The sequence below is a fragment of the Faunimonas pinastri genome (assembly GCF_900110915.1).
GTDB classification, from domain to species: Bacteria; Pseudomonadota; Alphaproteobacteria; order Rhizobiales; family Afifellaceae; genus Faunimonas; species Faunimonas pinastri.
This window is the reverse complement of the sequence record NZ_FOFG01000002.1, coordinates 1-449,527: the sequence shown is the minus strand read 5'-3', so window position 1 is coordinate 449,527 and position 449,527 is coordinate 1. Positions and strand designations below refer to the sequence as shown.

The 449,527-nt window shown below is 65.7% G+C and carries 421 protein-coding genes, 2 tRNA genes, 4 pseudogenes and 1 riboswitch (1 of these 428 cut by a window edge); of the genes and pseudogenes, 208 read left to right on the top strand and 219 right to left on the bottom strand.

The annotated features are described in order from the left end of the window. The 8 genes from BMY25_RS05380 to rpsF all read right to left on the bottom strand — a co-directional run. On the bottom strand, positions 1-254 hold the 5' end (the start) of the coding sequence (locus BMY25_RS05380; RefSeq protein WP_092495575.1) for a CvpA family protein. It extends 436 nt beyond the left edge of the window; 254 of the gene's 690 nt are visible here — the first part of the coding sequence; it begins with the start codon at positions 252-254; its stop codon lies off the left edge, out of view. Positions 255-296: 42 nt separating this feature from the next. Continuing rightward, entirely contained in the window at positions 297-1,682 is a 1,386-nt protein-coding gene (radA, locus tag BMY25_RS05375) for a DNA repair protein RadA (protein ID WP_092495574.1), read from the bottom strand. Then, entirely contained in the window at positions 1,682-2,758 is a 1,077-nt protein-coding gene (gene alr, locus BMY25_RS05370; protein ID WP_238858165.1) for an alanine racemase, read from the bottom strand. The genes radA and alr overlap by 1 nt, the downstream gene beginning before the upstream one ends. A gap of 104 nt (positions 2,759-2,862) precedes the next feature. Beyond that, positions 2,863-4,350, bottom strand: a complete 1,488-nt coding sequence (locus BMY25_RS05365; RefSeq protein WP_092495629.1) for a replicative DNA helicase — start codon at positions 4,348-4,350, stop codon at positions 2,863-2,865. Positions 4,351-4,524: 174 nt separating this feature from the next. Next, positions 4,525-5,790 carry a cyclopropane fatty acid synthase gene (locus BMY25_RS05360; RefSeq protein WP_092495572.1) on the bottom strand — a complete coding sequence of 422 codons (1,266 nt, stop codon included), beginning with the start codon at positions 5,788-5,790 and terminating at the stop codon, positions 4,525-4,527. Between the two features lie 213 nt (positions 5,791-6,003). Then, entirely contained in the window at positions 6,004-6,591 is a 588-nt protein-coding gene (gene rplI, locus BMY25_RS05355; RefSeq protein WP_092495571.1) for a 50S ribosomal protein L9, read from the bottom strand. Between the two features lie 84 nt (positions 6,592-6,675). Further along, positions 6,676-6,924, bottom strand: a complete 249-nt coding sequence (gene rpsR, locus BMY25_RS05350) for a 30S ribosomal protein S18 (RefSeq protein ID WP_092495570.1) — start codon at positions 6,922-6,924, stop codon at positions 6,676-6,678. A 5-nt stretch (positions 6,925-6,929) separates the two neighbouring features. After that, positions 6,930-7,307, bottom strand: a complete 378-nt coding sequence (rpsF, locus tag BMY25_RS05345; RefSeq protein WP_092495628.1) for a 30S ribosomal protein S6 — start codon at positions 7,305-7,307, stop codon at positions 6,930-6,932. Between the two features lie 290 nt (positions 7,308-7,597). On the opposite strand from rpsF, the gene fabD reads away from it, so the two are divergent. The 7 genes from fabD (at position 7,598) to gmk (ending at position 14,000) form a co-directional block, all read left to right on the top strand. Beyond that, on the top strand, positions 7,598-8,560 hold the full coding sequence (gene fabD / locus BMY25_RS05340) for an ACP S-malonyltransferase (RefSeq protein WP_092495569.1): 963 nt from the start codon (positions 7,598-7,600) through the stop codon (positions 8,558-8,560). Position 8,561: 1 nt separating this feature from the next. Beyond that, positions 8,562-9,299 carry a 3-oxoacyl-[acyl-carrier-protein] reductase gene (fabG, locus tag BMY25_RS05335; protein WP_092495568.1) on the top strand — a complete coding sequence of 246 codons (738 nt, stop codon included), beginning with the start codon at positions 8,562-8,564 and terminating at the stop codon, positions 9,297-9,299. Positions 9,300-9,489: 190 nt separating this feature from the next. After that, the gene (locus BMY25_RS05330; protein WP_092495627.1) at positions 9,490-9,732 is read left to right on the top strand and encodes an acyl carrier protein; all 243 of its coding nucleotides are present in this window, start codon (positions 9,490-9,492) and stop codon (positions 9,730-9,732) included. A 19-nt stretch (positions 9,733-9,751) separates the two neighbouring features. Next, positions 9,752-11,011 carry a beta-ketoacyl-ACP synthase II gene (gene fabF, locus BMY25_RS05325; protein WP_092495567.1) on the top strand — a complete coding sequence of 420 codons (1,260 nt, stop codon included), beginning with the start codon at positions 9,752-9,754 and terminating at the stop codon, positions 11,009-11,011. A gap of 81 nt (positions 11,012-11,092) precedes the next feature. Then, positions 11,093-12,358, top strand: coding sequence for an endolytic transglycosylase MltG (gene mltG / locus BMY25_RS05320; RefSeq protein WP_092495566.1), 1,266 nt, complete (start codon positions 11,093-11,095; stop codon positions 12,356-12,358). Positions 12,359-12,411: 53 nt separating this feature from the next. Next, positions 12,412-13,302, top strand: coding sequence for a YicC/YloC family endoribonuclease (locus BMY25_RS05315; RefSeq protein WP_092495565.1), 891 nt, complete (start codon positions 12,412-12,414; stop codon positions 13,300-13,302). Continuing rightward, positions 13,299-14,000 carry a guanylate kinase gene (gene gmk / locus BMY25_RS05310; RefSeq protein WP_092495564.1) on the top strand — a complete coding sequence of 234 codons (702 nt, stop codon included), beginning with the start codon at positions 13,299-13,301 and terminating at the stop codon, positions 13,998-14,000. The genes BMY25_RS05315 and gmk overlap by 4 nt, the downstream gene beginning before the upstream one ends. Positions 14,001-14,694: 694 nt before the next feature. Here gmk and BMY25_RS05305 read toward each other — a convergent pair. The 3 genes from BMY25_RS05305 to BMY25_RS05295 all read right to left on the bottom strand — a co-directional run bounded on the left by BMY25_RS05305 (position 14,695) and on the right by BMY25_RS05295 (position 17,560). Beyond that, entirely contained in the window at positions 14,695-16,056 is a 1,362-nt protein-coding gene (locus tag BMY25_RS05305; protein ID WP_092495563.1) for a PRC-barrel domain-containing protein, read from the bottom strand. Positions 16,057-16,182: 126 nt separating this feature from the next. After that, entirely contained in the window at positions 16,183-17,307 is a 1,125-nt protein-coding gene (locus tag BMY25_RS05300; protein WP_177176714.1) for an FAD-dependent monooxygenase, read from the bottom strand. A gap of 10 nt (positions 17,308-17,317) precedes the next feature. Continuing rightward, a complete protein-coding gene (locus tag BMY25_RS05295; RefSeq protein ID WP_092495626.1) occupies positions 17,318-17,560 on the bottom strand; it encodes a zinc-finger domain-containing protein in 243 nt (80 codons plus the stop codon). A gap of 162 nt (positions 17,561-17,722) precedes the next feature. On the opposite strand from BMY25_RS05295, the gene BMY25_RS05290 reads away from it, so the two are divergent. The 5 genes from BMY25_RS05290 to BMY25_RS05270 all read left to right on the top strand — a co-directional run bounded on the left by BMY25_RS05290 (position 17,723) and on the right by BMY25_RS05270 (position 20,670). Continuing rightward, positions 17,723-18,475, top strand: a complete 753-nt coding sequence (locus BMY25_RS05290; RefSeq protein WP_092495625.1) for an alpha/beta fold hydrolase — start codon at positions 17,723-17,725, stop codon at positions 18,473-18,475. An 85-nt stretch (positions 18,476-18,560) separates the two neighbouring features. Next, on the top strand, positions 18,561-19,391 hold the full coding sequence (cysE, locus tag BMY25_RS05285) for a serine O-acetyltransferase (RefSeq protein WP_092495561.1): 831 nt from the start codon (positions 18,561-18,563) through the stop codon (positions 19,389-19,391). Between the two features lie 101 nt (positions 19,392-19,492). After that, a complete protein-coding gene (locus BMY25_RS05280; RefSeq protein ID WP_092495560.1) occupies positions 19,493-19,705 on the top strand; it encodes a DUF3126 family protein in 213 nt (70 codons plus the stop codon). Between the two features lie 115 nt (positions 19,706-19,820). Beyond that, the gene (locus tag BMY25_RS05275) at positions 19,821-20,132 is read left to right on the top strand and encodes a DUF6949 family protein (RefSeq protein ID WP_092495559.1); all 312 of its coding nucleotides are present in this window, start codon (positions 19,821-19,823) and stop codon (positions 20,130-20,132) included. A gap of 4 nt (positions 20,133-20,136) precedes the next feature. Beyond that, on the top strand, positions 20,137-20,670 hold the full coding sequence (locus BMY25_RS05270; protein ID WP_092495558.1) for a gamma carbonic anhydrase family protein: 534 nt from the start codon (positions 20,137-20,139) through the stop codon (positions 20,668-20,670). Between the two features lie 38 nt (positions 20,671-20,708). On the opposite strand, the gene BMY25_RS05265 is transcribed toward BMY25_RS05270, so the two are convergent. Together BMY25_RS05265 and BMY25_RS05260 are read right to left on the bottom strand one after the other, a co-directional pair. Further along, entirely contained in the window at positions 20,709-21,317 is a 609-nt protein-coding gene (locus BMY25_RS05265) for a transglutaminase-like cysteine peptidase (RefSeq protein WP_092495557.1), read from the bottom strand. A 234-nt stretch (positions 21,318-21,551) separates the two neighbouring features. Next, on the bottom strand, positions 21,552-22,175 hold the full coding sequence (locus tag BMY25_RS05260) for a PilZ domain-containing protein (protein WP_092495556.1): 624 nt from the start codon (positions 22,173-22,175) through the stop codon (positions 21,552-21,554). Between the two features lie 283 nt (positions 22,176-22,458). On the opposite strand from BMY25_RS05260, the gene BMY25_RS05255 reads away from it, so the two are divergent. Beyond that, positions 22,459-23,205: a rhomboid family intramembrane serine protease gene (locus BMY25_RS05255; RefSeq protein WP_238858164.1), complete on the top strand. Its 747-nt coding sequence runs from the start codon at positions 22,459-22,461 to the stop codon at positions 23,203-23,205. Positions 23,206-23,280: 75 nt separating this feature from the next. Continuing rightward, entirely contained in the window at positions 23,281-23,709 is a 429-nt protein-coding gene (locus tag BMY25_RS05250) for a CBS domain-containing protein (protein WP_092495555.1), read from the top strand. On the opposite strand, the gene hisI is transcribed toward BMY25_RS05250, so the two are convergent. Next, the gene (gene hisI / locus BMY25_RS05245) at positions 23,706-24,128 is read right to left on the bottom strand and encodes a phosphoribosyl-AMP cyclohydrolase (protein WP_092495554.1); all 423 of its coding nucleotides are present in this window, start codon (positions 24,126-24,128) and stop codon (positions 23,706-23,708) included. The two genes, BMY25_RS05250 and hisI, sit on opposite strands and share 4 nt — an antisense overlap. Before the next feature lie 138 nt (positions 24,129-24,266). On the opposite strand from hisI, the gene BMY25_RS05240 reads away from it, so the two are divergent. Continuing rightward, positions 24,267-24,737 carry an iron-sulfur cluster assembly scaffold protein gene (locus tag BMY25_RS05240; RefSeq protein ID WP_092495553.1) on the top strand — a complete coding sequence of 157 codons (471 nt, stop codon included), beginning with the start codon at positions 24,267-24,269 and terminating at the stop codon, positions 24,735-24,737. 113 nt (positions 24,738-24,850) lie between these two features. Here BMY25_RS05240 and BMY25_RS05235 read toward each other — a convergent pair whose 3' ends face one another. The 3 genes from BMY25_RS05235 to BMY25_RS05225 all read right to left on the bottom strand — a co-directional run bounded on the left by BMY25_RS05235 (position 24,851) and on the right by BMY25_RS05225 (position 26,149). Then, positions 24,851-25,057, bottom strand: a complete 207-nt coding sequence (locus BMY25_RS05235; RefSeq protein ID WP_143061886.1) for a hypothetical protein — start codon at positions 25,055-25,057, stop codon at positions 24,851-24,853. Between the two features lie 244 nt (positions 25,058-25,301). Continuing rightward, positions 25,302-25,529: a hypothetical protein gene (locus BMY25_RS05230; protein WP_092495551.1), complete on the bottom strand. Its 228-nt coding sequence runs from the start codon at positions 25,527-25,529 to the stop codon at positions 25,302-25,304. 47 nt (positions 25,530-25,576) lie between these two features. Continuing rightward, positions 25,577-26,149: an HD domain-containing protein gene (locus tag BMY25_RS05225; protein WP_092495550.1), complete on the bottom strand. Its 573-nt coding sequence runs from the start codon at positions 26,147-26,149 to the stop codon at positions 25,577-25,579. Here BMY25_RS05225 and yidD point away from each other — a divergent pair. Together yidD and thrS are read left to right on the top strand one after the other, a co-directional pair. Then, complete coding sequence (gene yidD / locus BMY25_RS05220; RefSeq protein ID WP_092495549.1) at positions 26,148-26,591, top strand: membrane protein insertion efficiency factor YidD; 444 nt, start codon at positions 26,148-26,150, stop codon at positions 26,589-26,591. The genes BMY25_RS05225 and yidD overlap by 2 nt on opposite strands. 123 nt (positions 26,592-26,714) lie before the next feature. Then, positions 26,715-28,724 carry a threonine--tRNA ligase gene (thrS, locus tag BMY25_RS05215; RefSeq protein WP_092495548.1) on the top strand — a complete coding sequence of 670 codons (2,010 nt, stop codon included), beginning with the start codon at positions 26,715-26,717 and terminating at the stop codon, positions 28,722-28,724. 49 nt (positions 28,725-28,773) lie between these two features. Here thrS and BMY25_RS05210 read toward each other — a convergent pair whose 3' ends face one another. Next, the gene (locus tag BMY25_RS05210; protein ID WP_092495547.1) at positions 28,774-30,066 is read right to left on the bottom strand and encodes a hypothetical protein; all 1,293 of its coding nucleotides are present in this window, start codon (positions 30,064-30,066) and stop codon (positions 28,774-28,776) included. 148 nt (positions 30,067-30,214) lie between these two features. On the opposite strand from BMY25_RS05210, the gene BMY25_RS05205 reads away from it, so the two are divergent. Next, the gene (locus tag BMY25_RS05205; RefSeq protein ID WP_092495546.1) at positions 30,215-30,790 is read left to right on the top strand and encodes a nitroreductase family protein; all 576 of its coding nucleotides are present in this window, start codon (positions 30,215-30,217) and stop codon (positions 30,788-30,790) included. 7 nt (positions 30,791-30,797) lie between these two features. Further along, a complete protein-coding gene (locus tag BMY25_RS05200) occupies positions 30,798-31,409 on the top strand; it encodes a flavin reductase family protein (RefSeq protein WP_092495545.1) in 612 nt (203 codons plus the stop codon). Here the strand turns inward: BMY25_RS05200 and BMY25_RS05195 are convergent. Next, positions 31,378-32,175 (bottom strand): aldolase/citrate lyase family protein, encoded by a 798-nt coding sequence (locus BMY25_RS05195; RefSeq protein WP_238858163.1) that lies wholly within the window; start codon positions 32,173-32,175, stop codon positions 31,378-31,380. The genes BMY25_RS05200 and BMY25_RS05195 overlap by 32 nt on opposite strands. A gap of 62 nt (positions 32,176-32,237) precedes the next feature. Here BMY25_RS05195 and BMY25_RS05190 point away from each other — a divergent pair, with 62 nt between their 5' ends. After that, positions 32,238-33,377, top strand: coding sequence for a DUF2336 domain-containing protein (locus BMY25_RS05190; RefSeq protein ID WP_092495543.1), 1,140 nt, complete (start codon positions 32,238-32,240; stop codon positions 33,375-33,377). Between the two features lie 34 nt (positions 33,378-33,411). Here the strand turns inward: BMY25_RS05190 and BMY25_RS05185 are convergent, their stop codons facing one another. Both BMY25_RS05185 and BMY25_RS05180 read right to left on the bottom strand, forming a co-directional pair. After that, positions 33,412-34,173, bottom strand: coding sequence for an NAD kinase (locus tag BMY25_RS05185; protein ID WP_092495542.1), 762 nt, complete (start codon positions 34,171-34,173; stop codon positions 33,412-33,414). A gap of 238 nt (positions 34,174-34,411) precedes the next feature. Beyond that, entirely contained in the window at positions 34,412-36,007 is a 1,596-nt protein-coding gene (locus BMY25_RS05180; RefSeq protein WP_092495541.1) for an OpgD/OpgG family glucan biosynthesis protein, read from the bottom strand. Positions 36,008-36,245: 238 nt separating this feature from the next. Between BMY25_RS05180 and BMY25_RS05175 the strand changes: the two genes are divergently transcribed. Continuing rightward, entirely contained in the window at positions 36,246-38,003 is a 1,758-nt protein-coding gene (locus BMY25_RS05175; RefSeq protein ID WP_092495540.1) for a protein kinase family protein, read from the top strand. Here BMY25_RS05175 and BMY25_RS05170 read toward each other — a convergent pair. From BMY25_RS05170 to BMY25_RS05135, 8 genes are all read right to left on the bottom strand, one after another. Then, complete coding sequence (locus BMY25_RS05170; protein WP_092495539.1) at positions 37,987-38,418, bottom strand: hypothetical protein; 432 nt, start codon at positions 38,416-38,418, stop codon at positions 37,987-37,989. The two genes, BMY25_RS05175 and BMY25_RS05170, sit on opposite strands and share 17 nt — an antisense overlap. Before the next feature lie 70 nt (positions 38,419-38,488). Beyond that, positions 38,489-39,922, bottom strand: coding sequence for an MFS transporter (locus BMY25_RS05165; protein ID WP_092495538.1), 1,434 nt, complete (start codon positions 39,920-39,922; stop codon positions 38,489-38,491). 87 nt (positions 39,923-40,009) lie between these two features. Then, positions 40,010-40,396 (bottom strand): helix-turn-helix domain-containing protein, encoded by a 387-nt coding sequence (locus BMY25_RS05160; protein WP_092495537.1) that lies wholly within the window; start codon positions 40,394-40,396, stop codon positions 40,010-40,012. A 209-nt stretch (positions 40,397-40,605) separates the two neighbouring features. Then, positions 40,606-41,007, bottom strand: a complete 402-nt coding sequence (locus BMY25_RS05155; protein ID WP_092495536.1) for a DUF2934 domain-containing protein — start codon at positions 41,005-41,007, stop codon at positions 40,606-40,608. Positions 41,008-41,027: 20 nt separating this feature from the next. Further along, a complete protein-coding gene (locus BMY25_RS05150) occupies positions 41,028-41,237 on the bottom strand; it encodes a hypothetical protein (RefSeq protein WP_092495535.1) in 210 nt (69 codons plus the stop codon). 119 nt (positions 41,238-41,356) lie between these two features. Beyond that, positions 41,357-42,670, bottom strand: coding sequence for an MFS transporter (locus BMY25_RS05145; protein ID WP_092495534.1), 1,314 nt, complete (start codon positions 42,668-42,670; stop codon positions 41,357-41,359). A 34-nt stretch (positions 42,671-42,704) separates the two neighbouring features. Continuing rightward, positions 42,705-43,103: a nuclear transport factor 2 family protein gene (locus BMY25_RS05140; protein ID WP_177176712.1), complete on the bottom strand. Its 399-nt coding sequence runs from the start codon at positions 43,101-43,103 to the stop codon at positions 42,705-42,707. A 134-nt stretch (positions 43,104-43,237) separates the two neighbouring features. Continuing rightward, complete coding sequence (locus BMY25_RS05135) at positions 43,238-44,548, bottom strand: D-amino acid dehydrogenase (protein ID WP_092495532.1); 1,311 nt, start codon at positions 44,546-44,548, stop codon at positions 43,238-43,240. Between the two features lie 153 nt (positions 44,549-44,701). After that, positions 44,702-44,797, bottom strand: a riboswitch (glycine riboswitch). Positions 44,798-45,050: 253 nt separating this feature from the next. Between BMY25_RS05135 and greA the strand changes: the two genes are divergently transcribed. Continuing rightward, positions 45,051-45,530, top strand: coding sequence for a transcription elongation factor GreA (greA, locus tag BMY25_RS05130; protein WP_092495623.1), 480 nt, complete (start codon positions 45,051-45,053; stop codon positions 45,528-45,530). A 98-nt stretch (positions 45,531-45,628) separates the two neighbouring features. On the opposite strand, the gene BMY25_RS05125 is transcribed toward greA, so the two are convergent. Together BMY25_RS05125 and BMY25_RS05120 are read right to left on the bottom strand one after the other, a co-directional pair. Further along, a complete protein-coding gene (locus tag BMY25_RS05125; RefSeq protein WP_092495531.1) occupies positions 45,629-46,123 on the bottom strand; it encodes a YciE/YciF ferroxidase family protein in 495 nt (164 codons plus the stop codon). A 116-nt stretch (positions 46,124-46,239) separates the two neighbouring features. Further along, on the bottom strand, positions 46,240-47,115 hold the full coding sequence (locus BMY25_RS05120; RefSeq protein WP_092495530.1) for an aldose 1-epimerase family protein: 876 nt from the start codon (positions 47,113-47,115) through the stop codon (positions 46,240-46,242). A 169-nt stretch (positions 47,116-47,284) separates the two neighbouring features. Between BMY25_RS05120 and BMY25_RS05115 the strand changes: the two genes are divergently transcribed. Then, complete coding sequence (locus tag BMY25_RS05115) at positions 47,285-47,542, top strand: DUF2171 domain-containing protein (protein WP_092495622.1); 258 nt, start codon at positions 47,285-47,287, stop codon at positions 47,540-47,542. Positions 47,543-47,871: 329 nt separating this feature from the next. On the opposite strand, the gene BMY25_RS05110 is transcribed toward BMY25_RS05115, so the two are convergent. After that, positions 47,872-48,927 carry a DUF1176 domain-containing protein gene (locus tag BMY25_RS05110; RefSeq protein WP_092495529.1) on the bottom strand — a complete coding sequence of 352 codons (1,056 nt, stop codon included), beginning with the start codon at positions 48,925-48,927 and terminating at the stop codon, positions 47,872-47,874. A 196-nt stretch (positions 48,928-49,123) separates the two neighbouring features. Here BMY25_RS05110 and BMY25_RS05105 point away from each other — a divergent pair, with 196 nt between their 5' ends. The 5 genes from BMY25_RS05105 (at position 49,124) to BMY25_RS05085 (ending at position 54,682) form a co-directional block, all read left to right on the top strand. Next, positions 49,124-49,777 carry a DUF1345 domain-containing protein gene (locus tag BMY25_RS05105; protein WP_092495528.1) on the top strand — a complete coding sequence of 218 codons (654 nt, stop codon included), beginning with the start codon at positions 49,124-49,126 and terminating at the stop codon, positions 49,775-49,777. Positions 49,778-49,967: 190 nt separating this feature from the next. After that, on the top strand, positions 49,968-50,921 hold the full coding sequence (locus BMY25_RS05100) for an ABC transporter substrate-binding protein (protein WP_092495527.1): 954 nt from the start codon (positions 49,968-49,970) through the stop codon (positions 50,919-50,921). A 55-nt stretch (positions 50,922-50,976) separates the two neighbouring features. Beyond that, complete coding sequence (locus tag BMY25_RS05095; protein WP_092495526.1) at positions 50,977-51,990, top strand: ABC transporter permease; 1,014 nt, start codon at positions 50,977-50,979, stop codon at positions 51,988-51,990. After that, positions 51,987-52,733, top strand: a complete 747-nt coding sequence (locus BMY25_RS05090) for an ATP-binding cassette domain-containing protein (protein ID WP_092495525.1) — start codon at positions 51,987-51,989, stop codon at positions 52,731-52,733. The genes BMY25_RS05095 and BMY25_RS05090 overlap by 4 nt, the downstream gene beginning before the upstream one ends. Positions 52,734-53,101: 368 nt before the next feature. Then, positions 53,102-54,682, top strand: coding sequence for a DUF1963 domain-containing protein (locus BMY25_RS05085; protein WP_092495524.1), 1,581 nt, complete (start codon positions 53,102-53,104; stop codon positions 54,680-54,682). Between the two features lie 102 nt (positions 54,683-54,784). Here the strand turns inward: BMY25_RS05085 and BMY25_RS20710 are convergent, their stop codons facing one another. Further along, positions 54,785-55,180 (bottom strand): hypothetical protein, encoded by a 396-nt coding sequence (locus BMY25_RS20710; protein WP_177176711.1) that lies wholly within the window; start codon positions 55,178-55,180, stop codon positions 54,785-54,787. Between the two features lie 285 nt (positions 55,181-55,465). Further along, positions 55,466-56,200, bottom strand: a complete 735-nt coding sequence (locus BMY25_RS05075; RefSeq protein WP_092495523.1) for an SDR family NAD(P)-dependent oxidoreductase — start codon at positions 56,198-56,200, stop codon at positions 55,466-55,468. Positions 56,201-56,286: 86 nt separating this feature from the next. On the opposite strand from BMY25_RS05075, the gene BMY25_RS05070 reads away from it, so the two are divergent. Next, entirely contained in the window at positions 56,287-56,685 is a 399-nt protein-coding gene (locus BMY25_RS05070; protein ID WP_092495522.1) for a winged helix-turn-helix transcriptional regulator, read from the top strand. Here the strand turns inward: BMY25_RS05070 and BMY25_RS21055 are convergent. Then, a pseudogene (locus BMY25_RS21055) lies at positions 56,681-56,867 on the bottom strand (LysR family transcriptional regulator); the annotation flags it as partial. The gene BMY25_RS05070 and the pseudogene BMY25_RS21055 overlap by 5 nt on opposite strands. A 108-nt stretch (positions 56,868-56,975) precedes the next feature. Between BMY25_RS21055 and BMY25_RS05060 the strand changes: the two are divergent. After that, entirely contained in the window at positions 56,976-57,272 is a 297-nt protein-coding gene (locus BMY25_RS05060) for a hypothetical protein (protein WP_143061885.1), read from the top strand. A gap of 10 nt (positions 57,273-57,282) precedes the next feature. Here the strand turns inward: BMY25_RS05060 and BMY25_RS05055 are convergent, their stop codons facing one another. Further along, positions 57,283-57,873, bottom strand: a complete 591-nt coding sequence (locus tag BMY25_RS05055) for a TMEM175 family protein (protein WP_092495519.1) — start codon at positions 57,871-57,873, stop codon at positions 57,283-57,285. A 688-nt stretch (positions 57,874-58,561) separates the two neighbouring features. Here BMY25_RS05055 and BMY25_RS05050 point away from each other — a divergent pair. Beyond that, on the top strand, positions 58,562-58,774 hold the full coding sequence (locus tag BMY25_RS05050; RefSeq protein WP_092495518.1) for a hypothetical protein: 213 nt from the start codon (positions 58,562-58,564) through the stop codon (positions 58,772-58,774). Positions 58,775-59,160: 386 nt separating this feature from the next. Next, entirely contained in the window at positions 59,161-61,644 is a 2,484-nt protein-coding gene (locus BMY25_RS05045; protein ID WP_092495517.1) for a glucose/quinate/shikimate family membrane-bound PQQ-dependent dehydrogenase, read from the top strand. 277 nt (positions 61,645-61,921) lie between these two features. Here BMY25_RS05045 and BMY25_RS05040 read toward each other — a convergent pair whose 3' ends face one another. The 3 genes from BMY25_RS05040 to BMY25_RS05030 all read right to left on the bottom strand — a co-directional run bounded on the left by BMY25_RS05040 (position 61,922) and on the right by BMY25_RS05030 (position 68,718). Continuing rightward, the gene (locus BMY25_RS05040) at positions 61,922-62,311 is read right to left on the bottom strand and encodes a hypothetical protein (protein ID WP_092495516.1); all 390 of its coding nucleotides are present in this window, start codon (positions 62,309-62,311) and stop codon (positions 61,922-61,924) included. Positions 62,312-62,443: 132 nt separating this feature from the next. Next, the gene (locus tag BMY25_RS05035) at positions 62,444-66,730 is read right to left on the bottom strand and encodes a translocation/assembly module TamB domain-containing protein (protein WP_092495515.1); all 4,287 of its coding nucleotides are present in this window, start codon (positions 66,728-66,730) and stop codon (positions 62,444-62,446) included. Positions 66,731-66,732: 2 nt separating this feature from the next. Further along, the gene (locus BMY25_RS05030; RefSeq protein WP_092495514.1) at positions 66,733-68,718 is read right to left on the bottom strand and encodes an autotransporter assembly complex protein TamA; all 1,986 of its coding nucleotides are present in this window, start codon (positions 68,716-68,718) and stop codon (positions 66,733-66,735) included. 366 nt (positions 68,719-69,084) lie between these two features. Between BMY25_RS05030 and BMY25_RS05025 the strand changes: the two genes are divergently transcribed. The 10 genes from BMY25_RS05025 (at position 69,085) to BMY25_RS04980 (ending at position 80,170) form a co-directional block, all read left to right on the top strand. After that, positions 69,085-69,984 carry a GGDEF domain-containing protein gene (locus BMY25_RS05025; protein WP_177176710.1) on the top strand — a complete coding sequence of 300 codons (900 nt, stop codon included), beginning with the start codon at positions 69,085-69,087 and terminating at the stop codon, positions 69,982-69,984. 113 nt (positions 69,985-70,097) lie between these two features. Continuing rightward, a complete protein-coding gene (locus tag BMY25_RS05020; protein WP_092495512.1) occupies positions 70,098-71,021 on the top strand; it encodes an alkaline phosphatase family protein in 924 nt (307 codons plus the stop codon). An 89-nt stretch (positions 71,022-71,110) separates the two neighbouring features. Continuing rightward, complete coding sequence (gene rfbC / locus BMY25_RS05015; RefSeq protein ID WP_092495511.1) at positions 71,111-71,683, top strand: dTDP-4-dehydrorhamnose 3,5-epimerase; 573 nt, start codon at positions 71,111-71,113, stop codon at positions 71,681-71,683. After that, positions 71,680-72,756, top strand: coding sequence for a dTDP-glucose 4,6-dehydratase (gene rfbB, locus BMY25_RS05010; protein WP_092495510.1), 1,077 nt, complete (start codon positions 71,680-71,682; stop codon positions 72,754-72,756). Before rfbC ends, rfbB begins: the two co-directional genes overlap by 4 nt. Further along, positions 72,753-73,676, top strand: a complete 924-nt coding sequence (gene rfbD / locus BMY25_RS05005) for a dTDP-4-dehydrorhamnose reductase (protein ID WP_092495509.1) — start codon at positions 72,753-72,755, stop codon at positions 73,674-73,676. The genes rfbB and rfbD overlap by 4 nt, the downstream gene beginning before the upstream one ends. Then, positions 73,673-74,569: a glucose-1-phosphate thymidylyltransferase RfbA gene (gene rfbA, locus BMY25_RS05000; protein ID WP_092495508.1), complete on the top strand. Its 897-nt coding sequence runs from the start codon at positions 73,673-73,675 to the stop codon at positions 74,567-74,569. The genes rfbD and rfbA overlap by 4 nt, the downstream gene beginning before the upstream one ends. Before the next feature lie 157 nt (positions 74,570-74,726). Continuing rightward, positions 74,727-74,999: a hypothetical protein gene (locus BMY25_RS04995; RefSeq protein WP_143061883.1), complete on the top strand. Its 273-nt coding sequence runs from the start codon at positions 74,727-74,729 to the stop codon at positions 74,997-74,999. A 229-nt stretch (positions 75,000-75,228) separates the two neighbouring features. Continuing rightward, on the top strand, positions 75,229-77,403 hold the full coding sequence (locus BMY25_RS04990; RefSeq protein WP_092495621.1) for a type I secretion system permease/ATPase: 2,175 nt from the start codon (positions 75,229-75,231) through the stop codon (positions 77,401-77,403). Then, on the top strand, positions 77,400-78,863 hold the full coding sequence (locus tag BMY25_RS04985; RefSeq protein WP_143061882.1) for an HlyD family type I secretion periplasmic adaptor subunit: 1,464 nt from the start codon (positions 77,400-77,402) through the stop codon (positions 78,861-78,863). Before BMY25_RS04990 ends, BMY25_RS04985 begins: the two co-directional genes overlap by 4 nt. 104 nt (positions 78,864-78,967) lie before the next feature. Continuing rightward, on the top strand, positions 78,968-80,170 hold the full coding sequence (locus BMY25_RS04980; protein WP_092495505.1) for a glycosyltransferase: 1,203 nt from the start codon (positions 78,968-78,970) through the stop codon (positions 80,168-80,170). Between the two features lies 1 nt (position 80,171). Here the strand turns inward: BMY25_RS04980 and BMY25_RS04975 are convergent, their stop codons facing one another. Continuing rightward, positions 80,172-81,461, bottom strand: a complete 1,290-nt coding sequence (locus BMY25_RS04975) for a glycosyltransferase family 4 protein (protein ID WP_092495504.1) — start codon at positions 81,459-81,461, stop codon at positions 80,172-80,174. A gap of 106 nt (positions 81,462-81,567) precedes the next feature. After that, positions 81,568-83,493 carry a flagellar biosynthetic protein FliO gene (locus BMY25_RS04970; protein ID WP_092495503.1) on the bottom strand — a complete coding sequence of 642 codons (1,926 nt, stop codon included), beginning with the start codon at positions 83,491-83,493 and terminating at the stop codon, positions 81,568-81,570. A 189-nt stretch (positions 83,494-83,682) separates the two neighbouring features. On the opposite strand from BMY25_RS04970, the gene cckA reads away from it, so the two are divergent. From cckA to alaS, 3 genes are all read left to right on the top strand, one after another. Next, positions 83,683-86,268 carry a cell cycle histidine kinase CckA gene (gene cckA / locus BMY25_RS04965; protein ID WP_092495502.1) on the top strand — a complete coding sequence of 862 codons (2,586 nt, stop codon included), beginning with the start codon at positions 83,683-83,685 and terminating at the stop codon, positions 86,266-86,268. Between the two features lie 116 nt (positions 86,269-86,384). Then, entirely contained in the window at positions 86,385-87,473 is a 1,089-nt protein-coding gene (gene recA / locus BMY25_RS04960; protein ID WP_092495501.1) for a recombinase RecA, read from the top strand. Between the two features lie 190 nt (positions 87,474-87,663). Continuing rightward, positions 87,664-90,345 (top strand): alanine--tRNA ligase, encoded by a 2,682-nt coding sequence (gene alaS / locus BMY25_RS04955; protein ID WP_092495500.1) that lies wholly within the window; start codon positions 87,664-87,666, stop codon positions 90,343-90,345. Positions 90,346-90,806: 461 nt separating this feature from the next. Here alaS and BMY25_RS04950 read toward each other — a convergent pair whose 3' ends face one another. Continuing rightward, positions 90,807-92,018: an NADP-dependent isocitrate dehydrogenase gene (locus BMY25_RS04950; protein WP_092495499.1), complete on the bottom strand. Its 1,212-nt coding sequence runs from the start codon at positions 92,016-92,018 to the stop codon at positions 90,807-90,809. Positions 92,019-92,187: 169 nt separating this feature from the next. Between BMY25_RS04950 and BMY25_RS04945 the strand changes: the two genes are divergently transcribed. The 6 genes from BMY25_RS04945 to ttcA all read left to right on the top strand — a co-directional run bounded on the left by BMY25_RS04945 (position 92,188) and on the right by ttcA (position 97,956). Beyond that, a complete protein-coding gene (locus tag BMY25_RS04945) occupies positions 92,188-93,003 on the top strand; it encodes an RNA methyltransferase (RefSeq protein ID WP_092495498.1) in 816 nt (271 codons plus the stop codon). Next, positions 92,996-93,796: a glutamate racemase gene (gene murI, locus BMY25_RS04940; RefSeq protein ID WP_092495497.1), complete on the top strand. Its 801-nt coding sequence runs from the start codon at positions 92,996-92,998 to the stop codon at positions 93,794-93,796. The genes BMY25_RS04945 and murI overlap by 8 nt, the downstream gene beginning before the upstream one ends. 144 nt (positions 93,797-93,940) lie before the next feature. After that, on the top strand, positions 93,941-95,518 hold the full coding sequence (locus tag BMY25_RS21045; protein ID WP_092495496.1) for a histidine kinase dimerization/phosphoacceptor domain -containing protein: 1,578 nt from the start codon (positions 93,941-93,943) through the stop codon (positions 95,516-95,518). 292 nt (positions 95,519-95,810) lie between these two features. Next, the gene (gene rpsD, locus BMY25_RS04930) at positions 95,811-96,428 is read left to right on the top strand and encodes a 30S ribosomal protein S4 (RefSeq protein ID WP_092495495.1); all 618 of its coding nucleotides are present in this window, start codon (positions 95,811-95,813) and stop codon (positions 96,426-96,428) included. A gap of 155 nt (positions 96,429-96,583) precedes the next feature. After that, a complete protein-coding gene (locus tag BMY25_RS04925; protein WP_092495494.1) occupies positions 96,584-96,895 on the top strand; it encodes a hypothetical protein in 312 nt (103 codons plus the stop codon). Between the two features lie 167 nt (positions 96,896-97,062). Next, positions 97,063-97,956 (top strand): tRNA 2-thiocytidine(32) synthetase TtcA, encoded by an 894-nt coding sequence (gene ttcA / locus BMY25_RS04920; RefSeq protein WP_092495493.1) that lies wholly within the window; start codon positions 97,063-97,065, stop codon positions 97,954-97,956. Between the two features lie 29 nt (positions 97,957-97,985). Here the strand turns inward: ttcA and BMY25_RS04915 are convergent, their stop codons facing one another. The 3 genes from BMY25_RS04915 to BMY25_RS04905 form a co-directional block, all read right to left on the bottom strand. Next, positions 97,986-98,351 carry a rhodanese-like domain-containing protein gene (locus tag BMY25_RS04915; RefSeq protein ID WP_238858161.1) on the bottom strand — a complete coding sequence of 122 codons (366 nt, stop codon included), beginning with the start codon at positions 98,349-98,351 and terminating at the stop codon, positions 97,986-97,988. Between the two features lie 72 nt (positions 98,352-98,423). Further along, the gene (grxD, locus tag BMY25_RS04910; protein WP_092495491.1) at positions 98,424-98,753 is read right to left on the bottom strand and encodes a Grx4 family monothiol glutaredoxin; all 330 of its coding nucleotides are present in this window, start codon (positions 98,751-98,753) and stop codon (positions 98,424-98,426) included. A 48-nt stretch (positions 98,754-98,801) separates the two neighbouring features. Then, positions 98,802-99,035, bottom strand: a complete 234-nt coding sequence (locus BMY25_RS04905; protein WP_092495490.1) for a BolA/IbaG family iron-sulfur metabolism protein — start codon at positions 99,033-99,035, stop codon at positions 98,802-98,804. Between the two features lie 175 nt (positions 99,036-99,210). Between BMY25_RS04905 and map the strand changes: the two genes are divergently transcribed. Both map and radC read left to right on the top strand, forming a co-directional pair. Further along, a complete protein-coding gene (map, locus tag BMY25_RS04900; protein WP_092495489.1) occupies positions 99,211-99,999 on the top strand; it encodes a type I methionyl aminopeptidase in 789 nt (262 codons plus the stop codon). Positions 100,000-100,071: 72 nt separating this feature from the next. Beyond that, positions 100,072-100,749, top strand: a pseudogene (gene radC, locus BMY25_RS04895) (RadC family protein); the annotation flags it as partial. Here radC and BMY25_RS04890 read toward each other — a convergent pair. From BMY25_RS04890 to BMY25_RS04870, 5 genes are read right to left on the bottom strand one after another with little or no spacing between them, the layout of a single operon-like run. Next, positions 100,746-102,371, bottom strand: a complete 1,626-nt coding sequence (locus BMY25_RS04890) for an NTP transferase domain-containing protein (protein ID WP_092495487.1) — start codon at positions 102,369-102,371, stop codon at positions 100,746-100,748. The pseudogene radC and the gene BMY25_RS04890 overlap by 4 nt on opposite strands. After that, positions 102,368-103,078, bottom strand: coding sequence for an XdhC family protein (locus tag BMY25_RS04885; RefSeq protein ID WP_092495486.1), 711 nt, complete (start codon positions 103,076-103,078; stop codon positions 102,368-102,370). The genes BMY25_RS04890 and BMY25_RS04885 overlap by 4 nt, the downstream gene beginning before the upstream one ends. After that, a complete protein-coding gene (locus tag BMY25_RS04880; protein ID WP_428976939.1) occupies positions 103,078-103,407 on the bottom strand; it encodes an XdhC family protein in 330 nt (109 codons plus the stop codon). Before BMY25_RS04880 ends, BMY25_RS04885 begins: the two co-directional genes overlap by 1 nt. Positions 103,408-103,409: 2 nt before the next feature. Beyond that, positions 103,410-104,615, bottom strand: coding sequence for a vWA domain-containing protein (locus tag BMY25_RS04875; protein WP_092495484.1), 1,206 nt, complete (start codon positions 104,613-104,615; stop codon positions 103,410-103,412). Further along, positions 104,612-105,574 carry an AAA family ATPase gene (locus tag BMY25_RS04870; RefSeq protein WP_092495483.1) on the bottom strand — a complete coding sequence of 321 codons (963 nt, stop codon included), beginning with the start codon at positions 105,572-105,574 and terminating at the stop codon, positions 104,612-104,614. Before BMY25_RS04870 ends, BMY25_RS04875 begins: the two co-directional genes overlap by 4 nt. 112 nt (positions 105,575-105,686) lie before the next feature. On the opposite strand from BMY25_RS04870, the gene pcaD reads away from it, so the two are divergent. The 18 genes from pcaD (at position 105,687) to BMY25_RS20370 (ending at position 120,199) form a co-directional block, all read left to right on the top strand. Further along, positions 105,687-106,475 carry a 3-oxoadipate enol-lactonase gene (gene pcaD, locus BMY25_RS04865; protein WP_177176709.1) on the top strand — a complete coding sequence of 263 codons (789 nt, stop codon included), beginning with the start codon at positions 105,687-105,689 and terminating at the stop codon, positions 106,473-106,475. 182 nt (positions 106,476-106,657) lie between these two features. Next, entirely contained in the window at positions 106,658-107,587 is a 930-nt protein-coding gene (locus BMY25_RS04860) for an ABC transporter permease subunit (RefSeq protein WP_092495481.1), read from the top strand. A gap of 1 nt (position 107,588) precedes the next feature. Continuing rightward, a complete protein-coding gene (gene livM, locus BMY25_RS04855; RefSeq protein WP_092495480.1) occupies positions 107,589-109,064 on the top strand; it encodes a high-affinity branched-chain amino acid ABC transporter permease LivM in 1,476 nt (491 codons plus the stop codon). Continuing rightward, on the top strand, positions 109,064-110,005 hold the full coding sequence (locus BMY25_RS04850) for an ABC transporter ATP-binding protein (RefSeq protein WP_092495479.1): 942 nt from the start codon (positions 109,064-109,066) through the stop codon (positions 110,003-110,005). The genes livM and BMY25_RS04850 overlap by 1 nt, the downstream gene beginning before the upstream one ends. After that, positions 110,002-110,742, top strand: a complete 741-nt coding sequence (locus tag BMY25_RS04845; protein ID WP_092495478.1) for an ABC transporter ATP-binding protein — start codon at positions 110,002-110,004, stop codon at positions 110,740-110,742. The genes BMY25_RS04850 and BMY25_RS04845 overlap by 4 nt, the downstream gene beginning before the upstream one ends. Before the next feature lie 3 nt (positions 110,743-110,745). Further along, complete coding sequence (locus BMY25_RS04840) at positions 110,746-111,111, top strand: DUF6867 family protein (protein WP_092495477.1); 366 nt, start codon at positions 110,746-110,748, stop codon at positions 111,109-111,111. Positions 111,112-111,265: 154 nt separating this feature from the next. Beyond that, on the top strand, positions 111,266-112,375 hold the full coding sequence (locus tag BMY25_RS04835) for a branched-chain amino acid ABC transporter substrate-binding protein (RefSeq protein WP_092495476.1): 1,110 nt from the start codon (positions 111,266-111,268) through the stop codon (positions 112,373-112,375). Between the two features lie 122 nt (positions 112,376-112,497). Beyond that, on the top strand, positions 112,498-112,650 hold the full coding sequence (locus BMY25_RS04830; protein WP_092495475.1) for a DUF3096 domain-containing protein: 153 nt from the start codon (positions 112,498-112,500) through the stop codon (positions 112,648-112,650). A gap of 28 nt (positions 112,651-112,678) precedes the next feature. After that, positions 112,679-113,701, top strand: a complete 1,023-nt coding sequence (locus BMY25_RS04825; RefSeq protein WP_092495474.1) for a P1 family peptidase — start codon at positions 112,679-112,681, stop codon at positions 113,699-113,701. A gap of 54 nt (positions 113,702-113,755) precedes the next feature. Then, positions 113,756-114,439, top strand: a complete 684-nt coding sequence (gene rpe, locus BMY25_RS04820; RefSeq protein WP_092495473.1) for a ribulose-phosphate 3-epimerase — start codon at positions 113,756-113,758, stop codon at positions 114,437-114,439. Then, positions 114,440-114,901 carry a hypothetical protein gene (locus BMY25_RS04815; RefSeq protein ID WP_092495472.1) on the top strand — a complete coding sequence of 154 codons (462 nt, stop codon included), beginning with the start codon at positions 114,440-114,442 and terminating at the stop codon, positions 114,899-114,901. A 54-nt stretch (positions 114,902-114,955) separates the two neighbouring features. Further along, positions 114,956-116,272: an adenylosuccinate lyase gene (gene purB, locus BMY25_RS04810; protein WP_092495471.1), complete on the top strand. Its 1,317-nt coding sequence runs from the start codon at positions 114,956-114,958 to the stop codon at positions 116,270-116,272. Further along, a complete protein-coding gene (locus BMY25_RS04805; RefSeq protein WP_092495470.1) occupies positions 116,269-116,817 on the top strand; it encodes an RBBP9/YdeN family alpha/beta hydrolase in 549 nt (182 codons plus the stop codon). The genes purB and BMY25_RS04805 overlap by 4 nt, the downstream gene beginning before the upstream one ends. Before the next feature lie 580 nt (positions 116,818-117,397). Further along, positions 117,398-117,697, top strand: coding sequence for a hypothetical protein (locus tag BMY25_RS04800; RefSeq protein WP_092495469.1), 300 nt, complete (start codon positions 117,398-117,400; stop codon positions 117,695-117,697). Positions 117,698-117,858: 161 nt separating this feature from the next. Next, positions 117,859-118,620 carry a phosphoribosylaminoimidazolesuccinocarboxamide synthase gene (purC, locus tag BMY25_RS04795; protein WP_092495468.1) on the top strand — a complete coding sequence of 254 codons (762 nt, stop codon included), beginning with the start codon at positions 117,859-117,861 and terminating at the stop codon, positions 118,618-118,620. Between the two features lie 118 nt (positions 118,621-118,738). Continuing rightward, positions 118,739-119,143: a hypothetical protein gene (locus BMY25_RS04790; RefSeq protein ID WP_143061881.1), complete on the top strand. Its 405-nt coding sequence runs from the start codon at positions 118,739-118,741 to the stop codon at positions 119,141-119,143. Between the two features lie 156 nt (positions 119,144-119,299). Next, on the top strand, positions 119,300-119,797 hold the full coding sequence (gene gpt, locus BMY25_RS04785; RefSeq protein ID WP_092495620.1) for a xanthine phosphoribosyltransferase: 498 nt from the start codon (positions 119,300-119,302) through the stop codon (positions 119,795-119,797). 177 nt (positions 119,798-119,974) lie between these two features. Next, the gene (locus BMY25_RS20370) at positions 119,975-120,199 is read left to right on the top strand and encodes a hypothetical protein (RefSeq protein ID WP_143061880.1); all 225 of its coding nucleotides are present in this window, start codon (positions 119,975-119,977) and stop codon (positions 120,197-120,199) included. Between the two features lie 12 nt (positions 120,200-120,211). On the opposite strand, the gene rsmA is transcribed toward BMY25_RS20370, so the two are convergent. The 5 genes from rsmA to lptF form a co-directional block, all read right to left on the bottom strand. Then, entirely contained in the window at positions 120,212-121,069 is an 858-nt protein-coding gene (gene rsmA / locus BMY25_RS04780) for a 16S rRNA (adenine(1518)-N(6)/adenine(1519)-N(6))-dimethyltransferase RsmA (RefSeq protein WP_092495466.1), read from the bottom strand. Positions 121,070-121,082: 13 nt separating this feature from the next. Continuing rightward, on the bottom strand, positions 121,083-122,000 hold the full coding sequence (locus BMY25_RS04775; protein WP_177176708.1) for a peptidylprolyl isomerase: 918 nt from the start codon (positions 121,998-122,000) through the stop codon (positions 121,083-121,085). A gap of 125 nt (positions 122,001-122,125) precedes the next feature. Next, a complete protein-coding gene (locus tag BMY25_RS04770; protein ID WP_092495464.1) occupies positions 122,126-124,459 on the bottom strand; it encodes an LPS-assembly protein LptD in 2,334 nt (777 codons plus the stop codon). Next, entirely contained in the window at positions 124,456-125,538 is a 1,083-nt protein-coding gene (gene lptG / locus BMY25_RS04765) for an LPS export ABC transporter permease LptG (protein ID WP_092495463.1), read from the bottom strand. Before lptG ends, BMY25_RS04770 begins: the two co-directional genes overlap by 4 nt. Continuing rightward, positions 125,538-126,737: an LPS export ABC transporter permease LptF gene (lptF, locus tag BMY25_RS04760; protein WP_092495462.1), complete on the bottom strand. Its 1,200-nt coding sequence runs from the start codon at positions 126,735-126,737 to the stop codon at positions 125,538-125,540. The genes lptG and lptF overlap by 1 nt, the downstream gene beginning before the upstream one ends. A 179-nt stretch (positions 126,738-126,916) precedes the next feature. Between lptF and BMY25_RS04755 the strand changes: the two genes are divergently transcribed. Further along, a complete protein-coding gene (locus BMY25_RS04755) occupies positions 126,917-128,419 on the top strand; it encodes a leucyl aminopeptidase (RefSeq protein WP_092495461.1) in 1,503 nt (500 codons plus the stop codon). A gap of 66 nt (positions 128,420-128,485) precedes the next feature. Beyond that, positions 128,486-128,935, top strand: a complete 450-nt coding sequence (locus BMY25_RS04750; protein ID WP_092495460.1) for a DNA polymerase III subunit chi — start codon at positions 128,486-128,488, stop codon at positions 128,933-128,935. A gap of 6 nt (positions 128,936-128,941) precedes the next feature. On the opposite strand, the gene BMY25_RS04745 is transcribed toward BMY25_RS04750, so the two are convergent. After that, positions 128,942-130,837, bottom strand: a complete 1,896-nt coding sequence (locus BMY25_RS04745; RefSeq protein WP_092495459.1) for an ABC-F family ATP-binding cassette domain-containing protein — start codon at positions 130,835-130,837, stop codon at positions 128,942-128,944. 203 nt (positions 130,838-131,040) lie between these two features. Between BMY25_RS04745 and BMY25_RS04740 the strand changes: the two genes are divergently transcribed. After that, on the top strand, positions 131,041-132,447 hold the full coding sequence (locus BMY25_RS04740; RefSeq protein WP_177176707.1) for a TadE/TadG family type IV pilus assembly protein: 1,407 nt from the start codon (positions 131,041-131,043) through the stop codon (positions 132,445-132,447). A gap of 36 nt (positions 132,448-132,483) precedes the next feature. Here the strand turns inward: BMY25_RS04740 and speB are convergent, their stop codons facing one another. The 3 genes from speB to rplM all read right to left on the bottom strand — a co-directional run bounded on the left by speB (position 132,484) and on the right by rplM (position 134,537). Next, positions 132,484-133,443 (bottom strand): agmatinase, encoded by a 960-nt coding sequence (gene speB / locus BMY25_RS04735; protein ID WP_092495458.1) that lies wholly within the window; start codon positions 133,441-133,443, stop codon positions 132,484-132,486. Between the two features lie 141 nt (positions 133,444-133,584). Then, positions 133,585-134,070, bottom strand: coding sequence for a 30S ribosomal protein S9 (gene rpsI, locus BMY25_RS04730; protein WP_092495457.1), 486 nt, complete (start codon positions 134,068-134,070; stop codon positions 133,585-133,587). 2 nt (positions 134,071-134,072) lie between these two features. Next, positions 134,073-134,537 carry a 50S ribosomal protein L13 gene (gene rplM, locus BMY25_RS04725; RefSeq protein ID WP_092495456.1) on the bottom strand — a complete coding sequence of 155 codons (465 nt, stop codon included), beginning with the start codon at positions 134,535-134,537 and terminating at the stop codon, positions 134,073-134,075. 248 nt (positions 134,538-134,785) lie between these two features. Between rplM and BMY25_RS04720 the strand changes: the two genes are divergently transcribed. Then, a complete protein-coding gene (locus BMY25_RS04720) occupies positions 134,786-135,214 on the top strand; it encodes a CoA-binding protein (RefSeq protein WP_092495455.1) in 429 nt (142 codons plus the stop codon). Positions 135,215-135,294: 80 nt separating this feature from the next. On the opposite strand, the gene BMY25_RS04715 is transcribed toward BMY25_RS04720, so the two are convergent. Further along, positions 135,295-136,377, bottom strand: coding sequence for a transglutaminase-like domain-containing protein (locus BMY25_RS04715; RefSeq protein WP_092495454.1), 1,083 nt, complete (start codon positions 136,375-136,377; stop codon positions 135,295-135,297). 192 nt (positions 136,378-136,569) lie between these two features. Here BMY25_RS04715 and BMY25_RS04710 point away from each other — a divergent pair, with 192 nt between their 5' ends. Further along, on the top strand, positions 136,570-137,859 hold the full coding sequence (locus BMY25_RS04710) for an O-acetylhomoserine aminocarboxypropyltransferase (RefSeq protein ID WP_092495453.1): 1,290 nt from the start codon (positions 136,570-136,572) through the stop codon (positions 137,857-137,859). 281 nt (positions 137,860-138,140) lie between these two features. After that, the gene (locus BMY25_RS04705; RefSeq protein WP_092495452.1) at positions 138,141-139,766 is read left to right on the top strand and encodes a catalase; all 1,626 of its coding nucleotides are present in this window, start codon (positions 138,141-138,143) and stop codon (positions 139,764-139,766) included. Between the two features lie 95 nt (positions 139,767-139,861). Here BMY25_RS04705 and BMY25_RS04700 read toward each other — a convergent pair whose 3' ends face one another. The 3 genes from BMY25_RS04700 to BMY25_RS04690 form a co-directional block, all read right to left on the bottom strand. Beyond that, positions 139,862-140,128, bottom strand: a complete 267-nt coding sequence (locus BMY25_RS04700) for a hypothetical protein (protein WP_092495451.1) — start codon at positions 140,126-140,128, stop codon at positions 139,862-139,864. Positions 140,129-140,217: 89 nt separating this feature from the next. Further along, positions 140,218-140,640: a nucleoside-diphosphate kinase gene (ndk, locus tag BMY25_RS04695; RefSeq protein WP_092495450.1), complete on the bottom strand. Its 423-nt coding sequence runs from the start codon at positions 140,638-140,640 to the stop codon at positions 140,218-140,220. 69 nt (positions 140,641-140,709) lie between these two features. After that, positions 140,710-141,396: a glutathione S-transferase family protein gene (locus BMY25_RS04690; RefSeq protein ID WP_092495449.1), complete on the bottom strand. Its 687-nt coding sequence runs from the start codon at positions 141,394-141,396 to the stop codon at positions 140,710-140,712. Positions 141,397-141,481: 85 nt separating this feature from the next. Here BMY25_RS04690 and BMY25_RS04685 point away from each other — a divergent pair, with 85 nt between their 5' ends. Together BMY25_RS04685 and argC are read left to right on the top strand one after the other, a co-directional pair. After that, positions 141,482-141,997 (top strand): DinB family protein, encoded by a 516-nt coding sequence (locus BMY25_RS04685; protein WP_092495448.1) that lies wholly within the window; start codon positions 141,482-141,484, stop codon positions 141,995-141,997. A 90-nt stretch (positions 141,998-142,087) separates the two neighbouring features. Then, the gene (argC, locus tag BMY25_RS04680) at positions 142,088-143,143 is read left to right on the top strand and encodes an N-acetyl-gamma-glutamyl-phosphate reductase (protein WP_092495447.1); all 1,056 of its coding nucleotides are present in this window, start codon (positions 142,088-142,090) and stop codon (positions 143,141-143,143) included. 75 nt (positions 143,144-143,218) lie between these two features. On the opposite strand, the gene BMY25_RS04675 is transcribed toward argC, so the two are convergent. Further along, positions 143,219-146,155, bottom strand: coding sequence for an Rne/Rng family ribonuclease (locus BMY25_RS04675; protein WP_092495446.1), 2,937 nt, complete (start codon positions 146,153-146,155; stop codon positions 143,219-143,221). A 508-nt stretch (positions 146,156-146,663) separates the two neighbouring features. On the opposite strand from BMY25_RS04675, the gene BMY25_RS04670 reads away from it, so the two are divergent. The 3 genes from BMY25_RS04670 to prfB all read left to right on the top strand — a co-directional run bounded on the left by BMY25_RS04670 (position 146,664) and on the right by prfB (position 151,730). Beyond that, positions 146,664-147,896, top strand: coding sequence for an N-acetylmuramoyl-L-alanine amidase (locus BMY25_RS04670; protein ID WP_143061879.1), 1,233 nt, complete (start codon positions 146,664-146,666; stop codon positions 147,894-147,896). Positions 147,897-148,101: 205 nt separating this feature from the next. Then, positions 148,102-150,534, top strand: coding sequence for a penicillin-binding protein 1A (locus BMY25_RS04665; protein WP_092495444.1), 2,433 nt, complete (start codon positions 148,102-148,104; stop codon positions 150,532-150,534). A 67-nt stretch (positions 150,535-150,601) separates the two neighbouring features. Continuing rightward, a protein-coding gene (gene prfB / locus BMY25_RS04660) for a peptide chain release factor 2 (protein WP_143061878.1) occupies positions 150,602-151,730 on the top strand; the annotation gives its coding sequence in 2 pieces (ribosomal slippage) (positions 150,602-150,670 and positions 150,672-151,730; 1,128 coding nt in all). Between the two features lie 57 nt (positions 151,731-151,787). Here the strand turns inward: prfB and BMY25_RS04655 are convergent. Next, positions 151,788-153,050, bottom strand: a complete 1,263-nt coding sequence (locus tag BMY25_RS04655; protein ID WP_177176706.1) for a M23 family metallopeptidase — start codon at positions 153,048-153,050, stop codon at positions 151,788-151,790. A 215-nt stretch (positions 153,051-153,265) separates the two neighbouring features. Then, positions 153,266-153,742: a peroxiredoxin gene (locus tag BMY25_RS04650; RefSeq protein WP_092495618.1), complete on the bottom strand. Its 477-nt coding sequence runs from the start codon at positions 153,740-153,742 to the stop codon at positions 153,266-153,268. A 209-nt stretch (positions 153,743-153,951) separates the two neighbouring features. Between BMY25_RS04650 and BMY25_RS04645 the strand changes: the two genes are divergently transcribed. Continuing rightward, positions 153,952-157,176 (top strand): YhdP family protein, encoded by a 3,225-nt coding sequence (locus BMY25_RS04645; protein WP_092495441.1) that lies wholly within the window; start codon positions 153,952-153,954, stop codon positions 157,174-157,176. Between the two features lie 63 nt (positions 157,177-157,239). Here the strand turns inward: BMY25_RS04645 and tyrS are convergent, their stop codons facing one another. Next, positions 157,240-158,484 carry a tyrosine--tRNA ligase gene (tyrS, locus tag BMY25_RS04640; protein WP_092495440.1) on the bottom strand — a complete coding sequence of 415 codons (1,245 nt, stop codon included), beginning with the start codon at positions 158,482-158,484 and terminating at the stop codon, positions 157,240-157,242. A gap of 104 nt (positions 158,485-158,588) precedes the next feature. On the opposite strand from tyrS, the gene BMY25_RS04635 reads away from it, so the two are divergent. After that, positions 158,589-159,725 (top strand): anhydro-N-acetylmuramic acid kinase, encoded by a 1,137-nt coding sequence (locus BMY25_RS04635; RefSeq protein WP_177176705.1) that lies wholly within the window; start codon positions 158,589-158,591, stop codon positions 159,723-159,725. On the opposite strand, the gene BMY25_RS04630 is transcribed toward BMY25_RS04635, so the two are convergent. Beyond that, the gene (locus BMY25_RS04630; RefSeq protein ID WP_092495439.1) at positions 159,716-160,372 is read right to left on the bottom strand and encodes an alpha/beta hydrolase; all 657 of its coding nucleotides are present in this window, start codon (positions 160,370-160,372) and stop codon (positions 159,716-159,718) included. The genes BMY25_RS04635 and BMY25_RS04630 overlap by 10 nt on opposite strands. 193 nt (positions 160,373-160,565) lie before the next feature. Between BMY25_RS04630 and BMY25_RS04625 the strand changes: the two genes are divergently transcribed. Genes BMY25_RS04625 through sufA form a run of 7 tightly spaced genes read left to right on the top strand, consistent with a single transcriptional unit; the run spans position 160,566 to position 167,468 of the window. Then, entirely contained in the window at positions 160,566-161,729 is a 1,164-nt protein-coding gene (locus tag BMY25_RS04625) for a cysteine desulfurase family protein (protein ID WP_092495438.1), read from the top strand. Positions 161,730-161,744: 15 nt separating this feature from the next. After that, a complete protein-coding gene (gene sufB, locus BMY25_RS04620; RefSeq protein ID WP_092495437.1) occupies positions 161,745-163,265 on the top strand; it encodes a Fe-S cluster assembly protein SufB in 1,521 nt (506 codons plus the stop codon). Between the two features lie 38 nt (positions 163,266-163,303). After that, positions 163,304-164,056: a Fe-S cluster assembly ATPase SufC gene (sufC, locus tag BMY25_RS04615; protein ID WP_092495436.1), complete on the top strand. Its 753-nt coding sequence runs from the start codon at positions 163,304-163,306 to the stop codon at positions 164,054-164,056. 2 nt (positions 164,057-164,058) lie between these two features. After that, positions 164,059-165,393 (top strand): Fe-S cluster assembly protein SufD, encoded by a 1,335-nt coding sequence (gene sufD / locus BMY25_RS04610; protein WP_092495435.1) that lies wholly within the window; start codon positions 164,059-164,061, stop codon positions 165,391-165,393. Beyond that, positions 165,393-166,628 (top strand): aminotransferase class V-fold PLP-dependent enzyme, encoded by a 1,236-nt coding sequence (locus BMY25_RS04605; protein WP_092495434.1) that lies wholly within the window; start codon positions 165,393-165,395, stop codon positions 166,626-166,628. Before sufD ends, BMY25_RS04605 begins: the two co-directional genes overlap by 1 nt. A gap of 15 nt (positions 166,629-166,643) precedes the next feature. Continuing rightward, complete coding sequence (locus BMY25_RS04600) at positions 166,644-167,042, top strand: SUF system Fe-S cluster assembly protein (RefSeq protein WP_092495433.1); 399 nt, start codon at positions 166,644-166,646, stop codon at positions 167,040-167,042. Between the two features lie 45 nt (positions 167,043-167,087). Beyond that, positions 167,088-167,468 (top strand): Fe-S cluster assembly scaffold SufA, encoded by a 381-nt coding sequence (gene sufA / locus BMY25_RS04595; RefSeq protein WP_092495432.1) that lies wholly within the window; start codon positions 167,088-167,090, stop codon positions 167,466-167,468. 113 nt (positions 167,469-167,581) lie between these two features. On the opposite strand, the gene BMY25_RS04590 is transcribed toward sufA, so the two are convergent. Continuing rightward, a complete protein-coding gene (locus BMY25_RS04590; RefSeq protein WP_177176718.1) occupies positions 167,582-169,252 on the bottom strand; it encodes a DEAD/DEAH box helicase in 1,671 nt (556 codons plus the stop codon). Between the two features lie 304 nt (positions 169,253-169,556). Here BMY25_RS04590 and BMY25_RS04585 point away from each other — a divergent pair, with 304 nt between their 5' ends. Next, the gene (locus tag BMY25_RS04585; protein ID WP_177176704.1) at positions 169,557-169,970 is read left to right on the top strand and encodes a GNAT family N-acetyltransferase; all 414 of its coding nucleotides are present in this window, start codon (positions 169,557-169,559) and stop codon (positions 169,968-169,970) included. Between the two features lie 21 nt (positions 169,971-169,991). On the opposite strand, the gene parE is transcribed toward BMY25_RS04585, so the two are convergent. Further along, on the bottom strand, positions 169,992-172,046 hold the full coding sequence (parE, locus tag BMY25_RS04580) for a DNA topoisomerase IV subunit B (protein ID WP_092495429.1): 2,055 nt from the start codon (positions 172,044-172,046) through the stop codon (positions 169,992-169,994). 175 nt (positions 172,047-172,221) lie between these two features. On the opposite strand from parE, the gene BMY25_RS04575 reads away from it, so the two are divergent. Together BMY25_RS04575 and BMY25_RS04570 are read left to right on the top strand one after the other, a co-directional pair. After that, positions 172,222-172,731, top strand: a complete 510-nt coding sequence (locus tag BMY25_RS04575; protein WP_092495428.1) for a nucleoside/nucleotide kinase family protein — start codon at positions 172,222-172,224, stop codon at positions 172,729-172,731. A 185-nt stretch (positions 172,732-172,916) separates the two neighbouring features. Continuing rightward, a complete protein-coding gene (locus BMY25_RS04570) occupies positions 172,917-174,299 on the top strand; it encodes a class II 3-deoxy-7-phosphoheptulonate synthase (protein WP_092495427.1) in 1,383 nt (460 codons plus the stop codon). A gap of 458 nt (positions 174,300-174,757) precedes the next feature. Here the strand turns inward: BMY25_RS04570 and BMY25_RS04565 are convergent, their stop codons facing one another. Both BMY25_RS04565 and fsa read right to left on the bottom strand, forming a co-directional pair. Further along, positions 174,758-175,072: an antibiotic biosynthesis monooxygenase family protein gene (locus BMY25_RS04565; RefSeq protein ID WP_092495426.1), complete on the bottom strand. Its 315-nt coding sequence runs from the start codon at positions 175,070-175,072 to the stop codon at positions 174,758-174,760. Next, positions 175,069-175,725: a fructose-6-phosphate aldolase gene (gene fsa, locus BMY25_RS04560; protein WP_092495425.1), complete on the bottom strand. Its 657-nt coding sequence runs from the start codon at positions 175,723-175,725 to the stop codon at positions 175,069-175,071. Before fsa ends, BMY25_RS04565 begins: the two co-directional genes overlap by 4 nt. Before the next feature lie 107 nt (positions 175,726-175,832). Between fsa and BMY25_RS04555 the strand changes: the two genes are divergently transcribed. From BMY25_RS04555 to BMY25_RS04530, 6 genes are all read left to right on the top strand, one after another. Beyond that, positions 175,833-177,998 (top strand): primosomal protein N', encoded by a 2,166-nt coding sequence (locus BMY25_RS04555; RefSeq protein ID WP_238858160.1) that lies wholly within the window; start codon positions 175,833-175,835, stop codon positions 177,996-177,998. 209 nt (positions 177,999-178,207) lie between these two features. After that, on the top strand, positions 178,208-178,768 hold the full coding sequence (locus tag BMY25_RS04550) for a F0F1 ATP synthase subunit delta (protein WP_177176717.1): 561 nt from the start codon (positions 178,208-178,210) through the stop codon (positions 178,766-178,768). After that, positions 178,768-180,297 (top strand): F0F1 ATP synthase subunit alpha, encoded by a 1,530-nt coding sequence (gene atpA, locus BMY25_RS04545; RefSeq protein WP_092495422.1) that lies wholly within the window; start codon positions 178,768-178,770, stop codon positions 180,295-180,297. The genes BMY25_RS04550 and atpA overlap by 1 nt, the downstream gene beginning before the upstream one ends. A gap of 27 nt (positions 180,298-180,324) precedes the next feature. Further along, positions 180,325-181,203, top strand: coding sequence for a F0F1 ATP synthase subunit gamma (locus BMY25_RS04540; RefSeq protein WP_092495421.1), 879 nt, complete (start codon positions 180,325-180,327; stop codon positions 181,201-181,203). Between the two features lie 29 nt (positions 181,204-181,232). After that, positions 181,233-182,663 carry a F0F1 ATP synthase subunit beta gene (gene atpD / locus BMY25_RS04535; protein WP_092495420.1) on the top strand — a complete coding sequence of 477 codons (1,431 nt, stop codon included), beginning with the start codon at positions 181,233-181,235 and terminating at the stop codon, positions 182,661-182,663. A 20-nt stretch (positions 182,664-182,683) separates the two neighbouring features. After that, the gene (locus BMY25_RS04530) at positions 182,684-183,094 is read left to right on the top strand and encodes a F0F1 ATP synthase subunit epsilon (RefSeq protein ID WP_092495419.1); all 411 of its coding nucleotides are present in this window, start codon (positions 182,684-182,686) and stop codon (positions 183,092-183,094) included. A gap of 88 nt (positions 183,095-183,182) precedes the next feature. Here the strand turns inward: BMY25_RS04530 and BMY25_RS04525 are convergent, their stop codons facing one another. After that, positions 183,183-184,046, bottom strand: coding sequence for an RNA polymerase factor sigma-32 (locus tag BMY25_RS04525; protein WP_238858159.1), 864 nt, complete (start codon positions 184,044-184,046; stop codon positions 183,183-183,185). A 67-nt stretch (positions 184,047-184,113) separates the two neighbouring features. Between BMY25_RS04525 and BMY25_RS04520 the strand changes: the two genes are divergently transcribed. The 3 genes from BMY25_RS04520 to BMY25_RS04510 are packed head-to-tail and all read left to right on the top strand — an operon-like array spanning position 184,114 to position 187,290. Continuing rightward, positions 184,114-185,367, top strand: coding sequence for a carbohydrate kinase (locus BMY25_RS04520; protein WP_238858158.1), 1,254 nt, complete (start codon positions 184,114-184,116; stop codon positions 185,365-185,367). Next, positions 185,368-186,294 (top strand): pseudouridine-5'-phosphate glycosidase, encoded by a 927-nt coding sequence (locus tag BMY25_RS04515; RefSeq protein WP_092495416.1) that lies wholly within the window; start codon positions 185,368-185,370, stop codon positions 186,292-186,294. Positions 186,295-186,321: 27 nt separating this feature from the next. Then, the gene (locus BMY25_RS04510; protein ID WP_092495415.1) at positions 186,322-187,290 is read left to right on the top strand and encodes an MDR family oxidoreductase; all 969 of its coding nucleotides are present in this window, start codon (positions 186,322-186,324) and stop codon (positions 187,288-187,290) included. A gap of 3 nt (positions 187,291-187,293) precedes the next feature. Here BMY25_RS04510 and BMY25_RS04505 read toward each other — a convergent pair whose 3' ends face one another. Then, positions 187,294-187,944: an MOSC domain-containing protein gene (locus BMY25_RS04505; protein ID WP_092495414.1), complete on the bottom strand. Its 651-nt coding sequence runs from the start codon at positions 187,942-187,944 to the stop codon at positions 187,294-187,296. Positions 187,945-188,057: 113 nt separating this feature from the next. Between BMY25_RS04505 and BMY25_RS04500 the strand changes: the two genes are divergently transcribed. Then, entirely contained in the window at positions 188,058-188,726 is a 669-nt protein-coding gene (locus tag BMY25_RS04500) for a response regulator (RefSeq protein ID WP_092495413.1), read from the top strand. Next, complete coding sequence (locus BMY25_RS04495; RefSeq protein ID WP_092495412.1) at positions 188,716-190,116, top strand: sensor histidine kinase; 1,401 nt, start codon at positions 188,716-188,718, stop codon at positions 190,114-190,116. Before BMY25_RS04500 ends, BMY25_RS04495 begins: the two co-directional genes overlap by 11 nt. 39 nt (positions 190,117-190,155) lie before the next feature. Here the strand turns inward: BMY25_RS04495 and BMY25_RS04490 are convergent, their stop codons facing one another. The 3 genes from BMY25_RS04490 to BMY25_RS04480 form a co-directional block, all read right to left on the bottom strand. After that, positions 190,156-191,031, bottom strand: a complete 876-nt coding sequence (locus BMY25_RS04490) for an ABC transporter permease (RefSeq protein WP_092495411.1) — start codon at positions 191,029-191,031, stop codon at positions 190,156-190,158. An 11-nt stretch (positions 191,032-191,042) separates the two neighbouring features. After that, entirely contained in the window at positions 191,043-191,906 is an 864-nt protein-coding gene (locus BMY25_RS04485; protein WP_092495410.1) for an ABC transporter ATP-binding protein, read from the bottom strand. A 255-nt stretch (positions 191,907-192,161) separates the two neighbouring features. Then, positions 192,162-193,190 (bottom strand): ABC transporter substrate-binding protein, encoded by a 1,029-nt coding sequence (locus tag BMY25_RS04480; RefSeq protein ID WP_177176703.1) that lies wholly within the window; start codon positions 193,188-193,190, stop codon positions 192,162-192,164. Positions 193,191-193,799: 609 nt separating this feature from the next. Here BMY25_RS04480 and BMY25_RS04475 point away from each other — a divergent pair. Next, positions 193,800-194,570: a tetratricopeptide repeat protein gene (locus tag BMY25_RS04475; RefSeq protein ID WP_092495409.1), complete on the top strand. Its 771-nt coding sequence runs from the start codon at positions 193,800-193,802 to the stop codon at positions 194,568-194,570. An 82-nt stretch (positions 194,571-194,652) separates the two neighbouring features. Here the strand turns inward: BMY25_RS04475 and xth are convergent, their stop codons facing one another. Together xth and erpA are read right to left on the bottom strand one after the other, a co-directional pair. After that, positions 194,653-195,435, bottom strand: coding sequence for an exodeoxyribonuclease III (gene xth / locus BMY25_RS04470; RefSeq protein WP_092495408.1), 783 nt, complete (start codon positions 195,433-195,435; stop codon positions 194,653-194,655). A 10-nt stretch (positions 195,436-195,445) separates the two neighbouring features. Continuing rightward, entirely contained in the window at positions 195,446-195,781 is a 336-nt protein-coding gene (gene erpA / locus BMY25_RS04465) for an iron-sulfur cluster insertion protein ErpA (RefSeq protein WP_092495407.1), read from the bottom strand. A gap of 129 nt (positions 195,782-195,910) precedes the next feature. On the opposite strand from erpA, the gene BMY25_RS04460 reads away from it, so the two are divergent. From BMY25_RS04460 to BMY25_RS04400, 13 genes are all read left to right on the top strand, one after another. Next, entirely contained in the window at positions 195,911-197,128 is a 1,218-nt protein-coding gene (locus tag BMY25_RS04460; RefSeq protein WP_092495406.1) for a deoxyguanosinetriphosphate triphosphohydrolase, read from the top strand. Positions 197,129-197,205: 77 nt separating this feature from the next. Beyond that, positions 197,206-198,969, top strand: a complete 1,764-nt coding sequence (gene argS / locus BMY25_RS04455) for an arginine--tRNA ligase (RefSeq protein ID WP_092495405.1) — start codon at positions 197,206-197,208, stop codon at positions 198,967-198,969. Positions 198,970-199,020: 51 nt separating this feature from the next. Next, positions 199,021-200,493 (top strand): SPOR domain-containing protein, encoded by a 1,473-nt coding sequence (locus BMY25_RS04450; protein ID WP_092495404.1) that lies wholly within the window; start codon positions 199,021-199,023, stop codon positions 200,491-200,493. A gap of 15 nt (positions 200,494-200,508) precedes the next feature. Continuing rightward, positions 200,509-201,534, top strand: coding sequence for a beta-N-acetylhexosaminidase (gene nagZ, locus BMY25_RS04445; RefSeq protein ID WP_092495403.1), 1,026 nt, complete (start codon positions 200,509-200,511; stop codon positions 201,532-201,534). After that, complete coding sequence (locus BMY25_RS04440; protein ID WP_092495402.1) at positions 201,531-202,298, top strand: segregation and condensation protein A; 768 nt, start codon at positions 201,531-201,533, stop codon at positions 202,296-202,298. The genes nagZ and BMY25_RS04440 overlap by 4 nt, the downstream gene beginning before the upstream one ends. Then, positions 202,291-203,019 carry an SMC-Scp complex subunit ScpB gene (gene scpB / locus BMY25_RS04435; RefSeq protein WP_092495615.1) on the top strand — a complete coding sequence of 243 codons (729 nt, stop codon included), beginning with the start codon at positions 202,291-202,293 and terminating at the stop codon, positions 203,017-203,019. The genes BMY25_RS04440 and scpB overlap by 8 nt, the downstream gene beginning before the upstream one ends. A 98-nt stretch (positions 203,020-203,117) precedes the next feature. Continuing rightward, a complete protein-coding gene (locus BMY25_RS04430; protein ID WP_177176702.1) occupies positions 203,118-203,336 on the top strand; it encodes a twin-arginine translocase TatA/TatE family subunit in 219 nt (72 codons plus the stop codon). Positions 203,337-203,370: 34 nt separating this feature from the next. Beyond that, positions 203,371-203,982 carry a Sec-independent protein translocase protein TatB gene (gene tatB / locus BMY25_RS04425; RefSeq protein ID WP_092495400.1) on the top strand — a complete coding sequence of 204 codons (612 nt, stop codon included), beginning with the start codon at positions 203,371-203,373 and terminating at the stop codon, positions 203,980-203,982. Further along, positions 203,979-204,770, top strand: a complete 792-nt coding sequence (tatC, locus tag BMY25_RS04420) for a twin-arginine translocase subunit TatC (protein ID WP_092495399.1) — start codon at positions 203,979-203,981, stop codon at positions 204,768-204,770. The genes tatB and tatC overlap by 4 nt, the downstream gene beginning before the upstream one ends. Positions 204,771-204,787: 17 nt before the next feature. Beyond that, positions 204,788-206,059, top strand: a complete 1,272-nt coding sequence (serS, locus tag BMY25_RS04415; RefSeq protein WP_092495398.1) for a serine--tRNA ligase — start codon at positions 204,788-204,790, stop codon at positions 206,057-206,059. Continuing rightward, entirely contained in the window at positions 206,059-206,817 is a 759-nt protein-coding gene (gene surE, locus BMY25_RS04410) for a 5'/3'-nucleotidase SurE (protein ID WP_092495397.1), read from the top strand. The genes serS and surE overlap by 1 nt, the downstream gene beginning before the upstream one ends. 34 nt (positions 206,818-206,851) lie before the next feature. Then, positions 206,852-207,565, top strand: coding sequence for a protein-L-isoaspartate(D-aspartate) O-methyltransferase (locus BMY25_RS04405; protein ID WP_092495396.1), 714 nt, complete (start codon positions 206,852-206,854; stop codon positions 207,563-207,565). Between the two features lie 173 nt (positions 207,566-207,738). After that, complete coding sequence (locus BMY25_RS04400) at positions 207,739-208,860, top strand: murein hydrolase activator EnvC family protein (protein WP_143061876.1); 1,122 nt, start codon at positions 207,739-207,741, stop codon at positions 208,858-208,860. A gap of 22 nt (positions 208,861-208,882) precedes the next feature. Here BMY25_RS04400 and BMY25_RS04395 read toward each other — a convergent pair whose 3' ends face one another. Then, complete coding sequence (locus BMY25_RS04395) at positions 208,883-209,755, bottom strand: ATP-binding protein (RefSeq protein ID WP_092495394.1); 873 nt, start codon at positions 209,753-209,755, stop codon at positions 208,883-208,885. Between the two features lie 167 nt (positions 209,756-209,922). On the opposite strand from BMY25_RS04395, the gene yajC reads away from it, so the two are divergent. From yajC to BMY25_RS04375, 4 genes and pseudogenes are all read left to right on the top strand, one after another. Continuing rightward, positions 209,923-210,267, top strand: coding sequence for a preprotein translocase subunit YajC (yajC, locus tag BMY25_RS04390; RefSeq protein WP_092495393.1), 345 nt, complete (start codon positions 209,923-209,925; stop codon positions 210,265-210,267). Positions 210,268-210,283: 16 nt separating this feature from the next. Then, positions 210,284-212,860 (top strand): annotated as a pseudogene (gene secD, locus BMY25_RS21420) (protein translocase subunit SecD). Continuing rightward, positions 212,857-213,264, top strand: coding sequence for an Mth938-like domain-containing protein (locus BMY25_RS04380; RefSeq protein ID WP_092495392.1), 408 nt, complete (start codon positions 212,857-212,859; stop codon positions 213,262-213,264). The pseudogene secD and the gene BMY25_RS04380 overlap by 4 nt, the downstream one beginning before the upstream one ends. Before the next feature lie 9 nt (positions 213,265-213,273). After that, complete coding sequence (locus BMY25_RS04375; protein WP_092495391.1) at positions 213,274-214,125, top strand: phytoene/squalene synthase family protein; 852 nt, start codon at positions 213,274-213,276, stop codon at positions 214,123-214,125. Positions 214,126-214,134: 9 nt separating this feature from the next. Here BMY25_RS04375 and trmFO read toward each other — a convergent pair whose 3' ends face one another. From trmFO to uvrA, 4 genes are all read right to left on the bottom strand, one after another. Continuing rightward, a complete protein-coding gene (trmFO, locus tag BMY25_RS04370) occupies positions 214,135-215,559 on the bottom strand; it encodes a methylenetetrahydrofolate--tRNA-(uracil(54)-C(5))-methyltransferase (FADH(2)-oxidizing) TrmFO (protein WP_092495390.1) in 1,425 nt (474 codons plus the stop codon). Between the two features lie 117 nt (positions 215,560-215,676). Next, positions 215,677-216,240, bottom strand: a complete 564-nt coding sequence (locus BMY25_RS04365; protein ID WP_092495389.1) for a DJ-1/PfpI/YhbO family deglycase/protease — start codon at positions 216,238-216,240, stop codon at positions 215,677-215,679. 193 nt (positions 216,241-216,433) lie between these two features. Next, on the bottom strand, positions 216,434-216,595 hold the full coding sequence (locus BMY25_RS04360; RefSeq protein WP_238858155.1) for a YjiS-like domain-containing protein: 162 nt from the start codon (positions 216,593-216,595) through the stop codon (positions 216,434-216,436). A gap of 185 nt (positions 216,596-216,780) precedes the next feature. After that, complete coding sequence (gene uvrA, locus BMY25_RS04355) at positions 216,781-219,678, bottom strand: excinuclease ABC subunit UvrA (RefSeq protein ID WP_092495387.1); 2,898 nt, start codon at positions 219,676-219,678, stop codon at positions 216,781-216,783. A 277-nt stretch (positions 219,679-219,955) separates the two neighbouring features. On the opposite strand from uvrA, the gene ssb reads away from it, so the two are divergent. Then, positions 219,956-220,537: a single-stranded DNA-binding protein gene (gene ssb / locus BMY25_RS04350; protein ID WP_092495386.1), complete on the top strand. Its 582-nt coding sequence runs from the start codon at positions 219,956-219,958 to the stop codon at positions 220,535-220,537. Positions 220,538-220,563: 26 nt separating this feature from the next. On the opposite strand, the gene BMY25_RS04345 is transcribed toward ssb, so the two are convergent. Together BMY25_RS04345 and BMY25_RS04340 are read right to left on the bottom strand one after the other, a co-directional pair. Beyond that, positions 220,564-221,532 carry a cation diffusion facilitator family transporter gene (locus tag BMY25_RS04345; RefSeq protein ID WP_092495385.1) on the bottom strand — a complete coding sequence of 323 codons (969 nt, stop codon included), beginning with the start codon at positions 221,530-221,532 and terminating at the stop codon, positions 220,564-220,566. Between the two features lie 56 nt (positions 221,533-221,588). Next, positions 221,589-222,212 (bottom strand): MarC family protein, encoded by a 624-nt coding sequence (locus BMY25_RS04340; protein WP_238858154.1) that lies wholly within the window; start codon positions 222,210-222,212, stop codon positions 221,589-221,591. A 268-nt stretch (positions 222,213-222,480) separates the two neighbouring features. Here BMY25_RS04340 and gyrA point away from each other — a divergent pair, with 268 nt between their 5' ends. Beyond that, complete coding sequence (gene gyrA, locus BMY25_RS04335; RefSeq protein WP_092495614.1) at positions 222,481-225,276, top strand: DNA gyrase subunit A; 2,796 nt, start codon at positions 222,481-222,483, stop codon at positions 225,274-225,276. An 81-nt stretch (positions 225,277-225,357) separates the two neighbouring features. On the opposite strand, the gene mgtE is transcribed toward gyrA, so the two are convergent. Beyond that, a complete protein-coding gene (gene mgtE / locus BMY25_RS04330; protein WP_092495383.1) occupies positions 225,358-226,731 on the bottom strand; it encodes a magnesium transporter in 1,374 nt (457 codons plus the stop codon). A 299-nt stretch (positions 226,732-227,030) separates the two neighbouring features. Here mgtE and BMY25_RS04325 point away from each other — a divergent pair, with 299 nt between their 5' ends. The 4 genes from BMY25_RS04325 to BMY25_RS04310 all read left to right on the top strand — a co-directional run bounded on the left by BMY25_RS04325 (position 227,031) and on the right by BMY25_RS04310 (position 232,105). Continuing rightward, positions 227,031-227,933, top strand: coding sequence for an EamA family transporter (locus BMY25_RS04325; RefSeq protein WP_092495382.1), 903 nt, complete (start codon positions 227,031-227,033; stop codon positions 227,931-227,933). Between the two features lie 14 nt (positions 227,934-227,947). After that, on the top strand, positions 227,948-228,913 hold the full coding sequence (locus BMY25_RS04320; protein ID WP_092495613.1) for a nucleoside hydrolase: 966 nt from the start codon (positions 227,948-227,950) through the stop codon (positions 228,911-228,913). A 107-nt stretch (positions 228,914-229,020) separates the two neighbouring features. Further along, positions 229,021-230,517: an Asp-tRNA(Asn)/Glu-tRNA(Gln) amidotransferase subunit GatB gene (gene gatB, locus BMY25_RS04315; protein WP_092495381.1), complete on the top strand. Its 1,497-nt coding sequence runs from the start codon at positions 229,021-229,023 to the stop codon at positions 230,515-230,517. Beyond that, on the top strand, positions 230,510-232,105 hold the full coding sequence (locus BMY25_RS04310; protein ID WP_092495380.1) for a glycosyltransferase family 39 protein: 1,596 nt from the start codon (positions 230,510-230,512) through the stop codon (positions 232,103-232,105). The genes gatB and BMY25_RS04310 overlap by 8 nt, the downstream gene beginning before the upstream one ends. Before the next feature lie 34 nt (positions 232,106-232,139). Here the strand turns inward: BMY25_RS04310 and BMY25_RS04305 are convergent, their stop codons facing one another. Continuing rightward, positions 232,140-232,325, bottom strand: coding sequence for a hypothetical protein (locus tag BMY25_RS04305; RefSeq protein WP_143061875.1), 186 nt, complete (start codon positions 232,323-232,325; stop codon positions 232,140-232,142). A gap of 198 nt (positions 232,326-232,523) precedes the next feature. Here BMY25_RS04305 and guaA point away from each other — a divergent pair, with 198 nt between their 5' ends. Further along, positions 232,524-234,092, top strand: a complete 1,569-nt coding sequence (guaA, locus tag BMY25_RS04300; RefSeq protein ID WP_092495378.1) for a glutamine-hydrolyzing GMP synthase — start codon at positions 232,524-232,526, stop codon at positions 234,090-234,092. 73 nt (positions 234,093-234,165) lie between these two features. Here guaA and BMY25_RS04295 read toward each other — a convergent pair whose 3' ends face one another. The 4 genes from BMY25_RS04295 to BMY25_RS04280 all read right to left on the bottom strand — a co-directional run bounded on the left by BMY25_RS04295 (position 234,166) and on the right by BMY25_RS04280 (position 238,161). Further along, complete coding sequence (locus tag BMY25_RS04295; RefSeq protein WP_092495377.1) at positions 234,166-235,266, bottom strand: sulfotransferase family protein; 1,101 nt, start codon at positions 235,264-235,266, stop codon at positions 234,166-234,168. A gap of 99 nt (positions 235,267-235,365) precedes the next feature. Then, positions 235,366-236,415 carry a glycosyltransferase family 2 protein gene (locus BMY25_RS04290; RefSeq protein WP_092495376.1) on the bottom strand — a complete coding sequence of 350 codons (1,050 nt, stop codon included), beginning with the start codon at positions 236,413-236,415 and terminating at the stop codon, positions 235,366-235,368. Further along, positions 236,412-237,113 (bottom strand): glycosyltransferase family protein, encoded by a 702-nt coding sequence (locus tag BMY25_RS04285; protein WP_177176701.1) that lies wholly within the window; start codon positions 237,111-237,113, stop codon positions 236,412-236,414. The genes BMY25_RS04290 and BMY25_RS04285 overlap by 4 nt, the downstream gene beginning before the upstream one ends. Continuing rightward, positions 237,106-238,161 (bottom strand): hypothetical protein, encoded by a 1,056-nt coding sequence (locus tag BMY25_RS04280; protein WP_092495375.1) that lies wholly within the window; start codon positions 238,159-238,161, stop codon positions 237,106-237,108. Before BMY25_RS04280 ends, BMY25_RS04285 begins: the two co-directional genes overlap by 8 nt. 212 nt (positions 238,162-238,373) lie before the next feature. Between BMY25_RS04280 and BMY25_RS04275 the strand changes: the two genes are divergently transcribed. Next, positions 238,374-239,450, top strand: coding sequence for a glycosyltransferase family 2 protein (locus tag BMY25_RS04275; RefSeq protein WP_092495374.1), 1,077 nt, complete (start codon positions 238,374-238,376; stop codon positions 239,448-239,450). 37 nt (positions 239,451-239,487) lie between these two features. Here BMY25_RS04275 and BMY25_RS04270 read toward each other — a convergent pair whose 3' ends face one another. Next, positions 239,488-240,606: a glycosyltransferase family 4 protein gene (locus BMY25_RS04270; RefSeq protein WP_092495373.1), complete on the bottom strand. Its 1,119-nt coding sequence runs from the start codon at positions 240,604-240,606 to the stop codon at positions 239,488-239,490. Between the two features lie 232 nt (positions 240,607-240,838). Here BMY25_RS04270 and BMY25_RS04265 point away from each other — a divergent pair, with 232 nt between their 5' ends. Beyond that, positions 240,839-241,684 (top strand): glycosyltransferase family 2 protein, encoded by an 846-nt coding sequence (locus tag BMY25_RS04265; protein WP_177176700.1) that lies wholly within the window; start codon positions 240,839-240,841, stop codon positions 241,682-241,684. Then, a complete protein-coding gene (locus BMY25_RS04260; protein ID WP_143061874.1) occupies positions 241,684-242,784 on the top strand; it encodes a glycosyltransferase family 2 protein in 1,101 nt (366 codons plus the stop codon). Before BMY25_RS04265 ends, BMY25_RS04260 begins: the two co-directional genes overlap by 1 nt. Positions 242,785-242,843: 59 nt before the next feature. Here the strand turns inward: BMY25_RS04260 and BMY25_RS04255 are convergent, their stop codons facing one another. Next, complete coding sequence (locus BMY25_RS04255) at positions 242,844-243,164, bottom strand: DMT family transporter (protein ID WP_092495370.1); 321 nt, start codon at positions 243,162-243,164, stop codon at positions 242,844-242,846. Between the two features lie 651 nt (positions 243,165-243,815). Between BMY25_RS04255 and BMY25_RS04250 the strand changes: the two genes are divergently transcribed. Further along, positions 243,816-244,769: a potassium channel family protein gene (locus BMY25_RS04250; protein WP_238858153.1), complete on the top strand. Its 954-nt coding sequence runs from the start codon at positions 243,816-243,818 to the stop codon at positions 244,767-244,769. A gap of 160 nt (positions 244,770-244,929) precedes the next feature. On the opposite strand, the gene BMY25_RS04245 is transcribed toward BMY25_RS04250, so the two are convergent. The 3 genes from BMY25_RS04245 to BMY25_RS04235 all read right to left on the bottom strand — a co-directional run bounded on the left by BMY25_RS04245 (position 244,930) and on the right by BMY25_RS04235 (position 247,328). Beyond that, complete coding sequence (locus tag BMY25_RS04245; RefSeq protein ID WP_092495368.1) at positions 244,930-245,292, bottom strand: hypothetical protein; 363 nt, start codon at positions 245,290-245,292, stop codon at positions 244,930-244,932. A 17-nt stretch (positions 245,293-245,309) separates the two neighbouring features. Further along, positions 245,310-245,675, bottom strand: a complete 366-nt coding sequence (locus BMY25_RS04240; protein ID WP_143061873.1) for a hypothetical protein — start codon at positions 245,673-245,675, stop codon at positions 245,310-245,312. 117 nt (positions 245,676-245,792) lie between these two features. Next, positions 245,793-247,328 (bottom strand): sensor domain-containing diguanylate cyclase, encoded by a 1,536-nt coding sequence (locus BMY25_RS04235; protein ID WP_177176699.1) that lies wholly within the window; start codon positions 247,326-247,328, stop codon positions 245,793-245,795. 144 nt (positions 247,329-247,472) lie between these two features. On the opposite strand from BMY25_RS04235, the gene crcB reads away from it, so the two are divergent. Further along, positions 247,473-247,853: a fluoride efflux transporter CrcB gene (gene crcB, locus BMY25_RS04230; RefSeq protein WP_092495611.1), complete on the top strand. Its 381-nt coding sequence runs from the start codon at positions 247,473-247,475 to the stop codon at positions 247,851-247,853. Positions 247,854-247,972: 119 nt separating this feature from the next. After that, positions 247,973-248,049: transfer RNA gene (locus BMY25_RS04225), tRNA-Asp, on the top strand. 768 nt (positions 248,050-248,817) lie between these two features. Here the strand turns inward: BMY25_RS04225 and BMY25_RS04220 are convergent. Next, on the bottom strand, positions 248,818-249,471 hold the full coding sequence (locus BMY25_RS04220; RefSeq protein WP_092495365.1) for a sulfotransferase family 2 domain-containing protein: 654 nt from the start codon (positions 249,469-249,471) through the stop codon (positions 248,818-248,820). A gap of 295 nt (positions 249,472-249,766) precedes the next feature. On the opposite strand from BMY25_RS04220, the gene BMY25_RS04215 reads away from it, so the two are divergent. Next, positions 249,767-250,309, top strand: a complete 543-nt coding sequence (locus BMY25_RS04215; RefSeq protein WP_177176698.1) for a 2-amino-4-hydroxy-6-hydroxymethyldihydropteridine diphosphokinase — start codon at positions 249,767-249,769, stop codon at positions 250,307-250,309. Here BMY25_RS04215 and BMY25_RS04210 read toward each other — a convergent pair. From BMY25_RS04210 to BMY25_RS04200, 3 genes are read right to left on the bottom strand one after another with little or no spacing between them, the layout of a single operon-like run. Beyond that, positions 250,193-250,924 (bottom strand): SDR family NAD(P)-dependent oxidoreductase, encoded by a 732-nt coding sequence (locus BMY25_RS04210; RefSeq protein ID WP_092495363.1) that lies wholly within the window; start codon positions 250,922-250,924, stop codon positions 250,193-250,195. The two genes, BMY25_RS04215 and BMY25_RS04210, sit on opposite strands and share 117 nt — an antisense overlap. A gap of 51 nt (positions 250,925-250,975) precedes the next feature. After that, entirely contained in the window at positions 250,976-253,339 is a 2,364-nt protein-coding gene (locus tag BMY25_RS04205) for a putative bifunctional diguanylate cyclase/phosphodiesterase (RefSeq protein WP_092495362.1), read from the bottom strand. A 48-nt stretch (positions 253,340-253,387) separates the two neighbouring features. Continuing rightward, positions 253,388-253,939, bottom strand: coding sequence for a putative pterin-binding protein (locus BMY25_RS04200; RefSeq protein WP_238858152.1), 552 nt, complete (start codon positions 253,937-253,939; stop codon positions 253,388-253,390). A gap of 300 nt (positions 253,940-254,239) precedes the next feature. Here BMY25_RS04200 and folE point away from each other — a divergent pair, with 300 nt between their 5' ends. Further along, the gene (folE, locus tag BMY25_RS04195) at positions 254,240-254,818 is read left to right on the top strand and encodes a GTP cyclohydrolase I (RefSeq protein ID WP_177176697.1); all 579 of its coding nucleotides are present in this window, start codon (positions 254,240-254,242) and stop codon (positions 254,816-254,818) included. A gap of 148 nt (positions 254,819-254,966) precedes the next feature. Next, positions 254,967-256,205 carry an ROK family protein gene (locus BMY25_RS04190; RefSeq protein ID WP_092495360.1) on the top strand — a complete coding sequence of 413 codons (1,239 nt, stop codon included), beginning with the start codon at positions 254,967-254,969 and terminating at the stop codon, positions 256,203-256,205. A gap of 63 nt (positions 256,206-256,268) precedes the next feature. Here the strand turns inward: BMY25_RS04190 and BMY25_RS04185 are convergent, their stop codons facing one another. From BMY25_RS04185 to BMY25_RS04115, 15 genes are all read right to left on the bottom strand, one after another. After that, positions 256,269-257,273: an SIS domain-containing protein gene (locus BMY25_RS04185; RefSeq protein WP_092495359.1), complete on the bottom strand. Its 1,005-nt coding sequence runs from the start codon at positions 257,271-257,273 to the stop codon at positions 256,269-256,271. Positions 257,274-257,307: 34 nt separating this feature from the next. Further along, positions 257,308-258,198 (bottom strand): ABC transporter substrate-binding protein, encoded by an 891-nt coding sequence (locus tag BMY25_RS04180; protein ID WP_238858151.1) that lies wholly within the window; start codon positions 258,196-258,198, stop codon positions 257,308-257,310. A 67-nt stretch (positions 258,199-258,265) separates the two neighbouring features. Further along, on the bottom strand, positions 258,266-259,018 hold the full coding sequence (locus BMY25_RS04175) for an amino acid ABC transporter ATP-binding protein (protein ID WP_092495608.1): 753 nt from the start codon (positions 259,016-259,018) through the stop codon (positions 258,266-258,268). 71 nt (positions 259,019-259,089) lie between these two features. After that, the gene (locus tag BMY25_RS04170; RefSeq protein ID WP_092495358.1) at positions 259,090-260,019 is read right to left on the bottom strand and encodes an amino acid ABC transporter permease; all 930 of its coding nucleotides are present in this window, start codon (positions 260,017-260,019) and stop codon (positions 259,090-259,092) included. Then, a complete protein-coding gene (locus BMY25_RS04165; RefSeq protein ID WP_238858170.1) occupies positions 260,016-261,017 on the bottom strand; it encodes a BadF/BadG/BcrA/BcrD ATPase family protein in 1,002 nt (333 codons plus the stop codon). The genes BMY25_RS04170 and BMY25_RS04165 overlap by 4 nt, the downstream gene beginning before the upstream one ends. A 282-nt stretch (positions 261,018-261,299) precedes the next feature. Next, positions 261,300-261,431, bottom strand: coding sequence for a hypothetical protein (locus BMY25_RS21300; protein ID WP_255365482.1), 132 nt, complete (start codon positions 261,429-261,431; stop codon positions 261,300-261,302). A gap of 223 nt (positions 261,432-261,654) precedes the next feature. Beyond that, a complete protein-coding gene (locus BMY25_RS04155) occupies positions 261,655-262,581 on the bottom strand; it encodes an ABC transporter substrate-binding protein (RefSeq protein ID WP_092495355.1) in 927 nt (308 codons plus the stop codon). A 74-nt stretch (positions 262,582-262,655) separates the two neighbouring features. Then, complete coding sequence (locus BMY25_RS04150; RefSeq protein ID WP_092495607.1) at positions 262,656-263,672, bottom strand: ABC transporter permease subunit; 1,017 nt, start codon at positions 263,670-263,672, stop codon at positions 262,656-262,658. Then, positions 263,665-265,242, bottom strand: coding sequence for a sugar ABC transporter ATP-binding protein (locus tag BMY25_RS04145; protein ID WP_092495354.1), 1,578 nt, complete (start codon positions 265,240-265,242; stop codon positions 263,665-263,667). The genes BMY25_RS04150 and BMY25_RS04145 overlap by 8 nt, the downstream gene beginning before the upstream one ends. Continuing rightward, positions 265,226-266,476, bottom strand: a complete 1,251-nt coding sequence (locus tag BMY25_RS04140) for an ROK family transcriptional regulator (protein ID WP_238858150.1) — start codon at positions 266,474-266,476, stop codon at positions 265,226-265,228. Before BMY25_RS04140 ends, BMY25_RS04145 begins: the two co-directional genes overlap by 17 nt. Before the next feature lie 132 nt (positions 266,477-266,608). After that, positions 266,609-268,081, bottom strand: coding sequence for a xylulokinase (xylB, locus tag BMY25_RS04135; RefSeq protein WP_092495353.1), 1,473 nt, complete (start codon positions 268,079-268,081; stop codon positions 266,609-266,611). A 103-nt stretch (positions 268,082-268,184) separates the two neighbouring features. Beyond that, positions 268,185-268,967, bottom strand: coding sequence for an ABC transporter ATP-binding protein (locus BMY25_RS04130; protein ID WP_092495352.1), 783 nt, complete (start codon positions 268,965-268,967; stop codon positions 268,185-268,187). Positions 268,968-269,134: 167 nt separating this feature from the next. Continuing rightward, a complete protein-coding gene (locus BMY25_RS04125) occupies positions 269,135-270,196 on the bottom strand; it encodes an ROK family protein (RefSeq protein ID WP_092495351.1) in 1,062 nt (353 codons plus the stop codon). A gap of 162 nt (positions 270,197-270,358) precedes the next feature. Then, positions 270,359-270,610 carry a 30S ribosomal protein S21 gene (gene rpsU / locus BMY25_RS04120; protein ID WP_092495350.1) on the bottom strand — a complete coding sequence of 84 codons (252 nt, stop codon included), beginning with the start codon at positions 270,608-270,610 and terminating at the stop codon, positions 270,359-270,361. A 239-nt stretch (positions 270,611-270,849) separates the two neighbouring features. Then, positions 270,850-271,479, bottom strand: coding sequence for a class I SAM-dependent methyltransferase (locus BMY25_RS04115; RefSeq protein ID WP_177176695.1), 630 nt, complete (start codon positions 271,477-271,479; stop codon positions 270,850-270,852). A gap of 169 nt (positions 271,480-271,648) precedes the next feature. On the opposite strand from BMY25_RS04115, the gene BMY25_RS04110 reads away from it, so the two are divergent. Both BMY25_RS04110 and BMY25_RS04105 read left to right on the top strand, forming a co-directional pair. After that, on the top strand, positions 271,649-272,395 hold the full coding sequence (locus tag BMY25_RS04110; RefSeq protein WP_092495348.1) for a glycosyltransferase family 2 protein: 747 nt from the start codon (positions 271,649-271,651) through the stop codon (positions 272,393-272,395). Further along, entirely contained in the window at positions 272,388-272,708 is a 321-nt protein-coding gene (locus tag BMY25_RS04105; protein WP_092495347.1) for a lipid-A-disaccharide synthase N-terminal domain-containing protein, read from the top strand. Before BMY25_RS04110 ends, BMY25_RS04105 begins: the two co-directional genes overlap by 8 nt. 6 nt (positions 272,709-272,714) lie before the next feature. Here BMY25_RS04105 and metC read toward each other — a convergent pair whose 3' ends face one another. Beyond that, complete coding sequence (metC, locus tag BMY25_RS04100) at positions 272,715-273,890, bottom strand: cystathionine beta-lyase (RefSeq protein ID WP_092495346.1); 1,176 nt, start codon at positions 273,888-273,890, stop codon at positions 272,715-272,717. Between the two features lie 211 nt (positions 273,891-274,101). On the opposite strand from metC, the gene BMY25_RS04095 reads away from it, so the two are divergent. From BMY25_RS04095 to BMY25_RS04080, 4 genes are read left to right on the top strand one after another with little or no spacing between them, the layout of a single operon-like run. Next, positions 274,102-275,118, top strand: coding sequence for an amino acid ABC transporter substrate-binding protein (locus BMY25_RS04095; RefSeq protein WP_092495345.1), 1,017 nt, complete (start codon positions 274,102-274,104; stop codon positions 275,116-275,118). 51 nt (positions 275,119-275,169) lie between these two features. Beyond that, the gene (locus BMY25_RS04090; protein WP_092495344.1) at positions 275,170-276,372 is read left to right on the top strand and encodes an amino acid ABC transporter permease; all 1,203 of its coding nucleotides are present in this window, start codon (positions 275,170-275,172) and stop codon (positions 276,370-276,372) included. 7 nt (positions 276,373-276,379) lie between these two features. Further along, positions 276,380-277,519 (top strand): amino acid ABC transporter permease, encoded by a 1,140-nt coding sequence (locus BMY25_RS04085; protein WP_092495343.1) that lies wholly within the window; start codon positions 276,380-276,382, stop codon positions 277,517-277,519. Between the two features lie 18 nt (positions 277,520-277,537). Further along, entirely contained in the window at positions 277,538-278,326 is a 789-nt protein-coding gene (locus tag BMY25_RS04080; RefSeq protein WP_428976940.1) for an amino acid ABC transporter ATP-binding protein, read from the top strand. Positions 278,327-278,399: 73 nt separating this feature from the next. On the opposite strand, the gene BMY25_RS20705 is transcribed toward BMY25_RS04080, so the two are convergent. Beyond that, the gene (locus BMY25_RS20705; RefSeq protein WP_177176694.1) at positions 278,400-279,932 is read right to left on the bottom strand and encodes an OmpA family protein; all 1,533 of its coding nucleotides are present in this window, start codon (positions 279,930-279,932) and stop codon (positions 278,400-278,402) included. 102 nt (positions 279,933-280,034) lie between these two features. Between BMY25_RS20705 and BMY25_RS20360 the strand changes: the two genes are divergently transcribed. Next, positions 280,035-280,709: a hypothetical protein gene (locus BMY25_RS20360; protein ID WP_177176693.1), complete on the top strand. Its 675-nt coding sequence runs from the start codon at positions 280,035-280,037 to the stop codon at positions 280,707-280,709. A gap of 122 nt (positions 280,710-280,831) precedes the next feature. Here the strand turns inward: BMY25_RS20360 and BMY25_RS04070 are convergent, their stop codons facing one another. From BMY25_RS04070 to BMY25_RS20700, 7 genes are all read right to left on the bottom strand, one after another. Beyond that, positions 280,832-281,371, bottom strand: a complete 540-nt coding sequence (locus tag BMY25_RS04070; RefSeq protein ID WP_092495340.1) for a GNAT family N-acetyltransferase — start codon at positions 281,369-281,371, stop codon at positions 280,832-280,834. Continuing rightward, positions 281,368-282,213, bottom strand: a complete 846-nt coding sequence (sseA, locus tag BMY25_RS04065) for a 3-mercaptopyruvate sulfurtransferase (RefSeq protein WP_092495339.1) — start codon at positions 282,211-282,213, stop codon at positions 281,368-281,370. The genes BMY25_RS04070 and sseA overlap by 4 nt, the downstream gene beginning before the upstream one ends. Further along, positions 282,210-282,962, bottom strand: a complete 753-nt coding sequence (locus BMY25_RS04060) for an alanyl-tRNA editing protein (protein ID WP_092495338.1) — start codon at positions 282,960-282,962, stop codon at positions 282,210-282,212. Before BMY25_RS04060 ends, sseA begins: the two co-directional genes overlap by 4 nt. Positions 282,963-282,967: 5 nt before the next feature. Further along, the gene (locus tag BMY25_RS04055) at positions 282,968-284,008 is read right to left on the bottom strand and encodes a cysteine synthase A (RefSeq protein ID WP_092495337.1); all 1,041 of its coding nucleotides are present in this window, start codon (positions 284,006-284,008) and stop codon (positions 282,968-282,970) included. A gap of 153 nt (positions 284,009-284,161) precedes the next feature. After that, on the bottom strand, positions 284,162-285,649 hold the full coding sequence (locus tag BMY25_RS04050) for a cryptochrome/photolyase family protein (protein WP_092495336.1): 1,488 nt from the start codon (positions 285,647-285,649) through the stop codon (positions 284,162-284,164). A gap of 49 nt (positions 285,650-285,698) precedes the next feature. Then, entirely contained in the window at positions 285,699-286,634 is a 936-nt protein-coding gene (locus tag BMY25_RS04045; protein ID WP_177176692.1) for an HWE histidine kinase domain-containing protein, read from the bottom strand. Positions 286,635-286,979: 345 nt separating this feature from the next. Continuing rightward, on the bottom strand, positions 286,980-287,141 hold the full coding sequence (locus tag BMY25_RS20700) for a hypothetical protein (protein ID WP_177176691.1): 162 nt from the start codon (positions 287,139-287,141) through the stop codon (positions 286,980-286,982). A gap of 178 nt (positions 287,142-287,319) precedes the next feature. Here BMY25_RS20700 and BMY25_RS04035 point away from each other — a divergent pair, with 178 nt between their 5' ends. Then, positions 287,320-287,754 (top strand): DUF1489 family protein, encoded by a 435-nt coding sequence (locus BMY25_RS04035; protein WP_092495333.1) that lies wholly within the window; start codon positions 287,320-287,322, stop codon positions 287,752-287,754. A gap of 71 nt (positions 287,755-287,825) precedes the next feature. Here the strand turns inward: BMY25_RS04035 and BMY25_RS04030 are convergent, their stop codons facing one another. Continuing rightward, positions 287,826-288,092, bottom strand: coding sequence for a hypothetical protein (locus BMY25_RS04030; RefSeq protein ID WP_092495332.1), 267 nt, complete (start codon positions 288,090-288,092; stop codon positions 287,826-287,828). An 11-nt stretch (positions 288,093-288,103) separates the two neighbouring features. Continuing rightward, on the bottom strand, positions 288,104-289,543 hold the full coding sequence (locus BMY25_RS04025; protein ID WP_143061867.1) for a D-alanyl-D-alanine carboxypeptidase: 1,440 nt from the start codon (positions 289,541-289,543) through the stop codon (positions 288,104-288,106). Between the two features lie 403 nt (positions 289,544-289,946). Here BMY25_RS04025 and clpS point away from each other — a divergent pair, with 403 nt between their 5' ends. From clpS to BMY25_RS20695, 3 genes are all read left to right on the top strand, one after another. After that, complete coding sequence (gene clpS / locus BMY25_RS04020) at positions 289,947-290,282, top strand: ATP-dependent Clp protease adapter ClpS (RefSeq protein ID WP_092495330.1); 336 nt, start codon at positions 289,947-289,949, stop codon at positions 290,280-290,282. Between the two features lie 17 nt (positions 290,283-290,299). Continuing rightward, the gene (gene clpA / locus BMY25_RS04015) at positions 290,300-292,705 is read left to right on the top strand and encodes an ATP-dependent Clp protease ATP-binding subunit ClpA (RefSeq protein WP_092495329.1); all 2,406 of its coding nucleotides are present in this window, start codon (positions 290,300-290,302) and stop codon (positions 292,703-292,705) included. A gap of 246 nt (positions 292,706-292,951) precedes the next feature. Beyond that, positions 292,952-293,239 carry a hypothetical protein gene (locus BMY25_RS20695; protein ID WP_177176690.1) on the top strand — a complete coding sequence of 96 codons (288 nt, stop codon included), beginning with the start codon at positions 292,952-292,954 and terminating at the stop codon, positions 293,237-293,239. A 347-nt stretch (positions 293,240-293,586) separates the two neighbouring features. On the opposite strand, the gene BMY25_RS04010 is transcribed toward BMY25_RS20695, so the two are convergent. From BMY25_RS04010 to BMY25_RS03995, 4 genes are all read right to left on the bottom strand, one after another. After that, positions 293,587-294,018, bottom strand: coding sequence for an HIT family protein (locus BMY25_RS04010; protein WP_092495328.1), 432 nt, complete (start codon positions 294,016-294,018; stop codon positions 293,587-293,589). Positions 294,019-294,047: 29 nt separating this feature from the next. Then, entirely contained in the window at positions 294,048-295,313 is a 1,266-nt protein-coding gene (locus tag BMY25_RS04005) for a GNAT family N-acetyltransferase (protein WP_238858149.1), read from the bottom strand. A gap of 119 nt (positions 295,314-295,432) precedes the next feature. Further along, positions 295,433-296,146, bottom strand: a complete 714-nt coding sequence (locus BMY25_RS04000) for a glycerophosphodiester phosphodiesterase family protein (RefSeq protein WP_092495326.1) — start codon at positions 296,144-296,146, stop codon at positions 295,433-295,435. Positions 296,147-296,149: 3 nt separating this feature from the next. Continuing rightward, entirely contained in the window at positions 296,150-296,608 is a 459-nt protein-coding gene (locus BMY25_RS03995) for a RidA family protein (RefSeq protein WP_092495325.1), read from the bottom strand. A gap of 137 nt (positions 296,609-296,745) precedes the next feature. Here BMY25_RS03995 and BMY25_RS03990 point away from each other — a divergent pair, with 137 nt between their 5' ends. Continuing rightward, positions 296,746-297,606 (top strand): EipB family protein, encoded by an 861-nt coding sequence (locus tag BMY25_RS03990; protein ID WP_177176689.1) that lies wholly within the window; start codon positions 296,746-296,748, stop codon positions 297,604-297,606. A 60-nt stretch (positions 297,607-297,666) separates the two neighbouring features. Here the strand turns inward: BMY25_RS03990 and BMY25_RS03985 are convergent, their stop codons facing one another. Then, positions 297,667-297,948: a hypothetical protein gene (locus tag BMY25_RS03985; RefSeq protein WP_092495323.1), complete on the bottom strand. Its 282-nt coding sequence runs from the start codon at positions 297,946-297,948 to the stop codon at positions 297,667-297,669. A gap of 81 nt (positions 297,949-298,029) precedes the next feature. After that, positions 298,030-299,361 (bottom strand): DNA polymerase IV, encoded by a 1,332-nt coding sequence (locus tag BMY25_RS03980; protein WP_428976938.1) that lies wholly within the window; start codon positions 299,359-299,361, stop codon positions 298,030-298,032. A 201-nt stretch (positions 299,362-299,562) separates the two neighbouring features. Here BMY25_RS03980 and BMY25_RS03975 point away from each other — a divergent pair, with 201 nt between their 5' ends. After that, the gene (locus BMY25_RS03975) at positions 299,563-299,934 is read left to right on the top strand and encodes a response regulator (protein WP_092495322.1); all 372 of its coding nucleotides are present in this window, start codon (positions 299,563-299,565) and stop codon (positions 299,932-299,934) included. Positions 299,935-299,952: 18 nt separating this feature from the next. Next, positions 299,953-301,308, top strand: coding sequence for a PleD family two-component system response regulator (locus BMY25_RS03970; protein ID WP_092495321.1), 1,356 nt, complete (start codon positions 299,953-299,955; stop codon positions 301,306-301,308). Positions 301,309-301,457: 149 nt separating this feature from the next. Here the strand turns inward: BMY25_RS03970 and rpmG are convergent, their stop codons facing one another. The 5 genes from rpmG to topA form a co-directional block, all read right to left on the bottom strand. Next, entirely contained in the window at positions 301,458-301,625 is a 168-nt protein-coding gene (gene rpmG / locus BMY25_RS03965) for a 50S ribosomal protein L33 (RefSeq protein ID WP_092495320.1), read from the bottom strand. Between the two features lie 60 nt (positions 301,626-301,685). Beyond that, complete coding sequence (locus tag BMY25_RS03960) at positions 301,686-302,921, bottom strand: MFS transporter (RefSeq protein WP_177176688.1); 1,236 nt, start codon at positions 302,919-302,921, stop codon at positions 301,686-301,688. A gap of 193 nt (positions 302,922-303,114) precedes the next feature. Next, positions 303,115-303,606 carry a DUF983 domain-containing protein gene (locus BMY25_RS03955; protein ID WP_092495318.1) on the bottom strand — a complete coding sequence of 164 codons (492 nt, stop codon included), beginning with the start codon at positions 303,604-303,606 and terminating at the stop codon, positions 303,115-303,117. Continuing rightward, positions 303,603-305,957 carry a ribonuclease R gene (gene rnr / locus BMY25_RS03950; protein ID WP_238858148.1) on the bottom strand — a complete coding sequence of 785 codons (2,355 nt, stop codon included), beginning with the start codon at positions 305,955-305,957 and terminating at the stop codon, positions 303,603-303,605. Before rnr ends, BMY25_RS03955 begins: the two co-directional genes overlap by 4 nt. Before the next feature lie 14 nt (positions 305,958-305,971). Beyond that, complete coding sequence (topA, locus tag BMY25_RS03945; RefSeq protein ID WP_092495317.1) at positions 305,972-308,650, bottom strand: type I DNA topoisomerase; 2,679 nt, start codon at positions 308,648-308,650, stop codon at positions 305,972-305,974. 247 nt (positions 308,651-308,897) lie between these two features. Between topA and BMY25_RS20690 the strand changes: the two genes are divergently transcribed. Then, on the top strand, positions 308,898-309,050 hold the full coding sequence (locus BMY25_RS20690) for a hypothetical protein (RefSeq protein ID WP_177176687.1): 153 nt from the start codon (positions 308,898-308,900) through the stop codon (positions 309,048-309,050). Positions 309,051-309,068: 18 nt separating this feature from the next. Here the strand turns inward: BMY25_RS20690 and dprA are convergent, their stop codons facing one another. From dprA to BMY25_RS03920, 4 genes are read right to left on the bottom strand one after another with little or no spacing between them, the layout of a single operon-like run. Next, on the bottom strand, positions 309,069-310,205 hold the full coding sequence (dprA, locus tag BMY25_RS03935; RefSeq protein ID WP_092495315.1) for a DNA-processing protein DprA: 1,137 nt from the start codon (positions 310,203-310,205) through the stop codon (positions 309,069-309,071). Then, positions 310,205-310,873: a glycerol-3-phosphate 1-O-acyltransferase PlsY gene (plsY, locus tag BMY25_RS03930; protein WP_092495314.1), complete on the bottom strand. Its 669-nt coding sequence runs from the start codon at positions 310,871-310,873 to the stop codon at positions 310,205-310,207. Before plsY ends, dprA begins: the two co-directional genes overlap by 1 nt. Positions 310,874-310,893: 20 nt before the next feature. Beyond that, complete coding sequence (locus BMY25_RS03925) at positions 310,894-312,201, bottom strand: dihydroorotase (RefSeq protein ID WP_092495313.1); 1,308 nt, start codon at positions 312,199-312,201, stop codon at positions 310,894-310,896. 9 nt (positions 312,202-312,210) lie between these two features. Then, positions 312,211-313,155, bottom strand: a complete 945-nt coding sequence (locus tag BMY25_RS03920) for an aspartate carbamoyltransferase catalytic subunit (RefSeq protein ID WP_092495312.1) — start codon at positions 313,153-313,155, stop codon at positions 312,211-312,213. A 149-nt stretch (positions 313,156-313,304) separates the two neighbouring features. On the opposite strand from BMY25_RS03920, the gene BMY25_RS03915 reads away from it, so the two are divergent. Both BMY25_RS03915 and BMY25_RS20685 read left to right on the top strand, forming a co-directional pair. After that, the gene (locus BMY25_RS03915; RefSeq protein WP_092495311.1) at positions 313,305-314,954 is read left to right on the top strand and encodes an acyl-CoA dehydrogenase family protein; all 1,650 of its coding nucleotides are present in this window, start codon (positions 313,305-313,307) and stop codon (positions 314,952-314,954) included. 104 nt (positions 314,955-315,058) lie between these two features. Then, the gene (locus tag BMY25_RS20685; protein WP_092495310.1) at positions 315,059-315,328 is read left to right on the top strand and encodes a hypothetical protein; all 270 of its coding nucleotides are present in this window, start codon (positions 315,059-315,061) and stop codon (positions 315,326-315,328) included. A 55-nt stretch (positions 315,329-315,383) separates the two neighbouring features. Here BMY25_RS20685 and ruvX read toward each other — a convergent pair whose 3' ends face one another. Continuing rightward, positions 315,384-315,887 carry a Holliday junction resolvase RuvX gene (gene ruvX / locus BMY25_RS03905; RefSeq protein ID WP_092495309.1) on the bottom strand — a complete coding sequence of 168 codons (504 nt, stop codon included), beginning with the start codon at positions 315,885-315,887 and terminating at the stop codon, positions 315,384-315,386. Between the two features lie 63 nt (positions 315,888-315,950). Between ruvX and parC the strand changes: the two genes are divergently transcribed. Further along, entirely contained in the window at positions 315,951-318,221 is a 2,271-nt protein-coding gene (parC, locus tag BMY25_RS03900) for a DNA topoisomerase IV subunit A (protein ID WP_092495308.1), read from the top strand. Positions 318,222-318,225: 4 nt separating this feature from the next. On the opposite strand, the gene BMY25_RS03895 is transcribed toward parC, so the two are convergent. The 6 genes from BMY25_RS03895 to hemB form a co-directional block, all read right to left on the bottom strand. Then, a complete protein-coding gene (locus tag BMY25_RS03895) occupies positions 318,226-318,711 on the bottom strand; it encodes a hypothetical protein (protein WP_143061866.1) in 486 nt (161 codons plus the stop codon). A gap of 30 nt (positions 318,712-318,741) precedes the next feature. Then, positions 318,742-319,368 carry a sulfotransferase family protein gene (locus BMY25_RS03890; RefSeq protein ID WP_092495306.1) on the bottom strand — a complete coding sequence of 209 codons (627 nt, stop codon included), beginning with the start codon at positions 319,366-319,368 and terminating at the stop codon, positions 318,742-318,744. Between the two features lie 16 nt (positions 319,369-319,384). After that, positions 319,385-320,554 carry an MFS transporter gene (locus BMY25_RS03885; RefSeq protein WP_238858167.1) on the bottom strand — a complete coding sequence of 390 codons (1,170 nt, stop codon included), beginning with the start codon at positions 320,552-320,554 and terminating at the stop codon, positions 319,385-319,387. A 159-nt stretch (positions 320,555-320,713) separates the two neighbouring features. Next, the gene (locus tag BMY25_RS03880) at positions 320,714-321,460 is read right to left on the bottom strand and encodes an arginyltransferase (RefSeq protein ID WP_092495305.1); all 747 of its coding nucleotides are present in this window, start codon (positions 321,458-321,460) and stop codon (positions 320,714-320,716) included. A gap of 127 nt (positions 321,461-321,587) precedes the next feature. After that, a complete protein-coding gene (locus BMY25_RS03875; RefSeq protein WP_092495304.1) occupies positions 321,588-322,070 on the bottom strand; it encodes an RDD family protein in 483 nt (160 codons plus the stop codon). 88 nt (positions 322,071-322,158) lie between these two features. Next, entirely contained in the window at positions 322,159-323,187 is a 1,029-nt protein-coding gene (hemB, locus tag BMY25_RS03870; RefSeq protein WP_092495303.1) for a porphobilinogen synthase, read from the bottom strand. Positions 323,188-323,331: 144 nt separating this feature from the next. Here hemB and BMY25_RS03865 point away from each other — a divergent pair, with 144 nt between their 5' ends. The 9 genes from BMY25_RS03865 to thiL all read left to right on the top strand — a co-directional run bounded on the left by BMY25_RS03865 (position 323,332) and on the right by thiL (position 330,745). Further along, complete coding sequence (locus BMY25_RS03865; RefSeq protein ID WP_092495302.1) at positions 323,332-323,766, top strand: DUF6163 family protein; 435 nt, start codon at positions 323,332-323,334, stop codon at positions 323,764-323,766. Between the two features lie 249 nt (positions 323,767-324,015). After that, entirely contained in the window at positions 324,016-324,525 is a 510-nt protein-coding gene (gene ldtR / locus BMY25_RS03860) for a transcriptional regulator LdtR (RefSeq protein WP_092495602.1), read from the top strand. Positions 324,526-324,792: 267 nt separating this feature from the next. Then, positions 324,793-326,037: a L,D-transpeptidase family protein gene (locus tag BMY25_RS03855; RefSeq protein ID WP_238858147.1), complete on the top strand. Its 1,245-nt coding sequence runs from the start codon at positions 324,793-324,795 to the stop codon at positions 326,035-326,037. Between the two features lie 161 nt (positions 326,038-326,198). Beyond that, entirely contained in the window at positions 326,199-327,500 is a 1,302-nt protein-coding gene (glyA, locus tag BMY25_RS03850; RefSeq protein ID WP_092495601.1) for a serine hydroxymethyltransferase, read from the top strand. A gap of 15 nt (positions 327,501-327,515) precedes the next feature. Then, positions 327,516-328,010 carry a transcriptional regulator NrdR gene (nrdR, locus tag BMY25_RS03845; RefSeq protein WP_092495300.1) on the top strand — a complete coding sequence of 165 codons (495 nt, stop codon included), beginning with the start codon at positions 327,516-327,518 and terminating at the stop codon, positions 328,008-328,010. A 163-nt stretch (positions 328,011-328,173) separates the two neighbouring features. Beyond that, positions 328,174-328,782 carry a riboflavin synthase gene (locus BMY25_RS03840; RefSeq protein WP_092495299.1) on the top strand — a complete coding sequence of 203 codons (609 nt, stop codon included), beginning with the start codon at positions 328,174-328,176 and terminating at the stop codon, positions 328,780-328,782. Positions 328,783-328,812: 30 nt separating this feature from the next. Next, entirely contained in the window at positions 328,813-329,262 is a 450-nt protein-coding gene (ribH, locus tag BMY25_RS03835; protein WP_092495298.1) for a 6,7-dimethyl-8-ribityllumazine synthase, read from the top strand. Next, positions 329,255-329,755, top strand: coding sequence for a transcription antitermination factor NusB (gene nusB / locus BMY25_RS03830; protein WP_092495297.1), 501 nt, complete (start codon positions 329,255-329,257; stop codon positions 329,753-329,755). Before ribH ends, nusB begins: the two co-directional genes overlap by 8 nt. Before the next feature lie 9 nt (positions 329,756-329,764). Next, positions 329,765-330,745, top strand: a complete 981-nt coding sequence (thiL, locus tag BMY25_RS03825; RefSeq protein ID WP_092495296.1) for a thiamine-phosphate kinase — start codon at positions 329,765-329,767, stop codon at positions 330,743-330,745. A 72-nt stretch (positions 330,746-330,817) separates the two neighbouring features. On the opposite strand, the gene BMY25_RS03820 is transcribed toward thiL, so the two are convergent. Beyond that, positions 330,818-331,261, bottom strand: coding sequence for an outer membrane protein assembly factor BamE (locus BMY25_RS03820; protein ID WP_092495295.1), 444 nt, complete (start codon positions 331,259-331,261; stop codon positions 330,818-330,820). Between the two features lie 125 nt (positions 331,262-331,386). Here BMY25_RS03820 and BMY25_RS03815 point away from each other — a divergent pair, with 125 nt between their 5' ends. The 6 genes from BMY25_RS03815 to BMY25_RS03790 all read left to right on the top strand — a co-directional run bounded on the left by BMY25_RS03815 (position 331,387) and on the right by BMY25_RS03790 (position 335,601). Beyond that, positions 331,387-331,935 carry a ubiquinol-cytochrome C chaperone family protein gene (locus tag BMY25_RS03815; RefSeq protein WP_177176686.1) on the top strand — a complete coding sequence of 183 codons (549 nt, stop codon included), beginning with the start codon at positions 331,387-331,389 and terminating at the stop codon, positions 331,933-331,935. Then, a complete protein-coding gene (locus tag BMY25_RS03810) occupies positions 331,932-332,462 on the top strand; it encodes a DUF177 domain-containing protein (protein ID WP_092495293.1) in 531 nt (176 codons plus the stop codon). The genes BMY25_RS03815 and BMY25_RS03810 overlap by 4 nt, the downstream gene beginning before the upstream one ends. Before the next feature lie 89 nt (positions 332,463-332,551). Beyond that, entirely contained in the window at positions 332,552-333,622 is a 1,071-nt protein-coding gene (plsX, locus tag BMY25_RS03805; protein WP_092495292.1) for a phosphate acyltransferase PlsX, read from the top strand. Further along, entirely contained in the window at positions 333,619-334,590 is a 972-nt protein-coding gene (locus BMY25_RS03800; RefSeq protein WP_092495291.1) for a beta-ketoacyl-ACP synthase III, read from the top strand. The genes plsX and BMY25_RS03800 overlap by 4 nt, the downstream gene beginning before the upstream one ends. 92 nt (positions 334,591-334,682) lie before the next feature. After that, positions 334,683-335,015 carry an integration host factor subunit alpha gene (locus BMY25_RS03795; RefSeq protein ID WP_092495290.1) on the top strand — a complete coding sequence of 111 codons (333 nt, stop codon included), beginning with the start codon at positions 334,683-334,685 and terminating at the stop codon, positions 335,013-335,015. 16 nt (positions 335,016-335,031) lie between these two features. Then, positions 335,032-335,601, top strand: coding sequence for a MerR family transcriptional regulator (locus tag BMY25_RS03790; RefSeq protein WP_092495289.1), 570 nt, complete (start codon positions 335,032-335,034; stop codon positions 335,599-335,601). 450 nt (positions 335,602-336,051) lie between these two features. Here the strand turns inward: BMY25_RS03790 and BMY25_RS03785 are convergent. From BMY25_RS03785 to BMY25_RS03770, 4 genes are all read right to left on the bottom strand, one after another. Next, positions 336,052-336,125: transfer RNA gene (locus BMY25_RS03785), tRNA-Pro, on the bottom strand. 115 nt (positions 336,126-336,240) lie between these two features. Continuing rightward, positions 336,241-337,533, bottom strand: coding sequence for an O-antigen ligase family protein (locus BMY25_RS03780; protein ID WP_092495288.1), 1,293 nt, complete (start codon positions 337,531-337,533; stop codon positions 336,241-336,243). Next, entirely contained in the window at positions 337,530-339,059 is a 1,530-nt protein-coding gene (locus BMY25_RS03775) for an undecaprenyl-phosphate glucose phosphotransferase (RefSeq protein WP_092495287.1), read from the bottom strand. The genes BMY25_RS03780 and BMY25_RS03775 overlap by 4 nt, the downstream gene beginning before the upstream one ends. Before the next feature lie 92 nt (positions 339,060-339,151). Next, on the bottom strand, positions 339,152-339,712 hold the full coding sequence (locus BMY25_RS03770) for a polysaccharide biosynthesis/export family protein (RefSeq protein ID WP_092495286.1): 561 nt from the start codon (positions 339,710-339,712) through the stop codon (positions 339,152-339,154). A 144-nt stretch (positions 339,713-339,856) separates the two neighbouring features. On the opposite strand from BMY25_RS03770, the gene BMY25_RS03765 reads away from it, so the two are divergent. Beyond that, entirely contained in the window at positions 339,857-341,923 is a 2,067-nt protein-coding gene (locus BMY25_RS03765) for a GumC family protein (protein ID WP_177176685.1), read from the top strand. 4 nt (positions 341,924-341,927) lie between these two features. Here BMY25_RS03765 and BMY25_RS03760 read toward each other — a convergent pair whose 3' ends face one another. Then, positions 341,928-342,149 carry a DUF2842 domain-containing protein gene (locus tag BMY25_RS03760; protein WP_092495284.1) on the bottom strand — a complete coding sequence of 74 codons (222 nt, stop codon included), beginning with the start codon at positions 342,147-342,149 and terminating at the stop codon, positions 341,928-341,930. A 142-nt stretch (positions 342,150-342,291) separates the two neighbouring features. Here BMY25_RS03760 and BMY25_RS03755 point away from each other — a divergent pair, with 142 nt between their 5' ends. The 6 genes from BMY25_RS03755 to BMY25_RS03730 all read left to right on the top strand — a co-directional run bounded on the left by BMY25_RS03755 (position 342,292) and on the right by BMY25_RS03730 (position 349,630). Then, positions 342,292-343,377: a COX15/CtaA family protein gene (locus BMY25_RS03755; protein WP_092495283.1), complete on the top strand. Its 1,086-nt coding sequence runs from the start codon at positions 342,292-342,294 to the stop codon at positions 343,375-343,377. 126 nt (positions 343,378-343,503) lie between these two features. Next, positions 343,504-344,064 (top strand): CDP-alcohol phosphatidyltransferase family protein, encoded by a 561-nt coding sequence (locus tag BMY25_RS03750; protein WP_092495282.1) that lies wholly within the window; start codon positions 343,504-343,506, stop codon positions 344,062-344,064. Then, positions 344,061-345,149, top strand: a complete 1,089-nt coding sequence (locus BMY25_RS03745) for an AI-2E family transporter (protein ID WP_238858146.1) — start codon at positions 344,061-344,063, stop codon at positions 345,147-345,149. Before BMY25_RS03750 ends, BMY25_RS03745 begins: the two co-directional genes overlap by 4 nt. A gap of 83 nt (positions 345,150-345,232) precedes the next feature. After that, positions 345,233-345,835 carry an HdaA/DnaA family protein gene (locus BMY25_RS03740; RefSeq protein WP_238858145.1) on the top strand — a complete coding sequence of 201 codons (603 nt, stop codon included), beginning with the start codon at positions 345,233-345,235 and terminating at the stop codon, positions 345,833-345,835. 86 nt (positions 345,836-345,921) lie between these two features. After that, positions 345,922-348,120, top strand: a complete 2,199-nt coding sequence (locus BMY25_RS03735; protein ID WP_092495280.1) for an RNA degradosome polyphosphate kinase — start codon at positions 345,922-345,924, stop codon at positions 348,118-348,120. Further along, complete coding sequence (locus BMY25_RS03730; protein WP_238858144.1) at positions 348,113-349,630, top strand: Ppx/GppA family phosphatase; 1,518 nt, start codon at positions 348,113-348,115, stop codon at positions 349,628-349,630. Before BMY25_RS03735 ends, BMY25_RS03730 begins: the two co-directional genes overlap by 8 nt. A gap of 58 nt (positions 349,631-349,688) precedes the next feature. Here BMY25_RS03730 and rnd read toward each other — a convergent pair whose 3' ends face one another. Further along, positions 349,689-350,879, bottom strand: coding sequence for a ribonuclease D (rnd, locus tag BMY25_RS03725; RefSeq protein WP_092495279.1), 1,191 nt, complete (start codon positions 350,877-350,879; stop codon positions 349,689-349,691). A gap of 135 nt (positions 350,880-351,014) precedes the next feature. Between rnd and aspS the strand changes: the two genes are divergently transcribed. Beyond that, the gene (gene aspS, locus BMY25_RS03720; protein ID WP_092495278.1) at positions 351,015-352,790 is read left to right on the top strand and encodes an aspartate--tRNA ligase; all 1,776 of its coding nucleotides are present in this window, start codon (positions 351,015-351,017) and stop codon (positions 352,788-352,790) included. 72 nt (positions 352,791-352,862) lie between these two features. Here the strand turns inward: aspS and BMY25_RS03715 are convergent, their stop codons facing one another. The 3 genes from BMY25_RS03715 to phaC form a co-directional block, all read right to left on the bottom strand. Continuing rightward, a complete protein-coding gene (locus BMY25_RS03715) occupies positions 352,863-354,938 on the bottom strand; it encodes a hypothetical protein (protein WP_143061865.1) in 2,076 nt (691 codons plus the stop codon). A gap of 40 nt (positions 354,939-354,978) precedes the next feature. Then, on the bottom strand, positions 354,979-356,133 hold the full coding sequence (locus tag BMY25_RS03710; protein WP_143061864.1) for a hypothetical protein: 1,155 nt from the start codon (positions 356,131-356,133) through the stop codon (positions 354,979-354,981). 103 nt (positions 356,134-356,236) lie between these two features. Beyond that, entirely contained in the window at positions 356,237-358,078 is a 1,842-nt protein-coding gene (gene phaC, locus BMY25_RS03705) for a class I poly(R)-hydroxyalkanoic acid synthase (protein WP_238858143.1), read from the bottom strand. Positions 358,079-358,243: 165 nt separating this feature from the next. Here phaC and BMY25_RS03700 point away from each other — a divergent pair, with 165 nt between their 5' ends. The 5 genes from BMY25_RS03700 (at position 358,244) to BMY25_RS21415 (ending at position 364,492) form a co-directional block, all read left to right on the top strand. Further along, positions 358,244-358,756 carry a hypothetical protein gene (locus BMY25_RS03700; RefSeq protein WP_143061863.1) on the top strand — a complete coding sequence of 171 codons (513 nt, stop codon included), beginning with the start codon at positions 358,244-358,246 and terminating at the stop codon, positions 358,754-358,756. Positions 358,757-358,832: 76 nt separating this feature from the next. After that, positions 358,833-360,053 (top strand): LL-diaminopimelate aminotransferase, encoded by a 1,221-nt coding sequence (locus BMY25_RS03695; protein WP_092495274.1) that lies wholly within the window; start codon positions 358,833-358,835, stop codon positions 360,051-360,053. A 26-nt stretch (positions 360,054-360,079) separates the two neighbouring features. Further along, a complete protein-coding gene (locus tag BMY25_RS03690; RefSeq protein WP_092495273.1) occupies positions 360,080-361,396 on the top strand; it encodes a homoserine dehydrogenase in 1,317 nt (438 codons plus the stop codon). Positions 361,397-361,455: 59 nt separating this feature from the next. Further along, positions 361,456-363,273 (top strand): single-stranded-DNA-specific exonuclease RecJ, encoded by a 1,818-nt coding sequence (gene recJ / locus BMY25_RS03685; RefSeq protein WP_092495272.1) that lies wholly within the window; start codon positions 361,456-361,458, stop codon positions 363,271-363,273. Positions 363,274-363,415: 142 nt separating this feature from the next. Continuing rightward, positions 363,416-364,492 carry a BON domain-containing protein gene (locus BMY25_RS21415; RefSeq protein ID WP_428976937.1) on the top strand — a complete coding sequence of 359 codons (1,077 nt, stop codon included), beginning with the start codon at positions 363,416-363,418 and terminating at the stop codon, positions 364,490-364,492. A gap of 123 nt (positions 364,493-364,615) precedes the next feature. Here BMY25_RS21415 and BMY25_RS03675 read toward each other — a convergent pair whose 3' ends face one another. The 5 genes from BMY25_RS03675 to BMY25_RS03655 all read right to left on the bottom strand — a co-directional run bounded on the left by BMY25_RS03675 (position 364,616) and on the right by BMY25_RS03655 (position 370,557). Further along, entirely contained in the window at positions 364,616-365,182 is a 567-nt protein-coding gene (locus BMY25_RS03675; protein WP_092495596.1) for a CarD family transcriptional regulator, read from the bottom strand. A gap of 304 nt (positions 365,183-365,486) precedes the next feature. Then, on the bottom strand, positions 365,487-365,825 hold the full coding sequence (gene fdxA, locus BMY25_RS03670; RefSeq protein WP_092495271.1) for a ferredoxin FdxA: 339 nt from the start codon (positions 365,823-365,825) through the stop codon (positions 365,487-365,489). Between the two features lie 97 nt (positions 365,826-365,922). After that, on the bottom strand, positions 365,923-366,231 hold the full coding sequence (locus BMY25_RS03665; protein ID WP_092495270.1) for an RNA-binding S4 domain-containing protein: 309 nt from the start codon (positions 366,229-366,231) through the stop codon (positions 365,923-365,925). Then, entirely contained in the window at positions 366,228-369,596 is a 3,369-nt protein-coding gene (locus BMY25_RS03660) for a helicase-related protein (RefSeq protein ID WP_092495269.1), read from the bottom strand. Before BMY25_RS03660 ends, BMY25_RS03665 begins: the two co-directional genes overlap by 4 nt. 142 nt (positions 369,597-369,738) lie before the next feature. Continuing rightward, entirely contained in the window at positions 369,739-370,557 is an 819-nt protein-coding gene (locus BMY25_RS03655) for a DUF3108 domain-containing protein (protein WP_092495268.1), read from the bottom strand. Between the two features lie 208 nt (positions 370,558-370,765). Here BMY25_RS03655 and rpmB point away from each other — a divergent pair, with 208 nt between their 5' ends. Both rpmB and BMY25_RS03645 read left to right on the top strand, forming a co-directional pair. Further along, a complete protein-coding gene (gene rpmB / locus BMY25_RS03650; protein ID WP_092495267.1) occupies positions 370,766-371,068 on the top strand; it encodes a 50S ribosomal protein L28 in 303 nt (100 codons plus the stop codon). A gap of 25 nt (positions 371,069-371,093) precedes the next feature. Further along, the gene (locus tag BMY25_RS03645; RefSeq protein ID WP_092495266.1) at positions 371,094-371,729 is read left to right on the top strand and encodes a queuosine precursor transporter; all 636 of its coding nucleotides are present in this window, start codon (positions 371,094-371,096) and stop codon (positions 371,727-371,729) included. A 36-nt stretch (positions 371,730-371,765) separates the two neighbouring features. Here BMY25_RS03645 and BMY25_RS03640 read toward each other — a convergent pair whose 3' ends face one another. The 4 genes from BMY25_RS03640 to BMY25_RS03625 form a co-directional block, all read right to left on the bottom strand. Then, entirely contained in the window at positions 371,766-372,749 is a 984-nt protein-coding gene (locus BMY25_RS03640) for an esterase-like activity of phytase family protein (protein ID WP_092495265.1), read from the bottom strand. Then, complete coding sequence (gene cobT, locus BMY25_RS03635) at positions 372,746-374,632, bottom strand: cobaltochelatase subunit CobT (protein WP_092495264.1); 1,887 nt, start codon at positions 374,630-374,632, stop codon at positions 372,746-372,748. The genes BMY25_RS03640 and cobT overlap by 4 nt, the downstream gene beginning before the upstream one ends. Positions 374,633-374,701: 69 nt before the next feature. Continuing rightward, positions 374,702-375,688, bottom strand: coding sequence for a cobaltochelatase subunit CobS (gene cobS, locus BMY25_RS03630; protein ID WP_092495263.1), 987 nt, complete (start codon positions 375,686-375,688; stop codon positions 374,702-374,704). Between the two features lie 49 nt (positions 375,689-375,737). Continuing rightward, on the bottom strand, positions 375,738-376,355 hold the full coding sequence (locus BMY25_RS03625) for a J domain-containing protein (RefSeq protein WP_092495262.1): 618 nt from the start codon (positions 376,353-376,355) through the stop codon (positions 375,738-375,740). A 65-nt stretch (positions 376,356-376,420) separates the two neighbouring features. On the opposite strand from BMY25_RS03625, the gene BMY25_RS03620 reads away from it, so the two are divergent. Continuing rightward, the gene (locus tag BMY25_RS03620) at positions 376,421-376,714 is read left to right on the top strand and encodes a BolA family protein (RefSeq protein WP_092495261.1); all 294 of its coding nucleotides are present in this window, start codon (positions 376,421-376,423) and stop codon (positions 376,712-376,714) included. 42 nt (positions 376,715-376,756) lie between these two features. Here the strand turns inward: BMY25_RS03620 and BMY25_RS03615 are convergent, their stop codons facing one another. Genes BMY25_RS03615 through BMY25_RS03605 form a run of 3 tightly spaced genes read right to left on the bottom strand, consistent with a single transcriptional unit; the run spans position 376,757 to position 379,740 of the window. After that, positions 376,757-378,040: an HlyC/CorC family transporter gene (locus tag BMY25_RS03615; RefSeq protein ID WP_092495260.1), complete on the bottom strand. Its 1,284-nt coding sequence runs from the start codon at positions 378,038-378,040 to the stop codon at positions 376,757-376,759. Between the two features lie 3 nt (positions 378,041-378,043). Continuing rightward, complete coding sequence (gene aroB, locus BMY25_RS03610; RefSeq protein WP_238858142.1) at positions 378,044-379,156, bottom strand: 3-dehydroquinate synthase; 1,113 nt, start codon at positions 379,154-379,156, stop codon at positions 378,044-378,046. After that, entirely contained in the window at positions 379,153-379,740 is a 588-nt protein-coding gene (locus BMY25_RS03605; RefSeq protein ID WP_092495595.1) for a shikimate kinase, read from the bottom strand. The genes aroB and BMY25_RS03605 overlap by 4 nt, the downstream gene beginning before the upstream one ends. A gap of 197 nt (positions 379,741-379,937) precedes the next feature. On the opposite strand from BMY25_RS03605, the gene BMY25_RS03600 reads away from it, so the two are divergent. The 4 genes from BMY25_RS03600 (at position 379,938) to BMY25_RS03585 (ending at position 383,610) form a co-directional block, all read left to right on the top strand. After that, entirely contained in the window at positions 379,938-380,081 is a 144-nt protein-coding gene (locus BMY25_RS03600) for a histidine kinase (RefSeq protein ID WP_092495259.1), read from the top strand. Next, complete coding sequence (locus tag BMY25_RS03595; protein WP_092495258.1) at positions 380,078-381,040, top strand: site-specific tyrosine recombinase XerD; 963 nt, start codon at positions 380,078-380,080, stop codon at positions 381,038-381,040. Before BMY25_RS03600 ends, BMY25_RS03595 begins: the two co-directional genes overlap by 4 nt. An 82-nt stretch (positions 381,041-381,122) precedes the next feature. After that, complete coding sequence (locus BMY25_RS03590; protein WP_092495257.1) at positions 381,123-382,079, top strand: acetyl-CoA carboxylase carboxyltransferase subunit alpha; 957 nt, start codon at positions 381,123-381,125, stop codon at positions 382,077-382,079. A 142-nt stretch (positions 382,080-382,221) separates the two neighbouring features. Then, positions 382,222-383,610 (top strand): L,D-transpeptidase family protein, encoded by a 1,389-nt coding sequence (locus BMY25_RS03585; RefSeq protein WP_092495256.1) that lies wholly within the window; start codon positions 382,222-382,224, stop codon positions 383,608-383,610. Between the two features lie 87 nt (positions 383,611-383,697). Here the strand turns inward: BMY25_RS03585 and copD are convergent, their stop codons facing one another. The 3 genes from copD to BMY25_RS03570 form a co-directional block, all read right to left on the bottom strand. After that, a complete protein-coding gene (gene copD / locus BMY25_RS03580) occupies positions 383,698-384,585 on the bottom strand; it encodes a copper homeostasis membrane protein CopD (RefSeq protein ID WP_092495255.1) in 888 nt (295 codons plus the stop codon). After that, complete coding sequence (copC, locus tag BMY25_RS03575) at positions 384,582-384,953, bottom strand: copper homeostasis periplasmic binding protein CopC (RefSeq protein WP_092495254.1); 372 nt, start codon at positions 384,951-384,953, stop codon at positions 384,582-384,584. Before copC ends, copD begins: the two co-directional genes overlap by 4 nt. Before the next feature lie 98 nt (positions 384,954-385,051). Beyond that, a complete protein-coding gene (locus tag BMY25_RS03570) occupies positions 385,052-385,552 on the bottom strand; it encodes a copper chaperone PCu(A)C (RefSeq protein WP_092495253.1) in 501 nt (166 codons plus the stop codon). Positions 385,553-385,846: 294 nt separating this feature from the next. On the opposite strand from BMY25_RS03570, the gene BMY25_RS03565 reads away from it, so the two are divergent. Further along, entirely contained in the window at positions 385,847-386,041 is a 195-nt protein-coding gene (locus tag BMY25_RS03565) for a hypothetical protein (RefSeq protein WP_092495252.1), read from the top strand. Between the two features lie 31 nt (positions 386,042-386,072). Here the strand turns inward: BMY25_RS03565 and BMY25_RS03560 are convergent, their stop codons facing one another. From BMY25_RS03560 to proV, 6 genes are all read right to left on the bottom strand, one after another. Further along, entirely contained in the window at positions 386,073-386,822 is a 750-nt protein-coding gene (locus BMY25_RS03560) for a di-trans,poly-cis-decaprenylcistransferase (RefSeq protein ID WP_092495251.1), read from the bottom strand. A gap of 38 nt (positions 386,823-386,860) precedes the next feature. After that, positions 386,861-387,241: a transcriptional regulator gene (locus tag BMY25_RS03555; RefSeq protein ID WP_092495250.1), complete on the bottom strand. Its 381-nt coding sequence runs from the start codon at positions 387,239-387,241 to the stop codon at positions 386,861-386,863. Next, complete coding sequence (locus tag BMY25_RS03550) at positions 387,228-387,845, bottom strand: hypothetical protein (RefSeq protein WP_092495249.1); 618 nt, start codon at positions 387,843-387,845, stop codon at positions 387,228-387,230. Before BMY25_RS03550 ends, BMY25_RS03555 begins: the two co-directional genes overlap by 14 nt. 125 nt (positions 387,846-387,970) lie before the next feature. Beyond that, the gene (locus tag BMY25_RS03545; protein WP_092495248.1) at positions 387,971-388,852 is read right to left on the bottom strand and encodes a glycine betaine ABC transporter substrate-binding protein; all 882 of its coding nucleotides are present in this window, start codon (positions 388,850-388,852) and stop codon (positions 387,971-387,973) included. Positions 388,853-388,896: 44 nt separating this feature from the next. After that, positions 388,897-389,805, bottom strand: a complete 909-nt coding sequence (locus BMY25_RS03540) for an ABC transporter permease (RefSeq protein WP_092495247.1) — start codon at positions 389,803-389,805, stop codon at positions 388,897-388,899. A gap of 20 nt (positions 389,806-389,825) precedes the next feature. Continuing rightward, complete coding sequence (gene proV / locus BMY25_RS03535) at positions 389,826-391,064, bottom strand: glycine betaine/L-proline ABC transporter ATP-binding protein ProV (protein WP_092495246.1); 1,239 nt, start codon at positions 391,062-391,064, stop codon at positions 389,826-389,828. Positions 391,065-391,604: 540 nt separating this feature from the next. Here proV and BMY25_RS03530 point away from each other — a divergent pair. Together BMY25_RS03530 and BMY25_RS03525 are read left to right on the top strand one after the other, a co-directional pair. Further along, positions 391,605-392,375 carry a sulfite exporter TauE/SafE family protein gene (locus BMY25_RS03530; RefSeq protein ID WP_092495245.1) on the top strand — a complete coding sequence of 257 codons (771 nt, stop codon included), beginning with the start codon at positions 391,605-391,607 and terminating at the stop codon, positions 392,373-392,375. Positions 392,376-392,437: 62 nt separating this feature from the next. Further along, positions 392,438-393,655 (top strand): FAD-dependent monooxygenase, encoded by a 1,218-nt coding sequence (locus BMY25_RS03525; RefSeq protein WP_092495244.1) that lies wholly within the window; start codon positions 392,438-392,440, stop codon positions 393,653-393,655. Positions 393,656-393,726: 71 nt separating this feature from the next. Here BMY25_RS03525 and BMY25_RS03520 read toward each other — a convergent pair whose 3' ends face one another. The 20 genes from BMY25_RS03520 to BMY25_RS03425 all read right to left on the bottom strand — a co-directional run bounded on the left by BMY25_RS03520 (position 393,727) and on the right by BMY25_RS03425 (position 414,019). Beyond that, positions 393,727-394,689: an ABC transporter substrate-binding protein gene (locus BMY25_RS03520; protein ID WP_092495243.1), complete on the bottom strand. Its 963-nt coding sequence runs from the start codon at positions 394,687-394,689 to the stop codon at positions 393,727-393,729. Between the two features lie 35 nt (positions 394,690-394,724). Continuing rightward, positions 394,725-395,774 carry an ABC transporter permease gene (locus BMY25_RS03515; protein WP_092495242.1) on the bottom strand — a complete coding sequence of 350 codons (1,050 nt, stop codon included), beginning with the start codon at positions 395,772-395,774 and terminating at the stop codon, positions 394,725-394,727. Beyond that, the gene (locus BMY25_RS03510) at positions 395,771-396,586 is read right to left on the bottom strand and encodes an ATP-binding cassette domain-containing protein (protein WP_092495241.1); all 816 of its coding nucleotides are present in this window, start codon (positions 396,584-396,586) and stop codon (positions 395,771-395,773) included. Before BMY25_RS03510 ends, BMY25_RS03515 begins: the two co-directional genes overlap by 4 nt. Continuing rightward, the gene (locus BMY25_RS03505; RefSeq protein WP_092495240.1) at positions 396,538-396,840 is read right to left on the bottom strand and encodes a hypothetical protein; all 303 of its coding nucleotides are present in this window, start codon (positions 396,838-396,840) and stop codon (positions 396,538-396,540) included. The genes BMY25_RS03510 and BMY25_RS03505 overlap by 49 nt, the downstream gene beginning before the upstream one ends. Next, entirely contained in the window at positions 396,833-397,558 is a 726-nt protein-coding gene (locus tag BMY25_RS03500; protein ID WP_092495239.1) for a hypothetical protein, read from the bottom strand. The genes BMY25_RS03505 and BMY25_RS03500 overlap by 8 nt, the downstream gene beginning before the upstream one ends. Further along, on the bottom strand, positions 397,555-398,406 hold the full coding sequence (locus BMY25_RS03495) for a BtpA/SgcQ family protein (protein ID WP_092495238.1): 852 nt from the start codon (positions 398,404-398,406) through the stop codon (positions 397,555-397,557). The genes BMY25_RS03500 and BMY25_RS03495 overlap by 4 nt, the downstream gene beginning before the upstream one ends. A 28-nt stretch (positions 398,407-398,434) precedes the next feature. After that, positions 398,435-399,376 (bottom strand): carbohydrate kinase family protein, encoded by a 942-nt coding sequence (locus BMY25_RS03490; RefSeq protein ID WP_092495237.1) that lies wholly within the window; start codon positions 399,374-399,376, stop codon positions 398,435-398,437. After that, positions 399,373-400,122, bottom strand: a complete 750-nt coding sequence (locus BMY25_RS03485) for a GntR family transcriptional regulator (RefSeq protein WP_092495236.1) — start codon at positions 400,120-400,122, stop codon at positions 399,373-399,375. The genes BMY25_RS03490 and BMY25_RS03485 overlap by 4 nt, the downstream gene beginning before the upstream one ends. A 180-nt stretch (positions 400,123-400,302) precedes the next feature. Further along, a complete protein-coding gene (locus BMY25_RS03480; RefSeq protein WP_092495235.1) occupies positions 400,303-402,018 on the bottom strand; it encodes an FGGY-family carbohydrate kinase in 1,716 nt (571 codons plus the stop codon). A gap of 9 nt (positions 402,019-402,027) precedes the next feature. Next, the gene (locus BMY25_RS03475) at positions 402,028-403,512 is read right to left on the bottom strand and encodes a mannitol dehydrogenase family protein (protein WP_092495234.1); all 1,485 of its coding nucleotides are present in this window, start codon (positions 403,510-403,512) and stop codon (positions 402,028-402,030) included. Between the two features lie 15 nt (positions 403,513-403,527). Then, positions 403,528-404,532 carry an ABC transporter ATP-binding protein gene (locus BMY25_RS03470; RefSeq protein ID WP_092495233.1) on the bottom strand — a complete coding sequence of 335 codons (1,005 nt, stop codon included), beginning with the start codon at positions 404,530-404,532 and terminating at the stop codon, positions 403,528-403,530. 23 nt (positions 404,533-404,555) lie between these two features. Beyond that, positions 404,556-405,386 carry a carbohydrate ABC transporter permease gene (locus BMY25_RS03465; RefSeq protein WP_092495232.1) on the bottom strand — a complete coding sequence of 277 codons (831 nt, stop codon included), beginning with the start codon at positions 405,384-405,386 and terminating at the stop codon, positions 404,556-404,558. Between the two features lie 2 nt (positions 405,387-405,388). After that, complete coding sequence (locus tag BMY25_RS03460) at positions 405,389-406,261, bottom strand: carbohydrate ABC transporter permease (protein ID WP_092495231.1); 873 nt, start codon at positions 406,259-406,261, stop codon at positions 405,389-405,391. Between the two features lie 105 nt (positions 406,262-406,366). Then, a complete protein-coding gene (locus BMY25_RS03455; RefSeq protein WP_092495230.1) occupies positions 406,367-407,680 on the bottom strand; it encodes an ABC transporter substrate-binding protein in 1,314 nt (437 codons plus the stop codon). Between the two features lie 130 nt (positions 407,681-407,810). Then, positions 407,811-408,764 carry a sugar-binding transcriptional regulator gene (locus tag BMY25_RS03450; RefSeq protein WP_092495229.1) on the bottom strand — a complete coding sequence of 318 codons (954 nt, stop codon included), beginning with the start codon at positions 408,762-408,764 and terminating at the stop codon, positions 407,811-407,813. Continuing rightward, complete coding sequence (locus BMY25_RS03445; RefSeq protein WP_092495228.1) at positions 408,751-409,425, bottom strand: HAD family hydrolase; 675 nt, start codon at positions 409,423-409,425, stop codon at positions 408,751-408,753. The genes BMY25_RS03450 and BMY25_RS03445 overlap by 14 nt, the downstream gene beginning before the upstream one ends. 115 nt (positions 409,426-409,540) lie before the next feature. Further along, the gene (locus BMY25_RS03440) at positions 409,541-410,320 is read right to left on the bottom strand and encodes a GGDEF domain-containing protein (protein ID WP_092495227.1); all 780 of its coding nucleotides are present in this window, start codon (positions 410,318-410,320) and stop codon (positions 409,541-409,543) included. Between the two features lie 244 nt (positions 410,321-410,564). Further along, entirely contained in the window at positions 410,565-411,896 is a 1,332-nt protein-coding gene (locus BMY25_RS03435) for an MFS transporter (protein ID WP_092495226.1), read from the bottom strand. Between the two features lie 234 nt (positions 411,897-412,130). Next, the gene (locus BMY25_RS03430) at positions 412,131-413,099 is read right to left on the bottom strand and encodes a glutathione S-transferase family protein (RefSeq protein ID WP_092495225.1); all 969 of its coding nucleotides are present in this window, start codon (positions 413,097-413,099) and stop codon (positions 412,131-412,133) included. Positions 413,100-413,110: 11 nt separating this feature from the next. After that, complete coding sequence (locus BMY25_RS03425; RefSeq protein WP_092495224.1) at positions 413,111-414,019, bottom strand: VOC family protein; 909 nt, start codon at positions 414,017-414,019, stop codon at positions 413,111-413,113. Between the two features lie 102 nt (positions 414,020-414,121). Here BMY25_RS03425 and BMY25_RS03420 point away from each other — a divergent pair, with 102 nt between their 5' ends. After that, positions 414,122-415,057, top strand: a complete 936-nt coding sequence (locus BMY25_RS03420; protein WP_092495223.1) for a LysR family transcriptional regulator — start codon at positions 414,122-414,124, stop codon at positions 415,055-415,057. A 93-nt stretch (positions 415,058-415,150) separates the two neighbouring features. Here BMY25_RS03420 and BMY25_RS03415 read toward each other — a convergent pair whose 3' ends face one another. Both BMY25_RS03415 and BMY25_RS03410 read right to left on the bottom strand, forming a co-directional pair. Continuing rightward, positions 415,151-416,104, bottom strand: a complete 954-nt coding sequence (locus tag BMY25_RS03415) for a cation diffusion facilitator family transporter (RefSeq protein WP_092495222.1) — start codon at positions 416,102-416,104, stop codon at positions 415,151-415,153. 54 nt (positions 416,105-416,158) lie between these two features. Then, positions 416,159-418,051, bottom strand: a complete 1,893-nt coding sequence (locus tag BMY25_RS03410; protein WP_092495221.1) for a cation:proton antiporter domain-containing protein — start codon at positions 418,049-418,051, stop codon at positions 416,159-416,161. Positions 418,052-418,148: 97 nt separating this feature from the next. Between BMY25_RS03410 and BMY25_RS03405 the strand changes: the two genes are divergently transcribed. After that, entirely contained in the window at positions 418,149-418,403 is a 255-nt protein-coding gene (locus BMY25_RS03405) for a helix-turn-helix transcriptional regulator (RefSeq protein ID WP_092495220.1), read from the top strand. A gap of 71 nt (positions 418,404-418,474) precedes the next feature. On the opposite strand, the gene BMY25_RS03400 is transcribed toward BMY25_RS03405, so the two are convergent. Beyond that, on the bottom strand, positions 418,475-419,647 hold the full coding sequence (locus BMY25_RS03400) for an MFS transporter (protein ID WP_092495219.1): 1,173 nt from the start codon (positions 419,645-419,647) through the stop codon (positions 418,475-418,477). 31 nt (positions 419,648-419,678) lie between these two features. Further along, entirely contained in the window at positions 419,679-420,482 is an 804-nt protein-coding gene (locus tag BMY25_RS03395; protein WP_092495218.1) for a DeoR/GlpR family DNA-binding transcription regulator, read from the bottom strand. Positions 420,483-420,637: 155 nt separating this feature from the next. Here BMY25_RS03395 and BMY25_RS03390 point away from each other — a divergent pair. Both BMY25_RS03390 and selD read left to right on the top strand, forming a co-directional pair. Next, a pseudogene (locus BMY25_RS03390) lies at positions 420,638-421,644 on the top strand (zinc-dependent alcohol dehydrogenase). A 262-nt stretch (positions 421,645-421,906) separates the two neighbouring features. Further along, a complete protein-coding gene (selD, locus tag BMY25_RS03385; RefSeq protein WP_092495593.1) occupies positions 421,907-422,953 on the top strand; it encodes a selenide, water dikinase SelD in 1,047 nt (348 codons plus the stop codon). An 82-nt stretch (positions 422,954-423,035) separates the two neighbouring features. On the opposite strand, the gene BMY25_RS03380 is transcribed toward selD, so the two are convergent. From BMY25_RS03380 to BMY25_RS03335, 10 genes are all read right to left on the bottom strand, one after another. Next, a complete protein-coding gene (locus BMY25_RS03380) occupies positions 423,036-424,148 on the bottom strand; it encodes a PLP-dependent cysteine synthase family protein (RefSeq protein WP_092495217.1) in 1,113 nt (370 codons plus the stop codon). Between the two features lie 38 nt (positions 424,149-424,186). Continuing rightward, positions 424,187-424,864, bottom strand: coding sequence for a DUF1028 domain-containing protein (locus BMY25_RS03375; protein ID WP_092495216.1), 678 nt, complete (start codon positions 424,862-424,864; stop codon positions 424,187-424,189). 50 nt (positions 424,865-424,914) lie between these two features. Next, positions 424,915-426,204 (bottom strand): NAD(P)/FAD-dependent oxidoreductase, encoded by a 1,290-nt coding sequence (locus BMY25_RS03370; RefSeq protein WP_092495215.1) that lies wholly within the window; start codon positions 426,202-426,204, stop codon positions 424,915-424,917. Then, on the bottom strand, positions 426,201-426,857 hold the full coding sequence (locus tag BMY25_RS03365; RefSeq protein ID WP_092495214.1) for a VOC family protein: 657 nt from the start codon (positions 426,855-426,857) through the stop codon (positions 426,201-426,203). Before BMY25_RS03365 ends, BMY25_RS03370 begins: the two co-directional genes overlap by 4 nt. Then, the gene (locus BMY25_RS03360) at positions 426,854-427,663 is read right to left on the bottom strand and encodes an ABC transporter permease (RefSeq protein ID WP_177176684.1); all 810 of its coding nucleotides are present in this window, start codon (positions 427,661-427,663) and stop codon (positions 426,854-426,856) included. The genes BMY25_RS03365 and BMY25_RS03360 overlap by 4 nt, the downstream gene beginning before the upstream one ends. Next, on the bottom strand, positions 427,660-428,523 hold the full coding sequence (locus BMY25_RS03355; RefSeq protein ID WP_092495212.1) for an ABC transporter permease: 864 nt from the start codon (positions 428,521-428,523) through the stop codon (positions 427,660-427,662). Before BMY25_RS03355 ends, BMY25_RS03360 begins: the two co-directional genes overlap by 4 nt. Positions 428,524-428,586: 63 nt before the next feature. Beyond that, positions 428,587-429,651 carry an extracellular solute-binding protein gene (locus BMY25_RS03350; protein ID WP_092495211.1) on the bottom strand — a complete coding sequence of 355 codons (1,065 nt, stop codon included), beginning with the start codon at positions 429,649-429,651 and terminating at the stop codon, positions 428,587-428,589. A 35-nt stretch (positions 429,652-429,686) separates the two neighbouring features. Continuing rightward, complete coding sequence (locus BMY25_RS03345) at positions 429,687-431,666, bottom strand: hydantoinase B/oxoprolinase family protein (RefSeq protein WP_092495210.1); 1,980 nt, start codon at positions 431,664-431,666, stop codon at positions 429,687-429,689. Continuing rightward, positions 431,663-433,720 carry a hydantoinase/oxoprolinase family protein gene (locus BMY25_RS03340; RefSeq protein ID WP_092495209.1) on the bottom strand — a complete coding sequence of 686 codons (2,058 nt, stop codon included), beginning with the start codon at positions 433,718-433,720 and terminating at the stop codon, positions 431,663-431,665. Before BMY25_RS03340 ends, BMY25_RS03345 begins: the two co-directional genes overlap by 4 nt. A gap of 13 nt (positions 433,721-433,733) precedes the next feature. After that, positions 433,734-434,888, bottom strand: coding sequence for an ABC transporter ATP-binding protein (locus tag BMY25_RS03335; RefSeq protein WP_092495208.1), 1,155 nt, complete (start codon positions 434,886-434,888; stop codon positions 433,734-433,736). Positions 434,889-435,072: 184 nt separating this feature from the next. On the opposite strand from BMY25_RS03335, the gene BMY25_RS03330 reads away from it, so the two are divergent. From BMY25_RS03330 to BMY25_RS03310, 5 genes are all read left to right on the top strand, one after another. Next, a complete protein-coding gene (locus BMY25_RS03330) occupies positions 435,073-436,050 on the top strand; it encodes a LacI family DNA-binding transcriptional regulator (RefSeq protein WP_092495207.1) in 978 nt (325 codons plus the stop codon). Between the two features lie 151 nt (positions 436,051-436,201). Then, positions 436,202-436,600 carry a (R)-mandelonitrile lyase gene (locus tag BMY25_RS03325; protein WP_092495206.1) on the top strand — a complete coding sequence of 133 codons (399 nt, stop codon included), beginning with the start codon at positions 436,202-436,204 and terminating at the stop codon, positions 436,598-436,600. Positions 436,601-436,709: 109 nt separating this feature from the next. Then, positions 436,710-437,618, top strand: coding sequence for a LysR family transcriptional regulator (locus BMY25_RS03320; RefSeq protein WP_092495205.1), 909 nt, complete (start codon positions 436,710-436,712; stop codon positions 437,616-437,618). 123 nt (positions 437,619-437,741) lie between these two features. After that, positions 437,742-438,794: an NAD(P)-dependent alcohol dehydrogenase gene (locus BMY25_RS03315; protein WP_092495204.1), complete on the top strand. Its 1,053-nt coding sequence runs from the start codon at positions 437,742-437,744 to the stop codon at positions 438,792-438,794. 562 nt (positions 438,795-439,356) lie between these two features. Continuing rightward, positions 439,357-440,367, top strand: a complete 1,011-nt coding sequence (locus tag BMY25_RS03310) for a zinc-binding alcohol dehydrogenase family protein (protein WP_092495203.1) — start codon at positions 439,357-439,359, stop codon at positions 440,365-440,367. Between the two features lie 43 nt (positions 440,368-440,410). Here BMY25_RS03310 and BMY25_RS03305 read toward each other — a convergent pair whose 3' ends face one another. The 5 genes from BMY25_RS03305 to BMY25_RS03285 all read right to left on the bottom strand — a co-directional run bounded on the left by BMY25_RS03305 (position 440,411) and on the right by BMY25_RS03285 (position 445,815). Beyond that, positions 440,411-441,514 carry a lactonase family protein gene (locus BMY25_RS03305; RefSeq protein WP_238858140.1) on the bottom strand — a complete coding sequence of 368 codons (1,104 nt, stop codon included), beginning with the start codon at positions 441,512-441,514 and terminating at the stop codon, positions 440,411-440,413. 46 nt (positions 441,515-441,560) lie between these two features. After that, complete coding sequence (locus BMY25_RS03300; RefSeq protein WP_092495202.1) at positions 441,561-443,036, bottom strand: aldo/keto reductase; 1,476 nt, start codon at positions 443,034-443,036, stop codon at positions 441,561-441,563. A 61-nt stretch (positions 443,037-443,097) separates the two neighbouring features. Beyond that, complete coding sequence (locus BMY25_RS03295; RefSeq protein WP_092495201.1) at positions 443,098-444,372, bottom strand: ABC transporter substrate-binding protein; 1,275 nt, start codon at positions 444,370-444,372, stop codon at positions 443,098-443,100. A 10-nt stretch (positions 444,373-444,382) separates the two neighbouring features. Then, positions 444,383-445,441, bottom strand: coding sequence for an aldo/keto reductase (locus BMY25_RS03290; protein ID WP_092495200.1), 1,059 nt, complete (start codon positions 445,439-445,441; stop codon positions 444,383-444,385). Continuing rightward, the gene (locus BMY25_RS03285; protein WP_092495199.1) at positions 445,438-445,815 is read right to left on the bottom strand and encodes a TIGR04076 family protein; all 378 of its coding nucleotides are present in this window, start codon (positions 445,813-445,815) and stop codon (positions 445,438-445,440) included. Before BMY25_RS03285 ends, BMY25_RS03290 begins: the two co-directional genes overlap by 4 nt. 165 nt (positions 445,816-445,980) lie before the next feature. Between BMY25_RS03285 and BMY25_RS03280 the strand changes: the two genes are divergently transcribed. The 4 genes from BMY25_RS03280 to BMY25_RS03265 are packed head-to-tail and all read left to right on the top strand — an operon-like array spanning position 445,981 to position 449,400. Next, positions 445,981-446,787 (top strand): ABC transporter ATP-binding protein, encoded by an 807-nt coding sequence (locus BMY25_RS03280; protein WP_092495198.1) that lies wholly within the window; start codon positions 445,981-445,983, stop codon positions 446,785-446,787. Then, positions 446,784-447,557, top strand: coding sequence for an ABC transporter ATP-binding protein (locus tag BMY25_RS03275; RefSeq protein ID WP_092495197.1), 774 nt, complete (start codon positions 446,784-446,786; stop codon positions 447,555-447,557). The genes BMY25_RS03280 and BMY25_RS03275 overlap by 4 nt, the downstream gene beginning before the upstream one ends. Then, complete coding sequence (locus tag BMY25_RS03270) at positions 447,554-448,462, top strand: branched-chain amino acid ABC transporter permease (RefSeq protein ID WP_092495196.1); 909 nt, start codon at positions 447,554-447,556, stop codon at positions 448,460-448,462. The genes BMY25_RS03275 and BMY25_RS03270 overlap by 4 nt, the downstream gene beginning before the upstream one ends. Beyond that, on the top strand, positions 448,459-449,400 hold the full coding sequence (locus BMY25_RS03265) for a branched-chain amino acid ABC transporter permease (protein ID WP_092495195.1): 942 nt from the start codon (positions 448,459-448,461) through the stop codon (positions 449,398-449,400). Before BMY25_RS03270 ends, BMY25_RS03265 begins: the two co-directional genes overlap by 4 nt. Positions 449,401-449,527 lie beyond the last annotated feature (127 nt).

The window sequence follows — 449,527 nt, the reverse complement described above, 5'->3', positions numbered from 1 at the left end:
ATCGTGATGAAGGAGACCACGATCAGCGTGATGAAGAAGATGCCGACAACGGTCACGCCGAGGGAAAGGTTCTTGTCCGTGACGTAGGTGCGGGTATAGGGCAGCACCCGATCATAGAGCATGTAGGTGGCCGCAGCGGCTGCGACCCACGAGATGATCGAGAACACCTCCCGCGTGAACCCGCGAATCATGGCGAGCAGCGCGGAGATCAGCGTCACAGCGATGAGGATGCCGTCGAGCAGGGTGAAAGACATCGAAGCTTGGGTCTCCTGAGCCGTCCGGAACGGCATGCAAGCTTACCGGATACGCCTGCCGGACGAGGATTCGGCCGCAGACACGAAATCCGCGACGACGTCGATCAGGGTCGTCACGGTCTGAACCGCAAGTCCGGTGCGGACCCCGTCGGCGGCGCCCGCGGGCAGCACGGCCTGAGAGAATCCGAGCTTTTCAGCTTCCCGAAGACGCAGGGGAGTCTGCGACACCGGGCGGACTGCCCCTGATAGACTGACTTCGCCGAAATACACAGAGTCTTTTGGCGTCGGAGCGCCGCAGCGGGCGGAAACAAGAGCGGCCGCGACCGCGAGATCGGCGGCGGGTTCGGCGAGGCGGAGGCCGCCGGCGACGTTGAGATAGACATCGTGCTGCCCGAAGCGGAGACCGCAGCGCGCCTCCAGCACCGCGAGGATCATCGCCATTCGGCTCTGGTCCCAGCCGACCACGGCGCGACGCGGGGTGCCAAGGCTGGTTTCGGCCACGAGGGCCTGGATTTCCACCAGCAAAGGCCGGCTGCCTTCGATGCCGGCAAACACCGCCGCGCCGGGGCTGCGCCCTTCGCGGTCGCCGACGAACAGGCCGGACGGGTTACGAACTTCCTGCAACCCGACGCCGGTCATCTCGAAGACGCCGATCTCTGCGGCCGGTCCGAAACGGTTCTTCACGGCGCGCAGCAGGCGGAACTGATGGCCGCTGTCGCCCTCGAAGTAGAGGACGGCGTCCACCATGTGCTCGACCACGCGCGGGCCGGCGATCTGCCCGTCCTTGGTGACGTGGCCGACGAGGACCACGGTCGCGCCGCTGGTCTTGGCGTAGCGGATCAGCGCCTGCGCGGAGGTGCGGACCTGCGTCACCGTTCCGGGCGCGCTTTCCACCCGCTCCGTCCAGAGGGTCTGGATGGAATCGATGATGACGAGGTCGACCTTGCGCTCTTCAAGCGTGGCGAGGATGTCCTCCACCTTGGTTTCCGCCGCCAGCCCGACCGGCGCATCCCGCAGCCCAAGCCGCTCGGCGCGCATGCGGATCTGGTCGACCGCTTCTTCGCCGGAGATGTAGACGACGCTCTTGCCGGCGCGGGCGAGGGCGGCGGCCGCCTGGATCAGGATCGTCGACTTGCCGATGCCCGGCTCGCCGCCGACCAGGAGCGCGGAGCCCGCAACAAAGCCGCCACCGGTGACGCGGTCCAGTTCCTCGATGCCGGTGAGTATGCGCGGCACCGTGCTGGTCGCGCCCGCGAGCGCCACGAGCTCCACCGGCCGCCCGCGTCCGGTGCGGATCGCGACGGGAGCGCTCGGGCCGGCTTCCTGGACGATCGTGTTCCACTCGCCGCAGGAATCGCAGCGACCCTGCCAACGCGAGGTCACGGCACCGCAATTGGTGCAGACGAATTGGGCCTTGTCCTTCGCCATCAGCCTGACGTCTCGTCCCGGTAGATGCGGGTGGCGCGGCGCGACAGCCCGGTCAGCAACTCGTAGCCGATCGTGCCGGCTGCTGCGGCGACCGAATCGACTGCTACATGCGGGCCGAAGAGTTCGGCCCAGACACCGGGTCGGACTTCCTCCTCCGGGAGGTCGGTGACGTCGATTGCCATCAGGTCCATGGAGACGCGCCCGAGCAGCGGTGCGATGTGGTTGCCGATTCGGACGCGGGCGTTGCGCGGCCCGACCGCCGATGCCGCGCGTTGATAGCCGTCGGCATAGCCGGCGCCGAGTACGGCGATGCGGCTGTCGCGGTGAACGGTCTGCACCGCGCCGTAACCGACCGCCTCGCCGGCCGGAACGTCACGCACCTGCAGCACCCGCGCTTCCGCGGTAACCACGGTTTCCATTTCCGCGAAGGGATGAGACGCGCCGCCATAGACGGCGATGCCGGGGCGGACGAGGTCGTAATGATAGTGCGGGCCGAGATGCACCCCGGCGGAATTGGCGAGCGACAGGCGTTTGCCCGGAAAGAGCTCGCGCATCTCGGAGAAACGGGCGCGCTGGCGGGCCGTCAGCGGATGCTCGGGCTCGTCGGCGCAGGCGAGATGGCTGATCACGAGCTCGACTCCGGCGCGCTCGATGAGTGGATCGGCGGAAAGCGCCTCGGCCTCCTCAAGCGTGACTCCAAGGCGGTTCATGCCGGTATCGACATGGAGAGCGGACGGAGCCCCCGGCATGGATCCGGCCCAGGCCTCCACCTCGTCGCGGAAGCCCAGGACCGGGCGGAGCTTCGCCTCGCTGTAATGAACGACAAGATCGGACAGGAAGCCGCAAAGCACATAGATCGCGGCGTCGGGCGCGAATTCGCGCACGCGCACGCCTTCCTCCGGCAGTGCCACGAAGAAGGTCCGACAGCCTGCCGCGGAGAGCGCCGGCACCACGCGGTCGATGCCGAGGCCGTATGCGTCCGCCTTGACGACGCCGGCGCATTCCGCGCCCTCCGCCATCGCCGCGAGCTTCTTCCAGTTCCGCCCGAGGGCGGTAAGGTCGACCGTCAGGCGCAAGCCGGATGCGAGCGGCCCGGACGCTCGGGCCTCGGAAGCTGGGGCCTCGGTAGCTGGGGGGCTGGAAGGCTGGGAGGTTCGTTCCGTCATCAGCGGCTTGTCGGCTATTCGTATCGCGCGGGCAACTTGTCTTCTTCGGCAAGATCGGAGAAGCGCGTGACCTCGGCGTCGAACTGCAGGTTTACCGTTCCCGTGGGGCCGTGACGCTGCTTGCCGACGATTACTTCGGCGCGGCCGGCGATCGCCTCCATGTCCGCCTGCCACTGGAAGAACTCTTCCGTGCCTTCGTTCGGCTTCTTGTTCTTGAGGTAATATTCCTCGCGGAACACGAAGATCACGACGTCGGCGTCCTGCTCGATCGAGCCCGATTCGCGAAGGTCGGAAAGCTGCGGCCGCTTGTCTTCACGCGATTCCACCTGACGGGAAAGCTGGGAAAGCGCCATCACCGGCACTTGCAGTTCCTTGGCGAGCGCCTTCAGGTTGGTCGTGATCTCGGTGATTTCCTGGACGCGGTTTTCCGAGGACTTCTTGCTGGAGCCCTGGATCAGCTGGAGGTAGTCGATGACCAGGAAATCGAGGCCGCGCTGGCGCTTCAGGCGACGCGCGCGGGCGCGCAGCGCACCGATGGAGATGCCGCCGGTCTGGTCGATGTAGAGCGGAATTCGCTGCATCTCCTGCGCCACCTCGACGATGCGGTCGAACTGGTCCTCGTGGATGGAGCCGCGGCGAATGTCGGATGAGGAAACGCTCGCCTGCTCGGCCAGGATACGCGTCGCCAGCTGCTCGGCCGACATTTCCAGCGAGAAGAAGCCGACGATGCCGCCGTCCACCGTCTTCATCGAGCCGTCCGGCTGAAGTTCGCCCTTCCAGGCCTGAGCGATGTTGTAGGCGATATTGGTGGCGAGCGACGTCTTGCCCATGGCCGGACGTCCTGCGAGCACGATCAAGTCGGACGGCTGCAGGCCGCCCATCAGCTTGTCCATGTCGTTGAGGCCCGTGGCAACGCCGGAAAGATGGCCGGCGCGCTTGAAGGCGTTGCCGGCCATGTCGATAGCCGCCTTCAGCGCCTCGCCGAAGGTCTGGAAGCCGCCATCGGAGCGGCCGGTTTCGGCAAGCTCGAAGAGACGCTTTTCCGCGTCCTCGATCTGCACGCCCGGCGGCATGTCGACCGGCGCGTCATAGGCGACGTTCACCATCTCCTCGCCGATGGTGATCAGCCGGCGGCGGAGCGCGAGGTCGTAGATCGTGCGGCCGTAATCCTCCGCATTGATGATCGTGGTCGCCTCGTAGGCGAGTCGCGTCAGGTATTCCGCGACGGTGATGTCGCCGACCGCCTCGTTTTCCTTCAGGAATGTTTTGATCGTGCGCGGATCGGCGACCTTGCCCATGCGGATGATCATCGACATGCGCTCGAAGATCTGGCGATGCAGCGGATCGTAGAAGTGCGTGTGTTCCAGGAAGTCGGAGACGCGGTAGAACGCTTCGTTGTTGATCAGAATCGCTCCGATCAGCGCCTGCTCCACCTCGATGTTGTGGGGGCTCTGCCGGGGTAGCGGCTCTTCGGCGACGAGAAACGGCTTGGCGAGGCTCATGGCATCCTGATCCGGCGAAAGAGGTGGCGCGGCGGGCGACGATTCCCGCTCTGCCTGATCGGCATTATGCGCGGGGCGGCGCCCCATGCCCAAACGGAAACGGAGCCGGCCAGAGGCCGACCCCGTTATTGAACTTAATCACAGCGGCCGGTGACCCGGCGGTACCGTCGCTTGCTATTCGCCGGCGAGGCGGAATCCTTCGAGCGTGCCCGATTCGATCTGCCTGTGGGCGGCATCCATCGCCCGGTCGGCCTCGAACATGTAGTCGCGCGTCAGCGGCAGCACGTTCTGATCCTTCACCAGCTGGATCTGGAAGTTCATCATGCCGCCATTGATGAAGGCCGCTTCCGAACCGCAGAGATAGAACTCCCACATGCGGCAGAAGCGCTCGTCATAGACGGCCTTGGCTTCCTCCCGATGCGCCAGGAAGCGTTCGCGCCACGCCTTCAGGGTCTTGGCGTAATGCAGGCGCAGGATCTCGATGTCGGTGACGACCAGCCCGGCTTCCTCGATCGCCGGGAGAACCTCGGAAAGGGCGGGGATATAGCCGCCCGGGAAGATGTATTTCAGGATCCATGGATTGGTCGAGCCGGGACCGTCGGAACGCCCGATCGAATGCAGCACCATCACGCCGTCATCCTTCAGCAGGCGGGCGACCTGCTGGAAGAACTCGCGGTAATGCCGGGTGCCGACATGTTCGAACATGCCGACGGAAACGATACGGTCGAACTTGGTTTCCAGCGACCGGTAGTCGCGCAACTCGAACCGCGTCCGGCTCGACAGCCCCTTGTCGCTGGCGCGCTGGTTGGCGACCTTGTGCTGCTCGGTGGAAAGGGTGACGCCGGTGACGTCAGCCCCGGTCTGGTCGGCGATGAACAGGCCGAGCCCGCCCCAGCCGCAACCGATGTCCAGCACCTTCTGGCCGGGTTCGATCTCCAGCTTGGCGGCCAGATGGCGCTTCTTGGCCCACTGGGCTTCCTCGAGATCCGTCTCCGGCCTCTCGAAATAGGCACAGGAATATTGCCGGTCGGAATCCAGGAAGAGGCGGTACAGCCGGTCGTCCAGATCGTAATGGTGGGCGACGTTCTGGCGGGCGCGCTTGAGATTGTTGCGCTCCCAGAAATTCTTCCAGTTCCGCTGCAACCTGGAAAAACGCCGGACCCAGGCCGAACCGAAAATCGAATTCCAGTTTTCGTTGACCAGAAGCAGGAAGCCCATCGGGCCGCCGACGAAGTCGATTCCGCCGTCCATGAAGACTTCGCCGAAGCGAAGGGCCGGGTTCTTCATCACAGCCTTCTCGGCTGCTTCGGTACGAAAGATGAGATGAGCCGAATGGCCGTTGCCACTTCCGTAACGCGTCGTCTCGCCTTTCGCCCAGGTCACCGTCAGCGTGCCCGCGACGATGACTCGATTGAGGATGTTGTCGAGAATCTTGTTCATGCCACGCCCTTGGCCGAAATCTCACGCTTTTTGGCTGAATAGACCTCCTCCGTCTCGGAGCGCAAGGCGACCGATCGTCCAAACCGTGGCAAAATTGGCGCAGCCAGGTCGTAAGGCGACCTTTCCTTCGCCGCGACACCAAAAGGTCGAGCGCGATCAAAAAGAAAAAGGCGCCGCAAGCGGCGCCTTTCTGGATACTTCGGGGAAGGCCGATCAGGCCGCGTCTTCGTCCGTGGTCTCGGCCTCGGCATCGGTTGCCTCAGCCTCGTCCTCGGCGCGGGCTTCCTCTTCCTCCGGCTCCTCGAAGCGATCGCGGCTGGTGAGATCCTCACCGCGCGTCTGACGCTCCGCCTCGTCGGCAGAGCGGGCGACGTTGATCGAAACGCGGACCTCGACTTCCGGATGGAGCGAGATCAGGACATCGTGGATGCCGATCGTCTTGATCGGATGGGCCAGACGAACCTGGCTGCGCTCGACTGTGAAGCCGCCTTCGTGCAGCGTCTCGGCGATGTCACGGGTGGACACCGAACCGTAGAGCTGGCCGGTTTCGCCGGCCTGGCGGATCGCGACGAAGGACTTGCCTTCCAGCGTTCCGGCGACGCCCTCGGCTTCCTTGCGGAGCTCCAGGTTGCGGGCTTCGAGCTGCACGCGCTCGCGCTCGAAGCGCTTGCGGTTGGCTTCGCTGGCGCGAAGGGCCTTGCCGCGCGGCAGGAGGAAGTTACGGGCGTACCCGTTCTTGACGCGGACCTGCTCGCCCATCTGGCCGAGACCGGCCACGCGCTCCAGAAGAATAATCTGCATGTCTTTGACTCCTAGCTGTCCCGCAGGATGCGGTTAGGAGCGGCCGCTCCGAAGAACGGGCCGCCCCAGCGTTGAGGCCGTGCCTTACTTGATGACGTAGGGCAGGAGGCCGAGGAAGCGGGCGCGCTTGATCGCCTTGGCGAGTTCGCGCTGCTTCTTGGCGGAAACCGCCGTGATGCGCGACGGGACGATCTTGCCGCGCTCGGAGATGTAACGCTCCAGGAGCTTCACATCCTTGTAGTCGATCTTCGGCGCGCCCTCACCGGAGAAGGGGCACGTCTTGCGGCGGCGCTGGAAGGGGCGGCGCGTGGGAAGCTGCGAGATATCGACCATCGATCCTACTCCTCGTCATCCCGGCGACGTTCACGGTCGCGGCGGCGGCGCTCGTCGCGCTCCTTCTTCTGCATCTGCACCGAAGGCTCGTCCTCGAGCTCGTCGACGCGGACCGTCAGGAAGCGGATGACGTCTTCGTTGATGCCCATCTGACGCTCCATCTCGTCCACCGCCTCGTGCGGGGCCACGATGTTCATCAGGGTGTAGTGGGCCTTGCGGTTCTTCGCGATGCGGAAGGTAAGGCTCTTGAGGCCCCAGTATTCCGTCTTGCCGACGCTGCCGCCGGCCGTTTCGATCACGCCCTTGTACTGTTCGACCAGCTCGTCAACGCGCTGAGCGGACACGTCCTGTCGGGCGAGAAACACATGTTCGTAAAGTGCCATGGTCTGCCTTTCGTGTTCCACGGTCGGCGCGGAGCCTCGTCGAAGCCTGTAAGCGGCGAACCGCGAAAGGCCTTTGACATCTTCGAGAGCGGAGACACGGGAAATCGGATCATCTCAGATCCTGCGGCACATGCCGCTTTCCGTTCAGCCCCCAGCCGGACCGTTGAAGCGCTGCACATAGCGGATTGTCGCCGGGAATACAACCGGAACGACGGGGAAAAGCCGCCTTGGCTTGACTTCTCCGTATCGGTTGTCATGTCTGCCGCCAACAGGAACAGAGTGACAATCGGATGGCGAACGCATTCGTATTTCCCGGGCAGGGCAGCCAGGCCGTCGGCATGGGCAAGCTCCTGGCCGAGCAGGTTCCCGCGGCGCGGCGGGTGTTCGAGGAAGTGGACGAGGCGCTGGGCGAAAAGCTTTCGGCGCTGATCTGGGAGGGGCCGGAAGGCGACCTGACGCTCACCCGCAACGCCCAGCCCGCCCTGATGGCGGTCAGCATGGCGGCGCTGCGCGCGCTGGAGGCGGAGGGAATCACCGTTGCCGGGCAGGCGGCCTATGTGGCTGGCCATTCGCTGGGGGAATATTCCGCGCTGGCGGCTGCCGGCAGCCTAGGCATCGCCGATACGGCTCGGCTCCTGCGCACGCGTGGGGACGCCATGCAGAAGGCGGTCCCGGTGGGCGAGGGCGCCATGGCCGCGCTGCTCGGGCTGGAGATCGATGTCGTTCGCGAAATTGCGGCGGAAGCGGCCGGCAACGACGTCTGCGAGGCGGCCAACGATAATGCGGCCGGCCAGGTGGTCGTGTCCGGCAGCAAGGCCGCGATCGAGCGCGCCGTGGAAATCGCCAAGAGCCGGGGCGCCAAGCGCGCCCTGCTGCTGCCCGTCAGCGCGCCCTTCCATTGCGCGCTGATGGAGCCCGCGGCGGAGATCATGGCCAATGCGCTGGCGTCCGTGACGATCCGCGCGCCCGTGGTGCCGCTCGTGGCGAATGTCGTGGCCGGTCCGATCACGGATCCGGCGGAGATTCGGCAGCGGCTCGTGGAGCAGGTCACGGGTTCGGTGCGCTGGCGCGAATCCGTGCTGTGGATGGCCGACAACAATGTCGACCAGCTTGTTGAAATCGGCGCCGGCAAGGTCCTGAGCGGCCTCGTCAAGCGCATCGCGCCCTCGGTCGGTGCGGTGAATGTCGGCACGCCGGAGGAAGCCGCCAGCGTGGCGGCCCGGCTGAAGACCCATTCGGAATCGGGAGAGTAGGATGTTTTCGCTTCAAGGCAGGCGCGCACTGGTTACCGGCGCGAGCGGCGGCATCGGCAGCGCCATCGCGGAAGCGCTGCATGCGCAGGGCGCCACGGTGGCGCTTTCCGGCACGCGGCAGGACGCGCTGGAGGCGGTCGCGGGCAAACTCGGCGAGCGCACGCATGTCGTCCCGGCGAATCTGTCCGACGCGGCGGCGGTCGACGCCCTTGTCGGACAGGCAGAGGCTGCGATGGGCGGGCTCGACATTCTCGTCAACAATGCCGGCCTGACCCGTGACGGCCTCGCCATGCGCATGAAGGACGAGGACTGGGAACTCGTCATCCGGGTGAACCTGGAAGCCGCCTTCCGGCTGTCGCGCGCGGCGCTCAAAGGCATGATGAAGCAGCGCTTCGGGCGTATCGTGGGCATAACGTCCATCGTCGGCGTCACCGGCAATGCGGGGCAGGCGAACTACGCCGCCTCCAAGGCCGGCATGATCGGCATGTCCAAGGCGCTGGCGCAGGAAGTCGCGACGCGCGGCATCACCGTGAACTGTGTGGCGCCCGGATTTATCGAGAGCGCCATGACGGATGCGCTCAACGAAAAGCAGCGCGCGGCGATCCTGCCGACCATCCCGGCCGCGCGGCTGGGAACCGGCGCGGAGATCGCCGGGGCGGTGGTCTATCTCGCCAGCGACGAGGCCGCCTACGTCACGGGGCAGACGCTCCACGTGAACGGCGGCATGGCGATGATCTGAGGCCGCGGCCGCCGTTTCCGAAGCCTTGTGAAAGGCGCGAAACGGCGGGTTGCGGATTCTAGTCATTCTCAGGGAAACGTGTTAGGGACGCCCGACTGCCCATTCAGAAATCCGGGATCAGCATTGTCTGGTGCCAGCGGCATTTCTGTTGAGCTTGTGGTCGGTCGAGACCAATTTTGAGGAAAAAGCGATGAGCGAGAACAGCATCGAGGCCCGGGTTAAGAAGATCGTTGTCGAGCACCTCGGTGTCGAGGAAGACAAGGTCACCAAGGACGCCAGCTTCATTGACGACCTGGGCGCGGACAGCCTCGACACTGTCGAGCTCGTCATGGCCTTCGAAGAAGAGTTCGGCGTCGAGATTCCGGACGATGCGGCAGAGACCATCCTGACAGTTGGCGACGCTGTTCGCTTCCTGGAGAAGAGCACGGCCTGATTTGCCAGTCGCATCGAACATGAGACGGGTTGTCATCACCGGCCTCGGTATGGTGACGCCGCTGGGAAGCGGCGTCTCTACCACCTGGACCCGCCTGCTTGCCGGCGAGAGCGGTGCTGCGCGGATCGCGGAATTCGAGGTCTCCGATCTGCCTTGCCAGATCGCCTGCCGGGTTCCGCGAGGCGACGGCACGAACGGGACGTTCAATCCCGATCTTGCCATGGAGCCGAAGGAACAGCGCAAGGTCGATGACTTCATCGTCTATGCGATGGCGGCGGCAGACGAGGCGATTGCCGATTCCGGCTGGAAGCCGGAAGACTACGAGGACCAGATCCGCACCGGAGTCATGATCGGCTCCGGCATCGGCGGCATCGAGGGCATCGTGGACGCCGGCATCACGCTGCACGAAAAGGGGCCGCGGCGTATCTCGCCGTTCTTCATCCCGGGACGCCTGATCAACCTGGCTTCTGGCCAGATCTCGATCAAGTACGGGCTGAAGGGGCCGAACCATGCGGTCGTGACCGCCTGTTCCACCGGCTCGCACGCCATCGGCGATGCCTCGCGCCTGATCGCGCTGGGCGATGCCGAAGTCATGGTGGCAGGCGGTACCGAATCGCCGGTGAGCCGCATCTCCATGGCGGGCTTCGCGGCCTGTCGCGCGCTTTCCACCGGCTTCAATGACGAGCCCACCCGCGCATCCCGTCCCTACGACAAGGATCGCGATGGCTTCGTCATGGGAGAGGGGGCCGGCGTCGTGGTGCTCGAGGAATACGAGCATGCGGTCGCGCGCGGAGCCAAGATCTATGCCGAGGTGATCGGCTACGGTCTTTCCGGTGACGCCTTCCACATCACCGCTCCGTCCCCGGACGGCGACGGCGCCTATCGCTGCATGACGGCGGCGCTGAAGCGGGCCGGGCTGACGGCGGCGGACGTGGATTACGTCAACGCGCACGGCACCTCCACGCCGATGGGCGACGAACTGGAGCTGCGCGCACTGGAACGGGTGGCGGGTGATTCCGCGGCCAGCTTGACCATGTCCTCCACCAAGTCGGCGATCGGGCATCTGCTCGGTGCGGCCGGTGCGGTCGAGGCCATCTTCTCGGTGCTCGCGATTCGCGACGGCATGATTCCCCCGACGCTCAATCTGGAGAATCCGTCGGTGGAGACGGCGATCGACCTGGTGCCGCTCAAGGCCAAGTCGAAGACGGTGGACGTGGCGCTCTCGAACTCCTTCGGGTTCGGCGGCACCAATGCGTCGCTGGTCTTCCGGCGGGTTTGATCGGGATCCCCGGTTCCGCCATAATCCGGGCTAGGGTCTTCGGATCCGCGTCCGGCGGTTTGTAAGCGTACTGGCGGGTCGATGGACGACGAGAAGTCCCACACCGAGAACAACGAAAACGGCGAGGCGGGGGAAACCGCGCCTCGCACCTCCGCGCCGTCCCGGCGGGGAGAGGGCGGCCGGCGGCGGATCAACCCGCGCAGCCCGCGCCAGGCGATCCAGCCGGAGCTCGCGGCACCGCCTCCAACGCCCTCGCGGCGTGCGAATCACCCGCTCGTCGTGGTGATGAACTTCTTCATCATGATCGTCATGCTGGTCCTGATCGGCGGTGGCGCGGCGCTCTATTTTGGCCGCCAGCGCTTTCTCGCGCCCGGACCGCTGACCGATACGAAGACCGTGCTGATCGCGCGCGGGTCCGACCTGCAGCGGATCGCGTCGCAGCTGAAGCAGAGCCAAGTCGTTTCCAGCGACTTCCTCTTCGCCACCGGCGTGAAGATCTACAAGGCGCAGGACAAGCTGAAGGCCGGCGAATACCTCTTCAAGCCCGGCATGAGCATGCGCGACGTGCTGGACGCGCTGGTGAGCGGCCGCTCGATCCTGCATTCGATCACATTCCCCGAAGGGCTGACCAGCCAGCAGATCGTCGATCGGCTCAAGGCCGACGATACGCTGAGCGGCGATATCCAGGGGGTCCCTGCCGAAGGCACGCTCCTGCCGGAAACCTACAAGTTCACCATCGGCACGCCGCGCCAGCAGATCATCGACGAGATGGAGCGGGCCGAGCAGCGGGCCGTCAGCGATATCTGGGAACGCAAGTCGCAGGACCTGCCGATCTCGCGCGACCAGCTGGTGACGCTCGCCTCCATCGTGGAAAAGGAAACGGGCAAGGCCGACGAACGGCCCCGCGTGGCGGCCGTGTTCATCAACCGGCTGCAGAAGAAGATGCGGCTGCAGTCCGATCCGACGATCATCTACGGCCTGTTCGGCGGCAAGGGTAAGCCGACGGACTACGCCCTGACGCGGTCCGACATCACCAAGGCCACGCCCTACAACACCTATGTGATCCAGGGGCTGCCGCCGACGCCGATCGCCAATCCCGGCCGGGCTGCGATCGAGGCGGTCGCCAATCCGTCGCGCACGGACGAGCTTTACTTCGTGGCCGACGGGACAGGTGGACACGTGTTCGCCTCCAGCCTGGACGAGCACAACAAGAACGTCGCTCGCTGGCGCAAGCTTCAGGACGCGCAAGGCGGCAACGCCGCCAAGCCGACGCCGGAGGCAACGCCCGCAGTCGGTCGGGACGCCGACCCGGCAACTGTGCCGATACCCAAGCCCGCTCCTCAATGATCCGGCGGGGCTGGCGTGGTGGCCGAGCATAGTCGCAGTGGGTTGAAGGGCAGATGACCGTCCAGAGCATGACCGGGTTCGCCCGCACGACCTTTACAGCCGGCGGCCAGCGCTACGCTTGCGAGGCGAAGAGCGTCAACGCTCGCGGGCTTGAGATCCGACTGCGGCTTGGGCCGGGGCTCGACGCGCTGGAAAGCGACCTTCGCCAGCGCTGCCGAAACGCCCTGGTTCGCGGCAGCATCTTTCTTTCCGTGACGCCCGAGGAGGGCCAGACCAGGCGCGCTCTTCGCGTGGACGAGGAAGCGCTCTCCCGCGCCGTCGTGGTCGCGAAGCGGCTGGTCGAGGAATTCGGAATAGCCCTGCCCACCGCCGATGGCCTCCTCGCATTACCGGGCATTCTCGTCGATTCCTCCCCGCGCGAATCGGGAGACGACGACGCTGCCGAGCGTGACTCTGCGATCCTGGACGGCGTGGACGACGCACTGGCAGCGCTGAGGACAGCGCGGCTGGAAGAGGGGGCCCGGCTCGATGCGGTGTTGCGGGATCAGCTCTCGACCGTTGAGAGACTGACCGGGCTGGCGTCGAATATCGCCGGCGAAGCGCCTGCCGTGCTGAAGAAGCGCATCGCGGATGCTGTCGCCCAGTTGACGGAGGCAACCTCCTCGCTGGATCCCGATCGCCTGCACCAGGAAGCGGTGCTCGCCGCAACCCGGGCCGACCCCCGCGAGGAGCTGGACCGACTGACGGCCCATGTCGCCGGCGCGCGCGAGCGGCTGGACAGCGGCGGCGCCATCGGCCGCCGCCTCGATTTTCTCGCCCAGGAATTCAACCGCGAAGCCAACACCCTCTGCTCCAAGTCGTTCGACCGCCGCCTGACGGATGTCGGCCTGGAACTCAAGGCGGTGATCGATCAGTTCCGCGAGCAGGTACAGAACGTAGAATGAAGGACGGAATGGTCGAACTCACGCGCCGCGGTCTGCTTTTCGTGCTCTCCTCGCCCTCCGGGGCGGGCAAGTCGACGCTGGCCCAGCAGCTCCTTCGCGATGACGGGAATCTGGAGCTTTCTGTCTCCGTCACCACGCGGAAGCGCCGGACCAGCGAGATCGACGGTCACCATTACCACTTCATCGACGAGGCCCACTTCCACCAGATGGCGGAGCGGCAGGACCTGCTTGAATGGGCAGAGGTGCACGGCAACTTCTACGGCACGCCGCGAGAAGCCGTCGAGACTGCGCTTTCCAAGGGGCGCGACGTCCTCTTCGACATCGACTACCAGGGCACACGTCAAATCGCGGAGAAGATGTCCGCCGATCTCGTCCGCATCTTCATCCTCCCGCCAAGCTTTGGCGAGCTGAAGGCGCGGCTGGAGCGACGGGCGGAGGATTCGTCCGGCACGATCGAGCGGCGGCTGGAGAACGCGAAGCACGAGATCCGCGAGTGGGAAAGCTACGACTACGTCATCGTCAATGACGATCTGGGCCGCTCCTACGCCAAGGTGAAGGCGATCCTGGAGGCCGAACGAAACCGGCGCGAGCGCGTGACGGGACTTCCGGCTTTCGTGACCGAACTGCTGGATGAGGCGGCGGAACTCACAAAGGGAACGGGCAGCGAAGCCGCGAGCGCGGGGACTGCTCAAAAATAACTGGTGCGGACGGCGGGGCTCGAACCCGCACTCCCATACGAGAAACAGATTTTCGTACCACTTCGGCTTCCGCCGCCGGCCGGATCGCTCCGGCCGTTCGTGGTCTGGACTATCCCTTCACCATCATCCCGCTTTCGCCGGACCTAAGGTGCCGCCCGTCTAGTCTCTACACCTTCCGGGACGAACCCGGCTTGGCTCGGGATTGGCCGGACCGTGGTCCTTGGCTTTCCCCGAATTTGAGCGGTTCTACTCCGGGGATTTCCCCCCGGGCACTCCAAAGAAGTCTGCTGCGTCTACCGGTTTCGCCACGTCCGCGTTGGCATCCTTTTGCCCGCGCCCGAGGCTGCGCGCAAGTGTAACGAGGAAAGGAAGAAGACCCCCAGGACCACCACCACCGTCAGCATCGGGCCAGTTGCTCTTCCCCTGCGGGAAGGCCCTGAACCGGGCGCGTCTCTGGAGCGAATCCCCCGTAGTCGACCGCACGAGCCGCCATCGGTCGGCGATATGACGGCCGTCCTGAACGGCGAATCGGCTGCGGACTCCGTCCTGAGAGCGCAGAGGATAGGTCCCTCCTCGGCAGCGCTCCGCACCCATGGTTGGGGAGCGATGCGCCCCTCGGCTCCGCTCGACGAAAAGCCCGCCGGGGATTCCGGCGGGCTTCGTTCTTCGGACCTCCGGTCCGGGACTTCAGCCGTTACTTGTTGGCCGTGTTGTCCTGGAATGTCGGCGCGTTCTTCAGCTGGTCCTGGGTCGCGGCCGTGGAGACGCGCAGCGCGCCGGTGTTGTCGGTCTGCAGGTTCAGCGAACCGAACTGCATCGCGACCGACTTCTGGCCGATGCCGAGGAAACCGCCCACGTCAACGATGGCGGCCTGAACCGTACCCTTCTGGTCCATGATCAGGTCGTTGACGCTGCCGACATTCTGGTTGTCGGAGCCATAGACCTTGGTGCCCAGCAACTTGTCGGCGCTGATCGCCTGCGGCTTGGAGGCGCCGTTGTCGTTGTTGTTGCCGGCGACCGAGTTCTGGTCGAAAGCCGGGGCGTTCTTCAGCTGGTCCTGCGTCATGGCGACCGTGAGACGGGGAGCCGTGCCGCTGGTATTGACCGAAGCGGGGGTGCCGTTCGGGGGCGTCGCGGTCGTACCGTCAGCCGGGGTCGGTGCCGCCGTCGCGGGTGCCGGGCTCGTGGCCACGGGTGCGCCCGGAGCGGTGCCGTTGCCGGTTGCGGCGTTCGGAGTCGGCGTGGTCACGGCCGCGGGCATCGCCAGCTGGATCTGGTCGAAGGGGATCGCGACCTTCTTGCTGCCGACGCCGAGGAAGCCGCCGACGTCCACGATCGCGGACTGGGCCATGCCGGCCGGCGTCACGATGATGTCGGAGACCGAACCGATGTTCTGGTTGTCCGGCCCGTAGAGCGTGGAGCCCATCACCTTGCTGGCGCGCAGCTGATCGTTGCTCTGCGTCAGGAACGCGGAGTTCGGAACCGCCGCCGGGGCCGTGTCGGCCGTGGTGGTGGTCGTGGTCGTCGTGGTTTCGGTCGTGCTCCCGGCAGCCGGAGCTGCCGTCATGGCTGCCTGATCGCCGGTGTTGCCGGCCTTGCTCGCGGAAGTCGAGTGCGGACGGAGCGAGCCCCTGTCAAAGGCCGGCGCGGCCTGCAACTCGTTCTTGCTCTTGTTGTAGACGATCCAGAGGCTGCCGTTATTGTTCAGCACCTGGATCTGATTGAAGGGAACGGCGACGTCCTTCTCTCCGATGCCGAGAAAGCCTCCCACGCCGATCACGACCTGGTTCACGGTGCCCTGCGGATCCACGACGACGTCATTGATGTCGCCGATCTTGGTCGAGTTCGAATCGGCGTTCGGGTAGACGCTGGCGCCCATCAGGGTCGACGCGAGGGCGGGATGGCCAAGCGGGACGGGTGTATTTCGCGCAGGAGCTGCCGTTCCCGTCGTATTGGCGGGCGCATTGGTGGTCGTGCTCTGAGCGCTGGCGACCCCCATGGTGCCGGCGGTCAAAAGTGCGACTAGAGCGCTGCTCGCCAGAAGCTTGCGAGTCATCGGTGTCTCCCTTGGTGATGTGCTGCAAAGCGTGCCAAGCGCCCAAAATTTGGGCGTCGGCAATGCTGTTTGGTAAATGCACGATGACCGGGGACGTTCCGGAAAAACCCGATTTGCCGGGCCGGGTCAGCCCGGCTGGGGAGAGTAGAGCCAGTCCAGACGCGACAGATGCGTGCGGCCCGGCAGGGTGGAGATCACCGTATCGCGCGCCAAGGCGGCAGGCCCGCGCAGACCATAGATGCGGAGATTACGGAGCGACTCCGCAGCGATGCGGGTAGCCCGCGGGCGACGGATCGAATCGTAGGCGGCAAGTGCCGCAACCGGGTTGTCATGGGTCGAAAGGCAGCGCGTCAGAACGGCCGCGTCCTCGATCGCCTGCGCTCCTCCCTGGGCGGCGCTGGGCACCATTGCATGCGCCGCGTCGCCGGCCAGAGCCACCCTGTTCTGCACCCATCCCTCGGAGGCATCCATGCCGCGGAGCGGCCACGCGATCCACGCGGGAGCGGTGTCCTTGAGCGCCCTGATCGGCTCGGCGAAACCGTCGAGCGGCGGGCGGGGATCGCGCGACGAACGGGCGATGGCCACGAGGTTCAACTCCGAGCCACCCTTCACAGGATAATGGACGAGGTGGCTCGCCTCGCCGAACCAGAGGCCGGTCACGTCGGTGCGCAGGCCGTAGGGGATGCGGTCGCGGCTGATCACCGCCCGCCATGCGGTGTAACCCGTCTCCGTCGGTCCGCCCCGTCCGAAGATATCGGCGCGCGCCCGCGAATTCACCCCGTCGGCGGCAATCAGGATATCCGCCGTTCGCTCCGTCTCGCCGGCGCGATAGACGACCTCGGTCCCGTCCTGCCGGACAAAGGCGAGGGGGCTTGCCAGGGAGAGGCAGAGGCCGGGCGTCTGCCGCGCCTCTTCCAGAAGCACGGCCTGCAGATCGGCCCGATGCAGCACCGCGTAAGGCGCGCCGTACCGCTCGCGGATCCTCTCGCCGAGCGGGATCTCGTTGAGCACACGGCCGTTGCGGGCGTGGATCTCCACGCAGGCGGGCTGAAAGGCGCGGGCGAGAACCGCCTCGTCGAGCCGCAGGCTCCTGAGGATCGCCATCGCGTTCGGCGAGAGCTGAATGCCGGCTCCGACTTCCGTCAGCGCCTCGGCGCGCTCGTGCAGGTCGACCCGGTGTCCCTCGCGGGCAAGGGCGATGGCGGCCGCGAGCCCGGCAATACCCGCGCCGGCAATGGCGATGCTCGCCATGTCCGGCCGGTCAGTCCGCCGGGGAATAAAGCGAGTCGGCCGGCACGGTCTCGCGCGGCCCGAGCGTCGGGTCATAGCGATAGACGGTGGAGCAATAGGAGCAGATCGCCTCGTTCTCTCCGCCCATGTCGATGAAGATGTGCGGATGGTCGAACGGCGGCAGCGCGCCGACGCACATGAATTCCTTGGCGCCGACCTTGATGGCTTCGAGGCCGGCGGTGTTGTGAAAATGCGGAATGATCCTGTCGGCCATTCGGCTCTCCTGATTCAGCTGCGACGTTCGGCGGTGCCGGATCGGCGGACAATAGCCGTGCGGAACGCGCAAGAACAGGCCCGACGCATCGGGTGACTGACTTTCTCGCAACCCCGCTCTATGGTGCGCCGCCGCTCACCCGATCACCCGACGGAACAGGTCATGGTTCAGTTCTTCCGCTCCGACAATCTCCAGATCGCCTACATCGACCAGGGGGAGGGCGAGCCGATCCTGCTGATCCACGGCTTCGCCTCCAATCACCGCGTGAACTGGATGGACACGTTGTGGGTGCGCGATCTCCTTGCCGCCGGCCGGCGCGTTATCGCGCTGGACAATCGCGGCCACGGGCAGAGCGACAAGCCGCACGACCCGGCGGCCTACGGCACGCCCGCGATGGCCGCCGACGCCTGCCGCCTGCTGGACCATCTGGGTATCGAGCGGGCGGACGTGATGGGCTATTCCATGGGCGCCCGCATCACGGCATTTCTCGCGCTGGACCATCCCGAGCGCGTTCGTCGCGCCGTTCTGGCCGGGCTTGGCGCGGGACTGCTGATCGGCGTGGGAGCGCCGCAGCCGATCGCCGACGCTTTGCTCGCCCCGTCCATCGACGATGTCACGACGCCGCAAGGCCGCATGTTCCGGATGTTCGCGGAGCAGACCAGGAGCGACCGCGAGGCGCTGGCCGCCTGCATCCTCGCCAGCCGGCAGGTGATGACCGAGGACGAACTCCGCGCCATCCGGGTTCCCGTGCTTGTCGCTGTCGGTACGACGGACGACGTCGCCGGGCCGCCGGAGCCCATCGCCGACCTCATCCCGGATTCGCGTATTTTCCATATCCAGGGCCGCGATCACATGAAGGCGGTCGGCGACCGCACCGCCAAGAAGGCGGTTATGGAGTTCCTGTCGGAAGCCTGACCGCCACGCGGCAGTGTGCCCGGCCCCGCCGGACATACTCAGTTCAGAAATCCTGCGCTATATAAGGGGCAACGAGGAGACCTTCATGGCCCTGACACCCACACATTCGGCCGCCTCCGCGCTGGAAGCCGTCGATCCCGTCTGGACGAGGTTGCGCGGCGAAGCGGAAGCGGCGTTGCGCGATCCGGCGCTGCGTGGCTTCATACACGCCAATATCCTCAGCCAGGACCGGCTGGAGGATGCGGTCGCTTTTCGCGTCTCCGAGCGGCTGGCGCATCCTGCCCTTTCCGGGGAGACGATCCGGCAGAGCTTCGCGGAAATGTACGAGGCCGACCCCGAGCTTTCGGTGGCGCTTCGGGTGGATCTGGTGGCCGTGTTCGATCGCGATCCCGCCTGCCAGCGCTTCATCGAGCCGGTGCTTTATTTCAAGGGCTTCCACGCCATCCAGGCCCAGCGCCTCGGCCACTGGCTCTACGGCATCGGTCGTCTCGACTACGCGCTCTATCTGCAAAGCCGCGTCTCCGAGGTCTTCCAGGTCGATATTCATCCGGCCGTGCCGATCGGAAAGGGCGTCTTCATGGATCATGGCACCGGCGTGGTGATCGGCAGCACGGCCGTGATCGACGACGACGTGTCGATCCTGCAGAACGTGACCCTCGGCGGGACCGGCAAGGAAAAGGGCGACCGTCATCCCAAGATCCGGCGTGGCGTGCTCATCGGTGCCGGGGCCAAGATCCTTGGCAATATCGAGGTTGGCAATTGCTCGCGGATCGCGGCGGGCTCTGTCGTGTTGAAGCCGGTGCCGCCGAACACAACCGTGGCCGGCGTGCCGGCGCAGGTGGTCGGCAGGGCCGGCTGTTCGGAGCCCTCCCGCAACATGGACCAGATCCTTCGAGAAGCGGCGGGGGAGAAATAGAGCGGCCTCGTGGCCAGCTTCGCAAACCCCGCGGAGGTTGGTTGAGGCCGCCCGCGACATGTGTCAGACAGGGGCGAAAGCCCCGATTCGAAGGATAGAACGTGAAGATCGATGATCTGAAGAAGCTGGAAGCCTATTTCCAGAAGCTTTTCGGCAACAACACCATCAAGGTGAAGGCCCGTCCCCGCAAGGATGACTCTGCCGAAGTCTTCGTCGGCGAGGAGTTCATCGGCCTGGTTTATTTGGACGATGAGGATGACGAGCTTTCCTACAACTTCCAGATGGCAATCCTCGGCGTCGATCTCGACCCCTGACCACCGTTAACGATCTGTAAAAATCGGGCTGCAATCTGGGTTGTTCAGGTTGCGGCCCGTTTGCGTGCGGCGTAATTTCCCTTAAACTTTAACAAAATGTTAAGGGGTGAGGGGAATGGCCCAGTTTGAAGCCTTCGTTTTCTGCGCGGCGATCGGTTTCGCCATGGCGGGTGTGGTCGCCAGCTTCTATGAGCTCCTGACCCGACGCCCCGCCGATTTCCTGCTCCCCAACCAGACCCTGGCCACCAGCGGGATCTCCATTCTTCTCAGCATGTTCGGCGGGCCGGTGATCGTCTCGCGCAAGATCCTGGCCGGTCTCCGCAGCCGGGAGGTTCGCCCGCAGGCGGCGGCGCTGGGCTTTCTCGTCTCTGGCATGTGGAGCGTTTGCGCGGGTATATTCGTGCTGAGCCTCTATATCAGGATGTGACGGAATGAGCCTCTATAGCCTCGATGGCGTTTCCCCGGAGCTTCCCGCCGAGGGCGAATACTGGATCGCGGAGAACGCGGTCGTCGTGGGCAAAGTGAGGCTGGACGTGGATGCCAGCGTCTGGTTCGGCGCGGCGTTGAGGGGCGACAACGAACCGATCGCGGTCGGCGCGCGGTCGAACATCCAGGAGCACTGCGTCGTTCACACCGATCCGGGGTTTCCCGTCACCGTCGGCGCGGATTGCACCATCGGCCACCGCGCGATTCTCCATGGCTGCACGATCGAGGACAACGTGCTGGTCGGCATGGGCGCGATCGTGCTGAACGGAGCGGTGATCGGCCGCAATAGCCTGATCGGGGCAGGGGCTCTGGTGCCGGAAGGCAAGGTCATTCCGGAAAATTCGCTGGTGGTCGGCATTCCCGGGAAGATCGTTCGGACCCTTGGTCCCGAGGGCGGCGAGAACAATCGGGCTTCCGCCGCCCGCTACGTCGCCAATTGGCGACGCTTCGCTTCAGGTCTCCGCCGCATCGGCGAATGACCGACTTTGGCGAACGAATGCCGCTGCGCTGACCGGGGTCAGCGCGGAGCGGAGGTCAGCACCTCGTTCCAGCGCCAGTCGCCAATCGAATCCCAGCGGCGCGGGTCGGTTTCTGACTGCCGCTTGACGTAGCGATAGGCGGTCTTGGTCCAGACCTTGATGTCGTCGGTCTTGTTGTCGAGGATGTAGTCGCCGTCGGTGAGGCGCACGACGAGCACGGCATGGCCTGCGCCCGCTTCGTCGAAGACCACGGCGATCAGCAGGTCCGAGCTCGGCCAGCCACGCGCCAGCAAATCCTTCTGCTTCAGCAGCGCGTAATCCTCGCAGTCGCCGTATTTCGTGGGGATCGCCCAATATTCCTCGACGCCGTAGATCTCCTGGTCGGTCGCGGGCTGGATGGCGGTGTTGACGCCGAGATTGACCGCGATGAGTTCGTGCCAGTTGTTCTGGTTGCTGGGCATCACGACGCGAGGGCCGCGCGGCTGGCACTGCTGGGGTTCGCGCTGGCAGAAGCCGATCTGGCCGATGGGAGCGCCTGTCTGTCCATTGGTGGTCATGGCGGCGCCGGTCTGGCCCGCCTGTGCCGAGCACCCGATAAGGCCGAGCGCAATGGCGGCCAGTACCGCCCTGCAGATGCCTCGTTTCATGTGCGTCTCCCCAATTCATGGAGAGACTAGCAGTGGCGAATTTCGGCCCCGCTAAAGCTCTGAACCAATATCGGCAGGCTTGTGAAACAGAAGATTCATCGCGTTGGTTCGGCTTTGCTAACAGACAGAGTTACCGGGAGATGACTGTTCCAGCGCGGCACCCTTCCGTTACCTGAGGATGAACCGGCCACTTCGAATTCCGCAACGAACTAGGTTAGCGAAATCCCAAGGTCGTCAAAAGAATTCCTTAGGAATCTCAGTTTCGGCATTGCCTTCCGACATGGCGCGCATGAACTCGATCGCGATGCCATCGTCGAAATGGCGAACCACCCGGCCGCCGACCTTGCCGATCATGATCTTCGCGCCGCGGGGAGGGCGGAGATCCGTCGCGAGCGCAGCGCCCGTCAGCGACATGTCAATGATCCTGCAGCTATGCGTGGTGCCGTCGGAAAGCGTGAGCACAGCGTCGGTCTTGCGCGGGACGCGGCGGGGCTGCCGACGCTCCTCCGGCGTTTCCAGCAGATGGCGGTTGGCAAGCCACGTCAAGGTATCGGCCAGCTTGTCGCGCTTGATCCTGGAGGCCGTGAACGCAATCGCGAAGCCGCTCTCGATCTGGCGCACGATCGTTCCCTCGACGCGACCGATATGGTCGACATAGGCGACGATGCGCTCGCCGACCTCGCCCTGATGGGGGCTGTAGAAGGCCGCCCCGCCGGGGGATACGTCGATCACCGTGCAGGGAAACTCCTGCCTGTCCGCAAACATGCAGCGCCCGAGCAGGCTGATCTTCACGCGCTGGTGCGAACGCCGCTCGGAATTGGATTCGACCTCGATCTGCAGATCTGGCAGGGCGGACATGGTTCACCTGCTCCGAGGAGGGGTTAGCAGAGGCTCTCTCCGCTAGAGATATCTTCAGATTTAGTTAACATTCTCTAAGCGCGAGCTTGTGTTCTTTACTATACCTCTGTTTTGTCAAAACAAACAGGCGGGAACGGCTGTAGAAAATGCCCGGACTCTTACGGTTAGCGGGTAACTCTTTTGAGGAAGCCGCCTTTCTCGTTCGCTGTCCCTGCGGGAATAATTCGCTGGCCGGGGAGGTTGCGGGCGGTTCGCGGTTTCGGCTTGTGAGCGGGCGCTTAACTTGGCAAACACGGCCATGACCCAGCGCGAGCGCATCTTCAATCTTCCTCCGGTGATCGTCACGCTGGGAGCGATCCTGATCCTGATCCACGTGATCCGACTGTTTCTGCCGGAGCGTCTGGACGAGTGGGTGGTGCTCGCCTTCTCCTTCATCCCCGTGCGTTACGCGGGGGCGGCATCCGAGCTTCCGGGGGGAGGCTGGGGCGAAATCTGGACGCCGCTGACCTATGCCTTCCTGCATGGCGGCACGCTGCACATCGCGGTGAACCTCGTCTGGATGGCGAGCTTCGGCAGTCCGCTCGCCCGGCGCTTCGGCGCGGCGCGGTTCCTGATCCTCAGCGCGGTGGCCGCGCTGGCCGGGGCGCTCGCGCATTATCTGACCTTCCCGCAAGGCATCGATCCCGTGGTGGGCGCGTCGGCCGCGATCTCCGGCATGATGTCGGCCACCGCGCGCTTTGCCTTTGCCGCCGGCGGCCCGCTTTTCCGCATCGGATCCGACGAGTCCTACCGCTACCCCGCGCCATCCTTCCGGGCGATGCTGGTGAACCGGCAGGCGATGACGTTTCTGATCATCTGGCTCGTGCTGAACATCCTGTTCGGCACGCAGCTCGGCCTTGTGCCGGGCAGCGACCAGCCCGTCGCGTGGCAGGCCCATATTGGCGGCTTCATCGCGGGTCTTCTGCTGTTTCCGCTGCTCGATCCGATCCGGCGTGGCGAACCGCCGGCGGAAGACGCTCTGGCGCCCTGAGAAACGCGGAGATAAGCTCCATTCATGGCCCCGCCAGAGGGCCGCGGTTTCCCGAAACCGGAATGGAGGAAGTTCATGTCCGTCTCCCATATCCTGAACCTCAAGGGCGGCGATGTGCTCACCGTCGAGCCCCTGACCCCGCTTGCCGACGTTTCACGCCTCCTGACGGAGAAGCGGATCGGCGCGGTCGTCGTCGTGGAAGGGGAGAAGATCCTCGGCATCCTGTCCGAGCGCGATCTCGTCCACGCGGTGGCTCGCGATGGCGCGGCCGCCCTGGGGCGGCCGGCGCGCGATTGCATGACGTCGAAGGTCACGACCTGCGGCAGGGAAACCGGGATCAACGAGCTTATGGAGGTCATGACGCGCGGCCGCTTCCGTCACCTGCCCGTGGTGGAGAACGGTCGGCTCGCCGGCATCGTTTCCATCGGCGACGTGGTGAAGGCGCGGATCGCCGAGATCCAGCACGAAGCCGACCAGATCCGCGACTATATCGCGACGGCCTAGGCGAAGGGCTCGAACTCGCGCTCGATCGGCCCCGGACCCAGCGGGACGGAGCGATAGAAGCAGGTCGTGCGGCCGGTGTGGCAGGTGTCCTCCGGCCGGGCCACCTCGACGCGGATGGCGATCGCGTCCTGGTCGCAGTCTGTGCGGAGTTCGACGACCCGCTGCAGCGCGCCCGAGGTTTCCCCCTTCTTCCACAGCGACTTGCGCGATCGGCTCCAATAAGTCGCGAAGCCCGTCTCCAGCGTGAGACGCAGGGATTCGGAATTCATCCAGGCGAACATCAGGATCGCGCCGCTCGTCGCGTCCAGCGCGATGCAGGGGATCAGACCGTCGGCATCGAAGCGCGGCGCGAAGGTCGTCCGCTCCTCCAGCGAGAGAAGGGAGGCGTTGGCCGGTTGCGGCGCTGCGGGTTCGGTCATGGCTCTTGCTCAACTGGGACTGGCGGGCAGCCGCGGCTTTACTGCGGGATGCAGTCTCGCTCTTGCCTCTCTATATAGAGAGGGAACGACGCGCCCAAGCCTGCGGAGCATCCGCATGAGCGCTCCCCGGAGATCTGGATGCTGGACGACATCTACAATTCCAAGATCCTCGAATTTGCCGGCAACATTTCGCGGATCGGCAAGCTTGAGGACGCGCATGCCTCGGCGCGCGCCCATTCGCGGCTCTGCGGCTCCACGGTGACGGTGTATCTGAAGCTGGAAGACGGAAAGGTCGCCGACTTCGCCCACGAGGTCCGCGCCTGCGCGCTCGGCCAGGCCTCGTCCTCCGTGATGGCCCGCACCATTCTCGGCTCCACCCCGGGGGAACTGCGGGCCTTGCGCGAAACCATGATCCGTATGCTGAAGGAAAACGGGACGCCGCCGGACGGCCGCTGGTCCGATCTTGGCTATCTGGAGCCGGTGCGGGACTACAAGGCGCGGCATGCCTCGACGCTGCTGACCTTCGACGCGGTGGTCGATGCGTTGAACCAGATCGAGGCGGTCGAAAAACCGGATGCGAGCGCGAAGGGCGAGGGGCAGGCTGCCTGACGCAAAACCGAGGTCCCGATCATTCTGCCGTCTGGTATGCCGGAAACGAAAACGGCCCGCTCGAAGCGGGCCGTTTTTGCGTGGGGTCCGAGCATGAGGACCCGGCACAAAGCCTAGCGGATGTCGGCCAGCGGCGCCGAGTACTGGTTGGTATCCTTCTGCCAGATCCGGTCCTGCTCGTCCCTCAGCATGCGAAGCTGCGTGGCGGTCGGGCGGTCGGCAGTCTGGTCGGCCGCGTAATGCCGGTCGGCCGGGTGGGCATTGGCGACGCCACCGAGAAGAGCGAGGACGGTGGCGGAGGCAATAAGGACGTTACGCATTTCCATCTTTCCCAGTTCAAAAAACAGGTCCGGCGACAGACACGAAGACCGCGAGCCGGACGGGATCAATTCCCTGAACTGAGATAGGAAGCTAGCCTTACAGATTAAATACCTTGAAGGAACCTAGTATGTAACGAATGCGTGACAGCGTTATTCGTGAGAGCGAAGATCCGGCGGAAGGCAGCGGGGCGTGACCGGATCGCGTCACCGAGCGCGTGTCACCCACCCCTGGCCTCGGGTCCTGTCACCTGGCCCAGTAATATTGGCGATGCGTCCGGTGATTGCTCTGGGAGTATTGGTTGTTATCCTTCTGCCAGATGTGCTCACGCTCCTGCTGCAGGAGCCAGAGCTGACGCTGGGTCGGCGGCCGCATCGCGGGGTCGCGCTCCCCGTAGGTGGAGCTGGATTGGGCCTGGGCTGCGCCGATGCCGGTGAGAAGGGCGACGGCGGTCACAAGAATGAGCTTTTTCATGACGATCTCCGATCGTGTCGATCGGCCGAGGTAACGTCATCCAGGTCTCATCGTTCAGTCACGATCGGGCGATTCTCCCGCGACTGCCGCGTGATCGCCGCGTAGGTCGCATTGAAGCGGTCCTCCAGTTCGCCGTTGAGATTGCGGCATCCCGCATCGACCACCTTCTTTCCCCAGTCCGCATAGGCGCGCCGCTTCTCCTCCGACCAGTCTTCCGGCGGATCACGCTCGATTTCACCGAGGTTGCTCACCTTGTCGGCAAGCTTCAAAAGCCGGGCGCGTGGCGACTTTCGGGCGATCTCGTCCACCTGCCGCTGCTTGCGCTCGTCGGAGGGCAGGCTCATATCATCCGTGAGTTCCCCGACGAGGGTGGCGACATCCTCGCCGAAGCGATCGGTGATCTCCGCCAGGCTCGCGTGGCCGTCTTCCACGACATCGTGCAGCCAGGCGGCGGCGATCAGTTCGGCGTCGTCCGGCCCGTTGGCCTCGGCGACGAGGCAGGCGACTTCGGTAAGGTGATTGATGTAGGGCGGCTGGCTCGCGCCTTTCTTTTTCTGTCCGGTGTGCCGGAGCGCGGCGAAATGGGCGGCGCGGCTGATGAGGGAGATGGCTCCGTTCATGACTTTCGATCCTGATCCTGTCGGTGGTCCGGCCCGGGCAGGCGGAAGCGTCGGCCTGGCCGCCCGGTTCCCCGCATTGGCCGCATTGCTGCTGATCCGCCTCTATCGCTACACGCTGTCCTCGGTTGCCGGGCGAACCTGCCGGCATCTGCCGACCTGTTCGGAGTTCGGGGAAACGGCTATCCGCCGTTTCGGGCTTTGGGCTGGCGGATGGATGACATTTGCGCGAATTTCGCGTTGCCGCCCCTTCGGTACGCACGGCTTCGATCCGGTGCCCACGTGCTTGCCGGGCAATGCCGCCTGGTTCCTGCCGTGGCGCTACGGTCTCTGGCGCTCCTGCACCACGCCGGATGGGCCCGGGAAGGAAGCGCCGCACGCTTGCGCCGCTCACGGCGGCGCAAGCGGCGCGAAGAGCGCTCCCGCCGCGCGAAACCTTGCCTGATTGCGCGCCCTGGTATAGGCGATGCAAACGGCAAGCTGCCCGGTGCAGCATCGTTTGCCGTATCAGATAACCCCAGATAAAGGCGTGGCTGCACGGCTGCTCAAGCCGGCTCCTCGAAGTGTCATGATCAGCATCTCTTTCCCCGATGGCGCGCGACGCGAATATCCGGAAGGGGTGACGGGCACGGACGTCGCGCAGTCGATTTCCAAGTCGCTGGCCAAGAAGGCCGTGGCGATCAAGGTCGACGGCGTGCTTTCCGATCTCGCCGATCCCATCCACACGGATGCGACCGTGACGATCGTGACGCGCGACGACGCGGACGCGCTGGAGCTGATCCGGCACGATACCGCCCACGTGCTCGCCGAGGCCGTGCAGGCGCTGTATCCCGGCACGCAGGTCACCATCGGCCCGGTGATCGAGAACGGCTTCTATTACGACTTCTTCCGGCAGGAGCCGTTCTCCACCGAGGATTTCGCCGCCATCGAGGCGAAGATGCGGGAGATCATCGCCCGCGACGCGCCCTTCACCAAGCAGGTCTGGAGCCGCGAGCAGGCGAAGGCCGTGTTCGCGGAAAAGGGCGAGCGCTTCAAGGTGGAGCTGGTCGACGCGATCCCCGAGGACCAGACGGTCAAGATCTACAATCAGGGCGAGTGGTTCGACCTGTGCCGTGGTCCGCACATGCCGTCCACCGGCAAGATCGGCAACGCGTTCAAGCTGATGAAGCTGGCCGGCGCCTATTGGCGCGGCGACAGCAACAATCCGGTGCTGCAGCGCATCTACGGCACCGCCTGGCGCGACGAGAAGGACCTCAAGGCCTATCTCACCATGCTGGAGGAGGCGGAGAAGCGCGACCATCGCCGTCTCGGCCGCGAGATGGATCTCTTCCACCTGCAGGAAGAAGCACCCGGCATGGTGTTCTGGCACCCCAAGGGCTGGTCCGTGTGGCGCTCGCTGGAGGCCTATATGCGCCGCCGGCTGGACCTCGCCGACTATGCCGAGGTGAAGACGCCGCAGCTCATCGACCGCAAGCTCTGGGAGGCCTCGGGCCACTGGGAGAAGTTCCGCGAGAACATGTTCGTCGCGGAGGTCGAGGCCGATGACGGTCCGGACAAGCAGGTCGCGGCGCTGAAGCCGATGAACTGCCCCGGCCACGTGCAGATCTTCAACCAGGGCATCAAGTCGTATCGCGACCTGCCGCTGCGCATGGCGGAATTCGGCTCCTGCCACCGCTACGAGCCCTCCGGCGCGCTGCACGGCATCATGCGCGTGCGCGGCTTCACGCAGGACGACGCGCATATCTTCTGCACCGAGGCGCAGATCACGGCGGAAACGCAGGACTTCTGCTCGCTGCTTTCCTCCATCTACGAGGATCTCGGCTTCACCGCCTTCCGCATCAAGTTCTCCGATCGTCCGGAGAAGCGGGCGGGCAGCGATGCCGTCTGGGACCAGGCGGAAAGCGCGCTCATGTCGGCTACCAAGGCCGCGGGCTACGAGGTCGAGCTCAATCCGGGCGAGGGCGCCTTCTACGGGCCGAAGCTGGAATTCGTGCTGACCGACGCCATCGGCCGCGACTGGCAGTGCGGCACGCTGCAGGTGGACTTTGTGTTGCCGGAGCGTCTGGGCGCGACCTATGTCGGCGAGGATGGCGCCAAGCACCGCCCGGTCATGCTGCACCGCGCGGTCCTCGGATCCTTCGAGCGCTTCATCGGCATCCTGATCGAGGATTCCGCCGGCAAGCTGCCGCTCTGGCTCGCCCCGACGCAGCTGGTCGTGGCCACGATCACTTCCGAAGCCGATGCCTATGCCGAGGAGATCGCCGGGCGCTTCAAGGCGGCGGGCATTCGCGCCGAGGCGGATATCCGCAACGAGAAGATCAACTACAAGGTCCGCGAGCACTCGGTCGGCAAGGTGCCGCTGATGCTGGTCGTCGGCCGTCGCGAGGCGGAGGAGCGGACGGTATCCATCCGCCGTCTCGGCAGCCAGAACCAGGAAAGCCTCGGCCTCGAGGACGCTTTCGCGCGGATCATGCTGGAAGCCATGGCGCCGGATCTCCGTCGCCAGCAGGCCGGAACCGCGACACCCGAAGCGCCGGCCGATGCCAGGGCTTCGACCGCCGAGGGCGCTCTGGCCTGAGGCCACTCCCTCCGAGAGACGAAAAACCCGGCCTCGCGGCCGGGTTTTTTTATTCCGTGCTGATGCCGGTGTCGGCTTCGTCCGGGCTGTCGCCGTCCGACTCGGCACCGGGCGAAACCGGATTTTCGCCATTCGGAGCCGCTGCCTGGGCGCCCGGCATCGGCGTGTCGGCCGACGGGGCCAGCGGATGCGGAACTCCGACCGGGAGGCCTTCTCCCTGGGCCGGCGCCACGTCGCTCAGATGCACTTCCACGTCGTGGTCACCGCCGGCCTTCACATCGAAGTTGCGGGTATAGACCTGGTCCTTGTGGCGGGCGACCACGGTATAGGTGCCCTCGGCCAGAACGATGTGAGGGAAGGCGCCGACATTCTCGCTCAGCGTGTCGCCGTCCGGCGTCAGCACGGTCCAGCTCGTATTGGCGAGCGCCTCGCCGCCATCGGCCGCCACGAGCTTCAGCGTCACGTCGGCGCCGACCTGCCGCATGGTGGCCTCCGTCAGCTTGCCGGCCTTAACCTCGATGTCGGCGCGCACGACCGCGTTCAGGTTCCCGTAATGGCAGACGACATGGTAGGTGCCGGCGGCCAGACCCAGGATCTGCCCCGCCGTCGCGTGCGGGAGCACCACGACGTGCTGGCCCGAATCGTCGTTCTGGGAGATCTCGAAATCGACCTTGTCCTTGGCGAGGACCTTGTCGTCGCCGACCACCGCATTCAACCTCAGGCCGCCGGCATCCAGCACGATGGATTCGGAATGTGCCTCCCGGCCGACGGTAATCTTCTTGGTCGCGCTGGCGCGTCCCAGCGCGGCGTTGACGAAATAGGTGCCGGGCGCGAGCTGGACGGAGGTGGTGCCGCCATGGGCGGTGGTGACGAGCGGGAGTTCGCCGTCCTTGTCGCGCTGCGAGCCGAAGACGCGCCAGACAAGACCCTGCGGCACGGGCTTGCCCCCCTGCACGAGCCGGGCTTCGAGGATCGTTTCCGGCAGCACGGGCTGCGCTTCCCTGGTGCCGCTGCGCGAGGGCGCATAGGGCAGGGGGATCGACAGCTGGTCGTCCTGCTTGGGCACGTAGTCGCGGGGGCGCGTGGAAAGGAAATCCGGTGGTGGCGGCTTCTGGCGATCCTCCGGCGCGGGAGCGTCGCCCGCGCGCGGCGGGTGAAACATGATGCTGCCGCCGACGCTCAGTCCGCCGGGCCCCGGAGCCTCTTCACCGCCGCCCGGGCCACCGCGTCCGCGCTCCTGGGAGGCGGCAGGGGATGACGCGATCGTGGCGGCCAGTGTCGAGGCCACTGTCGGGGTCAGCAGGAGCGGAAGGATCGTGACGAACCGTGAAAGCCTGGTCATTCAGCCATGATGCCCGTTCAAAGCGCCCCTGTTTTCACCGGTCAGTCGTGGTAATCCCGCTGCCATGTGGTTTCAAGACCGGCATGTGGTTTCAAGACGGCCCATGCTTCAGACGGCTCGTGAGCTTTCAGACGGAAGGAACTCCGCAATGGACAGCCCAATCCTCGATTACCTGCGCATCCGCCGCTCCGTCGGCGCACCCCAACTGGTGGAGCCCGGCCCGGATGCCGAAACGCTTCGCGACATCCTGACGATCGCGGCGCGCGTTCCCGACCACGGCAAGCTCGCGCCGTGGAGGTTCGTCATCTACGACCGCAATGCCAGAATTAAGGCGGTCGCCGCGCTTTCCGACCTTGCGGAAGCGGAAGAGGACGAGAAGCAGCGGACGCTGCTGAAGGAGAAGGCCAAGCAGTTCGCGGAAGCGCCGCTGGTGGTCGGCGTCTTTTCCGCCCCGATCATGGACCACCCGAAGATCCCGCTATGGGAGCAGCAGCTCTCGGTGGGCGCCGTCTGCCTGAACCTGCTGCATGCCGCCAACAGCCACGGCTTCGGCTCCACCTGGCTCACCGGCTGGTATGCCTATGACGAAGTGGCCGCGCGCTATCTGGGAGCTCAGGACGGCGAAAAGGTCGCGGGCTTCATCCATATCGGCACGCGCACCATGCGCCCCTCCGACCGCGACCGGCCGGACATGGATAAGCTCATCTCCGTCTGGCAGGGCTGAGCGGGGCATGTTCTATCATCCAAGCGAACGCGACCACGGCCTGCCGCACGATCCGCTGAAGGCGATCGTGGCGCCACGGCCTATCGGCTGGATCTCCTCGCAGGACAGCGAGGGACGGCTGAACCTCGCCCCCTACAGCTTCTTCAACCTCGTCGCCGACCGGCCGCCGATCGTCATGTTCTCCTCCTATGGCCGCAAGGACAGCGTCCGCAACGTGGAGGAAACCGGCGAGTTCGTCTGCAACCTGACCACCTACGACCTGCGGGAAGCGGTGAACGCCACCTCCGCGGGGCTGGCGCATGGGGAGAGCGAGTTCGACGCGGCGGGGCTCGCAACGGAGGCGAGCGCGTTGGTGAAGCCGCCTCGGATCGCCGGCGTCGCGGCGGCGCTGGAGTGCAGATACCTGAAATCCGACGTGCTCGTCGGTCTCGACGGCCAGCGCTCGAGCAACATCATCGTCTATGGCGAGATCGTCGGTTGCTTCATCCGCGACGACCTCATCGTGGATGGCCGGTTCGACATGACGGCCGCACGCACCATCGCCCGCTGCGGCTACATGGACTATGCGACGGTGGAGAGCCTTTTCGTCATGCACCGCCCGGCGGGTGGCGGCGGCTGAGCGGAGGCGTGCCGAACGCCTCCTGAAGCACGGTGAACTGGTCCGGCCCGGCGGCAAGCATCCCTGCGAAGCCGTCGCGCCGAGCCGATTCGGCAAGGCGGCGCAGCGGTTCCGGGGCCGTGCCGGGCGGGGCGGCGGTGTCGAGGGCCGCAACGCCGGAGCTTGAGGCCGCGAAGACGACGAGGCTGCGGGCGAGCTGGAGGGGGTGCGGCCAGTCTCCCGGATCGTTTGCCGGAATGCCGAGATGGACCGCGAGCGCTTCGGCGCTCCAGGTGAGCGCGGCGAGCCGCCCGGCCGCCCGGGAAAGCTCGGGAAGAAGCAGCAGGCCCGCAGGCGTGTCGATGCTCGCGACGATGGCCGTGCTGCCGTCCGCCAGATCGTGCAGCGCCTCGCGAACCGAGAGGCGGGCCGACAGGCGCTGAAGGTCCGCTGCGCCTTCGCATGCCGCCAGCAGGACCGCATCCGGGCCTCCGGTCACCACGACGTCGAGATCGCCCTCTGAAAGCGGATCCCGAATGCCGCCCACCCGCACTGCCAACAGCCTTCTTCGGCCACCATTTCGCGCTTCCCGCAGGGCCGCGAGAACAGCCCGCCGCACTGTTCCCCTTCGTTCGCTCGGCACCCCCGCCAAATCGAACACAAGCGCCTCCGCATCGCTGCGAAGCGCGGCCGAGAGAGCGTCCGGATCGTCTCCCCGGACGAGAAGGAAGCAGGGCGTCTTGGCGTCGATCTTCAAGGCCGGTCCACTCTTAACGGCTGGATGCACCAATCCTTAAGCCTCCTCGTGCACCTTCCGTTAAAGCGATTTTTTGCCGGGAGTTGCTGTCCATGATCGTCGAGCGTTTCCTTCAGTGGACCCAGACCGCGTCTGTCGGTCGGCGTTCCGAGGCCGCGCAGGACATGGCTCGCGCCTTCCTGCACGCGCCGCTGTCCGATAATGAGCGCGACGGCATGGAAGCCGCGATGACGCTGCTTCTCGACGATCCGTCGCCGGAGATTCGGCTAAACCTGGCAACCGCGCTCGCGGATTCCGATCGCTCGCCGCATCATATCATCCTGTCGCTCGCCGGCGACCAGCCCCGCATCGCCTGCATCGTGGCGGCGCGTTCGCCCGTGTTGCTGGACAGTGAACTGGTCGACCTTATCGGCGGCAAGAGCGAACCCCTCCGCGAGGCGATTGCCCGTCGGCCCGTGGTTTCCCGCATGTTGTCGGCCGCCCTGGCCGAGGTCGGCGGCGCGGATGCGTGCCTGCAACTGATCCTGAACGAAGGTGCGCGGCTCACCCGAGCGTCGCTCGATCGCATCGTGGAACGGCACGGCGACGTGCCCGCGATTCGCAACGCGCTGCTCGCCCATGACGGCCTGCCGATCGAGATCCGGCAGGCGCTGGTTTCCCGCCTCGCCGGGCAGCTTCGCGGCTTCGTGGTCGAGCGCAATTGGCTCTCCGAGGAACGCGCGGACGAAACCGTCCGCGACGCCCGGGAGAGGGCGACCGTGGAGATGGCGCTCGGCGCCGGCGCGTCCGACATGCCGGCTCTCGTGCAATCGCTGGTGACCGCCGACCAGCTCACGCCGGCGCTGCTGATGCGCGCTCTGGCGAGCGGCCATGTCAGCTTCTTCGAGGAAGCGATCGCCTGCCTGACCGGCGCGCCGGTGGCGCGTGTGCATGCCCTGATCGGCTCCGGCCGCAACGGTGCGCTCAAGGCGCTCCTGGAAAAGGCGCGGTTGCCGCAGAAGGTCTTTCCCGCGATGGCCGCCGCATTCGACGTGCTGGGCTCGTTCAAGGACGGCAAGCTCGACAACGATTACCGCCGCGCCACCGCTCTCGTGGAAGCCGTGCTGGCGCGCTACGAGGGGCAGGCGGATCGCGAGGCCGACGAGCTTCTGGCGTTGCTCCGCCGCTTTGCCCGCGACGCCAAACGCTCCGCCGCGCGCGATTACGCCCATCAACTGATCCGGGCGGCCTGAGCCGTTCGAAGCGCCTGAGAAGCCGGGCAGCAGCTCAGTAGCGAAACTGCTCGGCGAGAATGCGTTCGTCCCAGGAATGCTGGGCGTCGAACATGATCCGGCATTCCACCGCGCGATCGAGCTTGATCTCCACCTCCCGCACGCTCTTGCACTCTATGTGATCGGCAACCGCGCTGACCGGGCGCTTCTCGTGCTCCAGCGAGGTGATCGTCACCGTCACATGGTTGGGCAGGAGAGCGCCGCGCCAGTGGCGGGGGCGGAACGGGCTGATCGGGGTGAGCGCCAGCAGCGGCGCGTTGATCGGGATGATCGGCCCGTGCGCGGAAAGATTGTAGGCGGTCGACCCGGCGGGCGTCGCGAGCAGGATGCCGTCGCAGATCAGTTCTTCCATCCGCACATGCCCGTCGATGGTGATCCGGAGCTTGGCCGCCTGATAGGATTGGCGCAGCAGGTGGACTTCGTTGATCGCCCGCGCGGTGAAGAGTTCGCCGTCCACCGTCGTCACGTTCATGTCGAGCGGATGGATCGATTCCGCCCGCGCCCCGGCGATCCGATCGAAGAGGCCCTCCAGCTTGTACTCGTTCATGAGAAAGCCGACGGAACCGCGATTCATCCCGTAAATCGGAGTGCCCGTGTTCATGAAGGCGTGCAGGGCCTGCAGCATCACGCCGTCGCCACCCAGCGCCACCACGACATCGGCCTGGTCGGGGGGCACCTCGCCGTAGCGTGCGCGGATCTCTTGCGCCGCGGCCAGGGAATCCGGAGCGTCGCTGGCGAGGATGGCAATCTTGGTCATTCTCCGGCGGCTCCGATCAATCCGGCGGTTCGGCACCCCGCGCGTCCGGCGACCATGACCGCGCCGGCACGGGGAGGCAAGTCTGGCAGACGGGAAAGAGCACTTGGGCGCATCCCCCCATGGGGGCGCATCCAAGGCGCGCGGGGTGGGGCCGGACTTGTCGCCGGCCCGGTCGTCCATTCGGTCGAACGGGAAGGTGCGCCCTTGGCCTTCTTAAATCTGATCCGATCAGACCGGATCAGAGCGGAGGCGCTGGCGGGAAGAACTGCGACGTCCAGGTTTCCGTCATCGCGTCGGCGCCGCGCCGCACATACATGCGGATATCCAGGGGATCGGAGCCCTCCGCCACGACGTCGAACGTGGCGCGGATCGCGTTCTTCCTGCCGACGATCGGATAGGCCGCGGTGTTCGCGACCGTGCCGCGGGATACCGTGACCACAGCGTCCAGATCCTTGCGGGTGAGCCCGTCCAGCTTGTCTCCGGTGAAATCCACCACGAACTTGGTCGTGTTGGCCGGCCGGGGCTGGCCGGGATTGCCGCCCACACCGAAGAAGCTCTCCGCGACGCGGCCGAGGGGCGAGGGATAGGGCTCGTCCTTGACCCAGTGCAGCCGGTACTTGTAGTTCAGCTCCCGGCCCGGCGCGACATTGCCCTCCGGGACCCAGTAGAGAACGATGTTGTCGTGAATCTCGTCGTCCGTCGGGATCTCGACGAGCTGGACCGAACCCTTGCCCCAATCGCCAAGGGGCTCGACCCAGACGGTCGGGCGCTTGTCGTACCAGACGCCATCGTCCTGGTAGTGATCGAAATCCCGGTCGCGTTGCAGCAGCCCGAAACCCTTCGGGTTCTCGTCGATATAGCTGTTGGTCATCACGCGCGGAGGATTGTTCAGCGGGCGCCAGAGCCGCTCGCCGGTGCCCGTCCAAAGCGCGAGCCCGTCGGAATCGTGGATCTCGGGGCGCCAGTCCAACGACTGCCGGTGGTTCAGTTCGTCGAACCAGAACATGCTGGTGAGCGGGGCGACGCCCAGCCGCGCGATCGGCTTGCGCGGATAAAGCGCGCACTCGATGTCCATGACCACGCGGTCGCTCTTGGTGCAATCCATGCGGAGGGCGCCGCTGATGCTCGGGCCGTCGACGAGGGCGTTGATGATCACGCGTTCCTTCTCGTCGGGCGAGGCCTCCAGCCAGAAGGCGGTGAAGCGCGGGAATTCCTCGGGCGTCGGCATGGCGGTGTCGATGGCGATGGCGCGCGCGGAAAGGCCGTACTGGTCGAGCGCCCCGGACGCGCGGAAGTAGGCGGCGCCGAGGAAGGCCAGCCAGTCCGTGGTCTGGTCCTGCGACATGACGCGGAAGCCGGAATAACCGATGTTGTCGGGCAGCTGCCGTGCGACATGGTCGTCCGGCATGTCGAAATAATCCTTGCGGTAGACGATCCGGCGCGACTGATCGCCTTCCACCAGGGAGATCGTGCAGGGCTCCTGGAAGTAGCGGCCGAGATGGAAGAGCTGGACCGGATCCGCCTCGCCGTCATTGATGAAGAGGCTGTGGTCGCGCTTCCAGATGATCTTCTGGAAGGCGTCGTAGTCGATCTGTTCCAGGATCGCGGAATAGGGCGAGCGTGGATCGACCCAGGGCTTGGTCGCGAGATCCGCCGCCTGCTTCTTCACGAGATCGAACGAGAAAGGCTCGGGAGCGCTCATCTCCAGGAGTGCGTTTTCCGGCGTCGCGGTCGGGTCCGCCGCGAAGGCCTTGCTCATCCAAGGCGGCAGCAGGCCGAGAAGCGCGAGCGACGAAAGAGCGGTCAGGGTTTCCCGGCGGGTCAATGCTGGCATTCGATGTTCTCGCGCTGATGGGGATGCTTGGTCTGGAAGGATCAACTCGGGTCGGCGACAAGCTATAGCCGGATTGCGGCAGGCAAGGGACATACCGAATCTCGCCTCTGAGCGGAAGCCACCCGCCGCGCTCCCGTCGGACAGGTTGAACAAAGCCTGAGTTTCGGCATTCAGAGGCGATGGAATTCGATTCATCCGTCGATCTGCGTTTTCGCACGCCGCAAGGGCGGGCCACCTGATGCTGGTCTATGGCGACCTTTCCTGGGACGAGGATACGCGGGAGAAGCTGGGCGATCTTCGACAGCGGCTGTACGCACTGGGGCTGGAGGAGCCGGGCATTCTTCGCCATCAACACCTCGTGGCGCTGCTGATCGAGACCGGCGAACTGGCGCAGGGGCTTGCCGATCACGCGATGTCCGACGACGGCGAGGATCGCCGCTCGGAAGCGGCCGATCTCGCGCTCGCCGCCGCGCAAGGACTGGCGGAAGCGATGCGGTGCTCCTGGGACAGCGGTTTCGCCCACCGGGGCGTGCTGCCCGCTGCAAGATTCAGCCGGCTCGCGGAAATGGATCTGCCGGCCAGCATCCATGTAAAGCTCGGCGAGGGACACGCCTTCTATGCGCTTTATCCCGAGGCCTATTGCCTGAGCGCCGCCGAATTGCGGGGAGAGCGGGTCCGCGTGATCGGCATCCGCAGCATCGGCGCGGGGCTCTCGGCCGTGGTCGCCGCGGCCGCTGGCGCGCCGCTACCCGTAACGGTGCGGCCCGGCGGCCATCCCTTCCAGCGCGAACTCACTCTTTCGCCGGAGCTCCGGCGCAGCCTGCTGGCCGGCCCGGAAGCCTGCTTCGCGATCGTGGACGAGGGGCCGGGGCTTTCCGGCAGTTCCTTCGGGTCGGTTGCCGACTTTCTGGAAGATCATGGCGTCGCGCCCGAGAGGACCGTTTTCTTCCCAAGCCATTCCGGCGAATTGGGTCCGCAGGCATCCGATCGTCATCGTGAACGCTGGAGTCGGGCAAAGCGCCTGACGACGGACTTCCGCCAGCTGTGCTTGAACGGGGCCGATCCCGCCCACGACCTCGCGGGCTGGGTGCGGGATCTCACCGGCGAAGCGGTCGCACCGCTGGAGGAGATCTCCGGCGGCGGCTGGCGGCATCATTCCTATGCCGGCGAGGCTGCTTGGCCGCCGGCGCATGCGCATCAGGAGCGGCTGAAGTTCCTGCTGCGGAGCGCGAGCGGCACGTGGCTGCTGAAGTTCTCGGGCCTCGGCCGGGAAGGAGAGCGCGCTTTCGACGTTGCGCGTGCGATGCAGGAGGCGGGCTTCGGGCCGGAAGTCGCGGGTTTCAGGCATGGCTTCGTCGTGTCACGCTGGCTGGACGACGCACGGCCGCTCGCCGACGCGGGCATCGCCCGCCCGGCGCTCATTCGTCATATCAACCGCTATCTCGGCTGGCGGGCGCGCCATCTCACAGCTCCGTCTTCGCCGGGGGCCTCCCTGGAGGCGCTGGTCGAGATGACCAACCACAATGCGGCGGAAACCTTCGGGACGGCGCCACGGCTTCAGCTTCCAGCCGACGATCTGGCGGCGCTGGAGGCTCGCGTTTTCCGCGTGCAGACGGACAATCGCCTGCAACCCTGGGAATGGCTGGTGACCCCGGACGGCCGCGTCCTGAAGACGGACGGCAGCGACCATTGTCGCGCCCACGACCTCGTGGGATGTCAGGATATCGCCTGGGACGTGGCGGGCGCGGCCATCGAGTTCGATATGTCGGAAGCAGAGACGGAGAGCGTGATCGCTCAGGTCGAGGGAGCCGACGGGCGGCCGGTCGACCGCGATCTTCTCCGGCTGCTCCGGCCCTGTTACCTGGCCTTCCAGACCGGCAGCTATGCCATGGCCGCGGGAGCTCTGTCCGGCTGGCCCGAGGAGCAGGTCAGGCTGGAGCGGCGCCGGGTCTTCTATGCCGGGCGCCTGCTCGCCTCGCTCAATCGCAGCGTTTGACGCTCTGGGTCACCGTGCCGGATGCCGTGTGCTTCTTCACATGGACGGTGCGGCACTTTGCGGAAGGGGCCATCTTGACGGAAGGAGCCGTCCTGACCGAAGGAGCCGCCCGGGACGTCGGCGCTTCCACCGCGCCGGGTACGCCGGCGACCTCACCGCCGGAATAGTCCGGCACCTGGTTGGCACGTGGGTCATTCGGGGGCGGACCGGCGATGGGGCTCGGCGCCCCGACATTGGCGTCGGCGGGGCCATGGTCCGGCCGGCCGAGATCGTCGAAAGGCTCGACGGCCTGAACCTTGACGATGGGGGCGGCAAGACGGGCGGCGGAGCCGGCTTCCGCCGCGCCAGCCTGCACGGAAAACGACGAGCCGCCGAGAACGGTGGCCGAGATCAGGAATGCGGTAAAGGTCTTCACGGAAGGGCCTCCAGCGTTTGCTTGCCTGAACAATCGGCAGGATGCGCCGAAGTTCCCGGCGGACGCCCGCCTACTCCCCGGCGGCAGGTCTCGCGACGGAGCGGGCGGGCCGATGGCTGCTCACCTCCGACCCCGCATCCGGCCGGAGCCTCAGGAAGAACAGCACCGAGATCGCCACGATCAGCGCCAAGGCGAGGAATGCCGTGCGGAAATCCGAAAAATCGGGCACGGCTGCGCCGCGCGCGGCCTGCGAGACGTTGACCAGAACGGCCGCCAGAGCCGCACCCATGCCGAAGGCGATCTGCTGCACCATGGCGTAGAGGGTTGAGGCGTCGCTGGTGTCCTTGGGGCCGATATCGGCGAAGGCAAGCGTGTTCAGCGACGTGAATTGCAGGGATCGCGCCAGCCCGCCGGCGAAAAGCAGGACTGCCATCAGGGCGGCGGGGAAGGCGGGCCTGAAAAACGCGAAGACGATCAGCGACAGCGCCACCGCCGCGGAGTTGACGACGAGCACGTTGCGGAAGCCGAAAAGTCGCAGCGTCCGCGTGGTCACGGTCTTCATCGCCAGGTTGCCGCCGGCATAGAACAGGACCAGCAGGCCGGAGCGGAACGCATCCATGCCGAAGCCAATCTGGAACATCAGCGGCAGCAGCACCGGTGTGGCGCCCACCGTCACGCGGAACAGGGTTCCCCCCGTGACCGAGGAGATCGTGAACGTCTGAATCCGCACGGGCCGGAGCGAGACGATGGGCTGCGGCCGGGCGAGCGCATGCCGCACGGCGACGATGCCGATCGCGAGCCCCACGGCGACGATCGCGAGCGGCAGCAGCCAACCGGAAGCGGCGCGGCCGCTGAGGTCCAGCCCGTACATCATGAGCGCGAGGGCGGCGGCCGTCAGCAGGAAGCCCCTGAGATCGAATGGCTTCCGCGCATCCGTCCGCTCGTTGCGGATGATGAAGAGAACCAAGGTGAGTGCGACGATCCCGAGCGGCAGGTTCAGGAAGAAGATCCAGCGCCAGGACGCGTAGGTCGTGATGAAGCCGCCGAGCGGCGGACCGAGAACGGGCGCGATCAGCGCCGGCCAGGTGATCGTCGCGATGGCGCGCATCAGGTCCTGCTTGCCGGCGGTTCGCATCACCACGATCCGGCCGACCGGCAGCATCATGGAGCCGCCCACGCCCTGCAGGATCCGTGCGGCGGTAAAGGACCAGAGCGAATTGCTGAAGCCGCAGAGAGCTGAGGCCAGGGTGAAGATCGCGATGGCGCTGGCGAACACGGTGCGTGCGCCGAAGCGGTCGGCCATCCAGCCGCTGATCGGAATGAAGACCGCCACCGTGAGAAGATAGGCGGTGACGCCGATGCTGAGCGAAACGGCGCTCGCTCCGAAGGAATGCGCCATCTGCGGCAGCGCGGTCGCGATCACCGTGCCGTCGAGGTTCTCCATGAAGGAGGAGCCGGCGACGACCAGCGGAGCAAGAACCGGGCTTCTGGAGGAGGTCTGCATGGCGCTTCGAAAGAGGAACCGAGCCGTTCTACGCGCGCCGGGGTCGGATTGCGAGCGCTACGACGGCCCGGAGAAAGGCCGGCGAGACTAGCGGCCGGAATCCTGCGACTGGCGGCTGGCCGACAGCGTTTCCACGAAGCTCAGGATCTCGCGGCGTAGGCTCGGATCGTCGATCGAAGAGAAGGCGCGGCACAGGCTTGCCATGTCGTCGGCGGGCAGGGCGTCCAGCGCCTCAGCGGCAGCACCTTCTTCCGCGTCCGGGAAAAAGTAGGAAATCGGCACGTCCATCACCTGGGCGAGCTGCGCCAAGCGGCTGGCGCCGACGCGATTGGTGCCTGTTTCGTATTTCTGAATCTGCTGGAACGTGACCCCGACCTTGTCGCCGATGGCTTCCTGCGTGAGGTCGAGAACCCGTCGACGGGCACGAATTCGGCTTCCGACATAGGCGTCGACCGAGTTGGGCTGCCTTGCCATAACTGTCCCAGCTTCCTTTTAAGAGCCTGCAAGCACCGCTTCAGACGGTCCGGCACGCCCGGCGGGGCTGCGAACAGCCTTCCGTCTCCAGAGCGTGCTTCTTGGTGCCCAAACTTCCAGGCAAACGCAAACGCATATTTGTAAACGGAGCGGTCAAGTTCCCGCTATGCGAGCGTGAACTCGCCCGACGATCCGGGCGGCAGGGCCGTTCAGCCGCCGCCCTTCACCTCGGTGGCGGGCTTGCCGGTTGTCTTTCGCGCGGGCTTGCCGGCGGCGCTCTCCGTCTCGGTCTTCGTGGCGCTGGCTTCCATCGCGGCCGTGCCGGAAGCGCGGCCGGCTCGCTTGCGCGGAGAGGGGGCCGGTTCGGCCTTGCCGGTTTCTTCAGCGACTGTCTTCGTCTTCCGGGTTCGGGAAGCAGTCTGGATGGCACCAGCCGAGACGATCGTCCCGCCGTCGCCCTCGAAGCTGCCGGTATGAACATGCAAAGGCTGGTCGTGCTCGTGGCTGGCCCGGAGCCAGTGCTCCTCGTGACGGCCGTGCGGCTGGCCCTCGCTCTCCCAGATCTCGTAAGCCCGTTGCTCGATCTTTCGCTGCCGATCGTTCTCAGACATCAAACGCCTCTCCGCTGTGACTAGGCCGGCCGAGCTTCGGAAGGTTTGCCGAGTTCCATGTTGATCCCGGCTCTCAGTCCTGCCTCGGTCAGTTCCAACGCAATCGCATTCGCATCGGCATTGTAGAGCGAGGCGATCTGCACGGCTTCATAGGGTACATGGAGGATCTGTCCAGTCCGGATCGCCAGCGCGACCCTGTTCCGGATTTCGGTTTCTGGCACCATCGACATGATCTCCTCACGATTGCCAAGGAGCAGGTTGGATATTCATGCCATCCAACCACGCCAGAAATGCGACGATCCTTAACCGGTGTTAAGTCGCGTTAAGAACGTGTTTTCGCCGCACCGGTTCATGTGAGCGCCTGCTTCCGCGTTTCCACGTCGAGGAAGGCGACGGCGACCAGCGAAAGTGCCAGCAGGACGGCGAAAAAGGCGATCGCGGTGCCGAAACTCTGGGCCACGATCAGCCCCACGGCGGAGGGTGCGAGAAGGCCGCCGAAGCGGGCGACCGCGCCTGCCACGCCCATCCCGGTGGCGCGAAGGGCGGTGGGGTAGAGCTCCGGCGTGAAGGCATAGAGCGCGCCCCAGGTACCGAGCAGCGCGAAGCTCATCGTGAGCGTGGCGCTGGCGATCAGGGCAGGGGTGCCGGCCAGCACATAGAAGATACAGCCGAGGGCGCTGAGGCCGAGGAAGGCGATCAGCGTCGGCTTGCGGCCCCAGACTTCCACGCCCCATGCCGCCAGCGCATAGCCCGGCAACTGCGCCAGCGCGACCAGCACCAGGAAGCCCTGGCCGCGAACGAAGCCGTAGCCCTGGCCGACGAGCCGGCTGGGCAGCCAGGCGAAGACGCCGTAATACGCAACGGAAACTAGGAGCCACGCGACGAGGATCAGCAGCGTGCGGCGTCCGAGCGCCCCGGCGAACAGCGCCTTCATCGAGGTCCTGCCCTGGACGCGCGCGATCAGCGTTCCCGCTGCCGGTGCCCGGCCATTGGCGAGCGCCACCCGGTCGATGACGGTTTTCGCCTCCTCGCCGCGCCCGGTGCGGAGCAGGTGGAAGGGCGATTCCGGGATCCACAGGCGAAGCCCGATGCCGATCAGCGCCGGTGCGGCATTGATCGCGAAGACCCAGCGCCAGGGCGCCTCGACGCCGGCTGTCACGAGCGCCCAGGTGACCAGCGAAAGCACCAGAGTGCCCAACGCCCAGAAAGCTTCGAGCCCGACCAGCCAGCGCCCGCGCCGGTCCGCCGGAAGGAACTCCGCCATCATCGCATAGTCGACCGGCAGCGTGCCACCGACGGCGAGGCCGGTGAGGAAGCGGAAAAGCTGCAGGATCGAGAAGCTCGGAGCCACGCCGGAGAGCAGGCCGAAGACCGCATCGAGGAGCACCGTCACGATGAGGACGCGGCGGCGGCCGAAACGGTCGGCGAGCCGGCCGAAGCCCCAGGCTCCGAAGAGCATGCCCAGAAAGAAGACGGTGCCGGTCTGCAGGGCTTGCGGCACGGAGAGGCCGAAGCTTCTTGCGATGCTGGGTGCGGTGAAGCCAACCGCCAGCACCTGCATGGCGTCGGCCGCCCAGACCAGCCCGAAGACGCCGATCAGGCGTCGCTGGAAACGGCCCGTACCGGCAGAGGCAATGGCGGATTCGATGGTGATTGCGTTCATCCGGACATCCTTGGCCGTGCTGGAGAGTGGAATATCAGGCGGCTTCCACGTCGGGAGCGCCGGAGGGGATCAGCGTGCCCTGCGCGGAGACGAGCTGCCAGCCGAGCTCGAAATCCTCGATGAGGACATGCGTGTAGCGGCTCTCGGCGGTGAAGGTCTCGCCTTCATAGGTCATGTTCATCCGCGTCCTGCCGATGATGATCGTGAGACCCTCATAGTCGCGCTGGATGAGATCGCCCGGATCGCGCTCTATCTCGTTGAAGACGAGATCGCCGGCGCCGACAAAGCCGACGAGGACGGATTTCGGGATGGTGGAGCCGGAAAGCACGTCGACGAGGATGAAATCGTCGGAAAGGAGCGCGTTCAAACTGTCGCTATCGGCGGCCTGAAGCGCGGTAAAGAACGCCTGATCGGCGGCAAGGGGGTCCGTCATCGGCAATGGCATGCTCCTCAATCGACTCGGGCCGCACGCTAGCATGGAGGCCGGCCGGAATGACCCGGCAAATCAGGGAGGCCGGCACTCTCGCGCCGGCCTCAACTTCAAGGCCCGATATCGGCATCCGAAGATCAGGCGCGCAGTCGTTCCGGCTCGCGATCGGCGACCTGCCGAAGCTGCGTGACGGCCGCCGGCTTCCGGTCGCGCCGGGCGACCACGTCGGCGATCATCTCCGCCGTTGCCGCGCAGAGGGTCCAGCCGAGATGGCCGTGCCCGGTATTGTAGAACACGCCCGGCTTCCGGCCGGCGCCGACGCGCGGCATCATGTTCGGCATCATTGGCCGCAGGCCCGCCCAGGGCAGCACCTTGCCGGTGTCCACATCGGGGAAGAGCTGGCGCGTCCACTCCACCAGCGGGCGGATGCGGTCCTGGCGGATGTCGCGGTTGTCGCCGTTGAACTCCGCCGTGCCGGCGACGCGGAAGCGGTCCTGGCCGAGGCGGCTGCTGACGATCTTGGTCGCATCGTCGAGCAGGCTGACCCAGGGCGCGCCCTTCTGGCTCTTCTCGTCGTCGAGCTGGACGGTGATGGAGTAGCCCTTCACCGGATAGATGTTGACGCGGTCGCCGAGCATGGCGGCAAAGCGGCGGCTGGCGACGCCGGCGCAGATCACCGTGCCATCGAAGCGCGCGGTTTCCCGCCGATGGCGCAGGCGCTGGCCTTCCTCCTGCTCGGTCGGCAGCCACTGCACCTCGATGCCGTCGCCCTTGTGGCTGAGGCGGCGCACTTCGGCATCCTGCACGAAGAGGACGCCCTTGCGCATGCAGGCCTCCGCCAGCCCGCGGGTGAACTTGTGGATGTCGCCGGTGGAATCGGACTCGGTGAAGAAGCCGCCGTAATAGTCGCCATGCAGCGTCGGCTCGATGGCGCGCATCTCGTCCGGCGTCACGGTGCGGCGCTCGAGGCCGCCTTCGGCCAGGAGGCCGCTCACCGTCATCGCGTGGTCGAAGCTGGTCTTGTCGCGATAGATGTGGAGAATGCCGCGCTTCTCCAGGTGGAAGTCGATGTTCTCCCGCTCCGCCATTTCCGCCATGTAGCGGCGCGATGCGATCGCAAGGCGCGTGGTCTCCACCGTGTTGGCGCGGTATTCCGGGATCCTGGCGACGAACTCGGCCATCCAGGAATATTTGTGCCACGAGGGCAGGGGATTGAGAAGCAGCGGCGCGTCGCTCTTCAGCATCCACTTGATGCCCTTCAGCAGCGTCGCCGTGTTGTTCCAGACCTCGGCATTGGAGGCGGAAAGCTGGCCGCCATTGGCGAACGAGGTTTCCATGGCGGGGTAGCGGTTGCGGTCGAAGACGGTGACCGAATAACCCTTTTCAGCCAGGGCATAGGCTGTGGTGATGCCGGTGATCCCGGCGCCGATGACGGCAATGGTCTGCACGAGGACGCTCTTTCGTGAATGGTGACGAGCAGAACCGGGCAAGCCCGGTCCGGTTGTCCCCATCTGTCACGGTACCTGAGAGTTTACCCCGAGCCGCAAGCGGCCGAGGGCTTCCCCTTCGGTGGACGCATCGAAGCGCCTCTCTCCAGATCGTCCAGCTACGCGGTCCTTTTGCCTGAGAGTTTCCTGGGGTGTTGCTCCGTCGGCGCCTCGTCGGCGAACCGCCGAGGTCTCTCCCGCATAGCCTGCTGGACGGCCAACATATCTCACCGTTTCCGGCGGCGTACAAGCCGGCTTCCTTCACAAGCGGGGTAATTGCTGCACATGCACAATATTGAGGCGCGACGGTGCAAGGATGGCGCGTGGATGGTGCCCGGCAGCAAGGCGGCGCCTCTCGACGAGGCACTTGATGGCGATCCCGTCATCCCCGATGTTGAGGAATGACCACAGCGTTTCCGATCCGTCCGATTCCCGCCCGCTCCCCGACATCGGGGCCGGGCCGATGAGCGTCGCCTTCACGCGCGAGGAAGACGTCGAGGCCACGGCCGCCAACCTGCCGGACCGGCCGATCTCGCCGCATCGCAACCTCGTGACGCCGGAAGGGCTGGCGCAGCTCGAGGCGGCCCTGGCGGAGGCGCGGGCGGCCTATCAGGCGGCAAAGGCCGCGGAGGGGATCAGCTCCGACCGCACGGCCATGGCGCGCGCCACGCGGGATCTTCGCTATTACACAGCCCGGCGCGCCAGCGCCGAACCGGTGGGGCCGCCGCCGAGCCACCACGTCGCCGTCTTCGGCAGCACGGTAACCATCGACCGGGAGGATGGCCGCCGGCAGGTCTTCCGCATCGTGGGGGAGGACGAGGCCGATCCCGCACGCGGCAGCATCTCCTACGTATCTCCGCTGGCCCGCGCGCTGACGGGCAAGGCTGTCGGCGACGAGGTCACGATCGCCGGCGGCGAGGTGGAAATCGTCGAGATCGCCTGAGGCGATCCCGATCTCAAGGAAAAGGGCGGTCAGCGGTTTCCCGCTGCCGCCCTGATTCCGGCCCTGATCTGAAGCCCGATCCGTTAAGTCCTAACGGATCAGTCCGATCCGGCTTCCTCGTTGATGGAATCCTCGGCAAGCTCGGACAGGAGGTCGTCGGTGTTTTCCTCTTCCACCAGCGTTTCCTCCAGAAGATCCGCGATGTCGTTCAGCTCGAGCTGGTTGGCCCATGCGAACAGCGTGCCGTAGCGGGTGATCTCGTAATGCTCGACGGCCTGCGCGGCGGAGATGATGCCCGCGTCGATCGCTTCGCCGCCCTTGAACTCGTCCATCACCTCTTCGGCTTCGGCGATGATGCCCTGGATGGCCTTGCACTCCACGCCCTGCGCCTTTTCGCCGAGGAGTTCGAATGCCTCGTCGAGCCGCTTCACCTGGTTGCGCGTCTCGTCGAGATGGACCTTGAGGGCGGCCTTGAGCTCAGGGGATTGCGCTGCTTCCGCCATCTTGGGGAGCGCCTTGATGATGGCGTTCTCCGCAAAATAGACGTCCTTCATCTGGTGCAGAAAAAGGGCCTTGAGATCCTTGTCGGCCATGACGTGCTCCTGGGGTGCTGACTGTCTTCCCGACAATCCGCCCCCCTGCCGATCGTTCCTCCCGCGAAGGATCTTTCCACCGCCCCCGGCGACGGGGGCGACGGCCGGTCGCCGGTTCAGGCCGGGATCGGAGCGCCGAAGGCGGCGGTCAGCGAGAACGTCGCTTCTTCGCCGGGCGGCAGGACGATGACGCCCGGCCGCTTCTCCATCTCGTCGCTGCCGCCGACGAAAGGCGAGAAGCCGTGCCACGGCTCGATGCAGAGGAAGGGAGCGCCGCCCGGCTTGGTCCAAATGCCGAGATTCGGGCAGTTCTCGTAGGCGACTTCCAGTCCCGGCCGGCCGGGCACGCCGAAGCGGACGGAACTGCCGGCATCGTGATCGAGGATCAGCGCATCCGCATCGAAGAGCGACGGCTCGAGCTCCAGCACCCCTTGGTTGAAGGGGGAGGGAAAGAACTCGGTCTTGATCAGCCCGTCCTCCCGCAGCATGCGGATCTCCGGTTCGCCGGGATGATCCAGCCAGAGCTTGTGCGCCTCGCCTTCGCAGCCCGGCAGCGGCCAGACGAAAGCGGGGTGGAAGCCGAAACAGAAGGGCAACGGCCGGTCGTCGGAATTCGTCACCGTCACCCGATTGGCGAGACGGTTGCCATCCACCTCATAGGAGACGGTGAGCGTGAAGGCGAAGGGGTAATGCTCCCGCGTCGCCTCGGATTCGCGCAGCCGCAGCACGACGCGGCCCTCGCTCTGCTCCGCGATTTCGAACGTGTTGCTGCGGGCAAAGCCATGACCACCCATCGGGTAGCTCTGCCCGTCGATGCGGACCGTGTCCTCCGGGCTCTTGCCGACGACCGGGAAGAGCAGCGGCGCTCGGCCCCGCCACCATTGGGGATCCCCGTCCCAAAGCCAGTCGGCGCCATCGGCGGTCTGGACGGATCGAAGTTCGGCCCCCTGTTCGGAGACCTCGACGGAAAGCTGGTCGCTGGCGATTCTCATGGGCGTAAATTGAACCGGGAATGCGCTTGCGAAAAGCCTTTCCTGACGGCGATCTTTCAGCGGTCGTGCGAGGGCGCGACATTCCCGACTGTCCTCGCGTGCATCCAATTCGGTTCCTTGGGCGTTGCTCGCGGGCACACTGAAACAACACTGCGAACAGGAGACCGGAATGGCTGACGCCAGCGCGATCAAGGAACATATGGAAGTCATCGGAGCCGACGGCGCTCACGTCGGGACGGTCGACCGCGTCGAGGGCGGGCGCATCAAGCTCACCAAGCAGGACAGCGGCGAGGGCGCCCACAAGGGGCACCATCATTACGTTTCGACCACGCTCGTGGCCGACATCGAAGGCAACAAGGTGCGCCTCTCCGCCAATGGCGACGTGGCCGTGACCTTCGAGGAAGAGAAGGGCGGCCAGCCCGCCTGAGGTGAGCTTGCCAGATGCCGGTCGCCTGATCGGCATTTCGGGGAGGTGGCCACGCGCCGCCTCCCTGCCAAACTCAGTTCCGATGGCGGGGGCCTGAGGCGGCATCAGGCAGATCGCAGCGGCATCCGGCAGATCGCGCTTCCCGCGCAGTATGAAAAGCTCTGTCGACCGCGAATGGATAGCTTTCGCCGGGCACCGGTGCGTCCGCCATGTTCGCCACCGTCGTGCCGTTCCGGGTTGTTAGCGCATGCGAGGCGCACATTCGCACGGCGGCGCGGTTTCAGGTCACCAGCGCGCGATTGGGGCCTTCGTCGGCGCCGGTTCGGCCCCTACTTCGACCGAAAAACGACGGGCCAGTCTCCGGGCTCGCTGCCGCCGCAATTGGCCTGATAGCTGGCGCTGGTCAGCTGGAATTCCTGTCCGTTCCAGATCCATTCCGCAGTCATCCCGCAGTCCGCCAGCCCGCGTCCCTTGGCGCTCGTCATGAGGATGCCCGTCTTCGGATCGAAATACGGTTCGGTCAGCGAGTCCGTCGGGATTTCCTGCCTTATGGGAAAGCTCGGCCGGAACGGCGTGGGGGAGCCATCCTCGGCGCGCGGGACGATGGAGACCAGAGACCAGCCCTGATAGGCCCCCATCGCGCAGGACAGGATGACGAGCGCGTTCCTGTCGTCGAGCGGGTAGGCGGCGGTGAAGTCGATGTCCTGCGGGGTGTCGTCCTGGCAATCCTCGCTCTTCAGGCGTTCCGCCTCGGCCTGCCGGGCGCGCTCGACAAGCGCGTGCGCCTGGCCTTCCGCCAGCGGCGGCGCGGGCTTGAATTCCGGAACGCCCGGCAGCGGCGGCGGCGGGGGAACCTCGGATGCCGGTGCCCTTCCTTTCCTGATCAGCGCCGTCACTCCGCCCAGACGGCCCTGCCGTTCGTCCATCCTGAGCAGGGCGGCGGCCATGCCATCCAGCGGAATGACGGTAGCTTCGCCGACCTGAAGCTTGGCGGCATTCCGCGCGCCGGCGACAAACCGGGCGAGGGCCTGCGCGTTCTGCGTGGAGAATACGGTGAAACCGTCCTGTCGTTCCACGGTCCAGGCGGGAGAGGGCAGGTTCAGCGGCTTTTCGTCGATCCGAAGATCGCTCCTCGCGACCTCGGAGGGGACGCTGATGACGACCGCCGCCTCGGCGGCAGGCCCGGCAGGACGGGTGAAGCGAAGATCCGGGTTTTCGTTCGTGCCCTCCTCGAAGCCTCGTGCTTCGCAGCTTAGGCCGTTGTCGCAGGCGACGAACCAGGACTTGTAGCGGTCGTAGGAGGGTTCCGCAGCGGCCGCCGCCCCAATGCAGATCGAGGCGATCAGCAGCCCCAGGCCCCACCCGTAACCCACGCGCGTCAGCATTCGGATCTCCCCACGATCGCCCCGCAGCCTGTCAGGAACGATTCACGGGTGTCATACGCCGCTGCCGGTCGTGGCGGGTGGGAAATTCAGGTCGGCTGCCGCGCTTACGCTCCGTTCACGCATCTCGCGGAATGCTGAGACGGGCCACGCGCACCGAAGCGCCGGCAGCCCTGTGCTTGTGCAATCGGAGCCGGAAATGATCAGCCTGGGCCACTTTCACCGCCATACCCGGTTCTACGCCGGCATCCTGCTCGGCGCGGCGACCGGTGTCGCCTGTGTCGGGATGGACATCCCGCTCCGGCTGACGATCGCGGGAGACGTGTTCTTCGCGGTCTACCTGATCCTGACCGCAGCCTTCGCGCTTACCCTCACCGCCGACGATCTCCGAAAGACCGCGAACCGCGACGACGAAGGAATGCTTGTCATCTGGATCGTGACCCTTGGCGCGATCCTGCTCTGCCTCGGGTCCTTCGTCCTTTACCTGAACAAGGCGGAGGCGGCCGATCCTCTCCACCTTGCCTTCGCTGTTCTGAGCGTCCCCCTCGGCTGGGGCACTCTGCACACGGTCATGTCATTCCACTACGCCAACGCCTATTACGCGGACGCGCAGCCGGAGCGCCGAGGAACGCAGGACACTCGCGGCCTCGATTTCCCCGGCACTGACGAACCGCTGGTGACGGATTTCCTTTATTACGCCTTCACGATCGGGATGACCGCTCAGACATCCGACGTGGCGACGCGGAACGGCGACATGAGGAAGCTGACCCTGGTGCACAGCATCCTGTCCTATTTCTTCAACACCGTGATCGTTGCCTTGGCCGTGAACGTGGCGGTGTCGCAGGGGCACTGAGAAGCGGATGATGCCCCCGCGCGGATCGGTTCCCCGAACGCGCCTTCCCGGAAGAATACGAGACACGGCGGCAACAGCCATTCGGACATGTGATCCTTGACAGTCATACGCCCCGCCGCTGAGTATCCCGTCGTCGATGCCTTGAAGAGCCGGAAAAGGCCAGGATCGGCATCCTCGGGAGGAAATTTCGATGAAGTCCATTCGCAGTCTCGCCGTCGCCCTCGCGCTCGGCGTCGCCGCTGTTGTCTCCGCTCAGGCCGAGGCCGCAGACATCACCGTCGGCTTCGTGCCGGGCACGGTGTCCGATCCGTTCTTCCAGGCGATGAAGAAGGGCGCGCAGCAAGCGGCCGATCGCCTCGGCATGAAGCTGAACTGGCAGGGAAGCTCCGGCGAATATTCGCCCCAGCAGCAGCTTCCGTTCGTCGACGCCATGCTCGCCAACAATGTGAGCGTGCTGATCTTCTGCCCGACCGACCCGGATTCGATGCAGGCGAGCGTCACCAAGGCGCAGATCCAGGGCATCCCGGTCATCACCGTGGATACGACCGTGACCGACCAGTCCTCCGTCACCTCCTTCATCACCGGCGACAACGTCGCGGGCGGACGCCAGGCGGCGCAGACCCTGGCCGAGCAGATCGGCAACAAGGGCAAGGTCTTCATCATGGCGACCTCGCCCTCGGCCACCACGAACACGTTGCGTCGGCAGGGCTTCGAGGAGGAGATGAAGAACCATCCCGACATCAAGATCGTCGGCATCCAGTACTCCCAGAGCCAGCCCGATCGCGCCACCTCGGCCGTGAACACCGTTCTTCTCGACCAGCCCGACCTCGCCGGCGTTTTCGCGCTCGACGGCACCAATACCCAGGGCGCGGTCGCGGCGATCCGCAATTCCGGCAAGACGGGCAAGGTCAAGCTTGTCGGCTACGACGCCTACCAGGCCGAGGTGGACGCGCTGAAGGACGGCGTCGTTACCGCCCTGGTCGCCCAGCGCCCCAGCGAGGAGGCCAACATGGCCATGGAGTTCGCGCTGGCGAAGGTCTCGGGCAAGGACACCGACAAGATCCAGAAGAACGCCGTGATCCCGAATGTGGTGATCACCAAGGACAACCTCTCGGAGAACGAAAAGTACGTCTACTCGGAGTGATCCGGCCGGACCGGCAACGGCACCGAGGTCTGCGCATCGAACAGGGAACTCCGGAATGACCAAAAACACTGCTCCCGCCGCCTCTCCACGAGGCGGCGGGCTTCGGGATTTCCTGCTGCGCCAGGACGTCGTCCTTCTTGGTATCTTCGCCGTGATGGTCGTCGTCTTCGCGTCGATCAATCCCCGCTTCCTGTCGCTGCCGGCGGCCGCCAACATCCTGCAGGATTTCTCGCCGGTCGTGCTGATGGCGATCGGCCAGACCTTCGTCATCGTGTCCCGCGGGATCGACCTGTCCGTCGGCTCCACGCTCGGACTGTCCGGCGTTGTCATGGCGCTGGCCGTCCGGGCGCTGAACCAGGCGGGCGTCGACCCCGCGCTGACCATCGTGGTCGGCGTCCTGTGCGCGATGGCGACCGGCGCCGTCGTCGGGCTGGTCAACGCCTTCCTGATCAACGTCGCCAACATCACGCCCTTCATCGCGACGCTGGCCACGCTGGGCGCGGCGGCGGGCGTCAGCCTGGTCCTGACGCGCGGCGTGCAGGTGGCCGGCGGGCCGACGGCGGTCATCTATGTCGGCAACCTGCGCTATCTCGGCGTCCTCACCGTGCCGGTGATCGCCGTTCTCGTCATCATGGCCATCGCCTGGGCCTTCTTCGGCCTCACGCGCTTCGGACGCTGGACCTACGCGATCGGTTCGAACCCGTTCGCCGCCCGCGGCGCCGGCATCGACGTGAAGCGCCATCTGACGAAGATCTATCTTCTTTCCGGCATCCTGTCGGGGCTCGCCGGCGCCTTCGTCTATTTCCGTCTGGGCTCCGGTTCGCCGCTTTCCGGGCGCGGGGGCGAACTCTCGGCCGTCGCGGCCTGCGTCATCGGCGGCATCGGCCTCTTCGGGGGAACGGGCAAGATTTCCGGCACATTCATCGGCGCGCTGATCACGACGTCCGTGCTCTCCGGGCTTATCCTGATCGGCGTCGAGCCGAACTGGCAACAGATCGTCGTGGCAGGCCTGATCGCGGGAGCGGTCGGCATCCAGGGCCTCTCGTCCGCCGCGAGGAGAGGAACATGACCGAGCCGCTTTATGCCGTGCGCGATATCCGCAAGTCCTATGGCAGCGTTGTTGCGCTGAACGGCGTCGACTTTTCGGTCGGCGCGGGCGAGGTGGTCGGCCTGGTCGGCGACAACGGAGCCGGCAAGTCGACGCTGGTCCGGATCCTGTCCGGCGTGAACCCGCCCGATTCGGGCGAGATCATCCTGGAAGGCAAACCGCGTCACTGGCGTTCGCCCCACGATGCGCTGGAGGCGGGGGTGGAGACGCTCTACCAGGATGCCGGAATCGCGCCGGACCTGACCGTCGCCGCCAACGTCTTTCTCGGCCGTGAGGTTCTGCGCAAGGGGCTCCTTGGACGCCTCGGGTTCCTCGACGAAAAGGCGATGCGCGACAAGGCGCGCCAGGAACTGACGAGGGTCGGCATCACCGTCCCGTCCGCCGGGCGGCCCGTGTCGAAGCTCTCCGGCGGCCAGCGTCAGGCGGTGGCGATCGGGCGTGCCGTCGCCTGGGCCAACAAGGTGATCCTGCTGGACGAGCCGACTAACCATCTGGGCGCGCAGCAGTCGATCGAGGTGCTGAACGTCATCCGGCAGGCGAAGGCGAATGGCCTCGGCGTCGTCTTCATCTCGCACACGCTCCCGCATGTGCTGGAGGTGACGGATCGCGTTACGGTGTTGCGGCTGGGTGAGGTCGTGGCCGACCGGCCAACCTCCGATTTCAGTCCCGACACGCTGCTGAAGGCGATCACCGGGCTCGCATAAGCGGGAGCCCCAGCGCGAACCGGACCGCTGCACCGGCTGCGCTACTGGATATCCCGCAGGGTCGCCGTCGGAAGGGGGAGGCCCTTCGTTCCGCGCACGCCGTCCCGCCCTTTCCGGGAGCGGGGAGAGTTTGCGGACGGAGGCCAAGATGCTCGGATGCGTGAGACCTTCATTCCGGTCCCGCGAGGACGAGTCTTCGTCGGTTTGAACGAAGACTGGAGGCATGAGCCTCGTTTGGGAAAGTCGAACGCCACTTTCTCTTCTGCCTGCGCTAACAAACCTTCGAGCGCTTCGCCCGGAGTGGTCCGCATCGACGGGAAGTTCCGTTGCTTGGCCGGTATCCGGGAACGAAAGGATAGATCGAAGTCATGGCTCATAAGCTGCCGTGGATTCTGATTGCTATGGCAGTCTTCGCCCTCCTCAGGGTGTACGGGCGAAGGGCGATCAAGGCTATCCAGCGTTCTGCTCCTGCCGACACGGGTCGATTGTCAGGGCAGTCATCGCCGCCGGACGATCGATCTCCGCTCAGCGAGCCTATCTCGGTCGTTCTTCGGCGGCAGGTTCCCGTGCGCTTCGGGGAAGAGCCGCGCTCCTGGCTGGGCGGACTGCCGAGGATGCCGGACCATGCGGTCTGGCCGTGCGGACCCTCCACCGATCATCCAGATCGCGGCGAGACGCCGCTGCATTTCCTGGCGCAGATTGCCTGTGCCGATCTGCCCGCCGAGCTCTGGGGTGGCCTCGGGCCACGCGAGGGATGGCTGTTGCTGTTCCTGAACGGGCAGGAATCCTTCATCGAGGACAACAACAAGGCGGTTCACGTTCTCCCTATCGAGGAACTCGGGCCTGAGCGGGAGCCCCCGCCGGGAACCTTGCCGGTCGCCGACGAGACCTTCAGCGGACCTGATTACGGGTTCGTCCGCAGTCAAAACGACATCCCGACACGTTGGCGTCGCTGGCCGGTCGATCTGGTGACGATTCCCAGCCGATCGGTGGAAGGCTCGACCGAGAGAACGATCATCCCCGAGGACTTCGCGGGCACGCTCTATGACGGCGCGCCTGCTCGCCCCGCGACGACGGACTGGATGCGCACGGAGCTGGCACCGTTCAGCTGGCGCGGCGTCCTGTATGTCCTCGACAGCATCGAGCGCAAGCTGGCCGAGAACCTGCTGCCTATGACCAAACAGGACCGGATCCACATGAAGCGGCCAGGCTGGATCGGAGAAGCCACGGCGTCGCTGGATCAAGCTCTCGCTCGATTAAGGGGCCAAGCAGAACAGTCTCCGAACCGCCCGCAGCATGAAGAGAGGATTAGCGACCTCGAATCTGCGCGACGCTTCCTTGGGGAAACCGGAGACGCCGTCGCGGTACAGAACGCGATGAAGGCATCCCAGGATGCTCACTTGGCGTGGCGGCAGGACGCCAGACAGCGTTTGGCAGCGCTTCGGAAATGGGTTTCATCCCGCGATCTGGATTCGCCGCTGCCATCGGCAGAGTGGGCGGAACTCAGGCAGAAGCTGGTCGACGACCGCTCACCGTACTGGTTCCTCATGGGGGCCCGAATCGGAGTGGGAACTCCGCGTCGACTAAACGGATCTCTGCTCGATCTGGCGCGCCATGGCCTCGCCGCGGCGCAGACCCAGATTGCGGCTGATTATTACACGTCACCGAAGCTACGCGACCTGATCCCTGCCGATCTCCTGCGTGAACTTGAGCCGGACTGGCGAACCCTCGACGGCAATCGTCCACACCGGATGGGCGGCACTCCGGATGTTATCCAGCCTGCTCGGGGAGACGAGATCTCCGGTGAACTCCTGCTCTTTCAGGTCGCCAGCGATGGGGCAATGCACTGGACGCCGGGCGATGTCGGCGCGCTCTACGTGTTCATCGATCCGGCTCGCCTCGCGCGCAACGACTTCAGTGAGTTGCGGGTGACGCTTGAGACTTATTGAGAATGAGCGTGGACCTGCAGGGCTCCCGTCGCAAGCCGCCCAGCGTTGGATCTCACGCAGGAAAATGAGGCCGGGGTAGCCCTTCCTCTGCAAACCGAAGGCCTATTCTTCGGTGCCGAGCCTTATACGCGCGTCCGGCCTCCTCGCTGTGGAGGTCGAAGAAGCGTTCCGACCGTAATCGGCCTGCAGCTTTCTTTTCACGTCATCAACAGTAGCCCGGCATGGTTTCATCCGGCCCCGACACAATAGACTTAGCCTTTCAGGCTCGTCACTCTGTTCGGAAATCTCGCGAAGGTAAGCGCGGACAGCGGCGACTGTCTTCTCTGATGCAGCGCGCGATCCATCCGTCGGAGAGCCCAGGGCCATCCACTCGGAGCCGATCCATTCCAGATATTTTACCGCCTCCTCGGAGGATTTGCCGTTCAGCAACATGTAGGCGAGATGTTGCATGTAGTTGTCGTATTCGTCTGCTGCGGACAGTCTTCCATGCGTCATCATCCCAGGAGCGGATCCCGATGGGGTCCCATTCATCCCAGCCGATCTGGCGCAGGAGCATCAGGTCAATCCGTGGGTACGAGTTCATCTCAAAAGCTTGCGCCATCAACGCCCGACTTCCAAGTGTCGCGCGCCCTGTGGGATTTTCACCCAGGCCCGACCATGGCCATGAAGAGCCCCAATGGGCTTCTAGCCCATGGAAATTGAAGAAGCGAATGACGGGGCAACGTCCACCGGTACCACCGTGCGACCGGCACGCGAATAGCGCACCGGTCGCCGCCGCTGCGATCAAATCTGCGCGAGCCCTCCGTCCGCGAATACTTCGCTCCCGGTCATGAAGCTGCTGTCCGAAGAGGCAAGGAATGCCGCCACCGCCGCGATCTCGGACGGTGCCCCAACATGACCGATCGGCGTCCCCGATCCCATCTCGATCATCGCGTCGCGACCAACAACTTCTTCGGCCAGCTCGGTAAGCGTCGGCCCGGGCGACAGCACGTTCACGCGGATGCCGGTGCCGCGCAGATCCTGCGCCCAGCTCCGCGCGAAGTTGCGCACCGCCGCCTTGGTCGCGCTGTAGACGCTGAATGCCGGGGTGCCCATCACGCTCGTGGTGGAGCCCGTGAGGATGATCGATCCGCCCTCCCGCATCAGCGGCAGCGCCGCCTGGACGGTGAAGAGCACGCCCTTGACGTTCGCGTCGAATGCGCGGGCATATTGCTCCTCGGTAATCTGCCCCAGTGGCACCAGCTCGCCAAACCCGGCATTGGCACAGAGAATGTCGAGCGATCCGCGTTCCGACTTCACCGTCTCGAACAACCGCGCGAGATCGTCGAGATCTGAAACAGATCCCTGCACAGCACGGGCGTTCGGGCCCAGTTCCGCGACCGCCTTGTCGAGCTGCTCGCGCCGGCGCCCGGTGATGTAGACGAAAGCGCCCTCCTTGATGAAGCGTTTTGCCGTGGCGAAGCCGATGCCCGTCCCGCCGCCGGTCACCACTGCCGTCTTGCCCTCCAGTCTGTTCATGCTCGTGTCTCCAGTTTTGGCCTGGCGCAAAACTGATGGCTCACGTACCTACAAACAAGTATGCACCTTTTTGTAAGTATGGAAAAATGACTGCGGCACCTTCGGACCCTGCTACCGGCTTCACCTGCGGGCTTGACGCGACGCTCCGCGTCATCGCGGGCAAGTGGAAGCCGCTCATCATCTACTTCCTGATCCAAGGCTCCAACCGCTACGGCGCCCTCAAACGCGCTGTGCGCGGCGTCAGCGACAAGATGCTGATCCAGCAGCTGAGGGAGCTGGAGGCCGACGGCATCGTGACCCGGAGGGACTATCAGGAGGTTCCGCCGCGTGTGGACTACACTCTCACACCGCTTGGCCACAGCCTGGCGCAGGCATTGGTACCGCTCTGCAACTGGGGAAGTGACAACATGGAGACGGTCGCAGAGATCTTCTCGGAACGCGAGCGATGGCAAGCAAGCCCGACGGCGGTAGCTTCTCGTCGATAAAGGCTGCCATCTCGTCGAGCGTGCCCTTCGGAAAAGCCTTTACGAGGTATGCGAGAAACAGACGCCCGCGCGCTGAGCAATCGTCGCGAGGGGTATAGCGCCCAAAGCGCCGCTTCCGGATTATCGGAATGGGCCGAGCGGACCAGCCGTCCCGCGGCCAGGTCATCGGTGACGAGCGAGAGAAGCGACATGGGCGTGCAGCAGAAAGCCTTCCAGCACGAGATGCAGGGAGCCTATGCCGGCGTCGGGAACCCCAGGAGGAGAGCCGGCTCTTGCGAGCAAGCGCTTGCATGCCGGATGCAGGACTTCGAAGCCCCGGCCAATACCGCCTCGGATTCTTCAAGCGGTTTGGCCACTACAAACTTTTGATGCAGCGTGGTCAGTTCGATGAGGATGTCACAACGACCATCCATGCCATGAAGCTCCGCGAGCGCGCCGAGGTGCAGCCTCACGAGATGCATGGGAAGGCGCGCCTAAAATTGGACGTGAACGCCTCGCGCGAAATCATGGTCTCGTCCAGCGCCGACGGCATCTTCGAGCGGGCGAGACGCGCCGACATTTTCTACAACACGCCGATGCCTGCCTGAGAACAGGAGGCTAGTCGTCCTGGTGCTTGCGCTGGACAACCGTCTGCACGCGTCGATCCGGGATCAGCCACATCCCGGCGACAGCAGCGTAGATGACGTCAGCCAGGATCGGTGTGACGAAGGCGAGCGCGATCCCGATCAAGTAAAGGATCGGCGAAGCCTTGCCCTTCCAGTCGCGGCCGGTTGCTTCTCGCAATTCGGAGTTCGGCCCCTGCAGGCGAATGATCGAAGCCTGCATGAGGGCCCAGGCGACGGCGCAGGCGAGAAGAACGAAGCCGTAAACCGCAGTAGGCCAAGGCTGCAACTCGTGTTCTCCCATCCATGCTGTCGTGAAGGGGATGAGAGAGATCCAGAACAGGAGATGCAGGTTGCACCACAGAACTGTGCCATTCACCTTCGGTGCCAGCGTGAAAAAGTGATGATGGTTGTTCCAGTAGATGGCGACGTAGATGAAGCTAAGCACATAGCTCAGAAACACCGGCATGAGCTCCAGGAGTGCTTCCGGGGTCGCGCCGTGTGGCGGCTTCAGCTCAAGAACCATGATGGTGATGATCACCGCCAGGACGCCGTCGGTAAACGCCTTCAGTCTCTCAGAGTGCATGCAGTCTTGCCTCACGCCGGGGTTCGAGCGGTAGCGCCCTGAGAACCTACTACATTGCCAAACGGAAGAAGCAATCTAGATGGCCTATCCCGAGCCCTTGACGTGCGCGCCTATGGCCGGCGAGTGGCGCTGCACAGTTATGGCGGCTGATCCGCGTCGTTCGTGAGCTGAATACGCGGCAGCGCTAGCCGCCCGGCTGCCATGTCAGCGGCATGGCCGTGCGATCCCGACACGCCGCTGATGCGCGCCACCGACGCTGGCTGACCAGTGGGGCATGGTTGGCGGCAGGGCGCACGACTTGGCGATGTCCAACTGTGCGGTGGGAGGACGTCGCCGGTCTCTCGGATGCTTGCTTCATCGGCGCCGCCCGGACGGTCGACCAGCGCGGTAGATCCTGCGCAAGAGGCTGGCGAAAGAGAGCCGCAACCGCGGCAGCTCTCCATGGTGGCGCGAGAAAAGCTGAGTTGCGAGACGGGAAGAACGGTCCGGTAGACTTCCGGTTTTTCGCGTTTTCCGAGGAGTTACGGTAAGGCTCGCTGGATCTCAGATCCGCCGGCGAAGATGAGGGCGCGGGGACGACGGTCAAAAGCGATGGCTTCGTCCGAGCAACACTCCATCTGCGACAAATTGTCAATCGGAGAACCAGCCCCGGCTAAAGATCCTTTCTCTTCGGCAGGAGGAAAAGCCGATGCATCAAGATGCCGACATTGCCGCGCTGCTACACGTGAACCTGAACGAGAGCTGCCCCTATAGACGGAGGGCGGCGGTGACGCTGGCGCGCTCGATCCGCGCGGGGGGCTCCCCGCACGACGCGGCTGAAGCCCTCGACGGACGAGCGCAGCCCCAAGCGGTCGATGCGCTCTGGGATATCGTCCGGGATCTGGGCCTGTTCTATCTCTGAGCCTTCGCCTTCCGGGTTGCCTTCGCTTCAGGGTTGACCTGCTTTCTCAGAATTATCCGCAATGCCGGACCCGCCTGCAGCAGGTCAGAGATCCCGGTCGGCTAAAAATCAAAGCGGCTCCGCGAGCCTCTCTCCATGCCTTTTGGCTTTCCCACATCATTCGGAGTTCCGTCGGGTTTTCGCACGTCGATAGCGTTGTAACCGTCAAGGACGGTCGCTCCTCGACACGATGTTCAGGTGGCGGCCAAGTCAGCCCGCTGTCGCGAAACGGACGACTTGGAGATCTTCTTTTACGGCGAAGCAAAAAAGTTCCCTCCTACGACAACCGAGGGATCACTTCTGCGTTTCTCCCATGTTCATCCGGAACATGAAGAGAGGTTTCGCCCATGGCTGCCCGAACCATCTCAAGCATTGCGCTCTGGATCTCTGGTCTCGTCATCCTTCTGATCGGATTGCTTGTCGGAGGCGCGGGCGTTCGGCTCGTCGTCCTTGGCGGCAGCTGGTATTATCTGATTGCGGGCATCGGCATCCTTGTGACGGGCGCTTTGCTGATGGCCCGCAGGTCCGCCGCGCTCTGGCTTTATGCCCTGGTGGTGATCGGGACTATCATCTGGGCGATCTCTGAAATCGGCTTCGACTGGTGGCAGCTCGCGCCGCGCGGCGACATCATCTTCCTTCTCGGCATCTACCTGCTGATGCCCTGGATCACCCGTCCTCTCGCTCGGGCAATCCCCCTCCGCCGGACCGCAGCATCGGCCGCCGAAATGACTGCCCGGCCACGCTCCTTGTGGCGAGGCGCGGCGTTGCCGCTGGCCGCGTCGCTGGCGATCGGCGCCGTCGTCGGAATCATCGCGTTAAATTCCACCTACAACGACCGGGAAGGGCGACTGCCGACGGCGCAGGCAGGCGCGACGCCGCCCGCGACGCTGACGGCGGAGGGGCAGGGGGATGATTGGCGCGCTTACGGCCACTCATCCTTCGGCGACAAGTATTCGCCGCTGAACCAGATCACCCCCGACAATGCGGGGCAGCTCAAGATCGCCTGGACCTTCCACACCGGCGACCAGAAACAGCCGAGCGATCCGGTCGAGACGACGTACGAGCTGACCCCGATCAAGATCGGCGACACGGTCTATATCTGCACACCGCACGATTGGGCGATCGCACTGGACGCGGAGACCGGCCAGCAGAAATGGAAATACGACCCGAAGATCACGGAGCGGAAGAACCTTCAGCATCTGACCTGCCGGGGCGTCTCCTATCATGACGAGAATACCGGCGTGGGCGCCGCGTCCTCCGCGGCGCCGGGCGGCGAATGCCCGGCGCGCATCTTCCTGCCCACCGCCGATGCCCGGCTGATCGCGCTGGATGCGAAGACCGGCCAGCCCTGCGCCGGCTTCGGCCAGAACGGCGTCGTCGACCTGATGGTCGGCATGCCGGATGCGCAGCGTCTCGTGGGCGAATATTACTCGACCTCTCCGCCGGTGGTGACGCGAAACCTCGTCATCGTCGCGGGCGAGGTGACCGACAATTATTCCACGCACGAGCCCTCCGGCGTGGTGCGCGCCTACGACGTCAACACCGGCGCGCTTGTCTGGAACTTCGATACCGGCAATCCCGACGCCACGTCGCCCCTCGCACCGGGTCAAAGCTATACGCTCAACTCGCCGAACAGCTGGATCGTCTCCAGCGTCGATGAGGCGCTTGGCCTTGTGTACATCCCCTACGGCAATCAGACGCCGGACCAGTGGGGCGGCAATCGCGGCCCGAACACGGAGCGCTTCGCCAGCTCCGTCACGGCGCTCGACGTGAACACGGGAAAGGTTCGCTGGGTCTACCAGACCGTGCACCACGACCTCTGGGACATGGACGTTCCGGCGCAACCCAGCCTGATCGACCTGGACACGGCGAACGGCCGCGTTCCGGCGCTGGTGCAGGCGACGAAGCGTGGCGACCTCTATGTGCTGGACCGGCGAACCGGGCAGCCGATCGTGCCGGTCGAAGAGCGGCCGGTCCCGCAAGGCGCGGGCAAAGGCGACCACACCGCGCCCACGCAGCCCTTCTCGGCGCTGACCCTTCTCAGCAATCCGCTGGTGCGGGAGCGCGACATGTGGGGCGCGACGATGTTCGATCAGCTCGCATGCCGCATCCAGTTCCGCTCCATGCGCTACGACGGCATGTTCACGCCGCCGTCCGAAAAAGGCTCGCTCGTTTTTCCCGGCAATTTCGGCGTGATCGACTGGGGCGGCATTTCGGTCGATCCGGTCCGGCAGATCGCCTTCGCCAATCCCGACCACATGGCCTTCGTGGACCGGCTGGTACCTCGCGAGAAGAAGCCGCAGAGCGGGAACGATCAGGACGTGCAGCGCCCCGCGGGAGGCTCGGACGTTCAGGGCTCGTCGGAAGGCGGCGCCAATCCGATGTTCGGAAGTCCCTACTCGGTGGAGCTCAACGCCTTTCTTTCGCCGCTGGGATTTCCCTGCCAGGCGCCGCCATGGGGCTATATTGCGGGTGTCGACCTCCGGTCGGGCAAGGTCGTCTATCAGCACAAGAATGGGACGGTGCGCGATCTCTCGCCGATCCCGCTGCCCTTCAAGATGGGGGTCCCGAGCCTTGGCGGACCGATCATCACGGGCGGCGGCGTCGCGTTTCTCACGTCTACGCTGGACTATTATATCCGCGCCTATGACGTGACGGACGGTCGCCAGCTCTGGGAGGACCGGCTGCCGGCCGGCGCGCAGGCAACGCCGATGAGCTACCGGTCGGCAGCCTCAGGGCGTCAGTTCGTGGTCGTGATGGCGGGCGGCCATGGTTCGCTCGGCACCAAGCTGGGCGATTCCCTGATCGCGTACGCGCTGCCCAAGTCGTGACGAGAGGCGAGGCGCGGCTTGGGTAGCCGCGCCAGCCCTGTTAGGGCATGAAAGGGTCAGCCTCGGGTCGTTGCTGCCGGGTCGCAACCTTCCGACGTTCGAAGTCATGATCTTGGGAAATCGGGGACGCGCTACGGGCCGAGACACTTGCCGGCATGACGTGTGAGTAGCCGGTGAGATAACCCGGCGCGAACCAGTCCGCCTCGCGGTTCGAAACGGTGCCGCCGCAGGCGCTATGCCCTTCGACGGGGGCGATGAGAGTTTTCGTCCGTGGGTCTTAGAGCGGTTCGGCAGCGATCTCGAAGCGCACGTTCGGCACCAGCCGGTAGGGCTGGACGAAGCTGCCGCTGGCCGGCACCTGGCGCGACCACCAGCGGGCACCCATGGCATCCGCTGAGACGATCGAAATCTCGTCGCGCAGGATGCCGCCGAGCTCGACCTCGATCTCGGTGCCATCGGTCATGACGATCCGTGCGGGACCGGCAAGCTGCGCGTCGATGACGCGGTCCCAGCCCGGCGGTTCCGGCAGGATGAACGTGCCGGTCGATTCGTAGACCTTCCGAACCGGGGCGAACGAGACATCGATGTGGTAACGCCCAAACAAGACATCGCCGCTGGCAAGGTGAAGCTGGCCTTCTCCGTTGAACGACTTCACGACGCGATGCATGACGCTACCCGATGCTGAACTGACAGGCGGGATCCACCAGGGATCTCCGCCTGACAACTTGCGTGGGACGGAAGCGTTCCAGACAGGGGGCAACGCGCCGATGCCGCAGCCACCCCGGCGCTATCCCCGCCCTCAGTATTCCTTCTCGTAGAACAGGCCGGCGGAGGTGTCGTCGTTGCCGGCGCCTGCCCGGGCCTTGATGTTGCGGGTGATGTCGAGGTCGACCGTGACTTCACTGCCGCCGCCGGCGCTCTGCTGAACGCCGAGATAGGTCCGCTCGTTGATATAGCGGCCGGCCCGCAACGAGGCGTTGCCCTGTGCGTCCGTGGTCACGTCCAGTTCGTCGAGACCGGTGGACTGGCGAAGCTGGTCGATAATGCCGCCGCCGCCATTGCCGCCCGCCAACTGCGCCGCCGCGGCGGCAAGCTGCGCCACCTGGAAGGGCGAGAGATCGCTGAGGCTGCGCTTGAAGATAAGCTGTGCAAGCACTTCATCCTGCGGCAGTTCGGGACTGGACGTGAACTTGACCTCCGGGTTGGAAGCGTTGCCGGTGATCAGGATGGTGACCGTCAGATTGTTGCCGGTCGTGCTCGCCGAGAAGTCCAGCATCGGGTCGAAATCGCCCTGGAACGTGATCGTGCCGCGATCCAGCGATATGCGCTGGGTCAGCACATCCAGCCGTCCGCGCCGCAACTCGAACTGGCCTTCCGTGACGATGGCCGCCGTCGTGCCGCGAAGCGTCAGGCGGCCGCCCAGTTCGGCATCGAGGCCGCGGCCGCGCACGAAGATCTGGCTCGGCGCATCGACGGTCAGGTTCAGCGCGACGGGGACGCTTGCCGATGCGGCGGAATTGCCCCGCTTGGGCCGGGACTTGGGCATGGCTCGGGCGATCGTCTTGCGCACATCGGGCGGCGTGTGGCGGTGCTCGATCTGCACGGCGACGGAGCCGCCCGGCAACTGCTCGGGTATCGTCACTTCCACGCGGCGAAGCTGCACGAGCCCACCCGCCGTCATGCCGCGCTTGACGCTGCCGGTCAGCGTCAGGTCGGAATCGAAGGTAGCGACGACGAGCGAACCGTCGGAGTATCGAAGGCCCCGACTGTTGGCGCGGATGTTGACGGGGAGGTCGCCGCGAAGCCCGATCGTGCCGGAGGCGGCAAGGCTGCCGTTCGGGCTGCTTCGCGCCGTCAGCCGGTCCAGAACGAGCCGGTCGTTGTTGAGGGAGGCGCGCAGCGACAGGCCGTTCAGCGTGATGCCGGAGAGGGGATCGACGACGCTTGCGCCGTCCGCTGTCACCGTTCCGGAATATTGCAACGCGGCCGGCGTGCCCCGCACCGTCGCGTCTATCCGGAGAATGCCCTTCAATGCCGCGCCGCGATCGGCGACGGCGGCGTTGGCAAGCGTCAACGGAACGGCACCATTCACCCGCATGTCGATGCGGTTGCCGGCCTTGACCGCGACGCTGCCCTGGGCGTTCAGGGTCAGGCCCCCGGCGCCGGTCGCCTTGACGGTCGTATCCAGCGTGCCGTTGTTGAAGCGCCCGTTGGCGCCGATGTTGAGCGGGCCGACCCCCTGGCTGCGCGCCGCCTGCACGGACGCGCCGGTCCAGCTGGCATCGTAGGTCGCGGCGGGGGCCGCCGCCGTGCCGGTGACATGGGCCTTGCCGGAAATCGTGCCCGTCGCGCCCAGCGACGGCTGGAAGGTGTTGGCGAGCGCGGCGGGCAGGCTGCTCAGCGTGACGTCGAGCGCCATCTGCTGGCCGGCCCGGCCGTCGAGGACGATTCGGCCGGAGCCGACATTGATCGTGGCGCCGTGGAGGTTTGCCGTACCGTTGCGCACCTGGATCGCCGTCGGCCGCGCAAGCGCGACGTTCACGCCTGCGCGCTGAAAGCGGAGCTCTGCCAGCGAGACGTCAAGACCGCCGGCTGCCGGAGCCAGGCTGCCCTTGAGATGGGCGGCACCGTCGGCAAGCTTGCCGTCCACCGTCAGGTCCGTGTTCTGCCCCTGGCGGCTGGCCGAGCCGTTGGCCTGCACGATCTGAAGGCCGCCGGCCGAGACGTTGCGGACATCGAACGTGCCCTGCAATGCGGGTTGCGTCGTCAGCTTGTCGCCCTGCGCCTGGATGTCGGCGGAACCGACCCGAACGTTCTCCACGGCGATGTTGCGGGCCTTGCCGGTGATCTGCGCCGACTGGCTGTTGTCGTTGACGGCGAGGTTGAGGTCGGCGTCGAGCGAGCCCTTGGCGTTTTGCAGGAACAGCGGACCCACCACCGAAAGGTCGGGGGAATGCAGGCTGACCTTGCCGGAGAACAGATTGTTGGCGAGCATGGTCACGTCGCCGGCGAGCTTCGTGTCGCCCACGTTGAAGGCGAGGTTCTCGATGTGACGGCTGCCGTCGGCCGCGCCGGAGAGATGGCCGCTGCCCTGGATCGGCGTGTTGCCGAGCGTGGCGTTCAACGTGGCGTCGCCCCGCGTGTTCGGCCCGGCGATCGTCCCGACGAAATGCGCGCGCGGATCCTTCAGCGGGCGATCCATCAGCACGACGTCGGTGCCGGACGCGGTCACGTCCACTTCCGGGGCGGCCTGTGAACCGCCGAGATGGCCGGAGAGATGCGCGGCCCCCTTGGCGCGCGGCGTGATCACCGCGAGGTCCTGCACGCGCGTGTCGAAATCGATGTTCATGTGCGGCGCGGAGACGAGGCCCGTCAGGCTTGCCTGCGCGGTGCGGGCGGTGACCTGCATGTTGTCGAGCCGCAGGCCCAGGCGGGAGCGCCATGCCTCGCCGGAAAGCTGCACCTGACCCTTGAGGATGGGATCGAGGCTGGCGACACCGGTATGGAGGTCCTGCGTGCTGCCCTTGAGGTTCAGGTCGACATAGCCGCCCTTCGGACGGACGCTGCCCGTCGCGGTCAGTTGGGCGGAGCCGCCGATGTCGCGCTTGGCGAGGCGGGCGAAGCGGGAAAGGTCGTCGGCGATCAGCGTATAGGTGCCGTTGATCCGCTCCGGTGCCGCCGTGCCGACGAAGCTCGCATTGGCGCGGTCGAGCGCCACCCGAAGATCGGCGAAGTTTACCGGCTGGTCGGCATGCCAGCGGCCCTGCGTGGAGGCCGTCAGGCGCGAGCCGATGGCCGCCGCGAGATCGGGGTCGGCCGCCTCGATGCCGTCGGCATTGACGTTGGCCGTGAAGGTCGCGCCGCGATCGGTCGCCGAGGTCCAGTCGCTGGCCTCGCCCGAGCCCTGCAATTGCAGATGACCGAGCGACCCGTAGGTGGTCTGCACACGCTCGGCCGTGAGGTTCACGCGCCAGGGGGAGGGCGAGCCGGCCTGCAGCGAGGCATTCATGTCGATCCGGCGGAGCTTCGGCTGGCCCGGCACGAATGGCAGTTCCGTGTCGCCGCTCGACGAACCGAGCACGAAGTGGATGTCGGCCGCCTGCGGAACCTTGTCGGAGCCGACCCGCGCCGTGCCGGTGAGATCCACCGTCGACGACTTCAGGGCGAGCGAGTTCAGGAGGATGGAGCCGTCGTCGTTCTTGGTGAGGTCGAGCGCCAGATGGCTGTCGCCCTTCAGAAGGCTGGCGTAATTCGCCGGGGCGATCTGGCCGAGCGAACCCGTCAGGTCGGAGGTGATGCGGTAGCCGGTGCCGGGGCGGGCGATGCCGATGCTGCCGCCCAGGATGGACTTGGCATTCTCCTGGAGGTCGACGTTGCCCTGCCAGTTGTCGAGCGGGCCCTGACCCTGCAGCGTGAAGACGACGGCGGGTTCGCCGGGCAGCTTCAGCGCCTTGGAGACGAGGCCTCCCGCGGGCTCGTCGAAGCGGACATTGGCCAGCAGCGAGTTCTTGTTGGGATCGAGATTGACGTCGAGCGAGAGCGTGCCGCCCGGAGCGTCGAGGCGCTTGCCGTCGATCTTGGCCTGCACGGCGCTGGACGTCACATGCGCGGAGCCCTCCAGCGACAGGTTCGCCGCGGTGCCGAACACCGGCTCGCCGATGGCGATTTTCGGAACGGAAAGCTGGTCGAGATTTACCGCGATCGGCAACGAGAAACCGCCGCCCGAGGACGTGGTCGTCTCCGACGGCGCCGGCTTGCGCAGCACGTCGATCTCGTTGGCGGTGAGGTTCTGGATATCCAGCCGCTTGCGCAGGAGCGCCGCGCGGCTCCAGGTCATGGACGCGCCGTCGAGCTTCAGCCACGGACCCTGACGGTCCGAAACCGTGATGTTCGCGATCTTAACCGTGGAGGAGAAGGCGCCTTCCAGGCCGTTGATCTCGACTTTCCGGTCCGGGCTGGAAAGCACGCGCTCCAGCAGGCGGGCGATCTGCGACTTGCCGGCGGAACCGCTCTGCGCCAGCGCGACGCCGGAGACGGAGCCGGCGAGACCCAGGACGAGGGCGAATTTGATGATCGGGCGCATCATGATCAGAAAGCCTGTCCGAGGCCGACATAGATCCCGTATTTCGCGTCGCCCTTCACCGGGTTGAGCGGAACCGCCACATCGAGGCGGATCGGGCCGAGGCCGGTATTGTAGCGAAGGCCGAGGCCGGCGCCCATCTTCACTCCGCCGGAGAAATCGGGAATGGAATCCTCGTAGGCGTTGCCGAGATCGAAGAAGGGAACGATGCCGATCGATTCGGTGATCTTGGTGCGGAGTTCCAGCGAGGCCTCCCAGAAGGATTTGCCGCCGACGATGTCGCCATTTACGCGCGGGCCGACGCTCTTGTAGTCGTAGCCGCGAACGGAACCGCCGCCGCCGATATAGAAGCGCCGGTCCGCCGGAATGTCTTCCAGATTGGAACCGCCGACGATGCTGCCGAGCGCCACGCGACCGGCCACGATGAAGCGGTCGTTCGCGTCGAGGCTCTTGTAGGTGGCCGCCGAGATCTTGCTGCTCAGCGCGATCGTGCCGCCTTCCAGGTCGGTGAAGGGTTCGAGATCGCCCGTGACATGGAAGCCCTCGGTCGGGTTCAGCTTGACATCGCGATTGTCGAACTCGAGCTGCCCGGGAATGCCGAAGATCAGGTAGTTGTTGATGCCGAGCGCATCTTCGACGCGCTCCTTCTCCAGCTCCACGCCGAGCGATCCGGTCAGTTCGTCGGTGAAATACTGCTTCAGCGTCGCTGTGCCGCCCACGCCGCGCTTGAGATAGGTGTCGACATATTCCTGCTGGCCGGTGACGTTCAGCACGAGGTCGGTATCGGGCGAGAACGTGCCGGGGCGCGTGAAGGTGCCGGAAAGCTTGTAGTCCAGCGTGTCGAAGCTACTGCCGATGTCGCCGACGGAGCTCTTGAAGCGCGTGTTGGAATCGGCGCCGAGGCCGCCGACTTCGGCGTCCAGGCGGAACTTCTCGCCTCGGCCGAAGATGTTGCGATACTCGAAATAGCCGGTGACGTCAGCGCCGTCGCGCGTGGAATAAGAAACGCCGCCGCCGACCAGGTGACGCTTGCGCTCGGCCAGGTTGAAGGTGATCGGCAGGGTGCCGTCGCGAACGACGTCGGCCTCCTTGATTGAGATGCTGGAAAGGGTATCCAGCCGCTGCAGCCGCTTCTTGGCGCGCGCCAGATCGTCGGGATCGTAGCGGTCGCCGGGATGCAGTCCCGTCTGCCGGACGGCAAAAGCCGGGTCGAGGCGCTGCGTGCCGGTGACGGAAACGGGCCCGAAAACGGCCGCCGGACCGTGATCGATCTCCACGACCGCGTTGACCTGGTTCGTCGCATGGTCGGCCACGACCTTCCGGTCTGCCACCCGCGCCTTGGGGTAGCCGCGCTGCCGCCAGACGTCGATGACCTTCTTTTCCGCCGTCAGGATCTCGCCGGAGCGGGCCACCGCACCATGCTGGATCTTGGCGTCGCGCAGGTCGAGCTCCGCCTTCTTGTCCTTCATCGGGATGGGCGCGGGCAGGCCGTCGAACTGGACGGTGCCGTACTGGAAGAGGGGGCCCGGATCGACGGAAACCGTGACCTGCGACGGCTTTGGCAGCGTCGAGTCCGGTGCGATCGTCGCGGGATCGCGGCCATCGACCAGGATGCGGATCGTGCCGCCGTAATAGCCCTGCGTGTAGAGCGCGGCGAGGATGCGGCCGTAATCGCCCTTGGCGCGCGCGATCAGGCCCGCGGCGGCGGCCGGCGGGCGGCGGCGCTGCGTGAAGAGGTTGGAGGCCGATTGCAGGACGCGCTTCAGCCGCTTGTTCTGCTGGCCTTCCAGATTGAAGTCGATCTTGTAGGGCTGCGCGTCCGGCGCATTGGCCGGGTCGTTCGGGTTCTTGCCGAAAAAGGTGTGCCCGAACAACGTGAAGGCTTCGGCGGGCGCAAGCGGGACCGTAACGGCGAGCGCGAGGGTGACGCAGGCGGCTCTCTGCCAATTCCTGTGGCGGGCGCGATGGCGCGGACCGGGAGACGCTGAACTCATAACACCTCAGTCTCTGGTGCCGGGGTAACCGGCGTTTCTGCTGAGCGCCCTCAGCCAGGAATCCGGAGACAATACCCGCTGGCATTGCAGCAGGGCAACCGCCGCGGAGGGCGGCATGTCGTTATACCCGCGACAAGTGCAGAGATGCCACTATCTCCAAGGTGGCCGGAATCATCGCGCCGCCGGATGGTTTGCGCCCAAACAAAAATCTTCGCGGCCGCGCGTATATCCTTTATCTCTCTTCGCAGTTGCGGCGCAGCACCTGTCGATATTATGCCACTGCTTCCCTTCCGCTCCCCGGAACGGTGCGCCGCATGGATCGGGTGTTCTGCGGCAATACTTGGATTGGCTGGCGTCGAGGGGTGGATGGATCTTTACGGCTTGATGCAGCGGCTTTCCTGGCCGCGCGGCTATTCCGGCAGAATCTTCCTGATCTGCTTCATCGGAACCCACATTCCGCTTCTCGCGCTGGTGATCTTCACGCTCGTCAGCGGCGGGTGGCACGATCCCGTCGCGCGATGGGCGTTTCTGGTCACGCTGCTCGGCACGGTCGCCGGGGCGATCGCGACGATCTTCGCGATCCAGCAGATGCTTTATCCCCTGCATCGCAGCAGCCGGGCGCTTGAAGAATACGTCGCCGGTCGGCCGCCGATGGAACTGCCGACGCAGTATCACGACGAGGGCGGGCGCCTCATGGCAAACGTGCAGCGCACGCTCTTGCGGCTGAACCAGGCCATGGAGGAACTGAACCGCCAGGCGATGATGGATCCGCTGACGGAGATCGGCAATCGCCGCTTCTTCGACATGCAGTTCGATCGCGTCTTCAGGGACTCGGCCAAGGGCGGAACGGACCTTTCGCTGGTCATCCTCGATGTCGATCACTTCAAGGCCATCAACGACCTTCACGGCCATCTGACCGGCGATTCTGCGCTGGTGCAGCTTGCCGAACTGCTGAAGCGCGACGTGCGCGCCGGCGACCAGGTCGCCCGCGTGGGGGGTGACGAGTTCTGCATGCTGCTGCCCGGGGCCGATCTCGACGACGCGGAAGAGATCGCTCGCAGGGTCGAGCGTTCCGTCGCCGCCGTCACGGTCCCCGGACTGGAACCCGGCGCATTGCGGGTCAGCTACGGCCTCGCCGCGCGGCGCGAAGAGGACGTGCGGGTGGAAGATATCTATAGCCGGGCGGACCGCGCCCTCTACGCGGCCAAGCGCCATCACCGCGACCGGGTGGCCGATGACGGGCTGAGCATCGCGCGGGATAGCTGACCGCCTTCCACGGAAGCAGAGGTCGCGGCGGGCCGCCGCCGCTCTTTCAAGCCTCGATTGCCATGCCTTCACGGCTCACCTAGGTTCTGCCCCGAAGCGCCACACGGCGCAGCATGGGTGATCCGTTGGTCAGCAAAAACAGCGTTCTCTTCATCACGCTCGATTCCTGCCGCTTTGACAGCTTCACGCAGGCGAATGCCCCGGCGCTGAAGGCGGTCGGGCCGCTGCACAAGGCCCAGGCCCCCAGCTATTTCACCTATGGCTCGCATTCCGCCATGTTCGTCGGCTTCACCCCCGGCGTACCCGGAACATCGGCGCCGATCCTCAATCCCAAGGCCGGCAAGCTCTTCAAGCTGGTCGGCGCGGGTTTTCCGGGCAAAGGCGGCGAGGGCTATCAGATCGCCGGCCGTAACATCATCGACGGCTTCAAGCGCGAGGGCTTCCGCACGATCGGCGCAGGCGCGATGGGCTGGTTCGATCCGGAGACCATGACCGGCCAGCACCTCAGCGACAGCTTCGACGACTTCATCTTTACCGGCAATCACGGGCTGGCCCGCCAGATCGAATATGTGAACTCCCGCATCGCGGAGACGGAGCAGGATGTCTTCGCCTTCGTCAATGTGGGCGAGACCCATGTTCCCTACTGGTTCGAGGGCGCGCCCTGGAGCGAGGACGACAATCCCTGCGTCCCGTTCCAGACGGAGGACCGCTCCACCGACTGCCGGACGCGGCAGGTCGCCTGCGTGGAGTTCGCCGACCGGCTGCTCGCCCCGCTTCTGGAAGCGTTCTCGGGAAGCACGATCCTGCTCTGCGGCGATCATGGGGATTGCTGGGGCGAGGACGGGCTCTGGGAGCACGGCGTCAGCCATTGGGCGACGCTGACCGTGCCGCTGCTCGTCCGCGTCCGGGGCGAACCTGTCGAGCGTCCGGACGACTTGCGGGACGAGATAGGGGAGGACCTGCCGGACGTCGCGCCGACGCAGGAGGAACGGCGGAGCCGCCTTCACTCGCTCTTCCGCTATCGTCAGAACGGCTAAGCTCCCACTCAACCCCAGGTCGCGACAGCGGCCTGTACACGCCAACAGCAAAGGGCTATGCGCCACGCAGAAGCCCGGTCCGGAAGACAATGTCCGCGTTTACCCGCCTTGCAATTCCCGACGTGATCCTCGTCGCGCCCACGGTGTTCAGCGACAATCGCGGCACCTTCTGCGAAATCTATTCGCGGCAGCGCTACGAGGAGGTGGGGATTGCCGCCGGGTTCGTGCAGGACAACGAATCCCTTTCGATCATCAAGGGCACGGTGAGGGGGCTGCATTTTCAGACGCCGCCTTTCGATCAGGCCAAGCTGGTGCGCGTCGTGTCCGGCTCGATCTTCGACGTGGCGGTCGATCTGCGGCGCGGTTCGCCCACCTACGGCCGCTGGGTCGGCGCGACGCTGACCGCGGATAAAGGCGAGCAGCTCTTCATCCCGCGCGGTTTCGCGCATGGCTTCTGTACGCTGAAGCCGGAAACGCGGGTCCTCTACAAGGTCGACAACGGCTACTCGCGCGAGCACGACGCCGGCATCCGCTGGAACGACCCGGACCTCGCGGTCGACTGGCCGCTGGGCGACAGCGATGCCGTCCTCTCCGACCGGGATCTGAAGCTGCCCGGGTTCGCCGAATTCCAGACGCCCTTCGAGATGGCGCGCTCGCGATGAGCGACGCCGGAACCCCCAGGCGCATCCTGGTGACCGGTGGTGCCGGCTTCATCGGCTCGGCCGTCATCCGGCGCATCATCGCGGCAACGCCGCACAGCGTCCTCAACGTCGACAAGCTCACTTACGCCGGCAACCTGGAGTCGCTGGCCGGTGTCGCCGACGATCCCCGCTACAGCTTCGCGCGTGCCGATATCTGCGACGGCGAGGCGATGGCGCGGCTTCTTGCCGAGTTCCGGCCGGACTGGGTGATGCATCTGGCGGCGGAATCGCATGTGGACCGCTCCATCGACGGGCCGGCCGCTTTCATCCAGACCAACATCGTCGGCACCTTCACGCTGCTGGAGGCCGCGCTTGCCTACTGGCGCGGGCTCGACGCGGAGGCCCGGGAGCGTTTCCGCTTCCATCACATTTCAACCGACGAGGTCTTCGGCACCCTTGGCGAGGAGGGCGCGTTCGACGAGGAGACGGCCTACCGTCCGAACTCGCCCTATTCCGCCTCCAAGGCGTCCTCCGATCACCTCGTCCGTGCCTGGCACCACACGTTCGGCCTGCCGACGGTGCTGTCCAACTGTTCCAACAATTACGGCCCTTACCATTTCCCGGAAAAGCTCATTCCCCTGATGATCCTGAACGGGCTGGAGGGCAGGAAGCTGCCGGTCTACGGCCGGGGCGAGAACGTGCGCGACTGGCTCTTCGTCGACGATCATGCCGCGGCGCTCTTGGCGGTGGTGGCGCGCGGCCGCCCCGGCGAGAGCTATGCGATTGGCGGTTCGCAGGAGCAGCGAAATATCGACGTGGTCCGTTCCATCTGCGCCATCCTCGATGAGGAAGCGCCGGACCCGGTCAGCGGCTCGCGCGAGCGGCTGATCGAATTCGTGACAGATCGTCCCGGCCACGACCTCCGCTATGCCATCGACGCCGGCAAGATACACCGCGAACTCGGCTGGGCGCCCCGGGAAACGTTCGAGAGCGGGTTGCGCAAGACGGTGCGCTGGTATCTGCAAAATCGCGACTGGTGGGAGCGCATCCGCTCGGGCGCCTATCGCGGCGAGCGGCTCGGCACGGCGCGATGACCTTGCGGGCGCTGGTCTTCGGCGGCGGCGGTCAACTTGGTCGCGAACTTGTCGTCCAGGCGCGGGCCGGCGCGATCGACCTTCTTTCGCTCGGTCACGCGGACGGCGATATCGTGGACCCCGCCTCGATCCGGCAGGCGCTGGATCGGCACCGGCCGGACGTCGTGGTCAATGCAGCCGCCTATACCGCCGTGGACCGCGCGGAGAGCGAACCGGACAAGGCCTTTGCGATCAACGCTCGCGCGCCGGGTCTTCTGGCCGTGGCCTGCGCGGCGGCCAACCTGCCGCTGATCCATGTCTCGACCGATTATGTTTTCGACGGGCGAAAGACCGGGGCCTATGTCGAGGACGATCCGATTGCGCCGCAAACGGTCTACGGCCGCAGCAAGGCCGAGGGCGAATCGGCGGTGCGCGCGGAACTCCACCGGCACCTGATCCTCAGGACATCCTGGGTCTATGGCGCCCATGGCGGCAATTTTCTCAAGACCATGCTGCGGCTGGCCGGCGAGCGCGATCGGCTGACCGTCGTCGCCGACCAGCATGGCTGCCCGACCGCTTCGATCGACCTGGCGCAAGGCATTCTGATCGCGGCCGAACGCGCCGCCAGCGGCGATTCTGTGTGGGGCACCTATCATCTCGCCGGCACCGGCGTCACCACGTGGCACGGCTTCGCCTGCGCCATCGTGGAGGCGGCCGCTCCGCTGACCGGCCGACGCCCAGCGGTCGACGCCATCGACACCGCCGGGTTCCCGACCGCAGCGGCCCGGCCAGCCAATTCGGAACTGGATTCCGGCCGTTTCGCCTCCGTCTTCGGCTTCCGCGCGGTTCCCTGGATGGAGCGCACGGGCGAAGTGGTGCGTGAGCTTTGTCGGACAAGTCGCGAAAACAACAACGAAAAACCGGGAGTCGCAGGCGCATGAAGGGCATCATTCTGGCGGGCGGCACGGGCACGCGGCTGCATCCGATCACGCTTGCCGTCTCCAAGCAGCTGATGCCGGTCTACGACAAACCGATGATCTATTATCCGCTGTCGACCCTAATGCTGGCCGGCATTCGCGAGATCCTCATCATCACCACCCCGCATGACGGGCCGCTTTTTCACAAGCTCCTGGGCGATGGATCGCGGTTCGGTATCAGCCTGACCTATGCCGTGCAGGATGCGCCGCGCGGGCTGGCGGAAGCCTTCATCATCGGTCGCGATTTCGTCGGCGGCGATTCCGTCGCGCTGGTTCTGGGCGACAACATCTTCTTCGGCCATGGCCTGCCGCAGCTTCTCGCCCGCGCCGCCGCGCGCACCGACTGCGCCACCGTCTTCGGCTACACCGTCAACGACCCCGAGCGCTATGGCGTGGTCGAGCTCGATCGGGAAAACAAGGCGCGTTCCATCGAGGAAAAGCCGTCCTCGCCGAAGTCGAACCTGGCGGTGACCGGCCTTTATTTCTACGACAATCGCGTGCTGGATATCGCGGCCGCCGTAAAGCCCTCGGCGAGGGGCGAGCTGGAGATCACCGACGTCAACCGTGCCTATATGGAAGAGGGGCGGCTCTTCGTGGAGATCATGGGGCGCGGCTTCGCCTGGCTCGACACGGGAACCCACCAGTCGCTGCTGGAGGCAAGCCAGTTCGTGCAGATCATCGAGCAGCGCCAGGGCCTCAAGATCTGCGCACCCGAGGAAATCGCCTTCCGGCAGGGCTTCATTTCCGCCGAAAGCCTAGTGGAGCAGGCCCGCCCGCTCGCCAAGTCGGGGTATGGGGAATATCTGCTGCGCGTGGCGCGGGAATGGGAGACGCGTCGTGCTTTCGATGAGCTCTAAGTACAGAGCCCGCTTCGACGCCGCTTTATTTTCGGACCGCGCGCCCTTTTCAGGTCAATTGCTCGGAATTGTGTGTTTCCCGCACTTTCGCGAGGCGCGGCCAGCCTTTATCTGCCGGGATTGAAGCAGAAAACAGCAACGCCGCGGAGCAAGAGAGATGGATTCCCCGATGGAGGACACGAGCGAGGTCCGCGACCGGCTGACGGAAGCGTGGGGCTCGGTCATCCGCCGCACGATCGACACTGGCTATCCTCCCGCTGCGGTTGTGGAAACCATGGCCTCGGTCGCGGTGGCGCGCTGGGCGGAGCTGCACGGAAACCTGGAAGTGTCCAACTATCTGCGCCTGATGGCAGACCAGATCGCGCAGAACGTTCACGATCAGGCCGATGCGCTGATCAACGGAAATGCGAAACCTGCCGAAGAGGCGTGACTCTGCGGCTTCATGCCCCAATTCAGCCATTCGGCCGGGTCATTTACTCTGACCCGAGCCGATGATGCTTCGCCTGTTTCACGGCAGGGGACAGATCCCGGACAGACGGTTCGGAAACCAGTGTCGAAAGCCGGGCTTGGTAGCGACCGGCGCGACAAGTTATGGTAGAGCCGGTCTCCGGGATTAGCAGCGCGCGCAAGCGGAGGGTGACGTATTGTCAGTTGGAACGATCACGACAGCAGCGCAGCCGGCGGACGCGGCCTCCAATGCGAATCCCACGCCGGACTCCGGGCTTAGCGCGCTGGCGTTGATCGCGGCCTTTTACCAGGTCCGCTGCGATACCGCGCAGATCACCCATGAACTCGGCCTCGGCCAGCGCGCCGCCGGCGTCACCGATGTCGTGCGCGGCGCGAAGCTCCTCGGCCTGAAGTGCCGCGCGCTGCTCAATCAGAAGCGGCAGCGGCTTGAGAACGTGCCGCTCCCCGCCGTGCTGCAGCTCAAGGACGGGCGCTTCGTGGTGCTCGGCCGCCGGCACGATGACGGCACATGGCGCATCATCGATCCCGCCACGCGTGGCGTGGAAATGGAGAAGGGCGACGCCTTCGTCGAGCGCTGGAACGGCACGATCATCCTCTCCACCAAGCGCCTCAAGATGGACGAGGCGCCGCGCGAGTTCGGTATCGGCTGGTTTCGTCCGTCCATCTGGCGCTACCGCAAGCCGCTCGCCAACGTTCTGATCGCGTCTCTCTTCGTGCAGCTTTGCGCGCTGATCACGCCGATCTTCTTCCAGATCACCATCGACAAGGTGCTGGTGCACAAGGGCTATTCGACGCTGACGCTGGTTGTCGTCGGCCTGCTCGTGCTCGGCTTCTTCAATATCGTACTGCAATACCTGAGGACCTACATCCTCTCGCACACCACGTCGCGCATGGACGTGGAACTCGGCAGCAAGCTGTTCGACCATCTGCTGCGCCTGCCGCTGGCCTATTTCGAGACGCGACCCGCCGGACAGACGGTGGCACGCGTGCGCGAGCTGGAGACCATCCGCAATTTCCTGACCGGGCAGGGGCTGACCTCCGCCCTCGACCTGCTCTTCACCTTCATCTTCCTGGCGATCCTCTTCGTCTATTCCACGCTGCTCGGGCTGATCGTGCTGATTTCGATCCCCTGCTACATGGGCGTGGCGATGATGCTTCGTCCGCTGCTTCGCGAGAAGGTGAAGGAGCGTTTCAACCGGGGCGCGGCCAGCAACCAGTTCCTGGTGGAATCGATCGTCGGCATCCAGACCGTGAAGGCGATGGCGGTCGAGCCGAACCTGCGCAACGAGTGGGAAGAGAAGCAGGCTTCCTATGTCCGCGCCTCGTTCGAGAGCGTGATGCTTGCGAGCCTCGGGCAGAACTCGATCCAGTACATCAACAAGGTGGCCTCCGCGCTGGTGTTGTTCTTCGGCGCGCGCGCCGTGATCAACGGCGACCTGACCGTGGGTTCGCTGGTCGCCTTCAACATGATCATGGGCCAGGTCACCGCCCCCATTCTGCGCCTGTCGCAGCTGTGGCAGGACTTCCAGCAGGTCAAGGTCTCTGTCGACCGGCTCGGCGACGTGCTGAACTCGCCGACCGAGAGCCGGGCGCTCGGACAGGCCAATCTGCCGCCGGCCCGCGGCGCGGTCACCGTGCGCGGCGTCACCTTCCGTTACCGGCCGGACACGCCGGAAGTGCTGAAGAACGTCAATGTCGAGGTGGGCGCCGGGCAGGTCATCGGTATCGTCGGGCCGTCCGGCTCGGGCAAGTCGACCTTCACCAAGCTCCTGCAGCGCCTTTATACGCCCGAGCGCGGTCAGGTCCTCGTCGACGGCATCGATATCGGTCAGGTCGATCCGGCGTGGTTGCGTCGCCAGATCGGCGTGGTCCTGCAGGAAAACCTGCTCTTCAACCGCACTGTCCACGACAACATCGCGCTGGCCAATCCCGGCATGTCGCGCGCGCAGGTGATCGGGGTCGCTCGCCTCGCCGGTGCCGACGAGTTCATCAACCGCCTGCCGCTGGGCTATGACACGCGCATCGAGGAACGCGGCGCGAACCTGTCCGGCGGACAGCGCCAGCGTCTCGCGATCGCGCGTGCGCTTGCCACCAATCCCCGCATCCTCATCTTCGACGAGGCGACCAGCGCGCTCGATTATGAGAGCGAGAAGATCATCCAGGACAACATGCGTCACATCGTGCGCGGACGCACCGTGATCATCATCGCCCACCGCCTCATGGCCGTGCGCGATTGCGACCGCATCATCGCGATGCAGGACGGTGTGATCGTGGAAGATGGTTCGCACAACGAACTGCTGGCCCGCTCCTCCAGCCTTTACGGCCGGCTGTGGCGCATGCAGGCCGGGCAGGAGGCTGCAGCGTGAGCACCAACGTCGTCAGGTTCAATCCGGTAGGCGCGATCAGCACGCGCGCGCAGACCATGTTCGCCAAGGCGGAGGATCAGGAGTTCCTGCCCGCCGCGCTGGAAATCCTGCAGACACCCGCTTCGCCCAAAAGCGTCGCCATGATCTGGCTGATCTGCGGAATGCTCACGGCGGGGCTCGCCTGGAGCGCTTTCGCCAAGCTGGACATCTATGCGACGGCGACCGGCCGCATCCAGCCGAGCGGCCGATCGAAGTTCATCCAGCCTTTTGAAACGGGCAAGGTCAAGCAGGTGCTGGTCGCCAACGGCGACCACGTGAAGGCCGGCGATCTGTTGATCGAGATGGACAGCACCGACGCCACGGCCGAGCGTGACGCGGCGCGGCGCGATGTCGAAGCGCTGGACGCCGAGATCGCGCGCCGCAAGGTTGAGATCACGGCCGTCCTGAGCGGCGCGACGGCGATACCTGTGGTCGGCTATCCCGCCAATGTCGGCGACGGCATGAAGGCGCGCGAGGACGGCGTGCTCAAGGCCGAGGTGAACCAGTTCACGGCGTCGCGCCAGAGCCTGCTCGCCCAGCGCGATGAGAAGCAGGCGACCAAGTCCAAGCTGGAGGCGAGCATCGCCACCCGCGGGCAGCTCCTCGGCGTGTTGACCCAGCGCTACAACATTCGCGAGGAACTGCGGAAGAAGCAGGCCGGCACCTTGTCCTCGGTGATCGACGCCCAGCAGGATCTTGGCGAATACGCGACCTATCAGGCGACGGACGAGGGCGAGGTCCACGAGGCGGACGCGGCGATCAATTCGTTGAACCGGCGCATCGATCAGCTGCAGACGCAGTTCGTGGCCGATCAGTCGCAGAAGCTGAGCGATGCTCAGCGCAAGCGTGACCAGCGGGCGGAGGACCTGGTGAAAGCCAGCGCCAAGGTCGCGCGCACGCGGATGACCGCCCCCATCGACGGCACGGTCCAGCAGCTTGCCGTGACGACGGTCGGCCAGGTCGTGAGCAGCGGACAACCGCTTCTCGTCATCGTGCCGTCCGAAGGTCCTATCGAGGTGGAGGCCCTGGTTCCCAACGAGGATATCGGCTTCCTCGATGTGGGGCAGGAAGCCGTGATCAAGATCGACGCCTTTCCGTTTACCCGTTACGGCACGTTGAAGGGCAAGATCACGCAGATCTCTCGGGACGCGGTCGACAGCCGGGACAGCGGTGCCAGCGACGTGACGCAGACCAAGTCGCAGAACCAGGCGTCCACCACGGCGACGCCGGAGATCCGGAACCTCGTCTATCCCGTCACGCTCGAACTGGATCACCAGGCCATGGATATCGACGGCCGGAACATTCAGCTGCTGCCGGGCATGACGGCGACGGTGGATGTGCAGACCGGGCGCAGGCGGGTGCTGAGCTATCTCTTCTCGTCGCTGACGGAAACGACCTCGCAGTCCGGTCACGAGCGCTGACCGCCCGCTTTACTCCGAAACGCCGATGGCGCCGGCTGAGGCCGGCGCCATTTTCATGTTGGTCCGGCGCTCGTCGCGACCTCGATTCCTGACGAGGGCAAGGGATGGCGACGGTACTCCTGGCATATGAGTTCGGTGCCGGGCTGGGGCACCTCAATCGGCTGAGCGCTGTGGCGGCAAGGCTGAGAGGCTCGCACCGGCTTGTCTTCGCGCTTCCCGACATGAGCCTTGCGGCGGGTCTTCGCCGCGACTTCGGCGACGACGCGGAAATCCGGGAAGGCGTCCACTGGCCGCCGCCAACCGATGCGAATGCGCGGAAGATACCGACCCACACCTTCGCCGACGTGATCCGGCTTTTCGGCTTCGACGACGTGGAGCGACTGGTCGGCAATGCGGAGCGCTGGCTGACCCTGCTGGCGGAGGTGAAGCCGGACCTCATCGTTGCGGATTTCGCGCCCACCCTGAGGCTGGCGAGCGGTGGCCGCATTCCCACGATTATCGTCGGCAACGGCTACACCGTGCCGCCGGGAAGCCAGCCGCTGCCGAGGCTGCGTCCCTGGGAGACGGTGATCCCGCCGTTGAGCCGGGCGCACGAAGGACGCCTTCTCGGGGGTGTCAACGAGGCGCGGGCCCGCTTGAAGGGCGCGGCCGTCGATCACTTCGCCGATCTCTTCCAAGGCGAGGAAACCTTTGTCTGCACGATCGCCGAGTTCGACCCCTATGGCGATCGCCGCCAGGCGCCCGTGCTCTGGCCCTTCAACATTCCCGCGGTGGAAAGCGGCGGCCCGCTTTCCGAGCGGCAGGGACCCGCGGCTTTCGCCTATTTCCAGCGTAACCATCCGGCGCTCGGCCAGGTAATGGCGTCGCTGAGCGCGCTTGGCCGGCGTTCGGAAATCTACGTGCAAGGCGCGGATCCCGTTGAGATGGCAAAGGGCGCCGGCCGCTCGGTCGGCATCCACCGTCGTCCCGCCGATTTCGGCAAGGTGCTGCCGTCATCGGGCGTGCTGATCCATCATGCGGGTCTGGGAACGGCCTCCGCTGGACTGATGGCCGGCATTCCGCAGATCGTGCTGCCGGTGAATCTGGAGCACACGCTGACCGCTCGCGGCCTCGCGCTTTTCGGGGTCGCAACCCACCTGCCACTGCCGCCCCAACTCGATGCGCCGAAGCTCACGTCCGCCTTCGCACGCGCTCTGGAAGACGGTCAGATGCAGGCGGCGGCGCTGGACGCGGCGGCAGAACTGCATCGGCGCCGCGACCCGGATCCGGTCGGCCGCGTCGTGCAGGCGGCTGGAGCCTTGCTCTAGTTCAGGCGGTAAGCCGCTCGGCTTGCGCGGCCGGCACCGTTGCCGACGTGCTTGCGACCTGGGGAGCCCGGTGGGCGGCCACGTCTCGGATAAGCTTGAGGTGGCCTGGGAGGCAGACGCGCTTCAGGTCGTATTGCTCCACGACGGTCGCGCGAGCGGCCCGCCGCATGTCGCGATAGTCCCCCGGATTTTCCAGCGCCTTCACCACGGTTTCGGCGATGTCGCCGGGCGAGAAGAAATCGACCAGGAGCCCGTTCCGGCCGGGATCGAGAACCTCGCGGACGGGCGGCGTATCCGAGCCGATCAGCAGGCAACCGGCGGCCATGGATTCCAGCATCGACCAGGATAGCACGAAGGGGTAGGTCAGGTAGACGTGCGCGGCCGAAACCTGCAGCAGGTTGAGGTAGGTGCCGTAGGGGATCTTGCCGACGAAGTGGACGCGGGAGAGATCGAGGCTGTCCTTCACCTCGTTCAGGAAGATCTGCTTCCAGCTCTGTCCTTCCGGCGCCTTCTTGCCGTAGCTCACCGCATCGCCGCCGACCAGCACCGCGCGTGCCTTGGGCCGGCGTTTCAGGATTTCCGGCAATGCGCGGATAAAGGAATGGTAGCCGCGATAGGGCTCCAGGTTCCGGTTGACGAAAGTGATGATCTCGTCGCCCGGCCGACACTCGCCGGCGCGACCAAGCTGGATGCGCGCATCAGGACTGGGCCGGACATGGTCGGTGTCCACGCCGTCATGCAGCACGGTTGTCCGCGCCTTGGCGAATTCCGGCAGTTGCTGCCACTGCCATTTCGTCGGGCTCACGCCCCAGTCCATCGCTTCCAGGTCGATCAGGAAACCGGCATTCTTGGCGCGCAGGCGCCAGGCGCCTTCGAGGCTCTGGTCGGCGAACTCCGGATCGAAATTATGATCCGCACCGATCGCCCGATAGTAGAATTCCAGATAGCTGAGGATCGGAACGTCGGGCCAGATATCGCGCAGGAACAGCAATTCGCCCCAGCCGGGATGACCGCAGATGATGTCGGGTTTGAAGCCCTTGGCCTTGAGATCCATCGCGGCGCGGGCGGCAGCCTCGCCCCGGATCAGCTTCGCTTCGTAATCCACGGCATAGGGGTGGATCTCTGTCGAGCTCGACCGGGCAGGCTTGTAGAGAACCTTGCGGACGGCCTGCGGCACCGGATGGTTGTTGATCGTCAGCGCGACCAGCTCGTGCCCGGGTTCCCGCGCCAGGGCCTCGACGATGTGCTTGTACTGGCCGGGGAAGTTCTGATGAACGAAGAGGATGCGCATGAAGTCCGCCTGAGGCTCTGCCCGGGAGGGCAACCCGTCACCCGACTCCGGGAACCGGTCCGGTTGCTCCGTAGCACAACCGGACCGGGCAGAATAGCGCGAGCGGCTAGCGCCGGGTTGTCTCGGTGCTGAGTTCGCCGAGAAGGCGTGCCATCTCTTCTTCCAGCGAATCGGCGGTGTCGCGCCTACTCGGGGCGGGACGTTCCACCTGCGGCTCGGCGCGCGCCGGAGCGGAAGCGGAGCGGCCAGCCACGGTCGGTGCGGGCGCTGAGCGCTCGCCGGCCGGCGAAGGAGCCATGGGACGCACGGCGGTGAGGTCGCCATTCTGCACGGGCGCAACGCGGGGTGCCTCGACAATCGGCGCGGTCGCCGAAGTCGCGTTCGATGCGCCCATCGCGGGAGCTTCGACGGAGGGAGCGCGGCGTTCGGCCGGACGAGAGACCTCGGGTGCGGCAACCTGCGGACGGGTCGCCTCGTTCGCGGAACGCTCGGCAATAGCGGCTTCCAGCCGCGCAGCCAGATCGTCCAGGGTCTTCATGCCGGCGGCCGGAGTGGGCTGCGGACGGTCTGCGCGCGGGGCGCTTTCCGGCCGGCCGGCCTCCACGTCAGGCGTCGCGGGGTGTTCCGGCTGAGACAGCGTCTCGGTCTCGGCTGCCTGAGTGGCGGGCTCGGGTTGCGCGGGAGCGGGCTCGGCCCGCTGGGCCGGGGCACCGCCACGCAACTGCTGCAGCAGGGACGTGCGAGCCGGGCCGGGAGAAGGAGCAGGGCGTTCCGGAGCCGAGGGAGCCTTCGGGGCGGGCTGGGGCTCAGGCTGGGTCGGGGCTTGGGCAACGGGCTCTTCTGCGGCCGGACCCTTATCGCGGGACGGGACGCCGGCATCGGGGGCCGAGGGGGCGCCGGCTTCTGCACTGGATTGATGCGCTCGCTGGAAGAAGCGGCTGCCCAGAGACCCGGAACGGCGAGGCTCATGCTCTTCCGGGGCAGAAGGCGTATCCGACGATGCAACGTTATGCGCGTCCTCCCCGAGAGGCGCGGCAACGACCGGCTGCGTTGATGGCGTCGCCGGCTGCGGACGGCGATCGGCTGCGAGAACCGTTTCCCCGGCGTTTTCGACGTTGGCGGGAGCGTCCACGACGGAAGGCTCGGTGACGGCCGGTTCAGGAGCGGCTTCGGGCGAAGCCGTCGGCGCGGTCGAACGACGCGCAAGCGCATCACGCACGCGGGAGGATGGAAGTGTCAGGGGTGACTGGCGCTCAGCCCTGGCCTCGCCGCCGTTGCGCTCCGGAGCCGAACCCGTTGCCCGTCCGGAACCGCCCAAAGCGTTCTCCGGTTGCGAGGCGGCTCGATCCGGCACTGGCGCGAGGGGAATGGAGCGCTCGGAGCGCGGAGCGGGAGCAGTGGGGGCTTCCGCACGAAGCTGGGAAACGCCGCGCTGGGACGTCGCGGAGGGAACCGGCACGACAGGCGCCACGGCGCTGCCGGCGATCGCGGAAAGGGCCGGCGGAGTGCCCCGGCGCATCGCCGGATCGTTCCGGCCGTTCTCGCCTTCGCTCGGGCGCCCCGGACGCGCGGCGGAGAAATCCGCATCGGCGCGCGCATCGGGCACGTCCCGCATCGGCGTTTCGCGCCCGGAAACCTCACGGCTGGAAACCTCACGGCCGGACATGTCGCGGGGGGGCGCCTCGCGCTCGGGCGCACGCTGCATCGGGCGGGGTGCATAGCCCCCGTTTTCACGCGGGACCGGCGCGCCGATGCGGCTTTCGATCACCACGTCGGAGGGGCCGCCGATCATGACGAGATGTTCCACCTCGTCGCGGCTGATCAGGATGAGGCGGCGCTTGGAATCGACGATCGCCGCCTCAAGCACTGCGATCCGCGGCCGCTTACCCCGAGGCTGTGCCGAGACGCCCCCGGTCAGACGCCGGGCGGCCATGACGATCAGCGCCAGGACCACCAGGGCGACGACAACCGCGATCACGGCCACGGCCGTGGATCCAAGCTGTCCCGAGAGAGCTTCCAAAAAACTGCGCATGCATACTCCTGACGCGCGTTGCTGCGGCCATTCCCGAAAGTTGCGGAGATGATAAACAAATCGTCAACTTTTTCAAAGCAAGAGCGGGAAACTCTTGTGAAGTTCGGCGGCGCGTCGGAAAAGCGCGAGCGGCGAGACCTGCGGCTCGTCGGGCGAATCGCTTAGCCTGGAGTGCCAGGAGTGACTGACATGCAGCTACGTGACGCCGGGCCGGGAAGACGGCCGACGGGACAATCCGGGAGCGGGAACACCGATCCGACGGACGGTGTCCGGCCGGATCGGGGATTTGCGCCCGTGATCGTGGTGGGCGTCGTCCTCGTTGCGGCCGTTGCTGGCTATGCCTTTCTGCCCGCGACCCTGGCCAGCGCGCTGGTGCTGGTCTGCCTCGGGCTCCTCGCGACCGTCGGGGTGGTGGCCCTGTTCGCGGCGGCGACCGGAATGGTCCATCTCCGGCAGTCCGGGGAGGCCACGCGCGACCACGCCGTTCAGGCTTTCGCGCTTTTCGAAGCCTTCTCCGATGGCGCCTTGCTGGCGAACTCTGCCGGGCATCCTCTCTGGGCGAATCCCGCTTATCGCCGCCTCGCGGGAGACAGAAGCGCGGGAGATGGGGGGGAGGATCAGGTCCATTCCATCGAGCGGCTGTTCTCCGACAATCCCGACGCCTCGGAGGCGATCTTCCGGCTTTCCACCGCGGCCGAGCAGGGCCGTCGCGCGTCGGAGGAAATCCGGATGCCGGGTGGCATCGGCGGTCGCGCCAGCGGCGCGCGCTGGTACCGCGTGCGGGTGAACCCGATCGCGGGAGACGGAGCCGTCGCCAATCTCGTCGGCTGGTTCGTGGCCGACATCACCCGAGAACGCGAGCACCAGGAAAACATCTTCCAGGAGCTGCAGAACGCGATCGACTATCTGGATCACGCGCCGGCCGGCTTCTTCTCGCTCGAGCCGGACGGCCGGGTGCGGTATCTCAATGCCACGCTGGCGGAATGGATCGGCATCGATCTCGCCGAGTTCGAGCCGGGCGAGACCCACATTCGCGATCTCGTCAGCGGCGAGAGCCTTTCCGTGCTCCAGGCCTATTCCAACAAAACCGAATCGACGTCCGAGCTGCTTGATGTGGATCTCGTGCGCATCGATGGCCGCCGCGTCCCCGTGCGTCTGATCCATCGCGTTCCCGTGGCGCCGGACGGCACGGTCGGCGCATCCCGCACGCTGGTGCTCGACATCCGCTCCGCCAGCGGCGAAGAAGCGGGCCGCATTGCCGAGATCCGCTTCGCGCGCTTCTTCAATAACACGCCGATGGCAATCGCCTCGGTCGACCGCGAAGGGCGGCTGGGCCTCACCAACGCCCGCTTCGTCATGCTGTTCGGCCGCTCCTCCAAGGGGCCGCATGCCCGCCCGGTCGACATCGTCCAGCCATCGGACCGCGGGGCGCTGGCTGCTGCCATCAATGCGGCGCTCGCCGGCCAGAGCGAAATCGAGGCCGTGGACGCAGCCTTCGCGGAAGCGCCGGACCGCAGCGCTCGCTTCTTCGTCAGCCCGATTCTGGAAAGCAATTCCGGCGAGGACGCCGCCGTCATCTACGCGATCGAGACGACGGAACAGCGCGCGCTGGAGGCGCAGTTCGCCCAGAGCCAGAAGATGCAGGCCGTCGGCCAGCTTGCCGGCGGCATCGCGCACGATTTCAACAATGTCCTGACCGCGATCATCGGCTTCTCCGACCTGCTGCTCACGAGCCATCGGCCGACCGATCCGTCCTTCCAGGACATCATGAACATCAAGCAGAACGCCAACCGGGCCGCCGGCCTGGTGCGGCAGCTGCTGGCGTTCTCGCGCCGCCAGACCTTGCGTCCGCGCGTCATCGAGCTCGGCGACGCGCTGTCGGACCTGTCCGTGCTGCTCGACCGGCTGTTGGGCGAGAAGATCCATCTCAATGTCGAGCATGGCCGCGATCTCTGGCCGATCAAGGCGGATCTCAACCAGCTGGAACAGGTGATCGTGAACCTCGCGGTGAATGGGCGCGACGCCATGCCGGAAGGTGGTGCGCTGACCATCCGCACGCGCAACGTGCCGCAGGCGGAGAGCGACCGCTTTCGGGAGCAGGGCTTCCGCCTCGGCGACTACGTGATGATCGAGGTGGTGGATAACGGCACGGGCATGCCGCAGGACGTGCTGGAGAAGATCTTCGAGCCGTTCTTCTCCACCAAGGAAGTGGGCAAGGGCACCGGACTCGGGCTTTCCACCGTCTACGGAATCGTCAAGCAGACCGGCGGCTATATCTACGTCGACAGCGAGGTCGGACGCGGCACGACGTTCCGCATCCTGCTGCCGCGCCACGTGCTGGAGCCGTCCGAGATCGTCGAGGAGGAGCCGAAGCCGGAGACGACGAGTTCCGCCGACCTCACGGGCAGTCAGCGTATCCTGCTGGTGGAAGACGAGGAGGCCGTGCGTGCCTTCGCCTCGCGCGCGCTTGCCGCTCGCGGCTACGAGGTGCATGCGGCGGCCTCCGGCCCCGAGGCGCTGGAACTCATAGCCAACACCGACGTGAAGCTCGACCTCGTCATCTCCGATGTGGTCATGCCGGAGATGGATGGCCCGACCCTGCTTCGCGAGATTCGCAAGACGCTTCCGGACGTGCAGTTCATCTTCATCTCCGGCTACGCAGAGGAGGCGTTCGCAAAGCACATGCCTGAAAATGAGGATTTCCACTTCCTCCCGAAGCCGTTCTCGCTGAAGGAACTGGCCACGGCCGTGAAGAAGACCCTGTCCGGTGGATAGGGTCTGCTGAAATTCGCGGGGAGGGGCTTGTCGCCGTTTACAGGCGAGAACAAATGAAGTACGAACGTTCCAACATTTCCTGAATAGTTTCAGTCGCAGGGGGCCTGGAGGGCAGCATGTCGAATTCGCTCAAGGTGGTCGATACAAGCAAGAACGGACCGGACAAGTCCAAGGCGCTGGATGCGGCGCTGAGCCAGATCGAGCGCGCCTTCGGCAAGGGCTCGATCATGAAGCTCGGTCGTGACGGCCAGGTGGTGGAGATCGCCACGATCCCGACCGGGTCGCTCGGGCTCGATATCGCTCTCGGTGTCGGCGGCCTGCCGCGCGGGCGAATCGTGGAGATCTACGGGCCGGAATCCTCCGGCAAGACCACGCTGGCGTTGCACACCATCGCCGAAGCGCAGAAGCGTGGCGGCGTCTGTGGCTTCATCGATGCGGAACACGCGCTCGACCCGGCCTATGCCCGCAAGCTCGGCGTCAATCTGGACGATCTCCTGATCTCGCAGCCCGATGCCGGCGAGCAGGCGCTTGAGATTACCGACACGCTTGTGCGGTCCGGCGCGATCGACGTGCTCGTGATCGACTCCGTGGCGGCTCTCACGCCGAAGGCCGAGCTCGAAGGCGAAATGGGCGAGTCGCTGCCCGGCCTGCAGGCCCGCCTGATGAGCCAGGCGCTCCGCAAGCTGACGGCGTCGATCTCCCGTTCCAACACGATGGTCATCTTCATCAATCAGCTGCGCATGAAGATCGGCGTCATGTATGGCAGCCCGGAAACGACGACGGGCGGCAACGCGCTGAAGTTCTATGCCTCGGTCCGCCTTGACATTCGCCGCATCGGCTCGATCAAGGACCGGGACGAGGTGACGGGCAACCAGACCCGCGTGAAGGTCGTGAAGAACAAGCTTGCTCCGCCCTTCAAGCAGATCGAGTTCGACATCATGTACGGAGAAGGCATCTCCAAGCTTGGCGAGCTGGTCGATCTCGGTGTCAAGGCGGGCATCGTGGAGAAGTCGGGCGCGTGGTTCTCCTGGAACAGCCAGCGGCTCGGGCAGGGACGCGAAAACGCCAAGCAGTTCCTTCGCGACAACCCGGACGTGGCGAACCAGATCGAGGCGGCGGTTCGCCAGAATGCCGGTCTGATCTCCAGCCAGATCCTGGGTGGTGAGGAAAGCTCCAAAGACGACGACGAGGCGATGGAAGCCTGATCCGTCTTCCTTCGGGAAAGCTCGACGAAGCGGTCCGGCCTGTCCATCCAGCAGGTATGGAGGGTCTTCGGAGCCATCGAGAAGCAGAACGGCCGGCCTTCGGGCCGGCCGTTTGCTGGACAGCGGTAGAACGGCAGTCTAAATCCCGCACAAGCGGCCGTCCGGCCGTCCTTCAAGCTCGAGTTTACCGATGGCCAGCGTCAACGACATCCGCGCCCAGTTTCTGAAATATTTTGCCGATCAGGGCCACGAGCCGGTGGCGTCCAGCCCGCTGGTGCCGCGCAACGACCCGACGCTGATGTTCACCAATGCCGGCATGGTCCAGTTCAAGGACTACTTCACCGGCAAGTCGGCATCTCCCTGGCCGCGTGCCGCGACGGCCCAGAAATGCGTTCGCGCCGGCGGCAAGCACAACGATCTCGACAATGTCGGCTACACCGCCCGGCATCACACCTTCTTCGAGATGCTCGGCAACTTCTCGTTCGGCGACTACTTCAAGGAACGGGCGATCGAGCTTGCGTGGAACCTGATCACCCGCGAGTTCGCCCTGCCGAAGGACAAGCTGCTGGTCACCGTCTATGCCGATGACGATGAGGCATTCGGCCTCTGGCGCAAGATCGCGGGCCTGCCGGAAAGCAAGATCATCCGCATCGCGACCAGCGACAATTTCTGGCAGATGGGCGACACCGGGCCCTGCGGTCCGTGCTCGGAGATCTTCTACGACCACGGCGACCACATCCCCGGTGGCCCGCCCGGCTCGCCGGATGAGGACGGCGACCGCTTCATCGAGATCTGGAATCTCGTGTTCATGCAGTTCGAGCAACGTGCGCCGGGCGACCGCGTCCCGCTGCCGCGTCCGTCGATCGACACCGGCATGGGCCTCGAGCGCGTCGCCGCCGTGCTGCAGGGCGTTCACGACAATTACGATATCGACCTCTTCAGGACGCTGATCGCGGCCGTCGAGGAGACTGTCGGCCGCTCGCACAACGCCCAGACGGCCGCGAGCCCCCGCGTCATCGCCGACCATCTTCGCGCATCCAGCTTCCTGATCGCCGATGGCGTCCTGCCTTCCAACGAGGGCCGCGGCTACGTGCTTCGCCGGATCATGCGGCGCGCCATGCGCCACGCGCATCTTCTCGGCGCGCAGGAGCCCAGCATCTACAAGCTCGTGCCGACGCTGGTGCGCGAGATGGGGCAGGCCTATCCGGAGCTTCGCCGCGCCGAGGCGCTGATCTCAGAAACGATGAAGCTGGAGGAGGGGCGCTTCATTCGCACTCTGTCCCGCGGTTTGTCGCTTCTGGAAGACGCGACCGGCACGCTCGGTGACGGTGCGATCCTCGACGGCGAGACGGCGTTCAAGCTCTACGACACCTATGGCTTCCCGCTGGACCTGACGCAGGACGCGCTGAAGTCGCGCGGCATCGGTGTCGATCTCGCCGGCTTCTCGGACGCCATGGAGCGTCAACGCGCCGAAGCCCGCGCCAGTTGGGCAGGCTCGGGCGAATCCGCGACCGAAACGGTGTGGCTGACCTTGCGCGACCGCCTCCCGGCGACCGAGTTCCTGGGCTACGATACGGAAACCGCCGAGGGCGTCGTGCAGGCGCTGGTGGTGAACGGCGCCGAGGTCGAGATGCTGAAGGGCGGCGACGAAGGTGCGATGGTCGTGAACCAGACGCCGTTCTACGGCGAATCCGGCGGTCAGGTCGGCGACACCGGCATCATCGAGACGGAGAATGGCAGCCGCTTCCGCGTGACGGATACGCTTAAGAAGGGCAATGGCCTCTTCGTTCATTATGGCGTCGTCGAGGCCGGCAGCTTCCAGCGGGACGTGTCGGTCAGCCTTCTCGTGAACGGAAGCCGGCGCGCGGCGATCCGCGCCAACCATTCCGCGACGCACCTGCTGCACGAAGCGCTTCGCGAGAAGCTCGGCACGCATGTCGCGCAGAAGGGCTCCAGTGTCGCGCCGGAACGTCTGCGCTTCGACTTCTCGCATCCCAAGCCCATCTCGGACGAGGAGCTTGTCGAGGTCGAGGAGATCGCGAATGCCATCGTGCTGCAGGACTCGCCGGTCGACACGCGGCTGATGGACCGGGAAGCGGCGATGTCCTCGGGTGCCATGGCGCTTTTCGGCGAAAAGTACGGAGACGAGGTCCGCGTGGTCTCCATGGGTAAGGCACTGCAGGGCGAGAAGTCCGGCAAGACCTATTCGGTCGAGCTCTGCGGCGGGACGCATGTGGGGCGGACTGGTGAGATCGGTCTGGTGGCCGTCGTGTCCGAAGGCGCTGTTGCCGCCGGCGTGCGCCGCATCGAGGCGCTGACCGGCAATGCCGCCCGGCATTATCTGGCCGAGCAGGACCGGCGCGTTCGCGAGATGGCAGCAAAGCTGAAGGTGCGGCCCGAGGAGGCGTTGGCTCGTCTGGATACGGTTCTGGAGGAGCGCAAAAAGCTCGAGCGCGAACTGGCGGATGTGCGCCGCAAGCTCGCCATGGGCGGCAGCGGTGCCGCGGCCCCCGCCATCCAGGCGGTGGGCGGCGTCAATTTCCTGGCGCGTGCCGTTGAAGGTGTCGCGCCGAAGGATCTGCGCGGGCTCGTCGACCAGGGCAAGCAGCAGGTCGGCTCCGGCGTTATCGCCATCATCGGAGTCAACGAGGGCAAGGCCGGGCTCGTCATCGGCGTGACCGACGATCTCGTCGGGCGGTTCAGCGCCGTGGATCTCGTTCGCGTCGGCGCCGAGGCGCTCGGCGGCACGGGCGGCGGCGGCAAGCCGAACCTTGCTCAGGCCGGCGGCCCGGATGGCGACAAGGCGGAAGACGCGCTGAAGGCCATTGCGGCGAAGCTGGAACAGCTCGCGGCCTCAGCCGGAACGGGATGAAAACGGGCTGGATCCGGCTCGTTTCCGACCCAGTCCGTGCTTCGGTCAAAACGCCGGACCATCGTTCCCATCGAAACGGATAAGGAAAGCCCGGTCGAATGATCGGGCTTTTTCGTTTATGGCGAGGGGGGCGATCTGCCCCCGGCCTGCAGAGGCTGGTCACCATGTCGAGAGAGCCGGGGTAGAGAACCCCCTCTGGATCGCGTCGCAGTTGGGCGGGGTTTTCGGCCGTGTGATCCCGCTCGATCGTGAGCGCGCCAATCCTCCAGCCTGCATACGGAGCGCGCGGGTCCGGTATCGTCGTCGGGCTTGCCGCCATGGGCGGGGCGTGCGCCGGAGTGGAGACGAAGCGGTGGGATATATGGAAGCCCGTGATCGCGCCGGACCGGCCTTTGATACCATCGCGCAAAGAAAAGCCCGGCCGAATGGCCGGGCTTCGTGTTTTCAGCGGAGAAGGCCGATCAGGCCATGGCCGCCTGAAGGTTCTGGTCGACCTTGTCGAGGAAGCCGGAGGTGGAGAGCCACTTCTGGTTCGGTCCGACGAGAAGGGCGAGGTCCTTTGTCATGTGACCCTGCTCGATCGTGTCGACCGTGATCTTCTCCAGCGTGGCCGCGAAGCGGGCGAGTTCCGCGTTCTCGTCAAGCTTGGCGCGATGGGCGAGGCCGCGCGTCCAGGCGAAGATCGAGGCCGTGGAGTTGGTCGAGGTTTCCTTGCCCTGCTGGTGCAGGCGGTAGTGACGGGTCACGGTGCCGTGGGCGGCTTCCGCTTCCACGGTCTTGCCGTCCGGCGTCATCAGCACGGAAGTCATCAGGCCGAGCGAGCCGAAGCCCTGCGCGACCGTGTCGGACTGCACGTCGCCGTCATAGTTCTTGCACGCCCAGACATAGCCGCCGGACCACTTCAGGGCGGAGGCCACCATGTCGTCGATCAGGCGGTGTTCGTAGGTGATGTTCTTGGCTTCGAACTGAGAGCGGAACTCGGCCTCGAAGACTTCCTGGAACAGGTCCTTGAAGCGACCGTCATAGGCCTTCAGGATCGTGTTCTTGGTGGAGAGATAGACCGGGTAGCCACGGTTCAGGCCGTAGTTCATCGAGGCGCGGGCGAATTCGCGGATCGACTCGTCGAGGTTGTACATCGCCATGGTGACGCCGCCACCGGGGAAATCGAAGACTTCGTGCTCGATTTCCTTGCCGTCCTCGCCGACGAACTTGATCGTCAGCTTGCCCTTGCCGGGCACCACGAAATCGGTGGCGCGGTACTGATCGCCGAAAGCATGACGGCCGATGATGATCGGCTGCGTCCAGCCCGGCACCAGGCGCGGTACGTTCTGGCAGATGATCGGCTCGCGGAAGATGACGCCGCCCAGGATGTTGCGGATCGTGCCGTTCGGCGACTTCCACATCTTCTTGAGGTTGAATTCCTTCACCCGGGCCTCGTCCGGGGTGATGGTGGCGCACTTGACGCCGACGCCGTACTTCTTGATCGCCTCGGCGGAGTCCACCGTGACCTTGTCGTCGGTGGCGTCGCGGTTTTCGACGCTGAGATCGTAGTAATGGAGATCCACGTCGAGATAGGGGTGGATCAGCTTGTCCTTGATCTCCTGCCAGATAATCCGGGTCATCTCGTCGCCGTCCAGCTCGACGACCGGATTGGCCACCTTGATCTTCGCCATGGATGAATTCCTTGATTGAACAGAGGCCGGCATCGGAAGGACTGGCCGGCAATGCCGTCCCTATAGCAAGATCGCCCGGCATGGCCAATGCTTTGGCCGCGCCCGCGGGGCTCCCGATCTTGTGCACACTGTTCGGAACGTCGCAGAACTGCTACCTCGGCGGCGCTGCATGAAGGGTTGCATCTTGGACGTCGAAGACCTCCAGCTGTCCACGCAAGGGCCGGCTGTCATTCTTGTCGAACCGCAGATGGGCGAAAACATTGGTGCCGCCGCGCGCGCCATGGCGAATTTCGGCCTGTCCGATCTCCGTCTGGTCGCGCCGCGCGATGGCTGGCCGAACGAGCGCGCGATCGCCGCCGCCAGCCGGGCGGACCACGTGATCGCGGCCGCGAAGGTCTTCGATACGCTGCCGGAGGCGATAGCCGACCTGAACCTGGTGCAGGCGACGACGGCGCGCACCCGCGACGTGAAGAAGGTGGTGCGCGGCCCGCGCGAAGCCGTACAGCTCCTGCGCCAGCGGGTGAACGCCGAGGGCGTGCCGGGCGCGGGCACCGGCATCCTGTTCGGCCGCGAGCGCTGGGGGCTCACCAACGAGGAGGTGGCGCTCGCCGACGAGATCGTGACTTTTCCGGTCAATCCGGCCTTCGCGTCGCTGAACATCGCGCAGGCCGTGCTGCTCATGTCCTACGAGTGGATGAATTCGGGGCTGGCGGAAGGCGAATTGCCGACGCGCGTCGCGGTGCAGCCGCTGGACACAGAGCCGGCGGCCAAGGAAAACATTCTCGGCCTCATGCAGCATCTGGAAACGGCCCTGGATCCCACGGGTTATTTCCGCACGGAGCAGAAGAAGCCGGCCATGGTGCAGAACCTGCGGGCGCTGATCCAGCGTGCCGGGTTCAGCGAGGCGGAAGTGAAGCTTCTGCGCGGTGTCGTGGCCGCCCTGGAGCTTCGCCATCAGCGGCCGCGAGGCTCTTCGAATGGCTGATACGCCGAAGCCGATCCTGATCTTCGATTCCGGCGTCGGCGGCCTTTCGGTGCTGCGGGCGATCCGCAACAAGCTGCCGGAGCAGGATCTGGTCTATGTCGCCGATGACGCGGCCTTTCCCTATGGCAACTGGGAGGAGGGCGCGCTCGTCCAGCATATCGTCGAGCTGATGGGCGGCCTGATCGCGCGGCACGACCCGCAGGTGTTGGTGATCGCCTGCAACACGGCTTCCACGATCGTCCTGCCACCCCTGCGGGAGCGTTTCGCCATCCCCTTCGTCGGCACAGTTCCCGCGATCAAGCCGGCGGCGGAGCAGACGCAGAGCGGCGTCGTCGCCGTGCTCGGCACGCCCGGTGCCATGAAACGGGACTATACGCGCCAGCTCATTTCCGATTTTGCCCAGTCCTGCCACGTTCGACTGGTCGGCTCGCCCGATCTCGCGGCGCTCGCGGAAGCGCATCTGCGCGGCGAGGCCGTCGATCGGGATCTCCTGCGGAGCCAGATCGAGCCCTGCTTCTTCGAGATGGAGGGACGGCGCAGCGACATCGTCGTGCTCGCCTGCACGCATTATCCTTTCCTCGTGGACCTGATGACCGAGATCGCGCCCTGGCCTGTCGGCTGGCTGGATCCCGCGCCTGCCATCGCGCGGCGGGTCGGTTCGCTGGTGCCGCCGATCCTCGGCCGTAGCACCGCTCCTGACGGGAAGGCCTTCTTCACGGCGCACCGGCCCGTCTCCGCACCCTTGATGCATGTGCTGGAGGGATATGGTCTGCACCTGATGGAAGCGGCCTGAATTTCCGTCCGAGACAGCGGCCCCGATCCGGAAGCGTCCAGGTGCAGCATGCCGCAGGCGGCGGTTGCCTCGCCGTGCGCAAGAAAGCTGGCGTTCCTTGCCCGGTTTTGAGACAAGGGAGCGCTATCTACCCGGAAGACCCCCGTGATCAGGCCTACCCAGATTCAGAGAAGTACGGCGCTGCAGGTCGACGGCACCGCCGAAGAGCTGAAGCGGCGTCTGCGACAGCAGCAGATCCTTGCCGAATTCGGCCTGTTCGCGTTTCGCTGCGACGATATCGGCGCCCTGCTGCAGGCAGCCTCCGCCAGTTGCGCGGAAGCCATGCAGACGCCGTTCTGCAAGGTTCTGGAATACATGCCGGGGGAGAATCGTTTCCTCGTCAAGGCGGGGGTGGGCTGGCGGCCCGGCCTGGTCGGCTGCGCCACCGTCGGCGGCGACCTGGAATCGCCGGCGGGTTATGCCTTCCATACGGGTGAGCCGGTCATCTCCAACCATCTGGAGGGGGAGACCCGATTCCGCACGCCGCTGATGCTGGCCGAGCACGGCATCAAGCGCGCGATGAACGTGCTTATCGCGGGCGAACATCAGCCTTACGGCGTGCTGGAAACGGATTCCGGCGACAGCGGCAAGTTCGACGAGCCGGATATCTATTTCCTGCAGAGCATGGCCAATCTGCTGGGCGTGGCGATCGAGGAAAAGCGCGTCCACGCGAAGCTGGCGGAAAACGAGCGCCAGTTCAGGCTGCTCGCCGGCTCCATTCCCCAACTCGTCTGGATGGCGGACGCGGCCGGCTCGCTCTTCTGGTTCAATCAGCGCTGGTACGATTTCACCGGCAGCGATTCCGACGCCATGAAGGAAGGCGGCTGGATGGAGCTCCTGCATCCGGAGCATCGGGACCGGGTGACGGCCCGGCTGCAAAAGTCGTGGGACACGGGCGAGCCCTGGGAAGACACGTTCCCCTTGCGCGGAGCGAATGGCGTCTATCGCTGGTTCCTGTCGCGCGCCATGCCGTTCAAGGACGGCGACGGTCGCGTGGTTCGCTGGTTCGGCACCAACACCGACATCACGGAGCAGCGCGAGGCGGAAGAGCGGCAGAAGATGCTGAGCCAGGAGGTCAGTCACCGCGTCAAGAACAGCCTGGCGATGGTGGCGAGCCTGCTCGGGCTGCAAAGCCGCGTGGTGGCCAACGAAGAGGTTCGCCGCGCGATCGCGGATGCGCAGACGCGCGTACAGACCATCGCGCAGGTGCATGACCAGCTTTGGCGCCGCTACGATGCCAACAACATCGATCTTGCCGGCTTCCTGCAGGGCCTCTGCGTCAAGCTGCAGGAAACCTCGCTGGAACACCGGATCCAGTTCGAGGGCGAGCCTGTATCCATCCGCACCGACCGGGTGATTCCGATCGGCATTCTCGTCAACGAACTCGTCACAAACGCCTTCAAGTACGCTTATCCCGAAGGGGGCGGCGGGCAGGTGCGCGTGTCGCTTGCGACGGAAGAGGATGGCTCGATCGTCATGTCCGTCTCCGATCGCGGCGTGGGACTGCCGCACGGCTTCGATCTCTCGCGCTCCACCTCCAGCCTCGGTACGCGGCTGATCTCGGCGATGGTGCGGCAGCTGTCCGGCACCATCCAGACCTCCCGCCTGCAGCCGGGTGCGTGCTTCGAGGTGCGTATTCCGAGCGACGAGGCAGTGGAGGGCGGCTGGCATCCCGCCGCCTGAGTGGGACGCCCCATCCGAGATCCGAAAGGCCCGGCCGCGCCGGGCCTTTTCTATTTCGCCTTCAGGATAGGGGTCGTTTGCGTGCGTCCGAGGTTTGACATCCGGACGCGAAGGCATTAGGTCACAGGCACGGCGCGGCGGAAACCCGCATGCGCCTGCGCACCCGTGGGGTGTTTCCGGACATTCATGATCGGAACTTTCGGCAGCTCTGCCGGAACCCCTGTCGTCTCGTGCTTCGTCAGCGCGGGCAGAGGAGGGCGCGTTTCGACGATCGAAACGGTAAGGACAACACATGAGCAAGCGCCAATCGGCGAAGTACAAGATTGACCGGCGCCTCGGCCAGAACATCTGGGGCCGTCCCAAGAGCCCGGTCAACAAGCGCGAATACGGCCCCGGCCAGCACGGTCAGCGCCGTAAGTCCAAGGTTTCCGACTTCGGCACGCAGCTGCGCGCCAAGCAGAAGCTGAAGGGCTACTACGCCAATATTTCCGAAAAGCAGTTCCGTCGCGTCTACGACGAAGCTTCGCGCATGAAGGGCTCCACCTCGGAGAACCTGATCGGCCTGCTTGAGGCTCGCCTCGACGCCATCGTCTATCGCGCCAAGTTCGTGCCGACCCCGTTCGCCGCGCGCCAGTTCATCAACCACGGCCATATCCGCGTGAATGGCACGAGGGTGAACATCTCCAGCTACCGCTGCAAGGTGGGCGACGTGGTCGAGGTGCGCGAGCGTTCGCGCCAGCTCGCGATCGTGCTGGAAGCGGTCGATCTCGCCGAACGTGACGTGCCGGAATACATCGAAGCGGATCACACCAAGATGACGGCCCGCTTCGCTCGCCAGCCGGCTTTCGCCGATGTGCCGTATCCGGTGCAGATGGAACCGAACCTGGTCATCGAGTTCTACTCGCGCTGATCCGATCCTCGTGATCCGAAAAGGCCGCCTTCGGGCGGCTTTTTTGTTGCGCGTTTGCCACGGGCCCGCAGCTTCCGCCCATGGCTTTCGCAAGCAGCCGGAACGCCGGCCCGCGATGCTTCGTTGATGCCCCGACTTCTGAGGAGGGAGTTTCAATGAAGACCATCACGATTCGCACCGCGGCTTCCATCGCGGCCATTGCAGCTTCCCTGGCCACCGGTGCCGTCCTGCCGACGCTGGCTTCGGCGCAGACCACGATTATCCAGCAGACCGATCCGGCCCCGGTGATAGCCGTGCCGGCGCCGTCTCCCACCGTCGTGACCACCGTTCCGGTGGCGCCGCCCGCCGTGGTCGTGACGCCTGCACCCCCGCCGCCCGTGGTCAACTGCGACAGCCGCCAGCAGACCACCACGAGCGACGGTGTGAGCACCACGACCACGACGACGCACACCGATTCCTGCGACTGAACGGAGAAGGCGGGGGCTGCTTCGGCTGCCCCTGCCGCCACTTGCCGCCGCCTGCCGCCGCCTGCCGCCGCCTGCCGCCTGCCGCCTTGGCGGAACGCGAAGACCCGCATTGTAATCGCGGCGCAACCGGGACATTAGAGGCGAACGAAATCCCGGTTGGCAGCACCATGGAACTGATCCTCCGCCACAAGGCCGAAGAGGCGTCCGACGAGCATGAGCCGCTGGACGAGGGCGCTTGCCACCCCTTGTTCCTGGACGCGCCGGACAGCGTCAATTTCCGCAAGCTGCGCAAGCGCCTGCTACGCGAGGCGCGCGAGACCATGTCGGTCTATGGCATGGTGAAGCCCGGCGCCAAGTGGCTGGTCTGCCTTTCCGGCGGCAAGGATTCCTACACGCTCCTGGCGCTGCTGCTCGATCTGAAATGGCGCGGGCTGCTGCCGGTCGAACTGCTGGCCTGCAATCTCGACCAGGCGCAGCCGGGGTTTCCCGAGCACATCCTGCCGGAGTTCCTGACCCGCTACGACATCCCGTACCGGATCGAGCGGCGCGACACCTATTCTATCGTCAAGGAGAAGACGCCGGCGGGCAGCACCTATTGCTCGCTCTGCTCGCGGCTGCGCCGGGGCATTCTCTATCGCATCGCGCGGGAGGAGGGCTGCGACGCCGTCGTGCTCGGGCATCATCGCGAGGACGTGCTGGAAACCTTCATGATGAACCTCATGAACGGTGGCCGGCTGGCCTCCATGCCGCCGAAGCTGCTGAACGAGGAGGGCGACCTGCTGGTGCTGCGCCCGCTCGCGGGCTCGGCCGAGGCGGACATCGCGAAGTTCGCGGACGCCATGGCCTTTCCGATCATCCCCTGCAATCTCTGCGGCTCGCAGGACGGCATGGAGCGGGTGCGGATCAAGAACCTGCTGGAAACCTGGGACAAGGAGCGGCCGGGCGTGAAGCGCAGCATGCTCCGCGCGCTTTCCAACACGCGCCCCTCGCATCTGCTGGATCCCGGTATCCACGATTTCGCGGGGCTCTGGCCGCAGGCGGCGATGGCTGAAGAGGTCTAGCAGAGGACCCCGAATGCGGCCCCGCTCGGCTATTCGCCGGCAGGCTCCACGGGAAGACCGGCCGCAGCCCAGTCCTTGAATCCGCCCATGTTGAAGACGTGGACGTATCCCATGTCCTTCAGCATCTCGCCCGCCCGCGCCGCGCGGCCGCCGGCGGCGCAGTAGAGAATCACGGGCTTGTCCGTGCTGAAATTCGGGTCGACCATGCTGTCTTCAGGATCGGCCTTGAACGCGAGGAGGCCGCTCGGAATGGCAAGCGCCCCTTCCGCCTTGCCGGTCTGCCGCAGTTCCTCCGGCTCGCGGATGTCGACGAGCACGGCGTTGCCCGCTTCCACCATTTCGCGCGCGCGTTCCGGCGTGATCCGCTCGACGGCGGCTGAAGGGCTGGCAGACATGCTGTTTCCGCTCTCGTTCATTACTGCTCGCTAAAGAAAAAGGGCGCGCCGGTGTGGCGCGCCCCTGTCGTCTTAGGCCGCCGCGGCAACGCCCTTTTCGGCCAGCATGCCCTGCAGCTCGCCAGCCTGGAACATCTCGCGGATAATGTCGCAGCCGCCGATGAACTCGCCCTTGACGTAGAGCTGCGGGATCGTCGGCCAGCTGGAATACTCCTTGATGCCGTCGCGCAGTTCCGGATCCGCCAGCACGTTGACGCCGCTATAGGGCACGTTGAGGTAATCGAGGATCTGCACGACCTGACCGGAGAAGCCGCACTGCGGAAAGTCCGGCGTGCCCTTCATGAACAGGACCACGTCGTTGGACTTGACCTGGCTGTCGATCCACTCGTTCATTGCGCTCATCGTTTGACTCCTTGGCCGGCCATCCTCGTGGCGCGCGCCGCTCTGGTTTCATTCGGGCGCGCTGGTCTGCAGCGCCAATGCGTGCAGTGCGCCACCCATGTTCCCCTTGAGTGCGTCATACACCATCTTGTGCTGCTGCACGCGGGTCTTGCCGCGAAACGCTTCCGCCACGATGGTCGCCGCATAATGATCGCCGTCAGCCGCGAGTTCGCGAATCGAAACCTGCGCGTCCGGCAGGGCCTCCCTGATCAATTCCTCGATCTCACGGGCCTGCATGGGCATTCGTCGTTCTCCCGCCGATGTCCGGCTCTGGTGCAAATGTGGGTGACCTCCCCGCCGCCGTCAATCGTGCCGGACGCCGAGGGAAGGGCGATTGCCGCTTAAAAGCGCGGCCGCGATGCGATACATAGAGGGTAATCGGCTCCGCCGAACCCTTTGAACAGATGAATTCGGACAGATGAAATCCATCATCCTCTACGACGACGAGGCTTTCGAGGGCATGCGCCGCGCCGGCCGCATCGCGGCCCTGTGTCTCGACGAACTCGTACCCATGATCAAGCCCGGCCTGACGACGCAGGAAATCGACGATTTCGTCTTCGAGTTCGGACTGAAGCACGACGCGCTGCCAGCCGACCTGAACTATCGCGGCTATCGCAAGACCGTCTGCACCTCCATCAACCACGTCGTCTGCCACGGCATTCCCAATGAGAAGCCGCTGAAGGAAGGCGACGTCGTCAACATCGACGTGACCTTCATCAGCGACGGCTGGCATGGCGATTCCAGCCGCATGTATCCGGTCGGGCCGATCAAGCGCTCCGCCGAGCGGCTGCTGGAAGTCACCTACGAATCGCTGATGCGCGGCATCGCGGCGGCCCGGCCCGGCAACCATTTCGGCGATATCGGCTACGCCATCCAGAGCTACGCGGAAAGCGAGCGCTGCTCGGTGGTGCGCGACTTCTGCGGCCACGGCATCGGCCGGGGCTTCCACGAGGCGCCGAACGTCCTGCATTACGGCCGGCCCGGCGAGGGGCACGTTCTGACGCCCGGCATGATCTTCACGATCGAGCCGATGATCAATATCGGGAAGCCTTATGTGAAGCTCCTCTCCGACGGCTGGACGGCGGTGACCCGCGACCGGTCGCTTTCTGCGCAGTACGAGCACATGATCGGCATCACCGAGACCGGCGCGGAAGTCTTCACCCTCTCGCCGGCCGACCTGATGCGCCCCGTTTCAATGGCGGCGTGAGGCGGCGGCGTGAGGCAGCCCGTGTCGGAAGGCGAGGACGCGCCGGATTCAACTCCCGCTTCGGCGCCGGTCGCGCCGGCCGCGCATTATCTCGGCCATCGCGAGCGGCTGAGGCAGCGCTTCCAGGCGGGCGGTTCCTCGGCGCTGGCCGACTACGAACTCCTGGAAATGGCGCTGTTCCGGGCGCTGCCGCGTCGCGACACCAAGCCGATCGCCAAGGCGCTGATGAAGCGCTTCGGCACGCTGAACAGCGTCATTTCCGCCCCGGCGCATCTCCTGAAGGAGATCCCCGGCGTGGGCGACGTGGTGGTCAGCGAATTCCGGCTCGTCAAGGCGTTCGCCGTCCGGCTCGGGCTGGAGGAGCTTCGCGAGCGCACGGTGCTCTCGTCGTGGTCGTCGCTGCTGACTTATTGCCGGACGGCAATGGCCTATGAGGAGCGCGAGCAGTTCCGCGTGCTCTTTCTCGACAAGAAGAACGCGCTGATAGCCGATGAGGTGCAGCAGACCGGGACGGTGGACCACACGCCCGTCTATCCGCGCGAAGTCATGCGGCGGGCGCTGGAACTGTCCGCCAGCGCCGTGATCCTCGTGCACAACCATCCCTCCGGCGACCCGACCCCCTCCGGGGCGGATATCCAGATGACCACGACCATCGCTTCCGTGGGCAAGCCGCTCGGCATCATCGTGCACGATCACATCATCATGGGACGCGACGGGCACTCGAGCTTCCGCGGCCTGGGGCTGCTTTAGGCCTGGCCCGCCGCTTCGGGCAGGGTGCCGCCGGCTGCGTGCAGCGCATCCGGCGTATCGACGTCGATGGCCGCCGCTTCGCCGACCTCTATGCGGACGATGCTCTCGCCGTGCTCGGCCAGGAGATGCCGGGCGCCGGTGTCCCCGGTGAGCCGTCGCAACTCGCCGAAGAAATGCGACGACCAGAGCACGGGGTTGCCGCGTTTCCCGTCCACGGTGGGCAGCACGATCGCCGGCCCGTCCGCCTCGCCGAAAGCGGCAAGCAGCCTGTCGATTAGTTCGGTCGTGACGCCCGGCATGTCGGCAAGGGTGACGAGCGCGCCGTCGCAATCCTCCGGCAGGGCCGCGATGCCGGTCCGCACCGAGGTCCCGAGCCCCTCGGCATAGTCCGGATTATGCGCGAACTGCACGTCCAGGCCGGCAAGCGTCGCACGGATCTCCGCCTCCATGTGGCCCGTCACCACGAATACCGGGTGGCCGGACGAGTGCCGCGCCGCCTCGGCGATGCGGCGGACCAGAGGCACGCCCTGGAAGGTCGCGAGCAGCTTGTTGGGGCCGCCCATCCGCCGGGCCTGCCCGGCCGCGAGAATGACGATGGCTGTCTTGCCGGAGGGAGCGTGTCCGCCCTCGCGCGGCTGCGGTCGCGACACGATATCCATCAACAGCCCTCCGACCCCCATGCCGGTCAGATCGTGAGACGTAACGGGAATACCGGCAAGCAGGCGATTGAGAACCCAGTCGAAACCGTTCTCGCGCGGGCTGCGGGCGCAACCGGGCGCGCCGAGCACGACAGCGCCGGCGAGGTCGCCGACCAGCAGCAGATTGCCGGGATCCACCGGCATGCCGAAATGCCGGACGCTGCCGCCCGCTCGCCCGATCGCATCGGGAATGACGTCGGCCTGGTCTGTGATGGCGGATGCGCCGAAGGCGATGAGAAGATCCGCGCCGTCTTCCCGCAGGCTCCGCAGCGCGGAGGCCAGCGCCGCCGGCTCGTGCGGCACGCGGATCTCGCGTGTCAGCGTCGCGCCGGCCGGCCGGAGCCGGTCCTCCAGCGCTCTCCGCGTCTTCTCCATGACGGTGGGCTTGAGGCCGGGCAGTATCGTCGCGGCCAGTCCGACGCGGAGAGGCTGGAACGGCGCCACCGCCAGCTTCACGCCGTCGTCCAGAGTGCCCCGCGCACTGACGAGGGCGGCTGCCGGTACGGCGAAGGGGATGATCTTCACGGTGGCGATCATGCGGCCGGCTTCGACCGCAGCGAACTCCGGCAGGGTCGCCACCGTGATGCCGGGATCGAGCCGGTTCAGCGCATCGATAGCGGCACGGTCGACCTGGAAGACGCCCGCGCGCTCGGCGAAGAGGTTGCAGCGGCCCGTTCCGGCGAGGTCGCGGCGCACGTTGGCCCCCACGAGCAGGTTCGCGATGGCGGCTGCCGCTTCGTCTTCGGAAATGTCGGTGGGGGCGAGGCGGGCGACGACGATCTCGGTATGGCCCTCTTCCGCGAGGCGGCGCAGGGCCTCGCGGCCCAGCCGGGTGCCTTTCCTCAGGACGCCGGAGGCGAGGCGGATCGAATGCGCGAGGATCGCGCCATCTGCCTGCGCGACGGAGATGAGGCCGAACTTCAAGCGGCGGTCTTCGCTTCGGCCGGTTCGGCGACGGTGCGTCCCCTCCGCAGCGTTTGAATCACCTGCGCCAGCACGGCAACCGCGATTTCGGCAGGAGACTGGGCCCCGATGTCGAGGCCGATCGGCGCATGGATGCGGGCGATCTGCTCCGGCGCCAAGCCCATCGCGCCCAGTCGCTCGACGCGTTTCGCGTGCGTCTTCCTGCTGCCCAGCGCGCCGACATAGAAGCAGCCAGCCTTCAGCGCCTCGGCAAGCGGCACGTCGTCGATCTTCGGATCGTGCGTCAGCGCCGCCAGTGCGGTGTAATCGTCGAGCGGGTGCTCTCGCAGCGCTTCCTCCGGCCAGTCCGCGATGAGCTCGACGCCCGGGAATCGCTCGGGCGTGGAGAAGGCGGTTCGCGGATCGATTATGCTGACGTCCAGCCCGGCGACGGCCGCGAGCGGCACCAGCGCCTGGCTGATATGAACCGCGCCGATCACCACCAGCCGGGGCGGAGGCACGGAAACGGTGAGAAAGGTGCGGCCATCCTCCAGAAGGCCGGAGCGGCCGGAGCGGAAGCGGCGCTGCAACTCGTCCGACAGAGGATCGCCGCTCGCATCGCGCTCGGGCACGAGACGCTGCTCGCCCGTCTGCGTGTCTGTGACGACCGCGGCGGCCCGGCGCGCCGCACGGGCGCGATTGAGTTCGTGCAGGAGATTTCGATCCATCAGGCGATCTTCTCGACAAAGACCCGGATGCGGCCGCCGCACGAAAGGCCCACTCGCCACGCCGTCTCGTCCGCCACGCCGAATTCGAGCATCCGGGGGGCGCCGGAACCGATCACGTCGAGAGCCTCGCCGACCACCGCGCCCTCGACGCAGCCGCCGGAAACGGATCCCTCGAAATTTCCTTCCGCATCCACCACCAGATGGCTGCCGACGGGACGGGGGGCCGAACCCCACGTTTCCACCACCGTGGCAAGCGCCACCTCGCGGCCCTCGCCAAGCCAGCGCTCGGCATATTCCAGCACATCGCCCGCCAAAACCGCGTCGTTCATCGTCATCCTCGCGAAGCCCGGAGATAATTCCGCGGGTCCGCACGGGCCGCGTCTTTGCCGGAAGAAAGTGCCGCCACAAGCTGCTCGACGGAAGCGAGCGAATGCGCCGGCCTGAATTCGTCTACATGGGGAAGCATCGCGCGGATGCCAGACGCCCTGGCTTGAAATGCGTCGAAGCGAAGCAGCGGGTTCAGCCAGATCAGCCGCCGGCAGGAACGATGGAGGCGGTCCATCTCGCGGGCAAGGTCCGGCCCGCGTTCGTTCCCATCAACCTGCCGCTCCAGCCCGTCGGTGATCAGCAGCAGGGTCGCCTTCTGGCCCAGCACGCGCCGCGACCAGTCTCGATTGAAGGCGTGCAGCGCCGGGGCGATCCGCGTTCCGCCGGACCAGTCCGGCACTTCGGCCGCACAGGCGGCCAGCGCCTCGTCCGGATCGCGGGTGCGAAGCGAGCGCGTGATGTTGGTGAGCCGCGTGCCGAACACGAAGCTCTGCACCGGGCGACGCGCGGCGATCGCATGGAGGAAGAAGAGCAGCACGCGGGAATAGGCTCCCATCGAGCCGGAGATATCGCAAAGCGCCACGATCGTAGGAGCAGTGCGATCCGGCGCGCGGAAGGAGGGGGCGACGAAATCGCCGCCGGTGCGCAGCGCGGCACGGAAGGTCTGTCGCGGATCTATCCTGCCGCGCGGCGACGGCCTGAGGCGTCGCAGCCGGATTTCATCGTGGGGCAGGGCCAGCCGCTCGATCGCGCGCCGGGCTTCCCGCAGTTCGGCCGCGCTCATGCCGGCGAAATCGCGATGCTTCAGGTGCTCCCCGGTGGCGGCGGTGCGCCGTGCCTCCAGTCGTTCGAAGGGCGACTCGTCTTCCGCACCGCCGCTGAGCGCGGCCAGCGCCTCCCGCACGCGCTGCTCGGCAGGGCGGGAGATCGCCTCGGCACCGTTTTCCCGATGGGTTCGCGGTGAGCCGCCAGAAACCGGGTTTTCCCGCCAGAAAAGATCGAATGCGGCGGCAAAGACGGCGCGGTCCTCGCGCCGGGTCACCATGGCGGCCTGAAGCGTCGAGAACACATCCTCCCGCGAGTCCAGACCAGCGATCTCCAGCGCGCGGAGCGCGTCGAGGACGCTTGCGGGTCCGACCGTCATGGCCGCCTTTCGCAACAGGCCCGCAAAGTCGATGAGCCTGCCCACGATGTCGGCGGCTCCGCTCATGCTGTCTCGGTGGTGGCTATCTCGGTGGTGGCTGTCTCGTTTGCGGCTGCCTCGTTCGAAGAGGGCTCTTCCGCCAGCAGCGCGGCGATGCGCTCCGGCGTCATCGCGGCGATGTCGTCCTGGTATTTCAGGAGGACGCCCAGCGTGTCGGCCACCGAGGCCGGATCGACGGCGGAACTGCCGAGCGCGCCGAGGGCCGTCGCCCAGTCCAGCGTTTCCGCCACGCCCGGCTTCTTGAAAAGATCCTCGCGCCGCAATCGCTGCACGAAGCCGACCGCCTCCGCCGCAAGCCGCTCGCCGATGCCGGGCAGGCGCGCCTCCACGATTTCCCGTTCGCGCCCGGCGTCGGGATAATCGACCCAGTGATAGAGGCAGCGCCGCTTCAGCGCGTCGTGGATCTCGCGCGTGCGGTTGGTGGTGATGATCACGATGGGCGCACGTTCGGCGCGGATCGTGCCGAGCTCGGGGATCGTCACCTGCGCCTCGGAGAGAACTTCCAGCAGAAAGGCCTCGAAGGCTTCGTCCGCCCGGTCGAGTTCGTCGATCAGCAGGATCGGCGGCCCCGCCATGTCGGGCTCAAGCGCCTGCAGGATGGGGCGGCGGATCAGGAAGCGCTCGGAGAAGATATCGGCGGAAAGCCGCTCGCGATCCCGCTCGCCCGTCGCTTCCGCCAGCCGGATACCGACCATCTGCGCGGCGTAGTTCCACTCGTAGACGGCGCTCGATATGTCGAGGCCCTCGTAGCATTGCAGCCGGATCAGCCGCCGCCCGAGCGCCCTGGCCAGCACCTTGGCGATCTCCGTCTTGCCGACGCCGGCCTCTCCCTCAAGGAAAAGCGGTCGCCCCATGATGAGGCTCAGGAACAGCACGAGCGCCAGCGCGCGGTCGGCGACATAGTGGCCGCGCGCCAGCAAGGCCTGCGTTTCTTCGACCGAACGGGGGAGGGGCAACTCGCTCATGGAGCGGAACCTTACGCGCTCCCGCTGGTATAGAGAAGGATCGCGCGGGCAACGTGGGATAGGGGAGGCCCCGGTCGGGGTCGCCTCTGGGAAAGCACCGGGAGCAGTATCCATGTCAAAGTTTCAGACCAGCGACGGCATCGCGATCCGCTATGAGGAAAGCGGCCGCGCGGATGGCCCCGTCCTGATCTTCTCCAATTCCCTCGGCACGGACCTCCGTCTCTGGAACGCGCAGCTCCAGTCCGCCGACGCGCATTTCCGCGTCATTCGCTACGACCAGCGGGGGCACGGCGAGTCGGAATCGCCGGAAGGCGACTACACGATCGAGCGGCTGGGTGCGGACGTGCTCGACCTGATGGACGCACTCGGCATCAGCCAGGCTTCCTATGTCGGTATCTCGATGGGCGCCATGACGGGACTTTGGCTCGGCATGAACCATCCCAGAAGGTTCACCCGGCTGGTGCTGGCCAGCGTCTCGCCCTTCCTGCCGCCGAAGGAAGACTGGGACGAGCGCATCCAGACCATCCGCGACGAAGGACTGGAGCCGATAGCTGACTCAAACATGGAGCGGTGGTTCACGCCTGAGTTCCGGCAGGCGCAGCCGGAGATTGTCGCCCGCCTCCACGACATGGTCGCCGCCAACGATCCCGTGGGCTATTGCAACGCCGCCGGGGCGCTTCGCGACATGGACCTGCGCGACAAGCTCGGGCTGGTGGAATCGCCGGTCATGGTGCTGATCGGCGACCGCGATCCGGTGACGCCCGCCAAGATGGCCGAGCAGGTGCTGCAGCGCATCCCGGGCTCGCAAAGCAGGACGCTGCAGGCGGCGCACCTTCTGAACGTCGAGCAGCCGGAAGCCTTCAACAAGGCCGTGATGGATTTTCTCACCCAGTCGGAATAGCTGGGAGCCGGTCTGGATCGCATCCGGCCGGGCTGCTATCGAGGCGGCTCTCCCCATGCAACCGTCACTTGTGCAGTGCACAAGTATTGTGCGCGCACAAAAGCATTGCTAACGTTCCTTGAACGCGGCAGCGTGACGACACGCGCAAAAGCGGCGCGGCTGCCGCGCAGGGGGACGTTTAAATGGAGTACTTTCTCCAGCAGCTCATCAATGGGCTGACCCTGGGGTCCATCTATGGGCTGATCGCGATCGGCTATACGATGGTCTACGGCATCATCGGCATGATCAACTTCGCGCACGGCGACATCTTCATGGTGGGCTCGTTCATCGCGATGATGATGATCGTGGCGCTCGGGCTGACCGCTTCGGCTGGGCTTGCTTTCCTGCTTTTGGCGCTGGTGCTGGTCCTCATCGTGGCGATGGTCTTCGCGTCCGTCTGGGGCTGGACGGTGGAGCGGCTGGCTTATCGGCCGCTGCGCGGCTCGTTCCGGCTCGCGCCGCTGATCACCGCGATCGGCATGTCCATCGTGCTGCAGAATTTCGTTCAGGTGACGCAGGGCGCGCGCGTGAAGCCGCTTCCGCCGATCGTCACCGGCGGGTTCACGCTGGTGACCGGCGTGAACGGCCATAACGCCGTGCAGATCTCCACCATGCAGATCGTCATCATCGTCACGACGTTCCTGCTGATGACGGGCTTTTCGCTGCTGATCAGCAAGACCCGTCTCGGACGATCGCAGCGCGCCTGCGAGCAGGATTCCAAGATGGCGGCGCTGCTCGGCGTCAATGTCGACCGCACGATCTCGCTCACCTTCGTGATGGGCGCGGCCCTGGCGGCGGTCGCCGGCCTGATGTTCCTGCTCTATTACGGCGTGATCGACTTCTATATCGGCTTCCTCGCGGGCGTTAAGGCGTTTACCGCGGCCGTTCTCGGCGGCATCGGCTCGCTGCCCGGCGCCATGCTCGGCGGCCTGCTGATCGGCCTGATCGAGACCTTCTGGTCCGGCTATTTCAGCGTCGAGTACAAGGACGTCGCGGCCTTCTCCATCCTGGTGATCGTGCTGATCTTCATGCCCTCCGGCCTGCTCGGGCGGCCGGAAGTGGAGAAGGTCTGACATGGCCGATCCGCAAGCCAGCGCCTCCTCCAATCACGGAGCGGGCGAGCAGGTCGAACTGGAGAACCTCCGCTCCGGCCTGTCCGGGGAACCGCCGGCCATATCCCCCCGTCGTGGGGGAGCGAAAAGCCAACTTTCCGCATCCCTCGTCGATGCGGTGGTGGCCGGCGCTCTCGCCGCCGCCCTCGGCTTCTTCTTCATCGGCCTCAGGAGCGACATCGCGCCAGGGGGCCTTGCCCTCACCCAGCGCTGGGGCGCCCTCGTCATCGCGGTGGCGATCGTCTTCGTCGGCCGCCTGCTGCTCAACCTCTTCGTCTACAAGCGCCGGCGTTCCGCCCCGCCGAAAGCTCGCGCCCCCAAGGCGACCACGTCGCGGGGCGAAACCTATGCGCGCTTCAGCAAGGCGATCGCGCCGGTTCTTCTCCTCGTGGCGCTTGCCTTTCCCTTCCTGATGATCTGGGGCGCGCCGCAGCAGAGCCGCCAGTACATCGACCTCTCCATCCTGATCCTCACCTACGTGATGCTGGGTTGGGGGCTGAACATCGTGGTCGGCCTCGCGGGCCTGCTCGATCTCGGCTACGTCGCCTTCTACGCGGTGGGCGCCTATTCCTTCGCGCTTCTGGCGAAATATCTGGGCCTCGGCTTCTGGACCTGCCTGCCGCTCGCCGGCATCCTCGCCGCCTGCTGGGGCATGATCCTTGGCTTTCCCGTGCTGCGGCTGCGCGGCGACTATCTCGCCATCGTGACGCTCGCCTTCGGCGAGATCATTCGCGTGATCCTGCTGAACTGGTCGAATTTTACCGGCGGCCCGAACGGCATTTCCGGCGTGCCGAAGCCGACCCTGTTCGGCTACGAGTTCAAGAGCGGGGCGGGCGGCGTCGCCGATCTGCTGGGCATTCACTACAGCCCGATCCAGCGCTTCATCTTCCTGTACTACATCATCCTGGTATTGGCGCTGCTCACAAACTTCGTGACGCTGCGTCTGCGCCGCCTGCCGATCGGCCGGGCGTGGGAAGCGCTGCGCGAGGACGAGATCGCCTGCCGCTCGCTCGGCATCAACACGACGAACACCAAGCTGACGGCCTTCGCCACCGGGGCGATGTTCGGCGGCTTCGCCGGCTCGTTCTTCGCGACGCGGCAGGGCTTCATCTCGCCGGAAAGCTTCACCTTCCTGGAATCGGCGATCATCCTCGCCATCGTGGTTCTCGGCGGCCTCGGCTCGCAGATCGGCGTCGTCATCGCCTCCGTGGTGATGATCGGCGGCATCGAACTCCTGCGGAACCTCACCTTCCTCAAGGCGATCTTCGGCCCCGACTTCGATCCGACGCAGTACCGCATGCTGATCTTCGGCCTCGCCATGGTGGTGATCATGGTGTGGAAGCCGCGCGGGTTGGTTTCCAGCCGCTCGCCGACGGCGATCTACAAACGAAAAACCCGCATCGGCGCGGACATGGTCGCGCAGGGCGAGGGGCATTGATGAGCGATACGTCTCACTATCCCGTATGGGAGCGCGACCCGGTGCTCACCGTCGAGCATCTGACGATGCGCTTCGGCGGGCTGGTCGCCGTGAACGACCTCTCCTTCAACGTCGGGCGCGGCGAGATCACCGCGCTGATCGGTCCGAACGGCGCGGGCAAGACGACGGTCTTCAACTGCGTCACCGGCTTCTACAAACCGACCGAGGGGCGCATCGTCATGCGCCACGGCAAGGCGGGGAAGGCGGACGACATCGCCGCGCTGACGCGAGGAGGGCGGCAGTCGGCCACGTCCGCCGACGGGGCGCTGTTCCTGCTGGAGCGGATGACGGATTTCCGCATCTCGCACCATGCCAAGGTGGCGCGCACCTTCCAGAATATCCGCCTCTTCGGCGGCATGACGACGCTGGAGAACCTGCTGGTCGCCCAGCACAACCGGTTGATGGTGGCCTCCGGCTTCACCATCGGCGGCATCTTCAACCTGCCGGGCTATCGCCGCGCCCGCGAGGCCGCGATGGAAAAGGCGATCGGCTGGCTCCGCCAGGTCAACCTGCTTCACCGCGCCGACGATCCGGCCGCGGATCTTCCCTACGGGGACCAGCGCCGGCTGGAGATTGCCCGCGCCATGTGCACGGATCCGCATCTCCTTTGTCTCGACGAACCGGCGGCGGGCCTCAACCCGCGCGAATCCGCCGAGCTGAACGATCTCCTGCACTATATTCGCCGCGAATGCGGCACCTCCATCCTGCTGATCGAGCATGACATGGGCGTGGTGATGGAAATTTCCGACCACATCGTCGTCCTGGATTACGGGGTGAAGATCTCCGACGGAACGGCCTTCGAAGTGCGCAACGACCCCAGTGTCATCGCCGCCTATCTCGGCGTCGAGGATACCGAGGTGGAGCAGGTGGAAGCCGTTCTGGAAGCGGAGGTGCAGGCGTGAGCGAGGCAGCTTCCGAACAGCCGCTCCTGCAGGTCAGGGGGGTTCAGACCTATTACGGCAAGATCTGCGCGCTGAGGGGCGTCGATGTCGACGTGCCGCGCGGCAAGATCGTCACGCTGATCGGCGCCAACGGCGCGGGCAAGTCCACGCTGATGATGACGATCTGCGGCAGCCCGAAGCCGCGAGAGGGCCGCGTCATCTATAACGGCGAGGATATCACCGGCCTGCCGACGCACGAAATCATGTCGCGCGACATCGCCCAGTCGCCGGAAGGGCGCCGCATCTTCCCGCGCATGACGGTGCTGGAAAACCTGCAGATGGGCGCGATGGCCAGCAAGCAGGACACGTTCGACGGTGACCTCCGGCGCATCTTCGACCTGTTCCCGCGCCTGAAGGAGCGTCAGGCGCAGCGCGGCGGTACCCTGTCGGGCGGCGAGCAGCAGATGCTGGCGATCGGCCGCGCGCTAATGAGCCGGCCGAAGCTCCTGCTGCTCGACGAGCCGTCGCTGGGACTTGCCCCGCTGATCGTGAAGCAGATCTTCAACGTGATCCAGGAACTCAACCGGACGGACGGGCTGACGGTGTTCCTCGTGGAGCAGAACGCTTTCCACGCCCTGCGTCTCGCCCACCACGCCTATGTCATGGTCAATGGCGCCATCACCATGCAGGGGACGGGCAAGGAGCTGCTGGCGCGCGAGGAAGTGCGCGCCGCTTATCTCGAAGGCGGGAGGCACTAGGCCATGAACCTGATCTGGCAGGTGTCCTTTCTGGATTTTCTCATCATCACGGTGATCCTCGGCGGCGGTGCCGCCTGGATGGCCGGCCGCGCGACCGCCCGCTCATGGGGGGCCTTCCCGTCGCTGGTCGTCTATATCGTGCTGCTCACCGTGGCTGTGCGGTTCATCCATTACGCGCTGTTCGGCGGCAGCTTCTTCCTGCCTCCCGCCACGTTCGGGACCGCGCTGCACTACGCGCTGGTGGATTTCGTCGTGCTGATGGTGCTGGCCTGGCTTGGGCGCCGGGCTACCCGCGCCGGGCAGATGGCCGAGCAATACAGCTTCGCCTACGACAAGGCGGGGCCGGTCGGCTGGCGCGAACGCGCGTGAACCACGCTGCCGGCGCAGCTCGCGCCGGAGGCGAATAGGCATTTTCAAGGACCGAAATATGGTCTTAGATGCCGACAGGCGAGCCTTTTCTAGGCTTGCCGCCTTTTTGAGCCCGTCGTTGAGGGACGGTCGGGCGGGGAGCTGAGGAGATATCATGAAGAAAGCTTTGCTGGCAGGCGTCGCCCTGACCTTCACCCTGGCCGCTGGCAGCGCTTGGGCCGACATTCTGGTCTCGACCGTGGGGCCCATGACCGGTCAGTACGCCTCCTTCGGCGCCCAGATGAAGAACGGCGCGCAGCAGGCGGTCGAAGACATCAACAAGGCCGGTGGCGTGCTCGGGCAGAAGCTGCAGCTGGTCGTCGGCGACGATGCCTGCGATCCCAAGCAGGCGGTCGCCGTTGCCAACGACATGGCCAGCAAGGGCGTGAAGATGGTCGCCGGGCATTTCTGCTCCGGTTCGTCCATCCCGGCTTCCTCGGTCTATGCCGATGAAAACATCGTGCAGATCTCTCCGGCTTCCACCAACCCGACCTTCACCGACGAGCGCGCCGGCAAGGGCGTCTTCCGCGTCTGCGGTCGCGACGACCAGCAGGGCAAGGTCGCGGGTGGCTATCTCGCGTCCGAGTTCAAGGACAAGAAGATCGCCATCATCAATGACAAGAGCGCCTACGGTAAGGGGCTTGCCGACCAGACGCAGGCGGCGATGGAAGCGGCCGGCAAGAAGCCCGATGTCGTGGAATCCTACACGGCCGGCGAGAAGGACTACACCGCTCTCGTTTCCAAGCTGAAGCAGGCGGGCATCGGCGTGCTCTATGTCGGTGGCTACTACACCGAGGCCGGCCTGATGGCCCGCCAGATGAAAGAGCAGGGCATGAACGTCGTGATCGTCTCCGGCGACGCGCTCGTGACCGACGAATACTGGGCGATCACCGGTCCGGCCGGCGAAGGCACGCTGATGACCTTCTCTCCCGATCCGCGCAAGAACCCCGCCGCCGCGCCGGTCGTGGACGAGTTCCACGCCAAGAAGATCGAGCCGGAGGGCTACACGCTCTACACCTATGCGGCGATCCAGGCGTGGGTCGACGCGGTGAAGAAGGCCGGCGCCACGGACTTCGACAAGGTGGTCGATGCCCTGAACACCGACACGGCCGAAACCGTGATCGGCCCGGTGAAGTTCGACAGCAAGGGCGACGTCGCGCTGCCGGGCTACGTCTTCTACAAGTGGCACGACGGCAAGTACGACTACCTGAACCCGAAGAGCTGATCGGCTCTCCAGCTTTCTTGAACGCTCAGGAACCCCGGCCATCGGCCGGGGTTTTTGTCCGGCCGCTTTTTGGCGAGGGAGCCGGAATCAGCTAGATCGATGTTCCCCAGGAGGAAACAACGATGCATATCAGCGCCCATCTCTCGCTCCAGCCCGCCATCGCCCTGATCGCCGGCGTGCTGATCCTCGTCATGCCGCGCCTCCTCAACTTCATCGTGGCGATCTATCTCATCATCATCGGCGTGCTCGGCATCTTCCCGAACCTCCTGCACTGATCCCGGCGGCCGAATTCGCGTTCAGGCCATGAGCTGGACACATCGCACCCTGCCGGGCCTGCGGATCGGTCACGCCTCCGACCGACGGTTGAAATCCGGCACGACCGTCTTCCTGCCGGACGAACCGGCGCTGGCCGCCGTTCACGTGGCGGGCGGCGCGCCGGGGACGCGCGAGACGGACCTGCTGGTGCCGGAAAACACTGTGGACCGGGTGGACGCCATCGTCCTCTCCGGCGGCTCGGCTTTCGGGCTGGCGGCGGCCGACGGGGTTTCCGCGTGGCTCGCCGCCCGGGGGCGGGGCTTCGCCATCGGCCCGGCGCGGGTGCCGATCGTTCCGGCCGCGATCCTCTTCGATCTCCTGAACGGCGGCGACAAGGCAAGCATTCCGGGCATGGGCTCCGCTACGCATTCGCCCTATGCGGGGCTCGGCCGGGCGGCCTGCGAGGCTGCCTCGGCGGAGGTCGAGCTTGGCTCCGCCGGCGTGGGCATCGGGGCAACCATCGCGGATCTGAAGGGCGGCTTCGGCATGGCCTCGGCCATGCTGCCCGGCGGCGGCAGCGTCGTCGCTCATGTCGGGGTGAATGCAGTGGGGCGGGTGACGCTCGGCTCGACCGCGCATTTCCGTGCGGCGCCTTTCGAGATCGACGACGAATTCGGCGGCCTCGGCTATCCCCGGCCGTTCCCGCCCGATGCCGCCGCGGCGGTCACCAAGATGAACGCCCGCGCTGCCGGAAATACCACCATCGCCGTGATCGCGACCGATGTAGCTATCGGCAAGGCGCAGGCGAAGCGCGTGGCGATCGCCGCTCATGACGGCTTTGCCCTCGCTATCTTCCCGGCACATACGCCGATGGATGGGGACACGGTTTTCGTCCTTTCCACCGGCCGCATCGTCCCGGACGATCCCGCTGCGGCGCTCGCGGATCTGTGCACGGGCGCGGTCACCGCCATGACTCGGGCCGTCGCGCGTGGTGTCTATGAAGCAAGCGCCGCAGCCGGCGACCGGCTGCCTGCCTGGCGCGATCGTTACAGCGTCGGGGTTGAGGGATGATAGAGCGGCATCCCCCGTCTTGCCGCGACGCCGGACTCCTGCCATGACGGGCGCATGAATCGGCCGCTCCTGATTGCCCCCTCCGTTCTGTCCGCCGATTTCAGCCGCCTGGGCGAGGAAATCGCAGCCGTCGAGGATGCGGGGGCGGACTGGATCCATCTCGACGTGATGGATGGGCATTTCGTCCCGAACATCACCTTTGGCGCACCGGTCATCGCGATGGCGCGGCCGGCCTCCAGGCGGCACTTCGATGTCCACCTGATGATCGCGCCAGCCGATCCGTTCCTGGAGGCCTTTGCTGCGGCGGGGGCGGATACGATCACCGTTCATGCGGAAGCGGGGCCGCATCTCGACCGTTCGCTGCAGGCCATCCGCAAGCTCGGCAAGCGCGCCGGGGTGGCGCTCAACCCGGCGACCCCGGTCTCCGCGATCCAGCATGTGATCGATCGCCTCGATCTCGTGCTGGTGATGACGGTCAATCCCGGCTTCGGCGGCCAGGCCTTCATCCCCGCGATGGTGGAGAAGATCCGGCAGGTCAAGGCGCTGGTCGGCGACCGTCCGGTCGATATCGAGGTGGATGGCGGCATCACGGCGGAAACCGCCGGCTCGGTCGTTGCCGCCGGGGCGAATGTGCTGGTTGCCGGCAATGCCGTGTTCCGGGGCGGCGCGTCCGCCTACAGGGGAAATATCGAGGCGATCCGCGCCGTGGCGGAACTCGAACGCGGCGAGCGCGCCTGATTGGGTGACGCCGGACGCCGCTTCTGGCTCGTTCCGGTCTTTGCTCTTTCGATTTCGCTGTCGCTGGCGATCGGCTGGTTCACCGATGGCCGCTCGCCGACCTCGTCCTTTTGGCTGAACGAGGGAATTGCCGCCGTCGGCGCTTTGGTGGCGGCTCTCGCGACGAAATGGCTGGTGCCGAACGCCACGGCGCGCCCCTTTTCGTCTCGCTTTGCTACGGCGTTCGTTCTGCTCGCGGTGATCTCGGCCTGCATCATCTGTTGTGGGTTGACCCTGGCGATCGGCCTTCAGCCGGACGCCTTGCCTGAACGCTGGACCCGCACCGGTCTCTTTTACTGGAGCCTGATATCGGCGGGGACGGCGGTCTATACCTTTCTCGTTATCGAGGCGCGGCTGCTGCTTCCCCTCGGAATTCCGTCGCTGGTCGTGTTCTCCGCGCTTTTTGCCCGTCGGCGGCGTTGAAGCCCGCAGCCGGGCTTGCTATGGCGCGGACTTGTTTCAAAATCGGAGCCACAGATGATACCGCGTTACAGCCGCAAGGAGATGGCTTCGATCTGGTCGCCGGAAACGAAGTTCCGGATCTGGTTCGAGATCGAGGCGCATGCGCTTGACGCACTGGCCGAAATCGGAGTGGTGCCGAAGGAAGCCGCCGCCACCGTCTGGGAGAAGGGCAACGCCGCCGAGTTCGATGTCGATCGTATCGACGAGATCGAGCGCGAGGTGAAGCACGACGTGATCGCCTTCCTGACCCACCTTTCCGAGTTCGTCGGCCCGGATGCGCGCTTCATCCACCAGGGCATGACGTCCTCGGACGTGCTCGATACCTGCTTCAACATCCAGCTCGTGCGTGCCGCCGATCTGCTCCTGGCCGATCTCGACCTGCTCCTGGCCGCGCTGAAGCGGCGGGCACTGGAGCACCGGAACACGGTGACGATCGGTCGTTCGCACGGCATCCACGCGGAGCCGACCACCTTCGGCGTCAAGCTCGCCGGCGCTTTTGCCGAGTTCGAACGGGCGCGTCAGCGGCTGGTCTTCGCTCGCGAGGAGGTCGCGACCTGCGCCATCTCCGGTGCGGTCGGCACCTTCGCAAATATCGATCCCCGCGTGGAGGAGCATGTCGCGGCCGCGCTCGGCCTCAAGCCCGAGCCGGTCTCCACCCAGGTGATCCCGCGCGACCGCCACGCCATGTATTTCTCCGTGCTCGGGGTGATCGCGTCGTCCATCGAGCGTCTCGCCACCGAAGTGCGTCACCTCCAGCGCACGGAAGTGCTGGAGGTCGAGGAATATTTCTCGCCGGGGCAGAAGGGCTCCTCGGCCATGCCGCACAAGCGCAATCCGGTGCTGACGGAAAACCTCACCGGTCTCGCCCGCATGGTTCGCTCCTATGCCATGCCCGCCATGGAAAACGTGGCGCTTTGGCACGAGCGCGATATCTCCCACTCCTCGGTGGAGCGGATGATCGGGCCCGACGCGACCGTGACGCTGGATTTCGCGCTGGTGCGGCTCGCCAACGTCATCGACAAGCTCCTGATCTACCCCGAGAACATGCAGCGCAATCTCGACCGGCTGGGCGGCCTGGTCCATTCCCAGCGTGTGCTCCTGGCCCTGACGCAGGCCGGCATCTCGCGCGAGGACGCCTACCGTCTCGTGCAGCGCAACGCGATGAAGGTGTGGGAGCAGGGCGCCGACTTTCTGACCGAGCTCCTCGGCGACCCCGATGTGCGCGCGGCGCTGGGCGAGGACGAGATCCGCGAGAAGTTCGATCTCGGCTATCATACGCGGCAGGTGGACACGATCTTCGCGCGCGTCTTCGGGGGCGACGGGGCAGCATGAAGACACGCGACGTCGATATCCTCATCGTGCCCGGGCTCGGCGGCTCGGGTTCGGAGCACTGGCAGACCCGCTGGGAAAACCGGTTGCCGAGTGCCCGCCGGGTGCAGCAACGCGATTGGGATGCGCCAGACCGGAAGGAATGGCGCGACGCCATCGTCGAGGCGGTTGGGCAGGCGGAGCGGCCGGTCGTGCTGATCGCCCACAGTCTCGGCTGCATCAGCGTCACGGACGCCGCCGACCATCTGCCTTCCGGCAATGTGGTTGGAGGCTTCCTCGTCGCCCCGCCTGATACGGAGGAGGCGCGCATCCCGGACAGCATCCGCGACTTCGCGCCGATCAGCCGCGAGCCGATGCCGTTTCCATGCTTTCTCGTCGCCAGCCAGTCCGATCCCTATTGCGAGTATCCCCGCGCGGAAGAACTCGCCCGCGACTGGGGCGCCTTTCTGCTCGATGCCGGCCAATCCGGGCATATCAATTCGGAGAGTGGCCACGGTCCGTGGCCGGAAGGCTTAATGGTCTTCGCCCGCTTTATGTCGAACCTCTAAGGCGAAACGCCCCCCTTCCGTGTAGTTTATTGGCAGGAACTTCACGGTGTAGAGATCGTTAAGGCGTCGATCTAGGAGGGGAAGCATGGTCAATAGAGGGAGTTCATCGCCGATCGAGCCGAACAGGTCTCGGACGAGCTTGTACTGGATAGCAGTTATCCTGATCGTTATAGCTGCCGTTTTCGCGTTTTACTTTTCGTCTACGCGCCCGGAAGGATCGTCCGGCGGTCAGGCACAGATCGGCGGTTCCGGGACGACGACCGGCAACCGGGAAACCGCGCCGGAAAACGCCCCGTCGAATACCACTGGGGGCGCGGGCAACGGCGCCGCAAGTCCGTAATGCATGGGGGCCGGTTCGCCGGCCCCTTTCGCCACGACCCGGGCGGGCTCGGCTGACGGACCCGCGGAACGAAGCCTGGACCAGACTCGTTCCTCTCCCGAAAAGATGGGGGGAAACATGGCCTCGAACGATCGCAACCAACCAGGCCCGGCCGCTCCGGGGCTCCGCTCCGCAAGCAGCGATCCTTCAGCGACCGCACCGACCCCCCGTGGTCGACCACCGGTCACCAGCGGCAAGGGAATGCTTTTCGGCATTCTGGCTTGCGCTGTCGTCCTGATCCTCGCCTTGGCTTATTCCGTCTTCAATGCCGGCAAGACCGGCGGCAGCGCCCAGTATACCGACCGGCCCAGCGCCACCAGTCCGCAAACCGGCACGAACCAGTCGGCCTTCGACAAGGATACGAAAGGAACCGGGCAGTCTCAGACGAGCAACAATGGAAGTGCCACGCCCGCTCCGAGCGGCACGGACGTGCCCGGTAGTGGGTCGGTCGGCGCCACCGGTTCATCCGGCCAGTCGGGAACGCAATCGACGTCCCCGTGAGTTCTTCACCGGGGGCGTCACGCCGGGCGGGGCAGGCTTGCAGCGTGCGCGTGCGGCTGCGATTGAGTTGAAGGCGGGTTTCCTATAGGTTCCGCGCTCCGAGAGCCTGCGGCGCGCCTTGCTTCAAGCTGAGTCTGTCCAACATATCCGATATGAGCACTATGAACCGTCGCCGTCGCATCTACGAAGGCAATGCCAAGATCCTTTACGAAGGGCCCGAGCCCGGCACCCTGATTCAGCATTTCAAGGACGACGCGTCCGGAGAGAACAAGCGCCGGAACGAAGTCGTCGACGGCAAGGGCGTTCTCAACAACCGGATTTCCGAGTACATTTTCAACAACCTGAATGCGATGGGCATCCCGACCCATTTCATCCGGACCTTGAACATGCGCGAGCAGTTGATCCGCGAAGTCGAGATCATTCCGCTCGAAGTGGTCGTCCGCAATGTCGCCGCCGGATCCCTCGCCAAGCGGCTGGGAATCGAAGAAGGCACGCCGCTGCCGCGCTCCATCATCGAATTCTATTACAAGAACAACGAGCTCGGCGATCCGATGGTCTCCGAGGAGCATGTCACCGCGTTCGGCTGGGCAAGCCCGCAGGAGATCGACGACATCATGTCGCTCGCCATCCGGGTGAACGATTTCCTGTCAGGCCTCTTCCTCGGCGTCGGCATTCGGCTGATCGACTTCCGCCTGGAATGCGGCCGTCTTTATGAAAACGAGATGATGCGCATCATCATCGCCGACGAGATCTCCCCCGATTCCTGTCGCCTCTGGGATTTGACCAGCAGCGAGAAGTTCTCCAAGGACGCCTCGCGCGAAAACGGCCGCGTGCTCGCCGGTTATCAGGAAGTCGCGCGCCGGCTCGGCATCCTCAACACCAACGAGCGTATTGTCAGCTCCGGCCCCACGCTGGTGCAGTGACGGGGGCGGCGCGCGGCATCTGAGGATGGGCGTCGCCGCCATATCGCCGATATCGTCCGCGATGAGTGCTGCGCGGAACAAACAACCGCCGAGACCAAAACAGAATGGAGCGTGAGCCGTGATCAGTTCGACCCACAAGCGAGGCCTCGGTGCCGCAGCCGTCCTGGCTGCAATGCTGGCCGGATGCGTGTCGCCGCACGGCGCCGGCGGACAGGGCGCCAAGGACTACCTTGAATATACGGCCGCCAGCGATCCGACCGACAACGTCGTCGAGAACATTCGCGCCTGCTGGTTCCAGGGCAATCGCCCGGCCTTCGCCGGCCTGTCCTATACGCCGGAATCGTACGCCAATCATCCGCGCGTGCTGATCGTGCCGCGCTCGGACCCGACGGGTCTGCCGAAGCTCGTGGTGGACATCAACGGCACGCAGGTGCGCGCCTACGGCCCGTTGCTCGGCACCTCGGAAGGTCCGACCATCACGCAGAACCTGCAGAAGTGGATCGCCGGCGGCAGCGGCTGCTGATTTCCCGGTTCGGACGATTGAATGCCGGGGAACAGCGGGCTCGATCCCTTGCCAACCGGCATTCTCTCCGACATTCCAGAGATGAGCGCGCCGTTCGCGCATGTGAAACCGTTGGCCACCGATGATGGTCATCTTGCCGATCAGGCGGAGAATGTGATGGAAAATCTGGAGAAGGCCTTCCCGGTCTCCTGGGAGCAATTCCACAGGGATGCGCGCGCGCTGGCGTGGCGGCTGGCTGGGCAGGGGCCTTTCCAGGCCATCGTCTGCATCACCCGCGGCGGTCTGGTCCCGGCGGCGATCGTCTGTCGGGAACTGGAAGTCCGCCTGATCGATACCGTCTGCATCGCCTCCTACCACGAGTACAAGACCCAGGGTACGAGCGCGGTTCTCAAGGAGATCGATTCCAAGGTCAAAGAAATCGGAGAAGGCGGCAAGGGCGTCCTGATCATCGACGACCTCGTGGACACCGGAAAGACCGCGCGGCTCGTCCGCGAGATGCTGCCGAACGCGCATTTCGCGACCGTCTACTCCAAGCCGCAGGGGCGCCCGCTCGTCGATACCTTCGTGACCGAGGTTTCGCAGGACACCTGGATCTATTTCCCCTGGGATCTCGGCCTGAGCTTCCAGCCGCCTATCTCCGGCGGCAAGGGCTGAGCCCGGCACCGTTCCTCTTCCTGCCGGAAACGTCGAAAGGCCAGGTCACGACCTGGCCTTTTTGTTGTCAACGCGCTGTCATGCGGCTCCTGTACTCCGTCGCGCATCGGCAAGGTGCCGGAAGCGGTTCGCCGCATCTCTGGCCTGCGCCGTCGCACTCTCTTCATGAGGACGGTCATGAGCGATCCGGAGCGGTGTCGCGCGATGGCGGCACGGTACGCCCGTATGGGCGAGCAGATGGGGAACGACGAGATTCGGCGCTCCTGCCTCGAGCTGGAAAAGATCTGGCTGGAAATGGCGTCACTGACCAAACGCCTGGCGGGCGATGACGTAAATGTCCGTCAGCGTCTCTACGCGCTGATCGACAATGTCGAGCCGCTGCGCCGAGAGGTCATGCACTAGACGCGGGAGCGGTCAGGCGCGTTTGCCGAGTTGCTCTTCCCAGATCCCGGCCAGCGTCAGGAATCCTTCCACGGGCACCTGCTCCGCCCGCATCTGCGGATCGATCCCGGCTCTTTCCAGAACGGGCTCCGGCTCGTTCCAGAGGGAGCGCAGGCTGGATCGCAGCATCTTCCGGCGCTGGCCGAAGGCTGCGGCCGTGACGGTCTCCAGAGAGCGGGGCACGAGGGCAACCGCGTCGGTGCGCGGCTCCAGTCGCACGATGGCGGAGGTGACCTTGGGCGGCGGCGTGAAGGCACGCGCAGGCACCTCGAAAAGGAGATGCGGTCGCGTGCGCCACTGCGCCAGGATGGCGAGCCGGCCATAGTTCTTGGAGCCGGGGGTCGCCACGATCCGCTCCGCCACTTCAAGCTGGAACATCAGCGTCAGGCTGTCCCACCAGGACGGCCAGGATGAGGAGGTGATCCAGCCCGTCAGCAGCGGTGTTGCGATATTGTAGGGGAGGTTGGCCACGATGCGGACGCGCTTGTCGGCTGCCAGCGCCGCGTAATCGGTCGCCAGCGCGTCTCCTTCGATCGCGGTCAACCGGCCCGGGGCCGCTTGCGAGATCTCCGCGAGAGCGGGCAGGGCCCGGGCGTCGCGCTCGATGGCGGTGACATGGGACGCGCCCTCCAGGAGCAGCGCACGCGTGAGACCGCCGGGGCCGGGACCGACCTCGATCACGTGCGCGCCGGAAAGCGGACCGCCGGATCGTGCGATCCGGCGGGTCAGGTTGATGTCGAGAAGGAAGTTCTGACCCAGCGCCTTGCGGGCGGAAAGGTCATGAGCCGCTATGACCTCCCGCAGCGGCGGGAGCTTTTCCAGCGCGTCCATGGACGAGTGTGCGTCAGCGATACTGGATCACCGCGTCGGCACGGAGGTCGCGGAGGTAGCGGCGGGCAAGAAGGTCGCCCTGTTCGTTGGCGAGTTCGTCCTTGACCTTGTCGGCTGCCTTGCTCTGGCCGGGCACGCTGCGCTTGGCGCAGACGCCGAGCACCTGGAAACCGGTGTCGATGCGAACCGGCTTGGTCACGCCGCCGATGGGGGTAGCGGCAAGCTCCTTGGCCGTATCCGGGTTCACTTCCGTTTCGTCGCGGCGAACGGTCGGACGGACGACAGCGCCGGGAAATGCCTTCGCGACCGCCAGGGCGGTGTCGCAGCCCTTGTAGCGCGCGCGGAAACTATTCGCCTCCTGCTGCCGCTGGCTCTCGACGCCGCTGCCGTTCTGCTTCGGCACGACGAAGACGACAGGCTGCACGTCGTAGGAGGAGATGCTCTCCTTCTTGTTCTCCTCGGCCGCGTCGCCTTTCTTGGCGAGAGCCTGGGAGATATCGCGGTCGGAGATCTGAACCGTCGCGCGGAAGCGGGCGCGCACCACCTGGCTCCAGAGCAGTTGGGCCTTGATCCGGTTCTTCAGCGACTGCGGATCGACGCCGGACTGCCGGAGCGCCATTTCGAGCTTTTCCGGCGGCAGCTTGGTGCGTTGCGCGATCTGGCCGAAAGCCTGGGCGAGTTCCTGATCGGAGACCTTGATGCCACGCTTCTGCGCTTCCTGCATCTGCAGCGTCTCGTCGATCAGTTCATCGACGGCCTGCTTCTCGCCGGCCTTACCGTGGCTGGTCAGCTTCAGGAGCTTGGCGCGGGCGGACACGTCGTAGCTGGTGATCGGCTGATTGTTCACGATCACCTTGATGGCGGACTGCGCCATCGCCGGAGCGGAATGCATGCCGACGAGAGCGGAGGCCGCCAGCGCGAAGGCGAGCAACGTCCGCGGGCGCGACAGGCGGGGGGCGTTTCGAACGCTGTTCGGGGAAGTCGCCGAAACTCTTGCTGACAGGGCCTTCGGCCACATGATCTTCAACCTCTTGAATGTCCGTCTTCGCTCAAGCCTTATTGCGAACTGCTGACCTGGCCCAGCGTTCGCAGGCTGAGCTGGAGGTAGAACGTCGAGTCCGCCTCCAGATCGGTGTAGTCTTTCAAAGTCTGCGAATATGTCGCTTTCAGGTCCAGGCAGTCATTATTGAAGGCGACGCCGAACGACTGCTTCACACGCTCGTCGTTCTTCAGGTCGTAGGTAAGACCGCCCAGCACAGACCAGTTTCTCGTGAGGGCCAGGCTGGCCGACCCCGCCACTTCCTGTCGATCCTCAAGAATGCCGAGACCCGGCTGCTCGCGCATGTAGATGTAGCTCATGGTTGCGTTGCTGCGGCCATAAGCAGCCGTGGCGCTGACTTCACCACGGTTCATCTCCATGTCCTCATGGTCGAACCGGCCGCGCGTGGTCAGGAAGACACCGCGGCCGCTGTCGAGCGTGACGCGGCCGACATAGTCGGACTGGTCGGTATCGAGGCCTGAATCGATGCCCGTTAGGTTCTGGTCATCCAGCGCGAAGGAATTCGCGCCGGCCAGCTGGAACGATTGTCCGAACAAAGCGTTAAGACTGTAACCGTTCGAGAGAACGCCGTCGTAGGACAGGCCGAGATTGGCCCGGGTTCCGCCTTCCTGGCGATCGTAGCCGGAGAACTTGTCCCACTCGAAAAGAGTGGTGTCGTCATAGACGAGGCTTTGTGCGTCCTCGTTGGCGATCTTGCCGACGTGCTGCTCGTTAGGCCGCGCAATGATCTGCGCCCGGGGCGTGATCGTCTGGGTAAGCCAGCTCGTGGTCGCAAGGAACGGATACTGGTAGTCCAGTCCGATCGCCGGCATGGCGCGCGGGTAGAGCCCGTTCCCCACGCCTGTCGTGTCGTCGGAAGAATCCTCCCAGTTCACGTCCGTCTTCAGGTACGCGAAGGGCGTGAACACCTGGCCCGCAGGGCCCATCACAGTGCGTTTCCAGGTGATATCCGTACCGGCGCGATTGAAATTGCCGGCTGCACCGCTGACGAAATTGCCGTCGGTGGTGTGGTGGATATCGCTTTTGTCCCGCGTCACGCTCGTGACGTTGGAATCGAAAGAAACCTCGCCGCCCAGGATGGGGTGGCTCAGAATATAGTTATGGTCGATGACGGGATGAACGATGGCCTGCTCGGCCTGATCGTCATGTTCGTAGGAAACCCCGTTGACGGTATCGACCGTATTCTCGCGCTGCACCTTGAAGTAGTAGGCGCGGGCTGCGAAATTGTTGCGGTTGCTGCGGCCGGTCAGATAGATCTGCTCGGTCAGGTCCGTCGTGTCCGCGCCCTCGATATGATAGTCGCGGGTGAAGGTCCGGTCGGTGGTGGCGGCGAGATCCCAGCCGAACGCCCAGCGCGGGGTGATGTTGAAATCGCCCTTCGTCTGCACGCCGCCACGGAAATCGCGGTCGCCGCTATAGCCCGCGAACTCTTCCTTGTCCTGCTGCATGATGCCGGACGGCCGGATCATGTAGGAGCCGCCCAGGACCTTCTGGCGGAACTCGAACTGTCCCATCACGCCCTGCTTGGAATAGACGCTGGGCGAGAAGGTGACGTCGTAGTTCGGCGCGAGATTCCAGAAGAACGGCGTGGTGACGCCATAGCCGAGCGAGCTGGAATTATGCACGGTCGGCGCGAGAAAGCCGGTCTTCTTCTTCACCGTGTTGTCGGGGCTGAAGAAGTAGGGGAAATAGGCCACCGGAATGCCCCAGAATTCCAGCCGCGCATTGCGATAATAGATCGTATGCGAGTTGTTGTCCTGGACGATGCGGGTCGCCTTGATCTGCCAGAGCGGCGGACGCGCGGGGTTCTTCCGGCATTCGTCGCAGGCCGTGTAGACGCCCTTGCGGAAAATCATCAGGTTACCGTCGCGCCGCTCGCCCGACGCCGCCGAGAAATGCGCCTGGTCCGTCGTTTCGACGTTGATGCTCTGGATGAAGCCGTTGGCGAAGTTGTCCGTCAGGTCGGCGGTCTGGGCCGTGGTCACGTTGCCAGTCGCATCGGTGATGCGCACGCCGTCGGACGCCATCAGCACGCCGCTGTTCTGGTCATAGGTGACCTTGCCGGCATCCACGACATAAGGACCGTAATAGATCTCCACCGAGCCTACGGCGGAAACCAGCTTGCGATCGAAATCGTAGACCAGCTGGTCGGCTTCCAGCAGCATCTTCTCGCCGGGCTTCACGTTCGGCGCGCCGAGCGAGGGGCCGAGGCTTTGCGCCTGCAGCGGAGCCGTGGCGAGGACCAGCGCGGAGCAGGCCAGGAGAAGGGTACGGAACACGCGCGAGGTCATCCGGGGAATGCGGTTCACGGGGAGTGCTGAGCCGGTCATCCGTCCTCCTGATGGAGCAGGGCCGTTGCGCCGAAGACAAGCGCGATCACGGCTGGTGACCAAGCGGCAAGAGCCGGGTTGATGATACCGTTCCCCCCCAGATCGTTCACGATCTTCGTAGCGACATAAAGCAGAAAGCCGGCACCCACGCCAGTGAGAATGAGACGTCCCGTCCCGCCGTAGCGGACAAGTCTCAGGCTGACGGTCGCGGCTATCCCCACCATTGCCAGAAGATAGAGCGGCCGCTCCAGCAAAAGGTGGAAGGCGAGGCGCACGCGATCGGTGTTGAGGCCGGTCCGCCGGGCGGTTCGAATCGCGTCCGGCAGCGACCAGATGGAGTAGACATCCGGCTCGGACAGCGTGTGCTGCAGTTCCGTGGTCGACAGGTTCGTCGGCAGGGTGAAGCTGGAAACGCCGGTCGGCGCGGCGGAGGCGGAACTCACCGTGGCGTTGTGGATCGTCCAGGCGCCGTCGGCGTAGGTCGCGGAAGGGGCGACGAGCTTTTGCCGGAAGGCGCCGCTCCGCTCCAGCAGGAAGACCACCACGCCCTGCAGCGTCAGCGTGTCGGCATCGAAATGCTTGGCATAGACGATGGAAGGGCCAGCCGAGCCGTCCTGCCGGAACCAGACGCCGCCCTGGTCAGGCGAATCCGTGGAATTGTCCATGGTGGCTTCCATGGCATCGGCCCGATCCTTGAGCGTCGTCGCGATCGGGTTCAGGGCGAGGCTGGAGAACAGGCCGACCGCGATGGCGATCATGAACGGCGCGGCGAGGAAACCCCAGGCGGAAATGCCGCTTGCCCGGGCCACCACGAGTTCCAGCTTCCGCGACAGGCTGAACAGGCACAGCATCGAGGAAAACAGGAAGATAAAGGGCAGCAGCAGCTCCAGAAGCTGCGGCGTCCGCATCAACGACATCAGGATCGCCTCGAAGGCGCCGAAGTTCGGCTTGTCGCTGAGCCGGCGGACCAGCTCCAGGAAATCCACCAGGAACATGATGAGGTAGACGGAGATCACCACCAGCAGCAGATACGAGATGAAGCGGCGGGCGATGTAGCGATTGAGGATACCCGGCAGCATCAGCGGCCCTCTCCGGCGAGGCGTGGCCGCGTCAGGCCGAGCCGCGCTGCAACCCGCTGACCGACGCGCCCGATGGCGTCCAGCGTCTGGGAGAGGAAGGCCGGCATGGGCATCGCGCGACCGCTTACCATGGTGAAGAACGAGAGTGCGATGCCTGCGAGCGGCACGATATACATCAGCGGGATCACGGCCGTGGAGGAATTCGCGGATGCGACGAGGGCGAAGCCGATGGCGCGCAGGATCAGCGCGATCACCACGGCGGAGGCGAGTGCCAGACTGCGGTCCTGCCGGTTGGTCCGCGGGCGGCTGAAGAAGGTCAGAACGATGAAGGCGAAGGCGAGCGTATAGAGCGGCGCCGTGATGCGGTCGTGCAGCTCGGCGTCGAACCGCTCGGGATAGCGCTTCAGATAGGCGTCATCCGGATCCGGGTGCAGGAGATAGGTCGTCATGCGCTCGCGCGGCTTGTAGCTCTGCGTCGCCGAGTTGCTGGCCGTCAACTCGCTGAGGTCGAGCGCGTATGTCTGGAAGTCGACCACGCTGTTGGACCCGGTCTGCCGGTTTTCGCGAATGAGATCGCCGTCCTTCAGGATAAGGAACGAGCCGTCGTCGTTTTCCACCAGCAGCCCCTGCTGGGCCGTGTATTGCAGCGACTCGTCGGGGCTGCGGTCGTCGCTGACGAAGATGCCGCGAAAGCTGCCGTCCGGCGCCTTTTCGCGGATATGCATCGTCAGGCCTTCTTCCACGGTGCGGAAGCCGCCGTCCTTCACGAGCGTGGAAATGAGATCGGCGCGAACGCGCGTGACGACGCCGCGCAGCCCCTGCAGGCTCCCGGGCGCAACGAAATGGTGAAGGATCGCCACGCCGATCATCACGATGACCGCCAGCGTCACGATCGGCTTGATCACGACCTTTCGCGAGGCGCCCGCGGCGGAGATCGCGGCCATCTCGCTGTCGCCGTTCAGCCCGTTGAGGGTCACCAGCGAGGCGACGAGGAACGCGATGGGCGCGATGACCTGGATGATCGCCGGCATGGCGAGCAGCGTCATGACGAGGAAGATCCAGATGGTCTGGCCCTTGGCGGTGACAACGTCCAGCTCGCGCAGGACCTGCGTCATCCAGAGCGTGCCCACGAGCGCGCAAAGCGTGAGCATGAAGATGCTCGTTGCCCGCCTGAAGACATATCTCTCGAACAGTGACATCCGCTATCCTGCTTCAGAAGGCCGTCGCCTCCCTGGAAGGGGCGACGATGGGGACTCATACCTAACATTCCCTGAATGCGTCCTAGCATGGAATTGCCTTGACGCAGAGAGTGGGTGGCAGTGTATCCCCTTGGTGTAAGTGCTTGAAAATCCCTGTCTATGACCGTTGAGGCGAGAACATGGCCGTGCTTCCTGATGTCAAATTCGTGAAACTCGGCGGTGCCGCCACGGGCTCGCTCGCCGTCTTGACGAATGGAAACCTTGCGCTGGCAAACAGTGCGTCCGGGCTTCAGGCAGGCCTTGCCGAGCGGGTTAAACGGGCCGCCGTCGCCTCCAAATTCACCGGCAACGCGCTGAAGACGCTGCAGCTGCTGGCTCCCGGCGACGGCGGCATCGACCGGCTGGTGGCAATCGGCATCGGTGAGCCCTCGGCCGCCAAGCCGGTGGAATGGCTGAAGCTCGGCGGCGTCATCGCCGGGACGTTTTCCACCGGCGATCTGACGCTGGTGCTGGAACGGCCGGATGGCGAAGCCATCACGGCGGAACAGGCGGCGGAAGTCGCGCTCGGCTTCGCGATGCGCGCCTATTCCTTCGACCTCTACAAGACGAAGAAAAAGGACGAGGACGAAACCTCCGGCGCGCGCACGGTGACGATCGCCCTGGCGGACCCGGATGCGGCGGGCGCCGCCTGGACGGTCTCCGCCGAGATGGCCAGATCCGTCTATCTCGCGCGCGACCTCGTCAACGAGCCCTCCAACATCCTCGGTCCGGTGGAATTCGCCGATCGCCTCGCCGCGCTCTCCGAAGTCGGGCTGCAGGTCGAGGTACTGGACGAAAACGCGCTCGCCAAGGAGAAGATGGGCGCGCTGCTGGGTGTCGCGCAGGGCTCCGTCCGTCCGGCGCGCGTCGTCGTCATGCGGTGGAACGGCGGCGCTTCCGGCGAAAAGCCGGTCGCCTTCGTCGGCAAGGGCGTCGTCTTCGATACCGGCGGCATCTCCATCAAGCCGGCCGCCGGCATGGAGGACATGAAGGGCGACATGGGCGGCGCGGCGGCGGTTTCCGGCGTCATGCGCGCTCTGGCCGCCCGCAAGGCCAAGGTGAACGCGGTCGGCATCGTCGGCCTCGTGGAGAACATGCCGGACGGCAATGCGCAGCGCCCGGGCGACATCGTCACCTCGCGCTCCGGCCAGACCATCGAAGTCATCAACACGGACGCCGAAGGCCGTCTCGTGCTGGCCGATATCCTCGATTACATTCAGGACGTGGTCCAGCCGGTCGCGATCGTCGATCTCGCGACCCTGACCGGCGCGATCATCGTGGCGCTCGGCAATTTCTACGCCGGCATGTTCAGCAATGACGACGCCCTGTCGGAAGATCTCGCCAGGGCCGGCCGCATCACCGGCGAAAAGCTGTGGCGCCTGCCGATCGGCCCGGAATACGACAAGCTCATCGATTCCAAGTTCGCGGACATGAAGAATGTCGGCCCGCGCTGGGGCGGCTCGATCGCGGCGGCGGAGTTCCTGCACCGTTTCATCAAGAACGAAACGCCCTGGGCGCATCTCGACATCGCGGGTACGGCGATGGGCTCTCCCGCCGACGAGGTGAACACGTCCTGGGCCTCGGGCTTCGGCGTGCGCCTGCTCGACCAGTATGTGCGCGACCGTTTCGAGAAGCAGGGCTGAGGCGGCAGGGCGCCGAACCGGCGCTCCGTTCGCGGGGCAGGCGCCCGGTTCCGGGGAGGGGCCTGAATGGCTGAAGTGCTGTTCTACCATCTGGAGCGCGTTCCGCTGGAGCGCGTTCTGCCGGATCTCCTCGCCCGCAGTTTGCAGAGGGGATGGAACGTCGGAATCCAGGTCGGGTCCGACGAGCGTCTGCAGGTGCTGGACGGCCATCTCTGGACGTTTGACGATTCCTCTTTCCTGCCGCACGGGACGTCGGCCGACGGCCACGCCGAACTGCAGCCGATCTGGCTGACGACCGGCAGCGACAATCCGAATGCCGCGCAGGTGCGCTTCTTCGTGGACGGCGCGCGCCCGGAAGCCTTCGAAGGCTACGAGCGCTTCGTCTTCCTCTTCGACGGCGGCGATGCGGAAGGCATCCAGCTGGCTCGCACCAGCTGGAAGGAAGCCAAGGCGGTCGGCTGCGACGTCACCTACTGGCGGCAGGACGAGGATGGCCGCTGGCGCAAGGCGGGCTGACCGGCATCAGGCGGCGGTGAGCTCGGCCTCGGCCCTCTCGATCTGCTCGGAGATCTCCAGCCACTCCGCCTCGATCTCTTCCAGCAGGCTTACCTGCGAAGCCCGGCGTTTCGCGGCCTGCGCCGCGCGGTGCGGGTTGCGATCGTAAAGCGTCGGATCGGCGAGTTCGCCATCGAGCTTCGCGATCTCCTTGCGGACCCGCTCCATCTGCGTTTCCCGGTCCTTGAGCGACTTGCGCAACGGCGCCAGCTGCTCGCGCTTTTCTGCCGCCTCGCGTCGCGCATCCTGTTGCGATGAGCCTTTCGACCCCTTGCTCTTGCCGCTGTCCTTGCCGTCGGCGCCGCTGATGATCAGCCGCCGATAATCCTCCAGATCGCCATCATAGGCGGAGACGCCGCCATTGGCGACAAGCCAGAGCCGATCGGCCGAGGCTTCCAGCAGATGCCGGTCGTGGCTGATCAGGATAACGGCGCCGTTGTATTCGTTGAGCGCATGCACCAGCGCCTCGCGGCTGTCGATATCGAGGTGGTTGGTCGGCTCGTCCAGGATCAGCAGATGCGGACTGTCGAACGCGGCGATGCCCATCATCAGCCGAGCCTTCTCACCGCCGGAGAGGTCGCGCGCCGCGGTATCCATCTTCTGCGTCGCAAGCCCCATTTGCGAGACGCGGGCACGAACCTGCGCCTCCGACGAGCCCTTCATCAGCTGGCGCACATGGTCGACGGCGCTGTCGCCGGGGATCAGCGATTCCATCTGATGCTGCGCGAAGAAGCCGATCTTCAGCTTGGTGGCGCGCGTGAGGTCGCCGGCCTGCGGTTCGAGCGCACCGGCGATCAGCTTGGCAAAAGTGGACTTGCCGTTGCCGTTGGTGCCGAGCAGCGCGATGCGGTCATCATCGTCGATGCGGATGTTGAGCTTGGAAAGGATCGCCTTGCCCGGCTCGTAGCCGACGGTGACGTTCTCCATGCGGATGATCGGCGGCGCCGCCTTGCGCTCCGGGTCGGGGAAGCGGAAGGGCAGCACGGAATCGGATGAGATTTCAGCGATCGGCTGGAGCTTGGACAGCGCCTTGAGGCGGGACTGCGCCTGCCGGGCCTTGCTCGCCGTTGCCCGGAAGCGCTCGACGAACGCCTCCATGTGCTTGCGCTGCGCGTCCTGCTTGGCCTTCTGCTTGCCCTGCAGAAGCTGCTGCTCACGGAACTGGCGCTCGAACTGGTCGTAGCCGCCACGCCAGAAGGTCAGCTTGCGGTCGCTGAGGTGGATGATGGAATCGACCGCATTGTTCAGGAGGTCGCGATCATGGCTGATGATCAGCGCGGTGCGCGGATAGCGCGCGATGTAGCGCTCCAGCCAGAGCGTGCCTTCCAGATCGAGATAGTTGGTAGGCTCGTCCAGGAGCAGCAGATCCGGCTCGGAGAAGAGCACGCCTGCGAGCGCCACGCGCATGCGCCAGCCGCCGGAGAAATCCGAGCAGGGCCGCTGCTGCGCTTCCGTGCTGAAGCCGAGGCCGTGCAGAATGCGAGCGGCGCGGGATTCCGCCTCGTGCGCGCCGATGTCGAAAAGCCGGGTGTGGATTTCGGAGATGCGGTGAGGATCGGTCGCGGTCTCCGCCTCCGCCATCAGGGCGGTGCGCTCGCGATCGGCGGACAGAACGGTGTCGATCAGGCTGATCGGCCCGCTCGGCACCTCCTGCTCGACGCGGCCGAGCCGCATGCCCTTCGGCAGGGAAAGCGTGCCGCCATCCGGCGAGATCTCGCCGCTGACCGCGCGAAACAGGGTGGATTTGCCGGCGCCATTGCGGCCGACAAGCCCCACCTTGGCCCCGTCTGGGATGGAGACGCTCGCGCCTTCGATCAGGGGCCGGCCGGCGACCCGCAATGTCAAATCGGAAATCTGAAGCATGGGAATGCTCTAGGCACCCCGAGCGCTGCATTCAAGCACCTGCGGGACGCTTTCGCACCGCAGCAATCGTCTCGGCCCGAGAAAAGCGTGCACCCGTTAACTTTTCTGTACGTTTCGCTTCTTCGGCAGTGCAACGAACAACAAGGGATAGTATAGAAGGATCATACGTTTCTTCGTTTCTTAAGAATGCAGGCCTCCAGCCAATGAGCAGGAACAATGTCCTTCGCAGTGCAGCGCGCCGCGTGCGGGGAGGGCTGCGGAATTGGCTGGCGGATACGCGCGGCGCTACGGCGGCGATTTTCGGTCTGAGCGCGGTGCCGCTGATCGTTGCTGCCGGCTTCACCGCCGACTACACGCACATCTCCCGCGTGCAGGCCAACCTGCAGAGCAGCGTCGACGAAGCCGTGCTCCAGGGCGCGCGCAAAGGCGGCGACACGGCACAGATCTACTTCTCGTCGAATTTCACGGACGGCTCCGGCGCGACGACGAACTTCCCCGCGGACGCCCCGGCGAGCGACGGCACCTATACCGGCTCGGCCAGCGTTACCGTCCCGACGCTTTTCGGCGGCATCATGGGCCGCAGCTCCTACGTCGTGAGTGCCAGCGCGACGGCATCCGTGAAAACCGTGACGAGCACTTCCACGGACGAGGCCACCTCCGGCGGCGCATCGACCGGCGACGGCACGGGTACGGAAAGCAGCACCGACTCGTCGGCGAGCGCAGGTGGCATCTGCGTCCTGCTGCTCGACAAATCTGCCTCGCCGGCTTTTCTCGCCAACAGCGGCGCGAGCGTGACCGCGCCGAACTGCCGGATGGACGTCAAGTCCACCTCCGGACGCGCGGCGACTTTCAATCCCGGTATTTCGCTGAACTTTTCCAAGATCTGCATCGAGTCCAACAGCGTCACGGACAATGCGAGCTACCAAGGCCACTACACGCTGAACTGCTCGACCGTTGCCGATCCTTTCGCCGGCACGATCAAGGTTCCGACATCGACCGATTGCACCGTCAGCGCCGGTAATTATGACAAGGGCTCCGTGACGTTGTCGCCCGGCACCTATTGCGGCTGGTTCAGCTTCAACAACGGACCGACGGTGACTTTCCAGCCGGGCGTCTACGTCATCAAGAATGGCGGCTGGAACGTGAATGGCGGGACCTGGACGGGCTCCGGCGTGACCTTCTATTTCGCGGATACTTCCAAGATCCAGTTCAACAGCGGGGTGAACGCGACGCTCTCGGCGCCGACCTCGGGCGACTACAACGGCATCCTGTTCGCCGAGGCGGGCAACCTGTCGACCAGCGACTTCATCTTCGATGATTCCCAGGGCCATGACCTGACCGGGCTGATCTATCTCCCGAGCCGCAATGTCACCTTCAACTCCGGCAGCACGGCGACGACGACCGACCACATCACCATGGTCTTCAACCGGCTGACGCTCAACGATACGACGTGGAACTTCGAGACGGCTCCCGCGCCCGGCGGCATCACCACGTCAGGCAAGGTCACGACGGTCGCGAATTCCACCGGCGGCACGACAACGACCGGCAGCACGACAGGCTCGTCGAGCGGCACGTCAACCCAGGTGACGACAGTCGCCCTGATCCACTAAGCCCGTTTCAATCGGGACGGACGTGAAAGGCAGCCATCAGGCTGCCTTTTTCCATTTGGCGTAGAGGCCGATATAGTGCTGTGCCACGGTGGAGGCCGCGATGGCCGTGATGTCGGAATGGTCGTAGGGCGGGGAGACTTCCACGACGTCGCCTCCCACGAAGTTCACCTCGCCGAGCCCGGTCAGGATCATCAGGGCCTGCGCCGAGGAGAGCCCGCCCGCAACGGGCGTTCCCGTGCCCGGGGCGAAGGCCGGATCGAGGCAGTCGATATCGAACGTCATGTAGGCCGGCGCCGGGCCGACGCGCTGGCGGATTCGTTCGGCCACCGCATCCGGGCCGAGCCGGTGGACGGAATAGCCGTCGACGATCTCCAGCCCGCAAGTATCCGGCGCCTGGGTGCGGATGCCGATCTGGATGGAGCGTGTGGCGTCGATGACGCCCTCGCGAACCGCGCGCGTGACGAAGGAGCCGTGCGACAGCTTCTTGCCGTCGTCGGGCCAGGTATCCTGATGGGCGTCGAACTGGACCAGCGCGAGCGGTCCGTGCTTCTCGGCATGGGCCTTGAGGAGCGGCCAGGTGCCGAAATGATCGCCGCCGATCGCGAAGAGATGCGCACCGGCATCGAGGATCGTCCGGGCCTCGGCCTCGATCGCGCCGGGGATGGTCGCGGGGTCGTGAAGGTCGAAAGCGATGTCGCCGTAATCCACCACCGCGAGTTCGCCGAAGATGTCGATCCCGAACGGATATTGCGGGTCGCCGTCGAAGATCGCCGAGGCGCGCCGGATCGCCTGCGGCCCGAAGCGGGCGCCGGGGCGGTTCGTCACTGTCACGTCGAGCGGGATGCCGAGCACCGCGAGATCCACGCCGGTCAGGTCCCGGCTGTAGCGGCGGCGCATGAAGGAAAGCACGCCGGCATAGGTCGGGTCGGCGGCGCCGCCCTTCAGGTCACTGGCACGGAAAGCATGGTCGATCGGCGGCTTGCCGGGGATATCCATCGTGATGATCCGGGAAACGGGAAGGGGGTGTTCAGGGTGACGAGGGTCACAAGGCGGCGTCCAGCACGGAGATGTGACAGGAGGCGCAAAAGAAAAGGGCGGACCGAAGCCCGCCCTTTCCCCATCGAATGAAAGCGACTGTTAGCGCTTGGAGAACTGGAAGCTCCGGCGAGCCTTGGCGCGGCCGTACTTCTTGCGCTCGACCGTACGGGAGTCGCGGGTCAGGAAGCCGTTCTTCTTCAGAATGGTACGCAGGCCCGGCTCATAGTAAGTGAGAGCCTTGGAGATGCCGTGACGGAGTGCACCGGCCTGGCCGGAAAGGCCGCCGCCGGCGACGGTCGCCATGATGTCGAACTGGCCGTCGCGCTCGGTCAGGCGGATCGGCTGCTCGATGATCATCTGCAGAACCGGGCGGCCGAAATAGGCCGTGTAGTCCTTGTCGTTGACGACGATCTTGCCGGTGCCGGGCTTGATCCAGACGCGGGCGACGGCGTCCTTGCGCTTGCCGGTGGCATAGGCGCGGCCGTAGGCGTCGAGCTTCTGGACGTGAACCGGGGCCTCGAAGGCCTGGGCGGTGTCGTCGTTTTCGGCCGTCAGGGCGCCGAGATCTTCAAAAGACTGAGCCATGATCAGGCGCTCCGTGCATTACGCTTGTGGAGCGCTGCGACATCGAGCGTCTCCGGCTGCTGGGCCTCGTGGGGGTGCTCGGCACCGCCATAGACCCGAAGGTTCTTCATCTGCTGGCGGCCGAGGGGGCCACGCGGAATCATGCGCTCGACGGCCTTCTCGACGACGCGCTCGGGGAAGCGGCCCTCGATGATCTTGCGCGCCGTGCGCTCCTTGATGCCGCCGATATGGCCCGTGTGCCAGTAGTACTTCTTCTGGTCGAGCTTGCGGCCGGTCAGCACCACCTTGTCGGCGTTGATGATGATGACGTTGTCGCCGTCATCAACATGCGGCGTGAAGGACGCCTTGTGCTTGCCGCGCAGGCGGTTGGCGACGATCGCGGCCAGACGGCCAACGACCAGGCCTTCGGCGTCGATCAGGATCCACTTCTTCTGGATCTCCGACGCTTTCGCGGAATAGGTCTTCATTCTGTCCTCTCGGGAGGGCCCCGACGGAACCCGATCGAGGCAAACAAAGGCCCGCTCTGCAGAGAGCGGGCTCGAGTGATGCGGTAAATAACGGCGAGGGCGCTTCCTGTCAAGCAGGACAGTGCCGCCAGGCGCGGAAATTATCCCGCAAAAACAGTGTCTTAGAACACAGGTATCAGGATACCTGTGACAAGCTTGCCGAAGCGGCCCCGGCCTCTATCTCATGGGGCGAGAAAGAGCAGGCCACGATGAACCACGATTCCTATACCAGCGACTATCTCCGCGACATCCTCAGCGAGACCCGGACGATCGCCGTCGTGGGCGCGAGCCCGAAGCCGGAGCGGCCGAGCTACGGCGTCATTCAGTTCCTGATCGCGTGCGGTTATGAGGTCATCCCCGTCAATCCGGGGTTTGCCGGCAAGACCATCCTGGGGCAGACCGTCCATGCCTCGCTCGCCGACGTTCCGGCGGTGGACATGGTCGACGTCTTTCGCAACTCCGATGCGGTCGGTGGCGTGGTGGACGAGGTGCTCGCCATGCCTGAACTGCCGAAATTGATCTGGATGCAGATCGGCGTGCGCAACGACGAGGCGGCGGCTCGGGCGGAGGCGGAAGGGATCAAGGTCGGGATGAACCGCTGCCCGAAGATCGATTACCCGCGCGTGATGAAGCGCTAACACACTTCGGGCCCGTGCGATGAGCGGGCGGGGACGAAAGCGTGAGCGACCCGGCCGGAGGTGCCGGCCGGGTGCGTGCCTCAGGCGGTGATTTCGCGCGAGGTGATGGAATAGGCGAAGGTCGCGGGATTGAGGCAATCCGGCGTGCCCCACTTGGTAAGGGCGCAGGGATACATCAGGAAATCCTCGCGCTCGTGCCCGCCGGGCAGGACGATGTCGCGGGCGCTGTTGAAGCCGACCCAGTTCATTTCCCAGTTGCCGAAGGATTTCGCGCGGAAGGCCTGCACCGCGGGATTGTCGAGCGGCAGCTTTTCCTCCAGCACGACCTTGCGCACGTCGGCGGGATCCACCGGGACCCAGCCTTGCGGCTCCAGGTAGATCTCCGCGCGGCAATGCTGGGCCTTGCTGATATCGCCGCTCTTGCCGATGCACTTGAAGGTGCCGGAATCGGCGACGCGGATGCCGAAGACATCGCGGGCCGGAATGCCGGCGGCACGGGACAGCGCCACGAAGAGGCTGCTGATATCGGCGCACTTGCCGCCGAAATAGCCGGTCTCCAGCATCTGCCGGACGTTGCCGCTGCCGCAGCCCTGAACCTTGGCGTCGCGGAAGGTGTTGTCGACGACCCAGTCGTAGATGGCGCGGGCGCGGTCCTCGGGGCGGGTACGATCGCCGACGATCTTCATCGCCGTCGCCTTCACGATCCCGTCGGTCGGCATGCTGGGCGTGGGCTGCAGTTCCAGCGCGAGCTCGTCCGCCGTCGCCTTCAGCCCTTGCGAGGCGTCCCGATCGCGCGTCGATACGATCTGCTTCATCTCCACGCTCGGGGAGGCCTCGCCGCTCCAGTTCACGTGCAGGATGCCGGCGGCATAGGTCGGGTCCTGGGCGAGACGCGCGCTGTCGGCTGCCGTGGACCATTTCGGGGCGGAAGCCTTCTGGTAGCCTTCCGCCGACTGGATCACCGGCAACCAGAGCTGTGCGGCGCCCTCGGCGTCGGCCAGATCGACCCTGGTGGTGACCTCGAAGGCCCGCCAACCCGGCTCGCCGGGCTTCCCGGCTTCCGCCGCGAATGCGGTTCCAGCTCGGGACAGCATCATGCTGGCAAGGGGGGCGGCAAGGGAGGCAGCGCCGGCATTGAGAAGAAATCGGCGACGATTCAACATGTCTGATCTCCTGTCCGCGACGCGGAACCGATTCAGCTTGCCGGGCGAAATTCCGCCGGGCCGTTCACCAGCATTCTATAGAACCAATCGACACGCGGGAAAACCGTGGCGTAATCGCGCGGAAAGAGGAATGACCTGCTTTGCGCGGGGCCGCCGCAACCCGCTAGAATGCATTCGCTGAGGGAGTGAGAGATGTCCGACGAGCGCACGCTGAGCTTCGAGACGCTGGCCATCCATGCCGGAGCCCAGCCGGATCCGACGACGGGCGCGCGGATCACGCCGATCTACCAGACGGCGGCCTATGTCTTCGAGGATCCCGAACATGCGGCCTCGCTGTTCGGCCTGCAGAGCTTCGGCAATATCTACACCCGGATCATGAACCCCACACAGGCGGTGCTGGAAGAGCGCATCGCCGCGCTGGAAGGCGGCACGGCGGCGCTCGCGGTGGCCTCCGGCCACGCGGCGCAGCTCATCGCGTTCCAGGCGCTCATGCAGCCCGGCGACGAAATCGTTGCCGCGAAGAAGCTTTATGGCGGGACGATCAACCAACTCGGCAACGCCTTCAGGGGATTCGGCTGGAACGTCGTCTGGGCCGACACCGACGATATCGGCACCTTCGAGCGGGCGATCACGCCGAAGACCAAGGCGATCTTCGTGGAATCGATCGCCAATCCCGGCGGCATCATCACGGACCTCGAAGCCATCGCGAAGGTGGCGAAGCGCGCGGGGGTGCCGTTCATCGTCGATAACACGCTGGCGAGCCCCTATCTCTGCCGCCCGATCGAGCACGGGGCGGACATCGTCATCCACTCGCTGACGAAGTTCATGGGCGGGCACGGCAATTCGCTGGGCGGGGCGATCGTCGATGCGGGTTCCTTCGACTGGTCGCGCGAGCGGCGCTACCCGGCCCTGTCGGAGCCGCGGCCGGAATATAACGGCGTGGTGCTGCACGAAGCTTTCGGCAACTTCGCCTTCGCGATCGCCTGTCGGGTGCTCGGCCTTCGCGATCTCGGACCGGCGATTTCACCCTTCAACGCCTTCCTGATCCTGACGGGAATCGAAACGCTGCCGCTGCGCATGCAGCGCCATTCCGACAACGCCAAGGTCGTGGCCGAATGGCTGTCCCGGCACGAGGCCGTATCGTGGGTCAGCTATGCCGGCCTGGCCGGCAACCGCTATTACAACCTTGCCCAGAAATACACGCCCAAGGGGGCGGGGGCCGTCTTTACCTTCGGCCTCAAGGGCGGACACGAGGCGGGCATCTCGCTGGTGAAGAACGTCCAGTTGCTCTCCCATCTCGCCAATATCGGCGATACGCGCTCGCTGATCATCCACCCGGCGTCCACGACGCATGCGCAGGTGCCGGACGCGATCAAGACGGCCGCCGGGGCGGGGCCTGACGTGATCCGCCTGTCCGTGGGACTGGAAGACCCGCAGGACATCATCGCCGACCTCGAACAGGCGCTGAACAGGATCGGCTGACATCGCTTCGGTGCGCGGGCGAAAAAGACGGGAACAAACGTAACCCGCGCGACCTCCTGCGCGTTTCCCTGCCGGTCGGAGGCTCCCGACTGGCTGTGAACGGCAGCTGGCCGAGGGGAGCGGGGTAATCCTGAAGATCAGAATCGAGAACTTGACTTAGACTAATTCTAAAATAAGCTCTCCATAGCCTCGCGATCAGCATGACGGCCCTCTTCCTGAGGGTCGTTCCTTGCGCCGGATGCCGGTGCGAGCGCTCAGTAGCCGTCCATGGAGAGATCACGATGAGTGATGAAACCCGCACTTTGACGACCCGGCAGGGTCATCCGGTCCACGACAACCAGAGCCTGCGCTCGGTTGGCGAGCGCGGTCCGGCAACCCTGGAAAACTACCAGTTCATCGAGAAGATCACACATTTCGACCGCGAGCGCATTCCAGAGCGCGTGGTCCACGCGCGCGGCGCCGGCGCGCATGGCTGGTTCGAAGCCTACGGGAAGATCGGCGACGAGCCGGCTTCCAGGTACACCCGCGCCCGCGTGCTGAACGAGACCGGCGTCAAGACGCCCATGTTCGTTCGCTTCTCCACCGTGGCCGGCGCCAAGGAAAGCCCGGAGACGGAGCGCGACCCGCGCGGCTTCGCCGTCAAGTTCAAGACGCTGGAAGGCAACTGGGACCTCGTCGGCAACAACCTCAAGGTCTTCTTCATCCGGGACGCCATCAAGTTCCCGGACATGATCCACGCCTTCAAGCCCGATCCGGTCACCAATCGGCAGGAAGCCTGGCGCTTCTACGACTTCATCGCCGCGCACCCGGAATCGATCCATATGGTGACCTGGCTGAAGTCGCCCTGGGGCATTCCGGCGAACTACCGGGAGATGGAAGGCTCGGGCGTCAACACCTACAAGCTGGTGAACGCCGATGGCGTCGCCCACCTCGTCAAGTTCCACTGGCAGCCCAAGCAGGGCGTCCGCAATCTCACCACGCCGCAGGCGCAGGAGATCCAGGGCAAGGATGTCGGCCACGCCACGCGCGATCTTTATGACGCCATCGAGCGCGGCGATTACCCGGAGTGGGAATTCTGCGTCCAGCTCATGAGCGACGGCGAGCATCCCGAGCTCGACTTCGATCCGCTGGACGACACGAAGCGCTGGCCGGAAGACCAGTTCCCGCTGCTGCCGGTCGGCCGCATGGTGCTGGATCGCGCGCCGTCCAACTTCTTCGCGGAAGTGGAGCAGGCGGCATTCGGTACGGGCGTGCTCGTCGACGGCATCGACTTCTCCGACGACAAGATGCTGCAGGGCCGCACGCTGTCCTACTCCGACACGCAACGCTACCGCGTTGGTCCGAACTATCTGCAGCTGCCGATCAACGCGCCGCAGGTACAGTGCCCCTACGCGACCAACCAGCGCGACGGCCAGATGGCGTTCTACGTCGACAAGGGTGGTGAAAGCGACCACGTCAACTACGAGCCCAGCTATCTCGGACGCGGCCTGAAGGAAGCGCCGAAGTCCTCCAAGGAGTACCACCAGTACATCGAGGGGCATCTCGGCCGGTATCAGACCAGCCGCGCCATGGACGACTACAAGCAGGCCGGCGATCGCTATCGCTCCTTCCAGGACTGGGAGCGCGAGGACCTGATCAACAATCTCTCCGGCGACCTGAAGCAGTGCCCTGAGGAACTCGCGCTCCGCATGATCTGGCATTTCTGGCATGCGGACGAGGATTACGGTCGCCGCGTCGCGGAGGGGGCCGGCCTCGACCTGGAGAAGGCGAAGGCGTTGCCGCCGCTGCCGGGCCGTGCCGCTCCGCACGAGAACCTGGCGCATCCGACCTATACCAGCGGCAAGGCGGAAGAACCCGCCGGTGTCACGGTCGCTCCGGACCAGGCGGCCGCTGCTCCGAACCGCTGAGCGGCAGGGCAGGGTAGAACAAGAAGGCCGGCGCACTGCGCCGGCCTTTTTCAATTCCCGAATGTCCGGTCCGATGTGCGTCGGGAGAACGGGGCTCAGCTTTCGGCTTCGTTTTCCAGTCGTTCCGCCTCGTCGTCCGCGCGGCTGGTCAACTCGTCCAGCATGAAATCCTTCAGGTTCTTGTAGCCAAGCGCCCGGAGCGCGGAACCGAGATAGACCTTGGCTTCGATGGACGCCGCATGTGCCTCGGTTGCGAGCGCCTCCGCCTGCACCTCTTCGTCCTCATCGAGCGCCTGGATGTGGCTCTTCGCCCAGTCTTCGAGCCAGTGGACAGCTTTTTCGGTCGAGCCACCTCTGATCATGTCGAGCCTCCGGAAGGTTGTTTGTTCTTTTCAGAATGCAAAAGGCCGGCGCAAGCCGGCCTTCTGTTCGACTGAGAAGGGGCTGGCCGTCAGCCGACGATCTCTTCGTCCTTGAAGAAATACTTGATCTCCTGCGCGGCCGTCTCCGGCGCGTCGGAGCCATGCACCGAGTTCTCGCCCATGGACTTGGCGAATTCCTTGCGGATCGTGCCGGCCTCGGCATTCGCCGGGTTGGTGGCGCCCATGATCTCGCGGTTCTTCGCGATGGCGTTCTCGCCTTCCAGCACCTGGAGGACGACCGGGCCGGAGAGCATCATCTCGACCAGCTCGCCGAAGAAGGGACGCTCCTTGTGGACGGCATAGAAGCCTTCCGCCTGGTCGCGGGTAAGCTTGACGCGCTTGGAGGCGACGACGCGCAGGCCGTTGCTCTCGAACTTGTCGATGATCTTGCCCGTCAGGTTGCGCTCGGTCGCGTCCGGCTTGATGATCGAGAAGGTGCGTTCGATAGCCATTGGGTGGGTAATCTCTCGTTGGGAAACTCTGTGCCGGAGCTATAACCTTGCCGCGATTCCGCTGCAAGGTCACGCTGCAGACTGAGCGATCCCCAGTTCGGGGTAGAGACGCGCGGCACGCTCGAACCAATGCCCCACCGGATCGTCCGGCGCGAAGAGCGGATCGCGGGAGATGGTGTGAATCCACATCAGCGAGCCGAACAGGATGTAGTCGGGAAAGCGCGGTTCTGCGCCGGAGAGCCATTCCGAATCGGAAAGCGCCCGCCGCGCCGGCTCCAACGCCTTTTTCAAGTCGCCCCGGCAGGCGGCGACGCCGAGCTGTGCCTCCTCCAGCGAGCGCCCGAGCCGCGCTTCCCGGCTCTGGCGGAAATAGGCCCGGTCGTTCTCGTCCAGCGCCGCATGGATGTCGCTGACGATCATCTTCATGCCGAGCGCGTTGACCGACAGGAATGTCCAGTTCTCGACAAAGCGGGCAAGCGCCACGATCGCGGGATCTCCGAAGAGCGGCCGCTCCGGATAGGTTCGGTCGAGATAGAGCGCAATGTCGAAGGAATCGCGGATACGCGTGCCGCCATCATGCAGCACCGGCACCGTCGCGGAGAAGCCGTCGGTGGCATGCTCGATTTCGGTGAAGGTCACCGCATTGGTGTCGAACGCGAGGCCCTTGTGGGCGAGCGCCATCTTGGCGCGCCAGCAATAGGGCGAGAACCGAAGGCCCGGATCGCCTCCGCGCAGGTCGAAAAGAATGCGTCCCATGGCCTTGCTCCCGGTCCCGATTTAAGCCGATCGTTTCTCTCAAGGGATAGAACCGAATGACGGTTGAGAGAAGCAGGGGAAGCGCATGCGGGAGCATTTCAGGATGATGGCCGCCTATAACGAATGGGCGAACCGCCGTCTCTACGATGCCGCGGGGCAATTGAACGACACCGATTATCGCGCAGACCGGGGCGCCTTCTTCGGCTCCGTCCACCGCACGCTGAATCATCTGCTCGTCACCGACCGGATCTGGCTTTCCCGCTTCACCGGCAGCGGACCGACCTATCCGTCGCTCGACCTGGTGCTGCACGAGGATCTGCCGTCGCTGGCCGCCGCGCGCGCCGAAGAGGATCGGCGGATTGTCGAGTGGGCGGATGGCCTGTCTGAGGAGGATCTCGCCGGCACCTTCACCTATCAGCCCGTTACCAATCCGCGCGACATCACCCAACCGCTCGCGCCCGCTCTGGCGCACCTCTTCAATCACCAGACCCATCATCGCGGGCAGGTCCACGCTTTGCTGACGGCGATCGGCGGCCGCGACGCCGCGCCGTCGCTCGACCTCATCGTCTTTCAGCGGGAGACCGGAATCGGCCTTTCCTGACCGTCGTGAAGCCGACATGGGCACAGCGACATTTACTCCGTGCCCGGCAACCCCTATTTGCGGGCCGGGCTGCAAGACTGGAGCGGTAGGATGGAAAAGATCAGGGTCGGCATTCTGGGTGCCTCGGGTTACACCGGAGCCGACGCGGTGCGACTGCTCGCGCGCCACCCCCAGGTGGAGATCGCGGCGCTCACCGCCAACAGCCATGCCGGCAAGCCGCTGGCCGAGGTCTTCCCGCACCTTTCCATGCTGAAGCTGCCGGACCTCGTGACGTGGGAAGAGGTGAACTGGTCGAAGCTCGACGCCGTTTTCTGCGGTCTGCCGCATGGCACGACGCAGGAGATCACGGCGAAGGTGCTTGCCAGCAATCCCGCGATCAAGGTCATCGACATGTCGGCCGATTTCCGGCTGCGCGACATGGACACCTATGCCGAATGGTATGGCGGCACGCATCGCGCGCCCGACCTGCAGGCGGAAGCCGTCTACGGCCTGACCGAGCATTACCGCGACAAAATTGCCGGCGCGCGGCTCATCGCCTGCCCCGGCTGCTATCCGACGGCGACGCTGCTGTCGCTGGTGCCGCTGGTGAAAGCCGGCTTGGTCGATGCGTCCGAGATCATTGTCGACGCCAAGTCCGGCGTCTCCGGCGCGGGTCGCGGGCTGAAGCAGAACACCTTGTTCTGCGAGGCAGGGGAAGGGATTTCGCCCTATTCCATCGGCAAGCACCGCCATGCGCCGGAGATCGAGCAGGAGATCGGCGCGGCAGCGGGTGCGGGCGAGCCCATCGCGGTGAACTTCACGCCGCATCTCATTCCGATGAGCCGGGGCGAGCTCTGCACGTCCTATCTCCGGCTTGCGAATGGCGCGACGCCGGACGATCTGCGGGCGGCACTGGAAGCGGCCTATCGCGACGAGCCCTTCATGCTGGTCGCGAAGAAAGGCGTCATGCCGCAAACGCAGAATGTCCGCGGCTCCAACTACGCGCAGTTCGGCGTCTTCGACGATCGTATCAAGGGCCGCGCCATCGTGGTGTCCGTGATCGACAATCTCGTGAAGGGTTCGGCCGGGCAGGCGGTGCAGAACATGAACGTCGCCTTCGGGCTGGAAGAGACCAGCGGTCTCCTGCAGCTGCCGATGTTCCCCTGAGAAGCGGGGCCGCCAAGGCGGCCCCGCTCGCCCGCCTCAAATAAAAAGCCCGGCTTGATGCCGGGCTTTTTGCTTTCAGAAAAAGGAGCGCCGGTTCCACCAGCCGGAGCGCTTCGGACCGGTGTCCTCGGGCTCCGGGGCGGGCTCGGGTTCGGGAGCAGCTTCCGCCACGGCCGGTTCGGCGTGTGTTGCCGCGTCGGCATTGTAGGGTTCCGGAGCGTTCATGGCCTCGGAGGACGATCCCTCGTCCACGCTCCGGTCGTCCTCGACAGCGTGACCGCGTGCAGCCGGCGTCAGAGCCGGGTCTTCCGCACCGGTCGGCTCGAAGGCACCCATCGGAGCCTCGTCGGCGCTTGCATCCGAATTGGCCATCGGAGCTTCTGCGTACCCGGAAAGAGGCTCGGCCTGTGCAGCGTCCTCGGCTTCGTTGAACGCGGGCGCGGATTCCTCCAGCGCCTCGGACTCGCCGAAGACGGCAGGCTGGACGTTCTCGGCAGCGACCGGCTGCTCGGGAGCCGCTTCGGCTCGGTTCTCCAGCTCGGCGGGGTTGCCGATCTCGGGCTGGGCGCCGGCATCCATGGCCGCGTTTACGGCAGCGGGATGCGCTTCGGGCTGCACGTCCGGCATGTCGGCCGCGCTGACGCCCGGCTCGCCTGCGAAGCCTTCCTCGGCTGCGAACTCCCGAACGGTTTCGTCCGCGTCGGCAGCCTCGTCGCCCTCGGCATTCGCCTCGTTCTCGTCGCGACCACGACCACGACGGCGGCCACCCCGACGGCCACGACGGCGGCGGCGGCCCTGCTGATCGCTCTCGCTGTCGCCTTCCTCGCCGGCGAACTCGGCCGCGCCGGCTTCGCCTTCAGCGGCAGTGTCGTTTTCGTCTGCGGCGTCGGCGGTCTCGTCCCCGGAGGTCGCCTCCGCTTGGCCTTCGCCCTCGCGATTCTCGCCATTGCCACCGCGCCGGCGACGACGACGCCGACGACGCTCGCCACGGCCTTCGCCCTCGCGGCTCTCGGCACCCTCGACCGGGGCGCTCTCTTCGGCGATCTCCGCCTCGGGCTCGTCCTCGATCTCGACGTCGATATCCTCGATGTCGCGAACATCCAGCATCGCGACCGGGGCGGGGCGGATCAGCCGCTCCTGGACGGGCTCGCCGCGCTCGATCACGAAACCGGACTCGTTATGCGGCTCGTCGCCGGAGATGCTGATGGAGAGGCCGAACCGGTCCTCCAGCTGCAGCAGATGGGCGCGCTTCTGGTTCAGGACATAGAGCGCCACGTCCGGACGGGTGCGGACATAGAGGTGATGGCCGTTGTTGCGCATCAGCTGGTCTTCCAGCGCGCGCAGGATGCGCAGCGACAGGGACGAGATCGAGCGGACCTGGCCCGTGCCATGGCAATGCTCGCAAGGCTCGCTGGAGCTTTCCAGCACGCCGGTGCGCATACGCTGGCGCGACATTTCCATCAGGCCGAAATGCGAGATATGGCCGACCTGGATGCGGGCGCGATCCATGCGCAGGCAGTCCTTGAGCTTGCGCTCGACGGACCGGTTGTTGCGCTTCTCCTCCATGTCGATGAAGTCGATGACGATCAGCCCGGCAAGGTCGCGCAGACGCAGCTGGCGGGCGATTTCTTCCGCCGCTTCCATGTTGGTGCTGAGCGCGGTGTCCTCGATGGAGTGCTCACGGGTGGAACGGCCGGAGTTCACGTCGATGGCGACGAGCGCCTCGGTCTGGTTGATGACGATGTAGCCGCCGGACTTCAGAGTCACCTGCGGCGAGAACATCGCATCTAGCTGCATCTCCACGCCCTGGCGGGAGAAGATCGGAATTTCCTCGCGGTAGGGCTGAACGTTCTTGGCATGGCTCGGCATGAGCATGCGCATGAAGTCCTTGGCCTCGCGGTAGGCGTCGTCGCCCGCCACCAGCACCTGGTCAATGTCGCGATTGTAGAGGTCGCGGATCGAGCGCTTGATGAGGCTGCCTTCCTCGTAGACGAGGGTCGGCGCGGTGGAGCGCAGCGTCAGCTCGCGGACGTTCTCCCACAGGCGCAGCAGATATTCGAAGTCGCGCTTGATCTCCGTGCGGGTCCGGTTGGCGCCGGCCGTGCGCAGGATCACGCCCATGCCCTCCGGCACCTCCAGCTCGGAAGCGACGCTCTTCAGCCGCTTGCGGTCGGCTGCATTGGTGATCTTGCGGGAGATGCCGCCGCCGCGCGCCGTGTTCGGCATCAGCACGGAATAGCGGCCGGCCAGCGACAGGTAGGTGGTGAGAGCAGCGCCCTTGTTGCCGCGCTCTTCCTTGACGACCTGCACCAGCAGCACCTGGCGGCGCTTGATGACTTCCTGGATCTTGTACTGGCGCGGGCGCGGCTTGCGGCGCTCCGGCACTTCTTCCATCGCGTCTTCGGCGCCGACGCTTTCCACGTTTTCGTTCTCGTGGACCTCGGATACGTCGCCGGAGTGACGATGATCCTCGTCGCCGTTCTCGGCGGGCGCGCTCACGCTGTCGCCCTGGGCGCGCTCGGCCATGGCCTCGTCGCCTTCGGCAGCCTCGCCCGAGTCCTCGGGGGACTGATCCTCAGAGCCGGCATCGTCCGATGCGGCAACCCCGGAATCCGCCTCGCTGGAACCCGTGCCACCCTGACGGGAGCGGGACCCTCGACGGCGGGGAGCCGGCTCGTCCTCGTCGCCCATGGCGGCGGACTCGGCCTTGGCGTTCTCGGCTTCCTCGGCTGCCTGTTCGGCCAGCAGCGCCTGCCGGTCGGCGAGGGGGATCTGGTAGTAGTCGGGATGGATTTCGGAGAAGGCGAGGAAGCCGTGGCGATTGCCGCCATACTCCACGAACGCCGCCTGGAGCGACGGTTCGACCCGCGTCACCTTGGCGAGATAGATGTTTCCCCGGAGCTGCTGGCGGTTGGCCGCCTCGAAATCGAACTCTTCTACCTTGCTTCCCTGCAAGACAACGACGCGGGTCTCTTCCCGATGCGTCGCATCGATGAGCATCTTGTTGGACATCTGGTATTCACTCCGGACCCGGGCGGCCAAGCCGCCGTCCGGCGCGTGAAACAGCGCGCCTGATCGGATCCAATATCGTTGAGGATCGGAAGGTGTTGCGCCTGCTGAGGTCCGGCATTGGGAGAGCGGCAATGGCAAAGCGGCGCATTCGAGGCAGCGCTCGCTCGCTTCATTGCAGGTCTCGTCTGCCGGAATCGCATCGGCTGACCTTCCAGGAAAGGGACACAGTCCCACATGACTACAAACGCTGCAGAATGAGCGCAGCGGGCCGTCTTCGTCCGGGGCAGTTCCGGCAGATGCGGCTGGCGATAAATCGCATCACGCTCGCGCCGACATGGCCCAGGGGAATCCGTCACGTTTCTTTTAGGAACGCCGACGAACTATTGCAAGCACACACTTTTCCCCGTGTTGCCTCCAGTGCGATCGGGACGGGGGCCCGTGTCGTCGCAATCCGGCCTTTCGCCTTGCGGGCGCCGCAGTGCTGGGCCAAAGCCGGGACCGGCAAAACATGACACGTCTCCTTCTTTTCCTCCTCTCCGTTCTCCTCGCCACGCCCGCCTCGTCCTTCACCGCCAAGGAATTGCGGGTGACCGGCAACGCGCATCGCACCCGGCTGGAGATTGACCTCGACGGGCATCCCCAGTTCGGCATCCTGCGCCTGACCGATCCCGACCGGCTGGTGGTCGATCTCGCAGACGTGGAATTCTCCTCGGACCCGGAGCCCGGCAAGGGCAGGGGATTGATCAAGGATTTCCGTTACGGCCTGATCGCGCCCGGCAAGGCGCGCGTCGTGCTGGACCTGCAGAAGCCGGTCCAGGTGAAGGCGAGCAGCTTCGAGGACGGCAAGGGCGATGCCCCCTCGCGGCTCATCGTGGAACTGGAGCCGACCACGCGGCAGGCGTTTCGCGAATCGGCCAGTCACGATTCCACTTTCGATCCCTCCGTGAAGCCGTCGGAGACGCAGGCCGCCGCCGCGCCGCAGCCCGGTGACAAGCCGGTGGTGGTGCTCGACCCCGGCCATGGCGGTATCGACTCCGGCGCCATCGCCGCCGACGGGACCAAGGAGAAGAACCTGACGCTGCCGTTCGGTGTGATGCTGTCCGACATCCTGAAGCAGGACGGCAAGGTCGACGCGATCCTGACGCGGAGCACGGACGATTTCCTGTCGCTGTCGGAGCGGGTGAAGTTCGCCGAGGCGCACAAGGCAGCGCTGTTCGTCTCCATCCATGCCGACAAGGTGCCGGAGGATTATGTGAGCGGCTCCACGGTCTATACCGTTTCGGAGAAGGCGTCCGACCGCCTTTCCGCGGTGCTGGCCGAGCAGGAAAACCGCTCTGACGTCCTGGCCGGCCTCGCCATCGACGACCAGCCCAAGGACGTGGCCGACATTCTGTTCGACCTCGCCCGCCGGGAAACCAAGAATATTTCCGTCCGTTTCGCCAAGACGCTGATGGACGAGGACGACTCGCCGTTGAAGTTCAGCAAGACGCCGTGGCGGCGCGCCTCCTTCCAGGTGCTGCGCTCGCCGGACGTGCCCTCGGTGCTGGTCGAGCTCGGCTTTCTTTCCAACAAGGACGACGAGGCGCTGCTGAAGTCGGAAGAATGGCGGCACGCCACCGCGCTGGCCATCGCCAGGGCGATCGAGAACTTCCTCGCGCCGGAAGTCGCCGCCGCTCCCGCCGGAACCAGTCCAGCCGCGGCGAATCCCGCAGCGGCCGATCCTGCTGCGGCGGGTCCCTGAGGGGGCACTCCGAAGCGGCGCGCGCTGCGGCAGCAGGGCAACAGCTTCGGGCAGAAGGGCCGCGCGGGGGAGAGTTCCCGGCCCGGCGCTTGATATCGTCCTCAGAACGCCATTATTTGTGCCCAACCAGCGACAGGTTTAATCCCAGGACACGACGTCCCGCGCGCGCAGCCCTGCGCGGTCGCCAGACGAGGCTTTCTGACTCATGCTTATGCGGATTTTCGGCTACATCTTCGGGGTCGGGGTTTTCCTCGCCCTGTGCGTGGCCGGTGGCGTTGCCCTCATCGTCCATAAATACGAGCAGGATCTGCCGGATTATGAGGTGCTCGCCAAGTACGAGCCGCCGGTCATGAGCCGCATGGAAGCCGCGGATGGTGACCTGATCGGCGAATATGCCAGCGAGCGGCGCCTCTATCTGCCCATCCAGGCTATTCCGAACTTGGTTAAGGCTTCGTTTCTGTCGGCCGAGGACAAGAACTTCTACCAGCATGGCGGCGTCGATCTCTCCGGCATCGGCCGAGCCATCATGGTCAACCTCGAAAATCGCGGATCCGGGCGTCGCCTCGTCGGCGCCTCGACGATCACCCAGCAGGTCGCCAAGAACATGCTGCTGACCAATCAGGTCAGCTTCGATCGCAAGATCAAGGAAGCCCTTCTCGCCGTGCGCATGGAGAAGGCCTATTCCAAGGACAAGATCCTCGAGCTCTACCTGAACGAGATCTATCTCGGGCAGGGCTCCTATGGCGTGGCCGCCGCCGCGCTCAACTATTTCGACAAGTCCGTCAACGATCTCACCATCGCGCAGGCGGCCTATCTCGGCGCGCTGCCGAAGGGGCCGGAAAACTACAATCCCTTCCGCAACCACGATCGCGCGGTGGAGCGCCGGAACTGGGTGATCGATCGCCTGGTGGAGAACGGCTACATCAAGGCGGAGGAGGGCGAGAAGGCCAAGGCCGAGCCGCTCACGATCACCAATCGCCCGGTCGGTCGCGACCAGTACGAGGCGGAATATTTTACCGAGGAAGCCCGCCGCAACCTTGTCGACATGGTGGGCTCCGACAAGCTCTACAAAGGCGGCCTGTCCGTCCGCACGACGCTGGATCCCAACCTTCAGCGGGTCGCTCGGCGCGCGCTGCAGGACGGGCTCGTTTCCTATGACGAGAAGCGCGGTTATCGCGGGCCGGTGAAGTCGATCGAGACCGACGGCGACTGGGGCAAGACCCTTTCCGACATGCCGGGCCTCACCGATGTGCCGGAATGGAAGCTGGCCGTGGTCCTCTCCGTCAGCGACACCGCCGCAACGATCGGACTGCAGCCGGATCACGAGCCGTCCGGCGCGCTTTCCAAGGAGCGCGCGCAGGGCACGATCCCGCTGAGCGAGATGAAGTGGGCGAAGTCCAACGTCCGCAAGGCGAGCGCCGTGCTCAAGGTCGGCGACGTCGTCTATGCGCAGAAGGTGAAGGACGAGACGAACGTTTATCGCCTGCGCCAGCCGCCTGAAATCCAGGGCGCTCTGGTGGCGATGGATCCCTATACCGGCCGCGTTCTCGCGTTGTCCGGCGGCTTCTCCTTCGGGCAGAGCGAGTTCAACCGCGCCACGCAGGCGATGCGCCAGCCCGGCTCCTCGTTCAAGCCGATCGTCTATTCCGCCGCGCTCGACAATGGCTACACCCCGTCCTCCGTGGTGCTGGACGCGCCGATCGAACTGAAGGCCGGCAACGGCAAGATCTGGCGGCCGGAGAACGACGAGAAGGACTTCCTCGGCCCCTCGACACTGCGAACCGGCATCGAGCGTTCGCGCAACGTGATGACCATCCGCCTGGCGCAGGACATGGGCATGCCGCTGGTCGTGGAATATGCCAAGCGCTTCGGCGTCTACGACAGCCTGATGCCGGTGCTGCCGATGGCCATCGGCGCGGGCGAGACCACCGTGATGCGGATGGTCACGGCCTACGCGACCATCGCCAATGGCGGCCGCAAGATCGAGCCGACGCTGATCGACCGCATCCAGGACCGCTACGGCAAGACGATCTACCAGCACGACAAGCGCAAGTGCGAGGGCTGCGAGGCTGAGGAATGGAACAACCAGCCCGAGCCGACGCTGGTCGACAATCGCGAGCAGGTGCTCGATCCGATGACCGCCTACCAGATCACCTCCATGATGGAGGGCGTGGTCCAGCGCGGCACGGCGACGGTGGTGAAGCAGGTCGGCAAGCCCATCGCGGGCAAGACGGGCACCACCAACGACAACAAGGACGCCTGGTTCATCGGCTTCTCGCCGGATCTCGTGGTCGGCGTCTTCATGGGCTACGACACGCCGAAGCCGATGGGCAAGCATGAGTTCGGCGGCACGCTGGCCGCACCCGTCTTCACCGAATTCATGAAGACGGCGCTGGCCGACGAGCCGGCCAAGCCCTTCCAGGTGCCCGCCGGCATGACGCTGATCCCGATCGACCGCAAGACCGGCCTGCGGACGTCCGGCATGGGCCCGAACGTGATCCTGGAAGCCTTCAAGCCCGGTACGGAGCCGCCGACCAGCACCTCCATCATCGGCAACAGCCAGCAGCAGGTGCAGTCGGAGTCGGTGACGCCGGAGGCGGACCGGGCGGTTGCGGCAGGCACTGGCGGCCTGTACTAAGGGCCACGATATGAGGTGAGGGGCGCGGGCTCATCCCCGCGCCCTTCCGTTTTTCCGGAGTTTGAGAATGCGCGCCGAAACGACTGCCCTGGTTGATGAAATCCGCGATGCGTTAACGCTTATCCGGAGGCATCTTTGACTGGGATGTCGCTGAACGACGTCTGCTGGAGCTGAACGCGCGGGTCGAGGACCCGAACCTCTGGAACAATTCCGAAGAGGCCCAGTCGGTGATGCGCGAGCGCCAGCGGCTGGACACCGCCATCACGGCCGTCCGCTCCACGGAGCGCCAGCTTGCCGACAATCTCGATCTGATCGAGATGGGCGAGGAGGAGGGCGACGCGACCGTCGTCGCCGATGCTGAGGCGGCCATTGCGGCCCTTCGCGACGAGATGGCTGTGCGGCAGGTGGAGACGCTGCTCTCCGGCGAGGCCGATGGCAACGACACCTATATCGAAATCCATGCCGGCGCCGGCGGTACGGAAAGCCAGGACTGGGCGTCCATGCTCTTCCGCATGTACACGCGCTGGGCGGAGCGGCACGGCTTCAAGACCGAGACGCTGGAATATCACGACGGTGAAGAAGCCGGCATGAAGTCTGCCACCGTGCAGATCAAGGGCCAGAACGCCTATGGCTGGTTGAAGACGGAATCGGGCGTCCATCGCCTTGTCCGTATCTCGCCGTTCGACAGCCAGGCTCGCCGCCATACGAGCTTTGCCAGCGTGTGGATCTATCCGGTCATCGACGATTCCATCGAGATCGAGGTGAACGAGTCGGATTGCCGCGTGGATACCTATCGCGCCTCCGGTGCGGGCGGTCAGCACATCAACACGACCGATTCCGCCGTGCGTATCACGCACGAGCCGAGCGGCATCGTCGTGCAGTGCCAGAGCGAGCGCTCGCAGCACAAGAACCGGGCCACCGCCTGGTCCATGCTGCGCGCGCGCCTCTACGAGCATGAGCTGAAGAAGCGCGAGGAAGCGGCGAGCGCCCAGGAAGCCTCCAAGTCCGATATCGGCTGGGGCCACCAGATCCGCTCCTACGTGCTGCAGCCCTATCAGCTCGTGAAGGACCTGCGGACCGGCATGGAAAGCACCTCGCCCGGCGACGTGCTGGACGGCGATCTCGATCGCTTCATGGAAGCCTCGCTGGCCCATCGCATCACCGGCGGCACGACCGAGCCGGTCACCGCCGAATAACGAAACGGCCCGGTCTGTCGCCGGGCCGTTTTCACGTCTGCCGAGAGATGGCGCCGCCTAAAGTTCGCGGCCGACCTCCAGATAGAAGGCGGGATCGACCGCTTCGCCGTTGCGGCGGGTTTCGTAATGGAGATGCGGGCCGGTGGCGCGACCGGTTTCACCGACGCGGCCGATCACGTCGCCGCGCGCCAGCGTTTGCCCCGCCCGCACGTCGATCTCGGAGAGATGGCCGTAGCGCGTGCTGAGGCCGCCGGCATGCTGCACCTCGACCATCTGGCCGTAGCCATTGCTCCATCCCGCGAACACCACCTTGCCCGGCGCGGTGACACGGGCCGCGGTGCCCATCGGCTCGGCGAAGTCGATGCCGCTATGCAGCGCAAGGCGACCCAGGAACGGGTCGCGGCGGTAGCCGAAGGTCGAGCTGATCACCGGATTGGCGATGGGATAGGCGAGAGGCGTCGCGTCGAACCTGCCGCGAAGCCCCGTGATTTCCTTCAGCGTCTCGTGCACGTCCCGGATACGATCGACGAAGCGCAAGGCTCCGTCCGTGGCGGGAACGAAGGGGCCGCCCTGCGCGTCGGCAGGCTTCGGCGCGACCTTGATGCCGAGTTTCGCAGCCACTTCGCCGAGATGCGCGGCCTCGCGGCTTGCGGCTTCGTCGATCACGGTGAGCGCCCTGGACTGGTTGTCTTCGGCGGTGCCGATGGATGCGCGGAGTCCCTCCACGAGCGGCTGCATGTCGCCCTTGCGCACCGGCACGGAAGACGGCACCGGGCGGATCAGGCTGCCGGTGATGATCGTATCGGGGGATTGCGTCGCCTCGGCATAGGCCAGCATCGGGGCGGGCCCATCGCCCTGCGCCACGGCCGGCATCGCCGCCGTGGCCCCCACGTCCTTGCTGGCGAAGATCGGCCGGGAGCGGGGCCGTGGCGCCGGACGGGACGAGGCGAGGACCACGCCGGCATCCCTTGCCTGCGCCACAAGTCCGTCCAGCGCGTCCTGCCGGTGATCCAGCACCTCCTGCCGCTGCACGAGGAGGGCGACCTGATCGCCGACATTCTGCGATTCGACGAGGCGCTGGCTGGTGACGCGCTCGACGTCGGCACGCAGCGCGGCGATGCGGTCCTCATAGCTGTACTGCATGCTGACCTGGTGCTGCAGCAGGCCGCCAAGCAATCCGTCGCGCGAGATCAGGTAGACGGTCGCGCCGATATAGCCGGTTCCGAACAGGAGGAAGATGGCCGCGGCCCCGCCCATCATCCAGGGGCGAACCGTGTACGCGCGGACCCCGTCGCCGTGCGCGATGATGACCTTCGGCAAGCTCCGGTCGACGCGCCCCAACCGGAGGAGGGGCAGGCGGAAGAGGGGGAGCCGCGCAAGAAGGCCGCGACGGGCAGGCGGGGTGATTGCGTCTTGGCTGGCCATCTGCGGAAGCGTTGTTGCTCGCCGTCCAAGATGGGCCAACAAGGTTAACGCAAGCTTTTGCTCCGCCCCCCTTCCAGGCGTCTCCCATAGAGGAGACGCCTGAACCTGGCCTACTGAGCCAGCAGGCGCGCCGCGTCGAGCACCTCCTCGACATGGCCGGGCACCTTGACCTTGCGCCAGAATTTCACGATGCGGCCATCGCGGTCGATCAGCACGGTGGAACGGTCGACGCCCATATATTTGCGGCCATACATGGATTTCTCCACCCACACGCCATAGGCCTCGGCGACCGTCTTCTCCGCGTCCGACGCCAGCGTGAAGCCCAGTCCGTGCTTGGCCTTGAACTTGTCGTGGCTGGTCGGGCTGTCCGGCGAAATGCCGACGACGCGGGCGCCGATTTCCTTGAAGTCTTCCGCCTTTTCCTGAAAGTTGATGGCTTCCCTGGTGCAACCCGACGTGTCGTCCTTCGGGTAGAAGTAAAGCACCACGGGCGAGCCACGAAGATCGCTCAGCCGGAAGTGCGCGCCGCCATCGGTAGGAAGGTCGATTTCCGGGGCGTTGTCCCCGTCTTTCAGTGCGTCGGTCATCTCGCCATTTTCCTTCCGCAAAAGAATGCCTAAACCAGATCTGGTGATTTGCTTCGGCCGTCTTGCGGCTAAGACTGGTCGATGCAAGCCGATTCCCAAGGCGAGAGGACATACCGCTGCCACCCGAGCCCGTCGAGAGTTACAGGACCATCCGCGTGCCGGAGCCAAGCAGTGGCGGTGGCAGTACCGTTGTCCGCGGCTGTGGATATGTGCTGCTGGTCCTGGTGCTCTGCCTCGTCGGGCTGGGCGTGCAGATGACGCGCTCGGAGATCGGCTTCAAGGCGCTGAATTCCCGGCTGGAAGCGGCGCTGAAAGGCAGCCTGCCGCCCGGGTCGGATCTTCACGTCGGCCGCTCTGCGATCTCCTACCGCTTCGATCGCGGCCTCGTCCTGGATGCGCACGACGTGCAGCTCGGCCTGCCCGGTGCGGTCGCCATGCGGGCGGGGACGATCTCCACCGTCACGCACCTGTCCTCGCTGCTGCGCGGCAATATCAGCTTCAACTCCGTCCAGATCGACGATGTCGCGCTGTCCGTGCCGCTCAGCGGCGGTCAGATGCCGGCGACTGCGCAGGCCGACCTCATCCGCCAGGGCGCGCAGGAAATCGGCCGCCAGATCATCGGCGGCACCGACCAGATGCAGAAGGCGGGCCTGAACGACGTCAAGATCACCAACGCCAGCCTGACCCTGCCGGTGGCCAGCGGACAGCCCGCCGTCACGACCAAGCCGCTGGTGCAGATCCGCGAGATCCGCTGGCAGCCGCTGGGAGCGCGCCGGAGCAATCTGTGGGTGCAGTTCGAGCCGGTGCAGGGGCACGACTGGAGCGCCATGCTCTCCAATGCGCCCACGGCCGACGGCGGCAACATCGTCGACATGAACGTCGCAGACATGCCGATGGCGTGGCTGGCGCCCGACATGGCCGACCCGAAGCTGCGGCCGTTCTTCGATACCAGCTTCAATCTGGAGGCGCGGATCGAGCTGGCGTCGGACGGCGGCTATCGCCGGCTGCACGGCACGCTGCGCTCGGGCGGCGGGCAGCTTTCCTTCTCCGACAAGGACGCCACGGGCGTGACCGGCGCGGCCGTCGAGTTCGACATGCCGCCGGACGGCAGCGACTTCCTGTTGCCGCAGATCCTGATGGAGACGCAGAACGGCAAGATGGAGTTTCAGGGGGCGGTTCACCTCGCCTCCGAAAAGGCGCCGATCGAGGTTTCCGCCGACCTCGTCTCGGGCGTGCTGCCGATCGGTCGAGGCAACCAGCGGCCGCTGACGCTGACCTCGGGTGGCCTGAAGGGGCGCGTCGATCTCGCCAATCAGGCCCTCACCATCACCTCGCTCGATATGGCGGCGCCGGAAGGTCACGCGTCGATCACCGGCGGCGCGACCTTCGCGGGGCCGAATCCCGGCCTGTCGCTGTCCATCACGACGAGCGAATTGCCGGCCTCCACGCTCCGCGCGATGTGGCCGCCCTTCGTCGCGCCGAAGACGCGGGTCTGGTTCGACCAGAACGTCAATGCCGCGACGCTCGGGCCGGCCGCCGTGCAGGTTAAACTGCCTTGGGAGTTCCTCGGCGAGGCGGGCAAGGACAAGGTGCTGCCCGGCTACGGGTTGACCGGCTCCGTGCCCTTCCGGGATGGCAGCTTCACCGCGCTGGGGCGGCTGCCGCCGCTGGTCGGAGCGGAAGGCACCATCGAGTTCGCCAACGCGACGGCGACCATCACCACCGCGGACGCGCATATCAACGTGCCGGATTTCGGAACCCTGCAGGCCGATGGCACGGTGGTGGCGATCCCGGAGCTCGGCCGTCCCGATCCGACCGCTGAATTGAGCCTGCATCTGGCGGGCTCAGCCAAAGCGCTGGCCGCGCTTTCCGACATCAAGCCGTTCTCCGTCGCCAAGGACCAGAAGATCGATCCGCGCAAGCTCACCGGAAACAGCGATCTGGAGCTCCACGCCGACATTCCGCTGACCGACAACGGGCTCGACAACATCAGCCCCGAGTTCAAGCTGACGCTGAAGGATTTCAGCAGCCAGACGCCGTTCCAGGGGCATGCGATCGCCGATGCCGACATCTTGCTGGAAGGCAAGGCCGACAATTATTCCGTCAAGGGCACGGCGAAGCTCGACGGCGTCGCGGCGACGCTCGACCTCGTCGCCGGCAGCAGCGTCGCCGACAAGTCGGCCGTGTCGCTTTCGCTGGACGAGGCCGCGCGCAAGAAGCTCGGGCTGGATCTCGGCGACACCATCCACGGGCCGGTGCAGGCTTCCGTCAAGCAGGGCGAAGGCGCCAACAGCCCCCAGGACATCTCGCTGGACCTGAAGCAGGCGACCGTCAGCCTCGATGCGCTCGGCTGGGAAAAGGGCGCTGGCGTTCCGGCCGCTGCCAGCTTCCAGCTTTCCAAGCTGCCGGACGGCAGCACGCAGATCCGCAACATATCCGTGTCCGGCGAGGGCTTCGGCGCAAAAGGCTCGGCCAGTCTCGACGGCAAGGGCAAGCTCACGGACGTCAGCCTGGCCGATGTCTCGCTGCGGCAGGGCGACGATGTCGATGTCAGCGTCAAGCCGCACGGAAATGGCTACGACGTCAAGGTCAGCGGCGCGTCCCTCGACGTGCGCGGCCTGCTTCGCGGCAACGGAAGTTCCGTCAAAGGCGGAACAGCCAAGGGCGGCGCTTCCAGTCCCGACCTCTTCCTCAGCGTGAAGCTCAGCTCGGCGACGGGGTTGAACGGGGCCTTCCTTCGTTCCGTTAGCGGCTCGGCGGTGATCAGCAACGGCGACGTTCGTTCGGCCGCGCTGACCGGCAGGATCCCCGGCGTGGCGAGCCCGGTCAATCTCACGATCGGAGGCCCCGCCTCGGCTCGCCGCGTGCATCTGGAGGCCGGCGATGCCGGCACCGTGTTCCGCTTCCTCGGCGTCTACCAGAAGATCGCCGGCGGTGGGATGACCATGGACTTCATGGGCAGCGACGGATTGCAGACCGGCTCGGGCGACCTCACGCTTCGCGATTTCCACGTCATCAACGAGGAGGCGCTGGCCAAGGCGGTCAGTTCCAGCAAGACGGCCCCGCAGGCGAAGCTTCCGACCTCGGGAACGATGAACTTCTCCAAGCTTCGCGTGCCCTTCGACCGCTCGGGCGGCACGATCAGCGTGCAGGATGCCTATCTGCGGGGTCCGGTGCTGGGCGGCACGGGAAGCGGCACGATCAACCTGACCGACAGCAAGATCGCCATCTCGGGCACGCTGGTGCCGGCCTTCGGCATCAACAACATCGCGGGATCTATTCCGATCCTCGGCACGATCCTGGGCGGCGGACGCAACGAGGGATTGGTCGGGATCACCTACAAGGTCTACGGCCCGCTCGACAGCCCGACGCTGGCGATGAACCCCATTTCCGCCATCGCGCCCGGCATCCTGCGCCGCATCTTCGACTATTGAAACGGAAAACGGCCCGCCGGGAGGCGAGCCGTTCACGAGGAAGGCGGGCGAGGGGAAAGCCGGTCAGACCGCCTTCAGCAGCACGTGCTTCTTGCGCCCGAGCGAGAGCTTGACCACGCCCTCGGCATTCAGGCTGTCCGGCGTCAGCGTCAGGCGTTCGTCGGTGAGCACCTCGTCGTTGACGCGGAGGCCGCCGCCCTTCACCTGCCGGCGTGCTTCGCCGTTGGAAGGCGCGAGGCCGGCGCGCACGAAGGCGTTGAGAATGCCCAGACCTTCCGCGAGTTCGGCCGCCGGGATCTCGATTGTCGGCAGGCCTTCCGCCGCGCCGCCCCCCTCGAAGGTGGCGCGCGCGGTTTTCGCCGCCTGCTCGGCTGCCTCCCGCCCGTGCAGCATGGCGGTGACCTCGGAGGCCAGCACCTTCTTGGCCTCGTTGATCTCCGAGCCTCCAAGCGCCGCCAGCCGCGCCACGTCCGAAAGCGGCAGCGTCGTGTAGAGCTTCAGGAAGCGCTCCACGTCGGCGTCCTCGGTGTTGCGCCAATACTGCCAGAACTCGTAGGGGCTCAGCAGGTCGCCATTCAGCCAGACGGCGCCGTTCGCCGTCTTGCCCATCTTGGCGCCCGAGGAGGTCGTCAGCAGCGGCGAGGTCAGCGCGAAGAGCTGCACGTCGCGCATGCGATGGCCGAGATCGATGCCGCTGACGATGTTGCCCCACTGGTCGGAGCCGCCCATCTGCAGCACGGTGCCGTGGCGCGCGTTCAGCTCCACGAAATCGTAGGCCTGGAGGATCATGTAGTTGAATTCCAGGAAGGACAGCGACTGCTCGCGGTCGAGCCGCAGCTTGACGCTATCGAAGGACAGCATCCGGTTGACCGAGAAGTGCCGGCCGACGTCGCGCAGGAATCCCAGATAGTTGAGCCCGGTCAGCCAATCCGCGTTGTTCAGCATCTTCGCCGAACCGTCGAAATCGAGATAGCGGCTGAACGCCTTGCGGATGCCGACGAGATTGCGCTCGATGTCCTCCAGCGTCAGCATCTTGCGCGCCTCGTCCTTGAAGGACGGGTCGCCGATCATCGACGTGCCGCCGCCCATCAGCGCGATCGGGTGATGGCCGGTCTGCTGCATCCAGTGCAGCATCATGATCTGGATCAGCGACCCGGCATGAAGGCTCGTGGCGGTCGCGTCGAAGCCGATATAGCCGGAGATCGGACCCTTGGCCGCCGCTTCGTCCAGACCCGCCGGATCGGAGATCTGATGAATGAAGCCGCGCTCGTCGAGCACGCGCAGGAAGTCCGACTTGAAACCGCTCATAATCCATTCTTTCCGGGAATTCGGCCCTCAAATGCCAGGCGGGACCTCTCTAGCAAAGATCGGCGGCGCGTGGGAATATTTGGGCCGATCGGAGATCCCACGCCATGAACGCCATGACGACCATTCGTACTGTGATCGGCCTGATGAGCGGAACGTCGATGGACGGGATCGACGTGGCGCTGATCCGTACCGACGGGGAGGCCGTACAGGAATTCGGACCCTCCGCCAGCTACCCCTTCACCGATGCCGACCGGGAGACGCTGCGTGCGGCGCTTGGCGAGGCTCGGGCGCTGGACGACCGTGCGGCGCGGCCGGGCGTTCTTGGAACGGCGGAAGAGCTGGTCACCGGCCGCCACGCCGAGGCGGTGACCCGGTTCCTCGCGGAGAGGGGGATCGCGCGGGAGGATGTCGCGCTTGTGGGTTTCCACGGCCAGACGGTCTTCCACGACCCCGCGCGCAAGCTCACGGTGCAGATCGGCGACGGTGAGGCGCTTGCGCAGTCGCTCCAGCTCCCGGTCGCCTGGGATTTCCGGGCCGACGACGTGGCCGCCGGTGGGCAGGGCGCGCCGCTGGTGCCGATCTTCCATCGCGCGCTGATGGCCACCGCCGGGCTCACGGCCCCGGCCGTCTTCGTCAATATCGGGGGTGTGTCCAACGTCACCTTCATCGGCCGGGACGATGCCCTCCTGGCCTTCGACACCGGGCCCGGAAACGCGCTGATGGACGACTGGACACGGGAGCGCACGGGTCGGGCGTTCGATGCGGACGGCGAACTGGCGGCATCCGGAACCGTGGAGACGGAAAGGCTGGCCCGGCTTCTCTCGCATGACTTCTTCGACGTGACGCCGCCGAAGTCGCTGGACCGCGACGCTTTCTCATCCGCCGCACTCGCCGGCCTCTCCGATGCGGACGGGGCGACGACGTTGCTGCACTTCACCGCACGGTCGATCGCGCGGGCGGCGGAGCATTTCCCGGAAGCGGCGGGTGACTGGGTCGTCTGCGGCGGCGGCCGGCATAATCGCGAACTGATGCGCGTACTGGGCGGACTTGTCGCGCAAGCCGGCGGGCGGCTCAGGTCCGCCGAGGATGTCGGCCTCGATGGCGATGCCACCGAGGCGCAGGCCTTCGCCTATCTCGCCGCGCGGACGGCGGACGGCAAGCCGATCAGCTTTCCCGGCACGACGGGCGCACCGGTGCCGCTGACCGGCGGCCGGATCAGTCGGCCTTCAGCTCAGCGCTGACGGTCCAGCTTGGCCAGGCGCATGTCGAGGTAATCGGAGCAGGTGCCGATCAGTTCGTCCGACTTGCTTTCGAAGAAGTGGTTGGCACCCTCGATCTTGGCGTGATCGATGATGATGCCCTTCTGCGTCTTCAGTTTGTCGACGAGACCCTGCACCGCTTCCGGCGGCGCCACCTTGTCCTGCGTGCCGTTGACGATCAGGCCGGAGGAGGGGCAGGGGGCGAGGAACGAGAAGTCGTAGAGGTTCGGCTGCGGGGCGATCGACATGAAGCCCTCCACTTCCGGACGGCGCATCAGGAGCTGCATGCCGATCCAGGCGCCGAAGGAGAAGCCGGCGATCCACACGCCGCGCGAATCCGGGTGCAGGGTCTGGATCCAGTCCAGCGCCGAAGCGGCGTCGGAAAGCTCGCCCATGCCATGGTCGAAGAAGCCCTGGCTGCGGCCGACGCCCCGGAAATTGAAGCGCAGGCAGGTGAAGCCGCGCTCCTGGAACATGTAGAAGAGCCGGTAGACGATCTGGTTGTTCATCGTGCCGCCGAAGCGGGGATGGGGATGCAGGACCAGTGCGATGGGCGCGGTCTTCTCCTTCGAAGGCTGATAGCGCCCTTCGAGCCGACCGTCCGGTCCGGCAAAAATCACTTCCGGCATTAAATCCTGTCCCGTCTTCCTGCACAGGCCTGTTGAGGCGTATGCGCGTTCCTTGACACCTTCCGGGGCCGTTCCTAGAACCAGTTTTGAATGGTTCAAAAGTTGGCCGCGGCCCGGACAGTGTAGCGGGCGCGATCTAAACACCATCTGCCTGCCGAATTTCAAGGATTCCGTGACTTAGGGGTCGGCCCGCATGCCTCAGCGCATCTACATGGACGCCAATGCCGGAGCGCCGCTGCTGCGCGAGGTGCGTGATTCCCTGGTCGAGACGCTGTCGCTGGCCTCCAATCCGTCGTCCGTGCATTCCGAAGGCCGTCGCGCGCGCGGGCTGGTGGAAAGGGCGCGGGGACAGGTCGCGGCGCTTGTCGGGGCCCGGACGGAGGGCGTGACCTTCACCAGCGGCGCCACCGAGGCGGCGGTGCTGGCGCTCTCTCCGACGCTCTCCCGTGGATCCGAGACGGTGCGGCTCGGCCGGCTGTATGTCGGCGCGACGGAGCATCCCTGCGTGCTGGCGGGCGGCCGCTTCGCCCCCGAGGATGTGGAACGCCTCCCGGCTCGAGCCGACGGGCGAATCGATCTGGATACGCTGGAAGCCCGTCTTGCCGCGCACGATTACGCGACCGGCGCGCCACTCGTCGCCCTCATGCTCGCCAACAACGAGACCGGCATCGTCAACCCCGTGTCGGAGGCGGCGCGGATCGTCAAGTCGCACGGCGGCTTTGTCTTCTGCGACGCGGTCCAGGCCGCGGGGCGAATTCCGTTCTCCATCGACGAACTCGGCGTGGATTTCCTGTCGCTCTCCGCCCACAAACTGGGTGGGCCACAGGGCGTGGGGGCGCTGGTTTCCGCATCCGAAGACCTTCGGCCGGCGTCGCTGCTTCGTGGCGGTGGACAGGAGCGTTATAAACGCGCAGGCACTGAAAACGTGACTGGTATTGTCGGGTTTGGGATTGCGGCGGAGCTGTTTGGAATATATCTAAACAGCGTTGGCGAGCTTGCTCGTCTGCGTGATGAACTCGAAGCGGGTTTGATCGAGATCTCTCCGGAGATCGGCATCATGGGTCGCGACCTGGCGCGGCTCCCGAACACGACGCTGTTTGTCGTGCCGGGCGTTGCAGCCGAAACGGCCGTGATCGCGTTCGACCTGCAGGGCATCGCCGTTTCGGCAGGTTCGGCCTGTTCATCGGGCAAGGTGGCGGCCAGCCACGTTCTGGAGGCGATGGGTCTTCCCTTCGACCTCGCACGGTCCGGAATCCGCGTCAGCCTCTGCGTTGATGCGAGCCGGGCTGATATTCATCGTTTTATTGCGGCGTGGCGCGAGATCTATCCGCGCCTCCGGCAGGGCCGCGCCGCATAGGAGTAGGAGACGTTCATGCCCGCGGTTCAGGAGACAATCGAGCAGGTCAAGCTGCTCGACGTGGACAAGTACAAGTACGGCTTCATCACGGACGTGGAGTCCGATCTGGCGCCGAAGGGCCTGAACGAGGACATCGTTCGCCTGATCTCCGCCAAGAAGGGCGAGCCGGATTGGATGCTGGAATGGCGCCTTGCCGCCTTCCGCCGCTGGCTGACCATGGAAGAGCCGACCTGGGCGCGCGTCGACTATCCCAAGATCGACTATCAGGATCTGCATTATTACGCGGCGCCCAAGCTGCGCGCGACGGCGACGAGCCTTGACGAAATCGATCCGGAGATCCTGAAGACCTACGCCAAGCTCGGCATTCCGCTCAAGGAGCAGGAGATCCTGGCCGGCATTCGCAAGCCCGATGGCGGCGACGTGCTGGAAGAGGCCCCGGGTGGCGAATATGCGTCCGGCCGCGTGGCCGTCGATGCCGTCTTCGATTCGGTTTCCGTGGTCACGACCTTCAAGAAGGAACTCGCGAAGGCCGGCGTGATTTTCATGCCGATCTCCGAGGCGATCCGCGAGTACCCGGATCTCGTCCGCAAGTATCTCGGCACCGTCGTTCCGGCGAGCGACAACTATTTCGCGACGCTGAATTCCGCGGTCTTCTCCGACGGTTCCTTCGTCTACATCCCCAAGGGCGTTCGCTGCCCGATGGAGCTGTCCACCTATTTCCGCATCAACGAGCGGAACACGGGCCAGTTCGAACGCACGCTGGTGATCGCCGACGAGGGCTCCTACGTGAGCTATCTCGAAGGCTGCACCGCGCCGATGCGCGACGAGAACCAGCTGCATGCGGCGGTCGTCGAGCTGGTCGCGCTGGACGATGCGGAGATCAAGTACTCCACCGTCCAGAACTGGTATCCGGGCGATCCCGAGGGCAAGGGCGGCGTCTACAACTTCGTCACCAAGCGTGGCGATTGCCGTGGCCGCAACTCCAAGATTTCGTGGACGCAGGTGGAAACCGGCTCCGCGATCACCTGGAAGTACCCGTCCTGCATCCTGCGCGGGGACAACAGCCAGGGCGAGTTCTACTCCATCGCCATCTCCAACGGCCGCCAGCAGGTCGATTCCGGCACCAAGATGATCCACCTCGGCAAGAACACGTCGAGCCGCATCATCTCCAAGGGCATCGCTGCTGGGCGGTCCGACAACACCTATCGCGGCCTGGTCTCGGCCAATCGCCGGGCGAGCGGCGCGCGCAACTTCACCCAGTGCGACTCTCTGCTGATCGGCGATCAGTGCGGCGCCCACACGATCCCCTATATCGAGAGCAAGAACGCGTCCGCCGTCTTCGAGCACGAGGCGACGACCTCGAAGATCTCCGACGACCAGATGTTCTACTGCCTGCAGCGCGGCATGAGCCAGGAAGAGGCGGTGGCCCTCATCGTCAACGGCTTTGTCCGCGACGTGCTGCAGAAGCTCCCGATGGAATTCATGGCCGAGACGCAGCGTCTGATCGGCATCAGCCTTGAGGGCAGCGTGGGCTGATCGCCCGCCGTCCGACCCACACGACAGAGAAAAGAATCATGCTCGAGATCAAGAACCTGCATGCCGAGGTCGAGGGACAGAAGATCCTCCGCGGCATCGACCTGACCATCCGGGACGGCGAGGTCCACGCCATCATGGGGCCGAACGGTTCCGGCAAGTCGACGCTCTCCTATATCCTCGCCGGCAAGTCGGACTACGAGATCACCGAGGGCGAGATCCTCTTCAACGGCGAGAACCTCCTGGAAATGGAGCCGGATGCGCGCGCCGCCGCCGGCGTGTTCCTGGCCTTCCAGTATCCGATCGAGATCCCCGGGGTGGGGACCATGAACTTCCTGAAGACCGCCATGAACGCGCAGCGCAAGGCGCGCGGCGAGCCGGAACTGACCACGCCGGACTTCATGCGCCGCGTGAAGGAAGCCGCACAGACGCTTAAGGTGTCTCAAGATATGCTGAAGCGTCCGCTCAATGTCGGTTTCTCCGGCGGTGAGAAGAAGCGCATGGAAATCCTGCAGATGGCGCTGCTGACGCCGAGCCTCTGCGTGCTGGACGAAACCGATTCCGGTCTCGACATCGACGCTCTCCGCATCGTCTCTGAAGGCGTGAACGCGCTGCGTTCGCCCGAGCGGTCGTTCCTCGTCATCACCCACTATCAGCGCCTGCTCGACCACATCGTGCCGGACGTGGTGCATGTCATGTCCAAGGGCCGCATCGTGCGCACCGGCGGCAAGGAGCTGGCACTGGAGCTGGAAGCCAAGGGCTACGCCGACTACGTCAGCGAGGAGGCCGCCTGATCATGGCCGAAGCCACTCGCATCCGCACAAAGGCGGAGGAGGCGCTCGCGAACCACTTCGCGGCGCTCGCCAGCGACGATGCCGCCGCCGAGATCCGCAACGCCGCCTTCGATGCCTTTCTCGAGAAGGGCCTGCCGCATCGCCGCGTGGAAGATTGGAAATACACCGATCTTCGCGCGCTGGTCCGCGACGTGCCCGCTCCGGCCCAGCCGGCCGCGTTCGACGCCTCGCGGGACGCCCTGGCGCGCGCCGACGTCTTCGCGCCGCTCGCGCCCGCGCGCATCGTCTTCGTCAACGGCTTCTTCGTGCCCTCTCTCTCCGACACCAAGGGGATCGAAGGCGACGTGGAATTCGTCTCGCTCAATCGTTTCCTGGCCGATGGCGGCTCCTTCCTCAGCCGCTCGCAACTCGACGCGTCCGAAAGCCCGATCCTCGCGCTGAACGGCGCGTTCGTGCGGGACGGCGCGGCGCTTCGCATCCGGGAGGACGCCAAGGTCGCGCGTCCGCTCGAGATCGTGTCCGTCTTTGCCGGCAGCGAACCGGGTCTGCAGACCATGCGCCACCAGGTGATGGTCGGCAAAGGCGCCGAAGTCACGATCCTGCAGACCTTCTCCGGCCCCGACGGGGTCGCCTACCACACCAACGTGGTCAGCGAAGTGCAGGTCGAGGCTCAGGCCGTGGTCCGCTGGATCGTCGCGCAGGAGGAGGGCGATTGCGCCATCCACCTGAACCTTCTCGTGCCGCGCCTGGCCGACGACGTCACCTTCGACCCGTTCACGCTCGCGTCCGGCTCGCTGGTTTCCCGCAACGAGGTGAGGCTTTCCTTCGATGCGGAAGGCTCTTCCGCATCGCTGCGCGGGGCGACGGTCGCCAAGGGCAAGCAGCTGATCGACAACACGCTGGTCGTCGATCACGCGGTGCCGAACTGCGCCAGCCGCGAGCAGTTCAACTCCGCCATCGACGGCGAGGCGCATGGCGTCTTCCAGGGCAAGATCATCGTGCGCAAGCACGCCCAGAAGACCGACGGCAAGATGATGAGCCGCGCGCTTCTCCTGTCGGAGGAGGCGGAGTTCGCCAACAAGCCGGAGCTGGAGATCTTCGCCGACGACGTGGTCTGCGGCCACGGCGCGACCTGCGGGCAGATTGACGAAGAGATGCTGTTCTTCCTGCGCTCGCGTGGGCTGGACAAGCGCGAGGCCGAGCGCCTGCTGATCCAGGCGTTTCTTTCCGAGGTCGTCGCCGAGATCGGTGATGAGGCGGTGGCCGAGTGCCTGGACGAGCGCATCCGCCGCGCGCTGGGTGCGCCCGCGTCCGTCACGGTGGGCGAGGCCACGTGATGGCGGGCAACGGCTCGGGCTATGACGTGGAGAAGGTGCGGGAAGACTTTCCCGCGCTTTCCCTGCAGGTTTACGGCAAGCCGCTTGTCTATCTGGACAACGGCGCTTCCGCCCAGAAGCCCCGGGCCGTTCTGGACGCCATCCAGCGCGCCTATACCGAGACCTATTCCAACGTCCATCGCGGCCTGCATTACCTCTCCAATGCCGCGACGGACGCCTACGAGGATGCACGCGAGGCAGTCCGTTCCTTCCTGAACGCGCCGTCCGGCGATGAGATCGTCTTCACCAAGTCTTCCACCGAGGCGATCAACCTGGTCGCGCAGTCCTTCGGCGGACTGGTGATCGGGGAAGGCGACGAGATCGTCATCTCCATCCTGGAGCATCACGCCAATATCGTGCCGTGGCACTTCCACCGGGAACGCCGGGGCGCGGTGCTGAAATGGGTGCCGATCCTGGAGGACGGGTCGCTCGACATCGAGGCCTTCAAGGCCGCGCTGACGGAGCGCACGAAGATCGTCGCGATCACGCATATGTCGAACGTGACCGGCACCATCGTGCCGATCCGCGACATATGTCGCATCGCGCACGAGCGCGGCATTCCGGTGCTGGTCGACGGCAGCCAGTCCGCGGTTCACCTGCCGGTGGACGTGCAGGAACTCGGCTGCGACTTCTACGTCTTCACCGGGCACAAGACCTACGGTCCCACCGGCATCGGCGTGCTCTGGGCGAAGCGCGAGCTTCTGGAGCGCATGCCGCCCTTCCTCGGCGGCGGCGAGATGATCCGCACCGTCACGATGGACGAGATCACATACGAAGCGCCTCCCGCGCGCTTCGAGGCCGGCACCCCGCCGATCGTGCAGGCGATCGGCCTGGCCGCGGCGCTCCGCTACATGAAAGGGCTTGGCCGCGAGGCCATTGCCGCCCATGAGGGCGAGCTTGCCCGCTATGCCCATGAACGCCTTTCCGCGATCAACTCGATCCGCATTCTCGGCCATGCCGAGAAGAAGGGCGCCATCGTCACCTTCGAGATGGAGGGAGCGCATGCGCATGACGTTTCCACCATCATCGACCGGGAAGGCGTGGCCGTTCGTGCCGGGACTCATTGCGCGCAGCCGCTGCTCGCGCATTACGGCGTGACCTCCACCTGCCGTGCCTCGTTCGGCCTCTACAACACCATGGCCGAGGTGGACGCTCTTGCGAACGCCCTCCAGAAGGCCCATTCTTTCTTTGCCTGAGGCAATAGGATTTCGATGAGCGAGAACGCTGCAAACACCGAGGAAGAGACCGCTGGCGAGGCACCGAACGTGCCTTCCATCGAGGCTTCCACGATCCCGGCCGACGAGCTGGAGCGGCTTTCGGGCGATATCGTTTCGGCGCTGAAGAGCGTCTACGACCCGGAAATCCCGGCCGACATCTATGAACTCGGGCTGATCTACAAGGTCGATATCGACGACAGCCGTTCCGTCACCGTGGACATGACGCTAACCGCGCCGGGTTGCCCGGTCGCCGGCGAGATGCCGCAATGGGTGGAAGACGCCGTGGGTGGCGTAGCCGGCGTTTCCGCCGTCAAGGCAAACCTCGTCTTCGATCCGCCGTGGTCGCCGGAGCGCATGTCCGAGGAAGCCAAGGTCGCGCTCGGCTGGTGGTAACGCCGGCGACATTCAGTTGAGGCCTTCGGGCCAGGGAATCATGCCATGGCACTTCGCAAGTTTCAGATCCTGACCGTCACCGAAGCCGCGGCCGAGCGGGTCCGCGAGATCGTCGAGTCCAGTGACGGGGCCCAGGGGCTCCGGCTCGGTATCCGCAAGGGCGGCTGCGCCGGCATGGAATACACCATCGATCTCGCGGCCGAGGCAAAGCCCGGTGACGACGCGATCGAGTTCGAGGGCGGCAAGGTGTTCGTCGATCCCTCGGCGACGCTGTTCCTGCTCGGCACCGAGATGGATTTCGAGCAGACCAAGCTCCGCACGGGTTTCGTCTTCCGCAATCCCAACGAGACCTCGGCCTGTGGCTGCGGCGAGTCCGTGGAATTGAAAGCTGCCGATCCCAAGATGCTGGAAGCGATCCGCGCCTGAGGCCTGGATCGGGTGCGGCACGCCGCGCCTTTTGGTTCGCTGACTGACTTGAAACGAAAAAGGCCGCGCCCTCAGGGGCGCGGCCTTTTTGATTCAGCAGGAACCGGGGAGGCTCAGATCTCCTCGGCCGCCTCTTCCTCCGCCGCAATCGGCTTCGGCATCCGAACGGGCCGAAGCAGGAAGGCGGGCACGTACTCGCTGGAGCCGAAGGGCGTGGAGAAGTCCTCCGCCGGCTCCAGGAAATCGTCGCTGCGACGAGCCGAACGGCCAGACCGTTCGTTTCGATCGCGACGCTCCCTTTCGGGACGCTCACGCTCCGACCGCTCCCGTTCCGGACGGTTGCGTTCGGCGCCCTGACGCTCGGGCCGCTCTGAGCGTTCCCGTTCCGGGCGCTCGCTGCGGGAGCGGGCGGGACGTTCCTCGACGGTCTCGGCAGGCTCGGACGCCGCAACGGCTTCCACTTCGGCCACAGCCTCCGGCTTGGCGCCTCCGCGTCTCCGGCTTTCACGGCCGGTGCGACCCTCGCGCGGCTCACGGGTTTCGCGCGGCTCACGGGCTTCCCGAGGCTCACGGGCTTCGCCGGTCTCAGCCGACTTGCCGCGACGGCCACGCTTGGCTGGACGCTCGTCCTCGTCGTTGCCGGTTTCGGCAACGCTTTCGATGGGAGCGGTCCACTCGATGGACTTGCCGATCAGGCTCTCGATCGCCTTGGCGTATTTCGTTTCCGGCTTGGTGACCAGCGTGTAGGCCTCGCCGGAACGGCCGGCGCGACCCGTGCGGCCGATACGATGCACGTAGTCTTCCGAATGGATCGGCACGTCGAAGTTGAAGACGTGGCTGACATCCGGGATATCCAGACCGCGCGCCGCCACGTCGCTGGCGACGAGAAGCGTGATCTGGTTGTCGCGGAAGCCTTCCAGCATCTTCAGGCGCGAATGCTGGTCCATGTCGCCGTGCAACGCGCCGACGGAGAAGCCGTGCTTTTCCAGCGAGCGGAACAGGGTCGCGACATCGCGCTTGCGATTGCAGAAGATGATCGCGTTCTTGAGGTTCTCCGCCTCGCGCAGCAGGCCACGGAGGACCTCGCGCTTCTCGTGCGGCTTGGAACCGGCGGGAACGAACTTCTGCGTCACGGTCTCGGCGGTGGAGGAGGCGCGCGCCGTCTCCACCCGGACCGGGTTCTGCAGGAACTTGTCCGCGAGCTTGCTGATCTCCGGCGGCATGGTCGCGGAGAAGAACAGCGTCTGGCGCGTGAACGGGATGAGCTTGGCGATGCGCTCGATGTCCGGGATGAATCCCATGTCGAGCATGCGGTCGGCTTCATCGATCACGAGCAGTTCCACGCCGGTCAGCAACAGCCTGCCGCGTTCGACATGGTCGAGCAGACGGCCGGGCGTCGCGATCAGCACATCGGCGCCGCGCGTGATCTTCTTGTCCTGCTCGTCGAAGGAGACGCCACCGATCAGCAGGGCAACCGTCAGCTTGTGGTTGACGCCGTAGCGATCGAAGTTCTCCTGGACCTGGGCCGCGAGCTCGCGCGTCGGCTCCAGGATCAGGGTGCGAGGCATGCGTGCCCTGGCGCGACCCTGCTCCAGGATCGTCAGCATGGGCAGTGTGAAGGAGGCCGTCTTCCCGGTGCCCGTCTGGGCGATTCCGAGAACGTCGCGGCGCTCCAGGACATGCGGGATCGCCTGTTCCTGGATCGGGGTGGGGGTGGTGTAGCCGACCGCTTTTACGGCCTCTACAACCTTGTCGCTTAATCCGAGTGTATCGAAGCTCATCAGAATGTTCGGGTCCGACGCGGCAAGCCAGGATCGTCAGACAGGTCCGGAATACGGCTGCAAAATAGGATCGAAGCTGTTCCTGTCAAGGAAAAGCCGGCCGGAAGCAGATTCTCGACCGTCAAATGGCTAATGCGCCACAGACCCTGTCAGCAACATGCCCCAAACCGGTGTGAAGCGCAAGAGCGCGGCCCGAAGCTGCTGCCGGGAAGGCTGTCCCTGGGGCAGGATCGCAGCGGCGGCGGCGGATCGATGCCATGCGCATCCCTCGTTCGTCTGCTATGGCGAGTTCTGTTCAGGAGGGCGGATGGCGATGGAGCAGCGACTGCATTTCTCGGATGCGCTTTCGGAGGATGACCTCCGGCAGGCGTGGACATGGATCGCCGGGAGTTATTGGGCGAAAGACCTCGACTGGGAACGCTTTCGCCGCGCGGCTGAACATTCGGTGGTGATCGGCGCCTTCGTTGGCGATCGGCTCGTCGGCTTCGCCCGCGTCATGACGGATTATTCCCGTTCCGCCCGCCTGTCCGACGTCTATGTGGCGGAAACGGCGAGAGGGGGCGGCGTTGCGGCCGGGCTTGTCGCCTGCGCGCTGGATCACCCGAAGCTGCGCGACGTGCCTTCCTGGACGCTGGCGACCCGAGACGCCCACGGCCTCTACGAGCGCTTCGGCTTCCGAACCCTGGACGATCCGAGCTACACGATGCAGCTCAACCGCTGAGCGGCGCTGAACGCGCGCCGGTCAGATATCCAGGTCGTGCGCGAATTCCGCGCGCTCCTGGATGAAGGCGAAGCGGTCTTCGGGCTTGTTGCCCATCAGGCGCTTTACCGTGTCCTTGGTCAGCGCGATCTCGTCGTCCACGATGTCGACCTTCAGGAGCGTCCGCTTCTTCGGGTCCATCGTCGTGTCCTTGAGCTGCTGCATCGGCATCTCGCCCAGCCCCTTGAAGCGGCTGATCTCGACCTTGCCGCGCCCGTCGAACTCCGTCGCCAGCAACTGGTCGCGGTGGGCGTCGTTGCGGGCATAAAGGATCTTCGGTCCCTGCGTGATGCGGAAGAGGGGCGGCACGGCGAGGTAGAGGTGGCCGTGGCGGATCAGCTCCGGCATCTCGCGATAGAAGAAGGTGATCAGCAGCGACGCAATGTGGGCGCCGTCCACGTCGGCGTCCGTCATGATGACGATCTTGCCGTAGCGGAGATCGTCTTCGCGGTAGCGCGAGCCGGTGCCGGCGCCGAGCGCCTGCACGAGATCGGAGATCTGCTGGTTCGCCGCGAGCTTCTCCGCGCCGGCATTGGCGACGTTCAGGATCTTGCCCCGCAGCGGCAGCACGGCCTGGGTGCGCCGGTCGCGGGCCTGCTTGGCGGAGCCGCCGGCCGAATCGCCCTCGACGATGAAAAGCTCCGTGTCCTCGCGCGCATTGGTGCTGCAATCCGCAAGCTTGCCGGGCAGGCGCAGCTTGCGGGTCGGCGTCTTGCGGAAGACTTCCTTTTCCTTGCGGCGGCGAAGCCGCTCGTCGGCGCGGTCGGCCACCCATTCCAGCAGTTCGGACGCCTGGTTGGGGGAGGCGGCGAGCCAGTGGTCGAAGGAATCCTGCAGCGCGGAATTGACGATGCGCGTCGCTTCCGCAGATGCCAGACGGTCCTTGGTCTGGCCGACAAACTCCGGCTCGCGGATGAAGACGGAGAGCATGGCCGCGCAGGACGTCATGATATCGTCGGCGGTGATGATCGCGGCGCGCTTGTTGTTGACGAGCTCGCCATAGCTCTTGAGACCGCGCAGCAGCACGCCGCGCAAACCCGCTTCGTGCGTGCCGCCTTCCGGCGTCGGCACCGTGTTGCAGTAGGACTGTACGAAGCCTTCGCCCGCGAACCACGCGACCGCCCATTCGACCGAGCCGTGGCCGCCCTGCCGGTCGGTCTTGCCGGCGAAGAGTTCGCTGCCCACGAGGTTCTCGCCGGTGAGCGAGACGGCGAGATAGTCCTTCAGGCCGCCGGGGAAGTGGAAGACCGCCTTGGTCGGCGTCTCCGACTTTTCCGGGATCAGGCTCTCCGCGCAGGACCAGCGGATTTCGACTCCGCCGAAGAGATAGGCCTTGGAGCGCGCCATGCGGAACAGCCGGTCCGGCTCGAAGCGCAGGCTCGCTCCGAAGATCTCCGGGTCGGGGTGAAAGCGCACGCGCGTGCCGCGCCGGTTCTGCGTATCGCCGACATGCTCGATCGGCCCGAGGGCGCGGCCCTTGGAAAAACTCTGGCGATACACCTTGCGGTCCCGCGCCACCTCGACTTCCAGCATGTCGGACAGCGCGTTGACGACCGAGATGCCGACGCCATGCAGGCCGCCGGATGTCTCGTAGACCTTGGAGTCGAACTTGCCGCCGGCATGCAGCGTCGTCATGATGACCTCGAGCGCCGACTTGTCCTTGAACTTCGGATGCGGGTCGATCGGAATGCCGCGGCCGTTGTCGGTGACGCTGAGACAGCCGTCGGCGTCCAGCTCGACCTCGATCCACGAAGCGTGGCCGGCTACGGCCTCGTCCATGGAATTGTCGATCACCTCGGCGAAGAGGTGGTGCAGCGCCTTGTCGTCGGTGCCGCCGATATACATGCCGGGGCGGCGGCGCACGGGCTCCAGCCCTTCCAGCACCTCGATGTCGGCTGCCGTGTAGGTCTGCGCCATCTCCATCGGAGCCGCCTTGCCGCGGGAGGCGCGAGAGGGCTTTTCGGCGGCAGACGACGCCGCCGTCGCGGCGCTCGGTGAAGCACCCGGAGGAGCAAAGAGATCGTCGGGGCGGTCCATGTCGATTTCCCGTTCGCGAATCGCTTGGAAGCTGAGCGTCAGTCTGACACGTCGCGGGATGATATTCAGGTTCGTACTTTGTTCTAAAGCATGTTGCGGGATATGCAAGTTTCCGCCCGTGCTGGGGATAAAAGCGGGGAAAACGGCGTCTGGCGGACTGAAGGGTACTCGGCACATGCGTGACGCCCTCTTCCTGAGCGGCCCGATCGGCAGTGGCAAGTCGAGCCTCGGCGGCGCGCTTGCGGAAAGTCTCGGTGGTCGCTTCATCGAGGGCGACGATTTCGGCGAGCAGGGAAAGTCCTGGATCGGGCAGAACCTCACCGTGTCGCGGCAGATCATCGAACACGTCCTTTCCGCCTGGGATGAGGTCCCGCTCGTGATCGTCGCCCGGCCACTCCGGGCGCGCGACTGGGCGTTTTTCCGGAAGGGGCTTTCCGGAGGCGGCAGGAGATGCTGGTGCGTTTCGCTGGATGCGGACGCCGAGGGCATTCTCGATCCGGTACGAGGGCGCCGCTTCAGCGACGTCGAAGCCCGGCGCTCTCGGGACATGATCGACGAAGGATACGGAAAGCGATCCTTCAGCGATGCCGTCCTTCGTGCCGACAGGGCCACCTTCGAGGTGACGCTGGCCGAGCTTGCGGAGCTGGCTACGGGATTGCTCACCTCGCGTCGCGGCAGCTTCTGACAACCGCCGGGATCAGCAGGGCTGTCCGGGGGAAGGTCACTTTGCAAGTTTCGGGCCATTTCACTGGTCGGACTGCCCGCGATCCTATATGAGGAGCGCGCGTGAAGCGCCGAATGCTTCACCGATCCTTTCCAAACAAGCAAGGCACGCAGGAGTGCATCGAGCGAAGCCGAGCGGAGCGAGTGATGAGTGAGAAGTGGACACCGATGAGCTGGCGGAACAAGCCGATCGTCCAGGTTCCGGACTATCCGGATGCCGAGGCGCTCGAGGCTGTCGAGGCTCGTCTCGCCACCTATCCGCCGCTCGTTTTTGCAGGCGAGGCGCGAAAGCTGAAGAAGCAGCTGGCCGATGTGGCGGCGGGCGAGGCCTTCCTGCTGCAGGGCGGCGACTGCGCCGAGAGCTTCGCCGAGCATGGCGCGGACAACATCCGCGACCTGTTCCGTCTGTTCCTGCAGATGGCGGTGGTGCTGACCTTTGGCGCGGCCTCGCCTGTCGTGAAGGTCGGCCGGATCGCCGGGCAGTTCGCCAAGCCTCGCTCGGAGAACATCGAGCGGCAGGGTGACGTGGTGCTGCCGAGCTACCGCGGCGACGTGATCAACGGCATCGACTTCACCGAGGCATCCCGCACGCCCGATCCGGCACGGCAGGAGATGGTCTACCGGCAATCGGCCGCGACGCTGAACCTGCTGCGCGCGTTCGCGCAGGGCGGCTACGCCAACCTTGAGCATGTGCACCAGTGGATGCTGGGCTTCGTGGCGGAAAGCCCGATGCGCGAGCGCTATACGGCGCTGGCCGATCGCATCACCGAAACGCTCGGCTTCATGCGGGCGATCGGGCTCGACTCTGAAACCACTCCGACGCTGCGGCAGACGGAGTTTTTCACCAGCCACGAGGCGTTGCTGCTGGGCTACGAGCAGGCGCTGACCCGCGTCGATTCCACGACCGGCGACTGGTACGCGACCTCCGGCCACATGATCTGGATCGGCGATCGCACACGCCAGATCGACCACGCCCACATCGAGTTCTGCCGCGGCGTGAGGAACCCTCTGGGTCTGAAGTGCGGCCCCTCGCTGGAGCCGGACAACCTGCTCAAGCTCATCGATGCGCTGAACCCGAAGAACGAGGCGGGCCGACTGACGCTGATCGCGCGCTTCGGCGCGGAAAAGGTCGGCGACAAGCTGCCGGCGCTGATCCGCGCGGTGGAGCGGGAAGGGCGTTCGGTCGTCTGGTCGTGCGATCCCATGCACGGCAACACGATCAAGGCGGCAACGGGCTACAAGACCCGCCCCTTCGACCTCGTGCTGCGGGAAGTCGACCGCTTCTTCGATATCCACGCATCCGAGGGCACGCATGCCGGCGGCATCCATATCGAGATGACCGGCAAGAACGTCACGGAATGCACGGGCGGTGCGCGCGCGGTGACGGAGACGGATCTTTCCGACCGCTACCACACGCATTGCGATCCGCGCCTCAACGCCGATCAGGCGCTGGAACTGGCCTTCCTGGTGGCGGAACGGCTGAAGCACGACCGGCAGGGCCGGGACACCAAGGTCGCCGCGCAGGCCTGAGCGTCTGACGATTTGCCGATATTTGGAGGAAAGGCCGGGCCGCGCGTCCGGCCTTTTCGCATTCCTGAATGCTGTCCCGCGGTGGAGTCTCCGAGGTGACGAGGCAGGTCGCGCAGGGTGGGCGGCCTTCGGCTTCGTGGAGCCCGAAAGCGATCTGGTGACTGTCAGACGTCGGCGGTTCGGACGGTGCTTTGTCCGACGAGAAGAAAGCGGGCCCGGGGGCGCGTGATCCCGTCTTTGGTAATTTGGCGGGGCTTGGATGATGTCCGGCCGGGGCGGCCTTTGCGAGGGGCGGATCTGCAACCACGTCACGCCGGAACGTTACGTGGCGATCTGGTCGCCGGGCAATGGCCTCCAAGGAGGCGGCGGATCGGCTGAGATCGAGGACGGGACCGCGCCGGCCACGCTCGCGCGGGCATCAGCCGCCGAAGAGCGCGAGGGCGGCACGATCTGCCCGGTCAGCTACCCGTTTCCGTCACGATCGGCGGGCCGTAATGCTCGACGGTCGGAGCCGGATCGTAGAACCGGTGCAGCAGTTCCTTCCAGCGCTCGTAGCGATCGGACTGGCGGAAGCCGACCTCGTGGGCCGCCACCGTCTCCCAGCGGACCAGGAGGAGATAGCGGCTCGGCCTTTCCACGCAGGGCCGAACCGAGATCCCGAGAAACCCGGGCGTTGCCGCAATCAGCGGGATCGCCTGGGCGAGAGCGGTCTCGAACTCGGCGATCTGCCCGGGACGGACTTCGAGGATCGCGTGTTCGAGGATGTTGCTCACAGGATGGTCTGGCCGGTCTTGGCCCAGTCCGCGACAAAGGTCTCGATGCCCTTGTCGGTGAGCGGGTGCTTCACGAGGGAGCGGAGAACGGCGGGGGGAACGGTCGCGACATCGGCGCCGGCGAGCGCAGACATCTTGACGTGGTTCGGCGTACGGATCGAGGCGGCGAGGATCTGCGTCTCGATGTAGTCGTAGTTGTCGTAGATCTGGCGGATTTCGGAGATCAGTTCCATACCGTCATTGCCGAGGTCGTCGATGCGGCCGATGAAGGGGGAAACGAAGGTCGCGCCCGCACGGCCGGCCATCAGCGCCTGGGTCGCGTTGAAGCAGAGCGTGACGTTCACCATGTGACCTTCGTTCGACAGCGTGCGGCAGGCCTTCAGCCCGTCCCAGGTCAGCGGCACCTTGACGGCGACGTTCTCCGCGATCTCGGCGAGATGGCGACCTTCGGCGATCATGGTTTCCGCATCCAGCGCCGTCACCTCGGCCGAGACCGGGCCGGGAACGAGCTTGCAGATCTCCGCGATCACTTCCTTGAAGGGGCGGCCGGCTTTCATGATCAGCGACGGATTGGTCGTCACGCCATCCAGGAGACCGGCTTCGGCGAGGTCTTGGATTTCATTGGTGTCAGCGGTATCGACAAAGAACTTCATGGCGTTTCCTGATGGCGGGTTGCGGCTGGGTTATTGAGGAGCCTTTCTAAAGGAATGAGTCGTTCGCGTCAGCCGAATCCTTTTTGCCCCGCTCGGAAAAGCATCTCGTGACCACCCTGCATCCCGTTTCCGTGCTGGTTCCGGTAGCGGTCGGCCGTCCCTATACCTATGCGGCCGATCGCCCGCTGGCGCCCGGCACGGTCGTCGTCGTGCCGCTCGGGCCGCGCCATGTGCTGGGCTGCGTCTGGCCGGGGGAGGTGGACGACGTGCCGGAGGGCAAGCTCCGGGAAGTCGCGCGCATCTACGACCTGCCGCCATTGCCGGAATCGCTGCTCCGCTTCGTGGAATGGCTGGCGAACTACACGTTCAGTCCGCTCGGCATGGTGCTGCGGATGGTGCTGCGCTCCCCCAATGCGCTGGAGCCGGAGCGCACTCTGGTGGGTGTGCGGCTCGCCGGCCCGCCGCCGGACCGGGTGACGCCCGCCCGCCGCCGCGTCATCGAGATCGCGGCCGATGGTCTTGCCTGGGCCAAGGCCGGGCTGGCCGCCACCGCCGGGGTGTCGACCGGCGTGGTGGATGGTCTCGTGCAGGCGGGAACGCTCGAGCTTGTGGAAATGACGCCGCGTTCGCCCTCGGCCGGTCTGGACCCCGACCACAAGCCGGCCGGTCTTTCCGAAATCCAGTCGTCGACCGCCGAAACCCTGGTCGCCTCGGTTCAGGCCGGGAGCTTTTCCACGACGCTGCTCGACGGCGTCACAGGTTCGGGCAAGACAGAGGTGTACTTCGAGGCGCTGGCGCAGGTGCTGCGGGAAGGGCGCCAGGCGCTGGTGCTGCTGCCGGAAATTTCGCTTACCGGCGAGTTCCTCGACCGCTTCGCCCGTCGCTTCGGTGCGCGGCCGGCCGAATGGCATTCGGAGGTCGGCGCGAAGGGGCGCGAGCGCGTGTGGCGCGATGCGGCATCCGGGGAGGCGCGGGTGGTCGTCGGCGCGCGCTCGGCGCTGTTTCTGCCCTTCCGCGATCTCGCGCTGATCGTCGTCGATGAGGAGCACGAGGGCGCCTACAAACAGGAAGAGGGCGTCACCTACAACGCCCGCGACATGGCGGTGGTGCGCGGGAGGCTGGCCGACGCGCCGGTGGTTCTCGCCTCCGCCACCCCCTCGGTCGAAACCCGGGTGAACGCCGATCGCGGTCGCTACGCCCATGTTCGCCTGCCCGCCCGATTCGGCGGCGCGGCGCCGCCGGCCGTCTCCGTGGTGGACCTGCGGACCAATCCGCCGGAGCGGCTGCATTGGCTTGCCCCGCCGCTGGTGGAAGCCATGACCGAGGCTTTCGGCGAGAAGAAGCAGTCGCTGCTCTTCCTCAACCGACGCGGCTACGCTCCGCTGACGCTTTGCCGGACGTGCGGCCATCGCATGGCCTGCCCGAATTGCTCGACCTGGCTTGTCGATCACCGCTTCCGGCGTATCCTGGGCTGCCATCATTGCGGCCATGAGGAGCGGCGGCCGGAGCTCTGTCCGAGCTGCGGAGCGGAAGACAGTCTCGTGGCGTGCGGGCCGGGCGTGGAGCGGCTGCAGGAGGAGGTGGTTCATCGCTTCCCCGAGGCGCGGACGCTGGTGCTCTCAAGCGACATGCCGGGCGGGGCGCAGCGTTTGCGGCTGGAACTGGACGCGATCGCCAGGGGCGAGGCGGACATCGTCATCGGCACGCAGCTCGTTGCCAAGGGTCACAATTTCCCCGGCCTGTCGCTGGTCGGAGTGGTCGATTCCGATCTGGGACTCGCGAACGGCGATCCGCGCGCGGCGGAGCGGACGTTTCAGCTGCTGACACAGGTGACGGGACGCGCGGGGCGGGCGGGGCAGGCCAGTCGCGGTCTGCTGCAAACCTACGCGCCGGAGCATCCCGTGATCGCGGCGCTGGTTTCCGGCAACCGCGAGGCGTTCTACGCGCAGGAAACGGAGATTCGCCGGCGCGGCCGCCTGCCGCCCTTCGGCCGGCTCGCCGCGATCATCGTCAGTGCCGGAGACAGGCCGACCGCCCAGGCGCATGCGCAGGCCATGGCGCGAATGGCTCCGGTCGAGCCCGCCGTCGCACTCCTCGGTCCGGCTGAGGCGCCGTTCGCCGTGCTGCGCGGACGTCACCGTTTCCGGCTCCTCGCCCAGTCGGAATCGGCCTCGCTGCTGCATTCCTGGCTCCGCGCGTGGCTGCAAGCCGCCCCCCGGGCACGCGGCAGCGTCAATGTCGCCGTCGACATCGACCCGATGAGCTTCCTGTGAAGCAACGGCGTCCTTACTATAAGGCGAGGCATTTCAGTCGTTTGCGCAAGGTGGGCGGGTCTCCCCGGAATTGCGGCGAGAGCGTGTTGCCTCGGGGATAAACGCTGTGCTAGACGACCGCATGCGTCGCTCGGCCACGGCTCGAGCGAAAGCCTACGTATTACCAACAGGCGGGCCCATTCATGGGCCGGAAAGAAGAGAAACCGCGCGTGACGGATCGAAATTCTTCCGTTTCCGGTGTAGCTGAACGCTACGCTTCCGCGCTCTTCGACTTGGCTCGAGAGCAGTCGGCTTTGGACAGCGTCGAGGCTGACCTCAAGAGCTTCCGCACCATGCTTGCCGACAGCGCCGACCTTCGTCGCTTGATCGAGAGCCCGACCTTTCTTCCGCGGGAGCAGGAGAAGGCAATCGGGGCGATCGCCGATCGCGCGGGGATCACGGGGCTGACCGGAAACTTCGTGCGCCTCGTGGCACACAACCGCCGGCTTTTCACGCTGCCGGGAATCATCGCCGCCTTTGAGGTGCTGATGGCCGATGCGCGCGGGGAGGTGACGGCAAAGGTGACGTCCGCCCATCCGCTGAGCGCGGAGCAGCAGGAATCCCTTCGTGCGATCCTGAGCCAGAAGCTCGGCAAGAAAATCGCGTTCGACCTGTCGGTCAACCCGGCGATCCTCGGTGGCCTCGTCGTCAAAGTGGGATCGCGGATGATCGACTCGTCGCTTCGTAGTAAACTGATGATGATGAAAACCCGTCTGAAAGAGGTCGGCTGATGGACATTCGAGCCGCAGAAATCTCCTCCATCCTGAAGGAGCAGATCCGCAACTTCGGCCAGGAGGCTGAGGTCTCCGAGGTCGGTCAGGTCCTGTCGGTCGGCGACGGCATTGCGCGCGTTTACGGTCTGGACAATGTCCAGGCCGGCGAGATGGTCGAGTTCGACGACGGCGTGCGTGGCATGGCCCTCAATCTCGAAGCCGACAATGTCGGCGTCGTGATCTTCGGGCCCGACCGTGGCATCAACGAGGGCTCCACCGTCCGCCGGACCGGCGCGATCGTTGAAGTTCCCGTCGGCAAGGGTCTGCTGGGCCGCGTCGTCGACGCTCTCGGAAACCCGATCGACGGCAAGGGCCCGATCGTGTCCGACGAGCTTCGCCGCGTCGACGTCAAGGCGCCCGGCATCATTCCGCGCAAGTCCGTCCACGAGCCCATGTCCACGGGCATCAAGGCGATCGACGCGCTGATCCCGGTCGGTCGGGGCCAGCGCGAGCTGGTCATCGGCGATCGCCAGACCGGCAAGTCGGCGATCATTCTGGATGCCTTCCTGAACCAGAAGGCCGCTTTCGACCAGAACATCGAAAGCGCCAAGCTCTACTGCATCTACGTCGCGATCGGGCAGAAGCGCTCCACCGTGGCGCAGCTGGTGAAGACGCTGGAAGAGCGCGGCGCGATGGAATATTCCATCGTCGTGGCGGCGACCGCTTCCGATCCGGCGCCGATGCAGTACCTCGCGCCCTTCGCCGGCTGCGCGATGGGTGAATATTTCCGCGACAACGGCATGCATGCGCTGATCGCTTATGACGATCTGTCCAAGCAGGCCGTGGCCTACCGTCAGATGTCGCTGCTGCTGCGCCGCCCGCCGGGCCGCGAGGCCTATCCGGGCGACGTGTTCTACCTGCATTCGCGCCTGCTCGAGCGTTCGGCCAAGATGAGCGACGCGCATGGCGCCGGCTCGCTGACCGCGTTGCCGATCATCGAGACGCAGGCGAACGACGTGTCCGCCTATATCCCGACCAACGTGATCTCGATCACCGACGGCCAGATCTTCCTTGAGACGGACCTCTTCTACCAGGGCATCCGCCCGGCCGTGAATGTCGGCCTGTCGGTGTCCCGCGTCGGTTCCGCCGCGCAGATCAAGGCGATGAAGCAGGTTGCTGGCTCCATCAAGGGCGAGCTGGCGCAGTACCGCGAAATGGCGGCCTTCGCGCAGTTCGGGTCCGATCTGGACGCATCCACGCAGCGACTGCTGAACCGTGGCGCGCGCCTGACGGAACTCCTGAAGCAGCCGCAGTTCTCGCCGCTGAAGACGGAAGAGCAGGTCGCGGTGATCTATGCCGGCGTGAACGGCTATCTGGATCCGCTGCCGGTCAACAAGGTCGGCGCGTTCGAGCAGGGGCTTCTCAGCCTGCTGCGTACCGAGCACAAGAGCGTCCTCGACTCGATCCGGACCGAAGGTCAGCTGACCGACGCCATCCGTTCGCAGCTCAAGTCGGTGATCGACAATTACGCGAAGATCTTCGCGTAATCCGCCCTTAACGCAAGGACAGGCGGGATGCCGAGCCTAAAAGATCTGCGAAATCGCATCGCTTCGGTGAAGGCGACGCAGAAAATCACCAAGGCCATGCAGATGGTCGCGGCGGCCAAGCTCCGCCGCGCACAGGAGGCTGCGGTCGCTGCGCGGCCATACTCCGAGCGCATGGGTGCCGTTCTGGCCAACATCGCGGCGTCCACCGCGGGTTCGCCCGACGCGTCTCCGCTGCTCGCGGGTACTGGCAAGAGCGACGTGCACTTGCTGGTCGTCTGCACGGGCGAGCGCGGCCTTGCCGGCGCGTTCAACTCGTCGATCGCCCGCCTGGCCCGCGATCATGCCCGCCGGCTCAAGGCCGAGGGCAAGACCGTGAAGATCTTCACGGTCGGCCGGAAGGGCTACGACTCGCTGCGTCGCGAGTTCCCGAACGAAATCGTTGAAAACGTCAGCTTCCGCAGTGTGAAGCAGATCTCCTACAGCGAGGCGCGTTCGGTGGCGCGGCGCGTGCTGGAGATGTTCGGCGCCGGCGAGTTCGATGTCGCGACCCTGTTCTTCTCGCACTTCCAGTCGGTGATCGCGCAGATCCCGACCGCCCAGCAGATCATCCCGGCGGAACTGCCGACGGCTGCGACGGTAAACGCGGAAGCGGCGCTCTACGAGTATGAGCCGAGCGAGGAAGACATTCTGGCGGATCTGTTGCCGCGTAACATCGCGATCCAGATCTTCCATGCGCTTCTGGAAAATGCGGCCTCGTTCTACGGTGCTCAGATGAGCGCCATGGATAACGCGACCCGCAACGCCGGTGACATGATCAACCGCCTCTCGCTGTCCTACAACCGGCAGCGTCAGGCGCAGATCACCAAGGAACTGATCGAGATTATCTCCGGTGCCGAAGCGCTCTGAGCGCGCGCCGTGAACGAGTGAGGAAGATTATGGCCAACGGAGAGATGCAGGGATCTGGCAAGGTCGTGCAGGTTATCGGCGCCGTCGTCGACGTGCAGTTCGATGCCCACCTGCCGGAAATCCTGAACGCCCTGGAGACCAGCAACCAGGGCAACCGCCTCGTTCTCGAGGTCGCTCAGCACCTCGGTGAGAACACGGTTCGCACCATCGCCATGGACACGACCGAAGGTCTGGTTCGTGGCCAGCGGGTGTCCGACACCGGTTCCCCGATCATGGTGCCGGTGGGCCTGGAGACGCTCGGCCGCATCATGAACGTGATCGGCGAGCCTGTTGACGAAGCGGGTCCGGTGACCACGGCCGCGCGTCGCGCCATCCACCAGCCCGCGCCGGCCTATGTGGACCAGTCGACGGAAGCCGAGATCCTCGTCACCGGCATCAAGGTCGTCGACCTTTTGGCGCCCTATGCCAAGGGCGGCAAGATCGGCCTGTTCGGCGGCGCCGGCGTCGGCAAGACCGTGCTGATCATGGAACTTATCAACAACGTCGCCAAGGCGCACGGCGGTTACTCGGTGTTCGCCGGTGTCGGCGAGCGCACCCGCGAGGGCAACGATCTCTACCATGAGATGATCGAGTCCGGCGTGAACAAGCTCGGCGGTGGCGAAGGCTCCAAGGCCGCACTCGTCTACGGTCAGATGAACGAGCCCCCGGGCGCTCGTGCCCGCGTCGCGCTCAGCGGCCTGACGGTTGCCGAACACTTCCGCGACGAAGGCCAGGACGTGCTGTTCTTCGTGGACAACATCTTCCGCTTCACGCAGGCGGGTTCGGAAGTGTCCGCTCTGCTCGGCCGTATTCCTTCGGCCGTGGGCTACCAGCCGACGCTCGCGACGGACATGGGCGCACTGCAGGAACGCATCACCACGACGACCAAGGGTTCGATCACCTCGGTGCAGGCCATTTACGTGCCCGCCGACGATCTGACCGATCCGGCGCCCGCGGCATCCTTCGCCCATCTTGATGCGACGACGGTTCTGTCCCGCTCGATCGCCGAAAAGGGTATCTACCCGGCCGTGGATCCGCTGGACTCCACCTCGCGTATGCTCGACCCCCGCGTCGTCGGTGACGAGCATTACGAGATCGCCCGCCGCGTGCAGTCCACGCTGCAGCGCTACAAGGCACTGCAGGATATCATTGCCATTCTCGGCATGGACGAACTGTCGGAGGAAGATCGCCAGACGGTTTCCCGCGCCCGCAGGATCGAGCGCTTCCTGTCGCAGCCGTTCTTCGTCGCCGAAGTCTTCACCGGTTCGCCCGGCAAGCTCGTCGACCTCGCCGACACCATCAAGGGCTTCAAGGGCCTGGTGAACGGCGACTACGATCATCTTCCGGAGGCTGCCTTCTATATGGTCGGCACCATCGAGGAAGCGATTGAGAAGGCCAACAAGCTCGCTCAGGCGGCTTGATCGGGCAGGGGGACTGAAGCATGGCCGACGGGCTGAAGTTCGACCTCGTATCTCCTGAGCGTCTGCTCTTCTCGGAGATCGTTGAGTCGGTCGTGGTGCCGGGCACGGAGGGTTACCTCACCGTGCTGGCCAATCACGCGCCGCTGATGACGACGCTGCGTCCGGGTGTCATCGAGATCAAGGCGCAGTCCGGTACCGTCACGCGGTTCTTCGTGGGCGGCGGGCTTGTGGATATCAATGCGTCGGGCCTGACGATCCTGGCCGACGAGGCAATGGGCGCGGAGCAGATGACCTCCGATTACCTCTCGGAGCGCATTCGCGTGAGCCGGGAAGATGCCGACAATACCGGCATCGACTACATCACGCGGACGACGGCCCGGCAGCGGGTCAGCGACCTTGAGGACGTGCAGCGCTGGATCCTGCCCGCCTGATTGGCGGGCGCATATACTGAACAGGAAAAGCCCCGCGGCGCGCCGCGGGGCTTTCTTCGTAAAGGGGCGTTTTCGTCGGGTCGGCGTCTCAGACGAAGGCGCTATGGTCCTGGTTCTGCTTGATGAGCTCGTGCTTCAGCTTTTCCAGCGCTCGCGTCTCGATCTGGCGGACACGCTCCTTGGAAATGCCGAGTTGCTGCCCGAGCGATTCCAGGGTCGCACCATCCTCCGTCAGCCGTCGTTCCCGCACGATGCGGAGTTCGCGGTCGTTCAGAGCGTGCAAGGCATCGTTCAGCCAGATCACGCGGCGCTCGCGGTCGATGTCGTCGCCGACGATTTCATCGGGCAAGGGACGGTTGTCGGCGATGAAATCCTGCCGGTCGGCACTGGAGCCATCCGTCTCCACCAGCGGCGCATTCAGGGACAGGTCGGGGCCGGAAAGCCGGGCGTCCATGAGAGCGACGTCGTCGCGCGAGACGCCGATGGTCTGGGCGATCTGGTCGTAGAGGTTGCGGTCCGGTTCGGCTTCGCCGGCCGTGAGACGGGCACGCAGGCGGCGCAGATTGAAGAAGAGGGCCTTCTGCGCCGAGGATGTGCCGCCGCGCACGATCGACCAATTGCGGAGAATGTAATCCTGGATCGAGGCGCGGATCCACCAGGTCGCGTAGGTGGAGAAGCGAACCTCGCGTTCTGGATCGAAACGGCTCGCGGCCTCCAGGAGCCCGACATGGCCCTCCTGGATCATGTCGGACATCGACAGGCCAAAATGCCGGAAGCGGGAGGCGATAGAGATAACCAGCCGCATATGGGCGGAGGTCAGCCGGTGCAGTGCTTCGGAATCGTTCTGCTCCTTCCACTGCACGGCGAGATCGTGCTCCTCCTCGCGTTCGAGGTAAGGCGCCTTCATCGCAGCCCGAACGAGTTGGCGCCGCGACATTCCGTGGTCATCCATCCTGCCTGCTCCGCTCATCTGCCGGTGTGGGGTGCTCATCCGCTACAAACCGCGACTGGGCATTCGGATGAACGGTTCTGTTCCGGAGTGGTTCAACGCGGCAGCGAAAAAGTTCCGTGAAGATGAGAATCCGTCGTCGGTCGCTTGTAAAAACACCTGTTGCCGGACTAAACAGATGTTAGGAGGGCTGCTGGTGGATCAGTTAGGCGTGCAGGAAAAGGCCGTTCTGGCGGCGATCTCAGGCAACCCGTTCATGGGGCAGAGCGAAATTGCCGAGGCCTTGGGTTTGGCTCGGTCCACTGTGGCGGCCCACATCGTACAACTGATCCAGAAGGGCCACATCCTTGGGCGCGGCTATATGCTGCCGGAGCCGATGCGCGTAACCTGCATCGGCGGTGCGACGGTGGACCGGAAATATCACGCCCGACGTCCCTTGATTCCCGAAACCTCCAATCCGGTGGAGGCGCGACGAAGCTTCGGCGGGGTGGCCCGCAACGTCGCCGAAAACCTTGTCCGGCTCGGCGTCCGCACGAGCCTTCTCTCCACGGTCGGTGACGACGAGAACGGTCGCGCCGTCCTCCGGCATCTGGGCGACCTCGGCGCCGATGTCTCGCAGGTTTTCGCGCATGCTTCCCTGCCAACTGCGGAATACGTCGCCGTGCTGGGGCCGGATCACGATCTGGTTCTCGGGCTGGCGGACATGGCGATCTTCGACACGCTCGAACCTGCCCATTTGGAGCGGAGCTGGCCGCATCTCGCGGCTTCCGCGTGGGTCTTCGGGGACTGCAATCCGTCCGCCGACGTGATTCGTAACCTGATCCGCCGCGCACAGTCGGCGCGGTTCGGGCTTGCTGTCGATGCCGTGTCCCGCGCCAAGGTCCTGAAGCTGCCGTCCGATCTTTCCGGAATCGATGTGCTGTTTCTCAATCGCGACGAGGCCGAGACCTATCTGGCGGAACGGGGAGACAAAGGCGACCGCCCGCCCCAGCAGGTCGCGCAGGCCCTGTGCGCAGCCGGAGCAGGCTCGGTGGTGCTGACCATGGGCGCGGAAGGGCTGGTCGTCGCAGCCGGCGGCGAGATCCGCCATCTTCCCGCACCCCCGGCAATCCCCGTCGATGTCACCGGCGCGGGCGACGCCTTGATCGCCGGGACGCTGCAACGGCTGGTCAGCGGCGACGACATCTTTTCCGCCGCGCGGATCGGCGCGCGCCTCGCCGCGCTCACCACCGAAACCGAGGCCAGCGTGCATCCCGGTCTTTCGCCGGGGTTGCTGGCCGACCTTCTCATTCCTTCATCCGAATCCCAGGCAATCGAGGCGTAAATGGCCGAAGCACTGAACTCTTCCCTTCTGCGGATCAGCGACGAAGTTCGCGAAGCACTGGCGCGTGGCGCGGCTGTCGTGGCGCTGGAATCCACCATCATCTCGCATGGCATGCCCTATCCGGAGAACCTCGCGACCGCCCGATCGGTCGAGGACGTCGTGCGCGACCATGGCGCCATCCCCGCCACCATCGCGGTGATCGCGGGAGAGATCCGCGTCGGGCTCGACGCGGATCTTCTGGACAGCTTCGCGCAGAACCAGCAGGTGGTGAAGGCTTCCAGCCGCGATCTGGCGGCCGTGATGGTGCGGGGCCAGTCGGCCGGCACCACCGTTTCCGCCACGATGCGGATCGCGGAACTTGCCGGCATCCGCATCTTTGCGACCGGCGGCGTCGGCGGCGTGCATCGGGGCGCGGAGAGTACCTTCGACATCTCCGCCGACCTTACCGAACTGGGCCAGACCGGGACGGCCGTGGTCTGCGCCGGCGTGAAGTCCATCCTCGACATTCCGAAGACGCTGGAAGTGCTGGAAACGCAGCGGGTGCCGGTGATCGGCTACGCGACGGACGAGTTCCCGGCCTTCTTCAGCCGCACGAGCGGCGAGAAGGTGGATCATCGCCTCGACAGCCCCGCCGATATCGCCGGTGCCATCCACCTTCATCGCCAGCTCGGATCCGGCACGGGGCTGCTGATCGCCAATCCCATCCCAGAGGCCGATGCGCTCGCTTCCGCCGACATTGACGCGACGATCGAGGCCGCGGTGCGTGAGGCGGAAGAGAAGGGCATCGCGCGCAAGGAAGTAACGCCGTTCCTGCTGCAGCGGATCAACGAGCTTTCCGAAGGCGTGAGTCTCCGGGCGAATATCGCGCTGATCCGCAACAATGCGGCGCTTGCCGCGCAGATTGCGGTGGCTCTGGCCGGGCGGTAAGTTCGGCCATTCAGGCGGAGGACGACCATGCCGAAGGCGTTGCTGTTCAAGAGCAAGGACGACGGGCACTGGTCGGACCTCCCTGAAGGCGATTTCCCGGACGAGCCAGTCACCCTCCGGGTCAGCCACTCCGCATTGAACTACAAGGACGCGCTGGCGCTCACCGGGCGCTCGCCGATCCTTCGCAAATTCCCGGTCGTGCCGGGTGTCGACATGGTCGGGACCGTGCTCAGCGACCGCAGCGGCACGTTCCTGCCCGGCGAGAAGGTAATCGCCACCGGCTGGTCGATCGGCGAGGTGCATTGGGGCGCTTTCGCCGAGATTGCGCGGCTGAAGCCGGAATGGCTGGTGCGGCTGCCCGAGGGCTTGTCGGAAGTCGAGGCCATGGCGACGGGCACGGCCGGTTTCACGGCGATGCTCGCCGTTCAGGCGCTCGAGGCTTTCGGCATCAGGCCGGGCGAGGGGCCGGTGCTCGTCACCGGCGCCACCGGCGGGGTCGGCGGTCATGCGGTGGCGCTTCTTGCCAAGGCCGGTTTCGAGGTTGTCGCCGCGACCGGGCGTCCGGCGGAAGGCGATTATCTTCGCGATCTCGGGGCTTCCGCGATCCTTGATCGGGCTGAGCTGGAAGGCGACCCCCGACCGCTCGGCAAGGAGCGGTGGCGCGCGGCCATCGACGTGGCGGGCGGCAAGATTCTCGCCAATGTCGTTTCGATGCTGCAAAGGCGCGGCGCAGTCGCCGTGACCGGGCTGGCGCAATCCATGGATTTGCCGGCAAGCGTCGCACCGCTGATCCTGCGCGGGGTGAGCCTGCTCGGCATCGATTCCGTCATGTCACCCCAGGTGGAACGGTTTCGGGCATGGGAGAGGTTGGCGCGGGACCTGGACCGTGAGCATCTGGCCGCCATGATGCATCTGCATCCGTTCGAGGATGTGCAGGATCTCGCCTCGCCACTGCTCGACCAGCAGCTGAAAGGCCGCGTCGTCCTGCACTGGTAGGGCTCAGCCGGCCATGCTTTCCCGATCCTGCATCCGTTTCAGGGTGCGGCGGAGATCGTCGGGCAGCACGGGATGGGCAACCAGCCGCGCAAGAAGGTCCGGCGTACCGCGTTTCGCCAGCGCGGCGACGCACGCCGAGACGGGGATGCCGGCCGGATCGCGCTCCAGCACTTCGATGCGGTCACCTGCCCGGATCGGGCCCGGCTTCGTCACGGCGAAATAGATCCCGGTCCAGCCCCGATCCATCATGAACGAACCGGCCTTGCCGTTGCCGACCCTGGCGGTGAAGGTGGCGCAGGGCGTGCGAGGGCAGGTGGCAAGGAGTTCCGCCTCGCCGATCCGCAGGCGATCGCCGATGGCGACCGTCGCTTCCGTGAGCCCCTCAGTTGTGAGGTTCTCGCCGAGATAGCCGTCCGGCAACCCGTCGGTGCGGAAGAAAGCGCACCAACCGGCATAGTGCTCGCGGGGATAGAGATACGCGGCGCGGGCCGGGGCGCCGTGGCCCTTGCGCCAGCCGATGAAATCACCGGCCACACCCTCCGGCTCGAAACCAACGGGCCCGCTGACCGGCTCCTTGAAGATGCCCGTCAGCGTCGTGCCCCGTGGCTTCCCGAGTTCCGTCGCCTTGCCGACGTTTACAGAGATGACCTGCATTCCCGCTCCTTTTCCTCCGTCTAGCACGATCCTGTCCGATGTGGGCGGGATCACGGCGGGGTGACGGGAAGGGGCAAGACGCGCTAAGCCTCGGGCTGAGGAGAATCCCGTTCATGCGCCTGCTCCTGGTGGAGGACAATCGCGAGCTTGCCGGCTGGCTGGCTCGGAACCTGCGTCTTGCCAATTACGTGGTCGACGTCGTCCATGACGGCGAGGACGCGGATCTCGCGCTGGGCGTCACGGAATACGCGCTGGTGATCCTGGATCTTTCGCTGCCCAAGCTCGACGGGCTTGCCGTGCTCCGGCGGTTGCGCCAGCGCGGCGATCTCGTGCCGGTGATCGTCCTGACCGCCAATGCCAGCCTCAGCGGCCGGATCGCCGGGCTGGACGAGGGGGCGGACGACTATATCGCCAAGCCCTTCGAGATGGAGGAGCTGGAAGCACGCATTCGCGCCCAGCTTCGCCGCGCCAATCGCCGGGCCGATCCGCAGATCAGCTGCGGTGCGCTGTCCTTCGACAGCAACACGCGACTCTTCCGGCTTGGCGACCAGCCGCTTGCGCTCACCCCGCGCGAGCACGCCGTGCTGGAACAGCTTTTGATGAAGATGGGGCAGACCGTCAGCAAGGCGGCGTTGTCGGAAAGCATCTTCGATTTCGACAATCCCGCCGATACCAGCGCCATCGAGATCTACGTGCACCGTCTGCGCAAGAAGCTTGAAGGCAGCGGCGTGCAGATCATGACGCTGCGCGGCCTTGGCTACCTCCTGCAAAATGCGGATTGAGAGCCTCCGTCTCCAGCTTCTCGGCTGGATATTGCTGCCGCTCGCGGTCGTCATGGGCTTCAATGTCTGGATCGGCTACGGCGCGGCCCGGCGAACGGCGGACCTCGTCACCGATCAGTTGTTGCTGGCCTCGGCCCGCTCCATCGCGGAGGCAACACGCGCGGATGTCGGCATCATCGAGGCGACGATTCCCCCGGCGGCCTTGGAGATGTTCGATACCGGGCATCATGATCACGTCTATTATCGCGTCCAGACCGGCGCGGGGCGGCTGCTCACCGGCTATCCCGATTTGCCGCTGCCGCGCGAGCCCGCGACCGAAGCCCGTCCCGTCACCTATGCCGGGATCTACCGGGGCGGCGCGGTGCATCTCATCGCCTTCTCTCACCCGTCCAATGCGTCCGGCGACGATTCCAGCGTTCTGGTGGTCGTCGGGACGACGCTGAACAGTCACCGTGCCATGACGCGGCAGCTCTGGGCCCATTCCTTCGGCCAGCAACTCCTGCTGCTTTGTGCCGCCGGCATTCTCGCGCTGGTCGGATTGCAGCGGGGCCTCGCTCCGTTGCTGCGCCTTCGCAATGCCGTGCGGGGGCGAGGACGGCAGGATCTGTCACCGCTTTCGGTCGGTTCCGTGCAGAGCGAGTTGCGGCCGCTCGTCGGCGCGCTGAACGACCATATGGGCCGGGTGCAGGCGCAGATGGCGGCGCAGCGCCGTTTCGTCGCCAATGCCGCGCATCAGATCCGCACCCCGCTCGCCTTGCTGAGCACGCAGACCGCGTTCGCCCTGCGGCAGACGGAGGGGGGTGAGCGAACCGAAACGCTGAAGGCGGTGCAGGTGAGCACGCGCCAGCTTGCCCGCCTCGCGTCGCAGCTCCTGACGCTGGCCCGTGCCGAGCCGGGCAGCCGCCGACCGCGGGCCGAGCCCGTGGATCTCGCCCAGGCCGCCCGCGAGGTGCTGGAAAACCTGATGCAGGCCGCGCTCGCCAGACGAATCGACCTCGGTCTTGAAGTGGATGAAACAGTTGAAGGCACCGCGCTAACACGCGGAGACGGCACGATGATTCGCGAGATGATCGTAAACCTCGTCGACAACGCGATCCGCTACACGCCGGAAGGCGGCAGCGTCACCGTTCGGGTTGAGTGCGCCGGCGATCAGGTCCTGCTCGCGGTAAGCGACAGCGGGCCGGGCATTCCTCCGGCCGAGCGGGAGCATGTGTTCGAGCGCTTCTATCGCGTGCTCGGGACGTCCGGCGAAGGCAGCGGCCTGGGCCTCGCCATCGTCCGTGAAGTGCTGGACAGCACCGGCGGGACGGCCCGGCTGGACGACGCGCCGGAAGGCGGGCTGCTGGTGGAAATAAAACTGCCCGCAACCGGAGTTGCGGGCAGGTCCTGATTCGTTAGGCGAACTAGGCGGACCGTCAGGTCCTCTCGCTCAGGCCGTCTCGCTGAGGGGCTGCGGCCGCCACTTCACCAGGCGCTTTTCCACCAGCGTGATGATGAACTCCACGACAAGCGCCAGCACGGCGAGGATCACCATGGCGGCGAAGACGCCGTTGGCGTTGAACGTGCCCTGCGCGGTGGAGATCATCAGGCCGACGCCCTTCTTGGCGCCGAGGAACTCACCGACGACGGCGCCGACAAGGGCGAAGCCGAAGCTGACGTGCAAGCTGGCGAGGATCCAGCTCATCGCCGAGGGAATGATCACGGTGCGGGTGATCTGCGAACGGGAGGCGCCGAGGATCTGCGCGTTGGCGATCATCGCCCGGTCGGCCTCGCGAACGCCCTGGAAGGCGTTGGCGAAGACCACGAAGAACACCATCACCACGGCCAGCGCGACCTTGGAGGCCATGCCGAGGCCGAGCGCGATGATGAAGATGGAGCCCAGCACCACGCGCGGGATGGAGTTCGCGACCTTGATGTAGACGCTGAAGATGTCGGCGAGCAGCTTGTTTCGGCCGAGCAGGATGCCGAAGAACACGCCGCCCACCGCGCCGATGAGGAAGCCGAGGATGGTTTCTTCCAGCGTGACGGCGATCTGCTGCCAGAGCGGGCCCTGCGAGGTGCCTTCCGTCATCCAGATCCAGATCTGGTCGAAGATCCCGGAGGGGCTGGCGAAGAAGAAGGGGTCGATCACGCCGAAGCGCGCGCCGAGTTCCCAGAGGCCGAGCACGGCGACCAGGATCACGATGCGCATGGTGATGACGAAGCTGTGCCGCCGGCGCGCGCGGATCTGCGCGGCATTGGCAAGGGCTGCTTCGTTGGAAGGAGGGGTAGCGCCGACTGCGGCGGCGTCGATCTGGGTGTTCATGACGTCTCCGCTCAATGGCCGAATTCGAGGGTGCGCTTCTGGCCGATATGAACCTCCTGCTTGAGGTCCTCCCAGATCACGCGGGCGATTTCGACGAACTTCGGGTCGTAGCGGATGTCCTCCATCACGCGCGGCCGCGGCAGGTCGATATGGTAGACGCTCTTCACGGTGGCCGGTCCGGCGGTCAGCACATAGACCTTGTCGGCCAGCGCCACGGCCTCTTCCAGATCGTGCGTCACGAAGACCACGGAGGCGCCGGAATCCTCCCAGAGCCGCAGAAGCTCGTCCTGCATCAGCGTGCGCGTCTGGATGTCGAGCGCGCTGAAGGGCTCGTCCATCAGCAGGATCTTGGGTTCGTTGATGAAGGTCTGCGCCAGCGCGACGCGCTTGCGCATGCCGCCGGAAAGCTGGTGAGGATAATGCTTCTCGAAGCGGCTGAGCCCGACGCGGTTCAGCCAGTCGCGCGCCTTCTCATAGGCCTGTTTCCTGCTCGCGCCGCGATACATCGGACCGGCCGCGACGTTGTCGAGGACGCTGCGCCAGGGGAAGAGCGCGTCCGTCTGGAAAACAAAGCCGATATCGGGCCGAATGCCGGAGACCGGCTGGCCCATGACGCGGACCTCGCCTGCGGTCGGCGGGGCAAGCCCGGTGATGAGGTTCAGCGTCGTCGACTTGCCGCAGCCGGTCGGCCCGACGACGCAGGCGAATTCGCCGCGCGCCACCGTCATGGTGAAATCGCGCAGCGCGGTCATGGCCTTGCCGTCGGGCGTCACGAAGCGGCGCGTGACGTTGGAAAGATCGATCGCCACATCCGACGAGGCAGCGGGTGCGATTCGGGTGGAGGCGGACTGCGCCGCCGGACTGGTCTGAAGCATGTGCTGAACTCCCGCCGCGTTCGGGCGGCGCTGGTCGGCATGGACGTTTGGGGCTGCTCTGGAGCGGCCGAGCTGGCCGAAGTGCCCAAGTTGGCCGAAGTATTTGGGCACCCGGAGAAAGGGCGCCCGGCGGGGCATGTCGCCGTCGTTTCGATCCACCACGGACCGACATGCCTCTGTTCGGCTTTTAGAGCCGGTTGCGGATCGGGGCCTGAGCGGTCCCGATCCATTCCGGGGGGTTGGTCGGGCGACCGCTTACTGGCTGGAGCCGAGCGTCTTGGCGGCGGCGTCCACGAACTCGGTCGTGTAGGTCTTGGACAGGTCGATGTCCTTGCCCTGGACGTTGCGGCTGAAGCCCTTCAGGACGCCCAGCACCGTCTCCGGACCCTTCTCCGGCATCCGGCCATCCGGCGTGAACATCGCCTTGCCGCCCGCCAGACCCTTCACGTAGAGGTCCTTGTCGCCGACATAATAGTCCTTCGGCATCTTGTCTGCGATCTCCTCGGCGCTGTGGCCGGCGATCCAGTGCATGGTCTTCACCAGCGCGTTGGCGATCTTCTGCGCCTCGTCGTGGTGGCTCTCGAGCCAATTGGTCTGCACGTAGAAGGAAGCCGCCGGGTAGGGCCCGCCAAGGGCCTTTTCGGTCGATTCCGGTGTGCGGAGATCGACGAGCACCTTGGCCGTGTTGGACTTGATCAACTGGCCGACGGTGGGCTCGGTCGTCATGCCGGCCTGGATCGCGTCCTGCTTCATGGCGGCGATGAAGGTGTTGCCGGCGCCGACGGGCAGCAGCGTGAACTCGCCCGCCTTGAGCCCCGCGCGGGACGCCATGTACTGGGTCAGGAAGTCGGTGGAGGAGCCGAGGCCCGTGACGCCGAGGGTCTTGCCCTTGAAGTCGGCCGGCGACTTCACGTCCTCGGCCTTGGTGGAGACCATCTCCACTTCGCCCGGAGCCTGGCTGAACTGCACGATGGACTGGATGAACTTGCCCTTGGCCTGCAGGTCGACCGTGTGGTCGTAGAAGCCGACCACGCCCTGAACGGCGCCCGCGAGAAGCTCGTTCTCCGCCTCGACGCCCGCCTTGCTGTTGATCAGGTCGACGTCGAGACCCTGCTCCTTGAAGAAGCCCAGGCGATCGCAGAGAACGGCCGGCAGGTAGATCTGCTTTTCCATGCCGCCGACGATGATGGTGATCTTGTCCGCGGCATGGGCCGGGGTCATGGCGCCGAACGCGGCGACAAAGGCCAGCGCGGGCAGAACGGTTCGGACGTTCATTTTCTTCATGAAACTCTCCAGGGAGCGGAAGCCGCTCGTTTCCTCGGGGCGGTGCGTTGAGGCACTCTTGCGGTGCATGGCTCGCATGCCGCCAATGCATAGCCTGTCGAAGCTTTCAGCGGGCTTTCAGCTTTCCCGGGGGGCGAGTTGCGGATTTACACGAGCGCGACGAGAACTGGTGCGATGGTAAGTGAAAGCTGAAAAGGTTCCCGCCGTTAGAGGCCGGAGGAGCTTCGCCGGAAAATCTGTTGCTGGCCGGCAACAGAGTCTGAAACCCGCCGGAATCCGCGGGCAAGATATTAACAACGCCGCCTTTCAGCCATAAACAAGGAGCAGGTCAGCACCATGTTTCTGCATGTGCAGATCTTGAGATTGAGCGCCTGCAAGGAGTCTCCGGTAGCCTCTTCCATGCTTTCGGTAACGGAAAATGGACGGTTGGCGGAGTATTCGGCAGACCAGCTCTGCGGGTTCCGTTTGTTGGGCGTGATGAAGACTCAGATGTTGAGCAGGAACTCGGTTAACAGAACTTCGGATCTTGGCGCGTCGTCTGCCGTGACTCGGGCGGGGCGCGGCCGCTCGGTCGTCCGCTGCTGCAAGCGCGCGGGCCGGGTTCTCGGGATGCTGTTCGCCTGCGCCACCCTGGTCGGCGTCGCCCATGCCTTCGATCCCGGCTCCATGAGCCCCAGCGAGGCCTTCCGCACGGGCTATGCCGCCTACAAGAAGGGCGACACCTCGCAGGCCATCGATGCGCTGAACTATGCCGCCTCCAAGGGCCATGCCGGCGCGCTTTGGAAGCTCGGGCAGATGTATGCCACCGGCGACGGCGTGACGAAGGACGATTCCAAGGCGCTGAAGATGTTCTCGCAGGTCGCCGACGATTATGCCGACGGCAATCCGCACGGACCGGACGCTCCCTTCGTGGCCGACGCCTTCGTGGCGCTGGGGACCTATTATCAGCGCGGCATCCCCGGTTCCGTCGAGGCCGACGTGGACCGCGCCCGGCGCTACTATCTCTACGCCGCTTCTTATTTCGGTGATTCCGAGGCGCAGTATCAGCTTGCCTGCATGTACCTGAACGGCACCGGCGGCGATAAGAGCCCGCGTCAGGCGGCGCGCTGGTACAAGCTTGCGGCGGAAAAGGGCCATGCCGGCGCGCAGGCCCAGCTCGGCATGCTGCTCTTCCAGGGCGTGGGTGTTGCCCGCAACCCGATCAAGGGCCTGATGTGGCTCTCCATCGCGCGGCTCACGGGCCGTGGCGATCCGACCATCCAGTCCAAGCACGAGGAAGCCTTCTCGGCGGCCGACGAGACGGAGCGCCGCACGGCGCTGGCGCTGGCCGAGGACTGGATGGCCCACAAGGACCAGAACCAGTCCGCCGACGCCCAGTAGGGCTGCAGCGTCGAACCGGAACCGGTATCGGCGGGCACGGCGCCGACCACGGCTGTTCCTGCGAATAAGCGGGTGAGGGCGCTCAGGCCGCGAGTTCGACCCAGACCGGGACGTGGTCCGACGGCTTTTCCCAGGCGCGAACGTGCTTGTCGATGCCGACCTGGATCAGGAGATCCGAGGCTTCCGGCGACAGGAGCAGATGGTCGATGCGGATGCCGTTGTTCTTCTGGAACGCGCCGGCCTGATAATCCCAGAAGGTGAAGACGCCCGGCCTGTCATCGACGGCGCGGATGGCGTCCGTCAGCCCCAGCGCGCAGAGACGGCGGAAAGCTTCGCGCGATTCCGGCTGATAGAGCGCGTCGCCCGACCAGTTCTCCGGGTATTTCGTGTCGATCGGCTCAGGGATGATGTTGTAGTCGCCGGCGATCACCAGCGGCTCTTCCAGCTCGAGCTTCCGGGCGGCCCAGCCTTCCAGGCGGGCGTGCCAGTCGATCTTGAGGGCGAACTTTTCCGTGCCGATCGGATTGCCGTTCGGCATGTAGGCCGAGCAGACCCGCACCATGCCGTTTTCGCCGGGCACCAGCGCCTCGATGAAGCGGGACTGCGCGTCCGGCTCGTCGCCGGGCAGGCCGCGCCGAACGTCTTCCATCGGCCGCTTGCTCAGGATCGCGACGCCGTTGAAACCCTTCTGGCCGTGCGTCTCGATGTTGTAGCCGAGCGCGCTGATCGGCTCGCGGGGGAAACCCTCGTCGACGGACTTGATCTCCTGCAGGCAGACGACGTCCGGGGACGCCTCCTTGAGCCACGCGGTCAGGGCCTCGATGCGGGCCTTGACCCCGTTGATGTTCCAGGTGGCGATCCGCATCGGCTGGATGTCAGATGGAGAAGCTGGTGCCGCAGCCGCAGGAGGCGGTCGCGTTGGGATTGCGGATCTGGAAGGACTGGCCCATCAGATCGTCCACGAAGTCGATCTGCGACCCTTCGAGATATTGCAGCGAGATGGAATCGATCAGCACCTTGGCCTCGCCACTGGCGAGAACGAGGTCTTCGTCGGCCGGGGCTTCGCGCACCAGGTCGTATTTGTACTGGAAGCCGGAGCAGCCGCCGCCCTCCACGCTGACGCGCAACGACGTGCCCTCGGGCTCCTTGCTCAGGATGCGCGAAATCCGGCGGACCGCGCTGTCCGAGAGCGTCACGGATTCTACCTGCATGATCTCATCTCCGCTTGGCCCCACGTCCCACGATAGCTAAGAACCGGCAGGCTGCGAGTCAATCGGCGGGAACCGGGTTACCGGATCGCGCCGGGCGCAAGAGGTCCAGCGGAGGGCGGGAAGGCTGCGATGACGAGCCTGCCGGATCATGTTCTGAGATATGGAGAGCGTTGGCGCGCGCCCTACGCTGCCGATCCCCGCAATTCGCGCGGCCGGCTTTTTCCCGAGCCCGACAGCGGCCTGCGTTCTCCGTTCCAGCGCGACCGCGACCGCATCGTCCATTCCAACGCCTTTCGCCGGCTGAAGCACAAGACGCAGGTCTTCGTGCATCACGAGGGCGACCATTTCCGCACGCGCCTGACCCACACGATCGAGGTGGCGCAGATCGCCCGCTCGCTGGCCCGTCCGATGGGGTTGGACGAGGATCTCGCCGAAGCCCTGGCACTCTCGCACGATCTCGGCCACACGCCCTTCGGCCATGCCGGCGAGCGCGCGCTGGATCGCTCGCTCGCGGCCTTCGAGGGCTTCGACCACAATGCGCAGAGCCTCCGCATCGTGACGCAATTGGAACGCCGCTATCCGCTTTTCGACGGGCTGAACCTCAGCTGGGAAACGCTGGAAGGGCTGGTGAAGCATAACGGTCCGCTGCTGGGGCCGCATGGAAGGCACCGGGGCGAGGCGGAGCTGCCTTATGCGATCCGCGCCTATCAGTCCCGGCACGATCTCGATCTCGCCTCCTGCTCCAGCCTGGAGGCGCAGGTCGCGGCGATCTCCGACGATATCGCCTACGATTCCCACGACGTGGAAGACGGCCTGCGCGCCGGGCTCCTGTCTCTCGGCGAGCTCGACGGATGGCCGGTGACCGGACGGATCCTCGCGGCGATCGCGCGGGAATATCCGGGGCTGGAGCCCGCCCGCACGACGCACGAACTGATACGCCGCATGATCACGGTGATGATCGAGGACGTGATCGCGGAAACCGGCCGGCGGATAGCGGATGCGGGCATTGCCAGCCTTGAGGACGTGCGGGCCGCCGGGCGCACCCTTGTCGGCTTTTCCGTCGGAATGGCGGCGGCGGAAGCGGAGCTGAAGACCTGCCTTTACCGCGAGCTTTATCGCAGCTCCGAGGTGATGCGTCCGGTGCCGCTGGCGGAGGCGCTCGTGGCCGATCTCTTCGAGCGGTTCCACGCCGAGCCGGAGCTGATGCCGGAGGATTGGTCGCGCAATCTGGACGGCGACGGTTTCCGTACCGCGCGCCGGGTCGCGGACTATATCGCGGGAATGACGGACCGTTACGCCGTCGCGGAGCATCGCCGCTTGTTTGACGAGACTCCCGATCTGGGTTAGGCGCTCCGGGGACTCTAGAGCATCCGCGACAGCCAGCTTCCGGTACCGCCGAGGCGGGCTGCGTGGCGGGAACACGCATGAACCTCTTTTCCGACTTCGAGCAGCGCGTCCGCGCCGCGCTTCACACCCTGTTCTCCGAGCAAGGCCGGGAGGTCGACGCCGGGTTGATCGACCGCGTCGGGGTGGAGCCGCCGCGCGATCGCGCCCATGGCGATGTCTCCACCAACGCGGCGCTGGTCCTCTCCAAGCCGCTGGGCCTGAAGCCCCGCGAACTCGGCGTCGAACTCGGCATGATCCTGGAAAAGGACGAGGACGTCGTGGCCGTCGAGATCGCCGGCCCCGGCTTCATCAATCTCCGGCTGTCCGATGCCTTCTGGGCGCGCCAGCTCGCGGCGATCCTGACCAGCGGCACCGCTTACGGCCATTCGGAGGTGGGCGCCGAAAAGCCGGTCAACGTGGAATACGTCTCGGCCAACCCGACCGGTCCGATGCATGTGGGCCATTGCCGTGGCGCGGTGGTGGGCGACGCTATCGCCTCGTTGCTGGCGGCCACCGGCCACGCCGTGACGCGCGAATATTACATCAACGATGCCGGCGGGCAGGTCGACGTGCTCGCCCGCTCCGCCTTCCTCCGCTACCGCGAGGCGCTGGGCGAGGATATCGGCGAGATCCCGCGCGGCCTCTATCCCGGAGACTACCTGAAGCCGGTGGGCGAGGCGCTGAAGGACGAGTTCGGCGATAAGCTGCTGGCGCAGGACGAGTCCGAATGGCTGCCGGAGGTGCGCGATCGGGCGATCTCGGCCATGATGTCGATGATCCGCAACGATCTCGCCGATCTCGGCGTCAGCCACGACGTGTTCTATTCCGAGCGCTCGCTCCGCGCCGAGGGGCATGACCGCGTGGCGCAGGCCGTGCAGGCGCTGCGCGATCGTGGGCTGGTCTACCAGGGCACGCTGCCGCCGCCCAAGGGCCAGCTGCCGGACGATTGGGAAGACCGCGAGCAGACGCTGTTCCGCTCCACCGAGTTCGGCGACGACGTGGACCGTCCGCTGCTGAAGTCCGATGGTAGCTACACCTATTTCGCGTCCGATATCGCCTATCACTACGACAAGTATCTGCGCGGCTTCCGCGACATGATCGATGTCCTGGGCGCCGACCATGGCGGCTACGTCAAGCGCATGAAGGCGGCCGTGACGGCGATGAGCGGCGGAGAGGCCGAGCTCGAAATCCGTCTCTGCCAGCTCGTGAAGCTTTTCCGGGCCGGCGAACCCGTGCGCATGTCGAAGCGCTCCGGCGATCTCGTCACGCTGAGCGAGGTCGTGGAGGAAGTGGGCCGCGACGCCGTTCGCTTCATGATGCTGTTCCGCAAGGCCGACGCCCCGCTCGACTTCGACTTCCAGACGGTGACGGAACAGTCCAAGGACAATCCGGTCTTCTACGTTCAGTATGCCCATGCACGCACCGCCTCGGTCCGGCGGCAGGCCAAGGAAGAGATATCCGATCTGGATCTCCGCCCGACGGAACTGGCGAAGGCCGACCTGACCCTTCTGGAAGACGAGGGCGAGCGCGGACTGATTCGCCTGATGGCGGACTGGCCGCGTCTGGTGCAGCTTTCGGCGGAAGCGCAGGAGCCGCATCGGGTAGCATTCTACCTTTACGACCTCGCCAGCGCCTTCCATGCCCATTGGAACCGCGGCAAGGACTCGCCGCAATTACGCTTTATTAAGCCTGAACAAAGAGAGTTAACTCTGGCGCGCCTGGCACTGGTGAGTGCGCTCGGCACGGTCGTTCGATCCGGGCTTGAAATACTGGGTGTTCAGGCGCCCGATGAGATGCACTGAGATTCGCTGTGACCCAGGCATGCGTCCGCAGCGAAACGAGAGGTCAGCTGCATGGCTGAGGGTAAGCTGAATCCATTCCGAGGCAACGGTCTCGCAGGTCGGGCCGCTTCGGCCGACGGCGAGCCCGGCTCCGGCCATCGCGGCATCGCCAGCCGGTTTCACCGGGACGGCCCGGCCCGGGCCGAGCCGCAACCGTTCTCGCCGGAATTCGAAAGCGACATCATGCGCGAGATGGAAGACACGCTGGAGGGCAACGCGCCCCGGCCTGTGAATGCGCGGACCGGCGCGGCCCGCACGGCGGCAGGCGGTCACTACCAGGCCGCGCGTCCGGCCGAGTACGACGACCGGGAGCCGGCCGGGCAGGAATACGATTACGGTGAGCCGGCCGTCGCCTACGCACACTTTCCGCCGGAAGGCGAGGAGGTGCATGCCGACGCCCGTTATCCGGTCGAGCAGGACGTTCATGGTTACGAGGACGACGGCTATTACGACGACCAGCGCTACGCCCACGAGTATGGGGACGAGGCGCAGTTCTCGCCGGAGGCCGACCACTATTCGGTGGAGATGCCGGCCGAGGAATCGGCGGCTTTCCACCCGGAGTTCCAGGAGCGCCACGCGGCGCGCCGTCCGGCAACAGGATTGGTGATCGCCGCGGCGGTCGTGTTCGTCGCGGTCGTCGGTGCGGCCGCCTACTTCCTTCATGGCGCGAAGGACGAAGTCGCCTCCATCTCCGGCGTTCCGCCGATCATCAAGCCGCAGGACGGCGCGGTGAAGGTGGAACCGGAAAAGGCTGACGCCAAGGCCGACAACGCAACGGGGCAGGCGGTCTACGACCGTGTGGCCGGTGTTGCGCCGCCCACCAACGAAAAGATCGTCGACAATGCCGAGGAGCCGAACGAGCAGGCAGCGCTCGCGGCGTCCAGCGACGCCAATGGCGGCGGTCTCGGCGGCGAGATCTCGGCCAGCAATGCTCCGTCTGGGCAGAATCCCGACCCGGACACGATCGGACCTCGCAAGGTTCGCACGGTGACCGTGCGCCCGGATGGCACGATCGTGACTGCGAGCGCCAAGGCTCCGGCCGCGAGCCCTGCGCCCGAGCCGGCAAATGCGACGGCAGCGCCCGCACCCGATGCGGCCGCGACCTTTGCGCAGCCTGCGACGCCCGACGCGCAGGCCGATGCGGCGGAGCCCGCGCCGGCCCAGCCGGACACCGCACAGGCGGCGCCCGACCGGCACATCGCCCGCGCCCAGTCCGAGGCTGCGCCTGCGCCCGTGGGGAACGGCTTCTTCGTCCAGCTCAGCTCCCGCAAGGTCGAGGCCGATGCCAAATCCGCCATGGCCATGCTGTCCAAGCGCTACGCGTCCGTGCTCGGCAAGCAGCATACGAGCGTGGCCAGGACCGATCTCGGCGACAAGGGCACCTTCTATCGCGTGCGCGTCGGGCCGTTCTCCGGTCGCGACGGAGCGGTGGATCTTTGCGAGAAGCTGAAGGCCGCCGGCGGCAGCTGCTTCATCACGCGATAAGGCGGGGAATCTCGAGTGGCGTCACGTGCGGTGATTTTCGGGCTGTCGGGAACGCAGCTCGGCGAGGATGAGCGCGCCTTTCTGGCAGCCGTGCGGCCTTGGGGCGTCATCTATTTCCGTCGCAACACCGAGAACCCCGACCAGGTCCGAAAGCTGTCCGACGCCGTGCGCGATGCGCTCGGCGACGAGCATGCGCCGATCCTGATCGACCAGGAGGGCGGGCGGGTCCAGCGGATCGGCCAGCCGCATTTTCGGGCCTATCCCGCCGCCCGCGTCTATGGCGACCTGTATGACCGCGACCGGCCGGCCGGGCTGGAAGCCGCCCGGCTCGGCGCGCAACTGATCGGGCTCGACCTGATCGGCATGGGGGTCAACGTCGATTGCCTGCCGGTGCTGGACGTGCCCGCGCCCGGCAGCGATGCCGTCATCGGCGGCCGAGCCTATGGCACGACGCCCGAAGCGGTCACCGCTCTCGGTCGTGCGGCGGTGAATGGCCTGATGAGCGCCGGTGTCCTGCCGGTCATGAAGCATGTGCCGGGGCACGGTCGGGCAGGGGTGGACAGCCACAAGGCTTTGCCGACCGTCGATGCGTCCATCGACGAACTGGACCGGCTGGATTTCGAGCCTTTCCGTCAGCTCGGCGCGGATATCCCGCTCGCCATGAGCGCCCATGTGGTCTTCTCCGCTGTCGACCCGGACGCCCCGGCGACGCTGTCGCGCAAGGTGGTGGATCAGGTCATCCGGGGCCGAATCGGCTACGATGGCGCCCTGATGACGGACGATCTCAACATGGGTGCGCTTTCAGGCAGCCTGACGGAGCGGGCCCGGCGCGGGCTGGCAGCCGGCTGCGATCTCGTCCTGCATTGCAGCGGGGTTTTCTCCGAGATGATCGAGGTGGCCGAAGCTGTGCCGGAACTGACCGGCGATGGCCTGCGCCGCACGGACGCGGCGCTTGTCGCGATCCGCAAACCGGCGCCCGTCGATCGCAAGGCGGCCGAGGCGCGGCTCGACGAACTTCTCGGCATGGCCGCCGTTTCATGACGCCGGCGCCGGAAGAAACGCTGGTCGTGGACGTCGAGGGCTTCGAAGGTCCGCTCGACCTGCTGCTTTCGCTGGCCCGCGACCAGAAGGTCGATCTCACCCGGATCTCCGTTCTGGCCCTCGTCGAGCAGTATCTGACCTTCATCGAGGAAGCCGGCCGGCTCAGGCTGGAGATCGCCGCCGACTATCTCGTGATGGCGGCGTGGCTCGCTTATCTCAAGTCTCGCCTGCTCCTGCCGGAAAAGCAGGACGACGAGGAGCCGTCAGGCGAGGAACTGGCGGCGCGGCTGGCTTTTCGTCTGCGTCGCCTGGAAGCGATGCGCGGCGCGGCGTCGCAGTTGATGGAGGGCAGTCTTTTCGGTCGCGACGTCTTCGGACGCGGCCTGCCGGAGGCGCTTTCCACGACGCGGACGCTGACTTGGCAGGCAAGTCTTTTCGATCTGCTGGAAGCCTACGGCGCACAACGCCAGCGGCAGTTCGTCAGCTTCGTTCGTGTCGCGCGCCGGCAGGTCTTCTCCTTGCAGGATGCCCGCGACCACCTGATGCGCTTCATCGGGGACATGAACGACTGGACCGCGCTGGATTCGTTCCTGATCCAGTATCTCGCCGTGCCGGAACTCAGGGCGACAGCACGGGCCAGCTCTCTTTCCGCCAGCCTCGAACTCGTGCGCGAGGGCTATATCGAGCTGAAGCAGGCGGAGCCCTTCGCCCCGCTTCTTGCCCGCCGGCGCCAACAGCCGCGCTCGGATCTCGCCGATGGCTGACGTCGTCTCGCTCTGGGATTCGTCCGGCGGACGCGCGCAGAACCCCGAGCGCAAACTGCATCTGCGCATGGCGGAAGCGATTCTCTTCGCATCTCGCGAGCCTTTGTCGGAAGCCGAGCTCGGCCGCCGCATGCCGGAGGGCATCGAGATCCGGCCGCTGTTGCTGGAGCTTCAGCAGGTCTATGCCGCGCGTGGCGTGACGCTGCGTCGGATCGGCGAGCATTGGGCCTTCCGCACGGCAGACGACCTCCGTTTTCTCCTTCAGCACGAGACGGTGGAGCAGCGGAAGCTCTCCCGCGCCGCGCTGGAGACGCTTTCCATCATCGCCTACCATCAGCCGGTGACGCGCGCCGAGATCGAGGAGATCCGCGGCGTCAGCACCTCCAAGGGAATCATGGACGTGCTGCTGGAAACCGGTTGGGTGCGGCTTCGCGGGCGTCGCCGCGTACCGGGCCGGCCGGTGACCTTCGGCACCACGCCGGCCTTTCTCGACCATTTCGGGCTGGAGGCGATTACCGATCTGCCCGGGTTGGCCGAGCTCAAGGGGGCAGGGCTCCTGGAGGCCGCGATTCCGGCCGGAATGCAATCGCCGGAGCCGAGAGACGACGAGGAACTGCACCCCGACGAGGATCCGCTGGACGAGGGCGACCAGACCGGCTTCGCGGATGGCGAAGATCCCGCCGGCGAAGAAGAGGCGGACGGGGACGCGACCCGCGACTAGGAAGCCGGCGCCGGGCGAGGTCTCGTCATTGAAGCCAATCCGGCAATTTGCCATAGTCCCGCAGGATGTTGCCTGATCGGGCAACGGGAGTTCATCGAATGTCGTTTGGTTTGACCAAGCTGCTGGTCCTTGCAGCCGTCGGGGCGATCCTGTTCGGGCGCGGCCGGTTCGTGCCCATGATGGGCAACCTCGGGCGTGGGCTGCGCGGATTCCGCAAGGCGGTCGCGGACCAGCCCGCGATCCCCACCACCATCGACCACGAGAGCGGCGAGATCCTTTCAGGCAAGCCTGTTCGCCGGCCGATGAAGACGATATGAGACGCAGCGGTGAGTTCGCGTCGGGAAAGCGCTGATGTTTGATATTGGCTGGAGCGAAATCCTGATCATCGCGGTGGTGGCCGTGGTGGTGATCGGCCCGAAGGATCTGCCCCGCGCGCTCCGCGCATTCGGCAAGACCATGGGTATGGTCCGCCGGACCGCGAACGACTTCCGCCGACAGTTCGACGACGCGCTGCGCGAAGCGGAAAAGGAGGCCGATCTCGCCGACCTGCGCAAGACGGTGGCCTCCATCCGGCAGGATGTCGAATCCGTGGCGCGCGGCAGCGTTCCCGTAGAAGCGAAGCCCGAAGCGGCCGTTCCGGCCGCGGACGCCGTTCACGAAGCCGAACCGGTGAAGACCGGGGCGGAAGGCGTCGATCAGGCCGCGGCGAGCGCTCATCCGGGGCAGCCCGAGGCGCCTGCCGAGCCCGCGTCCGCACCGACGCCCGTGCCGCTGGCGCAGCCCGACAGTGCCGCGCCGGAGCCGGAGATCACCATAGCGGCTTCGGCCCCTTCCACTCCGGCGGCATCCACCGCGCCGGCGGTGAGTTCTTCCGAACAGACCCCTGAACATGCCGCTGTACCGGCCCCTGAAAACGCGAAGGAGCCGGTGGCTTCTTCCAAGGCCGAGAGCAACGCGGCATGAGCCAAGACGATATCGAGGCCTCCAAGGCGCCTCTGCTCGACCATCTGATCGAACTTCGCTCGCGACTGATCAAGTCGCTGGTGGCGATCTTCATCGCCTTCCTGATCTGCTTCTATTTCGCCGAGAACATCTTCAACCTGCTGGTCGTGCCCTATGCGCGCGCAGCCGGCGGCATGCAGAACATCCACCTGATCTACACGGCGCCGCAGGAATATTTCTTCACGCAGATGAAGCTGGCGCTGTTCGGCGCGCTGTTCTGCGCGTTCCCGATCATCGCCATGCAGATCTACAAGTTCGTGGCGCCCGGGCTTTACAAGAACGAACGGCAGGCATTCCTGCCGTTCCTGATCGCGACGCCGGTGCTCTTCATCCTCGGCGCGTCACTTGTCTATTTCATCGTCATGCCGCTGGCCTTCACCTTCTTCATGTCAATGCAGCAGACCGGCAGCGTGAACCAGGCGTCGATCCAGCTCGTGCCGAAGGTGAACGAGTATCTCAGCCTGATCATGACGCTGATCTTCGCCTTCGGCCTCGTGTTTCAGCTGCCGGTGGTCATCACCTTGCTCGGCCGGGCAGGGCTGGTGAGCGCCGCGTCGCTCGCCTCCAAGCGTAAATACGCGATCGTGGTGTCCTTCATCGCCGGCGCGGTGCTCACGCCGCCGGACCCGATCAGCCAGTGCAGCCTTGCGATCCCCTGCTACCTTCTCTACGAGATCTCCATTCTTGCGGTGCGGTATATCGAGCGGGGGCGGGAACGTGCTCGCGCGGAGGCCGACGCCGCCGTCTGAGGTCGGCCGGAGCTTCCATGCTGGATATGAAATGGATTCGGGAAAACCCCGAATCCCTTGATCGCGCAATGACCATTCGCGGCGCCGAGCCCGTCTCGGCGAAGCTCCTGTCGCTGGACGACGGCCGGCGCTCCGCGATCCAGACGTTGCAGGATGCGCAGACGCGCCGCAACTCGGCCTCCAAGGAGATCGGGCAGGCCAAGGCCGCCAGGGACGAGGCTAGGGCGGCTACCCTGATGTCCGAGGTTGCCGGCCTCAAGGACGCGATCCGGCAAGGCGAGGAAGACGAAAAGCGCCTTAGCGCCGAACTCGACGGCATTCTGGCCAGCCTGCCCAATCCGCCGCTGGACGATGTGCCGATCGGCCCGGACGAGTCGGCCAATGTCGAGGTGCGCCGGGTCGGCGAGCCGCGCCGCATCAATGGTGCGCGCCAGCACTTCGAGCTCGGCGAAGCCTCCGGGCTGATGGATTTCGAGATCGCCGCCAAGATTTCCGGTGCGCGCTTCGTTTTCCTCAAGGGGCAGCTTGCCCGGCTGGAGCGCGCGCTCGGCCAGTTCATGCTGGACCTGCACACGACCGAGCACGGCTATACCGAGGTTTCCCCGCCGCTGCTGGTGCGCGACGACGCGGTCTACGGCACCGCGCAGCTGCCGAAATTTGCCGAGGATCTGTTCCAGACGACCGAGGGCCGCTGGCTGATCCCGACCGCCGAGGTGCCGCTCACCAATCTGGCGCGCGAGCAGATCCTGAACGCAGCCGACCTGCCGCTGCGCTTCACCGCGCTGACGCCGAGCTTCCGCTCCGAGGCGGGTTCGGCGGGGCGCGATACGCGCGGGCTGATTCGTCTGCACCAGTTCTGGAAGGTCGAGCTCGTTTCCATCACCGCGGCCGACAGGAGCATCGAGGAGCACGAGCGGATGACCGCCTGCGCCGAAGAGGTGCTGAAGCGGCTGGGGCTGGCATACCGCGCCGTCGTGCTCTGCACCGGCGACATGGGCTTCGGCTCGCGCAAGACCTACGATCTGGAAGTCTGGCTGCCCGGCCAGAACGCCTATCGCGAAATCTCCAGCTGCTCCGTCTGCGGCGACTTCCAGGCTCGTCGCATGGGCGCGCGCTATCGTCCGGCCGAAGGTGCGGCGCCGCAGTTCGTCCACACGCTGAACGGCTCGGGCACGGCGGTCGGCCGCGCGATGGTCGCCGTCATGGAAACCTACCAGAACGGCGACGGCACGATCACGGTGCCCGACGTGCTGCGCCCCTATATGGGCGGCCTCGACCGGATCGGCTGATGCGCATCCTGGTCACCAACGACGACGGCATCGACGCCCCGGGCCTGGAAGTGGCCGAGCGAATCGCTCGCTCGCTGTCGGACGACGTCTGGGTGGTCGCGCCGGAGACGGACCAGTCGGGCTCGGCGCATTCGCTGACGCTGAGCGATCCCCTGCGGCTGCGCAAGCTGGGCGACACGCGTTTCGCCGTTCGCGGCACGCCGACCGATTGCGTGATCATGGGCGTCAAGGTGGTGCTCGGCGGCAAGCCGGACCTCGTGATCTCCGGCGTCAATCGCGGCCAGAACGTTGCCGACGACGTGACGTATTCCGGCACCATCGCCGGTGCGATGGAAGGCACGCTGCTGGGCATTCCTTCCGTGGCGCTGTCGCAGGCCTTCGGCCCGGAAACCCGCGGCAACCCGCATTGGGCGAATGCCGAAAGCCATGCGCCGCGCATCATCCGTTCGCTGCTGGACGGGCCCCGTCACGAGGGACGGCTCTACAACATCAATTTCCCGGATTGCCCCGCAGCTGCCGTGGCGGGTGTCGCGGTGACCCGGCAGGGCAAGCGCAAGCCCGACTGGGTGCGCGTGGAGCAGCGTGCCGACGGGCGCGGCCTGCCTTATTACTGGCTGGGCTTCGGCCGTCAGCATGAGGAGCCGCCGGAGGACACGGATCTGGCGGCCCTTGCCGAGCGCCGGATTTCTGTTACCCCATTGGCTCTGGATCTGACCGACAACAGCGCCCGCGAAAGCCTGGCAGGCATCTTTTCCTGATCGGGCCACCAGCGGGGCGGACTGCGCGACCCGCATGACAGACCACACCCAGGACGGCGCCCTCGACAGCGCCCTCGACGGCGCTCAGGGCGGTAGCGGCCGTGAAGGCGACCAGGCCCTTCACATCGCGGCCCTGATGTTGAAGCTGCGCGGCCTCGGCGTCACCGACCGGAAGGTGCTGAAGGCGGTGGAGACCGTTCCGCGCGCCTTGTTCGTTCCTGCGCCGTGGCAATCGGTCGCTTACGAGGATCGGGAGATCCCGATCGATTGCGGCCAGACCCTGATGCCGCCGTCGCTCGTGGGCCGCATGACGGCCGCGCTGGAGGTCGGCGACCGCCACAGCGTTCTCGAAATCGGCACCGGCTCCGGCTATCAGACCGCGATCCTGGCGCGGCTGGCCCGGCGCGTGACCTCCATAGACCGGTTTCGCACCCTGGTGCGGGACGCGGAAGCGCGCTGGTCGACGCTCGGGATCAACAATATCAGTGCCGTGGCGGCGGATGGCTTGCAGGGCTGGCCGCGGCAGGCGCCATTCGACCGCATCCTTGTCGGCGCCGCTGTTCTCGCCGCCCCGTCGCGATTGATCTCGCAATTGACCGATAACGGGATTCTCGTCGTGCCGGTGGGGCCGGGGGACGGTGTCCAACGTTTGACGCTTTTTCAGCGCATGGGACAGAGCGTCGATACGCGCGATCTCGGTGGCGTGCGGTTTTCCGCCGCCCAGAGCGGTGTGGCGAGCAGTCTTTAACCATCTTTCAACGTTAATGAACTGTAGTCCCATCAAATCATGTTTTGCGGGGCGAATCGATGCGTTCTGTTCCTTCAGAGGCATTCACGGTGGCAAGAAAAACAACTTTACTGGCCCGGATCAGTGTCGTGGCTGTGCTCGCGGGACTGGGTGCAGGGTGTAGCGCGGACGCGATGCGGCTGAATGAGCCGCTGTTCACGGGATCCACGCCCAACCAGCAGCGTATCCTCACCGGCCAGGCGAACCGCCACGCCGATTCCTACGCCTCCGCGGATGCGGCGCCCCCGCCTCCGGCCCGGCCCGCTTATTCGCGCGCCGAAAGCTCCACCATCCAATCGTCGAGCCTGCCGGCCCCGACGGGATATACCCCGCCGTCCAGCTATGGCGGCAGCAGCCCGTCCTACGGCGCTCCGGCCCCGGTTGCGCAGGCTTCGTCCACGCCGTCCGCCCCGCGTCCCTACGCGGCCAAGGGGCTGCCCACGCCGATGGGTCGCGTGGCGTCGAACACCTATGCGCCGCCGGCTCCCGCGCCGTCCTATTCCGCCCCGGCGCCCTACACCGCTCCGTCGGCCGGCAACCGGATGGCGAGCGCCGCTCCCGCGCCGCGCACCGCATCGACGTCCGCCGAATCCGCTGGGACGGCCCCGCTGCCCGTGGTGCGCGGCGCGCCGCCGACCACGCTTGGCGCGCAGGCTCAGTCCGTGTCGGGACGCCCGATGCAGATGGCGAGTCTTGAGCCCAGGACCGGTGCCCACGACGAGGAAAGCCGCATGCTGGAGCCGCGCGGCGGTGCCGCCTCGGCCAGCGCCGCGCCGGCTTCCGCGCCGTCCGTCCGGGCTCCTTCCGCTCCCGCGCAGACCCGGGTCGCCTCGGCCGAGCCGCAGGCAGAGGTCGCCACGTCCTCAAGCTCCAGCGGCGATGCGTTCCGCTGGCCGGTGCGTGGCCGTGTGATCGCGAGCTTCGGCAAGAGCGACAACGGCGAGAAGAACGACGGCATCAACCTGGCCGTGCCGGAAGGCACGCCGGTGAAGGCCGCCGAGGATGGCACGGTGATCTATGCCGGCAGCGAGCTGAAGAGCTACGGCAACCTCGTCCTGGTGCGCCACGCCAATGGCTGGGTGTCGGCCTATGCCAACAACAAGACGCTGAAGGTGAAGCGCGGTGACCAGGTGCATCGCGGCGAAGTGGTCGCTCTGTCCGGCATGTCCGGTGGCGTGACGACGCCGCAGGTGCACTTCGAACTGCGGAAGGGCGCCACCCCGGTGGATCCGCTTCCGCACCTCTCCGAAGGTTGATCTTTCGGCTGGCGCCGGAGCGTCAGCCGAGCACAACGCCTTTCCGGCCGGCGATGTCCTGGACGAACTGCCAGGCAACCCGGCCGGATCTGCTTCCGCGGGTCGTCGCCCATTCCAGCGCCTGCGGGCGCCATTCGTCCGTCGCAGCCGGAATGGCATGATGCCTCAGATAGCCTTCCACCATCGCCAGGAACTCGTCCTGGCTGCAATTGTGGAAGCCGAGCCACAGGCCGAATCGGTCCGACAGCGACACCTTCTCCTGCACCGCCTCCGAAGGATTGATGGCCGTCGAGCGCTCGTTCTCGATCATGTCGCGCGGTAACAGATGCCGGCGGTTCGAGGTGGCGTAAAACACGACATTGTCAGGACGGCCCTCGATGCCGCCGTCCAGCGCGGCCTTAAGCGACTTGTACGAGGTGTCGTCGAAGTCGAAGGAAAGGTCGTCGCAGAACAGGATGAACCGCTCCGGCCGGGTGCGCAGCAGCGTCATCAGGCGGGGCAGGCTGTCGATGTCTTCCCGGTGGATCTCGATCAGTTTCAGCCCGGGATGCCCTGGGGGGAGGGCGGCGTCCACGTCCGCGTGGGCGGCCTTCACGAGCGAGCTCTTGCCCATTCCCCGCGCGCCCCAGAGCAGGGCGTTATTGGCCGGCAGGCCCTGCGCGAAACGGCGGGTGTTCTCCAGAAGCGTATCACGCGAACGGTCGATGCCGTGCAGCAGGGGCAGGTCGACGCGGTTCACCTTCGGCACCGCCTGCAGCGTCGCCCGTTCAGGCGACCAGACGAAGGCCTGAGCCTGCGTGAAATCGGGCACGTGCTCGGCGGGGGGAGCGAGCCGCTCCAGCGCCGAGGCGATGCGCAGCAGGGTTTCGTGGAGGGGTGGCGATGCGTTCCTCATGACGGCTCCATTCTGTACCGCCGCGCATAACACGCGCCCGCTCGCCCGGGGAAGCGAAGTGCCGGACCGTTGCGGTTTCGTAAGGTTGCAATGGCGCGGTTCGCGGCTATAGTCCGCCGAAATTCAGGCAGCCGCGTCGAGCTGCGTCAAAAGGACAAACTCGTTCAATGTGGGTGTCTACTGCATTTGCCCAGACCGCGACCGGGGGCTTTGGCGGGTCGAGCGACATGATCGTCTCGTTCCTTCCGTTCATCCTGATCTTCGTCATCATGTACTTCCTGATTCTGCGTCCGCAGCGGGGGCAGGCGAAGCGTCGTGACGAACTGCTGAAGGCGATCCGGCGCGGCGACACGGTGATCACCGGCGGCGGCATCATCGCCAAGGTCACCAAGGTGATCGACGAGAACGAACTGGAAGTGCAGATCGCCGAGAACGTTCGCGTCCGCGTCGCGCGCTCCACGGTGACCGAGGTGCGGACCAAGGCGGAGCCGGTCGCCGGCAATGCGGCCTGATTGATCGGAACCGCTGATGCTTTACTTCGCCCGGTGGAAGATCACCCTTATCGTCCTTGTCATTCTCGCCGGCATCGTGGTGCTCATCCCGAGCGCCTTTACCCGGGAGCAGGTCGCGAACTGGCCGTCCTTCCTGCCGAAGAAGCAGATGGTTCTGGGCCTCGACCTGCGTGGCGGCGCCCATCTTCTCTTGCAGGTGCAGCGCTCCAGCCTGATTCGTGACCGGCTGCAGACGCTGACCGACGACGTCCGGCAGAAGCTCCGCGACGAGCATATCGGCTATCAGAACCTTTCCTCGCGCGGGCAGGCGGTGCAGTTCACGCTGCGCGACCCTGCTGACGCGGAGAAGGTGATGACGGCGCTCAAGCCGCTCGCCGCGCCGATCCAGTCAGGCATGCTGTCCGGCGGCACGCTTTCCGAGGTCTCGCTCAGCCAGAACAACGGGCAGATTTCCGCCAATCTGACGGATGACGGCATCGATCATCGCGTTCGCTCCGCCGTCGATCAGAGCCTTGGCGTGCTCGGCCGCCGCATCAACGCCCTCGGCACCGTGGAGCCGAGCATCCAGCGCGAAGGCTCCGATCGCATCATGATCGAGGTGCCGGGCCTGCAGGATACGGCGCGGCTCAAGGAAGTGCTCGGCCAGACCGCCAAGATGACCTTCCATCTGGAATGTGCCGACGGTTCGCTGCAGCAGGCGCTGCAATCGCGTCCGCCCGCGGGCTGCGAGATCGCGCAACCGGCCGAGGCGAACGAGCAGCCGGTTCTGATCAACTCGCATGTGGAGCTTTCCGGCGACGATCTCGTCGACGCTCAGCCGACCTTCGATTCGCAGAGCAACCAGCCGATCGTTTCCTTCCGCTTCAATTCCCGTGGTGCCAGCATCTTCGGCCGTCTGACGCAGGAGAATGTCGGCAAGCGCTTCGCCGTGATCCTCGACAACAAGGTGATCACCGCACCGGTCATCCGGGGCGCCATCGTGGGCGGCTCCGGCCAGATCGAGGGCAACTTCACCGTGGAAAGCGCGCAGAACCTTGCGGTCCTGCTTCGCGCCGGCGCGCTTCCCGCGAACTTCGACGTGGTCGAGGAACGCACCGTCGGCCCGAGCCTGGGGCAGGATTCCATCCGCGCCGGCCAGATCGCCGGTATCATCGGCCTCGTCGCCGTGGCGATCTTCATGGTGGCTCTCTACGGCATTCTCGGTGTCTTCGCCGATATCGCGCTCCTGGTGAACGTCATCCTGATCATGGGCATTCTCGTCCTGCTGCAGGCGACGCTGACGCTGCCGGGCATCGCGGGCATCGTGCTGACCATGGGCATGGCGGTGGACGCCAACGTGCTGATCTACGAGCGCATGCGGGAAGAGCAGAAGCTCGGCCGCTCCGCGATCTCCGCGATCGAGGCCGGTTTCAGCCGAGCCTTCGCGACGATCATCGACGCGCATATCACGGCCCTGATCGCCGCCTTCGCGCTCTTCGCGCTCGGTTCGGGTCCCATCCGTGGTTTTGCCGTGACGCTCGCCGTCGGCATCTTCACCACGCTCTTCACTGCCATTCTCGTCACCCGTCTGATCGTTTCGATCTGGGTGCGTTCGCGCCGACCCAAGGTCGTGCCGATCTGATCGGGGTCTGAGACAATGCCTTTCAGAATCATTCCTGACGGGACGCGCTTCCCGTTCATGCGCTTCGCGAAGATCGGGTTGCCGGTCTCGCTCGTCCTGATGGTCGCTTCATTGGTCCTGCTTTTCACGGTGGGTCTGAACGAGGGTATCGACTTCAAGGGCGGCACCGTCATCGAGGTGCAGAGCAAGGCGCCGACCGCCGATCTCGCCGACATTCGCTCCAAGGTCGATTCGCTCGGGCTGGGCGCGGTCGAGGTGCAGGGCTTCGGCACGCCGAACGACGTGCTTCTCCGCGTCTCCGCCCAGTCCGGGGCGGAAGGCGCGCAGGAGCAGGCGGTGCAGAAGATCCGCTCGGTTCTGGGCGCGGATCAGTACACGTTCCGCCGGGTCGAGGTGGTGGGTCCGCGCGTTTCCGGCGAACTCGCTTATTCCGGCACCATGTCGGTCGTGCTCACCATCGTCGGGATCATGGCCTATATCTGGATCCGCTTCGAATGGCAGTTCGCGCTGGGCGCGGTGGCCTCTCTGGTGCACGACGTCATCCTGACGATCGGCTTCTTCGCGGTGTCCCGGGTCGAGTTCAACCTGACCAGTATCGCGGCAATCCTCACGATCGTCGGATACTCGCTGAACGACACGGTCGTCGTGTTCGACCGCGTGCGCGAGGTGCTGCGCCGCTACAAGTCACTGTCGATTTCCGAAGTGATCGACCAGTCCACCAACCAGACGCTGGCACGCACGATCCTGACCTCGGTCACGACTCTGATCGCGCTGCTCGCGCTGTTCTTCTTCGGCGGCGAGGTTATCCGGTCATTCACCGCAGCGATGATTTTCGGCGTTCTGATCGGCACTTACTCGTCGATCTTCATCGCTTCGCCGACGCTGATCTTCTTCCACGTGCGGCCGAAGCCGGACAAGCCGGCTACCGACAAGCAGGCGTCCGCCAAGCCGAAGACGGGCGTCCCGGCATGAGCGACCGTCCCGGCGGCATTTCGATCCAGCCGGCCCGATTTCCGGGCCGTGCTCCCATCGACGCCTACGGGAACAGCGGTTTCCGCTTCGCGGACATGTCGCATCGGGGCTCGATCCTTCTGCTCCCGAGCGGGATTGAGTCGTGGGGTGCCGAGACGGCCTCCGGCATCGACCGGTTCTCGGTGGGGCGGTTGATCCAGGAAGCCGCCGATATCGAGATCCTGTTGATCGGGACGGGCGCGGCTCATGTGCCGCTCACTCGGGAGGTCGAAGCGGCGCTCGATGCCGCCGGCCTGCATCCGGACATCATGAACACCGGTGCTGCCGTTCGCACCTACAACGTGCTTCTGGCGGAGCAGCGGGCCGTCGCGGCGGCTCTGATCGCCGTCGAGAACGTGCGCTGACGGTCTGAGATGGCCGAGCCCGCAATCCAGGTTCCGGATTACAACGTCGGGCTCGTGCGGAACGGCGACAGGCCGCGTTATTACTCCACTCTGTTCGCTCCGGCGGAGAAGCGGGAAGCGCTGACCGCGCTCTACGCCTTCGCCGTCGAGATCGCCGACATCCCGGACCGGGTGACCAATCCGACGCTGGGTGAAATTCGCCTGCAATGGTGGCGGCAGGCCCTGGAGCAGCCAGATGCCGGAGCGGGGGAAAGCTCCCCAGTCATCACGGCTCTGCGCCCGGCCATCGCCGAATACCTGCTTCCCGTCCCGGCGTTCGTCGCCCTGATCGAAGCACGATCCGGCGACCTTTATTCCGACCCACCGGTCACGCCCTCCGATCTGGAAGGGCAGCTGGGCGAGATGGAATCGTCGCTGTTCCAGCTCGCTTCGTTGATCCTCGGCGCCAAGGGGCCCGAGATCGCCGATGCATCCGGCCATGCCGGGGTGGCCTATGGGCTGGCGCGCAGACTTGCCGGTTTCGCCCACCATCGCGCCAGGGGACGGGTGGTGCTGCCGGCCGAGATTCTCCGGGCTCACGGAATGGAGCCGGCGGAGGTGCTGGCTGTCCCGTTCTCGCCGGCACTGCAGGCGTCTGTCCAGGACGCGGTGGCGCTGGCGCGTGAGCATCTGGAAAAGGCGAGAGCGGCCGGCGTGCCCAGGAGCCTGCGGTCCGCATTCCTGCCGCTGGTTGCGGTGGAGCCGCTGCTCGCCGCCGTGGAACGCCTGGGTCCACGGATCGGCGGCGAGACCGTCTCGGTAGCGGATGCACGAATTCTCAGCCGGATGGCGGCTGCGGCCTACGGGTTCCGCAGGCTCTGAAAGGCCGCCTCAGGCGGCCTGCTGTTCGGGGCTGTCACGAAGCCAGCCCTCGAAGTCGGCAAGCGCGCGGTGCGCCATCAGCTTCTTGCGTGCGACCGCCTTCTCCGACCCGCGCAGGCGCTTGCCGTCAGGCCCCTTCACCGCTTCGTCGATCGGCGGGAACAGCCCGAAATTCACGTTCATCGGCTGGAACGAGGAGGGACCGCTGCCGCCTTCCACGAGATGCCCGCCGGTGATGTGGGCAAGCAACGCGCCGTGGGCGCTGGTCGCGGGCGGCCGACGGATCTCCTCGCCGCGCAACTCGGCAGCGGCGAAGCGTGCGGCCATCAGGCCGACGGACGCCGATTCCACATAGCCTTCGCAGCCCGTGATCTGGCCGGCGAACCGGATATGCGGGGCCGCCTTCAGTCGAAGAGTGCCGTCGAGTACCACTGGCGAGTTCAGGAAGGTGTTGCGGTGCATGCCGCCGAGGCGGGCGAACTCCGCGTTCTGAAGCCCCGGGATCGTCCGGAGAACGCGAACCTGGTCGCCGTACTTCATCTTTGTCTGGAAGCCGACGAGGTTATAAAGCGTCCCCAGCGCGTTGTCCTGCCGGAGCTGCACGACGGCATAGGCCTTTTCCTCCGGCTTGTGCGCGTTGGTGAGGCCCATCGGCTTCATCGGTCCGTGGCGCAGGGTTTCCACGCCGCGCGATGCCATTACCTCGACGGGCAGACAGCCGTCGAAATAGGGGGTGTTCTTTTCCCACTCGCGGAAGTCGAGGGTTTCGGCCGAGAGGAGGGCGGCAACGAAAGCCTCATACTCTTCCCGGTTCATCGGGCAGTTCAGGTAGTCCTTGCCGTTGCCGCCCGGTCCCACCTTGTCGTAGCGCGACTGGAACCAGGCGACCTCCATGTCCACCGACTCGCGATAGACGATCGGCGCGATGGCGTCGAAGAAGGCGAGGCGTTCCTCACCGGTAATGTCCTGCACGGCGCCGGCCAGAGCGGGCGAAGTCAGCGGCCCAGTCGCGATGATCGTGCTGCCCCATTCCGCAGGCGGCAGGCCTACGACCTCGCCTTCCTCAACGGTAACGAGCGGGTGCTGGCGCAGCGTGTCCGTCACCGCCTGCGAAAAGCCGCCGCGGTCCACGGCCAGCGCGCTGCCGGCTGGCACCTGATGACGGTCGGCCGTCGCGATGATAAGCGAACCCGCTCGCCGCATCTCCGCGTGAAGGACCCCTACGGCATTGCCCTCCGCATCGTCGGAGCGGAAGGAGTTCGAGCAGACGAGTTCTGCGAAGTCGCCGGTGTGGTGCGCGGCCGTATTGGTTGCCGGCCGCATCTCGTGAAGGATCACGGGGATGCCCTGCTGGACGAGTTGCCAGGAGGCCTCGCTGCCGGCAAGGCCGGCGCCGATGACGTGGACGGGCGGAATGGAGGAGGATGCGCTCATTCCGGACATATGGCTGATAGGACGGGCCGACCGCAAGGTGAGGCATCGCGCGATCGCGCAAAGAAAAAGGCGACGCCTGCAAGCGCCGCCCTGTCTCGAACTCTCAATGCCGAATCGTTACGCGGCTTTGCGCTGCGTATGCCGGCCTTCGTTGATCTCCTCGACGATCTTGGCGCAGAACTGGTCGAGGTCGCCGGGGTTCCGGCTGGTGATGATGCCTTCGTCGGTGATCACCGCCTCGTCATGAACGATGCCACCGGCATTGCGGAGATCCGTCAGGATGGATTTGTAGCCGGTGACATTGCGCCCCTTTACGAGCCCGGTTTGGATCAGCAGCCACGGAGCGTGGCAAATCGCGGCGATCACCTTCTTCTGGTCAAAGAACGCGGTGATCAGCGCCAGCGCTTCCTTGTTGACGCGGAGGATATCGGGATTGATCTGGCCGCCGGGCAGGACCAGCGCGTCGTAATCGCCGGCGGAGACATCGGAGAGGGCGCGATCGACCCTGACCTTGTTGCCCCAATCTTTCTCGTCCCAGCCGCGGATCTCGCCGCTTTCCGGCGAGACGACATCGACCTGCGCGCCGGCTTCCCTAAGCTTGGTCTGCGGCACCTCGAGCTCGGCCTGCTCGAAGCCGTTCGTCGCGAGGATCGCGATGCGCTTTCCGTTCAGGTTTGCCATGATTGATCTCCTGGTTGCCCGCCGTCTCTTGTGGAGAGTTAACGGCCGCTTGCAGAGCCGGTTCCCGGAAGAGCCTTCAGGGGCGCGGCGGGGCGGGCAGGGAGATCACGAGCGGCGGGAGACGCCGGAAACAGAAAGGCCGGCGACGCTGAACGTCACCGGCCTTGCGTAAGCTGGGTGGAGGAGCCGCAGCTTAGAGACGCGAAGCTTCGCGAGCCAGGCGCTGGATGTCGTTGCGGCGGATGCCCAGGTCCTGCAGATCGCGGGGGGTGAGGGTCTCCAGCTCCCGGACGGTGGTCCGGTAACGCCGCCAGCGGCGGTAGTTCTCGTAGACGTTGTTCATGGGGCGGGCCATTGTCGTGTTCCGGCGCTGTCTTGAATTCGATGAGCGATATATACTCTCGCCCGCAGGTATTGTGCAGTGCAGCGGAATGCATGGCTGGTCTTCGGGACTCGCATTTCAGGTTAAGCGAGTCTTACCTGAACGGGCCTGAACGGGCCCGAACGGGCCGGTCCGATGATTCGGGCCGGCTCCGGGCGCTACTCGGCCGCCTGCGAGTGACGCGTCTGGGGCTGCTGCGGTCGCCGGGTCAGCAACTCGGCCAGGAACGTGCCCGTATGCGAGCGCTTCACCTTCACGATCTCTTCGGGCGTTCCCGCCGCCACGACCTCGCCGCCGCCGTCGCCGCCCTCCGGGCCGATATCGATGACCCAGTCCGCGGTCTTGATGACTTCGAGATTGTGCTCGATCACCGCGACCGTGTTGCCCTGGTCCACCAGTTCGTGAAGAACTTCGAGGAGCTTCGCCACATCGTGGAAGTGCAGGCCGGTCGTCGGCTCGTCCAGGATATAGAGCGTGCGCCCGGTTGAACGGCGCGACAGTTCCTTGGCGAGCTTGACGCGCTGCGCCTCGCCGCCGGACAGCGTCGTCGCCTGCTGGCCGACCTTGATATAGCCGAGGCCGACCCGCGCCAGCGTCGCCATCTTGTCCCGCACGGCCGGCACGGCGGCGAAGAACTCGGCGCCTTCGTCTACGGTCATGTCGAGCACGTCGGCGATCGACTTGCCCTTGAACTGCACTTCCAGCGTTTCGCGATTGTAGCGCTTGCCCTTGCAGACGTCGCAGGTGACATAGACGTCGGGCAGAAAGTGCATCTCGATCTTGATGACGCCGTCGCCCTGGCAGGCCTCGCAACGGCCGCCCTTGACGTTGAAGGAGAAGCGGCCGGGCTGATAGCCGCGAATCTTCGCCTCCGGCAGGCCGGCAAACCATTCGCGGATCGGCGTGAAGGCGCCGGTATAGGTGGCGGGATTGGAGCGCGGGGTGCGGCCGATCGGCGACTGGTCGATGTCGATCACCTTGTCCAGGTGCTCCAGCCCGGTCAGGCTGTCATGCGGGGCCGGATGCTCGCGCGCGCCGTTCAGCCGCTTCGCGACCGCCTTGTAGATCGTGTCCAGCAGCAGCGTGGACTTGCCGCCACCTGAAACGCCCGTGACGCAGGTGAAGGTGCCGAGCGGGATCGAAGCGCTGACATTCTTCAGATTGTTGGCGCGCGCGCCGGTGACGGCGAGTTCGCGACCCTTCTGGACAAGGCGCCGCTCCGCCGGGATCTCCACGGCAAGGTCGCCGGTGAGGTAGCGGCCGGTCAGCGAGCGCTTGTTGGCCTTGATCTCGTCCGGCGTACCTTCCGCGATGATCTCGCCGCCATGCACGCCCGCCCCGGGACCGACATCGACGACATAGTCGGCGAGCAGGATCGCGTCCTCGTCATGCTCCACGACAATGACGGTGTTGCCGAGATCGCGCAGGTGCTTCAGCGTTTCCAGAAGCCGCGCATTGTCGCGCTGGTGCAAGCCGATCGACGGCTCGTCCAGCACATAGAGCACGCCGGTCAGACCCGACCCGATCTGCGACGCCAGCCGGATACGCTGGCTTTCGCCGCCGGACAGCGTGCCGGAGGAGCGGGAGAGGGTGAGGTAATCGAGGCCCACGTCGTTCAGGAAGCGCAGGCGCTCGCGGATCTCCTTGAGGATGCGATAGGCGATACCGGTCTGCTTTTCCGTGAGCTTCGCCGGCAGTTCCTCAAACCAGCTCTCCGCCTCGCGGATCGACATGGCGGTGATCTGGCCGATATGCATGGCGGCGATCTTCACCGCCAGCGCTTCCGGCTTGAGCCGATAGCCGCTGCACGTGGGGCAGGGCGCGGCGGAGAAGTAGCGCTCGATCTCCTCGCGGATCATCTCCGAATCCGTTTCCTTCCAGCGCCGGTCGAGGTTCGGGATCACGCCCTCGAACGTCTTGTGGGTCTGGTAGGAGCGCAGCCCGTCATCATAGGTGAAGACGATCTTTTCCCGGCCGGTGCCGTATAGGATGGCCTTGTGGACCTCCTTGGAAAGCTCGCTCCAGCTGTCGGTGACCTTGAAGTCGTAATGATCGGCAAGCGCCTGCAGCGTCTGCAGGTAGTAGGGCGAGCTCGACTTGGACCAGGGCAGGATGGCGCCGTCGCGAAGCGTCATCGCCGTGTCCGGCACGACGAGGTCGGGGTCGATGGTGCGCTGCGTGCCCAGACCGTCGCAGACCGGGCAGGCGCCGAAGGGATTGTTGAAGGAGAAGAGCCGCGGCTCGATCTCGGCGATGGTGAAGCCGGAAACCGGGCAGGCGAACTTCTCGGAGAAGACCACGCGGCGCGGCTCCTCGCCCTCCGCCGGCGCGTCGGCGAACTCCGCGATGGCGATGCCGTCGGCCATGCCGAGCGCCGTTTCCAGCGAATCCGCCAGGCGCGAGCCGATATCCGGCCGCACGACGATGCGGTCGATCACGAGGTCGATATCGTGCTTCAGCTTCTTGTCGAGTGTCGGCGCTTCGGAGATTTCGTAGAATTCGCCGTCGATCCTGGCGCGCTGGAAGCCCTTCTTCATGAACTCCGCGAGGTCCTTGCGGTACTCGCCCTTGCGGCCCCGCACGACGGGCGCCAGCAGGTAGAGGCGCGTTCCTTCCGGCAGTTCCAGCACCCGGTCGACCATCTGGCTGACGGTCTGACTCTCGATCGGCAGGCCCGTCACCGGGGAATAGGGAACGCCCACGCGCGCGAAGAGCAGGCGCATGTAGTCGTAGATTTCCGTGACCGTGCCGACGGTGGAGCGCGGGTTCTTCGACGTCGTCTTCTGCTCGATGGAGATCGCCGGGGACAGGCCGTCGATCTGGTCGACGTCCGGCTTCTGCATCATCTCGAGGAACTGGCGCGCATAGGCGGAGAGCGACTCCACGTAGCGGCGCTGGCCTTCCGCGTAGATCGTGTCGAAAGCGAGCGACGACTTGCCCGAGCCGGAGAGGCCCGTCATCACGATAAGCTTGTCGCGCGGCAGGTCGACATCGACATTCTTCAGATTATGCTCGCGCGCGCCGCGAACCGAGATCGTCTTGTGCGGATCAGTCATGCTCGTCCTGGATCAACCGGCGACCTTCGCTCGCGCCAAGGCCACCTCTTCAGCCTTATCTAGTTCCGACAGGCCATCGGACCAATGCCCACGCGACCATCAATGCACTTGCTTGACGGTGAGTCTTCATATCAGTAGAACAGAGAGAGAACAAGCGGCCTGCGCCCCTCGCGTGTCCGACTCCTGCGTAGCGGGTCAGCTGTGAACTCCGCGAATCGAAAGCTGCGGTCGCGGCCGGTTTGGGGCATGGTGCCGGCATCAGTTTCAGGAGGCCGCCATGGCGGGAAGCGTTAACAAGGTGATCCTGGTCGGAAATCTCGGCCAGGATCCGGAAGTCCGTCGCACGCAGGACGGTCGCCCCATCGTCAATCTGAGGCTCGCGACGTCGGAAAGCTGGCGCGACCGCAATTCCGGCGAGCGCAAGGAAAAGACCGAGTGGCACCGCGTGGTGATCTTCAACGAAGGTCTCTGCAAGGTCGCCGAGCAATATCTGCGCAAGGGTTCCACGGTCTATATCGAGGGGCAGCTGCAGACCCGCTCCTATGAGAAGGAAGGGCAGACGCACTATTCCACCGAGATCGTGCTTCAGGGCTTCAACTCGACCCTGACGATGCTCGGCGGCCGTGGCGGCGGTGGGGGCGAAATGGAGGATCGCGGCGGTCGCGGCTCCGATTTCGGCAGCTCCAGCCCGATGGAGCGGGGTGGTTATTCCGGCGGCTACGGCGGGGGCGGTGCGGGCTCCGGTGGCGGCGGTGGTTATGGCGGCGGCTCCGGCGGCGGAGCCGGTGCGGGCGGCGCCGGTGGCAAGGGCGGTGGCAAGCCGGCCTTCGACGACATGGACGACGAAATCCCGTTCTAGTCCGGGTTCGGCGACAGGGGGCTGCCTCAGGCCGAGGCGGTCCCTTGTTCTTTCTGACGAGCCCATTGCTCGAAGCGCTCGTGATCCTTTCGGGATTGCGCTTCGATGAACACCCGTCCGATCTGCGGAAAGCGAAGACGCAGCGCTTCCTCCGTGGTCGCGATGATCCGCTCCACGTCGGCCGCCGAAAGCGTGTCGCGGAAGTCGGCGGAGACGGCGAGCAGGATGTTGTCCGGCCCGAGCTGCAGCGAGCGCACCTCGTTGATCTCCTCGATGCCGTCCTGGCTGCCGACGATTTCCCGAATGACGCCGACGACTTCCGGCAGCGCCGCCTCGCCGGTCAGCAGGCCCTTGATCTCGACCGCCAGCAGGATCGCCGTCATGGCGAGCACGACCGCGATGACGATGGAGGCGACCGGGTCGGCCCACTCCCAGCCCAGCCAGTGCGCGCAGGCGATGCCGACAAAGGCGACGACGAGGCCGAGCAGGGCGGCGCTGTCCTCGAAGAAGGTGGTGAAGACGCTCGGGTCCTTGGAGCGCTTCACGGTCGCCAGGAAGCTTTCCTTGCCGCGCTTGGCGTTCAGTTCGCGCACGGCGACCGTCCAGGAAAATCCCTCGAAGAAGAACGAGACCACCAGGACGATCATGTTGAGGTAGGTGTTCTCGATCGGCTGCGGGTTCTGCAGCCGATGGACGCCTTGGTAGAACGAGACGCCCGCGCCCACGCCGAAGATCATGATCGCGACGAGGAACGACCAGAAATAGATTTCCGCGCTGTAGCCGAAGGGGTGGCTGCGATCGGGCGGACGCTTCGCGCGCCAGGTGCCGAAGAGCAGCAGCCCCTGGTTGCCGGTGTCGATGACGGAATGGATGCCTTCCGACAGCATGGCCGACGATCCCGTAAACAGCGCCGCCCCGAACTTCACCACGGCAATCGCCAGATTGCCGCTCAGTGCCGCATAGATAACCTTGTTAGAGCCGCCTGCCGCCGCCATGGTCCCCGCCTGTCGCTTCGCGGGATTGAATGTAAGCTCGCCGGGAACGTTCCCGATCAGGTCCGGGTGAAGAGCCTGACGAAGCCCATGACGCCGTCCGCGACGAACTGCACGGCGAGCGCCGCGAGGATCAGGCCGAGAAGGCGCGTGACCACGATCCGGCCCGTGGAGCCGAGGAAGCGGTCCACCTGCGGGGAGACCAGCAGCACCGCGCCGGTGATGACGATGGCGACCGCCAGGATCAGGATCAGCTCCACCCGCTGCACCGGCTGGGCATAGGTGCCGGCAAGCAGGATGGTGGCGGAGATGGCGCCGGGCCCGGCGATCAGCGGGATGGCCAGCGGGAACACGGCAAGGCTGCGCACCCGGTCGACGTTGCTGGCGCTCTTCTCGTGCCGTTCCTGCCGCCGCTCGAAGATCATCTCGAAGGCTATGGTGAAGAGCAGGAGCCCACCGGCGATGCGGAAGGCGTGGATGGTGATCCCGAAGAACTCCAGGAACGCGGTGCCCGCCAGCGCGAAGACCACGAGGATGCAGAAAGCGGTGATGGAGCCGCGCAGCGTCACCTGCAATTGCTCGCTGCGGCTCATCCCGGCGGTCAGCGCGACGAAGAGCGGCGCAAGTCCCGCCGGATCGATGGTCACGAACAAAGTCACCAGCGATGAAATGGCATCATGCAATCCGGTTTCTCCCTTGCCGTCCGGCACCTGCGGCCGCGCGCGAAAACCCGCTTCAGGCCCGGCCTGTCTCATTGGATTCGGCCACCCGGCACCTTATCTCAGCGAAGGCGGCGGAGAATTGGATTCTCCGGTGCCGATGGGCTAAACTCGCCTCCACAACAGTTCAGAATTCGATTCCACATTGGCAGACGAAACAACGACGCCCCCGGCTGACAGGGGCCCGAACGGTCGCGACGGCGAAATCCGCACGATCTCCATCGTCGACGAGATGAAGCGCTCCTACGTCGATTACGCGATGAGCGTGATCGTCAGCCGCGCTCTCCCGGACGTTCGTGACGGGCTGAAGCCGGTCCATCGCCGCATTCTCCATGCGATGAACGAAGCCGGCTACGACTGGAACAAGGCCTACAAGAAGTCCTCGCGCGTCGTCGGCGACGTCATGGGTAAGTATCATCCCCATGGCGATTCCGCGATCTACGACGCGCTGGTGCGTCTGGCGCAGGACTTTTCCATGCGCCTGCCGCTCATCGACGGCCAGGGCAATTTCGGCTCGCTGGATGGCGATCCGGCCGCCGCGATGCGGTACACCGAGGTGCGGCTTGAAAAAGTCACGCACTCGCTGCTCGACGACATCGACAAGAACACGGTCGATTTTCGCTCCAACTACGACGATTCCAGCCAGGAACCGACGGTTCTCCCGGCGAGCTTTCCGAACCTCCTCGTCAATGGCGCGGGCGGCATCGCCGTCGGCATGGCGACCAACATCCCGCCCCACAATCTGGGCGAGGTGATCGATGCCACGATCGCGCTGATCGAGGAGCCGACGCTCGATACGATCGACCTGATGCAGTACGTGCCGGGCCCGGATTTTCCGACCGGCGGCCTGATCATGGGCCGGGCCGGCATTCGGGCGGCCTACGAGGGCGGCCGCGGTTCCGTGCTGATGCGCGGCAAGGTGCATTTCGAGACCAACCGGCGCGACCGCGAGATCATCGTCATCACCGAGGTTCCGTACCAGGTGAACAAGGCCTCGATGATCGAGAAGATGGCCGATCTAGTCCGCGAAAAGCGGATCGAAGGCATCTCCGATCTTCGTGACGAGTCGGACCGTGACGGCGTGCGCGTCGTCATCGAGCTGAAGCGCGACGCGGTTGCCGATGTGGTGCTGAACCAGCTCTACCGCTTCACGCCGCTGCAATCGAGCTTCGGCGTCAACATGGTTGCGCTGACCGGCGGCCGTCCGGAGCAGATGAACCTCAAGGACATCCTTGCCGCGTTCGTCGCCTTCCGCGAGGATGTCGTGAGCCGGCGGACCAAGTTCCTGCTCGGCAAGGCGCGCGACCGGGCCCACGTCCTCGTGGGTCTCGCGATCGCCGTCGCCAATATCGACGAAGTGATCCAGATGATCCGGACGTCGCCCGATCCGGCCACGGCGCGCGAGCGTCTGATGAGTCGCGACTGGCCGGCGAAGGATGTTGCCCCGCTGGTGGCGCTGATCGCCGATCCGCGTCACCTGATCACCGAAGAAGGCACATATCGCCTGTCGGAAGAGCAGGCCCGGGCGATCCTTGACTTGCGTCTGCAGCGCCTTACCGCGCTGGGCCGTGATGAAATCGGCGACGAGCTGCAGAAGCTCGCCGACGAAATCCGCGACTATCTCGAGATCCTCGCCTCGCGCGAGCGGATCATGTCGATCATCAAGGACGAGCTCCGCGCCATCCGCGAGGAGTTCAACACGCCGCGCCGGACCGAGATCGTGGAAGGCGGGGCGGACCTCGACGACGAGGATCTGATCCAGCGCGAGGACATGGTCGTCACCGTCAGCCACGCGGGCTACATCAAGCGCGTGGCGCTCTCGGAGTACCGGGCGCAGCGTCGCGGCGGCAAGGGCCGCGCCGGCATGGCGACGCGCGACGAGGATTTCGTCACCAAGCTCTTCGTCGCCAACACGCATACCGAGGTGCTGTTCTTCTCCTCGCGCGGCATGGCCTACAAGATGAAGGTGTGGCGTCTGCCGCTGGCCGCGCCGCAAGCGCGCGGCAAGGCGCTGGTCAACCTGCTGCCGCTGGAGAAGGACGAGCGCATCACCTCGATCCTGCCGCTGCCGGAGGCCGCCGCCGACAACGAGCGCGTGCATTTGATGTTCGCGACCACGGGCGGCACGGTGCGGCGCAACGCGCTGTCGGACTTCACCAACGTGAACCGTAACGGCAAGATCGCCATGAAGCTCTACGAGGGCGAGGCGATCGCCGGCGTGGAAACCTGCACGGCCGACGACGACGTGCTGATGACGACGGCCAACGGGCAGTGCATCCGCTTTGCCGTCACCGACGTGCGCGTCTTCAAGGGCCGCGATTCCACCGGCGTGCGCGGCATCTCGCTCGGCACGGACGACAAGATCATCTCGATGACCATCCTCCGTCATTTCGACGCGAGCCCAGACGAGCGGGCGGCCTATCTCCGCCTCAGCCGTGCCGTGCGCGGCGAGAACGAGGCCGAGGCGGAGCCCGTCGAGGCGGAGGCGGAAGCCGAGGAGGTCGCCGATGGCGAGCTCTCGCAGACCCGGTATGCCGAGATGAGCGCGTCCGAGCAGTTCGTTCTGACGCTCTCGGAAAACGGCTTCGGCAAGCGGACCTCGTCCTTCGAGTACCGGATCACCGGCCGTGGCGGTAAGGGCATCGTCGCGATGGTGGTGAACAGCCGGAACGGGCCGCTCGTCGCATCCTTCCCGGCGGAGCATACCGACCAGATCATGCTGGTCACCAATGGCGGCAAGGTCATCCGCGTGCCGGTCGACGGCATTCGCGTGGCCGGTCGCTCCACCCAGGGCGTCACGGTGCTGAACACGGCGCCGGGCGAGAAGGTCGTCTCGGTCGAGCACATCTCCGATCCCGGCGAGGAAGACGAGATGATCGAGGAGGCCGTGCAGGCGGCCGAGGCTCAGCCGCCGGTCGACGGTCCCGATATCGTCGGCGGCGTCCCGGACGTGGGCGGCGCGGGAGAGCAGGGGCCTGACAGCTCCGACGGTTCTCTCGGAGAACCGGACGAGCCTACCGAGGAATAGCAAAACGCCCGGCGCTGCCGGGCGTTTTCGTATTCAGGCCATCTTGCCGAGGAAGGCCCGCCTCGGCGGGCCTCGGGTCGTTCAGAGCAGCGTTCCCTGCAGGATCAGGATCGCGACGCTGAAATAGATGACGAGGCCGGTCACATCGACCAGCGTCGCCACGAAAGGCGCCGAGGCGCTGGCGGGATCGAAGCCGATCCGCTGCAGCAGGAACGGCAGCATCGAGCCCGACAGCGAGCCGAAGGTGACGATCCCGACCAGCGCCGCGCCCACCGTCGCCGCGATCAGCGGCCAGTGGACGCCATAATCGTAGAAGCCCAGCAACTGCCATGCCGTGATGCGCAGGACGCCGACGACGCCGAGGATGGCGCCGAGCGTCAGCCCCGTCGGCAGCTCGCGAAGCGCGACGCGCCACCAGTCGCCGAGGCGGATCTCGCGCAGCGCCAGCGCCCGGATCAGCAAGGACGTCGCCTGCGACCCGGAATTGCCGCCGGAACTCATGATCAGCGGGATGAAGAGCGTCAACACGATAGCCTTTTCAAGCTCCGTCTCGAAGTGCTGCATGGCGCTGGCCGTGAGCATCTCGCTGACGAAGAGGGCGCAGAGCCAGCCAGCGCGCTTCTTGATCATCTTGCCGAAGCCGATCTCCATGTAGGGCTCGTCGAGCGCCTCCATGCCGCCGAACTTCTGCACGTCCTCCGTGCTTTCCTCCAGGATCGCGTCGATGACGTCGTCGAAGGTGACGATGCCGAGCACGTAGCCCATCTCGTCCACGACGGGGACGGCGAGAAGATTGTACTTGGAAATCAGCCGCGCGACTTCCTCGCGGTCGGTGAAGGGGGAGACCGTGACGGGGCGGCTGCCGCGCGCGGCGGAAAGCACCGGCGCGTGCAGGTCGGCCGAGATCAGCCGGCGAAGGCCGACGGCCTGCACCAGCGTGCGTTTTTCCGGATCGAGCACGTAGATCGCGTAGACCGTCTCCCGCGTGCGCTCCACCTGGCGGATGTGGCGAAGCGTATGCTCCACGGACCAGGTGCTGGGCACGCTGACAAACTCGGTCGTCATGATGCTGCCGGCGCTGTGGGAGGGATAGGACAGCAGCTTCTTGAGCGACGCCGCCGTCTCCGGATCCAGCCGGGCGAGAAGGTTCGAGCGGGCGGGCTCTTCCAGCTCGCGGAACAGCGTTGCCGCGCGGTCGGCCGACATGCCGCTGAGAAGCGCCAGCACGCGTTCGGCCGGAAGTGCCGCGACGAATTCGGCCGAGAGATCGAGCTCCGGCTGGTCCATCACGTCGACGGCCTGCTCCAGCGGCAGCAGCGCGATGACCTCGGATGCGGTCTCCGGCTCCTGCTCGTTCAGGGCCTCGGCGATGTCCGCGACATGCTCGTGGGTGAGTTCGGCGGCGAGCGTCGCCGGATCGAGGTTGTCCTCGATCAAATCAAGCGTGTTTTCCACGGCTCAAATCCTCCGGTCAGCCGCCAGCGGCTGAGCGTGGAGAGCCGATCCTTCGATCAGACCACGACAGCCGGTGACGGCATGAACAATCGACTGTGACTGTCGCTAGACATGATGAAGTTGGGGTCCTGTGAGGGTGCCGGCGGACTGCGCGCAGAGCCAGCAAGCGCTTGATTGAACTTCTTTTCCCAGTGCGTCAAGCCGATGTTGCGCCGCCTCATGAAGGCGTGATGTGGTCGGTTGCCGCAAGTGGTTCCGGCCGCTAGCCTGCGCGCTTTCTGATCGGGACCCGGACGCTCTTGAAGCCGTTTCACATTGCACTGGCGGTGCTGATCGCCGCCCTTTGGGGCTTCAACTTCGTGGTCATACGGGTTGGGCTCGTCAGCTTCCCTCCGATCCTGATGGCGGCCCTTCGGTTCGTCATCGCCGCGCTGCCCGTGCTGGTCCTGCCGCGACCGGCGATTCCCTGGTCGCGCCTCGTCCTCACCAGCGCCACGCTCTTCATCGGGCAGTATGCGCTGCTGTTCTATGGCATGGCGCAGGGAATGCCCGCGGGCCTCGCTTCCACCGTCCTGCAGATCCAGGCCTTCCTCACCATGGCCTTCGCCGCCTTCCTTCTGCGGGAGAAGCCGACAGGGCGGCAGATCGTCGGCGCGGCGATCGCGCTCGCCGGGCTGACGCTTGTCGGTGCCAGCATCCATGGCGGGGCAACCGGATCGGCCGGTGCGGTGTCGGCTGTCGGGTTCGGGCTGACGCTCGCCGCGGCGGTGAGCTGGGCGATCGGCAACGTGATGCTGCGCGGCGCGGGCAAGGTCGACATGCTGGCGACGATCTGCTGGCTGAGCCTGATCCCGCCGCTGCCGCTTCTCGCGCTGTCGCTCGCTCTGGAAGGACCGGCCGCGTGGGCCGGCGCCTGGGCCGGTCTCGACTGGACCGGCATCGGGGCGGTGCTCTATATCGGGCTGATCTCGACGGTGGTGTGCTTCGCCATCTGGGGTCACCTCTTCAAGCTCTATCCCGCATCGACGGTCGCGCCGTTTTCTCTGCTGGTGCCGATCTTTGGCGCGCTGTCCGCCTCCCTTCTTCTCGGCGAGACGTTCGGCCCGCTGCGTCTGGCCGGCATGCTGCTGATCGTTGGCGGGCTGGCCGCGCTGTCGCTCCGCCTGCCGCGCTCCTGGCGTCGTTCTCCCGTCGCATCGTGATTTCCGGAAAGCCCATGCGCCCCATCATCGATACCGACACCGCCGGCGACGATTGCTTCTCGCTGCTGCTGGCGCTCCGCGATCCGGCGGTGAAGCTGGAGGCGATCACCATCTGCAACGGCAACGTCCAGTTCGAGCAGCAGGTGGAAAACGCGCTCTACACGGTGGAGGTCGCCGGTCGCGGCGGCACGGTGCCGGTCCATCCCGGCTGTCCGCGTCCGATGCTTCGCAAGCCGCTCGACGCCGCCTACGTCTTCGGCCGGGACGGCATGAGCGATGCGAACTTCCACAGGGCGCAGCAGCGGCCGGACGACAGGCACGCGATCGACGCCATCGTTGATCGCGTCATGGCAAATCCCGGCGAGATCACCATTCTGGCCCAGGCGCCGCTGACGAATATCGCCGCCGCCTACGTCAAGGAACCGCGCATCGCGGAGAACCTCCGGCATCTCTGGATCATGGGGGGCACGGACAACGCGCTGGGCAACGTCACGTCGGCGGCGGAGTTCAACTTCTATGTCGACCCGGAAGCGGCGAAGATCGTCCTGAATGCGGGATTTCGCACCTCGGTCGTCACCTGGACGGCGACGGTGCGCGATGCGGTGCTGAGCCCGGCGGACCTTTCCGAGATCGAGGCGATGGACACGCCGCTCTCCCGCTTCTTCACGCAGGTGAACCGCGCCTCGGTCGAGTTCAGCATGAAGACCGGCCGCCTGGCCGGCAGCGTCCAGCCGGATTCCGTCACCTGCGCTTGCATGCTGGACGAGAGCCTCGTCCTGGAAAGCGCCGACTGCGTGATCGATGTGGAAGTCGCCGGCGAGCTCACGCGCGGCTATTCCAGCGTCTCTCACGCGACTTTGCCCGACCAGGCGGAAGCCGATCCGGAACTGGGGCAGGCGAGGGGCGCCAACGCCCGCGTGGTGAAGCGGATCGACACGGCCGGCTACCGCGCCATGCTGATGAAGGCGCTGGCCAGCTGAAACATCCGGGTGCCGAAACCCAGCCCCGCACGGCTGCTCTTGCAGGGGCCGCGCGGAGCGGATATCCCGGTGAAAACGCACGCGAAATCTGAATCCGAGAGACACGCATGAACGCGCCCGTCCGCACGGCGAACCCCAAGAACTTCATCTCCGGCGCGACCGGCGACTGGGAGGTCGTGATCGGGATGGAAATCCATGCGCAGGTCGCCTCCGAGTCCAAGCTCTTCTCCGGCGCTTCCACGGCCTTCGGCGGCGAGCCGAACGACCATGTCAGCATGGTCGACGCGGCCATGCCCGGCATGCTGCCCGTCATCAACGAGGAATGCGTGCGGCAGGCGGTTCGCACCGGGCTCGGGCTCAACGCCGAGATCCACAAGCGCTCGGTCTTCGCCCGCAAGAACTACTTCTATCCCGACCTGCCGCAGGGCTACCAGATCTCGCAGTACGACCAGCCGATCGTCGGCGAGGGCATCGTCACCGTCGAGGTCGGCCCGGACAACAAGGGCCAGTTCGAGGAGATCTCGATCGGCGTGGAGCGCCTGCATCTGGAGCAGGATGCCGGCAAATCGCTGCACGACCAACATCCCACGATGAGCTACGTCGATCTCAACCGTTCCGGCGTGGCGTTGATGGAGATCGTCTCCAAGCCCGACCTCCGCTCCTCCGAGGAAGCCCGCGCCTATCTCACCAAGGTCCGCACCATCCTGCGCTATCTCGGCACGTCGGATGCGGACATGGACAAGGGCAATCTGCGCGCCGACATCAACGTCTCGGTCCGCCGTCCGGGCGAGCCGCTGGGCACGCGCTGCGAGATCAAGAACGTCAACTCCATCCGATTCGCCGGACAGGCGATCGAGTACGAGGCGCGGCGGCAGATCGCCGTTCTGGAGGATGGCGGCTCCATCTCGCAGGAAACGCGGCTCTTCGACCCGAGCCGGGGCGAGACGCGGTCCATGCGCTCCAAGGAAGAGGCGCACGATTACCGCTATTTCCCTGATCCGGACCTGCTGCCGCTGGAATTCGACGATGCGTATGTCGAGGCGCTGAAGGCGGACCTGCCGGAACTGCCGGACGAGAAACGCCAGCGCTTCCAGTCGGATTTCGGGCTCTCGGCCTACGATGCCAACGTGCTCGTTTCCGACCGAGAAATCGCACACTTCTTCGAGGCGCTGGCGCGCGGACGGGACGGGAAGCAGGCCGCGAACTGGATCATCAACGACCTTCTGGGCGCGCTGAACAAGGCCGGCAAGCCGATCGAGGCGTCGCCGGTTTCCGCCCACCAGCTCGGCGAATTGCTCGACCTGCAGAAGGAAGGCGTCATCTCCGGCAAGATCGCCAAGGACGTCTTCGAGATCGTCTTCACCGAGGGCGGTTCGCCGCGCGAGATCGTGGAAACGCGGGGCCTGAAGCAGGTGACCGACACCGGCGCCATCGAGAAGGTGGTCGACGAGATCATCGCCGCCAACCCCGACAAGGTGGAACAGGCCAAGTCCAAGCCGACCATGATCGGCTGGTTTGTCGGGCAGGTGATGAAGGCCAGCGGCGGCAAGGCCGCCCCGCAGGCGGTCAACGACCTGCTGAAGGCCAAGCTCGGCATTGAGTAACGAAGGATCTTGCGCCCCCGCCGGACCGCGCGGGGCGCGCTGGCTCCTTCCTGACTGGCTGGCGACGACCTGGGGCATCGCCCTGGTCGTCGTCCTCTATGGCGCGGTCCATGCCGGTCTGCGCGTCTGGGCGTCGCCGGCGCTCGGCACCGACGACATGCTGGAGAACCTCTGGGTCCAGACCCTCCAGCTCGGTTATCATCTGCGCCAGCCGCCGCTCTACGAATGGCTGCTCTGGACCGTGCAGCAGGGCTTCGGTCCTACCGTCCAGAGCGCGCTGATCGTCAAATATTCGCTGCTTACGCTGACTGCGGTGTTCCTCTTCAACGCCGCGCGCTTCGCCATTCGCGATCCCCGCATCGCGGCGCTGGCCGTGCTCTCGTACTCTCTGTTCTACCAGATCGGCTGGAACATGCTGGAAGGCGTCACGCAGACCAACCTGCTGATGACCTGCTGCGCGGCGACCGCGTGGACCTTCGCACGCTGCCTGCGAAACGGGCGGTGGCTGGACTATGCTTGTCTGGGTCTGGCGCTCGGAGCGGGAATTCTCGCCAAGTTCAGCTTTCCGTTGTTCCCGCTGGCCATGTTTGCGGCGGCCGCCAGCATGCCGGAACTGCGACGGCGTATCCGCCCGTCCGGTTTGATCGTGGCCCTAGTCATCGCGGTCGTGGTGGTGTCGCCCTTCGCCTTGTGGATTATCCTCGGGGACCGCCCGCTCGTCGCCAACGCCGCGACGGTGATGACCGACAATGGGCGGCTCGGACATATGGCGCGCGCGTTTCGCGGCCTGAGCCGGCTGGCAGCTAGCCTCTCCGGCTTCTCCGTGGCGCTCGTCCCGCTGTTGCTGGTGCTCTTCTGGCGATCTTTTCTATCGCCGGCTCGCGCGGCAGGCGCGATCGAGTCCGTTCCCGCGGACGAACGCCAGGCCGAAGCCTTTGCGCGGCTTTTCGGGCGAACGGTCCTTATCGCGATTTTGCTGGCGGTCGTTGGAATCGTGGCGGTGGGCTCGACCTATGTGAAGGAACGGCACATGCATCCGCTCCTCCTGCTGCTGCCCATCTGGATGTTTGCCAGGATCGAGAGGGCAGGCGTCGAGACGCAGCGGCTGAACTGGATCAAGTGGAGCATCGCCGCGGTCGCCGGGCTCTTGCTGGCGATCCGGCTCGTGACTTTCCTTGCGCCGGAACATGCGGTTTGCGGCAAGCTCTGTCGGCCGATGCGGCCATACGCGGCGCTCAGGCCCGGCCTGATTTCGCTGGGATTTTCGGGTGGGACACTGATCGGGGTGGACGACTACACCGCCGGCAACCTGCGCAGCCAATTTCCGGAGGCGAGGGCTCTTTCGCTCAGGGACGATTGGCGACCGCCACGTCCGAAAAACCGGGATTGCTGGCTCGTCTGGGAGGCGGGAGAACATGGCCCCCAGCCCATCGAAAAGGCCAAGCAAAAGACGAACCCGCCGCCCGCAGGGCTTGGCGAAGATCATTTCATCGAGGGGAACTGGTTCCACCTCTGGAAGCGGCCCGGCTATCGGGTCACCACCTGGGGCGTGCGGCAGCTGGATCCGGAAAATCCGGTCTGCCGCTAGAAGTCACCGCTGGATGCGGCGACCGGCTTCCTGCCTAGATCTCGACCCAGGGACGGATAGCGGCGAGGCGCTTCTCGACATGGGCGGGCAGGTGGACGCCGGCCATCGGGTCACGACCCTTCTCGTTGACGAGGCTGGCGCCGAGGCGGGCCAGAAGGCCATGCTGGCGGGCGGGGCGCTTGCGAGCGGGCATCGCAAGAACGGTTTGCATGTTGTTCATGCTCATCTCCATCGGTTCTGCACTCTATCTACGCCGATCATGCTGCGCTGCAATATAGAGTGTCGCATCGCAGTCATGCGTGCCCGGCATGCCGGAAATCCGGGAAAGTTCCGCGTTTTTGCGATGGCTCTGGAAGAATCGTCGCAGGGCTCGTCGCAGACCATTGCGGCACTTCCCGCTTCGCCGTAACAACCCGGCATGACCCAGGCCGCACCCCTCCATCACGACACCGTCCTCATCGTCGATTTCGGCTCGCAGGTGACGCAGCTCATCGCGCGCCGCGTGCGCGAGGCGGGCGTCTATTCCGAAGTCGTCCCGTTCTCAAAGGTGGAGGAGGCACTGGAGCGCCTGTCGCCGCGCGCGATCATCCTGTCCGGTGGCCCCGCCAGCGTGCATGAGAGCGCAAGCCCGCAAGCTTCGCCGAAGCTGTTCGCGGCCGGCGTGCCCGTCCTCGGCATCTGCTACGGCGAGCAGGCGATGTGCGCCTGCCTCGGCGGCAAGGTGGAAGGCGGCCATGTCCGCGAATTCGGGCGCGCCACCGTCGAAGTGGTCGAGGATTCGCCGCTCTTCGATGGCGTTTGGGAGAACGGCACGAACCATCAGGTCTGGATGAGCCACGGCGACAAGGTCACGGCCATTCCCGAAGGCTTCCGCCCGATCGCGGTGACGGAGGGCTCGCCCTTCGCCGCGATCCACGATCCCGAGCGGCACTTCTACGGCGTCCAGTTCCATCTGGAGGTCGCGCACACGCCCGACGGCGCGAAGCTGATCTCCAACTTCGTCCACAAGATCGCCGGCCTCAAGGGCGACTGGACCATGGCGCAGTTCCGCGAAGAAGCCATCGCCCGCATTCGCGAGCAGGTCGGCAGCGGCCGCGTCATCTGCGGTCTCTCCGGCGGTGTCGACTCGGCCGTCGCGGCCGTGCTGATCCATGAGGCGATCGGCGAGCAGCTCACCTGCATCTTTGTCGATCACGGCCTTCTTCGCCTGAACGAAGCCGAGCAGGTCGTCACGCTCTTCCGTGACCATTACAATATTCCGCTGGTCCATGTGGACGCGGCGGACACCTTTATCGGCGCGCTGGAAGGCGAGGCCGACCCGGAGGTGAAGCGCAAGACGATCGGCCGGCTCTTCATTGAGACGTTCGAGGCGGAAGCCAAGAAGATCGGTGGCGCGAATTTCCTAGCGCAGGGCACGCTCTATCCCGATGTCATCGAGTCCGTATCCTTCACGGGCGGCCCCTCGGTGACTATCAAGTCGCATCACAATGTCGGTGGCCTGCCGGAGCGCATGAACATGCAGCTCGTGGAGCCGCTGCGCATGCTGTTCAAGGACGAGGTGAGGGCGCTTGGCCGCGAACTGGGCCTGCCCGAGGTCTTTGTCGGCCGGCATCCGTTCCCCGGCCCGGGCCTCGCTATCCGCTGCCCCGGCGGCGTGACGCGCGAAAAGCTCGACATCCTGCAGCGCGCCGACGCGATCTATCTCGACGAGATCCGCAAAGCGGGTCTTTACGACGCAATCTGGCAGGCCTTCGCGGTGCTGCTGCCGGTTCAGACGGTCGGCGTCATGGGCGACGCGCGCACCTACGAATTCGTGCTGGCGCTTCGCGCGGTCACCTCGGTCGACGGCATGACCGCCGACTTCTATCACTTCGACATGGCCTTCCTCGGCCGCGCCGCGACCCGCATCATCAACGAAGTCCGCGGCGTAAACCGCGTCGTCTACGACGTGACCTCCAAGCCGCCGGGCACCATCGAGTGGGAGTGATTTCTCTCCAGCCGAGTCTCCTCGGAGGCTTGGCGGAGACCTGAAGGATAGCCCGCGTAGAGCGGGCGTTCCCTTAGCCGCGCAGGCGCTTGATCAGACGGCGGTATTCCCGCATCGGCGCGCCGAGGCGGGACTTGAGGGTGCGCTTGCGCAGGCGCTTCACCGTCGCCTCGCGGTCGCGGAGTTCGGACCCGAGCCGGTTGATCTCCGCCCCTCTTTCCCGCGATCGGTCTTCGGCCTCGCGGGCGCGTCTTTCCTCCGATTCGATCCGCTCGCGGCGCCAGTTGTCGCGCTCCCGCGCCTGCCGGGCGAAGGGGCCGAAGAGGTCCGTCGCAAAGGCGAGTTTCTGCCCGGCCGCGTCCAGAGCCGCGAGTGCCCCCGGCTGGAGGGGAGCGTCCACCAGCGTCAGCATGGCCCGCCAGACTTCGGCGGCGAGGCGGCCGAGTGCGCCGAGATCGTCGGGGAACTCATCGTCACCATGTGCGAAGTGCCGGAGGTCCGCGTTCAGGAAGCCGTCTATCTCGGCCGCGGCGCTTTCGGGCGACTTCGGCCATTCCAGGCCGGTCTCACCCGAAATGCGCGCGATGACGGGGCGCCAGTCTCTCAGCAGGTCGTCGTAGCGGAAGGTGCATCGCGGCAGGTCGCGCGTGTGCCGCTCGGCCGGAAGGATATGCTGCAGCCAGAGCAGGATTGCATGCGCGTCCGTCAGTCCGTCCCGGCTCTTCAGCGAGCCGACGACTTCCATGGGGTGGCGCAGCGGGATCACGACATGAACATTCCGCCCCGAGATCCGCAGCGCCTCGCGCGTCACCGGCAGGAACCGGCACATGCGTGGCTCCTTGATCGCGACCAGCGACGCCCCGCCATATTCGCGTTCCAGGATACCGCTCAACTCGGCGCCGGCGCGGGAGACTTGCTCTCCGTCCATGGGCCGGAGGGGGGCGAGATCTTCCCAGGCCGATCCCTGTGCCCAGAGCAGGGCATCGTGGAAGGCTACCACCGACCAGGATTCGAAATAGCCCTTCTCGTTGTGCTCCGTCCCCATCATCAGGTCGTTGGGGATCGTCGCGCCGAGAAGCTCGGAAACGCCCGTGATGGCCGATGTGCCGCTCCGGTGAACGCCTGCGACGAGCAGCGCCGAGCGCCGGGGGGAGGTGTTCTGAAGCTCTGACATCGATGATTGGCCCTGAAGATCGCATCTGGGTAGCCGGAATGAATCGGGCGATGCAAGCACCGGAGGCGCGGCTTTCCGCGGCCGTCCGCGCGATCGGGCCTACGGCATCGTCGGTGTTTCGAACCGCACCCCGAAATCCAGGAGCGACCGGTAGTTTTCTGGGCGGCGGCTTCCCGGCCGATCGGTCGCAGCGAGGCGCGGCTCCTCGGCCGCATCCCACGCGCCCTTGCCGCGGCAGAGTTCGAAGGCTTTGGCGTAGGCGGAGTGGAGCGTGGCGATCAGCCGGTTGGAATTGTCGAGCCCTCCGGCGGCCCGTTCCGTCGCGAGTCGGTCGAGATCCCGCGTCCAGCGCAGATGGGAAGCGTAGTCCAGCCGGCGTTCTCGAAACGTGTCGATCAGGCGCTCTGCGGCCAGCTTGTCCCGCAGTTCATCGGAATCGTGGAGCCGCGACGCGCGAAGCTTCGCACCTCCTTCGTGGATGGCCTGGCGACACCATCGGTCGAGATCGACCGCGCCCGCGAACTCGGTCCGCGCTTCCGGCTGATGAACCACGTAGAGCCCCCGGGAACGCAGCCGCCATTCCAGCTCCTCGTGATCCGCTCCGGAATGCAGCGCCGGATGATAGATGCCGTGCTCGATGAGCATGGCGCGCTTGCAGGAAAAGCGACCTTCCCGAAGGGGCTCGTTGTCCGGCGAGGCTTGTTCCCGCGCCGTCCTCGAGAGGAAGAGTTCGCCGGTGACGTCCGTCAGATAACGGAGGAGCGGCGTCGCCGGGGAAGCGCGGAGCTCGACCTGACCGGTCACCGCGGCGTTCTCGCCGGTGTATTGAAGATGCGCCGCCAGATGGGCGAGAAGCAAATCGGGCCCGGGAAGATCCTGCTCGGACAGAAAGACGAGGACTGGCGCCTTCGCGAGATAGACCGCGAGATTGCGGGCAGCGGCAAGCCCGGATCTGTTCTGGCGGACGCTCCGAAGAGCTTGGCGGAAGGGCCCGGCGGCATCCCCAAGGGCGGTCTCCGCGATCCCGTCCAGCACGATGAGGATTTCGAACCGCTCGCGGCCCAGCGATTGCTTGGCAAGCGCATCGAGGATCGCCGGGAGGAGGTCAGGGCGGTCGCGCACCGCAAGGATGGCCGTCAGTTCCGTCATGCCCAGGCCTCCAGCACGGTCATCGCCTCGTCATAGGTGAGGTGATGATGACGGGCGAGCGTCCAGGACATCTCCCGGTAGGCGGCATCGAAATTGTAGGCTGTCATGGATTGCCGGATCCGATGCGCGATGGGCGTCGCGTCGACGATCCCCATGCGCAGGCCGGCCGCTTCCAGGAGCTGCGGCCAGACGAAATCGAGACCCCAGCCCATGCCGATATCGTCCCGGAAGGGCAGCAACAGCGGCACGACATCCCGACGCATCAGGTTGACCGGCCCGATCTCGACGAAGCGGGTTCGCCGCGCGCTGAGGCCGGGATTCACGCGAACGATATGGTGCTCCAGATAGCTGTCGGGCGTGCGCGCCGGCTGGGAAAAGGCGAGATCGAAGCGCTCGGCATGTTCGATGAGGCGGTCCAGAAAATCCGGGGGCAGCTCAACGTCGTCGTCCGTCAGGAGCACCCAGTCGAAATCCGCCGCATCCTCCGTCAGGCGGTTCAGGAGCTTGAACTTCGGCGTCCGCTCGGTGACTGTTTCGACGGTCTCGGGCAGCGGTGCGGTGCCGGCATTCCCAAGGTCGAGCGAGATCCAGCGCTGCGTCACGTCATGCTTGCGCGCGCCCGCCAGTTCATAGATGAGATGCGCCGCCGAATTGAGCCGGTCCGACAAATAGATGCCGGCGACGAGGACCTTAGCCATTCAGCACGTCCCGGAGTGCGCGACGCCAGTCGGCCCGGCTCGCGGCATCCTGGTTGTCCGGCTCGGACAGCAAGTCGACCACCGCCTCGGGAGCGATCGCGAGCAGAGCCCGACGCTGTTCGCCCGACCCGGCCAGGATCAGGTCGGCGCAGCGAATGGCAGCCAGAGCCTCCCCGGGAATGTCGCTTCCGGGCAGCCCGTATGGCACGAGATCCAGCACGATCCGCGTGGACGGAAAGCTGCAGCGAAGCAGCGGCAGGGTTGCGTTTGCCGCCCCCACATCGAGACAGATGGCGAAAGCCGGCGAGACTTCCGCTTCCGCAAGGTGGCGCTCGAATTCTTCCGGCGAACGGAGGAGGCGAGGGGAGCCGGGACCGCCCGCGAGAATATCGTCCGCGAAGTCGGCCGAGGCGGCGGTGACACGCCAGCCCTGTGTCGCCAGACCTTTCGCGATCGATTTCGCCCGGCATTCGGCGGAGTGTTCCCCAATCAGGAGTACCTCGCGGGACGGCGCGGGATCGATCTTTGGCGGTTGCTCGGAGGCCTGGTCCTCCGCCTGCCGAGCTGGGGCGGCAGTGGATTGTGGGAGCTCGAATGCGGCCGACTGTCGGGACGGGATCACGGGGAGACGGAAGTCTTCCGGGGTCCGACTGATCGGCGGAAACAACTCAGGCTTGTGGCCGAAGAGCCGGCCCACGCGCTTCGTCACCGACCGCACGGGCCTGGTGAGCTTCCATGAGAACGATCGCTTGAGGGAATGGATCTGCCGCTCGCGGGTCGCGAGTTCTGACGTCACCTGCACCAGCGCCATTCGGAGCGTTTCCGCCTCGTCCCGGGCCTGGCGCAGGCTTTCGATCTCGCCTTCACGTTCCTGCTGTCGCGCCTGTTCGTGTTCCCGCTCGCGTTCGCGGGCTTGCTTCTCCCACTCCCGCTCTTTCTGGGCGAGCAGGTCATTGAGGCGGCGACACTCGGCTTCACTTGCCGCATCCCGGGCGCGCTGATCGGCGGAAAGGCGCTCCAGCTCATGCAGCAGCACGGCTTCACGCAAGGATGGCTGCTCTCCCAACTTCGTCTCGTCTTCTTGGAAGGTGAACTTTGAATCCGGGGACCGGCGTCGCGGGCTCTCCCGCGGCGGTCTGCTACCCTATACCCCCAAAGGGGGCATTTCCACCTAGGGAGGCATTTTCGTCGGTGCCGCGGCTGGACGATACTTCACGGACAGGTTACCAGATATTCATCTAACCGAAGCGGTGCAGGTGAATGTCCGCCACGATCTCTGTCGTGCTGCCCGTCAGGAACGGCGAAGCCTTCATAGCCTCGGCGGTGGAGAGCATCCGCCGGCAGACGTTCGCCGATTTCGAGCTTTTGCTGGTCGATGACGGGTCTGTCGACGGGACGCCCGCGATCGTCGCGGATCTGGCCAGGCAGGACAGCCGCATCCGTCTCCTGCATCAGCCGGGGCTTGGCCTCGTGCCCGCGCTTTCCCTCGGTCTCCAGCAAAGCACGGGCGCTTTCGTGGCGCGGATGGATGGCGACGATCTGGCGGCCCCCGAGCGCCTGGAGCGGCAGCTCGCCTTCCTGAGCGAGCATTCGCATGTCGCGCTTGTCGGGACCCAGATCCGGTATATGGATGCGACCGGCCGACTGACCGGCGATCTCTCGCATTACCCGCTCGCCCCCGGCGACGTCGAAACCGCCCTGATGGAGCGGGGATGCTGTATCTCGCATCCGACGATCATGGCGCGTCGCGATGCCCTTGTTTCAATCGGGGGATACCGGTCGGCTTTTCTGGCCGCCGAGGATTACGACCTCTTTCTGCGGCTGGCCGACAGCCACGCCCTCGCCAACCTGCCGGAAGCCCTGCTGGACTATCGCCGGCATGACGGGCAGGTTTCCTCCGCCAAGGATCTTCGCCAACGCTTCTCGCACGATTTGTCGGTGCTGGCCGCGCGCCGTCGTCGTGCAGGCGCTCCGGATCCGACGCTCGCCCTGGTCGAGCCGCCGGCACTCGATCCCGCGCATTGCGGCTTCGGGCGCCTCGATCCGTCCGTGCAGGAACTGGTGATGATCTACGCTACGCTGCAGCATATCGCGTCTGGCGTGGGAACATCGGACGAATTGCTCCTGGCCGGAGTGGAGGCCGCCGTGCGCGCTGCCGGCAACGGCTTCCTCGGTGTGGGACGCAAGCAGCGCTCGCGCCTGCTTTCGGCGCTGGCCCGCACCGCGGCCCAGCATCATCTCTGGCGACTGGCAGGAACGGCGGCATCCATGGCATTTCGCGAGGCGCCCGGCCGGGCGCCGAAGCTTCTGTTCAGGCCGCCCGCTGGCATGATCTGATGGTCGGCGACTCCTGAGAGCCGCTCCGGCCTTCTTCTCAGTGCGACTTGGCGGCGAGGCAGGAGTCGATGAGGCTCACCCACTGCCGCACGACAGCTTCGTTGGAATAGCGGCCGCTCGCATCCTCGTAGGCCGCTACGCCCATCTGCCGGCGGAGTTCCGTATCCGCGATCAGCCGCTCCGCGGCCTCGGCGAAGAGTTCCGTCTTGTTGGCGATCAGATAGCCGTCGACGCCGTCGCGGATGATTTCGCGCGGGCCGGTCTCGCAGTCGAAGGAGATCGTCGGCAGGCCGTGCGCCTTGGCTTCGATCAGCGTCATCGGCAGGCCCTCCATGCGTGAGCCCATGACGGAAATGGCAGCGCGCCGGTAAAAGGAATTGATGTCCGGCGTGGACGGGCGAAACTGGACCTGACCCTCCAGGCCGAGGGCCTTGGTCAGGTCCACCAGATGGCCGAGGAAACCCCAGTCGACGTGCCCGACCTCGCCGCCGCCGACGATCGTGAGCTTCCAGTCCGGGTGGTCCAGCAATGGCTTCTGCAGCGCCCATAGCAGCCGGTCGTAGCCCTTGCGGTAGATCACGTGCCCGATCGTCAGCAGCATTTTCTCGCGGCTTTCGAAGGCGGACCGCTCCACGGCCGAGACCGCGTTCGGAATGACTTCCACCCGGCGCGAAATCTTGCGGTAGCGCGGAGCGTCGACTTCAGTCAGGGAGGCGACGGCGTCGAGATAGCGGTAGGTGCGGTGGCGAAGCTTGCGGACCGGACGCGGCGGCTCGGAGAAGGCGATGTGCTCGCAGCCGATCGTCACCACGTCCCGGGGTAGGGCGACGGCCGCCACGGAGGCGAGGTCCGGCCAGATCGCCAGGACGACGTCGATCCTGTTTTCCTTGACGAACCGGCGGAGGGCGAGGCCGAACTTGATCGACGACTTCAGGAAGCGCGTCCGCTTGCCGTAGGGGCGCCCGCAGCCGAGATAGCGCACATCCATGTCCGGCGTCACGAAGACCGGTCGGTCCGTAGGATCGACGCTGAGCAGGATCATCTCGTAATGGTCGTTCAGCGTGGCCATGAGGTTGGCGGCGACGCGCTGGATGCCCCCGGAACTCTGGAGATCCCCGATCAGGACGGCTACGCGCTTCTTTCCGACGTGGGGCAAAATCGAGTTCCTCGGCTGCTGTCCCGGTTTGCTACAACGGGAATTTTTTCTCTTCAACCCTGCGGCCGGCGCGAAGTCAGGGCTATCTGGTTGAACGTTCCTGCGCCGGCAAGATCGGCCCGACGGAGTTGCTCTTCCCAAGCCGGAATTGGCATGCCCGGAGCATTGTGGTTGTCGGGTCCGAACGTAACGATTAGACCGGGCGGACGCTTCAATCGTTCGAGGATCAAGCTTGCCTCACGCCACTGGCCGCCCGCTTCTTGTCGATGTGATCGTCAGGACCAAGGACCGCCCGCTCTTCCTGGCGCGCGCCCTCCGTTCCATCCGGGCGCAGACCTGGGGCAGGGTTTGCGTCCATATCGTCAACGACGGCGGCGCTCGCGATGCGGCCGAGATCGGCAAGGCGGAGCATGGCGACGCGCTGGACATCCACGTCCACCATCTGGCCGAGAGCGTCGGACCGGCGGAAACGCTGAATGTCGGCCTTCGCGCCTGCCAGGGCGACCTGATGGCGATCCACGACGATGACGACAGCTGGCACCCGTATTTTCTCGCCGCGATGGTGCGTCGGCTGGAAACCACGTCGAAGCTCATCCCGAATGTCGGCGGCAGCGCCTGCCACCTCCGCCGCGTCTTCGAGCACGCCACGCCGGATGGCATCGTCTATTCCCACACGGAGGGCGCACCGCCCCAGAGTGCCTCGCGCGGCATCGTCAATGCGGCGGCCTTCGCCGCCCGCACCGAGGACCTGTTCCCGATCCAGGTTTTGCTGGACCGGAGGGCGGCGCAGGAGGTCGGTGGGTTCGACCCGATCTTCCTCCGCTGCGAGGATCGCGAGTTCCTGAACCGCTTCCTCGCGCGGTACGAGATCACCATCCTGCAGCGCGAGCTCGCCTTTCATCACACGCGGATGGGCGGTACTTCGGCGAGCTTCGCCAACAGCATGGCCAATATGGACCTGATCGAGACGTTCGTGAACCTGATCGACAACCGGCGCATGCGCAGCAACATCTCGGTACCCGCCCGCAAGCCGATCGATCCGTCGCAGAACGACCTCAGCGGCACGGGAGCTGCGTGATGGCGGAGATGATTACCGTCCTCCTGCCGGTCTTTAACGGGCAGGACACCATCGCGGAATCGCTGGAAAGCGTGCTGGCGCAAACATATCGGGACTTTCACGTCCTGGTGCTGGACGACGGCTCGACGGACCGCACGGCCGAGATCGTCGCCGACTTCGCCCGTCGCGACAGCCGCATCCAGCATGTCCACAAGGCCAATTCCGGATTGGTGGACACACTGAATCTCGGGCTGGAGATGAACCGGTCGGAGTTCATCGCCCGGCAGGATGCGGACGACCTTTCGCGTCCCGACCGCTTCGAGACGCAGCTCCGCATCCTTCGCGAGAGCCCGGACGTGGTCGCGGTTTCCGGCGGCCATCTCCACATCAACGGGGCCGGCGACGTCACGGGCGAGGGCTTCGTCTACGAAAACCCGACGGATTCCGATTTCGTGCTGATGCCGCATCGCGAACCCTATCTTCCGCACCCCTTCCTGATGGTGCGGAAGTCGGCGATGGACGCGGTCGGCGGCGGCTACCGCCATGTGGTCCATTCCGAGGACACCGATCTCTACTGGCGGCTGCGCGACGTCGGCAATCTCGTCAACACCCGGCAGATTCTCGGCTCCTACCGGGTTCATGAGAACAGCATCTCGGCCAACTCCATCAAGTCGGGCCGAATCCAGGCGGTCTATTCGCAGATGGCCGGCCTATCCGCGATCCGCCGCTGGACCGGCCAGCCGGATATCGAATTTCCCCCCGGCGCGCTGGAGCACCTGAAGGGGCTGACCACGCTGGCGGAGATCGCCGATTTCGCGTCCGCCGGATTGAGCGATGCCGAGCGGGCCAATCTCCGCGGCTGCGCGGCCGCGAAGCTCCTGGAACTCCTGACCTTCCGCAAGTACCTGCCGGATGAGGCGGATATCCGGTTCATCCGCAAGAACCTGCGCTCGCGCAACGGGCTCTACGACAGCTACCGCAAGAGCAAGCGGGAGCTGGGCAAGCGGCAGATGTACATGGTCCGCCGCCTCTGGAACGAGGGGCAGAAGCCGCTGGCCGCGCGAACCTACATCCGGCTCTTCCGCAACATTGTCCTGAGGCGGCGTCGGTCGCGGCGCTGATCAAGGCCCCGATGCAGGCGCCGATTCCAGCGGTGCGGGCCCGCCGCCTGCCGACCGCCTCAACTCTGTGATGAGAGCTTCATCAGCACGAGCCCGGCAACGATGAGCAGGGCGGCCGCGACGCGCATGAGGCTGAACTGCTCGCCGAGTGCGATGATACCGACTGTGAAGGCTCCGACCGCGCCGATGCCGGTCCAGATCGTGTAGGCCGTCCCCAGCGGCAGGCTGCGCATCGAGTACGACAGGAGCGCGAAGCTTGCGAGCATTGCGGCGGCGGTGACCAGCGACGGAACCGGCCGTGTGAAGCCGTCAGACTGCTTCATCGCGGCGGACCAGACGACTTCGAGAAGTCCGGCGAAAAACAAAGATATCCAGGCCATGGCGACCCTCTCCCTGAGAGAGCCGGGCCGTCCCGGACTTGGACCCCATGCGGGGGAGGACGTGGCCTCGCGCCCTCAGGTAAGTCGGGTTGAAAGACGAGGCAAGCCGCCAGTCAACCTTGAGAGGTTTCCCGACCGTCAGGCGCGTCGGGGTTTCGCCAGCCCCGGCCCGGAGCCTGTCGACCCATCGCCGTCCGGGTTCACCAGCACGAAGCGCTCGATCTTGCCGACGATGAAGACATAGATCAGCATCAGATGACCGTGATGACGCACAGCATGGCGAGAATCGTGAAGCGCACCCGGCCTACCCGGGGTATCCCTCGTTCAAGGCGGCCGACATTCTTCCTCCCGCTCCTGGCTGGCCGTTTCCATCCAGGGGATGAGTGGACCGCCACGAGATTGCTCTCCATGACCGCGAAACTGTCACGGAGTGAGCGCTCACGCAACGCTCCTCCACCTGTGGCGCATAGCTGCTGAACTGTCGTGTTTGTGGCACTGGGCGCGAAAGCGGGGTGCTTCGCCCGGAGATCCATGGCGGGGCTTCCTGAGTGCCGCGCTGCCGGCTAAGTTCCCGCCATGCTCCATTCGGCCCGCCGTTCACGTCCGAGCTTGCGTCGTCGCAGCAGCACGCCTGCGTGGATGTCGCTATCGGTGCGCCTTCTGCTGGCGCTGCTTCTGATCGGCATCGCGCTTCTGGGGCACTGGGTTCAGCGCGACCAGCTTCACGACAATTACGACAACCAGATCAGCTTCGTTGACGTCCTTTATTTCACGACCATCACGGTTACGACGGTCGGCTATGGGGACATCGTGCCGGTGACCGAGCACGCGCGATTGTTCGACACCTTTGTGGTCACCCCGATCAGGCTCTTCGTCTGGCTGATCTTTCTGGGGACCGCCTATGACTTCGTGCTCAAGCGCGTATGGGAAAGATGGAAGATGCGGGTGATCCAGCAACATCTGCGCAACCACGTGCTGATCGCCGGCTTCGGCACTAGCGGCACGGAGGCGTTTCGCGAACTGGTGCGTCGGGGTGCCCGGCCGGGGGAAATCGTCGTCATCGACCAGAGATCGGCGGCCATCGCCGCCGCGGAGGATCTCGGCGCGACGGTGCTGGAGGACGATGCGACCCGGAACGCGACGCTGGAAGCCGCGCAGGTCGCGCGCGCCAAGGCGATCATCGTCTGTGCGGGTCGCGACGACACTTCCATTCTGATCGTGCTGACGGCGCGTCGCCTGGCTCCCGACGTGCCCATCAGCGTCGTGATCCGCTCGGAAGACAACGAGCCGCTCGCGAAGCAGGCGGGCGCGAACACCGTCATCAATCCTGCCAGCTTCGCGGGGCTGCTGCTGGCCGGCTCCACCCATGGCCACCACCTTGCCGACTACATGGCCGATCTGGCGGCGACCGAGGGGCAGGTCTTCCTGCATGAGCGGCGTGTCACCTCCAAAGAAGTCGGCAAGCCGCTCGCGGCGATCGGCACCGGTCTCGGTCTTCGCATCTATCGGGGCGAGCGCATCGTCGGCTTCTGGGAACCAGAGGCCGGCAGCCTTGAAAACGGGGACCTGATCCTCGAAGTCGTGCCGAGCACGCCAGCTTCCTAGCTTTCGTCGATCGGAGCTCAGCTCACCCGCGATCCTCTCCGCCGGTACTCTCTTCACCGCCTTGCTGCCGCGCTGATCTCCGAGGCGGCCGTGCAGGGGCGTTAATGCCGAGATGATCAGGCGAAAGCGTCATGCCGGAGAGACAGCGCCCGGCGGGCGCTTAATCGTTCCAGCAGGAGAGGGCGCGTCGCCAGTCGACGGCGAAGTCTGCGACGTCCTCGTCCGGTATTTGCGCGCAGCGTCGGAGTGCGGGAAGCGACAGGACCTTGGCGGTCGAGCTTCCCGCCAGGGTCATCAAGACGGACCAGCTGCTGAGCTCCGCATCCACGCACCGGCGTTTCGTCTCAGGGTTGTCGCTGAAAAGGTGGCGTTCGCAGAAGAGGTCGATCCCCTTTTTCACCTGCGGCTCGTCGGCTTTCGCATGATGCGGAACGAAAGGTGCGGGCTGCGCGCCCCAGCCGGTGGCGCCGGCAACGGGGTACAGGCAAAGCGAGAGGAGGAGTGTTGCAACGCGAATGCGCATCGGACTTGTCCAGCTCGTCAGTTGAGCCAGCACGCGAGCACGCGCCGCCAATCGACCGCGACCGTCCTCGCGTCGTCGTCGCTGATCCCGGCGCACTGGCGAAGCGGAGTCATCGCCAGGATGGACGCGGTCCCGCTTCCCGCCAAAGTCACGACTTGTCGCCACGCTTCGACATTCTTGTGAATGCAGCTGCGTTGGGCGGCCATGTCGTCGAGCGGGCGGTGGTGCTCGCAAAGGGTCGCGCTGCCGACCCTGACCGCCTTTTCCTCGTCATGGGCGTGGATCGGAGTGGGAAGCGGCAGCTCCAGACCATCGTCCTCGGCTCGAGCGAGACCTGGCGCAGACAGGGCGCAGGCCATAAACAGCATAACCGATAACCGCATGTATCTCCTCACCGCGACGCGCGAGAGACATTCATCCGGAAGTTGTTTCCTTGGCCTTAAATGATCGCGGACGTGGCGTCTCATCCGCTCGATTTATTGAACGCGTCTGGCGCAAGGTTACGCAGAGGCTCGGTTCGGAACCAGCGAGACGGGTTCGTTCAGGACCACCCTGTTGCGGCCTTCTTCCTTGGCGCGATAAAGGGCCCGGTCAGCCATTGCGATCAGCGCGTCCTCGCCCATGCCGGCGCCGCCCCTCGGCGGAAACAGCGTGGCGCAGCCGATGCTTACCGTCACGATGCCGAAGGCCTCGTTGCCACGATGCGGCAGGCCCAGCGCCTCGACGGCGGCCCGGGCGGCTTCCGCGACGTTCGCCGCGCCCTTGGCATGCGTGTTCGGCAGGATGATCGCAAGCTCCTCGCCGCCATAGCGCGCCGGCACGTCCGCCGGACGGCGAGCCACGCCCGAGATCGCGGCGGCGATGCTTCGCAGGCACCTGTCGCCCGCCTGATGCCCGTAGAGGTCGTTGAAGCGCTTGAACTGATCGACATCGAGCAACATCAACGAAACCGACGTACCCTCACGGGCGGAGCGGAGCCATTCCTTGCGGAGCACCCGATCGAAAGCGCGACGATTGGCGATTTCGGTGAGCGGATCCGTGGTCGCGAGATATTCCAGCTGTGCCTCCGCCTGCTGGCGGCGCTTCACCTGGGTCGCAAGCCGGAAGCCGAGCACTCCGAGCAGCAGCGTGAGCAGGCCGACGATCGTGATGCGGGTCAGAAACTGCCGCCACCAGCCGGCAAGGACATCGTTCTCGGCAAGGCCGGTCACGACAACGATCGGGAAACGGGCGCTGCGGCGGTAACCGGCGATCCTCTTCACGCCGTCGATAGGCGAGACGTAGGAATAGGCGCCGGAGTCCGACCGGGGGAGGTGGTCTCGGAACAGCGGGTCGGACGAGCGGTCCTGTCCGATCAGCTTCTGGTCCGCCGGGATCCGCGAATACAAAAGTCCGTTGGTGCCGAGGAGAGCGATGCTGCCTTTCCGGCCCACGTCGAAGCGGCCGTATTGACGGGCGAAATAGTCGACGTCGATGCTGGCGACAACCACGCCGCCGAAGCTGCCGTCCGGATTGTCGATCCGCTTGCTGATCGGGATGACCCATTGGCCGCCGGATCGGCTGCGAACGGGCGGAGATACGAGGATCGCTCCCGCCTCATGCGTCCGGTGATAAACGAAATAATCACGATCGCTGTTGTTCGCCCGGTCCAGCAGGGTGCGCAAGGAACTCGCGATCCAGTCCCCGGAAGCATTGTAGACGAAGAGGCCGCGAATGCGCGGAGCCGCGTCGATTCCGCTTGCCATGCTGTCGCTCAGCCTGGCCAGGAAATCGGGCGTATGCTGGTTCTTGGCCAGTGAGTCGATCACTCCGGAGATGTCGAGATCGGCCATCTCCAGCGTGTCGTCCGCCTGCTGGCTCAGCGATCTCGCCAGGTTCTCGGCCGAGCTTGCGGCCGTCCTGAAAGCCGCTTGCCGATCCGACCAACCTTGCCCGGCTTCCAGGCAGACAATGGAGAGGCAAAGCAGGGTCACAAGGATCTTCATCCGGCCGGACAACGATGTCCGGCGGCCCGCCGGTCTCCAGAATGCGCGCATACAATATATCTCCCGTGCGCCAACGCTCAGGGGGTAAAATCGGTTCCTGTTGCTCCGTTGTGTTTTCATGATGCTTAATTGTCTGGCCAACACGGGGCAGGAACTGGCTCCGCGCCCATGGCCCGAATGTTCGAATGGATCGCGATGAACGCTTTGATTGTTTTTCTCGGCGCGGGAATTGGCGGCGCCCTGCGCCACGGTGTCAATGTGCTCTGCCTGCGCCTTCTGGGCTCCGGCTTCGCCTATGGAACCCTTGCCGTGAATATCGTCGGCTCCTGCGCCATGGGGCTGCTGACGGCGTTCTTCGCGCTGAAGATGGGGAACGCCGCTGCCGTCCGGCTTTTTCTCACGACGGGGGTGCTCGGCGGCTTCACGACTTTCTCGACCTTCTCGCTGGACAGCGTCGTGCTGTTCGAGCGCGGGGCCTATGGTCTCGCGGCGCTCTACATCGTGATGTCCCTGGCCGCCTCGATGGTCGGGCTCGTGGCTGCGCTCGCGATCGGGCGGACGCTTTGGGGCGTGTGAGCAGGCAAAAAACGCGAGGCTGTGGACAACTTTGATGCTCCTGGTGACCCGCTTGACAGGGCGGGGTGGGTGTCCTATTCCGCCTACACCGCGGGACGGACATTGCTTCGGATCGCTGCGGGGGTGTAGCTCAGTTGGTTAGAGTGCCGGCCTGTCACGCCGGAGGTCGCGGGTTCGAGCCCCGTCACTCCCGCCACTCCATCTCTTGATGGAGTGGCTTTTCGGAAGTCGCTGCGCGTTTGCGTCGTGCGCGACTACGTCTCTACGAGACGAAACATTCGATCTCCTTTCTCTTTAAATTCTGCTTCGGTCGGTATCTGCTTACCGGTTCCGATCGTCATGTGTCGGCCACGCCGTCTCCGAAGGCGGGTGTTCCACGAACGCGCCTGTCTCGTTAGTGAAGACGTTGACTTGGACGTGTGCCTGTTTCCCGACCGGCCGGACGACCAAGCTCGCAGGACAGGTTTTCGGCCGAAAGATCGGCACAGCTCGAACCTTCGACCGCCTCCTCGCCTTAAGGCAATGCTGCTTGCAAGAGGGCTGTGGCTGGCGCGGGTAGGGGCGGTGACTGACGAGTGATCGACAGGATCCGAAGGGATATTCCTGAAGAATCGGGAGGGGAAAGCTTCTTTCTCCGACGGCGGAGCGTCTCCGCTCGTGCGTGGACGGGCTGGCACTCGAGGTAATCTGCGAAGATCTGGTGCGAAGGGTCCGGGGACGTCTTCTCCAGCCGCGTTATCCGTGCCGGCCAAGCACGATATCCCGGAGCGGCAACTTGGGATGAACGGCGTCGCTGCAGGGATCGAGGCCGAAGGGTCGGCGGAAAGGTCAGGGTATTCGGCTGTCGCCAGGGCAGGGCTACGCGTTCTTCAAGTCCGCTGGGGCAGAGGAAACCACGAAGCGGCTGCCGCTTTTCGCCGACCCGACCCGGGGAGATCACTCCTGACCTCTCGCACGGTGCGGCCTAGTGCCGGCAATATCTGTCACCGAGCAGGGCGTAATCGATGTCGTAATAGCGGCGCAGCCTGCGTCGGCTCTCATCGGAAACGGTGTCGAGCGGGACCTGCGGCCCGTCATTGCGCAATTTGCCGAGTGCCACCGGTCTGCCCGAGCGTTCGGAAAGGAAATCGGCCAGTTCCGGGAGTTCGTGCATCTGGAATAGCCGGTCGAAGAACGCGAGATCCGGCCCGAGATAGACGCGCTGATGGCGCGTGTGATGCGCCATCACGGGCATCTTCCGGTAATAGTCGAGAAGCGAAATGAAGGTGTTGATGTCGGGCGACCGCGGAAGCCAGTCGGGCAGGTTGTACCGGGTGTAATCAGCCGTTTCGAGCTCGCGGTAGAAGAGCACGCGGTTCTTGTAGGCGGAAACGACCCGCTCGAGAGGATCGCGAACCACGGCAAACCTGGTGAGCCCCGCCACCGGCCCCTGGGCGATTTGCTCGAACGGCAGGGCCGGACAGGTCATGAACAGGGCGGAGAGCCTGCCGTCGGGAAGGGATTCCGGCTTGAAGCCCCTGCCGTTCTCCAGTTCGAACATCGCGTACCGCACGCTGGTGCCGGCATTCTTCGGGATCGGGAAGAAGGCCATTCCGAGCCGCTCGGAGATCATCGGCATGGGGTGGTGCCTCCGCCTGTGGAACCAATGACATGGGACTACAACGTCCGGCCAGCAGGTTATCGGGCATGCTGCCAGCGCATCCGGCTGAGCCGCATCCCTCTTTGGGCGGGGATGGAAGCCATCGCGTATGTTCTTCGCTTGGCCTCGCACGCCGTCCTGAGCTTTGCTCCTCCCTGAACAACCGGACGATTCGCCGGCAGTTCAGGGAGGAGCCGCGCGAAAGTCGCGGCGGCAGAGACGGTCCGACGTGATGAGTGACACAAGCGAGTGGAATGATTGCCGTGGCGGCTACGTGCTCGGCATCGGCAGCAACATCGATCCGGAAGCGAATTCCATTCGCATCCTGGCGCGGCTGATCGAAAAATTCGGCCCCGTATTGGTGAGCCGGCTTTACTACACCACGCCGAGCGGCATGGTCTCTGACCGCCGCTTCGTCAACTTCTGCGCGGTGATCCGCACCGAGCTTGCGCCGGAGGCGTGCAAGAGCGTCTGTGTCGCGATCGAAGCGGCGCTGGGGCGCGACCGCAGCGCGCCGGACTGCAAGGTCTCCGACCGGCCGGCCGATATCGATCTGCTGCTGCGCCTGCCGTCGCGGAATCCGGACCCACGGGATGTCGCCGGAGCAGATTATCTGTTGCAGCCGACCCGCGAGTTGCTGGCCCTTCTGAAAGGTGACGACGTTCCCGCAGCGGGCGAGAGGCTCTGCCTGCTGCGGAAACTACCCGACGCGCCGGCCACCATCGACCGCGATGATCGCGGCTGTCTGGTAGTGGTTGGCGAGGATCGCCTCGGCGGCGAGCGCGATGGCCTCCACGCCGCCTTCCGTGCCGAGTAGCGTCTCCGCCAGCACCTTCGCCCGGATGGCCTCCCCGTGCCATTCCTTGAAGAGGATCGGCCCGGGCTGGATCACGTTGACCTTCACCTTGGGCGCCAGCTTTTTGGCGAAGGACAGCGAGAGGTTCTGCAGCGCCGCCTTGCTCGCGCAATAGACGTCGAAGACCGGGTTGGGATTGTCGGCGTAGATGTCGGTGATGTGGATGATGTCGGCATGCGGGCGCGTGGTGGCGAGCAGCCGTGGCGCGAGCTCCGAATTCAGGATGAAGGGCGCCCGCACGTGGATGGCGAACATCCGATCCATCTGCGCCAGCGCCGCCTCGAGATCCGGTGACGTGATCTCGAAGGCTGAGGCGTTGTGAATGATGGCGCGCAGGCTTGGGGCAGCCGCCGATATCCGGGCCGCCAGCGTCCGGACGTCGCTCTCCTTCGTCAGGTCCGCCTGAAGGCAAAGCGCGCCGTCCCGCTCCAGGGCGCGGGTCTCGTCGGTCTCCGTGTGGAAATGCGCGATCACGGGATGGCCCGCGGCCAGCAGCCGCCTGGCCAGATGCAGGCCCACGCGGCGACCCGCTCCCGTGATCAGAATGGCGTCGGCGAGATCGTGCGCGATGGTCAAGAAAGCGGTCCTGCGATGGAGGGGAAGGCGTTTTAGTCCGGCAGCCGCGGGTCAGGCCGCGTCGTCGAGCGGTGGGCGCGGCGCCGCCAGCATTTCCTGCACGGAGTGAAGCGGCTGCGGACGTCCGAAAAGGTATCCCTGCGCGAAGTCGCAGCCGAGCTTGCGGAGCTCGGTGACCTGCTCCGGCAATTCCACGCCTTCGGCCGTCGTCGTCATGCCGAGACTATGGCCGAGGCTGATGATGGAATCCACGATGGCGCGGCAATCGTTCCGCAGCATGAGATCGCGGATGAACGACTGGTCGATCTTGATCTGGTCGAAGGGGAAGCTGCGCAGATAGCTGAGCGACGAGTAGCCCGTGCCGAAATCGTCCATGGCGATGGAGATGCCCAGCTGGCGCAGTTCGTGCAGCGTGGCAAGCGTCGCCTCGTTGTTCTGCAGAAGGACGGATTCGGTGATCTCGACGCCCAGCCGGGAGGAAGGCAGGCCGGATTCTTCCAAGGCCCGCTTCACCGTTCGCACCAGGTTCTGGTCCACGAACTGAATGGGGGAGAGATTGACCTTCACCCGCGCCGGAATAGGCCAGCTCACCGCTTCGCGGCAGGCCTGCTGCAGCACCCATTCGCCGAGCTGGATGATGAGGCCGATCTCTTCGGCCACGCGGATGAACTCGCCCGGCGGCACCATGCCCCGCTCGGGATGATGCCAGCGCAAAAGCGCTTCGCACTCACTGATCTGATTGCTCGCGAGATCGACCAGCGGCTGGTAATGCAGGGCGAACTCGCCGGCTTTCAGTGCCTGGATGAGATCCTGCTCCAGATGCCGGCGCGACTGAAGCTGCGCGTCCATCTCCTGTTCGAAGAAGCGGTGGCCGGTGCGGCCGTCTCCCTTGACCCGGTAGAGTGCGATATCGGCGTTGCGCAGCAACTGGTCGGCGTGGCGGCCATCCGTGGGCGCGATCGCGATGCCGATGCTCGTGCTGACCAGGATCTGGTGGCCTTCCAGCAGGTAGGGCGCGTCCAGCACCTCGACGATCCTTCGCGCCAAGGCATCGGAGCTCCGGGGCTGGTCGGCATCGAGCTGCAGGATCGCGAATTCGTCGCCGCCCAGACGCGCCACGACGTCAGTCTCCCGGACAGTGTCCTGCAGCCGCTTGGCCACGGCCTGAAGCAGCGCGTCGCCGACGCCGTGGCCGAGCGTGTCGTTGATGATCTTGAAGCGGTTCAGGTCCAGGCACAGGATGGCGAAAGGCTGGTTGTAGCGCTGGAGACGCGACAGTCCTTCCTCCATCTTCTGCCGCAGGAGAAGCCGGTTCGGCAGATCGGTCAGCCCGTCATGGTGCGCCATGTGATGGATGCGATCTTCGGCGCGCCGACGCTCCGTGACATCCTGATACGTGGCGACCCAGCCGCCATCGGCCATCGGCCGGTGCGAGATCGCGATGGTGCGTCCGTCGGAAAGGTTTTCCGAATAGCTGTCGAGCGGCTTGGCGCGGAACAGGAAGAGCTGCCGTCGCAGGATCTCCGACAGAACCGACCCGCCCGCGCTCTGGCCCAGCGAGCTTCTTTCCGCCAGTTCCATGATCGACGTGCCGGGGCGCAGCGCGTTCGGGTCCAGCCCGAACAGCTCGACGTAGCGATTGTTGCAGACGATCAGCCGATTCTCCGCATCCACCATGCAGAGGGCCTGGATCATGTTGTTCAGCGCGGCGTCGAACCGCGCGTTCTGCGTGCGGAGGGCTGCGTTGGTCGAGGTGAGCTCGTCCGAGGTGGCCTGAAGATCGGTCGTCAGGGCTTGCAGCGCCCGCTGCGCTTGCTGGAGCGACTTGTTCTGCCAGAGCAGCAGGCCGATCAGCGCCATGCCGCAGAAGATCAGCCCGATGGAAATCGCCGAAAACGTCCAGTGCAGCCGCAGGAGCTGGTCGCGGTCGGTGCTGATGCGCGCGGCATCCCATTCATTGGCCAGAGCCGCAAGACGCGCGATCTCCGAATCCATGGGTGTCAGGATGCTCAGGAGCGCGTCGAGATCGGTGCCGGGCCCGATGCCGGCGATCAGCGGTCGGGCCGCTTCAACGGTCCGGCGAAAGTCGGCCATCACCTTTTGTGCGTAAGGCGACGAGGCGATGAACTCCCGGAGATCGCCGCCCTGCAGCACGCCGAAGCGGTTGACTATGATGTCGAAGCGAAGCTGCACTTCCTCCGGTTCGGCGTTGCCGCGTCCGAAGGCGCTGATCCGCTGCTCCAGCCGCGCGAACTCGGAAGTCGCCTGGCTCGTCGGCCAGACCACGCTGTAGCGGGAAGCCTGGCTCAGCACCTTCTGTCGCTCCAGGACGAGCGCGGAAATGTAGATCGCGGCCATGACGAAGACCACGATCACCGCCACGAGAAGGACCTGGATCCGTTGCAGCCTGAACATTCAGGGGCCTCCGGGCCGGCTGGAAGCCGCGATGTGGATCATGTTCCTTTAGTGAACCACGAGCTTGCTGATCTGCCAGACCGCGCGTCCGTAATATTTCTGGTCCTGCAATTCGGGACGGCTGTCGAAGGGATACATCACGAAAAGCGGCCCCTTGTCGGAAACGGGCATGAAGTCGCCGTCCCGCTTCATCGCCAGGATCACCGGGTACTGCTCGATGTCGGACAGCGGGATATCGCTGGAATAATCGTTCAACGCGACGGCCGTAAGCGTCGTGCCATGCGCTCCCACCGAATCCAGCAGCTTCTTGAGCGGCACTCCCTCGAAGGTGGAGACGCGGGGATACCAGGGCGTCTTGGTCGTGATCTTTACGAGGCCGATCGCCTCCAATTGCTTGCGGCTGAAGCTTGCGCTCCCACCATCGGCCGTGATGTTGCCCGAGATCGTCAGGATCGGTTTGTCCATCGGCACGGCAGCGGTCGCGGGCGGGGAGGGATCGTTCTGGGCCAGCAGCGTCGCTGCCCGGGCGGGCATCTGCGTGCAGGACACGCAGAGCGCGATCAGGAGCATCGCATCGGGCACGCGCAGGTTGATCTTCATGCAATTTCCCAGCTTAAAACGAATCGTGCGACGGTGACAGGGTGCCTTCGGAAAATAAACGGTTCGTGAAGGTAAGACCTTCTTCTTTCACGAGAATATCCAAACGGCCCGATTTATCCCCGGGCAGTGCGGGCGTTGCCACCTATGGTTTCCAAATCCTTGACAAGGGATTCCACGCGGGATTACGACATGCCGTTTCAAGAAGAGTTGCAGATGAATCGGGATGTTGAAGGCGTTCAAGACGCCAGGCTTTGCAATGAATCGTTGAGTCCGACGCCTGATTCAGATGAGCGCGCGGCGATGACAAAGGCCGCGGCGCGAAAGATCGCCGAGCTGTTCGACATCCTGAAGATCGATTACCGCAACGACCATAATACGCGCGACACGCCGGAGCGTGTGTCGAAGATGTTCGTCTATGAAACCATGGCCGGACGCTACGACGAGCCTCCGGCTATCACCGAGTTCGACAATGCGACCCGGTTCGACCAGCTTATCGTAACGGGACCCATCGATCTGCGCTCCACCTGCGCGCACCACATGATGCCGATTTACGGCGAGGTGATGATCGGGATCCTGCCGGAGAAGGACGGCAAGATCATCGGCCTCTCCAAGTACGACCGTATCGTGGAATATTTCGGCTCCCGACTGCAGATCCAGGAAGAGCTGACGATGCAGATCGGCGACTATATCGAGAAGCTGACCAAGCCGCGCGGTCTCGCGGTTCGCATCAGTGCCGTGCATATGTGCAAGACGCATCGCGGCGTCCGGTCCAGCCACAAGGGGCGGATGGTGAGCACCTGCTATTTCGGCAGCTTGCGCGACGATGCCGAGATGCAGCGGCAGTTCCTGTCCGAATGCCAGACCCTGAGCTTCGGCTGAGCGACAGCCGCGCATCCAAGGCGCTGGATATCGTGAAGAGGGGGCGGAGCGCCAGCGTCACCGGCCCGACGCTTCTTCCGGCTTCTCCCTGTGGGGTTGAGGCTTCCGCGTCCTTGAGTCCGCTGCCGATTTCCCGTCTCGTGCAATCATGAAATCGAGATCCAGGAGCGTCCGCGCGCTCGCCGTCGGGGAAGTTCCCGAACTGACCGAAAGCGCCCGGGCGGTGTTCAAGACGCTCGCGACCTCCGGTCCCAATACCCGGCCGGTGATGGGCGAGTTGCTGTCCTTTTCCAAGCCGACCATGTCGGCGGCGGTGGGTGAGCTCGAGGCCTATGGCCTCGTCGCTTCCCACGGCATCTCCAAGGGCGCGAGCGGCCGCACGGCGGTGACGTATGGGCTGGGTCGGCAGGCCGGCCATGTCATCGGCATCGACGCCGGCACCACGCGCGTTCGCGCTATCGCGGCGACGCTGGACGGGCGGATCCTCACCGAGGTCGAACAGCCCCTGGACGGGCGCGACGCCGGCGGCATCGGCCTCGGTTCGCGGATGATCGACGAGATCGCCGACAGCCTTCAGCGCGGCTTGCCGGAGGCGGCCGGGCCGGTGAGGGCGGTCACGGTCGCGCTTCCCACCATCGTCTCCAGCGCGCCCGGCGCCGCCACCCGGCACGAGGCTCTGATGGCCGTGGCGAAGGCCTTGCCGCGGCGCTTCCATGCGCCGGTCCTGCTGGAAAACAACGTCAACTGTGCGGCTCTGGCGGAGAGGCATGTCGGAGCGGCGCGGGGGCGTCCGTTCTTCATCTATCTGCAGGTCGGCGTGAAGATCGGCCTTGGCATCGTCATGGACGGTCGGCTGCTTCGGGGTGTGGGCGGGGCCGCGGGCGAGGTGGGCCGCCTGCCGTTCCCGTGGAGCGCCGCCGAGGCGCCGCGCTACGAGGGGCTGGAGCATTACCTGGGGTCCACCGAGTTCGTCGCCCGCTGTGCCCGAGACTGGCCGGAAAGCGAAGGTCCGGCTCCCACCTCGCCGGAGGAGATCTTCGCCCGGGCGGTCAGCTCCCCGCATGCGAGGGGTTGCGTCGATCGTCACGCCGCCGATATCGGAAGGCTGGTTGCGGCCTGCGTCGGCATCCTCGATCCCGGCTTCGTGGTGCTCGGCGGCGGGGTCGGGCAGAACGCGATGCTGGTGGAAGGCGTGCGCAAGACGGTGGCGGAACTCACCTGGGCGACGGAGATCGCGATCAGCGAGCTGACCAGCCGCGGCACCGTTCTGGGGGCGTTGCAGCTCGCGGCGGACTTCAGCCTGGCGTCGCTGCTGGGCGAGGAGCGACATCCGGCGTTCGTGGTGTCCGATCCCGAGGACGTGGCTGGTGGAACGCACCTGCGCTGAAGGAACCCCCAAATGAAAACGGCCGGAGCATGCCCGGCCGTTCTTCTTTTCGGATGAGGCGGATCAGGTGTCGCGCTTGGTGTCCGTCTGGCGGTAGCGGAACTCGCATTTCGGCAGCCCCGCCGCCTCCGCGAGGTCGGCGCTGAGCAACTGGCCGGGAATGGAATGCAGGATCGCGTCGGTCAGGCCCGAGCCGGTCGAAGGCACGGGAATGACGACGAGGTTGTCCTTCTCCGCGACGTCCGCGCCGGTCACCAGCACGGTCGGAATGCCGAAGCCCGCCAGATCCTGCGCCAGCTTCACCTCGCGGCCATCACCGAAGAGGATCACGCCGGTACGGCTGTCGTTCGGCTCCATCGGGCCGTGCAGGAAGTTAAGCGTATCCCAGTTCTGCGCGGGCACGCGGGCGGCTTCGCGGATCATCAGCGAGATGTAACCGGCCGTGCCATAGGCGACACCCTGGCCGACGCAGTCGATCGAAATGCGATCCCCGAAAAGGGCAGCCGCACGCTCCACCGGAGCCTTGCAGCTTTCCAGAAGCTTCTCCGCGTATTCCGGCAGCGCTTCCCAGCGCGCGCCGCCCGGCTTGCCGACCCGGTCCGCGAGAAGGCCGACCGCCTGCAACGAACCGACATAGCTCGTCGCGTTCGGTCCGCTGTCGACGCCGCTGGCGGTTCCGATCACCGTACGGGCGATCCGGCCGAGCGGGCTGTCGGCCGTGGTCGCGATGCCGAAGGTCGCGGCATGCGGGCGGAGCTCCAGCACCTTCGCCGGCTCGACGCTCCGCCCGGAGGCAGAGAGGGCGATGTAGGAATCGGCGAGGTCGATCGCGGGGTCGTAAAGCTCCGTTCCCGGCATGGCAAAGGCACGAAGCCCCTGCGTGCGCATCTGGGCGGCGCCGGCATAAGCGGCATAGAGGCTTGCGCCGATGCCGACCAGCGCCACCGAGCCGGTCTTCAGCGGAGCGAGGTCCGCTCCGTCCAATGCAACGGATACGGCCTTGCGGCTCGCCTCCAGCGCTTGCGGCTGCAGGGCGATCGCCTCGCGATATGTGACTCTGTCTTCCATTCGTCTCTCTTCCTCCGGGAGGTGCGCCAGTGGCTTAGTCGAGCTTCATGTAATCGGCCCACCGGGCCGCATCGTTGAGCGTGATGGTCTTCACCTCGTTCTGGGTCAGCCCGTACTTGGCGAAGATCTTGCTGTAGGTGCCGTCGTCGATCATGGTCTGCAGCGTCGCCTGGATGGCGTCGCGCAGCTCCGGGTTCTTCTTGCTGACGAGGATACCCTGGTAACCGACGGCGTATTTCGAGGCCGAGACGAGCTCCAGCTGCTTGCCAGCCGTCGGCTGGTGAGCCAGCGCATAGGCCGCGACGCCCACCGTATCCATGGACAGATCGGCGCGGCCGCTCTTGATCGCCGCTTCCGCCTGGTCGCTGGAGGGGAACTGCATCACCGTCAGCGGCTTGTCGGCGGGGCAGAGGCCCTTCTGCTTGTCGAGGAGCTGCAGGGGGATGGAGCCCTGGACGGCAGCCGCGCGAAGGCCGCAGCTATCGCTGAGCTTCTCGATGCCGTGCGGGTTGCCCTTCAGCACGATGATGCCCGTGCCTTCCAGCGTGTAGTCCAGGACGTCGAGGATCTTCTCGCGCTCGCTGAAGTCGCCGAAGGCGGAAATGCCGACATCGAAGCGCTCGGCCTGAATCGCCGGGATGATGCTGGCGAACTGGGCGGGATAAGAGACGAACTTGACGCCGAGACGCTCGGACATCCCCTTCATCAGGTCCTGTTCGAGGCCCATCAGCGTCTTGTTGTCGGTGTCGTAATAGTCATAGGGCGGCTGGTGCGGGTCGGTGCCGACCTTGATTTCCGTCGCCTTCTGAAACTTCTCCGGCAACATGCCGCGAAGCTTCTGGTCGACTCCGGCGGCCTGCGCCGAGCAGGCGCCCGCGAAAAGAAAAACCGCGGCTGCGGCAAGCAGAACCTTCTTCGCCTTCATGTTCTTTCCCCTCTTTCGGCAGGATCGTCCTGCGGTTTTTCCGACGGGTGTGCCCGGTGTTCCGGGGTTAGCGCACGCGTCGGAGAAAGGTCCTCGTGCGTTCGTGGCGGGGGCGATCCAGCACCTCCGCGGGCGGTCCTTCCTCCACGACCACGCCGCCATCCATGAAGATCACGCGGTCGGCGACTTCCCGGGCGAAACCCATCTCGTGGGTGACGACGATCATCGTCATCCCCTCGTTGGCGAGCCGCTTCATCACCGCCAGAACCTCGCCCACGAGCTCGGGATCGAGCGCCGAGGTCGGCTCGTCGAAGAGCATCAGCTTGGGGTTCATCGCCAGCGCCCGGGCGATCGCGACGCGCTGCTGCTGGCCGCCCGAAAGCTGCTGCGGATAGGCGTCGGCCTTCTGGCGAAGGTCCACCATATCGAGCAGGGCATGGGCACGCCGCACGGCGCCCTCGCGCTTTTCGCCCCGGATCAGCATCGGCGCCTGGATGATGTTGCCGAGCACGGTCAGATGCGGAAACAGGTTGAAGCGCTGGAAGACCATGCCGATTTCGCGCCGCTGCAGCGCGAGCTGGGGCTTCTTCATCTCGTGAAGCCGGCCGTTCTTCTCGCGGTAGCCGATCAGCTCGCCATCGACGAGGATGCGCCCGGCTGAGAGCTTCTCCAGATGGTTGATGCAGCGCAGGAACGTCGACTTGCCGCTGCCGGAAGGGCCGAGAATGCAGGCGACTTCGCCGCGGCTCACCGTCATGTCGATCCCGGAGAGCACTTCCAGGCTGCCGAAGGTCTTGCGGACGCCGTGCGCCTCGACCATCGGCCTGTCGCTGCCCGGAAACGTGCTGGGCCCGAGCGACGCGGGGGATTGCAGGTTGAGGATGTCGCTCATCAGCCCTTGCTCCCCACGGCGCTCATCAGGTTGCGCATCAGCCGCATGACCAAGGGCGGCTCGGAGACAGACTGGCCGAGGCGCCGCTCCAGCCATGACTGCAGGAGCGAGGCAACCGTCGTCATCACGAGGTACCAGATGCTCGCGACCAGCAGGAGTTCGATGATCAGGAAGTTGGTGGCGTAGATGTTCTGCACGCGGGTGAGCAGGTCCTGCGCCGCCACGACCGAGACGAGGGAGGTCGTCTTCAGCATCGAGATCGTCTGGTTGCCGACAGGCGGCACGATCACCCGGAGGGCCTGCGGCAGCACGATCCGCGTCAGCGTCTGGAACGGCGTATATCCCAGCGCCGTCGCCGCTTCCGCCTGTCCCTTGTCCACCGCAAGCAGGCCGCCGCGAACGATTTCAGCCATATAGGCGGCTTCGTTCAGACTGAGGGCGAGAAGGGCGGCGGTAAAGGCGGAGATCAGCGTGTTTGTCTCGACGTGGAAGGAGCCGATGCCGAGGCTTGGGATAAAGAGCTGGATGTTGAACCAGAAGATGATCTGGACCAGCAGCGGCGTGCCCCGGAAGAACCAGATGTAAAGGTGGGAGAAGCCCGACAGGACCGGGTTGTGCGCCATGCGCAGGGTGGCAAGCACGACACCGGCCACGGTGCTGATCAGCATGGACAGCACGGTGAAGACGAGCGTCAGGCGAATGCCGTCCAGGATCGTGGGGTCGAAGAGGTATCGCGGGATCGCGCTCCATTGGACGTTCTTGCTGCTGGCGATCAGCCCGACGAAGCCGAGCACGAAGACCAGCAGGACCACTGCCGCGATCCACTGGCCCCAGTAGCGGGCGGGAACGACCCTGGGTGCCGGCGCGTGGGCCGAAGCCGGGGAAGCCGGCGGTGCCGAATGCGCCGACGTTGCTGTATCCGCGATCATCCGTTCCTCCTGTCCGTTGCCGGGATTGCGTGTTCGATCGCCGCCTGCCGTGCGGTTCCGCCAACGCGCGCGGAGAGCTTGCCGGCGGTCGGGGACGGCAGGTTCGGGATCGTTTCGCCGCGCAGGAGGCGGGTTGCGAGGGAAAGCGCTCCCTCCACCGGCGGCGCGGTCAGGAGCGTCACTGTCCAGTCGGGGTGAACCCGTTCCACGGCCTGCCGGAACGCTTCCATCAGGCCCGGCTGGCGGGCGATGACGCCCCCGCCTGCAACAACATGGCCGCCGACCGCGCCGCGTCCGATCAGCCGGTCGACCAGCAAGGCGAGCGCCTCGCCCCCATCGCGGATCACGGAGGCTGCGAGACCGGAGCCCTGCTGGGCGGCGGCGAAAACCGCGTGCACGTGCCGGCCGACCTTGCTGGCGCTGCCTTCGTTCATGATGGCGCGGCCGATCGTCAGCGGATCCGTGATGCCGAGGGAGGCGAGAAGGGCGCTCCCCAGAGGATCGGACGTTTCGCCCTTGTCCATCGCCGAGCGGAGAGCCTTCGCCGCATCGCGCACGAGACCGCTGGCGCTCCCTTCGTCGCCGAGGAACCAGCCCCAGCCGCCGGCGCTCATCATGGTCGCGTCCGGTCGCCGGGCGACGGCGATGGAGCCGGTCCCGGCGATGACGGAAATGCCCGCTTCGACGCCGGCCGCGGGAAGCAGGAGTTCGGAATCGTTGAGGACCAGCACGCTCGCCGCCGTGTGCTCGGCAAGGTGAGCCTGGAATGCCTCGCAATCTTCCGCGCTGTCGCAGCCATGAGCGCCGACGACGATCATCGCGGGATCGACCCCGCCCACGAAGTCGCGCGTGACCCGGATCAGCACGTGGGCGTCGGTCTGCGGAACGCGGATGCGCCAATCGTCCGTCGCAACCCGGTAAGCACCGAGGGAGGCCCCGGCATTCGCCGCGGCGAACTCCGTCTTCGTTCCGCCTATGTCGATTCCGACTGCAATCATGCCTGCCAAGCGCATCACCCGATCTACGGTTAGGAAGCTTAACTAACCGATGATGATGCGCAAGCGGGAATTCTGGTCAGCAACCGCCCAAGCGATGGGCGGCCGCTGTTCCGGGCATGAACGGGGGAGGAACTGTGGAAAACCGGTGCCGGGTAGACCCAATGGCTTGGGCTGGAGGGGGCCGGAACGGCACAGGCGAGCCTTGGCGGCTATCGGACCGGTTCAATTCCGGCCCGTCGAAAGGGGTGCGTCACGCCGGGCTGCATTGTGCCCGGCGCCTGATCAGCCCTGAAGGGCCGCGCCGAAAGCCCGTTCCAGCATGTCGCGGCACTCGTCCGCTTGCAGGCGGGTGGCCTCGTCGCAACGGCGGGCAATATCGCGGAGATCTCGAATCGCGACATCGACAGCGGTCATGAGGTCGATTTCGAATTCTTCTGCTTCGGGCTGTGCCCGCACCGGGAATGGAATGACGTTCGACATGGACCGACTGGACACCGAATCGTGGAATGCTTCGTTGCAAGCATTCCGCCTGAGAACGGTTAAATTTTACCTGTCGGTCCCTTTCGGTTGAAACGAAAGAACCCCGGATCGCTCCGGGGTTCCTGTATCAGATTGGGACGAGGCCGGGTTGATCGGCTCAGTGGCCGGTCCAACCCTTGTAGTCCTTGACGTTGTCGCGGGTCACCAGCGTCGGCGGAATCAGGATCGGGTCCTGCTCCGGCTTCTTGCCGTTGATGATACCTATGCCGACTTCTGTCGCCTTCTTCGCCATGCCGAAGGGATCCTGCGCGGCGGAAGCCTGGATCAGCGTGTCCCCCTCCAGAGCGGCGACGATATCCGGAGCGCCGTCCACGGAGGTGATGATCATCTCCTTGCGGTTCAGCTGCTTGGCGGCAAGGTCGGCGCCGATGGAGGTCGGGTCGTTGATGCCGAAGACGCCGTCGATCTTGTCGAAGCGGGTCAGCAGGCCCTGCATGACGGCGAGGCCACCGTCGCGCGAGCCATGGGCGTCCTGGTCGTCGGACAGGATCTTGATGCCGGACTGCTTGTCCAGAACGTTGTGGCAGCCTTTCACGCGGTCGATGACGGCGGACACGTGCGGGCCGTTGACGATGACGACGTTGCCTTTGCCGCCGAGCTTGTCGACGAGATACTGGCAGGCGAGCTCACCGGCCTTGACGTTGTCGGTGGTGACCGTCGCATCGGCGCCCTGGGCGGCGGTATCGACCGCCACGACCGGAACGCCGGCCGCCTGGGCGCGCTTGATCGCGGGGGCGATGGCGACGGGGTCGCCCGGATTGAGCAGGATCAGGTCGTCGCCGGCGGCGATGAAGTTGTCGATCTGGGTGAACTGCTTGCCGAGATCGTAGTCGTAGCCGAGCGCGGTGACTTCGGCCTTCGGGTTGCTTTCCTTGGCCTGAGCCGTGGCGCCGTTCGCCAGCGCGACGAAGAAGGGATTGCCCATCGACCCCAGCGACACGCCGATCTTGTTCAAATCCTTGGCCTGCGCGACACCGGCGACCATGGTGATCGCCACGCCGGCGAGCAGAAGTTTCTTCAACATAGTTTGTCCTCCCTGGTCACAACTATCGGCGGGGACGGGTGACCAGCGCGTCCGCCCCCGAGAGAGTTTGCGGATCAGGTCCGCGCGGAGCCCTTGGTGCGCAGCCGGTCGAGCGCGACGGCGACGATGATGATCAGGCCCTTGATGATGTACTGCCAGACGTCCGGCACGCCGGTCAGGATCAGGCCGTTGGAGAGGACGGCGATGATCAGCGCGCCGACCAGCGTTCCCCAGACAGAGCCGATGCCGCCGACGAACGACGTTCCACCAAGGATGACCGCCGCGATCGCGTCCAGTTCGTAGGACTGGCCGAGCTGCACGCCGTTGGCCGCGTAGAGCCGGGCCGCCGACATGGCGCCGCCGAGACCGGCGAGCAGGCCGGAGGTGCCGTAGACGAAGAGCAGGACGCGCCAGACCTTGATGCCGGAAAGCCGGGCTGCATCGGGGTTGCCGCCGACGGAATAGATGTGGACGCCGAGCACCGTGCGTTTCAGCACGAACCAGGAGGCCACGATCACCAGGAAGGCGATGATCACCAGCCACGGAATGCCGAAGAGCGAGGCATTGCCGAGGAAGGCGAAAGGCAGGTTGGCGTTGAAGACGGTCGTGTCGTGGCCCATCAATCGCGCCACGCCACGTACCGCCGTCAGCGAGCCCAGCGTCACGATAAAGGGCGGCAATCGCATGAACGCGATCAGGCTGCCGTTGATGAGGCCGAAGATCAGGCCGCAGACGAGCGCCGCCGGGATGCCGATGAGGCCGATATCCGGGATCAGCGAGGCTATGACGGCAGCCATGGCGGAGGCCGCGAGGATCGAGCCCACGGAAAGGTCGATGCCGCCGGTCAGGATGACGAAGGTCATGCCGGCGGCCAGAACGGTGTTGATCGCCGCCTGCTGCGCGATGATGGATACGTTCTGCAGCGAGCCGAAGCGCGAGGTCATCAGGTAGAAGGCGATGCAAAGCAGGATCAGCACCGGCAGCATTCCGAGGGTGCGAACCATGCCCTGCATTCTCAGGTGCCGCTCGGCCCGGCGCTTCTGCTCGGTGGACGCCGTTGCCGGCGCCGTGGCGTTGATTTCCTCAACCATGGACAGTCTCCCGACGCTCTTCGGCACCCGTGGGCTTCAAACCCGTTGCAAATGTCATGATATTTTCCTGCGTGACCGGCGCTCCGTCCGGTCCGCCGACTTCGCCTTCGATGACGCCCTCGCGCATCACGAGCACGCGGTCGCAGATGCCGATCACCTCCGGCAGTTCGGATGAGATGACGACGACGCCGGTGCCAGCCTTCGCCAGCCCGTCGATGACGCGGTAGATCTCGGATTTCGCTCCGATATCCACGCCGCGCGTGGGCTCGTCGAGGATCAGAACGCGCGGCTTGATCTCCATCAGGCGCGACAGCAGCACCTTCTGCTGGTTGCCGCCCGAGAGCGAGCCGACCTCGATGTTCTGGTTGGCGACGCGGATGGAAAGCGACCGGATCGCTTCCAGTGCCCGCGCCCGCGCCTTGCCGAGATCGAGGATGCCGCCAGCCTTGGCATCGCGGCCGTAGACCACAAGATTGACGTTGGATTCCACGCTCATGTCTAGGAACAGGCCCTGCGCCTTGCGGTCTTCGGTCAGGTAGACGATGCCGTGGTCCAGCGCTTCGCGCGGGGAGGAGATGTCGATCCGCTTGCCTTCCAGCTCCACCGTGCCGCTCACCTTGGGATCGGCGCCGAAGATCAGGCGGGCGAATTCGGTGCGGCCGGAGCCGACCAGCCCGGCGATGCCCAGCACCTCGCCCTGGTGCAGGTCGAAGCCGCAGCCGCGCACGCGGGTGCGATCGCTGAAATCGCGGACGGACAGGATGACATGCCCACGGCTGCCATGCGCGTCGTGGCTCTTGGTGTAGAAGCCGGCCAGATCGCGCCCGACCATCATCTTGACCAGTACGTCGGCCGAAAGCTCGTCGCGCATCAGCGAGCCCACATAGCTGCCGTCGCGCAGGACAGAGACACGGTCGGACAGATCGTAGATCTCGGCCATGCGGTGACTGATATAGACGATGGCCAGACCGTCCGCCTTGAGCTTGCGGATCAGCTCGAAAAGTCCATCCGTCTCGCGGGCGGAAAGCGCGGTGGTCGGCTCGTCCATGATCAGGATGCGGGCATCGGCGTGGATCGCGCGGGCGATCTCCACCAGCTGCCGCTCCGCGATGGAGAGCGTCTCCACATGGGTCGTCGGGCCGAAGGTGGCGCCGAGCCGCTTCAGGAGCTCACGACAGCCCTCGATCATGCCGGAGCGATCAACGAAAAAGCCGGTCTTCTTTTCGCGGCCGAGATAGATGTTCTCCGCCACCGTCAGGTTCGGCGAAAGGCTGAGCTCCTGGTAGATGACGGCGATACCGTGCTGCTTGGCCGAAAGGGGCCCGTTCAGGGCGATCGGCTTGCCTTCCAGCAGGATCTCGCCGCCGGGATCGGCCTGGTAGGCGCCGGACAGCACCTTCATCAGAGTCGACTTGCCGGCGCCGTTCTCGCCCATCAGCGAGTGGATCTCGCCGGGATAGATGGCAAGATCGACGTTGCTGAGGGCGCGGACGCCGGGGAATGTCTTGGAGATGTGGCGCATCTCCAGAAGCGGCGTCTGCACCGGCCGAGGCTCAGTCTGCTGCTGCATGATTGCGGGCTCCGGCGTTGGCCCCACGCGTCAGAATCGATGCGCGGGGCGAGAAGTTGAAGAACATCGGCAGGCTCGCCGCCCCCATTGCCCCGGCATTGAACCCGAAGGTTCCATGCATCAGGCGGGGAGGACGGCAGCCTTCCGGCGCTTGCTCCATCAATGATGATGCGAGCCGATGGTTCAGTTCGTTGATCATTCCTCCATCCACGTCCGAGTCGATGACGACAGTCGCAAAGTCGAGAAGCAGGGTGGCGGGCCAGATCACCGAGGCGAGGGCCTCGACGCAGTCGTCGAGCCATTCCGAGACGGCCGGCTGCCCTTCCCGAATTCGCTGCTCCAGGGCCCAACGGCTCGACGCTTCCTGGTCGTTGAAGCGGAGGTGGCGGATCAGCGAATTGAGGGAGGCGCGCGTCAGCAGGATATCGCGCTGTGCTCCGCGCGGTGGTGCCGACGGCAGATGGCTGTGCGTGACGGCGAACACCGCGATATCGCCGGCATTGCCCGTCGCGCCGCGCCGGCAATCGCCGTCGAGCACGATGCCGCCGCCGATCGCCGCGCCGATAAAGAGATAGAGAAAATCGTCGATCGAGCGCCCCAGCCCCCAGAAGAGTTCGGCGATCGCCGCCGCGGTCCCGTCGTTCTCGCCGGAGACGGGCAGCCCGATTTCCGCTTCCAGCAGCGTGGGAAAGTCGACCGCGTCCCAGACGCCGAGGCTCTGGTCCGCCAGTTCCAGTTCCGCCAGCCACGATCCCAGATTGTAGGGCTGCGCCACGCCGATTCCCGCCAGCCGCTCGCGGTTGTCGTCGTTCAGGAGCGCGAGGAGTTCCCGCACGTCGGAAGCCACGATTGCCAGCGCCTCCTGCGGCCCGGGAAGCAGGTGGTCGTGCGAGCGGCGGGCGATCAGCGTGCCCGCGAGATCCACCAGCACGGTTTCCATGGCGCGCCGGTCCAGACGGACGCCGATGCCGAAAGCGCCCTTGGGATCAAGCCGGTAAAGGGCTGCGGGCTGGCCGCGGCTGCCGTCCTGGCGGCGACCTGTCTCCGTCACCAGGCCGGCTTCCTCCAGGCGGTCGATGATGACCGCCACGGCGGAATGCGTGAGGTCGCAGGCGCGCGCGAGCTCGGCCTTCGACGCTTCGCCGGCGCGGCGAAGGATCTGCAGGATCAGGCGCTCATTGTAGCGGCGCAGCTGCACCGAATTGGTGCCGCGCCCGGCCGTCGACCGAACCAAGCTTCCTCCCGTCGGGCTTTTGCCCTTATTTCTTCAATTTGATGGGAGTAATCGTCGGCGGCGGTTAGGTGTCAACGGAATGAATCGCTGCAGAGCAGCGGGATTCATGCTGCGCCTGCACAATAACGGCAGTCAGAAACGCTGAAACTCGGGCTTCAGGGCGCGATAGAGAGATTTGAAGCGGCTGAATTGAACGTGGTGAAAGTTTAGCCGGTCTGCGCGGGGCTGGAGCATGCTTTCCACGGCGGGGCGGCGACAAACCTCCTCGATCCGTTCACCGGTGCGGGCGAGGCGGGCGAGGCGCGCGGCACCGAAGGCCGGACCCTTGGCGCCGCCGCGATAACGCAGAACTGGCCGGTCCAGCACATCGGCCAGGATCTGCATCCAGAGATCGCTGCGTGCGCCGCCGCCGATCACGGCGATCTGCCCGGGGGAGGATCCGGCCTCCGCCAGACATTCCTGGGCATCCCGCAGGGAATAGGCGACGCCCTGCAGCACCGAAACGATCAGTTCTTCCGGCGTCGTCGCTCCGGTCAGACCGAAGAACACGCCGCGGGCATGGGGATCGTTATGCGGCGTCCGCTCGCCGCTGAGATAGGGCAGGAAGAGGAGGTCGGTCGCGGGCGGGACGATCGCTTCCAGTCTCCCCATCAGGCGACCGATGTCGCTCTCGCCGACCAGCCGCGCCGCGAAGGCGAGGCAGCTCGCGCCGTTCAGGAGGGCGGCCATCTGGAACCAGCGGCCGGGCAGGCCATGCGCAAAGGTGTGGAGCAGGTTTTCCGGGCGGGGACGGTAGCTTTCTGTCACCAAGAAATATTGCGCGGAGGTGCCGAGCGAGATGAAGGCGTCGCCCTCCGAGACGGCCCCGATGCCGATCGCTCCGGCCGCGGCGTCGCCCGCACCGGCGACCACGGGAACGGAGTTTGAAAAGCCCCAATGCCGGGCGACTTCAGGCGAAAGCGTACCGGTGACCTCCGGTCCCTCGCAGAGGCGGGGCAGCGTTTCGCGCGACAGGCCGCTTGCGGCGACGAGCTTGTCCGACCAGTCGCGCCGCGCCTCGTCCAGCAGCAAGGTGCCGGCCGCGTCGCACATGTCGGTCGCGAGTTCGCCCGTGAGCCTGAGCCGGATGAAGTCCTTGGGCAGAACGACATGCGCGACACGCGCGAAAACCTCGGGTTCGTGGCGTTTCAACCAGATGAGCTTGGGAGCCGTGAAGCCCGGCATCGCCTTCACGCCGGCAATGGTGCCCAGATCCGGTACGGCGGATTCGAGTTCCGCGCATTCGGCCTGGCTGCGCCCGTCGTTCCAGAGGATCGCCGGGCGGAGCACCTCATGGCCGGCACCAAGCAGCACGGCCGCATGCATCTGGCCGGAAAGGCCGATGGCCTCCACCGCGAGCAAACCCACGGGCGTGGCGGCACGGATCGATTGCAGGGTGGCGCAGACCGCCTCCCACCAGCTTTCCGGATCCTGCTCCGACCAGAGCGGGTGAGGGCGCTCGACGGTCAGCGCGATCTCGGCCTCGGCGAGGACGTTCTCGTCGCCATCGACGAGAACGGTCTTCACCCCGGAGGTGCCGATATCGATGCCGAGAAAATTGCCCATCGGGAAGCTCGCCGCTGCCGGCCGGAATGGCCGCGCCTTCCCTAAAGCCTGCGCCGCGAAGCCTCAAGCAGCCTCGGGCCGCTCGTTCTCATGCGGCTTGTTTTCAGGCCGCCTGGCCGAAGCCCGTGATGAACTGGCTGAAGCGCTCGGACTTGCCCTGGTTGAACAGCTCGTCCGGCGTGCCGTCCGCCTCGACGCGCCCCTGGTGCAGGTAGAGCACCCGGTTGGAGACGTTGCGCGCGAAGCCCATCTCGTGGGTCACGACAAGCATCGTGCGGCCCTCTTCCGCGAGCGTCCGCATCACGCGCAGGACCTCGCCGACGAGTTCAGGATCGAGCGCCGAGGTGGGCTCGTCGAAGAGCATGACCTTGGGCCGCATGGCGAGGGCGCGGGCGATCGCCGCGCGCTGCTGCTGGCCGCCGGACAGATGGGCCGGGTAATGGTTGCGCTTGTCGGCCAGGCCCACCCGCTCCAGAAGCGATTCGGCTTCCCCTATGCACTCCGCGCGCTTGCGCTTCTGGACATGGACGGGAGCCTCGATGAGGTTTTCCAGCACCGTCATGTGGGACCAGAGATTGAAGCCCTGAAACACCATGCCGAGCTCGGAACGGATGCGGTCGACCTGGCGGCGGTCGGACGGCTCCAGCCGTCCGCTCGGCCGCTTGCGCATGTCGATCTTCTCGCCCGCGACGCTGATCTCGCCCTCGTCGGGCGTCTCCAAGAGATTGATGCAGCGCAGGAACGTGCTCTTGCCCGAGCCGCTCGAACCCAGGATCGAGATCACATCGCCCTCATGCGCATCCACCGAAATGCCCTTGAGCACCTGCAGCGGACCAAACGATTTCTGGACGTTCTTGACGGAAAGGGCAGGCGCGATGGCGTTCAATGAGGTCTCCGGGCCGGCCACCCGGCGTTCAAGAGCTTGACCTGCCGCAAGGGGCAAGCGGGCGAAAACACCTGTCTATGCCCGAACGCTTTGCCTGTGCCAGCATAAAAAACCGCCAGCCTATGCGCAAACCCCAGGCACCCAAGCCGCGAACGGCCGGAGCGGCGTCACTCGTCTTCGGCATCTCGCGTGGCGTAGCTCGCGTTGCCGAGCCCCGTGCCGATGGTCAGCGCCGCCCAGTGACCGACATCGCGGCAGAACGGCGCCTCGCTCAGCCCCTGAACCACGGCATCGTTGTGCACCAGGACCAGCGTCTCGTGATCGCCGATCCTGGGCACGCGGTCGCGTAGCTCGTCCGGCAGGTTGAAGCCCTTGCTTTCCCAATTGCCGGGCAGGTTCTGCGCGCCGCGATCGATGGAACCATCCTCGCCGATCACGCCGGGGCAGCCGACGCCGATGAAGGGCGCGAGGTGGAGGCCTTCCTTGTCGGCCTTGCGGAGCAGGCGCTGCAGCATCTCGGCCGTGCGGTCGACCGCTTCGTCGCGCTTCGGATCCTCGTCGGAATGGCTCCAGAGCTCCGACTGCCAGACCTCGACGCCCGTCAGGTCAGGATGCTTCCCGATATCGAGCCGCACGACACCGGCGCGAATGTTGGAGCCGCCGATATCGAGCGCGAGGATGCTGTCGTGGCCCGCGAAAATCCAGGAAGGCGCGAGGTGGACGGCGCCGATGAGGCCCGCCTCGTCAGGATGGTGGCGCACGGGTCGGATATCGATGCCGCCCTTGCGAAGGAGGGTGGCGGTGCGCCCGATGGCGATCTGGCCCATCCGGCTCTGCCGCACGCCGCCGCCGATCACGATGCGCTCCGTTTCCCGCCACGCCTTCAGGCGCAGGAAGCGGCGGATGATCTTTTCCAGCCGCCCGGAGAATTCCTCAATCGCGGCATGGAGGAGCCCGGCGGCGGCGAAGTCGCCTTCGGTCAGCAAAGTGTCGAGGCGGTCCTTGCCGAACTCCTCCATCGGATCGTCGCCCAGTGGATCGGCGTTTTCCGGAAGGAGGTCGCGCAGGCCCTGGATGATGTCGAGCAGCGCAGACTTGCTGGCCTGGTCGCCGATGAAGCCGTCGCCTTCCTCGATTTCCAGATTGTAGCTGAGGACCTCAGCCAGCGGCAGGCACATGCTTCCATGCTTGGGAAAGCTGGAGCTCTGCTTCGACGGTCGTTCGGCCATGCATCACCCCTCGCGAGACAGGGGAAACGGCGTGAACTCCGTCATGGTTGCTTGGTGTGCCTCAAGGCGCGCAAGGCCGGAAACGAAAACACCGCCCGGTGAGGGGCGGTGCTTCGGCGCTCCCGCGACAAGCGCGGAGCTGCGATATAACGTGTCCGACGCTTAGCGACGGGCGCCGCCTCGGGCAGCGACCCGCGGCTTCGGCGCGGGCAGGAGACCCTCGCGCTGGGCCTTCTTCTTCGCCTGCTTGCGGGCGCGACGCATGCCTTCGGCCTTTTCGCGGACCCGACGCTCGGAAGGCTTCTCGAAAGCCGAACGGCGCTTCATCTCGCGGAAAACGCCTTCACGCTGCATCTTCTTCTTGAGAACCTTGATGGCCTGTTCGACATTGTTGTCGCGGACGATCACCTGCAAATGAAATTCCTTTCGGTTGCGATGTCGGCGAATGCCGCATCGGAACGAGTTGGCGTCCGGCGACCGAGGCCAGACGCTTGCGAACTCGCGTGAGCTGAATTCCGAACGGCGAAAAGGGCGACGCGCAGGACGCATCGCGGGCGGCCGATCGAAGATCTTCTGGCATAAGTGGCCTGAAAGCCGCTTTTGGCAAGCGAAAGTTGAAAAATCTTTTTTCCGGCCCGCAATCTCCGGGCAGATCAGCCGCGCCGACCGTACCAAGCATATAGATGAGTGGCGCCGGGGAAGTCTTTTCTTTGCGGCAGCGATTCGAATGAACAGGGCTCGAAGCGCGTCATCAAGGCGGGAATCGTGGGCGGATCGGGGATCCTGCCCCGGTTCCAGCCAAGAAGCAGGACGCCTCCGGGACGCAGGATGCGCATGACGCCTTCCAGCGCCCGCTCGATATCCTCCGGGCTGTCGACGCCCCAGCCGAGCACGCCGTTCAGAATCACCAGGTCGAAACGGACCTCCGGGAAGAGTGCGTCGATTTCGCAGACGTCGCCGGTTCGGTGCCGTGCGGGAGCGCCATGCGGCGCGGCTTCCGGGTCGATGTCCGAGGTCCAGACTTCCAGTCCGTGCCGCCCCATCGCATCGACGACGGCGCGAGTATAACCGCGCACGCCGATGAAGAGGATCTGCCGCGCGCCGGAACCGATGATCGCCGGCACGATCGCGCGGCGGAGATAGAGCCGGTCGGACTGCAGGGAGACCACGCCGTCGAGCAGCCCGATCCACCAGGCTTCGGCTCGTCGGGAACGTCGGATCGTGGGGCGATATCGCCGATCCAGGCTGTCCACAAAACGATGGAGTTGTCGGGCAAGGTTCATCGGAGGCCCCCCTCGGGCGATCATGCGGCAGAAAATCCGTGACCGGAAGGCGCATCGGTCGCGAATGGCGGTTGTTTTCTCGGCGGGCGCAAGTAATGCCTTTCGCCACCGGCGTCTCCGTCCCCCGACGGGGCGTCGGACGTGATCGCTTCGGAGCTTCGGTCCCTGCATGAATGCGGACGTTTCATTGCCGGTCTCAGTCGTGCTTCCCTGCAAGAACGAGCGGGAAAATATCGGTCCGCTGATCCACGAGATCGCGGCGGCCCTGCGTGCCGTTGCGCATGAGATCATCGTCGTGGACGATGGATCCGACGACGGAACGGACGGGGCCGTGGCGGCCGCAGCGTCGAGCCAGGAAGGACAGGTGCGCCTGATCCGGCACGACCGCTCATCCGGCCAGAGCGCGGCGGTGCGCACCGGCATGCTCGCGGCGCGCGGCGATGTGGTGGTCACCATCGATGGCGACGGCCAGAACGATCCGCAGTACATTCCCGCGCTGCTTTCGGCGCTGGCAACGGCGGGGGCGGGCACGGCGCTGGCAGGCGGTCAGCGCGTGGGTCGCAAGGCGAGCTTTGCCAAGCGCCATGGATCGCGGCTGGCCAACAAGGTGCGCCGGGCGCTGCTGAACGACGATTCCCGCGACACCGGCTGCGGCCTCAAGGCGATCCGTCGCGAGGTCTTCCTGCTGCTTCCCTATTTCGACGGATGGCATCGCTTCATGCCTGCGCTCGTGAAGCGCGAGGGGTATGCGGTGACGGCGGTGGATGTGGTCGACCGCCCACGACGCTTCGGGTCTTCCAAATACGGAATTTTCGATCGCCTGTGGGTCGGTATCGCCGATCTCTTCGGCGTATGGTGGCTGACCAAACGGCGACGGGTCATTCCGCGCGCGCGGGAGGAGAGACTGAATGAGTAGCGTCGGGGGCTGGTTTCACCACGTCTTCATCCAGCAGTTCAGCTTCTGGGTGGCGCTGGGTTTCGTCGCCCAGCTCCTTTTCATGATGCGGTTCCTGCTGCAATGGCTGGCCAGCGAGCGGGCCGGCCGTTCGGTCGTGCCGGTCTCCTTCTGGTTCTTCTCGGTGATCGGCGGCTTTCTTCTCTTTATCTACTCGCTGTCGCGGCACGATCCGGTGTTCATCGCGGGGCAGGGGCTCGGCCTCGTGATCTATGCCCGAAATCTCTGGCTTATCTTCCGCGAGAAGCGTTCCCCGATGCAGAACGCCGGGTGACCGAGGCTATTTCGCCCCGGTCACCGCGAATCCCGCTTCCAGATCGGCGATGATGTCGGCTACGTCCTCCAGTCCGATATGGAGGCGGATCACCGGTCCGTCAGTCCACGGCCGCGCCGTTCGGGAATGCTCGGTTTCGCCCAGCACGGCGAGGCTTTCGAACCCGCCCCAGGAGTAGCCGAGGCCGAAAAGCCTCAGCGCGTTCAGGAAGCTCTTCGCCTGCTCCTCCGAGCCGTTCAGCACGAAGGCGAAGAGACCGCACGAGCGGCCGAAATCGCGCTTCCAGAGCTCGTGGCCCGGATCTTCCGGCAGTGCGGGATGCAGCACGCGCGACACTTCAGGGCGGCCTTGCAGCCACCGCGCTACTTCCATGCCGCTGCGGTCGTGCCGCTCCAGCCGAATGCTCATGGTGCGCAGGCCGCGCAGGGTCAGCCAGATTTCCTCGGTGCCGGCCTGAATGCCGAAATTCTTGTGGAAGCGCTGCAGCGCGGGCCACATCCGCTCATTGGCTGAAATCGAGCCGATCAGCAGGTCGGAATGGCCGGCGAAGTACTTGGTGCCGGCATAGATCGCGAAATCGATCCCATGCTCCAGCGGCCGGTAGATCAGCGGAGTGGCCCAGGTGTTGTCGATCATCGTGACCGCGCCGGCAGCCTTCGCCACGGCGACGATGGCGTCGAGGTCGGGCATCTCGAAGGTGGTCGAGCCCGGGGCCTCGAGGAAGACGATCGAAACGTCCTGCATCAGCTCGGCGATGCCGGCGCCGATCGTTGGGTCGTAGTAGCTTGCCGTCATGCCGAGGCTCGGCAGGCTTTCGTCGCAGAAGCGGCGGGTCGGGCCATACACGTTGTCGGGGACGAGGATGCGGCTGCCCGGCCGGGCAGCCGCCAGGATAGCGGTCGTGACCGCCGCAAGTCCCGAGGGAACGAGCACCGTTCCGGCCGAGCCCTCCAGGGCATCAAGGGCCTTGGTCAGCGCCTCTACCGTGGGTGTATTTGTCAGCCCGTAAGAATAGCGTTGCGACGTGCGACCCAGCATCGTGTCGACGTCGGGAAAGAGGACGGTGGATGCACGCACGAGCGGCGGATTGACGAAGCCGTGGTAGGCAAAGGGATCGAGGCCGGCATGGGTCAGCGTAGTGTCTATGCCGGGCGTCCTGCCGCGGTCCTTGCGCTCGTCCATTCCGGCATCTCCTTCTGTCCGCGTCGCTACCCCTGCGATACGCCAGCTTCCATCCCCAGCCAAGTGACGCGCCCTTGACCATGGCGATTATTTAGCTTGTGATGGGTGCAAGCGTGGGTTGGGGGCTCAGGCGGTGTCGGGTGGGTTGTTCCTCCCGGCGCCATGACGGCTTCCCGAACCACGGTGAGTGGAACAGGGATATCGCACAGCCATGAAACGCACTTTTCTGCCGGCTCTCGCCGGCGCTGCCCTCGCTCTTTCCGCGTCCTTCGCGGGCGCCGCGACGTTGGACACCGTGAAGCAAAAGGGCTTCCTCCAGTGCGGCGTGAACACCGGCCTGCCGGGCTTCGGCAACCCAAACGAAAAGGGCGAGTGGACCGGCTTCGACGTGGATTATTGCCGCGCGATCGCCTCCGCCGTCTTCGGCGATCCCACGAAGGTGAAGTTCACCCCGCTGGACGCCAAGGAACGCTTCACGGCGCTGCAGTCCGGTGAAGTCGATGTGCTCATCCGCAACACGACCTGGACCATGTCGCGCGACACCTCGCTCGGCCTGAAGTTCGCCGGCGTCAACTATTATGACGGCCAGGGCTTCATGGTGAAGAAGAGCCTCGGCGTGAAGTCCGTCAACGAGCTCTCCGGCGCCTCCATCTGCGTGCAGAGCGGTACGGATACCGAGCTGAACCTCGCCGACTACTTCAAGTCGCACAACATGCAGTACAACCCGGTCGTGTTCGAGAAGGTCTCGGAAGCGAACTCCGCTTATGACAGCGGCCGCTGCGACGCCTACACCACCGACCAGTCTGGCCTCTACGCCACGCGCCTGCAGCTGCAGAAGCCGGACGACACGATCGTTCTGCCGGAGATCATCTCCAAGGAGCCGCTCGGCCCGGTGGTCCGCCAGGGTGACGACGTATGGTTCAACGTCGTCAAGTGGACGCACTACGCGCTCTTGGATGCCGAAGAACTCGGCGTGACGCAGCAGAACGCGGACCAGATGAAGTCTTCCGACAATCCGGACATCAAGCGCCTGCTGGGCGTCCAGGGCAATTTCGGCCAGGGCATCGGTCTGAGCAACGACTGGGCCTACAAGATCGTGAAGGGTGTCGGCAATTACGGCGAGCTCTTCGAGAAGGATCTCGGCCAGTCGTCGCCGCTGAAGATCCAGCGCGGCGAGAACGCGCTCTGGAACAAGGGCGGCCTCCAATACGGCATGCCGATCCTCTAAGGTCCCTGCCGGGTCCGGTTCGCCGGGCCCGGCGCATCTCTGAGAGAGCCAATGACCATCCAAGCAACGTCGCCCAGTGCGCCCCGCGTCGAGCGTCCGGCCAGAAGCTCCTTTCTCAACGATCCCGACAAGCGCGGCTATATCATCCAGGCCGTCCTGCTGGTCCTGGTCGTCGCCTTCATCTGGTGGCTCGGCCATAATACCGCCCAGAATCTCCAGCGGCTGCACATCGCCTCCGGTTTTGGTTTCCTGAACGAGCGCGCGGGCTTCAACATCGGCCAGTCGCTGATCCCCTATTCGGGTGATCGCAGCTATGGCTATGCGCTGCTCGTCGGCATCATCAATACGATCGAGGTCGCGATCCTCGGCATCGTCATCGCCACGATCGTCGGCGTGCTGGTCGGTGTGGGAAGGCTGTCGTCCAACTGGCTGATCCGGCAACTGGCGACGGTCTACGTGGAACTCTTCCGCAACATCCCGCCGCTGCTCGTCATCTTCTTCTGGTATTTCGGCGTGCTGGCGGTGCTGCCCAATCCGCGCGACGCCATCAATCTCGGCCTGGGCTTCAGCCTCAGCAATCGCGGACTGTTCACGCCGAAGCCGATCTTCGAGCACGGCGCGCTCTATGTGGGGATCGCGATACTCGTCGGCATCGTCGCGGCCTGGGCCCTGTCGCGCTGGGCCACCGCCCGGCAGATGCGCACCGGCCAGCAGTTCCCGAGTTTCTGGGCAGGGTTGGCGGTCATCGTCGTTCTCGGCGCCGCGAGCTTCGCGGCCACCGGCGCTCCCCTGCATTTCGACATACCGGTGAAGACCCGCTTCAACCTGAATGGCGGCTCGCAACTCGGGCCCGAACTGGTTTCGCTCCTGCTGGCGCTGGCGATCTATACCGCGTCCTTCATCGCCGAGATCGTGCGCGCCGGCATCCTTTCGGTGAGCCACGGCCAGACGGAAGCGGCCTATTCGCTGGGGCTGAAGGTCGGCCCGACCATGCGGAAGATCATCCTGCCGCAGGCGCTGCGCGTGGTGATTCCGCCGCTCACCAGCGAATACCTGAACCTGATGAAGAACACGTCGCTGGCGGTCGCCATCGGCTTTGCGGATCTGGTCGCCGTCGGCGGCTCGATCCTGAACCAGACGGGCCAGTCCGTCGAAGTCGTGCTGATCTGGATGCTGGTCTATCTCGGCCTCAGCCTGATCATGGCCGTGCTGATGAACTGGTACAACCGCAAGATGGCTCTGGTGGAGCGCTAGGGGCATCATGTCCGACCTGCAAGCACAGACCGACCTCTTCTTCGTCCGTCGCGAACTCGCGACCCAGGAAGCGCCGCCCGCCATGACGGTGGGTCCCGCGGCCTGGGTGAAGCGAAACCTGTTCTCCACGCCCGGCAATTCGATCCTGACGATCATCGGCATCGCCCTGATCGTCCTGATCGTGCCGCCGATCATCAACTGGGCCTTCATCAATGCGGTCTGGACGGGCACCGACCGTACTGCCTGTATCGCCGAAGGCAGCGGCGCCTGCTGGGCCTTCGTGAAGGCGGAGTTCGCGCAGTTCATCTACGGCCGCTATCCGGATGCGGAGCGCTGGCGGGTGAACGTGATGTTCGCGCTTCTCCTGCTCGGCCTCGTGCCGATGAGTATTCCGTCGGCGCCGTTCAAGCGGCTGAACGTGCTCTACCTCTTCATCGTCTTCCCGGTGGTCAGCTACTACCTGCTGACCGGCGGCTTCGGCCTTTCCGTGGTCGAGACGCCGCTCTGGGGCGGGCTGATGCTGACGGTGGTCGTCTCCTATGTCGGCATCGTCTTCTCGCTGCCGGCAGGTATCCTGCTGGCGCTCGGGCGCCGGTCGGCCATGCCGGCGGTACGCTTCGTGTGCACGGCGTTCATCGAGATCGTTCGCGGCATTCCGCTGATCACGGTGCTCTTCATGTCGAGCGTGATGCTGCCGCTCTTTCTTCCGCAGGGCGTCAATTTCGACAAGCTGCTGCGCGCGCTGATCGGTGTCGCGCTGTTCGCCTCTGTGTATATGGCCGAAACGGTGCGCGGCGGCATGCAGGCGGTGCCGAAGGGGCAGTACGAGGGCGCCAAGGCCGTCGGCCTCAGCTACTGGCCGATGATGCGGCTGATCATCCTGCCGCAGGCTCTGAAGCTGGTGATCCCCGGCATCGTGGGCATCTTCATCGCGCTCTTCAAGGATACGAGCCTGGTCTACATCATCGGGCTCTTCGATCTCCTGGGCATCGTGCGGACGAACTTCGCCGATCCCAACTGGGCAAGCCCCGAAACCCCCGCAACCGGCCTCGTCTTCGCGGCAGCCGTCTATTGGGTGTTCTGCTTCGCCATGTCCCGTTACTCGCAATATGTCGAACGCCGGCTGAATACCGGTCGCAAGCGTTAGGACCGATCCATGTCAGAAATGCACGCCACAGCCGCCATCGCCCCCGACGCCACGGCAACGACCCGTACAAAGGCCACTACCGCCGTCGAGATGGTCGGCGTCAACAAATGGTACGGCGAATTCCACGTCCTGCGCGACATCAACCTCAAGGTGCTCACCGGCGAGCGCATCGTGGTCTGTGGGCCTTCCGGCTCCGGCAAGTCCACGATGATCCGCTGCATCAACCGACTGGAAGAGCACCAGAAGGGCCAGATCATCGTGGAGGGGACGGAACTCACCAACGATCTTAAGCGGATCGACGAGATCCGCCGCGAGGTCGGCATGGTGTTCCAGCACTTCAACCTCTTCCCGCACCTCACGATCCTGCAGAATCTGACGCTCGCGCCGATCTGGGTTCGCAAGATGCCGAAGAAGAAGGCCGAAGAGGTCGCGATGCACTACTTGAAGCGCGTCAAGATCCCGGAGCAGGCGAACAAATTCCCCGGGCAGCTCTCCGGCGGCCAGCAGCAGCGCGTCGCGATCGCCCGGGCGCTCTGCATGAACCCGCGCATCATGCTCTTCGACGAGCCCACCTCCGCGCTGGATCCGGAAATGATCAAGGAAGTGCTCGACGTCATGGTCGGGCTGGCGGAAGAGGGCATGACCATGATCTGCGTGACCCACGAAATGGGCTTCGCGCGGCAGGTCGCCGACCGCGTGATCTTCATGGATGCGGGCCAGATCATCGAGCAGAACGAGCCGCACGAGTTCTTCACCAACCCGCAGCACGAGCGCACCAAGCTCTTCCTCTCGCAGATCCTGAAATAGGGCCTGCCACCGCTTCGAACGAAAAAGCCCGGGCGCGAGCTCGGGCTTTCTTTTTGTCCGCTGTCGCGGACGTTTAACGCTGTGCGTTCACCAGCGGGGTGATGTTGCGCAGCGTGACGCGACGGTTGGCCCGTTCGGCGGACTGCGTATTCACCTTCAGATCCTGCTCGCCGTAGCCCTGCGTGACCAGGTTCTCCGGCGGGACACCGAAATTGTCCTGGAGCACGACGGCCACGGCTTCGGCGCGACGGTCGGAGAGCGCGAGATTGGCGATGTCGCTGCCGACGGCATCCGTATGACCCTCGACGAGGAACACCGAGCGCGGGTTCTTGTCGATGGCCGCCTTCAGCGCGTTGCCGAGCGTGTTCAGCCGCGACACCTGGTCCGTCGCGATGTTGGAACTGCCGGTCTCGAAGGTGATCGTGTCCACGTCGACCCGACGCACGGTGGCGCGCAGCCGCTGGCTGTTGCGGATTTCGTCCAGCGTATAGGCGCGGCTCAGGCGCTCCACCGGCGGGGCCGTCAGCGCTTCCTCGATCTGGTCTTCGGAGGCTTCGTCCGATTCGACGATATATTGCTCCTCGGGGATCTGGACACGGATCGGCGGCAGCGTGCGGTCGAAGTCCTCATAGGGACGATCCGCATGGCGCGTTTCGTCGAAGAACACGTCTTCCCGGCCGCCGCGATCGATGCGGCTGCGGCGGACGATGTCGCCGTCGCGGTCGCGCACGGTCACGATGCGCGTGCCATCCTCGCGGATGATGGTCGTGCTGACCATACCGCCCTTCATATGCTCCACGCGAGCGTCCCGCGCACCGTAGAGGAAGCGGTCGTTCTCATGCGCCTCGTCGGGACGGATGTAGTAGGTGTCGCCTCGCTGGATGATTACGCGATCGCCATATTGCTGCACGACACGACCGCCGTCGCGATCCGCGCCGGGCCGATCGTCCGCCCAGCCCGGGCCGCCGGGACCACCGTTCGGGCCGCCATTCGGGCCGGGGCCGCGATTGCCGCCACGGTCTCCGTTGGGACCCTGACCCATCTGCGTCTGCAGCTTCTGGCGGAGATCGCGCATCTGGTCGGCCTGCTGGCCCTTGCCCTGCGACTGCAGCTGCAGCTCGGCCGGAGACTGGCTTTGCTGGGCCGTGGGCGGCGGAGGTGCCTCGTTGCCGCCGGGCCGGGCGCCATTCGGCTGATTGCCGTTCTGCGCGCCGGGCTGTCCGTTCGGCGCGCCGCTGCCGGGCTGACCCGGAGCGGGCCGGCCGTTCTGCTGCCCGTTCTGCTGCCCGTCCGGCTGACCCGGGGCGGCCCCATTCGCCGGAGCCTGCCCGTTCGGGGCTGCACCGTTTTGCGGATGGCGCTGGCCGTCATTGGGCTGCGCGCCCGGCTGGCCGGGGGCGGCCCCATTCGCGGGGGCTTCAGCGTTCGGGGTGCCCGTGGCGTTACGCTGCTGGCGGGGGACGGCATTCGGCTGGTTGCCGGACTGCGGCTGCGCCTTATTGGAATTGGGCGCGCCGGCGTCCGGTGCGGAGCGCTGCTGCGTGTTGCGCTCTGTCGGTGTCGTGGCGGGAGCGTTCTGCTCGGCCGGTGCCTTGATTTCCGGCACGCCATTGCGCTGCTGACGTTCGGCCGGCTGAGCGGAAGGCGCGGACTGTGCGTTCGGCTCGGCGCCGTTCTGACCCGGCTGCTCGCGATCCTGTCCCTTCGGTTGGTGCTTGCCGCGCGGCTGGTCCTTCTGGGCAGGCGTGGAGGACTGGTTCTGCTCGTCAGCGGGCGCGGCCTGCTGATGCTCGCGCGTCTGGGAAGCTGTATCGGGAGCCGACTTGGGCGCCGATTGGGGTGCGTTCTGCTCGCTGGGCGCGGGCGCCGCATTGTCCTTGCGGTTACGCTGCTGTCGCTCGTTCTTGTTCTGGCCCTGACCCTGAGTCGGGGATGCCTGTTCGCCACCCTGCTGCGGCTGGGCCTCGTTGGAGGGCTGCGCCTGCTGGTCGTGCTTACGTCGCTCGGGCTGGGCTTCGCCGCCACCTGCCGTTCCGCCCTGGTCGCCGGATCGCGCGCCCTGCTGGCCCGAGGTGCCGCCCTCGGGCTGATCACGCCGCTGATGACGGTTGTTCTGCTCTTCGCCTCCGTTTGCACCCTTGCCGCCAGCACCTTGGCCGCCAGCACCTTGACCGGCTTCACCCTGGCCAGCCGGATCCTGTCCGCGCTGCTGATCCTCGCCATGACGATGGCGCTTGCGCTGCTGATCTTGATCCTGATCGCCGCCCGTATCTGCCTGGGCTACAATGATCTTTCCGGCCGTGGTGGCGGTTGCCTGGCCGGCGTAAGCGACGCCTCCAAGAGCCAGCGGCAGCACGGTGCCGGCCAGCAGCAAAGAACGTAGACTCATATGCGATTTCTCTCCTGATGCGCCCTTGCTCAAGCAAGATGCGACTGCCCACCCATCAGGCAAACTGCAAAGCCGGACCTATGTTCCGCAGCCGACTTCGGGTGGGCGGGGAGAGATCAGCCCCGCTGGAAGCCGGGCGGCAGATGGAAGCTCCGCTCCTCGCGCCCGGTCGGCACAAAGCCCATCCGCTGGTAGGTGCCGAGCGCCGAGGGATGATCGAGCGTGCACGTGTTGACGGTGAGCCGCGCGATCTTGCGTGAGAATGCCGTGGAAACGGCCGTTCCAAGGAACCAGGGTCCGATCCGCCTGCCGATCCATTCCGGCATCAGGCCGAAATACACAATGTTGCAGCTGCCGTTTCGAAAGGCGAGCTCGAAGTAACCGGCCGGGCAGCCATTGGCGTAGAGCACATAGACTTCCGTCCCCTCGCGGCGCAGTTGCGCGCCCAGCATCTCGTCGCTGAGACGCAGCCGCTCGGCCCACAGCCATTCGCGACCGACCCGGTCGTAGAGGTAACGGTAGAAATGAACCGGGATCTGCTCCGCCTTCATCAGAGCCAACCGGATACCCGAAGGCATCGTCGGCAGCCGGGCAGGTGGCGCCGTCATCTCCAGATAGGTGATGACGGTGCTGACCAGCGAAGAGTCGTCGTTCATGGTTCGCCCGTCACCACGGGTGCACCGGCCTTGCCGCCCCATTCCGTCCACGAGCCGTCATAGAGACGCACGTCTTCCTTGCCGATCTGCGCCAGCGCCAGAGACAGGACGGCCGCCGTGACGCCCGAGCCGCAGCTGGTGACGACGGGCCGGGAAAGATCGACACCCGCCCCCTGGAAGCTGGCGCGGATCGCCTCGGGCGCGGCGAGCGTGCCCTCCGGCGTCACGAGCCGGTTGAAGGGAAGGTTGCGCGCGCCCGGCATGTGGCCGGATTTCAGCCCCGCGCGGGGCTCCGGAGTGGCTCCCGTGAAGCGATCGGCGGCGCGCGCATCGACGACCTGCGCGGCCCCGCTTTGCAGGATATCGAGCACGTTTTCGTAGTTCGCGACTGCCTCCCGGTCGAGTCGCGCATCGAATCGCGCGGGCACGGGGGAGGCCGGGCCTTGCTCCAGCGGCAGGCCGGCCTCGCGCCAGGCTGGCAGGCCGCCATCCAGCACCACCACATCGCGGGCACCGAAGACGCGGAAGGTCCACCAGGCGCGGGCGGCGGAGAACAAGCCTGCCCCGTCATAGACGACGACGCGGTCGTTCTCCGCGATGCCGAGCGCACCGGCGGTCGCCGCGAAGGTCGCCTCGTCCGGCAGCATGTGGGGCAGGGAGGAAGTCCCGTCGGATGTAGCGTCGATGTCGAAGAAGACCGCGCCCGGAATATGCGCCTGCTCGAACTCGGCCCGGGCGTTCCGATTCTGCGCCGGCATGTACCAGGAAGCATCCACGATGCGCAGACCGGCATCGCCCAGATGATCGGAAAGCCAGGCGGCGGAGACGGTCACGTTGTTCATGCTGTGGTTCCTTCCGGGGCGCCTTCTTCTGCGAAACGAACGCGAATGCGACGGTTCTGGCGGCCCTTCTTGTCTATCTTGGAGATCACGACTGGCCCGATCTCGCCGGTGGAGCGGACGTGCGTGCCGCCGCAGGGCTGGAGGTCGACGCCTTCGTCCGCGCCGATCGCGACCAGCCTGATCCGGCCGCTGCCCATCGGCGGCTTGACGCTCATGGTTCGCACCAGGGAGGGATTGGCTTCCAGCTCCTCGTCGCTGATCCAGCGCGTGGTCACGGGATGGTCCTCCGAGACGAGACGGTTCAGTGCGACCGTGAGAGCTTCGCGCTCCACCGCATCCGCATCGGAGATATCGAAGTCCAGCCGGCTTTCCTCGCTGCCGATCGAGCCGCCGGTGACGGGGAACGGGATCAGCGAGCAGAGGAGATGGAGCGCCGTGTGCATGCGCATGTGGCGGTGCCGCCGGTCCCAGTCCACTTCGGCGCGCACGACCGAGCCGACTTCCGGCAATTCCGCGCCCACCGGCAGCAGGTGGACGACGTCGCTTTTGTCTTCGCTGTAGACCGCGTTCTCGACGGGAAGAATCCCCTTGCCGAGCACGATCAGACGACCGCTGTCACCCGCCTGTCCGCCGGCATTGGCATAGAAGACGGTGCGGTCGAGCACGACCCGGTTGCCCTCGGCGGAGACGACGACCGCCTCGCAATCCTCCGCATAGGCATCGTCCCGGAAAAGAAGTTCGGTCGTCATCCGCGTCACTCCGCCGGCTCGAAGGGGATCTCGATGTCCGGCCGGCGATCGAGCCAGTCCGGCACGAGCAGGTCCTTGGATCGGAGGAACTCGGGATTGAAGAGCTTGGAGGCGTAGCGCGTGCCATAGTCGCAGAGGATGGTCACGATCGTGTGGCCGGGGCCGAGATCGCGCGCCATGCGGATCGCGCCGGCGACATTAACCCCGGTCGAGCCGCCGACCGACAGGCCTTCCTCGCGCAGCAGATCGAAGATCAGCGGGATCGACTCGCTGTCCGGGATCTCATAGGCGAGGTCGACCGGTGCGCCTTCGAGGTTCGCGGTGATGCGGCCCTGGCCGATGCCTTCCGTCACGGAGGAGCCCTCCGCCTTCAGGTTTCCATGGGCGTACCAGTTGTAGATCGCGGAGCCCGGCGGATCGGCCACGCCAATCTTGATCGCGGGATTCTGCCCCTTCAGATAGATCGCGTTGCCGGCCAGCGTCCCGCCGGTGCCCACCGAGCAGATGAAACCGTCGATCCTGCCGTCGGTCTGTTCCCAGATCTCCGGTCCGGTGGTCTCGATATGCGCTTCGCGGTTGGCGGTGTTGTCGAACTGGTTGGCCCAGATCGCGCCATTCGGATCCTTCGCCGCCAGATGGCGGGCGAGGCGCTCGGACACGCGCACGTAGTTGTTGGGATTCTTGTAGGGCACGGCCGGGACCTCGATGAGGTCGGCGCCGCCCAGCCGAAGCGCCTGCTTCTTCTCTTCGGACTGCGTGTCCGGCATGACGATGACGGAACGATAGCCGCGCGCCATCGCGACCAGCGTGATGCCGATGCCAGTGTTGCCGGCGGTGCCTTCCACGATGGTGCCGCCGGGCCGGAGCGAGCCGTCCCGTTCCGCCTGCCGCACGATCCAGAGCGCCGCACGATCCTTGACCGACTGACCGGGATTCAGGAACTCGGCCTTGCCGAGAATCTCGCAGCCCGTAAGTTCGGAGGCGCGGTTGAGGCGGATAAGGGGTGTGTTACCGATAGTGTCGAGAACTGAAGGTGCGACCTGCATGAGTCCGGGTCTGCTTTCCGGGTTATGACGAGCTTGTCGCAAGGCTAAGACGGTGGCCTGCCCGCGGCAAGGCATGCAGGCTCCAACAAGGCGTTATCTCCGGAACAACTTTCGCCTCAAGCCCGACGGAGCTCCGGGCCTGTTCCATTCCCCTCAGAGCGGCAGCGAATCGTCCGTCGCGGCAGCGCCTTCGGCCTCCGGGTCGACATTGCGCAGGGCATGGAAGGCGGAGAGGGCGCGATTGCGGGCAAGCTGGTGATCCACGATCGGGCGTGGATAGGTTTCCTTCAACACCACGCCCGCCGCCTTGAGGATGCGCTCCGGCGCGCGCCACGGCTCGTGGACGTAGCGACCGGGAAGCTCGGCCAGTTCCGGCACGAAGCGGCGGATATATTCGCCCTCCGGATCGAAGCGCTGCCCTTGGAGGACGGGATTGAAGATGCGGAAATAGGGTGCGGAATCGGCACCCGTCCCGGCCACCCACTGCCAGTTGAGGGCATTGTTGGCGGGATCGGAATCCACCAGCGTGTCCCAGAACCACTGCTCGCCGAGGCGCCAGTCGATCAGCAGGTGCTTGACCAGGAACGAGCCCACGATCAGCCGCAGGCGATTGTGCATCCAGCCGGTCTGCCAGAGCTCGCGCATGGCAGCGTCGACGATGGGATAGCCGGTCTGCCCCGTCTGCCAGGCCCTGAGCATGCCTTCCGAAGACATCCAGCCGAACTCGTCGAAACGGGTCTGGACGTTGCGGGTGGCGAGATCCGGATGCTGGTTGAGGAAGTGATAGGCGAATTCGCGCCAGCCGAGTTCGCCCAGGAACTTCGAGATGCTCGCCTGATGGGCCGCCAGTTCCGGATGGTCGAGCATCGCCCAGATCTGCCGCGGGCTGATCTCGCCGTGGCTGAGGTGGGGCGAAAGCCGCGCGGTGATGTCCGTCTGCGGCTCGTCGCGATGCGCGGCATAGCCGGAAAGCTTGTGATCGACGAACTCGTAAAGTCGCTCGTACGCGCCGCCTTCCCCGGGTGTCCAGGTCTCGCGCATCCCGCCCGCCCAGTCCGGCCGGGTGGGGAGCAGGCCCCAACGGTCGAGAGAGTCGCTCTCGATCGCCGGGCCGCTGTAGTAGGTGATCGCGGAGGGACGCGGCAGGGGGGCGTTCTGCAGGCCCCGGGCGAGGCATGCCCGCCAATAGGCCGTATAGACGCGGAAGGGACGCCCCTCCCGGGTCTTGATCTCCCAGGGCTCATTCAGCAGGTTCGCATTATAGGTGCGAACGGGAACGCCGGCCGATTTCAGCGCCTCCTCGTCGGCCGCTTGGCTGGCCGCCTCGTAGCGCCTGTTCCAGAAGACGGCGGCCGCGCCGGTCTGCCGGACGATCTCCGGCACCACGTCCGCCATGGCGCCGCGCCGCAGGATCAGCGTGCTGCCGAAATTCGCGAGATCGGCCGAAAGGGCCAACAGCGACTGGTGCAGCCACCAGCGCCATGCGGCACCTCTCGGGCGCAGGCCGCCGCTTTCCTCGTCCAGCACGAAGACCGGAATGACCGGCGCGTTGGTGCTGGTGGCGACATGAAGGGCAGGGTTGTCACCCAGGCGCAGATCATCCCGAAAGAGGACGATCACCGGGGCATTCAGATCGGGCATCGACGGGTCCGGACGGAGTTAACTGGCGCGTCCGGCCTCCGGGCCGGCATCACAGGGGCAATTCGATCGTGACCTTCAGGCCGTCCCGCTCCATCTCTCGCTCAAGCCGGCCATGCAACTGGCGCTCGACCACCTGCGCGATCATGCGGTTTCCGAATCCCTCCGGTCCTCTTTCGGAGGGTAGCGTACCGCTCTCCTTCCAGACAAGCCGAAGAAGCGGTTTCGGCTCGCTGTCAGCGGATGACGTAGCGTCGCGGTCTGCATTCTCGGCCAGAACCACGTCCGTGGTCACGGCGAGCGTGCCGCGGCCGGAGGTGAAGCAGCCATGGTCGGCGGCGTTGGTGGAGAGTTCGTGCAGCGCCATGCTGAAATGAAACGACGGCTCCGGATCGAGCCGCGCGTCCGGGCCGGTGATCGCGACACGATCGCTGTGACCGGAAAGGGCAGCGGCGACGAGTTCGTGGACCGACTTCGTGCCATGCGCGCTATGGGCCTTGGAAACGGCGTTGATGCGGTCGCCGAATTTACGGGAAAGCTCCTCGATGCTCGTGGCGCCGTGAGCCGTTTGCCTGAAGATCGCGAGCACCATCGAGAAGAGATTGCCCATCCGGTGCGACTCTTCATGGCGAACGGCCGCTATCCGGTCGGTTTCCTCTTTCACGCCGTCGGTGATTTCGAGACAGAGGCCCCGCAGCCGTCCATCGCCGGTGCCGCCGCCGCGCAGTTCCCACCAGCGAAGATCGAGCGGGGCATCCTCCTCTTCGGATGCGATGGTGCCGGGCTCGCGCGAGAGCGAAAAGCGCAGCCGGACCGAACGCCCGGCCGCAGCCGCTTCGGTCAGTTCGGCACGCAGGCGCGCCCCGTCCTTGCTGTCGAGCGCCGAAAGGAGATCGGTCGCCTGCTCGACCGGGATGTCGACAAGCGCGGACAGCTCGGGAGAAAGCGGGATGGTGCCGGTCGCGGTATCGAAGTTCCAGGACGCCATGCCGGCCTCTTCGACGAGCCGTTGCGACCGGTCCGCGACACCTGTCTCCGCCTCAAACTCTCGACTGTTCTGGAGTGCCATGAACCCGCCTGGATCAACCTCATCCAAGGATAAGGGCGCGGGCCTTCCGGAGCAACCGGTCCCACATCACCGCGAGGTGGAAAGGGGCGGGGCGATCCCTGAGAATCGCCCCACTGGAGGAGGAGGGATGCAAATCCGTTTCCGGCTTCGCACTCTCAAGATGCGGAAAAATCCCTCTTTCCACAATCGCCCGACGCGGTTGGAAACGATCAAGTTTCCGTGTTGTCGTAAGGTTGGGTGACCATTCTGATCAGAATGAAATGTTTAATGCTGAAGAAGGATGGCGAGCGCCGTGACGATGGCCATGCTCATGCTGCAGGTGGCAATCGCGAGCGCGAAGACCGCGCGACCGGTACGCCGGATTTCCGGGTTCGTAGACGGAGGCTGCCTTGTCATGAGGGCCGGGGTGATCTCTGCTGCGTTCATGGGGCTTGTGTCCGCTTCCCCGCCTTCGGATGCAATCGTATCCGGTCAGGCTGCCTAAGCGGAGCTTTCCCTATTAACAGTCAATTTTAGCCTTTAACCCTGTCGTTCGCGCCTCCGGAACGCAGATGCCCGCACGGGAGCGTTGTGATGCCGCGACGCAGGTCTTAAGAGCCGCGTCATGCTTCATCTTCTGAAACTCTGCGTCGGCGTCGATGCTGTGGAGGATCTCCAGTTCTGGATCGCGGAGCGGCTTGCCGCCCAGAAACGGGCGGGCGAAGTGCCCGAGCAGTTCCATACGACGCGGATGGTGCCGAAGCAGGTTTCCGACCTGCTGGACGGCGGCTCGCTCTATTGGGTGATCCGCGGCAACGTGCAGGTACGCCAACAGATCCTCGACGTCAGGCCGTTCCGCGACACGGATGGAGTATCCCGCTGTCGCCTCGTGCTGAAGCCGGAACTGGTGGCGACGGAATGGCAGCCGCGCCGTGCGTTCCAGGGCTGGCGTTATCTGAAGCCGGAGGAGGCGCCACTCGATGTCGGCGCTATGGGCGAGGGCGGCTCGGCCCTGCCGGCGGAGCTTCGCCGGCAACTCGCGGATCTGGGCCTACTCTGAGGCAGGAGAACTGACTGGCAACGCGCCAGTGCGGGAGAAAGACCGGCGGCTCGCCGCCGGTCACGATTGTTCTAGAGATCGAAAAGGATCTGCAGCGCCGGGGCGCCTTCGGGAGTGCGCACCTCAAGCGAGATCTGCGCGGCCGGCAGGGCCCGGCGGCGGGCGCGCGTCGCATGGACACGGACATAGCCGATCAGTTCGCGCGCGGTCAGGCGGAGGCCGGCGAGGCGGAAATCCGCGGAAAGGGTGCGACCCTTGGGAGCTCGTGCCCCGGCAGCGTCATCGGACGCGTATTCGATCGCCGGGGAGAAGCCGAAAGTCTGAGAGTCCGTCAGCATCGTTCGCCCCCTCAGTCGGCCACGGCAAGGCAGCTGATCTTCTTGGACTTGAGCGAATCGCAGGCGTCGCGAGCCGCATCCTTGTCCTTGAAGCCTGCGAACCGGGCCCGATAGACCTTCACGCCGCGCACATTGATCGGCTGGGTGAAGGAATCGGCGCTGGCAAGGGCGCGGCCGCCGACGGACTTGGCGCTGTCGATCAGACCATGCGCGCCTTCCTCGGAATGCGAGGTGCCGATCTGCACGTACCAGCCGCGCGGCACGCTGGCGGCGCCCTCGCGGCTCGCCTTGGCCTTCAGCTCGGCATAGGAGCGCGTCTTCTTCTCAGAGCCGGCGCTGGCCTTGTCGCGAGCGAGCTCGGCGAGGCGGCGGATCGGGTCTTCTTCATGCGCATCCGAGTTGGCATAGGCGAGCTCGGCGACGGCAGTCGCCTCGCTGATGCGGGCGGCGATCGGGTCGGCGCTGGCCTTCAGGCGCGGCTTCGGCGCGGAAGCGACGGCGACCGGAGCGGCATCCTCGACGGTGAGGGAGGCGACCTTCGGCTGGGCCGCGACATCGTCCTCGGCCTGGGCCGAAGCGAGGATGGGGCGGAGCTTCGGCTGCGGCGCGCTCGCACCGGTGTCGATGCGGGCCATCACGACCGGATCGGACGTGGTGCCGGCGGGCGTCGCCTGCGGCAGGTAGCGGCGGACGAGCTCTCGCATCTTGGCATCGCGCGAGCCCCACGTGGCGCCGCCCATGACCACGGCGATGATATGCCGGTTGCCGGAGCGGGCCGAGGTCACGAGATTGTAGCCGGATGCGTTGGTATAGCCGGTCTTGATGCCGTCCACGCCCGCGACGCTGCCCGGACCCTTGAGGCTGCCGAGCAGGTGGTCGGTGTTGCGGTAGGTTCGGCTGCCCCAGGTGAAGGTCGGGGTGTTGAAGAACGCGAAATAGCGCGGGAAGCGATCGTTCAGCGCGCGGCCGAGGCGGCTCAGGTCATGCGCCGTCGTGTGCTGGCGCATGTCGGGCAGGCCGTTCGGATTGTAGAAGACCGTGTTGGTCATGCCGAGCGCGCGGGCGGTGCGCGTCATGCGGGCCGCAAAGGCGGAAGCGGAGCCCTCGATGTTTTCAGCGATGACCACGGCGGCGTCGTTGGCGGAATGGACGCAGATCCCCTTGATCGCATCTTCCACGCGGACGGTCTGGCCGGGGCGCAGGCCCAGCTTGGTCGGCGACTGAGAGGCCGCGTAGGCGGAAACCTTGAGCTGGCTGTCCAGGCTGAGATGACCGGCCTGCAGTTCCTCGAAGAGGATGTAGAGGGTCATCATCTTGGTCAGCGACGCGGGATAGCGCGCTTCGTCGCCATGGCTTTCGTAAAGGGTCTCGCCGGTCTTGGCGTCGACCACATAGGCCGCTTCCTTGGTCGCGGCGAAGGCCTGCTGAACGGGAAGGCCTCCGAGGGCCACGAGAGCCGCCGCGAAAAGGACCTTGCCGAAACCCTTCGTTGAGGAACCGGGTGTACGCAACGCGTTACCTCTTTTCACGACAAACTCCCAAGGTCGAGCCGGCAAAACCAGTCGGGCCGCTGATGCGCGACGGCCACTTGGCGTCAGCTAACAAGATCGTCGTTACCATTCGGTAAAGGTACGCCTACCTTTTGAAGACGGCGGCGGCAAGGTAAACGAAAGGATACCGGACGGCCGCTGCGCGAGCGGGTTCAAGGATGGGATCGCCTTCCCGCGAAATTCGATTATCCTGAGCATCAGAGACGAGCGGCAAATCGTCCGGCATCAGCCCTGACAATCCCGCGCGGCGTACCTACATAACGAACAGCCCGGATCCTCCCACCGGGCATCTGACGGAAGCGGCATGGCAAAGGACACCCGGAAAAGCGACCCCAATGGTGGCGATAGCGGAACCGCGGTCGTCACCAAGACAAGGACCGCCACAAAGCGGCCAAACATGTATCGCGTCCTTATCCTCAACGACGATTACACGCCGATGGAATTCGTCGTGCACGTCCTGATGAGGTTCTTCCAGAAGAGCCAGGAGGATGCGACCCGGATCATGCTTCACGTGCATACGAACGGTGTGGGTGAGTGCGGCGTCTACACGTACGAGGTTGCCGAGACCAAGGTGACCCAGGTGATGGATGCCGCCCGCAAGCATCAACATCCGCTGCAATGCGTGATGGAAAAGAAATAATCAGAGAGGTACCCCCAGTGCCATCATTCTCACGCTCTCTGGAACTGGTGCTTCACAAAGCCCTCGGTTTCGCCAATGAACGCGATCAGGAATTCGCGACCCTGGAGCATCTGCTCCTGGCCCTGATCGACGACAAGGATGCGGCCTCCGTCATGCGGGCCTGCAATGTCGATATGGATCGGCTGCGCTCCGACGTGACGGAATATGTCGACACCGAGCTCGGCAATCTCGTCGGCACCGACGGAGAGGACGCCAAGCCGACGGCCGGCTTCCAGCGCGTCATCCAGCGCGCCGTGATCCACGTCCAGTCGTCCGGTCGCGAGGAAGTGACGGGGGCGAATGTCCTCGTCGCGATTTTCGCGGAACGGGAAAGCCATGCGGCCTATTTCCTGCAGGAGCAGGACATGACCCGCTATGACGCGATAAATTATATTTCGCATGGCATTGCCAAGCGGCCCGGAGCCGAGGAAGCTCGTCCGGTTCGCGGCTCTCGCGAGGACGGACACGAGTCTGAAGACGGGGAAGAGTCCTCGCGGAAGGAGAGTGCTCTGGACGCCTGGTGCATCAATCTGAATGCGAAGGCCAAGGCCGGCAAGATCGATCCCCTGATCGGCCGCGACGCGGAGTTGCGCCGCACGATCCAGGTGCTTTGCCGTCGCTCCAAGAACAACCCGCTCTATGTCGGCGATCCCGGCGTAGGCAAGACCGCCATCGCCGAGGGATTGGCCAAGCGCATCGTGGACGGCGAAGTGCCGGACGTGCTGCACGACGCCACGATCTTCTCGCTCGACATGGGCGCGCTGCTCGCCGGCACCCGCTATCGGGGCGACTTCGAGGAACGCCTGAAGCAGGTGATGAAGGAGATCGAGGCCCATGAGGGCGCGATCATGTTCATCGACGAGATCCATACCATCATCGGCGCGGGCGCGACCTCCGGCGGCGCGATGGATGCGTCGAACCTGTTGAAGCCGGCACTCGCGGCCGGTTCCCTGCGCTGCATCGGCTCGACCACGTACAAGGAATATCGCCAGTTCTTCGAGAAGGACCGGGCACTCGTCCGTCGCTTCCAGAAGATCGACGTGAACGAGCCTTCGGTGCCGGATGCTATCGAGATCCTCAAGGGGCTGAAGCCGTATTTCGAGGATCACCACAAGGTCCGCTACACCAACGACGCCATCAAGTCGGCGGTGGAGCTTTCGGCCCGCTACATCAACGACCGCAAGCTGCCGGACAAGGCGATCGACGTGATCGACGAGACCGGCGCGTCGCAGAAGCTCCTGCCGGAGAACCAGCGCAAGAAGACGATCGGCGTGAAGGACATCGAGGCGACCATCGCCACCATGGCCCGCATCCCGCCGAAGTCCGTGTCCAAGGACGATGCGGAGGTGCTGGCGCATCTCCAGTCGAACCTGAAGCGCGTCGTCTTTGGTCAGGATCGCGCGATCGAGGCGTTGTCCTCGGCGATCAAGCTCGCCCGCGCCGGCCTGCGCGAACCGGAAAAGCCGATCGGCAACTATCTGTTCTCCGGTCCCACGGGCGTCGGCAAGACGGAAGTGTCGCGCCAGCTCGCCGACATTCTCGGCGTGCCGCTGCTTCGCTTCGACATGTCGGAATACATGGAACGGCACACGATCTCGCGGCTGATCGGCGCCCCTCCGGGCTATGTCGGCTTCGATCAGGGCGGCCTGCTCACCGATGGCGTGGACCAGCACCCGCATTGCGTGCTGCTGCTCGACGAGATCGAGAAGGCCCATCCGGACCTCTTCAACATCCTGTTGCAGGTCATGGATCACGGCAAGCTCACCGACCACAACGGCAAGCAGATCGACTTCCGCAACGTCGTGCTGATCATGACGACAAATGCGGGCGCGGCGGAGATGGCGCGTTCCGCCATCGGCTTCGGCCACAGCCGGCGCAGCGGCGAGGACGAGGAGGCGATCAACCGCCTGTTCTCGCCCGAGTTCCGCAACCGTCTGGACGCGGTCATTCCCTTCGGCCCGCTGCCGCAGGAAGTGGTCAATCAGGTCGTCGCCAAGTTCGTGTTGCAGTTGGAAGCCCAGCTCGCCGACCGTGGGGTCACCTTCGAACTGGACGAGGCGGCAACGAACTGGCTCGCCACGCGCGGCTACGACGAGCGCATGGGCGCCCGTCCGCTGGGCCGCGTGATCCAGGACGTCATCAAGAAGCCGCTCGCCGAGGAACTGCTCTTCGGCAAGCTGCAGAAGGGCGGCATCGTCAAGGTCAGCGTCGAGGACGATCCTGAAGGCGGCACCCGCCTGAAGCTGGACTCGATCCCGGACGAGAACGCGAACGCCAAGCCGGCTCCGGGCTCTAGCCGCCGCAAGGCAGCCGCGAAGGTCGAGGCCAACGAAGGCGACGGTGACGCGGACGATGCCGAGGATCGTGTGCCTGTCGACGCCTGATCGGCGACTGACCGGGGTTGTCCAGACAATCCCGAGGTTCTGAAACAAGAAAAGCCGGTGGCGCTATCGCCACCGGCTTTTCTTTTTGGAGGACCACTTTGGGGCATGAAACGGATGCCGCCTATCGCTGGCCCGGCATGCGGCGGCGGGGTGGCACCTCCTGCCAGTACTCAAGATCCTGCAGGTCGGACTGATCGTCCTCGGCTTCGTGCTGCTGCTGCCGTGGCTGGTCGGCATCTGTTCCGCATGGCTCCTGCCGAATTCGGGGCAGCAGAGATGGAAGGAGGCTCTTGGCCATGCGGGGATGCCCCGTCAGCAGGCCTTGCACTCTGGTCCTTCCTGCCGCCGGTTCGCTGGATCGTGTCGCGGTTGGCGGTTTCGATCGTTGCGGTGAGTCTGCTCACGCTCGGCAACTATGTGGGCGAAGGTGTGCTGGGCAAAACGGAAAAGATGAGTGAGCTTCGTCTTGCCGACCGGCGCATCGTGATGCCGGGCAGAGATCCGGGGTCAACCGAGGCCATCTACAGTCTGTGAGAACGGTCCAATGAAGCCGACCAGACCTGGAGCAGGACCCGACATCATCGCCTGTTCGGAGGATTTCTCCTGGACGTGGAACCCGGCTCTCATGGCCACGCCGGATCTTGAGATCTTCATGATCCGCCGCGGCGGATCTGGACGGACTGCTTCCCGAGCGCGTCCTGTCGCCCTTGCATCCGATATGAGCAGCCGTCGGATGAGGGCCGGATGCATGGACCAGCCGCTCGGACTTGATCCAGACGGCCACGGGCGTCTCACCGGGGTTGGTTGAGAAGCGCCAGCCGTGGCGGAGCGCTTCCTCGACAGCCCGATAGCAGCCGTTCGGTGCCTGCGGTCGCCGCGGCTCAGTTGCCCAGCGCGGCGATGATCTTGTCGGCCTGCACCTGAAGTGCGTCGCTGTCCGCCATGCCGCCCGTATGGGGCTTCAGCGGGATACCCTCGAAGCGGGGGATGACGTGGACATGGGTGTGGAAGACGGTTTGCCCGCCCGCCGGCTCGCCATAATGGATCACGTTGACACCCTCGGCGTCGAAGGCCTTCACCACGGCGCGCGCGATCTTCTGCACGGTCTCCGAGACATGCAGGAGATCGTGCGTCGAGATGTCCAGGATGTTGCGCGACGCCGCCTTGGGAAGCACCAGCACGTGGCCTTCGGCCTGCGGCATCACATCCATGAAAGCGATCGTATGCTCGTCGTCATAGACCTTGATGGACGGGATTTCTCCGCGAAGAATCTTCGCGAAGATGTTCTGGTCATCGTAAGCCGGCGCGGTCATCGTGTTCTCCAGAGCGTCGCGTCTCTGTCTCAGGCGGGCTCGTCGTCGTCAAGTCGGCCGGCATCATCCGGGTAGGCCGGCGTCCCGCCTTCGTTCGGCTTGCGGAAGGGCGCGTGTTCGGCAAGGAGCTGTCGCTCCTCCTCCATATGGACGCGCTCGCGCGTGAGATACTGGTCGATGGCCTCCCGGAAGCCCGCATTGGCGATGTAGTGCGCCGAATAAGTGGCCACAGGCACGTAGCCGCGCGCCAGCTTGTGCTCGCCCTGCGCCCCGGCTTCCACGCGCTTCAGCCCGTTCGCCAGCGCATAGTCGATCGCCTGGTAGTAGCAGACCTCGAAATGCAGGAAGGGGTGGTGCTCGGTACAGCCCCAGTAGCGACCGTAGAGCGTGTCGGAGCCGATGAGATTCAGCGCACCCGCGATATAGCGACCCTCCCGCCTTGCGAGGATCAGCAGAACCCGGTCTGCCATGCGCTCGCCCAAGAGCGAGAAGAAGCGGCGGTTGAGGTAGGGGCGACCCCATTTGCGCGAGCCGGTGTCGGTGTAGAAGCGGAAGAACGCGTCCCAATGGGCTTCGGTCAGATCGGCGCCGGTCACCCACTCCACCTCGATGCCGTCGGCCAGCGCATCGCGGCGTTCCTTCCTCAACCCCTTGCGCTTGCGTGAAGCGAGCGCTTCCAGAAAGCCTTCGAAATTGCCGTAGCCGTCGTCGGTCCAGTGGAACTGCTGGTCCGTGCGCTGGAGGAAGCCGAGGTCGCCGGCGAAGCTCCATTCGCCTTCCGGCATGAAGGTGAGGTGGGCGGAGGACGCGCCGTACCGGTCGCAAAGCTGGACGAGGGCGGAAGCGAGCCCGGCGCGCCGCTGGCCGGGATTGCCGCCCGGCGCGATCAGGAACTTCCGGCCCGTCACCGGGGTGAAGGGAACGCTGACCTGCAGCTTCGGATAATACTCGCCGCCCGCACGCTCGAAGGCGTCGGCCCATCCCCAGTCGAAGACATATTCGCCCTGGCTGTGCGATTTCACGTAGCAGGGCATGACGCCAACGACGTTCTCCGCCCCGTCCTCCATCACCAGATGGCTCGGCTGCCAGCCGGTCCGGGCGCTCACGCAGCCGGCTTCTTCCAGTGCTTGCAGGAAGTCCCAGGAGAGAAAGGGATTGTACGCGTCGCGCTCGCCGTCGCCCGAACCGCTGCCATCGGGGCGGCCCTCGCTTGTCCAGCCCGGATTGGCGCAGGCGTCCCAGACGGCTCGGTCGAGGTCGGAAAGGTCGGAAAGAACGCTAACGGTGACTGGCACGCCGGCCGGCTTTTGATCGGTCATGCCCACAAGTTAGGCCGGCCGGCCGGACGCGCAATGGGGCGGGCGCGGGCATCTCGCCTCAGGCGGCAGGCCCGCGCCGTCTTTCGCCCCCGCGCTCAGGCGTAGAAGCCCTCGAAGGTGATCTGGTCGGCCCAGAACTTCGCCTTGCGCCGCTGTTGCGCATTGCGCACCGTCCAGCAGATCACCGGCATGCCGAAGAAGGTGCGCATCAGGAAGGGCGCCCAGTGCGGCAGGTCGTCGACGGAATAGGAGACGAAATCGAGCTTCAGGCGGCGGATCGTCTTCAGCTGCTCCTTCACCGTTCCGGCGCCGCCCTCGGCGGTCAGCCCGCGCGCCAGATCGGGAAGCAGGACGGTCACATCGGCCAGAAGGCCGGCATCGAAGGACATCACCGCGACATCGCCGCGATAGGATTTCAGGAGATCCACGACCGCGGGGGCAAGCCCGGTATCCCGGCCGGGGATCGATTTCAGCTCGATCACCAGCGGCACCCGGCCGGCGACCAGCGAAAGCAGCTGAGCCAGCGTCGGAATGCGCTCGCGCGTGCCGGCGATCGCAAGTTCCGCCAACTCGGTCGAGGTCAGGTCCCGAACATGGCCGGTGCCTTCCGTGAGGCGCTCCAGTTCGTCGTCGTGAAAGACGACCGGAACACCATCGGCGGCGAGATGCACGTCGCACTCGATGGCATAACCAGCCTCGACCGCCGCCTCGAAGGCGGCAAGGCTGTTTTCCGGCCGGCCCTGTTCCAGAGCGTGGAGGCCGCGATGGGCGAGCGGCCGTTCAACCAGCCAGGGGAGCTTCGTGGCCAAGGCTCAACCGATCGCGATGATGGCTTCGACCTCGACGGCCGCATCCAGTGGCAACGCCGCCATGCCGACCGCCGCGCGCGCATGGCGACCGCGTTCGCCCAGCACTTCGACCAGGAGGTTTGAGGCGCCGTTCACCACCAGATGCTGCTCGACGAAATCGGGCGTGGACGCCACGAAGCCGGTGATCTTCACGACCTGGCGGATGCGCTCGAGATCGCCGCCCAGCGCGTTGCGCGCCTGAGCCAGGATGTTGATCGTGCAAAGGCGCGCCGCTTCCTGGCCGGCCGCGACATCGTGGGTCGCGCCAAGCTTGCCGCGCGTCAGTTCGCCCGCGGCATTGGTCGGCAGCTGCCCGGAGATATAGAGGAGATCGCCGTGGATCGCATAGGGCAGGTAGTTCGCGGCCGGGGCGGAAGCCTGGGGAAGCGTGATGCCGAGTTCGCGCAATCGCTGGTCGATCATGATTCTGTCTCCGTGCCCTTGTCCGCTAGCGCGGGGACACATGGCGCAGAAAGCCGCGCGCTTCAATGGCCTTGGGTCAAGTTTGCGCTATGCTCCGCGCCGTGCTTTCGCCGCAGTCCGGGACTCAAACTCAGCCCATGACACCTCCTTATCGCCTTTCGCTTCCCCTCGTCGCAACTTTCATCCTGACCGGCACCGCTTTCGCGCAGGCCGTGCCCGGGCCGGGGGTGAAGCCGACGACCATTCCGGTCCCACACCGGGCGACCTACAAGATCGACCTCGCCCATGTGGCGCCCAATGCGGGCGTCACCGGTGCGTCGGGCGAGATGGTGTACGAGGTGAAGGGCAGCTCATGCGCCGGTTTCACCACCACGCAGCGTCTCGTGGTCCAGATCGGCCGCTCCGAGCAGGACGATCGCAAGCTCGACTTCCAGGCGACCAGCTTCGAACCCGGCAACGGCGCGACCTACCGCTTTTCCTCGCGCACGCTGGTCGACGACCAGCCGACCGACAGTCTCAAGGGCTTTGCGGAGAAGACGCCGGACGGGCTCTCCATCGAGCTGGAGGAGCCGGAGGCAAAGCAGATCAACGTGAGCGACAAGGTTATCTTCCCCGGCCAGCATCTGCAGTCGATCGTCGACGCCGCCAAAGCCGGGCAGAAGTTCTTTTCCACCCATACCTATGAAGGGTCGGGGACGGGGACCGCGCCCGACACCGCCTCGGCCGTGATCGGCGCCTCGCGGGTGGGGCAGGACGACGACATGACCAAGGGGCTCCGCTTCTGGCCCGTGTCCGTCGCCTATTTCGACCACGACAAGGCGAAGACGACCGACGACAAGACCAAGCTGCCGGGCGAGCAGACACCCAGCTACCAGACGAGCTTCAAGCTCTATGAGAATGGCGTGAGCAAGGATCTGATCCTGGATTACGGAGACTATTCTCTCTCCGGCAAGCTGGAAAAGCTGGAGGCGCTCCCGCCCGCCGCCTGCAACCACTAGGGGAATATATTCACAACCTCCGATTGACAACGGCGTCCTCTCCAATCACCCTGCGTTCATTCAGGGAATGGCGAGGACGCGATGGACGTCGATATGCCGGGCGCTCCCGCCCGTGTTCTTCATGCAGAACTTGTTGAAGACAAACAGGGAACGAGGCTGCGTCTCCGGGTGGAAAGCGCGCAGCGCGGCGACTGTCTCGCGGCCGATCTGTCCGTTGCCGACGAAGCTCGCGATCGCTTTCGCCGCTATGCCGGCGCCATAAATGCCGTGAATGCGGACGGCAACCCACAGGCGAATGTCGTCTCTGTGGAAGCGCGGGTGGCTGCGGCCCAGGCGGCGCATCCGGATCCCGTCATGGCGGCGCGGGCGAGGCTCCTCGGCGACGAATACTAGCGTCCGGTTCGGGCGGGCGTTCGGAAAAGGTTATCCGCCTCGCGGGCGATCGGTCTTGCGGGCGGGCAGGGTGAGGCCGAGCCGGATCCCGTCCGTGCCGAAGCGGCCGCGCACCCTATCCATCGCGGCTTCGATCCTGGCCCGCTGCTCGGCGCCCGGGTCGAGGAGGTCCACGGGATCGGCGTTATCGGCCGAGGTGAGATGACTGACGCCGATCCCGATCAGCCGGAAGCGCTCGCGCGGATCGGCGATCTCCGGCATCAGCAGGTCGCGGCCCAGCCGAAAGATCCGGTCGGCGAGCTGGGTGGGTTCACCAAGTTGCGCGCTTCGGGTGCGAAGGCGGAAATCCGACGATTTCAGCTTCAGTGTCACGGTGCGGCCTGCCAGTTCCTGCTGCTTCAGCCGGCCGGACACCTTCTCCGCCAGCCCACGCAGCACCGGCAGAAGCTCGCCGGCTTCGATACGGTCATCCTCGAAGGTCGTCTCGGCGGAGATGCTCTTCGCCTCCCGGTCCGGCGTGATGCTGCGGACATCCTCGCCTCGCGACAGCCGGGCAAGCCTCAGCCCCATCGCGCCATAGCGCTTCGCCAGCAGCGATTCGTCCATCACCTGAAGCTGTCCGATGCGCGTGATTCCGTCGCTCGCCAGTCGCTTCTGGCTGGCCGCGCCGACGCCCCAGATCAGCGAAACCGGCTTCTCCGCGAGAAATGTCTTCGTCTCCGCCCGGCCGATCACCGCGAACCCGCGGGGCTTGTCCAGGTCTGAAGCAATCTTGGCGAGAAACTTGTTATGGCTGAGCCCGACGGAAACAGTGATCCCGATCTCCGCCTCGATCCGTTTCTGCAAGCGGGCGAGCACTTCCGCCGCGCTCGCCTTGTGCAGGCGCTCCGTGCCGGTGAGATCCAGAAACGCCTCGTCGATGGAAAGCGGCTCGACCGCCGGCGTCAGCTCCAGCATGAGGCGGCGAACCTCGCGCGAGACGGCAACATATTTCGCCATGTCCGGCCTGATCACCACGGCCTGCGGGCACGCCTGAAGCGCCTTGAACATCGGCATGGCCGAGTGCACGCCGAAGGTGCGGGCGTTGTAGCAGGCCGTCGATACCACGCCGCGCCTGCCGCCGCCGATGATCAGCGGCTTGTCGTGCAGCGAGGGATCGTCGCGCTTCTCCACGGAGGCATAGAAGGCGTCGCAGTCGATATGCGCGATGGTGAGCGAGAACAGTTCTTCGTGCCGCACGATTCGCGGGCTGCCGCAGGCCGGGCAGCGATACGTCGCGCCTTCGGAGCGGCGCAGGCAGGAGCGGCAGAGGAGGGCGGTCCCGGCCATCAGCAGCAATGCCAATCCGTCGCCGCGCCGCATCTGCCGGCGGCTTTCCGGGCACCGGGCGCGACGAGTCGGCGCATCGAACCCAGGCGAAACCCGAATTTTCCGGATACGCGCCGGATACGGCCGTTCCAGGCACAGGCCATTTGCCATTCCTTAAGTGAGATGGTTCAATTTACCATTGCGCGGAAACGTTTGCATCGACCTTGATCGCCAGGCCGCGAAGGAAGCAATCGGATGCCGAAGACGGTCATGATCGTCGAAGACAATGAGCTCAACATGAAGCTCTTCAACGATCTGCTGCGCGCGCACGGCTATGACACCATGCCCATGCGCAACGGCCATGAGGCCCTTGAAGCTCTTGAAACGCGACATCCGGATCTGATCATCATGGATATCCAGCTGCCGGAGATCTCCGGGCTGGAAGTGACGCGCCGTATCAAGGCGAACGAAACCATCCGCCACATTCCGGTGATCGCCGTCACCGCCTTCGCGATGAAGGGCGACGAGGAGCGGATCCGGCAGGGCGGCTGCGAGGGTTATCTCTCCAAGCCGATCTCGGTTGCCACTTTCATCGAGACGGTGAAAACCTTTGTGGGTGCGCCCTGACATGGCGAGAGCCAGCCGGTGACCGCGCGTATCCTCGTCGTCGATGACGTTCCGGCCAATGTACGGTTGCTGGAAGCGCGTCTGCGCGCGGAATATTACGAGGTCCGTACCGCGCTGAACGGTACCGACGCGCTGGAGATCGCGAGGCGCGAGCGGCTGGATCTGGTGCTGCTCGATGTGATGATGCCCGACATGACGGGCTTCGAGGTCTGTCGCCGGCTCAAGCAGGAAAGCGCGACGGCGGACGTCCCCGTCATCATGGTGACTGCGCTGGACGGCATCGAGGACCGGGTGAAGGGCCTGGAATCCGGGGCCGACGATTTCCTGACCAAGCCGGTGGGCGACGTGGCGCTGCTGACGCGCGTCCGCAGCCTCCTGCGTCTCAAGACCGTCGCCGACGAACTGTCGCTGCGCGCCACCTCCGTGCACGGCAACCATCGCGATTTCATGCGCCTTGCCGATCTCGGCGGCCGCATCCTGATGGTCGACGATCGCGAGACCTCTTCACGGAAGATCCAGCAGGCGCTCTCCAGCGCCTTTACGCTGGAACGCGCCAACGATGCGGCCGACGCGCTCTCCCGCGCGATCGAGCACGATTACGACCTGCTGGTCGTCAGCCTCTCGCTGGAGGGCGCCGACGGGCTCCGCCTCTGCTCGCAGTTTCGCACGATCGACCGCGCGCGCTACACGCCCGTGCTGCTGATCACCGATCCCGACGAGAACGCACGGCTTCTGCGGGCGCTGGACCTTGGCGTGAACGATTACATCGTCCGCCCGGTGGACGCGAACGAGATGCGGGCCCGCGTCAGGACCCAGCTTCGCCGCAAGAAATTCTCCGACCGGCTGACCGATATGGTGTCCAGCGCGATGGAGCTGTCGATCACCGATCCGCTGACCGGGCTCTACAACCGCAGGCATCTCGACACGCAGCTTCGCTCCATGGTCGCCATCGCGGAAGAAACGGGCAAGCCGCTTTCGCTGCTGATCTTCGATATCGATTTCTTCAAGGGCATCAACGATCGCTACGGCCACGACGCCGGCGATGACGTGCTGCGCGAATTCGCGACCCGCATGCGCAAGGGCGTGCGCGGCATCGACCTCGTCGCGCGATTCGGGGGCGAGGAATTCGTGGTGGCGATGCCGGAAACGGACGCCCATGTCGCCGCCTTCATCGCCGACCGGCTTCGCCGCGATATCGACCGGGCACCTTTCGCCACGCGAACGGGCGACCAGATCCCGGTCACGGTCAGCATCGGCGTTGCGGAGCACCTAGGGCAGGGCGATACGATAGAAACGCTCGTCCGCCGCGCCGACCAGGCGCTCTATTCCGCCAAGCGGGGCGGTCGAAACCGCGTCGTCGAAGCGGCGGCCTGATCCTCCGGCCTTAACCTGCTCAGTCGTGTCGATTCGCCGACCGTGCATCCCGTGATGCTGCGGGCGAACCGTCGCGCTTCCCGCTTCTTCGGAGCCCAAAAACAGAAAAGGCGCCCGAGGGCGCCCTGAGCTGCGAGATGGAAAGCCGCTTACTTGATCTTGGCTTCCTTGAACATCACGTGCTTCTTCGCCACGGGATCGTACTTCTTCATCTGCATCTTGTCGGTCATGGTGCGGCTGTTCTTCTCGGTCACGTAGAAGAAGCCGGTGCCTTCCTCGCTGACGAGGCGAATCTTGATAGTGGCGGCCTTGGCCATCGGACTTGTCCTTGGTCGAAATCGGGATTGAGGCTCAAATGACGCTTCGCGGCCCGGAAGTCAAGCAAACTTGCGCCGAAACACAAGCCGCCAGAGCACCAGCAGCGAGTAGAGACCGAAGGCGATGCCGAGTACGAGCGGGAAGCCGATGCCGGGGAAGCGCTGCATGCTGTCCCCCACGAGGAAGGGGCCGGTGAGCATGCCCAGCGCATAGCAGAAGACGAAGGCGGCGTTGGCGCTCGCCAGCGACGGCCCGGCGAAATGCGAGGACAGATAGGCGAGGCCGACCGTGTAGAGACCGGCCGTGGAACCGCCCCATATGAACAACACGGCCATCAGCAGCGCCGTATGATCCGACAGGAACCAGGCGCCGAACATGCCGGCGATTCCGACCACCCCAAGCCCCAGCAGCACGAGGCGGCGGTCGACACGGTCGGCGCAAAGTCCCAGCGGGATTTGCAGCGCGACGCTGCCCAGCGTCATGGCGGAGGAGAGCAAGGGAGCGACGCTGCCCGAAAGTCCGATATGACGGCCCCAGAGCGGCAGGAATGTGAAGCTGCTGGATTCCGCCATGGCGAACACGAAGGCCGCCAGCGTGGCGATCGGCACCGCGAAGATGAAGGAGGTGAAGCCATGATGCGGCGCCTCCTCGAATTCGGGCGAGACGCGGCGGGCGAGCAGGGCGGGTATGGTCGCCAGGAGCATCAGCCCGCTGCCGACGAGAAACGGTGTGATCGAATCGATGCCCGTGATCGCGATGATGCCAGGCCCGATGGCCATGCCGATCGCCAGCACCGAGGCATAGATGCCCATGGCCAGCCCGCGGCGTCCGGGCGGGGTGGCCGCATTGATCCAGAACTCAGACAGCGTGAAGCAGAGGCAGATCGCGCCGCCATAGATGAAGGCGATGGGAAACAGCAGGACCAGGTTCTGGATATAATAGGCGAGCGGCACCATGGCCGCCATCAGGGGGGTCAGCGCCGCGATGACGGAGGCCGTGCCGAATCGGTGCGCGATCCGCGACACGAAGGGCGTCACGCACAACGCGGAAAGGGCGATCGTGCCGACAAGGATGCCGATCGTCCGCTCCGAGATGCCGCGGGCGGACAGCGTGAACGAAAGGAGCGGCGGCAGCAGGCTGACCGCCATGCCGACGGCGGCGATGGTAGCGATAGCCGCGAGCGCGCCGGCCGACAGACCTAGCCGCGTATGCACGCCGGGGCGTTCGCCCTGCTCCGATTCCGATCCGGTTTCTTGAAGCGCGCGCGATGCTTCCGGGCGCGTGAGATCTTGCACAGACATTCCTGACCGCTAATGCTTCGGAACTTGAGGCGGGTTGAAACTCATCGTTCCACGGCTTTCATCCGCCCTTTCCAGAAAGACCGGTAACCCTCCCGTGGCATGACTGCCAAGCGGAAAGGGCTCAGGCACGGGCACGCGCCTCAACAACTCACAATGCTCCACTGAATTGGCGGAGATGTGACGGGCATCATGACGCATCCTTGTTTCCCGACCCATCCGGCGGTGCGCTCACACCGGGCCCGACGGCCGCCGGGGCGACAAGCTCCGAATCTCCCGTCGGTTCCGGAGTCTCATCCCCGAAGCCGTGCATCCCGAATCCCCATTGCAGCCCGACGATCGCGCCCTTGGCGATCGGAAGGATCACGAGGGAGAGCAGGATGGTGAGCGGAAACCACAAGGCAAGGTGCAGCCAGAGCGGCGGGGAGTATTCCACCTCCACCCAGAGCACCAGGGCGACAAGGATGTGGCCCACGATCGTGATGGTGAGGTAGGGCGGCGCATCGTCGGCGCGGTGGTGAAACAGTTCCTCGCCGCAGACCGGGCAGGTGTCGGCCACCTTGAGATAACCGTTGAAGAGGGCGCCCTTGCCGCAGCGGGGGCAGCGTCCCCTGGCGCCCTTGAGCGTGGCTTCCCAGGCATTGCGCTGTTCGCGCGGCGGGACCCGCTCGATGAAACTCACCGGCCCCGCTCGCGTCGGGAGGGGCGCGGTCCCTTCCTGGAACCATTGTCGTCGCCACCCGGCTTGCGGGAGCTAGGCTTGCGGCTGCGTGGTTCGCGTGCCGCCGCGGGAGGGGTCCGTGCCGGCTTGCCTGAGAACCGCTTGCCCTCCGGCTTGCGGCGGGACGAGGGGCGGCCGGTCCGGCCTTCGCCGACCAGTTCGAAGCGAAGGCTGCCGGCAAAGGGCAGCGCCTCCGCCAGCCGGACTTCGACAGCATCGCCCAGCTGGAACGTTTCGCCGGAGTTTCGCCCGACCAGCCGATGATGCGCCTCGTGGAATTCGTAGAAGTCGTCTCCGATGGTGGAGATCGGGATGAACCCGTCGGCGCCGCTGTCGGCGAGCTCGACGAAAAGGCCCGACCGGGTGACGCCCCGCACGCGGCCGGTGAAGGTCGCGCCCACGCGATCGGCAAGCCAGGTCGCGATCAGCCGGTCGACCGTGTCGCGCTCGGCCGCCATGGCGCGGCGCTCGGCGGTGGAGATCTCGCCGGCGATATTGTCGAGAGCCTTCTCATCCGCTGCCCGCAGGCCGCCTTCGCCGAGCCCCAGCGCGGAGATCAGCGAGCGGTGGACCAGCAGGTCGGCATAGCGGCGGATCGGCGAGGTGAAATGGGCGTAGCGGCGCAGGTTCAGGCCGAAATGGCCGATATTCTCGATGGAATAGACGGCCTGGCTCTGCGAGCGCAGCATCACCTCGTTGACGAGGATAGCGTTCGGCGTCTCCTCGACGCGGCCGAGGATGTTGTTCAACTGGCTTGGCCGGATGTTGCCGGCCTTGGGCAGGCTCATGTCCAGCGTGCCGAGGAAGTCCCGGAGCGCGTCGAGCTTCTCGAAGGAGGGCTCGTCGTGGATGCGGTAGACCACAGGCGCATGCCGCGCTTCCAGCGTTTCCGCCGCCGCGACGTTCGCCTGGATCATGAATTCCTCGATCAGGCGGTGCGCCTCCAGGCGCGGCGGCACCACGATGCGATCCACCGAGCCGTTCTCGGCCAGGATCACCTTGCGCTCCGGCAGGTCGATCGCCAGCGGCTCGCGCGCGTCGCGCCCCTTGGCCAGCACACCATAGGCTTGCCATAGGGGCTTCAGCACGGGTTCCAGCAGCGGGCCGGTCTTCTCGTCCGTACGGCCTTCGATCGCCGCCTGCGCCTGCTGGTAGGAAAGCTTGGCAGACGACCGCATCATCACGCGATGGAAGCGGTGCGCGGTCTTCCGGCCATCGGCGTTGAAGTGCATGCGGACCGCCATGGCCGGCCGGTCCTCGCCTTCGCGCAGCGAACAGAGGTCGTTGGAGATCCGCTCCGGCAGCATGGGTACGACGCGGCCGGGGAAATAGACGGAGTTGCCGCGCTTCACCGCTTCGCGGTCGAGCGCATTGTCGGGGCGGACGTAATAGGCGACATCGGCGATGGCTACGGTCACCACGAAGCCGCCGGGGCTGTCCGGATCGGGCTCGGCATAGACGGCGTCGTCATGGTCGCGCGCATCGACGGGGTCTATGGTGATCAGCGGCAGGCCGCGCCAATCCTCGCGGTGCGACATGCTCGCCGGCTCGGCGCCTTCCGCCTCGTCCAGAACCGACTGCGGGAAGACATAGGGAATGCCGTGTTCTTCCAGCGCGATCAGGCTGATCGCCTTTTCCGAGGAGACGTCGCCGATCCGCTCCTTCACGCGCGCGGCGGGCAGGCCGAAGCTGCGGCCGCGCATCACCTCGACGGAGACGAGTTCGCCGTCCTCGGCGTCCTTGTCGCCATCCGGCGGCACGACGTATTCCGTGCCCTTGCGGTCCACGGGGACGATGCGGCGCTGGCCGTCGATCATGCGGAAAATGCCGAGCATGGCCGGCGGCTTCCGCTCAAGCATCTTGATCACGCGGCCGACATAGCCCTGGCCGCCATCTTCAGGCACCAGTCGGGCCAGCACGCGGTCGCCGATGCCGGGAGCGGTCATGGCGCGGGCACGGCCCTTCGCGCGATCGGCCGGGACCCTGATGCGAGGCGCCTCGCCCCATTCCTCGTCCCACTCGACGGGGCGGCCGACGGGATCGCCCTGATCGTCGATGGCCTCGATCATGAGGACGGTCACGGAAGGCAGGTCGCCCGGCCGGCGAAGCTTGGTGCGCGGACCGCTGATCGCGCCGTCATCCGACATCTCGCGGAGCACGCGCTTCAGCCCGATCTTGTCACCGCCCGAGATGCCGAAGGCACGCGCGATTTCCCGCTTGCCCACTTTGCCCGGCGCTTGGGCGATGAAGGCCAGGATGTCTTCCCGGCTGGGCAGGATCTGTGGGGTTTCGCCCTTGCGTGCCTTGGCCAATGTCTCGCTTCTGTCTATTCGGCCGCCGGTTCGACGGCCTTGGTTTTGGCCGGAGCCTTCGCGTTGGCGGGAGCCTTGGCTTTGGCCGGAGCCTTCTTCTTGGCAGGCGCCTTTTCCGTGTCGGCATCCTTCTTGGGGCTTGCCTTCGCCTTGGCGCGGGTCGGCTTAACCGGCGTCTTGCCCGCCTTCTCCGCGATCAGCGCCACCGCCTGATCCATTGTCACGTCCTGCGGCGGCACGGATTTCGGCAGCGTGGCATTCACCTTGCCATGCTTGATATAGGGACCGTAGCGGCCCTCGTGAACCGTCACCGGCCCGCCGAGCGCCGGATGCTCGCCGAGCTCCTTGAGCGGCGCGGCCGCCGTGCGCGAGCTGCCACGGCTCTGTTTTTCCGCGAGAAGCGTGATGGCGCGGTTGGCGCCGACGGTGAAGACCTCGTCCACGTTCTCCAGGTTGGCGTACTTGCCATCGTGCTGGATGAACGGCCCGTAACGTCCGATGCCGGCAACGATTTCCTTGCCCGTCTCCGGATGCACTCCGACCGGACGAGGCAGGGAGAGAAGCTTCAGCGCGGCTTCCAGATCGAGCTGCTCGACCGTCCAGCCGCGCGGAAGGCTGGCGCGTTTCGGCTTATCGCCGGCCTCGTCGGAACCGAGTTGAACATAGGGGCCGAACCGGCCGGACTTCAGCACCACGGGCACCGCGGTGTCCGGATCCTGACCGAGCACGGTGCCTTCCGCGCTGATCGTCGCGTTGCCGCCGGCCTCGCCGTTCGGATCGGAGAACTGGCGGGTGTATCGGCATTCCGGGTAGTTGGAGCAGCCGATGAACGAACCGAACTTGCCGAGCTTCAGCGACAACCTGCCGCTGTCGCAGACGGGGCAGGTGCGCGGATCGCTCCCGTCTTCCCGGGCGGGGAAGATGAAGTCGCCCAGCGCGTCGTTCAGCGCATCGAGCACATCGGAAACGCGGAGTTCCTTGGTCTCTCCGATATTGGCGTTGAAGTCGCGCCAGAAGTCTCGGAGCACGTCCTTCCAGGCGAGGATGCCGGCGGAGATGCCGTCGAGCTTTTCCTCAAGGTCCGCCGTGAAGTCGTATTCCACGTAGCGGCGGAAGAAATTCTCCAGGAACGACGTGACGAGCCGGCCCTTGTCCTCCGGGACGAGGCGCTTCTTGTCGTCGCGGACATAGCCGCGCTCGCGCAGCACGCCCATGGTCGCGGCATAGGTGGAGGGCCGGCCGATGCCGAGCTCTTCCATCTTCTTGATCAGCGACGCTTCGGTGTAGCGCGGCGGCGGCTCTGTGAAGTGCTGCGTGGCCTCGATGGTCTTGCGGCCCAGCGCATCGCCGGCCGACATGGCGGGCAGGCGACCGCCGTCGTCGTCGTCGTCGTCGTCGCGGCCTTCCTGGTAAAGCGTCAGGAAGCCGTCGAAGCGGACGACGGTGCCGGTGGCGCGAAGCTCGGCCTGACCTTTCGGGTCTTTCGCGAGGATATCGACGGTGGTGCGCTCCATCTCCGCCGACGCCATCTGGCTGGCGATGGTGCGCTTCCAGATCAGCTCGTAGAGCCGCTCCTGGTCGCGGTCAAGATAGCGGGAGACGTCCTTGGGCAGGCGCGAAAGCTCCGTCGGGCGGATCGCTTCGTGCGCTTCCTGCGCGTTCTTTGCCTTGGCGTGATACTGGCGCGGGCTCTGCGGCAGATAGCGTGCGCCATATTCCGAGCCGATCACGTCGCGCGTCGCGGCAAGGGCTTCCGGCGCCATGTCGACGCCGTCGGTCCGCATGTAGGTGATGAGGCCCACCGTCTCGCCGCCGAGCTCGATGCCCTCGTAGAGCCGCTGCGCCACCTGCATGGTGCGGCTGGCATTGAAGCCGAGCTTGCGCTGCGCTTCCTGCTGCAGGGTGGAGGTCGTGAAGGGCGGCTGCGGATTGCGCTTCTGCGGCCGCGATTCGACGCCGGTGACGGAAAAGGTAGCCGATTCAAGCCGCGCCTTCACCGCGTTGGCTTCGTCGCCTTCGCCGATGGTCAGGCGCTCGATCTTCCGACCGTCCAGCCCGACCAGCCGTGCCTGTACGGGAAGATCCTTCGGCGTCGCAAGCTGCGCCAGGACCGACCAGTATTCCTGCGGGCGGAAGCGCTCGATCTCGGATTCGCGGTCGCAGACGAGGCGAAGCGCCACGGACTGCACGCGTCCCGCCGAGCGCGCGCCCGGCAGCTTGCGCCACAGCACGGGCGAAAGGTTGAAGCCCACGAGATAATCGAGTGCGCGGCGGGCCAGATAGGCGTCGACCAGCGCCTCGTCGATCATGCGCGGATGCTTCATCGCATCCAGGATCGCGTTCTTGGTGATGGCGTTGAACACGACGCGCTCGACCGGCTTGTCGCGCAGCGCCTTCTTCTCCCGCAGGATCTGCAGCACGTGCCACGAGATCGCCTCGCCCTCGCGATCCGGATCGGTGGCGAGGATCAGCCTATCGGCGTCCCGGGCGGCGGCGGTGATGTCGGCCATCCGCTTCTTGCCCTTGGCATCCAGCTCCCAGTCCATCGAGAAGTCGTCGTCGGGGCGAACGGAACCGTCCTTGGAAGGCAGATCGCGGACATGCCCGTAGGACGCCAGAACCTGATAGTTCGAGCCGAGATACTTGTTGATCGTCTTCGCCTTGGCCGGCGACTCGACAATCACGAGGTCCATGAAATGCTCCGTCCGCGAGAGGGCGCGGTGTTCGTCTGTCGGAGCGTCAATTGGATTGCCTTGAAGCTCCGGTCAAGGGGAAGGGACCGTAAGGGCAACTGCAAATGTCCCGGCCGGGTTGGAGAAAATGGTTGCAGACCCCACAACTGTAAGGAGAGTATAGGAATATCGGGTGTTGGGCGAGACCTAGAGAATGCAGAATGGCAACAACGGGGAGGATGGGATTATCGGGAGGCACGAAGGACGCTTGCGCGCTGCGGAACACATCGCCGTGACGGCGGCGCAGCTCTCGCGGATGGCCAGGGCGCAGCATCTTCCGCTGGTTTCCTACCTTGCCGAGATGGTGGTGCTCGAGGCATGGCGGGAAGCGAGCCGCGAGGAAGAAGTCGCGCGGGGCTGAAAGGCTTCCTGTCCCTTTCTAGCGCAGGGAGATCAGCGATCCCGGGTGGCGTTCGACGCGCCCGGCCAGGTCGAGCTCCAGCAGCAGGACCTGGACAGTGCGCGGTGCCAGCCCGGTAAACCGGATGATATCGTCGAGACCGACGGGTGTGGGTCCGAGCGCCTCGTACAGGCGGTCGCGGTCCGTATCCGCCGGCTCGAAATCCTGGATGTCCGGGGCCGAGAACTCTCCGGTCGCGGATGCCGGCTCGGAAAATCGGCCGAGCAGGGGCGCCAGGGCCTCCGTGACGTCGCGTGCCTCGGTCACGAGCCGCGCACCCTGCTTCAATAATCCGTTGGAGCCGCCGGCGCGCGGGTCGATCGGCGAACCCGGCACGGCCATGACCTCCCGGTTCTGCTCCAGCGCCAGCCGCGCCGTGATGAGGGAGCCTGAACGCTCGGCGGCCTCCACGACCACCGTGGCCAGCGTCATGCCCGCAATGATGCGGTTGCGCCTTGGGAAATCCCGCGCCCGAGGCTCCCAGCCGATCGGCATCTCGCTGATCGCGGCTCCGTCATGCTCGAGGATGGCTGCGAGGAGCCCCGCGTTCTCCGGCGGATAGAGTACGTCTGCACCGCCGGCGAATACCGCGACCGTGCCTGTGCGGATAGAAGCCTCATGCGCGGACGAATCGATGCCGCGTGCCAGGCCGGACACGACCAGGAGCCCGGCTTCCCCGAGATCGCGCGCCAGCATGAAGGCCATCTTGCGTCCGGCGACCGAAGCGTTCCGCGCCCCGACGATGGCGACCGCGGGACGCGTCAATCCCGCCACCGAGCCGCGCACGGAGAGGAGCGGCGGCGGCGCATCGGCATGGCGCAGCCATGGCGGGTAATCCGGCTCGCCCATGCCCACGAACCGGATGCCGGCGCGCGTGGCGGCTTCGAGTTCGCGCTCCGCGTCCGGTCGGCTGGCGATGCGGATCGCCCGACCGCCGCGGCGGGACAGGTTGGGGGCCGCTTCGATGGCCCTCTGCGCCGAGCCGAAATGGCCGATGAGATTTTTGAAGGTCGCCGGGCCGACATTCTCGCTGCGAATTAGCCGCAGCCATGCCAGCCGTTGCTCGTCGCTGAGCGGAAAGGTCTGCTGATCCGGATCCCGGGGCGAAATGGCCATTATTTCCTGCCGATCCGGCTTTCCTCACCGGAAACCAGGCGACGGATATTGGTCCGGTGGCGCCACCAGAGGATCAGTGTCAGGACGAGGAAGACTTCCGAAAGCTCCACCCGTCCGAACAGGAACAGGATGATCGGCGCGGCTGCGCTGCCCATCAGCGCGGAAAGCGAGGAGTAGCGCGTGAGGAAGGCCACGACGATCCAGACCACCGCGACGGCCAGGAAGGTGGGCCAGTGCAAAGCGAGCAGCAGGCCGAGGAATGTCGCCACGCCCTTGCCGCCGCGAAAGCCGAGCCAGATGGGGAAGCAATGACCGAGAAAGGCTCCAAGAGCCGCCAGGGCGGCCGGGCCGATCGCGACGAGGCCGGTCGCGGCATCGGCGGGTCCGACGAGCGCGGGCGCGTGACGTCCGACCCAGAGCGACACGATGAGAACGGCCGCCATGCCCTTCAGCGCGTCGCAGAGAAGGGTGGCGGCGGCGAGCTTCTTGTTTCCGGTGCGCAGGACGTTGGTCGCGCCGATATTGCCGGAGCCGATCGCGCGGATGTCGCCGAGACCCGCCATGCGCGTGAAGATCAGGCCGAACGGTATCGAGCCAAGCAGATAGCCGATGACAAGCGCGCCAAGGTAATAGGGCCAGGCGTCCGCCCAGCCTGAAAATTCCGTCATGAACCCGCCCCCCTAGCGGCTCAACCGTATTGGTAGACCGTGTGCCCGGCAACAAGCGTCCGCTGCACGCGTCCTGCCATTCGCGCGCCCTCGAAGGCCGTGTTCAGAGCGCGGGAATGAAGCTGATCCTCCGTCACCACCCAGGGCTGGTCGAGATCGACCAGGGCCAGGTCAGCCGCCGCGCCGGGCTGCAGCGTGCCGGAGGAAAGGCCGAGCAGGGCGGCCGGACGCGTGCTCATCGCATCGATCAGGCGAAGCAGCGAGACGTCCTCGTTGTGGACGAGGCGGAGGCCCGCCGCGAGCAGCGTTTCCAGCCCAACGGCGCCGTCGGCGGCATCGGCGAAAGGCTGGCGCTTGCCTTCCACGTCCTGCGGGTCGTGCGCCGAACAGATCACGTCCAGCGTGCCGTCGGCCAAGGCTTCCACCATGGCGCGGCGATCGTCCTCGGAGCGGAGCGGCGGCGACATCTTGAAGAAGGTCCGGTAGGCGCCGACGTCGAACTCGTTCAGCGTGAGATGGGCGATGGCCGCGCCGGCGGTCGCGGGAACGCCATCGGCCTTGGCCTGCCGCATGGACCAGAGCGACTGCGCGCAGGAAAGCTGGGCGGCATGGTAGCGGGCGCGCGTCAGCCGGGCGAGGCGGAGATCGCGGTCCAGCATGATCGATTCGGCTTCGCGCGGAATGCCGGAAAGTCCGAGCCGTGTCGCCCTCTCGCCGGCATTCATCACGCCGGAGCCGGCGAGGTCCGGGTCCTCGGTGTGGTGGACGACGAGGGCGTCGAAATCGCGCGCATAGGTGAGGGCGTTGCGCATCACCTGCGAATTGCGCAGCGAATGCCGGCCTTGCGTGAAGGCGACGGCTCCCGCCTCCTTGAGCAGGCCGAACTCGGCGATCTCCTCGCCCTTCAGCCCATGCGTCAGGGCCGCCATGGGGTGGACCCGCACAATCGCCGTATCGCGGGCGCGGCGGAGGATGAAATCCACGAGCGCCGGATCGTCGATCACCGGATCGGTGTCCGGCATGGTGGTGATGGTGGTGACGCCGCCGGCCGCCGCCGCCCGGCTCGCGCTTTCCAGCGTCTCGCGATGCTCAGCGCCGGGCTCGCCCACGAAGACGCGCATGTCGACAAGGCCGGGAATCACGGTCTTGCCCCGGCATTCCACGATCTCGGCGCCCTCGGGCGCACCCTGGTTCAGCGCATCCGGCCCAGCGGCCTGGATCACGCCGTCGGCGACGAGGACGGAGCCGCGCGCATCGAGCCGTCGAGAAGGATCGACGACGCGGCAGTTCTGCAGGAGAAGCGGGCGAGGAGCCGAAGAGTTCTGCATGTCGGCGCCTCAGTTCTGGACCGGTGTTGACGAAAGATGCTGGCCGAGCGCTTCCAGCACGGCCATGCGGACGGCGACGCCCATCTCGACCTGCTCGCGGATCACGCTCTGCACGCCGTCGGCGATCAGCGGATCGATCTCGACGCCGCGGTTCATCGGGCCCGGATGCATCACGATGGCGTCCGGCTTGGCGTGGGAGAGCTTCTCCCGGTCCAGCCCGAAGAAGCGGAAATATTCGCGCACGCTCGGCACATAGGCGGCCGCCATCCGCTCGCGCTGGAGGCGAAGCATCATGACGACGTCCGCATCCGCCAACCCTTTTCGCATGTCGGTAAAGACGGTTACGCCGAGTTCCTCGATCGCGGAGGGAAGCAGCGTTGTCGGGGCGACGACGCGGACCTGCGCGCCCATGGCGTTCAGGAGCAGGATATTCGATCGCGCCACGCGGGAGTGTCTGACATCGCCGCAGATCGCCACGACGAGGCCCGCGAGCTTGCCCTTGTGGCGCCGGATCGTGAGCGCATCGAGCAGCGCCTGGGTGGGATGCTCATGCGCGCCGTCGCCGGCATTGATGACAGAGCATTCCACCTTCTGGGCCAGGAGCGCGACCGCGCCGGCGGCATGATGGCGGACGACCAGGAGATCCGGCCGCATGGCGTTCAGCGTCATCGCCGTGTCGATCAGCGTCTCGCCCTTCTTCACCGAGGACTGCGCGACCGCCATGTTCATCACGTCGGCGCCAAGCCGCTTGCCGGCCAGCTCGAACGAGGACTGCGTGCGCGTCGACGCCTCGAAGAAGAGATTGATCTGGGTGCGACCCCGGAGGGTGGCCTTCTTCTTCTCCGCCTGGCGGCTCACATCGACGGCAGCTGCCGCGGAATCGAGAAGGAATTGGATATCGAGCGGCGAAAGCCCCTCGATGCCGAGCAGGTGACGGTGCTGGAACTGGGTCATTAAAGCCCGGCGTATAGGCTTTCGCGGGCAGCACGGCAAGCGTCGCCGCAGCGGCAACGGTCATGATCCGCAGGATGGGCTGTGGAGGGGCCCGGCAGAGCGCGCCGCTTGGTCTCCGAAGCCCGCGGATCTGTGCTATGCGGGGCGGGATGACATCGCAGCACGAGCCTCCGGCCACTTCCAACCTGTTCAACCAGCCGCCGCTTTACGGCGGAGTGAACCTGTTCCAGACGAATCCGATTCTGGAGGGTGGCGCTTCCGGCTTTCCAGATGCGGTGCGCGAGAACCTGGACCAGTTCGGCCGCTTCTGGGGCTCCTTCGATGCTCGCGAACTGGCACGGCTGGCGAACCGCCATCTGCCGGAGCTGGAGCGCTACGACGCGCGGGGCGAGCGCTCGGATCAGGTGAGCTTCCACCCCGCTTACCATGCCTTGATGCGGCATTCGATCGGCGCCGGTCTGCATGCGTCGCCCTGGGAAGGCGAGAGCGCCGAGCAGGGGGTGCGCAACCGGGCGCGTGCCATGCGGCTCATCATGGCCGCCCAGACGGAATGCGGCCACCTCTCCGCCATGACGACGACCAACGCATCGCTGGCGAGCCTCAGGCATTCCTCAAGCGTGGTCGCGGAATGGGCGCCGCAGATCCTGTCGCGCACCTACGACCGCGCTTTCCGGTCGCTCGGAGAAAAGCGGGGCGCCACCGTGTCGCTGGCCGTTGCCGAGCGGCAGAACGGCTCCGACCCTCGTGCGTTGCTGGCGCGGGCCGAGCGTCGCGGCGACGGGCTCTATGCCATCACCGGGCAGAAATGGTTCGTTTCCGCGCCGATGTCCGACGCGATCCTGATGCTGGTACGGCTGGCCGATGGCGAAGTCGGCTGTTTCCTGGTGCCCCGTCACATGCCCGACGGCTGGGTCAACGCGATTCGGCTGGAGCGGCTGAAGGACAAGCTGGGCACGCGCGCGGATGCGGCGGCCGAGATCGAGTTCGACGGCGCGTTCGGCTACCTGATCGGCGAGCCCGGACTGGGACCGGCGGTGATGGCCGACACCATGACCTATCTCCGGCTGGACTGCGGGGCCGTCGCTGCCGGCTTAATGCGCGGCGGCTTTGCCGAGGCGGTGCATCATGCGCGCCACCGCGCCAATTTCGGCGTCCCGCTGATCGACCGCACGCTGATGCAGCGGGTGCTGGCCGACATGGCGCTCGACGTCGCCGGCGCGACGGCTTTGTCGCTGAGGCTGGCGGAAGCCTTCGACATGGCCGGAAACCAGCCGGCGGAGGCCGCCTATGTCCGCCTCATGGCGCCGGTCGTGAAATACTGGACCACGAAAAGCGCGCCCGCGCTGCTGGCGGAAGCCATGGAATGCGTCGGCGGTAATGCCTTCTCCGAGAGCAGCACGGTCGCACGCGCCTATCGCGATGCGCCGGCCTTCGCGCTCTGGGAAACGCCGGGCAACCTCCTGGCGCAGGAGATGCTGCGGGCCATGCGGCGCGACGACGAAACGCTGCAACTCGTGCTCGGCACGATCCGCGAGGAACTGGGGCAGGGCGCGCGGGCCGCCGTGGACGTGCTGTCCGCCGCCGCCGCCGTTGCGCTGGAGGATGAGGGAGCGGCCCGGATGCTGGCCGAGCAGCTGGCGCTGACCGCCGCCGCGGCCGCGCTTCGCCGCGACCATCCCGCCGCCATCGCGGATGCCTTCATCGAAACGCGGCTGGGGCGTCCGTGGCGCTCGACCTACGGCATGATGGATGCGCGGTACGATTGCCGGGCGCTCCTGGATTATCTCTGTCCGGCATGACCGTCCCCCGGAGCAGGTAGACCGTCCGTCGGTTCACCTTTTTGGGAACGCGGGCGGTACAAAGCCGTTTAAAGGTCTCCATCAGGAGAAGGAGACTGCGTCCGATGAAGATCAAGGCAGGACTGCTTGCGATGATCGCGGCCGGCGCCCTCAGCGCCTCGCTGCCGGCCGTTGCGTTCGCCCAGAGCAGCAGCACGACAACGATCACCACCGATCAGCCGCCGCCGCCCCCTCCGCCGCCTCCGCCCGGCCCGGATGCCGATGCTCCTCCGCCCCCGCCGCCTCCCGGCGATGAGGGTTGCTCGACCGAGAAGACGACCAAATCGGACATGAGCGGTACCGAGACCAAGACCAAGACGAACTGCCCGGACTAATCTGCGGCCGTTCGGAAAGGCCCGGCATCAGCCGGGCCTTTTTCGTGTCTGCAGCCTAGAGGGCGTTGCGGGCCTGTTGCGAGCGCAGTTGCGAAAGTCGGTCCAGCGCGCCTTGGAGGATGAACCCGGCGGCCGCCGCGTCGATCTTTTCCGCCCGCTTTCGCCGCGACATGTCGGCCTCGATCATCGCGCGTTCCGCGGCGGCGGTCGAAAGTCGTTCGTCCCACAGGACGAAGGGAATATCGGTCAGCGGCTTCATGGAGCGGATGAAGGCGCGCGTCGCCTGCACGCGCGGGCCTTCCGTGCCGTTCATGTTGATGGGCAGGCCCAGCACCATGCCCGCGACCTTCTCCTTGCCGCAGATCGCCAGCAGCTCTTCCGCGTCCTTGGTGAACTTCACCCGGCGGATGGTGTGGAATGGCGTCGCGATGCGGTAGCCGAGATCGGAGATCGCCAGCCCGATCGTCTTGGTGCCCAGGTCCAGCCCGAGCAGGCGCGTGCCCGGCGCGAGGTGCTGGATGAGGTCTTCGAGTTGGATATCTGCGGGGGGAGCGGCCATTTCCCGCGACTAGCACATATATAGAACATTGTCGCCCCGGCCCCGGCGTCGTATGAGTGCGGCATGGGCAAGAGCATCACACCTCCGGGCGGCGACGACGAAAAGGGCGGGCAAGTCCTTCCCGTCAACCTGCGGGAGGCGCTGGAAGAGCGCTATCTCGCCTACGCGCTGTCTACCATCATGAACCGGGCGTTGCCCGACGTTCGCGACGGGCTGAAGCCGGTTCACCGACGCATCCTCTACGGCATGCGCGAGATGCGGCTGCTGCCGGCCGGCGGCTACAAGAAGTCCGCCAAGGTCGTCGGCGAAGTCATGGGTAACTTCCACCCCCATGGCGATCAGGCGATCTACGATGCGCTGGTGCGTCTGGCGCAGGATTTTGCGGTCCGCTATCCGCTGGTCGACGGGCAGGGCAATTTCGGCAACATCGACGGCGATAGCGCGGCGGCCATGCGCTACACCGAAGCGCGGATGACCGATGTCGCCGAGCTTCTCCTGCGCGGCATCGACGAGGACGCTGTCGATTTCCGCCCGACCTATGACGGCGAGGACGAGGAACCGGTGGTGCTGCCCGGTGCCTTCCCGAACCTTCTCGCCAACGGGTCCTCCGGCATCGCGGTCGGCATGGCGACCAATATCCCGCCGCATAATGCCGCCGAACTCTGCGACGCCGCGCTGCATCTGATCGGCAACCGGAACGCCAGCGTCGACGATCTCCTGCAATTCGTGCCGGGCCCGGATTTCCCGACCGGCGGCATCGTCGTCTCGCCGCGCGCCGAGATCGCTGAAACCTACCGGACCGGCCGTGGCGGCTTCAAGATGCGCGCCCGCTGGGAGAAGGAAGATGCGGGCCGCGGCATGTGGTCGGTGGTCATCACCGAGATCCCGTACCAGGTGCAGAAAAGCCGCCTGATCGAACAGATCGCCGGGCTGATCGAAACGCGCAAGCTGCCGCTGGTTAACGATATCCGCGATGAAAGCACGGACGTCGTGCGCGTCGTGATCGAGCCGAAGAGCCGGACCGTCGATCCCGAGCTCCTTATGGAATCGCTGTTCAAGCTGAGCGACCTCGAAGCGCGGTTCTCCATGAACATGAACGTGCTGTCGCGCGGCCAGGTGCCGAATGTCCTGTCGCTGAAGGACGTGCTGGTCGAATGGCTGGACCACCGTCAGGTCGTCCTCGTCCGCCGTTCCAGGCATCGGCTCGGCAAGATCGAGCACCGGCTGGAAGTTCTGGCCGGCTATCTCATCGCCTTCCTGAACCTCGACGAGGTGATCCGCATCATCCGCTTCGAGGACGATCCGAAGGCGGTGATGATCGCGAAGTTCGGCCTGACCGACGTGCAGGTCGAGGCGATCCTCAACATGCGGCTGCGTGCCCTCCACAAGCTGGAGGAACTCGAGATCCGCACGGAGCACGATCAGCTTACCAAGGAGAAGGCCGGGATCGAAGCCTTGCTCGCCTCCGAGGCAAAGCAGTGGAAGGTCATCGCCTTCGAAATCGGCGAGGTTCGCAAGACCTTCGGCCCGGATACTCCGGTCGGCCGCCGCCGCACGACCTTCGCGGACGCGCCGGTGATCGACCTCGGCGACATCCACCAGGCCATGATCGAGAAGGAGCCGGTCACTATCGTCCTCTCCGAGAAGGGCTGGATCCGCTCGCTGCGCGGTCACCTGCAGGATCTGGGCGGCCTCACCTTCAAGGAGGGCGACCGGCTGAAACGCGCCTTCCACTGCCAGACGACGGACAAGATCCTGCTCTTCTCCACCGGCGGCAAATTCTTCACGCTGGATGCGTCGAAGCTGCCGGGCGGGCGCGGTCATGGCGAGCCGGTGCGCATCATGGTCGACATGGACAAGGACCAGGACGTCGTCACGCTGTTCGCGCACGATCCGGCGCGCAAGCTGCTCCTGGCCTCGACCTCCGGCTATGGCTTCACGATCGCTGAAAGCGAGCTGGTAGCAAACACCCGCAAGGGCAAGCAGGTGTTGAATGTTTCCGCCGGGGAGGAAGCGAAGATCTGTGTCGTGGCGACCGGCGATCAGGTCGCCGTCATCGGCACGAACCGCAAGATGCTGGTCTTCCCCGCAAGCCAGCTGCCTGAAATGAACCGGGGCAAGGGCGTCCGCCTGCAACGCTACAAGGACGGCGAGATTTCCGATGTGCGGGTGTTTGACGCCGGGATCGGCCTGACCTGGACGGATGGCGCGGCGCGCTTGCACCAGCGTTCCATCACCGACCTCCGCGACTGGATCGGTGACCGGGCCCAGTCCGGCCGCCTCGCGCCGCAGGGCGTGCCGAAATCCAACAAATTCGGCGTCGAGGGAGTTTAAACTGCTAGGAGGCTGCGAGCTTGAGCAGGAGGCGCCAGAACTGGTTGCATCCTAACGCGAGTGAAATGTAGCTCGAGGCGACCAGGGCAACGGACACCCACTTTAACACGCACGCACAGAAGTACTTGCGGCCTCTCCGATGCCTTACGAATGGTCTCTCGAAGCAAAATTCGGCGCAGCCCCAATCTTCTGTGAAGAGCGCTTGGGAGAAGTACGCCGCTCCAGCTGCAAGGCCGGGGGCAATCAAGCCGCTAAGAAGATAGCCGAACACAAGACTGAGGCGGCCTTGATGATACTGGAGAGCATTGGGTGCTTCAGTAAGGACGTGCAGCAACGCTGCGAGCGCTCCACCATTTATCACCAATGGGGCGCTTAGAGCCACCAGTCCCAAGCTGATCGTGTGCTGCAGAAGCGAGATCACGGTGTTGCCATGACGTTCGTGAGCCGCCTTCGCGAGCTCAAAGTCTTGCTGCTGAGTGGTCAGTGCCATGTTCGCCACCAATTCCTCGTGCATGACAACCTATGAGCCTTCCCGCTCGATCGCCGCAAGCTGCGCCTCGATGTTGCGGGCGTTGGCGTCGCGGATGCGGGGATCGACGCCGGTGCTGCGCGGCTTGATGTGCGGGAACGGCGCGTCAGGCACGGGATGGCCGAGAAAGGCGCAAAGCTTGTCCCAGCGGTCGCCATCTTCCCAGCAGAGCTCCAGCAGGAGGTGCGGCGCCTCGCGGGCGAAGAAGGCGCGCGCCTCCGCATTGTGTCGCTCGTAGAAGGCGACGTGCTCCCGCTCGCGTCCGTGCGGGTACTTGTAGCCGTAGATGACGGGCCGCATCGGGCGGTCTGGATGGGTGTTCAGCGAGTGCTTCTTGAGGCTCTCCACCCAGACCTCCGGCGACGACCGGCGCGTCAGCACGAAGCGGGCGCGATCTCCGTAGCGCCAGTAGAATTCCTTGAAGAGCAGCGGCCAGGGCCAGTCCTCGAAGGAATCGAATTTCTCGGTTTCGTCCAGGATCGGCGTGAAGTGCCGGCGTGTCCAATGTCCCAGCATGTCGCTGCGGAAGGAGACGTGGCGATAGCCCAGCGTCATCAGGCATTCGCCCAGTGTGCTGGTGCCCGTCTTGTTCAGGCCGATGCCGAAGACCTTGTGCATGAAGCGGAAACCCGGGTCAGTCGAAGAGCTCCGTCATATAGAACGCGAGTGCGGCCAGCGGAAAGGCGATACCGACCCAGCACACCGTTCCCCAGCCGCCATGCGTGTAGCTGACGCTGGCGACCGCCGAGCCCAGCGAGCCACCGAGGAAGACGATGGCCATGTAGACCGCGTTGAGGCGGCTGCGGAGATGGGGGTGGAGCGAGTAGATCTCGCGCTGGCCCATCACCTGGTTGGCCTGCACGCCGCTGTCGAGCAGGATGCCCGCGATCACCATGGCCGCAAGCGAACCGGAAGAGCCGAGCCGCGCGAGCAGGAAGGATGCCGCGACGAGGAGCAGCGCCAGCGCGGTCGCCGGCTTGCTCCAGCCGCGATCCGCGATGCGGCCGCCGATGGGTGCGGCGAACGCTCCGGCAGCGCCGGCCAGCGCGAAAAGTGCGATGCCGCGCTGCGTCATGTTGAAGTTCGGTCCGGCGAGTTCGAGCGGCGCGGCGGTCCAGAACAAGGCGAAGCTGGCGAACACGGCCGCCTGATATGCGGCCCGGCGGCGCAGGATCGGCGTATCCCGGAAGATCCCCCAGAGCGAGCGGAGCGCGCCCGCATAGGAGAGCTCGTGCGCCGGCTGGCGCCGCGGCAGCTTGGCGGCGAGCAGGATCGTGAACAGAATCGTGACGACGGCGGAGAAGCCGAAGACGGCGCGCCAGCCGAACGAGTCGGCGATCAGGCTCGCCACCGGTCGCGCCAGCAGGATGCCGGCGATCAGGCCGCCCATCACATTGCCGACGACCCGTCCGCGCGTTTCCTCCGGCGCCATGTGCGCGGCGAGCGGCACCAGCATCTGCACGGCGACCGAGGTGATGCCGATCGCCAGCGCGGCAGCCAGGAAGATGCCGGCGGAAGGGGCGAACATGGCCGCAAGAAGGGCAACGACGGCAGCCAGCAAGGTGACCACGATCGCCTTCCGGTTCTCCAGGAGATCGCCAAGCGGCACCAGCAGGATCAGCCCCACGCAATACCCGAGCTGCGTCAGGGTCACCACGAAACTCGCGACGTTCTGGTCGAGCCGGATGGAAGGGGCGATCAGCCCGACAAGCGGCTGGGCGTAGTAGATGTTCGCGACGATGGCGCCGCAGGCGACCGCCATGACGGTGACGAGCGAGCGCGACAGGCCCGCATGATCGGGCATGTTGTCGGGTGTATGGCTCACGTGGGGACCGCTTCGGAGAAAAAAGGCAGGTTGGCTGATTAACCGACGGAGGAGAACGCGTCCAGTGCCGGGGCCGCATGGCAGATGCCCGGCGGGGCTCTGGGCGGGGGCTTTGGCGGGAGGGCCTCCCGGGGGGCGTCAGTCGAAGCGGGTCCAGCCCTGCGGCAGCAGCCGCTCCTGCGGCAGGAAGCGGGCCTTGTAGCCCATCTTGCCTGACCCATCGACCCAGTAGCCGAGATAGACATACGGCTTGCCCATGCGGCGCGCCCGCTCGACATGCTCCAGGATCATCAAGGTGCCCATGGAACGGGCTGTCTCGCCCGGATCGTAGAACGAATAGACCATCGAGAGACCGTCGGAGAGCACATCGGTCAGCGCGCAACCGACGAGATCGCCGTCGCTCTTTTCGCTGAAGGCGCTGTCGGGGCCGCGCCGACGATACTCCACCAGCATGGTCTCGACATGGCTGTCCTCGACCATCAGGGCGTAGTCCAGCACGGACATCTGCGCCATGCCGCCCTCCGCGTGGCGGCTTTCCAGATAATGGCGGAACAGGCTGTATTGCTCGCTGCTGGCTTCGGCGGCGCGGTGCCGGCCGACGAGATCTGTATTGTGGCGGAGCACGCGGCGCATGTTCTGGCTGGGCTTGAACTCGTCCACGACGATGCGGACGGAGATGCAGGCGGAACAGCCGTCGCAGGCGGGGCGATAGGCTATGGACTGGCTACGCCGGAAGCCGCCCTGCGACAGAACTTCGTTGAGCGCGCCGGCATGCGAGCCGACGAGATGGGTGAAAACCTTGCGTTCTTTCAGGCCGGGCAGATACGGGCAGGGCGTCGGGGCCGTCAGGTAGAACTGATGATGATCCTGCGTGACTTTAGTCATGAACGCCTCGATGCGCCGTGGGGCGGGAACGAGTCCCGCTTCGGCCGCGATTTCCGGAATGTCGCTCCCGACGGGGGCGGTATCAAGACCCCCCGATCGGGCACCCGGGTTCGGAACCCGCTCGCGCCTACCAGAAGCGCGAGCGAACGACGACCGTATCGGTCGCCATGTCATGCAGGAGGCGCTTGCGCCGCGTCAGCAAGGCGACCAGCAGGATCAGCGGCGTCAGGAAGTAGACAGAGGCCCAGAAGGCGATCGAGCTGATCAGCGCGAGCCCGACATTCATGCGCCCGCCGTTCATCGTCCGCATTTCTATGCCACAGAAGCGCATGCCCGGCGTGGCGGAACTCAGCCCTCCCAGCGTGAAGATCGAATAGATGATCGCCACGAAGGGCCAGACCAGCGGAAACAGAAGCCAGCCGAGACCGAAGGTGAAAACGCCCAGCACCGCGATGACCGCGGAGGCCAGCAGCATCAGCATCAGGATCGCCAAAGCATCCAGCAGGAACGCCATGATGCGACGGCTGCGAACGCCGTCGTAAAGCTCCGGATGGAAGGCCGGATCCATGGCCATTCCCCCGGCATCCAGCGTGATGGTGGCGTCGCTCATCGGCGGTCTCCTCTTTCCAGGGAAAAATGGGGACCGCCCCGGCCATCTTCAAGCAATCGCGGGCAGGGGTGCCGAATGGCAGCCGCGGCTAATGCCCGGCCTTCAGCTTCTCCGCCACGCGCGGTGCGAAATAGGTGAGGATGCCGTCCGCTCCGGCGCGCTTGAAGGCGAGCAGCGTTTCCATGATGATCCTTTCCTCGTCGACCCAGCCGTTCTGCGCCGCGGCCATGATCATCGCGTACTCGCCGGAGACCTGGTAGGCGTAGGTCGGCATGCCGAAGGCTTCCTTCACCCGGTAGAGGATGTCGAGATAGGCGATGCCGGGCTTCACCATCAGCATGTCGGCGCCTTCCGCCACGTCCAGTTCCGCCTCGCGCAGCGCCTCGTCGGTGTTGGCCGGGTCCATCTGGTAGGTGCGCTTGTCGCCGACCAGCGTGGCGGAGGTGCCGACCGCTTCGCGGAACGGACCGTAATAGGCCGAGGCGTACTTGGCGCTGTAGGCCATGATCTGCACATGGCCGAAGCCGGCATCGTCGAGAGCCTCCCGGATGGCGCCGATGCGGCCGTCCATCATGTCGGAGGGCGAGATGATATCGCAGCCCGCTTCCGCCTCGTTTAGCGCCTGCCGGATCAGCTGCTGGACGGTGATGTCGTTCACGATCTCCTCACCCTGCATCAGTCCGTCATGGCCGTGGCTGGTATAGGGGTCGAGGGCGACGTCGATCATCACGCCGAGGTTGGGTACTTCCGCCTTGATGGCGCGGCAGGCTTCGCAGACGAGGTTGGATGGGCTCAGCGCCTCCGTCCCGTGCTCGTCGCGCCTGGCGGGGTCGGTGTAGGGGAAGAGCGCCATCACGGGGATGCCGAGCGCGGCCGCGCGCCTGGCCTCCACGACGATCTGGTCCACCGAAAGGCGTTCCACGCCGGGCATGGAGGGGACGGGCGTGCGCACATTCTCCCCGTCCACCACGAAGACCGGCCAGATCAGGTCGTCGACGGTCAGCGTATGCTCCCGCATCAGGCGGCGCGACCAGTCCGTGCGGCGGTTGCGGCGAAGGCGGCGGCGGCCGGTGATGCGATCGATATCGGGAGCGGAGTGGTTGAACGGCGCGGTCATGCTAGTCCTGCGGATCGGATTGGGAGGTCATTGCCTTTCAGATAGCACCCGCGGCAGGGCGATCCAACCGGACGGGCGGTCATCGCTGTCGCATGCGCGGCGATCCCGCCGACACGAGCACATGCGGGACACAGGAGAGACGAAATGGATGAGGACGTTCTGGGCGCGCCGATCAGGAAGGCGGAGGAGCGCCGCGACTGGGTCGGCATCTATCTGCGCCTGGTCGGCCTCGGCTTTCTCGTGGTGGGCCTCGTGCGGGCCTGCCTGATCCTAGGCATCACGCCTGCCGGGGACAACCTCATGACCATGTCGCCGGCATGGCGCGCCGGGCTCGTCACGCTGGTGCTGATCGATCTCTTCGCCGCCGTGGGCCTCTGGATCGGCGCCACCTGGGGACCGGTCCTCTGGGGCGTCGCCATCCTTGTGGAACTGGCTATGTACACGGCTTTCGCGGATCTCTTCGGCACCGCTCCCGTGAAGATTGCGGTTCACCTTGCAGCCTTCGCCGGGTTCCTCGCGATCTTCTACCTGAAATGGCGGAGCAGGCCAGAGAAGATGTATAAATTGTATAAAAATTGACTGTGTAAAGCTTTATGTAATTACGCTGATAATCATACCGGACCTTCGCTCAGACAAACAGGCGACACGGCTTGAAATCGTCCTTTCATCACCCCGTTATGTTTACCTTCACCATCGCGAACGTTCGTTTCCGCTGGCAATTCGAGAAACAATTGATTAAGCCTTTCGTTTAAGTTCATCTTCAAAACGAGACGATACCGTCCATCATAAGGTCCTAGATCGTATTTGCAGACGGGGTTTGGAATGCTGATGTCCGAGCAGGCAGCCGCCCGGTATGAAGCCGGGGAGAGTGCACAGGACGATATGAAGGCGCTCTACCTCGATGCGCTGACGTTGGTGGAGCGTCTGCATCGTCGTCTTCTGGACGTGATCAAAGACGAGTTCGATCGGATGGGTCGGTCCGATGTGAACAGCGTGCAGGCGTTGCTGCTGTTCAATATCGGTAATGCCGAACTCACCGCGGGGGAGCTGCGTACGCGCGGCTATTATCTCGGCTCGAACGTGTCCTACAATCTGAAGAAGCTGGTGGATTCGGGCTATATCCGACACCAGCGCTCGCGCACGGATCGGAGATCCGTGCGGGTGTCGCTCACGGAATCGGGACTCGAGGTCGCGAGAATCGTGAACGACCTCTACAACCGGCACATCCAGTCGATCGAAAAGGTCGGCGGGCTCTCCGGCGACGATTTCGTGATCCTGAACAAGGGATTGCAGCGGCTGGAGCGCTTCTGGACGGACCAGATCCTGTATCGCCTATGAGGCGCGGGGGTGTTCTTCACCCCCAGCCGCCGCTTCGTCCCGACATGGATTGGCCACAAAGCGTTTATAGCTTGCGATCCCCGAAGGTAGCGGCCTTTTCGGTTCTGTTAACCGTGACGTAGGTTTTCTGCCGCACCCTCGATCCAGAGACGAGTCCGAAGGCCTTTGCCTCCCTGGTGGGGGCGCCCTTGGGCGAGTGCAGCAACACGATCCGGCGGCAGCCGGTTGGGACCACGTGGACGGATGAACCCGATCAAGCAAATTGGATTGGCGGCGCTGACCTTCGGCCTTCTCGCCGGAGTGGCCCACGCCCAGGAAACCATGGCCGCCGTGCTGCAGAATGTGCAGCAGTCGGAGTGGGGCGACAATTTCGTTGGTCAGGCCGGCGGTTCTTCTGCCGTCATGACGCGCGAGCCCATCCTGTCGCCCGGCACCGTGCCCGCCATGCAGCAGGCAATCGCCCGCTACCAGGACATCGTCTCGCGCGGTGGGTGGCCGAACGTTCCTGCCGATCACCCGCTGAAGCTCGGCATGCGCGAGCCGGCCATCGCCGCCCTGCGTGAGCGCCTGATGGCCGAGGGCGACCTCAACGCCGCGAGTGGCGACCCGCAGGCTTTCGATTCCTACGTCCAGGCCGCCGTCCGCCGCTTCCAGGTCCGTTACGGTATCTTCGCCGATGGCTCCGTCGGCAAGGAAACGCTGGCGGCGATGAACATTCCTGCCGATTTCCGTCTGAACCAGCTGCAGGTCAACATCCAGCGCATCGGCGCCATGGGTTCGCCCGAAGGTCGCTATGTTCTGGTGGACATTCCGGCGGCGCAGATCGAGGTCGTCGAAAACGGCCAGCTCGTCCAGCGCCACACCGCCACGGTCGGCCGCATCGACCGGCAGACGCCGCTTCTCTCCAGTCGCCTGACCGAAATCAACTTCAATCCCTACTGGCATGTGCCGCCGTCGCTGATCGTCAAGGATCTGATCCCGCGCATGCAGAAGGATCCGAACTACCTGAAGGAGTCCGAGATCCACATCTACACCCAGTCGGGTCAGGAAGTGGACTCCTCCCAGGTGAACTGGAATTCCGACGAGGCGACGCATTATCTCTTCAGGCAGGACCCGGGCGAGCACAATTCGCTCGGCCATGTGAAGATCAACTTCTCCAATCCGTATTCGGTCTACCTGCACGATACCCCGGAGAAGGGGTTCTTCGGCTCGAACTACCGGTTCGAGTCGTCGGGCTGCATGCGCGTGCAGAACGTGCGCGAACTCGTGACCTGGATCCTGCGCGACAACGGCTATGACAGCGGTCGCGTCGACGAGGAGATCCGCTCCGGCAACCGCCTCGACGTGAAGGTCGCCAACGCCCCGGCGCTGTTCACCGTCTATATCTCGGCCTGGGCTTCCAGCGACGGCGTCGTTCACTTCCGCGACGACATCTACAAGATGGACCAGAGCTCGAACGCCGTCGCGCTGAACCAGAACCCGTCGATGATCGGCTCGCCCGATACCGAGTAAGTCCGTCAGCCGGCCGGGGCGACGGGCAAGGCTGGCCGGGTAGAAAGCCCGGCCGTGCCACGCGCACGCTTTTCCCGATGGGGCGCTTGTGATAGTGCCCCCTTGACTCGGCGGGGCCAGCCCTGCCGAGAGCTTTTCTTTTCAGAGGTAGGCCCATGTCGATGACCGATTCAGCTCGTCAGGCGACCGACCAGAGCGCGTTCTTTTCCGCGTCGCTGCAGTCCGTCGATCCCGAAATTGCGAAAGCCATCGGTCAGGAGCTTGGTCGTCAGCAGCACGAAATCGAGCTGATCGCCTCGGAGAACATCGTGTCGCGCGCGGTTCTCGAAGCGCAGGGCTCCATTCTCACCAACAAATACGCCGAGGGCTACCCGGGACGCCGCTACTACGGCGGCTGCGAGTTCGTCGACGTGGTCGAGCAGCTTGCGATCGACCGCGTGACCCGGCTCTTCGGCTGCGGCTTCGCCAACGTGCAGCCGAATTCCGGCAGCCAGGCGAACCAGGCCGTGTTCATGGCGCTGGCGAAGCCGGGCGACACGATTCTCGGCATGAGCCTCGACGCGGGCGGTCACCTGACCCATGGCGCGGCGCCCAACATGTCCGGCAAGTGGTTCAACGCGGTGCAGTACGGGGTCCGCAAGCAGGACGGCCGCATCGACATCGATCAGGTCGCCGACCTCGCCGCCACCCATAAGCCGAAGGTCATCATCGCCGGTGGTTCCGCCTACAGCCGGCACATCGATTTCGCCCGCTTCCGCGAGATCGCCGATTCCGTCGGCGCCTATCTCTTTGTGGACATGGCGCATTTCGCCGGCCTCGTTGCCGCGGGCCAGCATCCGAGCCCGTTCCCGCATGCCCATGTCGCGACGTCGACCACGCACAAGACGCTGCGCGGCCCGCGTGGCGGCCTGATCCTCACCAATGACGAGGCGCTCGCCAAGAAGATCAATTCCGCGATCTTCCCGGGCCTGCAGGGCGGTCCGTTGATGCATGTCATCGCGGGCAAGGCGGTGGCTTTCGCCGAGGCGCTGCGTCCGGAGTTCAAGCTTTACGCGAAGAATGTGGTCGAAAACGCCAAGGCGCTTGCGGAAACGCTTCAGCGCGGCGGTGTGGACATCGTCTCCGGCGGCACGGACAACCATCTCATGCTGGTGGATCTTCGCCCCAAGAAGCTGACGGGCAAGCTTACGGAGCAGGCGCTCGGCCGTGCTGCCATCACCTGCAACAAGAACGGCGTTCCCGACGATCCGGAAAAGCCGACGATCACGTCGGGCATCCGTCTGGGCACGCCGGCCGGCACCACGCGCGGCTTCGGTGTCGCGGAGTTCCAGGAGATCGGCGAGCTCATCATCGAGGTGCTGAATGGCCTTTCGCGCAACGGTGCCGAGGGCAACGGCGAGGTCGAGGCGCAGGTCGGTGTCCGGGTGCGGGCACTCACCGACCGCTTCCCGATCTATCAGTAAGACGGCGGAAGCCCCATGCGTTGCCCCTATTGCGGTGCCGACAACACCCAGGTGAAGGACTCGCGGCCGACCGAAGACTCGGCCTCGATCCGGCGGCGGCGCATCTGCGTGGATTGCGGCGGTCGTTTCACGACGTTCGAGCGCGTTCAACTGCGCGAGCTCTGGGTGGTGAAGAAGTCCGGCCGCCGCGTTCCGTTCGACCGCGACAAGCTGGAGCGCTCCGTCGAAATCGCGCTGCGCAAGCGGCAGGTCGACGAGGAGCGCGTGGAGCGGATGATCTCCGGCATCGTGCGGCAGCTGGAAAGCCGCGGCGAGGAGGATATTCCCTCCGGCGAGATCGGCCTGCTCGTCATGGAAGCCCTCAAGGGTCTCGATGACGTAGCCTACGTCCGCTTCGCGTCCGTCTATCGCGACTTCCGCGAAGCCAAGGACTTCCAGGCCTTTATCGGCGAGCTTGCCAGCGGGGAGCTGACCGGGCGCGGACTGGTCGGAGCCGATGAAGACGCCTGACAGGGGCGTCTGACAGGGGCCTCTGACAGGGACGGTTGACCGGGACACCGGGCCGGGAACCCGCCGCGATCGTTGACGCAGCGTTCGGGCAGCATTGCAGCGCAGCGGCTTGCGCCGGCATTCGTGGCGGCCTATCCCATGTCCTCGCTATTCGAGGGCGCGCATGTTTACGGGAATCGTTTCCGACGTCGGTGAAGTGCTGTCTGTCAGGCCGCTGGAATCCGGCGTCAGCCTGCGGATACAGACGGCATACGACCCGGATTCGATTGTTCTCGGCGCGTCCATCGCCTGCTCCGGCCCCTGTCTCACGGCCGTCGCCACGGGCCGTAACAATGTTGCGGGCTGGTTCGAGGTGGAGGCTTCTACCGAGACGCTTGCCCGCACGACGATGGGCGAGTGGACGGTCGGCCGCAAGCTGAACCTTGAGCGCGCGCTCAAGGCCGGCGATGAACTCGGCGGCCATATCGTCAGCGGCCATGTGGATGGCGTGGCGCGGATCGTGGCGCGCGAGGAGGAGGGCGGCATGGCGCGCTTCACCTTCGAGGTGCCCGGCACGCTCGCCCGCTACATCGCCGAAAAGGGATCGGTCGCGCTCGACGGAACGTCGCTGACGGTGAATTCCGTCGAAGGCAACCGCTTCACCATCATGGTCATCCCGCACACGCTGGCGGTGACGACCTGGGGAGATCGCAAGGCGGGCGACACGGTCAATCTGGAGGTTGACCAGTTCGCGCGCTATCTCGAACGTTTGATAGGAAGCCGTCCGGCGTGAGCCGGCCGGTTGTTTTCCGGAAAGCACATAATGAGCCGTCATTTCCTGATTATCGACGCCCGCTTCTACGGTGACCTCGCCGACGAGCTGGTGAGGGGCGCAACGGCCGAACTCGACCGGCGCAGCGCTACCTACGACCGCGTTTCCGTTCCGGGCGTGCTCGAGATTCCGTCGGCGCTTTCCATGGCGCTCATTTCGCAGGAAGCCGAGGCGAAATATGCTGGCTACGTGCTGCTCGGCTGCGTGATCCGCGGCGAGACCAGCCATTACGACATCGTGGCCAACGAGTCCGCGCGCGCCATCATGACCATGGCGACGGACGAGGGGCTGGCCGTCGGGAACGGCATCCTGACCGTCGAAAACGGCGAGCAGGCCTGGCGGCGCGCCAAGGTGGACGACAAGAACAAGGGTGCGGGCGCGGCTGCGGCGGCGTTCGACATGGCGGTCCTCCGCGAGCAGTTCGGTCTTGTCGATGAGTGAGGATGCCAAACAACCGGCGGCGACCCGCGGTGCCAACCAGCGCGGTGCCGCGCGGCTGGCAGCGGTGCAGGCGCTCTATCAGATGGATGTCAGCGGTACCCGCCTGCCTGAGATCGTTGCCGAATTCGAGCTGCATCGCCTTGGCAAGGAATTGGAGGGCGAGCAGCTTCGCCCCGCCGATCCGGCCTTCTTCAAGGGGCTGGTGGGCGGCGTCGTGGACCTGCAGCGCCGGATCGATCCGGTGATCCATCAGGCGCTGCCGCCGACCTGGCCGCTGACGCGCATCGACCTGACGCTGCGCGCCATTCTCCGCTGCGGCGTGTTCGAGTTGATGGAACGTCGCGACGTTCCGGCAAAGGTCGTGATCTCGGAATACATGGACGTGGCACGCGCCTTCTTCGAGGCCGACGAGCCGGCGCTCGTCAACGGCGTGCTCGACCACGTCGCGCGGGAGCGCCGACCGGAAGAGTTCACGGCCGTCGCGGCGCGGTAAGACAGGCAGATGGCGATCGGCGAGTTCGACCTGATCCGGCGCTATTTCCGGCCGCTCGCGGGCGAGGGCGCCTTCGATCTCACCGACGATGCCGCGATCCTTCAGCTCGGGCCCGGCGAGGAACTGGTTGTCACGGCGGACATGGTGGCCGCCGGCGTTCACTTCCTCCCCGACGATCCCGCCGACACCATCGCCCGCAAGGCGCTGCGGGTGAACCTTTCCGACGTCGCCTCCAAGGGCGCGAAGCCTGCGGGCTATATCATGACCGTGGCTTTCCCCCGCGACGTGGAGGAAGGCTGGATCGCGGAGTTCTGCCGTGGCCTCGCCGAGGATCAGCGGGAGTTCGACACCCGGCTTCTCGGCGGCGATACGATCGGCATCGCCTCGGGGCTGACAGTCTCGATCACCGCTTTCGGAAAGGTGCCGGCGGGAGAGATGGTGCATCGATTCGGCGGCCGTCCCGGCGACCGGCTCTACGTGTCCGGCGAAATCGGCTGCGGTGCGGCGGGCCTTCGATTGCTCCTGGGCGAGACTATCCTTGGGCCGCTTCCGCCAGCGGCGCGGCAAAGACTCATCGGCCGCTACCGGGTTCCCCAGCCGAGAACAGCTCTTGCTGAAGCCGTCCGCGCTTGCGCCTCGGCTGCCATGGATGTCTCGGACGGCTTGATCGGCGATTGCGACAAACTGGTCGCCGCGAGCGGCTGCGGCGCGGTGATCCATGCCGATTCGGTGCCGCTCGATCCCGATCTCGTCACCGTCGCGAAGGACGATTCGGTGCTGGCCGCGCTGCTGACGGGTGGCGACGACTACGAGATCCTGGCCGCTGTTCCGCCCGAAGACGAAGAGAGGTTCCGCTTCATGGCAGCGCGAGCCGGAATCGCCGTGACCCGCATTGGCGAATTGGTCGAAGAGGCGGGAGCGGTGGAAGTCCTGCGCGGCGGGCGGCCGATGGATCTCGCCCGACGCTCCTACGATCACGGCCGAACCTGACCCCGAAAAGCAGATCGCCCCGCGCTTAGGAGCGTAGGGCGATCGGGAAGTCGCTGTTGTGGAAGCTCCGCGCTACATTTTCAGGCGGCCGGTCGCCGCGAGAAGCTGGCTGAGGAAGGACACTTCCTGGCCCGACGTCGGCGTGACATTCCGCGTGAAGTTGAAGACCCGGCCATCCTTCAGGCCGTAATCGTTGATGCTGGTGACCTTCTGGCTGGCATCGAAATGCACTGCCAGAACGCGCTGGTCGACCACATGCGGGTTCATGAAGGCCACCGGACGCACGGCCTTCTGGGAGATGTAGTAGAAGGTCTCGCCGCCGAAATCGGCCGTCGTGGAAGGTGTGCCCAGCGCAAGGAGAACCTGGTCGCGGCTGGCGCCGACCGAGATCTGCTGAAGGGCCATTTGCGATGGAAGATAGCCGCGCTCGAATGTCTGGCTGGCGCAGGCGGACAAGCCGGCCGCTGCCGCCAGAACGACCAACGCCGCTGCACTCCGGTGAAGGCTGCTCTTCATATCGATCCTTCCTTTGTCGCGTAGCTAACCGGGTCCTCAGCGCTTTGCAATGGGCGGGGGGCAAAGGGCGGCGGTTCTGCCGATAATTTGAGAAGATGGCGGGATCTGCTAGAGCAGGAGCGATCATGATCCTGTTTTCCAAATCCAGGCGCGAAACGCGCACCGCCGCCGAGGCGCTTTATGCCCGGACCGTCGCGGCGGCGAGGCGGCCGGAGCTCTTTCTGGAGTTCTCCGTGCCGGATACGGTCGAAGGCCGTTTCGAGGCGCTGACGCTGCATCTCCTGCCGGTGATCCATCGGTTGCAGCGCCCGGACGGCGATCCGGAATTCGCCCGTGTCCTCTCCGAGGTGTTCGTGGAGCACATGGACGACGCGCTGCGCGAGATGGGAATCAGCGATCGCAAGGTGCCGAAGCGCATGAAGGGGCTGTTCGGCCTCTTTGCCGGCAGGATCGATGCCTACAGCCACGCCATCGCGACCGGTGATTCCGCCGCCCTGACCAACGCGGTCGCGAGAAATGTCTATGTCGACGGCGATCCGCATTTTGCGGCGGGCCGTCTGGCTACCTATCTCAAGGGAGCGGTCGAGGCCTTCGATCGGACCGGGCTTCAAGATCTCCGGCAGGGTTCGGCCCCGTTCCCCTCCATCCATTTCCAAGAGGACCAGCAGCCGTGAGCGCTCCTTTCTCCTATACCGTTTCCGCTCGCGACGTGCCTGCCTCCGGGCGGATCTACAAGGTCGAGGCCGACGCGGACGAATGCCGGGCCATCGCCGCCGATCTGAATATTCCCGAGGTCCGCTCGCTCACCGCGCAAATCGAGATCCGGCCCGTCCGCGGCCGGTCCTTCCGGCTCCGCGGCCGGTTGAAGGCGGAAGTGGTGCAAACCTGCGTCGTCAGCCTCGGTCCCGCCATCCAGCACATGGACGAGACTATCGACCTGACGCTGCTGCCCGCCGAGGTGGCCGGGGCGGAATACCAGGCCAAGGACGTGCTGGTCGACGCGATGGAAACCGACACGTCGGAGCTCTTCCAGAACGGCCGCATCGACCTCGGAACGATTCTCGCCGAACATCTGGCTCTCGGGCTCGATCCCTATCCCCGGGCGGAGGGGGTGGATTTCTCCGGCCATATCGAAGATCAGGAAGATGCCGAGGAGTCGGCGTTCGGGGCGCTTGCCCGGCTGAAGAGCACTGAGAGCTAAGGTCGCGGTAGCAAATGGTTCGTCAGCCTTGCCACAGCGGCGGCAAAAGGTATTTTCCGCAGTCCGCTGCGAAGGATGGTCGGGGTTAGATGTCACAGGGAATAAGGATCGCGCTTGACGCCATGGGAGGGGATGCCGGCCCGACCGTCGCCCTTGCCGGAGCGGAAGTGGCGCTCGGTCGGCGGCCGGACCTTTCCTTCCTCCTCTATGGCGACGCAGCCGCGGTCGAACCGTTGCTCCAGCAGCATCCCAAGCTGAAGGCCGTCTCCACATTCCAGCATTGCGAAGTCGCGGTCGGCATGAACGACAAGCCTAGCCAGGCGCTTCGCAAAGGACGCTACAAGTCGAGCATGTGGCGCGCGATCCAGGCCGTGCGCGACGGCGAGGCCGACGTGGCGGTGTCCGCCGGCAATACCGGCGCACTGATGGCGATGTCGAGCTTCTGCCTCAAGATGCTGCCGGGCATCCAGCGGCCGGCCATCGCGGCGATCTGGCCGACCTTGCGCGGCGAGAGCATCGTGCTGGACGTCGGCGCCACGATCGGTGCCGACGCGCAACTCCTGACCCAGTTCGCGATCATGGGCGCGGCGATGGCGCAATGCGTCTTCGATCTGGAACGCCCGAATGTCGGACTGCTGAATGTCGGCGTGGAAGAGATCAAGGGCGTGGAGGAAGTCCGCGAGGCCGGCCGCATCCTGCGCGAGATCAATCATCCGGGCTTCGCCTATCACGGCTTCGTGGAAGGCGACGACATCGGCCGCGGCGTGGTCGACGTGGTGGTGACGGAGGGATTTGCCGGCAACATCGCGCTCAAAACGGCGGAAGGCACCGCCCGGCAGATTGCGCAATATCTCCGCTCCGCGATGAGTCGCAGCCTTCTTTCGAAGATCGGCTATCTGTTCGCGCGCCCGGCTTTCAACATGGTTCGCGACAAGATGGACCCCCGCAAGGTCAATGGCGGGGTGTTCCTCGGCCTGAACGGCATGGTGATCAAGAGCCATGGCGGGACGGACGCGGAGGGGCTCGCCAGCGCCATCGAACTTGCTCGCGAAATGGTGCATAGCAATCTGCTGGAGCGTATCGCCCGCGATACGGTCGCGGGAGAGGCCGAGCGGGCCGCCTTGGCCGAAACAAACATAAAAGAGGTCATTCCGGTATGATCCGTTCCGTGGTGCGCGGCACCGGAAGCTACTTGCCCGAGAAACTTCTCACGAATTCCGAACTGGCAACGATGGTCGAGACGTCGGACGAGTGGATCGTCCAGCGGACCGGCATTTCAGAGCGCCACATCGCGGCGGAAGGCCAGTTCACATCCGATCTGGCAGTGGAAGCAGCCACCCGGGCGCTCGCCGATGCCGGCTTCGGGCCGGACGACATCGACCTCATCATCGTGGCGACGGCGACGCCGGACTACACCTTTCCCGCCACGGCGGTGATCGTGCAGGAAAAACTCGGCATCCATCAGGGCGCCGCCTTCGACGTTCAGGCCGTCTGCACGGGTTTCGTCTACGCACTTTCCACGGCGGATGCGCTGCTGCGCGCCGGCAATGGCAAGCGGGCGCTGGTGATCGGCGCGGAAACCTTCTCCCGCATCCTCGACTGGAACGACCGCACCACGTGCGTGCTCTTCGGCGACGGCGCCGGTGCGGTCGTGCTGGAAGCGCAGGAACAGCCCGGCGGCAACGATGATCGTGGCGTGCTGACCTCGCATCTCCGCTCCGACGGTCGCCACAAGAACAAGCTTTTCGTGGACGGCGGCGTGTCTTCCACGCGAACGGCCGGCCACCTCCGCATGGAGGGCCGGGAGGTCTTCAAGTATGCGGTCGGCATGATCACCGACGTCATCATGGCCGCCTTCGCCGCGACCGGAACGGGGCCGGACGATATCGACTGGTTCGTTCCGCATCAGGCCAACCAGCGCATCATCGATGCCAGCGCCCGGAAGCTGGAGATCGCCGAGAGCAAGGTGGTCAGCACCGTGAAGTACCACGGCAACACGTCCGCGGCCTCCATTCCCCTGGCGCTCGACGTTGCCCGAAAGGATGGCCGGATCCAGGAGGGCGACCTCGTGCTTCTGGAAGCCATGGGCGGCGGCTTCACCTGGGGCTCGGCGCTCGTGCGCTGGTGATCGCTGTCGCTCATGACGGCGGTTGACCCATATTTCTCAGCAGCTTACGCTGACTGACCGTATCTTCGTTCAATCACTTCCGAGAGTTCTGAATGGGGGGCAAGACCATCACCCGCGCCGATCTGGCCGAGGCCGTGTACCGGCGCTTGGGCCTGTCGCGTACCGAATCGGCCGATATGGTCGAAATGGTGCTGCAGGAGATCTGCGACGCGATCGTGGAGGGGGACACGGTGAAGCTGTCGTCCTTCGGCTCCTTCGTCGTGCGCGACAAGGGCCTGCGCGTGGGGCGTAATCCCAAGACCGGACATGAAGTGCCGATCCCGCCGCGTCGGGTGACGGTGTTCAAGCCGAGCAACATCATGAAGCAGCGGATCAATGAGGGACTGGCCGACGCGCCGGCGCCCGTTGAGACCGAGGCCGATTGAGCGCCCGGTACATCCGATGAAGAGCCCCGACGCTTTCCGCACCATCAGCGAAGTCGCAGAAGACCTCGACCTGCCGCAGCATGTGCTGCGCTTCTGGGAAACGCGCTTTCCGCAGATCAAGCCGCTGAAGCGCGGAGGCGGGCGGCGCTACTACCGCCCGGAGGACGTGGACCTCCTGAAGGGCATCCGCCTGCTGCTTTACGGCGAAGGCTTCACCATCAAGGGCGTGCAGCGACTTCTCAAGGAGAAGGGCGTGGGCTTCGTGGCCGGTGCCGGGCAGAGCGGCTCGGTGCAGACGGTGAATGCTCGCCAGATCGAGCCCGCCATGAGCACGCACGCGGGCGCCGCGGTCTTCATGGACGAGAGGGCGAGCGAGGGTGAACTCAGCGGCTACGAGCGCCAGCCGCTGCCGGCCCGTGGCGAGCCGCCCTCGGACGACATGGACGCGTTTTACGGGGACGAGGAGGTCGCGCCTCTGGCTGCCTCCGTGGCCACCGGAGGCCTTTCCCCGGCGAGCCGCCACCAGCTTGAAGCGGCGCTGACCCTTCTGGCGGAAGCCAAGCAGCTGCTGGACCAGAGCCGCTAAGGTATTTTTCCGTCGGGCCTTGAATTCCCGGCCAGGCGCCCCATTTCTCTTTCGTGGCGGTATTGTCCGCTGCTGTCGCCGAGGCGACCAACGACCCCTCCCGTCCAGGCCAGCAGGCATGTCCAGAGCGTCGGACCGGTCGAGGGCATATCAAGAAAAAATAGGAACGAATGATCGATAGAATGAATGGCTCGCCGCTTCATGAGCGGGCCTCGAAGCCGAATATTGAAGCAAGACAGGAAGCCCGGAAGCCGCGGGAACTCTCCCGCGAAGAACTCCGGAAGATCGTCCTGGAAATCCTGGGCTGAAGCCCCAACCGAAGCCCTGCAACCGCAGGGCTTTTTTTTTGCGCAGAATCGGGCCGTTCAGGCTGTCGCGCAAAGAAAAAGGCCAGGATCCGGAGATCCTGGCCTCGTACGGCGTCGCTGAGCAGTGGCTCAGGCATAAATATCGGGCAGGCCAGATTCGAACTGACGACCCCTTGACCCCCAGTCAAGTGCGCTACCAGGCTGCGCTACTGCCCGTCGAGCCTGAACCGAGTTCAGCGACGGCATGGTTCTGACCGACCATCCAGATGAAACCCGGTGATCCGCGTCGGAGCCATGTTCCGATTGGCGCGGAATATACCAGCGGATTTTGTCAGCGCAATCCCACCTGCGGAGAAACCGCAATCTCCCTGAACTTTTCCCGTGGATGAACGCCGGCGAAGGCAGCCTCGCGGGCAAGCCCGTTGCGCCGCCGTCGTTCGATCGCGATCAGTCCCCAGAGAATGCCGAACAGCAGGTACACGTGCCGCCAATGGTCTATGTCGATCACCGTCGCCAGAACGATGTGCCCGAAGAAGACGAAATAGGCGACCTGTGCGGTCTTCTGGTTCGGGCCGGAGCGGAAGAGCAGGGGAAAGCTGGCGATCAGCGTCCAGATGACCAGGATCAGGTAGGAGAAGAAGCCGAACCAACCATAAGTGGTCAGCGTCTTCAGCCAGATATCGTGTTCGTCTTCGCCGAACAGATGCCCGAACTGCAGCGCGCCTATTCCGAGGGGCCGGCTCAGCATCATGTTGAAGCCGATCACGTGTCGGTCGAATCGGCCGAAATGCTGCGCGTCGTAATTCTGCACGACATGCGCACGCTCCGCGAAGAGCTTGGCGATGGCGGGAATCGACAGGATGACGGCGAAGAGCAGGCCTGCGAGCACGAGCCCGCCGATGGCCAGCGCCACATAGCGTGCCCGCACCAGCGACCGCCTCTCGGTCGCGTAGAGCATCACGATCACCATCAACGTGGCGAAGACGGCAAGGCCCCACGCACCGCGGGAGAAGGACAGGAATACGCCGAGAAGCACGAAGAGGGCGCCGAGGCCGTTCAGCAGCAGCGAGCGGAAGGAGCGGGTCAGCGCGCGCTGGAGAAACACGGCATAGGGAAAGACGAGGAAGGGACCGAAGACGTTGGGGTCCTGGAAACCCCCATCGGCGCGCCCGTAGCGGGTGAAGAGGCCTTCCGGCGTGAGACCGGCATAGCCCACGACGCCGAGCGCCGTGGTGACGATTGCGGCGGCCAGCCAGGCGTTCACGATCGCCGGCAGGCGGCGGGGGTGGTCGGCAACGACGCAGGCGAAGAAGCAGGCGCTGAGGGCCAGGAAGCCGGTGATCGGGTAATAGGTCGGGTAGCTGTACTTCATCTGCGTGGAGGCGATGAGGCCGCCGACCATGAAGGTCACCATCAGCAGGATCAATGGCCCGATGGCTCGCGGGATGCGCAGGCCGCCAAGCAGCCAGAGGGGAATCAGCAACCCCAGGAATGCTTCGTAGGGCGCCGGCTCGACGATCACGAAGCCCCCTAGAAACACGGCGAGCCAGAGCGCCGCGTCCGATAGCCGGCTGAGGGGAATGCCGCTCGGCCGGTCCAGCGGGATCGGATGCGTCGTGCTCAAAAGGCCTGGTCCGTGCTGATGATGCGGAAGGGCGTCAGGAACAGGATGTAGAGGTCGAAGAGCACCGACCAGTTCTCGATGTAGTAGAGGTCGTGCTCCACGCGATCGCGGATCTCCTCCTCGCTTTCCACCTCGCCGCGCAGGCCGTTGATCTGCGCCCAGCCGGTGACGCCCGGCTTGACGCGATGGCGCGCGAAGTAGCCGTCGACGATCTGCTCGTAGAGCTGGTCGTGCGTGTGGGCGCCGAGCGCATGCGGGCGCGGCCCGACCAGCGACAGCTGGCCCCGCAGCACGTTGATGAGCTGCGGCAGCTCGTCGATGGAGGTGCGGCGGATGAAGCGGCCCACGCGCGTGACGCGCGGATCGCCACGCTGCACCATCTGCCGCGCCGCCGGGTCCGACATGTGGTGGTACATCGAGCGGAGCTTCAGCACTTCGATCGGCTCGTTGTTGAAGCCGTAGCGCCGCTGCCGGAAGAACACCGGGCCGGACGAATCGAGTTTCACCGCCAGCATGGCGCCGAGCAGGATCGGCGAGATCACGATCAGCGCGAGCGAGGCCATCACCACATCGAAGATCCGCTTGGCGACCGAGTCCCAGCCGACGATGGGCTTGTCGAAGACGTCGAGAAACGGCACCGAGCCGATATAGGAATAGGAACGCGGCCGGAGCCGGAGCTTCATGCTCTGCGCGGAAACCTTGATGTCGACCGGCAGCACCCATAGCGTGCGCAGGAGCTGCACGAGGCGCTGCTCCGCCGCCAGCGGCAGGGCGATGATGACCGCGTCGATTTCCGCGTGGCGCCCGAATTCGACGAGATCGTTGATGCGGCCGAGCTTGGGCAGCCCGGATGCCAGCGCCGGAACGCGTGCGTCCTCCCGGTCGTCGAAGATGCCGAGCAGCCTGATATCGCTGAGCGGCTCGTTCTCCAGCGCCTTCAGGAGCTCCACGCCTTCCGGCCCGCCGCCGACCAGCACGCTGCGCCGTTCCAGGACGCCGGTGCGAATCCAGCTCTGCACGAGCCGGGCAAAGATCAGGCGATCGACGGTGAGGACCGCAAAGCCCGCGAGGAACCATGTCGCCGCCCAGACGCGGGAGAATTCGTGGCCGGCTTTCAGGAAGAAGATCACCAGCGTGAAGCAGCCGAGAACAGCCGCCCAGAGCCCGCCGCCGCGGCCGATTTCCGGAATGCTGCGGCGATAGGCGGCAAAGGTATAGCCGCCGAAGAGCCCGATGAGGCCCACGGTGATCAGCGGCAGTATCAGGAAGGCGGCGATGTAGGCCGCATCGAATCCATCGCTGCTGGCGACGTAGACCGCGCAGACGATCGCGCCGCAAAGCGTCAGCGCGAGGAAATCCGTCAGCCGGACGAGAAGGGCGAGAAGGGACGGGGAGAGGACCCGCCGCTTGAGGTTGCGGGCGACCTGCAGAGCCGCCTCGCTGAGGGCGCCGTCCGCTATGAACTCGCTGGCACGCTCGGCTGCGGGATAGTCGGAATTCTGAGCGTGCTGTTCGCTTAAACTCATCGCTTGTCCCGTTGCCCCACCGCCGCGAAACGCTGCGGCCCGGCTCGGGATACAGGTGGTGTCTTCTTGTTACGTTACTACCGCAGGTCTGTTCAAAACAGTCTTTCCGAGACGTAAATCGTGTCGCCCGGCCTGATCTGCTCGTCGACCGAGATCTTCCCCTCGTAACGGACGCCGTTGACCGTACGGGAGACGCGTACGAGACCCATATTGGCGCGCGGCGAGAAGCCGCCGGAGACGGCGATCGCCATTTCCGCCGTCATTCCGGGCACATAGGCGTATTGCCCGGGCTGGGTAACCTCGCCCAGCACGAAGAAGGGCCGGTTGGCCGCGACTTCCACCGTGACGTTGGGATTGCGCAGGAACGACTGCGAGAGCTTCGTGGCGATCCGCTGCTGCATCTCCACCGTAGTCGCGCCGCGCGCGGGTATCGAGCCGATCAACGGCATCGTGATGCTGCCGGACTGATCCACGCGGTAAGTATTGGAAAGATCCGTCTGGCCGAAAACCGTGATGCGAAGCTCGTCGCCGGAATCCAGTCGATAGGGGTTCTGCATCACCGCCATCGGGGGCAGGGGCCGGTCGTTGGTCGCGCATCCCGCCAGCGTCGCGGCAAGACACGGAAGAAGAAGGATATGTCGGATCCGGAGCATCGGGCTGGCCTCGAACTATTCGGCCGATGCTTGACAGATCATGGTTAACGCAAGGCTAAATCCGTTTCCCGGTTCGGTTGCAGTATTAACCTCGCGCTTACCATGACTGTGCGACGGTTCGGGAAAGCGAGGGAGTGGGCGGGAATGGAGCAGGTCCGGGAAGCGGAACTGGATGTGGCAGCGCTCGGGTCGGCATTGCTGCGAAAGCTGTGGCTGCTGATCGTGCTGGCACTGCTCGCCGCGATCGTTACCTATGTCGCGCTCGGCTTCGTCAGGCCGCTTTATACGGCGGACACCCGCATTCTCATCGAGGATCGGGAATCGCCGCTTACCAAGCCGCGCGACGCGACGGGCAATCCTTCCTCCACCGATTACGACGCATCCGCCATCGCCAGCCAGGTGGAAGTGCTGCGCTCCCGCGAGATCGCTTCCGCGGTGATCGACAAGCTGGACCTGACGCACCGTCCCGAATTCGATCCGAATGCTCGGCCCTCGGCCCTGAAATCCTTCCTGATTTCGATCGGCATCGGCAAGAACCCGGCGGAATCCAGCGTTCGCGACCGGGTGATGGATACCTATTACAGCCGGCTCTCGGTCTACCCCGTCAACACGTCGCGGGTTCTGGCGGCGGAGTTCGAAGGCTCCAATCCGCAGCTTGCGGCCGACGTCGTGAATGCGATCGCCGACGAGTTCGTCTCGCAGCAGCAGAAGTCCAAGCAGGACGCGACGGTCGCGGCGACCCAGTGGTTGCAGCAGGAAATCGAGTCGCTGCGCGGCAAGGTGCAGCAGGCCGAACAGAAGGTGTCGGATTATCGCGCGAGCCACGGGCTCTTCGATGTCGGCACGCAGAACGGCGACTTGCAGACGCAGCAGCTCAACGACCTCAACGCCGAACTGGCGCGCGCCAAGGCCGATCACGCCCAGGCCGAATCCCGGGCCCAGCTGATCCGCTCCGTGCTGTCCGGCGGCGGCAGCCTCGACAGTGCTGAAGAGGTCCTGAATTCACCGCTGATCCAGCGTTTGCGCGAGCGCGAAGTGGCGCTGCGGGGGCAGATCGCGGATCTTTCCACCACCCTGCTGCCCGCCCATCCGCAGATGCGCTCGTTGAATAGCCAGCTCCAGGGACTGGAGCGGCAGATCCGGCAGGAAGCGCAGAAGATCCTGCAGTCGATGGAGGCCGCGTCGCGGATCTCCGCCGCGCGTGAACAGTCGGCCCAGGCGACCCTCAACCAGGCCAAGGCAGCATCGGCCAGTTCCGACGATCAGTCCATCGAGCTCCGGGCGCTGGAACGCGAAGCGGCGGCGCAGCGCGATCTCCTGCAGACGCTGCTCGGACGCTATCGCGAGGCGGTAGCCCGGACGGACACGACCTATCTACCGGCGGACGCGCGCATCATCTCCCGCGCCGTCGCGCCGCAGAAGCCGTCCTTCCCGAAGAAGACCATGATGTCGATCCTCGCGGCGGTGGTGATGCTGCTGCTTGCCGGCGCGATCCTGCTCCTGCGCGAGTTCACCTCCGGGCGCGCTTTCCGCTACGTCGACTTCGCGCCGGCGCCGGCTCTCACGGCCGCGCCCGAACCGGCCGTCACACCGTCTCGCGAACTGGTGGCGGTGACCCCGGCCGCGCCGACGCTCGATGACCGCCCGGGCACGGGCGAACTGGCCGACGTGCTGGCCGAGGATGGGCTGCGAACGGTGGTGTTCGCCGGTGCCGATGGAAGCGAGCGGGTGGGCGAGATCGCCGTTGCCAGCGCCCGGCTTGCCGCCCTGCGGCAGCTCAGGATTATCCTGGTCGATGTCGGCCTGCATCCGCAGTCCGGCCTGGGCAGCGCGGACCAGCCCGGTCTTGGCGATCTCCTCTCCGGCGAAGTGGCTTTCGGCGACGTGATCCATCGCAACGAGGCGGCCGGCATCGACGTGATGCCGATGGGCGCGATGCAGAAGGACCCGCCGATGCAGCGCCTTTCGCTGGTCGTCGGTGCCCTCAGCCATAGCTACGACCGCGTGATCGTCCTGGCGGATACGCTCGCGGATTGGCCGAACAGCCACATCAAGGCCGATCTCGTCGTGCTGGTCTGCAATCCCGAACTGGACATGGACCGGCGGCTGGACCTGCACGAGAAGGCGCTGGAGCTCGGCGCGCGCAATGCCCTGATCGTCCGCTACACCAGCCGCGACGGAGCGCGGGAGAGCGCCAGCGCAGCGGCCTGACCCCTCAGCCGCGCCGGGCCGTTTGGTCCGGCTTCGACATCCAGCTGATCAGGGCGCCCGCCGGGAGCACCCACAGAAAGCCGGCGACGATATAGAAGACGAGCTGCCCGAGCTTCGACGCATCCGGTATTCGCGTCACGGCTATGGTCATCACCACCAGCGCGTAGCAGACGACGAGGACGAGCAGGGCGGCTGCCCCCGTCAGCTTGCGAATCCGTTGCCGCATCGATCCTTCCCCGTCGTTCCTTGCGCCCATTCTACATGAATCCAGCGTCCACGCTGCCGCATTCGCGGCGGCGTGTCGCGCCGGCATCCGGTTCTTGTGACGGGCCGGGGCAGGGAGTATTCGGGGGGGCAGAGGTATTCGCATGTCCGTCACGACTCTCGATCGTTCCCCCAGGGCGGCCAATACGGCCCGCCGGCGCAGCCTGAGGCCTCTTCGTGCCTGGCTGGCCGTCATCGCGGTGCTCGTCTTCGCGATGGTGCTGGTGGGCGGCGCGACGCGGCTCACCGGTTCCGGCCTGTCGATCACGCAGTGGAATCCGATCAGCGGCGCGATCCCGCCGCTGACGGATCAGGCGTGGCAGGCCGAATTCGCGAACTACCAGCAGAGCTCGCAGTACGAGATCCTGAACGAGGGCATGACGCTCTCGCAGTTCAAGGGTATCTTCTGGTGGGAATGGTCGCATCGCCAGCTCGGTCGGTTCATCGGGCTGGTCTTCCTTGCCGGTATCGTCTGGTTCGCCGTGATGCGCACGATGACGCGTCGCATCGCGATCGGTCTCGTCGGTCTCCTGTTTCTGCTGGGCACGCAGGGGCTCGTCGGCTGGATCATGGTGGCCTCGGGCCTGAAGCCGGGCATGACGGCGGTGGAGCCGGTGAAGCTCGCCTTGCACCTGACGCTTGCCTGCATGTTCTTCTCTGCCGTGGTCGCGATGTTCGTCCGCCTGGGGCCGAACCGTCAGCCGGTTTCCTCCGGCATGCGGTGGGGCGCCCGGCTGCTGGTCGCCATGGTCTTCGTGCAGATCGCGCTGGGGGCGCTGGTCGCCGGACATCATGCCGGCCTCACCTACAATACCTGGCCGCTGATGGACGGGCACCTCGTGCCTGCGGGCATGGGGATGATGCGGCCGTTCTGGATGAACTTCGTCGACAACATCCCGACCATCCAGTTCGATCATCGCGTCTGGGCCTACGCCGTACTGGTCGCGGTGATTATCCATGCCGGCGCTCTCTGGCGGCAGGGGGAAGCTGACGGCCGCCGCCGCGCTGCGTTGATGGTCGCGGTGGTCTTCCTGCAGGTGGCGCTCGGCATCGCAACGCTGCTTCTCGTCGTTCCCGTTCACCTCGCGCTGACCCATCAGGCCGTCGCGCTCCTCTTACTGACGACGGTCGTGTGGAACGCCGGCGCGCTGCGCACGCAGGGCATCCGGGTTCCCCTGCAGCGGGCGTAACAGCGGGGCGGTCGGGACCAGCGGGGCGGCGTTATCCGGCACGAGGCGAAGCGATCCGGCAGGCTTGCAAGGAAGCTCGCCAGCCCCCATTGACTGGCGATCTACATCGTTCCTCCCGGTGACCCTTTGACGCTGCCGAATTTCATCACGATCGCGCGCCTTCTGGCTGTGCCGCTGATCGTCTGGCTGGTGATCGAAGAGCGCTATACCGCCTGCCTCGTGCTGTTCATCCTGGCCGGGATCTCCGACGCGCTGGACGGCTTTCTCGCCAAGCAGTTCGGCTGGTCCTCCGTCCTCGGCTCCTATCTCGATCCGATCGCCGACAAGGCGCTTCTGGTTTCCGTGTTCCTGTCGCTGGGCACCCGGGGCGCGATTCCGGCGTGGCTCATCGTTCTGGTGGTCAGCCGCGATATCCTCATCGTCGGCGCGGTGGTGCTGGCGTCGATACTCGGCCGTCCGATCAAGATGAAGCCGCTCTGGGTTTCCAAGTTCAATACCGCCGCCCAGATCGTTCTGGTGGCGACCAGCCTTGCCTTGAAAGCAGGCACTCACGACCTTGCGCCTGTGGTACAGTCACTTGTGATCGTGGTGGCGGGTCTGACGGTCGGGTCGGCCGGCGCCTACCTCGTCGACTGGGTAAGGCATATGGCTGGAGTGGACGAGCAATCAAAGGAACCCGGAGCGTGACCCTGAGGCGCCAACCGGTCTTCTGGATCGTCTCTCTCGTCTTCGTCGTGCTATTTCTCTGGATGGTGCGCGGCGTGCTGCTGCCATTCGTGCTGGGAATGGCGCTGGCCTATGCGCTGGACCCCATCGCGGACCGCTTCGAGAAGCTCGGCCTCAGCCGGCTCTGGTCCACTGTCTCGATCCTGCTCATCTCGGTGCTCCTGTTCGGCGCGGCGATGCTGATCCTGATCCCGCTGCTCTACGACCAGCTCATGGCGCTGGTTGCCTTCGTGCCGGCCTTCGCCGCGCGGGTGCAGGATCTGGTGGACGAACTCTCCAAGTCCCGCGTCGGCGAATATCTCGGCATGCCGAATTCCCGCGCCACGATCGAGCAACTGGCGGGCCAGGCGACGAGCTGGCTGGGTACGGTTATCACCTCGATCTGGGCGGGCGGACAGGCCGTGATCAACATCGGCAGCCTCGTCATCGTGACGCCGGTGGTCGCCTTCTACATGCTCTACGACTGGGACCGGATGCTGGACCGCGTGGACAGCCTGCTGCCGCGCGACCATGTGGAAACCGTCCGCCTGCTGTGCCGACGGATCGACCGCGCCATGGCCGGGTTCATTCGCGGGCAGGGTGGCCTCTGCCTGATCCTCGGTGTCTATTACGCCTTCGCGCTGACCATGGTGAAGCTGAACTTCGCGCTGCTGATCGGGGCGGCCGCCGGCATCATCAGCTTCATCCCCTATGTCGGCTCCGTCACCGGTTTCGTGCTGGCGGTCAGCGTGGCACTGTTCCAGTTCTGGCCGGAATGGCCCTGGGTGCTCGCGGTCGCCGGCATCTTCCTGTTCGGGCAGTTCGTGGAAGGCAACATCCTGCAGCCCCGGCTGGTCGGCGGCAGCGTCGGTGTGCATCCGGTCTGGCTGATGTTCGCGCTGTTCGTGGCCGCGAGCCTTTTCGGCTTCGTCGGCATGCTGCTCGCCGTTCCTGTGGCTGCCGCGCTCGGCGTACTGGTGCGGTTCGCCATCGAACGCTACGAGCAGAGCTCGATTTATCGGGGAGCCGTCGAAATCGACCTGAGCGACCCCGGTCCCGAAGTGTGATCGCCAGACAGATGATTGAAGCGCCTCGACAATTGCCCTTGGGCTTGCCCCACGATCCGGAATTCAGCCGGGACAGCTACGTTGTGACGCCCACCAACGCTCCCGCGTTGAAGCTGATCGACCTTTGGCCGAACTGGCCGGCGCCGACGCTGGTGCTGACCGGGCCGCTGGGCGCCGGGAAAACGCATCTGGCCCATATCTGGGCGGAGCGGAGCGAGGCAATCTTTCTTCGCCCGGATCAACTCGACGAGGATCAGCCCGGCGCGGCTTTCGCCACGGGAGCCGTCGTGGTGGACGGTTTGCGTCCCGGCGCTGTTCCGGAGCGGGCGCTGTTCCATCTCCTGAACGCGGCGCGCGAACTCAGGGGCTCCGTCCTGCTCGTTTCCCGCCAGCCGGTGGCGGATTGGCGGGTCGCGCTGCCGGACCTGCTTTCCCGGCTCCGCATGGCGGCGGCCCTCGACCTGCCGCAGCCGGACGAGACCCTGCTCCGGCAGGTGCTGGTGAAGCTCTTCGCCGACCGGCAGATCATCGTGGAGAAAAGCGTCGTCGACTTTTTGCTGGCGCGAATGGAAAGATCCCTCGCTTCTGCCGTTAGGGTTGTCGAGACACTGGACCGGGAAGCGCTCACCGAGCGGCGCGGGATCACCCGGGCATTGGCGGCGCAGGTTCTGGCTCGATTCGAATAGGTTGCGAGAGATGAAGACGGCACTGTCATCCGGCTGTCAGACATGGACGCGAAAGACGATCCCGGCGTGTAATCCGGGTGATACGAATGTCTGAAGCGATTTCCGATCTCGGCAGCATCGAACCGGCCGAGGTCGCCGTGCCGGTCAGCATCGACCATGAGCTTGCGACCAGTCCGAAGCGGTTCATCAATCGCGAGATCTCCTGGCTCGAATTCAATCGAAGGGTGCTGGAGGAATCCTGCAACCCCAATCATCCGCTGCTGGAGCGGCTGCGCTTTCTCTCTATTTCCGGCAGCAATCTCGACGAGTTCGTGATGGTGCGCGTCGCCGGCCTTCGCGGGCAGGCGAGGGAAGGGATCGCGCCGCTCAGCGACGATGGCCTGACCCCCAGCGAGCAGCTGGTCGAGATCGGCCGCAAGGTCATGGCGCTGGTCGACGTGCAGCAGGCCCAGTGGCAGGCGTTGCATGGCGAGATGGCCGAAAACGGCATCGTGGTCCTCGATTCCGGCGATCTGGGCGGGGACGATCTCCACTGGCTGGACGACTTCTTCCTGGACGCGATCTTCCCGGTGCTGACGCCGCTGGCGATCGACCCGGCGCATCCTTTCCCGTTCATCCCCAATCTCGGCTTCTCGCTGGCGTTGCAGCTGAACTCGGCCGACCGGCGGGCCATGACGGCGCTGATCCGCATGCCCGCCACGCTGGATCGCTTCATCGCCCTGCCGCGCACCGATTCCTCGGAGCCGATGCGTTTCATCGCGCTGGAGGAAGTGGTCGGGCTCTTCATTCCCCGCCTGTTCCCCGGCTACACCGTGAACGGGCGCGGCGCGTTCCGCGTCATCCGCGATTCCGACATCGAGATCGAGGAAGAGGCGGAAGACCTCGTGCGGCTCTTCGAGCGCGCGCTGAAGCAGCGCCGTCGCGGCTCGGTGATCCGGCTGGAAGTCAGCGAAGGCATGCCGGACGCGCTGAAGGCGGTGGTGCAGAACGCGCTCGCCGTGGAGGACAGCGAAGTTCAGATCATGCCGGGCATGCTCGGCATCCACAGCGTCTCGCAGCTGGTGGGGCTCGACCGCCCCGAACTCAAGTTCACGCCCTATACGGCGCGGTTCCCCGAGCGCATCCGCGAGCATGGCGGCGATTGCTTCGCCGCGATCCGCCAGAAGGATATCGTCGTCCACCACCCCTACGAATCGTTCGACGTGGTGGTGCAGTTCCTCCGGCAGGCGGCCTCCGACCCGGATGTGGTCGCGATCAAGCAGACGCTTTACCGGACCTCGAAGGACTCGCCCATCGTCAAGGCGCTGACCGAGGCCGCCGAGGCGGGCAAGTCGGTGACGGCGCTGGTCGAACTCAAGGCGCGTTTCGACGAGGAAGCCAATATCCGCTGGGCGAAGGATCTGGAGCGCGCCGGCGCACAGGTCGTCTACGGCTTCCTGGAACTGAAGACGCACGCCAAGCTCTCGCAGGTGGTGCGGCGCGAGGCCGGCGGGCTGGCGAGCTACGTCCATATCGGCACGGGCAACTATCACCCGATCACCGCCCGCATCTATACCGATCTCAGCTATTTCACGGCCGATCCCGTGATCGCGCGCGACGTGGCGCGGATGTTCAACTTCATCACCGGCTATGCGCCGCCGCAGGAGATGAAGCGGATCGCGATTTCTCCCTACACGCTGCGCGCCCGAATCCTCGAACACATCGCCACCGAGACAGAGCATGCGCGGGCGGGCCGGCCGGCACAGATCTGGATGAAGATGAATTCGCTGGTGGACCGCGAGATCATCGATCACCTCTATGTGGCGAGCCAGCAGGGCGTCTCGGTGGACCTCATCGTGCGCGGTATCTGCTGCCTGCGACCGGGCATCCCGGGTCTGTCCGAGAACATCCGGGTCAAGTCCATCGTCGGCCGTTTCCTGGAGCATTCCCGCATTCTGTGCTTCGGCAACGGCCAGGGCCTGCCGTCCGACCAGGCGGTGGTCTATATCGGCTCCGCCGACCTGATGCCGCGCAATCTCGACCGCCGTGTCGAGGCGATGGTGCCCATCGACAATCCGACCGTTCACAGGCAGATCCTCGACCAGATCATGGTCGCGAACCTGAAGGACAACGAGCAGAGCTGGACCGTGCTGCCGGACGGAACGTCTCGCCGGATCCATCCCGAGGAGGGAGAGGAACCCTTCAACGCCCATCAATATTTCATGACGAACCCCAGTCTTTCCGGCCGTGGCAAGTCGTTGAAATCGTCCTCGCCCAGAGCATTCGTACCGGAAGACAGTGTCTGATCATCTCCCCATTCGCGAGCGCACATCGGAATCGTCCCCGATCGGCGTCATCGACATCGGTTCCAACTCCGTGCGCCTGGTCGTCTACGAAAGGCTGGAGCGCGCGCCCACCCCGCTCTTCAACGAGAAGATCATGGCCGGTCTCGGCGCGGGTGTCGCGGAAACCGGCCGCCTCGCCGAGGACGCGGTCGAAAAGACGCTGAACGGCCTCAGGCGGTTTGCCGCTCTGGCCAAGCAGATGCGCGTCGGCGAACTCGATGTGCTTGCCACCGCCGCGGCCCGCGAGGCGGCGAACGGCCCGGCCTTCCTTGCCGAGGTGGAAAAAATCTGCGGCGTGCCGGTCACGCTGCTGAGCGGTCCCGACGAGGCGCGGGTCTCGGCGCTCGGCATCGTTTCGGGCTTTTCCGATCCCGACGGCATCGCCGGCGATCTCGGTGGCGGCAGCCTGGAACTGATCGACGTGAACGGCAGCCGGGTGGGCAAGGGCGACAGCCTGCTGCTCGGCGGCCTGCGGTTGCAGAGCGGCTCCAAGGGCTCGCTCAAGACGGCGCAGGAGATTGCCCGCAAGGCGCTCTCCGGCTCTTCCGTGCTGCCGAACCTCAAGGACCGGACCTTCTACGCCATCGGCGGCACCTGGCGCGCGATGGCGCGGCTCCACATGCACCAGACCGGCTATCCGCTGCATGTGATGCACGGCTACCGGATCGCTGTGGATGAGTTGCAGGTCTTCCTGGAAACCCTGCTCCGCCGCGAGCCGGAGGGCATTCCCGGGATCGAGGCCGTCTCGAAGCTCCGCCAGACGCTGCTGCCCTTCGGCGCCACGGTGCTCGCGGAGGTGCTGCGGATCGGCAAGCCGAAGTCGGTGATGATTTCGGCACTGGGCCTGCGCGAAGGCCATCTCTTCGAAAAGATCCCGCCACGGGAACAGGCTGAGGATCCGCTCATTCTCGCCGCGCGCGAACTGTCAGTCTGGCGCTCCCGCTCGCCCGAACATGGCGACGAGCTGGTCGACTGGACCGAGATGGCGATGGACGTCCTTAGCATCGGCGAGCGACCTGAAGAGCGCCGGCTCCGCGCCGCCGCCTGCCATCTCGCGGATATCGGCTGGCGTGCGCATCCGGACTATCGCGGCGAGCAGAGCTTCAACGTCATCGCCAACGCATCCTTCATCGCGGTCGACCATCCTGGCCGCGCCTATCTGGCGCTCGCGGTCTATTACCGGCACGCCGGGCTGTCCGACGATGAGCTCGGCAGCGGCATCCGCGAGATCGCGCCGATGCGCTACCGGGAGCGGGCGAGGGCGCTCGCGGCGGCGTTCCGCGTGGCCTATCTGGTGTCCGCTTCTATGCCGGGCGTCATTCCCCGGACGCAGCTGCGTCGGAACGGCAAGACGATCGAGCTTGTCCTGCCGGCGGATCTCGCCGATCTCGCGGGAGCGCGGCTGGCGACCCGCGTGAAGCAGCTCGCCGCGATCGGCGGCTTTGCTTCCAGGATCAGGATCGCAGACTGAAACGCCGCCCGGTCGGTCGATCGGGCGGCGCTCCAGAACTGCGCGAAAGAAGCGGCCGCTATTCGGCGGCCGCGGCCTCCTTCGTGGTGTCCATGGCCACGATGCCGCGTCGCGACAGGGCCAGGGCGAGATCGCCGCGTTTCAGGGAAAGCGCCAGTTCGCCGAAGAGTTCGCGCCGCCAGCCATGCATGGCCGGCACGTCCGGCTCGTCATTGACGGCGATCTGCTCCAGGTCTTCCGAAGTCGCGATGACGCGGGAGGCGACCCGGTGCTGCTCGGACACCATCTTGAGCAGCACCTTCAGGAGGTCGGCGGCGGCGCTCGCATGTTCCGGCGCGGGACGCTGGCGCGGCAGATGCGGCAGGTCGGCTTCCGGCAGGGCCAGCGCGGAAGCGATCGCTTCGAGGATGCCCCGCCCGGCGCTGGAGCGTTCGAACCCGCGCGGAAGGCTGCGGAGCTGGGCCAACGCCTCGGCATCGCGCGGCTGCTGGATCGCCAGCTCATAGATCGCGTCGTCCTTGAGCACGCGCCCGCGCGGCTGGTCGCGCTGCTGCGCCTCCCGTTCGCGCCAGGCGGCAAGGGCCTGGAGGGCGGCAAGCTGGCGGGGTTTCTTGACCCGCATCTTCAGCCGCTCCCACGCATCTTCGGGATGGGTGCGGTAGGTCGCGGGATCGGCGAGGATCGCCATTTCCTCCGACACCCACTGCGTGCGCCCGCGTTCCTCCAGATCGGCCTGCAGGCCGGCATAGACGTCGCGGAGATAGATGACGTCGGCGGCGGCGTAGGCGAGCTGCTTGCCCGTCAGCGGACGGCGGGCCCAGTCGGTGAAGCGGGACGACTTGTCGATCTGTTTGCCCGCGAGGCGCTGGACGAGCTGGTCGTAGCTTACCTGGTCGCCGAAGCCGCAGACCATGGCGGCCACCTGCGTATCGAACAGGGGGCGCGGCACGGCATCGGAGAGCTTCACGAAGATCTCGATGTCCTGGCGGGCGGCGTGGAACACCTTCAGCACCGTCTCGTCCGCCATCAGGGCGAAGAAGGGCGCGAGGTCCATGCCGGGCGCGAGCGGGTCGATGATGGCGACCTCGTCGGGGCTCGCGATCTGGATCAGGCAGAGCTGCGCCCAATAGGTGCTCTCGCGGATGAACTCCGTGTCGACCGTGACAAAGGGTGAATGCTTAAGCCGACCGCAAAGCGCGGCAACCTCGGTGGGATCGGTAAAGACCGTGAATTCTGCGGAGTCTGTCATGCGCGGGCCATCAAAAAGGCATTCGTCGCGATCCGCAAACGGAAAATCGCCGCATTTCCACCGGCCTTGACACCACAACCGCCATCTGCGCTTTTCGCGCCGGAATTCAACAAATCGGCAACACTGCGGGCCATCATGCATCGCTATAGAACACATACCTGCGGCGCGCTCCGGCAGGACGACGCCGGCGCCGAGGTTCGGCTCTCCGGATGGGTCCACCGCGTCCGCGACCATGGTGGACTGCTGTTCATCGATCTTCGCGACCATTACGGACTGACCCAGATCGTCGTCGATCCGGATTCGGCCGCTTTCGCGACAGCGGAGACGGTCCGTTCGGAATGGTGCCTGCGCATCGACGGCAAGGTGAAGGCGCGCTCGCCGGAGACGGCGAACCCCAACCTCGCCACCGGTGCCATCGAGGTGCATGCCAGCGAGATCGAGGTGCTGTCGGAAGCGCCGGAACTGCCGGTGCCGGTCTTCGGCGAACCCGACTATCCCGAGGACACGCGCCTCAAGTATCGTTTCCTGGACCTGCGCCGCGAGACGCTTCACCGCAACATCATGCGCCGCGTGGCGGTCGTCGCGAAGATGCGTGAGCTGATGCGGGAGCAGGGCTTCAACGAATTCCAGACGCCGATCCTGACGGCTTCCTCGCCGGAAGGCGCGCGCGACTTCCTGGTGCCCTCGCGCATCCATCCCGGCACGTTCTACGCCCTGCCGCAGGCGCCGCAGCAGTTCAAGCAGCTGATCATGATGGCGGGCTTCGACCGCTATTTCCAGATCGCTCCCTGCTTCCGCGACGAGGATCCGCGCGCCGACCGCCTGCCGGGCGAGTTCTACCAGCTCGACATCGAGATGAGCTTCGTCACGCAGGAAGACGTGCTCTCCACGATGGAGCCGGTGATCCGCGGCATCTTCGAGGCGTTCGCCGAAGGCAAGCCGGTCACCGCCGAGTTCCCGCGCATCCGCTATGCCGATTCCATCCGCTGGTACGGCAGCGACAAGCCGGATCTCCGCAATCCGATCAAGATGGCCGAGGTTACCGAGCATTTCGCCGGGTCCGACTTCAAGGTCTTCGCACGGATGATCGAGGCCGATCCCAACGTTCAGGTCTGGGCGATCCCGGCTCCCGGTGGCGGCAATCGCGCCTTCTGCGACCGCATGAACTCCTGGGCGCAGAGTTCCGGCCAGCCCGGCCTCGGCTACATCTTCTTCCGCGAGGGCGAAGACGGCGGCGCGGGTCCGGTCGCCAAGAACATCGGGCCGGAGCGCACGGCCGCGATCCAGTCGCAGCTCGGCCTGAAGACCGGCGATGCCGTGTTCTTCGTGGCGGGTCAGCCGAAGAACTTCTTCGATTTCGCCGGCTCCGCCCGCACGCGCGTCGGGCAGGAGCTCGGCCTGATCGACGAGAACCGCTTCGCGCTCGCCTGGATCGTCGACTTCCCCATGTTCGAGTGGAACGACGAGGACAAGAAGGTCGACTTCTCGCACAATCCCTTCTCCATGCCGCAGGGCGGGCTGGAGGCGCTGGAAAGCAAGGATCCGCTGACCATCGACGCCTTCCAGTATGACGCGGTCTGCAACGGCTTCGAGATCGTCTCGGGCGCCATCCGCAACCACAAGGCCGAGATCATGAAGAAGGCCTTCGGTATCGCGGGCTATGGCGAGGAGGTGCTGGAAGAGCGCTTCGGCGGCATGCTGCGCGCGCTGCAGTTCGGCGCACCGCCGCATGGCGGCATGGCGGCCGGTCTCGATCGCATCGTGATGCTTCTGTGCGGGGCCAAGAACCTGCGCGAGATCACCATGTTCCCGATGAACCAGCAGGCCGAGGATCTTCTGATGGGTGCTCCCTCGGAAGCGACGCCCAAGCAGCTGCGCGAGCTGCACATCCGGACAGCGCCGAAGGCCTGATCCGGTCTGCGGACACAGAAAGGGCGCGGAGCTTCGGCTCCGCGCCCTTTTTCGTTGCAGCCTGCGTCCTGCTCAGGGTTGCGTCCGGGCAGGTGGGTTGGCTTGCGAGGCTGCCTGAAGGTTCAGGATCTGCGGGATGGATTGCGGGTCGCTCTGTGCGGCGCTGGCGACCTCCTCGAGCGGAACGGGCGATTTCGGCGCCAGCGTCAGAACCAGCGTCTTGCCGCCGCCCAGGAACTCCTGCAGCGGGCCGGTCAGGGTCTTGACCAGTCCCGGGTTCTTCAACCCGCTTTGCAGCAGGAAGGGCAACGCCGCAACCGTCTGCTGCTGCATCTCCGGGCCGGTCTGGCCCTTCTTCTCCGCCGCCAGGGCGAACGCGCGACCGACGATCGAACGGTCGCTGACGCGGACTGATGCTCCGTTGAGGGTAAGCTTGCCAAATGCGGCGAGAACGGCCTGCTGGGCAGCGAGGCTCTCCACGTCCCTGCCGGCGCGGGCCTGCACCTTTTCGAAGGCCTCGAACCATTGCTGCGTCATGCCAGAAAGATCGGCGGACAGCGTGAACGCGCCGGCATCCTTCAAGGTGAGCGTCGTGCTGCCGTCGAACCGGCCGGCGGACGCCTCATAGGTACCCTTGCCCGTACCGTCCAGGACGAACTGGCTATAGCCGAGAGCATCCAGGATCTCGGCGTTTTCGTCGCTTCGGATCAGCTCTGCTGGAACGACCAGCGTATCGAGAGTGACATCCTCGGCAGACGCGGGGGCATCGAAAGTTGCGCCCGGCGTCGCATGGACATCCAGCGCCTTCAACGTCATCGTCTTCTGAGGCGAAGTGCCGAAAGCGAAATGATCGAGATGGAACCGCTCCAACCCTGGGACCATCTTGCGCGCCGCGAGCGTGATGGCGGGTTGGTCGTGAGCGTTCTCGGCTTCGAGAAGGGCCTTGAAGTACTCGCGAGGCGGCAATCGGAGGCCACCGAACTGGAGCGATTGCAAGCCGCCACGGGCTTCGGGACTGGAGATCTTGAGGTCCCGCAAGGCGAATGCTTCCAAGCCGTCGATGTCGAAGCCCTCGAAGCTGACTTCATCGAACGTCGCCTCCACAGGAGCATCCGCCGTGCCGTCCGTCGCGGCGAAATCGGACAGCACCATGCGTCCGAGGCGATAGGCGCTGGTCACGTTGGCGAGATGTTCGACGCTGTTCGGGTCGAGCGGTCCATTCGGACGGTGGTTCATCAGCCAGCCGACATCCGCGCCGAACGGTTTCGCGGGCTGGCGCATCTGGAAATCTTCGAGACTGATGTTTCCGAGATGGGCGCTGAAACGATCATCGTCCAGACGCTTGCTCGTCACGTCCTTCATGGCGGCCTGCCGGAGGACCGTTCGCCACTGGGCATCGCCCTTGCCGTCGACGTAGGCCGATGGCTGGTAGACATGAGCGGCCGCCCCGACATCGAGATGGGCGCCGGTCAGTGCCGCTCCCGAGAGCGTCCAACCCGGCATCTTGCCGGCGGGTTGCATGTCGGAGCGTATCGGCCCGGAGTTGAAGCTGGCGATCACGCCGTCCTTCAATTCGTCCAGGTGCAGGCTGTCCATCGACATCCGGGCCGTCGGGGTCAGCTGGTCGGAATCCTGCGCCTTCTCCTTGACGGTCGAGGTCACGGACTGCACGTCGAGAGAGCCGAAAGAGGACTTTGACATAGCCTCGTAGGCCGCTCCGGAGAGGGAAGCCGGATTGCTGACATCGACGCGGATGGCGCCGAGGTTGCCGATCAGCGGTGAGGCGATCTTGATGGACGAGACATCCTCGTCCTCGCTCGGCGTGCGGAGCTGCACGCCGGAGAGCTCCGCTTCGGACGCCGCGAAGCCTCCACCGGTCGCCGCGTGGAGGTCACGCAGCCGAAGCCGCCCGATCTTAACGCTGAACTGCTGGCCGCCGTTGGAGATCAGCACGTTTTCCGCGATCGTGTCCGCTCCTTCCGAGCGCACCGATGCGGCGTTGGCGGACCAGTCCCTGGACAGCCCCACCGCTGCGATGAAGCCCTTGACGAGCGCTTCGCTCTGCCCGTCGGCCCGGGCCGTCCCCATAAGGACCGGCCCGGAAACGGATGCCAGCAGCAGCGCGTGAAGAACTAACTTTTGCGGCATTTCGCCCCCCGACGATCTCGTTAATTGGCGACAGAGTTCATTATTGCGAACTGTTCGCCGTCACATGTGCGTTCAGCCGGTCCGGAGCCGTGTCGGGGGCAGTCTGCACGAGTTGCACGATCTCCGCTCCGGAAACCGGCGGGTTCGGAGCCAGCGTGACCGTCAAGGACTGCGGGTTCTTGAGGAAGGTGGAAACCGCCCCGGAGACCTCGGAAGCGAATTTCTGGTTGCCGATCGCGGAGAGCAGGAAGGGCAGGGCCATGCCGAGCTGCTGGGCATACTGGTCCGGCGACACGCCCTGCTGCTCGGACTGCGCCTTGAGGATGCGGGACGCGAGCGAGTGATCCTCGTAGCGAAGCTTCAGATTGTGGATAACGGCCTGGCTGGCGATGGCACCGGGCGAATCGGGAGCCGCCGCGCCGACCGGCACGTTGCCGACCTGGCCGGTCAGCTTCAGTGTGCCGCCGTCCTTCAGGTCCAGCGTGAAGTCGTTCAGGGTGACGAGCTGCGTCTTCGGATCGCGCGCGCCGTCCCAGTTCAGCGCGAAATCGAGCCGGTCGTAGCCCAGCGTCTTCGGCGTCACGTTGGCCTGCGCGAACCAGGTGGCCGGCACGATGATGTGGTCGGCCTTGCCGCTGCTCTGCTGAGGCACGTTGTCGACGATGTCGCCGGAGTGGACGACGAACTGGTCCACCGTCATCTCGTCCTGCTGCGAGGACGGGCGGAAGTGGATGTTGTGGGCCTCGCCGGACGAAAAGACGGCGCCTTCGGCGATCTTCTTGCCGGTTATCGCATCCTGCCGCATCACGCGCAGATCGGTGAGTGCCGCGCTTTCCACGCTGCCGATCGCATTGCCGGCAATGGTGCCGCCCGTGAAATCCACCTTCGGCGAGGTGAAGGCGACGTCGCCGGTGCCGTCCACCGGCGCCTGTATCACGGTCTTGTCGAAGCGAAGAGTGCCCTGGCTGGTTTCGCCCTGCGCGAAGCTCAGGCCGGTCACGACCACATTGGCGCCGTCCATCGTCGCCTGTTCGAATGTGACCTTGGACTCGTCGCCATCGGCCATGGCGACGCCGAGCGCCTTAGCCGCGTCCTTAGGCTCTATGGCGTGCGCAGGAGCCGCCACGAGGACGGACAGGGACGATGCGAGGGCAGTGGCTGCCGCGAAAGCAGCCATTCTGCGATGCAGGGACATGAGGTTCTCCGATTGGTTGAAACGATCTTGGCGATGCGCCATCGTGTAGGCAAGTGGAAGGCTGAAGAGATCAGCCAAAGGGTTTACGAGCGTCGGCCCGGCCTCAGCCGCTGACGCGAACATAGGAGCCGGGCGCATCCTCGATCGGGGGAAAGTCGCGGCTTCCGGGCTGGCGTGCCCCGACCTTTCGGTCATCCGCGCGGCTCACCCAATCGTGCCAGTCCGGCCACCAGGAGCCGGGTCGCAGCTCGGCTTTCGCCTGCCATTCCTCCAGCGTCGCCGCGTCGGTTTCGCCGGCCCGGAAATGGTACTTGCCGCGCGATGGCGGATTGATGACCCCGGCGATGTGACCGGAGCCGGCAAGCACGAAACGCGCGGGGCCGCCGAAGAGCCGCGCTCCGGCGAAGATCGAGCGGGCGGGCGAGATATGGTCGCCCTCCGCCGCCAGGTGGTAGAGGGGAACGCGGACGCGCCCGAGCTCCACCTTCTCTCCCTCGATCTCCATCAGCCCGCGCGCGAGATTGTTCTCCAGGTAGCAGTTGCGAAGATAGAAGGAGTGATTGGCCGCCGGCAGGCGCGTGGAATCGGCATTCCAGTGCAGGATGTCGAAGGGGCGGGGCTCCTTGCCCTTGTAGTAGGTGTCGATGACGTAAGGCCAGATCAGGTCGTCCGGCCTCAGCATGTTGAAGACGTTGGCCATCTGCGCGCCCGGGAGGAAACCCGTCGCCGCCATGTCCTTTTCAAGCGCCGCGATCTGTTCCTCGTCGACGAAGACCCTGAGGTCGCCGGCATTCCGGAAATCCACCTGCGCGGTCATCATGGTGGCGGTGGCGATGCGGTCCTCGCCGAGCGCCGCCAGGCGGGCGAGCGCCATGGCCAGCAGCGTACCGCCGATGCAATAGCCGATGACATTGGTTTGCCGCTCGCCCGTGATGGCTTCCACGACGTCGAGCGCGGCAAAGATGCCCTCCCGCACATAGGCCGCGAAATCCTTCGTTGCGTGGCGCTCGTCCGGATTGACCCAGGAGATCAGGAACACGGTGTGGCCCTGTTCGACCGCCCACCGGATGAAGGATTTGTCGGGGCCGAGATCGAGCACGTAGAACTTGTTGATCCAGGGCGGCACGATCAGCAGCGGCCGCTTCAGGACCTTTCCGGTCGCGGGCGCGTACTGGATGATCTGGCAGAGGTCGTTCTGGGCGACGACCTTGCCCGGCGTCGACGCAAGGTCCCGCCCGAGCTCGAAAGGGCGGGGATCGGACTGGCGGAGCCGGATCCCGCCGCCGGGCGCCTGCACGTCCTCGTCCAGAAACCGCATGCCGCGCAGCAGGCTTTCGCCATCGCTGGCCTTCGCCTCCTGCAAGACTTCCGGATTGAGGGCGGGGAAGTTGGTGGGGGCCATCGCGCTGACGATTTGCGTCAGGAAGAACCGGGCTTTCAGGCGCTCGTCCTCGTCCAGCCCCTCCGTCTCGTCGACGAGTTGCCGCGCCCAGCGACCCCCGGCCAGATACACCTGCTTCAGCGAATCGAGGAGCGGGTTCTCGGTCCATTCCGGCGCGGAAAAACGGCGGTCGCGCGCCCCCGGCTGCATCGTGCCTTCCGGCGTCTCGCCGCGCGCCTTCAGCGCCGCCGTCGTGAAGATCGCGGCGAACTGCGCGAGAAGGCGTGCCTGGGCCACGCTCTGCCGCTCGGGATTTGCGGTCCAGTAGCCGATCACCGGCGAGAGCGCGCGCAGGGCGACACCCAGATGCGAGCTCATCGCGCCCGGCTGGTCGCCATCCGGCCCGGACCGGGAGAGGAGGGCGGAGAAAACGCGCATCCCCACCTCCATCGCGGCGGAAAGATTGCGCGCGAGGAGGTCCGGATCGGCGCGCCCGTCGGGGCTGGCTGCCGACGCCTGATCGGGCCGGGAGGGCGCGGTGTCGCTCCTGGGCTTGCGGGTCATGATCCTCCTCACCGCCGGTTCGTAATGAAGCTTGTGTCGCTTCTGCTGCCGACGCGACGCGTATTATACACGGGCTCGATTCAGATAGGGATTGCGCTTAAAGCTTCGTAGCGATCATTGTCCCGCGGCAAAGCCGGGAAGGTCATAATGCAGTCGGAAAGGTGCTTGCGAGTGGAGAACGCCCCGAAGCTTGGATTTGCGAAGCGCAAGGCGGCGCTTGGCGTGGTTCTGGCTGGCATGAGCCTCGCTTTGTCCGGTTGCTTCGGGCAGGAGGCGTTCGGGCCGACGGCCGCACAGCTCGCTCCGACCGCACCCGCTCCCGATCCGAAGCTCGCGCCCGACAAGGCGGCCGCGCAGGTGAAGGCGGTCACCGAGATGCGCCAGCGCGCGGCTGCAAGTGCCGATCCGAACCAGCCCTATCCCGGAGCGTTCCGTACCTTCGGGCCCGCCGATCCGAGGATGAAGTCCGTGGACACGGTTGACGCGGCGAAGAAGCGGCTCGACAGAAGCGCGCAGCAGCAGCAGGGAAAGCGCATCGGTACGGGCGAGGAAGCCCGGCTGAAGAGCGACCAGGACGAACTGCTGCGCCTCGGCAAACAGCAACAGCAGCAATCCGCGCAGGACCTGCAGAACCTGAGCCAGCAGAATACGGACGGCACGCCGGCTGCGACACAATGAAGACGGATTGCCGATTTACCGCTATCTTCAACAGGATTAAGCCCTCCTGATTCAAACGGGCCGTCGGGAAAGAGCGATGGAAGAGTTTCACAAGATCAGGCGCTTGCCGCCCTATGTCTTCGAGCAGGTCAACCGGCTTAAGGCAAAGGCGCGAGCCGGTGGCGCCGATATCGTGGATCTCGGCATGGGCAACCCCGATCTGCCGACGCCTCCGCACATTCTGGAAAAGCTGGTCGACGCGGTCTCCAAGCCGCGCACCAACCGCTATTCGGCTTCTCGCGGCGTGCCGGGTCTGCGCAAGGCGCAGGCCGCCTATTATGCGCGCCGCTTCGGCGTCCGGCTCGATCCGGATCGCCAGGTGGTCGCCACGCTCGGTTCCAAGGAAGGCTTCGCCAACATGGCGCAGGCGATCACGGCGCCGGGCGACGTGGTGCTGGTGCCCAATCCGAGCTACCCCATCCATGCCTTCGGCTTCCTGATGGTCGGCGGCGCGCTGCGCTACATTCCGGCGGAGCCGAGCCCGGAGTTCTTCCACGCGCTGGAGCGCGCGGTGCTGCATTCCGTGCCGAAGCCGATCGCGGTGATTCTCTGCTATCCCGCGAACCCGACCGCCTATGTCGCCGATCTCGACTTCTATCGCGACGTGGTGGCCTTCGCGAAGAAGCACGAAATCTTCATCCTGTCGGATCTCGCTTATGCCGAGGTTTATTTCGACGACCGCAATCCGCCGCCCTCGGTGCTGCAGGTGCCGGGCGCGATGGACGTGACGGTGGAGTTCACCTCCATGTCGAAGACGTTCTCCATGGCGGGCCTGCGCATGGGCTTCGCCGTCGGCAACGAACGGCTGATCGCGGCGCTCGCGCGCGTTAAGTCCTATCTCGACTACGGCGCCTATACCCCCATCCAGGTGGCGGCCAGCGCCGCGCTGAACGGGCCGGACGACTGCATCCAGGAGATGCGTTCCATCTATCGCAAGCGCCGCGACGTGATGGTGGAATCGTTCGCTCGCGCCGGGTGGGAGATCCCGGCGCCGAATGCGAGCATGTTCGCCTGGGCGCCGATCCCCGAGCAGATGCGCGGGCTCGGCAGCCTGGAGTTCTCCAAGCTTCTGATCGAGAAGGCGGATGTCGCGGTCGCTCCCGGCATCGGCTTTGGCGAGAACGGCGACCAATACGTCCGTATCGCTCTTGTGGAGAACGAGCAGCGGATCAGGCAGGCGGCCCGCAATATCGGTCGCTTCCTTGCCACCGCCGACAAAACATTGCACAACGTCGTCCCGATCAGCGCAGGACGCTGATCTCTCTTTTCGGACGGGTTTGACGCATGCAGGAGCCGCTTCGTCTCGGCTTGGCGGGGCTGGGGACTGTCGGTTCTTCGGTCGCCCGCCTCATAGAGCAACACGGCGATGATCTCGCTGCACGGATCGGGAGACCGGTCCGTGTCACGGGAATCAGTGCCCGTGATCGCAGTCGCTCCCGCGACTTCTCCACGACCGGGATCGAATGGTTCGATGACCCGGTCGCGCTCGCCCGCTCCGACGCGACGGATGTGTTCGTCGAGTTGATGGGCGGCGAGGACGGCGTGGCGCTTCAAAGCGTCACGACAGCGCTGGAGCACGGCAAGAGCGTCGTGACCGCCAACAAGGCGCTGCTGGCCAAGCATGGCAACCGGCTGGCACAGCTTTCGGAAGAACACGGCGGTGCGCTGGCTTTCGAAGCGGCGGTCGGCGGCGGCATTCCGGTGATCAAGACCTTGCGCGAGGCCCTTGGCGGCAATCGCGTTTCGCGCGTCTACGGTATCCTGAACGGCACCTGCAACTACATCCTCAGTCGGATGGAGGCGGAGGGAATCAGCTTCGGCGATTGCCTGCGCGACGCGCAGGCGCTGGGCTATGCCGAGGCCGATCCGACCTTCGACGTGGAAGGCTATGATGCCGCCCACAAGCTTTCGATCCTGACCAGCATTGCCTTCGGCACCCGGATCGACCGCGATTCCATCTTCATCGAGGGCATTTCCTCCATCGAGCCGGTGGATTTCGCCGCCGCCGAGGAACTGGGCTATCGCATCAAGCTGATCGGCGTCGCCAAGCGTGCCGAGAGTGGAATCGAGCAGCGCGTCCACCCGGCCATGGTGCCGAAGGATTGCGACATCGCCCGCATCAAGGGCGTGACCAACGCCGTGGCGATCGACGGCGATTTCATTGGCAGCCTGATGTTGTCGGGACCGGGTGCCGGCGGCAACGCGACCGCTTCCGCCGTGGTCGGCGACATCGTGGATCTCGCGCGCGGGGCGCGGACGCCGCCGCTCGGGCGGCCGACATCCTCGATGGAGCCCTATGTCCGGGCCAAGATCCAGAAGCATGCCGGGGGCTATTATCTCCGCCTGAACCTGCCGGATCGCCCCGGCGCTTTCGCGTCCATCGCGCGCCGCATGGCCGATGCCGGGATCTCGCTGGCGTCCATCGTCCAGCGCAACCGCCCCGCCGGTGCGGCTCCGAGGAGCGAACTCGACCTCGTCCAGTCCGTGGTGATCATCACGCATGAGACGACGGAAGAGGCGGTGCGCGGCGTCCTGGCCCAGTTCGAGGCGGAAGGGGACGTTCACGGGCGGCCGCAACTGATCCGGATCGAAGAATTCTGAAACTCCGCCGCGACGGCACGTCATTCGACGCCATTGCTGCCGGCTGATAGACTGCAGGCATGTGGGGTTTCGCCGAATCAACGCCTGATCGTGACTTCCTTGGCGTGAGCCGCTCTGTCTCCGGACGCGCCTGGCGCGCCCGGCTGGACGGAGCCGGCGAGGCCGCCGCGCTCACCATGAGCCAGCGGCACGGGCTGGACGAGATCCTCGCCCGTGTGCTGGCGGGGCGTGGGGTGGATGCCGAGAAGGCTGCGGCCTTTCTGGTCCCCTCGTTGCGCGGCGACCTTCCCGATCCCGCGACGCTGACCGACATGGAAGCGGCCGCGGCTCGCCTGGCCGACGCGGTGGAGCGAGGCGAAGCGGTTGCGATCTTCGGCGACTACGACGTGGATGGCGCGACATCCTCCGCGCTTCTGCACCGCGCGCTGGCCGATCTCGGCCTGACGCCTCGCATCTACATCCCGGACCGCATCTTCGAAGGTTACGGCCCGAATGCCGGCGCCATCGATACCCTGGTGGACGAGGGTGCCAGCCTGATCGTCTGCGTCGATTGCGGATCCACGAGCTTCGAGGCGCTGGATCACGCACGCGAGCGTGGCGTGGACGTGCTCGTTATCGATCATCACCAGATGGGCCCGAGTCTCCCGGCCGCGGTCGCGGTCGTGAATCCGAACCGGCAGGACTGCCTTTCCGGCCAGGGGCATCTCGCGGCCGTCGGCGTCACCTTCCTGGCGGCGGTCGGCCTGCAGCGCGAACTCAGGCGCCGCGGTTTCTTCGCGGCCCGCAAGGAGCCGGATCTGCTCGGGCTGGTCAATCTCGTGGCGCTCGGCACCGTCTGCGACATGGTCCCCCTCAAGGGCGTCAACCGCGCCTTCGTCATCAAGGGGCTGATCGGCATGCGCGGGGGCGGGTATCCCGGCCTCTCGGCCCTCGCCGCCGTGTCGCGGCTCAAGGGGCCATTGGATGCCGGCCGTCTCGGTTTTCTGCTGGGTCCTCGGATCAATGCGGGCGGGCGCATCGGCAATGCGTCGCTGGGCGCGCAATTGCTGACGACGCGCGAGCCGGCCGAAGCGGAACGGATCGCCGGGATTCTCGATCAATTGAACGCGGAGCGGCAGGCGATCGAAGTGGAGGCGGTCAGCGAGGCCACAGCCGAGGTCGAGGCGCTGATCGCGAGTGGTCGCGAGCCCGCTGTCCTCGTGGTCAGCCGTCCGGAATGGCATCCGGGCGTGGTCGGCCTGGTCGCATCGCGGCTGAAGGAACGATTCGAGCGGCCGGCGCTGGCTATCGCTCTTGGAGAGAACGGCTTCGGGACCGGCTCCGGGCGCTCCATTTCCGGCGTCGATCTCGGGGAGGCGATCCGGGCGGCGGTCGAGGCGGGAATTCTGGCCAAGGGCGGCGGCCATGCGATGGCGGCCGGCCTCACGGTGTCCCAGCACCGGCTGGGCGAACTCCAGGCCTTTCTGGAAGAAAGGCTTGCCGGGCAGGTGGAAGAGGGGCGACGCGATCGATCGCTCCTCATCGACAGCGCGATCTCCGACGCCGGCGCCCATGTCGATTTCATCCAGTCGCTGGAGAAGGTGGGGCCGTTCGGTTCGGGCCACCCTTCGCCGATCTTCGCCTTGCCGGCGCACCGGTTGAATTATGTGGAGGTGGTCGGCAGCGGCCATGTCCGGTTGACCGTCTCGGGCGGGCAGGGGCCGGGCCTGAAGGCCATGGCGTTTCGTGCAGCCGAGACGCCGCTGGGCGAATTGCTGCTCGCTTCCCGTGGACGCCCTTTGCATCTCGCCGGAACGCTTTGTCTCGACCACTGGGGCGGCACCCCGCGGGCGCAGCTGCGCATCATCGACGCGGCGACGCCGACAGACCGGCTTTAAACGAAGCCTCTGCATCTGCTTGCCGAGAGCTGGAGCCGCCTCCTGTCCCGAAATGAGAACTCTCGGAACGACCCTCCGCGTCTGCCCGTTGTGATGGCAACCGTTGAAAAACGGTAACCAAGCTCAGCAATGGAGAAATACCATGGCAGACCAGAACCGTTGGAGGAACAACTCCGAGATCGATCGCGACCGCGAGGACGACCGGAGCCGAAACGACTATGGGTATCAGGACTACGGTCGCGGCCGTACCCAGGAATCCCGGGGCTATGGCGGCGGCTACAATCGCGAGGAGCAGCGCAGCTATGGCGGCGACTACGGTCAGAACTATGGCCGCGATGGCGGCTATTCCGGCGATTTCGGCGGAATGCGATCCGGCCGCGGTGGCTTTGACGGCGATCGCGGGTCGCGCGGCGGTTATTCCGACTCCGGCGAATCCGGTGCCGGCTATGGCCGTGAGGATTACTCCCGTGACTCCGGCCGCGACGCTGCCCGGGGAAACTGGGATCGAGGCGGCTACGACCGTGGCGAGCAGCGCGGCTTCGGGAGCGGACAGGGGCGCAGCGACTGGAACCACTCGGGTGGATTCAATCGCGGTGGTCAGTTCGGCGCCGGTAGCTACCGTGGGTATGGCGAGCAGGGCCGGGGGTCCGACTACGGCTCCGAGTCTTACGGCAATCAGTTCGGCCGCGGTTCCGGCCGCAATTACGGTCGCGGCGAGGAGCGCGGCTTCTGGGATCGCGCCAGCGACGAGGTCTCGTCCTGGTTCGGCGATGAGGATGCCGAACGCCGTCGCCAGCAGGACGAGTTTCGCGGCCGTGGTCCGAAAGGCTATCGACGGTCGGACGACCGAATTCGCGAGGACGTCTCGGACCGCCTGACCGACGACTGGCGCATCGACGCCTCTAACATCGACGTGAAGGTATCGGACTCGGAAGTTACGCTGGATGGCACGGTCAACAACCGATTCTCCAAGCGCCATGCCGAGGATATCGCCGAGCAGGTGAGCGGCGTGACGCACGTGCAGAACAATCTGCGCGTCGAGCAGGACGAGAACCAGTTCGGTTCTGATCGCTCCGACTTTGGAGGGACTTCCGGCACCGGTGCGTCTTCCGCCAACACGCAGAACCGCAACGTGACGGGCACGTCCACGGTGAGCGGTTCCACGACCGGTACGGGTATGACAGGCACGACGACCGGAAACACCACGACGCGCAACTAGGCCATCAGGCTTGCTCGGTCGGCCGGAAGGGGCGGACATGTCCGCCCCACAACGCCCCGGCATTCCCAATAAGAAAGCCCCGAAGCTTGCTTCGGGGCTTTTTATCGAGATTGGCTACCTGGATCAGGCGGCTTCTTCCTGGACCTGTTCGTCGGCCCCGGCAGCGCGCTTGCGCTTCGGGCTGCTCTCGATCGACTTCTCGATCTTGCTCACCGCCTCGGCTTCCGTCGTGTTCTCGATCGAGGCAACCTCGCGGGACATCCGGTCGATTGCCTGCTCGTAAAGCTGGCGCTCGGAATAGGACGGCTCGGGCTGGCTCTCGGAGCGATAGAGATCGCGCACGACTTCCGAAATCGAGATCAGGTCGCCGGAATTGATCTTGGCTTCGTATTCCTGCGCACGACGGCTCCACATGGTGCGCTTGACGCGCGGCCGGCCCCGGACAAGTTCCAGAGCCTTGCCGATGGTCTCTTCGTCCGCCAGCTTGCGCATCCCCACGGACGCAGCCTTGGCGATCGGGACCCGCAGCGTCATCTTGTCTTTTTCGAAGGTAATGACGAAAAGCTCGAGCTGCATGCCCGCGACCTGCTGCTCTTCGATGTCGATGATCCTGCCGACGCCGTGAGCGGGATAGACGATGCTTTCACCCGTCTTGAAACCGTGACGCGTAACCGCCTTCTTTATCGTCATACGCTTCGAACTCCTGCTCGTCTCCGCAGCCCAACGCTGCCACATCACACCCTTTTCAAGACGGTTGCGGGAGAAGGCCGGATTCATGCCTGAGACATGCGCGAACCAGAACGCGCGATCCCTGCGGGGCCACGCTCACCTCGATCCAGCTGTCGCTGGATTTCCCATCTCGGGGGTTGATCAGTCAGAGATTTGATATATAGAGCAAAATCCGCAGGAAATCAATGATTTGCTGCCGGGGCCATGGTCCCGGCGAGTCGTATGAAGCCAGTCGGTTAAGATTTCTGTGGATCAGCGGGCGCGATCAGTCGCCCTGGCCCGGCTCCGCCGAGAAATACTTCTCGAACTTGCCTTCCTGGCCGTCCATTTCCTTGGCATCCGGAAGCGCGTCGCGCTTGATCGTGATGTTCGGCCACTTGTCGGCATAATCCGCGTTGATCGTCAGCCACTTGTCGAGCCCCGGCTCCGTATCGGGGCGGATCGCATCGGCCGGGCATTCGGGTTCGCAGACGCCGCAGTCAATGCACTCGTCGGGATGAATGACGAGCATGTTCTCGCCTTCATAGAAGCAGTCGACGGGACAGACTTCCACGCAGTCCATGTATTTGCAGCGGACGCAATTATCGGTGACCACATAGGTCATGGCTGTCTCCGAGAATGAACCGGCGCGGAGTACCGGGTTTCGGTGGGCCGGGCAAGGGACGCACCGCCGCACGGCCGGTTCGGTTGAGAATGTTTTTCTAAGGTTGTTCCAGAGGCTCCGAACTCGCCTCCCGCCCGGGCGTGGACGCGTCCCGGTAGAGCAGGCGCGCCTCATCGAAAGGGCCGCGCCGCTCTGAGATACCGAGAATGTGGATCACCCGCACGGCCTGGTCCGTCGCGATGGTCAGCACGTCACCGGCGTGAACGAGCCGGCTGGCGGATGATACCTTTTCCCGGTTCACGCGCACATCGCCCGACACAGCCAGTTTCTGCGCGCCCGTCCGTGTCTTCACGAAACGGGCGTGCCAGAGCCACTTGTCGATTCGCTGTGGGCTACCTTCGGTCACTTCGGGCCGCTTTTCTCCAGGCTCGACTTCAGAGCTGCCAGAGCCGCGAACGGATTGTCCGGGTCGACCGGGCGATCACGCGGCGGACGCGGGTTGCGATCCTGGAAGCGGTTCTGGTCGGGCTTGCGCGGACCCCGATCCGGCCGATCGCGACGCTGCTCGCCGCGCTGGTCGGAGCGATTGTCGGGACGCTGATCGGGACGGCGTCCCTGACGCTGCCCCTCGCGCGGCTCCTGGGTGCGACCCTCTTGCGGGGCGCGGGTTTCGCCCCGGTTCGGGCCTTCCCCGCGCTGCTCACCGCGGTTCTCGCTAGCCCGGTTCTGACCACCTCGATTCTGGCCACCCCGATTTTGGCCCCCGCGCCGTTCGCGCCCACCGGTCCGCTGTTCGCCTTCGTCGGTCTGGCCGCCGCGGGCGTTCTGGCGATTGGGACGACCACCCTGGCCACGCCCACGGCCGCCATGCGGAGCCGGCTGCCAGACTTCGATGGTGTCCGGCTCAGCGCTCGCAGCCGTATCTTCGGTTACGCTGCCATCGGAAGCGGAAGCCTCTGACGCCACGCTGGCCGGCTCGGCTTCGGCGACTTCCTGCTCCTGAGCGGCTGCGCCGGCGATCTCATCCTCATGGACGGCCTGTTCGGGCTCGGCGACTTCCTCGACCTGTTCGGGCTCGCCATGTGCGTCGAGGGCCGGAGCCGTCTCCTCGGGGGCGGAAGCTTCCTGGGTTTCGGCTTCCAGCCCGGCCTGCTCATCCGTCACCGCGGTCTCGGGCGCGATTTCAGCGGCGGGAGTCACCTCAGCATCGGGCACCGATTCGGCGATCGTGGACGCGGCCGGAGCTTCTTCGGTCTCGTTTGCCGGAACGACCGGTTCGGCCGGCTGCGTCTCGGCTGCGACGGGCTGCGGCTTGGGGCGCCGGTCCATGCGATAGCCCAGACCCTTCAGGATCACGGCCATGTCCTCGCCGGAGGCGCCGAGCAGCGACGTCATCGCCTGTGTGACGACGAAGCCGCGCTGACCGTCCACGGCACCGTCCGGACGCTCGCCTTCGCTGCCGGCATTCCAGCTCAGCGCCGGACGGATCAGGTCTGCGAGGCGCTCAAGGATGTCGATGCGGATGGCGCGACGTCCATAGACGCGGAAGCCGAAGCGGCGATACACCGCCGGATCGAAATCGGTCTCGACGTTGACCGAGGTCCGGCCGGAACTGGAGACGGCGGGCAGCTCGGCGAGGCCCGGGATCTCGAGATCCTTCTCCTTCAGCGCCCAGAGCTGGGCGAGGAGGGTGCTCGGCGCGGGCTTCAGCAGGGCCGGCAGGTAGATGTGGTGCGAGCCGAAGCGGACACCGAATCGACGCAGCTGCGCGCGGGCTTCCTGATCCAGCGAACGGATCTCCTCCGCCACGTCGCGGCGGTCGAGAACTCCGTAATTCTCCACCAGCCGGAACGCGACGCCCCGGGCGATGCCCGTCAGCGTCTGGTCGGTGGCAAGCGTCATCAGCGGCTGCAGCAGCGTGCCGATATGGGTGGTGAGCCACGATTGCAGGCGGGCCTCGACCATGTCGCGTGCCGGCCCCGTCAACTGCTCGTCGGCCAGGATCAGGATCCGGGGCTTCAGCGCATCCTCTGTCGCGAGCAGACGGCCGATGGGCTCGCCGCGCCAGCGCAAATTACCGTCCGAGGACAGGATAATTTCCGAATCCGCCGCCTTGGCCAGGCGTTCGGCGCGATCGACGATCGCGGTCGCCAGCGCCTTCTGGGCCGCCGCTCGAAGGGCTTTCGCCTCCGCGCCTTCGGCCTGCACATCCGGCGTAAAACGGAAGCCCTGCAGGACTCCGACGTGCTGACCCTCGACCAGCACCTCGCCCGAGACGGTGATCTCGGCTTCAAGCATCGTATTCTCCCTGAGCCGGCGCATCAGAACACTCGTGCGCCGGTCGACAAAGCGTTTCGTCAGCCGTTCGTGAAGGGCATCGGAAAGGGCGTCTTCTACAGCCCTTGCTTCTTCTCGCCAATGGACTGCGTCACCGAGCCAATCCGGCTGGTTGGCGACGAAGGTCCATGTGCGGATATGCGCGATGCGGCTGGAAAGGGTATCGATATCCCCCTCCGTGTGGTTCGCATGGCGGATCTGCGAAGCGATCCAGTCATCCGGCACCACACCGCCATCGGACAAGAAGGTAAAGATATCGCCGACGATCTGCGCGTGTTGCGCGGGAGCGATGCGGCGATAATCGGGCAGGCGGCAAACATCCCACAGGCGCCGCACGGCGGTCTTGCCCTGGGCCCGATCGCGAATCTCGCCATCGCGGGCGAGCATTTCCAGCGTGACCTGGTCGTCGGTCGGTGGCGCCTTGCTGAGACCGGCAACGCTGGCCGGTCGCTCGAGGCTCTCTTTCAGCGCCGCGAGGCTGGAAAAGTCGAGTTCGCCGTTGCGCCATTGCAGCGTCTTCACCGGCTCGAAGCGGTGGCTCTCGATCGCTTCCACCAGCGGGTCCGGAAAGGGCGCCACGCGGCCGGTGACACCGAAAGTGCCGTCGCGCATGTGCCGGCCAGCTCGGCCCGCGATCTGCGCCAGCTCAGCGGCCGTCAATTCGCGAAACTGGTGACCGTCGAACTTGGAATCCGCGGCGAAGGCGACATGGTCGAGATCGAGATTGAGCCCCATGCCGATCGCATCGGTGGCGACGAGGAAATCCACGTCGCCGTTCTGGTAGAGCTCGACCTGCTTGTTGCGCGTGCGCGGGGAGAGAGCGCCCAGCACAACGGCGGCACCGCCCCGCTGGCGGCGGATCAGCTCGGCGACGGCATAGACCTCGTCGGCGGAAAAGGTGACGACGGCCGAGCGCTCGGGCAGGCGGGTGATCTTCTTCTGCCCGGCATAGGCCAGCACGGACATGCGCGGGCGCGTGACGACGTGGACGCCCGGGAGGAGCTGCTCGATGATGCCGCGCATGGTGGCGGCGCCGAGCAGCAGGGTTTCCTGGCTGCCACGAAGATTCAGGATGCGGTCGGTAAAGACGTGACCGCGCTCCAGGTCGGCCGCGAGCTGCACCTCGTCGATGGCGACGAAGGCGGCGTCCGTCTCGCGCGGCATGGCTTCCACGGTGGAAACCCAGTAACGCGGATTCGGCGGCAGGATCTTCTCCTCGCCGGTGATCAGCGCGACGTTATGGGCACCGGCCCGCTCGGCGACGCGCGTATAGACCTCGCGCGCGAGGAGTCGCAGCGGCAGGCCGATCACGCCGGTCTCGTGGCCGAGCATGCGTTCGATCGCCAGGTGGGTCTTGCCGGTGTTGGTCGGGCCGAGCACGGCCGTGACGTTTCGGGAGTCCCAGCGTCCGGCGCGAGATTGGGTAGGATTCATCAAGAGATCAGAGGCTCGGATTCCTGGCCGTTGCGAATGCCGCTCGCGCTCGTGCCTTAGCACGAGGCCGGGGCCGGGCGGAAACAGATAATCGCAGGTTGTGGCGGTTGCTGATTTCGGGAGAGCTTGTCGGCGCGGCGTTCTATTCCGGCGTTTCCGGGATGAAGCCGGTGGCGACGACGTTGACGGGACCCGACATGGTCGCGACGTGGATCCTGACGGGGACGTTGAGATCCGTTCCGGGAACGGGCGCGAGCCAGATCGCGATATCCTTGGTGGCGATCATGAACTTCGTGGTCCGCTTGTTGGGACGGTGGCCGGCGATCGGGCGATAGCGGACCGCGCAGACGACGGCCGGGCCGTTGTAGCCGCGCGAGCCGCCTCTCACCGTTTCCGTGTGGTCGTAGCTCAGCACCATGTCGAAGCGCTCCGTGGCATAGAAGACCGGCTGCGTGCGGTTGCAGGCGTCGGTGCCCTTGCCGGGAACGACCAGCGCGGTCAGCGGATCGATGACGCCCAGCCGGTTCGCATCCGTCATTGGCACGCGGTCTGCCTTGAACTTCGGCATTGGATCGACCTTCACATTGGTCGCCGTCGTACCGTCGAGGTCGAAGGACGTCCGCTCGTGCTGGCCGTCCTCGATCCTGTCCTCGCTGAAGGCTGCGGGGGCGAGCCTGCCCGGCAAAACCGCGCCATGGACGTTGGCCGTGCCCTTGCCATCGGAGATCAGGCTCATCAGCCCGCCGACCTTGCCCTTGCCCTCCACCGTATAGCGGGAGCCCTCTGTTTGGAGCTTCAGGCTGGCCGTGCCGATCGGCAGGCCGATGAAGCGAAGGCCGTATTGCACGGTCACGCCTTCTGCCGATGCCGGCGCGGACCATGCGGGCAGGGCGATTCCCGCAAGCAGAAGGAGGGTCGCGCACCAGGCGCGGGGAAGGAAAAAGTGCAAGCTTTTCGCCACCGGGGACTTCTCTGTTCGATCTCGTCCCTATATTGGGTGGAGACTGGCTTCCGGAAAGGCTTTCCGGTTGGTTCTGCTTGCCTCGGTTCTTGACGGGGCGGGGCCGGATCACTATAGCGAGCGCATCTGAAAACATATCCGATCAGGCCGTTGCCGCGTGCCGCGCGTGCAAGCATTCAGGTCGATCCTTGAAAGAATGAGGTTTACCATGGCGCGCCGCTGCGAACTGACCGGCAAGGCTGTGCTGACGGGCAACAATGTGAGCCACGCGAACAACAAGTCGCGCCGTCGCTTCCTGCCGAATCTCTGCAACGTCTCGCTGATGAGCGAAGTCCTCGAGCGCACCGTGCACCTTCGCGTCTCCGCTGCGGCTCTGCGCACCGTCGAACACCGCGGTGGTCTCGATGCTTTCCTCGTGAAGGCTAAGGACGAGGAGCTTTCGCCGCGCGTCAGCCTGCTGCGTCGCGAAGTGCTGAAGAAGCAGAGCGAGACGGTTACCGAAGCCGCGTAAGCAGCTCGGGCCTTCGTCAGCCTCCATGTCCGATAAGAAGTCTGGGATCGCCGTGGCCATCGTGGCCATGGCGATCGTTGTCGTTCTCTCCAATATCCTGGTCCAGCACCCGCTGCATGCCAGGCTGGGGCGGATCGACCTTGCCGGTATCCTGACCTGGGGCGCCTTCAGCTATCCGCTGGCCTTTCTCGTCAACGACCTGACGAACCGGATCTACGGTCCGAAGGCTGCGCGTCGCGTGGTCTATGTCGGTTTTGCCGTCGCGGTCGTGCTGTCGGTCTTCGTCTCGGCGCCGCGGGTGGCCATCGCCTCCGGCTGCGGCTTTCTCGCAGGGCAGTTGACGGATATCGGCCTGTTCAACCGCCTGCGCCAGACGCGCTGGTGGAAGGCTCCGGCCGCATCCAGCCTTGCCGGCTCGCTGGTCGACACGGTCGTCTTCTTCTCGCTCGCCTTCGCCCCGGTGTTCTTCGTGCTGGGCGCGAACGATACCTTCGCGGCGGAAAGCGCGCCGCTCTTCGGGGTCTACCCGGTCAGCGCGCCTCGCTGGATTTCCTGGGCGCTCGGCGATTTTTCGGTCAAAGTGTTGATCGACGTGCTCGCGCTGGTGCCTTACCGCGTAATCATCGGCAGCATCCTGCCGCGCCGGCAATCGGTCGCCTGACGCGTTCACCGGCAGACCCCGGGTCTCCGTGTTTCCTCAGTCCAGCCTGAACTGCAGCAGCAGCGTGCGCTCCAGGATATTCGTGTTGTCGTCGGAAACCAGCGTCACGACGGTGCGGCCATCCGGCAGGCGATGAATATCCAGACCTTCCATGTTGTCGATCTGGGTCGCCATGCCGACATCCAGCAGCATCTCGCCGTCCACGGTCGCGCCGGGCTTGATGGTTTCACCGGGAATCAGCACCAGCCGCATGCGGATTCCGGTGGCCGGGGTGAAGCGGCGTTCCAGCAGCATCAGGTCGCCGTTCGGCATGAACCGGGCGCTGCTGATGTCGTAATCATCGTGCCGCACGATCTCGAAGGAGCCGCTGCCCAGGATCCAGCCGCGCATGGTCTTTCCCTCGCGCGTGAACGGGCTCTCTCCGATGATCACGACGCGACCCGCCGCCGGAGAGGTCGGCGGAGCATAGGCAACGCTTTCGAGGCTGCGGTTGAAGCGAAGCTTCAGGACATCCGGCGGCACCGGCACGGGCTTGAAGCCGTCCGTCCGCCCGTTCTTCATGCAGAAGGAGAGCAGCGGCGTCGACCGCCGTTCCAGCGAGATCAGGCCGCAGCCCGGCCGCTTCGGATCGAGGGCGACATCCTCCGCGTCGCTGTTCTGCTTCGACTCAGGGCCGCCGGGAAACAGCGTTCCCATGTCGGCATGGCCGAAGCCGGTCAGGCGGCCAGCCTCGTGCTCCATCGTGCCGGTGAGATAATAGCCGTTGTCGCTGATCATCAATACGCCAGCGCCATCGTCGGAGACGGCGATGCCGGACCACCCGCCGAAGCGCCGGTCGTGACCGACAAGATCGAGGCCGCCGAGGAATGTCAGGCGGCCGAAACGCTCCGTCAGGCCGGCAATGCCGAAATGCTCGATCCTGCGCGCGGTGATCTCCACCGGGTCGGCGGAGGCCCGGCCGGCTAGCGGCGACAGGAAGGCGGCGCCAAGAAGCAGCGCCGCCGTAAGGGACCGCCTCAAGCGGCGCGCCTGCGGCGGCCGTGGGCGACTTCGGGACGTGGGGGCTTGTCGTCGAAGAGCTCGGCGAGCTTGTCGGTCATGGCGCCCGCCAGTTCCTCGGCGTCGACGATGGTCACCGCACGCTTGTAGTAGCGCGTGACGTCATGGCCGATGCCGATCGCGATCAACTCCACCGGGGAGCGATTCTCGATCTCATCGATGATGAAGCGGAGATGGCGCTCCAGGTAGTTGCCGTTGTTCACAGAGAGGGTGGAGTCGTCCACCGGCGCACCGTCGGAAATCACCATCAGGATGCGGCGCTGCTCCGGGCGGCCCATCAGGCGCTTGTAGGCCCATTCCAGAGCCTCGCCGTCGATATTCTCCTTGAGCAACCCTTCGCGCATCATCAGGCCGAGATTGCGTCGCGCACGTCGCCAGGGCGCATCCGCACTCTTGTAGATGATGTGGCGGAGATCGTTGAGGCGGCCGGGCGCGACGGGCTTGCCGGCGCGCAGCCACTCCTCGCGCGCCTGTCCGCCCTTCCACGCCCGGGTCGTGAAGCCGAGGATCTCGACTTTCACGCCGCAACGCTCCAGCGTGCGCGCCAGGATATCGGCGCAGGTCGCCGCCACCGTGATCGGCCGGCCGCGCATGGACCCGGAATTGTCGAGAAGCAGCGTCACGACCGTGTCGCGGAATTCCGTATCGCGTTCCTGCTTGAAGGAAAGCGGCGCGGTGGGATCGGTGACGACGCGGGAAAGCCGCGCGGGATCGAGCAGCCCTTCTTCCAGGTCGAAGTCCCAGGAGCGGTTCTGCTGGGCCAGCAGCTTGCGCTGCAGCCGGTTCGCCAGCCGGGCGACGGCACCCTGCAAGGTTGAGAGCTGCTTATCGAGGAAGGCGCGGAGCCGCTCCAGTTCCTCACCGGTGCAGAGTTCCTCGGCCGTGACGATCTCGTCGTGGCGCGTGGAGTACACCTTGTAGTCGGACTGCGGTTCGTTTCGGGACGAAGGGTCCGGCCGGCGCGACTCGCCGGAGGGCTCCGTCTCCGCTTCCGCGTCATCGTCCTGCATGTCCTCCGACGCCGTCTCGGAATCCTCGGCCTCGCCGGTCTCGTCCTCGTCGCCGGTCACCTCGGTCTGCTGGCTCTCCGGGGACTTGTCCTGCAGGTCGTCGTCCGACTCGCCGTTCTGCGCCTCGCCGTTCTCCGGGTTGCCCTGGCCATCGTCGCCCTGGTCCTGATCCTCGTCCTCGGAGGGGGCGCCGCTGTCCTCGCCCATGTCGAGCGAGGTGAGAAGCCGCCGCACGGCTTCGGCGAAGGCGTTCTGGTTCTCGATGCTGCCCACCAGCCCGTCGAGGTCGGATCCCGCCTTCTCCTCGATATGCTCGCGCCAGACCTCGACGATCTGCCGCGCCGTTTCCGGGGGTGGCGAGCCGGACAGCCGCTCGCGCACCATCAGCGCGATCGCATCCTCCATCGGCGCGTCCGCCCGATCGTGGACGTCCTGGTATTCGGAACGATGGTATTTCTCTTCCAGCATGGCGGAGAGGTTCGCCTTGACCCCCTCCATCCGCCGCGAGCCGATCGCTTCGCAGCGCGCCTGCTCCACCGCGTCGTAGATCGCGCGCCCCTGCGTCCCCTGGGGCGCGAAGCGGCGGTGCACGCCGGTATCGTGACAGGCGAGGCGCAGCGCCATGGCGTCGCCCAGCCCGCGGGTGATCGCCGCGTCGCGAGCGGTCAGGCGGCGCGGCGGTTCCGGCAGGCGGGCGTTGTTGCCGGCAAGCAGGGGACGGTCGGCCGCAAAGGTGACCTCCAGTTCACGCTCGCCGGAAACGGCCCGAACGCAGGCGGCCACGGCCTGCTTGAACGGATCGACCGGATTGTCGTGCTTGCTGCCGGATGACATGGATCAGCTTTCGGTTTCGGCGCTTCTTCTCGGCGCTTCGTTTCGGCGTTCTGTTTCGGCGGGGCGAACTCAGCTCAGGGCGACGTTGACGCTGGATTCCGGCAGTTCCTTGCCGAAGGCGCGCTGGTAGAATTCGGCCACCAGCGGGCGTTCGAGTTCGTCGCACTTGTTGAGGAAGGTCACGCGGAAGGCGAAGCCGAGATCGCCGAAGATCTCCGCGTTCTCACCCCAGGTGATCACGGTCCGCGGGCTCATCACGGTGGAGAGGTCGCCGTTCATGAAGGCGTTGCGCGTCAAATCGGCCACGCGGACCATGCGGCTGGCCTGTTCGCGGCCCTTGGGGCTCGACAGCGACTTCACCTTGGCCGTGACGATGTCCACCTCGTTGTCGTGCGGCAGGTAGTTCAGCGTGGTGACGATGGACCACCGGTCCATCTGGCCCTGATTGATCTGCTGCGTGCCGTGATAGAGCCCGGACGTATCGCCGAGGCCGATCGTGTTGGTAGTCGCGAAGAGCCGGAAGGCGGGGTGGGGGCGGATCACCCGGTTCTGGTCGAGCAGCGTCAGCCGGCCGGAAAGTTCCAGCACGCGCTGGATCACGAACATCACGTCCGGCCGTCCCGCGTCGTATTCGTCGAAGACCAGCGCCGTATTCGTCTGCAGCGCCCACGGCAGGATACCGTCGCGGAATTCCGTCACCTGATGGCCGTCACGCACGACGATGGCGTCCTTGCCGACGAGGTCGATACGGCTGATGTGGCTGTCGAGGTTGACGCGCACGCAGGGCCAGTTCAGGCGCGCGGCTACCTGCTCGATGTGGGTCGACTTGCCGGTGCCGTGATAGCCGGTCACCATGACGCGGCGGTTGCGGGCAAAGCCGGCGAGAATGGCGAGCGTGGTCGTGCGGTCGAAGAGGTAGTCCGGGTCGAGATCCGGGACATGCTCGTTGGCCTGCGAGAAGGCGGGCACCTCAAGGTCGGAATCGATCCCGAAGACCTGTCGCACCGACACCGTCATGTCCGGCACGGCGTGGAGGTTTTCAGCCGTTTCACTCATGTCAAAATCCTTCGGAATCACTTGTCCGGCTATGTCACTGGCGGGGATATCAGACGTAGCCGACGCTCTTGAGGTAATTGTAGGCCTGGATGATCTCGCGGAAGCGGTCCTCGTAGGATCGGTCGCCGCCATTGGCATCCGGATGGTTCTGCTTCACCAGCAGCTTGTAGCGGGTCTTTACCTCCTGGGCCGTCGCCCGGTCGCCGAGGCCCAGCACGGCGAGGGATTTTCGCTCCATGTTATGGGCCCGGCGCCTCGGCTCCGGCGCGGCGCGGCGCGGACCCTGCTCGGCGCTGAAGGTGTGAAACGGGTTCTTGCGGCCCGGCCACTGGGTCTTGGTGCGGCCGGTCGGCGGCGGCTGGTCGGCCGCCTTGGCGTTGACGCCCATCTTCCAGGTCGGCCGGTGACCGAAGGTCGCGTCCTTCTGGTAGGCCTCGATGGCCTCGTCCTTCATCCCGGAAAAGAAGTTGTAGGACTTGTTGTAGGCGCGCACGTGATCGAGGCAGAACCAGTAATATTCGCCTTCCGAATTCCGCCCCTTGGGCGCGCGGAATTCGCCGCCCTGCGCGCAGCCAGGTGCGTCGCAGCTGTGCGCATGCGCCTTCGGCTCGGCCGCCTCGGTGGTCCGCATCCGGATCTTGTCGAAATAAGCAGATTCCAGCTTCATAAGTGCAATATGCCCATCCGCTCCCTCGCCCTCAAGGCGGGACAGCCCATCAGGAGGTCGCAATCATGTCAATCAAGGCCCGTATCGAGGCCAAACTCGCCGATGCCCTGGCGCCCGAGCAGCTGGATGTGATCGACGAGTCACATCTGCATGCCGGCCACGCAGGCCACCGTCCCGGAGGCGAAACCCACTTCCGGGTCAATATCGTTTCCACCACCTTTGCCGGGCAATCCCGGCTGGAGCGCCACCGCACCGTCAACCGCATCCTGGCCGAGGAACTGGCCGGAGGGGTGCACGCGCTGGCCGTGCACCCCTCCGCGCCGGGCGAGGAGGCGAGACCGGCCGGCCGCCCGAGCTGACCGTGCGAACCGGTCGCGGATGCGACCGGCCTTCGCTGCCCGTCAGGCCTTTGCCGCCGCGGGCAGCGTCGCAACAAGCGGGGAAACCCGCAACTGCGTAATGCGGTTGCGGGATTTCCGCAGAACCTTGAAGCGGTAATTATGGAAGGTGAATTCCTGGCCCGCTTCGGGAATCGTATGCGCCTCGTGGATGACGAGCCCCGCGATGGTGGTCGCTTCCTCATCCGGCAGCGACCAGTCCAGCGCGCGGTTGAGATCGCGAATCGGCACGGAGCCATCGACGAGAATCGTGCCGTCCAGCTGCGGACGCACGCCCTGCATGGCGACATCGTGCTCGTCGGAAATGTTGCCGACGATCTCCTCGATGATGTCCTCCAGCGTGACCAGCCCCATCACCTCGCCATACTCGTCCACGACCAGCGCGAAGTGCGACTTGCGGCGCAGGAACTCGCTGAGCTGGACGCGAAGCGGCGTGCTGTCGAGCACGAACCAGGGCGGCGAGGCCACGGAATCGATGTCGATCTTGGAGAAGTCGCCGCGGGTATGCCGGAGCGCCCGCAGCAGGTCCTTGCCGTGCAGGATGCCGACGATGTTGTCGGCCTCGTCGCGCCAGAGCGGCAGCCGCGTGTAGGGGCTGGAGAGCGCGATATCGACGATCTTGTCGATCGGCTCGTCGGCGTTCACCCCCTGCATCGCGGTCCGGTGCACCATGACGTCGGACACATCGAGTTCGCTGAGGTCGAGCAGCCCGCCCAGCATGTCGCGCTGGCCCTTCAGCACGCTGCCCTGCATGTGCAGGAGATCGACCGCGCCGCGGAGTTCGTCTTCGGCCGAGATCAGCGAATTCGCCTGCGCATTCAGGCCGCAGGCGCGCAGAACGATCGCGACGATCCATTCCACCGTGCGCACGACGGGGCTGAAAATGAGCACGACCCAGCGGACGATCGGGGCGACCGCCAGCGAAAAGCGGTCCGGCACCGTGATCGCCCAGGTCTTGGGCAGCACTTCGGCGAAGACCAGCAGCAGCGCCGTCATCCCGATGGTCGCATAGACCACGCCGGTCTGGCCGAAGATCTGGATCAGCACCGAGGTCGCCAGAGCTGACGACAGGATGTTGGCGAGGTTGTTGCCGAGAAGCAGCGCGCCGATCAGCCGCTCCTTGGAGTTCAGCAACTGTTCCACGATACCGGCGCGCTCGTCGCCGGACTTCTGCAACTGGTGCATTCGCGCGCGGGATGAAGCCGTGAGGGCCGTCTCCGACCCGGAGAAAAATGCGGATACCAGGACGAGGACGACGATGATGGCGATGAAGGCCCAGAGCCACATGGCTTAGGTCGAAAGCTCCCTTTGGAGAAAGTCACGCACACGCTCGGGCGAGACATCGTCGGCAATGAAGGACCGGCCGATGCCATGGGTCAGGATAAAGGTGAGCCGCCCGCGTTTGACTTTCTTGTCCTGCCCAATGTGGGTCATCAACTCGTCCGCGGAAAGGGGTCCGCCCGGAATATCCGAAATCCGCGTGGGCAATCCCACAGCCTGGAGATGGCGCTCCACGCGCTCCGCATCCTCGGCGGGGCAAAGGCCGAGCTCGACGGAGAAGCGATGCGCCAGCGCGGTGCCGATCGCGACCCCTTCGCCGTGCACGAGACGGTCCGCATCGTAGCCGCAGGCGGCTTCCAGCGCGTGGCCGAAGGTGTGGCCGAGATTGAGCAGGGCGCGCTCGCCCGTCTCGCGCTCGTCGGCGGCGACCGTGTCCGCCTTGGCCTGGCAACTCCGCGCGATGGCCTCGGTGCGCGCCGGGCCGCCGGAGAAGACGTCCTGCCAGTTCGCTTCCAGCCAGGCGAAAAAGGCCGCGTCGCCGATCAGTCCATATTTCGCGACTTCCGCATAGCCGGCGGCGAACTCGCGCCGGGGCAGGGTGTCCAGAGCATCCGTCGCGGCCAGCACCAGCTGCGGCTGGTAGAAAGCGCCGACGAGGTTCTTGCCGTGCCGCGAGTTGATGCCCGTCTTGCCGCCGACGCTGGAATCCACCTGCGCCAGAAGCGTGGTCGGGATCTGCACGAAGCGCATGCCGCGTCGCACGATCGCGGCGGCGAAGCCTGCGAGGTCGCCGATGACGCCGCCGCCGAGCGCCACGACCGCGTCGCCGCGCTCCAGCCGTGCCCCGACCACGGTTTCCACCACCTCCTGCAGCCGGTCGAACTTCTTGGAGGCCTCGCCGGCGGGCACCACCACCGTCGTGACGCCGATGCCGGCACGCTCGAGCGAGGCGCTTACCGTCTCAAGGTGGATGCGGGCGACGTTCTCGTCGGTGACCAGCGCCACGCGGGCACCCGGCAGCACGGCGGCGATGCGCTCGCCCGCCTGGGCGAGCAGGCCTTCGCCGATGAGGATGTCGTAGCTGCGCGTGCCGAGTTCGACGCGGATGGTCTGTGACGTCACGCTTTGTTCTCTTGCGCCAGATAGGTTTCGAGACGGTCGAGCAGTTCCGCGATGGTCAGGTGGAACGGCCCTTCATGGGAATTCACGGTAAGGTCGGCCGTCGCATAGGTCGGGCCGCGTTCGTTCTGCAGTCGGCGGAGCGTGCCCTCGGGATCGGATTGCAGCAAGGGCCGATGCGACTTGCGCCGCACCCGCTCCAGCAGCACCCGCACGTCGGCCTTGAGCCAGACGGAGATGCCGTTCCCGCGAATGCGCTGGCGGGTCTCCTCGCTCATGAAGGCGCCTCCGCCGGTTGCAACCACCTTGGGTCCTTCGGCGAGAAGCCGCGATATGACGCGACGTTCCCCGGCGCGAAACGCCTCTTCGCCATAGGCACTGAAGATTTCAGCGATGGTCTGGTTGGCGGCGGCCTCGATTTCCACGTCCGCATCGACAAAGGACAGGCCCAGTGCGAGAGCCAGCCGACGCCCGACGCTCGTCTTGCCCGCGCCCATCAGGCCGACCAGTACGATGTTGCGCGATCCAAGCCCGGCGACGATCCGCGCCCTGCGCTCCTCGCCCGCCAGAATCTCCTCGGCCTGCATGGCTCCCTCCTGCGCGCTTTCGTGCGACGCAGTCGCTTCCCCTGTCAAGCTCAAGCGGAACGCCCCGATCCGGCGGAATGCCGGACGGCCGCCGATGCGGCGAGAAACAACGAAGCCTTGAATATCACTTTAACCATCTTTCATTCAGGATGGGCAGGGTACAGACAATAAGGCACACAACGAAAGCAACCTGGTCGATGCCGACACTCATCCGTCTGATCGTGCTTCTCCTGATCCTTGCCGGTCTCGTGTTCGGGGGCATGATCGCCCTTGTACACTACGTCAATCCGGAGCCGCACGAGATCACGGTCCGCATCCCCTCCGATCGCTTCAATCAATGAACGCCGGCGGGCCGGCTGAAAAGGGCAGGCCGAGTTCCGGGGACGGGCTCCTGCAGGAAGCCTTTCTGGAAATGCTCTCGGCCGAACGCGGCGCCAGCGCCAACACGCTCGACGCCTATCGCCGCGACCTCGACGATTTCCGGCTGAACGCCGGCGGGCTTGCTTCCGCCACCGCGAGCGATATTCGCGACTATCTGCAGGATCTGCATGCGCGTGGCTTCGCCGCAACGTCGCAGGCGCGTCGTCTTTCCGCGCTCCGGCAGTTCTTCCGCTTTCTCATGGAGGAGGGCGAGCGGGAGGACGACCCGACCGCCACGGCCGAGAGCCCCAAGCCGCGCCGCGCCTTGCCCGCCGTGCTGACCGTGGACGAGGTCGACCGGCTGCTACACGCGGCCCGTGACGCCGCCGAGGCGCCGGAGGCGAGCCCGTCCAGGCGCGTGGCCGCGCTGCGCACGCTGGCCATCCTCGAACTTCTTTACGCAACGGGGCTGCGCATTTCCGAGCTGATCGCGCTTCCGGCCTCCGCCGGCAAGGCCGGCCGGGAGTTCATCACCGTCCGTGGCAAGGGCGGGCGTGAGCGCCTTGTCCCGCTGAACCCATCGGCCATCGCGGCCGTGGAGGCCTACCGGCTCGCACGCGGGGCCAAGAGCGACTGGATGTTCCCGGCGCAAAGCGAGAGCGGGCATATCACCCGCCAGTCCTTCGCGCGCGATCTCAAGGATGTCGCGGTGCGCGCCGGGATCTCGCCCTCGCGCCTTTCTCCCCACGTCCTGCGGCATGCCTTCGCCACGCATCTCCTGTCCGGCGGGGCGGATCTTCGCGTCGTTCAGACCCTGCTCGGGCACGCCGACATATCGACCACGCAGATCTACACGCATGTGCTGGACGAGCGCCTGAGGCAGCTCGTCCAGGACCATCATCCGCTCGCCCGCTCGCTCGAAGGCGAGGGGACTGCTTGACTGAACGCTCCCTCATCGTCAGGTTGCGGCCCAATCCGGACCGGCGCCATGCGCCAGACCCCCGTGTTCAGTGCAGGTGAGTATGCGGACGTTCCTCGATTTCGAAAAGCCGGTTGCCGATCTGATGGGGCAGATCCAGGAGTTGCGGCGACTGCAGAACGGAGAGGATGGCGTTTCCGTCTCCGACGAGATCGCCACCCTGGAGGAGAAGGCGCGCGAGGCGCTCAAGGTCGCCTATTCCCGCCTGACCCCGTGGCAGAAGACGCAGGTGGCGCGCCACCCCGACCGCCCGCATGCGGTCCACTACATTGCCGGCCTGATCGACGAGTTCACGCCGCTGGCAGGTGACCGGAAGTTCTCCGAGGATCAGGCGCTGATCGCCGGCTTCGGCCGCTTCAAGGGGCAGCCGGTCGCGGTTCTTGCCCAGGAAAAGGGCGCGGACACGCAGACCCGCCTGCAGCACAATTTCGGCATGGCCCGCCCGGAGGGCTATCGCAAGGCCGTCCGCATCATGGAGCTGGCCCAGCGCTTCAAGTTGCCGGTGATCTCGCTGGTCGATACGGCGGGCGCCTATCCCGGCGTCAATGCCGAGGAGCGCGGGCAGGCCGAGGCGATCGCCCGTTCCACCGAGGCCTGCCTCAATCTCCGCGTTCCGAATGTCGCGATCGTGCTTGGCGAGGGCGGCTCCGGTGGCGCCATCGCCATCGCCACCGCCAACCGCGTCTTCATGCTCGAACATGCGGTCTACAGCGTCATCTCGCCGGAAGGCGCCGCTTCGATTCTCTGGCGTGATTCGACCCGCGCGCAGGATGCGGCGACCGCGATGAAGATCACGGCGGCCGATCTTCAGGGTCTCAAGGTGATCGACGGCATCATTCCCGAGCCTCTCGGCGGCGCCCATCGCGCGCCGGACGAGGTGATCGCCCGCACGGGGGACGTGATCGAGCGCACCCTTTCGGAGCTTTCAGTCCTTTCTCCGGAAGATTTGGTGCGGAGCCGCCGGCAGAAGTTCCTCGATATCGGGCGCACTCTTTCCTGATTAACCACAGCTGTGCTAAGTATCGCGCCGGGGCTAGACATTCAGGCACTTTAAGGCCGTCCGCCGCTTAAGGGTTCGTTAACCCTGGGCGCGCATATCCGGTCGTATCGGTGCCTGGTGCATCCGGAAGATGGGATTGGCGATGCTGAGCATCAGGCGGTTTGGGCGCGTTGGCGCTTTCCTGGTCGGCGCGATGGCGGCCCTGGTGCTGGCCTCCTGCACGGACGTGGCCCAGTTGCCGAAGCAGGTCCGGCCCTTCTCCTCGGAAACCAGGGCGCTCCTCGTCAAGAACGACATGGACGAGAAGTCGCCGATCCTGGTTCGGATCTTCAAGGAAGATTCCAGCTTCGAGGTCTGGAAGCAGCAGAAGACCACCGGTCGGTTCGCGCTGGTCAAGAGCTACCAGATCTGCAAGTGGTCCGGCGGGCTCGGGCCCAAGGTCAAGGAAGGCGACCGGCAGTCGCCGGAAGGCTTCTATACGATCTATCCCGGCCAGATGAATCCCAAGTCGGCCTATTACCTCTCCTTCAATATCGGTTTCCCCAACGCCTATGACCGTGCGCACAGCCGCACGGGGGTGGCGCTGATGGTGCATGGCATCTGCTCGTCGGCCGGCTGCTACGCCATGAACGACGACCAGATGCAGGAAATCTGGACCTTTGCACGCACGGCCTTCGAGGGTGGTCAGCGCGCCTTTCAGGTGCAGGCCTATCCCTTCCGCATGACGCCGGAAAACATGGCCAAGCATTACGGCGACCCGAACATGCCGTTCTGGAAAATGCTGAAGGTCGGCTACGACCATTTCGAGGTGACGCATCAGGAGCCGAAGGTCGACGTCTGCTCCGGGCAGTATGTCTTCAACTCCAATTCGCAGAACGGCATCGCCTTCAACCCGACGGGTGCATGCCCGGTGATGACCGTGCCGGAGCCGCTTCGTGTCGCCGTCGCGCAGAAGGAAGCGCAGGACGACGCCAAGACGCAGATCGTGCTGGCGCAGCTTCAGCAGGACCAGATCAAGTCCGAGAGACGCGAGCAGGACAAGCTCAACCCTCATCCGACCATGCTGGCCTCGATTTTCGGGGCGCCCAAGGCCGCGGAAGCCACCAAACTGAGCACTCCGGCGGCTCCGGCGCCCACCGCTGTTGCGCAACTTACCCCGGCCGTGGCTGCTTCGGCGCAGAAGGCCGTGGACCCCATCCATACCGGCTCGATCCAGAAGGCCCCGGCGGCAGTGCCGGCCACTGCCAAGGCGAAGGCCGCTCCCGTCGCCGTATCGCAGCCGATGCTTGCGGCCAGGGAACCTGCCGCAGCGCCTGCTTCGGACTTTGGTGCGGAGCCTCCGGTTGGCGCGACCGCCTATGCCGAGAGCGAACAGCCGAAGCATCGGAGCCTCTTCGCTCGCCTGATCGGCAAGAACTCCACTCCCGAAAACGAGACCGCTCCGGTGATCCCGGCGGCGCTCCAGACGAACACTGCGGCAACCGCAGCTGCCGCCGGTTCGACGGGTTCAATCGTCTCGCTGCCGCGCTGATTTCAGATTGCATAGAGAGAAAACCGGAGCTGCCCTGGGCGGCTCCGGTTTTGTTTGTGGCGAGGGGTTCCGACCGGTCCGTCGAGGTCAGGCCGGGTCCATCATGCCGAACGCGGCCACCAGTCCGATGACGACAAAGCCGAGCAGGATCTCGGCCCGGATGCCGGTGCGGAGCGCGGCAAGGGCATCCCGGCGATCGCTAGCCATGCGCGGCACCACGACATAGCGGTTCACGATCGCGAGCCCGCTCATGACCGTCACGAGCGAAATCTTCCCGAGAAGCAGCGCCTGATAGGGTGATTTCAGGTCGGTCGGCAGGCGCCCCAAAACCAGCGCCGTGCTGACGGCTCCGGTCAGAACCACGAGCGCGACGGCGAGATGGCCGAGGCTGGAAAAACGGCGGAGCGCGACTGCGGCGGCGTGCTGCGCCTCCGGCCGGTCGAGCGCGCGAAGAACGGGAAAAAGCGGGATCAGCGCGCCGAACCAGAACCCGCCGGAGAGCAGATGAATGGCGTCGTTGGCGCGGTGAGCAACGCCCAGCCAGCCGCCATGCATTGCCGCGTGGCCGGAGGCGGTAAGGCCGCCGAGGACGATGGCTGCTGCTGCCGCGATCGCGGCAGGGCGCAATCCGGGCTGGGCGGCGAGGGCGGCGCAGAGGAGGAGCGCCGAGGCGGCCTGAAGAACCCATGCTGAACCGGCGCTGGTCCGGGTGACCACTGCGCGGAGGATCTCGCCTCTGAGTGCGTCCGTCCAGCCGTCGCCAAGACCGGCGGCCTGGATCGGCAGCGCCGCGAGAGCCGTGATGAGAATGATCGCGACCGCGATGCCGCACACGAGGCGGAGGCTGCGGGCCGTATCGACCCGCAGCGATCGAGGGACGAGCGCCGCGACGAAGAACGCCGATCCCCACACGAGCATCGCGAATGCATCGTGCAGGAAACGACAGCCCGTCAGCGCGGCGCCCGGCGTGATCATGGCTTGAACGTGAAGCCGTAGCTGCCGGTGGTCTTGTGACCGTCGGTGGAAAGGGCCTGCCAGTCCACGGTGTAGTAACCGGGCTGGAGCGGCGCCATGAGCGGCACCACCAGCGTCCTGCCGTCGCCTGCCTTGAGCGCGGCTTTGCCGGTTTCGACGAGCTTTCCGTCGGCGCCCTTGAGCGCAGCCCTTGAGAAGGCGACGTCGAGACCTTCGGAGAAACCGAGGTCGAGTTCGGCCGGTGAGGTGGAAACCGTGCTTTCGGCGGCGGGCACGGTCGTCTTCAGATGAGCATGGGCAAAGGCCGTGGAGGAAAGGCCTAGGCCGATCGCGGCGGCGGCCACGATCGTGCGGGCGATGATGGTCATGGGAATTCCTTTGTGGTGATGGGGCGCGGATTTCCGCGAGGCGAAGCGGTCCCAGGGCTTACCGGTGGGCCGTGAACTGCAGGTCGTGGGCCGGCGGCTCAGTTCATCTTCATGCCGGGCATGGCTGCCGAAGCCGGGGCTTTCGCGCCGATCGCTTCCACGGAGAAGCGGACGGGGAGCGTACCCGCATGGTCGAAGACCAGCGTGCCGGCGATGGCACTGCCTTTCGTCAGGACGTGCTTCAGCCCGGTGAACATCGCGTGCGTGCCGGAAGGCGAAAGCGTCACGGAGCCGCCGGGCGGGATCTCGACCGGAGCGGCGGGCCGCATCCGCATCACCCCGTCCTTCATCGACATGTCGTGCAATTCGAAGCCGGAGGCCGCTTCCAGCGAGCCGCCGACGAGGCGGTCCGCCGTGCTGCCATTGTTGCGGATCGTGATGTAACCCGCCGCAACCTGAGCTCCGGGCGGCGTCGCCCGAGTCCAGGGATGCTGCACGGCAAGATCGCCGAGGTTAAAGTCTTCAGCCCGCGCGGAGCTCGCGACGGCGGAAGCAAGGAGGAGGCCGGCGGCAAAGCCGGCGCGAAGAAAAAGAGCCATGGTTTATCCTGTACCGGGCGAGAGCCGCCGTCGAGAAACGGACGGCGCACGGAAATTGCCTGTCGGTTCCGGTCAGGCGGCAGGAGGTCCCTGTGACTGGCGAGGCGAACGCAGCTGCGCGAACCGAAGTTTCCAGGTGCTGACGGCGGCAGCGGCCAGCGGAGCAGGCGAAGCCAGCCGGGCGAGGCTCAGGGGCGAGGGCAGGATAGCCGGGGCGCAGAGACAGCCGTCTCCGCAGCAATCCATCGGATGCGATGGCGAGCCCCGATGATCCGGCGCCCCCGTGGGCTCCGAATGACAGAGCTCGACGGGGAAGCCGCCGAGTTGCTGGGGAAGCGGCGGGGACGCGGGGACCCCGGCGCAGGCACGGCCGATTCCGGCCGCGACGAGCGCAAGCACCAGGAGCACGGCCGCCAGCCGCCGCGTCCCGAGATGTCCCCGAAAGATCATCCCGGCATGAGGACGCGAGGCGAAGCTCCCGTCAAGTGAAAGCACGCAGCCCCTGAAGGGGGTTCGTTCGTCAGGCGGCGACGGGCTGCGCGGGCATCGTGTGTGCCGCCGCGACCTTGAGCGCCGCCTGCGACGGAGTGGTGCCGAAGCGCCGCTGGCGCCCGCCGAAGGCGGCAAGAGCCTCGGCGAGATCCTCGCCGGTGAAGTCCGGCCACATGCGCTGCGTGAAGAACAGCTCCGCGTAGGCGCTCTCCCAAAGCATGAAGTCGGAAAGCCGCTGTTCGCCGCTGGTGCGGATCACCAGATCCACGTCGCGGACGATGTCGCCGCTGACCAGGCGCGAGAAGCCGGGCCGGGTGAGATCCTCGCCGGCGCTGATCCGTGCGGCGGCAGCGAGGATCGCGTCGCGGGCGGAATAGTCGACGGCCAGGCGCACGTGCAGACGATCGCCCGCCGCCGTCATCGCTTCGGCGCGGTCGATCTCCTCCCGCAGGCCCGGGGGAAGCCGGTCACGCCGACCGATCAGGTTCAGTCTGATGCCTTTCTCCACGAGTTGGTGCGTCTCGGAGCGGAGATAGATCTCCAGGAGGTGCATCAGCGTGGCGACCTCCTCGTCCGGGCGGCGCCAGTTGTCGCTGGAGAATGCGAAGAGCGTCAGCGTACCCACTCCCATGCCGGGTGCCGCTTCCATCACACGCCGGGTGGCGTCCACCCCGGCCTCGTGGCCAAGCCCGCGCGGCAGGCCCTGCTGCGTCGCCCAGCGCCCGTTGCCGTCCATGATGACGCCGACGTGCAGTTTGGAAAGAAAAGAGGTTTGCACTGTAAAGTCTCCTCGCAAATAAAAACGGATTTCGCCTGTCAGGTCGGAAAGAGGCGCAAGCGGGACGGCGGCAGTTCTTCCCCCTCGGCGGCCTTGGCGGCGTCGCGCACGACCTGCTCCAGCACGGAGAGGTACTCCACGAAGCGACGGCGACCTTCGGCGGTGAGCTTGCAACTCGTATGCGGCCGGTTGCCCTCGTAGCCCTTGATGATGTCGACCAGCCCCGCTTCCTGCAGCACCTGCAGATGCCGGCTGAGATTGCCGTCGGTCAGACCGCAGAGCTGCTTCAGGTCGGCGAAGGCCAGGCCCTTGGGGTGGCCGATCAGCGAGGTCAGGACGCCCAGCCGGGCCTTCTCATGAATGACGCGGTCGAGCCCGTCATAGGAAAAGGGAGCCGCGGCGGGATCAGGCTTGGCCATGATGCTCTCCGGAGGAGAAGTACAGGATCGCGGCGAGCAGCAGCTGCCCGCCGGCAAAGGGAATTCCCATCGCCCAGGGCGAGACGGTGTGGCTGCCGCCGCAGATCATCAGCACGGCAAAGCCGGCGACGAAATACCAGGCGCCGCCGAGCGTCACCGCGCGGGGCAGGGTGCGGGCGGAGGCGAAAATGCCGAGGCTGACCAGCACCTGCCAGATGCCGGGCAGCATCCAGGCCGGTTCCGGCGCGAACCGCAGAACCACAAGCGCGAGGAACGCGCCCGCCACGCCCGCCGGCACGAACTGCTGCACGGCATTGACGATCATGGCGTCGGCAAGCCCGGAATGGCGCCGCCGCGTGCGCGCCAGCATCTCGGCGCCGATAATGGCGACGCAGACCAATGCCGTGACGATCCAGCCGGTGAAATAGAGGAGTGGCGCCGCGTTCGGGTCGGGCATCCAGAAGGACTGCACGGAAGCGGTCACGAGGGCCAGCACGGACGTTGCCCCCAGCGCGGTGGGGCCGAAACCCTGAAACGCCGTGCTGTATGCCAGCTGGCTGCGAATTTCGACGATGTCCGCCAAGGCTTTGTCGAGATCGCGCATCGCGCCGCTCCGTAACTCTGTAGTGCAAAGTATACGCATTAGCAAAGCGCGGCAAGGGGGTGGATACGAAAACGGCCGGGCGTGAGCCCGGCCGCTGCGTTTGTTTAAACAGGGCGGAGTGCGCCTCAGCCCTGCTCGCCGATTTCGCCGGTCAGCCAGTAGTTCACGCGGGCCTGATGGCTGGCGATGTACTTGTCGACCGCCTGCTCATAGGAGGTGTCCTGGGCGTCGGCCATGGCGGACTCCAGTTCCTTCAGCGGCAGGTTCATGCGCATCAGGAACTGCGCGACATCCGGATGATCGTTCTGGAAGCCCTTCCGGGAGATCGCGTAGACGCGTTCCACACCGCCGAGCGAGCCCTTGGGGTCCGCGATATAGCGCAGCTTGTACTTGCCGAACATCCAGTGGGGGCTCCACGACGTTGCCACGAACCACTTCTTGCTCCGCATGTCGCGGTCGATCGTGGTCATCATGGCAGCCTCGCTGGATTCAACGAGCTTGTAGTCGAGGCCATAATCCTCGACCGCCTTGTGGGAGAGCCGGGTCAGCCCGGCGCCGGGATCGATGCCCTGCACCTCGCCGCCGAGCTTGCTCTTGATCTCGTCCTTCTTCAGGTCGGCGATGGAGGAGATCTGGTCTTCCGGAATGTAGTCCGGCACGACCCAGCCGAGCTTCGCGTCGGTATAGAGCACGCCGAGCACGGCGACCTTGTCCTGCACGCGCTTCCAGTAATCGGCGTGCGTCTGCGGCAGCCAGGCCATCATCATGGCATCGAGATCGCCTCGGGCCACGCCCTGGTAGAGCGGCGCGACATCCGTCTGCACCAGCTCCACCTTGGTGTTGAGCTTGTCGGTAATCAGCTTGGCGGCAAGCTTGGTGACGAACTCCGCGTCGGCCCAGGCGGTCCAGCCGATTTTCACCGGCTTTGAGTCCTGCGCGTTGGCAAAGCCGGTAAGGCCCGCCACCATGGCAGCCGCAAGTCCGAGTTGTCGTAGGGATTTCAGCAAAAGCTGCTCCTTTCGTTGGGGTGGATGGTTGTGTGGATCGAAGATCAGGTCTTCGCGGGGGGCGTGGCGCTGGACGGAACCTCGCCGCGATTTGCGCGGGCACCGAAGAACCGGCCGAAACTGAAGGCCGTGTTGCGCTGCCCGAGGCTCTGGGTGATGCGGTCGAGGATGACGGCCAGCACGGTGACGGCGAGGCCGCCCTCGAAGCCGGTGCCCACGTCCAGCCGCTGGATGCCGGTCAGCACGATATTGCCGAGACCGCCCGCGCCGATCATGGAGGCGATGACCACCATGGACAGCGACAGCATGATGGTCTGGTTGATGCCCGCCATGATGGAGGGCAGGGCGTTCGGCATCTGCACCTTGAGCAGGAGCTGGCGCGCGGTGCAGCCGAAAGCGAGACCCGCTTCGATGAATTCGCCGTTGACCTGCCTGATCCCCAGATTGGTGAGGCGCACCACGGGCGGCATGGCGAAGATCACCGTGGCGATCGTGCCGGGCACCGCGCCGAGGCCGAAGAACATGGCGGCCGGGATGAGATAGACGAAGGCCGGCATGGTCTGCATCAGGTCGAGGACGGGCCGCACGAGCACCGTGACGATGCGGCTCTTGGCCATGGCGATGCCGAGCGGGATGCCGACGACGATGGCGATCACCGTTGCCGCGAGCACCAGCGACAGCGTTTCCATGGTGCGCTCCCAAAGGCCCATGTCGACGATCACCAGCAATGCCAGCAGCGAAAACAGCGCGAATTTCCAGCTGACGCGCCAGAGCGCGAGCGCCACGATGACGATTACCGCGACGGGCATCGGAATGCCGGTCAGGGCCGCCTTGATCGTGTCGGTCACGAAGCCGATGACGGTCGCGATGAAGTTCAGCGCGGGAGTGAAGTGGTCGAGAATATAGTTCACGACCGCATTGGCGCCTTCGCCAATATGAAGATCGAAATGCATGCTGCGTCCGTGGCTTGGGGTCAGGTCGTCGTGCGGTCGAGCGTCATCAGCAGGGCCGATTTGCTGATCGACCCCACGTAGCGCTGCCGTTCGTCGACCACCGGAACGGGCCAGCGGCTTTCCGCGACGCGACCCATGACATTGGAAAGCGGCTCGGCCGCCTCGATAGGCTCGACCTCGGTGAGGAAGGCCTTGTGATAGGGATCGGCCTCGCCGGCGCGGGCGGCCTGCGCGAGGGACTCGGCGCTCACCATCCCGTGGTAGCGCTTGTCGCGGCCCACCACGATGGCGACTTCGCGATCATGCCGGCGCATCCGCTCCAGCGCGGCGGCAACGGCAACGCCCTTGCGCTCGATCAGGGTCACCTGCGTCTCGCGCGCGATATCGCCGGCCTTGAAGACGTTGGAAACGTCGACGTTGCGGAAGAACGACCGCACGTAGTCGTTGGCCGGGTTCATCACGATCTCGTCCGGCGTGCCGACCTGCACGACGTTGCCGTGCTGCATGATGGCGATGCGGTCGCCAATGCGCATGGCTTCGTCGAGATCGTGGCTGACGAAGATGATGGTGCGGCTGTGCTCCGATTGCAGGCGGAGGAGCTCATCCTGCATTTCCGTGCGGATCAGCGGGTCGAGCGCGGAGAACGCTTCGTCCATCAGGAGCACCGTCGGCTCGCTGGCCAGCGCCCGGGCGAGGCCGACGCGCTGCTTCATGCCGCCGGAAAGCTGGTCCGGACGGCTGGCCGCATAGGCGCCGAGGCCGACGCCTTCCAGCGCGGCCAGGGCCTTGGCCTGCCGCTCGGCCGCCGGAACGCCGGCTACTTCCAGCCCGAAGGCGGCGTTTTCGAGAACGGTCAGGTTGGGCAAGAGCGCGAAGGACTGGAACACCATGCTCATGTCGCGGCGGCGCAGCTCGATCAGCTCGCGCTTCGACATCTTCGTGATGTCCTGCCCGTCCACGCGGATCGCGCCGCTGGTCGGCTCGATCAGGCGGTTGATGAGGCGGAGGAGGGTGGACTTGCCTGACCCGGACAGGCCCATGATGACGAAGATCTCGCCGGCATGGATGTCGAAGCTCGCATCGTTGACGCCCAGCGTGCAGCCGGTCTCGGCGTGGATCTCTTCCTTGCCGCGTCCCTCGCGGACCATGCGCATGGCGGTGTCGGATCGGTCGCCGAAGATCTTGAAAACGCGATCAACGCTGATCTTTACTTCGGGCTGCGTGTCTTCGCCTATACTGCTCGCCGTTTCGCGATCCATCCAGTATGTCGTCTTTCGATCTGATATGTCGGCGCGTGCGACCAGAAGAGTCTGCGCCATGGAAAATAGACGCCCGATCGCGATCAGTCATACGGACAATGTCTTTGTCCGCAGGCCGGATACGATTGGCGAATGCGCCTGTGCGTCGTTGATTTAGGCCGACCATACCGGCGAATGGTCAGAATGTCTACAGTTGGCCGCCAATTTCGCCCTAATTTGACCTGAGTTCAGGAACTACGTTCTAATTTAAGGTGCTTGCTGACGGTCCCGCTCATCGGGCGAGAATGCCCGGAATTCCGCGGCTCAGACTCCGCCGGGACAGGGTTGATCCGGTCCTGCGATACGCCGTCACCGGACCAAGCAAAAAAAGCACTGACCCGCGCCCGGAAGCGCCGTCGAGCACGGTCCGACGCTCGCTGGGGACCTTCCTCTATCGGTTGCATCCGCGACGTCCGTGGTTCATGTCGAGCCGGGGGCAACGGGCAGGACCATGGAAAAACGAGCAGCAGTGAACAACGCTTTGCCGGGAAGGCGGGTGGGGTGAGTGTTTTCGACATCCTGTATTTCGTGCTGCTCGCCGGGATCGCGGCGTATGTCCAGTCGCTCACCGGTTTTGGCCTCGGGCTGATCACGATGGGCGGGGTGGCGCTGGGCGGAGCTATCCCGCTGACCTATGCCGCCGTGCTCGTCAGCGTGATGACGCTGGTCAACGCCGGGCAGGTCCTGCTGAAAGGCTGGCGGGATGTCGCCTGGCGCGATCTCCGGCTGGTGATCCTCTCCGGGATTCCGGCGCTGATCCTGGGTTACTGGATGCTGGAATGGCTGGCGGGCACGCGGATGGACGCGGTGCGGCTGCTGCTCGGCATCATCATCATCCTGTCCGCGCTCCAGCTCGCGGCACGGCCGCATGCGCTGGGTCGCCGCTCCTCGGACGGGTCGTTCCTGTTCTTCGGCGCGGTCGCCGGAATCATGGGCGGACTGTTCTCCACTTCCGGCCCGCCGCTCGTCTATCACCTCTACCGCCAGCCGATGCCCGCCGTAACGATCCGGGAGACGCTGGTCGCGATCTTTGGCTTCAACGCGCTGTTCCGCCTGATCGTCGTGGCGGGAGCCGGAAACCTGCCGCCCGCGCGCGTCTGGATCTGCCTGCTGGCGCTTCCGTCGGTGATGGTCTTCACCTTCGCGGCGAGGCGCTGGCCGCCGCCGGTCGCGCCGGAAATCATGCGGCACGTGATCTTCGTGCTGCTCTGCCTTTCCGGGATCTCACTGGCCGGTCCGGGATTGCTGCACCTGCTCGGCCATCCCGCTTGAGGACGGTTTCTCCCGTTCACCGGTAACGATACGATCAGGAAGCCGGTCTATGGTTTGCCTCCATGCCGCCCATCCTGCCGCGGCATGGAAAGGGCTGGTTCGTCGTGGCGGCCGGGGCGTTCGACGGAGATCAGGTCGATGTGGCCATCGTCGGGGCCGGATTGGCCGGCTGCACGGCAGCGTTCATGCTGGCCAGCCGCGGAATCTCCTGCGCCCTGATCGATCCCCGGCTCGAGGCGCCGCCGGACTTTCGCTGCGAGAAGCTCGACAGTTCCCAGCTCGATCTGGCGGAAAGGATCGGCATCGCGCCGGTGCTCAGGAGCGCGGGCACCGAGGTCACTCATGTGCAGGTCGCGCGCTTCGGGCGCATCGTGGAAACGCGACTGTTGCGCCAGTTCGGCATCCTCTATCCCGATCTCGTCGATGCGGTGCGCGGCGCGATCCCTCCAGCGGTTACCCTTTTGCAGGACAAGGTTGCCGCCGTGGAGACGGGGCCGGAGCGGCAGCGCGTGCGGCTGGCGGGCGGCGGGGACATCAGCGCGCGCCTCGTCGTCATGGCGACGGGCCTCAATCCCGGCCTGTCCGACAGCCTCGGTATTCGTCGAACGGTCGTGAGCAAGGCGCATTCGGTCAGCATCGGCTTCGATCTCGCTCCCGCTGGACAGATGCGCTTCGGCTTCCGGGCGCTGACCTGCAATGCCGACCGGCCAGCGGACCGGATGGCCTATCTGACGCTCTTTCCGCTCGGCGATACCACGCGGGCCAACCTCTTTCTGTATCGCCCATTGGACGATCCCTGGCTTGCAGAGTTCCGCCGCGACGCGACGGACGCGCTTTTCACTGGCCTGCCCCGGCTGCGCCGGCTGACCGGAGCGGCCCATGCCGGCCCGGCCCGGATACGTCCGGTCGATCTCTACGTGGTGGAGGGATATCGGCAACCCGGCATCGTCCTGGTCGGGGATGCCTTCGCGACCTCCTGTCCGGCGGCGGGGTCGGGTGTGAACAAGGTCTTCACCGACGTGCTGCAGCTTTGCTCGGTGCATGTCCCGGCATGGCTGGCGACGGCGGGCATGGGCGCGCACAAGATGGCGGCCTTCTACGACGATCCGGAGAAGCGGGCGGCCGACGAGGCCTCCCGGCAGAAGGCCTTCTGGCTCCGTTCCTATTCCACGGAAACGACGCTGCCCTGGCGGCTGAAGCGGACGGCGCGCCTTGCAGGCCAGTTCGGACGCGGGCAACTGGATGGCCTGAGGCACGGCAAGACGGGGCCGGGTGCCTGAACGCCGGAAGAAGAACGGCCCGCCCCGGAAAAGGGCGAGCCGCTTGGTCTTTCACGCGATAGAGGCGAAGCTTACTGCGCGCAGTTGCCCTTGTACTCGTACTGGTCCGCCTTGGCGTTCTCGCCCGGCTTGATCACGGCGATCTCGGTCAGTGTCGTCTTCTCCAGCTTCCCGCCGTCGAGAACCCTCTTCACCGACTGCATGGCGACTTCGCCTTCCTGCTTCGGGTTCTGCGCGATCAGGACGGAGATGGCGCCGTTCTTGAACGCCGCGACTTCGGCCGTGGCTGAGTCATAGGCGACGAACTTCACCTTGCCCGTGGCGGCCGCCTGCTTCAGGCCGGTGATGCCGCCGATAGCGCCCTGGTCGTTGGTGGAGAACACGCCGGCAAGATCGGGATGCGCGGAGAGGGCGGACGTCACGATCTCGGCCGCCTTCTGCGGATCGTCGCTCTGGTACTGCGGACCCAGATAGGTGATGCCCGAATACTTCTTCAGCTCTTCCTCGAAGCCCTTGGCGCGCGCGTCCTGCCCGGCGGACCCCGGCGGCTGGGTGATCATCATGACGCTGCCCTTACCGCCAAGCAGCTCGTTCATGGCGTCGGCGGCAAGACGTCCGCCCTGCTCGTTGTCCGTGACGATCTGCGTCTGGATGAACGAGGTGTCGGCGATGGTCTGGTCGACCGTCAGCACCTTCGCGCCACGCTTGGCGAGCTGCGCCATCGGGCGGATCAGCGCCTGCGTGTCGGTGGGCACGACCACGGCGGCGGCCGGGCCGCGCGCCGTCACGGCGTCGATGACCGGGATCTGCGAATCCGCCGCGAACTGGTCGGGCGCGGAGACCGTCAGGTCGAGGCCGAGCTTCTTCGCCTCGTCCTTCGCGCCGCAGGCCAGCGCATCATAGAAGGGGCTGCCCTTCACGCCGAGGACCAGCGACACATCCTTGCCGGCGGCCTGCGCTCCGGTGCTCGCGGCGGCAAGCGCCACAAGGCTCGCGCCGGCGATCCATGTTTTCGTCCATGCTCTTGCAAACATTTCTCTCTCCACTTCTTGGTTCCACTCGGATTGTCTCAGCCGCGTTCTCTTGCGCGGCGTTTGAGCTGGTCGATCCAGACCGCCAGGATCAGCACGGCCCCCATGGTCACCGTCTGCCAGAAGGGCGGGATGCCGAGGATGACGAAGCCGTTCAGCAGGACGACCGGGATGAAGACGCCGATCACCGTCCCCACGATCGTTCCCACGCCGCCGAAGAGGCTCGTTCCCCCGAGCACGACGGCGGAGATGGTCGCGAGATTGTCGCCGGCATGGCCGCCGATCGTCGTGGTGGCGAAGCGGGCGATGGACATGATGCCGGCAAGACCGGACAGCGCGCCCGCCAGCATGTAGACCTTGAGCGTCTGCTTGCGTACCGCGATGCCGGCGCGGCGTGCGCCCTCGGCGTTGGAGCCGATCGCGAAGGTGCGCATGCCGAAGCGCGTGAGGTGCAGCGCTATCCCGGCGACGATCGCGACGGCGACGGCGATCAGCACCAGCGAGGGAACCCCCGCCACGCTGCCGGATCCGATGACGTCCACGAGGCGTTCGGGCACGGCGCGGACGTCCTGCCCGCCGGTGACGATCTGCGCGAAGCCCAGCGACATGCCGAACGTGCCGAGCGTCACGATCAGCGCCGGGATGCGGGCAAAGGCGACGAGCAGCCCGTTCAGCAGGCCCCATGCAGCGCCGGTGCCGACCCCGACCAGCGTACCGATAGCGATGACGCCCCAGCTCGCGTCCGTCGTGCCGTAGCTGCTGCCCGCGCTGCCCGACAGCGCCAGCATGGTGGACGCGGCGGCGACGGAGGAAAAGACCAGCACGGAGCCGACGGCGAGATCGATGCCGGCGGTGATGATCACGAAGGTCTGGCCGATGGCGAGCACCAGCAGGATGGCCGCGTTGATCGCCAGCGTCGAAAGGTTGTAGCTGGAGGCGAACTGCGTCGGCCGCATTGCCGCGAAGATCGCGATCAGCACGATCAGCAGGATGAAGATCCAGCCGCCGCCAAGCGCGCGGCCGAGGATTTCGCCGAGGGTGTGCCGGTCGGAGTGATCGGTGTCCGGGTCGGAGGTCGTCATGCTCATGAGGCGGGCTCCTTGGCGAGGGTGCCGCTGGTCATGGCCGCCACCAGCTGCTCCACGCTGCTTCCCAGCGTCGGGAGCTGCGCGACGCGCTGGCCGAGGCGAAGCACTTCCACCCGGTCGGCGACTTCCAGAACTTGCGGCATGTTGTGGCTGATCAGGACGACGGCGATGCCCTGGTCGCGCACCTGCTTGATGAGGTTCAGCACGCGCTCCGTCTGGATGACGCCGAGCGCGGCCGTGGGCTCGTCCATGAAGATCAGCTTGTCCGCCCACATGGCGGCGCGGGTGATCGCGACGGACTGGCGTTGGCCGCCGGACAATGTGGCGACGGCCACGCGCGGCGAGCGCAGCTTCACGCCGAGGCGGGAGAACTGCTCTGTCGCGTTGCGCCGCATCCGGCGGCGATCGACGAAGCCGAGGGAGCCCAGAAATCCGGGCCTCAGCAATTCGCGGCCGAGATAGAGGTTGTCGGCGGGCGAGAGATCTGGCGCGAGCGCCAGATCCTGATAAACGGTGGCGATCCCCATCTGCTGCGCCGTGCCGGGGGAGGCGAGGTCCACCGGCTTGCCTTCCAGCAGGATCTCCCCGGCGTCGGGTCGGTCCGCGCCGGAGAGGATGCGGACGAGGGTGGATTTACCCGCGCCATTGTCGCCGATCAGGGCGCATATCTCGCCGGGATAGACGCTGAAATCCGCTCCGCCGAGGGCCTGTACATGGCCGAAGCGACGGACGATTCCGCGTGCTTCCAGAAGCGGGGTTCCACTCACCCTGCGTTCTCCCGCAGGCCGATATTGTTGGAGAAGGCGAACCATTGGCCGAACGCGGCGCCTGTCAGGCGGGTCCAGTGATCGAACGCTTCCTCAGCCGAGCCGAAGCGCCAGATCTCGACGCTCTTGAAGTCGCTCTGGCCGCGGATGTGGTAGCGGCCCAGCGGCTCGCCGCCCTTTTCGCGCGAGGCGGCGGCGATCTCCGACCACTTCGCCTCCAGAGCGTCGCGGCTTTCCTGGCTTTCTTCGTACCAATGCGGGCGGGGGCGCGAATAGTTGATCCAGATGTAGTCAGCCATGGGAAGCTCCGATGAGTTCGGCGAGCGGCCGGCGGCGGCCGAGATAGTGGCGGGAGGTCGTGAACTTGAAATCGGCGACGCGCTCGTGCTCGCGCATGGCGGCGTCGACGACCTCGAAGGACTGCGCTTCCCAGAAGCCGAGGTGATGCCAGCGGCTGGCGAGGTCTAGGCGGTGACGGCCGGCGATGTTGACGCCGGATGCCACGTCGAAGGCGAAGGCCACGTCGCATTCCAGGTCGTATTCGCGCCGTTCCTCGGGCGTGGCCGCCGACCAGGCGTCGTTCCACTCCCACAGCGCGAGGAAGCCCCAGTCGCGGGTAAGCGTCGCATCGGTGGATTTTACCGGCGCGAACTCGCGCGGACCGATCAGCCATTCCGTGGCGAAGAGGCGGTCCCACCCGGCCGCTTCCAGCGCGACGGTGCCTGCCACGGCGGCCGAGATGCTCGGCGCCTCGAAGACACCGGCGATGTCCACGTCGTGGCCAGCGCCGGTCTCGTAGGCGGTCGGCACGTCCGGGATCGCCGGGTCGACCATGTTGCTGATCGAAAGCTGCCAGCCTTCGCCGGCAAAGCGCTGCAACACGGTCTCGATCGTCGACCACGTCTGGCGGAGCGCCTCGCCGGAAAGCCCCGGCTGGCGCTTGGCCAGGAAGATGACGCAGCAGCGGCTGCCGTCGGCGGCTGAGAAGACTTCCGTTTCTTCGGTGAGCAGCGTCATCCCGCGCTCCGCACCTTGGAAACGGCGTTCATCAGCTGCTCGACGCGCTTGGGATCGACGGGATTCCACCAGCGGCCGTCGACCTTCAGCCACTGCCCGATGATCGCGCCGTCAGCGACGTTGAAGAGGCTCGGCACCTGTTCCGGCGACAGGCCGGAGCCGACGATCAGCGGCAGGTTCGTGCCCTTGCGCACCTCCTCGACCTCGGCCGGCTGCGTCGGCGATCCCGTGCGGGTGCCGGTGGCGATCAGCACGTCGGCGTCGAACCATTCCGCGTCCGTCGCCTGCTCGTCGATGGAGCGGTCGGCGGTGATCGCATGGGCGCCGAACTTCACATGCACGTCGGCGAAGATCCGCACGTCCTGCGCGCCGATGGCGGCACGGTAGCGGAGGGCGCGGGGGGCGGGGCCGTTCAGGAAGCCTTCATTGGCGACATAGGCATTGACCCATTGATTGGCCCGGACCCAGCGCGCGCCGACGGCCTTGGCGACGCCCAGTGCCGGAATGACGGCGTTGGCGACGCAGGTGATGCCGATCGGCGTATCTACCGCGTCGCGCACGGCGAGGCACGCGGCGGTCAGGCCCGCGACCGTCTCCGGGCCGATATCCTCGGGCCGCGAGAACGGCATGTCGCCGGCATTTTCCACGATGATGCCGTCGACGCCGCCATCGGCCAGCGTATGCGCGTCGCGCACGGCGTCGGCGTAGATCTCGCGCACGGGGGTGCCGTCATAGCGGGGAGCGCCGGGCAGGGCCCGCAGGTGAATGACGCCGATGATCGGCTTCTTCACCGCGAACAGTTCCTCCAGCGCGGACGGCTTGGGCGGCAGCACCTTGGGTGCGGTCATGCTAATTCCTCTTCGTTCAAGGGCGCCCTCAGGCGCTGCGCGCGACGGTCTCCTCGACCTGCGCACGGGTGGGATAGGAGGCTTGGGCGCCGGCAATGCCGCAGCTGAGCGTCGCGGCGGCGACGGCGTTGCGGAGCGCGATTTCGGGCGCGGTGTCGGCGAGCAGTTCGGCGATGAGCCAGCCCGCGAGGCAATCGCCGGCGCCCGTCGTATCGACGACCTTCCCGTGCGGAGCCGCGACGGAGAACGTACCCTGCCGCCCGTGCCATGCCGCGCCATCCGGCCCGAGCGTCAGGACGACGTTGCGGACACCGAGGCCCTGCAGGATTTCAACGGGATCGCCGCCAAGTTGCGCCGCGGACCGGGCGTTGCAGAAGACCAGCTCGGCGCCGTCCAGATGGTCGGAAAGCGTCTCGATGCCGTCCGGGAAGGTCGCGGGTTCGAGATCGAGCGACCAGCGTACGCCGTGCTCGCGACACTTGCCGACGACGAGCGACGCCGCCTGGCGGTCGTAGACGGAGGTGTGGACCCAGGGGGCCGCGCTGAAGTCGGTCGCGACGATCAGCTCGTCGGCGGGGTACATGGAAACGCCGGGATAAAGCACCATGCGCTTTTCGCCATGCGGCTCGATCATGATCACGACGTGGCAGGTCGCGCCGGCAACGCTGGTGGAGCGAACGCGCACGCCCTTGGCACCGAGATCGGCTTCCACGAGCCGCCCGGTCGCATCGTCGCCCAGCCGGAGCAAGGTTGTCGGACGCGCTCCCGCGCAGCTTGCCGCGACCGCCGCGTTCACCACCACACCACCGGCGGAGGCGAAGAGCGCGCCGGCATGGACCTTTTCGTCAGGCGCGGGAACATGCGAGACCGCGAAAGTCAGGTCCCAGCTGACGTCCCCGATGAAGAGGGGCCCGATAAAGAGGGAGCCGATAAAGAGCGGGTCGATGAAGAGCGGGCCGGGATCGCTCATGGCCGCCCCAGCTCGATGCGGAAACGATAGCGGTCGGGACGGTAATGGAGAACGGCATATTCGACCGGCCGCCCGTCCAGCCCCCGGGTGACGCGGCGCGCCACCAGGACAGCGGCCCCGGGCTGTATTTCAAGCGGCCCCGCGAGTTCCGAACTCGCATTTGCCGCTTCGATGAACTCGTAACCGCCGGCGATCGTGGCGCCGCAGACGCCCTTCAGCCACTCGTAAAGGGAACCCCGGTCGAGTTCCTCGACGTTCGGGATGCGCCTGTCGCTGGTGAGGTTAGGCGCGATCCAGGAGGTGGAAAAGGCGACGGGCTGGTCGTCGGTGCAGAGAAGGCGGTTGATCCGGACCACCGGCTGACCGGTGTCGATCTCCAGCGCTGCGGAAACCTCGGAGCTGGCCGCCTCGTGGCCGACAAAGCGCGTTCGGTAGTTCGGGTTGAGCCCGCGGGCGCGCATGTCCTCGCCGAAACCGGCAAGCAGGTTCAGCGGCTGGTCGACGCGCGGCGGCAGGACGATGGAGCCCTTGCCGGACCTGCGGGCGATGAGCCCCTCATGCTCCAGCTGGTCCAGCGCCGCGCGCGCCGTGGTGCGGCTGACGCCGAAGACGCGGTTGAGGTCTGCCTCGGAGGGAAGCTTGTCGCCGACGCGGAACTCGCCATCGGCGATCGCGCGCCGCAGCCGCTCGGCGATCTGGAACCAGAGCGGGACGGGCCCGTCCTGAAGCTTTTCGTCTGTGAACATGCCATATCGTCACAACGTCATGACAGGTTGGCAATAGCGGTGATGCGCAAAGATTGTCGTCGGCTGCCGTGCCGATGAGCAGGACTGAAGAATCAGCCCCGGCGTTGGTCCGAAATCAGCCCTTCCGGGCTTTGAGGCGTGCCTAAACAAACGCCAGGGCTGTCGCCCGTCTCGATGCTGCTAGTGGGGGGAGGCCGAAAGCCCGGCCATGATCTCGCGGCTGTTCCGCTCGAACGCCTGCATGGCACGATGCACCTTCCGCTTCGCTGCGTGGAAGCTTGCGAGATCCGGCGACGTCGCTGCCGTGGTCTGGCCGAGCCGCGACATGGCGGCGGCGGCATCGCCAAGGGTGGGGTGCGCGCCGGCGGCGACCGCGCCCAGCATGGCGGCGCCGAGGAGGACGGGTTCGGGCGTGGCCGCGAGCGCGACGGGCACGCCGGTCGCATCCGCCAGGATCTGGCGGGTAAGGGCGCTGCGGCTCGCGCCGCCGCTGATCACCAGCAATTCGCAAGGGATGCCCTTTGCCTTCAGCGCGTCGATCACGTCGGCCAGGCCATAAGCGAGCCCGCAGATCCCGGCGACGAACAGGCTTTCCAGGCTTTCCAGATCGTCCTCGATGGCCAGCCCGGCAATGACCGCGCGGGCATGCGGATCTGCATGGGGCGAGCGATTGCCGAGATATTCCGGCAGCACGTGGATGTCGCGGGCCAGACGCGCCGCCTCCGCCATGCCGGGCACACGGGACGCAATCCTGCCCTCAAGAAATTCCAGCAGGCTGATCCCGCCAGCCTGCGCGGCGGCATTGGCGTCCGCATGGGCAGGATGCGAGCGGATAAGATGGTCGAGCGCGGCGCCGGACGCGGATTGCCCGCCTTCGTTCAGCCAGAAGCCCGGAAACATCGCGGAGAAATAGGGACCCCAGACGCCCGGCACGAAAGCGGGGTCGTCGGTCGTCGCCATGATGCAGGCCGAGGTGCCCATGATGTAGCCGATCCGTCGGCGCGCGTCCGCGACCGAGCCGGAGGGATCGCTGCCGCCGAGCGTGCCGACGCCACCGGCATGGGCGTCGATCAGGCCGGCCGCGACAGGCGTTCCCTCGGCAAGCCCGAGTTGCGCCGCGGCTTCCTCCGTCAGCCCCCTCCCGAGCGCGGCACCGGGCTCCACGATCTCCTGACCGATGCGGCGGAAGTCGTCCTGCTTCAGCTCGGAAAGGCCGATCTCGTCGAAATAGTCGGCGCTCCAGCGGCTTTCATGGGCAAGATACGTCCACTTGCAGGCGGTGGTGCAGAGCGAGCGGGCGGTGCTGCCCGTCGCACGAAAGGTCAGGAAATCCGCCAGATCGAGGAAATGCTCGGCCCTTTGGTAGGTATCGGGCAGGTTCTCCTTCAGCCACAGGATCTTCGGCGTTTCCATCTCCGGCGAGATGATGCCGCCGACATAGCGAAGAACCTCGTGACCGGTCGCATTGATGCGATCGGCCTGCTCGAGCGCCCGGTGGTCCATCCAGACGACGATGTTGCGCCGGGGGTCGCCGGACCGGCTCACGGAAAGCGGCCGGGCCTCACCGTCGAGCACGACCAGCGAGCATGTCGCGTCGAAGCCGATGCCCCTGACGTCTCCCCGCGAAATGCCGGCCTCGGCCATAGCCTCGCGCACCGCGCGCACGCAGGCCGCCCAGATATCCTCCGACGATTGCTCGGCGATGTCGCCTGGATCGTGCCAGGTCTCGATGGGTTGGCGGGCGGCCGAAACCATCTGCCCGGACCCATCGAACAGGCCGGCGCGCGCGCTGCCCGTGCCGACGTCGACGCCCACGTAGAATTCACGAACGCCTTTCGCGGCGGTCACTCCGCGAGGGAGTGGCCGGGTCTGGCGATCGGTGTTCGTGTCGGGCATGGTGTGCCCTCAAGCCGTGGCTGCGAGCAGCCCGTCAAGCGTTGCGGCGCAGCCCTCGTCGGCGAGTTGCCGCTTGAAGCCCAGATATTGCTCGCGGAACGTCGGATGATCGGCCAGGCCCAGCGGCGCGAAGGGGCCGCCGCGCAGGAAGCCGACGGGATCGTCGCTCCGGATCATAGCCCAGTCCTCGGGCGTGATCTGCGGCTCGTCGACCGTGAAGCTCTCGCCCTTGTCGTCCACCCCTGCGAGATAGCGCTCGATGCAGGCGAGGAAAAACGCCTCGCGCCGCGTGTCCATGCCCCTGGCGAGCAGCGCCTCCAGGATCTTGCCGTGGTAGATCGGGAACTTGGACCAGCCGAGCATGGAGAGGCGCTGCAGCTGATCGTTGATGGCCGGGTTGGCGAAGCGCTCCAGCACCTTCGCCTTGTAGGCCGGTAGCGACACGCCCTCGGGCGCCTGCAGGTTGGGGATCACGTCGCGGTCGCAGAATGTGTCGAGCAGGCGGAAGAGACGCTCGTCCCGCATCGCCTCATGCACGATGCGCTGTCCGATCAGCAGGCCGGGATAGCCGAGCATCATGTGCGAGGCATTCAGGATGCGCTGCTTCATCACCTCGAAGACGGCAACGTCGCTGCGCAACTCGACCCCGACCGAACCGAAATCCGGGCGGCCGTCGCTGAAGATGTCCTCCAGCACGAACTGCATGAAGTCTTCGCCCAGCGCGGGCACCCGGTCGTCCACGCCGCTGTGCTCGTTGAGGCGGATCCGCACGGCCTCGGGCACCTGGGGAGCGATGCGGTCGACCATGCTGTTGGGGAAGGCGGCGTTCCTGTCGATCCACTCGGCAAGCTCGCCGTCCATGGCCCGGGCATAACCGGTAATCGCTTTGCGGGCGGTATCGCCATTGTGGCGGAGGTTGTCGCAGGACATCACCGTGAAGGCGGGCAGGCCGGCATCCCGGCGGCGCCGCAGGCCTTCGACGATGTAGGCGAACACCGTTCGCAGCGGCGCGCCCGAGAGGTCGCCTTGGACATCTGACTGCTCGAGATTGAACTCGCCGGTCGCCTCGTCGAGGTTGTAGCCGCCCTCGGTGATGGTCAGGGACGCGATGTGGGTGGCTGGATCGGCCAGCCGCCGCAGCACGGCCTCGGGATCGGCGGGCGCGTGCAGGTACTCGATCATCGCGCCGATGACCCGCGCGTGCGAGCTGCCATCCGGGGCGGATTCCGTCACGGTGTAGAGATTGTCCTGCGCGCGGTAAGCCTCGGCCTTGGCCCTGGTGCCCGGGTTGTCGATGAGCTCGACGCCACAGATTCCCCAAGCCTCGCTGCCCGGCTCGGCAAGGCAGCGGTCGACATAAACCGCCAGATGCACGCGATGGAAGTTTCCGACGCCGAAATGCACGATGCCCGCACGCAGGGCCGACCGATCGTAGCCGGGCAGGGCGACGGAAGAGCCGAGTTCGGCGAGGGTCTTTTGAGAGAGTTCAGTCAAAGGAAATCCTCTGGTTCAGGACGCGATCGCCTGCCCGTTGGCATCGAAGCGGTGTATCCGTGCCGGATCGGGCGTGAGAACGGCGGTGTCGCCCTCGCGCAGCCCGAGTTCGCCCGGTGTTCTGACGGTGAGGGTGCCGATGCCCGGCACCTCGACGTAAAGGAAGGTGTCGCTGCCGAGATGCTCGGCGACTGAGACCATGCCCTTCCAGCCGTCGCCGGAGCGCGACACGGTGATGTGCTCAGGCCGCACGCCGATCGTCCTGGCGCCGAGGCGTTCCGCATCGGGTCCCTCGACGAAATTCATCCGCGGCGAGCCGATGAACCCGGCGACGAAAAGGTTCGCCGGTCGCTCGTACAGTTCCAGCGGCGAGCCGAACTGCTCGATCCGCCCGGCATGCAGGACGACGATCCGGTCGGCCATGGTCATCGCTTCGACCTGGTCGTGCGTGACGTAGACCGCCGTCGTGCCGAGCTCCTTCTGAAGGCGGGCAATCTCCAGCCGCATGTTGACGCGCAGCGCGGCGTCGAGGTTGGAGAGCGGCTCGTCGAACAGAAACGCCTTGGGTTCGCGCACGATCGCGCGGCCGATCGCGACACGCTGGCGCTGGCCGCCGGAGAGTTCGCGCGGCTTGCGCTCGAGATAGGAGGTGAGGTTCAGCACGCCTGCCGCCTCGTTGACCTTGCGGTCGATCTCGGCCTTTGGCATCCGGGCCATCTTCAGGCCGAAGGCGATGTTCCCGCGCACGCTCATATGCGGATAAAGCGCATAGGACTGGAACACCATGGACAGGCCGCGCTTGGCCGGCGGGGTGTCCACGACATCGACGCCGTCGATCAGGATGTGACCCCCGGTGACGTCTTCCAGGCCCGCGATGAGCCGCAGCAGCGTGGACTTGCCGCAGCCGGAGGGGCCGACGAAGACGACGAACTCGCCGTCCTCGATCTTCAGGCTCGCGCCGGGAATGACGTCGATGTTGCCGAAGGACTTGCGGACGTCCTGGAGTTGAATGCTACCCATGGGTGGATACCTTGTCCCGACGCCTACTTGACGGCGCCGAAGGTGAGACCGCGGACGAGCTGCTTCTGACTGAACCAGCCGATGATGAGGATGGGGGCGATGGCGAGCGTCGAGGCGGCCGACAGCTTCGCCCAGAACAGACCTTCCGGACTGGAATAGGAAGCGATGAAGACCGTCAGCGGCGCGGCCGTCGAAGTGGTCAGGTTCAGCGTCCAGAACGCCTCGTTCCAGGCGAGGATGACGTTCAGCAACAGGGTCGAGGCGATGCCCGGCACCGCCATGGGCATCAGGATGTAGACCATCTCCTTGCCGATTGTGGCACCGTCCATCCGCGCCGCTTCAAGGATGTCCTTCGGGATTTCCTTGAAATACGTGAACAGCATCCAGATCACGATCGGCAGGTTGCCCAGGCAAAGCACGGCGATCAGTCCGATGCGGGAATCAAGGAGATTGAAGTCCCGGAACAGCAGGTAGATCGGCACGAGAACGCCCACCGGTGGCATCATCTTGGTTGAAAGCATCCACATGAGCGTGCCGCGCGTCCGCTTGGTCGGCGAGAACGCCATCGCGTAGGCGGCGGGAACGGCGATCAGCAGCGCGATCAGCGTCGAGCCGCCGGCCAGGATCACCGAGTTCAGCGCATGGTGGACGTAGTTGCTGCGCTCCTGAACCGTCGCGTAGTTCTCCGTCGTCCAGTGGAAGAACAGGAACTTCGGCGGGATTGAGAAGGCGTCGAGCTCGGTCTTGAAGCTCGTCAGGATCATCCAGAGGATCGGGAAGAAGAAGATAAACCCGACGACCCAGGCACTGACGGTGCTGACGACGATCCGCGTGGTTGTTCTCTTGCGCGCCATGATCAGGTCTCCAGGTTCTTGCCGACCAGGCGGACGAGGATGATGGCGACGATGTTGGCGATCACCACGGCCACGAGGCCGCCGGCGGAAGCGCCACCCACGTCGTACTGGATCAGCGCCTGCGAGTAGATCAGGAAGGCGATATTGGTAGTCTGCAGGCCCGGGCCGCCGCCGGTCGTGACGAAGATCTCGGCGAAGACGCTGAGCAGGAAGATCGTCTCGATCAGGATCACCACGGTGATCGGTCGGGCGAGGTGGGGCAGGGTGATATAGAAGAAGGTGGAGAAGGCATGCGCGCCGTCCATCTCGGCGGCTTCCTTCTGCTCCTCGTCCAGGGACTGGAGCGCTGTCAGCAGGATCAGCGTCGCGAAGGGCAGCCATTGCCACGCGACGATCAGGATGATGGAGAAGAGCGGCGCCTGAGCGAACCAGTCGATGGGACGGAAGCCCAGCGAGGTCGCGATCCAGGCGAAGAACCCGGACACCGGATGCATCAGCAGGTTCTTCCAGACCAGCGCGCTCACCGTCGGCATGACGAAGAAGGGCGCGATCACCATCAGCCGCACGAAGTTCCGGCCGATGACCGGCTGGTCCATCAGAAGGGCGACAAGCGTGCCCAGCACCACGGTGATGATCAGGACCGATCCGACCAGGACCAGCGTGTTCTTCAGGGAGGCGAGGAAAGCGGGATCGGTGAGGAAGTAATAGTAGTTCTCGAAGCCGATGAAATCGTGAACGCCGGGGTTCAGCAGATCATAGTGCAGCACCGAGAAATAGATGGTCATCACCAGCGGGACGATCATCCAGATAAAAAGCAGCAAGACAGACGGAGCTATGAGAATGCGCCCCAGCATGTGCGTCTGACGCGTCGCCATGCCCTTCCTCCCGAAGCATAATCGTTTCGCCTCGCCTCTCTTGGGAGGGAGGGGCAGATGACGGACGCAGGCCGTGCCTGCGTCCGCAATTCGGCTAGCTGGAGCTTACTTCGGGTAGCCGGAACGCTTCATCTCGCGCTCGGTGGAGGCCTGGGCGGCCTCGAGCGCCGCGTCCACCGACTTGGAGCCCGAGAGCGCCGCGGAGAACTGCTGGCCGACGGTGGTGCCGATGCCCTGGAACTCAGGAATGGCAGCGTACTGCACACCGGTGTAGGGGACCGGCTTCACCGTCGGATGATCCGGGTCGGCCGAGTTGATCGCCTGCAGCGTCTGAGCGGCGAACGGAGCGGCCTTCTGGTATTCCGGATTGTTGTAGAGCGAGGTGCGCGTGCCCGGAGGAACGTTGGCCCAGCCTTCCTTGTCGGCGACGAGCTTCAGGTAGTCCTTGCTGGTTGCCCAGGCGATGAACTTCTCGGCGGCGTCGACCTTCTTGGAGCCGGCGGGGATGGCCAGGTTCCAGGCCCAGAGCCATGCAGCGGTCTTGCCGAGGCCCTTGGTCGGGGCGGGGGCGAAGCCGACCTTGTCGGCCACCTTGGACTGCTTGGGATCGGAAATGAAGGAGGCGGCGACCGTCGCGTCGATCCAGATGCCGCACTTGCCGGCATCGAACAGGGCCAGGTTCTCGTTGAAGCCGTTGGACGAGGCACCGGGAGGGCCGGCTTCCTTCATGACCTTCACGTAGTCGGTGAGCGTCGCCTTCCACTCCGGCGTGTTGAACTGGGGCTGCCACTTCTCGTCGAACCAGCGCGCGCCGTAGGAGTTCGACATGGCCGTCAGGAACGCCATGTTCTCGCCCCAGCCGGCCTTGCCGCGCAGGCAGATGCCGTAGGTCTCGGTGGACTTGTCCGTGATCTTCTTGGCCGCGTCGAAGATGAAGTCCCAGGTCGGCTGCTCCGGCATCGTCAGGCCGGCCTTCTCGAACAGGTCCTTGCGGTACATGGTCATCGAGCTCTCGCCGTAGAACGGCGCGGCGTAGAGCGTGTCCTTGTAACTCACCGCGGCGCGGATCTTCGGCAGGATGTCGTTGACGTCATAGTCCGCCGGCAGCTTGTCGAGCGGCACCAGCCAGCTCTGCTTCGCCCAGATCGGGATTTCGTAGGTGCCGATGGTGAGCACATCGAACTGGCCGCCCTTGGTGGCGATGTCGGTGGTCACGCGCTGGCGAAGAACGTTCTCTTCCAGCGTGACCCATTTCACGTTGATGTCGGGGTTCTTCTTGGTGAAATCGTCGGTCAGGCCCTGCATGCGGACCATGTCGCCGTTATTGACGGTAGCGATCGTGAGGGTCGTCTGTGCCGAGGCCTGGGAAACCGCGACAAGCGACGCCGCGCCCAAGAGGGCAGCGTACAAAGGCTTCATTGTTATTCCTCCCGGATGCCGTGAGCATATGCTCCGACAATGGGCATATGCTCATGCGAACTCACGAAACTGTCAACGCGAATTCGTTGCCGCGCCGCACCAAGCTTCGCTGCACCGCAGCGGCGGGAGCTCAGGACCCGAGGATGGCCGCGGCCGTCTTCTCGTTGGTGATCAGGCCGTTGATCAGGCGGCCCTTCAACGCCGCCTCGACGGCCGCCACCTTGCTGGCGCCCATGGCGACGCCGATGACGAGCCGGGGCGAGTCGGGTTGCGGCGGGACGCTGGTCACCCGTTCGTTCGTGCTGCCTTCCACGATGCGTCCATTTTCGTCGAAAACCCAGCCTGCCACATCGCCGACGGCGCCCATCTTGCGGAGGTCATCCAGATCCTTCCGGGTGATGAACCCGTCCACGAAGAGGGGTGCCGTATCGTCCAGCTGGCCGACCCCCACCAATGTGACGTCCGCCTTTTCCGCCAGCGACCTGACCTTCCGGACGGGGGCGAGGCTGAGGAACTGGTCGCGCTCGCTGCGGGAAGGCGCCACCACGGGCAGGGGCATCGGATAGTGCTTGGCACGGGTGAGATCGCCGAGACGCGTCAGCACGTCGAAGAAACTGGCCGAACCGTCGGGAGATATGTTGCCGACCAGCGAGACCAGCGTGTGGCTCGGGCAGTTCATCGGCGGAATGTGGTCGACCGCCGCGCGCAGGCTGCGGCCGGTGCCGAGCGCGAAGATGGTCGGCTCGTCGCTGCGCAACCGCTGCTCCAGGAACGAGCCGGCCGCTTCCGCGATGCCGACGAGGTTGCTGGCGCTCGCGGGGTCGGTCGGCACCACGTCGCAGTGCTTCAACGCGTAGCGATCCTGCAGCCGCTGCGAAAGCTCCATGCAGGCCGCGATCGGGTGTTCCAGCCGAAAGGTGATCAGCCGTTCCGAGCGCGACAGGGAAACCAGGCGCTGCGCGGTCGCGCGAGACACGTTGAGCTTGCGCGCGATCTCGTCCTGCGTGTTGCCCGCGATGAAGTAAAGCCAGCCGGCGCGGGCGGCGTCGTCGAGGCGGGAACTGTCGGCATCAGGGCTCGGCATGGATCGCCTGCGTCAGGGGGATATCGGCCATGGATGCGAAGACACGGTCGGCGCCGGCGTCCAGCAGTCCCTTCCGGCCGTCCAAGCTGGCATAATGGCTGCCGCCCGTGAAGCCCCACACCGTCATGCCCGCGCGCTTGCCGGCCAGCACGCCGTTGGGACTGTCCTCGATCACCACGCAGCGGGCGGGCTCCATGCCCATTTCGCGCGCGGCATGGAGGAAGAGGTCGGGCGCGGGCTTGCCGTTCTTCACCATGCTTGAACTGAAGACGCGCTCCCCGAAGAAGCCGGAGAGGCCGGTCAGCCGCAGTGACAGCTTGATCCGCTCCGGGCTGCTGGAGGAGGCGAGGCAAAAGGGAGTGCGCAGCGCTGCCAGCAGGTCCGCTATGCCGGGGATCGGCCGCAGCGAACCCTGAAACGCTTCCTCCACCGTGGCCTGGAGATCGGCGGGAAAGCTTTCCGGCACGCTGCGCCCGGTCGTGGCGACGTAATGCTCGTGGACGGCGGCGACGCTGCGGCCGAGAAAGCGCGAGACGATCTCGTCCACCGTGATCGGCAGGCCGTGGCGGGTGAGCACGCCGGCGAGCGAGGTGCAACTCAGCACCTCGCTATCTACGAGAACGCCATCGCAATCGAAGATGACAAGGTCGAAACCGGACATGCTCTGCCCACCACTGCTGCCGAACTGGCTTGGTATGGCCGCTCGCCAGCATTCATGGCAAGCAGGATGGCGACACTTTGTGCAGCGTCGGGCCGACCGCTCCCGGGGGAGTGACCTATTCGCCTGCGGTGATGGCCGCCGCGCCGCCGATCAGCTTCTGCAGGTCCGGCGCGAGGCAGATCCGGTTTCGTCCGGCATTCTTGGCGGCATAAAGCGCCCGGTCGGCCTGCGAATAAAGCTCGTCGATGGAGATGCCCATCGCCGCGCCAGCCGAGACGGTCACGCTGACGCTGTGCCCGTCCGCCACGATGGGAATCCCGGCGAGCTGTTGGCAGAACGCCTCGACGTTATCCAGCGCCGGGTGAGGATCGGAATCGCGCGAGAGAAAGGCGAATTCCTCGCCCCCCAGCCGGCCGACAAGGCCGAACTTGTCGAGGTGCTCCTGCATTCGGCGTCCGATGGAGACGAGAACGGCGTCGCCGATCCGGTGACCGAAGGCATCGTTGACGGCCTTGAAGCGGTCGACGTCGAAGATCAGCAGGACCAGCGTCATGCCGGCCGCTTCCTCGGCATAGTTGAAGAGAGCCCGGCGGTTCGGCAGTCCCGTCAGCGGATCGGTCAGGCTGAGCTGCTCGACCTCGGCTTTCGTGCGATAGAGCCGGAGATTGGCACGGCCGATGCTGTAGAGCACCGGCAGCGAGATGGCCGTGCACGCAATGACGGTGATCGCCCAGGAACGCAGGGCCTCCGTCCAGTTATTGAAAAAGATCAGCTGGTTGGCAACATCCACCGCCAGCGCCGCCCCCACGCAGAAGCAGGCTGTCTTGGCGACATAGACATGGAGGTCCCGTTCCGTCTGGACACCCAACATCGAGAAATGGCGTTTGAAGCTCATTATGCGAAAGCGCCGTCACGTTCCGATCGAGCGGACAAGACCGAATGATCTGTCACGCCGCCTGAAGACGGAGTTAATCCACCAAGGTCTGTCGGCAATCAGGCGCTTCTTCATGAAAAGGTCGGTGCCCTTCGGCGTCGCGCCTGAAAGAAAGCGCGGCGCCGTAGAACGTTCCCCTCCCGGCGATCTCCGGCGCGACCTTGCGTCGTCGGATCGCCGGTCAGTCGCCCCCGCGTTTCCGGGATCAGTCGCTCTCGTAGCCGTAGACTTCCGGCAGGATGAAGATTGCCGAAAGCAGCCCCACCAGCGGGAAGATGGCGACGAAGAGCGTGGCCCCCGCCTGGCCGATGGCCGTGAAGAGGCTCGGGAACAGGAAGATCGCGAGGAAGGACGGAAGCTTCACGAACATGTAGGCGAAGCCGCTGGCCGTGCCTCGATATTGCGGCCGCGCCACCAGCGTCGGGATCGTCATGCAGTTCGAGGCGTCCCAGTAATGGCCCCAGAGCATCGCGCCCGCCACGAAGGGAAGCAGCACCTTGTGTCCGGTCCAGATCGCCCAGGCGGCAACGAGGAGCGAGACGAGGACGATGCCGAAGCCCCAGATGCTGATCCCGCGATGGCCGATGCGTGGTGTCAGCAACGGTCCGACCCAGCCGGAAATCGCGGCAATGACATAGAGCCCCATTGTCACGAGGTTCGTGCCCAGCACCGTGCTCACGCCCAGCGAGACGAAGAGGGTGGGCAGGTAGAAGGCGAAGGTCGAGAACTCCGAACCCTGGCAGAAGCAGGCGATGTAGCCGAAGAGCGTCGCCCGCCAGCGGATCGGATCCTTGCGCAGGTCAGTCAGGAAGTTCATCAGCTGCGGTTTCGGCACGGTGACGTCGGCCTCCGGCAGCATGTCGAGCCGGTCGCCGTACATGGAGGCAACCACCTCGCGCGCTTCCCGGAACCGGCCGTGCCGGATCAGCCACACCGCCGTTTCCGGCAGGTCATGGCGGAGAACCAGGATGATCAGCGCCGGAACGGCGCCCAGGGCCAGCGTGACGCGCCAGATCCATTCCGGCGGCAGGTTCACCACCATGAAGATCGCGATCACCGCCAGCGTGAGCACCTGGCCGACGGCGAACATGAACTGCCAGCGATTGCCCATGACCTCGCGCGCGCCCTTGGGCATGGATTCCATGATGTAGGTGTAGCCGTTGGAGATGTCGCTGCCGAGCGGCAGGCCCAGAATGAAGCGGACCACGACCAGCCAGCCGATATTCGGCACCACGCCCTGCAGCAGCGCGAAGATGATGAACATGACCATGGTGGCCAGGAACATGACGCGGCGGCCGAGCTTGTCGGAAAGCCACCCGCCGAGCATCGCCCCGATCAGCGCGCCGCCCTGCGTTCCCGCCGCGGCGAGGCCGAGGATCAGCGGGTCGGGATGATAGAGCTGGCGGATGTAGACCAGCACGAAGGCGATGGAATAGAGGTCCCACGCTTCCACCAGGATCGAGGCCATCATCAGCCAGCCGATCCGGTTGCCGCCCGGATTGTACTTGCCCACCAGATAGCGGACGGTCGCATCCATGGATGTCTGCTGGGACACGGTTACCGCCACGAGAAGTCTCCCGTCGCGGACAGTGAGGCGCTTTTCGTAAGATGTATCCAGGTATATTCCTGAATTGGATGCGGTTCCGGCAAGATATCCCCCTTGTCGCGCCGTCGTTTCTTTGGACGCTTGTTGGGCGGAAGGTGACCCCCGGAGATCTGCCCTGTCAAGCAGCCCGGAATATCTTGCCGGCAGGAAGATCAGGAGTGCTGATCAGGGATCCAGCGGGACCAGCATGCGCTCGAAAGGCAGGTTTGGGCCCACTGGCACGAAGCCGCCGGGATTGAGGGCCTTGATCGAGTAATAGCCGCGCTTGATGTGCTCGATGCTCACCGTTGACGCGATTTCCGGGATCTGGAGCATCCGCTCCAGCAAAGCCGAAAGCGCGGGATAATCCGCGACCCTGCGCCGGTTGCACTTGAAGAGCGCGTAGTAGGCCGCGTCGAAGCGGACCAGCGTCACGAAAAGGCGGATGTCTGTTTCGGTCAGCCGCTCGCCGAAGAGGAAGGCCCGGCCGTCGGAGAGCCGCGCTTCCAGCTCGTCGAGCATCGCGAAGACGTCGCGGTAGGCTTCCTCGTAGGCCACCTGCGTGGTCGCGAAGCCGGCGCGATAGACGCCGTTGTTGAGCGCGGGATAGATCGCGTCGTTCAGCGCGTCGATATCGGGCCGGAGATCTTCCAGATAAAGATCCGGCCCGCTCGCCAGCGTCCCGAAGCCGCTGTTGAACATGCGCAGGATATCGGCGGATTCGTTGTTGACGATGGCCCGGCGTTTTCGGTCCCAGAGAACCGGGACCGTCGCGCGGCCCGTGAAGTCGGAATCGGCGCGGCTGTAGATCTCGTGCAAGTAGCTGCTGCCGTTGACCGGGTCCGGCGACGTCGCGGGATCGAAGCGCCAGCCCTGATCGGAGAGTTCCGGCTCGACGATGGAGACGGACACCGCCTGCTTCAATCCCTTGAGCGCACGCGCGATCAGCGTTCGGGACGCCCAGGGGCAGATCAGCGCGACATAGAGGTGATATCGGCCCGACTCGGCCTCAAAACCGCCGTCGCCGCTCGGCCCGGCGCTGCCGTCAGTCGTCACGAAATTGCGGAAGCTCGAGGTTTGGCGCACGAAGCCGCCTTTGGCGTCCTTCGCCTGGACCGGCTGCCAATCCGCCACCCATTTTCCGTTTCGAAGCATGATCGAGGTTCTCAGCCGGTTTTCAGCACGATGCCGATTCCGGCGGGATCGCGGAGCGAGATGCCGTTCCCGACCTCGCTGAACGGGACGGCGGAGGCGGACAGGCGATCGCGGGCGACCTCGATGGTCTCCGCGTCCCGGGCGATCAGTTCGTAGGAGCGCAGGCCCGTGCTCGTGCCGTCCAGCGGGGCGGCGGCGCGGCTGTTCCAGATGTTGGTCGCGATCTGATGATGGTAGCCGCCGGATCCGTAGAAAACCGCGCCGGGATAACGGCAGGTCACGTCAAAGCCCAGCAGGCCGGAATAGAAGGCTTCCGCCGATGGCAGGTTGCCGGTCTGCAGGTGCATGTGGCCTACGATCGCGCCGGCGGGCCAGCCGCTCCAGTCCACTTCTTGTCCGGCCTCCATCAGGTCGGCGAAGTCGAGCGGGCCGGTCGTCATCTCGATTGCCCCGTCCGTCACCTTCCAGGTCGAGCGCGGCCGGTCGGCATAGATCTCGACCCCGTTGCCCTCGGGATCGCTCAGATACACCGCTTCCGAAACGCTGTGATCGCTGGCTCCGAGCAGGGGAAAGCGCCTGGCAGCCGCGTGGCTGAGCCATGCGCCGAGATGCCCGCGCGACGGCAGCAGGAACGCCGTGTGGAAGAGCCCGGCATCCCGCCGGTCGTGGGCGCGGGCAGCGGGTTCGCCCTGGAGGCGCAGGAGCCCGGCGCTGGGGGAGCCCAGCACCACGGTGTTCGCGCTCTCGTCCCGCAGCGTGAGGCCGACGACCTCCTGATAGAAGGCGGAGACCCGCGGAAGGTCGTGGACCGCGATGGTGACGCCGCCGATCCGGTGAGGCGCGGCGGCCAGAACCGGCGAGCCGAGATCATCGACAGGAACCGTGTCTGGAAGGGACACATTCGAGGTTGCGGTCTGCATGAAAGGCTCCGTCGGCTCAGGATACCGGTCAATGTAATCTTTCCTCATAAGCGAGATAATATATGATCCTTGCATGTCATCTCACACTGAGAGAGTGAAGCCGTGCTGGACCGCCTGACCGGAATGCAGGTCTTCGCGAGGATCGCGGGCCTCGGCAGCATCTCCGCGGCGGCCCGCTCGATGCAGATCTCCGCCACCATGGCGACCAAGCACCTGGCATCGCTGGAGGAGCAGCTCGGCGTCCAGTTGCTGCACCGGACCACGCGGCGGCTGACGCTGACGGAAGCCGGGCGGCAGTTTCTGGAAAGCGCGGAGCGGATCCTCGCCGAATTTCACGAAGCGGAAACGGTCGCTTCGGCCGAGCGGGTGGAGGTCGGCGGGCTGCTCCGCATCAACGTGCCGCTGTCCTTCGGCTTCCGCGTGATCGCGCCGCTGATGCCGGAATTGCGCGAACTCTATCCCGCGCTGAAAATCGAGATGGGGCTTTCCGATCGCGTGGTCGATCTCGTCGAGGAGGGCTGGGACGTGGCGATCCGGGTCGGGCAATTGCGCGATTCCTCTATGATCGTCCGCAAGCTCGCGCCCTGCCGCCTGCTTCTCGTGGCAGCGCCCGACTATCTCCGCCGCCATGGCACGCCGCGCACCGTGGCCGATCTCGGGGAGCATGATTGCCTCGGCTACACGCTTTCGCCGACGATCGGCGCCACCGAGTGGTCTTTCGGCGCGGACGGACGCATCCGGCAGCCGATCGACGCGCATTTCCGCGCCAATAACGGGGACGCGCTAGTCGCGCTGGCGATCGGCGGGGCGGGGATCACCTACCAGCCCACCTTCCTCGTCGCCGATGCCGTCAGGTCCGGGCAACTCGTGCCGATCGCGCTGGATCAGGACTTGGTGGCGAGCCTCGGAATCTTCGCCTTGTTCGCCCCGCACCGGCGACCGCCCGCCAAGATCAGGGCCTTCGTGGATTTCCTCGTGAACCGCTTCGGGAAGGAACCGCCATGGGAAAAGGGGCTTCCCGGATTTCCCATGGCGTGAGCGGGAGCGCCCCGGCAGAACCGGCGGAACCCCCTCGGGCGATTTTCTCTCTCTCTCCGGAAGGCTCGTCCTGGCCCGGCCCGGCCTGCCGGATCAGGTCTCCGCCACGGCGGCGCTTTCCTCAAGATTGCGCCGGTGCGCATCGAAGCTCTGCGCTTCCACGAAGACGCGCGTCACTTCCGGCCGGAGCGCCTTGATCTGCCGTTCGATGCTGGTGACGGCGGCTTCGACTTCGCCGGCGGTCAGCCGGTCGCGGAAGTCCAGGCTCATGGCGACCAGCACGTCGTCCGGGCCGAAATGCATGGTGAGGAACTCGTTGATGCGCTCCACGCCGTGCTGGCGCAGCGCGACTTCCCGCAGCGCCGCCTTCGTTTCCGGCGCCACGCTTTCGCCGGTCAGCAGGCTCTGGCATTCATAGGCAAGGAAGACGGCCGTGCCGGCGAGGATGAGGCCGATCACCACGGACGCCATGCCGTCCAGCGCCGGCATGTCTAGCCATTGCGAGAGGATGAGACCTGCGAGCGCCACGAAGAGCCCGGCCAGCGCGGCTGTATCCTCGAAGAGAACTGTGAAGATGGTGGGGTCCTTGCTGAGCCGGACCGCCTGAATCCAGCCACGCTTGCCCTTGGCGGAGCGGAACGCGCGGAGCGCGATGAACCAGACGCTGCCCTCGAACAGGATGGCGAAACCCAGCACGAGGTAATTGACCCAGGGCGCCTCGACCGGATGCGGCGAGCGGATTTTCTCCAGCCCTTCCAGAATGGAGACGCCGGCGCCCAGGCCGAAGATGAGGACGGCGACCACGAAGGCCCAGAAATAGAGTTCGAGACCATGTCCGAAGGGATGGTTCTCGGTGGCTGGTCGCTTGGCGCGCCGCATGCCGAAGAGCAGCAGGCCCTGGTTTCCGGTGTCGACCAACGAGTGAACCGCCTCGCTGAGCATGGCCGCGCTGCCGGTATAGGCGGCGGCACCGAATTTCGTGACGGCGATTGCTGCGTTGCCTGTCAGCGCTGCGAAAATCACCAGCTTTGAGCCGTGAGCGGCCATTGGGTCTAAGGTCTCCCTTGAGGTTGTGAAACGAAATCGGATAGGGGCGGGCGATCAGCTCGCCCGGGCGTAGGGCGGTTCGCCCTGCTGCGTGTCTGATGGCGGCGGAGGTTCATCCGGAGTGAAGGCGTTCCGCTCGCCGGAAGCTTCGGGTGGGGCGGCTTCCCGGTGCCGGGTGATCTGGTGCAGCATGCCGCGCGCGATCTCCCGCTCTCCCATGATGATCACGTCGGCGTCGTGGCGCTTGAGGTGCTCGACCTCCGCGTCGGAATGGGCGCGGGCAATGATCAGGATCAGCGGGTTTGCCGCGCGTGCCTGCTCGGCGATGTGCGCCGCCTCGAAGGCGTTCGGAATGGCGATGACGATGTTGCGCGCACCGAGCAGGTTGGCAAGCACCAGCACATGCCGGCTCGCCGCGTTGCCGGAGATCACCTCGATGCCGTCCCCGGTCGCTCGAAGGATGCGGTCTTCGGCATCCTCGATCAGCAGGAAGGGCTCCGCGCGGTCGGCCAGTTCCTCCGCAACGATGCTGCCGACGCGACCGAAGCCGACAAGGATCGTGTGGTCCGCCAGCGCGGTCGGCACGGCGAGTGCGTCCGGGTTTTCGCTGGGCGCCGCGGTGACGGCAACGGTTTCCGCCGTGCCCGGCTCGTTGGGAGATGCGGCTTCGGGAGCGATGGGCCCCGGCGCAGGCTCCGCAACTCGGGCCGCAAGCCGGCGCTCCCAGGCCAGTCGAAGCCGACCGGCCGCGAAGAAGACGAGGGGATTGAGGATGATCGACAGAATCGCGCCGGCCAGGATGAGATCCCGCGCCTCTGCCGGCAGCAGCTTCAGCCCGACCCCGAGCTCGGCAAGGATGAAGGAAAACTCGCCGATCTGCGCCAGGCTCGCGGAAATCGTCAGCGCCGTGCCGACCGGGCGCCGGAACAGGAGCACGATCAGGAAGGAGGCGATCGACTTGCCGACCACGATGATGAACAGCGTCGCCAGCACCGGCAACGGCTCGCGGATCAGGATGCCGGGATCGAACAGCATGCCGACCGAGACGAAGAACAGCACGGCGAAGGCGTCTCGAAGCGGCAGGCTCTCCTGGGCGGCGCGGTGGCTGAGCTCGCTTTCCGACAGGATCATGCCGGCGAAGAAGGCGCCCAGCGCCAGCGACACGCCGAAGAGCTGAGAGGAGCCGAATGCGACGCCGAGCGCGATGGCCAGCACGCCCAGCCGGAACAGCTCGCGCGAGCCGGTGTGGGCGATCCGGTGCAGGATCCATGGGATCGCCCGGCGACCGAGCAGGAGCATGACCAGCACGAAGGCGACGATCTCCAGAAGCGTCGCGCCGACAAGGCCGGGCACGCCGAGGTCGCGGCCGGCCACATGGCTGAGGATCAGGCTGAGCGAGTCGCCGGTCGCGTGCTCGCTGCTGCCGATGCTGGCCAGTGCGGGGATGAGCACCAGCGCGACGACCATGAAGAGGTCTTCCACGATCAGCCAGCCGATGGCGATCTTGCCACGCTCGCTCTCCAAAAGCCGACGTTCCTGCAGGGCCTTCAGAAGCACCACGGTGGAGGCGACCGACAGCGCGAGGCCGAAAACGAGGCTGCCGCCGGTGGGCCAGCCCATCAGCCAGCCGAAGCCCCAGCCGAGCAGCGTGGCGCAGCCGATCTGCACGACGGCCCCCGGCACGGAGATGCCCCGCACGGCGAGGAGATCCCGGAGCGAGAAGTGCAGCCCGACGCCGAACATCAGCAGGATGACGCCGATTTCCGCCAGTTCCGGGGCCAGCGTCTGGTCCGCCACGAAGCCGGGTGTGTGCGGTCCGACGAGAACGCCGGCTATGAGGTAGCCGACCAGCGGCGGCAATCGGAAACGGTTTGCGATGGCACCCAGGATGAACGCCAGCACGAGGCCGGCAACGATCGTCGAGATCAGTGGGGTACCATGCGGCATCAGGTCTCCTAGCGAGGGCTGGACGGAAAGCGGAATTGAGCTATTTGCTCAGTATCAACCAATATGGTTGAACACTAAGGCAGCTTCAAGGAGATCGATGTTGCCCTTGAACCCTCCCCAGTGCCGGGCCGCGCGCGCACTGCTCGACTGGACGCAGGCGGAGCTTGCGGATCGGGCCGAAGTCTCGCGCAGCACCATCCGGGACTTCGAAAGCGGACGGCACGACCTCCACCGCGCCAGCGCGGCGCAGATCCGCCGCGCCTGCGAGGATGCGGGCGTGGTCTTCGTCGATGTGGAAGGCGTCGGCCCCGGCGTCTGCCTCAGGGAGACGGAGCCGGACCAGCGCGCCTGAGATCTCGCGGATGAACGAGGTGACGGGCGAAGCGTGGGTCGGCAGCCCGAAAGCTGCGGCCTGAAGGCCCCTCAGGTGGGGGAGTTGGTTTTACCGGTCTGCAGCAAGCTGCCGCTGAAGCCGAGGCCGAGCATCATGGCCGCGATCACCAGAAAGGCGACGGGCAGGCTGGAGAGGTGGGCGATGAAGCCGATGCCCGCCGGTCCCGCCAGGATGCCGGCATAGCCGAGCGTCGTGACCGCGGGGACCGCGATCCGTTCCGGCATCACGTTCTGCCGGCCGACCGCGCTGAAAAGCACGGGCACGATGTTGGAGCAGCCGGCGCCGACCAGCGCGTAGCCGAGCAGGGCCACTTCCCATGACGGAATGAACGTGCCCAGCGCAAAGCCGAGCGCGGCCAGAACACCGCCGACCATCATGACGTGTCGCCCGCCGAGGCGCTCGACGACGCGGTCGCCGGTCAGGCGCCCGAACGTCATGGTCGTGGCGAAGGCGGCGTAGCCGAGGCCCGCATAGGAAGTCGGGATCCGATGAACCTGCGTCAGGAAGACGGCGCTCCAATCGAGGACCGCGCCCTCCGCCAGGAAGCACACGCAGCAGAGAACGCCGATCAGGAGCACCACGCCGTGCGGCACCGCGAAGGCAGGCCCGCCGCTCTCGCTGCCATAGGGCAGGAGCTTGTTGGCGGAAATCGCGAGGGCAAGGAGCATCAGCCCGGCGATGCAGAGGCTGGCGGCGAGCGGCGAGGTGCCGAGGCTGAGAAGAAGGGCCATTCCGCCCGCGCCCAGAATACCGCCCACGCTGAACATGCCGTGGAACCCCGACATCATGGACCGGCCGCTGGCGCGCTCCACGATGATCGCCTGGATGTTGATGACGACATCCATCGTGCCGATGCTGGCGCCGAAGAGCAGCAGCGTCAAAACGAAAGGCGCGATGGAGGAGACGGTGGCCAGGAGGGGCAGCGTGATGGCCGCGGCGATGGCGGCGACCGTCAACACGCGCCGGCAACCGAAACGGCCGGCCATCGCACCGGCCAGCGGCATCGTCACGACCGAGCCGGCGCCGAGGCAGAGGAGCAGCAGGCCGAGCGTTCCGTCGCTGATGCCGAGCCGCGCCTTGGCGAAGGGCACGAGCGCGGCCCAGGCGGCACCGGCAAAACCCGGGATGAAGAAGACCGTCCGCGTGGCGAACTGCTCCGCTCTGCCGGGAAGGTGTCGGGAGGCGGCGTCGAGCGATGTCATCGGGGTGAACTCGGTCCGTATGTGGTGATTATCAGCGTGACAACGCGGGCTCGGCCATGCGCACCGCTGTCCCGAGTTCGCGAAAGGGGGCAAGCGCGGGTTCCGCCGCGTCCGCTTCCACGACCAGATGCGTCAGCAGCGAAGCGGGCCCCACCTCGAACGGCGCGGAAGTGCCGAGCTTGTCGTTGGTGACGGCGGTCGCAATCATCGACGCCATCTCGACGACTGCGTGCTTCAGTTCCGCATCCTCGAAATCGGTGGCGGTGATGCCGCCCTCCGGGTCGAGCGCGCATGTGCCGAGAAAAGCCATGTCCAGCCGGATCGCCCCGAGGTCGCGCAGCGCTCGCGCACCTAGGGCGGCCCCGAGACGGGGATCGATCCGGCCGCCGATCACGACGAGCCGGATATCCGGAAGTGTCATCAGTGCGGCGGCAATCGCAGGCGCATTGGTCACCACGGTCAGATCGAGGCCGGCCGGAAGAGCGCGGGCGATCGCAAGATTGGTCGAGCCACCGTCGAGGAAGAGGACACCGCCTTTGCGACAGGTCTCGGCGATCAGTCGTGCGCCGCATGCGCCAAGCGCCGACTTCCGGAGGGGCTGGTCGGCGATGCGCTGGTCGATGGGCGGGGTTGCCGGGGCAAGCGAAAGCGCGCCCCCATAAACACGGCGGCATAAGCCGGAAGCGGCAAGCTCCCGCAGGTCCCGCCGGATCGTATCATCGGAAACGCCGTACTGCCGCGCGAGATCCACCGCCAGCACGCGGCCTCGGCGCGACAATTCCTGGCGGATTCGCTCCTGCCGCTCGTCGGGAAGGGATGTTGCTGCGCTCGTCACCGATTCTGGTCCCGAATCTGAGAGAAACGTGCACGATCGTGCATGACCATGCAATCGTCTGCGGCGATGTTTCTGCGTGTGATCAATGCAGAGACGTCGGCGATGAGTATTCTCTGCCAGCCGGTTCGCTGGCTCACCGGAAAGGGGACACGATGGTGCAGATGATGCGGACCGCTGTGGTTCATGAATTCGGCACCCCTCCTGATCGAGGACGTCCCCGTTCCTGTTCCCGGTCCCGGCGAGGTGCTCGTCAAGGTTCTCGCCAGCGGCGTCTGCCACACCGACCTGCATGCCGCCGACGGCGACTGGCCGGTGAAGCCGAGCCCGCCTTTCATTCCCGGCCATGAGGTCGCCGGCGTGGGGATCCAGCTCGGCCCCGGCGTGACGGAGCTGAGGCAAGGCAACATGGTCGGCGTCGCCTGGCTCCATGACGCCTGCATGCGCTGCGAGTATTGCGAGACGGGCTGGGAATTCCTTTGCGAGCACCAGCACGATACCGGCTACAGCTGTAATGGCGCTTTGCCGAATACGTGATCGCATCCGCGCCCTTCGTCGGGCGTCTGCCGGCCGGGGTGGATGTCGCGGAAATCGCGCCGATCCTTTGCGCGGGCTTGACCACTTACAAAGGTCTGAAGGAAACCGACGCCAAACCCGGCGAGTGTGGCGGCGCTCGACATAGCACCCGGGAAGCTTCAGCTGGCGCGGGATGCCGGCGCGGACATCGCCGTCGACGCGCGTGCGCCCGATGCGGTGGACCAGAGTCTCAAGGCGACCGGCCGCGGCGCGCATGGCGTGCTCGTCGCAGCGGTCTCGCCGCCGGCCTTCAACCAGGCCCTGCAGATCGTGCGTCGCAAGGGCACGGTAAGCACTCGTCGGCCTGCCGCCGGGCGAGTTTCCGACGCCCATCTTCGACGTCGCCCTCAAGCGTATCACGGTGCGCGGCTTCATCGTCGGCACGCGTCGCGACCTTGAGGAGGCTCTCGCCTTTGCCGCCGAGGGCAAGGTGAAATCCCAGATCCGGAAGGCGCCGCTGGAAGAGATCAACAGCATCTTCGCCGACCTGAAGGCGGGAAAGATCGAAGGCCGCGTGGTGCTGGACATGACCGCGCCACAGGTCGGCAATTACGCGCGCCACGAGAAGGCGGAAGCGCTCACGGTCTGATTCGAGGGGAGGCGGCCGCCGCTCAGCGCCCCGGCACGAGCCCGAGACCTTCGTGCGGCCCGAGCTGAGGCGGTCGCCCGCCCCCTCGTGATTTCGATGCCTGGAAAGCTGCACGCGTCCCGATCCGGCAGGGACAGGGTCTCCATCTACTGCACTCGCGATACGCGCCGAAGCTTCTGCCTGCGAAAAATCGTCTCGCGCGTTGCATTTCCACGTGCCCGGGATCTATCTCCGAAAGGAACCGATCGAAACGGACCCCATCATGCCAGCATCTTCGCCCCGCCTGACCGAACTCGCGCATGGAGGCGGCTGCGGCTGCAAGCTGGCTCCCTCCGTCCTGCAGAGCCTGCTTGCCGACCAGCCGATGATGGGCACCTTCAGCCAGCTCCTGGTCGGGGCCGAGACATCGGACGACGCCGCGGTCTGGCAGGTCGACGACAATCTGGCCATCATCGCCACCACCGACTTTTTCATGCCGATGGTGGACGATCCCCATGACTTCGGGCGGATCGCCGCGACCAACGCCATTTCCGACATCTATGCCATGGGCGGCCGACCGATCATGGCGCTGGCGATCCTCGGCGTTCCGGTGAGCAAACTCGAGCCGGCGGTCGTGCGGCAGATCCTGCAGGGTGGCGCGTCCATCTGCGCGGAGGCGGGCATTCCGGTGGCCGGCGGCCATTCCATCGACGCGCCGGAGCCGATCTACGGCCTCGCGGTGATCGGGCTCATCCGCCCCGACCAGGTCCGCCGCAATGCCGGCGCGCAAGCCGGCGACGCGCTGATCCTGACCAAGGGCATCGGCGTCGGCATCTATTCCGCCGCGATCAAGCGCGGCGCCCTGCCGGAAGGCGCCTATGACGAGATGATCGCCTCCACGACGCTCCTGAACCGGGTCGGCTCGGAACTGGCCTCCGATCCCGCCGTGCACGGTATTACCGACGTGACGGGCTTCGGCCTTCTCGGGCACTCGCTGGAGATGGCGCGGGGATCGGGTCTGAGCCTGACGATCCGGCAGGATGCGGTGCCGCTGCTGACGCATGCGCAGGCGCTCGCCCGGGAAGGCTTCGTCACCGGCGCCTCGCCACGCAACTGGGACAGCTACGGCTCGGGTATCGTGCTGCCGGAGGATTGCCCGGACTGGCAGCGGATGCTCCTCACCGATCCACAGACCTCGGGTGGATTGCTGGTTGCCTGCGCGGCCGACGCGGCGGACGCGCTGGTCGAGCGCATCCGGGCTGCCGGCTATCCGCTAGTCGCCCGGATCGGCACCGCGGAAGCGGGACCGCCGCGTGTCGTGGTGGTCTGAGGGAGGCACCCCGCCGCCGACATGGCTGAGGTGAAAGACTTGCCGGGCCGGCGGTGATATCGCCGGCGACCGTGAAGGCGGATCAGGCGACCTCCAGGTCGCAGTCCAGACGGCCCGTTGCGAGGAAGTCTTCGATCAGCCGCTCCGTTTCCGAGCAGTCGATGCCCTGCGTGGCAAGCCAGTCCTCGGCGTAATAGGAGCAGGAATAGCGCTCGCCTGCGTCGCAGATCAGCGACACCAGCGAGCCCATCTCGTTGGCGCGGATCATCGAGGCCGCCTTCCAGCAGAGCGCGAAGAAATTGGTGCCGGTCGAGCCGCCGACGCGGCGGCCGAGATGGCAGGAAAGCGCCCGCATCGCACCGATGGCGTTGCAGTCGGGAACGCGCACCATCTCGTCGATCACTTCGGCCACGAAGGAGGGCTCGACACGCGGCCGGCCGATGCCCTCGATGCGCGACGGGCGCGGGCAGGTGACGCCGCGGTCGCCCCGCTTGAAGCTCTCGAAGAAGGCGGAATGTTCGGGATCGACGCCAAGGAGCTTTGTCGGCAGGCGTTTGTAATGGATGTAGCGCCCGATCGTGGCGGTGGTGCCGCCGGTGCCGGCGCTCATCACGATCCAGCGCGGCAGCGGATGACGCTCGATCCGCATCTGCTCGAAGATGGATTCGGCGATGTTGTTGTTGCCGCGCCAGTCCGTCGCGCGTTCGGCGAAGGTGAACTGGTCGAGGTAATAGCCGCCGATGCGCTGGGCGAGCGCCGCGGCTTCCTCGTAGAGCGAGATGCCCGGCTTGATGAGGTGGCAGCGGCCGCCATAGTGCTCGATGGCGCGGACCTTGTCCTGCGACGTCGTCTCCGGCATCACCGCGTAGAAGGGCACGCCGATCATGCGGGCAAAATAGGCCTCCGACACGGCGGTGGAGCCGGAGGAGGCCTCGACCACCGGCGCTCCCTTGCCGATCTTCCTGTTGCAGAGCGCGTAGAGGAACAGCGAGCGCGCGAGGCGATGCTTCAGGCTGCCGGTCGGGTGGGTCGATTCGTCCTTGAGGTAGATGTCGACGCCGCCGAGGTCGAGATCGAGCTTCAGGAGATGCGTGTCGGCGGAGCGGTGCTGATCCGCCTCGATCAGCGCCACCGCCCCGTTGTTCCACGCCCACGCGTCGAGAGTGTCGACCGTGGGCTTCGCGATCTCGTTCATGGGCACGTTTCCCGTCTGGCGGCCTGGCAAGCCGCCGGTCAGACCTGCAAGGCGGAGTTGATCAACGGTTTCAGCTCGGCCGGCCGAAGCACCTGCGTGATGAAACGTTCCACCAGCGGCTCGTAGGCTGTCCAGAGCTTGCGCAGTTTCGTGGCGGGATTGAGTTCGAAATCGACGCGGAGGTCAACGAGGGGCCACGCATGCCGGTCGACGATCAGCAGCGCCGCCGCCATGGCCGGCTGCGTTTCCCCGCCGGCGGTCACGCCCGCGTCGAGCCCGTCCAGCAGGCGCTCGGCGAAAAGCGAGGCCCCCGAGGCCTCGTAACCCCGGATCATCTCGGCGGTGACGGTCTCGTTGACCATGAAATTGCCGACCGACACGCAGGCGTCGCCCTGATGCGCGGTGTTGATGGACTCGATCCCGGGACCGTTGAAGAAAGCCGTGCCGCCCTCGCGATCCACCGCCGCGAACTGGCGGAGGTCCGGCTGGTCGCTGCCGGCGACAAGCAGCGCGACGACTTCGCTGGCCGTGAACCCCTGCGCCAGCAGGTCGAGGCCGAGCGGTCCGCAGCGGATATCGGTGCGATGCTGGGTGGAAACCGCGCCCGCGCCGGCCCGTGCCCACGGGCAGCGGTTGCCGACGGCGATCGAGGAACTGGCGACGGCAATGCCGAACATCCCGGTTTCGCGGTCCAGCGCGTTCAGTGAAAACGTCATGTCGTCTCCGCGCGAGCCTCGCCCGCGCTCTCCTTTGGGGGTAATGCGCCCTAGACTTCGCGACGGTCCTTGAAGCGGTACCAGGGCAGGATGAAGCGGGCCGTCCTGATCGCGACGGGGTGGATCGGCACGGCATGCGGATCGGTGGGTCGCAATGCGAGCCGGTCGTCGGCAACGCCTTCGACCGCATCGGCCATGACGGGCCCCATGGCGCAGCCGAGCGCCAGCCCCCGGCCGTTGCAGCCGATCCAGGCGGAAAGCCCGTCGGATCGCCGGAAGAGGCGGGGGAGGCGATCCACTGTCATGGCGATCCGCCCGCCCCAGAAGCTGCGCATCGGATCGGGCGGCAGGTCCGGGAACATTTCGTGGAGACGCTGCCCGACCAAACGGGGCAGGCGGTGGGAAGCGCTCACTTGCAGGGCAAGCGCGCCGCCGGAAACCAGCCTGCCTTCACGGTCCTTGCGGAGATATCGCAGATCCATCCGGGTATCGGACGCGGCTTCGTCACCGGGCAGGATACGTTCCGCCAGAGAGCCGAGCGGGTCGGTTGCCGCCTGATAGGAGGTGACGGGAACGATCGTGCGCCGGATCTCCGGCCAGAGATCGCCGGTATAGGCGGCCGTTGCCAGCGCCACGCGCGGCGCGCGCACGCTGCCGGCTGGCGTGGCAACCAGCCAGCAATCTCGGTCTCGCTTGAGCGACAGCGCCGGGCTCTTCTCGAAAACGGAAACGCCCTCCTGTCCGGCGGCGCGGGCAAGCCCCTGCGTGAACGCGAAGGGGTTGATGTGGCCGCCGCCGCGATGCTCCCAGCCGCCGACATAGACGAACGTGCCAAGTCGCCGGCTCATTTCCCCGGCGGAAAGAACGCCGGTCGGCGCTCCGAGCGCGGCCCATTGCTCCGCCAGCCCGGCAACGCGGCGGAGCCGGCCGGGGCTATGCGCGGGCTGCAGCCAGCCATTTCGCCGCGCATCGCAGTCGATGCCGTAGCGATCCACGAGTTCGAAGAGCACATCCGCCGCGCCCGCGACCATGGCGAGGAAGCGCTCGCCCCGTTCGCCCGGCCAGAGTGCCCGGATCGCATTGGGGCCGTGGCGAGTGAGGGCGGCGATCACCTGTCCGTTCGCACGGCCGGATGCTCCGGCCCCGATGGTGGCGGCTTCGAGGAGCACGGTCCGATGCCCCCGCCGGGCGAGTTCGATCGCGGCGGCGAGCCCGGAGAGCCCGCCACCCACGACGACGACGTCCGCCTCCAGGTCACCGCGCAGAGCCTCGCCGCGAAAGCGTTCGCGGGAGAGCGCGGTCCAGAGCGGCGACGGCGGATCGGTTGGCCAGGATCTCACGGCCGAACGGTCCTGATCTCGATCCCGCAGGTAGCCCGGAGGTCGTGGTGAGCTTCCGCTTCGCCCCGGATCACCAGGCGATCCGCGCCCCGGCTGACGGCGATGCCCGGCTCGCCATCCTGGCCGAAGCATTGGAGGCCGTCCGGCGACGGCAGCCCGACCGACTCAAGACCACTCGCGCCGTTGGGGTGAACCAGCATGTTCGGTCGCCAGAGAAGCTGTGGCGTATGGTGTTGGCAGAAGAGGCATTGCAGCCCCGGCGTTTCCTCCCGCGCGATGCGGGCGATGGAAAAACGAAGCTGGCCGTCGGGAGTGCTGCGCGAGAATTCGCGGACCGCTTCCGCCGCGATCCCGTTCGCCTGCAGCCGCTCCACCGTTGCCCGGATGTCGGTGCTGCGGAAGGCGAGGCCACGAATGCCGATGCCGGCGGCCAGAAGCTCGCGCCAGCCGGCATTGACGGCCGTCGGCTCGACGACGCCCATGATCTCGATGTAGCTGCCGGCCAGCATGACGCAGCGATTGGCCGTTCCCATCTGCGGGCTGTGCCGCGCCTCCGGCGTCACTTGAAAGCCCGCCGCCTCGAATGCCGCACCTGCGGCCGCCAGATCCGGCACCAGCACGACGACGTGATCGATGGGCAGGCGCATCGTCATGCGGCGACGGTCATCTTGTCGATGCCGTAGATGCGGTCGACGACGATCAGGCCGACCACAGCCAGCGCCATCTGCAGGGTGCTGAGCGCCGCGATCGTCGGGTCGAACTGGTTCTCCATGTAGCTCAGCATGACCACCGGCAGCGTGTTCGTGCTGGCGCTGCCGAAGAAGTAGCTGATCGGCAGATTGTCGAACGAGGTCAGGAAGGAGAAGAGCGAGCCCGCCATGATCCCCGGCCGGATCAGCGGCAGCGTCACGTGCCAGAAGACACGGAGTGGCCCGGCGCCGAGGATGGAAGCGGATTCCTCATAGGAGCGGGGAAGGCCGGCATAGACGCCCGCCACGGTGCGCACGAGATAGGGCAGGCAGACAACCGTATGGGTGATCAGAAGCGCCGCGAAGGATACGCCGAACCCGAGAAACGACAGAAAGAACAGCGAGGCGAAGCCGATCACGATCATCGGCATGGACAGCGGCGACAGCAGGAAGGTCATCACCGCGCCCGCCCAGCGCGACCGGGAGCGGGCGAGGAAGAGACAGGCCGGCACGCCGAGCAGCCCGGCGAGGATCGTCGCCCCGATGGCGATCTCGATGCTGACGATCAGCGCGTCCACGAACGGCTTGTACTGGAAGATGTGGGCGAACCACTTGGTCGACCAGCCCGGCACGGGGAACGCGATGAAGCCCGCCGAGGTGAACGACACGATCACCACGACGAGGATCGGCGCCAGCATGAAGACGAAGAAGACGACCACGAAAGCGAGGAGGGCGAAGAAGCTCCAGTCGATCCGGCGGACCATGCTCATGCTCCCCTCCGGCGCACGAGGCGCAGCTGGAGCCACAGGCAGAATACGGCGATAACGAGCAGGATCGTGCTCATGGCGCTCGCCATGCCGAAGTCGCGCGTCGTGTTGAACTGCTGGTAGATCAGGAGCGGCAGCGTCTGCAGCCCGCCGCCGAGCAGGATCAGCGTCACGAAGCTGCCGTTGGCAATCATGAAGACGAGGATCGCGCCGGTGCCGATGCCGTCCAGCGTCAGCGGAAACGTCACTTCCCAGAAGGTGCGGAAGGGTCCGGCGCCCAGCATCTGCGCGGATTCCTCCAGCCGGCGATCCACGCCCTGCAGCACCGAGCTGATAGACAGCACCATGAAGGGCACGAGGACATGGACCAGCGCCGCGATGACGAGCTCCGGCGTGTTGAGCACGCGGAGCGGCCGGGTAATCAGCCCGAGCTGGTCGATCAGGAGATTGTTCACCAGCCCCTTGCGGGCAAAGAGCACCTGCCAGCCGAAGGTGCGCATGATGATCGAGGTCATCAGCGGTGCGATCAGCAGGAAGATCACGAAGCCCGACCACTTGCCGGCCTTGCGCACGAGGAAGTAGGCGACGGGATAACCGATCAGCGCCGAGATGACGGTAACGCCTGCGGAAAGCAGCACCGTTTCGCCGATGACGCGGAGATAAAAGCGGTCCGTCATCAGCTGGACGTAGCGCGAGAGCGTGAGGCCGCCATCGCCGTCCTCAAAGCTTCGCATCCCGTTGTCGATCAGCGGGATGACGAAGAAGGCGAGCAGGAAGAGCGCGGCCGGAAGCACGAGAAGCGCCGGGCGCTTCATCGATCGTCCCGGGCGTCGTCTGGCCGTCGGCAGAACGAAATCGGTCATGGGGTTTCCGTCGCCATTCCTGCGGGAGCCGCGTCGCCTTTTGGGCGACGCGGCCAGACTGTCTTACCGGCCGATTTCACGGTTCCAGCGATCGACCCACTCGTTGCGCACCTTGGCGATCTGCTCGTAGGGCGGGAACGAGGTCTTCTGCCACGGCGTCACGCGCGGCTTGAGCTTGTCGCTGTAGACCACGTCCGTGTTGGTCACGCCGTAGTTCAGGATCTCCGCGAACTTGGCCTGGTTTCCGGCGTCCAGGATCTCGTTGAGGTAGGCCCAGGCGGCCGGATTGGCGTTCTTCGGCTTCTGCACGGCCACGCCGTTCAGCGCGCCGCCTTCCTCGGGATTGAGGAAGTCGATCCACGTCGCGCCGCTGTCGTAGTGGTTCCAGGTGCGGCCGTCGAAATAGACGCCGAGATCGGCCTCGCCGGAGGACAGCTGGTTGAAGAAGTCGTTCGGCGAACCCCAGAACACGAGGTTGTCCTTCATCTTCGCCATGGCCTTGAAGAACGGATCGACATTGTCGACGCCGCCGCCAAGCGCCTTGGCCATGGCCCAGATCAGCATGATCGGGGTCACGGCATAGCTGATGGAGGGAACGGAGGCGACGAACTCGCCGGAGGAGACGCGGTCCACGAACTCGGCGAAGGACTTCGGCGGATTGGAAACGGTCTTCTTGTTGTAGGTGATGCCACCCACGCCGTAATCGAAGATCGTGCCCTTGCCCATCACGGAGTCTGTCAGCTCCTTGGGGATCTTGGCGAGGTTCGGCAGCTTGTCGACGGTGAAGTCGTCCACCAGCCCGGCCTTCGCGGCGGAAAGGGCGAGGTCCGGCGTCATGATCAGCACGTCGAGAGGCGGCCTGGCGGGATTGGCCTCCACCTGCGCCAGCCACTGCGCCGGATCGCCCAGCGAGACATTCGCCTTGTCATGCGTCTTCGCCTCGAACGGGGCGACGAAACAATCGCGCACGGCCTTTTCCCAGACGCCGCCGAACGCGGTGACGGTGATTTCGGCCGACTGCGCGTAGGCTGTCCGCGACAGGCCGCCGGTGATCAGGCCGCCTGTTACGAAGCTCGTGCCGAGCGCCGTCCCAGCGCCGAGAAAGGTGCGTCTCGTCAAGTTGGTCATCGGCAGGTCTCCTGGAAGGCGGTTGGGTTGATGGCTCAAAGGTCGCTGAGCGCGGCTTCAAGCTGCTGGCGTGCAATCTGGATCGCGCCATGGTCCGCGTCGACCCTCGGGAAGTTCTGGGGCAGACCGGCCAATACCCGCTCCAGGATATCGCGCCGGCGACGCTGACGGGAGGCGGCGGGAAGCGCGACGAGCTTCTGGTTAAGCTGGTCCATGACGTCGCCATCGAAGACCGAGTTCCAGCGCTCGCGCTCCGGCCCCTGGTCGTTCGGATTATTGCTGACCGCGAAGGTCTTCCGCAGCCCCGCGGTCGCTGCCTCGTCCACTTCGCCATGGGCGATGACCACGCCGTAGCCGGCGCGCGCGCCCTCGGCCGTCACGAAGCCGTTCCGCACGTCGCCGGCGACGGCCTGCGGATCGCGAAGCGAAGCCGGACCCCAGCCGCCGGCGCCCGGCGTCAGGAAGGTTACAGTGTCGCCGGCATTCACCTCGAGAATGTCGATCTTGCCGAGATGCCGCTCATCGGCGCGGCCCTTGTTGACGATCAACTGGGCCGGCATGCCGGGGCCGCCGCCATTGGATCCCCAGGGCCGGAAGAGCAGACGCTCCATGCCGCGGCCAAGCACGTTGGTGCCGCCGGCCAGCACGCGAAAGGTCAGTTCCATGCCGCAGCCGCCGCGCCATTGGCCGACCCCGCCGGAATCCGGCCGCAGCCCGTAGCGCAGGATCTCGACGGCCATTTCGGCCTCGACGGTCTCCACCGGATTGTTGGAAAGATTGGAGATACCGCTGTCGCGCCCATCGACGCCATCGCTGCCGGAGCGCGCGCCCGTGCCGCCGATCATCGGCTCGATCACCTGCACCCGCTTGCCGCCCTGGCCGTCCGGTTCCGCCATGACGACGGGGATGACCGAGCCGGAGGAAGCGGCGGGCATGACATGGGGCAGGGCCTTGCCGAAGGCGCCGTTAAGCACGTCGTTGACGCGAATCGCGGCGGCATGGCGCACGCCGGTGGCAGCCGGTTCCTGCGGGTTTACCAGCGACCCCTCGGGCGCGGTGATGCGGACGGGGCCGAGCAGCCCGACATTCAGCGGCGCCGTCGGATCGAGCGTGCTGACCAGCGCCAGCACGCGCAGCGTCAGCCAGGCATGGGGCCTGCCGCGCGACGGAATGTTCATCGCGGTCGCGACCTGCGGGTCCGTGCCGGTGAAATCCAGATGCACCTCGCCGTTGCCGAACGTCGCGGCGAGCGACAGGCGCACCGGCAGCTTCGTCACAGCATCGTCGTCGAGATAGTCGGAGAAGGCGTAAGTTCCTGCCGGCACGCGGTCGATCACGGCCCGCGCCTTCTCGGCGGCATATGACACGAGATCCTCGGCCGCCTGCGACACCGTCTCGGCGCCGTGCTGCCCGATCGTCTGTTCCAGCCGTCGCCGGCCGGCGGTCAATGCCGCCAGCATGGCGCGGATGTCGCCCATATTGGCATCCGGCGTGCGGCTGTTCGCGTCCAGGAACAGCTTCACGTCCGGGTTCATCTCGCCGCGCTTCATCAGCTTGACCGGCGGAATGCGCAGGCCTTCCTGGAAGATCTCGGTGTTGGTGGGCGAGATGCTGGAGGGCACGCGACCGCCGACATCGGAGCAGTGCACGAAGCACCAGCCATAGGCGACAATCCGCCCGTCGTGGAAATAGGGCTCGATCATGTGAAGGTCGGGCAGGTGGGTCGCCAGACCTTCCGACCGGTAGGGGTCGTTGGTGAGGATCACGTCGCCCGGCTCCAGCGGCCCGACGGCGGCAATGGCCGGCGCGCATTCCAGCCCGACGAAACCAGAGACGCCGATGGAGCGCGGATAGGCGAAGAACCGGCCGTCCAGCCCTGCCAGAGCGCAGGCGAAATCGGCGGTTTCCTTGACGTAGAGCGTGCGTCCCGTGCGCTGAAGCGTCAGGCACATTTCCTCGCTGACCGCGGCAAGCTTGTTGCCCAGGATCGCGAGCGTGACGGAATCGAGCTTCATTGCGCCTGCCTCTCAAGATGGAGGTTGCCGGCCCTGTCCGCGCGGGCGGACCAGCCGGGCAAAACCACCGTCGTCGTATCGTCCTGTTCGATGATCGCCGGTCCGATGATGCGGTCGCCCGCGCCGAGCGCGGACCGGGAGTAGACGCCGGCATCGAGCCACGCGCCCTTGCGGAAGAGTGGCCGTGCGCCCTTGCGTTCCGGGTTGCCGGTGCCCGCGGCGATTTCCGCCTGAGCGAGATTGGCGGTGGCGCCGATCACCGCGAGGCGGGCGGTGCCCAGTTCGATCTCCGCACCGGTGTCGCGGAAGCCGTAAAGCCGCTCGTGCTCGCGGTGAAAAGCCTCGGCGATGGCTTTCGGGTCCTTGAGATCCTCCGCCAGCGAGACACGCAACTCGTAGGCCTGACCGGCATAGCGCATGTCGACGCCACGCTCGAAGCGGCGCTCCAGCGTCTGCTCGCCTTCGCGGTCGAGCCAGTCCGCGCCCTCTTCGCCCAGCATGTCGAAAGTCCGCCAGAGCAAGGCGGCGGTGTCTTCGTCCAGCGGGCGGCGAAGGCTGCGGACGAAATCGCGGCGAAGGTCCGCGGCGGCGGCGCCCATCGCGCAGAAGGTGCCGGCCGCTGGCGGGATCACGACATGCCCGATGCCGGTTTCTTCCGCCAGCAGGTTCGCGTGCGTCGGCCCGGCGCCTCCGAAGGGAACCAGCGCGAAGGTGGCGGGATCCAGCCCGCGCGAGGCCAGCGTCTTGTAGAGTTCCGTCGCCATCCCGGCGGTGGTCACGGCCAGGGCCCCTTCGGCCGCCTTCTGCGCGGCGTTCTCGCCGCTCATGCCGATGCGCCCGCCGATGCCGCACAGAGCGGCCGTGGCCGCCTCGATGTCGAGCCGCATGCGGCCGCCGAGGAAACCGTTCGGATCGATATAGCCGAGCGCCAGGTAGCAGTCGGTGACCGCCGGCTCCGTGCCGCCACGGCCGTAGGAAACCGGGCCCGGCATTGCGCCGGCGCTCTGCGGTCCGACCTTCATCACGCCGTGGGCATCAACCCAGACGATCGAGCCGCCACCGGCGCCGATGGCGGAAACGTCCACCACGGGCAACACCAGCGGCAGGCCGCCGATATCTGTGCGTGTGGCCAGTTCCGCCGTGCCGCCGCTGGCGACCGCGATGTCGGATGAGGTGCCGCCCATGTCGAAGGTGATGATGGCGCTGACATCGGCCGCTTCGGCCAGCCGCGCGGCGGCCATGACGCCGGAAGCAGGGCCGGAGAGGATGGTTTCCACCGGCCGGGCCGCCGCCGAGGCGAGGCTCAGCGAGCCGCCGTTGGAAGCGGTGACGAGGATCGGCGCGGTGACGCCGTCCTTGGCCAGTCCTTCGGCCAGACCGTTGAAATAGCGCTGCATCAGCGGCTGGATATAGGCGTTGAGGCAGGCGACCAGCGTGCGCTCGTATTCGCGGATCTCCGGCCAGATCGCGGCGGCGGAGGTGATCGAAAGCCCGCCCGCGCGCTCGGAAAGCCGCGCGGCGAGTTCGGTTTCCACTTCCGGCGACGTGTAGCCGTTGATCAGCACCATGGCGGCGGCATCGACGCCGAGCGCCTTCAGTTCGCCCGCAACGCGGTCGATCTCGGCATCGTCCGGCCTCGACGTGACCTCGCCGGAGGCGGAAAGCCGGGCGGCGATCTCCACGACGCGGAAGCGCGGCACCAGCGGCTCTTCCTTGGCGGCATGGAAATCGAAGGAGGACGGCATGCGGCTTCGCGCGATCTCCAGGATATCGCGATAGCCTTCGCTGACCACCAGCGCGATGGTAGCGCCGCGACGCTGGATGATCGCATTCAGGCCGATCGTCGTGCCGTGCATCAGGACGGACACATCGGCCGGCGTGAGGCCGGCGATCCGAAGCAGCGAACGCAACCCCTCGATCAGCGCGCGCGAGGGCTCGTCCGGCGTGGACGGCTCCTTGTAATAGGTGAGACTTCCATCGCTGGGATGGGAAAGCACGAAATCGGTGAACGTGCCGCCGACGTCGATCCCGATCCGGGCGCCGCCTTCCTTCATTGTTTTCAAATCCTTATTCCGACCGCACGATGACGGCGTCTTCCGGCGCCCAGCCGAGGCTCAGCACCTCGCCCAGCCGGAAGGAAACAGAGCCGAGCGGCCCGTCGGCCATTCGGTAGACAAAGAGATCGCGCCCCAGCGCGGGGGCGTGGAGCTGATACGCGGCATAGGTGCCACGGAAGATCGCGCCGGTCACGCGGGCCTCGAACCGTGCGGCGAGGCTTTCCGCCTCCGGCCCGAGCGCCATCCGCTCCGGTCGCACCGAGAGCGTCAGCGTTTCGCCCGGACGGTGCCGGACGGCGAGGGGGACCGATATCGGTGCGGCTCCCGGCGGCAGCTTCAGCCCGGCGCCATCCTCGGAGACCTCGCCCTCGAAGATGTTCGACGTGCCGAGAAACTCCGCGACGAAGCGGCTTTCCGGGCGGTCGTAGATCTCGCTGGGAGCGCCGACCTGCAGGATGCGCCCGCCGTTCATGACGGCGACGCGGTCCGCCATGGAAAGCGCTTCCTCCTGGTCATGCGTGACCAACAGCGTCGTGATGCTGAGCCGCTGCTGCATGCCGCGGATCTCGAATTGCATGCTTTCCCGAAGCGACTTGTCGAGCGCGCCGAGCGGCTCGTCCAGCAGCAGAACCTTGGGGTTTACCACCAGCGACCGGCCGAGCGCGACGCGCTGCTGCTGTCCGCCGGAAAGCTGGTGCGGATACATGTCGCCACGGCCGGGAAGCTGGATGAGGTCCAGCATCTCCATCACCTTCCGGTCGCGCTCGGCGCGTCCTATCCCTGCCATGCGCAGGCCGAAAGCGATGTTCTCCGCGACCGTCCGATGCGGGAAGAGGCTGTAGTTCTGGAACACCATGCCGAGATCGCGCCGGTGCGGCGAGAGATCGGTGACATCCTTGCCGCCGATGCTGATCGTGCCGGTATCCGGCCGCTCGAACCCGGCGACCATGCGGAGCGTCGTCGTCTTGCCACAGCCGGAAGGGCCGAGCAGAGCCAGAAGCTCGCCGGCCTCAAGATGAAGATCGAGATCGCGTACGGCTACGTTCGCGCCATAGGATTTCCGCACCCCCGCCAGCACGAGTTCGGCGGCCGCCGGCGCTCTCGAGCTGCCATCGTCGAGATCCCGGGGCTGGTCGTCGTTGCGTGGCACACGAGAAGGAGTCATGTAGAAAGGGCTTCGCTTCTTCTGTCTTGTAGCGCTACAATTCTCTCGCTGAGGAAATCTGTCAAGCAGACAGGTGGATTTTGCCCGGCTTGGGAGCTTGCCTGCTTTTTGGGCGTACATGGCTCGATCCGCCAATGGCAGGTGGGAGATGACCAGAGAGCATCGCAGCGCACCCCGGATCACGATGCAATTCGTCGCGAAGGCCGCCGGGGTCTCGCCGATGACGGTGTCGAACTCGTTCCGCCATCCGGAGCGGGTGCAGGAGGAGACGCGGCTCCGCGTGCTGCAAGTGGCGGCGGACCATGGCTATGTCCCCAATCGGGCGGCGGGCGATCTCGCATCGGGGCAGAGCCGGGTCATAGGCGCGGTCATTCCCTCCATCAAGAATTCCAGCTTCTATCGGTATGTCCGGGGCATGCAGGACGCGGTGGCGGCGCATGGCTACGAATTGATCCTGACGCTGGCCGACACAACCGTGCAGGAGCATGTCGCGGTGGCGACTTTTCTTGGGCTTCGCGTTGCCGGCATCATCCTCGTCGGCAACGAGCACGAGCCGGCGACGATCGACCTCCTGCGCAAGACCAGCGTGCCGATCGTCGAGACATGGGTGATCCACGATCCCATCGACATGGCCGTGGGCTATTGCGTGGCGGCCGCCACCCGGGCGCTGGTGGAGACGGTGTTGTCGCGAGGGCTCCGCCGGATCGGCTTTGTCGGCTATGCCGGGGAGGTCTCGCGGCGCTTCACCGAGCGGCTGCCGGCGTTCCGGGAAAGCATGGAGACCGCCGGTTTGCGGCCGGACCTCGTGCATCTCGTGGACGAAGCGGACGGGTTCGGGGCGGGCCCGAGCGCCCTGGAGGCGCTGCACCGGCTCGATCCCGCCATCGAGGTCGTCCTTTGCCCCACCGATATCGTGGCGGCGGGCGTCGTCTTCGAATGCGGCCGACGGGGCTGGGCCGTGCCGGAGCGATTGGCGGTCGCCGGCTGGGGCGATTACGAGATCGCATCGGAGATTACGCCCGGGCTCACGACCGTGCAGCCGAATGCACACGACATGGGGTGGCAGGCGGTGACGCTGGTCCTGAACCGGGCGGCGGGCGAGGCCGCAGCGGAAACCGTCGTCGACACCGGTTTCGCGGTCGTCTGCCGGGCCAGCGCCTGACCGTTCCGCGCGGCTTGCGCCGGGGTCCTGAGGAACGCTCACCGAGGCGCAGGCAGTGCCGGGTTCAATCCGGCAGCGATGGCACTACTTGAGACGGAGCGGCGTGGCCACCTCGGGGATCACGCCGGTGCCTCAAGCCTGGAGAACGACCATGAAGATCACCCGCAACGCTTCTTCTCCCTCCATGCCGGGCCCGACTCCGGGCCACTTTACCGGCAGCGTCCGCATCGACAACATGGTGCGGGGCGAGGAGCCGAGCCGGGTCAGCACCTCCAGCGTCACCTTCGCGCCGGGCTCTCGCACCGTGTGGCATACGCATCCGGCCGGCCAGACGATCATCGTCACCGCGGGCCGTGGCTGGGCTCAGCGCGAGGGCGGGGCGATCGAGGAGATCAATCCGGGCGATACCGTTTTCTTCGCGGCCGGTGAGAAGCATTGGCACGGCGCGACCGCTACCACCGGCATGACCCATATCGCCGTGACCGAGTTCAGCGACGGGAAGAACGTGGACTGGCTCGAGCCGGTCGACGACGACCATTATCGGGCCTGAGGCCGCCGGGCGTGAGTTCGGGTATGCGCGGTCGGCTGCGGCGGCATCCGCTGATCATGGGGCAGGAGGTCCGATTGCCACGAGCCCCTGAACGGCGCACATAGCTCTCATGCCGGTACGCCGTTCCGATCTTGCGGATTTCACCTACTTCCTAGCGATTGCCAGACACCGCAGCTTCCGGCTTGCCGGGCTGGAGGTGGGCGTCAGCGCCTCGGCGCTCAGCCACGCGCTCAAGGGACTGGAGGACCGGCTTGGGGTCCGACTGCTGAACCGCACCAACCGCTCGGTCACGTTGACGGCGGCGGGCGAAGAACTGCGCGCCGCGATCACCCAGCCGTTCGAGGCGGTGGGGCAGGCGGTCGAAAACCTGAACCGCTTCCGCGATGCCCCGGCCGGGCGCATCCGGCTGAACGTCGTGGCGGATGCTGCCTCCCTGCTGCTCGGGCCGGTGCTGCCCGTCTTTTCCGAACGCTACCCCGATATCCAGGTCGATATCGTCGCCAGCAATCGGATGGTCGATGTCGTGGCCGACGGGTTCGATGCCGGCATCCGCCATGGCGGCACCGTACCGGAAGACATGATCGCCCAGCGCCTGTCCGCCGACCTGCGCTGGGTCGTCGTGGCCTCACCGGCCTATCTGGAGCGGTTCGGCACGCCGGAGCGCCCGGAGGACCTGCTGGGTCATCGCTGTCTCGGCTTCCGGCAGGGCGACGACCGGGTCTATCGTTGGGAATTCGAGGGACCCGACGGAGAGTTCTCCATCGGCGTTCCGAGCCGGATCCTCGGCAACGATACGGGCGTCATGCTGTCCATGGCGTTGCACGACGCGGGGCTGACATACGGCGTGGAACAGGTGTTCGCGCCCTATCTCCGCGCCGGAACGCTGCGCATGGTGCTGGAGGACTGGTCGACCATGGGGCCGGGCTATCACCTCTACTATCCCAGCCGCCGACAGGTGCCGACAGGCCTCCGTCTCCTTGTGGAACTGATCCGGGAGCTTCGGCCTCTTGGCCTCTGAGCGAGGCCACGTTGAATTCGGCTCATCGCTCCATGGACGACGCGACGGCTAACCCCGGTACCTGACCGTCGTTATCTCCTGCTCGTCCCGGCGCCAACGGCGCTGCCCTCCCAGGAGATCATCATGACGATCAAGGCCTATGGCGCGACCGCGGCCGACAAGCCGCTGGAATCCATGAACATCGAGCGCCGCGAACCCGGCGCGCGCGACGTCCAGATCGACATCGCCTTTTGCGGCGTCTGCCACTCCGACCTCCACACGGTCCGCTCCGAGTGGGGCGGCACGGTCTATCCCTGCATCCCCGGCCACGAGATCGTGGGCCATGTCAGCGCGGTCGGCGGCGATGTCACCGCGTTCAAGGTGGGCGATGTCGTCGGCGTCGGCTGCATGGTGGACAGCTGCCAGCATTGCGATTCCTGCGCGGAAGGGCTGGAGCAGTTCTGCGAAAACGGGTTTACCGGCACCTATAACGCCGCGACGCCGGACGCACCCGGCTATACGCTCGGCGGCTACTCGCAGCGCATCGTGGTGGACGACAGGTTCGTCCTCAAAATCAGGCATTCCGCCGAGCAGCTCGCGGCCGTCGCGCCGCTGCTTTGCGCAGGCATCACCACCTACTCGCCGCTCCGCCACTGGAAGGCCGGACCGGGCAAGAAGGTCGGCATCGTCGGCATCGGCGGCCTGGGCCACATGGGCGTGAAGCTCGCCCATGCGATGGGCGCACATGTGGTGGCCTTCACCACGTCGGAGAGCAAGCGCGAGGATGCGCGGGCGCTCGGCGCCGACGAGGTGATCAATTCGCGCAACACCGAGGAAATGGGCGCGCACGCCAACAGCTTCGACTTCATCCTCAATACCGTGGCGGCAAGCCACAGCCTCGATGCCTTCGCCACGCTCCTGAAGCGGGACGGGACCATGACGCTGGTCGGCGTGCCCGAACATCCGCATCCCTCGCCGGACGTATCCGCGCTGATCTTCAAGCGCCGCAGCATTGCGGGATCGCTGATCGGCGGCATCGCCGAGACGCAGGAGATGCTCGACTTCTGTGCCGAGCACGGCGTCGTGGCCGACATCGAGATGATCCGGATGGACGAGATCGACAAGGCCTACGACCGGATGCAGCGGAGCGACGTGAAATACCGGTTCGTCATCGACAACGCGACGCTGGCCGCCTGAGAACCACGATGCGGCGGGTGCCCGGCGAGGGTGCCCGCCGTTTCACGCCGGTGAGTGCTGCGGCGAGGAGTTCAGGACATGGCCCGGGGGTGATCGATACGTCAGGCGCCGAGGGCGGCGCTTAGCGCGAGGGCCAGGAGAATCACGGCGAAAGCCGTTCCCATCAGGAAAGCGGCCGCGCGCGGCCGCCGCGGTTGACCCCAGGCCGAACCTGCATGCTGCGGTCTCAGATGTTTCTGCATGTCTGGACACCTCACCACAGAGCTGGATCGCGAGGAAAAGGAGGCGATGGCGCCCTTCATCCCGATCCGGAGTCAGAGTTAGAAGGTCCAACACGAGTCAGTCAACTAACTTGATGGATTTAGGGATCTGGCTCGGCAGGCTATGTGGCGCCATGAGCGATATCAGGTTCCGGCAACCCGTCATCGGCGGCGAGCATGTCGGCCGGAAACGGAAAGACTTACCGGCCGCGCAATCCTTCCGGCACTGGCCCCGGTCCTGGCTTGCCGCTAAGCAGCAAGGTTAAGCCCGTAGCAACCGGGCACATGGGATGGTGACTGACATGTTGGCGGTAATCTGCGACGAACCCGGCAAGCTGACCCAGATCGAGCGCGACAAGCCCTCGCGCCAGCCAGACGAGGTGCTGGTGCGTATCCGGCGCGTCGGCGTCTGCGGGACCGACCTGCACATCTTCTCCGGCAACCAGCCTTATCTCAGCTATCCGCGCGTCATGGGCCATGAACTGGCGGGATTGGTGGAGGAGGCTCCATCCGGCAGCTCGCTTTCCGTGGGCGATGTCGTCTACATCATCCCCTATCTCTCCTGCGGCCGCTGCAACGCCTGCCGCGCGGGCAAAAACAATGCCTGCCGCGACCTGCAGGTGCTCGGCGTCCATCGCGACGGCGGCATGACGGAGTGGCTGAGCCTGCCGGAGCCATTCGTGCGCAAGGCGGAGGGGGTGAGCCTCGACCAAGCCGCGATGGTCGAATTCATGGCGATCGGCGCCCACGCGGTTCGCCGTGGTGGCGTGAAGGAAGGTCAGAAGGTCCTCGTCGTCGGGGCCGGCCCCATCGGCATGTCCGTGGCGCTTTTCGCGAAGCTTCGGGGAGCAACGGTGACCATGCTCGACATGCGCGCCGACCGGCTCGCCTTCTGCGAAACGCACCTGGGCATCGCCAATTCCGTCCGGATCGGGCCGGATGACCAGACGAGGCTTGCCGAACTCACGGACGGTGATTTCTTCGACGTGGTGTTCGACGCGACCGGTAATTCGAAGGCCATGGAGCGCGGCTTCGGCTTCGTCGCACATGGCGGAAGCTACGTGCTGGTGTCTATCGTCAGCGCCGACATCACGTTTTCGGACCCGGAATTCCACAAGCGGGAAACCACGCTGCTGGGCAGCCGCAACGCGACGGTAGAGGATTTCGAGACGGTGCTGACGGCCATGCGGGCCGGGCAGATCCCCTGCGAGGCCATCAACACGCACAGGATGAGCCTTTCCGACGTGCCGGCGCAGTTCGCCGGTCTGCTGGATCCGGCTGCAGGGGTGGTGAAGGCGATCGTCGAGGTCTGACCGCCGGGAAGGGCGGCGGGCAAGTCTCCCGCCGCAAGGTCGTTCAGGTCAGGCGGATGCAGACGGGCGTGCCGATGCTCGCCTTTTCGCCGGTATCGCCCAGCGTGCCGGTTTCTCCGTCGATCGCCAGCGTGACGATGCTGTCGCTGTTCTGGTTGGCGACCAGCATGAAGCGACCGCTCCGGGAGATCGTGAAGTTCCGCGGAAACCGCCCGCCGCTCGGGTGATGACCGGTCGGCTCGATAAGGCCCGTTTCGGGATCGACCCGGAAGCTCGCGATGCTGTCATGTCCCCGGTTGGCGCCATAGAGGAACCGGCAGTCCGGGCTCAGCAGAAGCTCGGCGCAATAATTCTCCGCCACGCCGTCCGGCACCGTGGATACGGTTTGCAGGAGGTCGAAAGAGCCGCTGGCCCGATCGAAGCCAAGGACCGAGACGGTCGAGGCGAGCTCGTTGATGACATAGGCGTTGCGCCCGTTGCCGTGGAAGCGGAAATGGCGCGGGCCGGAGCCGGGCGGCAGGGGGCTTTCCACCGGCGGCGCGCCCACCTGCCCGGTGGCCGCATCGAAGGGGAAGGCGAGGAGCCGGTCGCTGCCGAGATCGGCCACGACGAGAAAGCGGTTGTCGGGGCTCGCCTGCACGCAGTGCGGATGCGATCTGTCCTGCCGTTCCGCATCCGGTCCGCTGCCGGAATATCCGACGCTCGAGGCGGACGCGCCGAGGCTTCCGTCCGGGCGGATCGGGAACACCACAAGCGCCTGGTTCGGCGCCTGCGTGGGGGCGAACATTGCGTAGTTCACCAGGGCCAGGAAGCGGCCCGTTCGGTCGGCTTCATTGAAGGCGGCGATGCTGCCGAGGGTCGGCTGCTTGTTGATGTAGACGAGCCTGCCGCCCGCCGGGTCCAGCCTGTAGGCGCTCACCGTTCCTTCATGCCAGCCGAAAACCTCGGAATTGGCATAGATGCAGCCGTTCTCGGGGTGGATCGAGAGGAAGGTCGGGTTGTCGATTCCCGAGGTCTCGCTGGCGAGTTCCAGGCGGCCGGTGTTCTCGTCGAACCGGAACACGGCGATACCGGTGCCGCGCGCTTGCTGGAAATGCGGGGCCTCCCGGTTCACGCAGCCGACGATGGCAAATGTTTCTCCGCTCAAAGTCCGCTTCCTCCTGCCTGCTCGTCGTCTTGCGTCGAAGCGAGGGCTAAGCCTCTCCGTCGAGGATCGCCTCGGCCTCGATTTCCACGAGATAGGGACCGACGAGGCGGGAGATCTCCAGCAGCGTGTTGGCGGGGCGAACCTCGCCGAAGACGTGGCCGTGGACGCGGGAGACCGGCTCCCAGTCATCGGCGTTCTTCAGGTACACGCGGGTGCGGACGACATCCGCCATGCCGGCGCCCAGCGCGGACAGGCTGGCGGCGATCTTGTCGAGAATAAAGACCGCCTGACCGGCGGGATCGTCCGGGCAGACGACGTTGCCCGCCGCGTCCGTCGCCGTGGTGCCGCTGACGAGGATTCGGTCGCCGATCTTCACCGCGCGGCTGTAGCCGCAGATGGCTTCCCAGACGCTGCCCGTATCGACGCGAAGGCGGCTCGGACGGCCTTCCACGGGCACGGCCTTGTAGACCTTCTGCACCTGATCGAGATGATGGCTGAGATCGCCGGAAGCCGTCAGGAACGGCGGCTTGCGATACTCGTCGCCGCAATCGCCGGGAATGCGGCGCGACTGTGCGAAGGCCGTTTCCAGCGTGGCGCGGTCGGCTTGGTCGAGCTTGAGATCGAAGACGCGGAGATTGTCCTCGCGATGCTCGCGCTCGCCGAGACGGGCACCCACGATGACGGCGGCCACGGCCGGCTGGTCGAGGATCCAGCGCGTCGCGACATTGGCGACCGAGGCGTTGTGTCGGTCCGCCACGGTCTTCAGCGCGGCGAGGATCGCCTGGAAAATGCCCCAGCCGCCGATCGTGTCGACGAAGCGCTTGTACTTCATCTTGCTCCAGTCGGCGATCGCATCCGGCTCCGGCTGGCCGAGCCAGCGTTCGGACAGGAGACCGCCGGCGAGCGTGCCGTAGGCGAGAAGCCGGATGCCGTTCCCGAGGCAGAAGGCGCTCATCTCTTCCGCCGCGCGCCGGTCGAGCACGGAGAAGGACACCTGGTTGGAGACGACCGGAATCCCTTCGCCGACAAGCACGCGAAGATGGTCGGTATCGAAGTTGGTGACGCCGATCTGCCGGATCAGCCCTTCTTCGCGCAGCTTCGCCAGTCCGCGCAGCGCGTCGAGATAACCCGGATGCTCGAACGTCCACCAGTGGAACTGCAGGAGGTCGATTGTCTCCAGGCGCATCCGCTTCAGGCTGCGCTCGACGCCGGACCTGACGGTTTCAGCCGTCATGGGGCCCGGCTCCGGGCACCATTTGGTGAAGGCGGTGGACCGCGTGCCGCCGCCGGCGCGTTCGCCCGCCAGCAACTCGCCGGTGATCACTTCGGCGCTGCCGTAATGGTCGGCCATGTCGAAGCTGTTGAAGCCCGCCCCCGAATAGGCGGCCATGGAACCTGCCGCCTCGAAGGGATCGAGCAGCGTGCCGCCGCGCTCCATGTCGGCGACCTGCCAGAGGCCGGTGACCATGCGGCTGATGGAAAGGCCGGGGGCCAGTTCGAAACGATCCGGACGCGTCGTCATGATGAATCCGGCGGCCCCGCTCGCGCGGAAGCCGCCGCCTTTGTTCTGGAATGAAAGAGGCTTAGCCGCCGATCTTCGCCTTGATGGCGTTCACGTCGTCGACGGAGATCTCGCCGGTGGTCTTCACCTCGCCATTGTCGATCTTCCACAGGCGGAACGGCCCGGTGATGTCGCCGAACTTGTCGAAGGCGACGGGGCCGATGACGCCTTCGTAGCGGATCGGCTTGCCCTGCTTGATGAGATCGAGCGCCTTGGCGAACTCTTCCTTGCCGGCATGGATCACCGTGCCGTTCGGATCTTCGATCTTGTAGATCGCATCGCGAATGGCGAGGGAGCTCGTGTCCTTGGCGGCGGCGATGGCAAGGCCGACGATGGCGCCCGCGTCATAGGAGCGGTCGGCCGCCGGGTTGCTTGGCGCAATGCCGGAGAACTTTTCGTAATTGGCGTTGAAATATTCCGTCGACGCGGTGGGGCTCGTGCCGGACGAGGTGCCGTAGGCCTCGTTCAGATACTTGGCGCCGACGCTCTTCACGAAGTCCGGGCTGTTCATGCCGTCGTTCAGCAGGAACTTGGCCGGGCCGCCGCCGGAAATCCAGGCCCGCGCGATGGTGGCACCATCCACCGGCGTGGAAACGAGATAGAGCCCGTCCGGATCGCCGTCCATCGCCTTGGTGGCTTCCGACTGATAGCTCGACTGGTTCTCGTTATAGGGCACCGTGCCAACGATCTTGCCGCCGAGCGCCTCGTACGCCTTCTTGAACTCCGTCACCATGTTCACGCCGAAGTCGTTGTTGACGTGAATGATCGCGATTTTCTTGAAGCCCTGATCCAGCGCATATTTCGCGGCGGCCGTGCCCTGCAGCGCATCGGACGTGATGGTGCGGAAGAAGATGCCGTTGGTCTTGCCCTGCCGCCCGAGCTCGGTCAGCGTCGGCGAGGAGGAGGCGGGGGAGACCTGCACGACCTTGGCCGGCGCGGTCACGGAGGTGAGGATCGGGATCGTGACCGAGGAGATGATGCCGCCGATGATCACCGGCACCTTGCCGACCTGAACGAGCTGGTTGGCCGCGTCGACCGCGACATTTCCCTGGCTCTGGCTGTCGCGCGTGTCGGTCACGAGCTTGCAGCCCCTGACGCCTCCCGCATCGTTGATGTCGCGGAAGGCCATCTCGACGGATTTCGCGCCGGCCTGGCCGTATTCGCCGGCAGGCCCCGTCAGCTCCATGACGAGCCCGACCTTGACCGAACAATCGGCGGCGTTGGCCGTGCCGGAGACGGCGAGTGCGGCAAGCGTGCAGCCCAAGGCGGTCGTCAGGTGAAGAAATGTTGTGCGCATCGGGTCCCCCTCAGGACGGCTCGGCATTGAGATTGTATTTCATGATCGCGCCATGCCGGCCGGTGCGATCGCGTTCAAGCGTGTAGGTGTCGCCTTCCGGCCCCTGCCGCTCGCTGAGGACCGCGCCGATTTCGGCATGGTCGCGTTCGGTGAGAAGGATCGTGCCGACCTGCACGTTGGAGGCGAGGTGGGCGCGGTTTCGCGCGCCGACGATAACGGCGGCCACGCCCGGCCGCTCCAGCACATAGCGGCTGGCGATGGTGCCAATATCGGCGCCGTGCCGCTCTCCGACCGCCTTCAGCGTTCGGAGCAGTCGCTGGAAGAGATCCCAGCCGCCGAAATCGTCGATGATCAGCTTGTACTTGGTGAGCGAGCGGTTCTCCAGCGGATGCTCCGGCTCCGGCGCGCCGAGCCAGCGCTCGCCGAGAAAGCCGCCGGCGACCGTGCCGTAGCAGAAGAGGTTGATGCCGTTCTCCCCCGCCAGTTGCACGAGGCCGTTCTCCGGCCGCGCGTCGAGCACGGAATATTGCGTCTGCATGCTGAAGAGGGGAATGCCCGCTTCCAGCATCGTGCGGATATGCGGCACGTCGAAATTGGTGCCGCTCACCTTGTCGATCTTGCCCGCCTGCCGAAGGTCGTCCAGCCAGAGCGCCACGTCGAGATCGTTGGCGACCTCGTAGTCCCACCAGTGGAACTGCACCGCGTCGAGCCGCTCCATGCCCAGCCGCTGCAGGGAGGTGTCGATCAGCCCGGCGATATAGGCGCGGTCGACGGTTCCGAGTCGCGCCAGATCCGGCACCATCTTCGTGTGGATCCTGATGCGGCCGAGCGCTTCCGCACCCCGCTCGGCCAGAAGCCGCTGGCGGAACGCGCCGTAAAGCTCCTCCACGCCGGTGTAGATGTCGGCGCAGTCGAACGTGGTGATCCCCGCGTCATAGGCGGCCAGAAGGTCATCCAACGCTGTCGCGCGATCGATCGCGCCGTGGCCGCCGGCAAGCTGCCAGCCGCCGCGGATCACGCGCGAGATCTCGTAGCCGGGGGCAAGCGTCAGGCGTTCGGGAGCGTTCATTCGGCTTGGCTTTCGGGCTTGGGCGCGTCGGGCAGCGGCTCGGCTGTCGTCTCGTGGTGATGGAAGCGGCGCTTGCCGGTGCGGACGATGCGCAGGCGGCTGGCGCAGTTGGGGTCGGGGCAGGCGATCTCCGTGTCGCTGGTCATCCAGTCGTTACGGTGGGTTTCGCGCTGCTTGGCGGCCAGCAGCGGCAGCACTGCGGCGATGGAATAGATCGAGAATCCCTGGCCCGGTGGCATCGAAAGCATCTCGCCATGCAGCTCGAAATGATCGCCGGGTCTGGCGCCGCAATAGATTGGGCCGCTCTCCGGCACGATCGCCTCGACCCGGAGATCGAAGAGTTCGAAGCTGTCGTCGATCCCCGAACCTGTCATTGGGCCTGACACCGAACCGTTCCCCGCTTGCAGCCTGTGACTGCGGCCACCCGCGATGTTGCGGGCGAGCCATCGCCCTCTTAATGTGCAGCGCAAAGTTTGACCAGAGTTGCTCCGGCGGAACAACAGCCACGGACCAACCGCGACAGGCGGACAGGGACAAGAATGCAGGTGGAACGTGGCGCGGACAGTTCGCGCCCGGAAGGAGAGCCGCTGCTCGTGGCCGAGGGAATCGTCAAGCGCTTCGGTGGCGTTGCGGCGGTGGACGGCGTGTCCTTTGCGCTCCGTCGGGGCGAGATCCTCGGCCTGATCGGGCCTAACGGCGCGGGCAAGACGACCCTTTTCGATTGCCTTGCCGGCAGCCAGTCGCCGAGCGAAGGGCGCATCCTGATGCGCGGTCGCCCGGTGGAGCGCCTGCCGGCCTGGCGGCGGCTCGAAGCGGGCCTCGGTCGCACCTTCCAGATCCCGCGTCCCTTTCCGGAGATGACGGTGCTGGAAAACGTGCTGCTCGGCCGTCAGGGCGCGGCGGGGGAGACGATCCTGCCGAACTGGTTGCAGCCCGGCCGCGTGCGGCGCGAGGAAGCGGAGAGCCGCGAGCGGGCGATGGTGCTTCTCGATTTCGTCACCCTGGCGAAGCTCGCGAATGAGCCGGCGCGTGTCCTTTCCGGCGGCCAGCGCAAGCTTCTGGAACTCGCCCGCGTGCTGATGGCTGAGCCGGAAGCGATCCTGCTCGACGAGCCGGCGGCCGGCGTCAACCCGAGCCTTCTCGAAGTGATCATGGAGCGCATCCGCGACCTGAACGCGCGCGGCACGACCTTTCTCCTGATCGAGCACAACATGGACATGGTGGCGCGCCTGTGCGGCCGCGTCCTCGTCATGGCGTCCGGCCAGTTGCTGATGACCGGCACGCATGACGAAGTGGTGCGCGACCGGCGCGTCGTGGACGCCTATCTCGGCGGCGTCGCGGCATGAGCGTTCCCGCCCCCGAGTTTGCCGCCCCCGGGTTTCCCGCGCTCGAAGTCCGCGATCTCGTCGCGGGTTACGATCCGGGCCTGCCCATCGTCAACGGTGCCTCGATGACCGTGCGGCCCGGCGAGTTCGTGACGATCCTCGGCCCGAACGGGGCAGGCAAGTCGACGCTGATCAAGGCGATCGCCGGGCTCGTCCGCGTTACCGGCGGAACGGTACGGCTGGGCGGGACGGAGATCACGGGAGCACCCGCCCATCTCATGGCGCGTCACAGCCTCGGCTTCGTGCCGCAAACGGAAAACATCTTCGCGCTGATGACCATCGACGACAATCTGCGGCTGGCGGTCGGCGCGCTGCCCAAGGCCGAGCGCGGCGCGCGAATGGAGGCGATGTACGCGCTCTTTCCCGATATTGCGGATCGGCGCCGCCTGATGGCCGGCAGGCTTTCCGGCGGCCAGCGGCAGATGCTGGCCTTCGCCCGAGCGCTGGCGGTGTCTCCGAGCGTCCTGATGCTGGACGAGCCATCGGCCGGACTTTCGCCGAAGCTGGTGGAACAGGTCTTCACCAAGCTGGCGGATGTTCGAAGGACCGGGGTCACGATCCTGCTGGTGGAGCAGAACGCCCGCGCCGCTCTGGCCGTGGCGGATCGCGGCGTCATCCTGGTGGAAGGGCGCGAGCGCCACGAAGGCCCGGCCGCGCATCTCTTGGACGATCCCGCCGTGGCCGAACTCTATCTCGGCGGCCGGCGCCGGGCGGAGGGGATCGGCGCATGAGCCTGCAATTTCTTGTCGACGGCCTCCTGGTCGGCCTGCTGATCGGGCTCGGCGCCATCGGCGTGACGCTGACCTCGTCGATCCTGCGCTTCTCCAACTTCGCGCACGGGGAGTTCATCACCTTCGGCGCCTATGCCGCGTGGAGCGCGAGCTTCGCAATTGGTGCGCTCACCGGCGGCACGCTGCCGGCATTGGAGCCGTTCTCCTTTTCCGTCGCGGTGCTCGCCGGCGGGCTTGTTTCGCTGGTGCTGACGGCGCTTCTGGCGCTGATCCTCGATGCGGTGCTTTTCCGGCGGCTGCGGGAGCGCGGCAGCACCATCGTCGTGGTGATGGCGAGCTTCGGCGCCTCCATGGCGCTTCGCAGCCTGATCGAGTTCGCCTTCACTTCCAGTCCCGTCTATTTCACCCGCGACCTGCAGATCGCCCACCGCTTCGGCCACGGCATCCGCGTCACGCCCGACCAGTTCGCGCTGATCGGCGCGGCGGCGGTGCTGCTCGTCGCCGTGCACCTGCTGGTCACGCGCACGCAGGCCGGACGCGCGATGCGCGCGGTGAGCGAGAACCCCGCTCTCGCCCGGGTCGTCGGCATCGATGCAGTCCGCATCGTGCGGTTCACCTGGATCATCGGCGGCGCACTTGCCGCGGCGGCCGGAACGATGACCGGCATCCTCGTTCAGATCCGGCCGGGCATGGGTTTCGACCTCCTGCTGCCGCTCTTCTCCGCCGCCGTTCTCGGCGGCGTCGGCTCCGTGCCGGGCGCAATCCTCGGCGGGGTGGTCATCGGCGTCGCGGAGGCCGCCACGGTTCAGTTCGTGGGCGCGGAATGGCGTGCCGCCGTTTCCTTCGTGCTCCTGATCGTCATGCTCATGGTCCGCCCGCGCGGGCTCTTCGGAGGCCGGGCATGACCCTCGCCATCATCAGCTATACCTGCTTCTTCCTGACGACGGCGCTCGCCTTCGGGATCATCTGCCTCGGCCTCAACCTGCAATGGGGCATGACGGGGCTCTTCAATGTCGGCGTCGCGGGCTTCGCCGCCGTGGGCGCCTACACCTCCGCCATCCTGACCACGCCGGAAGCCGCCGGGCATCTCGGCGGCTTCGGCCTGCCCATCATCGCGGGTTGGCTGGGAGCGATGCTCATCGCCGGGATCATCGCCTTTCTGGTGGGAGCGCTGACGCTAAGGCTGCGCGCGGACTACCTCGCCATCACCACCTTCGGTGTCGCGGTCGCGATCCAGCTCGTCGTCCTGAACGTGAAGCCGCTGACCGGCGGTCCCTTCGGCATCGGCTTCATACCCCGCGCCTTCGAAGGCGTGGCGGACAAGCCGCTGCTCTTCGGGCTCGGCAATCTGGCGGTCGCCGCGGTCACGACCCTGGTCCTGCTCCTGGCGCTGGAGCGGCTGACGAAAAGCCCGTGGGGCAGGGTGTTGCGAGCGATCCGCGAGGATGAAACGGCGGCCTTGTCGCTCGGCAAGAGCTCCGTGCGCTACCGGTTGCAGGCTTTCGCCATCGGCGGCGCGCTGATGGGGCTGGGCGGCGCGGTGCAGGCGCATTTCATCGGCTTCATCGCGCCCAACAACTACCTGCCGAACCTGACATTCCAGGTCTGGAGCATGTTGATCGTCGGCGGCTCCGGCAGCAATCGCGGGGCGGTGCTGGGCGCGATCGTGGTCTGGGCCCTGTGGGCGGCATCCGGCGCGGCGGTCTCCGCCTTCGTGCCGGCCGACATGCAGGCCCGCGCCAGTGCCTTGCAGATCGCGGCGATCGGGATCGCGCTCTGTCTCGTCCTGCTCTTGCGCCCGGAGGGCATTCTCGGCAAGCGACGGGTCGCGCTCGGGCGCTGAGGGGCGTCTGCACCCGGAAAGGGCAGGGCGCTTAGGTTCTGAACTCATTAAGGGTTGAGCTTCTGGTCGAAGGCTGATTCACCTGTTCGGGGAGGAGCATGGTGATGGCGCGTTACGATCTCAGCGA

What these genes read in the sequence shown, in the direction of transcription:
- recA (WP_092495501.1), top strand. Translation starts at nt 86,385, where the DNA reads ATGTCGAATTCGCTCAAGGTGGTCGATACAAGCAAGAACGGACCGGAC.
- BMY25_RS03355 (WP_092495212.1), bottom strand. Translation starts at nt 428,523, where the DNA reads ATGACCGATTTCGTTCTGCCGACGGCCAGACGACGCCCGGGACGATCG.
- BMY25_RS04540 (WP_092495421.1), top strand. Translation starts at nt 180,325, where the DNA reads ATGCCGAGCCTAAAAGATCTGCGAAATCGCATCGCTTCGGTGAAGGCG.
- BMY25_RS04190 (WP_092495360.1), top strand. Translation starts at nt 254,967, where the DNA reads ATGAAATCGAGATCCAGGAGCGTCCGCGCGCTCGCCGTCGGGGAAGTT.
- BMY25_RS04675 (WP_092495446.1), bottom strand. Translation starts at nt 146,155, where the DNA reads ATGTCCAACAAGATGCTCATCGATGCGACGCATCGGGAAGAGACCCGC.
- copC (WP_092495254.1), bottom strand. Translation starts at nt 384,953, where the DNA reads ATGACCATCATCGCCCGCACGATCGTGGCCGCCGCCGCGATCGGCCTA.
- BMY25_RS03350 (WP_092495211.1), bottom strand. Translation starts at nt 429,651, where the DNA reads ATGACCAACTTGACGAGACGCACCTTTCTCGGCGCTGGGACGGCGCTC.
- BMY25_RS04875 (WP_092495484.1), bottom strand. Translation starts at nt 104,615, where the DNA reads ATGAGCGGAGCCGCCGACATCGTGGGCAGGCTCATCGACTTTGCGGGC.
- aspS (WP_092495278.1), top strand. Translation starts at nt 351,015, where the DNA reads ATGCATCGCTATAGAACACATACCTGCGGCGCGCTCCGGCAGGACGAC.
- BMY25_RS03675 (WP_092495596.1), bottom strand. Translation starts at nt 365,182, where the DNA reads ATGACGATAAAGAAGGCGGTTACGCGTCACGGTTTCAAGACGGGTGAA.
- BMY25_RS04740 (WP_177176707.1), top strand. Translation starts at nt 131,041, where the DNA reads ATGAGCAGGAACAATGTCCTTCGCAGTGCAGCGCGCCGCGTGCGGGGA.
- BMY25_RS04085 (WP_092495343.1), top strand. Translation starts at nt 276,380, where the DNA reads ATGTCCGACCTGCAAGCACAGACCGACCTCTTCTTCGTCCGTCGCGAA.
- BMY25_RS05275 (WP_092495559.1), top strand. Translation starts at nt 19,821, where the DNA reads ATGGCCCAGTTTGAAGCCTTCGTTTTCTGCGCGGCGATCGGTTTCGCC.
- BMY25_RS03735 (WP_092495280.1), top strand. Translation starts at nt 345,922, where the DNA reads ATGTCTGAAGCGATTTCCGATCTCGGCAGCATCGAACCGGCCGAGGTC.
- BMY25_RS04975 (WP_092495504.1), bottom strand. Translation starts at nt 81,461, where the DNA reads ATGCGCATCCTCTTCGTTCATCAGAACTTCCCCGGCCAGTACAAGCAC.
- BMY25_RS05180 (WP_092495541.1), bottom strand. Translation starts at nt 36,007, where the DNA reads ATGCCAGCATTGACCCGCCGGGAAACCCTGACCGCTCTTTCGTCGCTC.
- BMY25_RS04205 (WP_092495362.1), bottom strand. Translation starts at nt 253,339, where the DNA reads ATGTTCAGGCTGCAACGGATCCAGGTCCTTCTCGTGGCGGTGATCGTG.
- BMY25_RS03495 (WP_092495238.1), bottom strand. Translation starts at nt 398,406, where the DNA reads ATGACCGCACCCAAGGTGCTGCCGCCCAAGCCGTCCGCGCTGGAGGAA.
- atpD (WP_092495420.1), top strand. Translation starts at nt 181,233, where the DNA reads ATGGCCAACGGAGAGATGCAGGGATCTGGCAAGGTCGTGCAGGTTATC.
- cobS (WP_092495263.1), bottom strand. Translation starts at nt 375,688, where the DNA reads ATGAGTGAAACGGCTGAAAACCTCCACGCCGTGCCGGACATGACGGTG.
- BMY25_RS03510 (WP_092495241.1), bottom strand. Translation starts at nt 396,586, where the DNA reads ATGGTTCGCCTTCTCCAACAATATCGGCCTGCGGGAGAACGCAGGGTG.
- rplM (WP_092495456.1), bottom strand. Translation starts at nt 134,537, where the DNA reads ATGAAGACCTATTCCGCGAAAGCGTCGGAGATCCAGAAGAAGTGGATC.
- lptF (WP_092495462.1), bottom strand. Translation starts at nt 126,737, where the DNA reads ATGTCACTGTTCGAGAGATATGTCTTCAGGCGGGCAACGAGCATCTTC.
- sufC (WP_092495436.1), top strand. Translation starts at nt 163,304, where the DNA reads ATGCTCGAGATCAAGAACCTGCATGCCGAGGTCGAGGGACAGAAGATC.
- BMY25_RS03660 (WP_092495269.1), bottom strand. Translation starts at nt 369,596, where the DNA reads ATGAATCCTACCCAATCTCGCGCCGGACGCTGGGACTCCCGAAACGTC.
- BMY25_RS04685 (WP_092495448.1), top strand. Translation starts at nt 141,482, where the DNA reads ATGCGGGAGCATTTCAGGATGATGGCCGCCTATAACGAATGGGCGAAC.
- BMY25_RS04105 (WP_092495347.1), top strand. Translation starts at nt 272,388, where the DNA reads ATGAGTAGCGTCGGGGGCTGGTTTCACCACGTCTTCATCCAGCAGTTC.
- scpB (WP_092495615.1), top strand. Translation starts at nt 202,291, where the DNA reads ATGGCTGACGTCGTCTCGCTCTGGGATTCGTCCGGCGGACGCGCGCAG.
- erpA (WP_092495407.1), bottom strand. Translation starts at nt 195,781, where the DNA reads ATGCAGGTAGAATCCGTGACGCTCTCGGACAGCGCGGTCCGCCGGATT.
- BMY25_RS03470 (WP_092495233.1), bottom strand. Translation starts at nt 404,532, where the DNA reads ATGGGTAGCATTCAACTCCAGGACGTCCGCAAGTCCTTCGGCAACATC.
- BMY25_RS05120 (WP_092495530.1), bottom strand. Translation starts at nt 47,115, where the DNA reads ATGAGAATCGCCAGCGACCAGCTTTCCGTCGAGGTCTCCGAACAGGGG.
- BMY25_RS03690 (WP_092495273.1), top strand. Translation starts at nt 360,080, where the DNA reads ATGCAGGAGCCGCTTCGTCTCGGCTTGGCGGGGCTGGGGACTGTCGGT.
- BMY25_RS04750 (WP_092495460.1), top strand. Translation starts at nt 128,486, where the DNA reads ATGGCTGAAGTGCTGTTCTACCATCTGGAGCGCGTTCCGCTGGAGCGC.
- BMY25_RS04860 (WP_092495481.1), top strand. Translation starts at nt 106,658, where the DNA reads ATGGAGTACTTTCTCCAGCAGCTCATCAATGGGCTGACCCTGGGGTCC.
- BMY25_RS04060 (WP_092495338.1), bottom strand. Translation starts at nt 282,962, where the DNA reads ATGACGACCGAACTTCTTTTCCGGGACGATGCCTATGCGGAGGATTGC.
- parE (WP_092495429.1), bottom strand. Translation starts at nt 172,046, where the DNA reads ATGGACCGCCCCGACGATCTCTTTGCTCCTCCGGGTGCTTCACCGAGC.
- BMY25_RS03345 (WP_092495210.1), bottom strand. Translation starts at nt 431,666, where the DNA reads ATGAAGCTCGATTCCGTCACGCTCGCGATCCTGGGCAACAAGCTTGCC.
- ruvX (WP_092495309.1), bottom strand. Translation starts at nt 315,887, where the DNA reads ATGGCCGCTCCCCCCGCAGATATCCAACTCGAAGACCTCATCCAGCAC.
- xylB (WP_092495353.1), bottom strand. Translation starts at nt 268,081, where the DNA reads ATGGGCAATTTTCTCGGCATCGATATCGGCACCTCCGGGGTGAAGACC.
- BMY25_RS05150 (WP_092495535.1), bottom strand. Translation starts at nt 41,237, where the DNA reads ATGTCGATGGTGCCAGAAACCGAAATCCGGAACAGGGTCGCGCTGGCG.
- BMY25_RS04345 (WP_092495385.1), bottom strand. Translation starts at nt 221,532, where the DNA reads ATGGCGGCGGCAGGCGGCTCTAACAAGGTTATCTATGCGGCACTGAGC.
- livM (WP_092495480.1), top strand. Translation starts at nt 107,589, where the DNA reads ATGGCCGATCCGCAAGCCAGCGCCTCCTCCAATCACGGAGCGGGCGAG.
- BMY25_RS03555 (WP_092495250.1), bottom strand. Translation starts at nt 387,241, where the DNA reads ATGGCCAAGCCTGATCCCGCCGCGGCTCCCTTTTCCTATGACGGGCTC.
- BMY25_RS04175 (WP_092495608.1), bottom strand. Translation starts at nt 259,018, where the DNA reads ATGGTCGAGGCGCACGGCGTCCGCAAGACCTTCGGCAGCCTGGAAGTG.
- BMY25_RS03435 (WP_092495226.1), bottom strand. Translation starts at nt 411,896, where the DNA reads ATGGATGCGACCGTCCGCTATCTGGTGGGCAAGTACAATCCGGGCGGC.
- BMY25_RS04905 (WP_092495490.1), bottom strand. Translation starts at nt 99,035, where the DNA reads ATGCCCATGCAGGCCCGTGAGATCGAGGAATTGATCAGGGAGGCCCTG.
- BMY25_RS05090 (WP_092495525.1), top strand. Translation starts at nt 51,987, where the DNA reads ATGACCGAGCCGCTTTATGCCGTGCGCGATATCCGCAAGTCCTATGGC.
- BMY25_RS05295 (WP_092495626.1), bottom strand. Translation starts at nt 17,560, where the DNA reads ATGGCCGACAGGATCATTCCGCATTTTCACAACACCGCCGGCCTCGAA.
- rsmA (WP_092495466.1), bottom strand. Translation starts at nt 121,069, where the DNA reads ATGGACGCGCTGGAAAAGCTCCCGCCGCTGCGGGAGGTCATAGCGGCT.
- clpS (WP_092495330.1), top strand. Translation starts at nt 289,947, where the DNA reads ATGGCAAAGGACACCCGGAAAAGCGACCCCAATGGTGGCGATAGCGGA.
- BMY25_RS04575 (WP_092495428.1), top strand. Translation starts at nt 172,222, where the DNA reads ATGCGTGACGCCCTCTTCCTGAGCGGCCCGATCGGCAGTGGCAAGTCG.
- BMY25_RS03755 (WP_092495283.1), top strand. Translation starts at nt 342,292, where the DNA reads ATGTCCGTCACGACTCTCGATCGTTCCCCCAGGGCGGCCAATACGGCC.
- BMY25_RS05125 (WP_092495531.1), bottom strand. Translation starts at nt 46,123, where the DNA reads ATGGCCGACAAGGATCTCAAGGCCCTTTTTCTGCACCAGATGAAGGAC.
- BMY25_RS05155 (WP_092495536.1), bottom strand. Translation starts at nt 41,007, where the DNA reads ATGTCTGAGAACGATCGGCAGCGAAAGATCGAGCAACGGGCTTACGAG.
- BMY25_RS04515 (WP_092495416.1), top strand. Translation starts at nt 185,368, where the DNA reads ATGGCCGAAGCACTGAACTCTTCCCTTCTGCGGATCAGCGACGAAGTT.
- BMY25_RS04010 (WP_092495328.1), bottom strand. Translation starts at nt 294,018, where the DNA reads ATGACCGCGCCGGCTTACGATGACCAGAACATCTTCGCGAAGATTCTT.
- BMY25_RS04710 (WP_092495453.1), top strand. Translation starts at nt 136,570, where the DNA reads ATGTCCGACGAGCGCACGCTGAGCTTCGAGACGCTGGCCATCCATGCC.
- BMY25_RS03980 (WP_428976938.1), bottom strand. Translation starts at nt 299,361, where the DNA reads ATGCGGCGCGGCGACGGATTGGCATTGCTGCTGATGGCCGGGACCGCC.
- rfbA (WP_092495508.1), top strand. Translation starts at nt 73,673, where the DNA reads ATGAAGGGCATCATTCTGGCGGGCGGCACGGGCACGCGGCTGCATCCG.
- BMY25_RS04050 (WP_092495336.1), bottom strand. Translation starts at nt 285,649, where the DNA reads ATGCCCGATCTGAATGCCCCGGTGATCGTCCTCTTTCGGGATGATCTG.
- pcaD (WP_177176709.1), top strand. Translation starts at nt 105,687, where the DNA reads ATGTCAAAGTTTCAGACCAGCGACGGCATCGCGATCCGCTATGAGGAA.
- rfbB (WP_092495510.1), top strand. Translation starts at nt 71,680, where the DNA reads ATGAGCGACGCCGGAACCCCCAGGCGCATCCTGGTGACCGGTGGTGCC.
- BMY25_RS05045 (WP_092495517.1), top strand. Translation starts at nt 59,161, where the DNA reads ATGGCTGCCCGAACCATCTCAAGCATTGCGCTCTGGATCTCTGGTCTC.
- rfbC (WP_092495511.1), top strand. Translation starts at nt 71,111, where the DNA reads ATGTCCGCGTTTACCCGCCTTGCAATTCCCGACGTGATCCTCGTCGCG.
- BMY25_RS03400 (WP_092495219.1), bottom strand. Translation starts at nt 419,647, where the DNA reads ATGACATCGCTCGACGCCGCCTCCCGACACCTTCCCGGCAGAGCGGAG.
- BMY25_RS05240 (WP_092495553.1), top strand. Translation starts at nt 24,267, where the DNA reads ATGCTGGACGACATCTACAATTCCAAGATCCTCGAATTTGCCGGCAAC.
- BMY25_RS04110 (WP_092495348.1), top strand. Translation starts at nt 271,649, where the DNA reads ATGAATGCGGACGTTTCATTGCCGGTCTCAGTCGTGCTTCCCTGCAAG.
- BMY25_RS03445 (WP_092495228.1), bottom strand. Translation starts at nt 409,425, where the DNA reads ATGTCCGGTTTCGACCTTGTCATCTTCGATTGCGATGGCGTTCTCGTA.
- BMY25_RS04885 (WP_092495486.1), bottom strand. Translation starts at nt 103,078, where the DNA reads ATGGATCGAAATCTCCTGCACGAACTCAATCGCGCCCGTGCGGCGCGC.
- BMY25_RS04450 (WP_092495404.1), top strand. Translation starts at nt 199,021, where the DNA reads ATGGCTGAGGGTAAGCTGAATCCATTCCGAGGCAACGGTCTCGCAGGT.
- sufD (WP_092495435.1), top strand. Translation starts at nt 164,059, where the DNA reads ATGGCCGAAGCCACTCGCATCCGCACAAAGGCGGAGGAGGCGCTCGCG.
- BMY25_RS03645 (WP_092495266.1), top strand. Translation starts at nt 371,094, where the DNA reads ATGTCCGATAAGAAGTCTGGGATCGCCGTGGCCATCGTGGCCATGGCG.
- BMY25_RS03430 (WP_092495225.1), bottom strand. Translation starts at nt 413,099, where the DNA reads ATGCTTCGAAACGGAAAATGGGTGGCGGATTGGCAGCCGGTCCAGGCG.
- lptG (WP_092495463.1), bottom strand. Translation starts at nt 125,538, where the DNA reads ATGCTGCCGGGTATCCTCAATCGCTACATCGCCCGCCGCTTCATCTCG.
- BMY25_RS04670 (WP_143061879.1), top strand. Translation starts at nt 146,664, where the DNA reads ATGACACGTCTCCTTCTTTTCCTCCTCTCCGTTCTCCTCGCCACGCCC.
- BMY25_RS05035 (WP_092495515.1), bottom strand. Translation starts at nt 66,730, where the DNA reads ATGATGCGCCCGATCATCAAATTCGCCCTCGTCCTGGGTCTCGCCGGC.
- BMY25_RS04840 (WP_092495477.1), top strand. Translation starts at nt 110,746, where the DNA reads ATGAACCTGATCTGGCAGGTGTCCTTTCTGGATTTTCTCATCATCACG.
- BMY25_RS04720 (WP_092495455.1), top strand. Translation starts at nt 134,786, where the DNA reads ATGAACCACGATTCCTATACCAGCGACTATCTCCGCGACATCCTCAGC.
- BMY25_RS04080 (WP_428976940.1), top strand. Translation starts at nt 277,538, where the DNA reads ATGCACGCCACAGCCGCCATCGCCCCCGACGCCACGGCAACGACCCGT.
- BMY25_RS04705 (WP_092495452.1), top strand. Translation starts at nt 138,141, where the DNA reads ATGAGTGATGAAACCCGCACTTTGACGACCCGGCAGGGTCATCCGGTC.
- BMY25_RS05025 (WP_177176710.1), top strand. Translation starts at nt 69,085, where the DNA reads ATGGATCTTTACGGCTTGATGCAGCGGCTTTCCTGGCCGCGCGGCTAT.
- BMY25_RS03465 (WP_092495232.1), bottom strand. Translation starts at nt 405,386, where the DNA reads ATGGCGCGCAAGAGAACAACCACGCGGATCGTCGTCAGCACCGTCAGT.
- BMY25_RS03520 (WP_092495243.1), bottom strand. Translation starts at nt 394,689, where the DNA reads ATGTTTGCAAGAGCATGGACGAAAACATGGATCGCCGGCGCGAGCCTT.
- BMY25_RS04090 (WP_092495344.1), top strand. Translation starts at nt 275,170, where the DNA reads ATGACCATCCAAGCAACGTCGCCCAGTGCGCCCCGCGTCGAGCGTCCG.
- BMY25_RS03770 (WP_092495286.1), bottom strand. Translation starts at nt 339,712, where the DNA reads ATGCTCCGGATCCGACATATCCTTCTTCTTCCGTGTCTTGCCGCGACG.
- rpe (WP_092495473.1), top strand. Translation starts at nt 113,756, where the DNA reads ATGAATCGGCCGCTCCTGATTGCCCCCTCCGTTCTGTCCGCCGATTTC.
- BMY25_RS04275 (WP_092495374.1), top strand. Translation starts at nt 238,374, where the DNA reads ATGTCCGCCACGATCTCTGTCGTGCTGCCCGTCAGGAACGGCGAAGCC.
- parC (WP_092495308.1), top strand. Translation starts at nt 315,951, where the DNA reads ATGGGCAAGAGCATCACACCTCCGGGCGGCGACGACGAAAAGGGCGGG.
- rpmB (WP_092495267.1), top strand. Translation starts at nt 370,766, where the DNA reads ATGGCGCGCCGCTGCGAACTGACCGGCAAGGCTGTGCTGACGGGCAAC.
- BMY25_RS04650 (WP_092495618.1), bottom strand. Translation starts at nt 153,742, where the DNA reads ATGACCGACGCACTGAAAGACGGGGACAACGCCCCGGAAATCGACCTT.
- gyrA (WP_092495614.1), top strand. Translation starts at nt 222,481, where the DNA reads ATGAAGCGCTCCTACGTCGATTACGCGATGAGCGTGATCGTCAGCCGC.
- BMY25_RS03790 (WP_092495289.1), top strand. Translation starts at nt 335,032, where the DNA reads ATGAAGAGCCCCGACGCTTTCCGCACCATCAGCGAAGTCGCAGAAGAC.
- BMY25_RS05315 (WP_092495565.1), top strand. Translation starts at nt 12,412, where the DNA reads ATGACCGTCCAGAGCATGACCGGGTTCGCCCGCACGACCTTTACAGCC.
- crcB (WP_092495611.1), top strand. Translation starts at nt 247,473, where the DNA reads ATGAACGCTTTGATTGTTTTTCTCGGCGCGGGAATTGGCGGCGCCCTG.
- BMY25_RS20700 (WP_177176691.1), bottom strand. Translation starts at nt 287,141, where the DNA reads ATGAACGCAGCAGAGATCACCCCGGCCCTCATGACAAGGCAGCCTCCG.
- BMY25_RS03540 (WP_092495247.1), bottom strand. Translation starts at nt 389,805, where the DNA reads ATGCATTTCGATCTTCATATTGGCGAAGGCGCCAATGCGGTCGTGAAC.
- recJ (WP_092495272.1), top strand. Translation starts at nt 361,456, where the DNA reads ATGTGGGGTTTCGCCGAATCAACGCCTGATCGTGACTTCCTTGGCGTG.
- BMY25_RS03290 (WP_092495200.1), bottom strand. Translation starts at nt 445,441, where the DNA reads ATGAACGCTCCCGAACGCCTGACGCTTGCCCCCGGCTACGAGATCTCG.
- BMY25_RS04945 (WP_092495498.1), top strand. Translation starts at nt 92,188, where the DNA reads ATGAAGGGTTGCATCTTGGACGTCGAAGACCTCCAGCTGTCCACGCAA.
- atpA (WP_092495422.1), top strand. Translation starts at nt 178,768, where the DNA reads ATGGACATTCGAGCCGCAGAAATCTCCTCCATCCTGAAGGAGCAGATC.
- BMY25_RS03710 (WP_143061864.1), bottom strand. Translation starts at nt 356,133, where the DNA reads ATGTCCCTGCATCGCAGAATGGCTGCTTTCGCGGCAGCCACTGCCCTC.
- BMY25_RS03695 (WP_092495274.1), top strand. Translation starts at nt 358,833, where the DNA reads ATGGAAGAGTTTCACAAGATCAGGCGCTTGCCGCCCTATGTCTTCGAG.
- BMY25_RS04505 (WP_092495414.1), bottom strand. Translation starts at nt 187,944, where the DNA reads ATGCAGGTCATCTCTGTAAACGTCGGCAAGGCGACGGAACTCGGGAAG.
- BMY25_RS03890 (WP_092495306.1), bottom strand. Translation starts at nt 319,368, where the DNA reads ATGCACAAGGTCTTCGGCATCGGCCTGAACAAGACGGGCACCAGCACA.
- purC (WP_092495468.1), top strand. Translation starts at nt 117,859, where the DNA reads ATGAACCGTCGCCGTCGCATCTACGAAGGCAATGCCAAGATCCTTTAC.
- BMY25_RS05165 (WP_092495538.1), bottom strand. Translation starts at nt 39,922, where the DNA reads ATGCAGACCTCCTCCAGAAGCCCGGTTCTTGCTCCGCTGGTCGTCGCC.
- BMY25_RS03450 (WP_092495229.1), bottom strand. Translation starts at nt 408,764, where the DNA reads ATGCCGAGCCCTGATGCCGACAGTTCCCGCCTCGACGACGCCGCCCGC.
- ribH (WP_092495298.1), top strand. Translation starts at nt 328,813, where the DNA reads ATGAGCCGTCATTTCCTGATTATCGACGCCCGCTTCTACGGTGACCTC.
- BMY25_RS04320 (WP_092495613.1), top strand. Translation starts at nt 227,948, where the DNA reads ATGCGCCCCATCATCGATACCGACACCGCCGGCGACGATTGCTTCTCG.
- BMY25_RS03605 (WP_092495595.1), bottom strand. Translation starts at nt 379,740, where the DNA reads ATGCAGGCCGAGGAGATTCTGGCGGGCGAGGAGCGCAGGGCGCGGATC.
- BMY25_RS05205 (WP_092495546.1), top strand. Translation starts at nt 30,215, where the DNA reads ATGGACAGCCCAATCCTCGATTACCTGCGCATCCGCCGCTCCGTCGGC.
- BMY25_RS05190 (WP_092495543.1), top strand. Translation starts at nt 32,238, where the DNA reads ATGATCGTCGAGCGTTTCCTTCAGTGGACCCAGACCGCGTCTGTCGGT.
- BMY25_RS05365 (WP_092495629.1), bottom strand. Translation starts at nt 4,350, where the DNA reads ATGAGCCTCGCCAAGCCGTTTCTCGTCGCCGAAGAGCCGCTACCCCGG.
- BMY25_RS03330 (WP_092495207.1), top strand. Translation starts at nt 435,073, where the DNA reads ATGCAATTCGTCGCGAAGGCCGCCGGGGTCTCGCCGATGACGGTGTCG.
- BMY25_RS05030 (WP_092495514.1), bottom strand. Translation starts at nt 68,718, where the DNA reads ATGAGTTCAGCGTCTCCCGGTCCGCGCCATCGCGCCCGCCACAGGAAT.
- BMY25_RS04585 (WP_177176704.1), top strand. Translation starts at nt 169,557, where the DNA reads ATGGCGATGGAGCAGCGACTGCATTTCTCGGATGCGCTTTCGGAGGAT.
- BMY25_RS03600 (WP_092495259.1), top strand. Translation starts at nt 379,938, where the DNA reads ATGCCGACACTCATCCGTCTGATCGTGCTTCTCCTGATCCTTGCCGGT.
- BMY25_RS04070 (WP_092495340.1), bottom strand. Translation starts at nt 281,371, where the DNA reads ATGAACGACGACTCTTCGCTGGTCAGCACCGTCATCACCTATCTGGAG.
- radA (WP_092495574.1), bottom strand. Translation starts at nt 1,682, where the DNA reads ATGGCGAAGGACAAGGCCCAATTCGTCTGCACCAATTGCGGTGCCGTG.
- BMY25_RS05225 (WP_092495550.1), bottom strand. Translation starts at nt 26,149, where the DNA reads ATGAACGGAGCCATCTCCCTCATCAGCCGCGCCGCCCATTTCGCCGCG.
- nrdR (WP_092495300.1), top strand. Translation starts at nt 327,516, where the DNA reads ATGCGTTGCCCCTATTGCGGTGCCGACAACACCCAGGTGAAGGACTCG.
- BMY25_RS05290 (WP_092495625.1), top strand. Translation starts at nt 17,723, where the DNA reads ATGGTTCAGTTCTTCCGCTCCGACAATCTCCAGATCGCCTACATCGAC.
- metC (WP_092495346.1), bottom strand. Translation starts at nt 273,890, where the DNA reads ATGGACGAGCGCAAGGACCGCGGCAGGACGCCCGGCATAGACACTACG.
- BMY25_RS03550 (WP_092495249.1), bottom strand. Translation starts at nt 387,845, where the DNA reads ATGCGCGATCTCGACAAAGCCTTGGCGGACATCGTCGAAATTCGCAGC.
- thiL (WP_092495296.1), top strand. Translation starts at nt 329,765, where the DNA reads ATGGCGATCGGCGAGTTCGACCTGATCCGGCGCTATTTCCGGCCGCTC.
- BMY25_RS04835 (WP_092495476.1), top strand. Translation starts at nt 111,266, where the DNA reads ATGAAGAAAGCTTTGCTGGCAGGCGTCGCCCTGACCTTCACCCTGGCC.
- dprA (WP_092495315.1), bottom strand. Translation starts at nt 310,205, where the DNA reads ATGGCCATTTCGCCCCGGGATCCGGATCAGCAGACCTTTCCGCTCAGC.
- BMY25_RS03765 (WP_177176685.1), top strand. Translation starts at nt 339,857, where the DNA reads ATGGAGCAGGTCCGGGAAGCGGAACTGGATGTGGCAGCGCTCGGGTCG.
- BMY25_RS04405 (WP_092495396.1), top strand. Translation starts at nt 206,852, where the DNA reads ATGACAGACCACACCCAGGACGGCGCCCTCGACAGCGCCCTCGACGGC.
- plsX (WP_092495292.1), top strand. Translation starts at nt 332,552, where the DNA reads ATGTCACAGGGAATAAGGATCGCGCTTGACGCCATGGGAGGGGATGCC.
- BMY25_RS04995 (WP_143061883.1), top strand. Translation starts at nt 74,727, where the DNA reads ATGGATTCCCCGATGGAGGACACGAGCGAGGTCCGCGACCGGCTGACG.
- BMY25_RS05160 (WP_092495537.1), bottom strand. Translation starts at nt 40,396, where the DNA reads ATGGCAAGGCAGCCCAACTCGGTCGACGCCTATGTCGGAAGCCGAATT.
- BMY25_RS03320 (WP_092495205.1), top strand. Translation starts at nt 436,710, where the DNA reads ATGCCGGTACGCCGTTCCGATCTTGCGGATTTCACCTACTTCCTAGCG.
- BMY25_RS04970 (WP_092495503.1), bottom strand. Translation starts at nt 83,493, where the DNA reads ATGCGCAGTTTTTTGGAAGCTCTCTCGGGACAGCTTGGATCCACGGCC.
- BMY25_RS04485 (WP_092495410.1), bottom strand. Translation starts at nt 191,906, where the DNA reads ATGCTTCAGACCAGTCCGGCGGCGCAGTCCGCCTCCACCCGAATCGCA.
- BMY25_RS04925 (WP_092495494.1), top strand. Translation starts at nt 96,584, where the DNA reads ATGAAGACCATCACGATTCGCACCGCGGCTTCCATCGCGGCCATTGCA.
- fabG (WP_092495568.1), top strand. Translation starts at nt 8,562, where the DNA reads ATGTTTTCGCTTCAAGGCAGGCGCGCACTGGTTACCGGCGCGAGCGGC.
- proV (WP_092495246.1), bottom strand. Translation starts at nt 391,064, where the DNA reads ATGGATCGCGAAACGGCGAGCAGTATAGGCGAAGACACGCAGCCCGAA.
- rpsF (WP_092495628.1), bottom strand. Translation starts at nt 7,307, where the DNA reads ATGGCACTTTACGAACATGTGTTTCTCGCCCGACAGGACGTGTCCGCT.
- BMY25_RS03265 (WP_092495195.1), top strand. Translation starts at nt 448,459, where the DNA reads ATGACCCTCGCCATCATCAGCTATACCTGCTTCTTCCTGACGACGGCG.
- surE (WP_092495397.1), top strand. Translation starts at nt 206,059, where the DNA reads ATGCGCATCCTGGTCACCAACGACGACGGCATCGACGCCCCGGGCCTG.
- BMY25_RS03315 (WP_092495204.1), top strand. Translation starts at nt 437,742, where the DNA reads ATGACGATCAAGGCCTATGGCGCGACCGCGGCCGACAAGCCGCTGGAA.
- BMY25_RS04115 (WP_177176695.1), bottom strand. Translation starts at nt 271,479, where the DNA reads ATGAACCTTGCCCGACAACTCCATCGTTTTGTGGACAGCCTGGATCGG.
- BMY25_RS03775 (WP_092495287.1), bottom strand. Translation starts at nt 339,059, where the DNA reads ATGAGTTTAAGCGAACAGCACGCTCAGAATTCCGACTATCCCGCAGCC.
- BMY25_RS05110 (WP_092495529.1), bottom strand. Translation starts at nt 48,927, where the DNA reads ATGCTGACGCGCGTGGGTTACGGGTGGGGCCTGGGGCTGCTGATCGCC.
- speB (WP_092495458.1), bottom strand. Translation starts at nt 133,443, where the DNA reads ATGGATATCCCCGGCAAGCCGCCGATCGACCATGCTTTCCGTGCCAGT.
- BMY25_RS04980 (WP_092495505.1), top strand. Translation starts at nt 78,968, where the DNA reads ATGGCGACGGTACTCCTGGCATATGAGTTCGGTGCCGGGCTGGGGCAC.
- BMY25_RS03425 (WP_092495224.1), bottom strand. Translation starts at nt 414,019, where the DNA reads ATGCAGACCGCAACCTCGAATGTGTCCCTTCCAGACACGGTTCCTGTC.
- ssb (WP_092495386.1), top strand. Translation starts at nt 219,956, where the DNA reads ATGGCGGGAAGCGTTAACAAGGTGATCCTGGTCGGAAATCTCGGCCAG.
- BMY25_RS04825 (WP_092495474.1), top strand. Translation starts at nt 112,679, where the DNA reads ATGAGCTGGACACATCGCACCCTGCCGGGCCTGCGGATCGGTCACGCC.
- BMY25_RS05145 (WP_092495534.1), bottom strand. Translation starts at nt 42,670, where the DNA reads ATGAACGCAATCACCATCGAATCCGCCATTGCCTCTGCCGGTACGGGC.
- BMY25_RS04805 (WP_092495470.1), top strand. Translation starts at nt 116,269, where the DNA reads ATGAAGACACGCGACGTCGATATCCTCATCGTGCCCGGGCTCGGCGGC.
- BMY25_RS04600 (WP_092495433.1), top strand. Translation starts at nt 166,644, where the DNA reads ATGAGCGAGAACGCTGCAAACACCGAGGAAGAGACCGCTGGCGAGGCA.
- BMY25_RS03715 (WP_143061865.1), bottom strand. Translation starts at nt 354,938, where the DNA reads ATGCCGCAAAAGTTAGTTCTTCACGCGCTGCTGCTGGCATCCGTTTCC.
- BMY25_RS03795 (WP_092495290.1), top strand. Translation starts at nt 334,683, where the DNA reads ATGGGGGGCAAGACCATCACCCGCGCCGATCTGGCCGAGGCCGTGTAC.
- BMY25_RS04430 (WP_177176702.1), top strand. Translation starts at nt 203,118, where the DNA reads ATGTCGTTTGGTTTGACCAAGCTGCTGGTCCTTGCAGCCGTCGGGGCG.
- hemB (WP_092495303.1), bottom strand. Translation starts at nt 323,187, where the DNA reads ATGACCGCGCCGTTCAACCACTCCGCTCCCGATATCGATCGCATCACC.
- fabD (WP_092495569.1), top strand. Translation starts at nt 7,598, where the DNA reads ATGGCGAACGCATTCGTATTTCCCGGGCAGGGCAGCCAGGCCGTCGGC.
- sseA (WP_092495339.1), bottom strand. Translation starts at nt 282,213, where the DNA reads ATGAACAACGTGACCGTCTCCGCCGCCTGGCTTTCCGATCATCTGGGC.
- BMY25_RS04510 (WP_092495415.1), top strand. Translation starts at nt 186,322, where the DNA reads ATGCCGAAGGCGTTGCTGTTCAAGAGCAAGGACGACGGGCACTGGTCG.
- BMY25_RS04290 (WP_092495376.1), bottom strand. Translation starts at nt 236,415, where the DNA reads ATGACGGAACTGACGGCCATCCTTGCGGTGCGCGACCGCCCTGACCTC.
- BMY25_RS05040 (WP_092495516.1), bottom strand. Translation starts at nt 62,311, where the DNA reads ATGCATCGCGTCGTGAAGTCGTTCAACGGAGAAGGCCAGCTTCACCTT.
- BMY25_RS04500 (WP_092495413.1), top strand. Translation starts at nt 188,058, where the DNA reads ATGCGCCTGCTCCTGGTGGAGGACAATCGCGAGCTTGCCGGCTGGCTG.
- thrS (WP_092495548.1), top strand. Translation starts at nt 26,715, where the DNA reads ATGATCAGCATCTCTTTCCCCGATGGCGCGCGACGCGAATATCCGGAA.
- BMY25_RS04475 (WP_092495409.1), top strand. Translation starts at nt 193,800, where the DNA reads ATGCTGTTCGCCTGCGCCACCCTGGTCGGCGTCGCCCATGCCTTCGAT.
- ndk (WP_092495450.1), bottom strand. Translation starts at nt 140,640, where the DNA reads ATGGCTATCGAACGCACCTTCTCGATCATCAAGCCGGACGCGACCGAG.
- BMY25_RS03310 (WP_092495203.1), top strand. Translation starts at nt 439,357, where the DNA reads ATGTTGGCGGTAATCTGCGACGAACCCGGCAAGCTGACCCAGATCGAG.
- BMY25_RS04030 (WP_092495332.1), bottom strand. Translation starts at nt 288,092, where the DNA reads ATGCTGACGGACTCTCAGACTTTCGGCTTCTCCCCGGCGATCGAATAC.
- BMY25_RS04165 (WP_238858170.1), bottom strand. Translation starts at nt 261,017, where the DNA reads ATGATTGCAGTCGGAATCGACATAGGCGGAACGAAGACGGAGTTCGCC.
- BMY25_RS03985 (WP_092495323.1), bottom strand. Translation starts at nt 297,948, where the DNA reads ATGCGCCGCCTGGGCCGCAGCCACCCGCGCTTCCACAGAGACGACATT.
- BMY25_RS21300 (WP_255365482.1), bottom strand. Translation starts at nt 261,431, where the DNA reads ATGACCGCTGTCGATGTCGCGATTCGAGATCTCCGCGATATTGCCCGC.
- BMY25_RS05330 (WP_092495627.1), top strand. Translation starts at nt 9,490, where the DNA reads ATGAGCGAGAACAGCATCGAGGCCCGGGTTAAGAAGATCGTTGTCGAG.
- BMY25_RS04095 (WP_092495345.1), top strand. Translation starts at nt 274,102, where the DNA reads ATGAAACGCACTTTTCTGCCGGCTCTCGCCGGCGCTGCCCTCGCTCTT.
- rpsD (WP_092495495.1), top strand. Translation starts at nt 95,811, where the DNA reads ATGAGCAAGCGCCAATCGGCGAAGTACAAGATTGACCGGCGCCTCGGC.
- BMY25_RS04880 (WP_428976939.1), bottom strand. Translation starts at nt 103,407, where the DNA reads ATGAACGACGCGGTTTTGGCGGGCGATGTGCTGGAATATGCCGAGCGC.
- BMY25_RS04185 (WP_092495359.1), bottom strand. Translation starts at nt 257,273, where the DNA reads ATGGAAGACAGAGTCACATATCGCGAGGCGATCGCCCTGCAGCCGCAA.
- BMY25_RS03760 (WP_092495284.1), bottom strand. Translation starts at nt 342,149, where the DNA reads ATGCGGCAACGGATTCGCAAGCTGACGGGGGCAGCCGCCCTGCTCGTC.
- BMY25_RS03620 (WP_092495261.1), top strand. Translation starts at nt 376,421, where the DNA reads ATGTCAATCAAGGCCCGTATCGAGGCCAAACTCGCCGATGCCCTGGCG.
- BMY25_RS04400 (WP_143061876.1), top strand. Translation starts at nt 207,739, where the DNA reads ATGCGGCTGAATGAGCCGCTGTTCACGGGATCCACGCCCAACCAGCAG.
- BMY25_RS03865 (WP_092495302.1), top strand. Translation starts at nt 323,332, where the DNA reads ATGGATGAGGACGTTCTGGGCGCGCCGATCAGGAAGGCGGAGGAGCGC.
- BMY25_RS04365 (WP_092495389.1), bottom strand. Translation starts at nt 216,240, where the DNA reads ATGGCAAACCTGAACGGAAAGCGCATCGCGATCCTCGCGACGAACGGC.
- rnd (WP_092495279.1), bottom strand. Translation starts at nt 350,879, where the DNA reads ATGACAGACTCCGCAGAATTCACGGTCTTTACCGATCCCACCGAGGTT.
- BMY25_RS04220 (WP_092495365.1), bottom strand. Translation starts at nt 249,471, where the DNA reads ATGCCGATGATCTCCGAGCGGCTCGGAATGGCCTTCTTCCCGATCCCG.
- sufA (WP_092495432.1), top strand. Translation starts at nt 167,088, where the DNA reads ATGGCACTTCGCAAGTTTCAGATCCTGACCGTCACCGAAGCCGCGGCC.
- BMY25_RS03375 (WP_092495216.1), bottom strand. Translation starts at nt 424,864, where the DNA reads ATGACGTTTTCACTGAACGCGCTGGACCGCGAAACCGGGATGTTCGGC.
- selD (WP_092495593.1), top strand. Translation starts at nt 421,907, where the DNA reads ATGCCAGCATCTTCGCCCCGCCTGACCGAACTCGCGCATGGAGGCGGC.
- fdxA (WP_092495271.1), bottom strand. Translation starts at nt 365,825, where the DNA reads ATGACCTATGTGGTCACCGATAATTGCGTCCGCTGCAAATACATGGAC.
- gmk (WP_092495564.1), top strand. Translation starts at nt 13,299, where the DNA reads ATGAAGGACGGAATGGTCGAACTCACGCGCCGCGGTCTGCTTTTCGTG.
- BMY25_RS03365 (WP_092495214.1), bottom strand. Translation starts at nt 426,857, where the DNA reads ATGACGATGCGCCTGCCCATCGATCACGTCGTCGTGCTGGTGCCGGAT.
- BMY25_RS04830 (WP_092495475.1), top strand. Translation starts at nt 112,498, where the DNA reads ATGCATATCAGCGCCCATCTCTCGCTCCAGCCCGCCATCGCCCTGATC.
- BMY25_RS04380 (WP_092495392.1), top strand. Translation starts at nt 212,857, where the DNA reads ATGAGCGACCGTCCCGGCGGCATTTCGATCCAGCCGGCCCGATTTCCG.
- BMY25_RS04235 (WP_177176699.1), bottom strand. Translation starts at nt 247,328, where the DNA reads ATGCGCGCATTCTGGAGACCGGCGGGCCGCCGGACATCGTTGTCCGGC.
- BMY25_RS03485 (WP_092495236.1), bottom strand. Translation starts at nt 400,122, where the DNA reads ATGTTCACAGACGAAAAGCTTCAGGACGGGCCCGTCCCGCTCTGGTTC.
- BMY25_RS03875 (WP_092495304.1), bottom strand. Translation starts at nt 322,070, where the DNA reads ATGAGCGACGCCACCATCACGCTGGATGCCGGGGGAATGGCCATGGAT.
- BMY25_RS03590 (WP_092495257.1), top strand. Translation starts at nt 381,123, where the DNA reads ATGCGGACGTTCCTCGATTTCGAAAAGCCGGTTGCCGATCTGATGGGG.
- mltG (WP_092495566.1), top strand. Translation starts at nt 11,093, where the DNA reads ATGGACGACGAGAAGTCCCACACCGAGAACAACGAAAACGGCGAGGCG.
- fsa (WP_092495425.1), bottom strand. Translation starts at nt 175,725, where the DNA reads ATGAAGTTCTTTGTCGATACCGCTGACACCAATGAAATCCAAGACCTC.
- BMY25_RS03920 (WP_092495312.1), bottom strand. Translation starts at nt 313,155, where the DNA reads ATGACCCAGTTCCAGCACCGTCACCTGCTCGGCATCGAGGGGCTTTCG.
- BMY25_RS03490 (WP_092495237.1), bottom strand. Translation starts at nt 399,376, where the DNA reads ATGAGCGATCCCGGCCCGCTCTTCATCGACCCGCTCTTTATCGGCTCC.
- BMY25_RS03515 (WP_092495242.1), bottom strand. Translation starts at nt 395,774, where the DNA reads ATGAGCATGACGACCTCCGACCCGGACACCGATCACTCCGACCGGCAC.
- BMY25_RS04395 (WP_092495394.1), bottom strand. Translation starts at nt 209,755, where the DNA reads ATGAGGAACGCATCGCCACCCCTCCACGAAACCCTGCTGCGCATCGCC.
- BMY25_RS04440 (WP_092495402.1), top strand. Translation starts at nt 201,531, where the DNA reads ATGACGCCGGCGCCGGAAGAAACGCTGGTCGTGGACGTCGAGGGCTTC.
- BMY25_RS03295 (WP_092495201.1), bottom strand. Translation starts at nt 444,372, where the DNA reads ATGCGCACAACATTTCTTCACCTGACGACCGCCTTGGGCTGCACGCTT.
- yidD (WP_092495549.1), top strand. Translation starts at nt 26,148, where the DNA reads ATGACTTTCGATCCTGATCCTGTCGGTGGTCCGGCCCGGGCAGGCGGA.
- BMY25_RS04850 (WP_092495479.1), top strand. Translation starts at nt 109,064, where the DNA reads ATGAGCGATACGTCTCACTATCCCGTATGGGAGCGCGACCCGGTGCTC.
- BMY25_RS04490 (WP_092495411.1), bottom strand. Translation starts at nt 191,031, where the DNA reads ATGAACACCCAGATCGACGCCGCCGCAGTCGGCGCTACCCCTCCTTCC.
- BMY25_RS03925 (WP_092495313.1), bottom strand. Translation starts at nt 312,201, where the DNA reads ATGCAGAACTCTTCGGCTCCTCGCCCGCTTCTCCTGCAGAACTGCCGC.
- grxD (WP_092495491.1), bottom strand. Translation starts at nt 98,753, where the DNA reads ATGAGCGCAATGAACGAGTGGATCGACAGCCAGGTCAAGTCCAACGAC.
- BMY25_RS04800 (WP_092495469.1), top strand. Translation starts at nt 117,398, where the DNA reads ATGCTTTTCGGCATTCTGGCTTGCGCTGTCGTCCTGATCCTCGCCTTG.
- argS (WP_092495405.1), top strand. Translation starts at nt 197,206, where the DNA reads ATGAACCTCTTTTCCGACTTCGAGCAGCGCGTCCGCGCCGCGCTTCAC.
- BMY25_RS04755 (WP_092495461.1), top strand. Translation starts at nt 126,917, where the DNA reads ATGGCCGTGCTTCCTGATGTCAAATTCGTGAAACTCGGCGGTGCCGCC.
- BMY25_RS05305 (WP_092495563.1), bottom strand. Translation starts at nt 16,056, where the DNA reads ATGACTCGCAAGCTTCTGGCGAGCAGCGCTCTAGTCGCACTTTTGACC.
- BMY25_RS03885 (WP_238858167.1), bottom strand. Translation starts at nt 320,554, where the DNA reads ATGCCCGATCATGCGGGCCTGTCGCGCTCGCTCGTCACCGTCATGGCG.
- BMY25_RS05265 (WP_092495557.1), bottom strand. Translation starts at nt 21,317, where the DNA reads ATGAAACGAGGCATCTGCAGGGCGGTACTGGCCGCCATTGCGCTCGGC.
- BMY25_RS04285 (WP_177176701.1), bottom strand. Translation starts at nt 237,113, where the DNA reads ATGGCTAAGGTCCTCGTCGCCGGCATCTATTTGTCGGACCGGCTCAAT.
- BMY25_RS03915 (WP_092495311.1), top strand. Translation starts at nt 313,305, where the DNA reads ATGACATCGCAGCACGAGCCTCCGGCCACTTCCAACCTGTTCAACCAG.
- BMY25_RS04770 (WP_092495464.1), bottom strand. Translation starts at nt 124,459, where the DNA reads ATGACCGGCTCAGCACTCCCCGTGAACCGCATTCCCCGGATGACCTCG.
- argC (WP_092495447.1), top strand. Translation starts at nt 142,088, where the DNA reads ATGGAAAAGATCAGGGTCGGCATTCTGGGTGCCTCGGGTTACACCGGA.
- BMY25_RS04170 (WP_092495358.1), bottom strand. Translation starts at nt 260,019, where the DNA reads ATGATCGCGGATACAGCAACGTCGGCGCATTCGGCACCGCCGGCTTCC.
- BMY25_RS04625 (WP_092495438.1), top strand. Translation starts at nt 160,566, where the DNA reads ATGCCTCAGCGCATCTACATGGACGCCAATGCCGGAGCGCCGCTGCTG.
- serS (WP_092495398.1), top strand. Translation starts at nt 204,788, where the DNA reads ATGCTGGATATGAAATGGATTCGGGAAAACCCCGAATCCCTTGATCGC.
- BMY25_RS03455 (WP_092495230.1), bottom strand. Translation starts at nt 407,680, where the DNA reads ATGAAGCCTTTGTACGCTGCCCTCTTGGGCGCGGCGTCGCTTGTCGCG.
- topA (WP_092495317.1), bottom strand. Translation starts at nt 308,650, where the DNA reads ATGGACCTCGTGATTGTCGAGTCGCCGGCCAAGGCGAAGACGATCAAC.
- BMY25_RS04200 (WP_238858152.1), bottom strand. Translation starts at nt 253,939, where the DNA reads ATGAAGATCAACCTGCGCGTGCCCGATGCGATGCTCCTGATCGCGCTC.
- gatB (WP_092495381.1), top strand. Translation starts at nt 229,021, where the DNA reads ATGAACGCGCCCGTCCGCACGGCGAACCCCAAGAACTTCATCTCCGGC.
- copD (WP_092495255.1), bottom strand. Translation starts at nt 384,585, where the DNA reads ATGATCACGCCGGGCGCCGCGCTGACGGGCTGTCGTTTCCTGCACGAT.
- guaA (WP_092495378.1), top strand. Translation starts at nt 232,524, where the DNA reads ATGACCCAGGCCGCACCCCTCCATCACGACACCGTCCTCATCGTCGAT.
- cckA (WP_092495502.1), top strand. Translation starts at nt 83,683, where the DNA reads ATGCAGCTACGTGACGCCGGGCCGGGAAGACGGCCGACGGGACAATCC.
- BMY25_RS03840 (WP_092495299.1), top strand. Translation starts at nt 328,174, where the DNA reads ATGTTTACGGGAATCGTTTCCGACGTCGGTGAAGTGCTGTCTGTCAGG.
- alaS (WP_092495500.1), top strand. Translation starts at nt 87,664, where the DNA reads ATGGCCAGCGTCAACGACATCCGCGCCCAGTTTCTGAAATATTTTGCC.
- BMY25_RS03975 (WP_092495322.1), top strand. Translation starts at nt 299,563, where the DNA reads ATGCCGAAGACGGTCATGATCGTCGAAGACAATGAGCTCAACATGAAG.
- BMY25_RS04150 (WP_092495607.1), bottom strand. Translation starts at nt 263,672, where the DNA reads ATGGTTGAGGAAATCAACGCCACGGCGCCGGCAACGGCGTCCACCGAG.
- rfbD (WP_092495509.1), top strand. Translation starts at nt 72,753, where the DNA reads ATGACCTTGCGGGCGCTGGTCTTCGGCGGCGGCGGTCAACTTGGTCGC.
- BMY25_RS05020 (WP_092495512.1), top strand. Translation starts at nt 70,098, where the DNA reads ATGGGTGATCCGTTGGTCAGCAAAAACAGCGTTCTCTTCATCACGCTC.
- BMY25_RS03280 (WP_092495198.1), top strand. Translation starts at nt 445,981, where the DNA reads ATGCAGGTGGAACGTGGCGCGGACAGTTCGCGCCCGGAAGGAGAGCCG.
- BMY25_RS20710 (WP_177176711.1), bottom strand. Translation starts at nt 55,180, where the DNA reads ATGATGACGCATGGAAGACTGTCCGCAGCAGACGAATACGACAACTAC.
- BMY25_RS04745 (WP_092495459.1), bottom strand. Translation starts at nt 130,837, where the DNA reads ATGCTTCAGATTTCCGATTTGACATTGCGGGTCGCCGGCCGGCCCCTG.
- BMY25_RS03335 (WP_092495208.1), bottom strand. Translation starts at nt 434,888, where the DNA reads ATGACTCCTTCTCGTGTGCCACGCAACGACGACCAGCCCCGGGATCTC.
- cobT (WP_092495264.1), bottom strand. Translation starts at nt 374,632, where the DNA reads ATGTCATCCGGCAGCAAGCACGACAATCCGGTCGATCCGTTCAAGCAG.
- BMY25_RS03990 (WP_177176689.1), top strand. Translation starts at nt 296,746, where the DNA reads ATGACACCTCCTTATCGCCTTTCGCTTCCCCTCGTCGCAACTTTCATC.
- folE (WP_177176697.1), top strand. Translation starts at nt 254,240, where the DNA reads ATGACAAAGGCCGCGGCGCGAAAGATCGCCGAGCTGTTCGACATCCTG.
- BMY25_RS03880 (WP_092495305.1), bottom strand. Translation starts at nt 321,460, where the DNA reads ATGACTAAAGTCACGCAGGATCATCATCAGTTCTACCTGACGGCCCCG.
- BMY25_RS04035 (WP_092495333.1), top strand. Translation starts at nt 287,320, where the DNA reads ATGCTTCATCTTCTGAAACTCTGCGTCGGCGTCGATGCTGTGGAGGAT.
- BMY25_RS04295 (WP_092495377.1), bottom strand. Translation starts at nt 235,266, where the DNA reads ATGTCAGAGCTTCAGAACACCTCCCCCCGGCGCTCGGCGCTGCTCGTC.
- BMY25_RS03440 (WP_092495227.1), bottom strand. Translation starts at nt 410,320, where the DNA reads ATGAGCTTCAAACGCCATTTCTCGATGTTGGGTGTCCAGACGGAACGG.
- BMY25_RS05115 (WP_092495622.1), top strand. Translation starts at nt 47,285, where the DNA reads ATGGCTGACGCCAGCGCGATCAAGGAACATATGGAAGTCATCGGAGCC.
- BMY25_RS04255 (WP_092495370.1), bottom strand. Translation starts at nt 243,164, where the DNA reads ATGGCCTGGATATCTTTGTTTTTCGCCGGACTTCTCGAAGTCGTCTGG.
- BMY25_RS05075 (WP_092495523.1), bottom strand. Translation starts at nt 56,200, where the DNA reads ATGAACAGACTGGAGGGCAAGACGGCAGTGGTGACCGGCGGCGGGACG.
- BMY25_RS04045 (WP_177176692.1), bottom strand. Translation starts at nt 286,634, where the DNA reads ATGGCGTCCTGGAACTTCGATACCGCGACCGGCACCATCCCGCTTTCT.
- BMY25_RS03300 (WP_092495202.1), bottom strand. Translation starts at nt 443,036, where the DNA reads ATGACGACGCGTCCGGATCGTTTCGAACTGGCCCCCGGCCTTTCCATC.
- BMY25_RS03415 (WP_092495222.1), bottom strand. Translation starts at nt 416,104, where the DNA reads ATGGCCGCTCACGGCTCAAAGCTGGTGATTTTCGCAGCGCTGACAGGC.
- BMY25_RS04360 (WP_238858155.1), bottom strand. Translation starts at nt 216,595, where the DNA reads ATGGCCCGCCCCATGAACAACGTCTACGAGAACTACCGCCGCTGGCGG.
- BMY25_RS05230 (WP_092495551.1), bottom strand. Translation starts at nt 25,529, where the DNA reads ATGAAAAAGCTCATTCTTGTGACCGCCGTCGCCCTTCTCACCGGCATC.
- BMY25_RS05210 (WP_092495547.1), bottom strand. Translation starts at nt 30,066, where the DNA reads ATGACCAGGCTTTCACGGTTCGTCACGATCCTTCCGCTCCTGCTGACC.
- nusB (WP_092495297.1), top strand. Translation starts at nt 329,255, where the DNA reads ATGAGTGAGGATGCCAAACAACCGGCGGCGACCCGCGGTGCCAACCAG.
- BMY25_RS05200 (WP_092495545.1), top strand. Translation starts at nt 30,798, where the DNA reads ATGTTCTATCATCCAAGCGAACGCGACCACGGCCTGCCGCACGATCCG.
- BMY25_RS03800 (WP_092495291.1), top strand. Translation starts at nt 333,619, where the DNA reads ATGATCCGTTCCGTGGTGCGCGGCACCGGAAGCTACTTGCCCGAGAAA.
- BMY25_RS04635 (WP_177176705.1), top strand. Translation starts at nt 158,589, where the DNA reads ATGAACGCCATGACGACCATTCGTACTGTGATCGGCCTGATGAGCGGA.
- BMY25_RS03360 (WP_177176684.1), bottom strand. Translation starts at nt 427,663, where the DNA reads ATGAGCATGGTCCGCCGGATCGACTGGAGCTTCTTCGCCCTCCTCGCT.
- fabF (WP_092495567.1), top strand. Translation starts at nt 9,752, where the DNA reads ATGAGACGGGTTGTCATCACCGGCCTCGGTATGGTGACGCCGCTGGGA.
- murI (WP_092495497.1), top strand. Translation starts at nt 92,996, where the DNA reads ATGGCTGATACGCCGAAGCCGATCCTGATCTTCGATTCCGGCGTCGGC.
- BMY25_RS03815 (WP_177176686.1), top strand. Translation starts at nt 331,387, where the DNA reads ATGATCCTGTTTTCCAAATCCAGGCGCGAAACGCGCACCGCCGCCGAG.
- tyrS (WP_092495440.1), bottom strand. Translation starts at nt 158,484, where the DNA reads ATGAGCGGTTTCAAGTCGGACTTCCTGCGCGTGCTCGACGAGCGCGGC.
- BMY25_RS05260 (WP_092495556.1), bottom strand. Translation starts at nt 22,175, where the DNA reads ATGTCCGCCCTGCCAGATCTGCAGATCGAGGTCGAATCCAATTCCGAG.
- BMY25_RS05185 (WP_092495542.1), bottom strand. Translation starts at nt 34,173, where the DNA reads ATGACCAAGATTGCCATCCTCGCCAGCGACGCTCCGGATTCCCTGGCC.
- BMY25_RS03820 (WP_092495295.1), bottom strand. Translation starts at nt 331,261, where the DNA reads ATGAAGAGCAGCCTTCACCGGAGTGCAGCGGCGTTGGTCGTTCTGGCG.
- BMY25_RS05055 (WP_092495519.1), bottom strand. Translation starts at nt 57,873, where the DNA reads ATGCACTCTGAGAGACTGAAGGCGTTTACCGACGGCGTCCTGGCGGTG.
- BMY25_RS04915 (WP_238858161.1), bottom strand. Translation starts at nt 98,351, where the DNA reads ATGTCTGCCAGCCCTTCAGCCGCCGTCGAGCGGATCACGCCGGAACGC.
- BMY25_RS04525 (WP_238858159.1), bottom strand. Translation starts at nt 184,046, where the DNA reads ATGGATGACCACGGAATGTCGCGGCGCCAACTCGTTCGGGCTGCGATG.
- BMY25_RS04375 (WP_092495391.1), top strand. Translation starts at nt 213,274, where the DNA reads ATGGCCGAGCCCGCAATCCAGGTTCCGGATTACAACGTCGGGCTCGTG.
- uvrA (WP_092495387.1), bottom strand. Translation starts at nt 219,678, where the DNA reads ATGACTGATCCGCACAAGACGATCTCGGTTCGCGGCGCGCGCGAGCAT.
- BMY25_RS04950 (WP_092495499.1), bottom strand. Translation starts at nt 92,018, where the DNA reads ATGGCGAAGATCAAGGTGGCCAATCCGGTCGTCGAGCTGGACGGCGAC.
- plsY (WP_092495314.1), bottom strand. Translation starts at nt 310,873, where the DNA reads ATGACGGAATTTTCAGGCTGGGCGGACGCCTGGCCCTATTACCTTGGC.
- BMY25_RS03405 (WP_092495220.1), top strand. Translation starts at nt 418,149, where the DNA reads ATGTTGCCCTTGAACCCTCCCCAGTGCCGGGCCGCGCGCGCACTGCTC.
- rplI (WP_092495571.1), bottom strand. Translation starts at nt 6,591, where the DNA reads ATGCAGATTATTCTTCTGGAGCGCGTGGCCGGTCTCGGCCAGATGGGC.
- BMY25_RS03895 (WP_143061866.1), bottom strand. Translation starts at nt 318,711, where the DNA reads ATGGCACTGACCACTCAGCAGCAAGACTTTGAGCTCGCGAAGGCGGCT.
- BMY25_RS05050 (WP_092495518.1), top strand. Translation starts at nt 58,562, where the DNA reads ATGCATCAAGATGCCGACATTGCCGCGCTGCTACACGTGAACCTGAAC.
- BMY25_RS03460 (WP_092495231.1), bottom strand. Translation starts at nt 406,261, where the DNA reads ATGGCGACGCGTCAGACGCACATGCTGGGGCGCATTCTCATAGCTCCG.
- BMY25_RS03995 (WP_092495325.1), bottom strand. Translation starts at nt 296,608, where the DNA reads ATGATCGACCAGCGATTGCGCGAACTCGGCATCACGCTTCCCCAGGCT.
- ttcA (WP_092495493.1), top strand. Translation starts at nt 97,063, where the DNA reads ATGGAACTGATCCTCCGCCACAAGGCCGAAGAGGCGTCCGACGAGCAT.
- BMY25_RS05095 (WP_092495526.1), top strand. Translation starts at nt 50,977, where the DNA reads ATGACCAAAAACACTGCTCCCGCCGCCTCTCCACGAGGCGGCGGGCTT.
- BMY25_RS05235 (WP_143061886.1), bottom strand. Translation starts at nt 25,057, where the DNA reads ATGCGTAACGTCCTTATTGCCTCCGCCACCGTCCTCGCTCTTCTCGGT.
- BMY25_RS04530 (WP_092495419.1), top strand. Translation starts at nt 182,684, where the DNA reads ATGGCCGACGGGCTGAAGTTCGACCTCGTATCTCCTGAGCGTCTGCTC.
- BMY25_RS04630 (WP_092495439.1), bottom strand. Translation starts at nt 160,372, where the DNA reads ATGCCGGAAGTGATTTTTGCCGGACCGGACGGTCGGCTCGAAGGGCGC.
- BMY25_RS04690 (WP_092495449.1), bottom strand. Translation starts at nt 141,396, where the DNA reads ATGGGACGCATTCTTTTCGACCTGCGCGGAGGCGATCCGGGCCTTCGG.
- purB (WP_092495471.1), top strand. Translation starts at nt 114,956, where the DNA reads ATGATACCGCGTTACAGCCGCAAGGAGATGGCTTCGATCTGGTCGCCG.
- sufB (WP_092495437.1), top strand. Translation starts at nt 161,745, where the DNA reads ATGCCCGCGGTTCAGGAGACAATCGAGCAGGTCAAGCTGCTCGACGTG.
- gpt (WP_092495620.1), top strand. Translation starts at nt 119,300, where the DNA reads ATGGAAAATCTGGAGAAGGCCTTCCCGGTCTCCTGGGAGCAATTCCAC.
- BMY25_RS03585 (WP_092495256.1), top strand. Translation starts at nt 382,222, where the DNA reads ATGCTGAGCATCAGGCGGTTTGGGCGCGTTGGCGCTTTCCTGGTCGGC.
- BMY25_RS20685 (WP_092495310.1), top strand. Translation starts at nt 315,059, where the DNA reads ATGAAGATCAAGGCAGGACTGCTTGCGATGATCGCGGCCGGCGCCCTC.
- phaC (WP_238858143.1), bottom strand. Translation starts at nt 358,078, where the DNA reads ATGACCCGCAAGCCCAGGAGCGACACCGCGCCCTCCCGGCCCGATCAG.
- tatB (WP_092495400.1), top strand. Translation starts at nt 203,371, where the DNA reads ATGTTTGATATTGGCTGGAGCGAAATCCTGATCATCGCGGTGGTGGCC.
- BMY25_RS04260 (WP_143061874.1), top strand. Translation starts at nt 241,684, where the DNA reads ATGGCGGAGATGATTACCGTCCTCCTGCCGGTCTTTAACGGGCAGGAC.
- BMY25_RS03625 (WP_092495262.1), bottom strand. Translation starts at nt 376,355, where the DNA reads ATGAAGCTGGAATCTGCTTATTTCGACAAGATCCGGATGCGGACCACC.
- BMY25_RS03595 (WP_092495258.1), top strand. Translation starts at nt 380,078, where the DNA reads ATGAACGCCGGCGGGCCGGCTGAAAAGGGCAGGCCGAGTTCCGGGGAC.
- greA (WP_092495623.1), top strand. Translation starts at nt 45,051, where the DNA reads ATGAGCGTCGCCTTCACGCGCGAGGAAGACGTCGAGGCCACGGCCGCC.
- BMY25_RS04605 (WP_092495434.1), top strand. Translation starts at nt 165,393, where the DNA reads ATGGCGGGCAACGGCTCGGGCTATGACGTGGAGAAGGTGCGGGAAGAC.
- trmFO (WP_092495390.1), bottom strand. Translation starts at nt 215,559, where the DNA reads ATGAGCGCATCCTCCTCCATTCCGCCCGTCCACGTCATCGGCGCCGGC.
- BMY25_RS05360 (WP_092495572.1), bottom strand. Translation starts at nt 5,790, where the DNA reads ATGAACAAGATTCTCGACAACATCCTCAATCGAGTCATCGTCGCGGGC.
- BMY25_RS03270 (WP_092495196.1), top strand. Translation starts at nt 447,554, where the DNA reads ATGAGCCTGCAATTTCTTGTCGACGGCCTCCTGGTCGGCCTGCTGATC.
- BMY25_RS20370 (WP_143061880.1), top strand. Translation starts at nt 119,975, where the DNA reads ATGAGCGATCCGGAGCGGTGTCGCGCGATGGCGGCACGGTACGCCCGT.
- BMY25_RS04715 (WP_092495454.1), bottom strand. Translation starts at nt 136,377, where the DNA reads ATGTTGAATCGTCGCCGATTTCTTCTCAATGCCGGCGCTGCCTCCCTT.
- BMY25_RS04495 (WP_092495412.1), top strand. Translation starts at nt 188,716, where the DNA reads ATGCGGATTGAGAGCCTCCGTCTCCAGCTTCTCGGCTGGATATTGCTG.
- BMY25_RS05140 (WP_177176712.1), bottom strand. Translation starts at nt 43,103, where the DNA reads ATGACGGACCCCCTTGCCGCCGATCAGGCGTTCTTTACCGCGCTTCAG.
- BMY25_RS03410 (WP_092495221.1), bottom strand. Translation starts at nt 418,051, where the DNA reads ATGCCGCATGGTACCCCACTGATCTCGACGATCGTTGCCGGCCTCGTG.
- BMY25_RS04570 (WP_092495427.1), top strand. Translation starts at nt 172,917, where the DNA reads ATGAGTGAGAAGTGGACACCGATGAGCTGGCGGAACAAGCCGATCGTC.
- BMY25_RS04870 (WP_092495483.1), bottom strand. Translation starts at nt 105,574, where the DNA reads ATGAGCGAGTTGCCCCTCCCCCGTTCGGTCGAAGAAACGCAGGCCTTG.
- BMY25_RS05300 (WP_177176714.1), bottom strand. Translation starts at nt 17,307, where the DNA reads ATGGCGAGCATCGCCATTGCCGGCGCGGGTATTGCCGGGCTCGCGGCC.
- BMY25_RS04180 (WP_238858151.1), bottom strand. Translation starts at nt 258,198, where the DNA reads ATGAAGGCGAAGAAGGTTCTGCTTGCCGCAGCCGCGGTTTTTCTTTTC.
- BMY25_RS05085 (WP_092495524.1), top strand. Translation starts at nt 53,102, where the DNA reads ATGGCTCATAAGCTGCCGTGGATTCTGATTGCTATGGCAGTCTTCGCC.
- map (WP_092495489.1), top strand. Translation starts at nt 99,211, where the DNA reads ATGAAATCCATCATCCTCTACGACGACGAGGCTTTCGAGGGCATGCGC.
- BMY25_RS05175 (WP_092495540.1), top strand. Translation starts at nt 36,246, where the DNA reads ATGCTGGTCTATGGCGACCTTTCCTGGGACGAGGATACGCGGGAGAAG.
- BMY25_RS03615 (WP_092495260.1), bottom strand. Translation starts at nt 378,040, where the DNA reads ATGTGGCTCTGGGCCTTCATCGCCATCATCGTCGTCCTCGTCCTGGTA.
- BMY25_RS04520 (WP_238858158.1), top strand. Translation starts at nt 184,114, where the DNA reads ATGAACGGTTCTGTTCCGGAGTGGTTCAACGCGGCAGCGAAAAAGTTC.
- BMY25_RS04665 (WP_092495444.1), top strand. Translation starts at nt 148,102, where the DNA reads ATGCTTATGCGGATTTTCGGCTACATCTTCGGGGTCGGGGTTTTCCTC.
- BMY25_RS03380 (WP_092495217.1), bottom strand. Translation starts at nt 424,148, where the DNA reads ATGAACGAGATCGCGAAGCCCACGGTCGACACTCTCGACGCGTGGGCG.
- BMY25_RS04155 (WP_092495355.1), bottom strand. Translation starts at nt 262,581, where the DNA reads ATGTTGAAGAAACTTCTGCTCGCCGGCGTGGCGATCACCATGGTCGCC.
- BMY25_RS04480 (WP_177176703.1), bottom strand. Translation starts at nt 193,190, where the DNA reads ATGAAGAAAATGAACGTCCGAACCGTTCTGCCCGCGCTGGCCTTTGTC.
- BMY25_RS03325 (WP_092495206.1), top strand. Translation starts at nt 436,202, where the DNA reads ATGAAGATCACCCGCAACGCTTCTTCTCCCTCCATGCCGGGCCCGACT.
- BMY25_RS04145 (WP_092495354.1), bottom strand. Translation starts at nt 265,242, where the DNA reads ATGCAGCAGCAGACTGAGCCTCGGCCGGTGCAGACGCCGCTTCTGGAG.
- BMY25_RS05270 (WP_092495558.1), top strand. Translation starts at nt 20,137, where the DNA reads ATGAGCCTCTATAGCCTCGATGGCGTTTCCCCGGAGCTTCCCGCCGAG.
- BMY25_RS03480 (WP_092495235.1), bottom strand. Translation starts at nt 402,018, where the DNA reads ATGCCCGACACGAACACCGATCGCCAGACCCGGCCACTCCCTCGCGGA.
- BMY25_RS04305 (WP_143061875.1), bottom strand. Translation starts at nt 232,325, where the DNA reads ATGAACAACATGCAAACCGTTCTTGCGATGCCCGCTCGCAAGCGCCCC.
- BMY25_RS03340 (WP_092495209.1), bottom strand. Translation starts at nt 433,720, where the DNA reads ATGAAGGAAGGCGGCGCCCGGATCGGGATCGACGTCGGCGGCACGTTC.
- BMY25_RS04055 (WP_092495337.1), bottom strand. Translation starts at nt 284,008, where the DNA reads ATGCAGGTCGCACCTTCAGTTCTCGACACTATCGGTAACACACCCCTT.
- BMY25_RS05100 (WP_092495527.1), top strand. Translation starts at nt 49,968, where the DNA reads ATGAAGTCCATTCGCAGTCTCGCCGTCGCCCTCGCGCTCGGCGTCGCC.
- BMY25_RS04460 (WP_092495406.1), top strand. Translation starts at nt 195,911, where the DNA reads ATGACGAGCCTGCCGGATCATGTTCTGAGATATGGAGAGCGTTGGCGC.
- rpsR (WP_092495570.1), bottom strand. Translation starts at nt 6,924, where the DNA reads ATGGTCGATATCTCGCAGCTTCCCACGCGCCGCCCCTTCCAGCGCCGC.
- hisI (WP_092495554.1), bottom strand. Translation starts at nt 24,128, where the DNA reads ATGACCGAACCCGCAGCGCCGCAACCGGCCAACGCCTCCCTTCTCTCG.
- BMY25_RS05070 (WP_092495522.1), top strand. Translation starts at nt 56,287, where the DNA reads ATGACTGCGGCACCTTCGGACCCTGCTACCGGCTTCACCTGCGGGCTT.
- cysE (WP_092495561.1), top strand. Translation starts at nt 18,561, where the DNA reads ATGGCCCTGACACCCACACATTCGGCCGCCTCCGCGCTGGAAGCCGTC.
- BMY25_RS05105 (WP_092495528.1), top strand. Translation starts at nt 49,124, where the DNA reads ATGATCAGCCTGGGCCACTTTCACCGCCATACCCGGTTCTACGCCGGC.
- BMY25_RS04245 (WP_092495368.1), bottom strand. Translation starts at nt 245,292, where the DNA reads ATGCGCATTCGCGTTGCAACACTCCTCCTCTCGCTTTGCCTGTACCCC.
- ldtR (WP_092495602.1), top strand. Translation starts at nt 324,016, where the DNA reads ATGTCCGAGCAGGCAGCCGCCCGGTATGAAGCCGGGGAGAGTGCACAG.
- BMY25_RS03275 (WP_092495197.1), top strand. Translation starts at nt 446,784, where the DNA reads ATGAGCGTTCCCGCCCCCGAGTTTGCCGCCCCCGGGTTTCCCGCGCTC.
- BMY25_RS05250 (WP_092495555.1), top strand. Translation starts at nt 23,281, where the DNA reads ATGTCCGTCTCCCATATCCTGAACCTCAAGGGCGGCGATGTGCTCACC.
- BMY25_RS05060 (WP_143061885.1), top strand. Translation starts at nt 56,976, where the DNA reads ATGCCGGATGCAGGACTTCGAAGCCCCGGCCAATACCGCCTCGGATTC.
- glyA (WP_092495601.1), top strand. Translation starts at nt 326,199, where the DNA reads ATGACCGATTCAGCTCGTCAGGCGACCGACCAGAGCGCGTTCTTTTCC.
- BMY25_RS03285 (WP_092495199.1), bottom strand. Translation starts at nt 445,815, where the DNA reads ATGACAGGTTCGGGGATCGACGACAGCTTCGAACTCTTCGATCTCCGG.
- tatC (WP_092495399.1), top strand. Translation starts at nt 203,979, where the DNA reads ATGAGCCAAGACGATATCGAGGCCTCCAAGGCGCCTCTGCTCGACCAT.
- BMY25_RS03500 (WP_092495239.1), bottom strand. Translation starts at nt 397,558, where the DNA reads ATGACGCTGCTCACCGAAGAAACGGAAGTCTTCTCAGCCGCCGACGGC.
- BMY25_RS03570 (WP_092495253.1), bottom strand. Translation starts at nt 385,552, where the DNA reads ATGGCTCTTTTTCTTCGCGCCGGCTTTGCCGCCGGCCTCCTCCTTGCT.
- rpsI (WP_092495457.1), bottom strand. Translation starts at nt 134,070, where the DNA reads ATGGCTCAGTCTTTTGAAGATCTCGGCGCCCTGACGGCCGAAAACGAC.
- BMY25_RS04125 (WP_092495351.1), bottom strand. Translation starts at nt 270,196, where the DNA reads ATGGCCGAACGACCGTCGAAGCAGAGCTCCAGCTTTCCCAAGCATGGA.
- xth (WP_092495408.1), bottom strand. Translation starts at nt 195,435, where the DNA reads ATGCGGATCGCCACCTGGAACATCAACGGGGTCAAGGCCCGCATCGAG.
- BMY25_RS04240 (WP_143061873.1), bottom strand. Translation starts at nt 245,675, where the DNA reads ATGCGGTTATCGGTTATGCTGTTTATGGCCTGCGCCCTGTCTGCGCCA.
- BMY25_RS03565 (WP_092495252.1), top strand. Translation starts at nt 385,847, where the DNA reads ATGACAGAGCTCGACGGGGAAGCCGCCGAGTTGCTGGGGAAGCGGCGG.
- BMY25_RS20695 (WP_177176690.1), top strand. Translation starts at nt 292,952, where the DNA reads ATGGCTCCTGCCGAATTCGGGGCAGCAGAGATGGAAGGAGGCTCTTGG.
- rpmG (WP_092495320.1), bottom strand. Translation starts at nt 301,625, where the DNA reads ATGGCCAAGGCCGCCACTATCAAGATTCGCCTCGTCAGCGAGGAAGGC.
- BMY25_RS03505 (WP_092495240.1), bottom strand. Translation starts at nt 396,840, where the DNA reads ATGGCTGACTACATCTGGATCAACTATTCGCGCCCCCGCCCGCATTGG.
- BMY25_RS03525 (WP_092495244.1), top strand. Translation starts at nt 392,438, where the DNA reads ATGCCGCCCATCCTGCCGCGGCATGGAAAGGGCTGGTTCGTCGTGGCG.
- yajC (WP_092495393.1), top strand. Translation starts at nt 209,923, where the DNA reads ATGTGGGTGTCTACTGCATTTGCCCAGACCGCGACCGGGGGCTTTGGC.
- BMY25_RS04700 (WP_092495451.1), bottom strand. Translation starts at nt 140,128, where the DNA reads ATGATCAGAGGTGGCTCGACCGAAAAAGCTGTCCACTGGCTCGAAGAC.
- BMY25_RS21415 (WP_428976937.1), top strand. Translation starts at nt 363,416, where the DNA reads ATGGCAGACCAGAACCGTTGGAGGAACAACTCCGAGATCGATCGCGAC.